This window comes from Ottowia thiooxydans DSM 14619, from assembly GCF_000422885.1.
Classification (GTDB): Bacteria; Pseudomonadota; Gammaproteobacteria; order Burkholderiales; family Burkholderiaceae_C; genus Ottowia; species Ottowia thiooxydans.
In genome coordinates, this window is record NZ_KE383942.1 from 118,245 (window position 1) to 579,617 (window position 461,373).

Annotated in this window: 412 protein-coding genes, 3 tRNA genes, 1 other RNA gene and 6 pseudogenes (2 of these 422 running past the window's edge); 239 read left to right on the forward strand and 183 right to left on the reverse strand. The window is 58.0% G+C overall.

Annotation, left to right across the window (positions count from 1 at the left end; all coding sequences use genetic code 11):
* The 3 genes in view from G518_RS0126940 to G518_RS0126950 are tightly spaced (at most 36 nt apart) and all read left to right on the forward strand, a layout consistent with a single transcriptional unit that may run on beyond the window.
* Positions 1-958, forward strand: partial view of an alpha-hydroxy acid oxidase gene (locus G518_RS0126940; RefSeq protein WP_028605126.1) — the 3' portion only. The gene continues 209 nt to the left of window position 1, outside the view; the window shows 958 of its 1,167 coding nt (coding positions 210-1,167); its start codon lies off the left edge, out of view; its stop codon occupies positions 956-958.
* 20 nt (positions 959-978) lie between these two features.
* A complete protein-coding gene (locus G518_RS0126945; protein WP_028605127.1) occupies positions 979-1,587 on the forward strand; it encodes a flavin reductase family protein in 609 nt (202 codons plus the stop codon).
* A gap of 36 nt (positions 1,588-1,623) precedes the next feature.
* Positions 1,624-2,394: an IclR family transcriptional regulator gene (locus G518_RS0126950; protein WP_051237455.1), complete on the forward strand. Its 771-nt coding sequence runs from the start codon at positions 1,624-1,626 to the stop codon at positions 2,392-2,394.
* Between the two features lie 38 nt (positions 2,395-2,432).
* On the opposite strand, the gene G518_RS0126955 is transcribed toward G518_RS0126950, so the two are convergent.
* On the reverse strand, positions 2,433-3,359 hold the full coding sequence (locus tag G518_RS0126955) for a LysR family transcriptional regulator (RefSeq protein ID WP_028605129.1): 927 nt from the start codon (positions 3,357-3,359) through the stop codon (positions 2,433-2,435).
* Between the two features lie 102 nt (positions 3,360-3,461).
* On the opposite strand from G518_RS0126955, the gene G518_RS0126960 reads away from it, so the two are divergent.
* The 4 genes from G518_RS0126960 to G518_RS0126975 all read left to right on the forward strand — a co-directional run bounded on the left by G518_RS0126960 (position 3,462) and on the right by G518_RS0126975 (position 6,755).
* A complete protein-coding gene (locus tag G518_RS0126960) occupies positions 3,462-4,202 on the forward strand; it encodes an enoyl-CoA hydratase/isomerase family protein (protein WP_028605130.1) in 741 nt (246 codons plus the stop codon).
* A gap of 37 nt (positions 4,203-4,239) precedes the next feature.
* Complete coding sequence (locus tag G518_RS37195; RefSeq protein WP_051237456.1) at positions 4,240-5,247, forward strand: Bug family tripartite tricarboxylate transporter substrate binding protein; 1,008 nt, start codon at positions 4,240-4,242, stop codon at positions 5,245-5,247.
* A 111-nt stretch (positions 5,248-5,358) separates the two neighbouring features.
* Positions 5,359-5,754 (forward strand): carboxymuconolactone decarboxylase family protein, encoded by a 396-nt coding sequence (locus G518_RS0126970; protein WP_028605131.1) that lies wholly within the window; start codon positions 5,359-5,361, stop codon positions 5,752-5,754.
* An 8-nt stretch (positions 5,755-5,762) separates the two neighbouring features.
* Complete coding sequence (locus G518_RS0126975; protein ID WP_028605132.1) at positions 5,763-6,755, forward strand: zinc-dependent alcohol dehydrogenase family protein; 993 nt, start codon at positions 5,763-5,765, stop codon at positions 6,753-6,755.
* A 118-nt stretch (positions 6,756-6,873) separates the two neighbouring features.
* Here G518_RS0126975 and G518_RS0126980 read toward each other — a convergent pair whose 3' ends face one another.
* The 5 genes from G518_RS0126980 to G518_RS0127000 form a co-directional block, all read right to left on the reverse strand.
* Positions 6,874-7,755: an SMP-30/gluconolactonase/LRE family protein gene (locus tag G518_RS0126980; RefSeq protein ID WP_028605133.1), complete on the reverse strand. Its 882-nt coding sequence runs from the start codon at positions 7,753-7,755 to the stop codon at positions 6,874-6,876.
* On the reverse strand, positions 7,752-8,906 hold the full coding sequence (locus tag G518_RS0126985) for an oxidoreductase (protein WP_028605134.1): 1,155 nt from the start codon (positions 8,904-8,906) through the stop codon (positions 7,752-7,754). Before G518_RS0126985 ends, G518_RS0126980 begins: the two co-directional genes overlap by 4 nt.
* Positions 8,907-8,930: 24 nt before the next feature.
* Positions 8,931-9,938 (reverse strand): Bug family tripartite tricarboxylate transporter substrate binding protein, encoded by a 1,008-nt coding sequence (locus tag G518_RS0126990; protein ID WP_051237457.1) that lies wholly within the window; start codon positions 9,936-9,938, stop codon positions 8,931-8,933.
* Between the two features lie 66 nt (positions 9,939-10,004).
* Entirely contained in the window at positions 10,005-12,344 is a 2,340-nt protein-coding gene (locus G518_RS0126995; RefSeq protein ID WP_028605136.1) for an acyl-CoA dehydrogenase family protein, read from the reverse strand.
* 678 nt (positions 12,345-13,022) lie between these two features.
* Positions 13,023-14,021, reverse strand: coding sequence for a bile acid:sodium symporter family protein (locus tag G518_RS0127000; RefSeq protein ID WP_028605137.1), 999 nt, complete (start codon positions 14,019-14,021; stop codon positions 13,023-13,025).
* 69 nt (positions 14,022-14,090) lie between these two features.
* Between G518_RS0127000 and G518_RS0127005 the strand changes: the two genes are divergently transcribed.
* Positions 14,091-14,999 carry a LysR family transcriptional regulator gene (locus tag G518_RS0127005; RefSeq protein WP_028605138.1) on the forward strand — a complete coding sequence of 303 codons (909 nt, stop codon included), beginning with the start codon at positions 14,091-14,093 and terminating at the stop codon, positions 14,997-14,999.
* Positions 15,000-15,157: 158 nt separating this feature from the next.
* Complete coding sequence (locus G518_RS0127010) at positions 15,158-15,856, forward strand: GntR family transcriptional regulator (protein WP_028605139.1); 699 nt, start codon at positions 15,158-15,160, stop codon at positions 15,854-15,856.
* Between the two features lie 135 nt (positions 15,857-15,991).
* On the opposite strand, the gene G518_RS0127020 is transcribed toward G518_RS0127010, so the two are convergent.
* Entirely contained in the window at positions 15,992-17,245 is a 1,254-nt protein-coding gene (locus tag G518_RS0127020; RefSeq protein ID WP_028605140.1) for a CaiB/BaiF CoA transferase family protein, read from the reverse strand.
* A gap of 338 nt (positions 17,246-17,583) precedes the next feature.
* On the opposite strand from G518_RS0127020, the gene G518_RS0127025 reads away from it, so the two are divergent.
* Together G518_RS0127025 and G518_RS0127030 are read left to right on the forward strand one after the other, a co-directional pair.
* A complete protein-coding gene (locus tag G518_RS0127025; RefSeq protein WP_028605141.1) occupies positions 17,584-18,564 on the forward strand; it encodes a Bug family tripartite tricarboxylate transporter substrate binding protein in 981 nt (326 codons plus the stop codon).
* A 53-nt stretch (positions 18,565-18,617) separates the two neighbouring features.
* Positions 18,618-20,222 (forward strand): acyl-CoA carboxylase subunit beta, encoded by a 1,605-nt coding sequence (locus G518_RS0127030; protein ID WP_051237459.1) that lies wholly within the window; start codon positions 18,618-18,620, stop codon positions 20,220-20,222.
* A 350-nt stretch (positions 20,223-20,572) separates the two neighbouring features.
* Here G518_RS0127030 and G518_RS37200 read toward each other — a convergent pair whose 3' ends face one another.
* Together G518_RS37200 and G518_RS0127040 are read right to left on the reverse strand one after the other, a co-directional pair.
* Positions 20,573-21,304: a GntR family transcriptional regulator gene (locus G518_RS37200; protein WP_051237460.1), complete on the reverse strand. Its 732-nt coding sequence runs from the start codon at positions 21,302-21,304 to the stop codon at positions 20,573-20,575.
* On the reverse strand, positions 21,304-21,525 hold the full coding sequence (locus G518_RS0127040; RefSeq protein ID WP_028605143.1) for an acyl-CoA carboxylase biotin carboxyl carrier protein subunit: 222 nt from the start codon (positions 21,523-21,525) through the stop codon (positions 21,304-21,306). Before G518_RS0127040 ends, G518_RS37200 begins: the two co-directional genes overlap by 1 nt.
* 93 nt (positions 21,526-21,618) lie before the next feature.
* On the opposite strand from G518_RS0127040, the gene G518_RS0127045 reads away from it, so the two are divergent.
* The 5 genes from G518_RS0127045 to G518_RS0127065 all read left to right on the forward strand — a co-directional run bounded on the left by G518_RS0127045 (position 21,619) and on the right by G518_RS0127065 (position 28,137).
* A complete protein-coding gene (locus G518_RS0127045; protein ID WP_036596307.1) occupies positions 21,619-22,587 on the forward strand; it encodes a Bug family tripartite tricarboxylate transporter substrate binding protein in 969 nt (322 codons plus the stop codon).
* An 8-nt stretch (positions 22,588-22,595) separates the two neighbouring features.
* Positions 22,596-24,029, forward strand: coding sequence for an acetyl-CoA carboxylase biotin carboxylase subunit (gene accC, locus G518_RS37205; protein WP_051237461.1), 1,434 nt, complete (start codon positions 22,596-22,598; stop codon positions 24,027-24,029).
* A gap of 75 nt (positions 24,030-24,104) precedes the next feature.
* Entirely contained in the window at positions 24,105-25,649 is a 1,545-nt protein-coding gene (locus tag G518_RS0127055; RefSeq protein ID WP_028605145.1) for an acyl-CoA carboxylase subunit beta, read from the forward strand.
* A 16-nt stretch (positions 25,650-25,665) separates the two neighbouring features.
* Positions 25,666-26,412, forward strand: a complete 747-nt coding sequence (locus G518_RS0127060; protein ID WP_028605146.1) for a sulfite exporter TauE/SafE family protein — start codon at positions 25,666-25,668, stop codon at positions 26,410-26,412.
* A gap of 105 nt (positions 26,413-26,517) precedes the next feature.
* Complete coding sequence (locus G518_RS0127065) at positions 26,518-28,137, forward strand: multicopper oxidase family protein (RefSeq protein WP_028605147.1); 1,620 nt, start codon at positions 26,518-26,520, stop codon at positions 28,135-28,137.
* A gap of 118 nt (positions 28,138-28,255) precedes the next feature.
* Here G518_RS0127065 and msuE read toward each other — a convergent pair whose 3' ends face one another.
* Positions 28,256-28,822, reverse strand: coding sequence for an FMN reductase (gene msuE, locus G518_RS0127070; protein WP_028605148.1), 567 nt, complete (start codon positions 28,820-28,822; stop codon positions 28,256-28,258).
* A gap of 399 nt (positions 28,823-29,221) precedes the next feature.
* Between msuE and G518_RS37210 the strand changes: the two genes are divergently transcribed.
* From G518_RS37210 to G518_RS0127095, 5 genes are all read left to right on the forward strand, one after another.
* Positions 29,222-29,797, forward strand: coding sequence for a hypothetical protein (locus G518_RS37210; protein WP_051237463.1), 576 nt, complete (start codon positions 29,222-29,224; stop codon positions 29,795-29,797).
* A gap of 155 nt (positions 29,798-29,952) precedes the next feature.
* Positions 29,953-31,284 (forward strand): LLM class flavin-dependent oxidoreductase, encoded by a 1,332-nt coding sequence (locus G518_RS0127080; protein WP_036596435.1) that lies wholly within the window; start codon positions 29,953-29,955, stop codon positions 31,282-31,284.
* A 310-nt stretch (positions 31,285-31,594) separates the two neighbouring features.
* Positions 31,595-35,629 carry a cobaltochelatase subunit CobN gene (gene cobN, locus G518_RS0127085; protein ID WP_036596437.1) on the forward strand — a complete coding sequence of 1,345 codons (4,035 nt, stop codon included), beginning with the start codon at positions 31,595-31,597 and terminating at the stop codon, positions 35,627-35,629.
* Positions 35,626-36,153, forward strand: a complete 528-nt coding sequence (locus tag G518_RS0127090) for a MotA/TolQ/ExbB proton channel family protein (protein ID WP_028605151.1) — start codon at positions 35,626-35,628, stop codon at positions 36,151-36,153. The genes cobN and G518_RS0127090 overlap by 4 nt, the downstream gene beginning before the upstream one ends.
* Positions 36,150-36,479 carry a DUF2149 domain-containing protein gene (locus G518_RS0127095; RefSeq protein WP_028605152.1) on the forward strand — a complete coding sequence of 110 codons (330 nt, stop codon included), beginning with the start codon at positions 36,150-36,152 and terminating at the stop codon, positions 36,477-36,479. Before G518_RS0127090 ends, G518_RS0127095 begins: the two co-directional genes overlap by 4 nt.
* Before the next feature lie 20 nt (positions 36,480-36,499).
* Here G518_RS0127095 and G518_RS0127100 read toward each other — a convergent pair whose 3' ends face one another.
* The gene (locus tag G518_RS0127100; RefSeq protein ID WP_028605153.1) at positions 36,500-37,705 is read right to left on the reverse strand and encodes a CaiB/BaiF CoA transferase family protein; all 1,206 of its coding nucleotides are present in this window, start codon (positions 37,703-37,705) and stop codon (positions 36,500-36,502) included.
* Between the two features lie 265 nt (positions 37,706-37,970).
* On the opposite strand from G518_RS0127100, the gene G518_RS0127105 reads away from it, so the two are divergent.
* Positions 37,971-38,543 (forward strand): NADPH-dependent FMN reductase, encoded by a 573-nt coding sequence (locus G518_RS0127105; protein ID WP_028605154.1) that lies wholly within the window; start codon positions 37,971-37,973, stop codon positions 38,541-38,543.
* Positions 38,544-38,655: 112 nt separating this feature from the next.
* Here the strand turns inward: G518_RS0127105 and G518_RS38815 are convergent, their stop codons facing one another.
* Entirely contained in the window at positions 38,656-39,210 is a 555-nt protein-coding gene (locus G518_RS38815; protein ID WP_051237464.1) for a DUF3617 domain-containing protein, read from the reverse strand.
* A gap of 329 nt (positions 39,211-39,539) precedes the next feature.
* Between G518_RS38815 and G518_RS0127115 the strand changes: the two genes are divergently transcribed.
* Positions 39,540-39,613 (forward strand) — tRNA-Cys (locus tag G518_RS0127115).
* Positions 39,614-39,849: 236 nt separating this feature from the next.
* On the opposite strand, the gene G518_RS0127120 is transcribed toward G518_RS0127115, so the two are convergent.
* Positions 39,850-40,476, reverse strand: coding sequence for a 2-hydroxychromene-2-carboxylate isomerase (locus G518_RS0127120; protein ID WP_028605155.1), 627 nt, complete (start codon positions 40,474-40,476; stop codon positions 39,850-39,852).
* A 139-nt stretch (positions 40,477-40,615) separates the two neighbouring features.
* Positions 40,616-41,581, reverse strand: a complete 966-nt coding sequence (locus G518_RS0127125; RefSeq protein WP_028605156.1) for a Bug family tripartite tricarboxylate transporter substrate binding protein — start codon at positions 41,579-41,581, stop codon at positions 40,616-40,618.
* A gap of 268 nt (positions 41,582-41,849) precedes the next feature.
* Here G518_RS0127125 and G518_RS0127135 point away from each other — a divergent pair.
* A tRNA-Leu gene (locus G518_RS0127135) sits at positions 41,850-41,934 on the forward strand.
* An 82-nt stretch (positions 41,935-42,016) separates the two neighbouring features.
* Here the strand turns inward: G518_RS0127135 and G518_RS41175 are convergent.
* On the reverse strand, positions 42,017-42,763 hold the full coding sequence (locus G518_RS41175) for a DUF333 domain-containing protein (RefSeq protein ID WP_051237465.1): 747 nt from the start codon (positions 42,761-42,763) through the stop codon (positions 42,017-42,019).
* 528 nt (positions 42,764-43,291) lie between these two features.
* Between G518_RS41175 and G518_RS0127145 the strand changes: the two genes are divergently transcribed.
* From G518_RS0127145 to G518_RS0127155, 3 genes are all read left to right on the forward strand, one after another.
* Positions 43,292-43,918 (forward strand): DUF6806 family protein, encoded by a 627-nt coding sequence (locus G518_RS0127145; protein ID WP_028605158.1) that lies wholly within the window; start codon positions 43,292-43,294, stop codon positions 43,916-43,918.
* A gap of 162 nt (positions 43,919-44,080) precedes the next feature.
* The gene (locus tag G518_RS0127150) at positions 44,081-45,382 is read left to right on the forward strand and encodes an MFS transporter (protein WP_028605159.1); all 1,302 of its coding nucleotides are present in this window, start codon (positions 44,081-44,083) and stop codon (positions 45,380-45,382) included.
* A 5-nt stretch (positions 45,383-45,387) separates the two neighbouring features.
* Positions 45,388-46,050: an NUDIX hydrolase gene (locus tag G518_RS0127155; protein ID WP_036596309.1), complete on the forward strand. Its 663-nt coding sequence runs from the start codon at positions 45,388-45,390 to the stop codon at positions 46,048-46,050.
* Between the two features lie 621 nt (positions 46,051-46,671).
* Here G518_RS0127155 and G518_RS0127165 read toward each other — a convergent pair.
* The 3 genes from G518_RS0127165 to G518_RS0127175 all read right to left on the reverse strand — a co-directional run bounded on the left by G518_RS0127165 (position 46,672) and on the right by G518_RS0127175 (position 50,096).
* The gene (locus tag G518_RS0127165) at positions 46,672-47,514 is read right to left on the reverse strand and encodes an NYN domain-containing protein (protein ID WP_084652316.1); all 843 of its coding nucleotides are present in this window, start codon (positions 47,512-47,514) and stop codon (positions 46,672-46,674) included.
* Between the two features lie 188 nt (positions 47,515-47,702).
* Positions 47,703-48,536 carry a glutamate racemase gene (gene murI, locus G518_RS0127170; RefSeq protein WP_028605162.1) on the reverse strand — a complete coding sequence of 278 codons (834 nt, stop codon included), beginning with the start codon at positions 48,534-48,536 and terminating at the stop codon, positions 47,703-47,705.
* 9 nt (positions 48,537-48,545) lie between these two features.
* Entirely contained in the window at positions 48,546-50,096 is a 1,551-nt protein-coding gene (locus G518_RS0127175) for a fumarate hydratase (protein WP_028605163.1), read from the reverse strand.
* Positions 50,097-50,364: 268 nt separating this feature from the next.
* Here G518_RS0127175 and fumC point away from each other — a divergent pair, with 268 nt between their 5' ends.
* Entirely contained in the window at positions 50,365-51,765 is a 1,401-nt protein-coding gene (fumC, locus tag G518_RS0127180; RefSeq protein ID WP_028605164.1) for a class II fumarate hydratase, read from the forward strand.
* A 127-nt stretch (positions 51,766-51,892) separates the two neighbouring features.
* Here fumC and G518_RS0127185 read toward each other — a convergent pair whose 3' ends face one another.
* The gene (locus tag G518_RS0127185) at positions 51,893-52,642 is read right to left on the reverse strand and encodes an IclR family transcriptional regulator (RefSeq protein WP_028605165.1); all 750 of its coding nucleotides are present in this window, start codon (positions 52,640-52,642) and stop codon (positions 51,893-51,895) included.
* A 170-nt stretch (positions 52,643-52,812) separates the two neighbouring features.
* Here G518_RS0127185 and G518_RS0127190 point away from each other — a divergent pair, with 170 nt between their 5' ends.
* The 4 genes from G518_RS0127190 to G518_RS0127205 all read left to right on the forward strand — a co-directional run bounded on the left by G518_RS0127190 (position 52,813) and on the right by G518_RS0127205 (position 56,572).
* Positions 52,813-53,700: a type 2 periplasmic-binding domain-containing protein gene (locus G518_RS0127190; protein ID WP_028605166.1), complete on the forward strand. Its 888-nt coding sequence runs from the start codon at positions 52,813-52,815 to the stop codon at positions 53,698-53,700.
* Positions 53,701-53,777: 77 nt separating this feature from the next.
* A complete protein-coding gene (locus G518_RS0127195; protein WP_028605167.1) occupies positions 53,778-54,755 on the forward strand; it encodes a tripartite tricarboxylate transporter substrate binding protein in 978 nt (325 codons plus the stop codon).
* Between the two features lie 23 nt (positions 54,756-54,778).
* A complete protein-coding gene (locus tag G518_RS0127200) occupies positions 54,779-55,822 on the forward strand; it encodes an amidohydrolase family protein (protein WP_028605168.1) in 1,044 nt (347 codons plus the stop codon).
* Between the two features lie 75 nt (positions 55,823-55,897).
* Entirely contained in the window at positions 55,898-56,572 is a 675-nt protein-coding gene (locus G518_RS0127205; RefSeq protein WP_028605169.1) for an RraA family protein, read from the forward strand.
* A gap of 100 nt (positions 56,573-56,672) precedes the next feature.
* Here the strand turns inward: G518_RS0127205 and G518_RS0127210 are convergent, their stop codons facing one another.
* Positions 56,673-57,278 carry a TIGR00645 family protein gene (locus G518_RS0127210; RefSeq protein WP_028605170.1) on the reverse strand — a complete coding sequence of 202 codons (606 nt, stop codon included), beginning with the start codon at positions 57,276-57,278 and terminating at the stop codon, positions 56,673-56,675.
* Between the two features lie 205 nt (positions 57,279-57,483).
* On the opposite strand from G518_RS0127210, the gene acs reads away from it, so the two are divergent.
* Positions 57,484-59,466 (forward strand): acetate--CoA ligase, encoded by a 1,983-nt coding sequence (gene acs / locus G518_RS0127215; RefSeq protein WP_036596312.1) that lies wholly within the window; start codon positions 57,484-57,486, stop codon positions 59,464-59,466.
* 195 nt (positions 59,467-59,661) lie between these two features.
* Here acs and G518_RS0127220 read toward each other — a convergent pair whose 3' ends face one another.
* Positions 59,662-59,976 carry a c-type cytochrome gene (locus tag G518_RS0127220; RefSeq protein WP_028605172.1) on the reverse strand — a complete coding sequence of 105 codons (315 nt, stop codon included), beginning with the start codon at positions 59,974-59,976 and terminating at the stop codon, positions 59,662-59,664.
* A 99-nt stretch (positions 59,977-60,075) separates the two neighbouring features.
* Between G518_RS0127220 and G518_RS0127225 the strand changes: the two genes are divergently transcribed.
* From G518_RS0127225 to G518_RS0127255, 5 genes are all read left to right on the forward strand, one after another.
* On the forward strand, positions 60,076-60,330 hold the full coding sequence (locus G518_RS0127225; RefSeq protein WP_028605173.1) for a TIGR04438 family Trp-rich protein: 255 nt from the start codon (positions 60,076-60,078) through the stop codon (positions 60,328-60,330).
* 104 nt (positions 60,331-60,434) lie between these two features.
* Positions 60,435-61,250 (forward strand): prolipoprotein diacylglyceryl transferase, encoded by an 816-nt coding sequence (gene lgt, locus G518_RS0127230; protein WP_028605174.1) that lies wholly within the window; start codon positions 60,435-60,437, stop codon positions 61,248-61,250.
* Positions 61,251-61,326: 76 nt separating this feature from the next.
* Positions 61,327-62,712, forward strand: a complete 1,386-nt coding sequence (locus G518_RS37225; RefSeq protein ID WP_051237466.1) for a malonyl-CoA decarboxylase — start codon at positions 61,327-61,329, stop codon at positions 62,710-62,712.
* Between the two features lie 673 nt (positions 62,713-63,385).
* The gene (locus tag G518_RS0127250; protein WP_028605175.1) at positions 63,386-63,688 is read left to right on the forward strand and encodes a hypothetical protein; all 303 of its coding nucleotides are present in this window, start codon (positions 63,386-63,388) and stop codon (positions 63,686-63,688) included.
* A 31-nt stretch (positions 63,689-63,719) separates the two neighbouring features.
* Entirely contained in the window at positions 63,720-64,022 is a 303-nt protein-coding gene (locus G518_RS0127255) for a hypothetical protein (protein WP_028605176.1), read from the forward strand.
* Positions 64,023-64,095: 73 nt separating this feature from the next.
* Here the strand turns inward: G518_RS0127255 and G518_RS37230 are convergent, their stop codons facing one another.
* Positions 64,096-64,566, reverse strand: a complete 471-nt coding sequence (locus G518_RS37230) for a MarR family winged helix-turn-helix transcriptional regulator (RefSeq protein WP_156909560.1) — start codon at positions 64,564-64,566, stop codon at positions 64,096-64,098.
* An 80-nt stretch (positions 64,567-64,646) separates the two neighbouring features.
* On the opposite strand from G518_RS37230, the gene G518_RS0127265 reads away from it, so the two are divergent.
* The 5 genes from G518_RS0127265 to G518_RS0127285 all read left to right on the forward strand — a co-directional run bounded on the left by G518_RS0127265 (position 64,647) and on the right by G518_RS0127285 (position 70,776).
* Complete coding sequence (locus tag G518_RS0127265) at positions 64,647-65,615, forward strand: Bug family tripartite tricarboxylate transporter substrate binding protein (protein ID WP_028605177.1); 969 nt, start codon at positions 64,647-64,649, stop codon at positions 65,613-65,615.
* 57 nt (positions 65,616-65,672) lie between these two features.
* Entirely contained in the window at positions 65,673-67,007 is a 1,335-nt protein-coding gene (locus G518_RS0127270) for a sulfatase family protein (protein WP_028605178.1), read from the forward strand.
* 294 nt (positions 67,008-67,301) lie between these two features.
* A complete protein-coding gene (locus tag G518_RS0127275; RefSeq protein WP_084652320.1) occupies positions 67,302-68,366 on the forward strand; it encodes a Bug family tripartite tricarboxylate transporter substrate binding protein in 1,065 nt (354 codons plus the stop codon).
* 75 nt (positions 68,367-68,441) lie between these two features.
* A complete protein-coding gene (locus G518_RS0127280; protein ID WP_281170567.1) occupies positions 68,442-69,182 on the forward strand; it encodes an enoyl-CoA hydratase/isomerase family protein in 741 nt (246 codons plus the stop codon).
* Between the two features lie 19 nt (positions 69,183-69,201).
* Entirely contained in the window at positions 69,202-70,776 is a 1,575-nt protein-coding gene (locus G518_RS0127285; protein WP_028605181.1) for a malonate--CoA ligase, read from the forward strand.
* A gap of 47 nt (positions 70,777-70,823) precedes the next feature.
* Here the strand turns inward: G518_RS0127285 and G518_RS0127290 are convergent, their stop codons facing one another.
* From G518_RS0127290 to G518_RS0127310, 4 genes are all read right to left on the reverse strand, one after another.
* Positions 70,824-72,086, reverse strand: coding sequence for a PepSY-associated TM helix domain-containing protein (locus G518_RS0127290; protein WP_028605182.1), 1,263 nt, complete (start codon positions 72,084-72,086; stop codon positions 70,824-70,826).
* A 2-nt stretch (positions 72,087-72,088) separates the two neighbouring features.
* Positions 72,089-74,614: a TonB-dependent receptor gene (locus G518_RS0127295; protein WP_051237468.1), complete on the reverse strand. Its 2,526-nt coding sequence runs from the start codon at positions 74,612-74,614 to the stop codon at positions 72,089-72,091.
* A gap of 128 nt (positions 74,615-74,742) precedes the next feature.
* Positions 74,743-75,705 carry a FecR domain-containing protein gene (locus tag G518_RS0127305; protein WP_028605184.1) on the reverse strand — a complete coding sequence of 321 codons (963 nt, stop codon included), beginning with the start codon at positions 75,703-75,705 and terminating at the stop codon, positions 74,743-74,745.
* An 87-nt stretch (positions 75,706-75,792) separates the two neighbouring features.
* Entirely contained in the window at positions 75,793-76,311 is a 519-nt protein-coding gene (locus G518_RS0127310; protein WP_425414311.1) for a sigma-70 family RNA polymerase sigma factor, read from the reverse strand.
* A gap of 656 nt (positions 76,312-76,967) precedes the next feature.
* On the opposite strand from G518_RS0127310, the gene G518_RS38825 reads away from it, so the two are divergent.
* Entirely contained in the window at positions 76,968-77,573 is a 606-nt protein-coding gene (locus G518_RS38825; protein ID WP_051237470.1) for a hypothetical protein, read from the forward strand.
* Between the two features lie 107 nt (positions 77,574-77,680).
* Here the strand turns inward: G518_RS38825 and G518_RS0127325 are convergent, their stop codons facing one another.
* Positions 77,681-78,658, reverse strand: coding sequence for a helix-turn-helix transcriptional regulator (locus G518_RS0127325; RefSeq protein WP_028605186.1), 978 nt, complete (start codon positions 78,656-78,658; stop codon positions 77,681-77,683).
* Positions 78,659-78,773: 115 nt separating this feature from the next.
* On the opposite strand from G518_RS0127325, the gene G518_RS41180 reads away from it, so the two are divergent.
* The gene (locus tag G518_RS41180; RefSeq protein ID WP_028605187.1) at positions 78,774-80,588 is read left to right on the forward strand and encodes a hypothetical protein; all 1,815 of its coding nucleotides are present in this window, start codon (positions 78,774-78,776) and stop codon (positions 80,586-80,588) included.
* Positions 80,589-80,766: 178 nt separating this feature from the next.
* On the opposite strand, the gene G518_RS0127335 is transcribed toward G518_RS41180, so the two are convergent.
* Entirely contained in the window at positions 80,767-81,210 is a 444-nt protein-coding gene (locus G518_RS0127335; protein ID WP_028605188.1) for a universal stress protein, read from the reverse strand.
* Between the two features lie 155 nt (positions 81,211-81,365).
* Here G518_RS0127335 and G518_RS37240 point away from each other — a divergent pair, with 155 nt between their 5' ends.
* From G518_RS37240 to G518_RS37255, 10 genes and pseudogenes are all read left to right on the forward strand, one after another.
* Positions 81,366-83,840, forward strand: coding sequence for a heavy metal translocating P-type ATPase (locus G518_RS37240; protein ID WP_425414312.1), 2,475 nt, complete (start codon positions 81,366-81,368; stop codon positions 83,838-83,840).
* 59 nt (positions 83,841-83,899) lie between these two features.
* Entirely contained in the window at positions 83,900-84,037 is a 138-nt protein-coding gene (ccoS, locus tag G518_RS0127345; protein ID WP_028605189.1) for a cbb3-type cytochrome oxidase assembly protein CcoS, read from the forward strand.
* 66 nt (positions 84,038-84,103) lie between these two features.
* Positions 84,104-85,540, forward strand: coding sequence for a cytochrome-c oxidase, cbb3-type subunit I (gene ccoN, locus G518_RS0127350; RefSeq protein ID WP_028605190.1), 1,437 nt, complete (start codon positions 84,104-84,106; stop codon positions 85,538-85,540).
* A gap of 19 nt (positions 85,541-85,559) precedes the next feature.
* Positions 85,560-86,177 (forward strand): cytochrome-c oxidase, cbb3-type subunit II, encoded by a 618-nt coding sequence (ccoO, locus tag G518_RS0127355; protein WP_028605191.1) that lies wholly within the window; start codon positions 85,560-85,562, stop codon positions 86,175-86,177.
* A gap of 20 nt (positions 86,178-86,197) precedes the next feature.
* Positions 86,198-86,335, forward strand: coding sequence for a CcoQ/FixQ family Cbb3-type cytochrome c oxidase assembly chaperone (locus G518_RS0127360; RefSeq protein ID WP_028605192.1), 138 nt, complete (start codon positions 86,198-86,200; stop codon positions 86,333-86,335).
* Positions 86,336-86,368: 33 nt separating this feature from the next.
* A pseudogene (gene ccoP, locus G518_RS37245) lies at positions 86,369-87,259 on the forward strand (cytochrome-c oxidase, cbb3-type subunit III); the annotation flags it as partial.
* Positions 87,260-87,388: 129 nt separating this feature from the next.
* A pseudogene (locus G518_RS41185) lies at positions 87,389-87,661 on the forward strand (OmpA family protein); the annotation flags it as partial.
* A 224-nt stretch (positions 87,662-87,885) separates the two neighbouring features.
* On the forward strand, positions 87,886-89,253 hold the full coding sequence (ccoG, locus tag G518_RS0127370) for a cytochrome c oxidase accessory protein CcoG (protein WP_084652385.1): 1,368 nt from the start codon (positions 87,886-87,888) through the stop codon (positions 89,251-89,253).
* Between the two features lie 16 nt (positions 89,254-89,269).
* Positions 89,270-89,563 (forward strand): hypothetical protein, encoded by a 294-nt coding sequence (locus G518_RS37250; RefSeq protein ID WP_051237472.1) that lies wholly within the window; start codon positions 89,270-89,272, stop codon positions 89,561-89,563.
* 24 nt (positions 89,564-89,587) lie between these two features.
* Positions 89,588-89,830, forward strand: coding sequence for a hypothetical protein (locus G518_RS37255; protein ID WP_036596314.1), 243 nt, complete (start codon positions 89,588-89,590; stop codon positions 89,828-89,830).
* A 47-nt stretch (positions 89,831-89,877) separates the two neighbouring features.
* On the opposite strand, the gene G518_RS0127385 is transcribed toward G518_RS37255, so the two are convergent.
* Both G518_RS0127385 and ffs read right to left on the reverse strand, forming a co-directional pair.
* A complete protein-coding gene (locus tag G518_RS0127385; protein WP_028605194.1) occupies positions 89,878-91,326 on the reverse strand; it encodes an NHL repeat-containing protein in 1,449 nt (482 codons plus the stop codon).
* A gap of 75 nt (positions 91,327-91,401) precedes the next feature.
* An RNA gene (gene ffs, locus G518_RS39620) (signal recognition particle sRNA small type) lies at positions 91,402-91,498 on the reverse strand.
* Positions 91,499-92,579: 1,081 nt separating this feature from the next.
* On the opposite strand from ffs, the gene G518_RS0127395 reads away from it, so the two are divergent.
* Positions 92,580-93,782 carry an FAD-dependent oxidoreductase gene (locus G518_RS0127395; RefSeq protein WP_028605196.1) on the forward strand — a complete coding sequence of 401 codons (1,203 nt, stop codon included), beginning with the start codon at positions 92,580-92,582 and terminating at the stop codon, positions 93,780-93,782.
* Positions 93,783-93,784: 2 nt separating this feature from the next.
* Here the strand turns inward: G518_RS0127395 and G518_RS0127400 are convergent, their stop codons facing one another.
* Positions 93,785-94,693 carry a LysR substrate-binding domain-containing protein gene (locus G518_RS0127400; protein WP_028605197.1) on the reverse strand — a complete coding sequence of 303 codons (909 nt, stop codon included), beginning with the start codon at positions 94,691-94,693 and terminating at the stop codon, positions 93,785-93,787.
* A gap of 141 nt (positions 94,694-94,834) precedes the next feature.
* Here G518_RS0127400 and G518_RS0127405 point away from each other — a divergent pair, with 141 nt between their 5' ends.
* The 9 genes from G518_RS0127405 (at position 94,835) to G518_RS0127445 (ending at position 104,585) form a co-directional block, all read left to right on the forward strand.
* Complete coding sequence (locus G518_RS0127405; protein ID WP_036596318.1) at positions 94,835-95,803, forward strand: Bug family tripartite tricarboxylate transporter substrate binding protein; 969 nt, start codon at positions 94,835-94,837, stop codon at positions 95,801-95,803.
* Positions 95,804-96,016: 213 nt separating this feature from the next.
* Positions 96,017-96,406, forward strand: a complete 390-nt coding sequence (locus G518_RS0127410; protein WP_028605199.1) for a cupin domain-containing protein — start codon at positions 96,017-96,019, stop codon at positions 96,404-96,406.
* Between the two features lie 13 nt (positions 96,407-96,419).
* A complete protein-coding gene (locus G518_RS0127415) occupies positions 96,420-97,145 on the forward strand; it encodes a DUF2848 domain-containing protein (RefSeq protein ID WP_028605200.1) in 726 nt (241 codons plus the stop codon).
* Between the two features lie 25 nt (positions 97,146-97,170).
* Positions 97,171-98,532 carry an amidase gene (locus G518_RS0127420; RefSeq protein ID WP_028605201.1) on the forward strand — a complete coding sequence of 454 codons (1,362 nt, stop codon included), beginning with the start codon at positions 97,171-97,173 and terminating at the stop codon, positions 98,530-98,532.
* A 44-nt stretch (positions 98,533-98,576) separates the two neighbouring features.
* The gene (locus G518_RS0127425; RefSeq protein ID WP_028605202.1) at positions 98,577-99,800 is read left to right on the forward strand and encodes an IscS subfamily cysteine desulfurase; all 1,224 of its coding nucleotides are present in this window, start codon (positions 98,577-98,579) and stop codon (positions 99,798-99,800) included.
* A 267-nt stretch (positions 99,801-100,067) separates the two neighbouring features.
* Positions 100,068-102,170: a DNA polymerase III subunit gamma/tau gene (gene dnaX, locus G518_RS0127430; protein ID WP_028605203.1), complete on the forward strand. Its 2,103-nt coding sequence runs from the start codon at positions 100,068-100,070 to the stop codon at positions 102,168-102,170.
* Positions 102,171-102,200: 30 nt separating this feature from the next.
* Positions 102,201-102,533, forward strand: a complete 333-nt coding sequence (locus G518_RS0127435) for a YbaB/EbfC family nucleoid-associated protein (protein WP_028605204.1) — start codon at positions 102,201-102,203, stop codon at positions 102,531-102,533.
* 58 nt (positions 102,534-102,591) lie between these two features.
* Positions 102,592-103,179, forward strand: coding sequence for a recombination mediator RecR (recR, locus tag G518_RS0127440; RefSeq protein WP_028605205.1), 588 nt, complete (start codon positions 102,592-102,594; stop codon positions 103,177-103,179).
* Positions 103,180-103,514: 335 nt separating this feature from the next.
* On the forward strand, positions 103,515-104,585 hold the full coding sequence (locus G518_RS0127445; RefSeq protein WP_051237473.1) for an ABC transporter substrate-binding protein: 1,071 nt from the start codon (positions 103,515-103,517) through the stop codon (positions 104,583-104,585).
* Between the two features lie 274 nt (positions 104,586-104,859).
* On the opposite strand, the gene G518_RS0127450 is transcribed toward G518_RS0127445, so the two are convergent.
* The 3 genes from G518_RS0127450 to G518_RS38830 form a co-directional block, all read right to left on the reverse strand.
* Positions 104,860-106,464, reverse strand: coding sequence for a transglycosylase SLT domain-containing protein (locus tag G518_RS0127450; RefSeq protein WP_028605207.1), 1,605 nt, complete (start codon positions 106,462-106,464; stop codon positions 104,860-104,862).
* The gene (gene gloB, locus G518_RS0127455; protein WP_028605208.1) at positions 106,461-107,231 is read right to left on the reverse strand and encodes a hydroxyacylglutathione hydrolase; all 771 of its coding nucleotides are present in this window, start codon (positions 107,229-107,231) and stop codon (positions 106,461-106,463) included. The genes G518_RS0127450 and gloB overlap by 4 nt, the downstream gene beginning before the upstream one ends.
* 454 nt (positions 107,232-107,685) lie before the next feature.
* The gene (locus tag G518_RS38830; RefSeq protein ID WP_051237474.1) at positions 107,686-109,368 is read right to left on the reverse strand and encodes a sensor histidine kinase; all 1,683 of its coding nucleotides are present in this window, start codon (positions 109,366-109,368) and stop codon (positions 107,686-107,688) included.
* Positions 109,369-109,836: 468 nt separating this feature from the next.
* Here G518_RS38830 and G518_RS41365 point away from each other — a divergent pair, with 468 nt between their 5' ends.
* Positions 109,837-109,962 (forward strand): hypothetical protein, encoded by a 126-nt coding sequence (locus G518_RS41365; RefSeq protein WP_281170568.1) that lies wholly within the window; start codon positions 109,837-109,839, stop codon positions 109,960-109,962.
* Positions 109,963-110,018: 56 nt separating this feature from the next.
* Here G518_RS41365 and G518_RS37265 read toward each other — a convergent pair.
* Positions 110,019-110,432: pseudogene (locus G518_RS37265) on the reverse strand (acyltransferase family protein); the annotation flags it as partial.
* Between the two features lie 1,459 nt (positions 110,433-111,891).
* Here G518_RS37265 and G518_RS40220 point away from each other — a divergent pair.
* Positions 111,892-112,806 carry a midcut-by-XrtH protein gene (locus G518_RS40220; RefSeq protein ID WP_156909562.1) on the forward strand — a complete coding sequence of 305 codons (915 nt, stop codon included), beginning with the start codon at positions 111,892-111,894 and terminating at the stop codon, positions 112,804-112,806.
* Between the two features lie 471 nt (positions 112,807-113,277).
* Here G518_RS40220 and G518_RS41190 read toward each other — a convergent pair whose 3' ends face one another.
* The 3 genes and pseudogenes from G518_RS41190 to G518_RS37275 all read right to left on the reverse strand — a co-directional run bounded on the left by G518_RS41190 (position 113,278) and on the right by G518_RS37275 (position 116,313).
* Positions 113,278-114,078 carry an ATP-binding protein gene (locus G518_RS41190; protein ID WP_425414318.1) on the reverse strand — a complete coding sequence of 267 codons (801 nt, stop codon included), beginning with the start codon at positions 114,076-114,078 and terminating at the stop codon, positions 113,278-113,280.
* Positions 114,067-115,383, reverse strand: a pseudogene (locus tag G518_RS41195) (sensor histidine kinase); the annotation flags it as partial. The gene G518_RS41190 and the pseudogene G518_RS41195, both read right to left, overlap by 12 nt.
* Before the next feature lie 129 nt (positions 115,384-115,512).
* Positions 115,513-116,313 (reverse strand): response regulator transcription factor, encoded by an 801-nt coding sequence (locus G518_RS37275; protein WP_051237475.1) that lies wholly within the window; start codon positions 116,311-116,313, stop codon positions 115,513-115,515.
* 596 nt (positions 116,314-116,909) lie between these two features.
* Here G518_RS37275 and G518_RS0127495 point away from each other — a divergent pair.
* The 6 genes from G518_RS0127495 (at position 116,910) to G518_RS0127520 (ending at position 125,167) form a co-directional block, all read left to right on the forward strand.
* Positions 116,910-119,141 carry an IPTL-CTERM sorting domain-containing protein gene (locus G518_RS0127495; protein WP_028605212.1) on the forward strand — a complete coding sequence of 744 codons (2,232 nt, stop codon included), beginning with the start codon at positions 116,910-116,912 and terminating at the stop codon, positions 119,139-119,141.
* Positions 119,142-119,567: 426 nt separating this feature from the next.
* Positions 119,568-121,490, forward strand: a complete 1,923-nt coding sequence (locus G518_RS0127505) for a DUF11 domain-containing protein (RefSeq protein WP_028605214.1) — start codon at positions 119,568-119,570, stop codon at positions 121,488-121,490.
* Between the two features lie 63 nt (positions 121,491-121,553).
* Entirely contained in the window at positions 121,554-121,703 is a 150-nt protein-coding gene (locus G518_RS39630) for an IPTL-CTERM sorting domain-containing protein (protein WP_084652334.1), read from the forward strand.
* A gap of 627 nt (positions 121,704-122,330) precedes the next feature.
* On the forward strand, positions 122,331-123,122 hold the full coding sequence (locus tag G518_RS0127510) for a class I SAM-dependent methyltransferase (RefSeq protein WP_036596475.1): 792 nt from the start codon (positions 122,331-122,333) through the stop codon (positions 123,120-123,122).
* Positions 123,119-123,556: a ribonuclease HI gene (rnhA, locus tag G518_RS0127515; RefSeq protein ID WP_028605216.1), complete on the forward strand. Its 438-nt coding sequence runs from the start codon at positions 123,119-123,121 to the stop codon at positions 123,554-123,556. Before G518_RS0127510 ends, rnhA begins: the two co-directional genes overlap by 4 nt.
* Positions 123,557-123,724: 168 nt before the next feature.
* Positions 123,725-125,167, forward strand: coding sequence for a phenylacetate--CoA ligase family protein (locus G518_RS0127520; RefSeq protein ID WP_051237476.1), 1,443 nt, complete (start codon positions 123,725-123,727; stop codon positions 125,165-125,167).
* A 186-nt stretch (positions 125,168-125,353) separates the two neighbouring features.
* On the opposite strand, the gene G518_RS38835 is transcribed toward G518_RS0127520, so the two are convergent.
* The 4 genes from G518_RS38835 to G518_RS0127540 all read right to left on the reverse strand — a co-directional run bounded on the left by G518_RS38835 (position 125,354) and on the right by G518_RS0127540 (position 129,676).
* Positions 125,354-126,667, reverse strand: a complete 1,314-nt coding sequence (locus G518_RS38835) for a class I SAM-dependent methyltransferase (protein WP_169458016.1) — start codon at positions 126,665-126,667, stop codon at positions 125,354-125,356.
* A 226-nt stretch (positions 126,668-126,893) separates the two neighbouring features.
* Complete coding sequence (locus tag G518_RS0127530) at positions 126,894-128,117, reverse strand: MFS transporter (protein WP_028605218.1); 1,224 nt, start codon at positions 128,115-128,117, stop codon at positions 126,894-126,896.
* Between the two features lie 70 nt (positions 128,118-128,187).
* Positions 128,188-128,520, reverse strand: a complete 333-nt coding sequence (locus G518_RS0127535) for a thioredoxin family protein (protein ID WP_028605219.1) — start codon at positions 128,518-128,520, stop codon at positions 128,188-128,190.
* Positions 128,521-128,614: 94 nt separating this feature from the next.
* Complete coding sequence (locus G518_RS0127540; protein WP_028605220.1) at positions 128,615-129,676, reverse strand: quinone-dependent dihydroorotate dehydrogenase; 1,062 nt, start codon at positions 129,674-129,676, stop codon at positions 128,615-128,617.
* 42 nt (positions 129,677-129,718) lie between these two features.
* Between G518_RS0127540 and rpiA the strand changes: the two genes are divergently transcribed.
* Positions 129,719-130,411: a ribose-5-phosphate isomerase RpiA gene (rpiA, locus tag G518_RS0127545; RefSeq protein ID WP_028605221.1), complete on the forward strand. Its 693-nt coding sequence runs from the start codon at positions 129,719-129,721 to the stop codon at positions 130,409-130,411.
* A 677-nt stretch (positions 130,412-131,088) separates the two neighbouring features.
* On the opposite strand, the gene G518_RS0127550 is transcribed toward rpiA, so the two are convergent.
* The gene (locus G518_RS0127550) at positions 131,089-131,763 is read right to left on the reverse strand and encodes a DUF4124 domain-containing protein (RefSeq protein WP_051237478.1); all 675 of its coding nucleotides are present in this window, start codon (positions 131,761-131,763) and stop codon (positions 131,089-131,091) included.
* Positions 131,764-131,958: 195 nt separating this feature from the next.
* Positions 131,959-133,989, reverse strand: a complete 2,031-nt coding sequence (locus G518_RS0127555; RefSeq protein ID WP_028605223.1) for a M3 family metallopeptidase — start codon at positions 133,987-133,989, stop codon at positions 131,959-131,961.
* Positions 133,990-134,751: 762 nt separating this feature from the next.
* Here G518_RS0127555 and G518_RS0127560 point away from each other — a divergent pair.
* Positions 134,752-135,708 carry a Bug family tripartite tricarboxylate transporter substrate binding protein gene (locus G518_RS0127560; protein WP_028605224.1) on the forward strand — a complete coding sequence of 319 codons (957 nt, stop codon included), beginning with the start codon at positions 134,752-134,754 and terminating at the stop codon, positions 135,706-135,708.
* Between the two features lie 66 nt (positions 135,709-135,774).
* On the opposite strand, the gene G518_RS0127565 is transcribed toward G518_RS0127560, so the two are convergent.
* Entirely contained in the window at positions 135,775-136,752 is a 978-nt protein-coding gene (locus G518_RS0127565; protein ID WP_028605225.1) for a LysR family transcriptional regulator, read from the reverse strand.
* A gap of 95 nt (positions 136,753-136,847) precedes the next feature.
* Between G518_RS0127565 and G518_RS0127570 the strand changes: the two genes are divergently transcribed.
* Both G518_RS0127570 and G518_RS0127575 read left to right on the forward strand, forming a co-directional pair.
* The gene (locus G518_RS0127570) at positions 136,848-138,065 is read left to right on the forward strand and encodes a M20 aminoacylase family protein (protein WP_036596322.1); all 1,218 of its coding nucleotides are present in this window, start codon (positions 136,848-136,850) and stop codon (positions 138,063-138,065) included.
* Positions 138,066-138,121: 56 nt separating this feature from the next.
* Positions 138,122-139,117 carry a Bug family tripartite tricarboxylate transporter substrate binding protein gene (locus G518_RS0127575; protein ID WP_028605227.1) on the forward strand — a complete coding sequence of 332 codons (996 nt, stop codon included), beginning with the start codon at positions 138,122-138,124 and terminating at the stop codon, positions 139,115-139,117.
* 67 nt (positions 139,118-139,184) lie between these two features.
* Here G518_RS0127575 and folD read toward each other — a convergent pair whose 3' ends face one another.
* The 3 genes from folD to G518_RS0127590 form a co-directional block, all read right to left on the reverse strand.
* A complete protein-coding gene (folD, locus tag G518_RS0127580; RefSeq protein ID WP_028605228.1) occupies positions 139,185-140,036 on the reverse strand; it encodes a bifunctional methylenetetrahydrofolate dehydrogenase/methenyltetrahydrofolate cyclohydrolase FolD in 852 nt (283 codons plus the stop codon).
* Between the two features lie 203 nt (positions 140,037-140,239).
* On the reverse strand, positions 140,240-140,854 hold the full coding sequence (locus G518_RS0127585; RefSeq protein WP_028605229.1) for a response regulator transcription factor: 615 nt from the start codon (positions 140,852-140,854) through the stop codon (positions 140,240-140,242).
* Positions 140,851-143,382, reverse strand: coding sequence for a PAS domain-containing sensor histidine kinase (locus G518_RS0127590; RefSeq protein WP_028605230.1), 2,532 nt, complete (start codon positions 143,380-143,382; stop codon positions 140,851-140,853). The genes G518_RS0127585 and G518_RS0127590 overlap by 4 nt, the downstream gene beginning before the upstream one ends.
* A 195-nt stretch (positions 143,383-143,577) precedes the next feature.
* On the opposite strand from G518_RS0127590, the gene aceE reads away from it, so the two are divergent.
* The 3 genes and pseudogenes from aceE (at position 143,578) to lpdA (G518_RS0127605) (ending at position 149,817) form a co-directional block, all read left to right on the forward strand.
* Complete coding sequence (aceE, locus tag G518_RS0127595) at positions 143,578-146,292, forward strand: pyruvate dehydrogenase (acetyl-transferring), homodimeric type (RefSeq protein WP_028605231.1); 2,715 nt, start codon at positions 143,578-143,580, stop codon at positions 146,290-146,292.
* Between the two features lie 13 nt (positions 146,293-146,305).
* Positions 146,306-147,951 (forward strand): annotated as a pseudogene (gene aceF / locus G518_RS37285) (dihydrolipoyllysine-residue acetyltransferase).
* Positions 147,952-147,963: 12 nt separating this feature from the next.
* Positions 147,964-149,817: a dihydrolipoyl dehydrogenase gene (gene lpdA / locus G518_RS0127605; protein WP_028605232.1), complete on the forward strand. Its 1,854-nt coding sequence runs from the start codon at positions 147,964-147,966 to the stop codon at positions 149,815-149,817.
* Between the two features lie 776 nt (positions 149,818-150,593).
* Here lpdA (G518_RS0127605) and G518_RS0127615 read toward each other — a convergent pair.
* The 3 genes from G518_RS0127615 to G518_RS0127625 form a co-directional block, all read right to left on the reverse strand.
* On the reverse strand, positions 150,594-151,775 hold the full coding sequence (locus tag G518_RS0127615; RefSeq protein WP_028605234.1) for a pyridoxal phosphate-dependent aminotransferase: 1,182 nt from the start codon (positions 151,773-151,775) through the stop codon (positions 150,594-150,596).
* A gap of 2 nt (positions 151,776-151,777) precedes the next feature.
* Positions 151,778-152,719, reverse strand: coding sequence for a CysB family HTH-type transcriptional regulator (locus G518_RS0127620; RefSeq protein ID WP_028605235.1), 942 nt, complete (start codon positions 152,717-152,719; stop codon positions 151,778-151,780).
* A gap of 179 nt (positions 152,720-152,898) precedes the next feature.
* The gene (locus G518_RS0127625) at positions 152,899-153,945 is read right to left on the reverse strand and encodes an alpha/beta hydrolase (RefSeq protein WP_245598143.1); all 1,047 of its coding nucleotides are present in this window, start codon (positions 153,943-153,945) and stop codon (positions 152,899-152,901) included.
* Positions 153,946-154,266: 321 nt separating this feature from the next.
* Here G518_RS0127625 and G518_RS38840 point away from each other — a divergent pair, with 321 nt between their 5' ends.
* A complete protein-coding gene (locus G518_RS38840; RefSeq protein WP_028605237.1) occupies positions 154,267-157,209 on the forward strand; it encodes an IPTL-CTERM sorting domain-containing protein in 2,943 nt (980 codons plus the stop codon).
* 86 nt (positions 157,210-157,295) lie between these two features.
* Here the strand turns inward: G518_RS38840 and mdeB are convergent, their stop codons facing one another.
* The gene (mdeB, locus tag G518_RS0127640) at positions 157,296-159,863 is read right to left on the reverse strand and encodes an alpha-ketoglutarate dehydrogenase (protein WP_028605238.1); all 2,568 of its coding nucleotides are present in this window, start codon (positions 159,861-159,863) and stop codon (positions 157,296-157,298) included.
* Between the two features lie 108 nt (positions 159,864-159,971).
* On the opposite strand from mdeB, the gene G518_RS0127645 reads away from it, so the two are divergent.
* Entirely contained in the window at positions 159,972-160,436 is a 465-nt protein-coding gene (locus tag G518_RS0127645; protein WP_028605239.1) for an Lrp/AsnC family transcriptional regulator, read from the forward strand.
* Here the strand turns inward: G518_RS0127645 and G518_RS0127650 are convergent.
* The 3 genes from G518_RS0127650 to lptF are packed head-to-tail and all read right to left on the reverse strand — an operon-like array spanning position 160,419 to position 163,008.
* On the reverse strand, positions 160,419-160,793 hold the full coding sequence (locus G518_RS0127650; protein WP_028605240.1) for a sirohydrochlorin chelatase: 375 nt from the start codon (positions 160,791-160,793) through the stop codon (positions 160,419-160,421). The two genes, G518_RS0127645 and G518_RS0127650, sit on opposite strands and share 18 nt — an antisense overlap.
* Positions 160,790-161,920 (reverse strand): LPS export ABC transporter permease LptG, encoded by a 1,131-nt coding sequence (lptG, locus tag G518_RS0127655; RefSeq protein ID WP_028605241.1) that lies wholly within the window; start codon positions 161,918-161,920, stop codon positions 160,790-160,792. Before lptG ends, G518_RS0127650 begins: the two co-directional genes overlap by 4 nt.
* On the reverse strand, positions 161,917-163,008 hold the full coding sequence (gene lptF, locus G518_RS0127660) for an LPS export ABC transporter permease LptF (protein ID WP_028605242.1): 1,092 nt from the start codon (positions 163,006-163,008) through the stop codon (positions 161,917-161,919). Before lptF ends, lptG begins: the two co-directional genes overlap by 4 nt.
* 23 nt (positions 163,009-163,031) lie before the next feature.
* Here lptF and G518_RS0127665 point away from each other — a divergent pair, with 23 nt between their 5' ends.
* The 3 genes from G518_RS0127665 to G518_RS0127675 are packed head-to-tail and all read left to right on the forward strand — an operon-like array spanning position 163,032 to position 165,340.
* Positions 163,032-164,528 carry a leucyl aminopeptidase gene (locus tag G518_RS0127665; RefSeq protein ID WP_028605243.1) on the forward strand — a complete coding sequence of 499 codons (1,497 nt, stop codon included), beginning with the start codon at positions 163,032-163,034 and terminating at the stop codon, positions 164,526-164,528.
* A 6-nt stretch (positions 164,529-164,534) separates the two neighbouring features.
* On the forward strand, positions 164,535-164,972 hold the full coding sequence (locus G518_RS0127670) for a DNA polymerase III subunit chi (RefSeq protein ID WP_342663785.1): 438 nt from the start codon (positions 164,535-164,537) through the stop codon (positions 164,970-164,972).
* Between the two features lie 26 nt (positions 164,973-164,998).
* On the forward strand, positions 164,999-165,340 hold the full coding sequence (locus G518_RS0127675; RefSeq protein ID WP_028605245.1) for a hypothetical protein: 342 nt from the start codon (positions 164,999-165,001) through the stop codon (positions 165,338-165,340).
* Between the two features lie 311 nt (positions 165,341-165,651).
* Here G518_RS0127675 and G518_RS0127680 read toward each other — a convergent pair whose 3' ends face one another.
* Both G518_RS0127680 and G518_RS40225 read right to left on the reverse strand, forming a co-directional pair.
* Complete coding sequence (locus G518_RS0127680; protein ID WP_028605246.1) at positions 165,652-166,251, reverse strand: OmpW/AlkL family protein; 600 nt, start codon at positions 166,249-166,251, stop codon at positions 165,652-165,654.
* A 9-nt stretch (positions 166,252-166,260) separates the two neighbouring features.
* Positions 166,261-166,410 (reverse strand): hypothetical protein, encoded by a 150-nt coding sequence (locus G518_RS40225; protein ID WP_156909565.1) that lies wholly within the window; start codon positions 166,408-166,410, stop codon positions 166,261-166,263.
* Positions 166,411-166,889: 479 nt separating this feature from the next.
* Between G518_RS40225 and G518_RS0127690 the strand changes: the two genes are divergently transcribed.
* Positions 166,890-168,011: a branched-chain amino acid ABC transporter substrate-binding protein gene (locus tag G518_RS0127690; protein WP_425414313.1), complete on the forward strand. Its 1,122-nt coding sequence runs from the start codon at positions 166,890-166,892 to the stop codon at positions 168,009-168,011.
* 214 nt (positions 168,012-168,225) lie between these two features.
* Here the strand turns inward: G518_RS0127690 and G518_RS0127695 are convergent, their stop codons facing one another.
* The 27 genes from G518_RS0127695 to G518_RS37340 form a co-directional block, all read right to left on the reverse strand.
* Positions 168,226-171,072 (reverse strand): DUF5979 domain-containing protein, encoded by a 2,847-nt coding sequence (locus G518_RS0127695; RefSeq protein ID WP_028605248.1) that lies wholly within the window; start codon positions 171,070-171,072, stop codon positions 168,226-168,228.
* Between the two features lie 436 nt (positions 171,073-171,508).
* A complete protein-coding gene (locus tag G518_RS38845) occupies positions 171,509-173,545 on the reverse strand; it encodes a SpoIIE family protein phosphatase (protein WP_051237481.1) in 2,037 nt (678 codons plus the stop codon).
* The gene (locus G518_RS0127705) at positions 173,535-174,779 is read right to left on the reverse strand and encodes a hypothetical protein (RefSeq protein WP_028605249.1); all 1,245 of its coding nucleotides are present in this window, start codon (positions 174,777-174,779) and stop codon (positions 173,535-173,537) included. The genes G518_RS38845 and G518_RS0127705 overlap by 11 nt, the downstream gene beginning before the upstream one ends.
* Complete coding sequence (locus G518_RS0127710; protein ID WP_028605250.1) at positions 174,776-175,537, reverse strand: hypothetical protein; 762 nt, start codon at positions 175,535-175,537, stop codon at positions 174,776-174,778. Before G518_RS0127710 ends, G518_RS0127705 begins: the two co-directional genes overlap by 4 nt.
* Positions 175,534-176,559, reverse strand: a complete 1,026-nt coding sequence (locus tag G518_RS37300) for an ABC transporter substrate-binding protein (RefSeq protein ID WP_051237482.1) — start codon at positions 176,557-176,559, stop codon at positions 175,534-175,536. Before G518_RS37300 ends, G518_RS0127710 begins: the two co-directional genes overlap by 4 nt.
* Positions 176,556-178,484, reverse strand: coding sequence for a type III secretion system outer membrane ring subunit SctC (gene sctC, locus G518_RS37305; protein WP_051237483.1), 1,929 nt, complete (start codon positions 178,482-178,484; stop codon positions 176,556-176,558). The genes G518_RS37300 and sctC overlap by 4 nt, the downstream gene beginning before the upstream one ends.
* A 16-nt stretch (positions 178,485-178,500) precedes the next feature.
* Positions 178,501-178,872: a CesT family type III secretion system chaperone gene (locus G518_RS0127725; protein WP_036596329.1), complete on the reverse strand. Its 372-nt coding sequence runs from the start codon at positions 178,870-178,872 to the stop codon at positions 178,501-178,503.
* Positions 178,873-179,000: 128 nt separating this feature from the next.
* A complete protein-coding gene (gene sctU / locus G518_RS0127730) occupies positions 179,001-180,059 on the reverse strand; it encodes a type III secretion system export apparatus subunit SctU (protein WP_028605252.1) in 1,059 nt (352 codons plus the stop codon).
* Positions 180,056-180,877: a type III secretion system export apparatus subunit SctT gene (sctT, locus tag G518_RS0127735; RefSeq protein ID WP_342663786.1), complete on the reverse strand. Its 822-nt coding sequence runs from the start codon at positions 180,875-180,877 to the stop codon at positions 180,056-180,058. The genes sctU and sctT overlap by 4 nt, the downstream gene beginning before the upstream one ends.
* Positions 180,878-180,895: 18 nt before the next feature.
* On the reverse strand, positions 180,896-181,165 hold the full coding sequence (sctS, locus tag G518_RS0127740; protein ID WP_028605254.1) for a type III secretion system export apparatus subunit SctS: 270 nt from the start codon (positions 181,163-181,165) through the stop codon (positions 180,896-180,898).
* A 14-nt stretch (positions 181,166-181,179) separates the two neighbouring features.
* Positions 181,180-181,830: a type III secretion system export apparatus subunit SctR gene (gene sctR, locus G518_RS0127745; RefSeq protein ID WP_028605255.1), complete on the reverse strand. Its 651-nt coding sequence runs from the start codon at positions 181,828-181,830 to the stop codon at positions 181,180-181,182.
* Positions 181,827-183,020 carry a type III secretion system cytoplasmic ring protein SctQ gene (gene sctQ, locus G518_RS0127750; RefSeq protein ID WP_028605256.1) on the reverse strand — a complete coding sequence of 398 codons (1,194 nt, stop codon included), beginning with the start codon at positions 183,018-183,020 and terminating at the stop codon, positions 181,827-181,829. Before sctQ ends, sctR begins: the two co-directional genes overlap by 4 nt.
* Before the next feature lie 13 nt (positions 183,021-183,033).
* The gene (locus G518_RS38850; protein ID WP_051237484.1) at positions 183,034-183,669 is read right to left on the reverse strand and encodes a hypothetical protein; all 636 of its coding nucleotides are present in this window, start codon (positions 183,667-183,669) and stop codon (positions 183,034-183,036) included.
* Complete coding sequence (gene sctO / locus G518_RS0127760; RefSeq protein WP_028605257.1) at positions 183,666-184,175, reverse strand: type III secretion system stalk subunit SctO; 510 nt, start codon at positions 184,173-184,175, stop codon at positions 183,666-183,668. The genes G518_RS38850 and sctO overlap by 4 nt, the downstream gene beginning before the upstream one ends.
* Positions 184,172-185,584, reverse strand: coding sequence for a type III secretion system ATPase SctN (sctN, locus tag G518_RS0127765; RefSeq protein ID WP_084652340.1), 1,413 nt, complete (start codon positions 185,582-185,584; stop codon positions 184,172-184,174). The genes sctO and sctN overlap by 4 nt, the downstream gene beginning before the upstream one ends.
* Complete coding sequence (locus tag G518_RS0127770) at positions 185,581-186,231, reverse strand: HrpE/YscL family type III secretion apparatus protein (RefSeq protein WP_028605259.1); 651 nt, start codon at positions 186,229-186,231, stop codon at positions 185,581-185,583. Before G518_RS0127770 ends, sctN begins: the two co-directional genes overlap by 4 nt.
* Positions 186,210-186,899 carry a hypothetical protein gene (locus tag G518_RS38855; RefSeq protein WP_028605260.1) on the reverse strand — a complete coding sequence of 230 codons (690 nt, stop codon included), beginning with the start codon at positions 186,897-186,899 and terminating at the stop codon, positions 186,210-186,212. The genes G518_RS0127770 and G518_RS38855 overlap by 22 nt, the downstream gene beginning before the upstream one ends.
* Positions 186,900-187,077: 178 nt before the next feature.
* Positions 187,078-187,905 (reverse strand): type III secretion system inner membrane ring lipoprotein SctJ, encoded by an 828-nt coding sequence (gene sctJ / locus G518_RS37320; protein WP_051237485.1) that lies wholly within the window; start codon positions 187,903-187,905, stop codon positions 187,078-187,080.
* The gene (locus tag G518_RS0127785) at positions 187,902-188,372 is read right to left on the reverse strand and encodes an EscI/YscI/HrpB family type III secretion system inner rod protein (protein ID WP_028605261.1); all 471 of its coding nucleotides are present in this window, start codon (positions 188,370-188,372) and stop codon (positions 187,902-187,904) included. Before G518_RS0127785 ends, sctJ begins: the two co-directional genes overlap by 4 nt.
* A gap of 83 nt (positions 188,373-188,455) precedes the next feature.
* A complete protein-coding gene (locus tag G518_RS37325; protein ID WP_051237486.1) occupies positions 188,456-188,869 on the reverse strand; it encodes a hypothetical protein in 414 nt (137 codons plus the stop codon).
* A 14-nt stretch (positions 188,870-188,883) separates the two neighbouring features.
* The gene (locus tag G518_RS0127795) at positions 188,884-189,381 is read right to left on the reverse strand and encodes a tetratricopeptide repeat protein (protein WP_084652342.1); all 498 of its coding nucleotides are present in this window, start codon (positions 189,379-189,381) and stop codon (positions 188,884-188,886) included.
* A gap of 23 nt (positions 189,382-189,404) precedes the next feature.
* Positions 189,405-190,622, reverse strand: coding sequence for a type III secretion system translocon subunit SseC family protein (gene sctE, locus G518_RS0127800; RefSeq protein WP_156909567.1), 1,218 nt, complete (start codon positions 190,620-190,622; stop codon positions 189,405-189,407).
* The gene (sctB, locus tag G518_RS0127805) at positions 190,619-191,533 is read right to left on the reverse strand and encodes a type III secretion system translocon subunit SctB (protein ID WP_028605264.1); all 915 of its coding nucleotides are present in this window, start codon (positions 191,531-191,533) and stop codon (positions 190,619-190,621) included. The genes sctE and sctB overlap by 4 nt, the downstream gene beginning before the upstream one ends.
* Before the next feature lie 46 nt (positions 191,534-191,579).
* A complete protein-coding gene (locus tag G518_RS37330; RefSeq protein ID WP_169458017.1) occupies positions 191,580-192,077 on the reverse strand; it encodes a SycD/LcrH family type III secretion system chaperone in 498 nt (165 codons plus the stop codon).
* Positions 192,078-192,125: 48 nt separating this feature from the next.
* A complete protein-coding gene (locus G518_RS37335; RefSeq protein ID WP_156909568.1) occupies positions 192,126-192,653 on the reverse strand; it encodes a hypothetical protein in 528 nt (175 codons plus the stop codon).
* 58 nt (positions 192,654-192,711) lie between these two features.
* The gene (locus G518_RS0127820; RefSeq protein WP_028605265.1) at positions 192,712-192,996 is read right to left on the reverse strand and encodes a hypothetical protein; all 285 of its coding nucleotides are present in this window, start codon (positions 192,994-192,996) and stop codon (positions 192,712-192,714) included.
* Positions 192,997-193,140: 144 nt separating this feature from the next.
* Entirely contained in the window at positions 193,141-193,932 is a 792-nt protein-coding gene (locus tag G518_RS37340; RefSeq protein WP_036596334.1) for a hypothetical protein, read from the reverse strand.
* A gap of 256 nt (positions 193,933-194,188) precedes the next feature.
* Between G518_RS37340 and sctW the strand changes: the two genes are divergently transcribed.
* From sctW to G518_RS39635, 12 genes are all read left to right on the forward strand, one after another.
* Entirely contained in the window at positions 194,189-195,313 is a 1,125-nt protein-coding gene (gene sctW, locus G518_RS37345) for a type III secretion system gatekeeper subunit SctW (protein WP_051237489.1), read from the forward strand.
* Between the two features lies 1 nt (position 195,314).
* The gene (locus G518_RS38860; protein ID WP_051237490.1) at positions 195,315-195,692 is read left to right on the forward strand and encodes a type III secretion system chaperone family protein; all 378 of its coding nucleotides are present in this window, start codon (positions 195,315-195,317) and stop codon (positions 195,690-195,692) included.
* Between the two features lie 597 nt (positions 195,693-196,289).
* The gene (locus tag G518_RS0127840) at positions 196,290-196,709 is read left to right on the forward strand and encodes a type III secretion system chaperone (protein ID WP_028605266.1); all 420 of its coding nucleotides are present in this window, start codon (positions 196,290-196,292) and stop codon (positions 196,707-196,709) included.
* 13 nt (positions 196,710-196,722) lie between these two features.
* A complete protein-coding gene (locus tag G518_RS0127845) occupies positions 196,723-197,181 on the forward strand; it encodes a type III secretion system chaperone (RefSeq protein ID WP_028605267.1) in 459 nt (152 codons plus the stop codon).
* 38 nt (positions 197,182-197,219) lie between these two features.
* Positions 197,220-197,660, forward strand: a complete 441-nt coding sequence (locus G518_RS0127850) for a type III secretion system chaperone (RefSeq protein ID WP_028605268.1) — start codon at positions 197,220-197,222, stop codon at positions 197,658-197,660.
* Between the two features lie 220 nt (positions 197,661-197,880).
* Positions 197,881-198,303, forward strand: a complete 423-nt coding sequence (gene sctX / locus G518_RS0127855; protein ID WP_028605269.1) for a type III secretion apparatus assembly protein SctX — start codon at positions 197,881-197,883, stop codon at positions 198,301-198,303.
* A gap of 89 nt (positions 198,304-198,392) precedes the next feature.
* Positions 198,393-198,794 carry a type III secretion apparatus assembly chaperone SctY gene (gene sctY, locus G518_RS0127860; protein ID WP_245598145.1) on the forward strand — a complete coding sequence of 134 codons (402 nt, stop codon included), beginning with the start codon at positions 198,393-198,395 and terminating at the stop codon, positions 198,792-198,794.
* Between the two features lie 5 nt (positions 198,795-198,799).
* Positions 198,800-200,926, forward strand: a complete 2,127-nt coding sequence (gene sctV / locus G518_RS0127865) for a type III secretion system export apparatus subunit SctV (RefSeq protein WP_051237491.1) — start codon at positions 198,800-198,802, stop codon at positions 200,924-200,926.
* 31 nt (positions 200,927-200,957) lie between these two features.
* Complete coding sequence (sctD, locus tag G518_RS0127870) at positions 200,958-202,355, forward strand: type III secretion system inner membrane ring subunit SctD (RefSeq protein ID WP_028605272.1); 1,398 nt, start codon at positions 200,958-200,960, stop codon at positions 202,353-202,355.
* A 108-nt stretch (positions 202,356-202,463) separates the two neighbouring features.
* A complete protein-coding gene (locus tag G518_RS40230; RefSeq protein ID WP_156909569.1) occupies positions 202,464-202,784 on the forward strand; it encodes a hypothetical protein in 321 nt (106 codons plus the stop codon).
* A gap of 30 nt (positions 202,785-202,814) precedes the next feature.
* A complete protein-coding gene (locus tag G518_RS0127875) occupies positions 202,815-203,057 on the forward strand; it encodes an EscF/YscF/HrpA family type III secretion system needle major subunit (RefSeq protein WP_028605273.1) in 243 nt (80 codons plus the stop codon).
* 89 nt (positions 203,058-203,146) lie between these two features.
* Positions 203,147-203,587, forward strand: a complete 441-nt coding sequence (locus tag G518_RS39635) for a type III secretion system chaperone (RefSeq protein ID WP_169458019.1) — start codon at positions 203,147-203,149, stop codon at positions 203,585-203,587.
* A gap of 139 nt (positions 203,588-203,726) precedes the next feature.
* Here the strand turns inward: G518_RS39635 and G518_RS0127885 are convergent, their stop codons facing one another.
* Entirely contained in the window at positions 203,727-204,062 is a 336-nt protein-coding gene (locus G518_RS0127885) for an STAS domain-containing protein (protein ID WP_028605275.1), read from the reverse strand.
* Between the two features lie 93 nt (positions 204,063-204,155).
* Between G518_RS0127885 and G518_RS0127890 the strand changes: the two genes are divergently transcribed.
* The gene (locus G518_RS0127890; RefSeq protein ID WP_051237492.1) at positions 204,156-204,605 is read left to right on the forward strand and encodes an ATP-binding protein; all 450 of its coding nucleotides are present in this window, start codon (positions 204,156-204,158) and stop codon (positions 204,603-204,605) included.
* 71 nt (positions 204,606-204,676) lie between these two features.
* Here G518_RS0127890 and G518_RS37360 read toward each other — a convergent pair whose 3' ends face one another.
* On the reverse strand, positions 204,677-205,267 hold the full coding sequence (locus tag G518_RS37360) for a BspR family type III secretion system anti-sigma factor (protein ID WP_036596340.1): 591 nt from the start codon (positions 205,265-205,267) through the stop codon (positions 204,677-204,679).
* Between the two features lie 186 nt (positions 205,268-205,453).
* Between G518_RS37360 and G518_RS0127900 the strand changes: the two genes are divergently transcribed.
* Together G518_RS0127900 and G518_RS0127905 are read left to right on the forward strand one after the other, a co-directional pair.
* On the forward strand, positions 205,454-206,095 hold the full coding sequence (locus tag G518_RS0127900) for an RNA polymerase sigma factor (protein ID WP_245598146.1): 642 nt from the start codon (positions 205,454-205,456) through the stop codon (positions 206,093-206,095).
* Between the two features lie 4 nt (positions 206,096-206,099).
* The gene (locus G518_RS0127905; RefSeq protein WP_156909570.1) at positions 206,100-206,828 is read left to right on the forward strand and encodes a GNAT family N-acetyltransferase; all 729 of its coding nucleotides are present in this window, start codon (positions 206,100-206,102) and stop codon (positions 206,826-206,828) included.
* 111 nt (positions 206,829-206,939) lie between these two features.
* Here the strand turns inward: G518_RS0127905 and cphA are convergent, their stop codons facing one another.
* Positions 206,940-209,609: a cyanophycin synthetase gene (gene cphA, locus G518_RS37365; RefSeq protein ID WP_084652350.1), complete on the reverse strand. Its 2,670-nt coding sequence runs from the start codon at positions 209,607-209,609 to the stop codon at positions 206,940-206,942.
* 50 nt (positions 209,610-209,659) lie between these two features.
* Positions 209,660-211,840 carry a cyanophycin synthetase gene (locus G518_RS0127915; RefSeq protein ID WP_036596505.1) on the reverse strand — a complete coding sequence of 727 codons (2,181 nt, stop codon included), beginning with the start codon at positions 211,838-211,840 and terminating at the stop codon, positions 209,660-209,662.
* A gap of 200 nt (positions 211,841-212,040) precedes the next feature.
* On the opposite strand from G518_RS0127915, the gene G518_RS37370 reads away from it, so the two are divergent.
* The 3 genes from G518_RS37370 (at position 212,041) to G518_RS0127930 (ending at position 216,035) form a co-directional block, all read left to right on the forward strand.
* Positions 212,041-214,329, forward strand: coding sequence for a cyanophycin metabolism-associated ABC transporter (locus tag G518_RS37370; RefSeq protein WP_084652354.1), 2,289 nt, complete (start codon positions 212,041-212,043; stop codon positions 214,327-214,329).
* Positions 214,326-214,793, forward strand: coding sequence for a cyanophycin metabolism-associated DUF1854 family protein (locus G518_RS0127925; RefSeq protein WP_028605280.1), 468 nt, complete (start codon positions 214,326-214,328; stop codon positions 214,791-214,793). Before G518_RS37370 ends, G518_RS0127925 begins: the two co-directional genes overlap by 4 nt.
* A 120-nt stretch (positions 214,794-214,913) precedes the next feature.
* Positions 214,914-216,035, forward strand: a complete 1,122-nt coding sequence (locus tag G518_RS0127930; RefSeq protein ID WP_036596343.1) for a PA0069 family radical SAM protein — start codon at positions 214,914-214,916, stop codon at positions 216,033-216,035.
* A gap of 107 nt (positions 216,036-216,142) precedes the next feature.
* On the opposite strand, the gene dnaJ is transcribed toward G518_RS0127930, so the two are convergent.
* From dnaJ to G518_RS0127995, 11 genes are all read right to left on the reverse strand, one after another.
* Positions 216,143-217,279 carry a molecular chaperone DnaJ gene (gene dnaJ, locus G518_RS0127935; protein ID WP_028605282.1) on the reverse strand — a complete coding sequence of 379 codons (1,137 nt, stop codon included), beginning with the start codon at positions 217,277-217,279 and terminating at the stop codon, positions 216,143-216,145.
* A gap of 180 nt (positions 217,280-217,459) precedes the next feature.
* Positions 217,460-219,403: a molecular chaperone DnaK gene (gene dnaK, locus G518_RS0127940; protein WP_028605283.1), complete on the reverse strand. Its 1,944-nt coding sequence runs from the start codon at positions 219,401-219,403 to the stop codon at positions 217,460-217,462.
* 109 nt (positions 219,404-219,512) lie between these two features.
* The gene (gene grpE / locus G518_RS0127945; protein ID WP_028605284.1) at positions 219,513-220,082 is read right to left on the reverse strand and encodes a nucleotide exchange factor GrpE; all 570 of its coding nucleotides are present in this window, start codon (positions 220,080-220,082) and stop codon (positions 219,513-219,515) included.
* A gap of 557 nt (positions 220,083-220,639) precedes the next feature.
* Entirely contained in the window at positions 220,640-220,990 is a 351-nt protein-coding gene (locus G518_RS0127960) for an FKBP-type peptidyl-prolyl cis-trans isomerase (protein ID WP_036596345.1), read from the reverse strand.
* 166 nt (positions 220,991-221,156) lie between these two features.
* Positions 221,157-221,465 carry a winged helix-turn-helix transcriptional regulator gene (locus G518_RS0127965; protein WP_028605287.1) on the reverse strand — a complete coding sequence of 103 codons (309 nt, stop codon included), beginning with the start codon at positions 221,463-221,465 and terminating at the stop codon, positions 221,157-221,159.
* A gap of 628 nt (positions 221,466-222,093) precedes the next feature.
* On the reverse strand, positions 222,094-222,558 hold the full coding sequence (locus tag G518_RS0127970; RefSeq protein ID WP_028605288.1) for a MarR family winged helix-turn-helix transcriptional regulator: 465 nt from the start codon (positions 222,556-222,558) through the stop codon (positions 222,094-222,096).
* A gap of 118 nt (positions 222,559-222,676) precedes the next feature.
* Positions 222,677-223,816, reverse strand: a complete 1,140-nt coding sequence (locus tag G518_RS0127975) for an ABC transporter substrate-binding protein (RefSeq protein WP_028605289.1) — start codon at positions 223,814-223,816, stop codon at positions 222,677-222,679.
* 46 nt (positions 223,817-223,862) lie between these two features.
* Complete coding sequence (locus G518_RS0127980) at positions 223,863-224,276, reverse strand: acyl-CoA thioesterase (protein ID WP_028605290.1); 414 nt, start codon at positions 224,274-224,276, stop codon at positions 223,863-223,865.
* Positions 224,277-224,312: 36 nt separating this feature from the next.
* Positions 224,313-225,560 (reverse strand): thiolase family protein, encoded by a 1,248-nt coding sequence (locus G518_RS0127985; protein WP_028605291.1) that lies wholly within the window; start codon positions 225,558-225,560, stop codon positions 224,313-224,315.
* Positions 225,561-225,665: 105 nt separating this feature from the next.
* A complete protein-coding gene (locus G518_RS0127990) occupies positions 225,666-227,552 on the reverse strand; it encodes a feruloyl-CoA synthase (protein ID WP_028605292.1) in 1,887 nt (628 codons plus the stop codon).
* A 49-nt stretch (positions 227,553-227,601) separates the two neighbouring features.
* Positions 227,602-228,390: a crotonase/enoyl-CoA hydratase family protein gene (locus tag G518_RS0127995; RefSeq protein ID WP_028605293.1), complete on the reverse strand. Its 789-nt coding sequence runs from the start codon at positions 228,388-228,390 to the stop codon at positions 227,602-227,604.
* A 261-nt stretch (positions 228,391-228,651) separates the two neighbouring features.
* On the opposite strand from G518_RS0127995, the gene G518_RS0128000 reads away from it, so the two are divergent.
* Positions 228,652-229,626: a Bug family tripartite tricarboxylate transporter substrate binding protein gene (locus G518_RS0128000; protein WP_028605294.1), complete on the forward strand. Its 975-nt coding sequence runs from the start codon at positions 228,652-228,654 to the stop codon at positions 229,624-229,626.
* 103 nt (positions 229,627-229,729) lie between these two features.
* On the opposite strand, the gene msbA is transcribed toward G518_RS0128000, so the two are convergent.
* Complete coding sequence (msbA, locus tag G518_RS0128005) at positions 229,730-231,508, reverse strand: lipid A export permease/ATP-binding protein MsbA (RefSeq protein WP_028605295.1); 1,779 nt, start codon at positions 231,506-231,508, stop codon at positions 229,730-229,732.
* A gap of 165 nt (positions 231,509-231,673) precedes the next feature.
* On the opposite strand from msbA, the gene tolB reads away from it, so the two are divergent.
* From tolB to dnaB, 8 genes are all read left to right on the forward strand, one after another.
* The gene (gene tolB, locus G518_RS0128010; RefSeq protein ID WP_028605296.1) at positions 231,674-232,975 is read left to right on the forward strand and encodes a Tol-Pal system beta propeller repeat protein TolB; all 1,302 of its coding nucleotides are present in this window, start codon (positions 231,674-231,676) and stop codon (positions 232,973-232,975) included.
* 39 nt (positions 232,976-233,014) lie between these two features.
* Entirely contained in the window at positions 233,015-233,566 is a 552-nt protein-coding gene (pal, locus tag G518_RS0128015; protein WP_028605297.1) for a peptidoglycan-associated lipoprotein Pal, read from the forward strand.
* A 21-nt stretch (positions 233,567-233,587) separates the two neighbouring features.
* Positions 233,588-234,400 (forward strand): tol-pal system protein YbgF, encoded by an 813-nt coding sequence (gene ybgF / locus G518_RS0128020; RefSeq protein ID WP_028605298.1) that lies wholly within the window; start codon positions 233,588-233,590, stop codon positions 234,398-234,400.
* Between the two features lie 206 nt (positions 234,401-234,606).
* The gene (gene rpsF / locus G518_RS0128025) at positions 234,607-234,969 is read left to right on the forward strand and encodes a 30S ribosomal protein S6 (RefSeq protein ID WP_028605299.1); all 363 of its coding nucleotides are present in this window, start codon (positions 234,607-234,609) and stop codon (positions 234,967-234,969) included.
* Positions 234,970-234,990: 21 nt separating this feature from the next.
* The gene (priB, locus tag G518_RS0128030; RefSeq protein WP_028605300.1) at positions 234,991-235,281 is read left to right on the forward strand and encodes a primosomal replication protein N; all 291 of its coding nucleotides are present in this window, start codon (positions 234,991-234,993) and stop codon (positions 235,279-235,281) included.
* Positions 235,282-235,291: 10 nt separating this feature from the next.
* Positions 235,292-235,573 (forward strand): 30S ribosomal protein S18, encoded by a 282-nt coding sequence (gene rpsR, locus G518_RS0128035; protein ID WP_028605301.1) that lies wholly within the window; start codon positions 235,292-235,294, stop codon positions 235,571-235,573.
* A 14-nt stretch (positions 235,574-235,587) separates the two neighbouring features.
* Complete coding sequence (gene rplI, locus G518_RS0128040) at positions 235,588-236,040, forward strand: 50S ribosomal protein L9 (protein ID WP_028605302.1); 453 nt, start codon at positions 235,588-235,590, stop codon at positions 236,038-236,040.
* A gap of 313 nt (positions 236,041-236,353) precedes the next feature.
* Positions 236,354-237,766, forward strand: coding sequence for a replicative DNA helicase (gene dnaB, locus G518_RS0128045; RefSeq protein WP_028605303.1), 1,413 nt, complete (start codon positions 236,354-236,356; stop codon positions 237,764-237,766).
* A gap of 140 nt (positions 237,767-237,906) precedes the next feature.
* On the opposite strand, the gene G518_RS0128050 is transcribed toward dnaB, so the two are convergent.
* Entirely contained in the window at positions 237,907-239,103 is a 1,197-nt protein-coding gene (locus G518_RS0128050) for an amino acid aminotransferase (RefSeq protein WP_028605304.1), read from the reverse strand.
* A gap of 288 nt (positions 239,104-239,391) precedes the next feature.
* Between G518_RS0128050 and uvrB the strand changes: the two genes are divergently transcribed.
* On the forward strand, positions 239,392-241,476 hold the full coding sequence (uvrB, locus tag G518_RS0128055; protein ID WP_028605305.1) for an excinuclease ABC subunit UvrB: 2,085 nt from the start codon (positions 239,392-239,394) through the stop codon (positions 241,474-241,476).
* 33 nt (positions 241,477-241,509) lie between these two features.
* Here uvrB and G518_RS0128060 read toward each other — a convergent pair whose 3' ends face one another.
* Positions 241,510-242,001, reverse strand: a complete 492-nt coding sequence (locus tag G518_RS0128060; RefSeq protein ID WP_028605306.1) for a BON domain-containing protein — start codon at positions 241,999-242,001, stop codon at positions 241,510-241,512.
* A gap of 340 nt (positions 242,002-242,341) precedes the next feature.
* Here G518_RS0128060 and iscR point away from each other — a divergent pair, with 340 nt between their 5' ends.
* The 10 genes from iscR (at position 242,342) to G518_RS0128110 (ending at position 249,190) form a co-directional block, all read left to right on the forward strand.
* The gene (gene iscR / locus G518_RS0128065) at positions 242,342-242,878 is read left to right on the forward strand and encodes a Fe-S cluster assembly transcriptional regulator IscR (RefSeq protein ID WP_028605307.1); all 537 of its coding nucleotides are present in this window, start codon (positions 242,342-242,344) and stop codon (positions 242,876-242,878) included.
* Positions 242,879-242,945: 67 nt separating this feature from the next.
* Positions 242,946-244,166 carry an IscS subfamily cysteine desulfurase gene (locus G518_RS0128070; protein ID WP_028605308.1) on the forward strand — a complete coding sequence of 407 codons (1,221 nt, stop codon included), beginning with the start codon at positions 242,946-242,948 and terminating at the stop codon, positions 244,164-244,166.
* Between the two features lie 57 nt (positions 244,167-244,223).
* On the forward strand, positions 244,224-244,607 hold the full coding sequence (gene iscU, locus G518_RS0128075; protein ID WP_028605309.1) for a Fe-S cluster assembly scaffold IscU: 384 nt from the start codon (positions 244,224-244,226) through the stop codon (positions 244,605-244,607).
* A gap of 82 nt (positions 244,608-244,689) precedes the next feature.
* Positions 244,690-245,013, forward strand: a complete 324-nt coding sequence (gene iscA / locus G518_RS0128080; RefSeq protein ID WP_028605310.1) for an iron-sulfur cluster assembly protein IscA — start codon at positions 244,690-244,692, stop codon at positions 245,011-245,013.
* Between the two features lie 113 nt (positions 245,014-245,126).
* A complete protein-coding gene (hscB, locus tag G518_RS0128085) occupies positions 245,127-245,645 on the forward strand; it encodes a Fe-S protein assembly co-chaperone HscB (RefSeq protein WP_028605311.1) in 519 nt (172 codons plus the stop codon).
* Between the two features lie 32 nt (positions 245,646-245,677).
* On the forward strand, positions 245,678-247,540 hold the full coding sequence (hscA, locus tag G518_RS0128090) for a Fe-S protein assembly chaperone HscA (RefSeq protein WP_028605312.1): 1,863 nt from the start codon (positions 245,678-245,680) through the stop codon (positions 247,538-247,540).
* 14 nt (positions 247,541-247,554) lie between these two features.
* Positions 247,555-247,893 carry an ISC system 2Fe-2S type ferredoxin gene (gene fdx / locus G518_RS0128095; RefSeq protein ID WP_028605313.1) on the forward strand — a complete coding sequence of 113 codons (339 nt, stop codon included), beginning with the start codon at positions 247,555-247,557 and terminating at the stop codon, positions 247,891-247,893.
* 4 nt (positions 247,894-247,897) lie between these two features.
* A complete protein-coding gene (dnaQ, locus tag G518_RS0128100; RefSeq protein ID WP_028605314.1) occupies positions 247,898-248,635 on the forward strand; it encodes a DNA polymerase III subunit epsilon in 738 nt (245 codons plus the stop codon).
* A 43-nt stretch (positions 248,636-248,678) separates the two neighbouring features.
* Positions 248,679-248,753: transfer RNA gene (locus G518_RS0128105), tRNA-Val, on the forward strand.
* Positions 248,754-248,953: 200 nt separating this feature from the next.
* Positions 248,954-249,190 (forward strand): hypothetical protein, encoded by a 237-nt coding sequence (locus G518_RS0128110; protein ID WP_028605315.1) that lies wholly within the window; start codon positions 248,954-248,956, stop codon positions 249,188-249,190.
* 12 nt (positions 249,191-249,202) lie between these two features.
* Here G518_RS0128110 and G518_RS0128115 read toward each other — a convergent pair whose 3' ends face one another.
* The 13 genes and pseudogenes from G518_RS0128115 to G518_RS41590 all read right to left on the reverse strand — a co-directional run bounded on the left by G518_RS0128115 (position 249,203) and on the right by G518_RS41590 (position 260,317).
* Positions 249,203-249,472, reverse strand: a complete 270-nt coding sequence (locus tag G518_RS0128115) for a head-tail connector protein (RefSeq protein ID WP_028605316.1) — start codon at positions 249,470-249,472, stop codon at positions 249,203-249,205.
* A gap of 157 nt (positions 249,473-249,629) precedes the next feature.
* A complete protein-coding gene (locus G518_RS0128120) occupies positions 249,630-251,144 on the reverse strand; it encodes a terminase large subunit (protein WP_028605317.1) in 1,515 nt (504 codons plus the stop codon).
* Positions 251,141-251,554 carry a hypothetical protein gene (locus tag G518_RS0128125; RefSeq protein WP_028605318.1) on the reverse strand — a complete coding sequence of 138 codons (414 nt, stop codon included), beginning with the start codon at positions 251,552-251,554 and terminating at the stop codon, positions 251,141-251,143. The genes G518_RS0128120 and G518_RS0128125 overlap by 4 nt, the downstream gene beginning before the upstream one ends.
* 60 nt (positions 251,555-251,614) lie before the next feature.
* On the reverse strand, positions 251,615-252,079 hold the full coding sequence (locus G518_RS38865) for an HNH endonuclease (RefSeq protein ID WP_245598147.1): 465 nt from the start codon (positions 252,077-252,079) through the stop codon (positions 251,615-251,617).
* Positions 252,076-253,299 (reverse strand): phage portal protein, encoded by a 1,224-nt coding sequence (locus G518_RS0128135; protein WP_028605319.1) that lies wholly within the window; start codon positions 253,297-253,299, stop codon positions 252,076-252,078. The genes G518_RS38865 and G518_RS0128135 overlap by 4 nt, the downstream gene beginning before the upstream one ends.
* The gene (locus G518_RS0128140) at positions 253,296-253,835 is read right to left on the reverse strand and encodes an HK97 family phage prohead protease (RefSeq protein ID WP_036596347.1); all 540 of its coding nucleotides are present in this window, start codon (positions 253,833-253,835) and stop codon (positions 253,296-253,298) included. Before G518_RS0128140 ends, G518_RS0128135 begins: the two co-directional genes overlap by 4 nt.
* Before the next feature lie 11 nt (positions 253,836-253,846).
* Positions 253,847-255,070 carry a phage major capsid protein gene (locus G518_RS0128145; RefSeq protein WP_028605321.1) on the reverse strand — a complete coding sequence of 408 codons (1,224 nt, stop codon included), beginning with the start codon at positions 255,068-255,070 and terminating at the stop codon, positions 253,847-253,849.
* Between the two features lie 378 nt (positions 255,071-255,448).
* The gene (locus G518_RS37380; RefSeq protein ID WP_051237494.1) at positions 255,449-256,012 is read right to left on the reverse strand and encodes a hypothetical protein; all 564 of its coding nucleotides are present in this window, start codon (positions 256,010-256,012) and stop codon (positions 255,449-255,451) included.
* Entirely contained in the window at positions 256,012-256,890 is an 879-nt protein-coding gene (locus G518_RS0128155) for a hypothetical protein (RefSeq protein ID WP_028605322.1), read from the reverse strand. The genes G518_RS37380 and G518_RS0128155 overlap by 1 nt, the downstream gene beginning before the upstream one ends.
* Complete coding sequence (locus G518_RS0128160) at positions 256,887-257,132, reverse strand: helix-turn-helix transcriptional regulator (RefSeq protein ID WP_028605323.1); 246 nt, start codon at positions 257,130-257,132, stop codon at positions 256,887-256,889. Before G518_RS0128160 ends, G518_RS0128155 begins: the two co-directional genes overlap by 4 nt.
* Positions 257,133-257,239: 107 nt before the next feature.
* Positions 257,240-257,740: a hypothetical protein gene (locus tag G518_RS0128165; protein ID WP_156909571.1), complete on the reverse strand. Its 501-nt coding sequence runs from the start codon at positions 257,738-257,740 to the stop codon at positions 257,240-257,242.
* Between the two features lie 567 nt (positions 257,741-258,307).
* The gene (locus tag G518_RS0128175; RefSeq protein ID WP_051237495.1) at positions 258,308-259,483 is read right to left on the reverse strand and encodes a tyrosine-type recombinase/integrase; all 1,176 of its coding nucleotides are present in this window, start codon (positions 259,481-259,483) and stop codon (positions 258,308-258,310) included.
* Positions 259,484-259,763: 280 nt separating this feature from the next.
* Positions 259,764-260,317: pseudogene (locus G518_RS41590) on the reverse strand (DUF7227 family protein).
* Between the two features lie 239 nt (positions 260,318-260,556).
* On the opposite strand from G518_RS41590, the gene G518_RS0128195 reads away from it, so the two are divergent.
* Together G518_RS0128195 and G518_RS0128200 are read left to right on the forward strand one after the other, a co-directional pair.
* Entirely contained in the window at positions 260,557-260,877 is a 321-nt protein-coding gene (locus tag G518_RS0128195) for a DMT family transporter (protein ID WP_028605327.1), read from the forward strand.
* Positions 260,878-260,890: 13 nt separating this feature from the next.
* Positions 260,891-261,433, forward strand: a complete 543-nt coding sequence (locus tag G518_RS0128200; protein ID WP_028605328.1) for a TetR/AcrR family transcriptional regulator — start codon at positions 260,891-260,893, stop codon at positions 261,431-261,433.
* 234 nt (positions 261,434-261,667) lie between these two features.
* Here G518_RS0128200 and G518_RS37390 read toward each other — a convergent pair whose 3' ends face one another.
* Positions 261,668-262,270 carry a TetR/AcrR family transcriptional regulator gene (locus tag G518_RS37390; protein ID WP_084652356.1) on the reverse strand — a complete coding sequence of 201 codons (603 nt, stop codon included), beginning with the start codon at positions 262,268-262,270 and terminating at the stop codon, positions 261,668-261,670.
* Positions 262,271-262,581: 311 nt separating this feature from the next.
* Positions 262,582-262,872, reverse strand: a complete 291-nt coding sequence (locus G518_RS40235) for a hypothetical protein (protein WP_156909572.1) — start codon at positions 262,870-262,872, stop codon at positions 262,582-262,584.
* Between the two features lie 202 nt (positions 262,873-263,074).
* Between G518_RS40235 and secD the strand changes: the two genes are divergently transcribed.
* On the forward strand, positions 263,075-265,600 hold the full coding sequence (gene secD, locus G518_RS37395) for a protein translocase subunit SecD (protein ID WP_036596351.1): 2,526 nt from the start codon (positions 263,075-263,077) through the stop codon (positions 265,598-265,600).
* Between the two features lie 284 nt (positions 265,601-265,884).
* On the opposite strand, the gene G518_RS41620 is transcribed toward secD, so the two are convergent.
* From G518_RS41620 to G518_RS41595, 3 genes are all read right to left on the reverse strand, one after another.
* Positions 265,885-266,559, reverse strand: a complete 675-nt coding sequence (locus tag G518_RS41620; RefSeq protein WP_245598148.1) for a DMT family transporter — start codon at positions 266,557-266,559, stop codon at positions 265,885-265,887.
* A 188-nt stretch (positions 266,560-266,747) separates the two neighbouring features.
* A complete protein-coding gene (tnpA, locus tag G518_RS40240) occupies positions 266,748-267,134 on the reverse strand; it encodes an IS66-like element accessory protein TnpA (RefSeq protein WP_156909573.1) in 387 nt (128 codons plus the stop codon).
* Positions 267,125-267,328: a DUF7227 family protein gene (locus G518_RS41595; RefSeq protein WP_425414314.1), complete on the reverse strand. Its 204-nt coding sequence runs from the start codon at positions 267,326-267,328 to the stop codon at positions 267,125-267,127. Before G518_RS41595 ends, tnpA begins: the two co-directional genes overlap by 10 nt.
* 103 nt (positions 267,329-267,431) lie before the next feature.
* Here G518_RS41595 and G518_RS37405 point away from each other — a divergent pair, with 103 nt between their 5' ends.
* Both G518_RS37405 and G518_RS0128240 read left to right on the forward strand, forming a co-directional pair.
* On the forward strand, positions 267,432-267,770 hold the full coding sequence (locus tag G518_RS37405) for a toxin (RefSeq protein ID WP_036596353.1): 339 nt from the start codon (positions 267,432-267,434) through the stop codon (positions 267,768-267,770).
* Positions 267,767-268,084, forward strand: coding sequence for a helix-turn-helix domain-containing protein (locus tag G518_RS0128240; protein ID WP_028605332.1), 318 nt, complete (start codon positions 267,767-267,769; stop codon positions 268,082-268,084). The genes G518_RS37405 and G518_RS0128240 overlap by 4 nt, the downstream gene beginning before the upstream one ends.
* 81 nt (positions 268,085-268,165) lie before the next feature.
* Here G518_RS0128240 and G518_RS0128245 read toward each other — a convergent pair whose 3' ends face one another.
* Positions 268,166-268,423 (reverse strand): hypothetical protein, encoded by a 258-nt coding sequence (locus G518_RS0128245; RefSeq protein WP_028605333.1) that lies wholly within the window; start codon positions 268,421-268,423, stop codon positions 268,166-268,168.
* A gap of 450 nt (positions 268,424-268,873) precedes the next feature.
* On the opposite strand from G518_RS0128245, the gene G518_RS0128250 reads away from it, so the two are divergent.
* From G518_RS0128250 to G518_RS0128265, 4 genes are all read left to right on the forward strand, one after another.
* Entirely contained in the window at positions 268,874-269,155 is a 282-nt protein-coding gene (locus G518_RS0128250) for a hypothetical protein (RefSeq protein WP_028605334.1), read from the forward strand.
* 93 nt (positions 269,156-269,248) lie between these two features.
* On the forward strand, positions 269,249-269,635 hold the full coding sequence (locus tag G518_RS38880) for a hypothetical protein (RefSeq protein ID WP_156909574.1): 387 nt from the start codon (positions 269,249-269,251) through the stop codon (positions 269,633-269,635).
* A 254-nt stretch (positions 269,636-269,889) separates the two neighbouring features.
* Positions 269,890-270,279 (forward strand): hypothetical protein, encoded by a 390-nt coding sequence (locus tag G518_RS0128260; RefSeq protein ID WP_028605335.1) that lies wholly within the window; start codon positions 269,890-269,892, stop codon positions 270,277-270,279.
* A gap of 143 nt (positions 270,280-270,422) precedes the next feature.
* On the forward strand, positions 270,423-270,776 hold the full coding sequence (locus G518_RS0128265) for a hypothetical protein (RefSeq protein WP_028605336.1): 354 nt from the start codon (positions 270,423-270,425) through the stop codon (positions 270,774-270,776).
* Between the two features lie 61 nt (positions 270,777-270,837).
* Here the strand turns inward: G518_RS0128265 and G518_RS0128270 are convergent, their stop codons facing one another.
* From G518_RS0128270 to G518_RS0128290, 5 genes are all read right to left on the reverse strand, one after another.
* Positions 270,838-272,475 (reverse strand): long-chain-fatty-acid--CoA ligase, encoded by a 1,638-nt coding sequence (locus G518_RS0128270; RefSeq protein ID WP_028605337.1) that lies wholly within the window; start codon positions 272,473-272,475, stop codon positions 270,838-270,840.
* A 68-nt stretch (positions 272,476-272,543) separates the two neighbouring features.
* Positions 272,544-273,206 (reverse strand): DUF4124 domain-containing protein, encoded by a 663-nt coding sequence (locus tag G518_RS0128275; protein ID WP_169458020.1) that lies wholly within the window; start codon positions 273,204-273,206, stop codon positions 272,544-272,546.
* An 82-nt stretch (positions 273,207-273,288) separates the two neighbouring features.
* Complete coding sequence (locus tag G518_RS0128280; protein ID WP_028605339.1) at positions 273,289-275,079, reverse strand: glycoside hydrolase 5 family protein; 1,791 nt, start codon at positions 275,077-275,079, stop codon at positions 273,289-273,291.
* Positions 275,080-275,488: 409 nt separating this feature from the next.
* Entirely contained in the window at positions 275,489-276,457 is a 969-nt protein-coding gene (locus tag G518_RS0128285; RefSeq protein ID WP_028605340.1) for a Bug family tripartite tricarboxylate transporter substrate binding protein, read from the reverse strand.
* Between the two features lie 128 nt (positions 276,458-276,585).
* Positions 276,586-277,551 (reverse strand): Bug family tripartite tricarboxylate transporter substrate binding protein, encoded by a 966-nt coding sequence (locus G518_RS0128290; RefSeq protein WP_028605341.1) that lies wholly within the window; start codon positions 277,549-277,551, stop codon positions 276,586-276,588.
* A 108-nt stretch (positions 277,552-277,659) separates the two neighbouring features.
* Here G518_RS0128290 and G518_RS0128295 point away from each other — a divergent pair, with 108 nt between their 5' ends.
* The 5 genes from G518_RS0128295 (at position 277,660) to G518_RS38885 (ending at position 285,043) form a co-directional block, all read left to right on the forward strand.
* A complete protein-coding gene (locus G518_RS0128295; RefSeq protein ID WP_028605342.1) occupies positions 277,660-278,640 on the forward strand; it encodes an amidohydrolase family protein in 981 nt (326 codons plus the stop codon).
* 58 nt (positions 278,641-278,698) lie between these two features.
* A complete protein-coding gene (locus G518_RS0128300) occupies positions 278,699-279,304 on the forward strand; it encodes an isochorismatase family protein (protein ID WP_028605343.1) in 606 nt (201 codons plus the stop codon).
* Positions 279,305-279,479: 175 nt separating this feature from the next.
* Positions 279,480-281,378, forward strand: coding sequence for a propionate--CoA ligase (locus tag G518_RS0128305; RefSeq protein WP_028605344.1), 1,899 nt, complete (start codon positions 279,480-279,482; stop codon positions 281,376-281,378).
* Between the two features lie 381 nt (positions 281,379-281,759).
* Positions 281,760-283,721 (forward strand): AAA family ATPase, encoded by a 1,962-nt coding sequence (locus G518_RS0128310; RefSeq protein ID WP_036596516.1) that lies wholly within the window; start codon positions 281,760-281,762, stop codon positions 283,719-283,721.
* 185 nt (positions 283,722-283,906) lie between these two features.
* Positions 283,907-285,043: a hypothetical protein gene (locus tag G518_RS38885; protein ID WP_156909575.1), complete on the forward strand. Its 1,137-nt coding sequence runs from the start codon at positions 283,907-283,909 to the stop codon at positions 285,041-285,043.
* A gap of 194 nt (positions 285,044-285,237) precedes the next feature.
* On the opposite strand, the gene G518_RS0128320 is transcribed toward G518_RS38885, so the two are convergent.
* Positions 285,238-286,137, reverse strand: coding sequence for a LysR family transcriptional regulator (locus tag G518_RS0128320; protein WP_028605346.1), 900 nt, complete (start codon positions 286,135-286,137; stop codon positions 285,238-285,240).
* A gap of 124 nt (positions 286,138-286,261) precedes the next feature.
* Between G518_RS0128320 and G518_RS0128325 the strand changes: the two genes are divergently transcribed.
* Both G518_RS0128325 and G518_RS0128330 read left to right on the forward strand, forming a co-directional pair.
* Positions 286,262-287,251 (forward strand): tripartite tricarboxylate transporter substrate binding protein, encoded by a 990-nt coding sequence (locus tag G518_RS0128325; protein ID WP_051237500.1) that lies wholly within the window; start codon positions 286,262-286,264, stop codon positions 287,249-287,251.
* Between the two features lie 83 nt (positions 287,252-287,334).
* Positions 287,335-287,862 (forward strand): carboxymuconolactone decarboxylase family protein, encoded by a 528-nt coding sequence (locus G518_RS0128330; RefSeq protein WP_028605348.1) that lies wholly within the window; start codon positions 287,335-287,337, stop codon positions 287,860-287,862.
* A 167-nt stretch (positions 287,863-288,029) separates the two neighbouring features.
* On the opposite strand, the gene G518_RS0128335 is transcribed toward G518_RS0128330, so the two are convergent.
* Positions 288,030-288,776: an IclR family transcriptional regulator gene (locus tag G518_RS0128335; protein ID WP_028605349.1), complete on the reverse strand. Its 747-nt coding sequence runs from the start codon at positions 288,774-288,776 to the stop codon at positions 288,030-288,032.
* 248 nt (positions 288,777-289,024) lie between these two features.
* Between G518_RS0128335 and fabG the strand changes: the two genes are divergently transcribed.
* The 9 genes from fabG to G518_RS37430 all read left to right on the forward strand — a co-directional run bounded on the left by fabG (position 289,025) and on the right by G518_RS37430 (position 298,429).
* The gene (fabG, locus tag G518_RS0128340) at positions 289,025-289,774 is read left to right on the forward strand and encodes a 3-oxoacyl-ACP reductase FabG (protein ID WP_028605350.1); all 750 of its coding nucleotides are present in this window, start codon (positions 289,025-289,027) and stop codon (positions 289,772-289,774) included.
* 28 nt (positions 289,775-289,802) lie between these two features.
* The gene (locus tag G518_RS0128345; RefSeq protein WP_028605351.1) at positions 289,803-290,948 is read left to right on the forward strand and encodes an acyl-CoA dehydrogenase family protein; all 1,146 of its coding nucleotides are present in this window, start codon (positions 289,803-289,805) and stop codon (positions 290,946-290,948) included.
* Between the two features lie 8 nt (positions 290,949-290,956).
* Positions 290,957-291,469 (forward strand): MaoC family dehydratase, encoded by a 513-nt coding sequence (locus tag G518_RS0128350; RefSeq protein ID WP_084652360.1) that lies wholly within the window; start codon positions 290,957-290,959, stop codon positions 291,467-291,469.
* A complete protein-coding gene (locus tag G518_RS0128355) occupies positions 291,466-293,592 on the forward strand; it encodes an acetate--CoA ligase family protein (protein WP_245598149.1) in 2,127 nt (708 codons plus the stop codon). The genes G518_RS0128350 and G518_RS0128355 overlap by 4 nt, the downstream gene beginning before the upstream one ends.
* A 28-nt stretch (positions 293,593-293,620) precedes the next feature.
* Positions 293,621-294,406: a citryl-CoA lyase gene (locus G518_RS0128360; RefSeq protein WP_028605354.1), complete on the forward strand. Its 786-nt coding sequence runs from the start codon at positions 293,621-293,623 to the stop codon at positions 294,404-294,406.
* Positions 294,407-294,415: 9 nt separating this feature from the next.
* Positions 294,416-295,486, forward strand: a complete 1,071-nt coding sequence (locus tag G518_RS37420; RefSeq protein WP_036596355.1) for a CaiB/BaiF CoA transferase family protein — start codon at positions 294,416-294,418, stop codon at positions 295,484-295,486.
* A 20-nt stretch (positions 295,487-295,506) separates the two neighbouring features.
* Positions 295,507-296,673: an iron-containing alcohol dehydrogenase gene (locus tag G518_RS0128370; RefSeq protein WP_169458021.1), complete on the forward strand. Its 1,167-nt coding sequence runs from the start codon at positions 295,507-295,509 to the stop codon at positions 296,671-296,673.
* Positions 296,674-296,740: 67 nt separating this feature from the next.
* Entirely contained in the window at positions 296,741-297,703 is a 963-nt protein-coding gene (locus tag G518_RS37425) for a Bug family tripartite tricarboxylate transporter substrate binding protein (RefSeq protein WP_036596357.1), read from the forward strand.
* Positions 297,704-297,790: 87 nt separating this feature from the next.
* Entirely contained in the window at positions 297,791-298,429 is a 639-nt protein-coding gene (locus tag G518_RS37430; RefSeq protein ID WP_211231772.1) for a flavin reductase family protein, read from the forward strand.
* A 224-nt stretch (positions 298,430-298,653) separates the two neighbouring features.
* On the opposite strand, the gene purT is transcribed toward G518_RS37430, so the two are convergent.
* Positions 298,654-299,883, reverse strand: coding sequence for a formate-dependent phosphoribosylglycinamide formyltransferase (gene purT / locus G518_RS0128385; RefSeq protein WP_028605356.1), 1,230 nt, complete (start codon positions 299,881-299,883; stop codon positions 298,654-298,656).
* 429 nt (positions 299,884-300,312) lie between these two features.
* On the opposite strand from purT, the gene G518_RS0128395 reads away from it, so the two are divergent.
* The 3 genes from G518_RS0128395 to G518_RS0128405 all read left to right on the forward strand — a co-directional run bounded on the left by G518_RS0128395 (position 300,313) and on the right by G518_RS0128405 (position 302,869).
* Complete coding sequence (locus G518_RS0128395; RefSeq protein ID WP_028605358.1) at positions 300,313-301,092, forward strand: hypothetical protein; 780 nt, start codon at positions 300,313-300,315, stop codon at positions 301,090-301,092.
* A gap of 43 nt (positions 301,093-301,135) precedes the next feature.
* Positions 301,136-301,456: a hypothetical protein gene (locus tag G518_RS40245; RefSeq protein ID WP_156909576.1), complete on the forward strand. Its 321-nt coding sequence runs from the start codon at positions 301,136-301,138 to the stop codon at positions 301,454-301,456.
* 63 nt (positions 301,457-301,519) lie between these two features.
* A complete protein-coding gene (locus G518_RS0128405; RefSeq protein WP_156909577.1) occupies positions 301,520-302,869 on the forward strand; it encodes a hypothetical protein in 1,350 nt (449 codons plus the stop codon).
* Between the two features lie 88 nt (positions 302,870-302,957).
* Here G518_RS0128405 and G518_RS0128410 read toward each other — a convergent pair whose 3' ends face one another.
* A complete protein-coding gene (locus tag G518_RS0128410; RefSeq protein WP_028605361.1) occupies positions 302,958-303,851 on the reverse strand; it encodes a LysR family transcriptional regulator in 894 nt (297 codons plus the stop codon).
* 119 nt (positions 303,852-303,970) lie between these two features.
* Between G518_RS0128410 and G518_RS0128415 the strand changes: the two genes are divergently transcribed.
* Positions 303,971-305,080, forward strand: a complete 1,110-nt coding sequence (locus G518_RS0128415) for an alpha/beta hydrolase (RefSeq protein WP_051237501.1) — start codon at positions 303,971-303,973, stop codon at positions 305,078-305,080.
* Positions 305,081-305,186: 106 nt separating this feature from the next.
* Positions 305,187-306,320, forward strand: a complete 1,134-nt coding sequence (locus tag G518_RS0128420) for an MFS transporter (protein ID WP_156909590.1) — start codon at positions 305,187-305,189, stop codon at positions 306,318-306,320.
* A gap of 83 nt (positions 306,321-306,403) precedes the next feature.
* Here the strand turns inward: G518_RS0128420 and G518_RS37435 are convergent, their stop codons facing one another.
* The 3 genes from G518_RS37435 to G518_RS0128435 all read right to left on the reverse strand — a co-directional run bounded on the left by G518_RS37435 (position 306,404) and on the right by G518_RS0128435 (position 311,796).
* Complete coding sequence (locus tag G518_RS37435) at positions 306,404-308,197, reverse strand: alpha/beta fold hydrolase (protein ID WP_051237502.1); 1,794 nt, start codon at positions 308,195-308,197, stop codon at positions 306,404-306,406.
* Between the two features lie 149 nt (positions 308,198-308,346).
* Complete coding sequence (locus G518_RS41370; RefSeq protein WP_028605364.1) at positions 308,347-308,964, reverse strand: DUF1294 domain-containing protein; 618 nt, start codon at positions 308,962-308,964, stop codon at positions 308,347-308,349.
* Between the two features lie 273 nt (positions 308,965-309,237).
* Positions 309,238-311,796 carry an MBG domain-containing protein gene (locus G518_RS0128435; protein WP_156909578.1) on the reverse strand — a complete coding sequence of 853 codons (2,559 nt, stop codon included), beginning with the start codon at positions 311,794-311,796 and terminating at the stop codon, positions 309,238-309,240.
* Between the two features lie 362 nt (positions 311,797-312,158).
* Here G518_RS0128435 and G518_RS0128440 point away from each other — a divergent pair, with 362 nt between their 5' ends.
* The 7 genes from G518_RS0128440 to G518_RS38890 all read left to right on the forward strand — a co-directional run bounded on the left by G518_RS0128440 (position 312,159) and on the right by G518_RS38890 (position 321,648).
* The gene (locus tag G518_RS0128440; protein ID WP_028605366.1) at positions 312,159-313,703 is read left to right on the forward strand and encodes a glycosyltransferase family 39 protein; all 1,545 of its coding nucleotides are present in this window, start codon (positions 312,159-312,161) and stop codon (positions 313,701-313,703) included.
* 254 nt (positions 313,704-313,957) lie between these two features.
* Positions 313,958-316,828 carry a 2-oxoglutarate dehydrogenase E1 component gene (locus G518_RS0128445; RefSeq protein ID WP_028605367.1) on the forward strand — a complete coding sequence of 957 codons (2,871 nt, stop codon included), beginning with the start codon at positions 313,958-313,960 and terminating at the stop codon, positions 316,826-316,828.
* A gap of 85 nt (positions 316,829-316,913) precedes the next feature.
* Positions 316,914-318,176 (forward strand): 2-oxoglutarate dehydrogenase complex dihydrolipoyllysine-residue succinyltransferase, encoded by a 1,263-nt coding sequence (odhB, locus tag G518_RS0128450; RefSeq protein ID WP_028605368.1) that lies wholly within the window; start codon positions 316,914-316,916, stop codon positions 318,174-318,176.
* A gap of 43 nt (positions 318,177-318,219) precedes the next feature.
* On the forward strand, positions 318,220-318,531 hold the full coding sequence (locus tag G518_RS0128455; protein WP_028605369.1) for a PspC domain-containing protein: 312 nt from the start codon (positions 318,220-318,222) through the stop codon (positions 318,529-318,531).
* A 37-nt stretch (positions 318,532-318,568) separates the two neighbouring features.
* Positions 318,569-319,996 carry a dihydrolipoyl dehydrogenase gene (lpdA, locus tag G518_RS0128460; RefSeq protein ID WP_028605370.1) on the forward strand — a complete coding sequence of 476 codons (1,428 nt, stop codon included), beginning with the start codon at positions 318,569-318,571 and terminating at the stop codon, positions 319,994-319,996.
* 147 nt (positions 319,997-320,143) lie between these two features.
* On the forward strand, positions 320,144-321,244 hold the full coding sequence (gene zapE, locus G518_RS0128465) for a cell division protein ZapE (protein ID WP_028605371.1): 1,101 nt from the start codon (positions 320,144-320,146) through the stop codon (positions 321,242-321,244).
* Positions 321,241-321,648: a hypothetical protein gene (locus G518_RS38890; protein WP_051237503.1), complete on the forward strand. Its 408-nt coding sequence runs from the start codon at positions 321,241-321,243 to the stop codon at positions 321,646-321,648. Before zapE ends, G518_RS38890 begins: the two co-directional genes overlap by 4 nt.
* Positions 321,649-321,816: 168 nt before the next feature.
* Here G518_RS38890 and G518_RS0128475 read toward each other — a convergent pair whose 3' ends face one another.
* Complete coding sequence (locus G518_RS0128475) at positions 321,817-322,593, reverse strand: PP2C family protein-serine/threonine phosphatase (protein WP_028605372.1); 777 nt, start codon at positions 322,591-322,593, stop codon at positions 321,817-321,819.
* A gap of 356 nt (positions 322,594-322,949) precedes the next feature.
* Here G518_RS0128475 and yoaA point away from each other — a divergent pair, with 356 nt between their 5' ends.
* Complete coding sequence (gene yoaA, locus G518_RS0128480; protein WP_051237535.1) at positions 322,950-325,031, forward strand: DNA repair helicase YoaA; 2,082 nt, start codon at positions 322,950-322,952, stop codon at positions 325,029-325,031.
* Positions 325,032-325,061: 30 nt separating this feature from the next.
* Here yoaA and G518_RS0128485 read toward each other — a convergent pair whose 3' ends face one another.
* The 7 genes from G518_RS0128485 to G518_RS0128515 form a co-directional block, all read right to left on the reverse strand.
* The gene (locus tag G518_RS0128485; protein ID WP_028605374.1) at positions 325,062-327,551 is read right to left on the reverse strand and encodes a TonB-dependent receptor; all 2,490 of its coding nucleotides are present in this window, start codon (positions 327,549-327,551) and stop codon (positions 325,062-325,064) included.
* 132 nt (positions 327,552-327,683) lie between these two features.
* Positions 327,684-328,697, reverse strand: coding sequence for a siderophore ABC transporter substrate-binding protein (locus G518_RS0128490; RefSeq protein WP_051237504.1), 1,014 nt, complete (start codon positions 328,695-328,697; stop codon positions 327,684-327,686).
* Positions 328,694-329,470: an iron ABC transporter ATP-binding protein gene (locus G518_RS0128495; RefSeq protein WP_028605376.1), complete on the reverse strand. Its 777-nt coding sequence runs from the start codon at positions 329,468-329,470 to the stop codon at positions 328,694-328,696. The genes G518_RS0128490 and G518_RS0128495 overlap by 4 nt, the downstream gene beginning before the upstream one ends.
* Entirely contained in the window at positions 329,467-330,414 is a 948-nt protein-coding gene (locus tag G518_RS0128500; RefSeq protein WP_036596362.1) for an iron chelate uptake ABC transporter family permease subunit, read from the reverse strand. The genes G518_RS0128495 and G518_RS0128500 overlap by 4 nt, the downstream gene beginning before the upstream one ends.
* Positions 330,414-331,364: an ABC transporter permease gene (locus G518_RS0128505; protein WP_036596364.1), complete on the reverse strand. Its 951-nt coding sequence runs from the start codon at positions 331,362-331,364 to the stop codon at positions 330,414-330,416. The genes G518_RS0128500 and G518_RS0128505 overlap by 1 nt, the downstream gene beginning before the upstream one ends.
* Positions 331,365-331,379: 15 nt before the next feature.
* On the reverse strand, positions 331,380-333,134 hold the full coding sequence (locus tag G518_RS0128510) for an ABC transporter ATP-binding protein (RefSeq protein ID WP_028605379.1): 1,755 nt from the start codon (positions 333,132-333,134) through the stop codon (positions 331,380-331,382).
* Positions 333,128-334,804, reverse strand: coding sequence for an ABC transporter ATP-binding protein (locus G518_RS0128515; protein ID WP_245598179.1), 1,677 nt, complete (start codon positions 334,802-334,804; stop codon positions 333,128-333,130). The genes G518_RS0128510 and G518_RS0128515 overlap by 7 nt, the downstream gene beginning before the upstream one ends.
* A 374-nt stretch (positions 334,805-335,178) precedes the next feature.
* Between G518_RS0128515 and G518_RS41210 the strand changes: the two genes are divergently transcribed.
* Complete coding sequence (locus G518_RS41210; RefSeq protein WP_036596366.1) at positions 335,179-335,814, forward strand: TetR/AcrR family transcriptional regulator; 636 nt, start codon at positions 335,179-335,181, stop codon at positions 335,812-335,814.
* A gap of 20 nt (positions 335,815-335,834) precedes the next feature.
* Here the strand turns inward: G518_RS41210 and G518_RS0128525 are convergent, their stop codons facing one another.
* Entirely contained in the window at positions 335,835-336,638 is an 804-nt protein-coding gene (locus G518_RS0128525; protein WP_028605382.1) for an outer membrane protein assembly factor BamD, read from the reverse strand.
* Positions 336,639-336,691: 53 nt separating this feature from the next.
* Here G518_RS0128525 and G518_RS0128530 point away from each other — a divergent pair, with 53 nt between their 5' ends.
* The 23 genes from G518_RS0128530 to G518_RS0128645 all read left to right on the forward strand — a co-directional run bounded on the left by G518_RS0128530 (position 336,692) and on the right by G518_RS0128645 (position 361,566).
* Positions 336,692-337,723 (forward strand): RluA family pseudouridine synthase, encoded by a 1,032-nt coding sequence (locus G518_RS0128530; protein WP_051237505.1) that lies wholly within the window; start codon positions 336,692-336,694, stop codon positions 337,721-337,723.
* Between the two features lie 135 nt (positions 337,724-337,858).
* Positions 337,859-338,821 carry an SMC-Scp complex subunit ScpB gene (scpB, locus tag G518_RS37445; protein WP_036596367.1) on the forward strand — a complete coding sequence of 321 codons (963 nt, stop codon included), beginning with the start codon at positions 337,859-337,861 and terminating at the stop codon, positions 338,819-338,821.
* The gene (locus G518_RS37450; RefSeq protein ID WP_051237506.1) at positions 338,818-340,146 is read left to right on the forward strand and encodes a pseudouridine synthase; all 1,329 of its coding nucleotides are present in this window, start codon (positions 338,818-338,820) and stop codon (positions 340,144-340,146) included. Before scpB ends, G518_RS37450 begins: the two co-directional genes overlap by 4 nt.
* Positions 340,147-340,240: 94 nt before the next feature.
* Positions 340,241-340,666 carry a nucleoside-diphosphate kinase gene (ndk, locus tag G518_RS0128550; RefSeq protein ID WP_028605384.1) on the forward strand — a complete coding sequence of 142 codons (426 nt, stop codon included), beginning with the start codon at positions 340,241-340,243 and terminating at the stop codon, positions 340,664-340,666.
* Between the two features lie 192 nt (positions 340,667-340,858).
* Positions 340,859-342,058 (forward strand): dual-specificity RNA methyltransferase RlmN, encoded by a 1,200-nt coding sequence (gene rlmN / locus G518_RS0128555; RefSeq protein ID WP_028605385.1) that lies wholly within the window; start codon positions 340,859-340,861, stop codon positions 342,056-342,058.
* On the forward strand, positions 342,058-342,891 hold the full coding sequence (gene pilW, locus G518_RS0128560; protein WP_051237507.1) for a type IV pilus biogenesis/stability protein PilW: 834 nt from the start codon (positions 342,058-342,060) through the stop codon (positions 342,889-342,891). The genes rlmN and pilW overlap by 1 nt, the downstream gene beginning before the upstream one ends.
* Positions 342,884-343,756: a helix-turn-helix domain-containing protein gene (locus G518_RS0128565; RefSeq protein WP_028605387.1), complete on the forward strand. Its 873-nt coding sequence runs from the start codon at positions 342,884-342,886 to the stop codon at positions 343,754-343,756. Before pilW ends, G518_RS0128565 begins: the two co-directional genes overlap by 8 nt.
* A gap of 9 nt (positions 343,757-343,765) precedes the next feature.
* On the forward strand, positions 343,766-345,043 hold the full coding sequence (gene ispG, locus G518_RS0128570; protein ID WP_028605388.1) for a flavodoxin-dependent (E)-4-hydroxy-3-methylbut-2-enyl-diphosphate synthase: 1,278 nt from the start codon (positions 343,766-343,768) through the stop codon (positions 345,041-345,043).
* 138 nt (positions 345,044-345,181) lie between these two features.
* The gene (gene hisS, locus G518_RS0128575; protein ID WP_028605389.1) at positions 345,182-346,480 is read left to right on the forward strand and encodes a histidine--tRNA ligase; all 1,299 of its coding nucleotides are present in this window, start codon (positions 345,182-345,184) and stop codon (positions 346,478-346,480) included.
* 53 nt (positions 346,481-346,533) lie between these two features.
* Positions 346,534-347,202, forward strand: coding sequence for a YfgM family protein (locus G518_RS0128580; RefSeq protein ID WP_028605390.1), 669 nt, complete (start codon positions 346,534-346,536; stop codon positions 347,200-347,202).
* A complete protein-coding gene (gene bamB / locus G518_RS0128585) occupies positions 347,199-348,344 on the forward strand; it encodes an outer membrane protein assembly factor BamB (protein ID WP_036596368.1) in 1,146 nt (381 codons plus the stop codon). Before G518_RS0128580 ends, bamB begins: the two co-directional genes overlap by 4 nt.
* Positions 348,345-348,603: 259 nt before the next feature.
* Entirely contained in the window at positions 348,604-349,944 is a 1,341-nt protein-coding gene (gene der / locus G518_RS0128590) for a ribosome biogenesis GTPase Der (RefSeq protein WP_028605392.1), read from the forward strand.
* Between the two features lie 130 nt (positions 349,945-350,074).
* Complete coding sequence (gene hfq / locus G518_RS0128595; protein ID WP_028605393.1) at positions 350,075-350,347, forward strand: RNA chaperone Hfq; 273 nt, start codon at positions 350,075-350,077, stop codon at positions 350,345-350,347.
* A 163-nt stretch (positions 350,348-350,510) separates the two neighbouring features.
* Complete coding sequence (hflX, locus tag G518_RS37455) at positions 350,511-351,743, forward strand: GTPase HflX (protein WP_051237508.1); 1,233 nt, start codon at positions 350,511-350,513, stop codon at positions 351,741-351,743.
* Positions 351,740-353,119, forward strand: a complete 1,380-nt coding sequence (gene hflK / locus G518_RS0128605; RefSeq protein ID WP_028605394.1) for an FtsH protease activity modulator HflK — start codon at positions 351,740-351,742, stop codon at positions 353,117-353,119. Before hflX ends, hflK begins: the two co-directional genes overlap by 4 nt.
* Positions 353,120-353,128: 9 nt before the next feature.
* Complete coding sequence (gene hflC, locus G518_RS0128610; RefSeq protein ID WP_028605395.1) at positions 353,129-354,019, forward strand: protease modulator HflC; 891 nt, start codon at positions 353,129-353,131, stop codon at positions 354,017-354,019.
* A 4-nt stretch (positions 354,020-354,023) separates the two neighbouring features.
* The gene (locus G518_RS0128615) at positions 354,024-354,209 is read left to right on the forward strand and encodes a DUF2065 domain-containing protein (protein WP_028605396.1); all 186 of its coding nucleotides are present in this window, start codon (positions 354,024-354,026) and stop codon (positions 354,207-354,209) included.
* 873 nt (positions 354,210-355,082) lie between these two features.
* Complete coding sequence (locus tag G518_RS0128620; RefSeq protein ID WP_028605397.1) at positions 355,083-356,258, forward strand: ATP phosphoribosyltransferase regulatory subunit; 1,176 nt, start codon at positions 355,083-355,085, stop codon at positions 356,256-356,258.
* A 102-nt stretch (positions 356,259-356,360) separates the two neighbouring features.
* Positions 356,361-357,737: an adenylosuccinate synthase gene (locus tag G518_RS0128625; RefSeq protein ID WP_028605398.1), complete on the forward strand. Its 1,377-nt coding sequence runs from the start codon at positions 356,361-356,363 to the stop codon at positions 357,735-357,737.
* 29 nt (positions 357,738-357,766) lie between these two features.
* On the forward strand, positions 357,767-358,291 hold the full coding sequence (locus G518_RS0128630; protein WP_028605399.1) for a phosphoribosyltransferase: 525 nt from the start codon (positions 357,767-357,769) through the stop codon (positions 358,289-358,291).
* Positions 358,292-358,368: 77 nt separating this feature from the next.
* Positions 358,369-359,493, forward strand: a complete 1,125-nt coding sequence (locus G518_RS0128635; protein ID WP_028605400.1) for a Dyp-type peroxidase — start codon at positions 358,369-358,371, stop codon at positions 359,491-359,493.
* Positions 359,494-359,529: 36 nt separating this feature from the next.
* Positions 359,530-360,345 (forward strand): family 1 encapsulin nanocompartment shell protein, encoded by an 816-nt coding sequence (locus G518_RS0128640; protein ID WP_028605401.1) that lies wholly within the window; start codon positions 359,530-359,532, stop codon positions 360,343-360,345.
* Positions 360,346-360,351: 6 nt separating this feature from the next.
* Complete coding sequence (locus G518_RS0128645; RefSeq protein WP_028605402.1) at positions 360,352-361,566, forward strand: PLP-dependent transferase; 1,215 nt, start codon at positions 360,352-360,354, stop codon at positions 361,564-361,566.
* A 10-nt stretch (positions 361,567-361,576) separates the two neighbouring features.
* Here the strand turns inward: G518_RS0128645 and G518_RS40820 are convergent, their stop codons facing one another.
* On the reverse strand, positions 361,577-362,740 hold the full coding sequence (locus G518_RS40820; RefSeq protein WP_211231777.1) for a hypothetical protein: 1,164 nt from the start codon (positions 362,738-362,740) through the stop codon (positions 361,577-361,579).
* 365 nt (positions 362,741-363,105) lie between these two features.
* Here G518_RS40820 and G518_RS0128655 point away from each other — a divergent pair, with 365 nt between their 5' ends.
* From G518_RS0128655 to G518_RS0128665, 3 genes are all read left to right on the forward strand, one after another.
* Positions 363,106-363,870: a DUF2189 domain-containing protein gene (locus tag G518_RS0128655; RefSeq protein ID WP_051237537.1), complete on the forward strand. Its 765-nt coding sequence runs from the start codon at positions 363,106-363,108 to the stop codon at positions 363,868-363,870.
* 24 nt (positions 363,871-363,894) lie between these two features.
* Entirely contained in the window at positions 363,895-364,089 is a 195-nt protein-coding gene (locus G518_RS0128660) for a hypothetical protein (protein ID WP_028605405.1), read from the forward strand.
* Positions 364,090-364,249: 160 nt separating this feature from the next.
* Positions 364,250-364,747 carry a hypothetical protein gene (locus tag G518_RS0128665; protein ID WP_051237509.1) on the forward strand — a complete coding sequence of 166 codons (498 nt, stop codon included), beginning with the start codon at positions 364,250-364,252 and terminating at the stop codon, positions 364,745-364,747.
* Positions 364,748-364,915: 168 nt separating this feature from the next.
* On the opposite strand, the gene mnmH is transcribed toward G518_RS0128665, so the two are convergent.
* Together mnmH and G518_RS0128675 are read right to left on the reverse strand one after the other, a co-directional pair.
* Complete coding sequence (gene mnmH / locus G518_RS0128670; RefSeq protein WP_028605407.1) at positions 364,916-365,986, reverse strand: tRNA 2-selenouridine(34) synthase MnmH; 1,071 nt, start codon at positions 365,984-365,986, stop codon at positions 364,916-364,918.
* Entirely contained in the window at positions 365,983-366,615 is a 633-nt protein-coding gene (locus tag G518_RS0128675) for an arylesterase (protein ID WP_051237538.1), read from the reverse strand. The genes mnmH and G518_RS0128675 overlap by 4 nt, the downstream gene beginning before the upstream one ends.
* A 16-nt stretch (positions 366,616-366,631) precedes the next feature.
* Here G518_RS0128675 and G518_RS0128680 point away from each other — a divergent pair, with 16 nt between their 5' ends.
* Positions 366,632-367,351 carry an ABC transporter ATP-binding protein gene (locus tag G518_RS0128680; protein WP_028605409.1) on the forward strand — a complete coding sequence of 240 codons (720 nt, stop codon included), beginning with the start codon at positions 366,632-366,634 and terminating at the stop codon, positions 367,349-367,351.
* A 128-nt stretch (positions 367,352-367,479) separates the two neighbouring features.
* Here G518_RS0128680 and G518_RS38895 read toward each other — a convergent pair whose 3' ends face one another.
* Positions 367,480-368,367 (reverse strand): LysR family transcriptional regulator, encoded by an 888-nt coding sequence (locus G518_RS38895; protein WP_051237510.1) that lies wholly within the window; start codon positions 368,365-368,367, stop codon positions 367,480-367,482.
* Between the two features lie 108 nt (positions 368,368-368,475).
* Between G518_RS38895 and G518_RS0128690 the strand changes: the two genes are divergently transcribed.
* The 6 genes from G518_RS0128690 (at position 368,476) to G518_RS0128715 (ending at position 375,787) form a co-directional block, all read left to right on the forward strand.
* Positions 368,476-369,465, forward strand: a complete 990-nt coding sequence (locus G518_RS0128690; RefSeq protein WP_028605410.1) for a Bug family tripartite tricarboxylate transporter substrate binding protein — start codon at positions 368,476-368,478, stop codon at positions 369,463-369,465.
* Positions 369,462-371,066 carry a sulfatase family protein gene (locus tag G518_RS0128695; RefSeq protein WP_051237511.1) on the forward strand — a complete coding sequence of 535 codons (1,605 nt, stop codon included), beginning with the start codon at positions 369,462-369,464 and terminating at the stop codon, positions 371,064-371,066. Before G518_RS0128690 ends, G518_RS0128695 begins: the two co-directional genes overlap by 4 nt.
* A 251-nt stretch (positions 371,067-371,317) precedes the next feature.
* A complete protein-coding gene (locus tag G518_RS0128700; RefSeq protein ID WP_028605412.1) occupies positions 371,318-372,124 on the forward strand; it encodes an IclR family transcriptional regulator in 807 nt (268 codons plus the stop codon).
* Between the two features lie 141 nt (positions 372,125-372,265).
* A complete protein-coding gene (locus G518_RS0128705; RefSeq protein WP_028605413.1) occupies positions 372,266-374,608 on the forward strand; it encodes a cytochrome P450/oxidoreductase in 2,343 nt (780 codons plus the stop codon).
* A 73-nt stretch (positions 374,609-374,681) separates the two neighbouring features.
* Positions 374,682-375,419, forward strand: coding sequence for a 23S rRNA (guanosine(2251)-2'-O)-methyltransferase RlmB (gene rlmB / locus G518_RS0128710; RefSeq protein ID WP_028605414.1), 738 nt, complete (start codon positions 374,682-374,684; stop codon positions 375,417-375,419).
* A gap of 2 nt (positions 375,420-375,421) precedes the next feature.
* On the forward strand, positions 375,422-375,787 hold the full coding sequence (locus G518_RS0128715) for a glyoxalase superfamily protein (RefSeq protein WP_028605415.1): 366 nt from the start codon (positions 375,422-375,424) through the stop codon (positions 375,785-375,787).
* A gap of 134 nt (positions 375,788-375,921) precedes the next feature.
* Here the strand turns inward: G518_RS0128715 and G518_RS0128720 are convergent, their stop codons facing one another.
* The 5 genes from G518_RS0128720 to G518_RS0128740 all read right to left on the reverse strand — a co-directional run bounded on the left by G518_RS0128720 (position 375,922) and on the right by G518_RS0128740 (position 378,745).
* A complete protein-coding gene (locus tag G518_RS0128720; protein ID WP_028605416.1) occupies positions 375,922-376,587 on the reverse strand; it encodes a glutathione S-transferase family protein in 666 nt (221 codons plus the stop codon).
* Positions 376,588-376,601: 14 nt separating this feature from the next.
* Positions 376,602-376,994 carry a VOC family protein gene (locus G518_RS0128725; protein ID WP_028605417.1) on the reverse strand — a complete coding sequence of 131 codons (393 nt, stop codon included), beginning with the start codon at positions 376,992-376,994 and terminating at the stop codon, positions 376,602-376,604.
* 32 nt (positions 376,995-377,026) lie between these two features.
* Positions 377,027-377,437: an SRPBCC domain-containing protein gene (locus G518_RS0128730; protein WP_028605418.1), complete on the reverse strand. Its 411-nt coding sequence runs from the start codon at positions 377,435-377,437 to the stop codon at positions 377,027-377,029.
* 289 nt (positions 377,438-377,726) lie between these two features.
* Positions 377,727-378,152 (reverse strand): VOC family protein, encoded by a 426-nt coding sequence (locus tag G518_RS0128735; RefSeq protein ID WP_028605419.1) that lies wholly within the window; start codon positions 378,150-378,152, stop codon positions 377,727-377,729.
* A gap of 89 nt (positions 378,153-378,241) precedes the next feature.
* A complete protein-coding gene (locus tag G518_RS0128740; RefSeq protein ID WP_028605420.1) occupies positions 378,242-378,745 on the reverse strand; it encodes a VOC family protein in 504 nt (167 codons plus the stop codon).
* A gap of 159 nt (positions 378,746-378,904) precedes the next feature.
* On the opposite strand from G518_RS0128740, the gene G518_RS0128745 reads away from it, so the two are divergent.
* Positions 378,905-379,555, forward strand: coding sequence for a TetR-like C-terminal domain-containing protein (locus G518_RS0128745; protein WP_028605421.1), 651 nt, complete (start codon positions 378,905-378,907; stop codon positions 379,553-379,555).
* A 42-nt stretch (positions 379,556-379,597) separates the two neighbouring features.
* On the opposite strand, the gene G518_RS0128750 is transcribed toward G518_RS0128745, so the two are convergent.
* The 3 genes from G518_RS0128750 to G518_RS0128760 are packed head-to-tail and all read right to left on the reverse strand — an operon-like array spanning position 379,598 to position 382,803.
* Entirely contained in the window at positions 379,598-380,563 is a 966-nt protein-coding gene (locus tag G518_RS0128750; protein ID WP_028605422.1) for a Bug family tripartite tricarboxylate transporter substrate binding protein, read from the reverse strand.
* A 45-nt stretch (positions 380,564-380,608) separates the two neighbouring features.
* Positions 380,609-381,922, reverse strand: coding sequence for a fumarylacetoacetase (gene fahA / locus G518_RS0128755; protein WP_028605423.1), 1,314 nt, complete (start codon positions 381,920-381,922; stop codon positions 380,609-380,611).
* The gene (locus G518_RS0128760) at positions 381,919-382,803 is read right to left on the reverse strand and encodes a fumarylacetoacetate hydrolase family protein (RefSeq protein WP_028605424.1); all 885 of its coding nucleotides are present in this window, start codon (positions 382,801-382,803) and stop codon (positions 381,919-381,921) included. The genes fahA and G518_RS0128760 overlap by 4 nt, the downstream gene beginning before the upstream one ends.
* A gap of 301 nt (positions 382,804-383,104) precedes the next feature.
* On the opposite strand from G518_RS0128760, the gene G518_RS37465 reads away from it, so the two are divergent.
* Positions 383,105-384,073 carry a LysR family transcriptional regulator gene (locus tag G518_RS37465; RefSeq protein ID WP_245598152.1) on the forward strand — a complete coding sequence of 323 codons (969 nt, stop codon included), beginning with the start codon at positions 383,105-383,107 and terminating at the stop codon, positions 384,071-384,073.
* A 53-nt stretch (positions 384,074-384,126) separates the two neighbouring features.
* On the opposite strand, the gene G518_RS0128770 is transcribed toward G518_RS37465, so the two are convergent.
* The 4 genes from G518_RS0128770 to G518_RS0128790 form a co-directional block, all read right to left on the reverse strand.
* A complete protein-coding gene (locus G518_RS0128770; RefSeq protein WP_028605425.1) occupies positions 384,127-384,723 on the reverse strand; it encodes a chromate transporter in 597 nt (198 codons plus the stop codon).
* Entirely contained in the window at positions 384,720-385,397 is a 678-nt protein-coding gene (locus tag G518_RS37470) for a chromate transporter (protein ID WP_084652368.1), read from the reverse strand. Before G518_RS37470 ends, G518_RS0128770 begins: the two co-directional genes overlap by 4 nt.
* A 244-nt stretch (positions 385,398-385,641) precedes the next feature.
* Positions 385,642-386,775 (reverse strand): mandelate racemase/muconate lactonizing enzyme family protein, encoded by a 1,134-nt coding sequence (locus G518_RS0128785; RefSeq protein ID WP_036596370.1) that lies wholly within the window; start codon positions 386,773-386,775, stop codon positions 385,642-385,644.
* Positions 386,776-386,876: 101 nt separating this feature from the next.
* Complete coding sequence (locus G518_RS0128790) at positions 386,877-387,851, reverse strand: Bug family tripartite tricarboxylate transporter substrate binding protein (RefSeq protein WP_028605427.1); 975 nt, start codon at positions 387,849-387,851, stop codon at positions 386,877-386,879.
* A gap of 85 nt (positions 387,852-387,936) precedes the next feature.
* Here G518_RS0128790 and G518_RS0128795 point away from each other — a divergent pair, with 85 nt between their 5' ends.
* The 7 genes from G518_RS0128795 (at position 387,937) to G518_RS0128825 (ending at position 396,128) form a co-directional block, all read left to right on the forward strand.
* On the forward strand, positions 387,937-388,881 hold the full coding sequence (locus G518_RS0128795; RefSeq protein ID WP_028605428.1) for a LysR family transcriptional regulator: 945 nt from the start codon (positions 387,937-387,939) through the stop codon (positions 388,879-388,881).
* Positions 388,882-389,012: 131 nt separating this feature from the next.
* Positions 389,013-389,390: a hypothetical protein gene (locus G518_RS0128800; protein WP_028605429.1), complete on the forward strand. Its 378-nt coding sequence runs from the start codon at positions 389,013-389,015 to the stop codon at positions 389,388-389,390.
* Positions 389,391-389,564: 174 nt separating this feature from the next.
* The gene (locus G518_RS0128805; RefSeq protein ID WP_036596371.1) at positions 389,565-390,809 is read left to right on the forward strand and encodes a TolC family protein; all 1,245 of its coding nucleotides are present in this window, start codon (positions 389,565-389,567) and stop codon (positions 390,807-390,809) included.
* 41 nt (positions 390,810-390,850) lie between these two features.
* Positions 390,851-391,402 (forward strand): hypothetical protein, encoded by a 552-nt coding sequence (locus tag G518_RS0128810; protein WP_028605431.1) that lies wholly within the window; start codon positions 390,851-390,853, stop codon positions 391,400-391,402.
* Complete coding sequence (locus G518_RS0128815; protein ID WP_028605432.1) at positions 391,399-392,511, forward strand: efflux RND transporter periplasmic adaptor subunit; 1,113 nt, start codon at positions 391,399-391,401, stop codon at positions 392,509-392,511. Before G518_RS0128810 ends, G518_RS0128815 begins: the two co-directional genes overlap by 4 nt.
* A gap of 9 nt (positions 392,512-392,520) precedes the next feature.
* The gene (locus G518_RS0128820) at positions 392,521-395,640 is read left to right on the forward strand and encodes an efflux RND transporter permease subunit (RefSeq protein WP_028605433.1); all 3,120 of its coding nucleotides are present in this window, start codon (positions 392,521-392,523) and stop codon (positions 395,638-395,640) included.
* 101 nt (positions 395,641-395,741) lie between these two features.
* Positions 395,742-396,128 carry a hypothetical protein gene (locus G518_RS0128825; RefSeq protein WP_028605434.1) on the forward strand — a complete coding sequence of 129 codons (387 nt, stop codon included), beginning with the start codon at positions 395,742-395,744 and terminating at the stop codon, positions 396,126-396,128.
* Positions 396,129-396,148: 20 nt separating this feature from the next.
* Here the strand turns inward: G518_RS0128825 and arsC are convergent, their stop codons facing one another.
* The 3 genes from arsC to G518_RS38900 are packed head-to-tail and all read right to left on the reverse strand — an operon-like array spanning position 396,149 to position 398,448.
* Positions 396,149-396,508, reverse strand: a complete 360-nt coding sequence (arsC, locus tag G518_RS0128830; protein ID WP_028605435.1) for an arsenate reductase (glutaredoxin) — start codon at positions 396,506-396,508, stop codon at positions 396,149-396,151.
* A gap of 12 nt (positions 396,509-396,520) precedes the next feature.
* Complete coding sequence (locus tag G518_RS0128835; protein WP_036596373.1) at positions 396,521-397,723, reverse strand: exo-beta-N-acetylmuramidase NamZ family protein; 1,203 nt, start codon at positions 397,721-397,723, stop codon at positions 396,521-396,523.
* Positions 397,720-398,448 (reverse strand): DOMON-like domain-containing protein, encoded by a 729-nt coding sequence (locus G518_RS38900; protein WP_028605437.1) that lies wholly within the window; start codon positions 398,446-398,448, stop codon positions 397,720-397,722. The genes G518_RS0128835 and G518_RS38900 overlap by 4 nt, the downstream gene beginning before the upstream one ends.
* Before the next feature lie 156 nt (positions 398,449-398,604).
* Between G518_RS38900 and G518_RS0128845 the strand changes: the two genes are divergently transcribed.
* The 5 genes from G518_RS0128845 (at position 398,605) to G518_RS0128865 (ending at position 404,063) form a co-directional block, all read left to right on the forward strand.
* Entirely contained in the window at positions 398,605-399,459 is an 855-nt protein-coding gene (locus G518_RS0128845) for a GNAT family N-acetyltransferase (RefSeq protein WP_028605438.1), read from the forward strand.
* Between the two features lie 104 nt (positions 399,460-399,563).
* Positions 399,564-400,439, forward strand: a complete 876-nt coding sequence (locus tag G518_RS0128850) for a UDP-2,3-diacylglucosamine diphosphatase (RefSeq protein WP_156909591.1) — start codon at positions 399,564-399,566, stop codon at positions 400,437-400,439.
* Positions 400,436-401,491: a glycosyltransferase family 4 protein gene (locus G518_RS0128855; RefSeq protein WP_028605440.1), complete on the forward strand. Its 1,056-nt coding sequence runs from the start codon at positions 400,436-400,438 to the stop codon at positions 401,489-401,491. The genes G518_RS0128850 and G518_RS0128855 overlap by 4 nt, the downstream gene beginning before the upstream one ends.
* Before the next feature lie 32 nt (positions 401,492-401,523).
* Positions 401,524-403,602: a polyphosphate kinase 1 gene (gene ppk1, locus G518_RS37480; RefSeq protein ID WP_036596375.1), complete on the forward strand. Its 2,079-nt coding sequence runs from the start codon at positions 401,524-401,526 to the stop codon at positions 403,600-403,602.
* Positions 403,602-404,063 carry a SixA phosphatase family protein gene (locus G518_RS0128865; RefSeq protein WP_028605441.1) on the forward strand — a complete coding sequence of 154 codons (462 nt, stop codon included), beginning with the start codon at positions 403,602-403,604 and terminating at the stop codon, positions 404,061-404,063. Before ppk1 ends, G518_RS0128865 begins: the two co-directional genes overlap by 1 nt.
* Before the next feature lie 50 nt (positions 404,064-404,113).
* Here the strand turns inward: G518_RS0128865 and G518_RS0128870 are convergent, their stop codons facing one another.
* Complete coding sequence (locus tag G518_RS0128870; RefSeq protein ID WP_245598154.1) at positions 404,114-404,527, reverse strand: PaaI family thioesterase; 414 nt, start codon at positions 404,525-404,527, stop codon at positions 404,114-404,116.
* Between the two features lie 148 nt (positions 404,528-404,675).
* Between G518_RS0128870 and G518_RS38905 the strand changes: the two genes are divergently transcribed.
* Positions 404,676-405,347: a CHRD domain-containing protein gene (locus G518_RS38905; protein WP_051237513.1), complete on the forward strand. Its 672-nt coding sequence runs from the start codon at positions 404,676-404,678 to the stop codon at positions 405,345-405,347.
* 85 nt (positions 405,348-405,432) lie between these two features.
* On the opposite strand, the gene G518_RS0128880 is transcribed toward G518_RS38905, so the two are convergent.
* Complete coding sequence (locus G518_RS0128880) at positions 405,433-406,209, reverse strand: helix-turn-helix transcriptional regulator (RefSeq protein ID WP_084652372.1); 777 nt, start codon at positions 406,207-406,209, stop codon at positions 405,433-405,435.
* Between the two features lie 168 nt (positions 406,210-406,377).
* Here G518_RS0128880 and G518_RS37490 point away from each other — a divergent pair, with 168 nt between their 5' ends.
* From G518_RS37490 to G518_RS0128925, 8 genes are all read left to right on the forward strand, one after another.
* On the forward strand, positions 406,378-408,312 hold the full coding sequence (locus G518_RS37490) for an AMP-binding protein (RefSeq protein ID WP_051237514.1): 1,935 nt from the start codon (positions 406,378-406,380) through the stop codon (positions 408,310-408,312).
* Positions 408,309-409,121, forward strand: coding sequence for an enoyl-CoA hydratase/isomerase family protein (locus tag G518_RS0128895; RefSeq protein WP_028605444.1), 813 nt, complete (start codon positions 408,309-408,311; stop codon positions 409,119-409,121). The genes G518_RS37490 and G518_RS0128895 overlap by 4 nt, the downstream gene beginning before the upstream one ends.
* A 47-nt stretch (positions 409,122-409,168) precedes the next feature.
* Positions 409,169-410,164 carry a Bug family tripartite tricarboxylate transporter substrate binding protein gene (locus G518_RS0128900; RefSeq protein WP_028605445.1) on the forward strand — a complete coding sequence of 332 codons (996 nt, stop codon included), beginning with the start codon at positions 409,169-409,171 and terminating at the stop codon, positions 410,162-410,164.
* Between the two features lie 786 nt (positions 410,165-410,950).
* The gene (locus G518_RS37495) at positions 410,951-411,523 is read left to right on the forward strand and encodes a CHRD domain-containing protein (RefSeq protein ID WP_211231773.1); all 573 of its coding nucleotides are present in this window, start codon (positions 410,951-410,953) and stop codon (positions 411,521-411,523) included.
* A gap of 116 nt (positions 411,524-411,639) precedes the next feature.
* Positions 411,640-414,162 (forward strand): YgiQ family radical SAM protein, encoded by a 2,523-nt coding sequence (locus tag G518_RS0128910; RefSeq protein WP_028605447.1) that lies wholly within the window; start codon positions 411,640-411,642, stop codon positions 414,160-414,162.
* A gap of 102 nt (positions 414,163-414,264) precedes the next feature.
* A complete protein-coding gene (locus tag G518_RS37500; RefSeq protein ID WP_051237516.1) occupies positions 414,265-415,890 on the forward strand; it encodes a DUF2817 domain-containing protein in 1,626 nt (541 codons plus the stop codon).
* 297 nt (positions 415,891-416,187) lie between these two features.
* Positions 416,188-417,156 carry a hypothetical protein gene (locus tag G518_RS0128920; protein ID WP_245598156.1) on the forward strand — a complete coding sequence of 323 codons (969 nt, stop codon included), beginning with the start codon at positions 416,188-416,190 and terminating at the stop codon, positions 417,154-417,156.
* 73 nt (positions 417,157-417,229) lie between these two features.
* Entirely contained in the window at positions 417,230-417,865 is a 636-nt protein-coding gene (locus tag G518_RS0128925) for a DUF924 family protein (protein ID WP_028605449.1), read from the forward strand.
* Between the two features lie 31 nt (positions 417,866-417,896).
* Here G518_RS0128925 and G518_RS0128930 read toward each other — a convergent pair whose 3' ends face one another.
* From G518_RS0128930 to G518_RS0128955, 6 genes are all read right to left on the reverse strand, one after another.
* Positions 417,897-419,222 (reverse strand): NAD(P)/FAD-dependent oxidoreductase, encoded by a 1,326-nt coding sequence (locus tag G518_RS0128930; RefSeq protein ID WP_028605450.1) that lies wholly within the window; start codon positions 419,220-419,222, stop codon positions 417,897-417,899.
* A gap of 121 nt (positions 419,223-419,343) precedes the next feature.
* The gene (locus G518_RS37505) at positions 419,344-419,532 is read right to left on the reverse strand and encodes a hypothetical protein (RefSeq protein ID WP_051237517.1); all 189 of its coding nucleotides are present in this window, start codon (positions 419,530-419,532) and stop codon (positions 419,344-419,346) included.
* The gene (locus G518_RS0128940) at positions 419,529-420,713 is read right to left on the reverse strand and encodes a PepSY-associated TM helix domain-containing protein (protein WP_028605451.1); all 1,185 of its coding nucleotides are present in this window, start codon (positions 420,711-420,713) and stop codon (positions 419,529-419,531) included. The genes G518_RS37505 and G518_RS0128940 overlap by 4 nt, the downstream gene beginning before the upstream one ends.
* Before the next feature lie 13 nt (positions 420,714-420,726).
* Entirely contained in the window at positions 420,727-423,204 is a 2,478-nt protein-coding gene (locus G518_RS0128945) for a TonB-dependent receptor (protein WP_028605452.1), read from the reverse strand.
* Positions 423,205-423,307: 103 nt separating this feature from the next.
* Positions 423,308-424,342, reverse strand: coding sequence for a FecR domain-containing protein (locus G518_RS0128950; protein WP_051237518.1), 1,035 nt, complete (start codon positions 424,340-424,342; stop codon positions 423,308-423,310).
* A gap of 11 nt (positions 424,343-424,353) precedes the next feature.
* Positions 424,354-424,860, reverse strand: a complete 507-nt coding sequence (locus tag G518_RS0128955) for a sigma-70 family RNA polymerase sigma factor (RefSeq protein WP_028605454.1) — start codon at positions 424,858-424,860, stop codon at positions 424,354-424,356.
* Between the two features lie 465 nt (positions 424,861-425,325).
* On the opposite strand from G518_RS0128955, the gene G518_RS37510 reads away from it, so the two are divergent.
* From G518_RS37510 to G518_RS0129005, 8 genes are all read left to right on the forward strand, one after another.
* The gene (locus G518_RS37510; RefSeq protein ID WP_169458023.1) at positions 425,326-425,952 is read left to right on the forward strand and encodes an RNA polymerase sigma factor; all 627 of its coding nucleotides are present in this window, start codon (positions 425,326-425,328) and stop codon (positions 425,950-425,952) included.
* Positions 425,949-427,031 (forward strand): FecR family protein, encoded by a 1,083-nt coding sequence (locus G518_RS0128965; RefSeq protein ID WP_028605455.1) that lies wholly within the window; start codon positions 425,949-425,951, stop codon positions 427,029-427,031. Before G518_RS37510 ends, G518_RS0128965 begins: the two co-directional genes overlap by 4 nt.
* 421 nt (positions 427,032-427,452) lie before the next feature.
* Positions 427,453-429,951, forward strand: a complete 2,499-nt coding sequence (locus G518_RS0128975; RefSeq protein WP_084652374.1) for a TonB-dependent siderophore receptor — start codon at positions 427,453-427,455, stop codon at positions 429,949-429,951.
* 69 nt (positions 429,952-430,020) lie between these two features.
* Positions 430,021-431,628, forward strand: a complete 1,608-nt coding sequence (locus G518_RS0128980; protein ID WP_028605457.1) for a PepSY-associated TM helix domain-containing protein — start codon at positions 430,021-430,023, stop codon at positions 431,626-431,628.
* Positions 431,625-431,948 carry a hypothetical protein gene (locus tag G518_RS0128985; protein WP_051237521.1) on the forward strand — a complete coding sequence of 108 codons (324 nt, stop codon included), beginning with the start codon at positions 431,625-431,627 and terminating at the stop codon, positions 431,946-431,948. Before G518_RS0128980 ends, G518_RS0128985 begins: the two co-directional genes overlap by 4 nt.
* Positions 431,945-432,409, forward strand: coding sequence for a DUF3325 domain-containing protein (locus G518_RS38910; protein ID WP_051237522.1), 465 nt, complete (start codon positions 431,945-431,947; stop codon positions 432,407-432,409). The genes G518_RS0128985 and G518_RS38910 overlap by 4 nt, the downstream gene beginning before the upstream one ends.
* Positions 432,406-433,023: a hypothetical protein gene (locus G518_RS0129000; protein WP_028605459.1), complete on the forward strand. Its 618-nt coding sequence runs from the start codon at positions 432,406-432,408 to the stop codon at positions 433,021-433,023. Before G518_RS38910 ends, G518_RS0129000 begins: the two co-directional genes overlap by 4 nt.
* Positions 433,024-433,131: 108 nt before the next feature.
* Complete coding sequence (locus G518_RS0129005) at positions 433,132-433,557, forward strand: transcriptional repressor (protein WP_028605460.1); 426 nt, start codon at positions 433,132-433,134, stop codon at positions 433,555-433,557.
* Here the strand turns inward: G518_RS0129005 and G518_RS0129010 are convergent.
* From G518_RS0129010 to pobA, 4 genes are all read right to left on the reverse strand, one after another.
* A complete protein-coding gene (locus G518_RS0129010; protein ID WP_028605461.1) occupies positions 433,529-435,004 on the reverse strand; it encodes an RNB domain-containing ribonuclease in 1,476 nt (491 codons plus the stop codon). The two genes, G518_RS0129005 and G518_RS0129010, sit on opposite strands and share 29 nt — an antisense overlap.
* Positions 435,005-435,088: 84 nt before the next feature.
* Positions 435,089-435,982, reverse strand: a complete 894-nt coding sequence (locus G518_RS0129015; protein ID WP_028605462.1) for a CoA transferase — start codon at positions 435,980-435,982, stop codon at positions 435,089-435,091.
* A 19-nt stretch (positions 435,983-436,001) separates the two neighbouring features.
* Positions 436,002-438,155 (reverse strand): DUF4034 domain-containing protein, encoded by a 2,154-nt coding sequence (locus tag G518_RS0129020; RefSeq protein ID WP_028605463.1) that lies wholly within the window; start codon positions 438,153-438,155, stop codon positions 436,002-436,004.
* A 188-nt stretch (positions 438,156-438,343) separates the two neighbouring features.
* A complete protein-coding gene (pobA, locus tag G518_RS0129025) occupies positions 438,344-439,537 on the reverse strand; it encodes a 4-hydroxybenzoate 3-monooxygenase (RefSeq protein ID WP_028605464.1) in 1,194 nt (397 codons plus the stop codon).
* A 230-nt stretch (positions 439,538-439,767) separates the two neighbouring features.
* On the opposite strand from pobA, the gene G518_RS0129030 reads away from it, so the two are divergent.
* The 3 genes from G518_RS0129030 to G518_RS37520 all read left to right on the forward strand — a co-directional run bounded on the left by G518_RS0129030 (position 439,768) and on the right by G518_RS37520 (position 442,366).
* A complete protein-coding gene (locus G518_RS0129030; RefSeq protein WP_028605465.1) occupies positions 439,768-440,538 on the forward strand; it encodes an IclR family transcriptional regulator domain-containing protein in 771 nt (256 codons plus the stop codon).
* A 97-nt stretch (positions 440,539-440,635) separates the two neighbouring features.
* Positions 440,636-441,016 (forward strand): VOC family protein, encoded by a 381-nt coding sequence (locus G518_RS0129035; RefSeq protein ID WP_028605466.1) that lies wholly within the window; start codon positions 440,636-440,638, stop codon positions 441,014-441,016.
* A 372-nt stretch (positions 441,017-441,388) separates the two neighbouring features.
* Entirely contained in the window at positions 441,389-442,366 is a 978-nt protein-coding gene (locus G518_RS37520) for a Bug family tripartite tricarboxylate transporter substrate binding protein (RefSeq protein WP_169458024.1), read from the forward strand.
* 89 nt (positions 442,367-442,455) lie between these two features.
* Here G518_RS37520 and G518_RS0129045 read toward each other — a convergent pair whose 3' ends face one another.
* Positions 442,456-442,875, reverse strand: a complete 420-nt coding sequence (locus G518_RS0129045; RefSeq protein WP_028605467.1) for a MarR family winged helix-turn-helix transcriptional regulator — start codon at positions 442,873-442,875, stop codon at positions 442,456-442,458.
* A 193-nt stretch (positions 442,876-443,068) separates the two neighbouring features.
* Between G518_RS0129045 and G518_RS0129050 the strand changes: the two genes are divergently transcribed.
* The 6 genes from G518_RS0129050 to G518_RS0129075 all read left to right on the forward strand — a co-directional run bounded on the left by G518_RS0129050 (position 443,069) and on the right by G518_RS0129075 (position 449,160).
* Positions 443,069-443,521, forward strand: coding sequence for a tripartite tricarboxylate transporter TctB family protein (locus G518_RS0129050; protein ID WP_051237524.1), 453 nt, complete (start codon positions 443,069-443,071; stop codon positions 443,519-443,521).
* Positions 443,522-443,526: 5 nt separating this feature from the next.
* Positions 443,527-445,047, forward strand: coding sequence for a tripartite tricarboxylate transporter permease (locus tag G518_RS0129055; RefSeq protein WP_028605469.1), 1,521 nt, complete (start codon positions 443,527-443,529; stop codon positions 445,045-445,047).
* Between the two features lie 362 nt (positions 445,048-445,409).
* Positions 445,410-446,078, forward strand: a complete 669-nt coding sequence (locus G518_RS0129060) for a response regulator transcription factor (RefSeq protein WP_028605470.1) — start codon at positions 445,410-445,412, stop codon at positions 446,076-446,078.
* Positions 446,075-447,472 (forward strand): sensor histidine kinase, encoded by a 1,398-nt coding sequence (locus tag G518_RS0129065; RefSeq protein WP_028605471.1) that lies wholly within the window; start codon positions 446,075-446,077, stop codon positions 447,470-447,472. Before G518_RS0129060 ends, G518_RS0129065 begins: the two co-directional genes overlap by 4 nt.
* Positions 447,473-447,577: 105 nt before the next feature.
* On the forward strand, positions 447,578-447,988 hold the full coding sequence (locus G518_RS0129070) for a YgiW/YdeI family stress tolerance OB fold protein (protein WP_028605472.1): 411 nt from the start codon (positions 447,578-447,580) through the stop codon (positions 447,986-447,988).
* A 179-nt stretch (positions 447,989-448,167) separates the two neighbouring features.
* Positions 448,168-449,160, forward strand: a complete 993-nt coding sequence (locus G518_RS0129075) for a YcjF family protein (RefSeq protein WP_028605473.1) — start codon at positions 448,168-448,170, stop codon at positions 449,158-449,160.
* Positions 449,161-449,249: 89 nt separating this feature from the next.
* On the opposite strand, the gene G518_RS0129080 is transcribed toward G518_RS0129075, so the two are convergent.
* Together G518_RS0129080 and G518_RS0129085 are read right to left on the reverse strand one after the other, a co-directional pair.
* Positions 449,250-450,116: a hypothetical protein gene (locus G518_RS0129080; protein ID WP_028605474.1), complete on the reverse strand. Its 867-nt coding sequence runs from the start codon at positions 450,114-450,116 to the stop codon at positions 449,250-449,252.
* Between the two features lie 198 nt (positions 450,117-450,314).
* Positions 450,315-451,076, reverse strand: a complete 762-nt coding sequence (locus G518_RS0129085; RefSeq protein ID WP_028605475.1) for a FadR/GntR family transcriptional regulator — start codon at positions 451,074-451,076, stop codon at positions 450,315-450,317.
* Between the two features lie 306 nt (positions 451,077-451,382).
* Here G518_RS0129085 and G518_RS0129090 point away from each other — a divergent pair, with 306 nt between their 5' ends.
* The 3 genes from G518_RS0129090 to G518_RS0129100 all read left to right on the forward strand — a co-directional run bounded on the left by G518_RS0129090 (position 451,383) and on the right by G518_RS0129100 (position 453,862).
* The gene (locus G518_RS0129090; protein ID WP_036596382.1) at positions 451,383-452,402 is read left to right on the forward strand and encodes a tripartite tricarboxylate transporter substrate binding protein; all 1,020 of its coding nucleotides are present in this window, start codon (positions 451,383-451,385) and stop codon (positions 452,400-452,402) included.
* Between the two features lie 30 nt (positions 452,403-452,432).
* Positions 452,433-453,131, forward strand: coding sequence for a DUF1028 domain-containing protein (locus tag G518_RS37525; RefSeq protein ID WP_051237525.1), 699 nt, complete (start codon positions 452,433-452,435; stop codon positions 453,129-453,131).
* 110 nt (positions 453,132-453,241) lie between these two features.
* Positions 453,242-453,862 (forward strand): pyridoxamine 5'-phosphate oxidase family protein, encoded by a 621-nt coding sequence (locus G518_RS0129100; RefSeq protein WP_425414319.1) that lies wholly within the window; start codon positions 453,242-453,244, stop codon positions 453,860-453,862.
* Between the two features lie 42 nt (positions 453,863-453,904).
* On the opposite strand, the gene G518_RS0129105 is transcribed toward G518_RS0129100, so the two are convergent.
* The 7 genes from G518_RS0129105 to ftsY all read right to left on the reverse strand — a co-directional run.
* Positions 453,905-454,708, reverse strand: coding sequence for an ABC transporter ATP-binding protein (locus G518_RS0129105; protein WP_084652378.1), 804 nt, complete (start codon positions 454,706-454,708; stop codon positions 453,905-453,907).
* Positions 454,709-454,751: 43 nt separating this feature from the next.
* Positions 454,752-455,510, reverse strand: coding sequence for an ABC transporter ATP-binding protein (locus G518_RS0129110; protein ID WP_028605479.1), 759 nt, complete (start codon positions 455,508-455,510; stop codon positions 454,752-454,754).
* Positions 455,503-456,501, reverse strand: coding sequence for a branched-chain amino acid ABC transporter permease (locus G518_RS0129115; protein WP_028605480.1), 999 nt, complete (start codon positions 456,499-456,501; stop codon positions 455,503-455,505). The genes G518_RS0129110 and G518_RS0129115 overlap by 8 nt, the downstream gene beginning before the upstream one ends.
* The gene (locus tag G518_RS0129120) at positions 456,498-457,361 is read right to left on the reverse strand and encodes a branched-chain amino acid ABC transporter permease (protein ID WP_028605481.1); all 864 of its coding nucleotides are present in this window, start codon (positions 457,359-457,361) and stop codon (positions 456,498-456,500) included. The genes G518_RS0129115 and G518_RS0129120 overlap by 4 nt, the downstream gene beginning before the upstream one ends.
* Before the next feature lie 219 nt (positions 457,362-457,580).
* On the reverse strand, positions 457,581-458,786 hold the full coding sequence (locus G518_RS0129125; RefSeq protein ID WP_028605482.1) for an ABC transporter substrate-binding protein: 1,206 nt from the start codon (positions 458,784-458,786) through the stop codon (positions 457,581-457,583).
* Between the two features lie 503 nt (positions 458,787-459,289).
* Positions 459,290-460,381, reverse strand: coding sequence for an NAD(P)/FAD-dependent oxidoreductase (locus G518_RS0129135; protein ID WP_156909580.1), 1,092 nt, complete (start codon positions 460,379-460,381; stop codon positions 459,290-459,292).
* 82 nt (positions 460,382-460,463) lie between these two features.
* Positions 460,464-461,373, reverse strand: the 3' portion of a protein-coding gene (ftsY, locus tag G518_RS0129140) for a signal recognition particle-docking protein FtsY (protein ID WP_028605484.1). It continues 302 nt past the right edge of the window; 910 of the gene's 1,212 nt are visible here — the last part of the coding sequence; its start codon lies beyond the right edge, outside the window; its stop codon occupies positions 460,464-460,466.

Genomic DNA, 461,373 nt, shown 5'->3' on the forward strand with positions numbered 1-461,373 from the left:
TATGCCAGCCATCGTGGGCCCCACCGGCTTGAATGGCCTTTACATACCTCGCGCCGAGGAAGTGCTGGCCAAGGCTGCCCACGCGGCCGGGCTGCCTTTCGTGCTGTCTACGGCGTCCACTTCCTTAATTGAAGACGTACGTGCTGCGACATCCGGTGATCTCTGGCTGCAGCTCTATGTGCAACAGAACCGTGCCATTGCTGAATCCATGATTCAGCGTGCTCGCGATGCCGAATTTTCGGTATTGATGGTCACCGTCGACACGCCCGTGCACGGTGTGCGCGATCACGATGTGCGCAACGGCTTCAAGCTGCCGCTGAGCCCTTCGGCACGCCTCATTGCTGATCTGCTCTTGCATCCGCGCTGGTGCTTGCGCATGCTGCGGCAGGGCGGGTCGCCTCAACTGGTCAATCTGGCGCGAAGTCTCGGTGAACGGGCCAATATCAACTCGCAAGCCGCGACCATGAGCCGCCAGATGGACACGGCGCTCAATTGGGAATCCATCTCATGGCTGCGAAAGCACTGGCCTGGGCCACTCATCATCAAGGGCATCCTTTCCGTTCATGATGCCCTCAAGGCTGCTGAGCATGGCGTGGACGGCATTGTGCTGTCAAACCATGGCGGACGCCAGTTGGCATTCGCACCCAGTCCGATCGAAGTCCTGCCCCGCGTCATGGACCATGTCGGGCAGAAGTTGGCCGTGCTTGTCGACGGTGGGGTGCGCCGCGGAAGTGACATTGCCAAAGCACTGGCACTGGGGGCGCAAGCGGTGCTGCTGGGCCGTGCTCCGCTTTATGGCTTGGCGGCCAGCGGCCGCCAAGGCGTTGACGACGTACTCGGTATCTTGCTCCGGGAGTTCGAGATCACGCTGCGACTGCTTGGCCGCTGCCAAGCCTCCGAACTCGATCAAACAGCCCTCGACGAAGGCTACCGTACTCAATTGGCTCGATTGGTGTGACACCCTATATTGAATCGAATATGACATCTCCCTACTCATTCGAATCTGTCGATCTTGCCCAGTTCGGGCATGAGGACCGCTACAAGTTCCTGATGGCCAGCGTGATCCCGCGCCCCATTGCCTTGGTCACCACGCTTGGCGCTGACGGCTTTGTCAACGCGGCGCCCTTCAGCAGTTTCGTGGTGCTGTCTGTGGATCCTCCCCTTTTGGGAATATCGGTGGCACGGCGCGACGATGGTTCCATCAAGGACACGTATCGCCTGGTTGAAGCCAGCGGAGAGTTCGTCATTCATACTGTGGACACGGCCATGGCGAAACAGGTACAGCAGTGCAGCGCTGCGCTCGGCCCCACGCAAAGTGAAGTCGAGCATGCCGGGCTTTATTTAGTGCCGTCGATCAAGGTCAAACCCCCGCGAATTGCCCAGGCGCCTATCCACTTCGAATGCAAGCTGCATCGCATCGAGTACTTCGGCGACCGGCGCTCCGCACTTATTGTGGGGGAGGTCGTGCAGACCCACAGCCGTGAGGGGCTTGTGCATGGGCATCGTGTAGACCCTCTTGAAGCGGACATCCTTGGCCGTCTCGGCGGTGGGGTGTATTGCAGCAGCACGGTGATAATCAAGCCCTGATTCGGTGCATACCGCGCTGACATAACTGCTTTCCTGATGTCCAACGCAGAATCGCCTCTCTTCGTCAACGCCATCGCCAAATGCTTCAAGGTTCTGGACGTATTTGACGGGCCCAAACGTCAGATGACGATGGTCGAGATAGCGCAGGAGAGTGGCTTGGACCGCAGTGCCGCACAGCGGATGGTTTTTACACTCGAAACGCTTGGATATCTTGCCCGTGTACCGGGAACCAAGACCTATGCGCTCACCTCTCGCTTGCTCAGTTTCTCCTACAACTATGTACGCTCGCACCAACTGATTTCCAAAGCGATGCCGTACCTGCAGGAACTGAGCACCACGTTCAACGAAACGGTGAATCTGCAGGAGCTTGACCATACTGAGATCGTGTTGATCGCACGGGTGGTGAGTCCCCATTTGCTGAATGTTCGGGTAGCTGTGGGTAGCCGATTACCTACTTTCTGCACAGCGTCGGGTACGGCCATCCTCGCATCCTTGCCCACTGCTCACCGCGACCGGGTCCTTGCAGACAGCAAGCTCGTTCCCTTGACGCCTCATACCGAGATCCAGCGCAAGAAATTGATTGCCCGCATTGAGCATGCTGCGCTCAAAGGTTATTCCATCGTCGCGGATCAGGCGGTCATTGGTGACATCTCACTGGCAGCCCCTGTCATAGGCTCGGACGGCCTCCCCCGGGCTGCTGTCAATATTTCAGTGCCATCCAATCGATGGACTGTCGACAGCGTCGAGCGCAAGATGGCCAAACATGTGCAGGCTGCGGCACGTGCCTTGTCTGTAGACACGCAGTAGGCCCTATTCAGCGGGGGCGAATTTAGTGTGAACACGCCCTAGAGTACGGTGGATGCGATGCTGGAGCGCTCAATCGGTTGAGCTCTGAATTTGGCGAACCGTTGCGTGATGAAATCGCAGTAGGCGGTGACTGCGAATGAACTGGCGCGCTTACTCCTGTATAGCAAAAATTTCCTGTCGATGGTCGGGCCTGCGAGAGGGATGAGCTTGAGGCTGTGCACGTTCGCCAGAGGGCGTGAATAACCCGGGCAGATGGCAATGCCCGCTCCGCTCGCTGCCAGCGCAAAAGCGGTGATGCTGTTGTTGGCGCAGTACCGAAAGTCCAGAGGGATGTCTTCGGGTAAAGCCGAGCGCACACGAAGTTCCATAGCCTGATTCGGCAAGATGAGGGGTTCACCACTCAAATTTTTCCACTTGATGGTTGCGCGGTCTTGCAAATGATGACTGGTGGGCAGGGCTGCGTGGATGCGAGATATGAAGAGGAGTTCTGCCGACATGAAATTGCTTTCCGGCTGCTCCAGCGAAATGGCTACATCTGCGTGGCCTGCCTCCAGGCTCGATAGAAGTTGGTCTGAGGGGACATCCACCAAATCCATTCGTACTTCTGGCCACATGGCTTGGAAAGACATGAATACCTGCGGGAGCAGTGTCAGTTGCATGAGTGGTGTCATCGCAATACGAACCAGCCCGCTCTTTTGATTGCGCATGTCATCAGCGACACGCTTGGCAACGCGAAGATCCTCTAGTACACGCTCGGCATGCGGAAGGTAGGACGAGCCTTGGTCGCTTAAGCCGACCTGCCGAGTGGTGCGGTGAAATAGCACAAACCCAAGTTCTGCTTCCAGTTCCTTGATCAAGGCGCTGACTGCGGCAGAGGTCAGGTGCATGCTCTTAGCTGCGGCGGTGAAACTCCCAAGGCGTGCTACAGCGGAGAATGCCCTGAATTGCTGCAGTGAAATGTTCATGACGCGTTTATATTCAAATTGAATTTGGGAATCAATAAAAATAAGTTGCTTTATTAAAGAATAGCACGCACCTATAGTGAGGCATCACTTCTTGATCCATAGATGAGCGCCCCAGAAATTCAACTAGATTCGCGTGATGGAATTACGCTTGTCACTATCAACCGACCTCATAAGCGCAATGCCATGACTGCGCAGATGTGCGATGACATGGCGATCGCGTGGCAGCGATTTCGAGACAGCGATGACCGGGTGGCCGTGCTTCATGGTGCAGGCGAAGCTTTCAGTGCTGGCGCTGACCTGAATCAGCCACCCTCCAATTTTTGGCGTGCACTGCCGGAGGTGGGCATCCAGATTGGCAAGCCTGTCATCGCGGCGGTCAGAGGTCCCGCCGTCGGGTTTGGACTCGCTATGGTGGTTTTCAGTGACTTGGCTGTGGCGGCGGAAGACGCTCGTTTCATTTATCCGGAAGGCCGGATTGGCGTTACCAAGGGGTTGATGGCGGCTTTGTCCGTTCGAGTTCCCCTGAAGATTGCCAACGAGATCATGTTGCTTGGCAAACCCATTGATGCGAAGCGGGCCTACGAAGCAGGCTTGGTTAACCAGATGGCGCGCTTGGGCTGCGAACTGAACGATGCCATGCGGATGGCTGGTGATTTAGGAAAGGCGGCGCCTATGGTGATTCGTCTGCTCAAGAAAATGGCGCGCGAGACCTTGCCCGTCAGCCCGGCTGAAGCTGCATACCGCGCACAGCTGGATGTGGAGGCGGTAGAGCAGAGTGCTGATGCGCAAGCTGGTCTGGAGGCATTCCGTAACAGGAAGACTCCAGTCTTCGCTGGCCATTGAGCGGATTCGCTGAAATTAAAAGCGAAAAGGAGACAAGATGCAAAGGCTGTTTAGCCGTCGGAGACTGGTGCAGGGGGCTATCGCCAGTTCCCTTTCGTTGGTGGCGGGGCTTCCTGCCAGAGCGCAAACTCAATCTCAAGCGCCTGTGCAAACCTGGCCCGTAGCACCTATCCGTTTGGTCGTGCCTTATCCTCCGGGAGGTCCGAACGACATCGCTGCGAGGCTATTGGCGGAGCACCTTACACGCGCGCTTGGTCAACCGGTTTTGGTGGACAACCGCGCCGGGGCAGGCGGAGTCATTGGATCTGCCCAGGTCACCAAGGCAGCGCCTAACGGACAAGTGCTGCTGTTTGCCAACAGCGGCGCGTTGGTCGTACAGTCGGTGCTGAAAACACCACCACCTTATGACCCGGCTACGGCGTTCACCCCCATTGTCAAGATGCTGGACGCTCCAAACTTCATTGCGGTTGGCGCTGATGTGCCCGCCAATTCAATCGGTGAACTGATCGAGCTGGCACGAAAAAATCCGGGCAAGTTGAACTACAGCTCGCCGGGGACGGGATCGTTCGGGAATTTCGTCGGCGAGTATCTCAAGCTCTTGAGCGGCGTCGATATGGTTCACATTCCTGGCAAGGGCAGTGCCTGGGGCGTGACCGAGTTGATGGCAGGTCGTATACAAGTATTGATCGATCCCATTGTGCTCGCTCACCAGAGTGGTGGCAGGCTCAAGGTTCTCGCGACGACCGCGGAGAAAAGGTCAAACTCCAACCCGGATGTTCCCACCGTCAAGGAGTCTGGAGGCCCGGATATGGTGTTGTCCGGCTGGTTTGGTCTGTTGGGGCCTGCTGACTTACCACCGCAAATCGTGAGCAAACTCGAAGCTGCCACGCGATCTATGCTCTCGGCACCGGATGTGGTGAAGACATTGGCAGGCCTTGGCCTAGCTCCTGAGCCGGAGAGTGCCACCCGTTTCTCGCAGACCATTCGGCGCGACCTCCGTACGTACCGTGATATCAAGGTACGTGCGAACATTCACGTCGACTGAACTACTGAACTCGTTGGCTGGGAGTGTCGTTGCGGGATCCACGGTCGCGATAGGCTGTTGCCCTCGTTCGAGCCACTCCCGGTTTCATTAGTTTTAATAAGAGGAGATTCCATGTCTAAACCACAGCCCATCAGATATGAAGCTGCATCCAGCGAAGTCCGCGAGATCTTCGACGACATCAAGAAAGTCAAAGGTATTCCCGAAGTCAATAATTTCTGGGCATACCTCGCTAGCGATCCCAAAACGTTGAAACGCACCTGGGAAAGTGTCAAGGAAGTCATGGCGCCGGGCAAGCTGGATAGCGTGACTAAAGAGATGATCTACTTGGCGGTCAGTGTGACGAACAATTGCGGGTACTGCATTGCAAGTCATTCCGCTGGAGCGGCCAAAGCCGGAATGACGCCAGAAATGTTTGGCGAGTTGATGGCGGTGATTGGTATGGCCAACGAGACTAATCGACTAGTCAATGGCTATCGCGTTCCTACGGATCCGGGGTTCGATCAATGAGCGCGTCCATGAAAGCCATGGTGCTGTCCGCACACGGTGGCGAGGAGAATTTCCGCATGAGGGAACTTCCACGTCCCGCACCAGAGAAGAATCAGGTGTTGGTCAAAATCGCGGCCACCTCTATCAATCCCATCGATCTGAAGATTCGAGGCGGCCTGCCTATAGGGCCTGAGTTGCCAGCGGTTCTTGGCTGCGATTTTTCAGGGACGGTCTCTGAAGTCGGAGCCGAGGTGCAAGGTTTCGCGGTTGGCGATGCAGTTTACGCATGCGCAGGAGGCGTGCGAGGGCAAGGGGGTGCGCTCGCTGAGTACATCGCCTGCGACGCAGATTTTCTGGCGCACAAGCCTTCAACTCTCTCATTCCGTGAAGCAGCCGCTTTGCCGCTTGCCGTCATTACTGCATGGCAACTAGTTCATAAAGCTTCCGTGGCCCAAGGAGAGTTGGTGCTGGTGCATGGCGGGGTGGGCGGTGTAGGGCATCTGGCTGTTCAAATTTCCAAGGCACTTGGCGCCCGGGTGGCAACGACAGTGCGAGGGCGCGAGGCCGGGGAACGGGCGCTACAGTTGGGTGCTGACGACATCATTGAGTTCGAGCGAGAAGAGGTATCCGCCTACGTGGATCGATTGACGGGTGGACGCGGATTCGACGTTGTCATCGACACCGTGGGTGGCGCGAACCTGGATCGCTCGCTGCAGGCTGCAGCCCAGAACGGAAGAGTCTCCGTATGCGCCGCGAGGAGCGTGCATGACCTTTCGCCCATGCATGCCAAAGCATTGTCACTGCATGTGGTGTTCATGCTTTTACCCATGCTCAATGGCCAGGGGCGAAAGGAGCACGGGGATATTTTGAAAAGCGTGGCTGAACTCTGCGAGCGTGCCCAGCTTCGGCCTTTGCTTGACGAGAAGCGATTCCGGTTGGAGCAAGCTGGGGATGCTCACACCTACGTCGAGAAAGGAAAGCTCTGGGGTAAGGTGGTGGTCAATATCGAAGACACGCAGTAGAGCAGGCGAGGCGGTTTGGTCTGGGCGAGTCAGGCGCTAAGCGTTCGCTGGAGGCGGGTTAGCCCTTGCCGAGACTCCGCGTGGATGAGCCTCGGTGCGGACCATCAAGCGGTGCTGCTCATGCCAGGCGCGTGTCGTCGAAGAGCACTTCGGGCAGACCGCGCACGCCTAATCCATGGAAGGCAAAAACGGCCCCAGCATCGGGGTGCTCGCTGCGCAAGAGATTGCCGCTGTTGCTGATGCTGGTGACATAGAGCACGTCGAGGTTTTCGCCGCCGAAGCAGGGGCACGTGGGGTAGGGGGTTGGTACGTCTAGTAGTTTGACCAACGTTCCATCCGGGCGGAAGCAGCCCACCTTGGCGGCTTGCACCAGTGCAACCCACAGGTTGCCGTCCGCATCTACGGTGGTGCCGTCAGGCGCGGAGCCGTGGGAGCGGGTGTTGAACACCGCCCGGCGCGGCCCGACCGCTCCGGTGGCGGGATCGTAGTCCACGGCACTGACGGTGTCGCTGAAGCTGTCTGCGTGATAGAGGGTGCGGCCGTCGGGGCTGAAGCAGGTGGCGTTGGCCAGGGCAATGCCATCAAATAGCTGCGTGACACTGCCGTCGGTGTCGAGACGGTAATAGGCACCATCGGTGTCATGGCGGCCCATCACCAGGGAGCCGGCCACGAAGCGGCCCTGCCGGTCGGTGCGACCATCGTTCATGCGCATCGAAGGCCCCTTGTGCCGCACTTCGGCCACTAGACGGGTGCTTCCGGTGCCGAGATCGAGCAGGTGGAAGCCGTCTTCGAGGGATAGCACCAAGCGGCCGCGTTGCGTCAGGGCAATGGAGCCCACGTCGCTGGGAGTGGCCGATTCGCGGTACTCGCCGTTCTGAAGACGGCGCACCAGGCGAGCCTTGGAGTCGATCCAGTACAGCGATTGGTCGCGTGTGTCCCACAGAGGACATTCACCCAGGCGGTCGCGAGTGGCGCCAATGATTTCGATTTTTGTCGTCATACAGTGCTCCTGGAGGCATTTGGATTGCGCAGCGCATCGGCGGCTGCGGCGCGGCGGACGAGGTAGTTGCGGTATTGCAGAGGCCAGGTGGCGTACCCCTCGTTAGCGCCTAGCGAGACTTCCGCGTGCACCGCCCAATTGGGGTTGTAGAGGGCCTCGCGGCCCACGGCGATCAGGTCAGCCTGTCCGGCGTGCAAGTAGTTCTCTGCCTGCTGGGGTTCGATGACGAGGCCTACGCCCATCACTTGCAGGCCGCTGGCCGCACGCAGGTGGCCGGCCATCTCCGCGCGAAACAGCAAGCTGTTGGATACCGAACGCCCCTGTGTGGGGTAGCTGGCAATGCCCCCGCCCGAAGAGCAGTCGACCACATCGACGCCACGCTCTTTCAGAGCACGCAGCAGACCCACCATTTCATCGACCTCAAGCCCACCGTCGATGGGATCGGCCAGGGAGACGCGCCAGAAGAGGGGGCGATCATCGGGCCACTCAGAGCGTACGGCCTCGGCTACCTCCAGCGCGAAACGCCAGCGGTCCTGGCCGTAGCGGTCGCTGCGTTGGTTGGCCACGGGCGACAGGAATTGGTGGACGAGGTAGCCGTGGGCACCGTGAACCTCCAATGCGCCGAACCCGGCTTCGCGCGCACGGCGGGCAGCATCCGCCCAGGCCCGCACGATGGCCTCCACGTCGGTGGTTTCAAGCGTCTGCGGTGTGGGCCAACCGTCTCCCACCGGAATGGGGCTGGGCCCTACCACCGGCCAAGAGGGCTCGCCGCGCGCGGCGTCTGCTTCGCCCAAAGGCCCATGACCATGCCACCAGGTCTGCGTAGCGGCTTTACGGCCGGTGTGGCCGAGCTGAATGGCGGGAACCGCACCGTTGTCGCGCAGCGCCTTCGCCACACGGGCCAGCGGAGCGATTTGCTCATCTTCCCAAAGGCCGATGTCGCCGTGTGTACTGCGTCCGCGCTTTTCGACTGCGGTTGATTCGACGAAGACGATACCGGCACCGCCTAGTGCAAAACGTGTGAGGTGGGCCAGGTGCCAATCGGTCGCCCGCGCGGATTCGTCGCCCGAGTACTGCTGCATGGGCGAGATCACCACGCGATTGCGTGCCTGCATGCCACGAATCTTGAGCGGGCTGAAGAGTTGGGTCATGAGATTTCTGTCCTGCCGAGGGCGTTATCGCGGCTGAATGCCGGCGTCGCTGGCCACTTTGCGGAATCGCTCGATCTCACTGATCTGGAACTTGCGCATGTCTGCAGGCGACAGCGTGAGTGGGTCGGAGCCAAACTTATGTACGAATGCGGTGGCGGCAGGAGTGGCGAGAAGGCTGCTCATGGTCTGAGCCAACTTGTCTGTGACTGGCGCGGGCGTTTCAGCGCGAACGTACATCCCCCCCCAGCTGTAGTTAACGAAGCTTGGAAAACCGCTCTCCTTCACGGTGGGTACATCGGGCAAATCAGGGTGACGTACATCACCAGTGACTGCAAGCGCCCGCAGTTTTCCGGCTTTGATTTGTGTCAGCGTTGCCAAGGGGTCGCTGATCGCCCAGTCGAGCTGGTCACCCATCAAGCCCACCACCACGTCGCCGATTCCCTTGTAGCTGACGTAGACCTGCGGCGTCTGGGTGACATTGGCGAACCATGCCGCAGAAAGCTCGAAGCCGCCCGTATAACCTCCCACGTTGAGCGATTTTCCGGCCTGGCGTGCGCCTTGCGTGATGTCCGCCACGCTCTTGAGCGGGGAGTTTGCCCCCGTCACCAGAACCATCATTTGACGGGAGAGCCCGCTGATCGGTTTGAAATCATTTTGCGCGTCGTAAGGGACGCCCTTCATCAGAACCGGATTCACCGCCATGTGTGTGTTGGTCCCCAGAAAGATGGTGTGGCCATCGGCTGGTGCGTTCTTGACTGCCATGGCCGCAATAGCGCCATTGGCCCCAGGGCGGTTCTCGACAATGACGGGTTGACCCAAAGCCTTGCTGAGTTGTTCGCTGAAGAAGCGAGCGGTCATGTCAGACCCGCCCCCAGCTGCCGTGGGCACGACGATGCGCAATGTGCGTGTTGGAAAACTGTCTTGCGCCCATGAAGCCGGGGCGAAGCTGACGCAGCATGCGAGTGCCCCAGCCATGGTGATGAACTTTTTGAAGTACCGAAAGCCTGGAACGGAGTTTGCCTTGTTCGTCATATTTGTCTCTTGAGTCATTGATGTAGTTTTGGAAAGCGGGGCGTGGGGAAAAGGCAATTTGCTGAATCAGCCGCGCGGATTCCCTGATGGCAAGGCCAGAATCTGTTTCGCGAGGATGTTGCGCTGGATCTCATTGGAGCCACCGAAGATGGCCGGCATGCGCGAGTCCAGGTACTGCCCCATCACGTCGGAGGCGATGCCGTTGATGAGTACGTCGTCCATCTGGCTGCCGTAGTCGCCCGCAAGTTCTACTAGCTCGTCAGTGATGCGTTGGTAGGTCTCGGTGCCCCAGATCTTCAGGTAGGAGACTTCCGGGCCCAGCTCTTCCCCGCCACGCAGCCGTCCCATGAAGAGCTCGAAAGCAGCTTTCAAGTCTCGTACGTCCAGAACGATCTGCGCGTAACGGTCGCGGAACCCGCCGTCCTCCAGCGCATCGGTGGCCTCCACCAGGCGGTCCAACTGAGCCAGCGCGTATTCGCATTGGCGCGGGGTACCGAAGAAGATGCGCTCTTCACGCAGAAACGAGTTGGCGACGTTCCATCCGTCGTCGATGCGACCCACCACGTTGGAGACGGGAACGCGCACGTTGTCAAAGAAGACCTCGCTGAACTCACCCTCGCCCTTGAGGTTGACGATGGGGCGAACCTTCACGCCCGGTGTTTTGAGGTTGATCAGCAAGAAGGTGATGCCGCGCTGCTTGGCCATGCCTTCAGCCTTGTTCGTGCGCACCAACGCGAACATCCAATCAGCGCCCGGGCCGAGGGTGGTCCAGGTTTTCTGGCCGTTGACGATGAGGTCATCGCCGTCGAGGTGGGCGCTGGTGCGCAGGCTAGCCAAATCAGACCCGGCGTTGGGCTCGGAGTAGCCCTGGCACCACATGATTTCACCGTTCAACACGCGCGGTAGGTGGTAGCCGATCTGCTCAGGCGTGCCATGCATCAGCAACAGCTTGCCGATGGCCAGGCCATGATCAGGGATGCGAGCGCAGCCGTAGCGTGCGATCTCTTCGGCGTAGATCACCTGCTTGGTGGCCGACAGGCCCATGCCCCCGGCCGACTTGGGCCAGGCAGGCGCGAGCCAACCTTTTTTTGAGAGCGACTGATACCAGTCAGAGATGTCTGCGTAGAACGCGCGCTTTTTCATGAAGCGCTTTTCAGGCGGATAGTTGGCAGCAATCCAGGTTGCCAACACGCGGCGGAATTCCTCGTCGGGCAGCTCGGCCACGTCTACATCGTCTGCTACCACCACGGGTGCTGAATCGCCCTGGCGCACGCGGCCGCTTTTATGCAGCTCAGCGATGAACTGCCTGCGCTGCCATAGCGGATTGCCTAACCACGCGGAGAGCGTCAGGCTCCGCTTGAGGCACAAGCCGATGTCTGTCTCATCGGCGATGCCCATGCCGCCGTGCAGATGGATGGCCGCCTTGCTCACGAGTAACGCCGTGGCACCGGCACGGGCGCGCGCCGCACGCAGCGACTGGATGCGCGTGACTTCGTCCGTTGGGTTAATCCAGTCCTGCAGCGCATTCTCTACCGAAGAGCGGGCCAATTGGCAATGCATCCACATGTCGACCATGCGGTGCTGCAGCGCCTGAAATGATGCGATGGGCTTGCCGAACTGAATGCGTTGCGAGGTGTAGGCTACTGTCGTTTCCAGCGCACGTTCGGCTACGCCTACCAGCTCGAAAGCTGAGACCAGGCGAGCGAGTTCGATGGCGTACGCCACCGCTTCGCGCACAACCGGGCCGCGGGCCAGCAATGCGTCACCCGAAAGCGTGAGCCCATCGAAGGAAGCCGCGCCGAAGTTCAAGCCGTCCACCGTGCGGCTGTTCTGTACGCGTAAGCCCGCTTGGTCCGCGTCGACCCAGAACAGTGCGGGGATGCTTTCGTCGAGAGCGTAGACCAGGAAGCCGTCGGCGGAGCTGGCCAGGGGCACGAAGCGTTTTTCTGCGCCTTGCAGTTGCCAGCCTTCGCCGTGCTTGCAGGCTTGCAGTTGGATATTCGCCAGATCAGGGGCACCGGCGGCTTCCTGCCAGGCCAAGGCTGCCACTTTCTCGCCACTCACCACGCCTTCAAGCAGCGCGCGGACGGTAGCGGATTCAGGTGCCAGAGGCACCAGGGCTTGCACCACCAGCACACTGCTGGCCACGAAGGGCTCGGGAGCCAGGCCTCGGCCGAGTTCGCTCGCAATCAACGCGGCTTCGGCCGCACCGAGGCCGTGGCCACCAAGGCTCTCGGGTACCAGCACCCCGAACCAACCAGCCTCGGCCATCGCGAGCCACACAGCTCTATCGAAGGGCTCAGCGGTGTCGCGGATACGGCGTACGCGTGCCGGAGCTGGCCGTCGTTCATGGAATGCCTGCACGCTGTCGCGCAGCATGGTCTGGGTTTCATCGAGAGTTGTCATGGGATCTGTAATGAGTCAGTGCATGCCATCTGAAAGTGGCGTTGCAGATAGGGGGTGGCCGAGTCTTTTCGGCAGAAAGGGGATAGCCGCGCAAAGACTCGCGAAGCTTGAGCTTCGGCTGCTTGCCGGTGGCCCGTGTGGGGAAGAACTTCCACAAACACGGTTTTGTCTGGCAACCGCTAATTAGCTATCTCGTCTTTTCCAAAAGCGCGGATGTCTTCACACGTAGCTTTTTAGTCGTCCTCACTCCGTTTGGTATGTCATTCATGACGCGGAGTTTACCGGCCGGCTAGTAAAAATGAAAGGTATCCTTATGCATCAAATACTCGGTAAAACCCTAGGTCTGTCCGTGATCTGGTTTATTCGCTGCCAAGATTAGTGGCGCGCGTAAGGGTGCGTGGGTGCTTATGTCGCGGCTGCGCCGGTATGCCACCGGCATGGCGAGGCGGCCATGGGCAACTGCACACGCCAGTGCCCATGCGGCAGTCCAAGCGAGTCCCTATCAGGTTGCCGCTATTTGCTTGCGCGACTAACGAATCGCTTGCGCCGAGAAGGGGGAAGCGCTAACGAGGGCGATGATCGATGTCCCAGACAGCCGGCAGGGAGGCTGTGGAATGGGACGATCGCCTTGGCCAGGTTCAGATACTTGGTCGCAATGTGATGGCGGCGGATCAGCGATCAGGCCTTGTTTTCGTGAGTGCTCGTGAGAGGGGCGCTCGTCCGACGCGAATAACGATGTGCCAACGCGGCGCAAACCATAAGCTGCATCTGATGGAACAGCATGAGCGGCAGCACAATGGCCCCGACCGACGCTGCTGGGAAAAGCACCTTGGCCATCGGCACGCCACTGGCCAAGCTCTTCTTGGAGCCGCAGAACACGATGGTGATTTCATCGGCTTTGTCAAAGCCCAGCTTACGCGCTGCCAAAGCGGTAAGCACGAGCGCGAGCGTCAGCAGCACCGCGCACACGACGAGTAACCCGGCCAGAGCCGAGAGTGGCACCTGTTTCCACAAGCCCTCAATCACAGCGGCGCTGAAGGCGGTGTAGACCACCAGCAAGATCGATCCCTGATCGACGAACTTCAGGGTAGACGCGTGACGTTTGACGAAGCTCCCAATCCACGGGCGCAGGAGATGACCAGCCACAAATGGCACCATCAGCTGCAGCAGGATGCGGCCAATCGCATCAAGCGAGCCGCCACTCTGGTGGTGCGGCACCACCAGTGCGCTGACCAGCAGCGGGGTGATGAACACACCCAACAAGGTGGAGGCGGAGGCACTGCACACCGCTGCTGGAACGTTGCCACGCGCCAGTGAAGTGAACGCAATGGCTGACTGAACGGTCGCTGGGAGGACGCAAAGATACAGGATCCCGACATACAGCTCGGGCGTGACCAATGGCGCCAATGCTGGTTTGAGGATCATCCCCAGCAATGGAAAGAGCACGAAGGTGCTGCAGAGCACCAGCAGGTGCAACCGCCAATGGGTCACCCCCGCAAAGACCGCCTCCCTGGAGAGCTTGGCGCCGTGGAGGAAGAAAAGCAGCCCTATGGCGACCGTGGTCGCCATTTCAAAAAGGCGGGCTGTTGGGCCACTCGCGGGCAGCAGGCTTGCCGCTGTGACCGTGGCTATGAGTGCCAGGGTGAAATTGTCTGGAAGGAAGCGCGGGCGTGTCATGCGGCAATTGGAGCTTGCGGAGATTGAAAAGTGAAATGGATTTATCTGATGGATATATGATTCAAAGTCATGAATGTCACTTTGCGCCAGCTTCGGGTATTTCGCGCCATCGCCGAAGAGCACAACTTCAGCCGTGTGGGCGAACGCATTGGCTTGACCCAACCTGCGGTAAGCCGGTCCATCCACGAACTGGAGTCGCAGCTTGGGATCAGGCTTCTGGACCGAACAACGCGCGAAGTGGCGCTAACCAGCGCGGGCCAATCATTGGCCACGCGCCTGGATTGGCTCCTTGATGAACTCGATCAAGCGCTGCGAGATGTAGGGGACATGGGCAGTGCCTTACGCGGACGGGTGCGAGTTGCCAGCAGCCCAACGCTCTCTGCCAATCTCATGCCTGAATGCATTGCGGCCTGCTTGCAGCACGAGCCAGACATACAGTTGGTCCTGCTAGACCGCATTCAGCAAGATGTCCTGGCCAGCGTGCGAGCGGGTGAGGTGGATTTCGGCCTGGTGATAGAGCCTTCGCCCATCAATGACCTCCACTGCGAATCCATCATGCAGGACCCGTTCGTGCTGGTGGCCCCGAAAACCCATCCGTTAATGCAACACAGCTCACTGCGATGGTCGGCATTGAGCGGGCAGCCCTTAGTGTTGCTGGACTATGCCTCTGGCAGCCGGCGCTTGATTGATGCTGCGTTGGGGCGCCATGGCGCGCAGTGCGAGGTGGCCCAGGAGCTCGGCCACCCCACCACTGTCTTCCGAATGGTCGAGGCGGGTATTGGCATCAGTGTCATGCCGGCACTTGCGGTTCCTCCGGAAGGTCTAGGCCAACTCGCCACGCGCCCTTTGATACCGGTCGTTCAGCGAGACATCGTGCTGGTGCACCGTCGCAATCGCTCACCTTCACCCGTCGCACATCGCGTTTGGGAACTCATCCGCGGGACGGTCATGGGCCGTGTTGAAAAGCAGATTCGGTAGGACACCTCATCAGTTGCAAAAGGGCTTTTCAGCAGTCTGACGTGTCCAGGAAGACGTGCGCGTTCTTTTCGGTTCGCTTCAAGGCAACTGCGCTTGTGACCCTGGCAGTGACTGGAATCCACGGGTCATAATTCACCCTAAAGCAAAAGGATCGTTCTGTGAGTCTATCTGAGCAGCAAGGCGACGTACTGCGCCGTGAAAGCCGTCTACGGACGTTGCCCGAACAAATAGCAGAGCGTTTATATGAGTCGATCGTCTCCGAGCGCGTTCAACCTGGCGAGCGCTTGAGGGAGGACGCACTGGCAACGTCGTTCAACGTGAGCCGCGGGCCCATTCGTGAAGCGCTTCGCATTCTGGAAAACGACGGCGTGATTCAAATGCTCCCGAATCGCGGGGCCTATGTAAGCAAGCTCTCCGTTGAGGAAGTCAACAGCGTTTTTGAAGTTCGAATATTGCTGGCCGGTGCCATGATCCGAGGGCTTGCGAATGCCAGCAAGGCAGTTTTGAGCGACTTTGAGAAGAGAGTGCAAAAACTCGAGGGGCTTGCCAATGAGCCAGGAGAACAAGCGGACACCTATGCCGCCTGTAGCGTTGATCTTTCGTTGACCTTGGCAGAGTCTTGCGGCAATCCCGTTCTCGCCCAATTTATGGGATCGTTGGCGCGCCGTAGCTGGCGCTACACGAAACTGAGCCTAAGAACGGTGGAGCGCAGGCAATCGTCGGCTACGAATTGGCGGCAAATTTACAACTACGTGAAAAAGGGCGAAGTGCAGGAGGCGGGCGAGATCATGCAGAGATTGGTGAACGCCACTCGTCTGGATGCAGTGAAGTATCTTTCTGAAGTGGGGCCTTCCTAAGAGCATGAACGCTTTCCAAGGTGCGCTCAAGATCCTGAATCAAAGTGGCCAAGCAGAAAATGAAAGTTCCAGCTCTATGCGTTTCAGCACTTCATTGCATCTGAAAAATACCACTTAAGATTTAGATTCTTAAGCTCAGCTGCCGGACAATCCTTCTGCGCCGCTAGGGCTGGATTGGAAAATGATCCCTTGGCTGCTCAGGCGATCTACTTCTTCCCTTGAGAGGCCGGCAAGATCAATGAGCACGCGCTCCGTATCCCGTCCTACTGCCCCGCCGCTTGAGTAAACGTGCCCGGGCGTGGCAGACAGTTTGGGAACCACGCCCGCCACAGTAACCGTGCCAAGCGTGTCGTGAGGCACTTCGAGCAACATGTCGCGCGCTTTGAAGTGAGCATCCTGGAAGATATCTTCCATGGTGAAGATCCGGGTTGCGGGTACACCCGCCGCTTCCAGTTTCTGCTCAAGTTCCGTCAAGGCAAGCGAGTTTGTCCACTCAGAGATAAGCCCATCCAGGGCTTCGCTATTGGAAGAGCGAGCACGCGCCTCTGCGTAGTCCGGGTGGGTTGCGAGATGAGCTTGCCCCATGGCCTCCGCCAAGCGTTGAAAGACGGCGTTTCCCATGGCAGTGATGTGAATGTGGGAGCCATCACCTGTAGGGTAGAGATTGTTGGGTGTACTGTCTGGAAGCTTCGAGCCCGCGCGATTGGCGATGAACCCCAGTTTTTCATAGGCGGGAACATGTGGTTCCATGAAGCTGAAAGCGGACTCATAAAGGCTGGCGTCAATCAACTGGCCGTGCCCTGAATCTTTCTCATGCAACAACGCCATCACTGCCCCAAATGCGGCGTAGAGGCCGGTCACGCAATCAGTCAGCGAGACTGCCGCGCGAGAGGGCGGACGATCTGGATCGCCGGTCACATGGCGTAGGCCGCTGACCGCCTCACCGATGACGCCATAGCCGGCCCTCTCGCTATAGGGCCCGTTCTGCCCAAAGCCGCTGATGCGCACCATGATCAGGGCGGGGTTGATCGCCGAGAGCGCCTCGTAACCCAATCCCCACTTTTCCAATGCGCCTGGTCTGAAGTTTTCAATGACCACGTCGCACTCCTTCACCAGCCTGCGAACAATCTCCCGTCCTTCTTCGGAACGAAGATTCAACGAGATGAGTGACTTGTTACGCAGGATGCTGGCTCCGTAAAGAGATTCTCCTTGGTAGCTTTTGCCCATCATGCGCACCGCGTCTCCTTCGGCTGGCTCCACTTTGATCACTTCGGCACCGAAATCTGCAAAGAGGCGGCCGCAGAACGGCCCGGCAACCGTCGAACCCAATTCAAGAACTCGATAACCGGAAAGAGGGCCGGAGCCCTTTTTTGAGGGAGGGTGGTTCATAAAAGCAAGTTGAAAAATCAGGCCAATACCAAGGGCGGTTGTGGTGTCAGGCGTGCAAACCTGCGGGTAATTCAACCACCCAGTTCATTGCCGATATTATTATTGTCAACAAGTTGAATGTCTACTACAATTTCCGTGACGTCATTTCTCCATGGCTGCATGCTGGGGTGTTTCCGAACACGCCCGAGGCGGTGGCCGGGTTTGGTTGTTGTGGTGTGAGAACAGGTCGTCATCGGAATGAGAGACGCTGTAGTTCAAGCGCAGCAACACATGCCAGGCTCCGTGTGTCGCTTGTGATTCATTGCCTGGGAACACTAAGAAAGAATGGAGACAAAGACATGCTTCAACGCAGAGAAGTCATGAAACGGATCGCCGCAGCCTCAATGGCGGGTTCTTCTGGGGCCGTGTTGGCTCAAACCGGCTATCCCTCAAAGCCGATCAACATGGTGTGTGGCTTTGCAGCGGGTAGCGCCACCGATGTCGTGGCGCGGGTGATCTCGATCAAACTGGGGCAGCGGCTTGGTCAGCCCGCGCTCGTGCAGAACGTCACAGGCGCGGCGTCGACCATCGCCGCGGACGCAGTCGTTCGGTCTGCGCCGGATGGCTACACGCTGATGACGGTGTCCAGCGCCATCACCATTGTTCCGGCGGTCTACAAAAACCTGAAGTTCGACGTCGAGAAGGATTTGGTTGCCATCGCCAATATCGGCTTTATCCCAACCGTGCTGATGGTGACGGATTCCATGCCTGTGCGAACGCTCGCGGAATTCGTGGAGTACGCGAAGGCACATCCCGACAAATTGAACTACGGCTCATCGGGTACAGGTGGGTCCACTCACCTGGCTGCGGCATTGCTGGCTCAAACCCTGGGGCTGCGCATGACCCATGTGCCCTATCGTGGAAATGGGCCGGCAGGGCAAGCCTTGATGGCCGGGGAAATTCAAGCCCTGGTGGACACCACGGTTTTGGCGGCGCAATCCGTTCGTACGGGGCGGGTCCGCGCGCTCGCGGTTACGGGCAACGCGCGCTCACCGGCCCTACCCGATGTACCTACCTTTGCTGAGGCTGGCGTCAAAAACTTCGACGCTTCAGTGATGTTCGGCATCATGGGGCCTAAAAAAATGCCACAAGCTGCGGTGGAGCGAATCAATCGCGAAGTGGCAGAGGTGTTGAACGATCCTGCCGTGCAGGAGCAGCTAGGTAAGACAGGTGGCCTTCAGCTGGCGCCTATGTCGCAGGAACAGTACGCAAAACTGATATCTGACGAAATCTCCAAGTGGAAGAAGCTGGCCACACAAATGGACATTCGCGCTGAATGAATCCAGGCCAAACAGGCCCTACCAAATAAGCAAACTCAGGAGTGCATAGATTCATGGAAACCCCGACTGTGGAAGCCAAAAAGCAAGAGGCTCCGGAAAACTGGCAGGAAGAGCTTCAGGAGCTGCAAAAGCGCCACGAACTCGCTGAGAAAATGGGCGGAGACGAAGCCATAGCCAAGCAACATGGCGCCGGTCGTCTGACCATTCGTGAACGTATTTCCCAGCTTGCGGACCAAACCAGTTTCCAGGAAGTTGGGAAACTCACGGGGCAGGGCCACTATGTGGAAGGAAAGCTGCAGAGCGTCACGCCCGCACCGTACGTCATGGGTCTGGCGAAGATTGATGGCCGCCCAGTCGCCATCGGTGGTGAGGATTTCACCATCCGTGGTGGCTCCAGCTGGAGTGGTGATCGCAAGAAGGGCGGGCAAGGCGGATTCGTGGAAGACCTTGCGCTGAATTACCGCATTCCTTTGGTGAACCTGATTGATGGCGCTGGCGGAAGCGTGACCTCACACAAGAGGCGTGGCCATGCGGTGTTCCCCGGCGTTCACGGCTTTGAAACCTCGGTTGAATTGATGAGCGTAGCACCGGTGGTCAGCGCGGTGCTGGGAACGGCCGCCGGGGGGCCTGCGGGCAGGGCTATTCTTTCTCACTGGTCCGTGATGACGCGCGACACCAGCCAGATTTTTGCGGCAGGGCCTCCCGTCGTTGAGAGATCGCTGGGGCAAATCATTAGCAAGGAAGAGCTTGGCGGGCACAAGGCCGCAGCTGATATGGCGGGGCTGGTGCATAACGTTGCGGCCAATGAGGCCGAGTGTTTTGAGATGATCAGGCGCTACCTTTCCTACATGCCTAACAACGTGTGGGAGCTCCCGCCGGCGGTGGAATCCCAGGATCCTCCTGAGCGAGCGGAAGAAGCGTTGCGAACCATCGTGCCCAAGGACAGACGCAAGCCTTACAACATGCGTACCTTGATCAGCCTGTTGGTGGACAAAGCGTCGGTGTTCGAAATTCAGCCCACTTATGGAAAGTCCGTCATCACCAGTCTTGCGCGAATGAATGGGAAGGTCGTGGGCGTGGTCGCCAACAACCCCATGATCTATGGTGGGGCACTGGATTTGAAATCATCTCGCAAGCAGACGCATTTCATTCAGCTTTGCGACACCTTCCATATTCCGCTGATTTTTTTGGTTGATGTGCCTGGGTTCATGGTGGGGAAAGATGCAGAGCTGGCTGGCACATTGCGCGAAGGTATGCGCAGCGTGTATGTGGCCATGCAGGCGACCGTGCCCATTCTTACTGTGGTGATCCGCAAGTGCTATGGGATGGCCGGGATGGCGGCTACGGATAAAAATGGCATCGGTCTCAAGCTCGCCTGGCCTTCAGCAGAGTGGGGATCATTGCCTGTAGAAGGTGGTGTGGCCGCAGCCTACAAACGCGAGATTGCGGCGGCGGAAGATCCCAAACAAAGGGAGCGTGAACTGGAAGCAGAATTGCGCGAGTTGACTTCTCCGTTCCGTACCGCTGAGGCGTTTGGTGTGGAAGACATCATTGATCCCAGTGAAACGCGGCGCTATCTCTGCCGCTTCATCGATGCCGCCCAAGGCCGGCTTCGGACATCACTGGGTCCCAAGCTGCGGTCTGGTGTTTTACCTTGAACCTAGGGCGTGTTCACACTAAATTCACCCCCGCGCCGGGGTTTACCGGGTTGCAGTGCAAGGCGCGCCTTGCCGCCAAGGTGCGATCCTTGGCAAGAGGCGCAACGCGGCAATGCGGCCCGGCAAACCCCGGCCCGAAGGGTGAGGCTCTGGCAAACCGCACTCGGCGTTGCAAACCCTCCCCGGGTGTCCAACCCGGCTGCGGTTTGCGCCTTGATTGCGGCTCGCCAGAACCTCACGCGGGGGCGAATCTAGTGTGAACACGCCCTAATGATCAGGCACGTGGCGTGGCGTTGCTGCGCTGCGTGCCTGCGTGGTTCCCCGGCGTGGCTGCTTATGGGTTTGTAGGCTTAGACGGCTCCGCGTTCAAGCTGACGCGCGGCTTCACGGCATGAGTCGTTCACCAGTTTTTCCATCGCGTTTCCCGCAACTTGCCCGTCACCAACGAGGAGCGCCTCCAGAAGCACTCGCCACGTTCGTGCAGACTCCATACGCCTGTTGGGATCGCTAAGACCAAGCTTGGTGTAGCGCCAACTCTGCCGGGCCAATGAATTCATGATTTCTGCCAACCGCTCATTGCCAGAAGCACTGGCTATGGCCAAAGACAATTCAACGCTGGCGGCCAAATATGCCGCTTCTGCTTGCGCATCCTGCGCAGTGGCGAGTTGCTCCAGCTTCTCCACGGCAGGCGCAAAGCGAGCAACCGTGGCCTGAGACATGCTCGCGAGCCGGCGCACCATGGTGCCAGCTAAGACTCTTCGAACCTCGAAGATGTCGTTAACTTCTTTGGCCGTCAGCTTGGTCACATGCGCTCCCCGGTTCGCGAGGACTCGAACGACGAAGTCGCGTTCCAGAATTCGCAAGGCTTCCCGAACCGGGCCGCGACTCACCCCAAAAGAGTCTGCAAGCGCGTCTTCACGAATGCGCTCGCCAGGTTGGTACTGTCCAGCGACGATAGCTGCGTAGATGCGCTCCGCGATCTGCTCGGGCATGGTGCGCAAGGCTGCACCATCGCTGCGCGTTCTATCGATCAGACGAAGATCGTGCTTCGAGTCGGGATGGGGAGCGGGCGCGGGGCTCATCAACTCTCAATGATGGCCAACTCCTGGCCCTCCTTGATAGCCTGACCTTCCGTGACCAGAATTTTGACGATTCGGCCACCATCCGGCGCCAGAACAGGAATCTCCATCTTCATGGACTCCAGAACCATGATGGACTGATCTGCTTCGACGTCAGCGCCTATCGCCACCTCGATCTTCCAGACGCTTCCAGTGACTTCAGAGCAAATAGTTTCGGTAGCCATATAGATCTCCTTGTTGAATTAGACTAAGTTGAGTATAGTGGACATTCTTATTGTCAACAATCTTAATGTAGTCTAATCATAAGGAGACATCGGATGAGCAAAAATCGCGGGGTATGGGGTCGTTGTTTGGCAGCCATCACGTTATGTGCAGTGGCCAGTGCTTCTGTCGCATCGGAACAGTGGCCAACGCAAACTGTGAGATTGGTAGTGCCTTATGCGACAGGTGGCACCACCGATCTCATCGCCCGAAAGCTGAGCGAGCGTCTCACCCGGGAATTGGGCCAAACCTTCGTGGTGGACAACAAGCCGGGTGCAGCGACCAACATTGGCGCGCAGTTTGTGGCGCAAGCCAAACCTGACGGAAACACCATCCTCTTCGGCAGCGTTTTTCAGGTGCTCAATCATGTCTTCGGCCCAGAACCGGGTTTTGACATGTTCAAGGCGCTGGAACCAGTGAGCCTGGTGGCAGACATGCCTTTCGTGCTTGCCGCAAATCCTCGTACGCCTTACCAGAACGGCCGCGAACTCATCGCAGCGGCGAAGGCCGAGCCTAAAAAACTTTCGGTCTCGCACGCACAGTTGGATATATCCCTGGAGTTGCTGAACAACAAGGCCGGGATGGAGTTGCTGCTGGTTCCCTACAAAGGGGGTGGTCCTGCAACCACAGATGCCATGGCAGGCCAAGTGAACATGGTCTACGCGCTGGTCCCCGTGTTGTTGCCCCACATTCAGGCCGGCAAGCTCAAGCCTTTGGCAGTGACATCGGCCACTCGGTTTGAAGGCTTGCCGAATGTGCCTACGTTTGTGGAAAGCGGTGCCAATTTCGATATGACGATGTGGTACGGAATGTTCCTGCCCGCAGGCACACCGAAGACCATCGTGGACAAGCTGGCTCGTGTTACTGAGTCTGTGATGACTAGTAAAGAGATGGTGGACGCCATTCGCACCGCAGGGGCCAATCCGAGGCACACCACGCCTGCAGACTTCCGCTCGCTGCTCACGAAAGAACTTACGACTTGGCAAGGCGTTTCGAAATCCATTCCCAAACTCATGCAGAAGTGAACCGTTCGATGTTGCCCTCTCAGCCAACACCCAAGCACCTTATCCGCCGCCTGTTTGTCGCGAACCGGGGTGAAATCGCAGTTCGCGTCATTCGCGCGTGTCAGTCACTTGGAATCGAGTCGGTCGCGGGCGTCTCAGAGGCGGATCAGGAGTCTCTGGCCGCGCGACTCGCAGATTCAGTAGCGCTCATTGGCCCGGCTCCGGCCTTGGAGAGCTATCTGAATATTGATCGCGTCATTGATGCCGCTCGGTGCAGCGGCTGTGATGCGCTCCATCCAGGTTATGGATTTTTGTCTGAACGACCGGCGCTTGCCCGTGCCTGCAGAGAGGCCGGCATCATCTTTATCGGCCCATCTCCCGAAGCCATAGAACAGATGGGCGACAAGATCACGGCGGTGAGCTTGGCGCAGGCGGCGGGCGTACCCCGCGTGCCAGGGTCTGGTGCGCTGGAAAGCGTGGCCCAGACTATGGAGCTTGCGCGCGGCATCGGATACCCCGTGCTGATCAAGGCGACGGCAGGGGGAGGTGGCCGCGGAATGCGTGTGGTCCGTGAGGAGACGGAACTCCCTGCCGCCATGGAGTCTGCCGCCAACGAAGCCAAGGCGGCCTTTGGCGATGGAACGCTCTATCTGGAGAAGTTCATCGAATGTGCCAGGCACATCGAAATCCAGATCATGGGTGACCAATTCGGCACCGTGGTTCACCTGGGCGAGCGCGAATGCTCTACGCAGCGCCGTCATCAGAAGTTGATCGAAGAGTCTCCTTCTCCAGTGATCACGCCTGAGCTGCGGCAAGAGATGGGGCGATGCGCCGTGCAACTGGCGCGCAATGCGCAATACGCGGGCGCTGGGACCGTTGAGTTCGTACTTGATGAAGTCGAAGGGCGTTTCTATTTCCTGGAAATGAACACGCGTATCCAGGTGGAGCATCCGGTCACGGAAATGGTGACCGGGATCGACCTGGTGGTGGAACAAATCCAGATTGCGCAGGGGCATCCTCTTTCCTTCACCCAGGAAAGTGTGAGCTTGCAGGGGCATGCCATTGAATGCCGTATCAATGCGGAGGATTTCAACAAAAACTTCTTGCCAAAGCCTGGCCAGATTGTTCGTTGGGTGCCGCCTGAAGGTACGGGTGTTCGTCTGGATTCACATTGCTATTCCGGGTATGAGGTGCCACCCAATTACGACTCGCTTTTGGCGAAAGTCATCGTTCACGCGGCGGACCGAAAAACGGCGATCAAGGCCATGCGAAATGCACTGGATGCGTTTGTCATTGAAGGCATCCCGAGCACCATTCCTTTTCATCAGGAGGTGCTTCAACACCCTGCGTTTATTGAGGCTCGAGTCACCACTCGTTGGGTGGAGCAGAGCTTTATTCCAGAGCGCAAAGCCAGGTTGCGCGCTGAAGCAGACGCCGCTAAAGCGGCTAGTGCCACGGCATAGGGCAACTGCGGTCGGACAGGTGCCAACTGTATATCGCCGTCGTGATGAGTTCACGGCGGCACAAGGAGAACGAATTTGAATGACATCACCAATGCGGCAGAGCAACTGCAAGCGGAATTTGAACAACGTCAGGCGCATGCGCTGGCGATGGGCGGCGAGGCCAAGCTGGCCGCGCGCAAAGCCACAGGCATCATGAATGCGCGCGAGCGCATAGAGAAGCTCGTTGATCCGGGCAGCTTCATGGAGTCGGGGCTATTCGCCACTTCTGTGGTGGAAAGCATGAGAGAGCGTTCTGCCGGCGATGGAAAGGTTGTCGGTTATGCGCGCATTGCGAACCGGGATGTGGCTGTGGTCTCCAATGATTTCACGGTCATGGGGGCCTCCAGCAGCGCCACTAACTCCAAGAAAATCAGCCATATGAAGCGCACCGCGACTTCGCGTGGCTTTCCGCTTGTATTTCTCGGAGAGTCGTCCGGGGCCCGGATGCCTGACACCATGGGCGCACGCGGAATGGGGACCATGCTCGGTGGCGACCCCACGCAATACATGCGCATGCGTGAAACGCCTTGGGCTGGTGCGGTGATGGGTTTTTGCTATGGCTCGTCGACTTGGTACACCGGGTTTTGCGACTTCAGCGTCATGCGCAAGGGCGCCATCATGGCGGTTTCCAGTCCCAGGTTGGTTTCCATGGCGGTGAAGGAACAGATTGACCCCGAAGAAATCGGTGGTTGGAAACTGCACTCCGAAGTGACGGGCCTGGTCGACATGGTGGTCGATACGGATGATGAGGCGCTAGAAGCCATCAAGCGCTTTCTGGCCTACATGCCAAGCCACCATAACGAGGCACCCCCGGTCGCTGCACCGCAGGAGGCCGGTGGCGACATGAGCCAGATTCTCGATCTGGTGCCCATTAGCCGAACCAAGGTCTATGACGTTCGCAAAGTGGTGAAAACTATCTTTGACAAGGACAGCGTCTTTGAGATGAAGCCGCGCTTTGGCAAGGTGGCCCTCACAGCGCTCGCGCGTCTGGATGGGCATACCGTGGGTGTGATTGCGAACAACCCCTTGCACAAGGGTGGCGCACTGGATACCGATGCGTGCGAAAAGATCACCAGCTTTATCGTGATGTGTGACTCCTTCAACATTCCGCTTGTGCTGCTGGTGGACACCCCCGGCTTCATGATTGGCGTCGATGCGGAGCGAAAGCGCGCGCCGGGAAAAATCATGAACTTCATGACGGCGCTGCAGATGGTGACGGTTCCCAAAGTCTCGGTCATCTTGCGAAAGAGCTATGGCCAAGCGTATCTGAACATGGGGGGCGGTCGCAACTCCGACGAAGTGGCTGCATGGCCCACCGCAGAGGTGAGCTTCATGACCCCCAGCTATGCCGTCAACATCGTGCACGGGCTCGAACCCGGTGACGATGGATACGAGGAAAAGCTGGCCGAGATGGAAAAGGGCAATAGCGTCTACGACATCGCTTCCATCTATGCGGTTCAGAACGTGATCCTTCCGCATCAAACCAGGGACTACTTGATCAGGGCGCTCCAAGTGCATCGGCTTCGCCTGACCGGGGGCGTGGGCAAGCACTTGATGCAGACCTGGCCTTCCACCTACTGAAGCCCGTTTGACGGCCATGCTGGCGGAAGTCTTATTGATCGGCGCGGTTTCGGGCTTCATTCAGGGGCTCTCGGGATTCGCGTTCGGTCTGATCGCCACGTCTTTATGGGCGTGGATACTCGCGCCACAAAAGGTCGTTCCCCTGGTCGTCATGGGATCGCTCATAGGCCAATGCATTTCCATTTTGGGCGTGAGGCGGAGTATCGATATCGCACGTGTGAGCCCCTTCGCGCTGGGGAGTCTTGTTGGGGTGCCGCTAGGGACACTGCTGCTCCACTCGCTCGATATGACGGTATTTCGGCTACTCATTGGGGCAGCCCTGGTTATTTACTGTTCCGTCATGCTCTGCTCAGTGCGTCTGCCCAAACTGGAAAATGCCAATCGCGCGGCCGATGGCTGTGTGGGCGCGGTGTCTGGTGTGCTCGGCGGGGCATGTGGATTGAGTGGTCCGCCAATGATCTTGTGGTGTTCCATGCGAGGGTGGAGCACCATGGCCCAGCGGGCCACCTACCAGCCCTATTTCATGTTCGTGCAAGTGCAAGTCATCATCTTTTACGCATGGCAGGGTTTGATTGATGCGGCGCTGTTGGAGCTGTTTTTATGGCTTGCCCCGGTCGTCATGCTGTCCTCGTGGATAGGATCTCGCGCCAGCCGATGGGTGAGTGACTTCCACTTTCAAAAGCTGATCTTTGGCTTCTTGCTGCTTTCTGGCTTGGCGCTTTTGATACCAGGCTTTCGGCTGGCCTGGCTGGCCATCAAATGACCTGAGGTGTGAGCACGATTTGAAGCAGTAGTTACTTTTACTTAGAATTCAGATCGACGCACCAACGGGTGCATCGGATTCAGATCGACTATGTGGGAGAACTTAGTGCCGCAAGATCCAAACGACTTCAATGTCTTCAGCATGGCCACGAATGCCAGAAACCTCTCGCGGCGCCAGTTGCTTGATGGGGGCATTGGGTTAGGTGCGCTCTTGCTCACGGCGGGGGCCGCCAAGGCGGCTGGCCATGCTCACCACTCTGCGCATGGGCAGCACGCCCAACACGGACACATGGACATGTCTCCTACGCTGGGCATCGTGCAGGATAAGCGGGTACCTGCGATGGACCAACCGCTTTTGGAGCCTGAGGTGCGGCGGTCTGTGAATGGTGTGCTGAACACCACCTTGCGGGTCGCCTATGCCTACCGGTACATCGGTGGCGTCAAGCTCTATGTGCGTTCTTATGAGGGAGTCAGTCCGGGGCCCACTTTGCGCATGAAACCGGGCGAAACTTTGCGCATCAAGCTTATCAATGACCTCCCGCCTAACCGGGACCCCATGCCCGCAGACATCAGTCGGCCGCACCAGTTCAACAACACCAATTTCCACTTCCACGGGTCCCACGTGAGTCCAAGCGGTATCGCGGACAACGTCATGCGCACCATGGCGCCTGGGAATAGCTACAACGTAGAAATCAAGGTTCCTGAAGATCACACCAAAGGCACCTATTGGTACCACCCGCATCACCACGGAAGCGCCGATGTTCAGATGTCTAGCGGGATGGTGGGCGCCATCGTCGTCGAGGGAGATTTTGCCAATGTCCCCGAGATAGCAGAGGCTCAGGAGCGCCTGTTGGTTCTGACTCAGGTGGTGTTCGATGCCAACGGCATGATCGAAAATTTTGAGACCTTGTTCCCTGAAACGGCGACCCGTTTTCTCGCCATCAACGGGCAAAGACGGCCGATGATTTCCATGCGACCCGGGGAGGTGCAACGCTGGCGCATCCTCAATGCGGGCTACCAGGACGATATGTTGCTTGAGCTGGACAAGCACGATCTGAATGCAATCGCCTACGACGGCATCCAACTCGGTGTCATGGAGCCTCTTAAGCAGATTTTGATTGCACCGGGCCAACGCGTTGATATCTTGGTTCGGGCAGGTGTTGCTGGAACCTACGCTTTGAATGCAGCTCCCTACGATCAAGGGCATCCTTCTCCCACTGGCACCTTGGCACGGGTGGTGGTGGCGGGCGCGCCGATGAATATGACGTTGCCGCGTGCCCTGCCCACGCCACCCTTGAAATCCATCAAGGCCTCGGAGATTACCAACCGCCGCACGCTGGTTTTCTCAGCCACAGCGCCTGAGGCGGATGCCGCTGGTCATTGGCAGGAGTTCGGATTTTTCATTGATGGCAAAAAATTCGATCCTCGCCGTATTGATCACCGGGTAAAGCTTGGTGCAGTGGAAGAGTGGAAGATCGTGAATACGCACGAACATGACGATCACGTCTTTCATATTCACACCAACCCATTTGAGGTCGTTTCAATCAACGGCAAGCCACTGGCTGTTCCGCAATGGCGAGATACGGTGATCGTCGAGCGTAAAGGCGGTGAAGTGGTATTTCGCTCCCGGTTCCTCGACTTCACGGGTATCTTCATGCTGCATTGCCACATGATGAACCATGAAGAAATGGGCATGATGCAAACGGTCGAAGTCTACAAACCCTGAGTGAAAGCCAGAAAAAAAGAAGAGCCCTGGCGGATACCGCGCAGGGCTCTAATTGCCTTAGAACGAGTTACAAAGGCAAGGAGACAAAGGGTAGGTCAGTGGCAGCGCTTACACCTTCTCAGGCTGCCCGCCTCAGCAGTGGTCGCTGGTTTTCGATGAACAGTGGTGCCGCCCGGTCTGCAGCCAGTGCAATGCGGGCCTGCAACGCAGGGCTGGTGACCTGATAGTTCTCGAAGTCCGCATTCGCTCCATACACGCCGATGGGTAGCGTCAGGGATTGGAAGAACGCGAACAGCGGACGCAGTTGATGGTCCAGTACGAGGGCGTGCCGATCGGTGCCACCGGTGGCGACCAGCAACACGGGTTTCTCCACCAGAGCATCCTGGCCGATGAGATCGAACAGGTGTTTGAAGTGACCGGGATAGCTGCCTCGGTAAACCGGCGTTGCCACTATCAATAGAGTGGAGGACTCAATCGCTTGCAGCTGCTTCTCGATCTCTGCAGGCAACTCGTCGCGCGCCAGCGCTTGCCCGAGCGGGCGGGCGAATTCGCCGAGCTGTATGACACGCACGCGCAGCAGCAGGCGTTCCTCAAGTGCGCTCAGCAATGCATCAACCAGCGCCCTGGTGCGTGATGGCTGAGAGGTGCTGCCGACCACAGCAACGACGTCGAGAGGAATAGGCATAGAGCAGATGGCTGGATGGTTTGCGAAGGGAGTTTGACTTTAGGCTGGGCACTCCGGGCGGCCAACGAACCAAAACCAATTTGCTTAGAAGAAAAACGAGTTCTTGCTGCCGTGGCTCTTGCTCGCGTGCCTGCATCGGAGGGTTGCTTTGATAGCCGGAATACGAATATGTACAGCCTGAAAGATTCGTTTCCGCGGAAAACCGTTGCGCCGCATACTGGTTGCACCGCGCAGAACGCGCACCACACACAAGCGATTCCATGCGCAATCCTCGTCGCCGGCGTGCTGCCGCGCTCACACGTCATTTCGCAGAGGTGCAGAAGGCTCTTGTTCTGATGGCAATTTTTGTTCAGCCCGAACAGTGTGTATCGATTACGCGGCTCAGTATGAGAGGGGCATATGGTTGCATTGGTACGTTTTGATTCCGCCGGGCGGTGGGGTGAAACCTGGGTCTGCGACCACCTCGTAAGCCAGGAGCTCACACGAGCTGGCGTTCACTGGGGGCGCTGGCCGTTGAGGCCCTTGGTGGGTGATGGGCTGACCGAACTCAAGGCTGTTTACGGCCCTGAGTTGGCGGCTTTGGGGGAGGATTTTCCGCTGCGTAGCGCGGACCGGGTCGCCATCGCGCCAGATGACTCTCGATGGCCTGAGTGGCGACGCCAGTTTCTGACAGAGCACCAGCACTCAGATGCAGAGATCCGCTTCTTCCTGGCGGGCACTGGCCTTTTCTACATCCGGGACGACGATGGGTTTCTGGGCCTGTTGTGTGAGGCGGGTGATTGGGTGGCCTTGCCGGCGGGCTTGCCGCATTGCTTCGATGCGGGGCAAGAACCCCAATTCGATGCCATTCGTCTGTTCAGCGCAGCAGATGGTTGGGTGGCTGAACCGACTGGTGCGCCAACACCAACATTGCCTCTGTTCGACGATTTTGTTGGCGACCTGCTTGCACGCATGGACGAAGCACAGGAGGAGTAGGGCGCCTGAGATCGCTTATCCGCCGAAAGAAGTAGCCTTGCGTGCGCGCGTAACCCGCGTTTGCCTTGTGCAGTTTTTGCAGAAGCATGGACGGAAAGCGTCGTGGCACTGTAGGCGCCAGCGCGCTAAATTGGCTTTCTTTGCGAGATGACGACATGAGCAGCACTCCAAAGCAATTGCACTTAGGCGCTTTTATGCGCCCGGTCAGCATCCACACTGGTGCTTGGCGTTATCCGGGCGCGTGGCGCGACGCCAATTTCAACTTCGAGCGCCTCAAGACTTTGGCGCAAGCGCTGGAGCGTGCTTGCTTCGATGCCTTCTTCATGGCAGATCATTTGGCGGTGTTGAATATGCCGATCGAATCTCTGCAGCGCAGCCATACGGTCAGCTCATTCGAGCCGTTCACTTTGTTGTCGGCGCTGGCGCAACACACGACACGTCTTGGTCTGGTCGCCACTGCGTCGACTACCTTTGACGAGCCTTTCCACATTGCCCGGCGCTTTGCCTCGCTGGATCATCTAAGCGGTGGCCGCGCGGGCTGGAACATCGTGACCACTTCCAATCCTGATGCGGCGCTGAACTTTGGCCGCAGCGAGTCGATGGAACACGACGAGCGCTACGCTCGTGCGCGTGAGTTCTACAGTGTAGTCACGGGTCTATGGGACAGTTGGGCCGACGACGCATTCGTGCGTGATGCGGAAAGCGGTAGATTTTTCGATCCAGCGCGCTTGCACGTGCTGAACCACCGTGGCAAATATCTTTCAGTGCGTGGCCCGCTGCACATTGCACGACCCGTACAGGGTTGGCCCGTTATCGTGCAAGCGGGCGCCTCAGAGGCTGGCCGCCAACTTGCGGCAGAAACCGCGGAGGTGGTGTTTTCAGCGCCCGGTACCCTGGAGAACGGACGCCGGTTCTATACCGATATAAAGAGCCGCATGCGCGTTGTGGGTCGCAACCCGGACCATTTAAAGATTTTGCCCGGCGCCTTCGTCGTGGTCGGCGATACGCTCGAGCAAGCGCGCGGGATCCGGAGCCGGCTCGACAGCCTGGTACACGAAGATAGCGCCATCGCTTCTCTCTCGATCGCGTTGGGGCACGATGTGTCGGGTTTCGAGCTGGATCAACCGCTCCCTGAGATCCCTCCTACCAATGCCAGTCAGAGCAGCCGTGAGCGGGCGATCGAACTCGGTCAACGGGAGAACCTCACAGTGCGCCAACTTGCGCAGCGCCTGGGGGGTTATTCTGGTTTGGCCTTTGTGGGGACCCCTGAGTCCATAGCTGACGAGATGCAACTGTGGCTGGAAACCGGCGCCAGTGATGGGTTTAACGTGATGTTCCCATGGCTACCCGGTGGCTTGCTGGATTTCGTGAACAAGGTCGTGCCTGAGCTTCAGCGCCGGGGAATTTTCCGGCGCGCCTACCAGGGCAACACTTTGCGCGAGCACCTGGGATTGCCCCGCCCAGGCAATCAGTTCTTCGCTGGATGATCCGGTTTGAGGGTTGGCCACCAACAGGTTTGAACACGGTGCCTCCAGCGATCGTGCTCCCAGCGCGCCCTTCTGTCGGAGTTGGGATCGTGGGTAATTTTCAGAAACTGTGCTCTGGTTGATGCCGTGTTGACCTAGGTCATTAATTATTCCAACCTGCGGTGTCAGAATAAAAATGCGAATCAATTGCATTTAGGGGCGGAATTTCCATTGCTGTGCGCTATCGCGCGGCTGGAGTTCTGACGAGGCGGGGCAATGGATCAGTCCGTTGTGCTATCAGCTCGTGCCCGAGACAGAAGCACTGAACACTATGTTGAGACTCAAGAGATGGCTGCTTTGCGCTGTCATGCTGTTAATGGCCGGCGTGGTGCATGCAGCATCCGTGCTGTTTGTTGCCACTGGCAATGTGCCCGCAGGGAAATTTCATCAGCTTGATGAGATAGCGCGGCCGTTAGGCTTGAAGGTCGAAGTACGTTTTCTGAATAGTCTTCCCTCCGATGTGGATGGCGGGCTTTGGCGTGGTTATGACGCCGTCTTCTTTGACAGCTATCTGCAAGACGAGGTACGCGCCCATCTTGCCCGCGCGCTGCCCTCGCTCGCGGTGCCGAACGCCTGGCTTTATGACGCCCGTCCTGCCTGGGGCGGCGGGCTGCCAGAGACTGTGGCGCAACGGCTTATTCGCTACTACGGTAGTGGTGGGCGGCAGAACTTCGAAGGGTTCTTTGTGACGCTGGCAGCCCAGCTCCAGGGGCGTGATGCCATGGCGTCGGCACCCGATCCCGTGGTATTTCCAAAAACCGGTGTATATCACCCGCGTACGAAGGGGTTGGTCATGGCTGACCCCGTGGCGTACTTGCGAACGCAGGGAAGCAATCCACCGGAGGCGGGGCGTCGTCCGGTGATTGGAATCTCATTGCATCAGCAATACATCGCATCGATGCAGACAGTTTTCATCGATGACCTGATCGCACGTATTGAAGCCGCAGGAGGTATTGCGCTGCCGTTCTATACCCCCATGCTTGATGCTGGCGGCTTCACTCGCGTGCTGCAACCGGGCGGAGAAGGTTCGCCCGTGCTAGCGGATGCACTCATCAATACCCAAATCATCTTGAACGCGGATGAGCGCCGCGCGGAATTTACACGCATGGGCATCCCCGTGGTACAGGCCATGGCTTACCGACGTGGAGGTGAGGCTGAGTGGGCAGCTAATCCACAGGGCGTGCCGCTCATGGATGTGCCGTTCTACCTGGCGCAGCCTGAGTACGCGGGTGTGGTGGATATCCAGGTTACGGCTGCCACGCGCGCTGGAGATGAGCAGATCATGCCTATTTCCGCGCAGGCCGCCGCCTTGGTGGGAAAAGCCATGAACATGGTGAAGCTGCAACGCAAAGCGAACTCAGAAAAACGTCTGGCTGTGTTCTTCTGGAATTACCCGCCGGGCGAGAAAAATTTCTCAGCTTCGTTCCTCAACGTGCCTCGCAGTATGCAGGCCATGCTTTCAGCATTGCGCGGTGCGGGTTATGACACGGAGCCTCAGCTTGAGGATCCGCTTGTGGAAAAGCTGCAGCGCCTGCTCGCACCCGCCTACCGCGATGGCATGCTTGCGCCGCTGCTTCGCGACAATCTGGCGGAGCGTCTTCCTGTGAAGGAGTACCGGACCTGGCTGGCCACTCTACCGGCTGCCACGCAAATTGCTTTGAAAGACAGCTGGGGTGCACCCGAAGATTCTTCTATGGTGCTGCGCGAAGATGGGCAAGCGTTTTTCGTGATTCCGCGGCTCCTTCTAGGCAAGCTTGCATTGCTGCCGCAACCGCCTCGGGGTGAAAAGTGGGCAGACAAGGAAAAGTCTCTCTATCACTCCACGAGCGCGTGGCCCTCGCACCATTACCTGGCTGTCTATCTGTGGGCCCGACAGCATGCAGGTGATGCTTTCGTGCATTTCGGCACACATGGCACGCAGGAGTGGTTACCCGGAAAGGAGCGCGGCCTCGCCGTCACCGACCCGGGGATGCTGGCAGTGGGTGACGTACCAGTGGCTTATCCCTACATTGCTGACAACATCGGGGAGGCTCAGCAGGCACGCCGTCGCGGCCGTGCGGTGATCGTGAGCCATCAAACGCCGCCGTTTCAACCAGCAGGGTTGCACGCACAACTTACCGATCTTCACGACCTGCTGCACGCTTGGATGGCACAAGATGAGGGTGCAGTGAAGGACCGTATTGCGGTGGATCTACTGGCGAGCGCAGACAAGCAGCGCATCGTCGCTGATATGGGGACTACTACAGCACAGGCGCGTGCTGATTTCCCTGCTTTCGCGAACTACTTGCACGCGCACCTGCATGAGCTGGCGGAAACGGCGCAACCGTTGGGCTTGCACTCACTGGGCGTCGCACCCGCTGATACGCACCGCTTGGGTACTGTGCTGCTGATGTTGGGTCGCCCGTACTGGGAGGCGGCTGCGCGGCACGCAGGCACGAAACCCGAGGACGTTGATGAAACGCTGGTCGGCGACTATGAGCGCATGGCTCAGACTGCACCGTACCAACTGCTCGAGCGCCACTTGATCCAGAGCGAGCGTGACGATGCACTGCCCGCACCGTTGCGCGCACAGATGGCGCAGGCTCGCCAGTGGTGGCAAGCCATCGGGGCGCAGAACGAATTTCCTGCTCTGCTAGCAGTCTTGGCTGGGCGCTACCTGGAAACTTCCTATGGCGGAGATCCCATTAAAAACCCCGATGCCTACCCCACCGGCCGCAATCTCTATGGTTTCGACCCCTCGCGCGTTCCCACTCTTCAGGCGTGGGAAGCTGGCAAGCAGGCAGCTGAGCAACTTATCGCAGCCTATCGTGAGCAACACGGTGGCAGAGCGCCTGAGAAAATTACGTTCTCGCTCTGGTCGGTGGAAACCATGCGCCACCAGGGCATGCTTGAGGCGCAGGCGCTTTGGCTTATGGGTGTTGAACCCGTATGGGATAAGGGCGGGCGGGTGACAGGCGTACGCCTTGTACCAAGGCAAACGCTTGGCCGTGCACGCGTAGACGTTGTGCTTTCCGCCACCGGCTTGTACCGCGACCACTTTCCCAACGCGATGCAGCAACTGGCCCGTGCAGTTCAGCTAGCAGCGAAAGCCGACGAACCAGACAATCCTTTGGCTGCTAATGCCCGTGCCATTGCTTCCCGGCTACGCGCCCGAGGGATGGAGGAGGGCGCCGCGCTGCGAGCAGGTCAGACACGCATCTTCTCATCGGAATCGGGCCGTTACGGAACCGGACTGGATGACGCGGTTCTCGCCACTGATACATGGAAGGGCAAAGAGGAAGGTGATCGCAAGCTCGCTGAGCTCTACCTCTCGCGTATGCAGTACGCCTACGGGCCTGATGAATCGGAATGGGGCAGTTTGCCGGCGGGTGGCCAAGGCGCTGCGGGCAACCTCTATGCTGAGCACTTGGGCGGCACGCAGGCAGCGGTGCTCTCGCGCAGCTCCAACACCTATGGAATGCTGACAACCGATGATCCCTTCCAGTATCTGGGGGGCATAGGGCTTGCGGTGCGCCATCTGGATGGTAAGGCGCCGCAACTATTCATCAGCAATCTGCGTGGCTCGGGCAGCGGGCGGGTCGAAGGCGCAGCACAGTTTCTGGCCAAGGAATTGGCGACACGCCAATTCCATCCAGGCTACATCAAGGGCCTGATGAAGGAAGGTTATGCGGGCACCCTCCAGGTATTGGACGCCACCAATAATTTCTGGGGATGGACTGCCGCAGCAAGAGAGATCGTGCGCGATGACCAATGGCAGGAGATGGCCGATGTTTATGTCAAAGACAAACACCGCTTGGGCCTTGATGCCTGGTTCGAACGGCATAACCCTCACGCTCTCGCCCAGACGATAGAACGGATGCTTGAAGCTGCTCGCCAAGGCTACTGGCAGGCCGATAAAACATCCGTCCGCGACCTCAAGAACCGGTGGAGCGAACTCTCTCGCCGCTTTGATGTGCGCAGCGACAACGCTCGCTTCACTGCTTTCGTCGCGGAGGGAACATCTGTACGCGCCAGCGGCTTTGGCCTGGATGCTCCCGCCTTGGTGGCCGCAATTGCCACCAAGCAGGAGGTCACCCCTCAACCCTCGTCGGAACCTCAGGCAGAACCGGACTCAGCATCCACCCAGCCGGAAGATCCACCACAAGTCAGTGGTATGCGGCTCACTCCAGTGCAGCCCGCCGAACCACCCCTTCCATTCAAACCTGCTGCTGCGGTGTTTGCGCTGCTGCTGGCCGCCGTGTCCGTATCCGGTGCATGGCGTCAGCGCTCTCGCTATCGTTTTTCCGAAGGACTTAAAGCACTATGAACAATCCCATCGAATCGGCGATGTATGACGCCAGCCAGTTGTTTCTCTATCCCGTACTTATTGCCATCGCTGTGCTATTTGTGCACGCCTTCTACGCGCTGGGTGCGTTCATCTGGCAAGCTTGGCAACGTCACCGAAGGCAGGCAGGCGGCTTCGAATTGATGGTTGCACGCGCCCGCACTCCTGGCCTTACGCTGACTGAATTGGAGGCGCTCGCTGTAAAACGTATGGAATTTGCGCGCATCGCCACGCGAGTGGCCCCCATGTTGGGCCTTGTGGCCACCATGATTCCCATGGGCCCGGCGCTGAAGGCCTTGGCAGATGGGCAATTCACAGACGTGTCTCGCAACCTCATGGTCGCGTTCTCCTCCGTGATTTTGGCGCTACTGGCCGCAGCCATCAGCTACACCGTGGTCAATGTGCGGAGACGCTGGTATGCAGTGGATCTGGCAGACATTGAGCAGGGCACCATCGTCCCAGCTTACGATCCCGTGGCGACGCTGGCTGTGGAGGGGGCACGATGAGCCGGCTTCGTCTCATGGAGGATCTGGATGCAGACGATCCCATCTTGTCAGTCGTCAATTTGATCGACGTCTTCCTGGTCATCATCGCGGCGCTCCTGCTGGCTGTTGCCAATAGTACGGTCAACCCATTCAGCGCCGAATCCGTCACGGTCATCAAGAACCCCGGGAAGGAGAACATGGAAGTGATCATCAAGGATGGCCACAAGGTTGACCGCTATCGTGCCAGCGGAGAGATCGGCGAAGGCCAGGGGGCGAAGGCAGGTGTGGCCTACCGTCTCAAGGATGGCTCCATGGTCTACGTGCCGGAGCCTGGCGCGGGAGACTGAGAGATGCAGACGGAGACGCTCTACGCCGCTGGCCCCAAAGTCCCCGCTTCATGCAGCTGCCTGATTTGCTCCACGCTGTACCCCGCTTGCAGCAGGATCTCGTCCGTGTGCTGGCCGAGCAGTGGCGCGCAGGTTTCGATCGTTGGCGCTTTGTCTGGCCATTGAAAGCCTGAGACCGCCATCTGAAACTCTCCTTTTGGGGTCTGGACTTTCTGCAGCACCGCACGGTGCTCAAGTTGTGGATGCTGAATGATCTGATCGACCCGGCGGATAGCCCCGCAGGGAACATCTGCCGCTGTGAGCGTATTTTCCCAATACTCTGCGCTTTGGGTAGACATGGCGGATTCAATCAACTGTCTTAACGCCGGTTCGTGCTCCACACGCATGGACCAGTTGGCAAAGCGCGGGTCTTCCAGCGCCTCCGGGTGACCCAGTGTGCGCATGAGATTGGTGAACTGCTTTTCCTTCATCACCGCGAGCACAATGTCGCCGTCACCGGTTTTGAATCTATTTCCTGTGGGTTTGCCACTTACCGATTTGTTTCCAATCTGTGTGTGCTGTGTGCCGGTCATCGTCGCCTCGCACACTTGCGCAGACAAGAATGACAACGCTGAATCCAGCATGGCGACATCCAGAAACGCGCCTTGCCCGGTTTTCTCTCGTTCAAACAAAGCACTCGAAATGGCGAATGCACCCGTGATGCCAGCCATGAGGTCGCACGCGGCAAACCCAATGCGCATGGGCCCTCCTGCAGGCTCTCCGTTCATGGCCATGACCCCTGACATCGCTTGGATCTTGCCGTCGAACGCCGCGGTGTATTGCTCCGGGCCGGATTGGCCAAACCCCGAGATCGCGCAATAGATCAGGCGAGGGTTCAGTTCTTTTAAAGCTTCGTAGCCTAGGCCCATGGCATCCATCACGCCGGGCCGGAAGTTCTCGCAGACTACGTCCACATCCTTGATCAAGCTGCGAATGATCGAAATGCTTTCCGGTGATCTAAGGTCTAGCGCCAGGCTGCGCTTGTTGGGGTTCATGGCCAGGAACATCGGCGACATCTTGGCTTCGGCCAACACTTTGTCTTTGGTGACCTCGCGCGTAGGGTCTCCTTCCAAGGGTTCCACCTTGATGACTTCTGCACCGAGAACCGCGAATTGAAAGGTGGCGAAGGGGCCGGCGATGTAACGTGTGAAGTCCAGGATCTTTACTTGGCTGAATGGCAAACTCATTTTGTCTCCGTCATATTTCTTTGGTTGATCCGCCGGCCAACATGCGGGTCGTCGAAAGCTAAAAATTAGTGTGTTTTCCTATAGGTCATTGCCGCCCATCCGAATATGCATTAGGAGGTGTACGTTGCTAAAGATCGCTACCATCCAGTGCTTGGGAGCCTGTCGGGCGTGGATTGGCAATACCCGTTGCCCCGGCAGTTTCCCTGTCAGCCAGCCTCCTGCTATCTAAGGCTCGTCGATTTCTTCTTCTTTATCAAGCACATTCATGACACGTCCTGTTCTTCATACGCTAATCTGCAGCACTCGCCCCGGGCGCGTAGGCCCCGTGGTCGCCGAGTGGGCGCATGGTGTGGCTCAAAACCACGGTGGCTTTGATGCCAAGCTGGTCGATCTAGCTTCGTTCAACCTGCCGGTCTTCGATGAACCTGAGCACCCCCGTTTCGGCCGCTATGTCCACGAACACACCCGTGCCTGGAGCGCCAGTGTCGAGCAGGCCGATGCCTTTGTTTTTGTTCTTCCTGAATACAACTACGCACCCCCTGTCTCGCTGGTCAATGCGCTGACTTACCTGGCACGTGAGTGGAATTACAAGCCAGTGGGCTTTGTTGGCTACGCCGGTATTTCGGGGGGAATGAGGTCCGTGCAGGTCGCCAAGGGCTTGGTGAACACATTCAAGCTTGTTCCCATGTTCGAGGGTGTCTCGGTCGTGAACGTCGCGCAGCAACTTCAGGCAGAAGGTGGGCTGGCCGCCAACCCCATCAATCAGCAGTCAGCCACGACCATGCTCGATGAACTTCTGCGTTGGACCAAGGCACTTCAAACCCTTCGCGCCAAATAATGCGGGACGAGGCTGGTCTTGCAAAAGCTTAGCCGTACCCGGCTGTAGCAGGCCGCCATAAAAACCGGGTCCCTCGCATCGGGGGTTCGCCGTTGAGCGCTGCCTTGCTCGTTCAGGGCGCGACGTCGCCCGGCTCCAGGCCGGCAGGGCAGGGCCCAAGGTAACGGGCGATGATCTCCACGCGGCTGATCTTGGGTTCGCCAGGAGCCAGCGCCAAACCTGAGACCTCAATGGTGCCAGTGGTACGGTATCGGCTGTTCAGGTCCCCCGTGACGGTTCCCTTGCTGGTCATCGTGCCTTTGTTCATGCGGCATACGCTGAGATAGCTCAAGTCGTTTCCAACGCGCTTGACCTCATTGGTCTGGCACTCTGCATCGTCCTCCGCGTTTGGAGCCCCGAAAGAGTTGGCGCTGTCGTCAGCGAGGCCCACACAGACTTTCAGCGTAATAGGGGAAGGCGTTCTGTTGCCTGTAATCACCTGCTCCCAAAGGCCGGGGCGCGGGGCAGGTTTGCTGCCAGCAGGGGTGTTGGCGGAGTTAGCCGAAAAGGCGAGCACGGCGAGCAAGGAAAGAAGGGTGGCGCGTATGGGCATAAAGGCGTTGTCGAATGACGGAACACGGCAAGGAGGCGAATCCCTCACCATGGCACACAGCTGTGGCATGGTCATGACATCGTCATTTGTTCTTCGAGTAGTTCCTTAGGAGCCTCGGCAAAACCTATCGCGGATGCAGGGCGCTGGCCACGGGATGGGCTGCAAGGCGAGTTTTACAGCCAATAGCTCGTGCGATCGGCAAAAGAATCAACGCAGCAGACCGCCTGGAGGCGGTGATCTGGTGGGGCGGCCATCCGGGTCGTGAGGGGTTTGCAGAGGTTCCTCAAGGCTCAGATGAACGGATTGTTGATCAGAGCGGCCCTGAACAAGGCTATAATTTAAGTCTTAGCTAAGATCGGCACTGAAAGTAAGCTCAGCTTTCTTTTTTGCAGGTTTTTCAGCATGGCGCGATAGCAAAGCGGTTATGCAACGGATTGCAAATCCGTCTAGTCCGGTTCGACTCCGGATCGCGCCTCCAGATTTTTCATATAAAAATCAAACACTTAAACGCCTCGCATAGCCGAGGCGTTTTTGTTTCCTGGTCTCAATCAGGGCGAAAATTGCCTCGCGGCTACCTAAAATCAGTAGCACTGCTACTGCGAGACGGATCGTTCTGTCCGCCTACTTGAGTTGTCTGCTCGTATTGAGATCAAGGTACGAGTTCGGCTAAGCGACTGAGCTTGGCTACCTGACGCAAGAGTCGAAAGACGCGAGCTATTGGCTTGATGCCTTGTGCGTCAGATGATGTTCCACAAACATCAGCCGATCCTGCCCATAAAAGAGCTCGTTCCCGATCACATAAGTAGGCGAGCCTGGTACGTCTTGTGCGATGGCCCGCTCGGTGCATTGCTGAAACTCCAGCTGCACCTGCTCAGAATGCGCCAGATCAAGCATCGCGCGGGCTGAGACACCGCAATCTTGAGCGATGGAGGCAAGTACATCTGCATTGCCGATATCCCGATCGTGCCTCCACAGCGCAGTGAGCACTGCGAGGGAAAAACCATCTACGTCTTCACCCAAGGCTTGCGCCGCGAGCACACAGCAAGATGGCAGGAGCCTGTCGCCGCGGTGATACACAGGGTGCACGATCACGGGGATCTTTAGCCACTCGCTCCATCGTTTCACTTCAACTTCGAACTGATGGGCACGCCTGCGTGCGCTGCGCTCCGCAAATGGTGTACTGCCGTAAGCGGGTACGACTTGCGACAAGTCTATAGGGAAGTGCCGCAGCTTGCGGCCTGTGCGACGAGCGAGTTCGATGATTCGCGCAGCGCCAAAATACGCATACACGGATCGTACCGAGTAGTAGCAGTCGATAGCAACTTCACTCTCTGCGAACACGTTCTGATGTCCCTATGGCTTTATGCCGATTTGCCTTCAAAAATATAAACCGCTCATAAACCGTTCGAGCTGAGCTTGTCGAAGCCTTACGCGGCGCTTCGACATCAAACAGTGTCTATCGCTTTAACGCAACTCGGTATCAGTCGTTCTTCAGGCCAGCCTTGCGAATGACAGGCCCCCACTTTTCATAGTCCGTTTGCAGAATATCGGTGAACTCCTTGGGCGAACTGCCCACCGGCTCCAGCCCTTGAGAGATGAGATTGGCGCGAATGGCAGGGTCGCGCATGGCACGGGCATAGGCGCGGGAAATACGCTCCTTCTCGGCTGCAGGAGTGCCTGCACGCACCGCAACGCCTTGCCAGGAGGCGGTTGAGTACCCGGGCAGAGTGTCCGCGATAGGAGGCAGGTCTGGCGCAAATTCTTGCCGCTTGGTGCTTGAAACGCCAAGCAAGGTGAGGCGGCCAGACTCGGCATGCGGGCGCAGCGTCTGGTAGGCATCCAACATGAGGGCGACTCGTCCGGCGAGTAAGTCGGGCAGGGCGGCAGCGCCTCCCTTGTAAGGCACCACGGTGAGATCGAAGCCACCCGTCATGGACAGCAGCAATCCACCCAGGTGTGACCCGCCACCAAGGCCTGATGCGGCGATGGTCAGTTTGCCTGGGTTGGCACGTCCCCACGCCACCAATTCACCTATGGTTTTGACGGGCACAGCGGGGCCCACAGCCAGTACCAATGGAATATTGACCAGGAGAGACACCATCTCCAGATCTTTGAAGGTGTCGTAAGACAGCTTAGAGTAGGTCCATGGGTTGAAGGCGAGCGAGGTGTAGACCCCAATGAGTGTGCTGCCGTCAGCAGGTGCGCTCAGGCCAGACTGTATGGCCGCAATGCCAGCTGCGCCGGGCTTGTAATCGAGCACCATGGTCTGGCCCAATTCCTTTTCCACGACCGGCACGGTGGCGCGCTGCATGGTGTCGGTGATGCCACCAGGGCCAGTGGGGATGAGCACCCGCAGGTTGCGTGAGGGTGACTGGGCCGCTGCAAGACCGCCCGAGAGAGCCAAGGCGCCTAACGCTGCGGAGTGAAGAAGTTCTCGACGTTGCATATGGGCACCATTGAAGTAGGTTTTGCAGGGAATGAGTCAGCTTATCAGAGCGCAACTACCTCTACTGCATATGCTTATTCCGCTGCCCGACAGCGCTTTGTGGCCCTTCTGACCTCCAGCATTTCTGTGTCGCTTAAGCCTTCTTTCGTTCGTGTGGCGAATTTGCGGGCACATCTGACATAAAATCCCGGCCTGCCGATTCTTTTCAGCTTTCCACTTTAGGGATGGAGTCAAAAAGGATTGGTGTTTTTCGCGCATCGCGCGTTAAGCCCGAGTGGTGAAATCGGTAGACACAAGGGACTTAAAATCCCTCGCCGCAAGGTGTGCCGGTTCAAGTCCGGCCTCGGGCACCAGTTTGGAAACCGTTCCTGTGTGAATAGGAGCGGTTTTTTTCCAAATAAACCCAGCCTATGCCGCTGGTACGGGCGTGATCACTCAAGGCGTTTGGACACAGTCTGCGAAGGTCGTTTGACCGCCTTCCTGAACGAACGCTGTTCGGCCTTTATTCCAGAAAACAAATGATTCCGAAGCGTTCGCATAGCGTGCGCCGCTCGCAGAAACAGCCTGTGGCAGCGTCAGCTTACGGCCATCAGACAGAGCCAAATGCACCTGCGCCGAGGGACTGTTGACGAATTCGGCTGCAATCGATTTGGACCCGGCGCAAACGAATTTCGCTTTAATGACCGCAGAAGCCTTTGGCGTGGCCGCGCCCACCTTGGCCGGCTGTTGGTCAAGGCGTGGGGTGCAGGAGCCAACAAAGTAGGCGTCTGCGGGGCAAGTCTTCCCACTGGGAAGTTTGCATGTTCCCGCTTCGCTTGGCGTGTTTGAACCGCTCGTCACGGTATACGACCCACCAGTAATCGCACAGTAGCGCGAGGCTGGCGTCACGTAGCCCGTGACTTTGATGCCTCCCGCGGGGCATTGGCCACGCAACATGGCCCATTCCTCGCAAACCCGGTTGTCCTCAAACGTGCAAACGCCGTACTGGCCGCCCCCTGGGGTTTTTTCCATCAACGACTTCCCGCCCTGAGCTACGCAATGTTGCGATGCCGGGTTCGCAAGTTGCAAGGCTGGTGCCTGAGCGAATACACCGGTTACCCCCAAGGCTGCTCCCACCGCCAAAGAGAGCGCGATAAGCCGGCGGCGGAGAGCGAAATTGGATGATGGGTAGGGTTTGGGCATCTTGTCGGGTAGATGGTTGGAGGCGATTGAGTGCTAGTGGCTGGAAATGCCAGTTTGTAAAAAAAAGCGAGTCGTGTCTATGGACATACAAAGCATTATTTCCGTACTTGGTCCCGCGAAGTCTGCTCATACGTAAAAATAACTAAAGTACACGCCATTCATCCACAAATCCCCCGGATTCCCTGCGTATTCAGGCGTTTAGTCACTTGAATGCCTGGGCACTCTCATTCCTGCGGCAAGCCTTGTCTTCCGAAGCTTCGAGATGCCATGGGGGCTGAAGTCGTCAGACTCATCTTGATCCGCAACGAGGTATGCTGTCAGCCATAGGACCTCTCCAAACTGTGCAAGGAGCTTGGTAAACTGCTCTTTCGTAGAGTAGAAAGCCGATGGCTACCTTCAGATGTGATGGAGTGGAAGCGTCAACTTGGAAAAGTTGGGTTCCAATTTTGTCCCAATGATCCTCTTGGAACCCGCGTACACATTAGAGAATTCGGCCCCGGCCAGGGGCACTATCAAGAGGAACATGCCATGAGTCATCAAGACGCACCCTTCGAAATACACGTGCATGGCGACGTGAAGCTGCGCTCCGATGTCGACTTCGACACCCTGCAGGATGCGCTGAAACCCCTGTGGAAGTACGCTGGAGCTCGGTCGCTTGCCGATGGTTCGACCAGCCTGTACGAAGATGAGCCAGGTATTCGCTTCAATCCGCGCGAGCACTTGTTGCAGATGTGCTGGACGCTGCAAGGTGATGATGATTTTCGTCATCAGCTTGACGAGCTCTGCATGAACCTGAACGAGCTTTCAGAAGCCGGCGCGCAGATCGAAATCACTTTCTATGACGCCCAATTCGATGAAGACGACGAAAGCGCCGGCAGGGAGTCCCGAGACGATTTCGTGCTGCTCTTCGTTGGCCCCACACCAGAGGCCATCATGCAGGCGCAACGCGACCTGCTGGTGGAAGACGTTGTAAACCTCATGGAGCGCCATTTCGATGGCGCCGAACTGGGGGGCGTCGTGGCAGAGATCGACAAGCTCTTTACCGACCGTTTCACGGCGCTCACGAGCTCGCTCGATCTCGGCAAACCACCGCGCAGCCCGGGGGGCGGCGGGGCAGGCCATGGCGGTGGACGCAGGCCGCGGCACCTTCATTGAACGTGAACTTGCCTGAGCAGAGGCCTTGGAGCACGCGCTAAGAAGCCGCTATGGGTTCCAAGGCCACGCGCACCGCCCGGGGCTTGTGATGCCCGAGCCGTCATTGGTTGCCGCTATGCTGTGCAGCGAGCTGGCGGCCCGTTCAGCTTGAAAGCCGATCGCATGCCCATTTTTTCATCCGACGTGCTGAATCCCGGCGTTAAAAAGCGCGAGGTTTTTGGCTGGGCGATGTATGACTTCGCCAATTCGGGCTACACCACGGTAGTCATTACAGCGGTGTTTGCGGCCTATTTCGCTGGTGCGGTGACGCAGGGGGCGCCCTGGGGCCCGCTCGCATGGACAGCGGCGCTGAGTGCCTCCTATGCCATCGTCATGCTCACCATGCCCAGCCTGGGGGCTTGGGCTGATCTGAGAGGAGCCAAAAAGCGATTGTTGGCGCTGTTTACCGTCGGGTGTGTTGTAAGCACGGCGGCGCTTGCATTTGCACGTCCTGGCGACGTCGCACTGGCGATGGTGCTGATCATTATTTCCAACACCTTCTATTCTTACGGTGAGTCGCTTACAGGCGCTTTCCTGCCGGAATTGGCGCGACCTGAGGGCATGGGTAAGGTCAGCGGCTGGGGGTGGGGCTTTGGCTATGTTGGTGGCATGCTGGTACTGGGCATTTGCCTGGCGTATGTGCTTTCAGCGCAGGCACGAGAGGAAGCCGCCGCGGAGTTTGTGCCGGTCACCATGGTGATCACGGCGGCCATGTATGGCTTGGCCGCGTTGGTCACGTTCACTCTGCTGCGCGAGCGTGCACGCCCCCAGGTAGCCATCCCGGGGCAAGGCAAGGGCCTGGCTGCTGCGCTGCGGCAGCTCCACCAGACCTGGCGTGAAGCGCGGCGGTACCGAGATTTCATCTGGTTGCTGGCCTGCACGGTGGCCTATCAGGGCGGTGTGGCCGTAGCGATTACTTTGGCTGCGATCTATGCTGAGCAAGTGATCGGTTTCGCGCCACAGGAAACCATGGTGCTGATCTTCGTGCTCAACATCGCAGCGGCGGCTGGGGCTTTCGGCTGCGGGTATCTGCAAGACCGCATTGGCCACAAACGCGCGCTGGCGTTGACTCTGCTGGGCTGGGTGGTCACCTGCGTTATTGCGGCCTTGGCGCAAACCAAGGGTCAGTTCTGGTGGGCCGCTGCAATTGCCGGGCTGTGTATGGGGTCCAGCCAATCGGCCGGCCGGGCGATGGTGGGCCTGTTTGCACCGGAGCGGCAATTGGCGGAATTTTTCGGACTCTGGACCGTGGCTACTCGTCTGGCGAGCATCATCGGCCCTTTGAGCTACGGACTCATCACCTGGATGACAGGGGGCAATCAGCGGGTGGCTATTGCCTCGACCACCGTTTTGTTTGCGCTGGGCCTGCTGGCACTGTTGCCCATTAATGTTCGGCGTGGCCGAGACGCTGCATTAAACGCATAAGCCACATGAGAATCGACGATGCTTTCAAGTCTCAGATTAGCTCTGCGCTGATGGGATGGGAGCGAAGCGCGGCAGATCCGACACGATCCAGCAAGCGCGCAGCGGTGGCGCTCACCATTCTCGACGAAGGATTTGGGGCGGATTTGGCCGGCATCGCAACACCCGGCTCACGTAGCGAAAGCCCGGCCATGTTGTTGACACGGCGCGCCGCAGGGCTGCGCAAGCATGCAGGCCAATGGGCTTTGCCCGGCGGTGCCATTGACCCGGGGGAATCAGCCGAGGAGGCTGCACTCCGGGAGCTTCAAGAGGAAGTCGGGCTTGATTTGCCTACAGACTGCGTAGTGGGAAAGCTGGACGATTTTGTGACCCACTCAGGTTTTTGCATCACGCCGGTGGTCGTTTGGGCGGGTAGGACAGAGGGGTTCACGCTCAATGAGGGGGAGGTGGCAAGCGCACACCGGATTCCTCTCAGTGAATTCATGCGCCCGGATGCGCCCTTGCTCGAATCCATAGAAGACAGCACGCATCCGGTGCTTCGTATGCCGGTCGGAAGTGGTTGGATCGCCGCCCCCACTGGGGCCATTATTTTTCAATTCACTGAAGTGTGCCTCAGAGGGCGTGCCACTCGCGTAGGGCACTTTGAGCAGCCGCTGTTTGCGCGTCGGTGACAGAGGGTGGCAAGTTATGGGCTTTGCGCGCGTTCCTGGGTTTGATTGTGAGTGAGCACATTGAAAGATCGTTTCAGGTCGCCATAGGCAAATCAACCGGCTGGCGCAGCCTCATCGATCGCTGCTGAACTATCCGGCCTTGCCGTTCAGCCGTGCCATCTCGCGTGCGCGCGTGATACCGGCTACCACCGTCAGCTCATCGTCTTGCTTGGCGTCTCTGAAATCACTTGGCCAGCTTGGTCAGGTTCGAACTCAAACCATTCCAACTTTGCTCGGACGCTTTCTCTTTGGGCTGTAGTCTGAATTTTTTCGTCAAAAATCTACTTAAGTCCCGCATTTTTCGTCAACGATGGCGTAACCAAGAACGTAAAAGTCAATTTTTATGTCAACTTGTTTTCTAGGAAAAGTGCGGCAACAACCTGAATTTGCGAAAATATCCCAAGCAACTTGGCAAAATTCCGTCAATGAGCAACCCTGGCGCCGCAGTAATCATGAAAAAAACGTCAATCCTCGACGATAACCGGCCAGTCGCTCAGTTGTCATCGAGCACATGCATCGATTGATCGGTAAGCAGATCATCGCGCCCTTCACTAGTCCAAGAGTCAGGCATTCTCCGGGGGGCTAGGCCGGAGGCAAGATAAAGCGCACTTGATTGGGCTTGCCGGGTGGCATCAACTCGAAATGATGAGGAAATTTATTAAATAGCTTTGTCGAGGTTGCACTCTTAGCAAGCAACTCTTCGTCGTGCAATACCTTGGCTACATCACCCAATGGTTGCCATTGCCCAGCCTTCAGATTTGGTGCTGCTGTTAGTATTTTTTGCACTGTGACGGCCCCGGTCGTCGCGCCCGTGGCCTTCTTGGCAGGCATCTTTTTTGCCACCGCTTTTTTAGTGGCTGCTGGTTTGGGGTTTGCAGTCTTGGGAGCAGGTGATTTTGTTGCTGCCTTCTCGGGTCCGGCACTTACGGGAGTCGTTGCTAGTGGTTTGGCCTCTACGAGCTTGGGCCGATCAACCTGTCCGCCACCCACATAAAGCACTTGATCGTAGGCTGGTACAGCGTCCTGCGCCATCTTGCCCCGTTCGGTGACGCATACGACCTTGATGCCACGCTCCCGAAGTCGCACAACCAGCGGCACAAAGTCCAGATCGCCCGAACCGATAACTACTAACTTTGGTCTTGGAGCCATGCAGGCCAACTCCATCGCGTCCACAGCCAGCGACATGTCAGTGGTGTTCTTGGGAAGGGGCAGATTGACGAATGGGCGAATAGCCCACATGCGTAACGTGTCGGTCAGCCCCTTCAAATTCTCAGAGCTGCCATAGGCGCGACGAATTGATATTGAGCCTTCAGTCCGTTCAAGCATTTGAAACGCTTCATCTATCCATGCCGATGATGAAAAATTGTCTGCGTCAATCAGAAATGCGTTTACTGTTGGCCTCCCCTTGTGACTGACATTATTGATGCGGTCTTATGAAGTTTGAATTGCGTTCGCCGTGAGAAGAGTCTAAGCCCTTCGACACGCTCAGGGCGAGCGGTTAATACATCACCGTGCCGGATCTATAAGTGAAATCTGGCGTCTCGCTGGCTTATCGGGTTAGCTATGGACAATGATGTTTCAGCGGGCTCGAGTCGCCTAAGCCGGCTGCGATTTCAAGCCGTCGCGAAGGCTTGCACTTTCGTCAGGCTCGCAACTCCATCCAGCCAGCGCGAAGCCGCTGCACTGAGCGCCTGGCCATCGCCGCTGTCTAGCAACTCCAGTGAGAGTGAGGGGGCTTGGGTTGTGGCCAGCAGTCCGTGTGCAGCCAGCAAGTCACGCGTATGCCGAGCGACTGCTTCACCAGGATCAATCAATTGAACTGTGGGACCCGTGCGCTGCTGAATCCGCGACACGATCAGCGGGTAGTGCGTGCAGCCCAGCACCACCGTGTCGATCTGGCCGGGCTCGGTACCCAGCGGTCCCAATGCGCTCAGGTGCTGATCGAGCAGGGCATCTGTGTGGGTCTGGATCCCGCTGGATGCTTCTTTTTCTATAGCGGAAGCCAGGCCAGTGCAAGCATGCGGTATGAACTCAACCGGTCCTGATAGCCGTTCGCGCAATACTCTGAATTTTTCGCTGGAAAGCGTGCCGTGTGTGGCCAATACGGCCACGCGGCCGGTACGGGTGGCCAGGGCGCCGGGCTTCAAGGCAGGCTCAATGCCTATGATGGGCAGGTCTGTGTGCTGATCGCGCAAGACGCGCCCGGCTGCGGCGGTGGCTGTATTGCAGGCGATGACATAGGCCTTGATGCCATGCGTACGGCGCATGCCTTCCAAGACCGCCTGTGATCGCGCGGTGACGTACTCATCACCCCGCTCGCCGTAGGGTGCGTGCGCACTATCGCCAGCGTAGACGAAGCGCTCTTCGGGCAGTGCGGCCAGCAGCGCTCTCAGCACCGATATGCCGCCAATGCCGCTATCAAACACACCAATGGGCGCGGGGTACATAGAGTTTTCTCAGGCTGTAGCCAGCTCAATGCCTTTGAATTCACCCGACGCGATGCGTTTTTCCCATTCGGCCGGGCCAGTGTTGTGCACGCTGATGCCGCTGGCATCGACGGCTACCGTAACGGGCATGTCGACAACGTCGAATTCGTAGATGGCCTCCATGCCGAGATCTTCGAAGCCCACTACCTTGGCCTTCTTAATGGCTTTGCTCACTAGGTATGCGGCACCGCCCACGGCCATCAAGTACGCACTTTTGTGTTTCTTGATGGCTTCAATAGCGGTAGGCCCGCGCTCGGACTTGCCGATCATGGAGATCAAACCGGTTTGTGCAAGCATCATGTCGGTGAACTTGTCCATGCGGGTGGCGGTGGTTGGGCCAGCGGGGCCCACGGCTTCGTCTTTTACAGGATCGACTGGGCCGACGTAATAGATGACTCGGTTGGTAAAGTCTACCGGGAGTTTCTCGCCTTTGGCGAGCATGTCTTTAATGCGTGCGTGAGCGGCATCGCGACCCGTGAGCATCTTGCCGTTGAGCAGCAAGGTCTCACCTGGTTTCCAGCTGGCGACTTCTTCCTTGGTTAGCTGGTTCAGGTCAACGCGCTTGCTTTTTTGTGTATCCGGTACCCAATCAACTTTTGGCCAGAGATCCAGCGAAGGAGCCTCCAGGTAGGTTGGCCCGCTGCCATCGAGTACGAAGTGAGCGTGACGTGTGGCGGCGCAGTTGGGGATCATGGCCACAGGCTTGCTGGCGGCATGGGTGGGGTACATGGCGATTTTCACATCCAGAACTGTGGTCAGGCCACCAAGTCCTTGTGCGCCAATGCCCAGGGCATTCACTTTTTCGAACAGTTCCAGGCGGAGCTCTTCTACCTGAGTGAGTTTTTCGCGCTTTGCCGCCTTGGCTTGCAGCTCGTACATGTCCAGGTCATCCATCAAGCTCTGCTTGGCCAGCAGCACGGCTTTTTCCGCCGTACCACCTATGCCGATGCCAAGCATGCCTGGAGGGCACCAACCGGCACCCATGGTGGGAACGGTTTTCAAAACCCAATCGACGATGCTGTCGCTGGGGTTGAGCATGACCATCTTGCTCTTGTTTTCGGAACCGCCTCCCTTGGCGGCTACGGTGATGTCCACCGTATCGCCAGGCACGATCTCGGTGAAGATGACCGCGGGCGTGTTGTCTTTTGTATTCTTGCGTGAAAAGTGCGGATCAGCCACGACGCTGGCACGCAGGCTATTGTCAGGGTGGTTGTAGCCACGGCGCACGCCTTCGTTGATGGCGTCTTCCAGGGAGCCGGAGAAGCCTTCCCAGCGCACGTTCATGCCTACTTTCAGGAACACGTTGACGATGCCTGTGTCCTGGCAGATGGGCCGGTGGCCAATGGCGCTCATCTTGCTGTTGGTAAGAATCTGGGCCATGGCGTCTTTGGCCGCTGGGCTTTGCTCGCGTTCATACGCGCGCGCCAGATGCGCGATGTAATCTGCCGGGTGGTAGTAACTGATGAATTGAAGTGCGGCGGCTACTGATTCGATCAGGTCGTCCTGCTTGATGGCGGTCATGGCGTGGGTTCCTTTTTTTTCGTGAGATATGTAGGACGAACGTAAGGGCATCATTCATCTGCTAACGTTGCGGCCAACTCGCTATTTTGACAGGCTGGATTGCCCCCTGAGCCGCCTAAGCGCCTTCCTTTGGTGGAAGGCGCTGCCGGTGGCCTGGAAAAGCCCGCTCCACGATGAATCTGGCAAGGCTTGCCCCGCCACCGCTCCAGCCCTTCAAGCTGGGCAATGGGGCAGAGCCCTATGGTTAATTGGTAACTGGTAATTTGATATGACAAACTCTCAACAAACCCGAACCGAGCTCGATACCTTTGGCCCCATTGACGTGCCGGCCAATCAGTTATGGGGTGCCCAGACGCAGCGCTCACTGCAGAATTTCGATATCTCCGGTGAGCAGCAACCGCGCGAGATCATCTATGCGCTGGCGTTGGTGAAGCGAGCGTCCGCGGCGGTTAACCAGAAACTGGGCCTGCTCAAGGAAGAAAAGGCCAAGGCCATCATCGCCGCGGCAGACGAGGTTCTGGCCGGCAAGCACCCAGGTGAGTTTCCGCTCGTCGTATGGCAGACCGGGTCTGGCACGCAGACCAACATGAACCTCAATGAGGTTCTTGCCAACCGGGCGAGTGAGCTTTTGGGCGGCGAGCGTGGCGAGGCTCGGCTGGTGCACCCGAACGACGATGTCAACAAGAGCCAATCCAGTAACGACGTTTTCCCCACCGCGATGCATGTGGCGGCGGTGCAAGCACTGACTGGGAAGCTCTTGCCCGCTATTGCCAAGCTGCGCGCCACTCTGGATGCCAAATCGCGCGATTTCGCGGATATCGTCAAGATCGGTCGTACCCACCTGCAAGATGCGACACCGCTCACGTTGGGTCAGGAGTTTTCAGGCTATGCCGCCCAGCTGGGACACGCTGAAACCCATGTGCGCGCCGCGCTGCCGCATTTGTGCGAATTGGCATTGGGAGGCACGGCGGTAGGCACAGGCTTGAATGCGCCCAAGGGCTATGCAGAAGGCGCCGCTGCAGAGTTGGCACGGCTGGCTGATCTGCCTTTCGTGACCTCACCCAACAAATTCGAAGCATTGGCGAGCTGCGACGCGCTTGTGTACGCCCACGGCACGCTCAAAGGCTTGGCAGCCAGCCTGACCAAGATCGCCAATGACGTTCGCTGGCTGTCGAGCGGCCCACGCAGCGGTATTGGCGAGCTGAGCATTCCGGAAAACGAGCCAGGCTCTTCCATCATGCCCGGCAAAGTGAATCCCACTCAGAGCGAGGCCCTCACCATGCTGTGCGCCCAGGTTATGGGCAATGATGTGGCGGTCAACATCGGGGGTGCCAGCGGCAATTTTGAGCTGAATGTCTTCCGGCCCATGATCGCCCACAACTTCCTGCAAAGCGTGCGTTTGCTCGCCGATGGGATGGTGAGCTTCAACGACCATTGTGCGGTGGGCATTGAGCCAAATCGCGAGCGAATTGAGGAGTTGGTGAGCCGCTCACTGATGCTCGTGACGGCGCTCAATCCGCATATCGGCTACGACAAGGCCGCGCAGATCGCCAAGAAAGCCCATAAGGAAGGTAGCAGCCTGCGCGAAGCAGCCTTGGCCACGGGTTACGTCAACGCTGAACAGTTCGACGCCTGGGTGAAGCCAGGCGATATGGTCGGCACCCGGTAACAGGGAAACCAGCGAGCCGTTGTAGATCTGAGGGGGTAGTGCATCCCCTTCCACGAGCCCGCAGCCCTTTCATACTTTGTTGCCCAGCCCTTGGGAGCGTTTTAGGATCGGATAATTCTCTACGTTCTCAGGGATGCCAAGTCGAACGCAGGGATGCTGGCGTCACCGTGGCCAGTTCATAGGAAATTTGCCCAGCGGCACGTTTGACGTGAGGTGCATGTTTTTCAAGCAGGGCAAACGTGAGCCGCTTGATGGGCCCAGAGATGCTGACCGACCCCAACACCGAGCCACGCGCACCGTACACCGGCGCAGACACGCTTGCGGCACCCGCCGCATACTCTCCACGCGTTGCCTGGTAGCCGTCCCGGCGGATCTTGTCGTATACGTCGCCGGATTGGCCGAGGGCTGCAAGGATCACCCTTCCCGCTGAACCACGCTCCAGGGGCAACAACTCGCCGGAGCGGACATGGCCGCGAATGCCTTGAGGGCCTTCCGACCGCAGGAGGCATATCCGCACGTTGTCTTCATAGACAAAGAACGATGCACTTTCACCGGTCGCAGACGACAGCTCCTGCAGGATCGGCTCCAGGCAATCGTTGACATCGAACTGGGCTTGGTAGCGCGATCCAATCCACCCAGTCCTTGGCCCAAGGCGCCACGCACCATCTTCCCTTTGCACCATGAATGCCGATTGCGCGAGCGTGCGTGCAAGCCGCAGCACGGTGGGTTTGTGCAAGCCGGTGCGGCGACCTAGCTCGGCCAGGGAGAGGTAGTCGTCGTCTCCCGTGAAGCTGGTCAGTATCGACAGGGCGCGTGTCACTGCCTGTACGTACACAGGGTTCTTTGGATCTTTTGAGTTGCCCTGCCTGCTATTCATTCAAGACCTGCTGCGGTTTGTGTTCCCAACATCGGGAGATTCCCTCTTAGCCCTCGCGCGCTAGTCATTGGGCCTGCTCTGAGGAGGGCGTTTCACCTGATGTAACGCCGTTGTCGCTCTGCGCAAAGCTTCATACATTCGATTCACATCTTCCCATAAGACCTAAGGACATGACGATCAACATTTTCCCCAGGAAAGTCTCGACCTTGATTGGCGACTTCCCTCATACCCGGGCCTTCCGTTCGGGCCTGATGAAGTCTGATGCTGTTGCTCTGGACATCGCGCCGTTCGCGGTAGCGTTCCCCGCGTTCTCGAGAGCGGTTGCTATGGAGTTCGAAGTTTCGGAGCTGTCGCTGGTCACATTCCTGCAGGCGCGGGCCGCGGGACGCAGGTTGTCGCTGTTGCCGGCCGTCACCCTCTCCCGGTTTCAACACCCCTATCTTGTATACGACTCGACCAGAGGGCTGATGACGCCCAAAGACCTCGAAGGCGCGCGGATTGGTGTGCGGCTTTTTACCTCGACCACGGCTTCCTGGCTGCGCGGAATTTTGCGCAATGAGTACGACGTTGACGTGACGAGGATCAGATGGCTCGCGCACCAGCAACCCAATGTGCCGCAATGGAATGACCCGTCCAACGTCACGCTGGTTCCGAAGATGGACTTGACCGAAATGCTCTTCTCGGGTGAGGTCGACGCACTCGTTGTTACGCCGATACCGGACGACCCGCGTATTCGCCCCGTTATCGCGGATCCGCTGGAGGCGATGAGGTCCTGGCAGGTGAACAACGATGCGATTCAGATCAACCACATGATGGTTGTGAAAGACGATTTTGCGAATTCCGACCCGGAAGCAGTTCGCGAAATATGGCGCATGTTGAAGGAATCGAAACGACTGGCGAATGAGCCTCTCGACCAGGCCGCGTTTACGCCGTTCGGGGTGGAAGCGAACCGCAAAAACATCGAGGTCCTTGTGAATTACATGTACACGACGTCCATGATTCCCCGCCGTTTTTCAGTCGACGAACTCTTCCACGAAGTGACTGGAGTGCTGTGCTGACATGCGTTGAAAACGACCATCACCCGATCCTGCAAAACCCGTTCCTGCCAACAAACCTTAAAACTCGAAACAAGACAATGATCAATAAATTCTTCAAACGTGTCGTACGATTTGGCGCCGTGCTTGGGCTCGGGCTGGCAATGACCATGCCTGCACTCGCGGCGTTCCCCGAAAAACCAATCCGCCTGGTCGTTCCATTCCCGCCGGGCGGTGGAGTTGACTCGATCGCACGCGCACTGGGAACGGCCATGTCCCAGCGTTTAGGGCAGTCCATCGTCATCGACAACAAGCCCGGTGCAGGCACCATCATCGGCACCGATGCGGTGGCAAGAAGCCCGGCTGATGGCTACACCCTGGTACTTGCCTCTTTCGCGCATGCAGTCAACCCCAGCCTGGTCGCTAAGCTTCCCTATTCCACCGACACAGGCTTCGCCCCGATCATCTTGATAGGGCGCGGCCCCAATGTGCTGGTGGTGCGCGCCGACAGCCCTTACAAGACGGTCGCGGATGTGCTTGTTGCAGCGCAATCCAAGCCCGGGGCCTTGACATATGCGTCGCAAGGCAATGGGACCTCGGCGCATCTCGCCGGTGAGATGTTCGTCAACCTGGCAAAAGTCGAGATGACACATATCCCCTACAAAGGGGTTTCGGGTGCGATCACCGACATCATTGGCGGCCGAGTTGACATCATGTTCGCCACTTCGTCCGCCGTCTCCTCGCTTCTCTCGAACGGCAAATTACGCGCCCTCGCCGTGACGACACCCCAACGTTCTCCAGCGTTCAAGGGCATGCCCGCCGTAGCGGAAACCGTTCCGGGCTATTCGGTAGAAAGCTGGTATGGCCTTTACGCGCCTGCTGGCACACCCGCCAATGTCATCGCCAAACTCAATGAGTCGGCCAAAGCTGCGAGTCAGACGGAGGCCTTTCGTCGCAACCTCCAGCAGGAAGGGGTGGTCGTGAGTGCGGGAAGCCCGGAAGAGCTCAACGCCTACGTACGTGGCGAAGAGGCTCGCTGGCGCAAGGTCGTCGAGACGAACAAAATCAAGATCGATTGAAGAACATGCAAAAAAAAGACGACATGATCATCGACTGTCACGGCCACTACACCACTTCGCCACCGGCACTGAACGACTATCGCAAACGTCAGATCGCGGCCCTGGAAAATCCTGCGCTTCCTCCTTTGACGCCGGATTTCCACATCACGGACGACGAAATTCGCGAGAGCCTGGAAAAAAACCAGCTGCGAATGCAGCGTGAACGTGGCGTGGATCTCACTATTTTCTCGCCTATGGCGGGCGCGATGGCACACCACGTTGGCAGCGAGACGACCAGCCAGCACTGGACGCGCGCTTCCAACGATCTCATACATCGGGCCGTAGCGCTGTATCCAGGCCAACTGGCTGGCGTCTGCCAACTCCCTCAGTCGCCAGGAGTGAGTCCGGCCAACTGCATTGCGGAGCTGGAGCGCTGCGTGCTTGAGTTAGGTTTTGTCGGATGCAACCTCAACCCCGATCCCAGCGATGGCTACTGGACTGACCCGCCCTTGACAGCTCGGCATTGGTATCCGCTCTACGAAAAGCTTGTGGAACTGGATGTACCCGCCATGGTCCATGTAAGTTGCTCCTGCAATCCCAACTTTCATCACACGGGCGCGCACTACCTCAACGGCGACACTACGGCCTTCATGCAGTTCCTGATGTCGGACCTCTTCAAAGACTTTCCCACGCTGCGTTTTGTCATTCCGCATGGCGGCGGCGCCGTTCCTTACCACTGGGGCCGTTATCGCGGCTTGGCGCAGCAGCTCAACCGTCCGCCGCTTGAAGACATGATGAAAAATGTGTTTTTCGACACTTGCGTTTACCACCGTCCGGGCATCGAATTGCTGCTGGAAGTGGTGCCCCCTGACAACGTCCTGTTCGCCTCCGAGATCATCGGTGCGGTGAAAGGCATCGATCCTCGCACTGGCTACCACTACGACGATACCAAGCGCTACATCGACGCTGTCGACTGGCTCGATGTACAGCGCCGCGAGAAGCTTTTCAGCGGCAATGCACTGCGCGTGTACCCACGCCTTGCCGCGCACATGGCTCGTCACGCTAGCGCAAATAGGTCACTGGCCTGAATTAACGAAGCAGCCGTGGTGCAGAGGGTGTGATCCCTGAACCACATGGCATTCAACATCATCTAAGGAATATTCATGACCGGATTTCGAGTTCTTAAACGACGCCGCTGTGTGGATCCAGCAACGGTGGAGCGCTTTCGCGGACTTCCAGTGGCCAACATCAGCGATTCCATGCACCGCATGAGCGCAGCCGGGCCGCGACTGCGGCCTCTACACGGTGGAGGCTACCTGGCGGGCGCCGCGCTCACCGTCAAGGCACGCCCTGGCGACAACCTGATGGTTCACAAAGCGCTGGCCATGGCTGTACCGGGTGATGTCATTGTGGTGGACGCTGGTGGCGATCTCACCAACTCGCTGGTGGGCGAGCTCATGACCTCATTCGCCATCAGCCGCGGCGTAGCCGGTATGGTCATCAATGGATCAGTTCGCGATCTGGCCACCATACGTGCAGGCCAGTTTCCAGTTTATGCGGCCGGCGTGAGCCACCGCGGTCCGTACAAGGATGGGCCCGGGGAAATCAACGTGCCTATCGCGCTGGATGGAATGCTGATAGAGCCCGGTGATCTGATCGTCGGTGACGAAGACGGCCTGCTGTGCGTTCCCTTGGCAGACGTGGGCCGCGTGCATGCCGCAGCCGTGGCCAAGGGCAACGCAGAGGCCGCAACGCTGGCCGCCACGATCGCCGGCAAGAAAGACCTCGCTTGGCTAGATGCGGAACTGACGAGGCTGGGCTGCTACATCGAAGAATAGGGGCGCAGGTTCCCGTGTGAGGCAAACTGGCCCAGGGACGCCAAAGACACCCGGTCGACGCGCGGCCTGACCCTTGGGTGTTCTTCGATCGCTTAAGCGGTCAGTGCCTCGCCTCTTCCGCAGCTGACATCAGCTTGTCTGTATAGGCAATCGCCAATGCAGACAGCAAGAAAACAGCGTGAATCGCCGTTTGCGCGATCAGCACTTTGTCTGTGTAGTTGTCTGCGTTGATGAAGGTCTTGAGCAGGTGGATAGAGCTGATCCCGATGATCGAGAGGGCCAGCTTTACCTTCAGCACGGAAGCATTCACGTGGCTCAGCCATTCGGGTTGGTCACGGTGGCCTTCCAGATTGAGCCTGCTGACAAAGGTTTCATAGCCCCCGATGATCACCATGATGAGCAGGTTTGAGATCATCACCACATCGATCAATGCGAGCACCACAAGCATGATGACCGTCTCGTTGAGCGAGGTCACAGGAACGGTGCTTCGGTAGCCAATCGCGTTCACAAGCAATTCCAGAGCGTGTTTATCTCCAAAAGCTGCCTGGATGAGATGCCACAACTCCACAAGGAAATGCACCACATACACGCCTTGGGCCGCAATGAGTCCCAGATAGAGTGGTAGCTGCAGCCATCGGCTGGCAAAAACCAGTGCCGGAAGAGGGCGCAGGGGACGATTTGCAGGGAATTGGACTGGGTCGGACATGAAATAAGGTGGATCGAAGACGAAGACGCCTCAGAACCTGATAAAAACAGTGATTGTAGAAAGTATCCGTGACAAGCCTCTCAACGCAAGGAATAGGTTGGTTGAAGGCGAAGTCAGAACTTTGTAAGAGCTCTGCCGGATGATGGCAGGGTTTAGGGTGGCGCGTGGGCGCCTGCTGTGTGCAACAACGACGGAGACAATCCTCATGAGTGCCATCGAATCGGTTTTGGTTGAAAACCGCGTATTCCCTCCTGGCGAGGCCCTTACCAAGGCTGCGCGCATCTCGGGCATGTCCTCTTACGAGGCCTTGTATGCCGAAGCGGACAAGGACCCCGAAGGCTTCTGGGGACGCCAAGCCCGGGAAAACCTGGTGTGGAACAAGCCTTTTACCCGGGTACTCGACGAATCGAACAAGCCCTTCTACAAATGGTTCGACGATGGCCAGCTCAACGCCAGTGCCAATTGCCTGGACAAGCACCTGGGTACGCCGGTTGAAAACAAGACCGCCATCATCTTTGAAGCAGATGACGGCGCCGTTACCAAGGTCACCTATAAGGAGCTTCTGGCGCGCGTTAGCCAATTCGCCAATGGGCTGAAGGCGCACGGTATCCAGAAAGGTGATCGTGTCCTGATCTACATGCCTATGACCATCGAGGGCGTCATAGCCATGCAGGCTTGCGCGCGCATCGGGGCCACACACAGCGTGGTGTTTGGTGGCTTTTCTGCCAAGGCGTTGCAAGAGCGCATCATCGACGTAGGCGCCGTTGCCGTGGTGACCGCCAACTACCAGATGCGCGGGGGCAAGGAGCTGCCTCTGAAAGCCGTGGTGGATGAAGCGCTGAGCATGGATGGCTGTGAATCGGTTAAGAACGTGTTCGTATATGAGCGTACGTCAACGGCCTGCAAAATGGTCGCTGGGCGGGATAAAACCTTCGCCGAGTTCCAGCAAGGTCAGTCGACTGAGTGCGCGCCGGTGGCGGTAGATGCAGAGCACCCGCTGTTCGTGCTCTACACCAGTGGCTCCACTGGCAAGCCCAAGGGCGTGCAGCATGCCACCGGCGGTTACCTGCTGTGGGCCAAGATGACCATGGACTGGACGTTCGATCTGAAAGACAACGACGTTTTCTGGTGCACTGCAGATATCGGCTGGATCACCGGCCACACCTATGTCGCCTACGGGCCACTGGCGGCGGGCGCCACTCAGATCGTGTTCGAGGGGGTGCCTACATACCCGGATGCCGGTCGCTTCTGGCAGATGATCGAGCGCCACAAGTGCACCATCTTCTACACCGCCCCTACGGCCATTCGCTCGCTCATCAAGGTGGCGGAAACAAACGAAAAAGTGCATCCCAAGAACTGGGATCTGAGCAGCCTTCGCATTCTTGGAAGTGTGGGCGAGCCTATCAATCCAGAAGCCTGGATCTGGTATCACAAGCACGTGGGCGGCGAACGCTGCCCTGTGGTCGACACCTTCTGGCAAACCGAGACCGGCGGTCACGTGATTACGCCGCTGCCTGGGGCCACTCCTTTGGTGCCAGGCTCGTGCACACTGCCATTGCCGGGGATTGCGGCCGCCATCGTGGATGAGGCTGCGAACGACGTTCCCAATGGCTCCGGCGGCATTCTGGTGATCAAGAAGCCCTGGCCCTCCATGATCCGCACGATCTGGGGCGATCCTGAGCGCTTCAAGAAAAGCTATTTCCCCGAAGAACTCAAAGGCTACTATCTGGCCGGCGACGGCGCCGTGCGCGATGCCGAGCGGGGTTACTTCCGCATTACCGGCCGTATTGACGATGTGCTGAATGTCTCGGGCCATCGCATGGGCACCATGGAGATTGAATCAGCCTTGGTGGCCAAGACTGATCTGGTGGCTGAGGCAGCCGTGGTGGGGCGCCCGGACGACACCACCGGCGAGGCCATCTGCGCTTTCGTGGTGCTTAAACGTTCATTACCGGAAGGTGACGAAGCCCGGCAGATCGCTAAAGAGTTGCGTGATTGGGTGGCCAAGGAAATCGGGCCTATTGCCAAGCCCAAAGACATTCGCTTTGGCGAAAACCTGCCTAAGACACGTTCGGGAAAAATCATGCGACGCTTGCTGCGCAGCTTGGCCAAGGGTGAAAAAATCACCCAAGACACGAGTACTCTTGAAAACCCGCAGATCTTGACTCAGCTGGATCAAACTTACTAGTAGGCACCTGCGCGAAACGTACTAAAAGTGCGGATCGCGCGGATCGCTTGGTGATACCGAGCGCCGCCATAGCTAAGCTGCGGTTGCCGGCGCGGGCGAAAAGCAAAGCGCCGCCTCAAAGGGCGGCGCATCGTGCGAAATGTCAGGAGGCCAGGAGCGCGAGCAAGCGCCCCAGCTTCCTGCCTGGCAGATGATTTATTTCAGCGACAAAATCCAGGTGGCCAGCGTTTTGGCTTCCGCTTCGCTCACGTTGGCATTGGGAGGCATGGGTACAGCACCCCAGGTACCAGAGCTGCCTTTCATGATTTTTCCTGCCAGCATGTCTGCCGCGCCAGCATCTTTGCTGAACTTGGCAGCTACGTCTTTGTAGGATGGGCCCACAAGTTTTTTATCGACTGTGTGGCAAGCCATGCAGTTCTTCGACTTGGCAAGAGCCTCGTTAGCCATGACCGGAGTCGAGACTGCGGTAAGGCCGGCCAGGGCAGCCAGGACGAACAAAGCGCGTTTCATGTCTTTCCTTTTTTTCGTGGGTGATTGAGCTACATTCTCAAAACGTTATTGTATAGATGCGGGTTGACTTCAAGACCTGATCTCCTTCAAGGAAACCTGATGTATTTGCTGGGTTTGGGAATCATTTTGTTGCTCTTGAAATATTTCGAGATCAGCCCTGTCGCGCAGTGGAGTTGGTGGCTCGTATTGGTGCCTTTCGCCGCAGCCATCGTTTGGTGGGCGTGGGCCGATTGGTCGGGATATACCAAGCGCAAGGCGATGGACAGGCACGATGTGCGTAAGCAGCAGCGCATCGACCGTCAACGCAAGGCCATCGGCCAGCCTACCGCCTCATCCAAGCGGCGCCGCAATTAGGCGTGTGATCCATCACTCTGGCGTGGTGACCCGCCGTAACGTCCGTAGCGCTTTTGCATGCACCCTGACCACGGATAGGGTGTGTGAGCATGCACAATGCGAGCATGTTGATTCATCCCCAAATTGATCCCATCGCTTTGCAAGTGGGACCCCTGGCCATCCATTGGTACGGGCTTACCTATCTGGTCGCATTCGCGCTGTTCTTCTGGCTGGCTACACGCCGACTGAAGCACGAACCATACGCCAGCATCACCCAACCCGCCCCGTGGACGCGGCGCGACATCGAAGACTTGCTGTTTTATGGCGTCTTGGGAGTCATTGTGGGCGGGCGGATTGGCTACTGCCTGTTTTATAAGCCGGGGTATTACCTGGCGCATCCGCTGGAGATCTTTGCCATCTGGCAAGGCGGCATGAGTTTTCATGGCGGCATGCTCGGGGTCATTGGGGCGATGGTGTTGTGGGCGTATTCACGTCACCGGCCTTGGCTGCAAGTGACTGACTTGATCGCACCCTGCGTACCTCTGGGCTTGGCATCCGGCAGGGTGGGCAATTTTATTAATGGCGAGTTGTGGGGACGCCTTGCTGACCCAACGCTGCCTTGGGCCATGGTGTTTCCTGCCGCTGGCCCTGAGCCCCGCCACCCCTCCCAGGTGTATCAGTTCCTGATGGAGGGGGTTTTACTGTTCATCTTGCTGTGGCTGTACGCCAGAAAACCACGCAAGATGGGGCAAGTCAGCGGAGCGTTTTTGTTCGGCTATGGCTTGTTTCGGTTCATCGCTGAATACTTCCGCGAACCGGATGCCTTTTTAGGCTTGCAGGCGATGAGCTTGTCACGGGGGCAGTGGCTTTGCGTGCCCATGATCCTGGCCGGGATTGTGATGTGGGTTTGGGCGAGCAAGCGCCGTGAAACCGTAAGCTGAGATTCGAGGCGGCTATCGTCGCTTTAAGCCCGACAGCCTGCGGGGAACGTTTTTATTGCGTGGAGATCGGATTGGTATGAACACGGAAGTCAATTCAAAGCTCACGGAAGACGCGGCGCGTTCGCCGCGTGGCACGCATGAACGCCTGGAATCACTCCTGGGGCGCAAGGGCGAAGCCTTGTCGCCGCGCGCACTGCGAAAGCTGCTGGAACAACTTCAAGCCATCATTGATCCCCGCGTAGGGGAGGTCGAGGGCGGGCGCCGCGCTCAGGCACTGATCACTTGGTACAACAAAGCCGCTCCCGGTGAAAGGCTGGATGTCTGGCTGCTGATGAGCGAGCAATTCGTAGCCGATCAAGTCAAGGCGCAGGCTGCGCAAGCACAGTACGCGTCCGCTATAGGCACTTCCGATGAGGCGGTTGCGGAGGTTCGGCTGCGGCGCGCCACGGTGTCACCGCGCCGGCGCATTCTGCAGCGGATCTCAGTATTGCCAGAAGGCGTGCGCTTCCTGGTGGACATGCGCGAACAACTGTTGCCGCATCTCAAGGCGCGCCCCACATTGGCCGCGCTGGACGTCGAGATGGAATACATGTTCTCGACGTGGTTTGACGTGGGGTTCCTGGAGTTGCGCCGCATGAGCTGGGATTCACCCGCCTCGCTGCTGGAGAAATTGATCAAGTACGAAGCGGTACATGACATCCGCAGTTGGGCCGATCTCAAGAACAGGCTGGACAGCGACCGCCGCTGCTACGGCTTCTTTCACCCCAGGTTGCCAGATGAGCCGCTGATCTTTGTAGAGGTTGCCATGCTTGGCGAGATGTCTGGCAGCATCACACCGCTGCTCGATGAGTCTGCCGCCCCGGCCGATCTGGCAAAAGCGACCACGGCTATTTTCTACTCCATCAGCAACACTCAGGCCGGATTGCGTGGTGTGAGTTTTGGGGATTCGCTGATCAAACATGTGGTGGACACCCTGAAAACGGAGTTTCCGCGCCTGAAGGTCTTTGCCACGCTTTCCCCGATTCCCGGTTTGCGCGGCTGGTTGGTGAAGAACGCGGGGCGTTTGATGGAGGCCACGCCAGCCCGGGCGCAGCAATCGCTGACGCGCGAGTTGGGTGAACCTCCCACGGCAAAGAATCTACTTGCGGCCATGGATGGTGTTTCCGATATGAAAGAGAGCTCCGCGCTTCGCCACTGGTTGCTGGCAAGCGCCGCCGAATACCTGGGGCAGGGCATTGAAGGCAGCAAGCCGCTTGATCCGGTCGCGCGCTTTCACCTAGGCAATGGTGCCCGCGTGGAACGCCTGAACTGGCTTGCCGACCCTTCCGCCAAGGGGCTCAAGCAGTCGTTTGGGTTGATGGTGAACTATCTCTACGACCTCAATCGCCTGGACAGGCACAAGGCCTCTCTGGTGCAGGGGAAGGTGCCTGTATCCGGGCAGGTCAAGAGCTTGATGGGCTGAGAAGGTGTGAACGAATCCCTCATGCCCGCCTTGGCCGCCAAAAACCACCCGCTCAGCGTTGCAAATGCTCGCCATAGCCCGAGCTATGCCTGCGCTTTGCGCCTTGATCGGGCGGCTTTTGACGGCCCTTTCGCGCACGCCGGATCCATTCCCACCTTCTGAGAAGGCGCAAACGAATCCCTCATGCCCGCCTTGACCGCCCAAAACCACCCGCTCCGCGTTGCAAATGCTCGCCATAGCCCGAGCTATGCCTGCGCTTTGCGCCTTGATCGGGCGGCTTTTGACGGCCCTTTCGCGCACGCCGGATCCATTCCCAACTTCTGAGAAGGCGCAAACGCTTTCTTCAGAAGCGCAAACAGCATCAGGGTCGGAGTGTTTCGTCGGGTGGAAAGTGGTCGGCGCTAAGGCCGTTCACTCGTTGGAGCCAAATTTTGCGCCTTGATCCCGATTTCTCGAAATGATTGTTTCCAATTCGGAGAAAGTGTTGTTCTGGTTTGGGGGTTTTAAACACCCCATTGCAGGCGCAAACTACGTCTTACGGAGCCGGCCACTAGCTTTCCAAGCAAAAAGCCTCCTCCGCGATGAGTCCAAAAAGTAAAGAGGACTCATTGAAGAGGAGGCCGCCTGATGGGCAGTCTCGCTGGACTAAAGATTCACCTTAAAGGAAAAGATCATGCAAGTTAAAACCATCGCCCTCGCGTCCCTGTTTTCTGTCGTTCTGGCTGGCAACGCTTTCGCAGCACAACCTGCATCTGGCGAAGGCCCACTGTTTCTGAACGAAGCGCAAGCTGTCAGCACACTGAGCCGCGAAGCTGTGCGCCAGGAAGCCATTGCTAACCCACCCCTTGTTAACGGTTACGACTCCGTTTCCGATGCCAAGTCTGTGCGCAGCACTGCGACTCGTGCCGAAGTGCGTGAGTCCACTCGTGACGCCATTGCCCATGGCTTCCGCGTGAAAAGCGGCGAAATGGCTTAAGTAGATAAAGAACAAATTTAAAGGAAAGATCATGCAAGTTAAAACCATCGCCCTCGCTTCCCTGTTTTCCGTCGTTCTGGCTGGCAACGCTTTCGCAGCACAACCTGCATCTGGCGAAGGCCCGCTGTTTCTGAACGAAGCACAAGCCGTCAGCACACTGACCCGCGAAGCAGTGCGCCAGCAAGCCATTGCCACTCCGCCCGCTACCGATGGCTACAACGCTTTCGCAATCGATACCAGTGCGCACAGCGATGTCACCCGTGCCGCAGTGCGTCAATCGACTCGTGAAGCCATTGCCCATGGTTTCCACGTGAAAAGCGGCGAATCAGCCTGATTGCGCTTAAGGTGGCCTGGTAACGGGCCGCTTGAACAGAAAAACGAGATGCATGTCATCTCGTTTTTTTTGTTTAATCTGCGGATTGAGCCTGAGCTTGCAAACGCCGGAGCACTGCATCCAGCGCGTCGGCCTCAGTTTGGGACAGTACCGACACCAGATCGCGATTGAGCGCCGCCACACGTGGCAGAAGGCGTTCATATAGCGCCAGACCTTTCTCGGAGAGGCGCAGCGGCACCTCTCTCCTGTCGCTTGGGCGCGGTTCGCGCACCACGAATCCCTTGATCACTAGGCTGGTGACGGCACGAGAGGTTTGAGCGCGGTCCAGCCCCGTTTGTTCGGCCAGTTGTGAAGACTGCATGCCGTCATTTGAAGCCAGCTCCGCCAGCATGCGCCACTCCCGCCTTGTGACACCAAACTCCTCTTCGCACATTTGGATCACGGGCCGGCTCGCGCTGGCAGTCAAGCGCCAGAGGCGAAATAGCAGCATGTCATGCAGTTCTTGCGGTTGGGTAAGGCGTGAGGCGGGCATCAGGGTATTCACGGGCAATGATTGATTTTGTCAATTCTTGGCTGGCACCTAAAGTCTTTGATTCTGTGATCCTTATTCACCGGAGACAAGCTTTGCTACGAAGAAATTTCGCGTACGCCGCCCTAGCCAGCGTGCTGGTCAGCCCACTGACTGTTCCCAACGCATTTGCCCAAGCCGAAGGGCCTTTGCGCTTTGTGGTTCCTTATGCCCCTGGAGGCTCCAGTGACCGCGCCGCGCGCATCGTGGCCGACAAGCTAGGCGCCAAGTTAGGCCAGACTGTGATTGTGGAGAACAAGACTGGCGCAGGCGGACGTTTGGCGGCTCAACAACTCAAGGGGCTGGCCGCCAACCAGAACGTTCTCATGTTGGCCAACCCCGCCTTGGTGGTCGTGGCCCCGCTGGTGTTCAAAGACGCCGGCTACGATCCAGAAAAGGACTTTCAGCCGGTTTCCCAAATCAGCGACTATGAGTTCGGTTTGGCGGTGTCTACTGCGGTGCCCGTGAAGGAGCTGAGCCATCTGCTGGCCTGGTTGCGTGCCAACCCAGACAAGGCCAATTTTGGCGTACCGGCCACCGGCAGCCTGCCTCACTTCTTCGCTTTGATGACCTCTGAAAAAGCCAAGGTCAACGGCCAGGTGGTGGGCTACCGAGGCTCTGCACCGCTCATTAGTGATTTGATTGGCGGGCAACTGCCCGTCGCTTTTGACACGTTGGATACCCTGCTGCCTCAGTCTGAAGGCGGCAAGCTTCGTATCCTCGCCACGTCGGGCGCCAAGCGCTCGCCATTTTCCAAGACGGTTCCCACCTACAAGGAGGCTGGGCTTGATCTCGTGGCCACCGGGTGGAATGCTCTGTTCGCACCGGCTTCCATGCCGCGTGAGAAGGTAGAGCGGCTGGGCAACGCCATCCGCGATGTGATGCTCGACCCTGATACCCAGCAGAAGTTTGTCGATGCCAAGATGACCCCCGTATCCAGCACATCAGCGCAAACCACGGCTATGCTCAAAGCCTATCGAGCGCAGTGGGCGCCGGTGGTGCAGAAATCAGGCTACCAGCCTTAGGATGACGAGGTGTCTTGGCATCAAGACGTTCAGGTTCGTTGCAGCCCCGAAATTGAAATGACCCAAAAAAAGCGCCCCAACATTGTTTTTATCGTTGCCGACGATCTCGGTTTCGCAGACTTGGGCTGTTACGGCGGGCGTGATGCGCGCTTTGGCCGCGTTTCACCCGTGCTCGACGGGCTGGCCGAGCAGGGTGTGAAGTTCACGCAGGGCTACAGCAACTCGCCTGTATGTTCGCCCACCCGTTTCGGGCTGATGACGGCGCGCTGGCAGTACAGGCTACGCGGTGCAGCCGAAGAACCCATCAATAGCAAGAGCCGGGGCAGCACCACACTGGGCCTGCCGCCTGAGCACCCTACATTGCCATCCCTGCTCAAAGATGCTGGTTATCGCACGGCGCTCATGGGCAAGTGGCATCTTGGCTACCCACCCGCATTCGGTCCGCTTAAATCAGGGTATGAGGAGTTCTTCGGCCCCATGTCTGGTGGGGTGGACTATTTCACCCACTGCAGCAGCAATGGTTCGCACGATTTGTATCAGGGCGAAGCTGAGCAGGCGCAGGAAGGCTATTTGACCGATCTCATCTCCGAGCGCTCGGTCGATTATGTGCAACGCATGGCTCCGGGCGCGCGTGAGGGCTCCCCGTTTTTCCTCAGCGTACATTACACGGCGCCACACTGGCCCTGGGAAACACGGGACGATGCTGCGCTGGCGCAGGAGGTTAAATCCAACCTTTTCCATTTGCATGGTGGCAACATCCATACCTATCACCGCATGATCCACCACATGGACGAGGGCATTGGCCGCATTGTGGAGACACTTCGCCATGAGGGGCTGCTGGATGACACCTTGATCGTCTTCACCAGCGACAACGGCGGCGAGCGTTTTTCTGACAATTGGCCGCTAGTGGGCGGCAAGATGGATTTGACCGAGGGCGGCATCCGTGTGCCCTGGATTGCCCACTGGCCAGCCATGATTCGCCCTGGCGGTATCAGCGAGCAGCTGTGCATGACGATGGACTGGTCCGCCACCATGATTGACATCGGTGGTGCAACGCCTCACACCAACTACCCGCTGGATGGCGTGTCACTGCTTTCCGTACTTACCGATTCGCAAGCTAAGTTCCAACGCCCTCTGTATTGGCGAATGAACCACCGCGGACAGCGTGCATCGCGGGAGGGAGACTGGAAATATCTTCGGGTGGATGGCAATGACTACCTCTTCAACATCCGTGCTGACGAACGCGAGCGCGCCAACCACGCTGATCGAGAGCCTGAGCGTCTTGCCGCGATGCGTGCCTCATGGGAAGCATGGGCCTCCAGCATGCCAGCTATCCCGCCAGACGCCACTGTGAGCCTGGGCTATTCCGTCAAGGACATGCCCCAGCGTTGAGCCTCTTTTAGTGCAGCGTTTCACGCTATCTGGCACATAAAAAGGCGTCTTTTCGGCCCTGGCAGCGTTGCAACTCCTCGCGATACCTCCGGGTATCACTGCGGCTTGCGCCTCGTCATGACCAAAAATCCATCCTTTTTATTTGTGCCACCAAGCATGAAACACTGCACTAGGGGGTTCCCCGACTGCCTTTGGTTTTTCTGGGTTATTGGCCCGCTCCCTGTTATTGTCCGGAATGGAAAAATAAGAGAAGCACTTGTGCAACGAGCTTCATAACCCTAAGGAGACAAACCAATGAGATCTTTTTCGTTGTCGGGCCACCTCAATTCAAGAGACGCGCCGCAGAAGAGCCGTACACCACAAGCAACGGAGCAGGGTGGGGACTCTTTCATCACGCGTCGGCAAGCTATTCTGGGTGCCGCCGCAGTGGCGTTGCCCCTGGGCGCAATCGGGCAATCCGCATGGCCTAGCAAGGCGGTGACGTTGGTGGTGCCGTTTCCTGCCGGCGGCGGGACTGATGCTTTCGCTCGGCCACTGTCGGCCCAGTTCTCCAGGCTCACGGGCAAAACCCTGGTGATTGACAACCGCGGCGGTGCGGGTGGCACTGTGGGCGCTTCCATAGCGGCTAAAGCCCCTGCGGATGGCTATACCTTGTTCATGGGCGGCGCTCACCACATGATCGCGCCCAGCATGTATCCCAAGCTTGACTACGACATCGAGAAGGATTTCGTGCCTTTGATCCAGGTGGCGAGCGTGCCGCAGGTGCTGGTGGTGAACCCCAAACACACGACGGCAGCGACGTTCAAGGAACTTCTGGCGCAGATCAAAAAAAGCCCGGGTAAGATGAACTATGCCTCGGCAGGCGCTGGATCAGTCCACCATTTGGCGGGCGAGTTGTTCAAGATTCAGACCAAGACGTTCATCACCCACATTCCCTACCGGGGTGCAGGCCCCGCGCTGCTGGATCTCATCGCAGGTAATGTGGACATGAATTTTGATGGACTTGGTTCGTCCGCCGCCCATATCAAGGCTGGTCGAATCAAGGCTTTGATGGTGGCTGGCAAGCAGCGCAACCCCGCTTTCCCCGATGTGCCGTGTGCAGCCGAGCTGGGCTTGCCTGATTACAACGTCAGCACCTGGTATGGGATCTGGGCGCCCAAGGGGATGCCGGCCGATATGCAGAAAGCGGCCATTGAAAGTATTCGTAAAGCGTGCCAGGCCGATGAAGCCAAGGCCGTATGGGCCGCGCAGGGTGCTGTCTTTCCTGATGTGGAAGGGCCGCAGTTCGCCACTTTGATATCTTCTGAGATTCAGCGTTGGGCGCAAGTGGTGAAAGCCTCTGGCGCCAAACTCGACTAACTCAGTTGGAAGGTGGTGTTCGGAGTGTCAAGCCAAGTCTCAGGCGGTCAGGTTTTCTTGAGAGAGGAGGAGGGCGTGGCTATCGTCACGCTCTCGCATCCCGGCAAGTTCAACGCCATGTCTCGCAGTATGTGGCGCCAGCTACGCGAAGTATTCGCTCGGGTTCAGGCTGGTTCTGAATCGCGCTGTGTGCTCATAAGCGGCCAGGCTGGCCACTTCTGCGCTGGTGGCGATATCTCCGAATATCCCGATTTCCGTTTTGATTCGGAAAGCCTGCGTGCCTTTCACGAGGACGATGTATGGGGCGGTCTGGAGGCCATGTTGGCTTGCGATGTCCCTATTGTTGCTGCGATAGAGGGCAACTGCATGGGTGCGGGGGTGGAGATTGCCAGCTGCTGTGATATTCGCGTGGCCTCTCGCTCCACCAAGTTCGGCGCCCCGATTGCTCGACTCGGTTTTCCAATGGCGCCGCGCGAGGCGCAACTGGTGATGCGCGTGGCCGGTGAAGCGACTGCACGTGAAATGCTGCTGGAAGGGGCCGTGCTGGATTCCGGCGAGATGAAGGCGCGAGGCTTCCTACACGCTGTGCTGGAAGATGCAGAATTGGCGCCGCATGCCAGCGCAAGGGCGCGGCGCATCGCCAGCCTTGCACCTGAAGCTGCCCGCATGAACAAGCAGGCCCTCCGGGTACTTGGCGCAAACCCGCCAGGGGCGATTGAAAGGCTGCTGCCCAAGGCCTACGCCTATGCCGAAAGTTCAGAGCATCGCGAAGGCATCTCGGCATTCCTGAGCAAGCGGCCACCTAAGTTTTTTTGATTTTTTTGCTTGAAGCATGATGACCAACCACAACCTCTTTGTGGCGCTGCGCGCCGGTTTCCCCGCTGATCTGGATGCTATTGCCGTCGAGACTGACGAGGGCCTTTCCTACTCCTGGCGCGATATTGATAGCGCCACGGCCATGATCGCCAACCTGTTGCAATCTCTGGATATCGCGCCCTCACCGGATGGCGTGCCGCCCCGGGTGGCCGTGCAGGTGGAGAAGTCCGTCGAGGCCATGCTGCTGTACCTCGCTACATTGCGGGCAGGCTTTGTGTTTCTGCCGCTCAACACGGCATACCAAAGTGCCGAGATTGAATACTTCATAGGAAATGCTGAGCCAGCCATAGTGGTGTGCTCCAGCAAAAACTTCAACTGGGTAAGCAAGCTTTCGTTCAAAGCCGGCGCGCGCCACGTGTTCACGTTGGATGAAGATCGTACGGGGAGCCTTCTTGAGCGCGCCGCTCATTTCAGCCCTCAACAAACGCCGGCTCCAAGGCGCGCCGATGAGTTGGCTGCCATTCTCTACACCAGTGGAACCACGGGCCGCAGCAAAGGTGCGATGCTCTCGCATGGCAACCTGCTGTCCAATGCGCGCGTGCTCAAAGACTATTGGGGCTGGGAGCGGGGCGATGTGTTGATCCACGCTTTGCCGATCTTTCACGTGCACGGTCTGTTCGTGGCCATTCACGGCGCATTGCTCAATGGCAGCAAGATGCTGTGGATGGGCAAGTTCGACCCCCGGCGTGCAATAGCCGATATGTCCCGCGCCACGGTGTTCATGGGCGTGCCTACGCTTTATGTCCGCATGCTGGCTGAGCCATCCTTGAACCGCGAGCAAGCCGCGCACATGCGCTTGTTCATCAGTGGCTCCGCGCCGCTGCTGCTGGAAACCTTCACTGATTGGAAGGAACGCACAGGTCACACCATCCTGGAGCGCTATGGCATGAGTGAGACCACCATGCTCACCAGCAACCCCTACCGTGCCGATCCGCGCCATAACAACCAGAGCGAGCGACGCGGAGGAACCGTTGGTTTTCCTTTGCCCGGCGTGGAATTGCGGGTGCTGGGGGACGATGGGAAGCCTGTGCCTACCGGAGAGATTGGCGGTATTCAGGTGGCGGGAGCAGGCGTTTTTGCCGGGTACTGGCGTATGCCTGAGAAGACCGCTGAAGAGTTCTCGTCTGACGGCTTCTTCAAAACCGGTGACGTGGGCCTGCAAGACAAGAGTGGCTATGTCACCATCGTGGGAAGAAGCAAGGACCTCATCATCAGCGGTGGCTACAACGTCTATCCGGCGGAGATTGAAGGCTACCTGAACGAGCTGCCCGGGGTCGCTGAGAGCGCCCTGGTGGGGGTGCCTCATCCTGATTTTGGTGAAGTAGGCGTTGCGGTGGTGATCGCCAAACCGGGTGCCCAATTGAATGGGGAGGCGTTGCTGGCAGAGTTAAAAGCGCGCCTGGCTAACTTCAAGATTCCCAAGCGTTGCTTCATAGAAACCGAGTTGCCTCGCAACACGATGGGCAAGGTGCAGAAAAATCTGCTTAGAGAGCAACACAAGGGCCTGTTTGCAGGCGCAGCGCAGACGCCTTGAACACGGCAAATATGGACGCCCTCAGTGTTGTCTCTGGGGTGCCCTGTTCAAGCGGCCTTGTTCCGAAGACGCCGCTTCTTTTGCCAGATCACTAGACCGGTGAAGCTGAGCATGGCGACCAGACAGCCCACCAGGGTGACAAAAATCTGGAAGGGTCGGCCCCACAGCCCTGCGATATGCAGGGCTGTGATCCAACTGGTGAAGGTATCGCCACTTGCCGCGCCTGTAGGAAACCATGTGCTGCGAAGCGCGCCACTATTGGCGTCGAAGACCACATGGGTTCGGCCGACCTTTTCTCGTACATCCAGGTTGGTGCGCACGTAGTAGCTGAAGATGGCTTTGCGCGTGTCGTAGTAGAGCAGGTCTTCCCGCTCAGTCGTGAACCCTTGCGCCAACGCCTGCTCAGACATCAGCTTTCGGCCAATAGTGAGAGCCTGGTTCCAATCGAGGCCTGGCTCGAGTTGGGCGCTGCCAGGTGCAGGCAGCGACTTCGCTGTTCCCTGGAATGGCAGGCCTGATTTTTTCATCGCGGTCTGATAGATGGGCGAGAGATTGAAAGCCACGCTGCTCCACGCGAAGACCAAAAGCATGGGCCAGATCCAGAGACCGCCAGCACGGTGCAGGTCGAAGTTTCGCTTATAGGCGCCGTCGTGCCATCGGATTAACCAGGATTTTTTCCATTTCACAAGCCATGGCCTTCTGGTTGATCCGCCCTGAGCTCGCCACATAGCAGCGTCATGAGAAGGATTCAGGCCACTCTTGGCTTTTCGCCCGGCGACCGGTAAGGTCAGCCAGAAGCCGAAAAAGCAGTCCAGCGTCCACAGTATCGCTATCGCACCGAGCAAGACAGTCCCAATCGTGCCGAGCGCCAACGAATGGTGGAGACGGTATACGAAGGGCATGACATGCTTGGCGTCGAATCCGATGTCCCCAAGTACCCTGTCGCCCAGCACTTGTCCTGTGTAGGGGTGAACGAGAACCTGCAGCACGGGCTCTTCGGGTGCGCCAGGCTGACCTGGCCGGGCCACCACATAGAACACGGCCGAGCGACCGATCGCCTGGCTGAGTGGTATGTGATTGACCAGCTTGTTGGGGTAGGATTTTTCAACTTGCGCGCGAAGTGCCAAAGGGGCCAGCGCCTGCTCAGTACCCGGCGCTGGTTGAGCCTTCAGGAGCGCGGGGCTTAGCAATGCATCCAGTTCCTCATACCAGGCTAAGAGGGCGCCGCTCAACCCTGCAAGAAGCAGAAATCCGGCCATGCTAAGGCCGATCCAACGATGCAGGCTTGCGACCGCCGATCGCAGGCGCACCGTCAGAAATCCATGGTCGCGGAAATGCTGAATGTGCGTGGCGCAGACAACACAATGCCACCTGAGCCAGCGCTGCCTTCCCAATAACTGCGGTTAGCGAGGTTCAGGATGTTGGCTCGAATGGTGAGCGGACGGCCAAATGAGCGGGTGAGATAACGTGCGCCCAGATCCCAGCGAGCCCACCCTGGCAGCTTGAGGGTGTTCTGTGCATTCACGTACTGCGAGCCTGTCAACAAGGTGCGTGCCGTCAGCGTCAGGCCGGGCAGGAATGGTGTATCCCATTCCACGCCAGCATTGCTGATCCAGCGCGGAGCAACGATGGCGCTTTTGCCGTCGTTGGCGCCACCTTGCGTACGCACCTGCTTGGCTTGCATGTAGGTCACTCCACCCAGAATCCGCACACCGCGCACCACCTGGCCGAATGCACTGACTTCAATTCCCCGGTTGCGTTGCTCCCCGTCCATCACATAGCGGTATCGATTGGGCGCGCTGCCAGGTACTGTGATGGCATTGGGTTGCCGTAGCTCGAAAAGCGCGATGGTGCCAATAACCTGGCCAAAATCGACCTTGACGCCCAGCTCCGTTTGTTTGGTCTTGATGGGAGGAAAGGCCTGACCGGCGTTCTCAGCGTCCGCAGGTGCCGTGGCGCCCGCGCTGAGCCCCTGGATGTAGTTTGCGTAGATGGATGTGTTGTTCCACGGTTTCAACACCAGGCCCACCGCTGGTGAATTGACTGATTTCCCATAACCGGAAACCCAGTTGTTCACAGGTGCTGTGCCAGCGTAGTTGTCGACAGTGATTTTCTGGCGCCGCATGCCCAGCGTGAGCTGAACGGCGCCGTCCTGCCAGGACATGGTGTCGGAGATGCCCACTGAAGCAAGTTTGGTTTCAGAAGCCTGGCGTGTATCCAGAAAGCCAGCAAAAGGCGCGCCTGTCTGAAAAGGGTTTTCAACGAAGACCGGGCGATGAAGGTTTGATGCGAAACCCTGCCACTGAGCGAAGGCGTAGCCCGCTGCGATATCCATGGAGGACGCCGCTATGTTCAGCTCGTGCTGGGCATTCAATGCGCCAAACTTCAGCCGCATACCCATGAGATAGGACTTCGACTTGGAAGACTCCGGATAGTTGACGGGCGAAGTGGTGGTGTCGCCAGCGGGATTGAGAATGCGGGATTCGGTACGGAAGTTCGTGTGGTGATGATTTCGAGCCCCTGCAGCCCCAAAGAATGACCAGACGGGTGACACGTCGTACTCTGCTTGAGCAACGTAATAGTCGTCCTTGTAACTTCTGCGCTCCCAGGATTGGGCGAATCTTTCACCGGCTCTTGGCGGCAAGGGAATCGCACTCAAGGTGGGGGCCAGGCGGTAACCCACTGCAGCCGCCTTGGCATCATCTGATTGATACCCCACGTCGAACGATGCGCGAAGTTTGTCGCCTCTGTAGTCAAGTCCGATGGCGCCCGCAGCCAGTGTGATGCTCTGGCCTGAAGTAGAAGTATGGCCGCTGCGGTAAACACCGTTGACTCGCACTCCGAACTGGTTGTCTTCGCCCCAACGCCGGCCCACGTCTATATGCCCTCCCCATTGGGAGTTGGAGGCATAGCTGGCCGTGAGGCGCGTGATGGGCCTATCGGCTGCGCGCTTGGGCACTACGTTGATAGCTCCTCCAACGCCTCCGCTGGGAGCCATGCCGGTTAACAATGCGCTGGGACCTTTGAGAACTTCCACGCGCTCCACCGTTTCCAGCGAGAGGCTGCCATAGGGCAGGACGCCGTAGAGGCCGTTAAACGAGATGTCCCGGTTGGCCAGGCCAAAGCCGCGCAGAAAGAAGTTATCGCCGCCACCTACGCTGGTGTTGCGTCCCCGGGAACTCATGCGAACGGCGGGATCATTGTCCAGAACATCGGCCAGTGTGGCGGCTTGCTGGTTCTGGATGAGTTCACTGGTGTAGTTGGCAATGCTGAAGGGCGTGTCCATCACGTCCTTATTGCCCAGCAACCCGAGCCGTCCTCCCCGAGCAAGCTGTCCGCCAGAGTAGGGTGGGGGATTACTGTCGGCGGACTCACTTCGCGCGGTGACCGTGACCGTCTGCAAGGTGGAGACCCCTGAGTCCCGTGGTGTGGCTTCTGATGATTTCGATGCCGCCACTGATCTGCGCAAGACATAACCTCCGCCCGCACCCTGAATCGCTTCCAGCCCTGAACCCTCCAGCAAAGCGGAAAAACCGTCATGCACTCCGAAGCTGCCCGCAAGTCCGCGGCTCGTTTTGCCCGCTGTCAGTGATCCATCAACTGACAGCACGATGCCCGCTGTGGTGGCGAAGCGGTTGAGCGCTTGATCAAGCGAGCCAGCGGGAATGTCATACCGCACCTCAGAGACCGCACGCTGCGCTGGTTGGGCCAAGGCTATGGATGGCAGGGCCAGGCCACTGGCACTCAAGCAAAGGAGCAGCGCAGCGTGGGCCAGTGGGGATGGGGCAGCAGGTTTGGGCGAGAGATATTGCGAACGTATGAGGTGGCGCGGATGCATCAACTTTCCTTTTCGATGGTGGCAGTGGCCGCGTTCACGTTTGTGATGGGCCTTCCCTTGTTTCCCGAACGAAAAGAAAAAAGTGCTACCGTTGAAGAAGCTTTTTTTAGCGCTCTCTGCGTTATTTCTTAGTTATCCATCCGCGGACGCACGGTGACCCAGTAACGGGTCACCCGGTCGACCCTGACCGGCAACGCTTGTGCGAGCGTAGAAAGCGCCAGCTCGGTGTCATCTAACGGGTAGACGCCAGAGACGATCAAATTGCGCACCGCCGGGTCACAACGCAGCACGCCGGCGCGGTAATGCCCCAGCTCGGCCAGGAAATCTTCCATGCGCATGCGATCAGCCACCAACAGACCGCGCGTCCAGGCTGTCTCCGTAGCTGCCGACGCGGTGGATATCTCCACGGTGCCGCTGGAGAAAAGAGCGCGTTGCCCGGCGTTCAGCCGGGTGGCATTGGAAGCCTCTGCCTGAGGACGGATCTCCACGGCACCGTCTTCGACCATGGCCTGTGATTTTTCTTGTAGTTGACGGACCGTGAAACGGGTCCCAATAGCACGCACAGCCCCCTGTGCCGTATGCACCGTGAACGGACGCGAGGTCAACCCATTTAACGCCTGTGGATCGGGCGCTGTGGCTACGAAAATCTCACCTGCCCGCAAGAACACATTTCGGCCCTCTGGGCCAAACTGAACGTCAATTGCGGTGGCGGTGTTGAGTATCAGCCGGCTTCCATCGGGCAGGTTGATCTCTCGCCGTTCCCCATGGCTGGTTCGGTAATCAGCCATGATGAGTTGCCACTGTGGGCCCTGCCGCAAGGCGTAGGCTCCGAAGCCAGCCCCCGCGACGACCACAATGACACGCAAAGCGCTTCGCCGTGAACTTGATACCGTCACCGAGTTGGCCACGCGTATCGCCGTACCCGCTCCCGGGCTGGAAAGGGATTGCAGTTTCGCGTCGGTTCGCTGGATTTGCCCCCATGCCCGCGCGTGCTCCGAATCTTGCGCCACCCAGCGCTCGAAGTTCTCTCGCTCGGCGGCGGTGACTTCCCCGGACCAGAACGTGACCTGCCATTCCAATGCCTGTTGCATGACTCTGCTGGCTAGCGGAGACTGACGTGGGCCGGACGAGCCAGAAGCGTTGAATGGGGTTGCCGTGGCTTTTCTCATGGCGGGGTGTCAAGTCCCGAGTATTGAATGAAGCGATTGGGCGGCACGCAACATGTATTTGCGAACAGCGCCAAACGAGACGCCCATGCGCTGGGCGATCTCCGTGTAGGTGAGTCCATCGAGTTGGGACAACAGGAACGCCTCCCTCACTTTGGGTGGCAAGGCACGGAGTGCAGCATCTACTTGCAACAGGTCTTCCAACACCAGAGCACGTTCTTCCTCCGAAGACGACAACGCTACAGGAAGATGAGTCAAAGCCTCCAGGTAGGCCGTTTCCAGTAATCGCCGTCTGTACAGATCCACCACCAAACCTTTGGCGATCTGTGTAAGGTGCGCGCGCGATTGTTCGGCTTCGGGCGTTCGCCCGGAAACAAGAATCCGCAGAAAAGTGTCCTGGGCAAGATCTGCGGCGTCGAATGTATTGCCCAATCTGCGATGCAGCCAACTCTGCAGCCATCGATGGTGGTTGCTGTACAACGCGTGGACGCGCAGAGTTGTATCGCTTGACAGCATGAAAGTGTCTGCCATTTGCATGCGCAGGTTTACTAATGAGAATAGTTCGCATTCTATTCGTCCTGCAGTTTGCTATGCGAGGCAAGGTGTTGTTGAATTTTCTAGATAAAAAATAAATACTAAAGTAATCAATAATTAAGTTGTCTTCGCTGATCTTTCTTTTCTCTAGTGTCCTCGTTTGACTGCGGTCAATGCTCCAGCGTTCTAGCTTATGCACAAAAAGCATGTTGCGGCGCATCAAGATCTTGTGATCGTCCGGCTTTCAGTGTTGAAACTGCTGTGAACGTAAGTGCTTGATTTAATTGGATTTAAGAAGCTGCCATTTTTGCGGGCATTCCAGACAAAGCCTTGTTCTATAAGGCGCGGGAGCGTTTTCCGACCATCTATCAACAAAGTTATCCACAGAAACACTGGATGACTCGTAAAGCGCTTTGAAATCAAGCGTTTGAAGCGCTTTCCCAAAAAGGAAGTGAAGCTGCTCTCCCTGTTTCTCGGCCATCGGAGGAGGGCATCTGGCCGCATTTCGGCTTGTCATTGCTCTCAGAAGGATTCACTCATGGCTTCTCGGCGGTAACGTCTGACACGCGAGGCTTGGCCGGGCCGCTACACTTGGGATAGAACGATGCGGCTGTGTGCTGCGTTGCATTAAATTCATTTGTAAGGAATCCGACATGTCCTTGAGATCCCTGTTCCTGCTGCTCGTCGGGGCGGTCATTGTTATTTTTGTAGGCGTCAACTGGGCGCAGATGACTGCGCCTACCGAGCTTTCCCTGATTTATACGGATGTCCGCGCACCGCTGGGCTTGATCCTGCTGGGCTTGATGGCGTTGCTGGCAACGGTGTTCGTGGCCCTGATCGCTTACATGCAGACCACGGTACTTTTCGAGACACGTCGCCACGCCAAGGAGCTGGCGATCCAGCGTGATCTGGCAGATAAAGCCGAGGCTTCGCGCTTTACCGATCTACGGGCACACCTGGATCGCGAAGTTGCGCGGCTCTCCGAAGTTATCAACAACCAAAGCAGAGAAACGCTTTCCCGGGTGGATCGCGCTGAAATGGGCCTTCGAGAGCGCCCGGTAGATGCTGAGATTTCACGGCTGGTACAAGCAGTGGAAAACCATAACCGTGATCTGCATTCCCGTGTGGACCGCCTGGAAATGGGTCTGCGCGAGGGCTTGGCCGGGTACATACCCGCGCCTTCTTCTGTCTCGCCTTCCACCACCGCCACTCTGGCGGCTCCAACTCAGGACGATATCGGCAAAGTGGTGCCTAGCTGACGCTTGCGCTGGGTTGGGCTTCGAAGGCGTTTCAAGAATGAGGGTTTGTTGTTTACCCGGCACCCACTAGATGCGATGGTTTTTGATAGTCCTCGTGTCTTTATGCGTCATTCCACCAGCCTCAACGCCTCTATGAGGCCCGCTACGTTGCTCACGCAGAGCTTGTCATAGACCGCGCTAATCTGGGTTCGTACTGTGGCGGGTGCGCGGTGCAGTAGATCGGCGATCTCTTTGTGCGTATTACCCCGGGCCACCAACTGCGCCACAGTGAACTCCCGGGGCGTCAACTCGTCCACCGCGCAGCGCGGGCGGCTTTGCAGGAAAAGCAATTGGTGTTCCACCCGCAGCCTCACCACGTGGCTGTGCCCCTTGAAACGCACGGCCCCTTGCAGAAATGCCTTAATGACCGCCGGAGGCAATACATCGCCGCGGCAGCCATCCCACTCGGCGCGCAAGGCCTGCTCGAACGCTGCGTCCGCGTGGTAAATCACCCCGCGCAGGTCGGCAATGGCGGCCCCTCGCGCGACCTGGCCCCCCGTCACCGCGGATTGGGCCAAGTGCGTGAGCCGGTTCAGCTCCAGTGCTTGCTGTATGTGCGGCATTAGGCCCGCAAGCAGCACGCGCTCCGTCTCGGTGCAATAGGCTCGGTCGTCGGCGCGAAACAGCGTCAGCCATCGGGTGAAGCGGGTCTTGGGGTTGACCGCGCCGCCAATGAAGAAATGGGTCTGCCGAAAGCGCTTGCCATATGCGAGCAACGGCTTCTTGTCCGGACCGGCAAACCATGAGTCGGCGTGGAACGCCAGCGTCGCGTTGGGCTCCTGCGCGGCCAGCGCACCGGCTGTGTCCAGGTGCTTGATCTCCTCGTAGGCCTGCAGCATCTCCGGTGGCTGGCAGTGCAAATGGATGTTGTGCACGTCGATGCCTACGGGCGTCAGCGTGGCCGAACCCCACATCGACGAATCGAACGGCAACACGGGCTTGACCAACTCCAGCGCCGCGTCCTGGAATTGATCCAGAGGCAATTCGTGCGATAGGCGGTACAGATGCAGCAGCAGTGCGTTGTAGCTGTCTAGGGTGGAGGGCATAGCGAGAGGGAGCAATCAAGGGCAAATCTACATCAAAAATACTGCATTTGCATGATTTTGTTTCTTCTGTATCAAAGCTAAGGTGTGCACGCGCAATCATTACAGGAAAAATCCCATGCCACGTTCGCCTTCACCCCTTGCTTGCCCTCCGCTCCACATACCTGCTGTATCTCGCCGTGTGCATCGGCTGGTCCTGCTCGCCGGGCTGGTAGCGTCCCTGTATGCCTGCGGTGGCGGTGGTGAAAGCGACTCCGCCGCGGTTCCATCGCCCGCACCCATACCTGCACCTGCACCTACAGTGCAGCAGTATTCAGCGGTCTATTTCACCGACAAAAACTCAACGGTCGCCTTTGTAGAGAGCAATCCGGACGGAACGGGCTTCGTGGCCTACCGCAATGCTGCTGGCGGGGTGTCGCATGTGGACTATTTGGCCAAGGACAAAACCATCTATCACTTTTCGTGGCCTCGTGAGAACGATATGCTCATGCAGTTCGATGGTATAGCGATCAACATGAATATCGGTGGGCCACTAAGGTATTTCTCTATCACCGGTAGCGATGGGAGCGCTATCACTGGCTCCTTGCCCGCGGGGAAGTCTCTTCAGCAGAAGGCATCCCTCGTTGAGACTTGCTTGGAAAATCACCCTGTGGAAGAGTCTGAGAGATCGATTTGGGGAGAGGCGGTTGCTTACAAGTGCGCGGTCGCTGACCTCATGGCGAAAGCCACTCTAGCAGCGGATTTTTTTGGATACTTTGTAGAGGAAGGTGTCACGTTTGTTCAAAGAATTGGGGCAGATGGCTCTGCATTGGTTAAGAAAGGAAAGGCTTTCCTAGCGTCGAATGAATTACAGAGCGCCGCAAATCGCGTCGTGTCTATGCCACGCGGGGAAATAGGGACCTCCGGCCAGATTGTTAAAACGCCAAGCTCGGCGAATGGCGGAAATTCTGCAGATTTGCCGCATGACCAGATAACCGGGACGATCGCCGGTATGAATAAAGGGCCGTCTGCCAACAACATGGTGGATTGGACACAGGTCAAGCCTGTGGCTACAGGTACTGCACCCACGCCAACACCCACGCCAACACCAACACCAACACCAACACCAACACCAACACCAACACCAACACCAACACCAACACCAACGCCCGCTTTCCCCCACGCAGGCACCTACAATGTTTCCGGCGGCGGCGTGACTGTGAGCTTCCCGGTGAATGGCAATGGCAACATCGGCAATTGCACAGCAGGCACGCTGATCTCCTGCTCCGGCAATGTGGCCATGAATGGTGATTTTTCCCTCAAAGGCAGTGATGGGGATGGCACCAATGCCACGCTGAACGGCAAGATTGATGCAAAAGGCGGTGTGACAGGTAGCTATACCGGTACTTCGGATGGCAAGGCTATCAGTGGCAGCTTCACGGGCAGCCGGACCTCAGCTTCGACACCCACGCCTACACCGGCGCCTACAGCCGGTGCGTGCACGCCCGGCCGTTCGTTCGGAATACTCCAGATCGTGACCAACGGCGTGGTTGCTCCTCAAAAGGTGACAACCCGGACGCTGCCGAGCGATACGAAATTCTCTTCGCTATGCGGACAAACTCTGTCGCACGCAAGTGGTGCCAGCATGGTGTTCAGTTGCCCGGCGGGCGACATAGGACGCGGTAAATACAAGGATGGGGCATGGGAGGGCGACTTCGAGTGGGGCTACAGGGTGAAGGATGATGGTTGCCTCAACGTGAAGTCTTACGCTGCCTGGGAAGACATTAACTATGGCAATCCGGATTTCCCCCCCTCGTCCCACAAAGACGTCCAGGCTGCGAATCTTCTCTACCGGTTTACCACTGGCGAGAGGGCTGGCCAAAACTTCCAATCTATTGCGGGGGAAAGCCTTAAAGGCGGCGTCTACCTAGCGCCCAACTACGTCACACGATAACAATAAGTGAGACCCGTTTGCAGGGTGTCATGAGGTACAAGCTTGGTCGGGATTCGGAAAGGATCCGCTTGAAATGAAACGCGCCTGAGTCCGCCTGATCCAGCGGAATCTGATGCTGGAATCATGGTGATAAAAAACTACCTCAGGCGTGCCCTGCGGTAGTTTTTTTCACCTGGGCTTACCGCAATACCAGCACAGGAATTTCCGAGTGTGTGAGTACTTGCTGGGTTTCGCTGCCCAGCAGCAGCCGCTTGACGCCCTTGCGGCCATGTGATGCCATGACGATCAAATCAGCCTTGTGCTTCTTGGCGGCAGCGATCAGGGCGTCGGACACCACGTCTGATTTCACCAGCACGGCTTTGACCTTTAAGCCCTTGGATTCGCCAGATTTCTTGATGGCGTCGACAATTTTCTGGCTTTCTTCCGTCCATTTAGCTTCGACGCGTTTGGCATCTTCGGCCGATAGGGCGATAGAGCCTTCGAAATAGCTCTGCGGGTAACGCGGCACCACTTTCAGGGCGATCAGCTCGGCGCCGCAGAGGGTGGCGAGGGAAATCGCGCTGTTGACGGCTTTCTTGGATAGCGCCGAACCATCGGTGGCTACGAGAATACGTTCGTACATGACTGACTCCTTGGTAGTTAAGGGTTGCTCAAACACGTTCTAGAGCGCAGGCACGTCTCTAAAATGGTTCACACTAAATTCATACAGAGCCAGACGCTCTCAAGAGTTTAGTAAGCACATTAGCTACCTTAAAGTAAACGCCGGAGCTTGTCTTGATGTATGTCAAGGCCGCGTCTGGTATTGGGTTTACAGTGCACCTCATGGAAAGCGCCGCCGTCCTATCTTCCCCACGAGACGAGCCAGTGCGAATTGAGTTGCAACCACGCGCTGCCCAGCGCTGGGAGTTGCTTGACGAGCCCGACGAGTGGATGGAATTCAGCCGCCGCGTGCAAACGCAGGGCGAGGATACGAGCGTCTGCTGGGAGTCTACGGTCGTTTTTGAGGGCATGCATTGCGCAGCCTGCGCGGTCACCATTGAAGACGCGCTGCGTAAAACACCTGGTGTGCGTTCGGTCGAGGTTGGTGCGGCGAGCCATCGCGGCAGGGTGGTGTGGGAGGAGGGCGCCACGCTTCCTTCCACCTGGATGCAGGCTGCTCTGAGGGTCGGTTATCCGCCATTACCGGCGCACGATGCCTTTGCCGCCGAGCGTCGTCTTGCAGAAACCCGCACGATGATGTGGCGTCTGGGGGTGGCCTGCCTTTGCATGATGCAAGTCATGATGTATGCCACACCAACATACTTCACTGCGCCAGGCGAGATCGAGCCAGATATCGTGCACCTGCTTCGGTGGGCAGCGTGGGTGCTGTCGATCCCCGTGATGCTTTTTTGCTGCCAGCCTTTTTTCCGCAATGCGCTGCTTGATCTCAAGCTGCGTCGCGTCAGCATGGATCTGCCGGTCTCCATAGGCATGCTGATCACCTTCGTCGTCAGCACCCTGGGCACGTTTGAGCCTGCCGGCGTGTTCGGCGGCGAGGTGTACTTTGATTCGCTGACCATGTTCGTGTTCTTCCTGCTCACGGGCCGCTGGTTGGAGTTGCGGCTGCGTGATCGCACCGCTGGCGCCCTGGAAAAGCTGATGCACCGCTTGCCAGAGAGCGTGGAGCGGCAACGCGCAGATGGCGCTTGGGAGCGTGTAGCGGCGCGCCGGATTCGCGTGGGCGATGTGCTGAGAGTGCTTCCGGGCGAGGTTTTCCCCGCGGATGGCATCGTGCTGCGCGGCGAAACCACGGCTGACGAAGCCTTGTTGACCGGCGAGTCAACGCCATTGGCACGGGGCCAGGGCTCCCAGGTGATCGCCGGCAGCCACAACCTTACGGCGGTAGTGGAGGTTCGGGTGCAACACGTGGGGCGTGAGACACGCTACGCACAGATTGTGGCGTTGATGGAATCGGCCTCTACCAGCAAGCCCCGCATTGCCCAATTGGCTGACCGCCTCGCCAAGCCTTTCCTGATATTCGTGCTGTTGGCGGCAGGACTGGCTTGTGCCTGGTGGTGGCCCACAGATCCGGGGCATGCGCTCATGATTGCCGTGGCTATTCTGGTGGTCACCTGCCCTTGTGCGCTCTCATTGGCTACTCCTGCTGCCATGTTGGCCAGTGCAGGAAGTTTGGCGAAGCGGGGCGTATTGGTGCGCCGCTTGCAGGCGCTCGAAGTCTTGGCTGCCGTGGACACGGTGGTGTTTGACAAGACGGGCACGCTGACCCGTGATGCGTTCGTGCTGGAGCGTATTCAGTTACGCCCGGGGGTAACAAGCGAGGAGGCGCTGTCAATCGGTGCCGCGCTGGCTCAGAAAAGCCTGCATCCGGTGTCCCGCGCCTTGGTGTCCGAAGCCGCACGGGCGGGCCTCACGCCCGATGCCTGGCATGTCCGTGAATCGCAGGAGATCTCCGGCCAGGGGGTGATGGCTGAGTTGGCTGATCAGGGGATGGCTTGGCGACGAGTGCGCCTGGGCTCTGAAGCTTTTTGCCTGCCGCGTGCGGTAGCGGCCCAGGGCAAGGGATTCGAGGGTAGCACCCACGGGGCGACGGCGGGAGACGGCCTCACCTCTCACCTGAGTGATGAGCAAGGGTGGCTGGCAAGCTTCGAATGGCGTGAGGATTTGCGCGACGATGCCGTGCAAGCGGTAGCTGCCTTGCAGGCACAGGGTATCCGGGTGCATTTGTTTTCCGGCGACCGGCCTGGAGCGGCGGCACGCGTGGGGCAATTGGCTGGAATCAGTGATGCGCGTGGCGGCTACTCTCCCGCAGACAAACTTAGTGCTATGCAGCAGGCTCAACGAGCCGGCGCCACGGTTGCCATGGTGGGTGATGGCTTGAACGATGGTCCCGTGCTTGCCGGCGCCGACGTCTCGTTCGCATTTGGGCGCTCAGTGCCCTTGGCGCAAGCGCAGTCTGATTTCGTGGTTCTTGGCGAGCGGCTGCTTTCCATCCCGGCTGCAGTGCTGCGGGCACGCCGCACCATGCGCATCGTGAAGCAAAACCTGGGGTGGGCAGCTGTGTACAACGCTGTAGGTATTCCGCTCGCAGTGATCGGTTGGATGCCGGCTTGGCTGGCTGGGCTGGGTATGGCTGCCAGCTCGCTTTTGGTGGTGCTCAACGCCTTGCGCTTGTCTGGGGCAGCGCCACTGGAGCTAGGCCTTGAAATGCCGCTCGAACAAGGGCAAGCTTTAGGAGCGCTGAATGGTCATTGAGGTTCAAAGTTCCTGTTTGCCCGTGCAGCGCTGTTTCTCCTCACTGCGCTTTTAGGCCCATGGACATTCTGTATTTACTGATCCCGCTCTCCGTGGTGCTGATTTTTTTCATCCTCGGCGCCCTGTGGTGGGCTATCTACCGCGGGCAATTCGATGAAATCGACCGCGAAGGGGAGCGCATTTTTGAGCATGATTGATTCATATCAAGGGAAACCATGCTGGGTTCGAGGACACTATTCAAGGTTCATTAGGAAGGGGTGGAAATGACGTTCGCCAATATGCGAGCCACTGTCTACAACGACAAGGTGGTTAGGCAATTTGCCATCATGACGGTGGTCTGGGGTGTGGTCGGGATGCTTGTGGGGGTGATCATCGCCGCCCAGCTGACCTGGCCAGAGTTAAATCTGGGCATTTCATGGCTCAGCTACGGCCGATTGCGGCCGCTTCACACCAATGCGGTGATCTTCGCCTTCGGTGGTTGTGGTCTCATGGCTACGTCCTACTATGTGGTGCAGCGAACCTGTCAGGTGCGACTGTTTTCGGACAAGCTTGCTGCCTTCACGTTCTGGGGCTGGCAGTTGGTCATCGTGGCTGCTGCGGTCAGCCTGCCGCTGGGCTACACCAGCGGCAAGGAATATGCCGAACTCGAATGGCCCATCGACATCCTGATCACCCTCGTGTGGGTGGCCTATGCGGTGGTCTTCTTCGGCACCGTGGGTACCCGTAAGGTCAAGCATATCTACGTGGCCAACTGGTTCTATGGCGGTTTCATACTGGCCGTAGCGCTCTTGCATTTGGTCAATAGCGCGGCGCTTCCCGTGGGTGCCATGAAGTCCTATTCCGCCTATGCCGGGGTGCAAGATGCCATGGTGCAGTGGTGGTACGGGCATAACGCCGTGGGCTTTTTCCTCACGGCAGGCTTCCTGGGCATGATGTATTACTTCATTCCCAAGCAGGCTGGCCGTCCGGTGTATAGCTACCGGCTCTCCATCGTGCACTTCTGGGCGCTGATCTTCACTTACATGTGGGCTGGCCCACATCACCTTCACTACACCGCTCTCCCTGATTGGGCGCAAAGCGTAGGCATGGTGTTCTCCCTGATCCTTCTGGCGCCAAGCTGGGGCGGCATGATCAACGGTGTCATGACGCTCTCCGGTGCCTGGCACAAGCTGCGTGATGATCCCATCTTGCGATTCCTGATCGTGGCGCTGTCGTTCTACGGCATGTCCACCTTCGAGGGTCCGATGATGTCGATCAAAACCGTCAACGCCCTCAGCCACTACACCGACTGGACGGTGGGCCATGTGCACTCCGGCGCGCTTGGATGGGTGGGCCTGATCACCATGGGCTCCATGTACTACATGATCCCGCGCCTGTTTGGCCGTACTCAGATGTACAGCACCAAAGCCATCGAGGCACACTTCTGGATCGCCACCATCGGCATCGTGGTCTATATCGCCGCGATGTGGATTGCAGGCGTGATGCAGGGCCTGATGTGGCGCGCTGTCAATCCGGATGGCACGCTCACCTACACCTTCGTCGAATCCGTAAAGGCTACCTTCCCCTTCTACGTGTTGCGTCTGCTTGGTGGAGTGCTTTATCTCGGCGGCATGTTCATCATGTTGTGGAACACAGTGAAGACGGCAACAGCCGGCCGCGCGGTTCCTGTGCAGATTCCTGCCGCAGTTGCACACGCCTGAAGTTGAAGGAGTAACCAACATGGCTCAAGAAAAAATCACCGGCCACGCCAAGATCGAGACCAACAACTTTCTGATGATTGTGTTGATCTTGCTCGTGGTCTCCATCGGTGGCCTGGTCGAAATCGTTCCACTGTTTTTCCAAAAATCCACTACCCAACCGATAGAGGGCCTGAAGCCCTATACCTCGCTGCAAGTGGTGGGGCGCGATATCTATGTGCGTGAGGGCTGCTACAACTGCCACTCGCAGATGATCCGGCCCTTCCGCGCTGAGGCGCTGCGTTACGGTCCTTACTCGGTTGCAGGCGAGTTCGTTTATGACCGTCCCCACCAATGGGGCAGCAAACGCACGGGTCCTGATTTGGCGCGAGTAGGCGGCCGCTACAGCGACGACTGGCACCGTGTGCATTTGATCAACCCTCGTGACGTGGTGCCGGAGTCGAACATGCCGGCTTACCCATGGCTCGAAAAGACCCCAGCCGACGCCAAGTCCATCCAGACCCACATGAAGGGACTGCGTACCTTGGGCGCGCCATATACAGACGAAGAAATCGCTAAAGCACCAGAAGACTTGAAGGGCAAGACCGAGCTTGATGCAGTGATCTCTTACCTGCAAGTTCTCGGCATTCATCGCAAATAAGCTTCAGGAGGACTCAACTCATGGACATCAATAGCTTGCGCAGCATCGTCACCGTCACGGCACTGGTTGTCTTTCTCGGCATCGTGTTCTGGGCGTGGTCGAACAAAAACAAGGCGCGCTTCGACGAGGCGGCGAACCTGCCTTTCGAGCAGGATTGAGAGGCGCCGAAGCGGTCCCACAAGGAACAAAAAATGAGTGACTTTACAAGCAACTTTTGGTCGATCTTCATTTCGGTGATCACCATCGGGGGGATCCTGGCATGCTTGGCGCTGCTGTGGATCAGTGGCAAGACCAAGGCCATGACTCTCAGCGACAATACCACCGGGCACGTTTGGGATGGGGATTTGCGGGAAATGAACAACCCCCTGCCGCGCTGGTGGGTGGGCCTGTTCATCATCACCGTGGTGTTCGCATTCGCGTATCTGTATCTCTACCCAGGGCTTGGTACCTATGAAGGCTCGCTCAAGTGGTCGCAAACCGGCCAGTTCGATCGCGAGGTGTCCCGGGGCAACGAGCAGGCCGCGCCTATTTACGCCGCTTTCGCGGGAATGAGCACGGAGCAGTTGGCCAAGGATGCCAAGGCCATGGCCATTGGTGACCGCCTGTTCATGAACAACTGCGCGCAATGCCATGGCTCCGACGCTCGCGGCGGCAAGGGATTCCCGAACCTGGCCGATGGCGATTGGATGTGGGGTGGCTCGCCCGACAAAATTCATGAAACCATCGCCAACGGCCGAACAGGGGTGATGCCACCCATAGCCGCTGCAGTCGGTACGCCCGAAGATGTGCGCAATGTCGCACACTACGTGCTCAGCCTTTCAGGCTCACCCAATGACTCCGTACGCTCGAATCTGGGCAAGCCGAAGTTTGCGGTCTGCGCAGCCTGTCACGGTGCTGATGGCAAGGGCAATCAGGCCCTGGGCGCACCTAACCTGACCGACAACATCTGGGTTGACGGTGCTGGTGTCGAATCGCATATCGTCAACATGATCACCAACGGCAAGACCAATGTCATGCCCGCCTGGTCGAGCAAATTCACGCCAGAGCAGATGAATGTGTTGACAGCCTATGTATGGGGCCTTGGCGGGGGCGTGCCGGGTGTGCAGCCTGCGGCAGCGGTTGCCACTCCTGCAACTCCTGCAGCGTCTCCTGCGGCTGATGCGGCATCAGTGGCGGTCGAAAATGGCGTGGTCAAGTTCTTCTTTTCCACGGGCAAAGCTGAATTGGCTGCCGGTTCAGATAAGGCTCTCGCCGATGTCGTGGCCGGAGTACAGGCTGGCAAAAAGGTGGTGATCAGCGGATACGTTGACACCACTGGCAATGCGGCTCAGAACGAGGAACTGGCCAAGCAGCGCGCATTTGCGGTTCGTGACCAGCTCAAGACTTTGGGCGTTGCCGAGGATAAGATAGAGTTCAAAAAGCCCGAGAACATTGAAGCCGGTGCCGGTAAAGAGGCGCGCCGCGTGGAAGTGGCTTTGGGTTAGGAATTTCTCACGCAGAGCGTAGTGTTTGAATTAGGTCCGTTTTCCACTGTATGAGTACCGATCAACTTGCATGCGGGGCGGGTCGATCGGCAGCAGAATTCAAGCCCCGCGCGCGAAGCGCCGTTTGGCGCTCGACAAATTGAGCTGACTTGAGTACAAAATCCCACTCTGAAAAAACCACCGCTGCGGCGGTGGCAGCTGGTGCTGTGCCCGCTGATGAAGTCATGGTGTCGCTCTACCAGGCGCAAAAGAAGATCTACCCGCGCAGCGTCACTGGCCTGTTCTCCAAGTGGCGCTGGTTCTTCGTTTACGCCACGCAGATTTTTTTCTATGGCCTGCCCTGGCTGCAATGGGGTGAGAGGCAGGCTGTCCTGTTCGATCTGGACACGCGGCGTTTCTACATTTTCGGGTTGGTGCTGTATCCGCAGGATGTCATCTACCTCTCGGGCCTCCTCATCATCTCGGCCATGCTGTTGTTTCTGTTCACCGCAGTTGCGGGGCGGCAATGGTGTGGCTATGCCTGCCCGCAGACGGTGTACACCGAAATTTATCTGTGGATTGAAAAGAAGATCGAAGGTGACCGTTCCGCCCGCATGCGGCTGGACGCAGCGCCTATGTCTGCGGCCAAGTTTACGCGCAAGGCGCTTAAACAGCTTGCCTGGATAGCGGTAGGCTTATGGACAGGCTTCACCTTTGTCGGCTATTTCACGCCCATACAGGAACTGGCGCTTCACTTCTTCCAATGGACCTTGGGACCATGGGAGCTTTTCTGGATTTTCTTCTACGGCTTTGCCACCTACGGTAATGCCGGCTACATGCGCGAGCAGGTTTGCAAGTACATGTGCCCCTATGCGCGCTTTCAGAGCGCCATGTTTGACAAGGACACACTGGTCGTCACTTACGACGCGGCTCGTGGTGAGCCTCGCGGCGCGCGTTCGCGCAAGACGGATCACCGTGCCGCCGGTCTGGGCGATTGTGTGGATTGCACCCTGTGCGTTCAAGTCTGTCCAACGGGCATCGACATTCGCGAGGGTCTGCAATACGAGTGCATCAGCTGTGCTGCCTGCATCGACGTGTGCAATAGCGTCATGGATAAGGTCGGCTACCCACGAGGGCTGATTCGCTATTCCACGGAGAACGCGCTCGAAAAAGGTTGGAGCGGCTCGCAGATCCTGCGCCACGTGCTGCGCCCACGCGTATTGATTTATAGCGGCATCCTGGCGGTACTGACCATTGCGCTATTCGGCAGCCTTTTCCTGCGGACACCGTTCAAGGTCGATATCGTGCGTGACCGTGCTACGTTGGCACGGATCGTTGATGGCAACAAGATCGAGAACGTCTACCGCGTGCAGATCATGAATGCCACCGAGAAACCACAGACTTACGATATCTCGGTTTCTGGCCTGCAAGGGCTGAAATTGGTGACGGATGCTCGCGTCACGGTAGATGCTGCTGAAGGCCTCTGGGTGCCAGTCAGGCTGCAGCTACCTTACGACGGAGCGAAACCTGGCTCTCATGAGATCCACATCGATGTGAAATCAGAGCAGGCAGGTCAGGTGAACGAGAAATCCGTTTTCATAGTACCCAGGTAATCTCAAGGTAATCCATATGAGTTCAACACAGAATATTTCTTCAGGCCCGTGGTGGAAGTATGGCCATATGTGGCTTGTGGTGGGAGGGCCCTCTATCGTGGTGGTGGCCTCGTTCATCACGCTTTACCTGGCCGTGACCAGGCCGGATCCGGTCTATGCGGATGCTCCTCGCAGCGCTCAACTGCAGCCAGCAGACGAGCATGACCCCGCACTCACGCCAGCCATGCAGGGGCGCAACCACGCGGCTTCCCCTTCTTCCGCCAAAGCGCTGGAGGGCACGGCCCCAACGCGCCAAGCCGGTCACCCTTAAGCCACTGCGCGCTGGAAATTATCCATGCTTCGTAAGCGACTCATGTGGATCGCCTGGCCGGCCTTTCTAGCGGCAGCGGTGCTTGAGATGATGGTGTTCGCCGTGCTTGATCCCGAGGCACTGAGCCTCTTCGGCGCACGCCTGAACTGGTCCCGAGAGGCCGTCTATACCGTCACCTTTTTTATCTTCTGGGTGATGATGATGGTCTCGAGCGCATTGACCATGCTGCTGTCACTGGCGCCCAGCGAGGTGAACCGAGCCAACTAGGCTCGTGTTCTGCCGCTTTGAACAGGCTCTATAGCCTCTCTACGCTCTCAGGCAGTCCGGCCCCGTGCGATCCAGGTGCGGCCTTGGTAGTTCAACAAGGTGGTTCTGAGAATTTCCGTCAAGGTGGCCATGGGGCGGCTCTGGGAGTCTAACGCAAGTGCCACCAGGAAGCTTGTGCCTTGGCCCTGGGCCGGTTGAACGAAGCTGCTGTTTTCACCGCCTTGCACCGCCAGGGTGCCGGCTTGGCTCCACAGGCGTGTGGTGGCATCGAAGAAGTTGATCCACAGAACCGGCAGGTCTTGTCCGGCCGTTTTGCGGCGCACTCCCACGGCCCATGTATTTCCCTGGCTGTTGGTGGCCAAAGCGAATGGCCAGGAGCCGTCACTTTGCAGGCCATCGGCAGGGGCGAAATCGATGTTTTGAGGACCGGTCCAGTTGGCGGCAGCGTTGTCGTAACGCGCGATGGTACTTGCGCCCACGGCCCATATATTGCCCACTGCATCCACGCTCACGCGGTAGCCATTGCTTGGCAGGGTTGGCACCGGTAGCGTGGTCCAGCCCGCGCCTGCCTGGTCGTAACGAGAAATCGAAAGCGGAGGCGTGATGACTTTGGGATCATGGGCCACGCAGTGGGCGGCTACGAGCCGATTTCTTGAATCAATGCTCAATTGGAAAATCGATGAGCGGGGCAGGGTGGCGGGAACCACTGGTGCCGTCAACCAATTGGCTGCGTTGGGAAGCAGGCTGTAGAGCGGGAGCGTCCATTCGCCGCTGACGGTCCCAGGGGTGGGCTGAATCAGCCAGGCGCGGCCATTGGAATCAAAAACAGCGTTCGCTGAAAGCAGTAAGGCTGGGTTGGCTGTTGGTTCGGGCAGTGGCACCACGCTCCAGAGTTGCGTTGCGGCGGTAAACCGCAGCAAGCCCCCAAGGGTGGGCAGGCCAGCGCCATCCAATGGGCCACTGGACCAGCGCACCAAGGCATTGCCATCGGCATCTTGTGCCATTACCGATGCTTGTAAGGACGGCGCAGGCGAAAGAGGCAATGCGCGCGCAGCACTGATTTGCCCATTAACGCCACTACTGACAGCGTAAAACAGTTGCTGCGCCGCAGAGCTTCCTGCGTCTTGCCACAACCAGAGTGTGTTGCCGCGCATATCTGCAACGGGCGCCAGGGTAGCGACCGTGGTGGTGGTGCCACCGGGCCGCTGCATCGTGACGGAAGAGCCATCAAGCGTACTGACGCTGAAAACCAGTGATTCAGAAGTGGGCCCCACCGCGAGCAGCATTTTTCCGGCGCCGTTGGCTTGAAGCGCCAGCGCAGGTGTGCCTGATCCGAAGGTGCTCGCATTCTTCAGAACACCGGGAGCCCAGCTATCCGCAGGGGAAGGCGCTGGTGGAGGAGGCGTGGGCGTAAGGTTGTCGCCAGGACCGCAGGCTGCCAAAAGGCCAGGCACAGCGAGTAAACCAAACGACTGAAGGGCGTTACGACGCTTCATGCGGAATGTCTCGTATTTCTTTGCTCCAAGCGCGGAGACATACTCAAGGCAATCCTGGAAGCGAGTAATTAAAAAGGTGACGAGCCTTGACCCCGGCACTGACTTCACAGTTAGGGCTGCTTGGTTCCCCACCTGACCCGGTTGGCCGCTTCACCATGCGGGAAGGCCCGTCACTTGCTATTGTAGGGGCAGGAGACGGCGTTGCGCTTCCGTGGGGCCGAAACTAAGTGCCAAAACATTAAAAACCTCGCTCCGCAACAGCTCGAGCTGGTCGGAATTGTCACAGTCACCGAGCCGCGCTCTCAGGCGACCTACGCGAGGATGACAACAGCCATTGAGCGCCAACACCAGAGCCGCCGCTTCAGGACTGGCGGTGGCCAGCGCGGTGTCGGTATCAGAGCAATCAGGACTCTCTACAAGTTGAAGCATGCCTGTGAAACAAATTTAACGACTTTTCACCAATATCAAGTATTGGAGCGATCGCCGAATGGGAACTACGAATGTTTCTATTGCGCTGCAGCATAGCGCGATTCGCCTTGAGTGGGCGAGATCGTTGCCTGAATACATCAGTTTTAGAGTGCGTTTACAGTTTTTTCATCGTCGGGCCGTCCCAAGATGAAAAAACCCCCTTGGGGGCAGCGACTTCGCGTAGCGGGGGAGCGTGGGGGCAAACTTTCATCGTCGGGCCGTCCCAAGATGAAAAAGCCCCCTCGGGGGCCCGCGATTTCGCGCAGCGGGGGAGCTTGTGCAAAGTGCCTTCGCAAGGTCGCCCCAAGATGACAAAGGAACCGATCAGATCGTAGCCGGCCCGTCTCCACCCTTGAAGTTCACCTGAGGTCCCCGGTGCGTCACCGCTCAATTAAGAGGAGCGCTGGTTCGCGACAAGCGCGCAGCACTGCATTCGTCCCGGCACCCTCCGCTTCAAGCGTGAACTCGGGAAAGAAGTCCGGTGGAACCCGGACACCCACAGCGCCAAGCCGAAGCTCCTTGTTTGGTCAAAGTTATCACCACCAAAATTGAGAAATTTTTTTGCGAACTTCGAATTCACGGTACTAACGTCGGTGCGACCTTTGGTTGTATTCCTGGATCATCGCAGCGCATTTTCGGAAATCTTGTCGCAAGGATGGTTTTGTGTGGACTACTAAAAACTCAAGATCTGTTCGCTATTCATCAATTGACTGCGACATTCCTCTCTCCTAACATTTATTTAAATTCCTGCGTCGCAGGACTTTTTAAAACCTGTGGAGAAATTGATGCAACAAAATACAAGGCCCGTGGTGATCGCGGGTGCGGGTCCTGTCGGAATGATTGCAGCGGCCGATCTGGTAAGGCGCGGCATACCAGTTTTGGTATTGGAAAAAAACGAGAAACTCAGCTCCGAATCTCGAGCATCGACATTTCACCCCCCCACACTCGACATGCTGGACGATTTGGGCTTTGCGAAAACTTTGATTTCACAGGGACTAAAGGCGCCCAAGGTTCAATACGCTTCAACCATCGATGGTGAGCTAGGGGTATTCGATTTTGCAGCAATTTCGGATCTCACAAGGCATCCGTATCGCCTGCAGGCTGAGCAATTCAAGCTGACTCGAATAATCCTTGATGCACTCGAAGACAATCCATTATTCGAGATTCGCTTCGGCTGCGAGGTCATCGGCGTTGATCAGGATGCGTCTGGCGTAAACGCTGTCTTGCAGGGTGGGTCTGAGGATCGACTCCGATGCGAATGGTTAATCGGTGCGGACGGTGCGAATAGCGCAGTGCGCCGGTGCCAGAACATCGCGTTCGACGGCTTCACATGGCCCGAGCGCTTTTTGGTAATTACCACCTCGGCGGACGTGGCGGCGGCCAAGCCTGGTGTGACATCGGTCAGCTATTGGGCCGACCCAGAGCGCTGGCATTTTTTCCTGCGAATCATCGACGCTTGGCGAATTATGGTGCCGGTCGCAGCAGAAGTGACGGATGATGATGCACGCACGATGGAGTACGCACGGGACGCTCTGCTAAGCACCCTCCCGAAGCAAATTGGAGCGGCTGCGCCGATCGAGCACACCACGTTGTACCGTGTGCACCAGCGTGTCGCTTCCAATTTTCGTGCTGGCAGAACATTCCTGGCTGGTGATGCTGCCCACATCAATAATCCTTTGGGAGGAATGGGCATGAACGGCGGGCTCCATGACGCCCTAAACCTCGCAGATCGGCTGGCTGCTGTCATTGAAGGTCGTGAAGAAGAGTCGTTCCTGGATGCCTATGATCGCCAGAGGCGTGCCGTCACTATGGATGCGATTCAGGTTGGTACTATCCGGAACAAACGGAACTTAGAGGCCAAGACGCCCGAAGATCAAGAGTCGTTCCGCAGCGAGATTCGCGATGCCATGGCCGATGTTGACAAGACGCGCGCGTTCCTTCGTCGCATCTCCATGATCGAAAGCTTGGAGAAGGCGGCGCAGCTTTAAGCTTACGATGGGTGGCCAGATCGGAATAGCTTGGACTGCTCCTGCAGCCAATGTCTGAAGGCAATCAGATGCGGCTCTGTGGCACTATCTTCTGGGTAACAGAAATAGTACGCCCCGGGGCTGCGCACAGAGACATCCGAAAGCACCCTCAGCTCGCCCGATCTAAGTTGAGCCTCTATCAGAAATGGTGGGAGTAGCGCGATACCTTGTCCGGCGCATGCTGCGCTGATCAGCATGGACTGTGTTTCGAAGCGCAGTCCCTTCATCATGTTGCGATCCGTGGGGCCCGCTATTTCGGCCCAGGCTTGCCAGGCATCTGGTCGAGTCATGAGGTGAAGAAGTCTGTGTGCAGCCAGAGCGTCTGGCTCCGCCGGGACGTCTGGTGAAACAAGCCTAACGCTCGCTACCGGTACAAGATCTTCGTTGAACAGGAAGTCCGAGCGTGCTCCAGGCCAAGTCTCACTGCCAAAGCATAGCGCCCCATCGAAGGTTGTTTCACTGAATAAAAATCGGTGGCTGCGTGCGCTGAGATCCACATACAGAGTGGGATTTAGCGCATAAAAGTCGTTCAACCTCGGGATCAGCCACAGCGAGCCGACTGTCGGCAAGACAGCGATTTCCAGGGCGCCCTCTGCTCCCTCAAGCGCCATAACCTCTTGCGTATCGTGCTCCAACTGAGCCAAGACACGTCCGACGTCGCGAGCATATGCAGCCCCAGCACGTGTAAGCGTCAGACGTTTTTTGACGCGATGAAAGAGCGGTATTCCTAGCTGGTCTTCCAGAAGTGAAATTTGTCGAGAGACTGCGCTTTCGGTCAGAGCAAGCTGGTCGGCGGCCCGGGTGATGCTCAGATGCTGGGCGGTCGCCTCGAAAGCCAAAAGGGCACTCATGCTGGGAACACGGCGTCGCATTGAAAACTACTTTCAAAAAACTCAAGACATCTGAATTATTAATTGTTTGCAGGAGATTGGCAACGCAATTAATATAAGGCTGACAAATTTAATTTATCAATCATAAGCTAACTTGAATTCTAGCTACAAAGGTGAAACTAAATGGGTATTGTTCTGAAAAAATTATTTGCCGGCTTGGTGTCGATTTTAGCGTTGAACACGTATGCAAATGGTTATCCAGAAAAAACGATAACCATCGTCACACCTTTTCCGGCTGGCAGCACGAGCGATCTAATTCCGCGATTGGTCGCACCTCTGGTTTCCAAATCTTTAGGGGCACCTGTCATTGTGGAGAACAGGCCGGGCGCCAATGGCTCCCTGGGCGCAGTCAAGGTGGCTGCAGCAAAGCCTGATGGCTACACCATTCTCGTGGCCACTACGGGTGTACTGGCAATTAATCAATGGATCTATGCCAAGCTTCAATATTCCCCAGAGCGGGATTTTGTGCCGATCATTAACGCTGCATCCACGCCCAATATTTTGGTAGTCAATCCTTCGGTCAAAGCCACGAATTTGAAGGAATTGGTCAGTCTTGCAAAGGCGTCTCCGGGTTCGCTGACTTTCGCTTCCGCCGGTAACGGCAGTACCAGTCATCTTTGTGGTGCCACGCTAAAGGCGTTGAGCGGAATAGATATCGTTCATGTGCCTTATCAAGGTCCAGCCCCTGCAACGCAGGATGTGCTGGGTGGCCAAGTCTCGATGATCTGCGACAACCTCTCCAATGTCATGCCGCACATTCAATCGGGACGGCTCAAAGCCATTGTTCTGACGGATCGTGTTCCCAGTCCTGTGATGCCGGGAGTTTCTACTGCAACGCAAGCAGGCTATCCCGACTTGCAAGCAGGCATTTGGTACGGCTTGATGGCACCTAGGGGCACGCCGAAAGAGATTGTTGACAAACTTAACTCCGCCTTCGCTGCGGCTTTGAAGGATGACTCTGTGACGGCTCGTCTTCAGGAGATGGGTCTCACCGTCATCGCGGACAAGCCCGAAGAATTCGGTGCATTCATTGCGCAGGAAGTCTCTCGGATGAAAAAAGTCGTGCAGACGTCCGGAGCCTCAGTCCAATAGCTCATCACAGCAGGTCAAGTCGAAACGACAACGACCCACGGTCCTTCAAATTCGGCTTTTTTAAGTTTTAGTCCGCCAACGACACTGGCCTGAGCGTCAGCTCGGAATTCACCAAGCTGTGATTGTTGGTTGGATCGGACGGAGCCGCAATGCGATGGAAAAGCACATTGACGCCCAAGCCGATCGCTGAATCTTTCCCACTAGGAGTACCCCATGGCTATTAACAAGAAGCACCACGAGTTCCACAAGATTGACCTTAATGCACCGGGCTGGCAATTGCCCGAGGGCTATGCACCCGAATCGGGCGCCCTCGAAATCATAATTTCCGGTTCGCTTGACACCGCGAACAAGCGTGGCAGCCGCACCCGCATTCTGCGCTTCCCCCCGGGCTTTGCCACCTTCAAGCCCATCGTGCACGACTATTGGGAGGAGGTGTTCATGCTGGAAGGCGACATGACAGTCGGTGCCGACGAGAACGGCAACGGCGGCAGTCCGTTCCAGGGCTACACCTACGCCGTGCGTCCGCCGGGTGCTTGGCACGGTCCGTTCCGCTCTATCAACGGCTGCTACCTGCTCGAATCGCACTACTACGATCCAGCGTGAGGAGCTAGAGGCCATGACTTTCACGCTCCATTTTTCCAGCGAATCCGTCGATACCGATGGCGCAACGTCCACACGCCTGGTCTCGGTCGAGCCGCAACGCTTCGTGATTGCCGGCTGGACCGGCCGCGACGCGGCTGCGATCCAGCACCACATCGACGAGCTAGCCGAGATCGGGGTACCCCGCCCGTCGGCCGTACCGCTTTACTACCGCGCTAGCCGGGGTCTCCTGAGCCAGGAGGCATCGGTCGAGGTGCTTGGCGTGGAGAGCTCTGGCGAAGCCGAACCGGTGCTGTTTTTCAGCGAAGGCGAATGGTGGTTAACCGTAGGTTCCGATCACACCGACCGGAAGGTCGAGGGCTACTCGGTGGCTGTGTCCAAGCAAATGTGTCCGAAGCCCATCGCCACTGCGGCCTGGCGCTGGTCCGACGTTGCAGCGCGCCAGGACGAGATCGAGCTTGAATCGCGCATCCTTGAGGGCGGCAAATGGGTTACCTATCAGCGCGGCACGCTGGCCTCGATCCGGCCGCTCGCCTCGCTGCGCGATGGCCTGCTCGAGCAGTTAGGCGGTGTCGCGGCCACAGGCTACTTCCTTTTCTGCGGCACGCTGGGTGCTATCCCCAACGCGGAAGGCAAAGGCATCCGCGCGGCCGCGGCAATGGAGCTGTCGTTGCGCGATCCCCAGAGCAACCGCGCCATCGTGCACCGCTACACGGTCGATCTTTTGCCTGTTATTGCTTGAGCAAGGTCGACGCCCGCCAATCCCCATGAGTCACACTATCAGCGCGCTGCGTGCGCGCATCCAGCAAGGCGACACGTGCCACGAGGCTTTAGTGAGTGAGGCCCTCGAGAAGGCGCAGCAGCCGGCGGCGCGTCATGTCTTCACCCGGCTGTATCCCAATGCGGCGCTGGCCGCAGCACGACAGGCCGACGCCGCGATGCGAACCGGGGTCCGGTTGCCTATGCTGGCTGGCCTGCCAGTTTCGATCAAGGACCTCTACGACGTTGCGGGAGAACCCACGCTGGCGGGGAGCAAGGTATGCCAAGACGACGCGCCGGCGACTGCAGATGCAATCGCCGTGATGCGCCTGCGCGGCCAGGGCGCTGCCCTCGTGGGCAAGACGAACATGACGGAGTTTGCCTTTTCCGGCGTAGGGATCAATCCGCACCATGGCACGCCGCGCAACCCGGCGGACGACGCGGTCGCGCGCATCCCAGGAGGGTCGTCTTCCGGCGCGGCGGTGTCGGTGGCCCTCGGTCTCGCTGTTGTGGGTCTGGGGTCGGACACTGGTGGCTCCATCCGGATTCCTGCGGCGCTGTGTGGCCTTGTTGGCTTCAAGAGCACACAGTCGCGGGTTCCTCGTACCGGCGCCTTCGAACTCTCGCGCACGCTGGATACAGTTTGTTCCATGACGCGCAGCGTGGCGGATTGCTTGACTGTCGATGCCGCGCTGGCGGGTGAGGCGCTCGATACGCGTTGCCGCACGCTTAAAGGCGTGCGCCTGGCGCTACCGCAAACGCTTATGTTCGATGGCATCGAACCAGCCGTCGCAGCCGCTGTAGAGCGCGCGCTGCAGCGCCTCGCAGAGGCGGGCGCACATGTGGAGACCATCCCCTTCCACGAACTGGCCGAGATCCAGGCGCTCAACGCGCCGGGCGGATTCTCCGCGGTGGAGGCGTTCGCCAAGCACCGCGAGCGACTCCGCGACCGGGCGGGCGATTTCGACCCGCGCGTGGCGAAACGCATCGTGACCGGCCAGGTTGCGAGCGCTGCCGACTACCTCCGGATGCAGGACTTGCGCGCTGCCTGGATTGTGCGCGCCGAGACGATTCTGCGACCCTTTGATGCCTTGATCTGTCCGACCGTGCCGATTGTGGCGCCGACGATCGAGGCCCTGGTTGCTAACGAGGGGGAATTCTTCCGCACAAACGGCCTGCTGCTACGTAATACGTTCGCCGTCAACTATCTCGACGGATGTGCCTTCAGCCTTCCCTGCCATGCCGAAGGGGAGCTTCCGGTCGGCCTGATGCTCAGCGGCCTGCGCGGTGACGACGCCCGGCTTGCGACGGTCGCGCTGGCGGTGGAAGCTGCACTCGGCACTGCAGCTGATCGCCTGGATGCCGCCTGAAACCAGATTCGAGTTGATTGCCCGACCATCTCACGGAACCTTTCATGCAGAAATCCACCCTTGTTTTACCCGTTTACATGGACTACAGCGCGACAACCCCTGTCGATCCGCGTGTGGTCTCGACGATGGTGCCGTACCTGTACGAGAAATTCGGCAATCCCGCTTCACGCAGTCATATCTACGGCTGGGAAGCGGAATCTGTGGTCGAAATCGCGCGAGGCCATGTGGCGGCACTCCTCAACGCGGACTCGCGTGAAATCGTCTGGACCTCTGGTGCCACCGAGGGCAACAACCTGGCTATCAAGGGAGCGGCCCAGTTCTACTCTGCCAAAGGCAAGCACCTGATCACACAGAAGACCGAGCACAAGGCGGTGCTCGACACCTTCCGTGAACTCGAACGCCAGGGTTATACCGCCACCTACCTCGATGTCGACGAGGACGGCCTAGTGAGTGTGGAGAGCGTGATCGAGGCCATCCGCCCCGACACCATCCTGTGCTCAGTCATGATGGTCAACAATGAAACCGGCGTGGTTCAGGATGTGGCAGCGATCGGTGCTGCGTGCCGGGAGCGCGGAGTGCTGTTCCACTGCGACGCGGTTCAAGCGGCTGGCAAAGTCGAAATCGATCTGCGCAAGCTCAAGATTGACTTGCTCACAGTCACAGCGCACAAAGTATATGGGCCCAAAGGAATCGGCGCGCTGTACGTTCGGCGTAAGCCGCGGGTGCGGATCGTCGCCGGAATCCACGGTGGCGGCCACGAGCGTGGCATGCGCTCGGGTACCTTGCCTACCCATCAGATCGTCGGTATGGGTGAGGCCTTCCGCATCGCGAAGCTTGAGATGGATGAGGAAGGCGCGCGTGTTCGGGCGTTGAGGAACCGGTTGCTGGCCGGGCTTTCGGAAATCCCGGAAATCTTCGTCAACGGTTCGCTCGAACAACGCGTCGCGCACAACCTCAATATCAGCTTCAACTACGTCGAAGGGGAGTCTCTGATGATGGCGATCAAGGATGTGGCCGTGTCCTCGGGTTCGGCCTGCACCTCGGCATCACTGGAGCCGTCCTACGTGTTGTTGGCCCTTGGACGCAGCGACGAGCTGGCCCATAGCTCGATCCGGTTCACGCTCGGGCGCTACACGACTGAGGAAGAGGTCGACTTCGTGGTCGAGCTGCTGAAGTCGAGAGTTGACCGGCTAAGGCAACTTAGTCCCCTGTGGGAAATGTTCCTCGATGGCGTGGACATCGCCAGCATCCAGTGGGCAGCGCACTAGGTCCACTCTGAGCCTGAATGGTTGCCGCAACCCCCTTGAGCCCGGCGTTTCGTTGCGCGTGCCTATTGCAAGTCCGGTTCTACAAATTGGGCGCGACGCTTATCTATGGCTATCCGTGGACGGGCACGGGAAAGCGTCTCACCAATGGCTTAGCCGACCCAATCGAGATGGGCATCCCGGTCAGTTTTCCCGTGGCAACTAAGGATCTTTCACCGCTTCGGATAAATGGTAAACACGTTCCAAGAGGCCGCCCCTTAGAATCGGCGGATGTCTTATATGGTGCTGGCCCGGAAATACAGGCCCCGGAATTTCTCAGAGATGGTTGGCCAGGAGCACGTGGTGCAGGCTTTGACCAATGCTTTGACGCAGCAACGCTTGCACCACGCCTACTTGTTCACGGGTACGAGGGGCGTGGGTAAAACCACGGTATCTCGCATTCTGGCCAAGTCGCTCAATTGTGTGGGGGCGGATGGGCAGGGCGGTATCACGGCGACTCCGTGCGGTGTGTGCGCAGCCTGCACGGATATCGATGCTGGCCGCTTCGTGGACTACACGGAGCTTGACGCCGCCAGTAACCGCGGCGTTGACGAAGTGCAGCAATTGCTGGAGCAGGCCGTCTACAAGCCTGTGCAAGGCCGTTTCAAGGTCTTCATGATCGATGAAGTGCACATGCTGACCAATACCGCCTTCAACGCCATGTTGAAGACGCTGGAGGAGCCGCCTGAATATCTCAAGTTCGTGATTGCCACCACTGACCCGCAGAAGGTTCCGGTTACGGTGCTCAGCCGTTGTTTGCAGTTCAATTTGCGACCAATGGCGCCAGAGGTGGTGCTGGAGCACCTGGAGCGCGTGTTGGGGCAGGAAAAGGTACCTGCTGAACTGCCAGCGTTAAAGCTTTTGGCGCGCGCGGCCCGTGGCTCCATGCGCGATGCCCTGAGTCTGACCGATCAGGCGATTGCGTTTGGGAGCGGGCAACTGCAAGAGTCCGGCGTGCGGCAGATGCTGGGCAGCGTAGATCGCGGCGTGGTCTTTCAGCTGATAGGGGCTTTGGCTGCGGGAGACGGCAAGGCTGTGGTGGAGTTGTCTGAGCAATTGCGAGTTAACGGCCTGTCTGCTGCCACCACCTTGGAAGACATGGCGATGGTTTTGCAGCGGATGGCCGTGCAGCAGGCTGTGCCTGACATGGTCATTGATGAAACCGATCCAGATGCCAAGGAGACGGCTCGCCTGGCGCAATTGCTGCCTGCTGATGAAACCCAGCTTCTCTACAGCTTGTGCATTCATGGCCGAACCGAACTCGGCCTTGCGCCCGATGAGTATGCCGGGCTGACCATGGTGCTGCTGCGCTTGCTGCCGTTCAAAGCAGGGGCCACGCGAGGAGGGGCGCAGATCAAGCCGTCAGCAGCGACACCCGCTGAGGCGGAAAAAAAAACTCTGAAAATAGTGGCGGCCGCCCCTGAGAAAGCCGTAGAACCACCGATTCCCCGTGAGGCTGCGCCCTCACCTCAGAGCGTAGCCTATGAAGCTGCGGCAGCGCCAGTAGCGCCAGTAGCGCCTGAGCCGATTGCGCCGCCCGAAGTCCCCTTGCCCCAAGTGGAAAGCGCGCAAGGCCAGCCCGAAGGAGAGCTGCCGCAAAGCGAGCCAACGCCCTACGAGCAGGGCTCGCCCTCGGGCCCTGGCGGCTTTGCTCCGCCAGACGCGATGGACGCGGACGCCCCTATGCCCGGAGACTGGGGTAACGATGCCCCTCCTTGGGAGGATGATCCTGCCTCCGTGCCATCAGTCGCGCCGAGGCGCCAGCCCCACCCACCCACTCCCGCGGTGCCAGTGCGTGAGTGGCCTGCCGCCGCGAAAAGAGATGAACCGCCGCCCGCAGTGATCGATGCCCCCAAGGAGGCCGAGATCGTGGGCTACGCCGTCAGGGAGCGGTCCATGCGTGAAGACCGGGGTGAGTTACCGGCAGCGGTGCCTCGCCCTGTGCAAAATACGGTTGAGGGCGATTATTGGCACACGCTGGTGCAGGATCTCGTGGCGCGCGAATTAGTGGTGGCGTTGGTGCGCGAGCTAGCGCTGCAATCACAACTGGTGGCGCGTGCGGAAGGCCAGTGGACGCTGAAGGTTGAAAGCGAATCCCTCACCTACGCGGCCACGCGCGATCGCCTGCAGGCTGCACTGGTTGAGGCCGGGCACAAGATTCGCTTGGTGGTGGAGGTGGGCGCTGTTTCAGACAGTCCTTCACGCCGTAACGCTATAGTCGCGGCCAGCCGCCAGAAGGCCGCGCAAGAACTATTGTTGGCCGACCCGTTCGTGCAAGAAATGATGCGCGAGTTTGGGGCGAAAATCGTCACTGGAAGCGTCAAGCCGCTTTAACCCTTCTACCCATTTATTTAGAGGAACCCCATGTTCAACAAAGGACAACTCGCTGGTCTCATGAAGCAGGCCCAGTCAATGCAGGACAACCTGAAAAAAGCGCAAGACGAACTGGCGCTGATGGAAGTCGAAGGCGAATCAGGCGCGGGCCTTGTGAAGGTACTCATGACTGCCAAACATGATGTCAAGCGCGTCACCATCGACCCCAGCCTGCTGGCCGATGACAAAGACATGCTGGAGGATCTCGTCGCCGCCGCATTCAACGCTGCCGTGCGCAAGGCAGAGGAAGTTTCCTCGGAGAAGTTGGGCAAGCTGACCGCCGGTATGCCGGGCCTTCCTGGTGGAATGAAGTTTCCGTTCTGAGAGCCCTGGGTCGCTCGGCATGCCTGCGAGCGCTCCATATTGAAATTGCTATAAAAAAATGAGCGCCCATAGTTTTGATGCTCTGGTTCAGGCGTTGCGCCGCCTGCCGGGAGTGGGGGTGCGCTCTGCGCAGCGCATGGCATTCCACTTGTTGCAGCACGACCGGGAAGGTGCTGTGCTGCTGGCACGGTCGCTGGAAGCAGCCGTGTCACAAGTGCGCCATTGCGTGCGCTGCCACACTTTTACAGAAGACGAAATTTGTGTGACCTGCGCAGATGCCAGGCGCGATGCAAGCAAGTTGTGCGTGGTCGAAACGCCAGCTGATCAGGCGGCCCTGGAGCGTACTGCAGCGTTCAAAGGGATGTACTTCGTGCTGATGGGGCGCCTTAGCCCCCTGGATGGTGTTGGCCCGCGCGATATCGGCTTGGCCAAGCTCATTGAACGTACCAGCGATGGTGTAGTGCAGGAGGTGATCCTCGCCACCAACTTCACGGCCGAGGGTGAGGCCACCGCTCATGTCATAGCCCAGGCTTTGAAGAGCCGCGGCCTTGCGGTCACTCGCCTGGCGCGGGGCGTACCAGCGGGAAGCGAGCTGGAATATGTGGATCTCGGCACGATCGCTCATGCGCTGGTAGACAGGCGCTGAGTTACCCGGCCGCAAGGGGGAGGGGTAGGAGCCGCCTACGCTCCTGGTCTTGATCACCAGAGATCGAGAGAGACCATCAAGGTAAACCCCATCGGGGGCTTTACCAATGACGTTGGGGTGCATGTTCGGATACCTTTGCGAGGTAGTCGTTTTGTTTACCCACCTTGTTTATCCAACTGCGTCGTGTCTAGTTACATAAGTCCTGCAGCATTCGAGCCACCCGGCATCCCCGGCTGTGGCGTTGCAACTCCTCTCCCTAGCCAAAGCTGCGGCTATGAATGCGGTTTGCGCTTTGCTGGCGGGGTGCCGGACGTCTTTCGGCACAACGCAGACTTATGCAACTAGAGAATAGCTTCACGGCCGCTGACCAACGGCGGCGTCTCCTGCTCTCTGCGTCGGCCATTTCCCTCATTGGCGCCAGTCGCGCCTGGGCGCAAGCGTCTCCGCCACGTCCAGAGCGGTCTGAGGTGACCCTGGCTGTAGGAGGACGCACGGCCATCTATTACTTGCCTCTCACCATTGCAGATCAATTGGGCTACTTCAAGGATGAAGGCCTGCAGGTGGAGTTGCAAGACCACACGGCAGGAAGCCTCGCCCTGCAGTCGATGTTAAGAGGGACTGCAAACGTCACGGGAGGCAGCTACGAGCACGTGATTGACCTCCGTGGGCGTGGATTCAATTGCCTCGCATTCGTCTTCACGGGTAGGGCGCCGCAGCTGGTGTTTGGCGTTTCTACGCGCACCCTCGCGCAATTTAAAGAACCGGCGCAACTGAAGGGCCGGCGTGTAGGCATCACTGCCACCGATTCGGCGACGCACTGGTTTGCGAAGTTTTTGTTGGGGCGTGCCGGTTTGCAGCCTGGTGACGTGGAGTATGTCAACGTAGGTAACTCTACCTCTGCGGCAATGGCTATCAGGGAAGGCCGTATTGACGCCATCGCGAATATAGATCCCGTGATCAGCCTGCTGGAGTCTCGCGGTGAGATCCGTGTGTTATGGGATACCCGCTCGATGAGGGGCACCCATGATTTGTATGGAGGCCCGATGGGCGCCGGTTGCCTCTATACCTCCCAGGATTTCCTGGTGCGTTACCCGAATACCGTGCAAGCATTGACGAACGCGGTAGTGCGCGCTCTGAAGTGGCTCCAGACGGCAGGGCCGAGCGATATCGTGCGAGCTGTCCCTGAAGCCTTCATGTATGGCGATCGCGCGCTTTACCTCGCAGCCCTTGGGAAGGCGAGGGAAGCCATGTCACCCGATGGGCTGGTTTCGGAAGACTGCGTGGAAACCACGCATCGGGTGGTGGCAAAGTATGGCATCACTGCCTCGGCAGTCCGGCCTCCTTCGCCAGCGGCCACCTTCACCAACGACTTCGCCCGTCGAGCCAAACGCCGGTTTCAGGCCTGAATGCCGTAACGAGCCAGTGCCTCTTGGGAGCAACGAATCTCGCGCCAACCTTGATACGCTGTCTACCCTCACCCCGACCCTCTCCCGCGAGCGGGAGAGGGAGAGGGAGAGGGAGAGGGAGAGGGAGAGGGAGAGGGGGGAAATCCAAATCAGAAGGCTGCGGAGCAAGCCATCCCAGTGCCACCGCGGAGCTGGCTTTGCCAGGCCGCTAGTGGCGTCCCCCTCAGGGGGAAGGCGCGTAAGCGACGCAGGGGGAGCTCATTTCCCCAGGGGCTTACTTCTTTTTTCGGGTAGAGCTACTTGCCTTGCTCGATCGCGGCGAAGTGCTTGCTTTGCTAGTGGACCGAGCGCGAGCAGAGGGCGCAGCCTTCGCCCGGCTTGTGCCACTGGTCTTGCGCACATGGCGCGCTGCATCTGCAGCGGCCGATGCACCAGCGCGAACAGGCAAGAAGACCGTGACTGTCTGACCTGCCTTGAGTCCGGCCCCTGCGTTGGTATTGTTCCAGCCGGCAACGGTAGCTGCAGGGAGATCGTAGCGCGAGGCCAGCTTGGCAATCGAATCTCCCTTGCGGGCGCGCACGGCGAAGCGCTTGAGCACCACCTCCGGTGCATACGCCACCTGGGCGTTGTTCAATACGTGGCTGGGGACCGCTTGCTGGGAGTCATTGGTGCGCGGCACCAATAGCGTGGAGCCAGCTTTGACCATCATGCCGGCAGGGATGGCGTTGACGGAACGAAAATCGCTTTCCTCCATGCCGACGCGGCGAGCAGCTTCGCGCGAAGCGATGTTGGCTGGCGCGACCCATGCCGTCCACGATGCTAGTTTGCCCGGATCGTAGCTTGCCAGATTCCGTTTGAACGTGGCCGCATTGTCCCAAGGCAGCAGCACTTGGGGCGTGCCAGTGGCGAAAATGATTGGTTTGCGCTGTGAGGGGTTGAGCGCTCTGAAGTCTTCCACTCGCACTTCAGCCAGGCGAGCAGCCACTTCGATGTCGATGTCTCGGGTGATATCCACCGTGTCAAAGAACGGGTGGTTTTCAATCAAGGGCAAGACAGTGCCCAAAGCTTGCGGCCTGGCCACAATGTTCTTCACGGCCTGTAGCTTGGGTACGTAGTAGCGTGTTTCATTGGGCATCTTCAGATCGAGATACCCTGTGCCCAGGCCTGCGGCTTTGTTACGTGCGATGGCTCGGCCTACGCTGCCTTCGCCCCAGTTGTAGGCGGCCAGAGCCAGATGCCAGTCGCCAAACATGTTGTAGAGCTTCTGGAGATAGTCGAGCGCGGCGCGGGTGGAGCCCAGCACATCGCGCCGGTCATCGCGGAAAATGTTCTGCTTGAGATCAAAATCCCGCCCGGTGGCCGGCATGAATTGCCACATGCCGGCGGCCTTGGCGCTGGAGACTGCTTGGGGATTGAACGCAGATTCAATGTAGGGCAGGAGCGCGAGTTCGGTCGGCATGCCGCGCAGTTCCAACTCTTCCACAATATGGAAAAGGTACATGCGTGAGCGCTCGGTCATGCGCTGCAGGTAGTCGGGCCGCGTAATGTAGTACTGCTCACGGTCACGCACCAGATCTGTGTCGAGATCTGGCATAGCAAAACCTCGCCGAATGCGTTCCCAGAGGTCGACCGGGGTGTCCAGTTCAGCGACCGCCGAAGAGTGCAGTTCGCGAACAGGCACCGGGGGCATGTCTCCCGCAAGCGGTGCTTGTCGCCGCATGACAACGGGCGGGCGTGTAGCGGAGGGCGTGGCGCTAGCGGTAGGATTGCTTGCGGTGGGAGTGCCGGCGGCGGAGTCCGGTTCCGGATTGCTGACTGGCGCCGCACAGCCGGCCAACCAGACGCTTGCGGCCAAGGCCGCCACATGAAACCATTTCATCTGAAATTATTCTTCCATTCGCGAAGCGCGGCAAATACCGCTGCATCGTCGGTTGTGGTGACCGCGTGAGCCCGCACGGCTTGCGTGACGGCTGCTTCGCGGCTGCGTAGAAATGGATTGATTGCGCGCTCCATGCCAATGGAGGACGGTAGGGTAGGTGTACCGGCGGCGCGCAACGCTTCGCAATTTTGATAATACTCGGCCAAGGCGGCATTGCCTGGCTCGACCACTCGCGCAAAGTGCAGGTTGGCCAGAGTGTATTCGTGGGCGCAGCAGACGCGCGTGTCTGCCGGTAATGCGGCGAGCGCATCGAGGGAGGCCAGCATCTGAGCAGGCGTGCCCTCGAACAAGCGTCCGCAACCGCCGGAAAACAGCGTGTCGCCACAAAAAAGCAGTGGCGCGCCGTTCACCTCATCGGCAAAGTAAGCAATGTGGCCAGCGGTGTGGCCAGGCACGTCAATCACACGAAACGAAATGCCAAGAGCCTTCACAGTCTCGCCGTCAGTGAGTGGCACGTAGGGCTGGGGAATGCGCTCGCGTGCCGGCCCGTACACCGTGGCACCCGTGGATTCACGCAAAGAGTCGACGCCCCCCACATGATCAGCGTGGTGGTGTGTGGTCAGGATGGCCGCGAGTTCCAGGCCGTGTTGCTTGAGCGCCGCCAATACGGGGGTGGCATCACCTGGATCCACCACGATGGCACGGGCGCCATCATGCAGCAGCCACAGGTAGTTATCGCTGAAAGCGGGCAGGGCGAGCAAATTCATAAGCGACGAATTATAAAAACCCAAGGCGGCTTGCAAGGTGAACGATTTGTCGTATTCAGTTGAATTGATGTGGCTGGCGCCATTTCACATTCAAAAATAACCAGTCAAGCTGGTGGACAAACAAGAATGAGCAGGTGAGATGAGATGCGGTGCAGGCAGGTGTGTCTGGAAATTCGTTCCGCGCTCCAATTTTGATGGAAATTACGCAAGAGCGGGAATTCTGATCAAAAACGGTTTCAAGCGTTCACTGGAGTTTGTTTCACCTTGCGTCCAGTACTTAAACCATCACGCTTCAGCCACGCCTACCTGGCTTCGATGCGTGTCTGGCGTAGATCGTGAAAACCCTCGAAACGATTCCAGGAGCGGCGCTGTCGTCTTAGCTCGCTGCCATGTCTTCCATATAGGGGGCTTCGTGGCCGGATGATTGGATGCCTGCGAGTTGCTGAACCGCACGTTAACGGCTAGGAACGCATGCGTCCATTGAGGTCTTCGAATGACGCCTTGCGAGCAAGGCCAATGCTTGCAGTCCGGGGAAGTCAAACCGGTCTAGCAGCTCACGCAGTTGGGCCGCGAACGGCGCATGATCACCGTGATTGGCGTGGTGCTCGATCCAGCGCTCTATATCGGTAAGGCGGCCATGAAGCGCCAGGGTGGCGAGCTCATCGAGGACCTCATCGTCCAGGGTAGTTACTGCCGGCGTAGTGGGTTCCGTGGATGGCCTCGCAGGCTCGATCTCTCGTTGAGCGGGACCGGACCAGTCAGATTCAGGTGCATCGACGATCGGCACAACAAGCACAAAAGAAAACGTGGTGCCTTGTCCGGAGGCGCTGTCCACGCTCAGAGATCCGCCCATGGCTGAGACGATGCGCTGAGCGATAAACAGGCCCAACCCAGTGCCGCCACTAGTTGCCTGAATATTTTGGAAAGCGCTAAAAATGTCGGTTTTCCGCTTCAGGTCGATCCCTATCCCTGTATCGCTCACCGAGAAATGCAATGTGCAAGCCCCCCCCGCAGGTTTGGCGGTGACAGTCAGTGCCACGACGCCATCTTGCGTAAATTTTGCGGCATTGGTCAGGAGATTCAGAAGCACCTGCTGCAAGCGCTTCCTGTCCAGATTCATCTGCCTGGGCATTCGTTCGGGTGCGCGGTAACGAAAGCGATTATTCCGCTGCGAGCACAGGGCTACGGCGTATTCAGAAATTTCGTCCAGTAGAAGTGGTAAGTCGGTGGTGCCGGGCTGAACCGCCAGAGGCTGCAATTCTGCCTGGGCATATTCCAGCAATTCGTCGATCAGGTTGAGCTGGTATTTGACACCGCGCTGGATCGCATGCAGCTGCTTGCGCTGATCGTCGTTCGCTTCGCCAAGCAATAGCGCCGAATACCCACTGATCGTTGCTAGCGGCGCGCGCAAGTCGTGGCTGATGTATCCGAGAACTTCGACTTTCTGACGATCTTTGGTCTTGACGTCTGAGAGTGCTGCGTTCAGGTCTGCCTGCAAGGCAGATGCATGCATGTTGCCGAATGCGAGTGCGTAATTGATGTGAATCAGCATCACACCAAAGGAAAGCAAGGTCTGAAAATTTCCCGATGTCAAAAAATCTTGTGGTGCGGGAAAGTACGACGTGCCCAGGATGCGTGCGGTGTGAGTCGCCAGGAACAATGAGGTGACGATAACGACTTCCGGATTGATACTTCCCCCTTGCTCGCGCTTCACAGCGAATAGCGTTCGAAGCGTAATTGCGGTAGCTAATGTCTGAGCTACGCTGTACACATAGACACGTGCTGAGGTGTCATATGTGATGTAGGTGTAGTAGGCAAGAAATGCCGCCTCAAGAGCCAGTATCAATGCCAACCACGGCAGCATCGATCGGCGTCGATTGAAGAATAGACAGATGCCTATGTAGAATAGGACCGAGCTCAGTGTTGTAGAGAGATTTCCGGTCAGGATGGTTAAAAAGTCCGGGATTTTTCCGCGTAATGAGATCAGCAAAGACCCGAAGCCAAAGGCAAGAAAACCTGAGCCCCAGTAAATCAAATACTTCTTTTTCTCCCTCGCCCAAAGGGCTAGCATGCCAATGCCAAGAGCAAGCTCCACCAAGGCTGTGAAGAACGCGGCAGTTGCCAGATTCAGGTTCATTTCAGATCATTCTGTTCACAGGTAGTGGGTGATGCTGACGGAGGTGACGCTGGACTATTCATCGGCTCCAACGAGTGCCGCTCCGGCCTCATTGTTTCTATCGCCCCCGGGCCTTGAGCTCTTCGTGTGTGGATGGCAACGCAAGCACCACAGAGTCGCAATATACAAGCTAGCGAGAGGGGTGCAGCTCTCTGCCGACGTTGCGACCACACCGGCGACGGCGGTGGTTTCGGCCGAAACCTACCTGCTGGTTCTGGAGTACCTGCCAAGTCGGACGCCATTAATATGAGGAATGCGTGCTGACCTAAGCTGTTAATTAACGCTTGGTCAGTGACCGCATTTTGTGCGGGCCGTGGGCAGTGGAGTCGCATTGCGTGTCGCACTTTCGGCCTGTGCTTGTGTTCCCGTAGATACCCGTGGATTACGATGCCAACACAGGTCTATTTATGCGCTCGAGGCACGTCGGCTATGCAACGCCAGAGCCTGTACGCCAGTGAAGTCAAACCGTTCCAGCAGGGCGCGCAACTGCCCGACGAACGGAGCATGCGCCGTATCATTGGCGTAGCGTTCGATCCAGCGCTCGATATCGGTTAGGCGGCCATGAAGCGCCAGGCTGGCGAGCTCGTCCAGGAGCTCATTCTCCAGAGTCGTATCGAAAGCGACCACATGTGCCGCAGCGTGCCCGGTCGGTCAACGAAAGTGATGCCGTAGTCCGCTAGATACAGAGCGGACCACACCACGTCTGAATACACGTCATCAAGCTCTGGCCACAGCAAGGGGGCCGCTAGCGCGTAGACACCCAGGAAAAGCAGCAGCGCAGGCGTCAACCGATAGAGGCGGCGGCGATAAAAGCGCCAGAAGCTCAAATGACCTTGAGCTCGCCATTCCATGAGCAGGAGCGATGTGATCAGAAAGCAACTCAACACAAAGAACAGATCCACCCCGAAGAAGGCACCTTCGAACATCGGGACATGGGCGTGTGAGAGGACCACAAGCAAGATCGCGATTCCCCGTAACCCATCCAGCGCCGGGTTGTGACGCAATTTGAATTCCCTGTTCTCCAAAACCTGAACGCCTGATTTCTAAATGGGGAGAAAGTGCGCATTGTTCTACGGGTACACCCTGCCAAGCAACAAAGACGACTACCTGTCGCCAGTATCAGGAGTGATGCTCGGTGTCGCGTAACAGGAGGTTGAACCGAGTGAGTACACGCAAACCAAGGCTCCTACGGGAACAAATTAAGACAGATGACTGGTTTCGAAAGCGCTTGGCGAGGATCAGAAACACATTTCTAATGTTCTTGGACGAAGGACACCTGCAAAAATTGATCGAAAAATCGGGCTGTGTATCGGACGAACCTCGCTATGGAGGCAAGGCGAAAAAAATGGAAATAATAACTCTAGCTATGACCGTGAGAATTTTTATGACAAAGATTGTCAGGGTTTACGTTGGGGTGACGCTGATTTGCAAAGGGGATTGTGCGTGTCCGAGGATAGCCATCTGTTCATAGCATTGAGCTTTTAATTTTTGTCGTGGTCGATGGTCGGATGAATTACGAGGTTGTCTGGATGATTCTTCAGTCATGGGTGCCGCGTATATTTTTTGGAAAGTTATTGTTTGAAACAATTTCAATATTGACTGTGCTTTGTGGGATTGATTTCTTCTGGATCTATAGTTGCTTTTATAAATTCATCAATATTTTGCAATTTTTTAAGAATTCGTTCTTAAAATTAATTATTGCAAAAGAAAATGAATAAAACCAAACATGCGGAACATGGAGTATGTGTATAAATTCTTTAGGAGTTCTCTTTGCTTGACGTCGACGGAGGCTGGGGAAGCTCTGCACCATTCATCGCTGCTTGCATCGGTGGATTCGAGTGGACTGCTGTGTCGAAAATTCTCGCTACACCGCGCAGTATCCCTGCGGATTTGCGCCTTGTACCCCTTCTCGAGCCACCGCACAGGCTTTCCGATCGATTTCTGCAGCGCTTCCCTAGGACGAAATTGCAACCTGAGGTTTTAAATAAAAAATCTGCCCAGTGCGAGAGTGCGAAAAGCCTGTAAGACTTGTGTGGCTGTGAAGTCCTTTTCGCCGTAAGAGTCGTGGGGGCAGAAATTTTGGCTTTAATAGGGACGTTGGGTGTGAGCACTGCTGCCGCGTAGGTGTCCGACCACTTAGATCAGATCAGGTTGAACGAATTGAGCCAGCGGCTTGAGGTCAGGTGGCTCAGCGGATCCGCGCGATGCGTAGCAAGGCGGGGCTTTTGAGGTGCAGAGTTGCGGTGTTCCTACGGCGTTAATTCAGTCGACATGATTGCCGTGGCTGCAGGAAGTAGCTCGCCTCAAGTCACTCTGTTTTGTGCAATGTGCGGAGATAGTTGCGGTGGTGCTCCTCACAAGTTATTCGTGATGTCCGATTAAATATTTAACAGCAGCCCAGGTGGCTAAGGAACACCTCTGCGTGAGGGTGATAGAGCGTTTTAAATCCGTCTTCATCTAAATTTTTAGACTATTAAATACAAAATGAAATATTATCGTTTACCCACAGTTTTGGCATTGTTGGTAGCATCAGGCTCCTCCACTTCTGCTTTGGCTCAACTCGCGGGCAGTTGTACCGTCGCCTTAAGCTACGTGCCCATACCCATACCCATGCAGCCCCCCGCCGCGGTGCCTACGCTACATATGCTGGGGTTGAGCGTGCTGGCTGCGGCTATGGGAGTTGTCGGGTGGCGGCGTATACGCCGTGGCAGTGGGAAGGCGCTGTCGATCTTGACCATGGCCAGCGCTGCAGCGCTTAGCTTTCATGGTGGCGAAGGTGTGATTCGCGAAGTGAGGGCCGTTGGTCCTTATGCTTTCGTCGAGGCACTGGGCGGAACCTTATCTCACACCTTCTCTTACACGCCTCCCGCTCCCTTGCAAACGGTCATGAATAGTACAGGTGTGTCAGTGCGTATCACAGGCAACGGTAACGAGGCCGATACGGGCTCATGCAGAGTTGGAACTGTACTCGCACCAGGTCAATCTTGCACTACGGCACCAGTTTGCACGCAACCTTTGCAACTGTTGACAGTCGAGGTACCACCTACCTGGACCTGTGGGGAGGAACTTGTTCATCAGTACATCTTCGCTGGAGACTTTGGTTCTTCTGTCCTCGAGGTGCGCAGGCCTGTTATTCAAGGCCCGTCATTTGGCCCCACTACAGTAACGCCAACTTGGTCAACTACGCCTAATCCGTTAACTCCTGATTCTGTCACCCCAGAAATTGATGGGAACACCGGCTCTCCGCTGAACGCTACCGCATTGGGGACTTTCAATGCCACGGTTGTCGCGACAGCTCCTCCCGGTTATGGCTTTGGCCCCAATGGGCAGCCGAGTTTCGCCTGGACCCTGCCGCCGCTTCAATGCAGTGAAAGCGACGGTGTTGGGGGCCCGCCGTGAAAGCGGCTTCTTTCAAGGTTGCCGACCTATGGGGCTGTCGAAGTTGGAGCGTTGATAGCGAAAATAGGCCCCAGCGAGGACAGTTTTTGCGGGATTCGAAGGCCCATGGCCTAGATATGGGTCAAAAAGACGGGGGTCGGCCAGCCGGTGAAAAATGGACGGCCGTGGCCGATTTGCAGCCGACGATTTCCAAGTCTGACAGGCTCTTAGCGGAGCCGGGTGGCAAGAGGTGCTGAAGCGAAACCTATTCCGCTCATCCTGATGCCAAGTCTCGATAGCCAGGACGGAGTATTCCAGTGCAGCGTTTCACGCTTTCTGGCACATAAAAAGGCGTCTTTTCGGCCATGGCCGCGTTGCAACTCCTCGCGATACCTCTGGGTATCGCTGCGGGTTCCGCCTCGCCAAGACCAAAAATCCATCCTTTTCATTTATGCCATCGAGCATGAAGCACTGCACTAGTACATACGTCATTTATTGGTTCGATTGATTTTTGTTGTGCAACGCCAATGCTTGCACACCGGTGAAGTCGAACCGTTCAAGGCGGTCACGTAATTGGGTAACGAACGGAGCATGAGCAGCTTCATTGGCGTGGCGTTCTATCCAACGTTCGATATCGGTGAGGCGACCATGAAGCGCCAGGCTGGCGAGTTCATCCAGAACCTGATCGTCTAACTTGGAATATCGAGGCATAGTTGGCTCTGCGCATTGTGCTGCGGGTTCAACCTCCCGTAGCTCTGCGGCGGACCAGTTTGATTCCGATGAGCCAACAAATGGCACCCACAGTACGAAAGAAAACGTGGTTCCTTTTCCGGAGATGCTCTCCACACTAAGAGATCCGCCCATAGCCGAGACGATGCGTTGTGCGATAAACAATCCCAGCCCTGTGCTGCCGCTTGCGGCTTGTATGTTCTGGAAAGCACCAAAAATATCAGCCTTCTGATTTAGGTCGATCCCTATTCCTGTATCGCTGACAGAGAAGTGCAGAGCACAAGTATCACCCTCGGGTTTAGCTATGACAGAAAGACCCACGACGCCATCGTGTGTAAATTTGGCGGCATTCGAGAGGAGGTTTAGCAACACCTGCTGCAAGCGCTTTCCGTCTAGATTGAGTTCCCGAGGTATTCGCTCCGGTGCGTAGTAACGGAAGCGATTGTTCTGCTGTGAGCACAAGGCTATGGCGTATTCCGAAATTTCGTCCAGCAGAAGGGGTAAATCTGTGGTAAGGGGCTGGACCGCGAGAGGCTGCAGTTCGGCTTGGGCATATTCCAGCAACTCGTCGATCAGGTCGAGCTGATACTTGACGCTACGCTGGATGGTTAGTAGTAGCTTATGTTGGATTTCGTTTGCATCGGTGAGCAGAAGTTTGGAGTATCCGCTTATTGTCGCAAGCGGTGCGCGCAGGTCGTGTCCTATATAGCCAAGGACTTCGATTTTCTGCCGGCCTTTGTTTTTTGCGTCTGTGAGTGCTGCATTCAGATCTACATTCAAAGCGGAGGCGTGCATGGCAGCAACCCGTTCTTCCTGACGACGCATGATCATTTGTCCTGCCGCTTGGCTGGACAACAGTATCAGGGATATTCCGAGCGCAGCCACGAGGGCTGCCGTCAGAAAGTGCTGCATGCGCATCGGTGCCAAGTCGTCCAGCGAAGCGAGCGTGATTAACTGGTATTGAGTGTTGGATAAGGGCTGGCGCTTCAGTAGGTAGGCTCTGCCGTCGATGAGCCACTGATCTGCATGACCTTTATCTGCCATCGAACTTATGTCCATGGGCTCTCCTGGGTCTTCGTCATCGATCGAAGGTCCCACCATCCCTGGCGGAAGAAGCGCCGCTACATTGCGCAGGCTGAACGGTGCAGAAGACGTGGTGGTTACTCGCCCCTGGCGGTTCACGATCAGTGCAATGTGCCGTCCTGCAAGAAAGAGTGCCATTTCTGGTGCGTCAAACTTTACGGTCACGGATCCCTGAGGCACGTCATACGAGTCGTCGATGCGGCTGCTTACGAAATACGACAGGCTCTTGTTCAATCGGGCGATGCCGAACGAATGGCCATTGCCGCTGCGCAATGCTTCCATCAGGTAGGGGCGGCCTGAATAGATCATCCCTACGATGCTGTCAGGTTCGTTCCAGTTGCTCGCTGTCACCGTGTCGTCAGACAGGTTGTTCATGTAGATGCGGGCATAGCGCAGATCGCTAGACAGCGCGTTCATGAAGTCGCCGACCTTGCGCACCAGCGGATCTCGAATGAACCGATCCGCTCGTTGCTCACGTGTCAACTCGGCAGCACCAGGCGGATCCGTGCGATAGATACTTGCAAGCTCAATGACCTGAGCTTGGCGTGCCACCATATTAGCCACGCTGAACATTTCGGCAAACAGCCGGTCCATGACCAGCGCCGTAGTTTCGGTTTCGTACTCGGTGTTCGCCGCCAAACTCTCGATCCAATTATTTTCAATTCGCTGCGAAATCCACCAACTCAAGCCAGCTACAAGCGCTAACCAGAAAGCGATCAGATACAGCCTCACTCGACGCACGACGGGAGGCATCTGTCGACCGTTTCGATTTCCTTTTGCACTCATAGTTTTCTTATTAGTGAGCTTGCTGGCTATTAGCCAACAAGCCACGTCCCACGAAATCGCTTAGTGACGGGGTTCGCGATGAATTCACCAATCTAGGAAAAAGCAATGAGCTCAGGTCGCGTAGATCGGCTAGCTAAATTTTGATGACATGAGCTGTTGCAGGGTGTTTGCGTCAGCTTGCGACTCATTTCGAAGCTGCGTTGGCGATATTCCCCAGAATTTCTTGAATTCAGTGGAAAAATTTGCTGGATTGGGATAGCCAACCTCGATTGCGACTTCTGCGATAGACAGTGTACTTTGTCCCAGCATCAAAGCCGCCCTGCGCATGCGTTCCTGCCGTATGAATTCGAATGTGGATATGCCATCGCTGGCTTCAAAGACCGCATTCAAGCGCCGGACTGGTACCTGCAGGCTGGAAGCTACATCTGAAATTTTTAATGCAGGCTCATTAATGTGATGCAGAATAAATTCAGTCGCGAGTTGTCTAAGATTTAAGCTGGCAGGAAAAATATTTAATGAATTTTTTTCGCTGAGTGAATGACTGGTTTCGATGTCTTCAGGAGTAAGATATTTTTCTCTTTTGGCGAGAGCTATATGAATACGTGCTCGCTCAAGAATTTCATCGACATAAAAGGGCTTGCTAATGTAATCCACCGCACCTGCTCTTAAACCAGCCAGCCGCTCCTGCTCGCTAGTCAACGCGGAGATAAATAAAACTGGAATATGCTGCGTCGCAGGATTTGTCTTTAGCAGACGGGCGATAGTAATGCCATTTCTTCCGGGCATACGTACGTCCAAAAAAATCAAATCTGGGAGTAATACCATCGCGCGTGCATACCCCTGATCGCCATTGAGTGCGACACTGACGCGATACGATGCATTGCGTAAAGCGGTTACTAGAAGGCGAAGTTGATCTGGATCATCATCCATTACCAATATATGCGGTGACTGAATTTCTCTATTACTCATATGGTCATCGCACTTGATCGCAGCTGGATAGTTGTGGATTGTCACATAACCGCGGTATCGATCGTTTGTTTTTTTACCTTTTTGTTTGTTTTCTTATCTTCAATGTCAATTTGATGAGCTATTTGGATTGAAGGTTATCGCTTGTTTTAACCATGTCAATGAAGTGGTTATTTGCAGCGATCGGCATATGCTTAGTGCTGATTCTGTAATCGACTTTTGTGAAGGAACCAGGAAATCTGCGATGCCATGGACGTCTTGGTTGGTTGTTTCCTGAGTCAAAGAGTTTTTCTTTGCAAATTTACCTGCATCCGGTTGAAATTCAAAGGTAATTGAAAAAAAGCAAAGAAACTAAGTTGATGCCTTCTGTATAAATCGGCCTGGAAAACTAGCAGCCTCGCATACGTGAGGAGAGCACTAGGCGGACGCACAACTGAAGAGTTGCAAGCGAAGATCTGTCTACGAGGAAAATTTGAAATCCACGGTCGCTTTACGTGTGCTCAATGTGAGGGGCCATGCCATGCGTTCATCGGTCGTTTCATCTGTAACTGAGGGGATTTATGAAGTCATTTGCTAGTGGTGTTGGTGGCTCCGGCGCTGCTCTGAAGGCTGTTCCGGTCGCAATTTTGGCCTGGGCTTGTGCGCTGAGTATGGCGAATGCGGCCATCTACGTGCCCGACAATTTCGGCGAAAACGGAGGAACCAACCTTGAAACCATGGTGATGGTTAAGGATGGAAGTAATCGTGTTGTGGTTGGCGGCCTGTTCAACACTGTTGAAGGGGAGCCTGGTTATCAAGGCATAGCCCGTTTCAATACGGACGACTCGCTAGATCTAACATTCAAGGTCGCTACCGATGCTTTTGTAAAGGCCATTGCTATTCAGGGTGATGGAAAGATCCTTATCGGAGGTGAGTTCCATTCGGTTCGGCCGACTGGAAGTTCCGCAAATACCACCATTTGGGGAATTGCCCGTCTGAATGCAGATGGCACTCTGGACAATACGTTTCAGAATGCACCGGCAGGCAGTGTGAAATCCAACCATAACGTGCGTGGTATTGCAGTTCAAGCTGATGGAAAAATTGTCATTGGCGGTTATTTCACGCTGATCGACGGCGTGGCGCGCAATCGCATTGCCCGTTTGAATGCCAATGGCGCACTCGACACAAGCTTTAATGTAGGCACTGGCTCCAACGGCAACATCGAAGACGTCAAGCTGCAAAGTGACGGAAAAATCCTGATCTCTGGGTCATTCACCAATGTGCAGGGCACAGACATCCGGGGCGTAGCCCGTTTGAACACTGACGGAACGTTGGACAGCACTTTCGTCCCGAATTCTGGCGACAGCGGAGTGGTGAATGGTTCTTGGGGCGGCTCGTTCCCGGTGTATCAAATTGCCGTGCAACCCACAGACGGCAAGATCCTTCTCAACGGGGGTCCTCTCAATTTCGCAAGCCAAGTTCACCGGGGGGTGGTGCGGCTGAACCCAGATGGATCACCAGATCCCGGTTTCAGGTCTTTCATTAATGACTGGGGCGCTTCCATCGCTTTGCAAACCGTTGGCGGTGAGCAGAAGATCGTCATAGGCGGAAGTTTCACTCGCGTGGGGGAGCGTGACGTTACTTCGGGCGCAGTGATTGGCACGGATGTGGTTCGTCAGGGCATTGCACGCCTTAACGCAGATGGAACGGTCGATAGTAGTTTCGACACTTCGTACGGCGCAAATGCCTGGGTATGGTCGGTGCTGCCAAACAGTGATGGCACGGTCTATATGGGCGGCAAGTTCAGGAGCGTGGCTGGGAAGGCCCGCATTGGCATTGCTCGCTTGGCGGAGCTGGATCCCACCACGCAGGTTATCAACTTCGAGGCGCCAGACCCTGCGGTGTATTCGGCGATCAATGGCGCTTCCGTTACTTGGGCTCCTGCTGTACCGCCCACTACTAGCAGCGCGAATCTGCCCGTAACTTATACAAGTTTGACGCCTTCAGTGTGCACGGTGAATACCTCCACTGGTGCGGTGACCTTGGTTACTCCTGCAGTAACGGGGCTGTGCACTCTCGAAGCCAACGCCGCGCCGGGCCAGCAGACAATCGGCAGTACTACCTACGACGTTAGTGCTGCCACACCTGTTCGGCAAAGCATGCAAATCGATGCGCCGCCAGACCAGAGCATCATTTTCCCGGCTCAAGCCACTCCGAAGAACGTGGCTGATGGTGCTTTCAGCATCAGCCCTGCGGCAACGGCTAGCTCCGGCTTGCCCGTGAGCTACAGCAGTCTGACGCCCACGGTGTGCACGGTCTCCGGTATGACTGTAACGCCGCTGACCGGTGGCGCTTGCACCATTGCGGCTGATCAGGCTGGTGGCACCGTTGGCGCGGTTGCCTTCAACGCCGCAGCGCGGGTGACGCAAAGCGTGGTCGTGCAAAGCCCACAAACCATCAACTTCCCTGCGCAAACCGCCGGTGCGCAAACCGTGGTGACCGGAGGTACGTTCCAGATTGCGCCAGCAGCCACTGCCTCGTCTGGTTTGCCTGTCTCCTATAGAAGCCTCACGCCGACCGTATGTACGGTGACGGGCAGTTCGGTGCGCGTCCTGAGCACTGGCGCTTGCACGATCGCGGCAAACCAAGAGGGTGACGCGTATTTCACTTCGGCAACCCAGGTGAGTCAGTCTGTTCAGGTGACGGCCGTGCCAGTGACCGTGGCACCCGTGCCTACGCTCGGTACCTGGATGTTGGGCTTGTTAGCTACGTTGTTGGGTGTGATGGGATTCCGCCGTCGGAATACGCAATAAGCCAGTGGATTGATCAACTGCATCTCACACAGACCTTTCCGGCTGTGTGAGATGGCCGGCGAAGCAATCGGTAGGTATTTTTTCGGTGGTCCGTTGTGGACCAAAGGCGAAGGTTGGCATCGTCGCGTTGTTGGATTTAGTCAATTCTCAAATTCAAATCGCGATTTTCAGGACAACGTGGACCCGTACTCGGATGACAGCACCGCGATCGATATCAATACAGGACCGCTCCCGCCTGCGCCTTTGGTGTCTACGCCGGTTCCTATGGATAAGCCCCTGGATGCTCTCGTTGGCTGAGCTCTTGGCGGGCCTGATGGCACGTCGTGCACTGCGTGGTATCTCGACGCAATAAATCAGACGGCCGCGATTGGCGGCCAGACGTATCAGTTGGTTTTTTCAATTTTTTCTTATATTTGGAGGTGTCTTTTGGAACTCGTTTCACGATTGATAGAAACTCGCGGTGGTTCGCGCGCGGTTCGGAAGGCGTCAGCGCTTTCCGTGGCGTTGCTGGGCATCTGCGCTATGGGCGGTGTGCAAGCGGCTCAACTCACGTGCGGCCCTGGCAGTACCCCGCTGCGCATCGCCACCACCGACAAGGCGCAATGGACCACAGATGCGCGCACTTCCCCAGCAGATACGCAGGCCGCTACCGTTGATAATTTCATCTCAGCTACCTATGGATGGTTCAACCCGGCGACCATCGCGCAGCCGATCGCTGCCAAGTGGCTATCGTTTGGAACCGTCGCGGAGGGAGGGTACCCCCTCGTGACCACCAGAGGTGACCGAGCTAAAGGCGCTTGGGTGACCAACCACGCTACCTTTATTTATAGCGAGCCCATCAACATTGGCACCAATGTGAATCTGGCGAGCATCAAGATCACCGGCCGTGGCGGTGCGGACAACCTCGCAAGATTCTCGGTCAAACCGGCCACCTTGCCTGGAGGTATTGCCAACACCGCCGCTTTGCCTTGGGTGCGTGATACGGCCCTCCTTGGAGGGAGTTGGGGTGCGCCGGCCAACATTTCAGTGGACGGCAGCGTCAACGGCCTGGGTTTCTATTACGGTGACAACGCCGTTGGCCTGTCTATCTACAGCGAAGACCTCAACACCGCCCAACCGGGAGGCGTGGTCGCCGATTTCGAGATCACGGCCGACTGTCTGACGCCCGTGGCTCCACAGCCCACTGCCCCCCTTAGCTGCCCGGTGGGTAGCCAGGCGGGCGAGATAGTAAGGATTGGCCCCTTCACAACGAATGCCCGCGACTGGAAGTGGCTCTGGCGTACCAACGCGGCAGGTACTGCGCTGGAGAACGTCGAGCAGCCCCTTTTTGACGACTATCTATTTCGCGGCTACGTCAAGCCGGCTGGTTTACCCGTTGGATCTGAAACCAGTGCCCGCTGGATCAGTCCGGGCACGACGGACCCTCACACCACTGACATTCCCGGTGTTCCCTATCCGGCTGCTATCGGCCAATCCAAGGGGGGTGTTGACGGTGCGGCATTCGTAATGAATCAAGCCATCACGGTGGGTAACAACGTGGATCTGGCCAGCATCAAGCTCGACGGCCGGTTCAGTTTTGACGACTATGGCAACTCCCTGTTTGTGCAACCTGCGGGGGCGTCCGGGCCGACTTCGATCCTTGGTGGCACGTATCTGCCCAACGGTTATGGCGTCTTCGCGACCCAAGCTACTACACCCTCCATTTCAGGGTTCGCACTAGGTCAGAACACCATTGGTTTCAGGCTGGATGGTGGACAAGCCAGGAATGACTGTGCCGGTGGTGCTTGCGCTCTGGGCGTGCTTGCGGACTTCTATGTGACGGCCGCTTGTACGGGAGCCCCTCCCGCAGCGGATCTCTCCATTACGAAAACCCACAGCTCGGCCAACCCTGCACCGGGCAGCACAATGACTTACACCGTGGTTGCAAGCAATGCTGGGCCGGTAGCAGCAACAGGTGCAACGGTGACGGATACATTGCCAGCAGCACTCACGAATGCAAGCTGGACTTGCGCTGGATCGGGCAGTGGCACTTGCACGGCATCGGGTAGCGGCAACATCAACGACACCGTGAACCTACCCGCAGGGGCCAGCGTGACGTACACACTGACCGCTACGGTATCGCCCACAGCCACGGGCGCGATAGCCAACACGGCGACCATCACGCCGCCGGCAGGACTGAGTGACCCAACTCCCGGAAACAATAGCGCCACAGACACTGTGATGCTTCCCCAAGCACCTCTTAAGCCAACTCCGGTGCCCGCGTTAGACGTTGTTGGTCTGGGTCTGCTGGGCCTGCTGAGCGCCGGCCTGGGCGGCCTGGCACTACGCCGCCGCCAACGCGGCAAGTGATGGGTATGAAACTGCCCCTCGGAAGCGCTCCGGGGGCGGTTTTACTTCACCCTTCCCGACACGGTGCAGGAAGTAAATACGGCCACGGATAGCGACACGAATGGATCGGCCGTCACCTCGGTGCCAACGCTTGGTCAGTGGGCATTGATCTTGCTCTCCATTGTTCTGGCTGGGTTCACGGCGATGCGTTTGCACCGCGCTCGCAGGATCTGATTGGGGGAGGCACCAAACCTAGCAGGCGCTTATCACGCTGGCGGGGAGGTGCTAACGCGAGCAGCGCAGTTCAGGACCCGTAGTGCCCTATAAATAGGAAAGTTCAGGACACGCTCGGCTTCTCTCGCCACCGATCAGAACAATCCGTCACGCGGTGCACGGTTAAAGCCGGGCATCGGGGGATCTCATGATGTTTACGGCAGAGAGCCCCGAACCGCAGTAGTGCAAGCGCTCCTACGGCTGCGCATCAGGGAAGGACACCTGCCGGCATGTCCGGGGAGCTTATTCCCCAACGCTGACTGTCTAACTCGGGGAGTGCCATCGGACGAGACGGTAGTGGCTATGCTTGTCGTTGCAGACAAGCAGGGGGCCGCACCCAACTTCTGGTGATTGGGGTGGCAGAGCAGGAGCATTCCCGCCATACTCTCACGAGCGATTGGGCACACGCCCTAAAATGCAGGCGAGGCATACAGAGCCCCCTGCTCAGGAAAGCGGCTCTTCATGGCCGATCATCCTAGCCCTGTACACATCGGCAGACTGCGGCCCCACGTGGTTACAACGGAGAGCGATGAGTGCGAGCAATTCTTCATTAATTTCAATAGGTGGCTATAAAGCACGATGACTGGCTTGCATGACTGGTTTCAAACACCCCCGGGCCAGTATCTTCTGGCTTGGGAGCAGGCTCGGTTTGATGAAGCCCTGACTGATGTTTTTGGCTATCACGCCCTGCAGTTGGGTCTTATTGATATTGATGCCCTGCATGCCAACCGTATGCCGCATCGATGGATGGCTGTGGAGACTCCGCTGGCCGCTGATGCGTTTAAGCACTTGGAAGAGGCCACTCGGGAACCCCGCTGGGCGATGGTGGCGGATGCCACAGCATTGCCATTCGCGGAAAACAGCCTGGACCTGGTGGTATTGCCGCACACACTGGAGTTGAGCAGTGACCCCCACGCGGCGCTACGGGAAGTTCAGCGTGTGTTGGTCCACGAAGGTAAAGTAGCCATTACCGGGCTTAACCCCGCCAGTTTATGGGGCTTGCGCCAATACCGTGCCCGGTTCTACGGACGCTTTGGTTCGGAGCACCTTTTCCTGCCGGATGCTGGCCAGTTCATTGGCCATTGGCGCCTTAGTGATTGGCTGCGGCTGCTTGAGTTCGAACTGGAGTCGATCAGCTTTGGTTGTTACCTTCCCGCCGTACGGGGGGCTGGCACTTTGGCACGTTTTCGATGGATGGACAAACTGGGCCAGCGTTGGTGGCCAATCTTCGGTGCCGGGTATTTCATCATGGCAGTCAAGCGCACTCGTGGCGCCAAACTCATGGGCCAAAACTGGAAAAAATCTCCAAAAGTGGTGGGGGCGCCGGTCTCCATCGCCAATCGCACACCTACACCGACAATCACGGAAAAGAGACCTTGAACAAGATAGAAGTTTTCACAGACGGTGCCTGCAAGGGCAACCCTGGTCCCGGTGGCTGGGGCGCGCTGCTCCGCTCGGGCAATCACGAAAAAGAGTTGTTTGGCGGTGAATCGCTTACCACCAACAACCGCATGGAATTGACGGCAGTGATCGAAGGCTTGAGTGCACTCAAGCGGCCCTGCCAGGTGGAGCTTTATCTTGATAGCCAGTACGTGCGCCAAGGCATCACCGAGTGGATCCACGGTTGGAAAGCCAAAGGATGGCGCACTTCGAACAAGCAGCCGGTAAAGAACGTCGATTTATGGCAAAAACTCGATGCTGTGGTGAGTACCAGCGGGCATCAGATTAATTGGCATTGGGTCAAGGGCCACGCCGGCCACGAGGGCAATGAACGAGCGGATGCGCTCGCGAATAGAGGCGTTCCCAAGAGATAACGGGCGATCATGAACACGTTCCCGGAGTAGCCGCGCTGAGAGCCTTTTCTGAGGCCTTGGTGATGATCTTCATAAGGAAGCACAATTGATGCACATCAATGCGATGGTGTTGATTGGACGCAAGATAGCCGCAAGAGCTGCACAGGCCAACCTATTGGAGACAAAAAAATGCACTATCACCGCGCCGTTGGGCAAGCCTTTTCAAAGCCTGTTTTTGATCCGCTGCGTCTGCAAGCCGCTACGCTTGATGTGATCGCTGGCGGCCACGCGTCTGCCTCCGTGCTGGCGGGGCTTCAGCAGCAACGACTTTCCCGATTGATCGAGGTGGCCCACGCTGGCTCTGCTTTGTACAGGGAGCGGCTGGGCAAAAATCAGATTCGGCAGAGCGACTGGCTGAAGCTGCCACCCGTGACGCGCGATGAGTTGATGGGGCGTTTTTCTGAGTGGGTGACTGATCCCGAGCTCGATCTCCAGGCGCTGCGGGCCTTCACCGCTGATCCCGAGCGCATGGGCGAGCCTTGGCTGGGTAAGTACATGGTATGGGAAAGCTCCGGCACCAGTGGCAAGCCGGGTATCTTTGTGCAAGACGCACAGGCACTGGCCGTTTATGACGCGCTGGAGGCGGTGCGCCATAAGCCGCCAGGGCGTAAGGCCAGTATGTTCGGTGCGTTCTCTCCACTGGATATGTTCGGGCTGGGAGATCGCTATGCCATGGTGACCGCTACTGGCGGGCATTTCGCCAGCATATGCTGCCTTGATCGCCTGCGCAAAATCAACCCGTGGCTTGAAGCCAAGTCCCGGGGCTTTAGCATTCAGCAGCCGACTGATGCGCTGGTTCAGCAGTTGAATGACTATGCCCCCATGGTATTGGCGACTTACCCAAGTGCCGCTGCCATGCTGGCTGAAGAGGCCGAGCAGGGGAGGCTGCGCATTCGGCCCACCAGCATCATGACGGGCGGAGAAATGCTGAGCGCCGCTACCCGCGCTCGCATTTCCAGCGCTTTCGGGGCGCCGGTGCGCAACAGCTATGGAGCATCAGAGTTCCTGCCCATCGCTTGGGAATGTGCGCACGGGCATTTGCACGTGAATGAGGACTGGCTGCTTTTGGAGCCGGTCGATGAACAGTTCCGCCCCACGCCACCTGGGGAGTTCTCGCATACCGTGCTGCTTACCAATTTGGCGAATCATGTGCAGCCGCTCATCCGCTATAACCTTGGCGATCAGATCAGCATGCACAGAGGGCGGTGCACCTGCGGCTCATCGCTGCCGGTGATCCAGGTACAGGGCCGGGGCGACGATACCTTCCGAGTGCCGGGGCTCCGGCGCGGCCAGATGGTCAGTCTGTTGCCACTGGCTTTGTGCACGGTGTTGGAGGAGGAGTGCCGGGTCTTTGACTTCCAGCTGGAGCAGCGGGAGCCTAGCACCTTGGTGGTGCGTCTGCCTTTGCAAGGCCCGGAAGCGGCGGCGGCAATCGAGCGTTGCCGCATTGCCCTGGAGGCGTTTGCATTGGCGCAAGGAGCAAAGCCTATCCGCGTGATTGGGGAGCCAGGCTGTGAAGTGCCCCGCGGGCGAAGTGGAAAGGCTTGCAGGGTAGCGCTGAAGACGCCCTAGTGTCGTGAGTTGGAAGTTCGGTGAAAAAACAAATCTGTCGAAATCGGTGTCAGGCAAGGAGCAAACCGCAGTGATACCGAGTGGTATCGCGAGGAGTTGTGGGGCCGCCTAGGTGACGCCGCATGGCGCCGATTTTCGACGGATTTGTTCAGCGAATTTCCAATTCACGACACTAGGTTCCCTGCTTCAAGCTTCGAATGCAGGTATGGGCGCGGGCAGAGGGGGGCAGTCAGGGGAGCGCAGAACCAGCTTCTTTCCTGCTCTGATCGCTTCGAGAACGAGCAATCCGTTTGCAGCCGCTTCCTGCAGGGACGACAGCAAGGTATGGCGAAGCACCGCACGTTCAGTCCGGATCAAGAGTGTGACCATGCCGATGTCATCAAGCGTGTGGAATGCTCCGCGAGGGGCTGAGTCATCAGGGCGAATATTCTCCAGTCCAAGCTGACTCCATGTGTGAAAACGCAGGTGCCACCGGTCTGCTTCGGTCGATGTGTCGTCGGCAAGAGCAAGCGTCAGGCCATCGTGCTGCCACCAGAGCGCGTTGAACGCCAAAGTGTTGGACCAGCTGATGAATTGTCCGAACTGCCCTTCATCGCCATTCGTTAGCTCGGTAATCCGGTCGTAGAGTTGCTGCACACCAGGACTCACATCCTCCACTGGGGGGATGATTGACGAGGCCGTGCTATGTACCGCTCCTGGGCTGCGGTCAGCTATGACCAGGTCTTGGAAATCCAGGGGTGAGATGGAATCCCGGCCACTCCAGTGTCCTGTGAATACGGTGTGGTGCGCAAAACCAGCGCGGTCCAGGATGTCGAGTACCGCTTGGCGTGGATGAGCAATGGCGAGCTCAGGATTGGCCGGATTTTCAACCCGGCTTTCGCCGTAGCCAAACCCCATCGTGAAATGGCCCTTGCCTTCAGCAAGCAGGTCATCAACTTCGTCGTCCAGAAGGAAGATGGTCGTCACCAGGCGGCCAGTATCGGCCTTGAGTGTTCTTGCGGCTTCGCGCACATAGTTTTCTACGGTTGCAAGATCGACGTGGGTCAGGACCGAGATCATGAAAACCAGGTCCAGGCTGGCGTCTTCGAACGGAAAGCGGAATTCGCTACCGTTCACGGTACCTGTGGGGTTGTAGGGGAGGCTCTTGATATCCACTCGCCGAAACGAGAAGTTCGGATGTCGCGTGGCGATATGGCGCTGCGCCCAGGCAAGCCCTTCCACATTGGGGTCAAGCCCGACATACTGCGCCGCAGGTCCAATTCTGTTAGCCAGCGCCATGGCAATTCGCCCGAAGCCACAGCCCAAATCCAGGATTTTCGCGGCCTCTGGCAGCCTGCCAGAAGTGACGATTTTGGAGTAATGGTTCGCCACCGCGGGAGCCACTCCGCCGTTGAACTTCATTTCAAGAGCTGCCTCCGGCTGTGCAGGCATGGCTTGACGCCATGCGAGCTCATCTTCGATCCCGCAAGCGGATTCCCACAACCGCTGGTGAATATTCATCTCTATCCCTACTCCCATGAACACGTTCTTAGATCGTCAATACGTTCTGATATCTACTGCAGCACCTGCAGTTGGCTTTTCAGCGGACCTCAGAAACCCAAACTGTCTCTCTCGGATAGCCGTTGGTTGTGACCGCACGGCAGAGCGCCCTTCTGCCGGGGGCGCCCAGCCGCGCAGACTCCTAGGGGCTCAGGTGCAAAAAATGGAGAGAGCCGGGTGGATGAGTTCACCCACTGATCGCTGCCGGCTGGGCACCGATTTTTTTCTCGCGTATTGGCAGATTGAGTACGGCGGCCAGGAGAGCCAGCGCAATATCTGCGCGCCACATGAGCTCGTAGCTACCCAGCTCCGTGATGGCCAAGCCGCCCAGCCATGCGCCCAGGAAACCGCCGGTCTGGTGGCTCAGGAGCGTAAGACCGAAAAGCGTCCCCAAATACCGCACACCGAACAGCTTGCCCACCAAACCGGCCGTTGGCGGCACCGTGGCCAGCCAGGTCAAGCCCAGGCCTACTGCAAACACATAGAACACCCACGGCTCGCGCGGCATCATCAAATACCACACGATCAAAACCGCGCGCGAGCCATACATTACCGCCAGGATCATCTTGCTTCGGTATTGTCCGACCAGGTGCCCCACCACCAGACTGCCCACAATATTGGCCAAGCCGATCAGTGCCAATGACCAACTCGCGACCGACGGCGGAAGCCCGCACAGGTCAACCTCCGTGGGCAAGTGGGTGACCAAAAACGCGATATGGAAGCCGCAAGTAAAAAACCCCGCATGCAACAGCAGGTAGCTGCGATCGGTTAGTGCCGTCTTCAGCGCTTGCTTCAGACCGGTGTCTTCGCTTGCATGCACGACGTGAGCAGCCCGGTTTCCCTTGGTTACTTTGCCAATGAGGGGCAGGGCAGCCAGTACGAACACCGCCAGAGACCACATGGCACCCATCCATCCCAGCATCTGGATCAGCTTCTGCATGACTGGCGCGAACACGAATTGTCCGAACGAGCCGCCGGCGTTGATGACGCCCGATGCCGCGCCGCGTGCCTCAGGTGTCAGACGCTGCGCGGCAGCGCCGATGAGAACCGAGAAGCTTGCGGCCCCAGCGCCCATGGCCATCAGCACACCCAGGGAGATGGTCAAACCCATGCCTGAATTCATGAATGGTGCGACTGAACAGCCCAGTGCAAGGATCAGAATGCCCGCCGTCAGTACGGGCTTGGGCCCCCAGCGGTCGGCGGCGGCGCCTGCGATTGGTTGTACTGCTCCCCATACGAACTGCCCGATCGCCAGTGCGAAGCTGATAGTGGCCAGCCCCAGACCGGTAGACGTGTTGAGGGGGCCCACAAACAAGCCCAGCGATTGCCGGGCGCCCATGGTGACCATCATGATGCCAGCGGCGGCCAGCGTAATGCCCAGCACATGCGGGCCTTGGAGTGTGCGGAACATGTGACGGATGAACTGGAAGCCGGGGTGACGGGCGTAATTGGGCGAAGCGGATCAGCAGGGGAAGAGGACCTTAAGGCGCAATCAGTCTCAGGGCGTCGCTAAGGTCTTGTACTTGCGTGGGGCGCACCAACTGCGCCTGCACTTTTCCATCCAGCAGGAAAACGAGCGTAGGCCAGAGCTTGACCTTGAAATGGCGCCCCAGTGCTCGCCCCGGTCCGTCTTCGATCTTGATGTGCTGTACGTTCGGGTAGTTCTGCAGCGCTTGCTCGATGATGGGTTGAGCACCTCGGCAAAAGCCGCACCAACCAGTGCCGAACTCCAGCACCAGCGGACCTTGTATCGCTTCGACCTCAGAAAGGGTCGGGGTCAGGATTTCGGGCACGGAGCTGGAGGTATAAGCCATGGCTTGTATTGTCCTTGTTGTTCTGTTTTTTTGCTGGAAGGGGGATACCGCCGCACTCCGAGCCAAAGGACGGAGTGCGAAAGCGGATGTGGGCTCAGCTGCGGGTCAATGCGCGCGCAATGTCCGAAACCAAGGCCGGCCCCTTGTAGATCAAGCCGGTGTAGATTTGCACGACATCTGCCCCGGCTTCTATCTTGGCGGCGGCATCAGCTCCGCTCAGAATGCCACCGACGCCGATGATCGGGAACCCTTTGCCCAGCGATGCCCTCAATGCACGCACAACACGGTTGCTGGCTTCGAGCACCGGGCTGCCAGATAGCCCACCCGCTTCCTCCGCGTGCCGCATGCCCTTGACCGCTTCGCGCGAAAGGGTGGTGTTGGTGGCTATCACGCCATCCATGGCGTGGCGAAGCAAGGCATCGGCAATGGCTTGTACCTGCGTTTCTTCGAGATCGGGTGCGATCTTCAGAAAGAGAGGCACGCGCTTGCCATGCTGCTCGGCCAATTCACTTTGGCGTGACTTAAGGGCGGAAAGCAAGGCGTCGAGCGCGGCGTCGCTTTGCAAATCACGCAGATTCTTGGTGTTGGGGCTGGAGATGTTCACTGTGACGTAGTCGGCGTACGGGTAGACGCCGGCCAGGCATGCCAGGTAATCATCGTTGGCCCGCTCAATGGGCGTGGCAGCGTTCTTGCCAATATTCAGACCCAGGATCATTCGGCCAGGCGCCGGGTTTGCGTCTCGCTTGGCCTGGAAGCGCGAATTCCTGACGTTGCGAACGAAGGCTTCCAGGCCTGCGTTGTTGAAGCCCAGGCGGTTGATCAATGCATTGGCTTGCGGCAGCCGGAACATGCGAGGCTTGGGATTGCCGGGTTGCGCCAATGGGGTGACCGTGCCCACTTCGACGAAACCGAAGCCCATGGAAGCAAAGGCATCTATGGCGCGCGCGTTCTTATCCAGCCCCGCGGCCAGCCCTATGCGGTTGGGGAAGTGCAGGCCGGCGAGTGTGACCGGGTCGTCCACACGGCCATTGCACCAAGCCCAGGCCAGCGGGGTGCCTTGGGTGCGGGCCAGCGCATCCAGGGTCAGTTCGTGTGCCGTTTCAGGGTCGAGATTGAAAAGAAATGGGCGGGCCAAGCCATAGGGGAGCAGCGGCATCGGATAATTCTTCTTTGCAAGTAATTTGGGGAATTGTCGCAAATGCCATCACCCTCCGCTCCTACCCAGGACGAACTCAAGGCCATGGTCGGGCAAGCAGCGCTGCAATATGTAGTGCCCGGACAGATCGTTGGCGTGGGTACGGGCTCTACCGTTAACAAATTTATCGACGCATTGGCGGCGATGAAAGACCAGATTCCAGGGGCTGTTTCCAGCTCTGAAGCCTCCACCGCAAGGCTGAAGGCCTTGGGCATTCCCGTGCTTGATTCCTCAGTGGTGGAGGAAATCGCGGTCTACATCGACGGCGCTGATGAGATTGACCATCGTGGATGTATGGTCAAAGGCGGTGGCGCGGCGCTCACACGCGAAAAGATCGTGGCAGCGCAATCGCGCCGCTTCGTGTGTATTGCTGATGAGTCGAAGCTGGTGGATGTGCTGGGGGCTTTCCCATTACCCGTAGAAATTATTCCCATGGCTGCGCAGCGGGTCGTGAGGCAGTTTGCCGCACTCGGTGGGCAGGCCACCTTGCGGCTTAAGGACGGCGCTCCTCTGGTGACTGACAACGGGCAGCACATTCTCGATGTGACTGGTCTGCGCATTGGTGATCCAGTGGCGTTTGAATCTGATGTGAATCAGTGGCCGGGGGTGGTGACGGTGGGGGTGTTTGCTCATCAGAGGGCTGCGGTCTGCTTGCTGGGAACGGCCAGTGGTGTGCGGACGTTGACTTTTGAGTAAGGCCAGAGGGCAAGCACTTTTGGGTTTTGTTGCTGGCGTTTTGACTTTTCACCCTCTCTGAGGGGTGGGCCCCGCTGACGGCTACGGCTGCGGCTGCTGGCTGCTGGCTGCTGGCTGCTGGCTGCGGCGTGCGGGTTTTAACTCCCTCTCCCCCTGGGAGAGGGCGGGGGCGGCCGGCTGCGGCGTGAGGGCAGGCGGCCGTTGATTAAGCGGTTGCTAATTACCTTCTGCTCTTCTCTTGAGGTCGGAGGCCGGGATTGCGCCCGGCAGCGCAGTCCCTTTCTTTGCTCGCACAAAGCAAGGAACCAAAGAAATGCGACCCCAAGTCCGTGTCCCTACGCTGCGCTCCGGGCACCCTCCGGTGCTCGTTCAAGGGGCGGTGCGGCAGAACTCACTGCTTTCGCTTCGCTCACTACGTTCAAACAGCTGCCGCAAGCTAGTTCTTGAAGCAAGAGCATCTTTCAGTGCTCTTGCCCGCCCCTTGCCCTGCGCTCCTCGGCACGGCCTCAAGGGGTGGGATACCCACTCGGGCCATTGCTGCGCTCGGCCCCCAGATTTCAGTTCTCCTATCGGAGAAAAATCTGTCAAGACCTTGAAAGGTCTGCCTCCAAGAGCCGCTGTTCATATGTCATGAACTAGCTCCGAACGTCCTTCTCGACCCTCACGCCACGCGAGTGTCAGAACCTGATTCCCGCCGGGTTCGAGTCAGAGGGGGGAGGCGCCACTTCCGGATCAGTCTGCGCCTGCTCGGCACCAGAGTCAGCCGCTGGCTGCGTTCCAACTGGCCTCACTTGCACCGGCACTAGAGGACTGGCAACAGGGCGCCGGTAGCTACTGGGTAGCTGGGCGGTCTTGGGATAGCCGGCGGCGTCCAGGTATTGGGCCCAGTCAGCATCAGAAAAGCCCTTGAGATGCTGGCCGCCAATGGTGAGCTGAGGAATACTGTTGTCCGTGCCCGTGAGGCGACGTAAGGCAGCGATATCGTCTTTGGTCGTGACGGTTTTCTCGGTGAACGGCACGCCTCGGGTAATCAGAAAGCTGCGCCCACTGCTGCAAGGTGCGCAATCGCCAGTGGTGTAGAGCGTTACGGGGAAGCGCTGCACGGTTTGCCGAAACTGAAAAGGCAGGCCGGTATCACCGGATGCTGCGCTATCACCTGCAGGGGTAGCCCCAGTGGTGCCGCCAGCCGAACCACCCGGAGCGCGGTTGTTCGTGCTTACAGCGGGTGGTTTGTCTGAATAGGTGACGCGCCCATCAGACCCTACGGATCGATAGAGCTGTGCATGGGCGGCACTACCCAGCAAGAGCGCGGCGAAGACGGCGACGAGAGAATTGGCGGGCAAGGAGCGCATGTAGAACGTTATCGATCCAAGTAAAAACCACGAACCCCCTTGTTTAGCCCGAGTGGACTGGCACCTACTCAAACAGAGGTACCCAAGGGAGACATGACAGAACCGGCGCTTCGCAGACGCGAAAGCCTATGTCCTGCAATGATGGCATTCATCTCTGCATTTTCCCAGCAATGCCTTACAGCTATCGTACTTTCTTCACGCCATGCCCTGGTGACGCAGCAGTGCCTCCAGGCTTGGCTCGCGGCCACGGAACGCCTTGAAGGACTCCATGGCTGGACGGCTGCCGCCGGCTTCCAGGATTTCGCGGCGGTATTTGCGCCCGGTCTCGACACTTGGCGTGCCATCGGGGGCTGCGGTTTCTTCGAACGCCGCATAAGCATCCGCGGACAGCACCTCAGCCCACTTATAGCTGTAGTAGCCGGCGGCGTACCCACCCGCGAAGATGTGGCTAAAAGTCTGTGCTGTACGCGCAAATGGCGGGGGAACGGTCACGGCGACCTCGTTTCGCACGGCATCCAGCACGGGCTGGAAATCCTGGGCTGGGTCGTGTTCGGTATGCAGGAGCATGTCGAACAGCGAAAACTCGATCTGGCGCACAGTTTGCATGCCTGCCTGGTAGTTCTTGGCAGCGATCATCTTGTCAAAAAGCGCACGGGGCAGGGGCTCGCCAGTGTCCGCATGAGCGGTCATGTGCTTGAGCACATCCCATTCCCAGCAGAAATTTTCCATGAATTGGCTGGGAAGCTCCACGGCATCCCATTCCACGCCGCTGATGCCTGAGACATCGTGCTCGCTGACCTGCGTCAGCATGTGGTGCAGGCCATGACCAAATTCGTGGAACAAGGTGGTGGCGTCGTCGTGGGTGAGTAGCGGCGGCTTGCCATCTACCCCTTCGGCGAAGTTGCACACCAGTTGCGCCACCGGGGTTTGCAGTTTGCCGTTGTCAGGCCTCAACCAGCGGGCGCGCACATCGTCCATCCAGGCGCCGCCGCGTTTGCCAGCGCGAGCGCCCGGATCCAGATAGAACTGGCCGAGGAGTTTGCCATCGCGCTCTATGCGGTAGAACTCCACGGTAGGGTGCCAAACAGGGGCACTGTCTCGGCGAATGGCCACTTCGAACAGCGTTTCAACGATCTTGAACAATCCTTGCAGCACTTTCGGCGCCTGGAAGTATTGCTTGACCTCTTGCTCGCTGAAGGCGTAGCGCGCTTCCTTGAGTTTTTCGCCTATGTAAGGCCAATCCCAGCTTTGTGGATCTGTGAGCTGCAGATTGTCTTTGGCAAAGGCGCGCAGATCGGCCACGTCGCGTTCTGCATAAGGCTTGGCCTTGGCTGCCAGCTCGCGCAGAAAATCAACCACTTGCTTGGGCGAGTCAGCCATCTTGGCTGCGACTGAAACTTCACCAAAATTGGCATAGCCCAATAACTGAGCCTCTTCTCGCCGCAGGGCCAGAATCTCGCGGATCAGGGGGGCGTTGTCGAACTTGATGCTGTCGCCTTCTGCTTGGTCAGAAGCGCGGGTGGCATAGGCACGGTAGAGGCGCTCGCGCAAGGCACGGTTGTTGGCGAACTGCATCACTGGCAGGTAGCTCGGCAGCTTGAGTGTGAGCTTGTAGCCGCTTTTGCCATCGGCTTCAGCCGCTGTGCGGGCGGCGGTTTTGACATCCGCGGGCACGCCATCCAAATCAGGCTCCGTGGCGTAATAGGAGTAGGCATCAGTCGCGTCCAGGGCGTTCTCGCTGAACTTCTGGTTCAAAGCGGCCATGCGCTCTTGAATTTCAGCGTAGCGCTCTTTCGCTGTTCCCTGCAACTCGGCTCCACCCAGCACGAAGTTACGCAGTGCGTTTTTCAGCGCCTGGCGTTGTTCGTTGTTGAGTGCGGCGGGGTTGAGCGCCTTGTATTTGGCGTAGAGGCGCTCGTCAGAGCCCAGGCGCGTCCAGAACTCGGTGACCTTGGGGAGTTCAGCGTTGTAGGCCGCACGCAATTCTGGCGTGTCCGCCACGGCATTCAAATGACCGACCACGCCCCACGCGCGGCCAAGCCGCTCGGTAACCACGTCAAGCGTGCGAGCCAATGTGTCCCAGTCGGCCGGAAGCTCCGGCGCTACGGTCGCCTCAAGCGCAGCTTCGGATTCAGCCAGCAATTGATCTACCGCGGGAGCAATGTGCTCCGGGCGGACCTGATCGAACAGGGGGAGGTCGGTGAAGTCAAGAAGTGGATTTGCCATGACGCAGTAGCTGGGGGCAGAAAGGGAAAAATAAACACAGAGATGCCGACATAGTAGCTGGCCGAACGCCCCGCTGAAATTCAACCCTGAATGGGGAGGGGTTCGTGTGCGTTTGCGTGTCTTGGTCTCGGCGTCTTGTCTTGAGTCTCAGTCTGGAAAGCTCCGCAAGGAGTCACTGGAGCATAGACCGAGACGTTGGGTGCGGCGCACTGCGCTTTAACAGGCTGCTGAAATACTGTCGCGACGACTGGCACCCAACGAGAGTGACCTCGTAAACGGCGCAAAAGCGATTTTTTTTAGGTGTTGATCGATTAGGCACCCCAAGCGCAACCAATTTCCGGACCTTCGGGGAGTATTTCAGCAACCTGCCAGGCATCTCGACACCTGCCCTGCGGTTCGCTTTTTTGGCTTCGCTTCTTTCTGCTCTACGCATTTCTGGGTGAACGATCTGGCGTAAATCTTGCATACATCAAAGGGCGTGAAGGATTTTTCAATCCTCCAGGAAAGAGAGCTATTCCAGCGATGCCTCCACTCCCAAAAACGCGTGGTGAGCGGTGCGGTGCGGTAGCGCAGCTGTGGAAGCCTTTTTGCGCAACGCTGCCCTTAAAAGTTGATTATTTTCTGTATATGTATATATTTTTAGCAAATAAGTCGGTAGATAGAATGAATTAGGGAGCCTCTGCAAAACCTATCGCGGATGCCGGGCGCTGGCATTCATGGATGGCGGCCCCACTGCACCTTTTTACTTTTTCGAGGCACACGATGATTAGATTCCTGTTACTTGTGGCTGCGTTGTTCGGCACCATGGGGGCCTCGGCTCAAGAATTTCCCAACCGCACTATTTCCGTGGTGGTACCGGTACCTCCCGGCGGTGTGGTCGACCTGGCTGGTAGATTGGCTGCTGAGGCACTGGCAGGAGAGCTGAAATCCACTGTGGTGGTAGACAACAAGGCGGGCGCCAGCGCTAATATTGGCGCCACGTATGTAGCGCAGGCCAAGCCAGATGGCTATACCTTGCTTGCCTCATATTCGCTGTACCACAACGTCAACCCACTGCTCTTCAGCAATCTGAAATGGAGTCCGGAATCGTTTGTGCCAATTGGTCGGGTGGTGGTCACGCCTTCTGTGGTTGTGGTGCACCCTTCTTTACCGGTTCACTCGCTCAAGGAGTTTGTTGAGTACGTCAAGAAAAATCCTGGTGCCGTCAGTTTTGCTTCGCAAGGTACCGGTTCGGTGGCGCATTTAGGCAGCGAACTCCTCAAGCAAGACACCGGAATCGAAATGGTGCATGTGCCCTACAAAGGTTCGGGGCCAGCCATGCAAGACCTTGTGGCGGGTCGAGTGCAGTTTTTCATTACCGCTCCGCCAGCGGTTCTGGGGTACGTGCAGCAAGGCAGGCTACGCGCACTGGCTATTGCTGGCTCAGAGCGTCATCCCATGATGCCCGACGTACCGACCTCAGTGGAGCAGGGGTTTCCCAAATTTCAACTCAATCCTTGGGTAGGGCTCTTTGCCCCAGCCGACACACCCGACGCCGTTGTACGCAAATTGGCGGCGGCGCTCGAAAAAGGGATGGCACAACCAAAGGCCATCGAATCGGCCAAGGCTGCTGGTGCGAGTGTGAGCTTCCAACCGCCTCAAGAGCTGGCCAAGGCCGTTGCGCAGGAACGTGCTTACTGGGCTGCGCTCGTGAAGGCGGCGAACATCAAGATCGAGTAGGGCACCGGTTTATCGAAAGCGAAAGCGCCGGGTACTTCAGTAGCGGGCGCTTCACTCTTCCCCTACCTAGTAAGACACCCATTGAGGGCTGTCCAGCACGTCCACCGTGTGTAGTACCCGCCGCAGTTGCGGATCGCTCGAACTTTCCCAGGCGTTCACTTGCGCCAGGAATATTTCTATGAACACGGTGGCCGCGTGGCTTGGGGCTTCGTGGCTTCTACGAATGAGCCCGACCACATGGCTATGAAAGGGCTCCTTTAATTGAATGGCTGCCAAGCTGTGGCGCAGGCCATCGGTTTCTACCAGTGGCCAAGGACAGAAGGTGAGCATGTCGGTGCGTTGCACCAGGGTGAGCATCAGTGAGGCGGAGTGTGCGAGGTGTATGTGGCGCAGGGGGTGTTCCAGGCCATGCTGGTGGAACAGGTTGTCCATCAGGCTGGCTTGCTCGCCCGGAGTGAAGTTCAAGATCCAGTCGTCGTCCAGCAACTCTACGATCGAAGTCGCAGCCACGCGAGGGTGCCCGCGCCGGGCGGTCACGGTCATTTCGTAGCTGCACAGCGGCAGCGCCTGCAAGCCATGCATGGCGGAATCGGGCGCAATGCGGCCAATCATCAAGTCCAGGCTACCTTCGCGCAGACGTGGGTAGACGAGGGCAGAGAGGCCGTCGAACATCTCCAACTGAACATGCGGCAAGGCTTGCCGGAACAATGGCACGGTCACGGGCATGAGCGTTTGGGCGACCCACGGCGTAATTCCAACGGATAGGCGCTGTGGTGTGGCGGAATCGCGGTGCCGCGCCAATGCATCGTCCGCCTGGCGCAACTGAGCCAACACTCGCTGGGCGTGGACCACCAGATCGAGTCCCGCCGGCGTGAGGTTTACTCCACCGCCGTGCCTTGTCAGCAGGGCGATCTGAGCGTGGGCTTCAAGCTCCCGCAGGCCTTGGGTGATCGTAGCCTGCGTGACGCCCAGCTTGCGCGCCGCTGCCCGGATGCTGCCTTCCGAAGCCACAACGGCCAAGTAGCGAAGCTGGTGAACTTTCATGGGTTTCATTATCGCGTGAAGAAAGGCATTGCCATTCAAGGAAAGGCAACGCCTGTCTATCGAACCATGCCTGGTGTTTTTAGACTGCATGTCATATGACTTTCACAATCGATCAAGCAGCGGCATCAGACAAGGTGCTACCCGGCGTGGCCAATACGGCCACTGAGATGGTGGCACTGCGCCATCAGATCCATGCCCATCCCGAATTGGCGTACGAAGAGTTCAACACCAGCGATCTCGTGGCCGAGCGCCTGCAAGGGTGGGGGTACGAAGTGCATCGGGGTTTGGGAGGTACCGGCGTGGTGGGCACGCTGCGATTGGGGAATGGGCCTCGCCGGCTAGGCATACGCGCCGATATGGATGCATTGCCTATCCAGGAAGCCACTGGGCTGCCGTATGCCAGCCAAGTGCCAGGCAAGATGCATGCTTGTGGCCATGACGGGCACACGGCCATCTTGCTGGCAGCGGCGCGCTGTATTGCCCAGGAGAAATCATTCGACGGCACGCTGAATTTGATCTTCCAACCTGCGGAAGAGGGTTTGGGCGGCGGGCGCCGCATGGTGGAGGAGGGGCTGTTCGATCAGTTTCCATGTGATGCGATCTTCGCCCTGCACAACATGCCTGGCTTTCCCGTGGGCAAGTTTGGTTTCAAAGAAGGCCCGTTCATGGCCTCTTCGGATTCGGTGACGGTCACCGTGCAAGGCCGCGGAGGTCATGGTTCATCCCCACACCTGGCGGCAGATCCTGTGGTGGCGGCAGCCCACATCATTGTTGCGCTGCAAACGATTGTGTCGCGCAATGTTGACCCACGCGATATGGCGGTGGTGTCGGTCGGTGCAATCCATGGAGGTGACGCGCCTAACGTGATCCCCGGCAGCGTGCTGATGCGTTTGACGGTGCGGGCCTATCGGCCGGAGATTCGAGCCATGCTGCGCGAGCGTATCACTGCGTTGGTGCAATCGCAGGCGGCTACCCTGGGGGTGACAGCGGAGGTGGATTACCACTGGCGCTATCCCGCGTTGGTCAACGATGTGGCCTCCACCGAATTTGCCCGCCAGGTCGCGGTGGATTGGTTGGGCGAGGACGGCTTGCTGCCGCCGCTGCAGCCGCTCACGGGGAGCGAGGATTTCTCCTTCATGCTCGAACATTGCCCAGGTAGCTATTTGATTGTGGGCAACGGCGAGGGAGATCACCACGCCACCGGGGGCTGCATGGTGCACAACCCAGGCTATGACTTCAATGACGCCATCTTGCCAGTCGCCGCGAGCTACTGGGTACAGCTGGTGCGGCGCTACCTCGTACCTGCTGCCTGATCGAGGTGGCTTTGCCTGCCTTGCCCGCTTTTCTCACTCTTCACTAAAACCCCACCATGACCATTTGCCAATCCTCTTCCTTCTCACGACGTCTGGTACTGGCAGCGTGCGGTGCTGCAGCCGTTTCGTTGGCTCTGCCGGCATTTGCGCAGGCTCCTTATCCGTCGAAGCCAGTTAAATTGGTGGTGGGCTACGCGCCAGGTGGTTCGGTGGACATGGCTGCACGCGTAGTGGCCGATATCCTGACGGCTAAGCTCGGCAGCGCGGTGGTGGTCGATAACGCGCCGGGTGCTGCAGGTGTGCTGGCGGCGCAACGTGTGGTTAGCAGCCCTGCAGATGGCTACACGCTGCTGGTGGGTTCGAGCAACGAGATGGCGGCCACGGGCCTGGTGAATCCAGCGCAAAAATACAACGCGCAGCAAGATCTCACACCCTTGGGCCTGGTGGCTACTGCACCGGTGATGTTGGTGGCTGGGCCAAAAATCCCGGTGAAGAACACGGAGGAGTTCATCGCCTTGCTTAAGCGCAACCCTGGCAAATACAGCTATGGAAGCTCGGGCGTGGGCTCCACGCTGCACTTTGCCGGGGAGCTGATCAAGCAACGCGCCGGTGTGTTCATGACCCACATCCCTTACCGCGGCACAGCAGCGTTGACCAGTGACCTGGTAGGTGGTTCGCTCGATTTTGCAATCATTTCCCCCACTGCCGCGGCACCCTTCATCAAGGCTGGCCGGATCACGCCACTGGGCCTGACTTCAGCCAAGCGTTTCCCCACACTGCCGCAAGTGCCTGCATTGGGTGAAAACGCCCAGCTGAAGGGTTATGAGTTGACGGGTTGGTTCGCGCTGGCCGCTCCCAAAGGTTTGCCGCCAGAGGTGGCGCAAAAGCTCAGCGCTGCACTCAAGGCCGGTTTGGCGGAACCGGCGTTTCAGCGCCGTCTGGAGGAGGGCGGTTCAATTCCCGCTACTGGCCAGGAAGATCTGACCCGCCTCATGCGCGACGACATCAGCAAATACACGGAGTTGGTCAAGTTCGCGAATATGCGCGACTGAGTTGAGGCTTTTTGGCAGGGGAAAGCGCGCTGCCTTCCCCTGGGCCGTGAATACGCCCTAGCTTGCCTTAGGCAACCAGTCTCTCGGCCGCTTCCAGTGTGTTGACCAGCAGCATGGTGACCGTCATGGGACCCACGCCACCGGGCACTGGCGTGATCCAGCCTGCGACCTCTTTCACGTTTGCAAAATCGACGTCGCCGCAAAGCTTGCCTTGGTCATTGCGGTTCATGCCTACATCGATCACCACGGCGCCGGGTTTGACCATATCGGCGGTCAAAGTGTCTCGCCGGCCCACTGCAGCCACGATGACATCAGCCTGCAGTGTGTGGGCTTTCAAGTTCTGTGTGGCGCTATGGCAGATGGTGACGGTGGCATTTTTTTGCAGCAGCATCAGAGCCATGGGTTTGCCCACGTTGTTGCTGCGGCCGATCACCACGGCGTGTTTACCACGCAGATCCATGCCGGTGCTCTCCAGCAGCTTGATGCAGCCATAAGGCGTGCACGACCAGAAACCGGGCGTTCCCGTCATGAGTGCGCCGGCACTGGCCACATGAAAGCCATCCACATCCTTGGCTGGCGAAATCGATTCGATCACTTTGTGCGCGTCGATATGGGCGGGCAGCGGCAGTTGCACCAGGATGCCGTGAATGCTTGGATCCTGATTGAGTGCTTCTACCCTGGCCAGCAACGCGGCCTCGGTCAGATCGGCCTCATACCTCTCCAGCACCGAGTGCAGGCCTGCTTCCTCACAGGCTTGAACCTTCTTGCCCACATAAACCTTGCTGGCAGGATCTTCCCCAACCAGGATCACCGCAAGACCGGGCGTAATACCTTTGGTCTTGAGCGCAGCCGTACGCTGCGCCACCTCGGTCCGCAATTGCTTGGCAACCGCGTTGCCATCGATGATCTGTGCAGTCATGGGTCGTTCTCCAAAATTCCAATTGAAAACGCCCGAAAGTCCAGGAACCACGGGCGTTAAATAATTCTCAACTATCTCGTTTATTCACTACGCGAAACGCAAGGCCTTCATTGCAGGCCATCCAAGGGCCACCGCGGAGCTGACTTCGCCAGGCCGCCAGTGGCGTCCCTCTGGGGGGAAGGCGCCAAAGGCGACCCAGGGGGTTATTTCCCAGCTAAGGCAATTTTGAGCAGGTCAGCCACAGTGTTGGCGCCCAGCTTCTCCATGATGTTGGCGCGGTGCGCCTCCACCGTTTTGATGCTGATGCCAAGGTCATCGGCGATCTGCTTGTTCAGGCGGCCTGCAACGATGCGCTCCAGCACCTGCGCTTCGCGCCCGGTGAGCTTGGAAAGCAGCGCGTCACGGCTGGCAGCTTGCTGGTGCTCGGCAAAGGCTGCGCGGGCTTGTTCCAGCATGCGCTCAACCAGCGGCACCAGCTTGTCTTCCTTGAAAGGCTTCTGGATGAAATCCATAGCGCCTTTTTTCATGGTGTCGACAGCCATGGGCACGTCGCCATGGCCGGTGATGAAGGCCACTGGCAGCGGAGACTGTCTTTCTACGAGACGGTCTTGCAACTCCAGGCCGGTCATGCCGCCCATGCGAATGTCCACGATCAGGCAGGCTATTTCCCGCGGGTCGTAGCGTGAAAGAAAGGCTTCGGCCGATTCGAAGCAACGGACCCTAAAGTCCTGGCCTTCGAGCAGCCACTGCACGGAATCTCGTACGGCCTCATCATCATCGACGACGTATACCGTTCCTCGCTTCGGAATTAGGTTCATGCAATGGTCTTGGTGTTGGCGCCCAAATGGGGCGTGTCTTGGATCGGGCCGGCCGGAATCCAGAAGGAAAAGCGGCAGCCCACGGGTTGGCCGGCATTGTAGAGGTTCTCGGCACTGATCCGGCCTTGATGCGACTCTACGATGGAACGGCAGAGGTTCAGGCCGATGCCCAAACCTTCACTTTTGGTGGAGAAAAACGCCTCGTAAAGCCGTGCCAGCGCTTCGGTGGAAAGGCCTTTGCCTGAGTCCGTTACGCTAAATTGCACCGCCTGCTGGCCATCCACCACACAGGGCACTACGCGCAGCTCGACCAGCCGGTTAACGGGCGCGCGATGGGCGGCATCCACAGATTCTGCCCCGTTCTTGATCAGATTCAGCAACACCTGTTCAATGAGAATGGGGTCAACATTCAAAGGTGGAAGGCGTGATGCGATCTGGCGCGTGAGCCGTACCTGGCGGCGGCGCATCTCGATTTCGGCCAGCTCAATCACTTGGTCGATCATGGGCGGCACCTCCGCCATCTGCCGACGCGGCTCACTGCGCTTGACGAAGCTGCGGATGTGTTGCACCACTTGCCCGGCGCGCTGGGCTTGCCGCGCAGTCTTGTCCAGTGCGTTCAGCAGGTCTTGCTCGGCAATACCGCCGCCGCGAATGCGCGAGATCATGCCGGTGCAATAGTTGCTGATGGCCGTGAGCGGTTGGTTCAGCTCGTGAGCGACGCTGGAGGCCATTTCCCCCATCGTGATCAGACGACTGGCCGTTTGAGCGCGCTCGGCCTGAGCGGCGGCTAGCTCCTCTGCCTGGCGGCGCGCGGTAATGTCTGTGGCAATCACCATCTGAGCCAAACGGCCGTCCACCCAATTGAGATAGCGCGAGCGAACTTCGAGCCATTTGCCCAGGCGTTCGAGATAAATCTCCGCGTGATCAGCCACCACGGAATTCGTCAGGCTGTGTAGCGGCAAGCCCGCAAAGGAGTCCACAGAATCCAGGCTTTCGTCGGACACGGTGGTTTCAGCCGAGCCGCCACGCACCACCAGTTTCAGGTGGCCCTCTGTGGTGGTGCCGAACCACTGCCTGTACAGTTTGTTGGCGAACAGCAATTCTTCGCTTCCCAGTGGCGCCACTGATACAGAAGCGTCGAGTGCCTCAAGTACCGTGGTAAAGCGCTCGTAGGAGGCCGAAAGCTGCCGCCGGACCCTGTTTGGCTCGGTGATGTCGGTCATCGAGGCCATCCAGCCCCCATGCTTTCCGGTGGCATCGACCAGAGGCGAGACATACAGGCGGGCGTCAAACTGTGTGCCGTCCTTGCGCTGCACTCGCATCTGAAAGCCTGCTGGATCAGCCGCGCCGTCCAATTCTTCTACCAGCCGCGCTGCCAGTGTTTCGCGGTCGTCGGAAGGCCAATAGGAGAAGGGCTGTGACTGGCCGATCAGCTCCTCTTCGCTCCAGCCTGTCATTTGGCAGAAGGCAGGGTTGACGTAGATGATGCGCCCTTGCAGATCGAGCGCGCGCATGCCGGTGAGCATGGAGTTTTCCATGGCGCGGCGAAAGCTTGTTTCGGACTGCAGCGCCATCTGGGCTTGTTGGCGTCTTTGCGATTGGCGCCAGTTGGCGATCAGCATCCACGTGGTCATGGAGGCCAGCACTGCTACCAGCCAGAACAGCGTGCCACCGACTACGCCCTGCGAAGTTCGCCAGGCCTGCGCTCGCAGCACCAGCCCATTGCCCACAGGAGACACCGGGCTCTCGTACTCATTGACCTTGCCGGTCCAGGGAAGCCGCTCGGACAAGCCGGGGCGGTCAGGAATGCTTTGACCTGCGAGCAGAGTGCCTTTCGCATCGAGTAGCGCGACTGCATATTTCGCCAGCACCTCGGAAGGCACGCCGTAGCGAAGCAAGCCATCAACGCCGTATTCGGCAAGCAACTCACCCGAAAACTTGCCGCGCAAAGTGAGCGGCACGTGTAATTGCAAGATGGCCTCACTGCCTTTGGCCGTGATGGGTTGCGAGTACACCGGCTGGAGCAGATCGCGAGCGAGGCCGTAACCCGCCTCGGCTTCTCCCGCTTTGAGCACTTCGCCATCCATCCAGTCGCGCTGGGCGGAAACGCTGACGGAAGCCTGCGTGGCGATCACCCTCCGGCGATCGTCGATCCAGCTCACAGAAAGCAACTCCGGATTTTGGGCCACCAAAGACTCAGCGCGAATGAGGAAGTGGGCGGCGCTCAGCTCTCGGTTCGACACATCGCGCGCCAGGCGCATGAGCTGTTCCTGCCTTTCCAGCAGGCGCAGGCGCAGGCGCTGCTGGCCGTATTCCACGTCTCTCTTGACCGCCTCCTGCTCGCGGTGCATTTCTTCCAGGCGCAAGTACCAGAACGCTGAAGCGATGACCGCCAGAAAGAGGAGTACCGCCGCCAGCGGGGCGAAATGAATCAGCCGTTCGCGGCCTTGCGGGGACATGAGGCGCCACCAGGCCAGCGAGGCCGAGGTATTGCTTTCGCTGGCGAGTGAGGAGGGGGGGGACTGCATGGGCCTAGCAGTGTAGGTCACAAGCCTTTCCTCCCCAAGACCCGGCGTCCTATTTCTCTCTCGTTTTATAGGCTAATTCGTAATTAATATTTCTTAATATGAAATCAATAGCCATGACTTGAAATATTCACGCGTTTGTGGGAGGATCGAAACTTCGTACACAATGGGCACAAGCCATAACGAGGAGACAACGAGATGTCCGCAGAACCTAATGCGTCTGGAAATGTTTCGCCTACCGACGCTGATAAACAGGAAACCCGTGAATGGACGGACGCGTTAGCGGCCGTTATTGAGTCGCAGGGCCCAGAGCGCGCGCACTTTCTGATTGAGCAATTGCTTGAAACAGCGCGCCAAAACAGCATTGATTTGCCGTTCTCTGCCACGACGGGTTATGTGAACACGATCGAGCCAATGCACGAGGCGCGTTGCCCTGGCAACATCGCGCTCGAAAAGCGCTTGCGGGCGTTTATGCGCTGGAATGCCATGGCCATGGTGGTGCGGGCCAACCGCCTGCATCCGGAAGATGGTGGTGATCTGGGCGGCCACATTGGCTCGTTCGCCTCGCTGGCCAGCATGTGGGGCGCCGGCTTCAACCACTTCTGGCATGCGGAAAGCGAAGGCCACGGTGGTGACTGCCTCTACATCCAAGGCCATAGCGCCCCCGGCATCTATGCCCGCGCGTTCCTGGAAGGCCGGATCACGGAAGAGCAACTCGAAAACTTCCGCCAGGAAGTGGGAGGCAAGGGGCTTTCGAGCTACCCGCACCCTAAGCTCATGCCCGGTTTCTGGCAATTTCCTACCGTCAGCATGGGCCTGGGCCCGCTGATGGCTATCTACCAAGCACGTTTCCTGAAATACCTGCATGCCCGTGGCATTGCCGACACTTCCAACCGCAAGGTCTGGGTGTTTCTGGGTGATGGAGAGATGGATGAGCCGGAAAGCACAGGCGCCATCAGTCTGGCGGCCCGTGAAAACCTCGACAACCTGATTTTCGTCATCAACTGCAACTTGCAGCGTCTGGACGGCCCGGTGCGCGGCAACGGCAAGATCATCCAGGAGCTGGAAGGTGATTTCCGCGGCAGTGGCTGGAATGTAATCAAGCTGATCTGGGGCAAAGGCTGGGATGAACTCCTGGCACGCGACAAATCCGGCAAGCTGCGTCAGTTGATGATGGAAACGGTAGATGGTGACTACCAAGCCATGAAAGCCAATGATGGCGCCTTTGTGCGCGAGCATTTCTTTGGCAAACATCCTGAGACAGCCAAGCTCGTGGAGCACATGTCAGACGAAGAAATCTTCGAACTGCGCCGTGGCGGCCACGATCCAGAGAAGGTCTATGCGGCCTTCCATTCCGCCTTCCATCACAAGGGTCAGCCCACAGTGCTGTTGGTCAAAACGGTCAAAGGCTATGGCATGGGCAAGGCTGGAGAGGGCCTGAACACCGTACACCAGACCAAGAAGCTCACCGATGAAGACATTCGCCACATTCGCGACCGCTTCAACATCCCGGTGGCTGACAGTGATCTCGAAAAGCTCCCGTATTACAAGCCGGCCGACGACACGCCAGAGATGAAATACCTGCACGAACGCCGCAAGGCGCTCGGTGGCTATTTGCCTTTGCGCCGCGCCAAGTCGGATGAGAGCTTCACCATTCCTTCGCTGGATACCTTCAAAGCAGTGCTTGAGCCCACGGCCGAAGGCCGCGAGATCAGCACCACGCAGGCTTTCGTGCGTTTCCTCACCCAGCTTCTGCGCGACAAGGCTCTTGGCCCCCGCGTGGTGCCTATCCTGGTAGATGAGGCGCGTACCTTCGGCATGGAAGGCTTGTTCCGCCAGATCGGTATCTACAACCCCAAGGGTCAAAACTACACGCCGGTCGATAAGGCCCAGGTGATGTACTACAAGGAAGCCAAGGACGGCCAGATTCTGCAAGAGGGCATTAATGAGCCCGGCGGGATTGCCAGCTGGATTGCAGCGGCTACCAGCTACAGCACGAGCAACCGCATCATGGTGCCGTTCTACGTGTACTACTCCATGTTCGGCTTCCAGCGTGTGGGCGATCTGGCCTGGGCTGCTGGCGATATGCAAGCGCGCGGCTTCTTGCTGGGCGGTACCAGCGGACGCACTACGCTGAACGGCGAAGGTTTGCAGCACGAAGACGGCCACAGCCATATTCTGGCAAGCACCATTCCCAACTGCATCACCTACGACCCCACCTTCGCGCATGAAGTGGGCGTCATCTTGCACCATGGTTTGAAACGCATGGTGGAGAAGCAAGACAACGTCTTCTACTACCTGACGCTGCTGAACGAAAACTACGCCATGCCGGGCCTGATCGAAGGCACGGAAGAGCAGATCATCAAGGGTATGTACCTGTGCAAGCCTGCGTCGGGCGCAGCTGACAATGCACCCCGCGTGCAGCTTCTGGGCTCTGGCTCCATCTTGCGCGAGAGCATCGCAGCGCAAGAGTTGCTGCTGAAAGATTGGGGCGTGGCCGCAGACGTATGGAGCTGCCCAAGCTTCAACGAGCTCGCACGCGAAGGCCAGGACGTGGAGCGCTGGAACCTGCTGCATCCTACTGAGCCACAACGCACGTCGTACGTCACGCAGCAGCTGGAGCCGCATGCGGGTCCGGTCGTCGCATCGACGGACTACATGAAGAACTACGTCGAGCAGATCCGCCCCTTCCTTCCCAAGGGCCGCGCGTACAAAGTGCTGGGCACGGATGGATTTGGCCGCAGCGACTTCCGCTACCGCCTGCGGGAGCACTTCGAGGTCAATCGCCATTACGTCACGGTATCGGCGCTGCGTGCGCTGGCCGACGAAGGCAAAGTGCCGATGGAAAGCGTCGCCGCTGCCATCAAGCAATACGGCATTCAGGCCGACAAGATCAACCCGCTGTACGCGTAATTAGGGGGCGAACATGGCATTAGTGGAAGTCAAAGTCCCTGATATTGGTGACATTAGTGAAGTCGCCGTCATTGAGTTGATGGTCAAGCCGGGCGATACGGTCAAGGCTGAGCAATCTCTCATTACCGTCGAGAGCGACAAAGCTTCGATGGAAATCCCCTCCAGCACCGCTGGCGTGGTGAAGGAGCTGAGAGTCAAGCTGGGTGACAAGGTCTCGGAAGGCTCTGTCGTTCTGGTGCTTGAGGCGGAAGGCAGCGCAGAAAGCGCAGCACCCGCAGCACCCGCCGCGCAGGCGGCGAGCTCAGCACCCGCGGCTCAAGCGGCAGCTCCTGCCCCGGTAGCCGCACCTGCTGTGGCAGCTACCAGCGGCCCGGTGGAAATTCGTATCCCCGATATCGGCGACTTCAAGGACGTCGCCGTGATCGAGGTCCTGGTCAAGCCAGGTGACACGGTGAAAGTCGAGCAAAGCCTGGTCACCGTTGAGTCGGACAAAGCCTCCATGGAGATTCCCTCCAGCGTGGCGGGCGTCGTCAAAGAGTTGAAAGTCAAGCTGGGCGATAAGCTCAACATTGGCGATTTGCTCTTGGTGCTGGAAGGTGCTGCATCTACTGGCGCTGTATCTGCCGCTCCTGCTCCCTCTCCCGCCGCGGGAGAGGGAGTGAGCAGCCGGCCTCGGGTGCCAGCGAAGCCGCGCACGACCCAACCAAGCCACCCGTTGGTCTGCCCTACGCCAGCCCCAGCGTGCGCAAGTTCGCGCGTGAGCTCGGCGTTCCCCTGGAAGAAATCAAGGGCAGCGGCATCAAAGGCCGCATTACACAGGAAGACGTTCAAGGTTTCACCAAAGCCGTGATGTCCGGTAGTACACGCACCAAAGCCCAAGGCGCTGCTGCGCCGGCTAGCGGCGGCGGAACTGGTGGAAGCGAGTTGGGCCTGATTCCATGGCCCAAGGTGGATTTCGCCAAGTTTGGCCCCATCGAACGCAAGGAGATGTCTCGCATCAAGAAGATCAGCGGCGCCAACTTGTTGCGCAATGCCGTCATGATCCCGGCCGTCACCAACCATGACGACGCCGACATCACCGATCTCGAAGCCTTCCGCGTATCCACCAACAAGGAAAACGAGAAGGGCGGCGGCGTCAAGGTCACCATGCTGGCGTTCCTGATCAAGGCCTGTGTTTCGGCGCTCAAGAAGTTTCCAGAGTTCAACAGCTCTCTGGATGGTGATGCACTGATCTACAAGAATTTCTGGCACATCGGCTTCGCTGCTGACACCCCCAATGGCTTGGTGGTACCTGTCATCAAAAACGCTGATCAGAAAGGCGTTCTCCAGATCAGCCAGGAAATGGGCGAGCTGGCCAAGAAGGCACGTGATGGCAAATTGGGCCCCGCTGACATGAGTGGCGCCACGTTCACTATCAGCAGCCTGGGCGGCATTGGCGGGCGTTACTTCACGCCCATCATCAATGCCCCTGAAGTCGCCATTCTGGGCGTGTGCCGCTCCACCACAGAACCTGTGTGGGATGGCAAGCAGTTCCAGCCGCGCCTCATGCTGCCTCTATCGCTCACCTGGGATCACCGGGTGATTGATGGCGCTGCGGCTGCGCGCTTTAACGCTTATCTCGGCCAAATCCTGAGCGACTTCCGTCGCGTGCTGTTGTAAGGGGATCAGGCAATGAGCGAAATTCAAGTCAAGGTACCCGATATCGGTGATGTCAAAGATGTCGCCGTCATCGAGTTATTGGTCAAGCCAGGCGATACGGTCACGCGAGAGCAAAGCCTGATCACCGTCGAAAGCGACAAGGCTTCGATGGAGATTCCTTCCAGCCACGAAGGCGTGGTGAAGTCTCTGTCTGTGAAGCTGGGCGACAAAGTCTCTGAAGGCTCGGTGGTTCTGATCCTGGAAGCGGCCGCTGCGGCTGCTCCTGCTGAGGCGAGCAAGCCTGCCGCCCCTGCGGCCTCGCCTGCTCCAAGCAGTGTTGCTGCGAATTCGCCACCCGCAGCTTCTCCCGCCGTCAGTGCGCCGGCTCCTGCCGCTGCCAGCTATGGTGGCGCGGCCGATGTAGATTGCGACGTGGTGGTTCTGGGCGGTGGCCCAGGTGGCTACAGCGCGGCATTCCGTGCGGCTGATCTGGGCCTCAAAGTGGTGCTCATTGAGCGCTACGCCAGCCTGGGCGGCGTGTGCCTGAACGTGGGTTGCATTCCCTCCAAAGCCTTGTTGCACGTGGCAGCGGTCATGGATGAGGTGAGCCACCTGGCTGCACTCGGGATTGATTACGGCGGTGCTCCCAAGCTGGACATCGACAAGCTGCGCACTCACAAGGAAAAGGTCATCGGCAAGTTGACCGGCGGCCTGGGGGCGATGGCCAAGATGCGCAAAGTCACGGTGGTGCGCGGTTATGGCGCCTTCGTGGGCGCTAACCACATTGAAGTCGAGGAAACCAGCGGCACAGCGCAGGAAAAAACCGGCAAGAAACAAGTGGTGCAATTCAAGCGCGCCATCATTGCAGCCGGCTCCCAAGCCGTGCGTTTGCCGTTCATGCCTGATGACCCACGCGTGGTGGATTCCACGGGCGCGCTCGCGCTGAAGGAAGTGCCCAAGCGTATGCTCATCCTGGGTGGCGGCATCATCGGTCTGGAAATGGGCACGGTCTACAGCACCCTGGGCGCTCGGCTTGATGTGGTGGAAATGCTAGACGGCCTCATGCAAGGTGCTGACCGCGATCTGGTCAAGATCTGGCAGAAGATGAATGCCCCGCGTTTTGACAACATCATGCTGAAGACCAAGACGGTGGGCGCCAAGGCCACTGATGCAGGCATTGAAGTGTCATTCGAAGGAGAAGGCGCACCGGCTCCGCAAACCTACGATCTGGTGTTGCAGGCGGTTGGCCGCAGCCCCAACGGCAAGAAAATTGGCGCTGACAAAGCAGGCGTGTCCGTCACAGACCGCGGCTTTATCAATGTCGATATCCAGATGCGCACCAATGTGCCGAACATCTTCGCCATTGGCGACATCGTGGGTCAACCCATGCTGGCGCACAAGGCGGTGCATGAGGCCCATGTGGCGGCAGAGGTCATTGCAGGCGAGCTCAAAGGCGATGAAGCCCTGGCGCGCAGTGCGTTTAACGCCCGCGTGATTCCAAGCGTGGCCTACACCGATCCAGAAGTAGCCTGGGTGGGCTTGACCGAAGATCAGGCCAAAGCTCAGGGCATCAAGGTCAAAAAAGGCCTGTTCCCCTGGAACGCTTCTGGCAGGGCGATTGCCAACGGCCGCGACGAGGGCGTAACCAAGCTCCTGTTCGACGACAGCCCTGAGGCACATGGCCACGGCAAGATACTCGGCGGCGGAATGGTGGGCACTCATGCGGGTGACATGATCGGTGAGATCGCGCTGGCCATCGAGATGGGCGCTGACGCCGTAGACATCGGCAAGACCATCCATCCGCACCCAACTCTGGGTGAGAGCATTGGCATGGCGGCGGAAGTAGCTCACGGCAGTTGCACGGATCTTCCTCCAGCGAGGAAATGACCCCCCCCTGAGTCGCTGGCGCGCCTTCCCCCCAGGGGGACGCAGCCAGCGGCCTGGCAAAGCCAGCTCCGCGGCTACTCACGTATGGCCTGCTCCGCGGCCTTCTGATCTGGCTCCCTCTCCCGCCTGCGGGAGAGGGTAGGGGTGAGGGTCGGCAGCGTATCCATTGCGAATAGGCTCTTTTTTGCGGACATGATGTCCAGAATAATCCTGCTGTTGTGGATCTGAGAAGGGCGGTGGTGATTGAGACCCTGACCCTCACGCCGCTGCCGGCCGCCCCCCTCTCCCGCTTGCGGGAGAAGGGGTAAAACTATTCGCTTGCGACTGACAGCATCAGGGCCGAGCGCAGCAATGGCCCGATTCAGGCTCCCCACCCCTTTGGCCGTGCTGAGGAGCGCAGGGCAAGGGGCGGGCAAGAGCACTGCAAGATGCTCTTGCTTCGTGAACTAGCTTGCGGCAGCTGTTTGAACGTAGTGAGCGAAGCGAAAGAAGAGAGTTCTGCCGCACCGCCCCGGATGGCCGGCCCCCTTGACCGAGCACCGGAGAGTGCCCGGAGCGCAGCGTAGGGACACGGACTTGGGGTCGCATTTCTTTGGTTCCTTGCTTTGTGCGAGCAAAGAAAGGGACTGCGCCGCCGGGCGCAATCCCGGCCTCCGACCTCAAAAGAAGAGAAAAAGGTGACTATCAAGCGCTACGAACAAATCAACCGCCGCTTGCCCCCACCGGTTGGCCGGCCCCGCCCCACCTTCCCCCAGCGGGCGAAGGAGTAAAACCAGCTACAGCTTCGCCAATCGTTCCATAGCCGCCAAAAGCGTCCCCTCTTTCTTGGCAAAGCAAAAGCGGATCACCTTCTGGTCAAACCCATCTCTATAAAAGGCAGAAAGAGGAATCGCCGCCACCCCCACTTCGCGCGTGAGCCACTGGCAGAACTCACCCTCAGGTAGGTCGCGTTCGGAAATCGCCAGATCCGCGATGGAGACGCACTGAAAATAGGTACCTTCGCACGGCAGCAGCCTGAACTTGGTCTTCTCCAGGCCCGCGCGAAACAGATCTCGCTTGGCGGCGTAAAACGCAGGCAGGTCCAGGTAGGGCCTGGGGTCTTGCATGTACGCCGCCAGCCCTTGCTGCATGGGCGTGTTCACGGTGAACACGTTGAACTGGTGTACCTTGCGGAATTCAGCCGTGAGAGCAGCTGGGGCTGCCACGTAGCCCACCTTCCAGCCGGTCACATGGTAGGTCTTGCCGAAGCTGCTGATGATGAAAGCCCGTGCAGCCAAACCTGGGTAGCGTGCCGCGCTTTCATGCTGCAGCGGCGCATAGACCATGTGTTCATAAACTTCGTCGCTGATCAGCAGCACATTGGTGGGCGCCAGAAGGTCCTCCAAACGCTGCATGTCAGCGGGGGACCACACGGTACCGCTGGGATTGTGCGGGCTGTTGATGATGATCGCGCGCGTCTTGGGTGACAGGGCGGCCGCTATCTTGTCGAAATCAGGCCGGAAACTGCCCGGCGTGAGCGGAACTGCAACCACTTTGGCGCCCGTGAGCTCGATATTGGGCACGTAGCTGTCATAGCAGGGCTCCAGCACGATCACTTCGTCTCCAGGGCCAGCGCAGCACAGGATGGCGCTCAAAATCGCCTGGGTGGCGCCCGCGGTCACTGTGATTTCGGTCGCCGCGTTGTATGAACGGCCGTAAAGCGTTTTTATCTTCGCCGCCACGGCCTCGCGCAGTGGCGCGACACCCGGCATAGGCGGATACTGGTTCAAGCCTTGCTGCATGGCGGAGGACACGGAGTCCACCAGCTTCGGGTCGCAATCGAAATCAGGAAATCCCTGGCCCAGATTCACCGCCTGATGTTCAGCCGCCAGGGCCGACATCACGGTAAAAATGGTGGTGCCCACATTGGGCAGCCGGGAAGGGAAGGCGGGGGTGGTCGCGGCGCTCTCAGGGGTCATTCTTACAGCTCGTAGTCGTTCACGTGTCCAGTCATGGCTTTCATGATCAGATTGCGATCAAGCCGGTCTGAGAGCAGGCTCGCGAATTGATACACGAAATCGCGCAAATAGGCGCCTCGTTTGAGGGCAATACGCGCTACGTTCTGACCCAGCAACTGGCCCAGCGGGCGAGAAACCAGGTCCTGATCAGCGTCCCCCTTCATCGCCATCTCGGCAACGATGCCAATCCCCAAGCCTAAGCGCACATAGGTCTTGATCACATCGGAGTCGATAGCCTCTAGCGCGATGCGTGGCTCCAGATGGCGCTGGGCAAAGGCCGTGTCGATGCGCGTGCGGCCGGTGAACGAGGGGTGATAGGTGATCAGCGGCTCAGCAGCAATATCTTCGAGCGCAATTCGCTCTTTCTTGGCCAGGGGATGGCTGTGGGGCAGCACCAGTACGTGTTGCCATTCGTAGCAGGGCAGGGTGACGAGTTCGGGGTAGTTCGCTAGAGATTCGGTGGCCATACCGATCTCGGCCGTTTCTTCTATCACCATGCGCGCCACCTGATCGGGCGAGCCTTGATGCAGGCTGATATTGACCTTGGGATAGGTCTCGCGCAGCCGGGCCACCGGCACGGGCAGCACATAACGAGCCTGCGTGTGGGTAGTGGCAATAGAGAGCGTGCCACTGTCTTGAGCGCTGTACTGATCGCCGATGCGCTTGAGGTTGCCCACCTCTCGCATGATGATGGCAATGCTTTCCAATACATGCTCGCCAGGCTCTGTAACCCGCTTCAGACGCTTTCCGTGGCGGCTGAAAATCTCAATGCCCAGCTCTTCCTCCAGCTCAATGATCGCTTTGGAAACCCCAGGCTGGGAGGTATGTAACGCCTTGGCCGCCTCCGTCAGGTTTAAGTTACGGCGAACAGCCTCCTGAACGAAGCGGAATTGGTGGAGGTTCATGGAGTATTCGTATATAAATTTCCTTAATTATGCGATATCCGTCTAACGAATTGGGTTGGCGGGGGCACCTGCAGTGATCAAGTTGGCGTGGAAATGTCACTGCAGCGGCCCTTTTAGGTGGGTTGAGTGGAGTCCTAGGGCCTTTCGGCACTAGCCGCACCTTGAACGTGTTCCTGGGGCTACTTATAGAGGCCGCGTTTGGTCAGCCAGCCCTGAATGATCTCGGCCACGGCATCGCTGTTCTTGTCCATCATGATCATGTGCGAATTGCCCTTGATGCCGATTTCCGGAAGATCGATGACCTCAGCGCTACCACCCGCCGTCCGCAAAGCATCGAAATAGCGTCCGCCGTTGGCACGGATAGTTGGCCACCGCGAGTCTTGAGCGATGTAGTCGCCATAGATCGCCAGTACAGGCACATTCTTCATCTTGGCCGCATCTTCCACCGCACCTGTTGCAGCCGGCTCCACCATCACCAGCGCCTTCACCTTATCGGGCCGTGCCTGTGCCACGCGAGCGCCAAATAGTCCGGCTTGTGAATGCACCACCACCACACATGGGCAGACCTTATCGACCAGCTCGGTATACGCTGCAATGGTTGGCGCGTCATTGGAGGTCCAGCGCGGCACGTTTTGTTTGGTGAACTGGTCATAGGCCTCCACTGGGAATTGGTTGCCCGGCAGAAGCTTCATCTGCCCAGGAACCTTGCTGTATGAGCCAGGCCCTTGTCCAATTCGAAAGCGCTCGAAAGGGTTCTCCTTGGTGAGGTATACGGGTTCAGTCTTGAAGATGTCCGGATACATCGCAAAGCCTGAGCGCCCCCGCTCGACTGCATCTGAGTTGTAGGTCGGCCAGCCTTTCTTCACAAAATAGTTCAGCCATCCCTCACGCCCATCGGGCGTGGTTTCGTAGGTCACGCCGCTGAGTCCGCCGCCGTGCCACATCAGTATGGGCAACGTTCCGCGTGGGTCTTTTGGAATGAAGTACTGCACGTACATCTGCTCCACCTGGTAAACCCCATTGGGATCAAACTTGGCTGGCACGCCTCCCGCAGTCAAGGAGATCTCCTTGACTGGGCGGCCACTCAGGACAACCTCTCGACCGCCTACATGGAACGAGCCCATCTTCTCCAGCTGGATGGGGGCTTGCGCGCAGCCCATCATCGTCACGATCGGTAAAGCCAACGCCAACGCCTTTGCCGAGCGGGAGCATGCCAATGTTTTCATCTGTCTCTTTCTTGGATTGAAGCTGCGAATAGATAGCTGTTCATCATCAAGTTCAAAAGAGACTTTGACAATTGCGCGTTATCTATGAATCGATGCACTGCATCGATCACTGAGATATCCCGGCGCTTGGGAGTCTCAATGGCCAGATACATCTGCACCGCTCAGAACGTGCCGTTTGGGATTTAGGTCTGATCCGGCCGAATCAATAGCTTGGGCGTCATGCGAACTTTTTACGCTGCCACTCACTTTGGAGAGTGGTCATATCGATCCACCCTTCCAAGAATCCAGACAAAGCAAAGTGATTTTTTAAGGAGAGGCGGAATGAACCAAACAATGAGAAACACCCGTCGCCTTGCGGCAGCTTCTCTGTTCTTGGCGTTGGCTGGCCATGCGGTGGTGGCCAAGGAAGTGGCGCCTTCAGGGCCTGCGGTAGATAAAGCGCAGGTGCAGCAGGCGCTCTCAAGTCTGGCGATTCCTTTTGAGCAGAACACTGGGCAGTTTGGTGCCGAAGTTGCATTCCTGGCCAGGACTTTCGCCGGGCCCCTGGTGGTCACGCGCGACGGAAAGATGGTCTACAGCCTTCCAGGCATTCCTTTGAAAGAAACGGAGGTGTTGAAGGTATCCAATGAAACATTGAATGTGCAGCATAAGGCATTGGAGCAGCGCGGTCCCGGCTGGCAGTTGACTGAAAGTCTGGTGGGGGCCGCCTCGCTTCGTCCTGTGGGCAGCCAGGAGACACAAGCCCATGTGAGCAGATTCACGGGAACCGGTAGCTTTCAGAGTGCAACCTGGAAAAGCGTGAACATGGGTGAGGCCTGGCCGGGAATTGAAGTGGAGCTGGTGGCAGGTGCCAACAACGTGGAAAAGCTCTTTCATGTAGCCCCACGTGCCGACGCCAGGCGCATCAAACTTCAGGTAGAGGGCGCCAAGAGTGCCAGGCTGGGTGACGAGGGGGCTCTGATTCTGGAGACGGGCAATGGTGAGATCGCCTACACGCCACCCGTTGCATGGCAGGACATCAACGGCGTGCGCATGCCTGTGGAGGTGCGCTACAAGCTGCACCCCAGGCACCCGTCAGACCGTAACTTGCAAGTTGCGCGCTATGGGTTTGCGCTGGCTGACTACGACAGCCGCTACCCGCTTGTGATTGACCCTCTCATTCAGAGTACCTATGTGGGAGGCGATCGAACCGATCATATTTATGGGGTCGTCATTGCGAGCAACGGAGACGTGATCGTGGCAGGCACCACCCATTCTGCCAATTTGCCCTGCACCAGTGTGGCCAGCGGCTGCGCGAATGGAGCTCAAACCACACGTGCAGGCACCGTCGCGGGCGGTCCATTTCCAACTGCTCCCAGCGACGCGTTCATCACACGGCTTTCCGCTGATCTAAAAACCTTCAGGCAAAGTACCTTTCTCGGCGGCACCGGGGTCGATTCCCTCTCCGGCATCGTGTTGGCTGCGGACGGTGATGTGATAGTGGCTGGAATCACCTACTCTGCTGATTTTCCTTGCACCCGAGCTGAAACAGGGTGTACCGAGGGACCGCTGAGTGTCCGCGCAGGCAACACCGATGGTTTTGTTGCAAGGCTCTCAGGCGATCTCAGAACGCTTCGTCAAAGCACCTACCTGGGGGGTATCAACGACGAAAACATCAGCAGCATCCTCATGGCGCCCAATGGAGATGTGTTGGTGGCCGGGTCGACCGAGTCCGAGCATTTTCCGTGCGCCAGTATCAACTGGCAGTGTCCCAATGGCGCCCAAAGCAGCTATTCTGGCGGGCGCGACGGTTTCATCACTCGCTTATCTGGGGACCTCAGATCCTTGAGGCAAAGTACTTATCTGGGTGCCAGCGGCCTTGACGGCATCACAGCCATGACCTTGACGAGCGACGGAGATGTGGTGGCGGTGGGCTACACAAATTCTGTTCAGTTTCCTTGTACCAGCGCTGCCACTGGGTGCACCAACGGCGCGCAACGCTCTTATGGTCTGGGGCGTTTTGATGGGTTCGTGGCACGGCTGGCCGGTGATTTGAGAACTCTCAGGCAAAGTACGTTCGCGGGCGGAAGTGACGACGATGGACTTACAAGCGTCGTGATGGCCGCTAACGGGGAAGTGATTGTGGCCGGGAATTCTGGGTCACTTGATTTTCCTTGTACCAGCGTCGCAACGGGCTGTCGGTGGGGGGCACAACGCTCCCTGGGGGGAGCTACAGACGTCATAGTCAGTCGCCTTTCTGGGAATCTGAGAAGTTTCAGGCAAAGCACTTATCTTGGGGGCTCCGATTCGGAGGATGCTTCGGCCCTCCTGAATACCAGCGGGGGAGACATTGTTGTGGCAGGCTGGACTGTGTCGGCAGACTTCCCATGCACCAGGACCGGAACAGGGTGCGCTACCGGGGCACAAAGCAGCAAGCGGGGAAATTTAGACGGCTTCATAGCACGTCTGCCTGGTGATTTGCGGACCTTCAGACAAGCGACCTACCTCGGCGGCTCCGCACAAGACAGTATCAAGGCGATGGTCATGACACCCAATGGAGACTTGATCGTGGCCGGGACCAGTTATTCCAATGACTATCCTTGCACCAATGCTGCCACGGGGTGTGCCAATGGCGCTGCACCCCTCACTTCAGGAAGCGGTGACGGCTTTGTGACGCGGATTTCGTCAGACTTGGCGGCTTTTCGCTTTATCTGGAGTGGCATGATTCCGGGAATGGCCGGAATGGCGCAGTTCGGCGCCAGCGGTGTAAGCGGTGAAAATGCCTCGTGCACTTTGGATACTTCAGCCACTGGCTTCGGCACAGCCGCGGGCGCTGAGGCACAAGCCGCTTTGAAAGCGCAGTACCCCACTGCTCGTCTGCTGCACGACGTATTTGCGTTTCGTGCGAGCGGATGTGCGGGCGAGACCCTGGAGATCACGGCCACCTATCCACAAGCCTTGCCTGGCAATGCGCGAGTACTGAAATGGGGGCCGCCTGGAGCCGGCCAAGCTTCCCGCTGGTACGACCCTGCAGCCACCATAAGCACCAGCGACAACGGCACCAGCATCAGCTATAGGGTCATAGATGATGGAGCGGGAGATTCAAACACCACGGATCCTGGCGTGGTGGTGGATCCTATCGCGATGGTCGTCCTTGAGTCGGCTGTTGCCCCAATCGCAGTGCCTACCCTCAGCCAATGGGCACTCCTGCTGATGGGGGCGTTGCTGGCGGGGTTCTCGTCGGTGAGTATTCAGCGCAGAGGCCTTGTCGGGAAGGGGGGCTGACCGGTTCGGTAACCCAGCGCCTTGTGGCGTTGGGCGACCCCTATCTATCTCACGCCTGAGGCGGATTCCTTAGGGCGTGCCCTAGATCACACACACGTTCTTACAGCCGCTGCTACGCTGTGCGCGTCCACCTGAAAAAACGCCCTCAAGGCGGCACGGGTATCGCTTCGACCGAATCCATCTGTACCCAGGGTGCGATAGCTTCGCCCCTCGGGGATGCACGCTCGCACCGACTCAGGAACCACGCGCACGTAATCACTCGCCGCCACAATAGGCCCCCGGGTTTGCGCGAGGAGAGTGTGCAGGTGGCCTGCCTCCGCATTCGCCACGCCATCGCGGGCGAGCTCGCTCCAACTGGTGACGCTGATCACGTCAATTCCCATACCTTCACTCGCCAGTTGCTCTGCCGCTCGAATCACCTCCGTGAGAATGGCGCCAGAGCCTAGCAGCGTGGCGCGTGGGCCTGAGGCGCTGCCATAGCTTGCAAAGTTGTAGGCGCCGCTAAGGACACCCTTGGCCACACCCTCCGGCAAGTCAGGCTGGGCGTAGTTTTCATTCATCAAGGTGATGTAGTAAAAAACGTCTTTCTGTTCCACCAGCATCTCCCGCATGCCGGCATCCACAATCACCGCCAACTCCCCCGCGAAGGCCGGGTCGTAGGCTTTGCAGTTTGGAATGGTGGCTGCCACGACGTGGCTGCTCCCGTCCTGGTGCTGCAAGCCTTCGCCGCCCAGCGTGGTGCGGCCAGAGGTGGCGCCAAGCAGGAAGCCACGTGCGCGCTGGTCTGCCGCCGCCCAGATGGCATCGCCCACCCGCTGGAAGCCAAACATGGAGTAGTAGATGTAGAACGGCAGCATGGCAAATCCATGCACGCTGTAGCTGGTGGCCGCCGCTGTCCAGCTGGCAATGGCCCCCGCTTCGCTGATGCCTTCTTCCAAAATCTGACCATCCTGCGCTTCGCGATAGCTCAGCACTGAACCAATGTCTTCCGGCGCATAGCGTTGGCCTACGCTGCTGTAGATGCCCACTTGCTTGAAGAGGTTGGCCATGCCAAAGGTGCGTGCTTCATCGGCCACGATGGGCACGATACGGGGGCCCAGTGCTTTGTCTTTCAGCAGGGTTCCCAGCATGCGCACGAAGGCCATGGTGGTGCTCATTTCCTTGCCGTTCGCCTGCAGTGCAAAGTTGGCGTAGTGGCTCATCTCCGGCACAGGCACTTGGTCGCACGCGGTTTCCCGCCTAGGCATGGAACCACCCAGCCGTTCGCGATGCTCATGCAGGTAGCGCATCTCAGCGCTGTCCTGCGCTGGTCTGTGAAATGCCAGGCTGGTGGCCTGCTCGTCGGTCAGAGGCAGCTGGAAGCGATTTCGGAATTCAATCAGGTCGGAAGCATCCAGCTTCTTCTGGCTGTGCGTGGTCATCTTGCCTTGGCCGGCAGAGCCCATGCCGTAACCCTTTTTCGTGTGCGCCAGAACTACGGTGGGTTGACCCCGGTGCGCTGCCGCAGCGGCGTACGCGGCGTGGATCTTCACGATATCGTGCCCACCACGTTTGAGGCGATCAATCTGCTCATCGGTCAAGCCTTGCACCAGAGCGGCGAGCTCCGGGCTTTGCCCGAAGAAATGCTCACGGTTATAGCGGCCGTCCTTGGCGGCGAAGGTCTGCATCTGCCCGTCTACGGTGTCCCCCAAAGTCCGGGCCAGGGCTCCGCTTGGATCACCCGCAAAAAGCCCGTCCCAGTCGCTTCCCCAGATGAGTTTGATCACATTCCAGCCCGCGCCGGCAAACAGGCGTTCGAGTTCATCAATGATTCGGCCATTGCCACGCACTGGGCCGTCCAGGCGCTGGAGATTGCAGTTGACCACCCAGACCAGGTTGTCGAGTTTTTCTCTTGCGGCCAGTGTGAGTGCGCTCATGGACTCAGGCTCATCCATCTCGCCGTCCCCGAACACGCCCCAAACTTTTCGGCCTTCGCAGTTCACCAACCCTCTGTGTGAGAGGTAATGCATGAAGCGTGCGTGGTAGATCGAGCTGATGGGGCCCAAGCCCATGGAGCCGGTGGGAAACTGCCAGAAATCAGGCATTAGCCATGGGTGAGGGTAGCTGCACAGTCCCCTGGCGCCGTGTTCGGGCGCTGTGAGTTCCTGGCGGAAATGCTGGAGATCAAGCTCGCTGAGCCGGCCTTCCAGGAACGCGCGTGCATACACCCCGGGAGCGCTGTGCGGCTGGAAGAAAACGAGATCACCGCCGTTGTGGCTGGAGCGTGCCCTGAAGAAATGATTGAACCCGACTTCAAACAGGTCAGCCGCACTGGCGTAGCTGGCTATGTGCCCGCCAAGTTCTCCATAGGCCTGATTGGCGCGCACCACCATGGCGAGGGCGTTCCATCGCATCAGAGAGGCCAGTTTTTCTTCAATGGCCAAATCGCCGGGAAAGGCCGGTTGCGCCTGCGCCGGCACCGTGTTGATGTAGGGCGTATTGAGGTCTGGCCGCCATTCGAGTTGCTGGCTACGCGCAAGGCGAACGAGCTCATCCAGAATGAAGCGTGCGCGTGTTGATCCCGCATTGGCGGACAAGGCTGTAAACGCTTCTCGCCATTCGGCGGTTTCGGCGGGATCAGGATCTATTCTCAAGGGGGGTACAGAGGCGTTCATAACGAGCACTTTAGAGAAAATAAGGCCGCATGTGCTGCTTATTGATTCTGAAATTCACTCACATAGCAGCACAATATGCTTTGAATCTGTGAAAACTCAGGAAATAAAGTGGATAAAGTCGATAAGAACATCCTGCGCGAGTTGCAAGGCGATTCATCTATTTCGAATGTGGCGTTGGCAAAGCGCGTCGGGCTTTCTCCGTCTCCTTGCCTCGCGCGCGTCAAGGCTTTGGAAAGCAGTGGAGTGATCCGCCAATACGTGGCCTTGGCCGATGCCGCCAAGCTCGGCCTGGGCCTCAACGTGTTCATCAACATCAGCTTGCGTACCCAGAGCAAGGACGCCTTGGCCCGTTTCGAGCAACGCATTGCCGAGCAGGATGAGGTGATGGAGTGCTACCTGATGACCGGCGACTCAGACTACCTGATCCGCGTGGTGGTGGCAGATATCGCGGCCTTGGAGCGCTTTATCCTCGATCAGCTCACACCCATTGCGGATATTGAGAAAATTCGATCCAGCTTTGCGCTCAAGCAGGTGAGATACAAGACGGCGCTGCCGTTAGATGCCCGTTCCTAGTGCAGTCCGTGCCATGACATCCAGCACGTCCGGATGCTCGCCGATGGCCGGCTGCAAGTTGAACTCGATCTCCGGATGTTGTTCGCTCAATTCGCGAATCAGCCGTGGCAGATCTTCGCGCGCATGGCGCCCACTGCCAAGAAACATCGGCCAGACAGTAATCGCACGGACGCCGGCGCTCAACAGCGGGGCCACGCAGGTGGCGAGGTCGGGCGCTGTCAATTCCAGGTAGGCACACGCCACTTGCGAGCCAGGTTGAATTTGGCGCATGCGCTGCGCCACAGCTTCAATGGGCGCACTCCACGCCGGATCACGCGAGCCGTGAGCGAACAATACGGTGGCGCGAGAAGGGCTCATTGCCTCACCACCAACCACCGGAACGCTCCCAGCGATAGCAGCGAATACAAGATACCCGGAGCAGCCGCCGCTACCCAGGGCTCCCAGTTTCGCAAATTGCCGATAAAGCCGAATACGTTGTTAAGCAGAAAGAAACTAATGCCCGCCAGCACGCCAAGGAACACATACCCGGCTATGTTGCCCGAGCGGAAATGCAGGTAAGCGAAAGGCAGTGCGAGCACCATCATCACCAGGCAGCTCAAAGGATAGAACACCTTGCGCCAGAACTCGATTTCGTAGCGCTGAGCGCTTTGCCCGTTGTCATCGAGATGGCGGATGTACTGGAAAAGATCCACGGTCTGCATGCGGTCCGGGCTCAAAAGCGCCGCGGCCACCATATCAATCGAAAGACGAGTGGGCCAGCGCAACTCGGGCGAGATCGAGTTTTGTACTTGAGGGAGTTTGCCCCCACTTGCAGCCTGACCCGTCGGCGCCGCCAGATCGAACTCTCTACGCTGCACCTTCTCCAGCGCCCAGGAATTATCAGAGGCAAAGCGCGCGTGAGCGGCCTTGGTGGTCGACACCAACCGCCCCTGGGCATCGAACTCGAAAATCCGCACGTTGGTCATGCTGCCCGATGGTGAGAGGGCTCCCACGTTGACGGAGTAGCTGTGTTCGTCCTGACGGTCCTTGAGCCAGGCGCCTGTCTGCCCCACCGTCAATTCGCCGGAAAAACGACCCTTGAGGATCTGCGCGGCGCGGTTGGCTTCTGGCGCAAGGTAGTCGCCGCAAATGAAAGTCAGGGCAACGAACCCCAAACCGAGTGTCAAAAGCGTACTCAAAGCGCGGCTTGGCCCCAGTCCGCTGGTACGCAAAATGGTGAATTCCGAACTTTCTGCCAGGCGTGCCATCACGTAGATGGTGCCAATCAGCACCGCAATCGGAAGCAGCTCGTACAGATGAGAGGGCACAAGCAGCGCCACATAGAGCAGGGCCAGGGGAAGCGTGTAACCTTGGGCGGCCAGACGATTCAGGGATTGCAGTTCGTCAACGAAATCGAAGAAAAAGAACAGCAACAGGAAGGCCACGATCACAAAGCTTACTGAGCGCAGGATCTCGCCGTAAATGAGGCGTCTGATGGTGTTCATGGGGCACATCCTCTGCGGCGCCGCAAGCTGGGCCAGTTGCCCTGCCGGACCATCATCCAGGAAAGCGCCAGCAGGAAAATACCTCCGTGCAGGGCCAGCATAAACACCAGAAAGTTCACGCGGCCATTGGCGATCCAGGACTGCCCTACGTTCACCAGGTTGTAATAGGTCGCAAAGACAAACAGGGCAAAGATCAGCCCCGCGCTGCGGCCTACGCGGGGGTTGACCCTGGTGGCAGCCAGCGCAATGACCACGCAATTGGCAGCGGCGAACAGCAGGCCCAGCCGCCAGGAAAGCTCTGAGAGGTTGCGTGCGGTGGGCTCCATCACAAGCGCCGGCGTGGCCTTGAATCGGGGTGAATCGCTCACCGAGGAGCCCAGCGTGCGATCACTCACATGCACGCCGTACTCCACGAACTCACTCACCCGGGTTGCTCCGGTGTCCAGTTCTGTCTGTAATCTCTGCCCGTTGTTGAGCATGAGAAAGCGCTCGTCCTTGATCATCTGGATGCTGCCACTCTGGGCGGAGGTCACGGATTCCCGCTGATTTTCAACATCCGAGATGAAGATGTTTCTACCCGTATCGCTGCCCGCAGTGAATTTGTCTATGAAAAACACACGTTGGCCACCGGCTGATTCCTGAAATTGCCCCGGCGCGACGCGTTCGATGTCACCACGGCTTTGGTAGCGATCGCGCAGCTCACGAATCTGCACATTCGACCAAGGCCAGACCACCAAGGCCAATAAACCCACTACGAGCAAGATAGGCGCGGCAAAGCGCAGCAGCGGGCGCAGAAACGCGGTAAGGTTTTGCCCAGAGGAGAACCACACCACCATTTCGCTGCTTGCATACATGCGCGTGAGGGTGGAGGTCACAGAGATGAAGAGGCTCAGCGTCAGGATGGTTGGCAACTGCCCGACCACCGTGAAGCCCATGACGAGGAATACCTCGGAAGGGTTCACGCTGCCGAGCGAGGCCTGCCCCAGCGTACGGATGAGGATCATGGTCATCACGATCGTCACCAGTACTACCAGCGTGGCACCGAAACTGCGGCTGAGCTCCTTGCGAAACGACGAATGGAATAACATCGGCTGAAAGGAAAAGGTAGATTATGAACTTCGAGTTGAAGACCTTGCGTTTGGATGAGGCAGCTTCCGGTAAATCTGGTGCGCTCATCGTGTTGGTTCCCGATGGTTTCACGCCCGGCGAAGATGCTATTTCCGTGCTGATTCGCCGCGCCACAGACAGCGGCGATTTCAAGACCGAAGGCGGTTTGCTCCAGGCGTACGGCGCGGCGCGCGTCACGCCCGCCAGGCTGATTCTTGCCGGTATTGGCAATGGTTCTCCCGCATCAGTGCGCAAAGCTGCGCTGGCAGGGATGGCGGCGCTCAAGGGATCTGACGCCAAAGAGGCCGTGCTTTGCTTTGCAGCTTCCGCTGAAGCGGCTGCGGTGCATGCTGCCGTACAGGCGGTGTCTGATGCTACTTATGTCTACACCGCCACCAAAAGCAAGTCTGAGCCAGGCAAGCTGAACCGCGTGGTGCTGGGCGTGCCTGAAGCGGCTTCCGTACGCGAAACCTTTGAAAATTCTGTGGCGACCATGCGCGGGGTGGAATTGGCCCGGGAATGGGCCAATCGCCCAGCCAATCACGCCACGCCCATACATCTGGCTGAAGTAGCGCGTGAACTCGGCAAGGGCGAGCATTTCGATTGCGAAATCCTTGGGCCCAAGGAAGTTGCCAAGCTGGGCATGGGTTCCTTTATGGCCGTCGCGCAAGGCTCCGAACAGGAGCTTCGCCTGATTGTTCTGCGCTACAACGGCGCCAAAAAATCGAGCGCGCCGGTGGCGTTGGTGGGCAAGGGCATTACCTTCGACACCGGCGGCATTTCGCTCAAGCCCGCTCCAGAAATGGACGAAATGAAGTACGACATGGGCGGCGCTGCCAGCGTACTGGGCGTGTTTCGGGCTTTGGCAGAGTGCAAGCCTGCGATCAACGTGGTTGGAGTAATCCCCGCCTGCGAGAACATGCCCGATGGCCGTGCCGTGAAGCCGGGCGATGTGGTGAAGAGCATGAGCGGTCAGACCATCGAAATTCTCAATACCGATGCCGAAGGGCGGTTGGTCCTGTGCGATGCGCTCACCTATGCCCAGCGGTTCAAGCCTCGCGCCATGATCGATATCGCCACGCTCACTGGTGCCTGCGTGATTGCACTGGGCGGCGTGCGGAGCGGCCTGTTTTCCAATCGGGATGAGCTGGCTGAAGCGCTGATGCAGGCCGGCGCGAAAGCGCAAGATCCGTGCTGGCGCATGCCCCTGGATGACGAATACGCCGAAGGCCTGAAAACGAACTTTGCTGATGTGGCCAACGTCGCCGGCCGGGCCGCTGGCGCCGTGACGGCAGCCAAGTTCCTGCAGCGATTCGTCGAAGACACGCCTTGGGCGCATCTGGACATCGCAGGAACCGCCTGGAAAGGTGGCGCAGCCAAGGGTGGAACCGGCCGGCCCGTGGGGCTGTTGCTGCAATATATTTTGTCCCAGGTGGAAGAACCTGCCGCAGCCGGAGACAAGGCGCGGGAGCCTGGCAAGGGAAAGAAACGGCGTGCCTGAGTCTGCGTGGGTAGCCAGATGACCGGTGTGGAGTTTCACTTCAATGTGCCCGACAAGCTGGCCTATGCCTGCCGCTTTTTGCGCAAGGCGTATGGCGCGGGCGCCAAGGTGGGCGTGTTGGGCGACAAGGAGACCTTGCTGGCCCTGAATACGGCGCTATGGACGTTCTCCGCATTGGATTTCATACCGCATTGCCCGGTATCTGCCAAGGCGTCCATGCTGGCCGCTACGCCTATCGTGCTGGCGCTTGACGCCAGCCGATTGCCTCATACCCAGGTGCTCCTGCATCTGGGGCAGGAGGTACCTGAGGGTTTCGAGCGCTTTGAGCGTTTGATTGAACTGGTGAGCCAGGAGGAGGCCGATCGCGCCAGCGCGCGGCTTCGTTGGCGCCACTATGCCAGTCGTGGTTACGCTATCGAGCAGCATGGCCTGAACCGCAGTTGAGCCCATTCATCAAACTAGGTTGAAGCATGTCCCTGGACGATACCCCCTTCCCTCGGCAGGCCCCGCGTTTCGTACCTACGCTGACGGAAATCGTCGGCCCGGCGGTAACGGCTGGCCGCGCGGCTGTTGATCCGCCGCTTGAACCAGTGGCGCAGTCTCGCTTGCCCGAGCAACCAGTCGTTTCGCTGCCTGATGCCGCAGTGATCGAGTTATTGGCCCGGCTGGGCCCGGAGCTGGATGCCCGCCTCAGCGAAACCATTGCACAGGTGCTGCACGCACAAATGCCTATTCTCAATGCCCACATCCGGCAGGCAGTGGCTGAAGTGGTGCGTGAAACAGTGGCGAAGGCAGCCACGCGGAGTGACTAAGATCGTCCACGACCTAGTACCGAACTGCGTTTAATCGATAAACACCGTTCGGGCTGAGGTTCTATGATTTCTGTCACGACGCTGAGTGGCTTGGAAACAAAAACACCGTTCGGGCTGAGCTTGTCGAAGCCTCGCGCCGCACTTCGATCTCAACAAATCCGTTCGCGCTGAGCTTGTCGAAGCGTTGCGCAAGGCTTCGACAGGCGTGAGCGGATTCCTATTCTCGAACGCACGCTTTTACCATCAGGGTTTGATGGCAAAGAGAGCCTGAAGATTTTTGCCTGCTTCAGTCTCCCTTTCTCGGAACCTAATCAGAACCGGTAACCGATGCCCACGCTCATCAGCCAAGGATCCACCTTGAGCTTGCCAATGCCTGCGCTGACATTGGTGTCGATATACACCTTCTTGACGTCGAAGTTCAGCGACCAGTTCTTGGTCAGCGCGTAGTCAAAACCCGCTTGCAGGGCAGGGCCCCAGCTGTTTCTGCTCACATTAACCGTGCCGCCGAGAATGTCTACGTTCGAGAAGCGCGTGTAGTTCACGCCCGCACCCACATAGGGCTTGAACGCACCAAAATTGGTGAAATGGTACTGAGCCAGCAGTGTGGGAGGCAAATGCTTGAGCGAGCCGATGGAGCTGCCGCCCAGTCGCACATCGTGTTTTTGCGGATAGGTCAGGATCAACTCGGCCGCAATGTTGGGAGTGAAGAAGTACGACACATCGACTTCCGGAATCCATTTGTCGCTCACACTCACGCCGGCATTCCCCGCAGGGCCGCCGTTGTCGCTGGCCAGATGGGCCGCGCGCACACGCACCATCCAGGGGCTGGATCCATCGGAAGATTGGGCAAACGCAGTGCCTGCGGTCAGGGCGCTGGCTACTGCGGCAAGGGCGATCAGAGTTTTTTTCATGTGGTTTCCTCAGAACGTGTTCATGTTCTTTTCGGGGTCGCGTTGGGTCGCAATCGGGATGAGTTCGAAGGTCATTTGCGCCGCATGGGCTGGTGCCCATGCAAGCGGATGGCCAAAGAAATCGCCCGATTTCGCCCCAACCCGGAGGGCAAGTGCCATTGCGGGCGGTCTGCGGCGTTGCAACGCTTGCCAATAGCACGGGCTATTGGCTGCGCGCCGCGCCTTGCATCCCATCCCGCACTGGAACGTGCGCGACCCCGAAAAGATCATGAGCACGTTCTTAAGCACTTTATTGACAGCGCATGCATTTATTGGCTGACAAGTTCATTGAAACAAAGCTCATGTCTATAGGGGTTGACCCACCTCAACTTCCTGGCACCTTGCCTCTCCGGGCATGGCGAGAAACTGCAAGTGTTGCTCGCACGCAATACACCGCGAATCAACTGCTGGCGTTCGCAGCTTTCCGATCGAGTGGTTCACCGGGCTCGGCGGGCTGATTTGCATCAGTCAGTTTCCAAGTTCGACGATCTCCTAGCGTGATCCCTATGTTGCTGGTCCGGAAATTGCGTTAACGTTTATGCCCGTTGAGCACAATCTCTGTTCAACAAATTCAATCTGGAGGCTTTATGCATGTGAAGATGAGTCTGATAGCCGTTGCCGCCCTGGCTGCCGTGTCTGGCATGGCGTTTGCGCAGGATGTCCAAGTGGTCAAGATTGGCAGCGTTGCGCCTATGTCTGGCCCGCAGGCCCACTATGGCAAAGACAACGAAAACGGCGTGCGCATGGCCGTTGCGGATCTGAACAAGCAGAACATCGTCATTGGTGGCAAGAAGATCAAGTGGGAAATGCAGTCCGAAGACGATGCAGCTGATCCCAAGCAAGGCACTGCCGCAGCCCAGAAGCTGTGTGATGCCAAGGTCAATGGCGTGGTGGGCCACCTGAATTCGGGCACCACGATTCCCGCTTCCAAGGTCTACAACGACTGCGGTATCCCTCACGTGACTGGCGCGGCCACCAATCCGGACCTCACCAAGCCTGGTTATAAAACTACCTACCGAATTATTGCCAATGACCTCTCGCTTGGGGCTGGTCTGGCTTTCTATGCCGCAGATGCCCTCAAGCTGAAGAAAGTGGCCGTCATTGATGACCGCACCGCCTACGGTCAAGGCGTGGCAGACATCTTCGAGAAAACTGCCAAGAGCAAAGGCATCCAGGTTGTCGATCGCCAGTTCACCACGGACAAATCGACCGACTTCATGGCGATTTTGACCGCCATCAAGGCCAAGGCGCCTGATGGTATTTTCTTCGGCGGCATGGATGCACAAGGCGGCCCAATGCTGCGCCAGATCGAGCAACTGGGCATGGGCAATGTCAAAGTGTTCGGCGGCGATGGTATTTGCACCGAGAAGCTGGGCGAGCTGGCTGCAGGCGCTAAAACTGTGGGCAACGTCGTTTGCGCGGATGGTGGCTCCTCCATCCAGAAAATGCCTGGCGGCATTGCATGGAAGAAGCGTTACGACGCAGACTTCCCCAAGCAGTTCCAGCTTTATAGCCCCTACACCTACGACGCCGCCATGTTGCTGGCAGACGCTATGAAACGCGCCAACTCGACTGACCCCAAGGTTTACACCCCCAAGCTGATCGAGGCGAATTACAAGGGCGTCACATCGACCATTCAGTTCCAACCGAACGGCGAGATGAAGAACCCCACCATCACGCTTTCAGTTTATAAAAACGGCAAGAAAACTGCCCTGAACTGATTTCGAAAACGGGCGTTCGCCTGAACCGGCCCCTAGCTTGGATGCGAGTCCGAGCTAGGGGTTTTTTGTTTTGAGCCGCCTAAGAATGTGTCCAAGGCCGCTGATCAGATATGAAAGTGGTGAGGTTACTTGTAGTTCCAATACAAAGACAAAGGCCCTCTACAAGTGACTGCTCACTTGTAGAGGGCCTTGGCTTCTATCGTTCTACAACGCTTTAGCGGCGGCGTCGGCCGACCCAAAGGCCCGCTATAGCCATCATCAACATGAGGCTGACCAGGGCCTTGGCATCCAGAGATGGCACGGGAACCGGTGAAGCACTGGCGGCCACCAGGTTGTTCACGATGCTCACGGCATCTTCACCCGTGATTGTCACCGTTGCAGCAGAGGTAAATATGGGGGCCTGGAACACAAAACCTGCATTGGCTGGCGGTTGCGTCTCGGTGACCGTGCAGATCGCTGCCAGAGGTACAGGCACCATTTGGCTTGCATCAGCGACCAGGTCGAACACCTGAGGGAAACCTGTCACGCCTGGGCCAGTGCAGTTCACACTGACGCCAAACGTCTGGCCTCCGTAGCCCTGCACAAGACCCGTCACGGTGGGCGTCACGGTTAGTGAACCCATCACAAGGGCAAGTGGGTTGTTCACTGTGATGGGAGGCGCTGCCGAGCCTCCGGGCGGAGAGTCAAATGTGGCCGGAGTGATCACTGGCGTTCCGTACGCAAACCCTGCCGACACTGTTGCAGGTGTGGCGCCTTCAGTGACCGTGCATGCTGCGGTTTGCTGGCCTGTGGTGGGCGGAATAGGAATAACCTGTGTCACAGTGGGCAACAGGTTAACCGTCTGCGAGACTGTGGCTGCATTTCCGCCTGCGGTAGGCGTGACGGTGCAACTGACTGTCACAGGGAAGGTGCTTCCAGCTACATGCCCTTCGACTGCACCCGACAATGTTTTGGTCACGGACACGGTCGCCGGCGGAACAATGCCGTAGTTGACGATGCTGTCGTTGTTGATGGCCACCGTGTCGTATCGCCCGGTACGGCCGCTACCTGATGTGGCGTTGGCCGTTGCGGTGTTGCTGAAGCTGCCGGTGCTTTCAATGAGGCCCGTAACCGTACATTGCACAGAAGCGCCGTTGTCCATTCGTGGAATCACGGCGCTGAAGGTGTTGTTGGCACCGGTGATGTTGGCCAAAGACACGGAAGGTGCTTCGGCACTGCCAGACGTCACGCTGCAGGAGGCCGCGGTCGCCGTGAAGTGGGGACCCAACACGTCGGTGACCGCTACATTGGTGGCTGAGTTGGCCACACCCACTACAGCCAGGCTGTTGTTGGTGAACTGCAGGTTGAAGGTGACCGGCACACCTGCCGCTGGATTGACAGGGGAAACGCTCTTGTTGGTGGCTATATCCACGCATACCGGTACGTTCGGGTCGATAGTCACTTCCCCTGAGGTAGGAGAGGATGATGGCTCGCTGAAGTTCGCATAGCCGCTGCCTGTTGGCATGACCAAAACAGAATCCACTTTGTTGGACACCCTTTTTCGATCAGCCAGGCAAGGCAGTGTGTTGATACCGGTCCAGCGCTCTTCCAACCTGATTTCAACAAAACCACCGTGGGCAATGCTGCCTAGGCCCAAGGGTGAATTCTGATTCGCATAAGACGTCGTTGGTGCTTGCAACTGGCGCGGATAAGGGCCAGGCGGGCAAGCGGATCCCGTGCCCAGAGAATCTACCGTACAACTCATCAGCCAGACTGAGTGTGATGGCGCAGGGCCTGTGGCCAAAGCGGCGGACCCGTTTTCGTTGAAATACTGGAATATGTCACCAAACCTGATCCCAGCCACCGGGACGTGCGGGCTCGTGTAGGTTGATCTGATCACATACCCTACGGCCTCACCCTCAGTATCTACTACCGTATCCGCAGTGTTGGCCAGCGTCTTGGTCGTCCTGAGGGTATTGGTGGCGACCACGCACGTTCCCACGTTGTTGAGTACCAGCGTGGCTCTGTCGTTGTTGTTCGCGGGATTGTCGTCGTCCAGTAGGGTTCCGCCGCCATTGGCATGCAAGCTTAAAGTTGCGAGGTTGACCACGCGCAGCCCTCCGCAAGCGGGCGGGGTAAATACAACGTCTTCTTCGATGACCAGCGTGCTGTTCGCGGGCAGTGAGATCTTGGTTTGGCTCAACAACTGGCCGGCGCTCATGGTGCTCCCGCCGACGGCAGTCACTGCTGGTGGAGAGCCTGCGCAGCCTGTGGCGCCTCCTGTTGTGACACAACTGGCGATTGAACTGGCGTAGGCCACGCCACCATTGCTGCCCCCGAAAGTGCCGGTAACGCTTTGCCATCCGTCAAACGTGCGAGGGTAAAAGGTGCCCAGGTTGGGCACTGAGATGACGGGATCACCGTGAAAAGTAATGCGATAGCGCACCGGGACGCCAAAGTTTGCGGGCGATGGAGTCAGCAACTCCTTTGTCACTCGTAGATCAAGGTTAGCCTTCTCCACGCTGGTAGTGACAACGCCCGTATTCCCTGTTGGGCCGTCAGTGTCACTGGCTGCAGGAGTCACACTGATCGTATTGACATAGCTACCAGGTGTGGAGGCCTTCGCTGATATCGTGATTTCACAACGTGCCCCTTGAGGCAGGCTGGGAATGGGAATGCTGATGGTTTGGCCTGCCGAGGATTCGGCTGTTGCCGGGCTTTGCAAAGCAATGGGGATGGCCGCATTGATAACTGCCAGAGTCGGACAGGTGGCACCTCCTATCGGCACCACGCTAGTGGCTTGCAGGTCATACAGCCGTGCTGGCAATGTGTCCAGCACGGTGCTGGTGCCGGTGGTCGCGTTACCCGTGTTGCCCACCGTGATGGTGTAGTTAAAGTCCGTCCATGTGAGTGCGGTGCTCGGCGCTCCCTTGCTAACCGTTAGCTCGACATTCGCCGCGTGGACCCATCCACTGCTGAACAGGAGAGGCAAGCCCAGCGCAAATGCGGCTTGCAGCTTACCTGGCCTGGCGCGACGCCAGAACCCCAAAAAAGCAGCGCGGAATTTGGATCGAATGCGCACGATGTGCTCCAGTTGTGTGGCCAGCGAATCTTCTGCATATACAGGTCTTCCGCTTGCAAGCTTTGGGTTGTGACTCCATTGAAGGAGGCTCCCTGGCGTTCTTCTCAAAAAATGTGAAGACCAGGCAACTCTACAACGGCTTATACAGACCCTATCAGTCGAACTTTTTTGTTTTCCCTTGAGTTCATTTGAAAATAACACGCTCAATAGGAAACTCATCAACTATCACTGCGACAACAGCATCACCATTTCATTTAACGAAATAGAAGATGACAAGGTGTGTGGCAGTGGACAGGTTGTGTCACGAATTGTAATTTCTGTTCATGAAATCATAAATTGATGTGTGCAATAGACCCACGAATTCGCAGGACTCAGCGAAGTTAGATGCTCCTGGAACGGTGCAGCGGATTGCGGTTGGTGGAAACGCCGGACAGTTTCAGCCAAGGAATTTCGTGGTGACGCAGGTGATGTCATCTGTCTGCTGCGCGCCCGCTTCGAATTCGCGCACCGCTTCTAGCAGGGCTTCGGGTAAGTTACCGGAGCCCGGTTTGTACTGGCTCACCAATTCGGTCAGGCGGGCTTCTCCAAAGAAGTGTCCTTCTGGATTTGCAGCCTCAGTGACCCCATCTGTGTAGAGCAGCAGCGTATCGCCGGGGTTCAGTTGGGTGCGACCTGGTTTGAATTCGAAGTCGTCCATCACTGCCAGCGCCATATTCTTGCCGCGTGGCATGGTCTCCACAGCGCCATCAGCACGCAGCAGCAGCGGCGGATTGTGGCCGGCATTGACGTAATCGAGTTGGCCGGTTTTCAAATCCAGCAGGCACAGAAAAACAGTAACGAACATCATCTGCTCGTTCTCAGCGCAAAGTTGCTTGTTCAGGCGGTCGATGATGTCGGCGGGATCCTGCAGGAACTGTGCAATGTTCTTGAGCAGGGTGCGAGAGATGGCCATGAAAAATGCAGCGGGAATGCCTTTCCCTGATACGTCGGCCACCACCATGGCCAAGCGTCCGTCTCTCATAAGGAAGTAATCATAGAAGTCGCCCCCTACCTCCTTGGCCGGCACCATCAATGCGGAGACCGCCACAGCTTGCGTGGGCGGGGCGGAACGCGGCAAGATGGAGAGCTGCATGGTGCGGGCTATTTCAAGCTCCTGCTGCAGGCTGATCAGCGTAGCCTGCTGAGCCATGGCTTCGCGAAGTTTGTGAAGAAGCCCCACCAGTCGATGCTGCTGCGTAGTTACCAGATCGGACATGCGGCCAAGGACACCAGCCAACTTGACCAGTGAATTGTCGGTGCGAGAAGTCTCAGCCTCCTGTGGTTCCAGTGCGGTCAACACCTCAGCGCGCGCTTCTTCATCCAGGGTCTCGGCAAGTTGGCGCAGTTGGCCGCGAATCAGCCTTTCCTGTTGTTGATGGGTGCGCGAGCGTTCATCGCGCAGCATTTGCAGGTTGAACATTTCATCCCTGAGCGCGGCCACGCTACGCGCAATCTGGCCTGCCTCGTCGGGTAATGCCTGGTCGTCTTCATCGGGGGTGGCACGTAGATCCCCCTTCGCCAATTGATCCAGTACCCGTACAGAGCGTTCCAGCGGACGCAGCGCGCGGCGCAAATAAACAAAAACAGCCCAGCCCAGCACAGCAAGGAATGTCGCGGCTCCGCCCATCGCCAGCAAATCGATCCACTGTTCGGCACCTTCCTGGTCAGTGATGTCCCACGCGGTCAAAATGGCGCCCACGGGGCGATGGTTGGGGCCCTCCAAAGGCATTGTCGCCGTTAACCACTGGCGCCCGCCGGGCGCGGAGATCTCGGCTATGCTCGGTCGCCGCGCGGTCAGCGACAAGTCTTCTTCGTTGACTACACCGGGGAGTGTTCCTGCGATGCCCTGGCCGCGCAAGTTGATGATGAAACTTTCACCGGTTATGGTGCGATTCATTTCGGGCAACAGGTGCCCCAGATTCTGTCCGAGGGCGAGGACACCCGGTGCGTTCTCAGGGCCGAAGCGACGTAACGCCACCAGGTAGTAGCGCTCGCGCGAAGACTGGCTTAGCCCTGTCTGCGTTTGATTGCTGGCTAGCGCTCGAGCTAGCCAGCCTGTATCCACCATGGGTTGTTGTAGGAGGGCGGTCGAACTGGAATGAGCCAGTACACGCCGGGCATCGAACCAATCCGCACGCCATCCGGGATGGCGATCCAGTATGGGCTCCATCAGGGTATCAAGGGCCTCGTAGTCATGCTCCGCCCAAGCATGTGCCACGTCGGCTCGCCCCAAGACTTCTGTGAGTGTGGTTTCTAGATTGTTCCTGGATTCATTTTCCAGCTTGTTCCAGGCGATGGCTTGAGATTGCAGCACCACTTGGTGGTAACGGTCTGTCAGTTCGTTATCGCGTTGCCACCCCCAAGCGCCAGCGAACAGCAATAGGGAAATGGCTGCAATGAGCAACAACACCGTGACGCGAGTCTTAAGCTGCATGCGGCTCCATACCTGGCTTGGACTTCGATTCGCGCACGCGGTTACCGATCAGAGGTAGTGAGAGGGCTGCCAGACCGCAAACCCCCAAGATTGCATAGCCAAGTCCATTCGAGGCTTGAAAACTCCGGGGTGCACAAGCCATCTGCGCAAGCAGACTCAGGCCAGGACCAAACACGAGTCCGCCGAGCAAGGCGCCGTACCAAGCCGGGGCTGTCCCCTTCCACCAATGGGAATAGTGTGCAATACCGAGCACGGCTGCCAGCATGGCGAAAGCACAAGCGCCAACCAAGCTCAAGGGGTAGCCAGCCAGAGCGGTGATGGGCGCCCAAGCCAGCAGCCCCAACAGTACCCCGCGCCAGCGTTGCAACGCGTCTTTTGAACTTACAGGGATGGGCCCGGTGGAGTGAGATCGTCCAGGCGACTGTGAAGAGAGCGTGGTGGTTGTACCGCCCCTGGGCAATGGCAAGGAAAAGCGGTCGTCGCCCAGTGTCTCGGCCAGTACCCGGTCAAGTTGATGACGTTTGTCGAAATCGGGTTCAGTCTGCCGAAGCGATTGGGCCAAGCGTTCAATGCGCAGATGTTGGTCACCGGCATGGCGCAATTGCTCAGCCAGCCACGGCAGGCGTTGATCGAAATCCTTGCGTCCTATGCGGGGAGGGCGGGTTGCCAAATCACCAGCGGCGATGCGTTCACAGGCCTCACGCACAAGGAGCTCGCGCCTTAGCACTCGGCCTCTTAGAGCGTAACGCAGCGCCTCGGCTGCCAGCCCGGCGATAAGCGCTGTCAGCACGGCCACGGGCAGTCCCCAAGTCAGTAGCAGGGCTGACACAGCGGGCTGGCGCCAGAGCAACTCAAGCCGTGCGACAGGCATTCCCTTCATGGTGATCGGCACTACCACCAGTGGTAGCGCTTCCCCCTGGCTGGTGCCGCGTTCCTGCAGCACTTGGCCTTGGGTGTCGACCAGTGCGGCTCTAAGAATGCTCTTGAAGCTTTGCATGCGGTGGGTAAACAGATCTTCCACTCCCACCAGGCGATCTATGGGGATCCCGAGATTCACTGCCAACTGAACATGGTCAGCCATGTCCTCTGCGATCAAGTGCGCTCGTGCCTTTGCTTCGTCGTACGCCATCTCACGTAGCTGGGACAAGGCAACCCAGGTAACCAGAAGGCCTGATAGCAAGAGAAGCAGGAAGCCCTTTACGGCAAACTGGCGAGCCAATGAAGCAGTGGTCATCGTATGCCATCCTCATTGCGCGTGAGGTATTCAAGCCCATTGGCCAAACGCACTTCTGCGGCGTGCAGACGTGTCGCAGCAAGGTCCATCCCCACGGCGTCACTTTGCCTCGCCAGCCCACGCATCAGCCACACGGTGAACAAGGCGCAGGCGGCTGTCAGGCAAACCATTGCAATGAGCACAGCGCCCAGGAGGCGCCAAGGCGTAGGTGTCGGTGGGTTGGGGGATGTAATGCTGATATGCCCCGAAATTTCCCCGAACGGGCCACGGATTGGCATACCGAGCGTGAAAGATTCCCCTCCGATGACCGACCAAGTCGCGTGTGCTTCCATGCCTCGGGTTGACGTCATGGTCGAGCTGGCCAGTATCCAGCTGGGCGGAACACGGTCGCCGATAGCGCCGCGATCGGTATTGAACAGGGATAGAGAATTGGTATCGAATACCTCGGCTGCCAATAGTGATGGGTCATCGGACAGGAGGTCCTCCAGAAGCGCTTGTGCCTGATTGCTTTCTGCCAATTCAAACCCAAGCGAGAGGTTAGTTTCCAGACGCTCGCGCAGTCCCTGCAGGGCGATGTCCAGACGCGCTTCACGAAGCACCTGTGCTTGCGCGCGCTGCAGGCTGAACAGAAGCGCAGTCAAGAGGAGCAGTCCGCACATGGCCACAACCCACCATCGCCCGGTAAGCTCCAGGCAGGCTGATATGGTGATGAGTGGACGCTTCCAGCCTATCGCCGAAATGCCTTCTGGCTCAATCATTCGATCACTTCCGCCACGCTCAGAAGAGTCAATGGAGGGTAGAACTCCAGTTTCTTCACGATAGGCATGTTGATGAGCAATGAAAAGCGCTGAAGCGACTGCGCGGGGATGGTCTCTACTGGAACATGGTCAATCAGGATCTGGCTGGCCTTGTATGCGGCGAATCGGCCTACGTTAGCCCCGTTGGCAAACAGACCGAACATGCATTGCGATTGACGTACAACGCTTTCAGTGGCACAGAAGGTTGGTAAACGAACGCGTAGCGCGGCATTGGTCACCAAGTCTCGGTGTGTGAAAGCCAGAAATGAGCTGGGCCCTATGTAGAGAAGATCAGCCTTTCTCTCTGCCAGTCGCGCAACCAGGCCGGGCAGCGCGTTGAAGTTTGCTTCGCCGTCTTCGTTCAACGGCACAGTTTCTTCGAGCAGGTCGAAGCCCATTTCGGGCGCCATGCGTTTGAGCACCTGGGCAATACCTAGGGTGTTCGATTCAGCCGGGTTGGTGATGTAGCCCAGCCGCTTGAAGGGTCGGTAGCTGCTCATGGCTTTGAGTTGCACCGTAAGCGGGGCCACGTGGCTCACCCCCGTGAGGTTGCGATTCGGGGGATCGAGTTGGCGCAGCAAGCCTGAGCCAACGGGATCGGTGACTTCGGTGAATACGATGGGGATGTCGCGGATATGTGTGGCAGCATCGACAAGGTTATCTTTCCCCGCAAGCGCCAGAGTGGTGCTTGTAGACCAGGAATAGATCAGATCGGGCTTGAGCGCGCGTACTGCCTCAATGAGCGCTGGTCCATCCTCGGGGCGGTCAGAGTAATGGACGTTCTCAAATTTGACGAGCAATAGCCGCTTGGCCAGATAGTCGCGAAAGCTTGCCTCTATGTTCTGCTCCTCGCGCGATAGCACCATGGCGATGGTGTGGGTTTTTCGTTGAGCGAGTGCGTCGCCCGTGTGCATGCCGCTGGCGAACAGGAACGTGAGGAAAAAAAAAGCACCGAGTGCCTTTCCTCTGGCATTCAGGCTCATTTCAGCCTGCCATCATCGTATTCGCCGGAGGCCGGAAAGCTCTGCGGCGGCTTGGCACGCTGTACAGGTGTAGCCGGTTTGACCAACTGAAATGGGGCGGGCGGCGGGTTAATGAGAGTGGCAGGATAGTCTGGCGGCTGTGTGGGCTGATACGGGGAAGTCTTCTCAGACGGGTCACGCCCCGGGGGGGCGCTGATACGGGGCACAGGGCCACCGGGCAGCAGTGCTGGTTCAGGATCTGGCAAGGTCACCACGCGCGGCTTGATGAGAAACAGCCGCTCGCGTGCTTGCAAAGTGTTCACCTTGTGAGAAAAAAGAGCTCCCACCAACGGAATGGCACCCAGCAAGGGGATGCGGTCATTCGCCTGCGTCGTGTATTGCGTGTTGTAACCACCAATCAAGAGTGTCTGATTCTCGCCCACCAACGCTTGAGTGCTGACAGTACTGCGCCGTACGGTAGGCAGATTGTCCACCTCCCTATCCTGGATCTGGCCATCTTCGATGTCCACGTCCAACTGCACGGTGGGGCCGATCCCGCTCGGGCTGATGAAGCGCGGAGTAACCTTGAGCGTCGTGCCCACCGTCACAGGAGTGACCGTGGCTACGCGCTCGCCGGATGTGCGGATATAGAAAGTTTCGGACAGATCAAGCAATGCGCCCGTATTGTCGAGTGTCAGGATCGATGGCCGAGACTGGATGGAGGCCTCTCCCATCTGTTCCAGGGCACGAATACGGGTAACCAGGTAGTTGCCTGCGTCGAGCACCGTGGAGGTGGTGCTGATGCCAGTATTGCGTGCAGCCGCGGAAATCGTGAGCGCACCGGTGGAGGAGGTCACATCACCGAAGCCAGCCGCCAAACCGCCTTTTCGCCCACCCCAAGCGATGCCCAGTTCGTCCAGGCGGGTGGAGTTGACGTCAATAATGAGCGCTTCTATCTCAATCAACGCGGTGGGCACATCGAGTTGTTCGATCAGTGCCTTGAACATTGGCAAGCGCTCGGGCGTGTCTTGGATGATCAATGCATTCAAGCGGGAGTCGGCCTGTATGGAGGGCATACGCCGGCGGGAGGCTACTAAATTGGCGGAGCCCTCGCGGGTGACATCTGCGTCTTCACTTTGCAGGCTCACACTACCCGCGAGTGCGGGGGCAGTGGCCATTCTGGAGTCCACACTCCTGAGTGGGCCAGAAGGTGGGTTTCCACTTGCTCGCAGTGGTGCGGCCAAGCGCGAGACAGCATCGTTGTTAACGCCGGGCACGGATGCGGAGTCACCCATCACCAGGTCGCGGAGCACCTGCGCCAAGCCCTTGGTGGTGATCTGTCGATCCCGGTACGTCATGGTGCGATCATCCACCGAGGCGTGCTTGAGTCTGAATACCGCAACCTGCTGTCCCCCAGCTACCAGGGGCAAGTTCTCAATGGTGCGCTTGACCAGGTCCACATAAGCAGGAGGTCCTGAAACCAGCGCCAGCCCCTGTTCGGGCAATTCACCCCAGCCGAATCGCGCATCCAGCACGCCGAGGCTGGTAAGCGCCTGACGCATGGCCGTGATACGAGCTCCAGAGCTGTTGATACTGCTCGTGGCTATCTCGTTACTGCGGCTTATGAACAGGGTGCCTGCGTGGGTAAACCACTGGAAACCGTACACACCGCCCAATTGGTTGAGGAACTCTGTGGGGGTTCGCGCCTGAAATCGTCCGTTGACGCTTCCGGTCAGTTGCGGTGAAAGATCCAGCGTCAGGCTGAATGAACCTGCAAACTCACGTAGCACTGTGGCCAGTGGTGTCGCTTTGTCTGCATAGTAGTTGTAAGAAACGTCGCCCCAGGGTGGTGGTCCGGCGTGCGCGCAAGGTGCTGCGACCAGCATGAGAGCCGCGGCGATCGCGGCCAGACGATGCGGAGGCAGAGAAAAGGGTGAGAATTTCATTGGGCGCTCGGGCCTTTCAGTCAGACTGCACTGCACTAACCCAGAAGGCCAGCTCATTTACGAACGCACCTACCTGCTCATCCAGAATCTGGGTGGAGCCGGCATCACACAATTGTTGCAGCCACAGGCCGCGCTCCTGCGCATCGACCGCGCAGGCTACAGGCGCGCTGATCATGCGGCCACAGGCCAGCAGGCCAAAATTGCGTAAAACCTCATCACGCGCTGGCCCGGGCGCGGGCAAGCTGCGCAGCCGCGTGCGCACCAGCACACGCCCGTCCTGGCGCTCCAGCAATTGCAAGCGATAGCGACCATCCACTGTCATCGTGAGGCGGGTGCCGGTGAAGGGCGCATCCTCGCCCAATGTGGCAGCATACTCAGCAAGAATCATGCGTGCTCCTGAGTGAGGATGCCTGGACACGTTTTTCCCCGTGGAAAGTAAAGCGTGGCAAAGACAGGGTGTCCCATGGCGTATGACAGGCTTGCAAGATGAGAAAAGATCATTGAATCAGGTGTCCCTTAATCCATGGGCGGTGTGCCGTCCGCCACGAGCTGCCGCAAGAGACGCAGCAGTTCAGCGACTGGTTCGACAAGCTCGGATGGGATGTACTGGCCTACGGTTGATTGCTCGGTGAGTGCGCGTGCCAACGGGATATTTTGCATGACCGGCACACCTGCCTCGCGCGCGGCTCGACGCATGCGTTCGGCCAGGTCCCCTTCGCCCATCGCTAGTACGACTGGTAGCGGAGTTTCGCCCTCTTTAAAATGCAAAGCCACTGCCAGATGGGTAGGGTTGGTGACCAGCACTGTCGCCTGACGTGCGCTTTGTACAGCACCTTCCTGCAGCATTTCCTGATGCAGATGCCGGCGCTTATGTTTGATGAGCGGATCGCCCTCCATCTGCTTGTATTCCTGCTTGACCTCGCTCTTGGTCATCATCAAGCCCTTGCGGTAGCTGTAGCGCTGCCATGCGAAGTCCGCCAGCGAGATGGCTGTGTAGGCCAGGCCAATGTAGATCAGCATTGTCTTGATGAGTGAGCCCACGACTTGCCCCATACCCGCCATCCCAGCCTGTGGGATGCTCGTCATGATGGGAAACGCGTCGCGCAACAGCAGCCACAGCAGGATCGACAAAAAACCGATCTTGACGGATGACTTCAGGAACTCCACCAGGTTCTTCTGGGAAAAAATGTTCTTCAAGTTTGTGATCGCATTCAGCTTCTTGCCTGAAGGCTTGAGCTTCTCGAACGCCAGCACAAGGCCAACCTGAAGCGCATCGGAGAAGATCCCTAATATCAAGATGATTCCCAGGAACGGCAAGATGAACCACGCCGCTTCAGTGATCAGCTTGGTGAGGAGAATGTCTGCCGCGTCTTCAAACTGCATCTTCATCAGCGAAGTAGGCAGCAAGATCATCGCCATCAAGTCTTCCATCAGGAGCCCTGCTGTTGCCAGCAAGTATCCGAAAATCGCAATGATCAGGACCGTCTGGGTGAAATCCTTGCTGTAAGCTACTTCACCTTTCTTGCGCGAATCCCGCAAGCGCTTGGCGGTGGGTTGTTCGGTCTTCTCGCTCATCGCCCCCCCGCTGGTGACCACTGCTCGCGCAGAAATGGCAGTATGTCCTTGACGGACTCCACGAGTTCTGCTCCATACTCGAACAGCGTAGCGGCATAGAGCACCAGGATTAACACCGCCAACCCGCTTTTGATCGGCATAGCCACAAAAAATACTTGCAACTGAGGTGCGAAGCGGCTGACCAAGGCAAGGCCCAGTTCGGCCAGGAACATGGCGACAATCGCGGGCGAGGCCAGCAGCATTGCCAGGCGCATCAGGCGATTAAGCTGGTCAAGCAGCAGTGGTGCTGATTCGGCGCGGAAATGCGGCATCCACCCTGTCACGCTCCAAAGCTGAAAGCTGTCATAAAGCATGGACAGCATCAACGCAAATCCCCCCGAGACCAGGAAGAACACGATGAAGGCCTGATTGAACAAGATTCCCATGGGCGAGGAGTCATTGCCTGTCAAGGGATTCAGTGTGGCAGAGATACTCGCGCCGCGCTGGTTGTCGATCAGAAAACCCACAGCCTCGAAAATCCAGAACGGGATAGCCACAATAAAGCCCATCACGAACCCTATAAACACTTCCTTGACGACCACCAAAATCCAGAAGGCTGGCGACGTCGATTGCATCACCACCATCTGCTCAGCGACTACCGGCATCGCCACTAAGCCAAGCGCACCGCTTATGGCAAAACGCACCAAACCAGGAATGAGTTGGCTGTTGAAGATGGGCAACACAATGAACATGGCGAGAATGCGCGGCTGCGTCATGGAGAGTGCAAGGATATAAACCCTGGCGTCCTCATACGTGAGCGGGGCATTCAAGAAGTTCAAGCCAGCCTCTGCTCAGCCTTATCGGCCAACCAACGCCATGGCGTCGAATATCTGGGCGCCAAAGTTGAATAACTCGCCCCCCATCCAGCGGGCTGTAAGCAAAATAGTGACCGTCACGGCGATCAGCTTGACGCCGAAAGACAAGGTCTGCTCCTGTATCTGCGTGAGAGCCTGGAACAGGGAAAACAGCGTACCGACGAGCGCTCCCACCACAATCGGTGGCAAGGAAAGCCACAGCGTAAGGTAGAGCGCCTGTGTGAAGTAGGACACAACGTCAACAGTTTGCATGTTGTCTTTTCCGGTCAAACATAGGAAAGAATCAGGCTCTGGATTAGTCGAGACCAACCATCGAGCATGACGAACAGAAACAGCTTCAGAGGCAATGAGATGGTCACTGGTGAGACCATCATCATCCCCATGGCCAGCAAGATGTTGGAGACAATCAAATCTATGACAACGAACGGCAGGTAGAGCAGAAAACCTACCTGGAACGCCGCAGTCAGCTCCGAGACCATGAACGCTGGCATAAGCACCATGAAGTCGCGTTCGGTGATACCGGCCGAAAGCTCAGGGCCCCACAGCCGTTTGGCGGTCCGTACGAAGAAATCCCGTTGCTCAGCCTTGCTATTGCGCACCATGAACTCGCGCAAGGGTTCCGCACCCTCGCGTACGCCAGTAACCAGTGAGGTGACACTGGTCATCGTTTCCGGGTTGGCTGAAAGGCGGTCATACATATGTGCGCCGACCGGTGCCATGATGTAGGCGGTGAGAATCAGCGCCATTCCATGGAGCGCCAGGTTTGGGGGCACTTGTTGTACGCCCAACGCGTTGCGTAGCAACGCCATGACCACCGTGATCTTCAGAAACGAAGTGGTGACCACCACCACTGTGGGTAGCAGAGCCATCAGCGCTAGCACCACGGCTAGCGTGATTGGATCGAAACCCGGGTTCATTCGGTCTCTTGTTTGTTGCCAGCGAACAGGGCGCGAATGCTAACTCCTAGCTGGCCGTCAATTTCCACCAGGTCGCCTTCGCCAACCTGGGCGCCGTTGGCACGAATGCGTACCGCACCCGCCAGTGGCCTCATCAGCGAGATTGCCTGTCCTGGCTGCAGGGCGCGTACCTCGGCCACGGTGAGCGTAACTTCTCCAAGATCGAAAGACAGGCGAATCGGAACACCATCGAGCGAGGTAGCGCTGGTGGAAGGGTGCGTTTCGGGGGGCATGACGGGGCTCCAGGCTTGAATCACAATCAGGGTGGGGGCGATGGCAGGGATGGCCTCGTTTTCGATAGTCGGCAACTGCCCTGAAAAATCCCTCGGAGAAAATTCGAGCGAATTCTCCGGCGATAGCGGCGACAAATCTTCTCTTGGATCTTCTGGTGAATCGCCCGTCGATTGTTCCGGTGACAGTTCGGGTAGACGCACCAGCAAGCCACCTGCGCCGTCAGCAACCAGCCATAGCACGCGCTGTGCACCAATATGGCACGTATCCATCAGCACAACGTCGCCGGGTGCCAACGTGGGCAGCTCTCTAGCGGGAAGGCGGGTGAAACCGATCTCGGCCGGTAGTCTCAGCAGCAATTGCTCATCCAGTACGCCTTGCGCTGGCGCACGTTTGCTCACCAGTCCCGCAAGCACCAGAAGGCCCAGGGAGTCGGCGTGCAAGGTGGCTGAAATCGCTGCTGACCCATCCACGGCGCGAAGGTATAGAGAAAAAGTGTGCTCGCTGGAGGCAGGCGGGGCGCAATCCTGCTGCATATCGAGCAATTGAGGGGTCCCTCGGCCAAGCAATTTGAGCGCGCCTAGCGTGTCGGCCAGCGCAGCCTCCAGTGTGGCCAGAGCCAGTTCATGCGGCAACTCGGGCAGCGGCGTTCCCGCCAACAATGGCGCGGCGATTTGATCAGCTGAGGCCTTGGGCAATTGCAGGTGAAATTCAGCCCCGATCCATTCGAAACTCAGCATCCAATACCCAGCCGGCATGGCTTGCGGATCGGAGGGCCTGAGATCGGCGTACCAGTGTCCATCGCCCAAGCGCAGCGCTAAATTGCTGCCACGTTGGGCGATTGTGGTGCGCGCCTTGGCCTCGTTGCGCGACAGCCGTGGCGGCTGGTATGGTGTGGAGAATGATGAAAAATCGGGCATGGGGGGCACGCGGTCAACCTGAAACTGCTTGATTGCGCGTTTCCACGGGGTGAGGATCTTCGGGGTCGTCGGTCATCACGCGGATCAGCGTGTCCTGACTCAGACTTCGGGAAAGAGATTCGCCCAACCAGGGCACCGCACGGGCCAGGCGCGTGCGCGAGTGTTCGTTGGCACAAATGAAGTGAGCCACGATGGCTCCCTGATCCCTGAAAACCTCCAGCACAACCCCGGGTAGGGTCTCAGAGGCCAGCTCTACTCTTACTGTCGCACCGTGAACGCTTTCACCCACCATTAGCCGGCGGGCCAGGTGAACAATGTCTGCCTTGAGGTCTGCGATGGCTGGCGATTCAACCAGCGGTGCTGTCTGGGTCTGCACTGGGCTCCCAAAGAGATCGAACGGACGCAGGGCAGCGGTGTTTTGCTCGTGCAGATGAGGGGAGGGCATAGGCGGGGCGGCTTCCTCTGGCCTTAGAAACTCGCGCAGCTTGGCGGCATCCTCTTCATGCTGTTGTTCCTGGTCGGCATCGCGCTTTGGCAAATGGTTGGGCCCGGGCTTGGCACTCAGGGCGCTATCGGGCCGGGCCTCGAAGCTCGCGTCAGAGGAGGTGCCGATATCCAGGGAAACGGGGCGGTCGCTGCTTACGGTCACACACGGCCTCCTTCTGAATCGCTCGGTTCCCAGTCTTCGCGATCGTGCCTCACACTGGCGGCTTCTTCCATCTCGAGATCGTCCCGCCGCTCCGCGTCGCGCGCTGCGGCGACGTCGAAATCGCGCGACAAATCTTCAAATTTGGTTTTCTGACGGTGTGCTTCGTGGTGCACAGCGCGTGCCTCTGAAAGCGCTTGCTCGGCTTGGAGCTTGGCTTCCCCCGCTGCGCTCACTACACCCTGTTGCCGGTCCTCGCGTTGGCGCAAGTCCGCTATGGCATGTCGCACGTCTTCGATGTCGCGCAGTCGCACCACATGCTGGCATAAATCTCCAAACAGCCTGTCTTCGGTTTCCATCCCCTCGCGCAGCAATTCTGTCAGTCGCTTCTGCTCGGACTCATGCTTCTCATGTGCTTGCCGTGTCACGTCGTACTGGCGGTGCATCCGCAGTTCAGCCTGGCTTTCGCGAAAGCTCTTGATGCGTAGAAGCTCGGGAAACACATTCATATGAGGCCTTTGGGCGCTGGGCCTACCAAAGCGCGCATATGCTTGAGTGTCTCATCCATGGAGCAATGTTCATTGGTGCGCTGCTTCAGGAAGGAGCGAATGGCGTCGATCTTGTCGATGGCCTCATCGGTGCGCGCATCGCCGCCTCGCTTGTACTCGCCAATTTTCACCAGCAGTTCCACCTCCTCATATTTGGCCAATAGCTCGCGCATCCGACCAGCCAGCCATTTATGCTCTGGCGTAACGACCGCGTTCATGACTCTCGAAGTCGAAGCCAGCACGTCGATGGCTGGGTAATGATTGGCCGCGGCCAAACGCCGCGAAAGCACAATGTGGCCATCCAGGATGGAGCGAGTTTCGTCGGCGACCGGCTCGGTCATGTCATCGCCCTCCACCAGCACTGTATAGAGAGCGGTGATCGACCCGCGGTCGTTCATTCCCGAACGCTCCATCAGTTTGGGCAGGGTGGCAAACACACTGGGTGGATAGCCTCGGCGGGTAGGCGGCTCACCGGCGGCCAGACCGATCTCGCGCTGCGCGCGCGCAAAGCGCGTAACCGAATCCATCAGAAACAGCACCTTCTTGCCCTGATCACGAAAAAACTCGGCGATAGCGGTTGCCACGTAGGCGGCCTTGGAGCGCTCCATGGAGGATTTATCGCTTGTGGCGCAAACAATCACAGCGCGCCGACGTCCCTCAGGACCTAGCTCGTGCTCCAGGAACTCCCTGACCTCGCGCCCGCGCTCCCCAATCAGCGCCACTACGGTGACGTCCACAGCCGCTCCTTTGACGAGCATGCCCATCAAGGTGGACTTGCCGCCCCCGGCTGCAGCGAAAATGCCAAGGCGTTGCCCTTCTCCGCAAGTCAGTACCGAATCGAGCGCACGCACGCCCAACTCAATGGGCTCGCTGATGATGCGCCGCGTCAGTGGGTCTGGCGCTTCAGCGAACACCGGGTAATACTTGGTGGCTTCCAGAGGGCCGTGTTCGGCAGAGTCGAGCGGGCGACCGAGCCCATCCAGTACCCGCCCCAGCAAGCCGAAGCCCACCGGCACCATATGCGCACGGCCAGTAGGAATTACCTCGGTGGCAGAAGAAATGCCGTACATATCGCCGATAGGTGTGAGCAACGCTGCATCGCGCGCAAAGCCCACCACCTCAGCTTTCATCTCGAAATCTTCTCCAGGGTTGCGCAGCAGGCATACCTCTCCTACTTTTACTGTGGGCACCACCGCTTTGATGATGGTGCCTACCACCTGCGTCACGCGACCCTTGATGCGCAGCATCTGCGTATCTTGCAGCGCCAGATCCATCATCTCGGTGATGTAATTGAACTGTCTGTGCACGCGCACTGGCGCCACGGTCACCGGTCCTTGTATCTCGGCGGGCGTGCGCGGTGGAGGCGTCATATGCGATTGCCCAGAACTTTCTGGAACGCGCCTTGCAGTGCCGAAATCTGGCCTTCTATGCTCGCTTCCACCATGCCAATTTCGCTTTCCAGGATGCAGGCGTCCGACGTCAGGCGGCCATCGGGCACTATATCCAGATAGCCCACACCGGGGTAAGCCATCAGCAATTCGTTGGTTCGTGCCCGTAAGAGCTCCACTTGCCGGGGATTGACGCGCAGCGTCATCTGCTTTTGGTTTCGAACTACAGAGAGCGCATTTTTTACTACGATCACTACGCGCTGCTCGTCGTCGAAATCCTCTATGATTTTTCGCACGGCTGCCATTACCAACGCCACCATGTCGGACTCGACCTTGGCAAAGTAATCTACCGTTCGGGTAACGGTTTCTATCATTTTCTCGGCCTGCTCCATTCGGGCCGCTGTCAAGCCCTCGGCATAGCCACGCTGGCGTTCTTGCTCGAACGCCTCTTCGGCACCGGCCACGATGGAATCTGCCTGCGCACGCGCCGCTTTCAGCATGGCTTCGGCTTCCGCCCAAGCGTTTACCTCCGCCAGGCGCAGCACCTTCGTGCCCGGCGCCACATGGGCTTGCAGAGTACGCACCGGTTTCGTAGGATCCGGGAGCCTTAAGGGAAGCACAAAAGCCATGTGGGGTCCATCTGGTTCAGACGTTGAAGGCACATGTCCCGCGCTTGTGACGCGGTTCGCCCTGAGGCAACCCGGGTTTTTTCGTCCAGGCTGCCAGGTGGTAGTTTCCAGTCGGCGCGTGCACGAATGGGGGCGGGTGCGTCATGCCAGGCCTGCGCCAGCAGACCGGACCCCAATTGTTCTGCAGCCTCGGCCCAACCAGCTCGGAGCCAAGAGTGAGCGTCGTTCAGACCTGGGTGTAACTGGGCCGCGCCATCAAGCGCCCAAGCCATGCCTTGTTCGCCCAGCGCTGTGCGCGCCTTCAATACTTCCTCGCGCTCGACAATGTGGCGCAAGGGGGAACCTATGAGCGCAATACCCAGATCAAGAGCTAGCCTCCGTAGCAACACTGGCGCAGCCAAGGCCAGTGGCAAGGCTGGTTCATCCAGGTCAAGCACCGGCGTGGCGCTCGCGCCAAGACGCCCGAGTAGCCGCTTTGACCAATGGCGATGCAAGGCATCCTGAACCGATGGAGGTGCGTCCGCCAACCCATCAGGCGGTGCCAGTTGGGGTATTTGGGCCGGGTGCAAGCTGCGGCTCGGCAGCAGATTGAATTCGAGCAGGCGCGACACCAGAAGGCCGCCCAGGCCTGGCCAGTTTGAAGCAGAGAGCGGGGCGGCTTCGCTCATGCCGAAAGCGCTCGCAGGAGAGGCTGTTTCAGGACTGAGTGCGATCTGAGGCCCCCAAAAAAGTAAGGAGGCGAGGAAACAAGTCGCATGCAAGCCCTTTCGCGCACGCAGCGGAGGGCGAAGGTGAGGAGAGGTGGCGATGCTTCATCCGCCACCCACGGCTTTATGGTCATAAGCCTCAAGCCATCACTTCCTTTTTTGTAGAAAGCACGCGCCGCGCAGGAAGCACGTAGAGCCAGAGCAGAACACCCACAGCTGCCAATGCCAGCATTGCGAGAGCCGCGAGGCCCCACACCAGAGTCGACAATCCTGATGCAGACCCCGCACCTACATCAAACCCCATCCACTCCACGTTGGTGGGCGTTGCCAGTTCGGCTGACGGCGCGCGTGCTGCGACGAACACGATCGAGACTCGTTCGGGTGCGAGCCCCGGAATGCTATTGGTCACCAGGCGCCGGATCTGCGGCTGAAGAAGCTCAAGGTCGTAGCCTTCTTGATGCTTGATGAACACGGCCGCGGTCGATAGCGTGCCGGCTTCACCGGCAATACCGCGCTCAGGCAGGACCACGTGCACCCGTGCATACAGCACTCCATCGATTTTCGACAAAGTGCCGGATATCTCTTGCGAAAGCGCGTAGATGTATCGCGCTCTCTCCTCCAGCGGCGAAGAAATCAAGCCTTCTTTCTTGAAGACCTGCCCCATGCCTGCATAGCGTTCGCGTGGCAAGCCATTTTCACGCAGCACCTGCAATGCCCGGCTGACCTGCTGCCCTTCAACCCGTACAGCCACCATGCCATCTTTGCCCGCTACCTTGGTCGCTGAAATATCGGCCTTGAGCAGCGCGCCAAGCACATCATTGGCCTCATCTTCTGGAATGGCTCCCATCAAATCCACCCGCCCGCTACATGCCGCCAGCAGAATGCAAAGGCTGACAAGAACCGCATGCAGCACACGGCGCAGTCCTGCCATGGAATGAGGCGCCGTCATCGGAAAACTCAATGTCATTGCACGCGCACCAACTGATCAACGTTTTGCGTTGCGCGGCTGATGGCCTTTCCTAGCAGCTCATATTGCACAGCCATCTGTGTGACCTGCAGTTGCATGGCCATCATCTCGCGCAGACCCATGGTCTGATCCGATTGGAGCTCGTTTTTCGCCGTATTCCAGACGGCTTTGAAATCGTCTGAGCTGGTTTGCAGGCTCGCAAGCATTCTGTCCCCCAGTGACTGGGGCGCCGCACTACTGCTGACGGCCGCCGGATCCACAACGGCGGTCGTAGATGTATGCGTACCCGCCGCTGCATTGGCGGCTTCAGCCGTCGGGGCTACTTCCGAAGCTTTCATGATCGCCGCGAAGCGTGCTACTGCCAAATCGTTGGGCGCACCAGCAGGCAAGGCAAGGGACGTCTCCACAGCGAGCGGGGCAGCATTGCGCGTCGATTGGACGACGAGAGCGTTAGCGGCGATTTCCATAATGAGCGTCCTTGAGGGTACTTTTGATTATGTCGAAGATTCGAAGGGCAGGAGTCGCGGGGTCGCTGTTTTTTGTTGATTTCTCAAGCTTTTTCGGGCGGGCCCTCTCCCAGCAGCTTCCGCGCAAGCCGCGTGCCATCGCTTGGCTCGTCAGCGCTGTCCGATCGCCGGGCCACCTCACGCAGAACTCGCTGGCTTTGGCTGATTCGCCCATCCAACTGAAGGGCGATGCCGTGCATGGCTTGCACCATGTCAGCATCGGCACCGGCAGGGATGCGCGCGGTCGCCAGGTGCGATGCGGCATCCCCTGCGCGGTGGGCATTCATCAGCGCCGTCGCCAGGCCCACGTGCGCAAAGGCCCTTTCCGGCCGCAAAAGCAAAAGCGCGCCGAAGATAACTTCGGCGCGCGCAACATCCCCCTTAGCCGAAGCCAGGAACCCGATTTCGGTAAGGAGACGGATTTCGTCGCTATCAGGTAGCGCGCGTATCTGGCTCATTTAGGCAAGCGCTTTCAATCGGAGGCCTCTCCAGACCGGGCGTTTATGCGCCCCAATAATGCCTGAACTCGATATTTCAAAGAGCTGTTTTCTTCCGCAATATCCGCAAGCTGCCGCAGTGTGGTAGTGGCCGCTCGTGCGTCACCCTGTGCAAGCTGGCATTCCGCAACGCACAGCCCTGGTTCCAGATGATCTGGAAACAGAAGGAGCATGAGCGAATAGAGGTTTTTGGCCTCCTCGTGCCTATCCAGTTGGCGCATGCACTGAGCCAGTCCTGCCAAGTAATGACGGCGTGTAGGACCATACTGTGCAAGAAAAGCGAAGATTGGCAGCGCTTTCTCCCACTGTTCTTGAGCGGCGTGGGCATAGGCCAGTCCATAAATCACCTCCAGCTGCTCGGCGCTGAAGCGTTGCGAAGCGGGGAGGGACTCGAACTCTTTTTGAACATCCTCAGCGAAGCCGTGGGCATCAAATGTTTCGAACTCTGTCTCATCGGTCGTTGCATTGGTCATGGCACTTACCTTTCGGAGATGAATTACACAGGGCTCTTGTTCATGTTGTGAGTGATCAACGTAGTGCTTTCACCAAGGCTATTGATCATTTGACTGACGGATTCCACAGCATCCTGGAGCTGTTGGATGATTTTTTTCAAGTCGTCACCGCCACTCTCAAGCGACTTCTGAAGCTCCATAATGAAGCTTTCCATCAATTTTTTCTGCTCTAACTTTTCGTTGGCCTGACTTTGATAATGAGCTCCCACCATCCTGGTCGTGCCCTCGCCGACCTGGGTTGTGGCTCCGATCAACTGCGTTGCAGAGCCGGCGATCACACTCCCGAGCTTACTTGTCGCCTGAGTCAAGGCGTCGATGGAACTTGCATTGCGCGACAGCACGACCATGACGATGCCCACTGTAAGCGTTGCAGCCAGGCCGATGGCCAGGCTCACGGCTGAAGTAACGTTTTCAGGTGCGCCTGATAACTGGCATATGCCCTTGGCTACATTGCCGAGCAACTGCGGCTCAAGCAATAGCATCCCGGGTGAAACAAGGAGAGCTGCGGCCATGGCCACCTGGCTGATCTGTTTCGCCTTCTCCTCGGGAACGCCGAAAGCGATCAACAATTTTTCAAAGGGCTTGGTCAGCAGGGAAGATAAGGTAAAACCATCCTTGTGGCCCGTTTCCTTCACGATCTGATCGATCAAGGATACTGTGGCAGTGACCAGCCCTATGCACGCCAATGCAAACAATGGTGTCGCAGCGCCTCCGGAAAAAACAGATCCGGTACCTGTAACCACCACTGCTGCCACTGCCGCGATGAAGGCCAATACCTTGCCAATCCAAGAACATACCTTGCCCCAAAAGCCAGCCTTGGCTTCCTTTTCACACTTTTCGATCCATTCTTGAATCTTCTTCTGCTGCGCCTCGTTCGCGTTCTTCAAGTCGATTCGCGATTTGGTTATTGAGTTTTTGGCTGTGCTTTCCTGACCCACCAATGACTTATTGCGCAATTCGTCGAGTGCTGAGATCAGATCGTCGGGTGAAAGCGCGCTAACGGGGTTGGACAGGCTAGGCGCACCATTCGCATCTTTGAAGAGGCTGATGAACTGTGGCGCTGCCTGGCTCTCCATCAATGCCGGTTGCTGTGGCGCGGCGCCTGCGGCCACGGGAGAGGGCGTTGCCTCCAATCCTGGCGAGACGATAGAGGGGCTGACTGGCGAACTATTTGTTGTAATCGTGCTCATGATCAGGCTCAAATGTTGCGGTTGATAGAGCGAAGTGTTTCGATCTTGGATTTTTCCATGGCGTCCAGTTTTTCACGGAGATCGCGCATAAAGTCCTGCGTCTGATGAAGTTCGTCGCTTGCTTGCTGGTAGGAGGCGTCATGGGCCTTGTTCGCAGCTTCCAGGTCAGTCTTGGTCGCGTCTTCTCCAGCGGCGTCGAGCTCTTTTTTGGCGTGGATCGAACTGCCAGTGCCTGAGAGCCCTTTGGAGAATCCTTCCCCCAAGGCTCCCCATGTCCGGGTCTTCTCTATCGCGAGTTCGAAGCCTTTCAGCGCAGCCTTATTGGACTGGAGAGCCTCTGTGTGGAGTTTGAAATCTACCTTGGAGGCGTCCTTGCCGAGGAGTGGAACAGCTTGTAGTGGGCCTCTGTTGTCGAACGCGGCCTTTGCCTGCCAGGCGCCGAAGCCGACGGCTCCAAACTGGAGTGCGCCGCCGATCGCCTGAGCGGCACCGGAGAGCATGTTTCCCCAAAAGCGTGCGTTGCCTGCCTTTCGTATCTGTTCAGCTTCGCCAGTCAGGGTCTTGACTTGCGCCTGCAGCTCGTTTCCGCGGTTCTCACGGGCGACCTTGCGCCGTTCCTGGAAAATTCTCGTCATCATCGCGATCACGGAGTAGGAATCTGCCTGGGCCTCTTCCGGGCTCAGGGAATCGACTGCCTTACTCGTCAGCTGAATGGTGATCAGCTTCGGCGTTGACGGCTCCGGGAAATCGCGGTCGGCCGCTTTACCATTTTGGTTCACCGGCAGTCCATGGCCACCTCGTTCGTCTTCCGAAAAAGCAGCTGCTGTCCCCGCGATGGACTGCGGCGGATCCACACGCGTTGGCGCATTGCTCTGGTTCACAGAGGTCCCGATGAGGGATGATGGGGATACGTTTACGTTCATGATCGCTCCTAAATTGGCAGATAGGTATTCGGACCTGTTAATGGGTTCAACGCTTGGCCGGCCGCGCTGCTGAGGTTCGCTTGTCGCTTAAGGACGCCAGCAGCGCTTGCGCACGTGGCTCCAGTGCGGCATACGGCTCTGAATTGGTGGAGAGCTCAATTACCAGGCGCAGGGATTCTGCTGCGAGTTCCTTTTGCCCCAACGCAATAAAACACTCTGCGCTGTAATAAACCGGTAGAGGGTTATTCAGCATGAGCATGGTGGCGGTGGCGTAATGCTGCAACGCGTCTGTGTAACGTCCTAGCATCTGAGCCGCACCGGCCAAACCCATGAGGTAACGCTCGTTCATGTGCTCGTAAACCACCAGCAGCGAGAAAACCTTGAATGCCTCAGCGTAACGCGCCTGGGTGTAGAAACCATGCCCGAATTGGTAGAGAGCCTCCCGTTGCTCTGGGGACACATCAAAGGCGTCTCCCAGAGAGCCGCCTGTGGCTAGCCAGGCTTTCAGTTCGTCAATCTGCGCCATCATTTGCGAGTCGCTCACGGAATCGGTATTGGAAGCCTGCATCATTTTCCCCAAAGATGAATTTTATTAACGCATGTTGCCAATGATTGACATCAGGCTGTCAATGATTTTCTTCATCACGGTACTGGCAGTTTCAAACATCGAATTGCGCTTGCTGATCAGAGATTGCAATTGAAGCTGATCCATCTGGCTGGTGTTATTGTTTTCATCCACCAAACCCTGGACTTTGTTGATTGCATTCTCAATCTCGCCCTTCGTCATGTCGTCGAAGCTTTTGTCCAGTTTGATTCCAGCAGTTGCAAGAGCTTTTTCCAAACTATCTTTATATTGTTTACCACCGTCAGGGATTTTGTCGCCACTTTTTGCATCGTTGGCAAATGAATTTTTTATTTTATTCAGCTCCTGCATGACCAAGTTATAGTTTGCAGCTTTCTGATTCTTATTCTTCATTTTCTCCATCATGCCCGCAAGCTGGTTGTCCATGGATTCAATGCGGTCCATGGTCATTGCAAGTATGGCGGTCTCGAGATCAAAATTTGATACAGAGGGCCTTCCCATTGGAATAATGGTCACATTACTGGTTGCGGCGGTCATGATGGATCCTGATAAATTATTTAGTAAAAAATGTCGAAGTGAATTGAGTTCACGATTTTCAGATCATTTTTCGAAATGGACGGGGGGCGGTGCGGGTTTCGGTAACGTTGGAGGACAACCGAGCCATCTGTTCACCGACCTCTTGCTCAATGGCGATCATGTCGGCTTCAAAGGCCGCTTGATTTTGGGCGCGCATCTCAGGAGTCATCCTTGATGCAAGAAATGCTTTGGTCTTTTCTGGATCCAGCCCATGCTTCTCAAAGAACTCCTTGCTTTCCTGCAAGGCCTGTTCTGCTTGCTCGATGGCTGCTTTTTGTTCGGCCAGGATGTTGGATTGCGACATGAGTGAACTCCTGAAAATTTGGTAGAAGATGATTGCGATGTCTCAGTGCGTTGCTTCTGTAGGGTTAGTAACCTCTCGAAGCCATGCGTTCCAATTCGGTCGAAAATTTCAGGCTGACTTGGATGAGACCGTTGGAACGCTTGCCTAGCGCATGTTGCCGACGATGGACATGAGGCTGTCCATGATCTTTTTCATGACGGTGCTCGCTGTCTCAAACATAGAGTTGCGTTTGCTGATGAGCGACTGCAGCTGGAGTTGGTCCATCTGGCTGGTGTTGTTATTTTCGTCCACAAGCCCCTGAACGGCGTTGATCGCATTTTCTATGTCTGCCTTCGTAGTCGCCTTGGTAAGGGTCCCTTCGGGGTTGTGCTCGTCTTTCAGCCTCACCAAGTTGGCTTGGAAGCTCGATAGATTATTCTCTTCTGATCTGAGCTTGCCTTGTAGAGAATTTATATCGGAACCAGCTCGAGCTAAATCCGCTATGTTTGTAATGGAGTGAAGATTCTTTGTTTTTTCGTCAATTTGAGCTTTGATTTTTTTTATATTGACTTGCGCGAGATTGATGGATGCTTCGCACGCGGGTATTGCTTTAGAGTTATCAATTTTCTTGCTAATACCAGGCGCTAGCCCTGCCGCTTTGAACGCGGCTTCCAGTTCAGTCTTTAGCTTCAGTGCTTCTGCACTTACCTGGGTGTCGCTCTTGGCATCATTCGCAAAGGTATTCTTAACCTTGTTCAGAGTTTGCATGGCCGCGTTGTACAAGGAGGCTTTGGCATTTTTCTCCTTCATTTTTTCCATCTTGCTGGCAAGCTGCTCATCAAACACACTGATGCGATCCATGGTCATGGCCAGAACCGCTGCCTCAAGGTCGAAGCTGGATGAGCGGGCATGCTGTGTGCTGGTAAGTGTGATGGTCGCTGTAGGTGAAACGCTCATAGTGGCTCCTGTTGCAGGGAATTGATGCAATTGATGCTTTAGCTGTAACGTTTGGTGTCTTTGGGGCATCATACGTTTGATCGAAGAAAAAAGCAGGCTTACTCGGGGTGAGTAACATCTCGGCGTGTGGTGTTCCATCCTGAACGAGGATTGGCTGCTCGAGTGGGCATGCACGTACTATTGGAACTAGTTTGCTTTTGTGGTGACTCATCGTGTGCAGGCTGGCATTTTTCATCCTCATCGTTGTCTGGTCCAAATGAACTTCATTGATCCATCCGTTCCTCAATCCACCCCTTTCGAACCCCCACGTGGAGGGGTGGCCGATCGGGGTGCGAACTCGCGCGGCCATATGGGTACAGATCAACTGCAGGTAGAGCTGGATGCGTCGATGCTGAGCGAAGCAGCAGAGGAGATCAGCATGTATTACGCTGAGACTGCTGAATCCAAGCACGTTGCTGAACGAAAGAAAGAGTTGGCTCGGCCACGCTCTCTCATGAGTTCCCAGGCGATCGAAAGCTATATCGAAGACGCAGAAGACGAAGAGAGCGAGGAAGGCGAAGAGGGTTCGCGCAAGCTGAAAAACCTTGTGCAGCAAGTAATGAGCGGCCAAGGCGACCCGGGTGCCCATGCTCGCCATGCCTTCCAGCGGCCTACCTCTCAGTATCTGGCGCTGCAATACGCGTTTCAGCAAGCTGAGCGGGAAGGTGCGTCCGAGCAACTGCTCACTGGCCTACGCGATGCGCTGGATGATCTCGAAATGGAACACGGCCCACGCATACGGGCTGATGTCAACACCATCGAAGTCGCGGCTGAAGGCTCACCCGGGTCAGCGGGGGTGGCGTGGTTTCAGTCAACCTACGTCGATTTGGTTTTGGGTCACGCTACGCTCGCTGGCACACTTCATCTGGTGCTGGATCAGTTTGGGGAGGGCGGTTTGGCGGCAGGAATAGAACGTTTGCAGCGTGCTTTAGGGCACGATCTGGCTGCTGTACGTCCAAGTACTGACGCTGCACATCTGCGCAATCTCGTGCAGGATTTGTATCATCTTGGTGTAGCGACTACGGTTCTCGAAGGCTGCCGAGACTTGCAGGCTCAACTGCACGCAAGGCATGGCATTGGCGCTGAAGATGTTCCTGTGGCACTGATGAAGGATCTGGTCAATCTGAGCAGTGAAACCTGGGTCTCGTCTGATCGTTTCCTGCGGTTGGCGGAGAAAGCTGGAGCGGAGGATGTCGAGCCGCAGATCAACTTTCTGACAGGTGTGAAGGGTTTGCTTAGGGAAATGCCACCCAGAATTTTTATTGATAGCGATCAGCGGCAGAGTGTGATCACCGCGGCGCAGGATGCGCTAGATGCCGCGATCGACCGCGAAGAAGGCTGAAATGGCGAGTTTTGATCAAACCTTGGCGGATTTTGGCCAAGACATTGGAGTGGAAAGCCTGACGCCAGGGCCCTCAGGTTCCGTCCAGTTGCGCTTCGATCATGGGGGAATATTGGGTTTCTTTCAGCAGGGAGCGGACGTGGTGCTCCATTGGGCCGAGCCTGCACCGTACGATGCGCCTGAACTTCTGCTGCGTGCTTTCAAGCGTATCAGTGATCCTCCATACAATGAGCCACCGCTGCAGGCTGGCTTGCGCGGGGTAGATGGAGTCGAAAATCTGGTACTGGTTACTCGTATGCCAGAGCGGGATTGCGGGGCCCGTGAACTGCATCAGATGTCCAGTTGGCTTCGTCAATACGCTGCTGCGTTACGGGGTTAGCAGACCGCTTAAACAGGCCTGTACTGGGGTTTCCCCATGAGGTGGCGTTTAGGGAGTCTCTGCTTAACCCATCTCGGATGCCGGGCGGTGGTCTAGGGATTAGCTGCAAGGCGAGTGTTGCGGTCAAATCCTAAGGCCAGGGCTCAGAACTGAGCCGCAGGGGTTAAACCGAAGCGCGGATCGCCTGCGTTCGGGGGCGCCTAGCTATCTGCTGCCGCGTTGCAATCCTCGCGATACCGTCTGGTATTCCTGAGGATTCGCGCCCTGCACCCCGCCCCGAACTACGGCGCACGCTTTTTGATCGATTTGTGCAGAGCTTCCCTGCAGCAGAATTTCATCCGGCTTTTTTGCATCTACCTCGATTGAGTTGTCCGGCGTTGGAGCACGTTTCGCGAAATGTCCGAACTTTTTAACCTGCGGAGCTATCCTGCCCGACCGGGGGTCATAGATGCTGAGCTTTTCGCCATTTGATCGTCAGGGCAGCTTGAGGATGGAACCTTTGCGTTATTCCTGTTACTTATGAGTATGGAGGTCCACCGTCTAGAGCAAGGCCCCGAGTTTCGAGTTCGCGAAGTTTTTCCATACAGGAGTATTGATATGACACGCTACACCACATTGCTTCAAGACTATGCCCGTCATGTAGGTTTGCCAGTGCAGGAATTCCTGTCTACTCAGGAGTTGGTGATTGCCGGTATCGCCATTGGTTTGGCGCCAGAGGGGGATGAAGATGTCGGAAACGTCACCGTGTTTTCTTCGCTGGGGCGACCTGCACCAGACGTTGAGAGGGAAAAGTTGATGCAGCTGATGCTGGAGGCCAATGGTCTGTGGGTGGGTACGGGCGGGTGCACTTTGGGTCTGCAAGCGGGGACGGGTGCGGTGCTGCTTTGTGTGCGCCTGTCTCTGGCCGTGAGCGATGCGGCCTCCCTGTCTTCAGCCGTGCAAGCCTTCGTGGATGTGGCCTTGCTATGGCAGGAAGTGGTGCAGGGTAAGGTGAAGCCGCAGTTGCCGGTGATCTGACGAAGTTAATCAAATGAGCAATAGCCTATATTTAAACCTGCTGGCTGCTTACGAGCAGCATGCACGACCCGGTGTCGTCAGCATTGATTTGCCCCACACGGAGGAGCTCATCATCCATGGGCGGGCAGTGAGTCTTTCATTCAAGCTCCACGAGAACTCTCCTGAAGACGGCATGGTGATATGCCGCACCGACCTTGCACGGTTCAACGAGAGCCCCGCAGAAGATCTTTGTCGTCTTCTGCTGCAAGCCAATAATCTCTGGGCCGGCACGGGCGGCTCTACTTTGGGCATGCGCGGTGAGGATGTGCTCATCATGAGCCAGGCAAGGCGTATTGGCTCGCTCGACATCACCATGTTCGATGCTCTTCTGGGTGCGCTGTGCGCCGATGCCGATAGTTGGACTGCAAGGCTTACAGCCAAACCTCAGGCAGAGCTTCCGCGGCCGGAAAGCATTTTGCACATGCGCGCGTGAGCGGCCTCCGAATCTCCAATGCTCAAATTTGTTGCAACATGACTCAAGAACGCTACGAAATCGCCTTGGCCGACCTGGCGCAAGACATTGGCCTTGATGGCTCCGCTTTGGCTCAATACGAGGAGCTCGTCATTGATGGCGTGGCCATCGCACTGTCTTATGAGGCGGATGAGATGGGCGGCTCCATGCAAGGGGCCTGCTATGTCGGTACTGACCCTTTGTCTGTGGATGCGTCTTCCAATCTACTGCGTGTGCTCTTGCAAGCGAACACATTGGGCGCTCCCACACTGGGCGCAACACTGGGTTTGCAGCGCTCTGGCCGCCTGGTGCTGTCTCGGCGGGAGCCACTGGATGCCCCACCTGATCGCTTGGCACGCGTGTGGGGTGAGCTTGCAGATGCGTCGGCGCGCTGGGCCATAGCGCTTGAGGAGGGCCTGGAGACACGCGCAAAAGAGCTCGTGCATGGCGAGGGGAACTAGGGTGTGGTCCGTTTTCCTGGATTGCTTGAAGGCTCGGGGGCGTCTGGATCTGTTCCTGTGCGGGGGAGCGCGTGCGTGTCGACGCTAGTGCGAGGCTTCCTATCCACTTAATTATGGCGCTCCATCTTCTATCGCCTACACTTTTTACGTTGCGGCCTAAGTTCCCCCTGGCTTGAGCGAAAAACACATGCGACACTAATCCCGAAGAACCGGAGCAGCTATGGCAGAAAATCATGTTGGTTCCCACATTGCATTTGACCGTGGCATAGACCAGGTCACCTATGCTCGCCTGGGAGAGTCGCAGAGTCTCCCGCAGCGAAGGGAGGAGGCACCTTCGGAACTGGGAGGCCGACCACAGCTGGAGAGCCTGCTTGCTCAGCCTACGCTTGATGGCATGTTGGAGGAGGCCATTCGCCCCAGGCTCGAAAATCGCGATCTGCTGGTGCCCAGCCGCTTTCAGGCGGCCCTCGACAGCGTACACGCGGCGATCTCGGAGAAAGCCGAAAATAACCCGGCTGGTACGGATCAGTTCGGGTCACCCGAAGAAAGACGTGTTCTCCAACGGGCCGTGAGGCTATTGAGCAATGAGCGTGATCTGCGGGGCTTGGTGCAGATGTATCGCAGCGTGCTCTACCAAGGTTGAAAGTGTCATTGGCAGAGATCGCATCACTGCAGAGTGCTTGCTCTCCTGGAAACCTGCGTGATAAATCCCGTGCTTGGGTCTAGGAACAAATGAAACCAGACGCTGTGCCACCATTGCCTGATTTTGGGCGAGCCGATGGAATCTCTTCCACGCAAATCGAGCTGATGGATCTGCTCAGCTACATCTATCTGCGCCACGGCCTGCCCGACAAGGCCGCCGTACTTCTGGCGGCGCGTGACTTGTTGGCACCTGACAATCGAATCACCTTGCTCACTCTGGCGCTCGCGCAGGTGCGTGCGTCCAAGCCGGAGCGTGCGCTGGAAACGCTGGAGCGGCTGGCCATGCTGGGGGCGGTAGATGCCCCTTTTCATCTCGTGCGGGCACAGGCTTTTCAGGCTTTGGGACGTATCGGTGAAGCGGCTGGTGCCATGCGCGCTCACGTGGCTTTGCGCGCCTCCCAGAAAAACGATGTGATGACCACAGTAAACTGAGCGCAATGGCAATCAGCGCTACCAACTCTTCTACCGGCACCCTCGCGCGATTGCAGCGCATTGTGCAGTTGGCTACCAGCCGAAACGACCTGGTATTGGCGTTCTTCCTGGTGGCCGTGATCTTCATGATGATCTTGCCACTGCCCACCTGGTTGGTGGATATGCTGATCGGCACCAACATGACGATCTCCGCCATCTTGCTCATGGTGGCCATGTATTTGCCTTCGCCTCTGGCATTTTCCTCGTTTCCCTCAGTACTGCTGATCACCACGCTGTTTCGTCTGGGCATCTCGATTGCCACCACGCGCTTGATACTGTTGCAGGGCGACGCGGGGCACATCATTACCACCTTTGGCAACTTCGTGGTCGGCGGGAATCTGGTGGTCGGCCTCGTGGTGTTCCTGATTCTGACCATCGTGCAGTTCGTGGTGATTACCAAAGGCGCTGAGCGGGTCGCTGAGGTGGCGGCTCGGTTCTCACTTGATGCCATGCCGGGCAAGCAGATGTCCATCGATGGTGACATGCGGGCAGGCACCATCGATATGGAAGAGGCCAAGCGTCGTCGAGGTATCGTTGAAAAGGAAAGCCAGCTTTATGGAGCCATGGATGGCGCCATGAAATTCGTCAAAGGTGATGCGATTGCTGGCTTGATCATTGTGGCCGTGAACTTGCTTGGCGGCATCATCATCGGCACGATGCAGCGCGGCATGACGGTGGGCGATGCCACCAGAACCTATTCGATCCTCACCATTGGGGATGGCTTGATTGCACAGATTCCCGCTCTGTTCATCGCCATCTGCGCGGGCATGATTGTGACCCGCGTGCAGACTGGGGATGAGCCGTCCAACGTCGGAAAAGACATCGGTTCGCAGGTGTTGGCCCAACCTCGGGCCTTGCTGATCGCTGCGGCTGTGGCGCTCGGGCTGGGTCTGATTCCTGGCATGCCGTTCCCTGTATTTGCCCTACTCGCCGCGGTTATTGGCACGATCGGTTTCGTGCTGATGAGAGGTGTCCGCCGGGTGGTGAACGAGAAAACAGGAGAAATCACCGAGGTGCCAGCCTTGCAGGCCGCTGGCGAGAAACCTCGCAAGGCCAAGAACGATGGAAGCGACGAGTTCTCTCCCACCGTGCCGCTATTGATGGATGTCGCTTCGGGCTTGCAAAACAGCTTTGATGCCGAAGTATTGAACGACGAACTGCTCAAGATTCGCCGCGCACTTTATTTCGATTTGGGGGTGCCTTTTCCGGGCATTCAGCTGCGCTTCAATGAGGCACTTCCCCAGGAGAGCTACAACATTTTGCTTTCGGAGGTTCCTGTGTCTCAGGGGCGGCTGCGGCATGGGTGGCTATTGGTGCGTGAGAAGACGCAAAACCTTGACGCCTTGCAGATCGACTACGAGTCTGATCGCAATTTCCTGCCGCACATTCCAACGCTGTGGGCCAAAGCCCAACTAGCAGAAAGCCTCAGAAGCTCGGGAATCTCGTTCATGGATTCCAGTCAGGTGCTGGCCTATCACCTGGCGTTCGTTCTCAAGAAATACTCTTCAGACTTCATCGGCATTCAAGAAACGCGCTTCTTGCTGGCTTCTATGGAAGCGCGCTTTCCGGATTTGGTCAAGGAGTCGACGCGGGTGCTTCCTATCCAGAAGATCGCTGAAATCTTGCAGCGTTTGGTGTCCGAAGATGTCTCGATCCGCAATTTGCGCGCCATTTTGGAGTCTTTGATCGAGTGGGGTCAGAAGGAAAAGGACTCGGTGCTCCTGACCGAGTATGTGCGCTCCACGCTTAAACGCCAGATCAGCTACAAGCACTCCAGCGGACAGAACGTGCTGCCCGCTTATCTCCTGGCGCCCAGCATAGAAGATCAAGTTCGTGGTGCTATTCGCCAAACCTCTGCAGGTAGCTATCTTTCGCTCGATCCCGCTGTGTCCAAACGCCTGGTCGATAGCATCAAGAAAACGGTGGGTGACATATCCACGAGCGTACAACGGCCCGTACTGCTCACCTCCATGGACATTCGCCGTTACATGCGCAAGATGATCGAGCAGGATTTGTATGAGCTGCCGGTGCTCAGCTATCAGGAGCTGACGCAGGAGATCAATATCCAGCCACTCGCGAGGATAGATTTGTGAAGGCACGGCCCACCCAGGTGCTTAGACTGTGATGCGGGACTCGCTCGCGCTGGAGTTGCGTGTCCTCAACGGTCGGCACGCGGGTGCGTCCACTGCAGCGCGTGATGGCCTCTTGCTGGGGGCAGTAGATGAGTCAGATGTCATTCTCACGGATCTGGATCCCCGAGCAGGTGTGGCCCGCTTGCACTTGCTCGATGGCCAGCATTGGTTGCTTACGCCAGCAGACGAACACCCGACAGAGCACGCCTGGGACAATGCTCCGAAGGTGGGTGAACTGATCCACTGGGGTGGCCTGGCCTTGTGCGTGAGCGCACCACATACCGATTGGCCCCCGCTTCCAGTAACCTACGCCTCGTCGGGTTTCGAGCCTGAGCAAAGCGTGGCTCATGTCGGTGCAGAACCAGATTCGCTTGAGCCGTCGCCTGTGGAACACGTTCAAAAAACCGAGCTTGATGGCGCATTGGGCGCTTCCCTGGATCAACCCAGGCGATCCAAGCTGCGTTCCTCCCTATGGATTGCGGCTGCGGTTTTTTTGATACTTGGATTGCTGGTGCTGGCGGCTTTCGTTTCGGATCGTCCTTCTCTCAAGACCGAAGGGGCAACTGAGCTGACAGTGCCTTCAGCCCCGGATATGACGGCCCAGGCACAAAAGCAAATGCCTGATTTGGCATTGGCTATTGCAAAGCTCGACTCCACGCTGCGACTGCAGCTGACGCCTCAACGAGATGGTCTGGTGAGGGTGAATGGCTGGGTCGAGACCGTGGCTCAGCTTGATCGGCTGGCTGATGCGTTGGGAATGCGGCGCCCAGCTCCTGTGATGCGGGTGCATGTAGCGACAGACGTGCGAACCGAACTGCGCGCCCAACTCGCAGGCAGTTATCCTCAACTCGATTTTTTGCCGGGAGGGCCCGGCGTACTCCGCATTCGAGGCATTGTTCCTAGCGCGGCAGCTCAGCATGAGGCGCTCACCGCGGTAGGGCAGCTCTTGCCTGCCAGGCTTGAACTGGCGGATGAATTGAGTCTGGCCGAGAAGCTGGCACCTGAAGTGCGTGCCGCCTTGGTTACGGCCGGTTTCGCGGATGCCAAAGCCAGCTGGGATGGGCATCAGGTCTTGGCAACACTGTCTTTGAAGGATCTCTCTCGTGCCCGGTTTGAGGACACCTTGGTTGAGTTGGCCAAGCGTTTTCCTGGGCTGCCATTGCGCGTGAACCCAACACTTGTCACCCCAGTCATCCCGGCTATCCAATCTGCCCGATCCAAAGCGCCGTTCCCTATTCTTGGAGTGGTCGGTGGCGAGGTGCCGTACGTCGTATTACCAGGAGGGGGGAAACTACTTCCGGGCGGATCGCACGAAGGATGGCGCTTGCAGGCCATAGATCCCGATGTACTGGTGTTCGACTCGCCTCGAAGATTGGTGGTCACCAGATGATGTGTCTCGTTCTTAAAATTTCTCCTTTTCAAGCCATGCTTAGATCCAATAAGGCTTCTTTGGCGGATCGCTGCCGTGCTTGCTTCTACCTGTCCCTGGAGCCTTTGCATGTCTGATGACGCTCATTTCTCCAAGCCACAAAGAATCTGCGCACCGGGCAGGGCGCAGGACTTGGTCTCTCTGGGGCCATTAAGTGAACTGGAGACAGCGCTGACCGGTGAACCAGAACAAGTGCGAGCAGCTCTGTTACTGGCGGGTGAGCGCATTGATGCATTGGCGCAACGGGCGCGTCAGGCTATAGGCCGAGGTGTCCCGTCTGCTGAATTCGCCCAACTGAGTGCAATCCTGAAAGCATGTGAAAGTGCTCGAGAAATTCTTGACGCCGCTGCACCGACTGGCCGCCATAGTGCGAGAATGCATTTAAGTTAAGTTTTCGATCGTTTTCTTCAAGAGGATCTCATGGCAACTTCAACCAGCGGAATCAATTTTTCCTTTCTCTCTGAAACCATGGGTTCGGTATTGACCAACGCCGAAACCGCGCTGTCCTCAAGAGTTGCCAACATGGGTCCAAATCCGACCCAAGCTGATTTACTTGAAATGCAAGTCGGTTTGCAAAAGTGGACGATGATGATTCAGCTGCAAAGCACGCTGAACAAGGAATTGGGAGATGCGCTGAAAGGCGTCATCCAAAAGGCTTCCTGATCTCCCATCTAACCGGAACGAAGCTCCATGGCGTTATGCCGTTTGCCCACTAGACGCGCGTCGGTCATTTGTACCAAAGGGCCTGTGCCGTGAGTTCCTTTGGCGCGATTCTCAGTTCTCTTGGCGAAAAGCTAGGTATTCCCGGGTTAGTGTTTGACCGGGAAGGATGCTGCCGTTTGGTGTTTGATGGTCAAAGATTGTTTGAGTTGCGCGTATCAAGCGCGCAACGAAGAATGCTCTTGAGTGCCCGTGTCGGTGGCGCAGGGGCGATTTGGCCCACAGGGTCGGAGAGGTTGCTGATGCAAGCCAATCTGTGGGGTGGTGGCGCAGGTGGCGGCTGGTTCTCGATTGATGAGCGTGGGCAATTCTGTCTTCAGCACGAGGTGGCGTTGAACCCTGACAGTGATGCACAACTGTTGGCAAAGATTGAGGGCATGCTCAACAGCCTGGAGCTTTGGGAACGGCGGCTTTCAGAGGAGAGTCCTCGCGCGTCAACCCAAGCCATACCCCGTACGATCCAGAGAGTCTGACGGTTTGCTCTTTGCGAAACAACTCCTCAGCGACTGTCGGAGGTCCGTTTCCGATTCAAATACGTATTCACGAACTCGTGAAGGCATTGCAAACTTTAGTAGGGGTAGGGGCCCCTATAGCGATAGCCGCTACCCGCGGTCATGCATCAAAGCGGGCGATCGCCTGTTCGCGTGTCTCGACGACATTCAAGATGTTCAAAAAGCCACTGATGTCGAAAATCTCGCGCACCTGGGGTTGCATGCCAAACAGCACCATATGGCCACCCTCGGGCTTAAGGCGTTTGGCCGTGACCAACACTACTCGCAGGCCTGCACTGGAGATGTAGTCCAGATTGGTAAAGTCCAACACCAACTTACGATCGCCTTGGGTGATCAACCCTAAGATGTCATTTTCTGCACTAGCGGCATTACCGCTATTGAGCTGGCCTGTGAAGCTCACGAGGCGAGCATTGGCGAGGGCTTCATGGGCAATCATCGATAAGTGCTTGAATGGATGTACCGCTGGCGGCAACATACCGCTTCTTAGTGCAATGATACCCCGCAGGGGAGAAGTTGCAGTTTGTCAGTGATGAACTCACCCAGTCTTGGTCTATCAACGCATGCGCTTGAGATCAAGCCGCGGCTGGACCAGATCGGCGTGGCGCTGGATTGGCTTCGTGGATTGGCTACGCTGGATCAATGGCCTCAGCGCGCAGCGTTCGGGCTTATTTTGAGTGCCGACGAGGCATTGACCAATATCGTTACCTACTCGTTTAGTGAGCCGGCGGATGAGGCAGCTTCGATCTGGCTGTTTTGCAAGCACTCGTCCAAAGAGGTCGCGTTACGCATTGAGGACGAAGGTGCATTTTTTGATCCCACTGGCGCTCTTCTTGGGTCACACCCGAAATCGATTGAGGATGCCCTGCCAGGTGGGCATGGTTTGCGCTTGATGCGCCACTATTTGAAATCAATCCACTATGCCCGGGAGGGCACACGCAATGTGTTGACGTTGGTAGTGGATATTGAAATGGCAACCTGAGGACGAGCTCCTCCTGCTTTGAAATGCTGGCTCATACCCAAAGCAGTCTCTTGGGAGACCTTGTTCGCGTTTCAGCGCGATAAGTTCAATGCTTCTTTCAACCAGCGTTCGGCGTCACGGTAGGTGATGGGCGAAGCACCGTTCGATTGGGCTTCCGCAAATTTCTGATCGAGAAACTGGTCAACCCGTGCGAGCGCGTCTTTCTGAAGACCGCTAGAGAGGCCTGCTTCTGTGGCGATCCGTTTGAACTCAGGTCCTCCCGAAGCCGCGGAAAACTGCAACCGAGTAAAAAAATCAACTCCGGACAATGCCTGTTGACCGTGCTGCGCCATTTCTATGGCGTGCGTCACTGTGCGCGACGACAAAGGTTGACCAGGATCGGGGTGCAAATCAAGCTCGCGAGCCACAGCCCGGCTGATGCCAGCGGAAAACGACTGCCCCAGGGCATGGACAAATGCTGAGGTGGTGTCTACCTGATCACTTCCTGGGCTAACCCAAGCCACTTTTCGTCCGCTACCCGGGAGCACACCAGTGCCTTGAACTTGCCATTGCTCGCCGTCCAATGTGAGTTGAACGGCGTCGTGCTGCTGCGCCGCAGATCGAAACGCGTCAAGGGGAGGTGCGATTCGTCCGTACGCTGAGGAGGATTGTTCGATAGTCACGGGGGATTCTCTTCCAGTGAATGAGCTGAGGTATGTCTGATATTAGGTGAGTAACGGTGCAGCCCTGATGGTTCCGCTTTTTCGTTTTGCACGTCTGTTTTTTCTCTCATCTCTAGAAAAAACTTTCGTCTTAACGGATTTTGCTGATGTTTCTGTCACACTGAGGGCATAGGATGCGCCAAAGATGTGGAATTTATCGCTTGCTCCGGTACATTTTTCGTCATCCTTATAGGAGTCGATGTTGGTGACAAGGATGCGATAGCGATGTCATTTGAACACAACAATGATGCGGATGGCGTTGACGCCGAAGTTCTGTTCCGTGACCTCGTTAAAGAGCATTGGACACGATTACACCGTTTCATCATCAAAAATATTGGGCATCACGACGATGCCGAAGATCTGACTCAGCAAGCATTTTCTGAGGCCGTCCGCTCGTTTGAGCACTTTCGTGGCGAATCTGAATTATCGACCTGGCTTTACGGGATTGCGATGAATCTGGTTCGCAATTATCTTTCGCGAGCCCCTCGCCGAAGGTATGAGTTCACAGACGATTCCGAATTGGAGTTTACGCCGTCTAAGGAGCTTAATCCAGAAGAGTATGTTGAGCAAACTCAGCAACTGAGTGCACTTGCTGAAGCTCTTGAGGAGCTACCGCCGAGGATGCGGGAAGTTTTGTTGATGGTCGCGGTTGATGAGCTTTCCTACGAGGATGCGGCTGTTTTGCTCACCGTGCCAGTGGGTACGGTTCGTAGTCGATTATCTCGGGCTCGAACAGCTTTGCGGTCACAACTTGAGGGCCGTGGGGTTGATCTGGATTTTCTGAAGTAATTAAATGTCCTTTGCCCGGGCAGTAGCAATGAACCTTTGGGATGCGGACAGCGAGTCTCTGGGGGCGCTCAAGGTCAAGCTGTTGACCACGGAAGATATCCCTGCGCTCGTTGGATTGCGAAATGAAGTACTTGCGGGACTAGGAAATGTTGATCTGTATTCGCGTGAGCCGGACGAGTCAGCATTTGTACGCTCTTATATTGGAACGACGGGGCAGGGCGAGACACTCGGTGTTTTCAACGGCAACCGGCTCGTAGCATACGGAATGCTCGGTTTTCCTGATCGCAACGACGCCGCAAACCTGGGTTGCTATTTCCACCAGGAGAAGGCTGAGCTTGCTCGCACAGGAGAGTTGGTGAGTTGCATGGTGAGCGAACCCTACCGAGGTCGACGCCTGCAGCGAGTGCTTGTGGAGAGGCGCCTTGCGCTAGCCCGATCCCGAGGACGGGATTTTTGCGTCGCTATGGCCTCTTTGCATAACCATGCCAGCCGGCGCAACCTCATGCGTGAAGGTTTTCGAATTGGATGGGTCGGGGAGTTGTCTGGTTTGAGGCGACATCTCCTGGCTATAGACCTCGCCAAATCCTGGGCTGCAGATGATGGCCCCACCCTAAGCATCGATGCCAACGACTGGGAGCGCCAGCGTGAGCTGACGCAACAAGGTTGGTGGGGTGTGGATTCGACTCAGATTTCTGCCGAGCAAACCAGACTTGTATTTGCAAAGCACCCATAGCCAAGCTATGGGCGCGAAGGCGCAACTGCGATGACCCGGTCTTTCGTGCCTGCCGCGAGGGTCCAGGCGGGCGCGCTGGCTCTTCCAGCTGCCCCCGTTTCTGAAACCAGCCTACCGTAGCGCTGCAGCGGGCAACTCCTGCCCCTGCACAGAAGCTGAGCGGCGCCGACGACTGAGTTTGGCAGGATTACCACTAGGCTTGGAAGAGGTCGCATTGGCCGCATCTACGCGTTGGCGAATATGGGCCAGTGCTTCTTCCACCTGATCGATCAGTATCAGGCATAGATCGCCTTTTTCCAGCATTTGCAAGGCGGTGTCGATAGCCAGGAACTCGCCGTGGATTTCTTCGACGCGTTTGGTGCGCGGTGCTCCCACCAAACCTTCACGCAATAAAGAAAGCACTTCGCCATCAGAGCGACCGCGCTGGCAAGCGTCCTGATAAAGGATGACATCGTCAAAGGCGGCGCCCAGAAGCCGGGTTTGACCGCGAATGTCCTCATCACGGCGGTCTCCCGCGCCGCTGATCACCGCCGAGCGCCGGCGAGATGGCATGTTTTCCACGCCTGCGACCAAGGCAGCGATGGCATCGGGGTTGTGGCCGTAATCTGCGATCAGGGTTGCGCCGCGATAGTCGAATATGTTGAAGCGCCCTGGCACACCATGAAGGTCGCTGATGAAACTGGCCAAGCCTTTTTGTATGGCTTCCCAAGATACATTGACGGCCCAGGCTGCAGCCACGGAAGCCATGGTGTTTTCGACTTGAAAGCCGATCTGGCCTTTGCGTGTGATCGGTACTCGGGCGAGAGGCAGCCGTTTTTCGAACCGGCCTTCGGCGCATACGATATCCCCGTTCTCGATGAACACCACACGTCGGCCTTGGGCTCGGTGCGTATCGAGGACCGGGTGAGAGCCATCTTGCGCGAAAAAGGTGACAGAACCTGGGCAATGCCGGGCCATGGCTGCCACGGCAGGATCAGCGGCGTTAAGTACCGCCATCCCGCTGGTGGACACATTCTTCACGATCACGCGCTTCAGGACAGTCAGGTCTTCCAACGTCGTGATGTAGTTCAAGCCCAGATGGTCGCCGGCACCCATGTTGGTGACAATGGCCACTTGGCATTGATCAAACGCCAGGCCTTCGCGCAGCAAGCCACCACGCGCGGTTTCCAGCACGGCGGCATCTACATCGGGGTGCATCAGCACATTACGTGCGCTGCGTGGCCCTGAGCAATCGCCGGAGTCAATCTGCCGGCCGTTGACATACACACCATCGGTGTTGGTCATGCCCACACGCAGGCCCTGCGCTTTGAGCAGATGCGCGGTGAGACGTACGGTCGTGGTTTTGCCATTGGTTCCGGTCACCGCTATCACGGGAATGCGGCCATTGTCGCCATCCGGATACATGTGGGCCATCACAGCTTCGCCCACATCACGGCCTTTGCCGAAGGAGGGGCTGATGTGCATGCGCAGGCCGGGAGCGGCGTTAACTTCAACGATGCCGCCGTTCTGCTCTTCAAGTGGTTTGATGACTGTTTCGCAGACAACATCGACGCCGCAGATGTCCAGGCCGGTCATCTGCGCGGCTTCGATGGCCCGCGCGGCCACTTCTGGGTGCACGCTGTCAGTCACATCGGTGGCCGTGCCGCCGGTGGATAGATTGGCATTGGCGCGAAGCACCACACGTTGACCCTTGGCGGGAATCGACTCAGGGTTAAGGTTTTGGGTTGCTAGCCGGGCTTCGGCAATGGTGTCGAAGCGGATTTTGGTGAGCGAGGAAGCATGGCCGTCGCCACGGCGAGGATCCTTGTTCACTTCGTCCACCAGCTGGCGCACGGTTTGCACGCCATCACCAATGACCAGCGGTGGATCGCGCCGGGCAGCAGCTACCAATTTATTGCCAACCACCAGCAGGCGGAAATCGTGGCCTGGCAGGTAGCTCTCCACCATCACGCCGCCGTACTTGGCGGCTGCATCGTAGGCGATGTTGAAGTGAGCGCGGTCAGAAACACCGACTGTGACGCCTTTGCCCTGGTTGCCGTCTTGCGGTTTCACCACGATCGGCAGACCCAGTTCCAGTGCAGCAGCCCAGCCGTCATCTGCATCAGAAACGGGGCGGCCCATGGGTACGGGAACCCCGGCGGCATGCAGCAGCTTCTTGGTCAGATCCTTGTCTTGGGCAATGGATTCTGCAATGGCGCTGGTGCGGTCAACTTCCGCGGCCTGGATACGGCGCTGTTTACTGCCCCAGCCCAACTGAACCAGGCTGCCGCTGGTGAGCCGGCGGAAAGGAATGCCGCGCATCACCGCAGCGTCAACAATGGCGCCGGTGGAGGGGCCAAGGCGTTTGTCTTCGTCGAGTTCGCGCAGTTCAGCCAGTGCACCATTGACGTCGAACTGGCCCCCCTCCATGGCGGCCTGGCACAGCGCCTGAGCTTTCTCAAACGCTGCCTTGCCCACGGATTCCTCGGTGTATTGCACCACTACCTGGAACACGCCTGGTTGCTCAGTGGCGGTGGTGCGGCTGAAGGTGACAGGGCAACCTGCATTGGCCTGCAGCGCCAAGGCGGTCAGCTCAACGGCATGCGCCATCGAGATGGGCACGCTTGGCTTATTGGCATGGAGGCCTCCCACGGACGGGAAGAGCTCTCGCAGGCGCTTTTCAAAGTCGGGGGCGGTGCGGAGATTGCACTCACCCTCGTCGCAGGTGACGACGGCCTCAATGGCCGTATGGCGGCTCCACAGGTTGGGGCCGCGCAGTGCACGTATGCGAGTGACTTGCATAGAAATACTTTCTTCTGCTGGAAAAAATGAATGAGCCGGGTTGGTATGGATTACTGCAGGACGACTTGAGGTGCCCGCGAAGGCTCCCCATACCGCTGCAAACCACCGCGAATGAGTTCGGCAGATAAGCCAAGTGCCCAAGCACTGGCCACTGCAGCCAATACACAGGCGCGAGCGTCGCCTGCTTGGGCCTGCATCAGTGCAGAGAATGCCGGTGCCGAAAGGTCTACCAAGGGCATTTCATCGGCACCTGTGGCCAGGACGACAGTGAAGCCGCGTGCGAATACCGCCCGGCCTTTGCTGCTTCTATGTCCGGTGACGGCGGGATTGCGCTCATCAAGGCTGTACAAGATGACTTCACCGTCGCAAAGGTCGGCGAGATCCAGCGCTCCGGCGTCGTCTGCATTCAGCACTGCGGCGCCGCTCGGCAGAACCACGTCAATCTGAGTGCGAACGATGTTCGGAATTTGTTCGGCGTCGCGAATGTAGAACTCCTCCAGGCCCTGGATGGAGGGCATGGCGGTGACCACCCCAACCGAGCAGCGGTCGTAGGGGAGGCCTTCGGAGAGGATGTGGCGGGCTGAAGTTTCCAGCACCACTGCCTGCACCGTGCGGTTAATCAGCATGCGCTCGCCGGCTTCCCAGCCCAATGCACTGCCTTTGGCAAGCTGGCGTTGGCCAAGGTAGAGGCCATCTTGGCAAGCCAGCGCGGTGACGCGGCCGTCCAGTTGCAACAGCCATGACACCAAGTGGGCAGTCAGTACGTCTCCCTGCTGTCCGACGATGCCGACAATAGGAATACGCCCGGAATCTGATGTCGGGAAAAGATGCTTCACGATGGCTTCGCCCACCGGTTGCGCACGGCCGACCGCAGGCTTCAGGTGCATCAGCAGACCGGGTCCCGCATTGACTTCAACAATGGCGCCGCCCTGAGGTCCGAGGGGCTTTTCAATATCTTCGACCACGAGATCAATGCCGGCAATGTCCAAGCCGACCACCCGAGCGGCCAGAGCCACCTGATGCGCGACATCTGGGTGCACCCGGTCCGTGACGTCGTTGGCCATGTTGCCGGTACGCTCGACCACAGCACTACGGCCAATCGGCAATATGCTGTCAGCCTTCAGACCTTGACGAGCCAGTTCGAGCTGAGTAACTGGGTTTTCATACACCCGAACAGTGTCTAGCGGCAGATGCTCTTCAGGGCCGCGCCGTGGATCAGAGTTGACTTGCGACTCAATCAACTGCGCCACCGTGGAGCGCCCATCGCCGCTGACGCGTGTGATTTCACCTCGGGTGGCCGCAACCACCTTGCCGCCCACCACCAGCAGACGGTGCTCCTGGCCGGGGATGAAACTCTCGACCATGACTTCGGAGCCTTCTTTTTCAGCTGCAGCGAAAGCTTCTTCGACTTCCTGTTGTGTATTGAGGTTCAGCGAAACTCCGCGAGCATGGTTGCCATCCGTGGGTTTGACAACCACCGGCAGGCCAATGCTTTCGGCGGCTTCCCAGGCTTCAGCGGCGCTCTCGACCGTGCGGCCTTCGGGCACTGGCACGCCGCAGGCGGCCAGCAGCTCTTTGGTGAGATCCTTATCGCGTGAGATGCCCTCGGCGATAGCGCTGGTGCGGTCGGTTTCTGCAGTCCAGATGCGACGCTGCGCGGCGCCATGGCCCAATTGCACCAGGTTGCCCTCGTTCAACCGGATGAACGGAATGCCGCGCTCGCCTGCCGCATCGACCATGGAGGCTGTGCTGGGGCCCAGGCAAATACGGTCCACCATATCAGTGAGGCGGGCGACGGTGGTGGCCACGTCGTAGGGGCGGTCGTTGATGGCGGCCATCACCAGATCCCGCGCAGATTCCAGGGCGCTCTTGCCAATGGTCTCATCACGGCTGCGGAAGGCGACCTTGTACACGCCGTGCTCAGGCGTCATGCGCGCCTTGCCGAAACCCGTTTTCATGCCGGCCTGGGTTTGCAGCTCCAAAGCCACGTGCTCCAGGATGTGGCCTGGCCAAGTGCCATCGCGCAGACGCATCAGGAACCCACCGCGGCGGCCCACGCTGCAGCGGTGTTCAATCAGGCCCGGTAGCCAGGCGGTCAGGCGCTCATAGAAACCTGGCAGGGTGTTCGACGGGTGGTCTTCCAGCACGCCGATATCCACAATGGCTTCTATGACCGGGCGGTAGGTCCAGATGTTGGGCCCGCGCAAATAAGCTACGCGGCGGATCACCATGTCGGGAAACACCGTCACGGGGAGCGGGGCGCCTACTTGGGCTTCACTGGCCGTGACTTGGGTGGCCGACGGATACAATCCGCCACCCATCGAACAGCAATGCTCTTCTTGTTTGATTCGCCTCATCGGGAGCGCGCTCGCTTTCCTGGTTTTCAACTTTTGTGGTCACCCCAAAACGGGGGCAAAGCGTTGTTCATTCCATGTCGCTGCAAACATCCACCGCCTTCACCCCCACTGAAACCGCGATTTCGGTAAGAGTTCCTGCTGGCTTGACGCTGCGTTCAGAAGAAAACGTTCGCGCCACGCTGGAAGTTGACTTGACTGAGCGACTACGTTTCAGCCTAGGGTATGTACTCATTACAAATCAACGGCTTATCGCCCGGTTTCCGGATGAAACAGAGTGGAAATCGTGGGACTTGCGTGCTGGATTGACGCTTGGTCACCAGGATTACGCCGGAGTTGGGACTCTGGAGTTCCGGAATGAGGCAGGTCAATTGGCCATCTGGCGCTATACGCTGGGCCGAAATCCTGCAGCCCTCCGGTTGCTGGCTCAGTTCGAAGCAGCGCTCGCCGCCATAGCGGGTAGAGGCGCGGCTGAGATCGAAGATCTGGAGGAAGTAGGGGAGGAAGAGCTGGCCCCAGAAGCGGGCAAGCCTCCATCCACCTGGATTCTGTTTCGGCTTTGGCGTTTTGCCAAACCGTACCAATGGCAGTTGCTGGCGGCTTTCCTGCTGACGCTGGCAGCCACGGCGGCCACCTTGGTGCCTCCCTACCTCACCATGCCGCTCATGGATAAGGTGCTGATCCCATTCCAGAACGGGCAAGAAATAGACACCCGGTTGGTGGGAATGCTGCTGGGGGGCTTGCTTGGCTCCGCACTGGTGGCTTGGGTACTGGGCTGGGCCAAGACTTATATCTTGTCGTTGGTGTCAGAACGCATTGGGGCCGATCTGCGCACGGCGACCTATGAACACCTGCTTAATCTGTCGCTTGAATACTTTGGCGGACGCCGCACGGGCGACCTCATGGCACGCATAGGCTCTGAGACGGACCGAATCAACGTTTTCCTATCGTTGCACCTGCTGGATTTCGCAACAGACGTGCTGATGATCGTCATGACGGCGGTCATTTTGTTCTCCATCAATCCGGCTTTGGCCTTGGTCACGCTGGTCCCTTTGCCCTTTATTGGCTGGATGATTCACGTGGTGCGCGATCGTCTGCGCACCGGTTTCGAGAAGATTGACCGCGTTTGGTCTGAGGTGACCAACGTACTCGCAGACACCATTCCCGGGATCCGCGTGGTCAAGGCATTCGCCCAGGAAGACCGTGAAGCCAAGCGCTTTGCTGATGCCAACCGGCATAACCTGGCGGTTAACGACAGGTTGAATAAGCTCTGGTCATTGTTTTCGCCCACTGTGACCCTGCTCACCGAGATAGGCCTGCTGGTTGTGTGGGCCTTTGGGATTTGGCTGGTCAGCCAGCAAAGCATCACTGTGGGTGTGCTCACCGCATTCCTGGCTTATATCGGCCGCTTTTACATGCGGCTGGATTCTATGAGCCGGATCGTGTCTGTAACGCAAAAGGCCGCATCCGGTGCCAAGCGTATTTTTGAGATTCTGGATCACGTTTCCAGCGTTCCGGAGGCTGCGCAACCCGTTGATCTTCCCGCGGTTAAGGGCCACATCACCCTGACCAACACCCATTTCCGGTACGGAAACCGGGCGGTGATCAAGGATTTGAACCTGGACATCCAGCCGGGCCAGATGATCGGGCTTGTGGGGCACAGCGGCTCGGGCAAAAGCACGCTGGTCAACCTGATCTGCCGCTTCTACGACATCACCGACGGCAGTATTGCACTTGATGGCGTAGACATCCGTCAGCTGCGGTTGGCCGATTACCGGCGCAATATTGGCCTCGTTTTGCAGGAGCCATTCTTGTTCTTTGGCACGATTGCGGAGAACATTGCTTACGGGAAACCCAGTGCGACCAGAGCTGAAATTATTGCCGCGGCGCGTGCTGCCCATGCACACGAATTCATACTAAGGTTGCCACAAGGATACGATTCTCTGGTGGGTGAACGCGGTCAGGGGCTCTCAGGCGGTGAACGCCAGCGCATTTCCATTGCCCGCGCGCTGCTGATCGATCCGCGCATCCTGATCCTTGATGAGGCCACAGCGTCTGTAGACACAGAAACCGAGCGGGAAATTCAGAAGGCGCTGGACAACCTGGTGCGTGGCCGCACCACCATCGCCATTGCCCACCGGCTTTCTACACTGCGCAAGGCTGACCGCCTGGTGGTCATGGACAAAGGCCGCAAGGTAGAGGAGGGCACGCATGAGCATTTGATCGCTCAGCGTGGTGCCTATTGGCGGCTGTACGAAGCACAAGCTCGGCAGGAGAAGGCTGAGCGAGAACGCATGTTGGCCATCGACGAGCCTCCGCGCGATGCAGAAACTGTCACCATCAGCGCCAAGGAGGAGCGGGAATGAGAACCGTATTTGATCTCCACCGCGACGCCTTTGGTCGTTTGGTGCTCATTGATAGCGAGGGGCAAGAGCATGTGGGTGTAGTGGCCGTGCGTGCGTTTCCCATCGCCGCGCCTGATGAAGGCGTGAGCCTTTTGAACATTGACGGCCATGAGCTGGCTTGGGTGCCTGATCTCTCCACGCTAGATCAGCCCAAGCGAGCCCTGGTGGCGCAGGCATTGGAGCAACGTGAATTCATGCCTGTGCTGCAGCGCCTGATCAGCGTCAGCAGCTTCGCTACCCCCAGCACCTGGGAGGTGGAAACCGATCGCGGCAGCACCAGCTTCGTACTCAAAGGCGAAGAAGACATTCGCCGCTTGGGCCCGGATTTGCTGATCGTGAGCGATGCGCATGGGGTGCAATACCTGATTCGTAACCTGCCGGACATGGATAAGCACAGCAGGAAGTTGCTCGATCGCTTTTTGTAGATAGCCAAGGGCTAGCGCCCTTGCTGCCGCGGACCTCTCAGCCAGTTTGATTGTGTAATACTGTTAATATTCACAGTATCTTCGCATCACTAATCTGAGCTTCCAGATCCTGCGTGCAGTATGGAAAAGCCCGCCTCAAGCGCTATTCTCAAGTTCGTCAAGGGGCGAGGAACGGGCTCGAATGCACGGTCCCGTTTTGAGGCTTGGTCTCGTGAATCCAGCCACGAATACCTTGAGCAAATTCGCGAACTGGCAGATGACGAAGATGAATCAGCGCCCCCCATCGCCACAGAGGTTTCGTTGGTGCAGGCACGAAGCATCCTCAGCTTCAATCGTTCACCGGATATTGGTTTTGAGCAAAGCATCAATCCTTATCAAGGCTGCGAACACGGCTGTGTGTACTGCTTTGCCAGACCGACGCACGCGTATCTGGGCTTGTCGCCCGGGCTCGACTTTGAAACCAAGATATTTGCAAAGGAAAATGCCGCCGAACTCTTGAGAAAGGAGTTGTCCCGCAGGAGCTACCGCCCGAGTCTCATTGCCCTGGGGGCGAACACAGACCCCTACCAACCGGCTGAGCGTGAGCTTTGCATTACACGCTCAGTGCTGGAAGTATTGGCATCATTCAACGCCCCGGTGAGCATTACTACTAAATCAGCACTGGTGGTTCGCGATATAGACATCCTCGCACCCATGGCGCAAAAGGGATTGGCAAGAGTCAATATCTCCCTGGCCACTGTGGATGCCAAGCTGGCCCGTATTCTGGACGCCCGCGCCAATGCACCTCATCGGCGTCTGCGGGCCATCAAGGAGTTGTCTGAAGCGGGAATTCCTGTTTCCGTCTTTGCCTCACCCATGATCCCCGCCATCAATGACATGGAGCTTGAAGCCATTCTTGATGCCGCTGCCGCAGCAGGCGCCAGTGCCGCGAGCATGATTGTGTTGAGGCTCCCGCTGGAAGTCAGAGACCTGTTCGTCGAATGGTTGACAGAGCACTTTCCGCTGCGGGCAGAACACACCATGAGCCTGGTTCGGCAAATGCGGGGAGGTGCGGACTACGATTCATCGTTTGGCAATCGGATGCGCGGCACCGGTCACTACGCGACACTGCTGCGCCAGAGATTCAATATGGCCGCTCGTCGCTTGGGGCTGGGAAGGCTTGGTGGAACATCGAATGTTTCCTTGTTTCGAGTGCCCTCAGAGCCCAGCCCGCAAGGAACGCTTTTCCCCGGCGCGGCCTGAACGGCTATCCGCCGGGACCGCCGAGCTCCCGCTCGGCATCTTCAGGGGCAGCGCATGCCCTCTCCACCCAGCAGGAAGCCAAGCCTGATGAACAGGCTCGGCTGACTCTACGCCCCGAAGAAGTTCTTCAGCCTATCTGTCCAGCTCTCGCTATTGGGCGAATGCTTGGCGCCGCCTTTTTTCAAGGATTCACCAAAATCCTTGAGTAGTTTGCGTTGGTGCTCGGTGAGTTTGACCGGGGTTTCCAGGCTGATGTGGCAGTACAAATCGCCAGGGTAGCTGGAGCGTACGCCTTTGATGCCCTTGCCGCGCAGGCGGAACTGCTTGCCGGCTTGAGTGCCTTCGGGGATGTCAATGGCCGCTTTGCCGCCCAGCGTGGGGACTTCGATTTCGCCGCCAAGAGCCGCAGTGGTGAAGCTGATGGGCACCACGCAGTGCAGGTCGTCTCCATCGCGCTCAAAGATGTCGTGCTTTTTAACCCGAATCTCAATGAACAAGTCGCCTGGAGGGCCGCCGCCTACACCCGGCTCGCCGTTGCCGACCGAGCGGATGCGCATGCCATCATCAATGCCGGCAGGAATCTTGACTTCCAGTGTTTTCTGGTTCTTCACCTTTCCTTGCCCGTGGCAGGTGCCGCAGGGCTCGGGAATGATCTTGCCTGTGCCGTGGCAATGCGGGCAGGTCTGCTGCACGCTGAAGAAACCTTGCCGCATTTGCACCACGCCTTGCCCATGACAAGTGGCGCAGGTTTTTGCGGTGGTCCCGGCTTTGGCGCCTGAGCCACTGCAGGTGGTGCATTCGTCCCAGCTAGGGATGCGGATTTGCGCATCTTTGCCGCCAGCGGCTTCTTCCAGGTTGATTTCCATGGCGTAGCTGAGATCGCCACCACGGAATACCTGCCGTCCGCCACGTTGCCCGCCGCGCCCGCCTTGTTGCTGGCCGAAGATGTCGCCAAAGATATCTCCGAAGGCTTCGGCGAAACCACCGAAACCTTCTCCGCCGCGCATATTGGGATCGACCCCCGCGTGCCCGTACTGATCGTACGCCGCCTTTTTTTGCGGGTCGCTGAGCATTTCATAGGCTTCCTTGCCCTCTTTGAATTTCAGCTCAGACCCTTGTGCGTCACCCTGATTGCGGTCAGGGTGGTACTTCATCGCGAGTTTGCGATAGGCTTTCTTGATCTCTTCGTCAGACGCATTCTTGGGCACGCCCAATACTTCGTAGTAATCGCGTTTTGTAGACATGGCAGATGTGTCGAATGACTGAAGCGGTTATCCCGCTTTAATGGTTGAACCTGGAGACGACGGTTGAAGACTCACTTGGAGCGTAAAAGCCTCGACCGGATCGATCGAGGCTTTTACGCAGGCAAATGGCGAGGCTCATGCTTCGCTATTTGCCGTGAGTGCGACTAAGGTCACCCTCAATTAGTCTTTCTTGACTTCTTTAACTTCGGCGTCGACCACGTTGTCATCTGCTGGAGCAGAAGCGCCGCCGGCGTTTCCGCCAGGAGCTGCGCCTGCCGCCGCGGCTGCACCGGCCGCAGCCTGTGCATCTGCATACATCTTCTCGCCCAGCTTTTGGCTGGCGGTCATCAGCGCTTCGGTCTTGGACTCAATGACGGTCTTGTCTTCGCCTTTGAGCGCTTCCTCGACGTCTTTGATGGCTGTTTCCACTAGTTCCTTCTCGCCGGCTTCGAGCTTGTCGCCATGCTCGGTAAGCGACTTGCGAACACTGTGCACCAGCGCGTCGCCCTGGTTGCGAGCCTGAATCAGTTCCAGTTTCTTGTGGTCTTCAGCGGCGTTCAGCTCAGCATCCTTGACCATTTGCTGAATCTCAGCTTCCGACAAACCGGAGTTGGCCTTGATGGTGATCTTGTTTTCTTTGCCGGTGCCTTTGTCCTTGGCAGACACATGAAGAATACCGTTGGCATCAATATCGAAGGCAACCTCGATCTGCGGCGTGCCGCGCTGTGAGGGCGGAATGCCTTCCAGATTGAATTCGCCCAGCGCCTTATTGCCGGTGGCCATCTCGCGCTCGCCCTGGAACACCTTGATCGTCACGGCCGGCTGATTGTCTTCGGCAGTGGAGAAGGTCTGTGCGAACTTGGTTGGGATGGTGGTGTTCTTCGTGATCATTTTGGTCATCACGCCGCCCAGGGTTTCAATACCCAGAGACAGTGGGGTGACGTCCAGCAACAGCACGTCTTTGCGATCACCGCTCAGCACCTGGCCTTGAATCGCTGCGCCAACGGCAACCGCTTCATCAGGGTTGACGTCTTTGCGTGGCTCTTTGCCGAAGAACTCTTTCACGGCATCTTGCACTTTAGGCATGCGAGTCTGACCGCCGACGAGAATCACGTCGTTGATGTCGCTCACGCTCACGCCCGCATCCTTGATAGCGGTGCGCAGAGGGGCTATGGTGCGCTCAATCAGCTCTTCAACCAGGCTTTCCAGCTTGGCGCGTGTCAGCTTGATGCTCAGATGTTTTGGGCCTGAGGCATCTGCCGTGATGTAGGGCAGGTTGATGTCGGTCGCGGCGCTGCTGGAAAGCTCAATTTTTGCTTTCTCGGCGGCTTCTTTCAGGCGCTGCAGGGCCAACACGTCTTTCGACAGATCAACGCCTTGGTCTTTCTTGAACTCGCCAATGATGTAGTCGATGATGCGTTGATCAAAGTCTTCACCACCCAGGAAAGTGTCGCCGTTCGTGGACAGCACCTCGAATTGCTTTTCACCGTCGACGTCGGCGATCTCGATGATGGAGATGTCGAACGTGCCGCCGCCCAAGTCATACACGGCAATTTTGCGGTCGCCCTTGGCTTGCTTGTCCAGGCCGAAAGCCAGCGCTGCAGCGGTTGGCTCGTTAATGATGCGTTTGACTTCCAGGCCCGCGATACGGCCGGCGTCTTTGGTGGCTTGGCGCTGGCTGTCGTTGAAGTAGGCCGGGACCGTGATAACGGCTTCCGTCACGGCTTCACCCAGGTAGTCCTCGGCGGTTTTCTTCATTTTGCGCAGGATCTCCGCGCTGATTTGCTGCGCCGAAAGCTTCTTGCCGCGCACGCCAACCCAGGCATCACCGTTTTCTGCTTTGGTGATCTCATAGGGCATCAGGTGGATGTCCTTTTGCACTTCGGGTTCGTCGAATTTGCGACCGATCAGACGCTTGACGGCGTAGATCGTGTTTCTGGGGTTGGTGACCGCTTGACGCTTGGCGGGAGCACCCACCAGCACTTCGCCGTCTTCCTGGTAGGCCACGATGGAAGGCGTAGTACGAGCGCCTTCGGCGTTCTCGATCACCTTGGTCGTGTTGCCTTCCATGATGGAAACGCAGCTGTTGGTGGTGCCCAGGTCAATACCGATAATTCTTGCCATTTTTATTCTCCGCTTGGATATATTTTGATTCCGATGCTCAGGAGGTTGTGGATAAGTGCTTGTTTTTCAAGCCGCCACAAGTCTCATTTCTCGCATCATTTGTGGTTTATTACTTGGGTGCAGCCACGGTTACAAGTGCCGGGCGCAGTACACGGTCTGCGATGAGATAGCCTTTTTGAAGCACGCTCACCACGGTATTGGGTTCCTGCTCGGCTGGCACCAGGCTGATGGCCTGTTGCTGTCCGGGATCAAATTTGCTGCCGGCGGCTGGATTGATCTCCACCACCTTATTGCGCTCCAGCGCACTGAGCAGCTGCCTGCGAGTGGCTTCGCTTCCTTCGCGCAGTTGCTCAGGTGTGGCGTGTTCGATCAGCAGCCCGGCTTCCAGGCTGTCGAGCACGGGAAGCAGGCTTTCGGCAAAAGCCTCTACGGCGAACTTGCGCACCTTGGCGATTTCATCGTCAGTCCTGCGGCGAGTGTTCTGCACGTCAGCCTGGGCTCGCAAGGCTTGGTCAGTCAGCTCACTCACCTTGGCTTTCAAGGTTTCGAGTTCGGCCAGGGTATTGTCCAGCTGGGCGACGGCGTCATGCTCATTGGCAGCGGCGGCAGCTTCCAGCTCTTCTGGACTGAACGGCTCATCGGCCGGGGCTTGAGGGTAAGGTTTGGCTTGGTCAGACATGCGGTTCAGGAAAAGAAACGTTATCTACGCGGCTTTGAATTAGTGAGCGCTAGCGTTGTGAGTTGGAAGTTCGCTGGGAAGCACAAACCTGTCGAAATCGGTATCAGGCAGAGAAGCCGCCCTGATCTTTTTGGGATCGCGAGGGGCTTGGACTTCGCGTGGCATTGATTTCTGGTTTGAGTTGTTCAGTGAACTTTCAATTCATGGAACTAATTGGGAGCCGATTGCGCAAATACAAGAGGAAAACGAGCTGAAAAAGCCAGTTTTCTGCAAAATTCAGCGGAAAAACGGATAGAAGTGTGGTCTTTGGCTGTGCTCTGGCGCTGGTAGAGCCCGGTCGCGGGCGCAACTGGCCCTCAATGGTCCGTGCTTTTGTCAGCTTCTCGCCCATTGTTCATGGGTGGAGAGAAGCTGAAGAGGTCAAAAGCGGAAGAGGGCGGCCCAGGGGGTCAATTTCAACCAGTTAAAACCGCTAACCGTCATTCTCGCAAAGCGAGCGTGACGGGGGCGATGGCTTTACGAGCCTAAGCGAACGGTTGTTGGCGCAGAGCCAGATTTCAGTCCAGGCCCAGCAACTCCACGTCGAATTTCAACGTGGCGTTAGGAGGAATCACGCCGCCAGCTCCGCGCGCGCCATAACCCAGCTCAGGGGAAATGATCAGCGTGCGTTGGCCACCGACTTTCATGCCGGCTACGCCTTCATCCCAGCCCTTGATCACGTGTCCGGCGCCGAGTGGAAACTGAAACGGGTCACTCCGGTCGCGGCTGGAGTCGAATTTGGCGCCTTGCTGGCCGTTTGTATAGAGCCAACCGGTGTAATGCACGGTAACGTGCTGACCGGCGGTAGCTTCGGCGCCTGTGCCAAGTTGGGTGTCGGTGTATTGCAGGCCGCTGGGAGTAGTGTTCATTGCAATGAGAAAAGGGTTGAAGTGATCAGGCTGGAATATAGCCGTCTGGAGGCTGGATGATCAGCCACGATGAGTGTAATTCTAGAAAAGCGCGTAAATCGCGTAATTAATAGCTCTGGAGCAATAGGTCAGGAACGGTCTAAACGCCTACAAGGCCACTATGAGCCTATTTTTTCTTCGCTTGCGCGGCCACCCATTTGGTCGCGAATGCCTGGAGGTCAGAAAGGCGTTTGACCAGATCGGCACCGCTCAGGGTAAGGCTGTAGCCCGCTGTCCCGTGCGTGACCAACCCGGCAGCGCGCAGTTCTTTGAGACGGGTATTGAGTGTGTTGGGAGTAATGCCACCCACACTGTCTTGAAGTAAGCGAAAAGTTTGAGGATGCCCGTCTCGCAACGCCCAGAGAACCCGAATGGCATAGCGGGCCTCTAGCAAGGCTAAAAGCTGGCCAGTGGCCGCATTTTCCTTGGAACTCATTTCAAGCTTCTCCTCAATTATCTTTGGTATGTTGGCTTTAATATAGCTCAATTTACTTAAACGCTACACGTTTAATAGCTTGATAAGTAGATGGAGCGTGGGTTCAGTGCTACAAAATCCGGACTTTCCCGAGGTTGACGCCCGGTGTTTTCGCTCTCCACAAGCTCCTCCCTCCTCAGTCGACCCGGCACCTCTCTCTATCCCGGATGGCTAGCCCCGAAGGCGCTGGAATCTACGGTTAAGAGGCTTCCCTATCGCAGACCGCTAAGCCAGTTCGCCGCGAGTTAGGCCATTTGTGTCGGAATCCCCGGGGTTTGACGCAAGTCGCATCAAGTAATCCTGGATCCCCGCCTGCGCGCGGTGCCGGCAATCCGGAGGCCGGCTATCTGAGGATGACGAGTAGGGTTCGCGGCGTAGCGGGATGGCGTCTACCCGAGATGCATCCGGCGTCTAGGAAGCCGCAAGGCCAATTCAACTGCCCACAGTGCAGGGCACATCTGCACCGCATGCGCCGAAGAAGATCAAACGGCTGCGGAGCAAGCCATCCCAAGTGGCCGCGGAGCTGGCTTTGCCAGGCCGCTGGCTGCGTCCCCCTCCGGGGGAAGGCGCGTAAGCGACTCAGGGGGAGCTACTGATAAACTTTTTGCAGCAACCGAATTAAAGTCTTGCGCTCGGCCGCTGTAAGCGCGCCCGCAGCCTCAGCTTCCAGCTCAAACGCCGTGCGTTCCGCCTGCCGCATGAGGTCGTGGCCGGATGGCGTCAGATGTAGGCCCAGCGCTCTGCCGTCAAAGGGATGGGGGCGGCGCTCCAGTATTCCTGCTTGTTCCAAGGAACCTATTTTCCCCACCAGATTAGGCGGAAGGAGGTCCAGAACTTTGCATAACTGCTTGGAGGTGATGCCGGAGTTATGCCCAATGACCGAAAGAATGGAGAAGTCGACTGGCCGCAGGCCGTATTCGGCCATACGGGGCACGAACAGGCTGATGACGGTGAGCGCCGCCCGGCGGGCGTTATAGCCCACCAGCGTTTGAAGGTAGCTGGTGTCCACCTCTTCGGCGGAGGCGGACACCCTTTGAGTTTTAGTGGGGGGCATGGGTCAGGGGCAAGCGGCTGTCATCGATCACTGGTACATGGTTCGATGCTGGCCAGATCTCCATGCCCCCATTTTCCAGTGACCTTGAACAGACTCTAAGAGCTTGCAGCGGTCTATTTTACTTTTCGACCTTGAACTCGCCGCCGGTCACTCGCATCATCACGCCGGTATCGGCCGTGTAACCCCAGTGGTCTTGCGCCGTCCAGTTCAGTACGCCGTGGGCCAGCACGACGCGGCCCATGTTTTCAAACGCATCGCGCAACGCTGCCCGGAACTCTGGCGTACCAGGCTTGGCTTTCTGAAGCGCAATCGGCAAAGCCTTTTCCAGAATCAGGATCGAATCATAGGCATGGCCGGCAAACTGGTTGCGTGAGCCGGGGCCATAGGCTTTTTCGTACTGCTGCACGAATTTGATGGCTTCGGCTTTAGAAGGATGGGCATCCGGCAATTGCTCGGCCAGCACCGCTGGACCAGACACCACGAACCCGCCTTCAACCTGCTTGCCACCCACCCGCATCAGATCGCGCGTGGCTGCGGCATGGGTCTGATAGATCTTGCCTTTGTAGCCCCGCTCAACGAGCGCCATCTGCGGCATGGCTGCGCCGGAACCTGAGGCTACAACGAGCATGGCATCAGGATTGGCGGAAACCAGTTTGAGTGCCTGACCAGTCACGCTGGTGTCTGCGCGCGCAAAGCGCTCCACCGCGACCACCTTGATACCTGCTTTTTCAGCCTGAGGTTTGAAGTCGTTGAGCCAGGTTTCTCCGTACGCATCGCTGTAGCCCAGAAAGCCCACGGATTTGATGCCTTGCCGTTTCATGTGTTCAATGACGGCGTTGCCCATGACGGAGTTGGATTGCGGCAGGCGGAACATCCACTTGTCTTTGCCTGGGGGCAGGGCCACTGGTGACCACGCCACTTGCGGAGTTACGGCCTCTTCGGCCACCTGGGCAATCGCAGCGGCCACTGGCGTTGCCACCGAGCCCATGATGATGTCTACCTTGTCATTGGTCACGAAGCGCTTGGCATGCGTGACACCCTGGGTAGGGTCGCTGGCGTCATCCATCAGGATCACGTTGATTTTTTCACCAGCGATCTGCTTGGGCCACAGCTTGACTTGATTGCCAGCGGGAATTCCCAACCCGGAGGCGGGGCCGGTTAAAGGCGCGATCACTCCGATGGTGATGTCTGCCAAGGTGGTGCCGGCGGCCAGCATGGCGGCGGCGGCGACGAGGATGTGTTTCTTGAAACGGGTCATGGTTTGTCTCCTTTTTGGCTTTGGTGATTAATTGAAGCGCTGCTCCCTAGGAGCACTTTTCCTTGATGAAATCAGGAACGGGGATGGCCTGCAAGCGGCCTCCTTCGGGGTGGATGCAGAAAGCCCGCGTTTCCCGGCCTTCGCACAAAATCTCATCACCTTTCATCACAGTGTGCTTTTGAACAATGGTCTTGGCGTTCCAGGTTTCGACGCAGGTATGAACGTGCAGCAGATCCCCGTAGGTGGCCGGCCGCATGAACTTGGTATGGATCTCCAGCAAAGGGGTGCCGATGATGCCGGTGGTTTTCTTCAGCTCTCTCCACGGTGGAATGCCGCACTCCATAAAAAAGTGGAGCGATGAGGCGTCCATCCATTTCGAGAAGTTGGGAAAGAAGACGATGCCGGCAGGGTCGCAATCGCCGAACATGACCTTGACGTCGTAAATGGTAGTTTTGCTCATGAGCTTGTTTGGGTAATTACGGAGCGAGGCAGGCGTTTATGCGGCTGGATTTTCCAGCAGCAACGCTATACCTTGCCCGCCGCCTACGCAAGCGGAGGAAATACCGTATTTGATGCCTGTGCGCTGCATTTCGCGCGCTAGTGTGATGGTCAGGCGCACGCCAGTAGCGGCAAGCGGATGCCCCAGCGCAATGGCGCCGCCATTCACGTTGAGCTTTGCCAGATCCAGGCCGAGTTCTTTGGCCACCGCCAGTGTCTGCGCACCTTGCGCTTCATTTATCTCGAAACGGCCAATGTCCTCAAGCTTGAGGCCTGTGCGCTCGAGCAGCAAGCGGATGGCCGGGGCAGGGCCTATACCCATGATCTCCGGCGGAACGCCCACCGCGGCAGCTGCCACGACGCGCGCAAGCGCCGGGCGACCGGAAGACTTGCGGTACGCACCAGACGCCACCACCGCAGCGGCTGCCGCATCCACCAAGGCAGAGGAGTTGCCACCGGTTTGAACGCCACCCTCGAACACGGACCGGAGCTTGGCCAAAACCTCCACCGGCGAGATTCTCGGATGGGTGTCTTGCGCTACCTCGGTCAGCTTGCCTTGCAGACGGATGCCGCGCGGCTTATAGCCTTCGATTTCGAACTTCTCCGTGATGACTGGCACGATCTCACCAGCCAGGAATCCGCTCGCCTGAGCTGCGACGGCACGGGCGAATGACTCAGAGGCAAACGCATCGACCTGCTCGCGGGTAATGCCGTATTTTTTCGCCAGATTCTCTGCCGTCTGGATCATGTTGATACCGGCAGCAGGATCTTTCAGGGCCTCCCACATGTAATCCTTGAAGCCGACCGGCGCGCCCAGTTTGAAACCGGTGCGGTTGTCGAAGGACGCGATGGGGTTGCGCGTCATGCTTTCTGTGCCAACCACCAGGGCAGCCTCGCAAGCGCCACTCTGAATGTGCTCACCGGCCTGTCGGAATAATTCAAAGCCGGTGCCGCAAATGCGTTGCGCCATGATGGCAGGCACCTCAACGGGCACGCCAGCATAAAGGCCAATGTGACGCGGCAGGAAGAACTGATCGAAATCACCCGGCGCCATGTTTCCGCAGACCACAGAGCCAATGTCTGAAGCAGGCACTCCGGCGCGCTTGAGGGCTTCACGCGCTGCCTTGATGCCCAGGTCAGTAGGTGAAATGTGGCCCAGCACACCGCAGTAATCAACCATAGGTGTGCGCACGCCGTCCAGCATCCAGACGTCGTCGAAGGCGTTAAAGAATCCTCTGTTTTTCATACGGTTCCTAGCGTTGATCTGATGGCGGTTTCATTCTTCCGCCGAGTGACATCAAACCTGTGTTGCTTCGATCTCTTTCATCCGGAGATCGTTTGAACAAGGCTCCTAAGGTTTGATGACGGTGTGTTTTGGTGCATCCTCGTAGAGCGCCTGTACCAAGTCATCGCGCTCCTTGAGCACGGCCCGTTGGTTGATGCTGCCCTTGTCCGTAATCTCGCCTTTGTCTATGGATGGTGGTTCGGCCATCAGCATCAGGCGGGTCACCCTGTTGGCGCTTCCGGTGGCCGTGAGCGAGAGGTCGGTCACCAGGCTCTGGAATTTGGCCAGTACTCGCTTGTCACCGAGGACCTCAGCCAGCGGCGCGTTGGCCGGCAGATCGGTGAGCGTGCGCACTGCTTGTGTGGGGAATACGAGCGCGCCGACCTCCTTCCGATTCAAACCCGCGATCACCACGTCTTGAATATAGGGCGCTCCACCTGCGATGACACGAGCGCGCAGCGGCCCCACACTGACGAAGGTGCCCGTGGCGAGCTTGAAGTCTTCCGCAATGCGCCCGTCAAAGCGCAAACCGGCGTGAGGGTCTTCAGGATTGATCCACAGCACAGCATCGCCGGTGCAGAAAAATCCTTCGTCGTCGAACGCCTCGGCGGTGGAATCGGGTGCGCGCCAATAGCCCGGGGTGATGTTGGGGCCGCGATAACGCAGTTCCGTCTTGCCGTCCTTGGGAACCAGTTTGCATTCCATTCCCGGCGTGGGTAAGCCAAGATCGCCAGCCCGGATATCCGGGCTGGTGGGAAACAACCCATAGGGGCTGGATTCGGTCATGCCGAAGCCACACGTCATCACAATGCGCTGGCCTAGCTCACGCTCGGCACTTTCAAACAGTGCGTTCCACACCGGCTGCGCCAGCGAGGCGCCAGCGTAGAAGAACATCTTGACGCGTGAGAGAAAGTTCTTGCGCAGCGTGTCGTCGGTTTTCATCGCGTTAGCGATGGCTTCAAAACCGGTGGGTACGTTGAAGTACATGGTGGGCGCGATTTCGCGCAAATTTCTAAGCGTTTCACCCACTAGGGCTGGAGTGGGCTTGCCTTCATCAATATAGAGCGTGCCGCCGTTATTGATCACCATGCCAAAGTTGTGGTTGCCACCGAAGGTGTGGTTCCAGGGCAGCCAATCAATGAGAACGGGCCGCTCTTCGGTCAAGATCGGCATGGACTGGCGCATCTGCTGCTGGTTAGCGCACCACATGCGGTTGGTGTTGATCACTGCCTTGGGCAGCTTGGTCGAACCGCTGGTGAACAGGAACTTGACTATGGTGTCCGGCCCGGTGGCGGCTTGGGCTGCATCCACGGCAGGCGTGGGTTCGGTGGCCATCAACGCCGCGAATGGCGTAGAAGGGCGGTCCTTCAGATGTGCATGATCCGCGTGGCGAGAAATGACGATTTCCGCATCAGAAGGTGCGGCAGCGGCAATGGCCGCGCCATAGCGCTCGCCATCGTCAGCCCAGATCAATCCAGGCGTGAGCGTGTTGATGACGTGGCGCAGCTTGCCGTAGTCTTTGCTGATGGTGGAGTAGGCGGGAGAAGCGGGGGAGTAGGGAATGCCAACGTAGAGACATCCCAGTGCCAACAACGCGTGGTCAATGCTGTTGTCGCTCAAGATGATGACCGGGCGTTCGGCGGTCAGGCCGCGATCCATTAGCCCCTGGCCTATGCGTCGCGCAGCATCCAACGCTTGCGCGTAGGTGATGTGACGCCAATCACCCAGCGAGCCATCCGCGCCTCGCTGGCGCTGGGCGATCAGCGTCTCATTGGGGGTGGTTTTCGCCCAGTGAATGAGGCGGTCAGACATGCGCTCGTCAAAAGCCGCCAGGCTAGCGTCAGCGGCCAGATACTGAGCGCCGCTTTCGCTATGCCGCAGATTCACACGGGTCACGCCAAACGCAAGGGGGCGGTATTCTGGCTGGGCTTGCGCCGTTTCGCTGCCGGTCATGCTTATGTCTCGCTTGTCTATTTTTATGGGATCGCCAGGAGAGGTCGAATCAGGATTTTTGTACTTTGCCCGCTCGACCTTCGAGGAAGGCGCGCACGCGTTCCTTGGCCTCTGGTGCGGACTGAGCAATGGCAGACATCAGCGCTTCGGTAAAGAAACCATGATCGGCTGATTGCTCGGCAATGCGCGGCAGCGCGTGCATCAATGAATAATTGGTGAGCGGCGCGTTTTGTGCTATGCGCGCGGCTAGTTCCAGCGCTTTGTCAAAGGCCTGTCCCACAGGAACAAGATATTGGGCAAAGCCTACCCGCTCGCCATCTTGCGCGTTATAGACGCGGCCGGTGAGCATCATGTCGAGCATGCGTGAGGCGCCAATCAGTTTTGGAATGCGCACCGAGCCGCCGCCGCCCACAAAAATCCCGCGCGAGCCTTCGGGCAGCGCGTAGAACGTGCTTTCATCGGCCACGCGCAGGTGTGCGGCGCTGGCTAGCTCCAGGCCGCCGCCAACCACGGCGCCGTGCAGTACCGCGATGACGGGGACCGGGCCATGCTGCACACATTCCAGGGCCGAATGCCACAGCCTCGAATGAATCATGCCTTGTCCGGCGTCGCGCTCCTTCAATTCCGAAAGATCGAGACCGGCGCAAAAATGTTCGCCCTCACCATCAATGACCGCAGCCTTTACGGTATCAGGCAGGTTCTGGAACGTGTCGCGGATGGCCAGGATCAGCCCGTCGGAAAGTGCGTTGCGCTTGGCGCCACGCGTGAGGCGGACCACAGCGATTTCATTGTGATCTCCACGGATTTCGAGCGAAAGACCTTCGAATTTATTAGCCATTCTTATCTCCATATGCATCGTGAGAGCCGCGGTTGAGCTCGCAGGCTACCGGACGGCAGCCTGCGAAGGCGTGCCCGATTTTTGTCCTCGGTAAGTGTCAATTATGATTATCAAAGATAATCAAATTCAAGCGACTGTGGCATTTTATTTCTAGGGGTTTTCCCCGTGTGGTTGTGCTCGCCCGGCGTCTGCGCGCGCTTGCGTCATGCAAAAATGGCGAGGTCGCTATTCGCTTTACCCAAAAATTCAAAGGAGATCCTCATGAGACGTCACATACTGATTGCAGGCGCACTTGCTTGCACCGCCGTGTTCGCACCCGCTGCCGTTTGGGCGCAACCGGCTTTCCCCAGCAAACCTATTCGGATCGTCGTCCCTAATGCACCCGGCGGCGCGGCTGATCTGACAGCGCGTACGGTCGGCGAAAAAATGGCTAAGGGCTTAGGGCAGCCTGTAGTTATCGACAACCGGCCGGGTGCTGGCGGTGTGGTGGCCGGACAAGCGGTGGCGAGCGCGCCTGCCGACGGCTACACCTTGTTGCTTATCTCCAGTGGCACCGCCGTAAGCGAAGCGCTGTTCAAGTCGCTGCCGTTCGACTCACGCAAGGATTTCACGCCCGTGGCACCTCTAGCCACGTTTGACTTGGTGATCGTGAGTTCGCCCACTGGTGAGTTCAAGACTCTGACAGATTTGGTGTCTTGGGCCAAAGCCAACCCAGGCAAGCTCAACATTGGAACGCCTGCCATTGGCACCACGCAGAATTTGGCCGCGGAACTGTTCAAGACGGCTGCCGGCATTGATGCCCAGGTCGTGCCCTTCAAAGGTACGCCGGATGTCATCACGGCCATTCGTGGCGGCCAGATTCAGGTGGGGTTGGATATTTTGAGTCCACTCCTGTCGCAAATACAGGGCAAGGCGCTTCATCCGCTGGCTGTTACAGGCACGAAGCGCTCCCGCGTACTCCCGGATGTGCCTACTGCGCAAGAGGCTGGCGTCAAGAATTTGAATGCGGCATCCTGGAACGGTCTGGCTGTTCCAGCCAAAACTCCGAAAGCCGTTGTGGATCGCTTGAGCAAAGAGATCAATGCTGCGCTGGCTGATGCGGATGTGCGCAAGAAACTGGAAGCACTGAATCTGGATCCACATCCTGGCACGCCAGCTGATGCCGCCGCCATGTTGAACGGAGACATCCAGCGCTGGGCCGAAGTCATTTCGCGCGCGAAGATCGAGAAGCAGTAAGCGCAGGGCGCGTGAGCGCAGAGCGTCTGTGAATGGATGTCCTTCAGCCCCAGCCGCTGGGTGTTGAAGGCTCCTGCGCCAATGTCCTCTCTACCGCTTCAGGCTACCCGGCGTAGTTTTGCAGGCGTGCGTACAAGCCTCCTGACGCGAGCAGCTCCGCATGTGTGCCTTGCTCCACAATCTTTCCTCGCTCCATAACTACGATGCGATCAGCGTGCTCAATGGTCGAGAGCCGGTGCGCGATCACCAGAGTGGTGCGCCCCTCCATGACACGCGCCATGGCCTGTTGGACCAGGCGTTCGCTTTCGGTGTCTAGCGCGGAGGTCGCCTCATCGAGCAGCAACACAGGCGCATCTTTGTAGAGCGCCCTGGCAATAGCCAGCCGCTGGCGCTGGCCACCAGAAAGCTCGGTGGCGTTATGCCCCAGTACCGTGTCCATGCCCTGTGGGAGCGTTGCCACGTGAGCGGCCAAATTGGCATCATTCAGGCATGCCTGCACTCGATCGCGGTCGATATGCGCGGCACCTAGGGCCACGTTGGCGGCCACACTGTCATTGAGCATGGTGACATCCTGGCTGACCAGTGCGAACTGTGCCCGCAAAGCGGCAAGCGGCCAGGCACTGGCGTCAATGTCGTCCAGCAGTATTTGTCCCCCATTGGATTGGACAAAGCGAGGCAGCAAATTCACCAGTGTGCTTTTGCCTGAGCCTGAAGGCCCCACCAGTGCGACGGTTTCCCCTGCCTTGATGTGCAAACTCACGCCATCCAGGGCGGGGGCGGCGTCATCGCGGTAACGCACGCTCACCTCCCGCAGCTCGATTTTTCCGAGCGCACGTGGGGGAACCAGCGCTGCACCGGCCGTGTTGTCGGCCTCGGGCTGAACGCTGTCTATCAAATCCAGGCCACGTTCGAGCGCAGCCATGCCACGCGTGATCGGGTTCACCACGTCAGCGAGTCGCCGGGTGGGCGCGACCAGCATGAGCATGGCGCCAATGAAAGCCACGAAGCCTCCCACGGTCATGGCGCGCCCATCTACGCTTTGGCCTTGTGAAAGCGCTATGCCGATCATGGTTGAGAGCGCCACGGATGCGACCAATTGCGTGAGCGGCGTGGTGGCAGCCGAAGAGCGGGTGGCCTTTAGCGCCAGATCGCGCAGGCGGCGGCTCAAGGTCTCGAAGCGCTCAGCCTGCGCACCTTGCGCACCATGCAGGCGCACCATGCGGTGCGCGAGCACGTTTTCTTCCACCACGTACGCTAATTCATCGGTAGCAATCTGGCTTTGCCTGGTCACCTTGTACAGATGCCGCGTCATGACCTTGAGAATCCAGGCCACGCACGGCACTAAAACCAGCACGATGAGAGTGAGCGACCAGTTGAGGTAGAACAGGTAAGCCAGGAGCGCGATCACCGTGAAGCTGTCGCGCGCCCCAGTGATAACGGCCTGCACCAGTTGTGAAGCGCCGTTTTGCACTTCATAGACGATGGTGTTGGCCAATTGGCTAGCTGATTGCCGTGAAAAAACGGATAGATCGGCCGTGAGCAGGCGGTCGAATAGCTGGCGCCGGAGCACCAGCATGCCTTCTCCGGCAATGCGCGCCAAGGCGTATTGCCCGGCAAACTGGGTCAATCCCCGGAGCATGAACAATCCGATCACGGTCACGGGGACCATCCAGATCGGCAGCTCGCCCTGGGTAAATCCGCGATCAAGCAGCGGTTGCAACAAGGCCGGGATGGCTGGTTCAGTGAGGCCTGTGGCCACTGTGGAGCCGATGGCCAGGGCCCATCCGGCCCGGTATTGTTTGAAATAGCCCCATAGGCGCCGCATGCGCTCTTTCAGAGGGCGTTGGCTGGAGGGGCTGGGCTGGGGGTCTGGTGAGGCCATGGGAGAGGAGTCTAACGAGCATGGAACCTCTGCCAAAAAATCGTGTCTCAGGAATGTCTTTTGCAAAAGCGCATCAGTGCGCAATACAGTTTGTCACGAGGGTTAATGCTGAGTGTGTAACATTCGACCCTGCATCTGGATCTCCCCAGTTCACAATTGCATCGCATGAAACTAGACCCCCGTGTTGTTTTGTCTCCTGGCCTTCGCCGCCGTGGCCTCATTGTTGCCATGGCTGCCGCACCCAGCCTTCCGGCATTGGCGCAGTTTCGCGTTGAAGTCTCCGGCGTTGGGCTGACCCAGTTACCCATCGCGCTTGTGCCGTTTCGCGGCGAGGGCGCCTCGCCGCAAAAGATCAGCGCCATCATCCGCGCCGATCTCGAGCGAAGCGGCCGTTTTCGCGCGGTCGAGCCCGGCGCCGATGCAATGGACGAAACCACCCGTCCTGATATGTCGGTCTGGCGGCAAAAAAGCGCTGATTCCCTGGTTGGCGGAAGCGTGACGCTTCTTCCAGACGGTCGTTTCGACGTACGTTTTCGCCTCTGGGACGTCGTTCGGAACCAGGATCTGGGCGGTCAGGGCTATGTGGTGCCCCGGGCTGACTTGCGGCTAGCGGCACACAAAATTTCCGACTACATCTACGAAAAACTGACCGGAGAGAAGGGCGTCTTCTCCACGCGCCTGGCCTACATCACCAAGAGCGGCACCCGATATTCCCTCTGGGTCGCTGACTCTGATGGCGAAAACGCTCAAGCTGCATTGGGAAGCCCTGAGCCCATCATCTCCCCCAGTTGGTCGCCAGATGGCCTGCAGTTGGCTTATGTATCGTTCGAATCACGTAAGCCGGTCATCTACGTGCACGATGTGTCCACCGGGCGGCGCAGGCTCCTGGCGAACTTCCGGGGATCCAACAGCGCCCCCACCTGGTCGCCAGATGGCCGCAATCTGGCGGTCACCCTGTCGCGCGACGGCGGATCACAGCTCTATCTGATCAGTGCGAACGGTGGGGAGCCAAGAAGGCTCACGCAATCGCAAAGTATTGATACCGAGCCGGCTTTTTCGCCAGATGGCAGTAGTATTTATTTCGTAAGCGATCGCGGAGGCGCGCCGCAAATCTATCGCATGCCCGCCAGCGGAGGCCCGGCACAGCGGGTGAGCTTCAGTGGCAACTACAACGTTTCTCCATCCGTCAGCCCTGATGGGCGGTGGCTGGCCTACATTTCGCGTACCGGCGGTGCTTTCAAACTCCAGGTCATGGAGATTGCATCCGGGAACGTGGCCTCCATTACGGACACCACGGACGATGAAAACCCCAGTTTCGCCCCCAACGGCAAGCTCATCGTCTACGCCACGCGGCAAGGCGGCCGTGAAGCACTGATGACCACTACGCTGGACGGCAAGATCAAAGCCCGTCTGGCAGGCCAGGGAGGCGAGCTTCGTGAGCCCTCCTGGGGCCCGTTCCAGCGTTAATTTTTTTGTTTCGGAATTCACCTCCCAGGAGAACCTTTCATGATTAAGCGTTATTTTGTACTCGCTACAGTTGCTGCCGCGTTGGCTGGTTGCGGCTCCAGTGTCAAGCTCGACCCACCAATTCAAGACAGCACCGCCACGAGCACCAGTGGTGCGGGAACCGGCGCAACAGCTGCCGGGACGCAAGGGCAGGGCGCAGGTCAAAGTTCGGTCGCACCAGTGCAGGTTGGTGGATCGAGCGCTGATGTGGCAGGCCCGTCAGGCGTAGACCGTGTCATCTATTTCGACTACGACAGCTTCGTTGTTCAGCCCGCCTTCCAGTCGGTGGTAGACCAGCACGCACGCTTTCTCCAGGCCAATCGCGGCCGCAGTGTCGTGCTTGAAGGCAGCACCGATGAGCGCGGCAGCCGTGAGTACAACCTGGCATTGGGGCAAAAGCGTGCTGAAGCCGTGCGCCGTGCCCTGACTCTGGTTGGCGCCACCGACGCGCAAGTCGAAGCCATCAGCTTTGGTGAGGAAAAGCCCGCTGTGACCGGCTCCGGTGAAGGTGCCTACGCCAAAAACCGCCGCGTTGAGTTGCGCTACCGCTAAGCCTTGAACGTGTCCAGCTCCATGCCTTATTTCCGCATCGCTGTCCTGGCCGCGGCGTGCTTCGCAGGCACAGCGGCGCAAGCGCAGCTGTTCGGCGGCGACGACCAGGCTCGTCAGGCCATCCTGGATTTGCGCCAGCGTTTCGACGCAGCGGTGAATGCACAGAACCGCCTGGTCGACGAAAACACGCAGATCCGGCGCAGCATGCTTGAACTTCAGCAGCAGATCGAAGCCATGCGTGCTGAACTGGCACGCTCGCGTGGTCAAGACGAGCAGTTCGCGCGCGAGCTCTCCGAATTGCAAAAGCGCCAGGGCGGCGCGCAGCAGGAGCTCGATGAGCGCGTGCGCAAGCTGGAGGCCGGCGAAGTGGCGCGTGCGGCTTCTGCAGCAGCGGCTGCCACCGCAGCGGCAGCAGCACCCACCACCCCCGAGGCGGGTGCGAGCGCAGCGGCACCGGATGCGACCGAAAAGCAGGAATACGATGCCGCGCTGGCAGTCTTTCGTTCTGGTGATTTCAAAGCATCGCAGACTGGTTTTGCCGCGTTCATCAAGCGCTATCCACGCAGCTCATTGGCCCCGTCTGCCCTGTTTTGGCTAGGTAACGCGCAATACGCTACCCGCAACTACAAGGAAGCGATCACCAACTTCCGCTCTTTGCTGACTGCGGTACCCAATCACGCCAGGGCTCCGGAAGCCATGCTTTCCATTGCCAACTGCCAGGTTGAGCTCAAGGATGCTCGGGCCGAGCGCGCTACGCTTGAACTGCTGGTCAAGACTTACCCGAAATCTGAAGCTGCCCAGGCGGCGCGTGATCGCATTGCGAAGCTGAAGTAGTTGGGTTTTATTGGCTTTTGTCTGCCATCTGCTGGGCCGATTCCAGCTTCGACTCAGGCAGATTTGACGCGAGCAGGGATAAACCCTCAAGCTCGCGCTATAATTCGAGGTTCCCTTGCCGCACTCCATCTGACGCTGGAGGCGGTTTTTTAGTTGTCTGCTACTTCTAAAGTGGCCGGCACGGTATTCATCCATAAGGAGTTTGAATGCGTCATTACGAGATTATTTTGCTGATCCACCCGGATCAGAGCGAACAAGTTCCGGCCATGCTGGAGCGCTACAAGGGCATGATCACCGCCGGCGGCGGAAAGATTCATCGCGTGGAAGACTGGGGCCGTCGTCAATTGGCGTACCAGATCAACAAGCTGGCTAAAGCTCACTACCTGTGCGTCAACATCGAGGCTGATCAAGCCGTGATGGGCGAGCTGGAGCACGCTTTCCGCTTCAACGATGCAGTGTTGCGTCACCTGACCGTACAACGTCCTAAGGCTGACACCGGCCCATCATCCATGATGAAGACAGTTGAGCGCGAAGAAGCCCGCAAAGCTCAGCAAGTCGAGTCCAACTAAGTCGTCGCCGTATTGGCGGGCGTGAACCGCACCGATCTCACAGCTTGCATCGTCGAATGCAGCGCTCTCAGGTACACACCGGCAGGATTGCCGGCGTTGGATTTGAGGCTCGAACACGAGTCCAGCGCTGAAGAGGCCGGTGCAACGAGACAGGTGAAAGCCACGCTAAAGGCTCTCGCGGTTGGCGCGATGGCTGAGAGGTTAGGCAAACAGGTGGTGGGATCGCAATGGCGTTTCACCGGCTTTTTGGCCAGCCCCCGCAACGGCAAGCACGTAGTGCTCCACATCCAGGATTTTCAGCAAGATTTGTAAGGAGGCCCAAATGGCCACGTTCAAGAAATTCAACAAGGACAAGCGTCCTAAGCGCAACACCCAGTCGCTGCTGTTCAAACGCAAGCGTTTCTGCCGCTTCACAGTGGCAGGCGTCGTCGAGATCGACTACAAAGACATGGATGTCTTGCGCGATTTCATCGGCGAAAACGGCAAGATCATTCCCGCTCGCCTGACCGGCACGCGCGCGATCTACCAACGTCAGCTCAATACCGCCATCAAGCGCGCGCGCTTCCTGGCCATGCTGCCATACACAGACCAGCACCGCGTCTGAGGGAAAGAAGCACCATGCAAATTATTCTTCTAGACAAAATCGCTAACCTGGGCACCCTGGGTGAAATCGTCAAGGTCAAAGACGGCTATGCCCGTAACTTCCTGATCCCTAGCGGCCGCGCTCGTCGCGCTACTGCGGCTAACAAAGCTGAATTCGAAGCCCGCCGTGTGGAACTCGAAAAGCAAGCCGCTGACAAACTGGCCCAGGCCAAAGCCCAAGGCGAAAAACTTGCTGGTAAAACCTTCAAGTTGACACAAAAAGCCGGTGTTGATGGCCGCCTGTTTGGCTCCGTCACTAACAGCGACATCGCCGAAGAACTGAAAAAGCAAGGCTTTGAAGTTGTGAAGTCGCAAGTTCGCTTGCCCAACGGTCCTATTAAGCTCGTGGGCGACACCACCGTTGCTGTGTCACTGCACACTGACGTGGTGGAAGAGATTACTGTTTCTGTGTACGGCGAATCCGCCTAAACCGAATACGGTCCTGTCTCAGCCGCCACCCCATAAGGGTGGCGGTTTTTTTTTAGTTGAGCGGTGCGAAATGCACCGCGTTGTGCACAGCATATGGGTATCTTATGCACAGTCCGTGCACCGCTTATCCCCAGAGCTATCCCGTGACACCGCAGCTCAGCCGGCGTAGCATTCGGAATGGAGTTGGACCTAGGAGCCTGTCGGACTTGGAAACCCTCCAAATGCCGTATGAGTACCGTTTTTCGCTGCGTCGCTGGTCCTCCCCTGCCGGGTGAGGGCGCATTCAACTGCCGTCCCCAGGTTCAATTTACACATGTCCTCTGCTTTTCCTCCCAGTTACCCTGACCTCGGCGATGACTTGTCGCCCGATCGTCAGGTAGCGCAGCTGCGCATTCCTCCCCATTCGATAGAGGCGGAGTCGAGCGTGCTCGGTGGCCTGTTGCTAGACAACGGCGCCTGGGATCGCGTTGGCGATCTGGTCAAAGACACGGACTTCTACCGTTACGAACACCGTTTGGTGTACGCCGTCTGCGGCAAACTGATCAACGAAACCAAACCGGCAGACGTCATTACCGTGTTTGAGGAGTTGCAGCGCCAGGGCAAGGGCGATGAGATTGGTGGCCTGGCGTACTTGAACTCTCTTGCGCAGTACGTTCCCAGCGCCGCCAACATTCGCCGTTACGCAGAAATCGTGCGTGAGCGCGCGATCTTGCGCAAACTGGTTTCCGCCAGCGATGAGATCGCCACCGCCGCCTTCAATCCACGCCAGCCGGTGGCCAAAATCCTTGACGAGGCTGAATCCAAGATCTTCAAGATCGGCGAAGAAGGCTCGCGCATGAAGCAGGGCTTCCAGGCCATGGATAAGCTGGTGGTCGATCTGCTGGATCGTGTGCAGGAGATGGCGGACAACCCGAATGACGTCACGGGCGTACCCACTGGTTTCTACGATCTGGATCGCATGACCGCTGGCCTGCAGGGCGGCGATCTCGTGGTGCTCGCTGCGCGTCCGTCCATGGGTAAGACAGCGTTTGCGGTGAACATCGCTGAACACGTGGCGCTCAACGAGCAGCTACCCGTGGCCATTTTCTCCATGGAAATGGGCGCGGCGCAGCTCGCCGTGCGTATCGTGGGCTCGATTGGCCGTATCGACCAGGGTCACTTGCGTACTGGCAAGCTGACAGATGAAGAGTGGCCGCGTCTCACAGAAGCCATTGAAAGCCTGCGCACAATTTCCCTGCATATCGACGAAACGCCAGGCCTGTCACCAAGCGAGTTGAGAGCCAACGCGCGCCGACTGGCCCGCACGTGCGGCAAGCTTGGCCTGATCGTGGTCGATTACCTGCAACTGATGAGCGGAAGCAGCAGTAACGAGGAAAACCGCGCCACTGTGCTGGGCGAAATCTCCCGCGGATTGAAAGCGCTTGCCAAGGAATTGAACTGCCCGGTTATTGCACTTTCGCAGCTTAACCGCAGCGTGGAGCAGCGAACCGACAAACGCCCCATGATGAGCGATTTGCGTGAATCAGGCGCTATTGAGCAAGATGCCGACATCATCATGTTCATCTACCGCGATGATTACTACAACAAGGATTCGCGCGAACCTGGCGTGGCCGAGATCATTATCGGCAAACAGCGTAACGGCCCCACGGGTACCGTAAAACTTGCCTTTGTCAAACAGCTGACGCGCTTCGAGAGTTTGGCTCCGGGCAGCCAGGACGATTTCTAAACCTTCCTAGAACCTGTTCACGATGCATCGTGAGCAGGTTGGAATGCGCTGCTAAGGTGTACTTCACGTTTGCCTGCAGCACAAACAAAAAAGCCGCGACGGCTGTCGCGGCTTTTTGTTGGCGGATATAAAAAGGCGGTTTAGACCACTTTAGCAATCGACTCGCAAACGTAGCCGATATTCTTCTCGTTCAGCGCAGCCACGCACATGCGGCCAGTGTCCGTACCGTACACGCCGAATTCATTGCGCAGGCGCACCATCTGGTCCTTGCTGAGGCCTGAATAGCTGAACATGCCCACTTGCGTGGTGATGAAGCTCATGTCTTGCTTCACGCCAGCGGCTTTCAGGCCTTCCACCAGCTTTTTGCGCATGGCCTTGATGCGAACGCGCATGCCGGCAAGCTCTTCTTCCCACTGAGCGCGCAGCTTGGGGTCTTCCAGAACCATGGCCACCACCGCACCACCGTGTGTGGGTGGGTTGCTGTAGTTGGTGCGGATCATGATCTTGAGCTGAGACAGCACGCGATCAGCTTCTTCCTTGGTGTCACAAAGCACAGACAGGGCGCCCACGCGCTCGCCGTACAGGCTGAAGCTCTTGGAGAACGAGGTCGAGACAAAGAAGCTCAAACCAGCGGCCACGAACTTGCCAACTACAGCGCCGTCTTCGGCAATGCCATCCGCAAAGCCTTGGTAGGCCATATCCAGGAAAGGCGTGAGGCCGCGCGACTTCACCACGGCGATCACCTGATCCCACTGAGCGGGCGTGATGTCGTAGCCAGTAGGGTTGTGGCAGCAGGCATGCAGCACAGCAACCGTACCAGGTGCGGCAGCTTGCAGATCGGCCAGCATGCCCTCAAAGTTCAAGGCGCGGGTGGCACCGTCGTAATAGCGGTACGAATCCACCTCAAACCCGGCCTGCGTGAAGAGGGCGCGGTGGTTTTCCCAGCTGGGATCCGAGATGAGGACTTTGGCTTCGGGTTTCAGCTTGCGGATGAAATCAGCGCCAATCTTCAGGCCGCCTGTACCACCCAAGCCTTGCACGGTAGCAACGCGACCGGCTTTGAACGGCTCCGAATCGGCACCAAACACCAGCTTCTTCACTGCCGTGTCGTAAGCTGCAATGCCATCAATAGGCAAATAGCCACGTGGCTTTGGTGTGTCCATCAGGGCCTTCTCGGCTGCTTGTACACATTGGAGCAAAGGCAGCTTGCCGTTCTCATCGAAATACACGCCTACGCCGAGGTTGACCTTATTAGGATTGCTGTCAGCGGCAAATTGCTCATTCAGACCCAGGATAGGGTCGCGAGGGGCCATTTCGACGGCGGAGAAAAGAGACATAGCGGAAAAGTCCTGTTGAATGCAAAGGCATCGAATCAGACGTGTCCAAACGCGGCAGGACCGCATGCGGTACGCTGGAGAGGGAAAAACCCTTGAATTTTAGCTAGTAGCCTGAAGGACTTGTCACAAAGGCTTGAAAATTGACTCCAGTGTTCATGGTTTTTACCGAGTTTGGCCTCACATACTGCTGCTAAAGCGCCAAGCTTGGCTGCAAAATGAGCCGTTGCAAGCCGCTCGTATCGGCGCTCCTTACCCACCAAGCTCCAGGCACCGCATTACTTCCAGAATATGACTTCTACCGTTGTGGCCGAAGTGCCAACCGAGGGCAAATTCCTGTCCTTCCCCGATTCGCCGTTTCAGCTTTTTCAGCCCTATCCGCCCGCTGGTGACCAACCCGCGGCCATTGATGCGCTGGTGGAAGGTGTGGAGTCGGGGGAGTCTTTCCAGACCTTGCTGGGCGTCACTGGTTCGGGCAAGACCTTCACCATGGCCAACGTCATTGCCCGGCTCGGGCGGCCCGCCATCGTGTTCGCACCGAACAAGACGCTCGCCGCACAGTTGTACAGCGAGTTCCGGGAGTTCTTCCCCAAGAATGCGGTTGAGTATTTCGTCAGTTACTACGATTACTACCAACCAGAGGCCTATGTGCCTCAGCGCGATCTTTTCATTGAGAAAGACAGCGCCATCAACGAGCACATAGAGCAGATGCGTCTTTCCGCCACCAAGAGTGTGCTGGAGCGGCGTGATGTGGTGATCGTGGCCACGGTGAGTGCCATCTACGGCATCGGCGCGCCGGAGGACTACCTCCAGATGCGGCTGATCCTCAAAGTGGGGGGCAAGCAGCCGCAGCGCGACACCATTGCTCAGTTGGTACGCATGCAGTACCAGCGCAATGACACTGATTTCACGCGCGGTTGCTTTCGCGTGCGCGGCGACACCATTGACGTTTTTCCGGCCGAACATAGCGAACTGGCCGTTCGCATTGAACTGTTCGACGATGAGGTGGAGAGCATCCAATTGTTTGACCCGCTCACTGGCCGGGTTCAGCAAAAGGTGCCGCGCTTTGTAATCTACCCCTCAAGCCATTACGTCACGCCGCGAGAGAAGACTCTCGCAGCCGTGGAAACCATCAAGGCTGAGCTGAATGAACGCCTGAAGTTCTTCGTTTCGGAGGGGAAGCTCCTGGAAGCTCAGAGGGTAGAGCAGCGCACACGCTTCGATCTCGAAATGCTGGCTGAACTAGGCCATTGCAAGGGCATTGAGAACTACACCCGCCATCTTTCAGGCGCTGCCCCCGGCGATCCGCCTGCGACGCTCACAGACTATTTGCCGCGTGACTCCCTCATGTTCCTCGATGAGAGCCACCAGATGATCGGGCAACTCAACGCCATGTACAACGGCGACCGTGCACGCAAAACTACGCTGGTTGAGTATGGTTTTCGCTTGCCGAGCGCCCTGGACAATCGTCCCTTGAAGTTCCTTGAGTTCGAGCAGCGCATGCGGCAAGTGATTTTTGTTTCCGCCACACCGGCTGATTACGAAAAGCAGCATGCCGGCCAAGTGGTTGAACAGGTGGTTCGCCCCACCGGCCTGATAGACCCTGAAGTGGAGGTTCGTCCCGCCACTCACCAGGTCGATGATGCGCTGCAGGAAATTCGCATTCGCTCCGAAAAGCGCGAGCGTGTACTGATCACCACGCTTACCAAGCGCATGGCGGAGCAACTCACGGAATACTTAAGTGAAAACGGCGTCAAGGTTCGTTACCTTCACAGCGACATAGATACCGTAGAGCGGGTTGAAATCATCCGTGATCTGCGGCTGGGTGCGTTTGATGTTCTGGTGGGCATCAACTTGCTGCGCGAAGGCCTGGATATCCCGGAAGTTTCCTTGGTGGCTATCCTGGATGCCGACAAGGAAGGCTTCCTCCGCGCGGAACGCTCTCTCATCCAGACCATTGGTCGCGCCGCACGGAACGTCAACGGCAAGGCCATTCTGTACGCAGACAGGATGACTGAATCGATGAAAAAGGCGATAGGTGAGACGGAGCGCAGAAGGCTAAAGCAGATAGCCCACAACCTGGAGCATGGCATTACGCCAAGAGGCATCGTGAAAGAGGTTCGCGATCTGATCGATGGCGTTTACAGCGAGAAAAGCGGTAGAGACGCGGAGCGTCTAAATCACGGCTCTGCGACCTTCAAAGAGGAGGCTTTGTCCGAAAAAGACCTCGCCAAAGAAATCCGTCGCCTGGAAAAACTCATGATGGAGCATGCGCGCAACCTCGAGTTCGAGCAAGCTGCCCGCACTCGAGATCAACTAGCCAAACTCAAAAGCAGGATCTTTGGTGCTGCAGGGGAGGGGAGCGCTGCCGCTTGAGTGAGGCCAGGGCAGGGCCGTAGCCCTGTTAGCTTAGCCCTTCACTTCCAGCATATTGCTCACGCTCTTCACGCCAGAGACGCCTTTTGCAATCGTTTCTGCGCGGTCCTTGGCTGCAGCATTAGGTGCAGGGCCTTTCAGCGAAACTACGCCATTGCTGGTGTCCACATTGATCTTGATCGCGCTCAGATCGGGATCTTTCATCAAGCCAGCTGAAACAGAAGCAGTAATTGCGGCATCTCCGGCAGCCTCTGCCATTCGTGAGCCAGCGGCGCTAGCATCCGCGCGCATCTCTGCTGTGCCCTCTTTGATCTGCTCGCCGGTGCGTGCTGCCGCCGCTCTTGCATCAGCGGCCGCTGCAGCTGCCTTGGCTTCCGCATCACGAGCCACATCCTCGGTTTTCGCAATAGCCGAGTCGACCTTCTGACCAGCGGTTCGCTCGTCGTTCTTGTTGCAAGCAACCAGACCGGTGGTTAGCGCCGCAGCGGCGGCCAAAAGCGTCAAACGTTGAATACTTGTTTTCATTTGAGGTTTCTCCTTCCAGATCCATGAGCTGAAGTGCCCACTGAGATGTAACTGTAGAGAGAGGTGCTCAACTGGGATGTCAGCTGTGGATGAAAGACCTGTAGGAGGAATCCAACTGCTCGAAATCTGCAGACCAGAATGAAACTCCACGTCCTTAAGCCAATTTTTTTGGCCTGTCAAGAGGGAGAATCAGTGTATACTTGATAAAAATACTCGGAAATAAATTGAACTAGACAGCTTGCCACGGTGTCAGTCAATTGGATTCAGCAGAGCCTAGTTTTGGCTCCCAGATGGGAAGTTTTCCCATGAATGTTCAACCCACGCTATCGAGGAGTTTGTCATGCGCCTTACAACCAAGGGCCGATTCGCGGTAACCGCCATGATCGACCTTGCCTTGCGTCAGGATAACGGTCCGGTGACGCTTGCCGCTATCAGCCAGAGGCAGCAGATTTCCCTGTCCTACCTGGAGCAGCTGTTTGGCAAGCTGCGCCGGCACGAATTGGTAGAGTCTACCAGGGGCCCAGGCGGCGGCTATTCGCTCGGGCGTAAAGCGGCTGACATCACCGTCGCTGACATTATCGTCTCAGTGGATGAACCCATCGATGCCACCCACTGCGGCGGCAAAGAAAACTGTCATGGCGATGGTGGCCGCTGCATGACGCACGATCTGTGGACCTCCTTGAACGCTCGCATGGTCGAATTTCTTGATTCGGTCACCCTGCAGAAGCTGGTCAATGACCAACTCGAAAAGGGCGTTGAAGTTGAGGACAAGCCAGCTACCAAGCGCGCCATCTCCAGCGCACCGGTGGTCAAGCCTATTCGCGTGAATGCGCCCAACTCGGTGTTCGCACTGGGTGGAATCTCCTCCAAGCTCTGAGCATGTGCACCCCAGGGTGCACAGCAGCAGTTTCTAGATTTAACCTTCATAGCCAGTCAAGCCAGCCATGAGCCAGACTCCTCACTTCCCAATCTACTTGGATTACGGCGCCACTACGCCAGTTGATCAACGCGTGGTCGATGCCATGATTCCGTGGTTGCGCGAACACTTCGGTAACGCGGCCAGCCGCAGCCATGCCTGGGGCTGGGAAGCCGAAGCCGCGGTTGAAAAAGCCCGCGTCGATGTCGCAGATTTGATCGGTGCTGACCCACGTGAAATCGTGTGGACCTCCGGCGCCACTGAATCCACCAACCTCGCTTTGAAAGGTGCAGCGCACTTCTATAAAGGCAAGGGCAAGCACCTCATCACGCTCAAGACTGAGCACAAAGCCACTCTGGACACCATGCGTGAGCTGGAGCGCCAGGGCTTCGAGGTCACCTACCTCGATGTTCAGGAAGATGGCTTGCTGGATCTGGATAAATTCCGGGAAGCTCTGCGTCCTGACACCGTACTCGTCAGCGTCTTGTTCGTGAACAACGAAATCGGCGTCATTCAAGATATTGCCGCCATTGGCAATATCTGCCGTGAAAAAGGCGTGCTGCTGCACGTAGACGGCGCGCAGGCCACTGGCCGGGTCGACATCGATCTGAAAACACTCCCAGTGGATCTGATGAGCCTCACCGCCCACAAGACCTACGGCCCCAAAGGCATTGGAGCCCTGTACGTGCGCCGCAAGCCACGCGTGCGGCTGGAGGCGCAAATGCACGGTGGTGGCCATGAGCGCGGTATGCGCTCCGGAACACTGGCTACGCATCAGATCGTCGGCATGGGCGAAGCCTTCCGGATTGCCAAGGCGCAAATGAAGGAAGACAACGCTCACGCGGCTCGTCTGCAAAAGCGTCTGCTGGATGGCCTCAAAGACATTGAGCAAGTGTTCATCAACGGTAACCTGGAACGCCGTGTGCCCCAGAACCTGAACATGAGCTTCAACTTCGTTGAAGGCGAATCCTTGATCATGGGTATCAAAGGTTTGGCCGTGTCCAGTGGTTCGGCATGTACCTCTGCCTCGCTGGAGCCAAGCTACGTATTGCGCGCCCTGGGCCGCAGTGATGAATTGGCGCACTCCAGCTTGCGCATGACCATCGGTCGCTTCACTACAGAAGAAGAGATCGACTATGCGGTAGACACCATCCGCAAGAACGTCGCGAAACTTCGCGAACTAAGCCCCCTGTGGGAGATGTACCAAGACGGTGTAGACATCTCCACCATCCAGTGGGCAGCGCATTGATCAACGAACTCGGTGCTGGAAATCCAGTGCTGTCTGTTCAACCAAGGAGATACGAACATGGCCTATTCTGAAAAAGTCATCGACCATTACGAAAACCCCCGCAACGTCGGCAGCTTTGACAAGGGCGACGACACCATCGGTACCGGTATGGTCGGCGCGCCTGCTTGCGGCGACGTCATGAAGCTGCAGATCAAAGTCAATCCAGCCACTGGCATCATTGAAGATGCTCGCTTCAAGACCTATGGTTGCGGTTCTGCCATTGCCAGCAGCTCGCTCGTCACTGAGTGGGTTAAGGGCAAAACGCTGGATCAGGCAGCTGAGCTCAAAAATAGCCAGATTGCTGAAGAACTGGCCTTGCCGCCAGTGAAGATCCACTGCTCCATCTTGGCTGAAGACGCCATCAAGGCAGCAGTCAACGACTACAAACAAAGGCACGCCTGAGCCATGCGCGCGCTGAATGCTCAGCCTTCAGCGCTCCCGCCGGAATAAGCCAAAGACTCTAAGCGAAAGCTACATACCCCAAATGTCCGTTTCTCTTACCCAAGCCGCTGCGCGGCACGTAAACAAGTATCTCGCCAAGCGCGGCAAGGGCGTGGGCGTGCGGCTTGGTGTCAAAACCACCGGCTGCTCCGGCTTGGCCTATAAGCTGGAGTACGTGGACGAAGTGGACACCGGGGATGTGCTGTTCGAAGAACATGGCATCAAGCTGATGATTGATCCCAAGAGCCTGGCATATATTGACGGCACGGAACTCGACTACGTGCGTGAAGGCCTGAACGAAGGCTTCAGGTTCAACAACCCCAACGAACGCGACCGCTGCGGTTGCGGAGAATCGTTCCGCGTCTAGCGCTCGTTACCTCTTGTCTTGAGGGCGGCACCAACAGGCTGAAACGGTTTTTCCGTGGTTGTTCTGCCCTGGCGGGGAAACCTCGTACAAGAGGATGAAACTAACCCATCGCCATGAATCTTCAGTCCACAGATTTTGAGCTCTTTGATGTGCCCCCGCGCTTCGCGCAGGATGCTGCACTGCTGGATGCGCGTTGGAAAGAACTTCAGCGGCAAGTGCACCCAGACAAGTTTGCCACCCAAGGTGCGGCAGCCCAGCGCGTCGCCATGCAGTGGTCAGCCCGTATCAATGAAGCCTATCGACGCTTGAAAAGCCCGCTCAAACGCGCGGCGTATCTGTGCGAACTCAATGGCGCGCCCATCCAGGCGGAAAACAACACCGCCATGCCTGCTGAGTTCCTCATGCAGCAAATGGAATTGCGCGAAGGCCTGGATGATGCCGGCACCCCTGAGGAACTTGAGCAGATCAGCCAACTGTCTGCATCCTTGTGGAGCCAGGCGTTGGTAAAGATTGAACGGCAAGCAGATATCGAGAATGACTGGCCCGCTGCCGCGCAAACCGTACGGGCACTGATGTTTCTCGAGAAGCTCGCCTCCGACGTCTCGCGCAAGCGTGAGACACTCGCCGCCTGAGAATGGCTTTGCAAGATTTGTATTCGTAGAACATGGCGCTGCTTCAGATTTCCGAACCCGGTCAATCGCCCGATCCTCACCAACGGCGCATTGCAGTCGGTATTGACCTTGGCACCACGCATTCCCTGGTCGCCGCTGTCCGGCATGGTGCGGCCGAGTGCCTCCCAGACGACGATGGCCGTGTACTACTGCCCTCCGTTATTCGCTACCTGGCTGGCGGCCGCCGCCAGATTGGCTACGCTGCACTAGAGTCTGGTGCGGCAGAAGATGCCGAGAACACCATTCATTCCGCCAAGCGCTTCATGGGGCGCGCGCTGGCGGATATTGCGCAGGCTGAGAAGCTGCCGTACCGGTTCATCGACCAGCCGGGCATGCTCGCCATAGACACCGTACAGGGAAAGAAATCCCCGGTGGAGATCAGCGCTGAGATCCTGGCCACGCTGCGTCAGCGCGCTGAAGACACCTTCGATGATGATCTTTACGGCGCCGTGATCACCGTACCGGCCTATTTTGATGACGCTCAGCGTCAAGCCACCAAAGATGCTGCGCAGTTGGCCGGCATCAATGTGCTGCGCCTCATCAATGAGCCCACTGCAGCCGCTATTGCCTATGGCCTGGATAACGCCAGCGAAGGCATCTATGCCATATTCGATCTGGGCGGCGGCACGTTTGATATTTCCATTCTTCGCCTGACACAAGGCGTATTTGAAGTCATCTCCACCGGCGGCGATTCCGCCTTGGGTGGTGACGACTACGACCGCGCCCTGGTGGATTGGGCGTTGCCGCAAATCAACGCGAACATGGATTCCCCTGAATCCAAGGCGGCGCTGAAAGCCGCAGCGCGTAGCGCCAAGGAAGCCTTGAGCGAAACAGAGGAAACGGTTTTCCGTGTAACTTCAGGAGCTCAAAGCTTTGAACTCCCGCTGACAAGGTCAGATTTTTATTCTGTCACCGCAGAGCTTTCCGCGCGCTGCATGACCGCCGTGCGCCGTGCCTTGCGCGACGCCGGGCTCTCGCCGCAAGAAGTGCAGGGTGTGGTCATGGTGGGCGGTTCTACCCGCATGCCGCAGATCCAGCGTGCCGTGGCGGAGTTCTTTGGCAAGCCACCGCTCGTCAATTTGAACCCTGACGAAGTGGTCGCTCTTGGCGCTGCTATCCAAGCCAACCAATTAGCTGGTAATGACACCGCTGGTGAATTGCTGCTGCTTGATGTGATCCCGCTCTCGCTCGGTATTGAGACCATGGGCGGCTTGGTGGAGCGCATCGTGCCGCGCAATCAGACCATTCCCGTCTCCATGGCTCAGGATTTCACCACCTACAAAGACGGCCAAACCGCATTGGCACTGCATGTGGTGCAAGGCGAGCGCGATCTTGTGCAAGATTGCCGCAGCCTGGCACGCTTTGAGCTTCGCGGCATTCCACCCATGGTAGCGGGCGCGGCCCGCATCCGCGTGACTTTCACCATCGATGCCGATGGGCTTCTCAGCGTCAACGCCAAGGAGCAAGCGAGCGGCGTGGAGGCCAAGATTGATGTCAAGCCCACGTATGGCTTGAGCGACGAGCAAATCGCCACCATGCTGCAAGAAAGCTTCACCACCGCTGAAGCTGACATCAAAGCGCGCGCACTGGCCGAAGCCAAGCTCGATGCCGATCGCATGCTGCTGGCAACGCAAAGCGCGCTGGATGTAGATGGCGCACTGCTTGAGGCGTCAGAACGCGCCGCCATAGATGCACTCATGCTGTCACTGCGTGGTATTGCCGCCAACAGCACAGATGCTCAAACCATTGAAGACGCCACAGAGGCTCTTGCAAACGGCACAGAGGCTTTTGCCGCCGAACGCATGAACCACAGCATCCAGAAAGCGCTATCCGGCAAGCGGGTAGACGCGCTATAAAAATCTAATTTCCCATGCCCGTTATCAAGATCCTCCCGCACCCCGAGTACGCACCTCAAGGCACTGAGATTCAGGCCACGCCGGGTCACTCCATTTGTGAACTCTTGCTCGAGAACAATATTGCGATCGAGCACGCCTGTGACATGAGCTGCGCCTGCACCACCTGCCACGTGATCGTGCGCCAGGGTATTGAGTCGCTCAATGAGGCTGAGGAAGAGGAAGAAGATTTGCTGGATCGTGCCTGGGGCCTGGAGCCGCAGTCGCGCTTGTCGTGCCAGACCATCGTGGCGCAAAAAGATCTGACAATAGAGATTCCGCGCTACACCATCAACCACGCCAAAGAGAACCACTGAGCCTATGTCCCGTCAGATCGTCCTGGACACAGAAACCACTGGCCTTTCTGCTGAAGGCGGCGACCGCATCATTGAGATCGGTTGCGTTGAATTGGTGGCGCGCAAGCTCACTGGCAACAATCTTCACTTCTATCTGAACCCTGAGCGCGACAGCCATGAAGACGCGCTCAAGGTGCACGGTATCAGCAACGAGTTTCTGCGCGACAAGCCAAAATTTGCTGAAGTAGCCCATGAAATAGTGGCCTACCTGAAAGGCGCCGAAGTCATCATTCACAACGCGGCGTTCGACGTCGGATTTCTGAACAAGGAGTTCGAACGCGTGGGGCTACCCGGTATGGATGTCCATGTAGACCTGGTGACCGACACGCTGGCCATGGCCAAGCAGTTGTACCCCGGTAAGCGCAATAGCCTGGATTCCTTGTGCGACCGCTTGGGCGTAGACAACTCCGGCCGTACGCTTCACGGCGCTTTGCTGGATGCCGAACTGCTGGCAGATGTCTACATCAATCTCACGCGCGGACAAGATGCGCTGCTGATTGATCTGGGCAATGTGGGCGAAGATGAAGCCAGCGGCACGCCGCGCATGGATCTCTCCGGCTTTGTATTACCAGTTCTTGCAGCAAACCCGCAAGAACTCGCTGCCCATGACGGCATGCTCACGCAGCTAGACAAGGCCAGCGGTGGAAAAACAGTATGGCGGAAGGCCGAGCCTGCGCAAAACGCCGAATCAGCTGTGGCATAATCCCATCTTTCAGGTTTAAGCGAAAAGCTTGAACTCCGAAATCGGGTGATTAGCTCAGCGGTAGAGCACTGCCTTCACACGGCAGGGGTCGCAGGTTCAAACCCTGCATCACCCACCAAAAATACTCAATAAAACCAAGGACTTAGCAGAAATGCCGAGTCCTTTTTTGTTGCCGGTACGGAAAAAGTACGGAAAACAGGTGCTGGCTTAAAGCGCTTTTTTTGCGTCTCAATGCACAGTTCATTTGGCTCTGCACATTTCGATTGCCCCATCGTCATGCAAAATGTTCCTCTTCATAACCACACGAGGAGAGGGATAGTGTTCAAGATTGGCGAAAAGTATGACATTGAAATGTTGGACGGCCGCGACCATAACGGGCATCCAGACCTGACCACCTATCCGGGTCGCGAAGTGTTGTCGAAGGACGGTCCGCTCATAGAAATAGTTGACGCGGGTGGAACCCTCATAATTAACACTTACTCACCCGTCTTTGCTCGGGCAAAGCTGAAGAAGCCTTCGAAGATCGCGGAGGCGCTGCAATCCAAAGGCTCCTGAGTCGACCTCTCTTCAAGCCACCCATTTCCGATACGGATCAAGCAACCGAGTAAACAGCCTGTTCTCCACGATAGGGCCATCGGACTGACTCTCCCGGCGCGTGTACAGACTGCCCACCAGCATCAACACAGCGGCATGCACTGGCGCTGCGTCGGGTAGTTCGTCTAGGTCGAGATAGTCCAGCGCTGCGGCTTCGGCGGCGTCAATCATTGCCAAGATGGCAGCGTCGTCTTCATCTTGATCAACGCGAATGTGGTTTTTTGCTTCTTCCAGGGTCACCATGTCTTTTCCTCAGTAAATGCGCCTGCCGCGCTCGGTGAGAGGTGCCGGGTAACATGTCCCGGCCACCAAGCCGCAGGCTGTCAGGGTTTTCTATGAACGCGGCACTCACTGACAAATCCGCGTCCGGGCCATGTCTTGCGACCCCTCCCGGCTAGGGTTAAACAAACATGAATTGGCCATCGCTATAGCCCTCGCTCATCGCCTGAGAGCTGGCTGCTATCCCGAAGGCCATAGCCATCGCCACCAGGCCATCAATGCGACCCGTGGTGCGGCTCTTGTCGAGCTTGCGGTTGCCTGCCGGGTCTTTCGTCACCGTCGCATTGGCCGCACACATCTGGAGCACCGGATTGCCACCGTGGGCCACTTGCCCATTCAGCAAGGCAGCTTCCAGCGCATCCAGGGCAGGAGACATATCCTTGAAGCCCTGGCCGAATGGCACTAGAGGCAATTCCATGTCCAGGCGCTCAAGCTCTTTCTTGAGCACATCGATGCGCCAGCGGTCGAAAGCGATAGCCTGCACATTCACGTCAACCAGAATCTCGGCCATATCGCGGGCCACATGCTCATAGTCGATGGCACTGCCTGGCGTGGTGCGTAGCAAGCCCTGGCGATGCCACACGTCATAGGGTGCGCGGTCACGGCGGGCACGGTCTGCCAAGCCCACCTCAGGCGTCCAGAAGAACGGCTGTACATGCCACACACCATCATCGTCCTGGCCGATCAGCACCAGAGCGGTTAGGTCGGTGCGCATGGATAGATCCAGGCCAGCGAACACGGGACCATCCATACTGCACATTGAGTGTGCAGTTGCAGCACACGCCTTCCACACGTCCGGCGACACGAACGGGCTTTCCGTCGATACCCGCTGATTCAGCAGCAGGTTACGAACTGAGTTTTCCATGCTGGGCATGCGCTGGGCTTGCACCATCTGTTCTTGCAAATCGGCTTCGGAGCGGAACAAACCCAACGCGGGGTTGGCTGCTTTCCAGGCTTGCACGTCCAGCAGATCAGCACCTTCTGGTGCGGCGTACAGATGACAAACAATCTTTGGGTCGCTGCTCACCTTGGCGTCGTCAATCTGCACACTCAGCCAATCGGCATCTGTGGCAGCTTGCGTGCTGATGACGATCTGGAGAGGGTCGGCATGCGCGCCCTGGCTGGTCAGCAGCGCGTCAATGAAATCAGACTGCGGTCCCCGTACCTGGCCCCATTCATCGCCGATCACCAGCACCGGGGATAGCCCGTGAGCGGTCTTGCCGTCAGCGGCCATCGCTCGAAACTCAACATTCATGGGCAGACCGATCAGGCGCTTGCCTGAAGGCACGATGCGCACCAGGCTGGAGAGCTTCGCCGATTGCTGCACCATCTTGCAGGCCAACGAGAACACCAGGGATGCCTGATCCCGACTCATGGCACCAGAGACTATTTGCGCGTTCTGCTTGGCCTCAGGCCCGACAAGGTGCGCCAGCAGCAGGCCAGCAATCAAGCCAGACTTACCATTCTTTCGTGCTATTGAAAGAATAGCGCGGCGCGTTCCAGCGGGGTTGTCGTAGACCTCACGGATGAACTTCTTTTGGAAGTCAGCCAGCACCAGCGGCTTACCCACATCCGCGCCTTCGGGCGTCACGCAGTAACGCTGAATGAAGTCAATGATGCGGGCGGCTCTGCTCATACTGCGCGGAGCCTCGGAATCAGATCATCATCTGGTTGCTGGCGTGCTCCACGCTCGGCGGTCGCTGCATTCACCATGTCAGCGGCTCGGCCCACGGTAGCGGTTGTGTGAACACTCACCGAGCGAGACAAGGCCATGGCAAGGCGGGTTAGCTTGGCATGCTCATCAGATCCGATTGCTACGGTTTCAATAGCATGCTGCACCCTGGCCAGATTCGCAGCCAGCACCAGATCGGAATCAGTCCAGGTATCACGCGGCCTAGATTGCACGATGGCATTCCAGAACGGTTTGCAGGCTTCCGGCAGGGTCACATAGGCCGGCGGATCAATCGGGCCTTGTGCGGCGTTCTGAGCGGCCTGCACTGCACCCTTGGCAGTGTCTGCACGCTGGCGTTTGGGAGTGAGCTTCATGGTTGCCTATTTTTTAAGCAGCAAGCGTTAAAGGAAGAGGGACAGGACGGTCTAGGCCAATCAGCCACTGGTGATTTCTGGCTCATCGCCTCGCCTCGGATCGGGCCTGAGCAGCAGCGGCGTCTTGGCATTCCACGGGTGGCGCAGGTCGATAGGCCAGCCATCCAGGCCACACCCCAGGCTCACGCGCTTGCCTTGATCCATCGCCGTCTTGATCGAGTGACAGCTATGGCACAACGGACACAAGTTATCCGTGCTGTTGTCGCTCGGGTCACCTGAGACGTGATCCACATCAGTAGCCGGTTCCACCTGCCCACGCTGGGCACATGCTCTGCATAGAGGTTCACCAGCCAGCACAGATGCCCTCAGGCGCTGCCACGCTGCTCCATTGAGGGGTAAGGTGCGGCGCGGGTCTGCATCGCGTCCTGTGCGTTTGGATAGGCGCAAAGGCGGTGCCATCTTGATGCGTGTGTCTTCGATCATCTTGATGCGCGGTTGCAGCATCTTCAGCTTGGGGCGGTTCATGCGGCTTCCTTCTGCTTGGATGGATAGGGTTGCGGCGCAGGGGTGGGGGTGGAATCGGATTCCACCGTCTTGGCATCGTCTATGCCCTCGATCACCGGCAGGTTCTCCAGCTTCCGGGCCTCGCTCTTGAGCATCCAGCCGCTGGTAATGCCTGAGCTATAGAACGCGGCTCGGTTGGTGGCATCGCCTCTCAGCAATCCTTCAACCTGATGCTCTGCAAAGTAGGTGCGCCGACCTGCCTCAGTCAGCAGCTTCTGTGCAATGCCCTGCTCCCACATGGTCAGGTGCCTGCGTAGGCTCAGAGTCACGAACTGGCGAGCTAGCTCCACGCTGTTGGAGTAGTTCGCACTCTCCATGCTTTGCACAATGACAGGGGGCACACGGAACAAGCGGCACACCTCCACCACTGAGAGCTTGCGGGCCTCGATCCATTCGGCATCCTCTAGGCTCATGCTCACCGGCTGGAAGTCGGCACCCTCTTCAAGCACAGCAGTGCGGCCGCTGTTGGCACCTCCTGCATGCTGGCTGGCCCAGGACTCACGGATGGTTGTGCGTTGTTCGGCTTTGAGCTTGCCGGGGAACTTGAGTACACCCAGCAGCTTTGCACCATTGCGGAAAGTCGAAACACCATGCTCCTGTTCGGAGATAGCCAACTCGATCACTCCACGGGCGGCTTGTATAGGACTGACGCCCATCACGCCATCGTCACCCAGTCGGTGACGCAGGTGCAGTACCTCATCTGCCAGCAGGCGATTCAATCGGCCTTCGGTATCGCTGTACTCATAGGCCAGCTTGCCAGTGTTCAACCTGAGCACGTTCATGCGGTCGGGGTTGATGGGCCATAACTCTCTCACCTGGCCGTCATAGCCACGCACGATGCGGGCAAAGGCATTGCCACGAAGCAAGACATTCGCCTGCATCAGTTCGCGGAACTCCAGGGCGGTTTGCTCGGGGTTAGCCGCATCATGAAGCACACGGTATAGGGGATGGTCGCCAGCGCGTTCACGGTCATCACCACTTCGCCGATAAAGGATCAGGGGCAACGTGGCCGTAGTCTCGGCAATGGCCTGTACGCAGGCATAGACAGCACTCACCCCTTGCGCGGTCTGGTCGTTCACCGGGCCATTGCGCAGGGTCTGGAAGGCTCCCCAGGTGTCATTTGGGTTGGTGGCTCGGCGCTCTAGGCCAATCACATTCAATGCGCGTTCTAGGAGGCTCATCGGCATGTCTCCAGCCACAGGTTGCGCGGCTCGCATGAGAACATGACCAGGTACTGCTTAGGCTTGTTGCGCATCGCCACCGTGGTATCGGTGTAGGCCGGGTCACTGGTCAAGGTGATTTCATGAAGATTCACCTCCAGCAACTCGCGCACTATCGTGGAGCCTCGTTCCTCCCAGCGGTCGCCACCATCGGCTACTTGAAAGCCGAATGAACAACCGGCCACGTCGCCACGATCAACCAGCACAGCCAAGTCCCGGCCATGGGTGGTATCTGGTAGAGCCAACTCAAAAGCCAGTCCATGCGCATCCTCTTTGAGCTTCAAGCTACCGCCACGGGTCGTACCCAGCAGCGCAGCGCCTTGGTGGTGATAGAGCGCACGAATATTGGAGCCGCTTCCCAGGGACTTGGCGAAGGCTCCATTGCGGATGACCTCAGAGAAACTCCCCAGGTTGGCTTCGCTGTTGAATATCGCGGCATACCCGTGCAGCGTCTTGCCGTTGCTGCGCAGGTTGCCAGTAGAGCGGACTTCCAACATTCGCTTGCTCCTTAGATAGCGATGTCGTCAGCCAGCACGAATGCCTTGGGATGGCGCACTGCGGCATCGCAGGTATGCAAAATTCGGAGCTGCACATCACCCTTTTCGTAGTACCCAGCGGCATAAGGGTTTGCTAGGATTTCTGTAGCACCCCATTCGCCGATCACCAGTTGGGTGAAGTCACCTGCAATCAATCGGCCCGTGGCTGGGCTTCCTGCCTTGGCGTCCAGTTGGTTGGTGGAGTACGCTGGAAGGTCTGCCACACGGCCGCCTTGCATCAGGTACGCGGCACCGGCCACAGCATCCTTGAGCGTGGTTTGCAGCTTGGTCGAAACCTTGGCATGAGTCACGATGGCATTGGGCGTGATGTTCTCCAGGCCCAGTTTTTCAAGCATGGCGACGATGGCATCCCAATCGAGCGTTGCCAGTGATGCAGTTTGAATGCCTGCCACGCTCAAGATGCCCGTGGGCTGCTTGGCGGCGGCAGTCCCGTGCAGCAGCGCTTTATCCACTGCCAGCGAAACCACTGCGGAGAAGTCATCGCGCACCAGTTGTTCAATGGCCGGATTGCTTTGCTGGATCAGTTGACGACTCAGTGCAGTGAGTGCGCCTACGTGCTTTGGCTCCAGCTTGACGCTTCCGTAGGTGGTGTTGCTCTCAGTGAGGGCGTCACCTTCGGCAATCCAGTACGCAGTTGATGCGCCGGTCTGTTTGGGCAACACGGTATCGCCGCGCAGCCCGGTAAGGACTCGGGCACCCAGTGATTTCACGATCAGGCTGTTGCGCAGCAGGCCAATGAACTGGTCAGCTTTGAAGTCGTCCGGCACGATGGCTGCGGAACTGGTGGTGGTCTGAGTCGCACGCTTCTCGAAGATCGACGTGGGCACCAGAATGCCGCCTTTGCTAGGTTCGATGCCCATGCGCTTAGCTTCGGCTTGGAACTCTGCCAAGGCACCCGTGGCGCTGCGGTTCTCCACCTGGCAGGCGATGGCGTCCAGCACGTTCACACGGCTTTCCATGTTGCGGCGGCTGGTGTCTACAGGCGTACCTGTAGAGCGGCGCTCGGCCTCTTCAATGAATTGGGCGCGGGCTTCGTCAGCCTCCAGGGCTGAGATTTCAGCCTTGAGTGAGTCGAACTTGGTTTTCGCCTCGGGCGTCAGCGTCTCAGCGTTCAGCAGGGTTCGGGCTTCGGTAACTTTGGCAGCGCGGGCTTCGCGCAGGTCGTTCAGTTTCATGGGTCAGTTCTTTGCAAAGAATGAAGAAAGACCCAGATATACCGAACTTCAAAAATGATAGCAATAGGCCTGAGAGGGGTGAATGCTCATGGCCGAACATGGCAGATAACTATTTTTTGCCGTTGCGGGCCAACCACTGTTTGGAGCCTGTTTTCACTGGGCCGCTCTCCGATATGCCAACAGCAAGGCGGGTCGTTGGGGCCGCTCGCTGTCCTGGCCCTGCCATCAGTCCTGTTCTGCGTCCTAGGACTGGTAGAGCTATAGAGGTGTACAGTTTCTGTAGTTGGTCGGTGGTACAGAAACTGAGGGCTGATCGGCCTGAAACCCGCATGGATACTGGGTTTTGAGAAATTCGCCACCGTTCTGACGCTACATTTTTTAATGAGTCGCAGGAGGGGCTAATACAGAAACTGTAGCGTCAAATGCTCCCATCGATACAGTTTCTGTATCGGCACGCTGCATTTTCTGTAGCGTCGTTTTATTTTTAGTCGCCCTGGCCCGTGGCGCTGTGGCAGCTTTAATGACTCGCCGGGCTTCGGTTAGCGTCTTGGCTGCTAGGTATTCGTGCGTCGGCTTCATGGCATCAATGTGAAGCTTCAGGTTCTCGAACACTTCCAAGTCCGTGAAGCGGTAGAGGTTGCACACCTTGGAACCGTTCTCCACGCCGATGGTGGCGCGGGTCTTGGCGATAAATCCAGCGGCCTCTAGTTGACGCAAAGCCTTTGCTAGTGTCACCGGGGCCGTCCATCCCCGGTGCCGTAGCTCCGACAATGCCGCGTTGATGTTTCCATTGTTGAACCCGTTCAACTTCACGCGAAGGTCAAAGAACAGGGCCTGGGAGGAACGATCTAGTGCAATGTAAGCGGGACTGTTCAGCAGCGAGAGATTGACGCCTACAAACTTGTCGGCGTAGGTCTTAGCTGGGCGTTTATCCCGGCCCATTAACGCGCCTCCAGCAGTCGGGCCATTCTGGCCAAGTGAGCACGTTCTGATTGTTCGGCCACCTTAGCGACTTCCAGGGCGTTTTCAGGTAGCAGCAATTCCACTTCGAGCCGCAACAATGAACGCAGTGATCGAGCTGGCATGGCCTCTGCCTCCACGGTGTATTTGATGTGCTGGGCGCGCTTATCGCTTTCCTTTCGCGGCTTGGTCGGCAGGTCGTATTCCTCCACCTGCTCCTCGTTGATGGCAATGCGGCGAAAGTTCAGTTCGATATCTGACCGCAAGTGCATGCGCAGTTCACGCTCCAGCGTCACATCAATCAATACGCCCGCCGGGTCGTAGTCACCGATGTAGAACACCACCAGGGGCCTGGCGTCGTCGCCATGGTTATGCACTTGCGCAGCCTCATGGACGAAGGACAAGCTACTGAATCCGCCACAGGGGTACAGGTCCACCGCAAGGTCTTTGCAATCACCCAGCAGCACAGATGCAATGCTGCGCGACTCTGCCCACACTTCACAGCGGTAATCGGAGTCTCGCCATAGATCGGCGCGGTAATGACCCGCCATGCTCCGGATGAAATCGCCCGCACCTGAATAGGTGTTGACGAAGTAGCCGCGGCGACTCATGTCCGCGATCCAGTTGTAGGGTATTTGACCGTCGCGGCGAAGCTTCACACAGCGCTCTTGAACATGTCTGTAGCCTCGGTCGGACTTCTCCACCGGCTCAGGCAGGCGCGGGTCGGTCATCCGGTAAAACACATGGCGCACGGATTGGGGATGATCTTCGTTCAACACGGCAATGATCTGCGAATCCAGTTGTTCGACACGATCACGGGTGCGACGTTCACGTTTTATCGTGCCAGCCCGATAAGTCATGCCGCCCCCTTGGCTTTGAGCCAGTCGGAGACTTGACCGGCTACCCAACGGGTACAGCGCTTGCCATCTTTTTTTGGCGCTGGGAACGTGCCCTCGGCAACTCTGCGGCGGATGCTCGATTCAGACAGGCCAGTGACTTCGATCACCGTCTGAATCTTTAGCAGGGCTTCGGCAATATGAAGCGCATAGGCCGACTGGAGAGGTGGGCGCTTATGGCGGGTTGGAGCGGAAACAGTGTGCATTGAAAGCCTCATGAATGAATGAGCCTTCATTGCAACCGATATTTGCTCCTAAATATATAGCACTATGCTAGCAGGGTACGTACTTTGCTAGCTAGGTACGTACCCTGCTAGCTGGGTTCAGATTCCCACTCTTTGCACCAGCGCTCGATCACTCGTTGACTTCCCAAGGCATCATATTTATCAAGCATTGCCCGCGCGAATGCGGATTTACTCCGGTACTCGTGTCTATTCTTCTGCCACCGAATCCAGCAATCGAAAACGTGCTGCTTTGCTGCTTGCTTGGGGCCCGCGTAGTGCTGGTTGATAGCCCGGCGCCTTGCTTTACTAGAGTCTCTAAGTTGGTATGTCAGGGATACAAACTCACTGATTGATTCCTCATCCAAGTTTGTTGCGATAATTTTTTTTAAACGCGCTTTGTGCGCCAAATATTCGACATTCCACGCTTCCGCATCGCCGACAAAAGGGTCAGGACACCCATGAACTAACTCATCGAGAACGGCTGCGGCTCTTGCCTCTTGCTTTGCAGCAATTTTCCTGACTCTTTCCAGTTCTCTCATTGCAGCTGCATTGCATATGCTGTTAGAAACATCAGTTTCATTACTCGTCATAGCGTCCCCCTCGCCCCTGAAAAAGTTGCCAGCCCAGCCCGTCAGGGAAACGGGTTTTCGGGGATCAGCCTAGGGCTGGCGAAAATGGCTAAGCTGACCAAACTAGACGAAGGTGGCTATGCTTAGGGGGCGCTTTAGTCCTGGCCGCTTTAAACATTGCCTCTATGCGGTCGAGCGGTTCAAGCAACCTCGCCCTGACATCCCAACGCTTTCCTTTGACTGCCCTAACAGAGATCCAGGAGCAAAACTCACCGTTCCGATATGCCAGCCGCTTCGGTGCAATGGGGAATTCAATGTCAGGGATGCGGAGCGTATCAAGCACGCCGCTGGCTGCGACGATCTCATAGCCCCAACTATCTCGAGTGTAAAGCCGCCCCTCCGGCAGATGTGAGCGGCGAACAAGCATGTCACCAGTCTCGATTCGCTCCCATCCATGGTCTTCTGGGTGGATAATTAATGCAGCCATTTTCAAAGTCCTTTTGATAGTGGTCAGGCGGTCGGGTCGTTCTCAGGCTTCCCGGTCGCCGTCTTTTTGCCCTACATAGTCCGGCGCAGGGCTTGCCGGTATCAAATTGCCAGCGCAGCCAGTGCATTAGCGGCGTGCGCCTGTCTCAAGTGTCCGTAGTGTTTTTCGATCATTGGCAAAGACGTATCAGCCAGCTTGGCGACGGTTAGCAGATCCAGCCCGTGAGCTGAGATCAGATCGGTGATAGTGCTGTGCCTCAGGCTGTAAGCTGTTGCGCCGCTGGGTAGCTCGGCAGCGGTCACGGCATCCCTCATAGGGCCTTTCCATGAGTCCTTGTTCCACGCGGCACCATCCGCTCTTGCGAAGATCGGCGCAGCGGGCAGCTTGTTTTTGCACTGTCCCGCGATGAAGTCCGCCGTTTCCTTGGGTAGCGGGATCGTGCGCGGCTTGCCGTTTTTGTCGTTGCCGATACGTAGGTTTTTCAGACGTGGCTCGAAGTCTGCCACTGTGCGGGCTGCGAGCGCACCCGGACGGAGGGGGAGGGCGCTCATAGCTCGGATGAACGTTCCAATGTCTGATGCAGCGTGCCTAACCAGCTTCTGCCGCTGGGCATGATCCAAGTAAACCTCCCGCTTCCCGCTTGCCGCTTCCACTGGGCGAAGTTTGGTATCCCAAGCCGTGCTACTGGTGATGTAGCCGTCGGCCAGCGCCAGATTCAGCGCGGCCTTTAAGTTGCTCATATCGCGGTTTAGAGATGCTGCACTGCGTTTGCGCGTGGCTTCCTTCGCTTTGTCTTGCGGCATGGCCAAAGTGCCCGCCAGCTTTGAGCGCCAATCATCTAGTACCCGGGGGGTTATTTTTGTGAGGGGCAGGCGCTCAAGCCTTTTATCGTCGAACACCCAGCGATTGAAGCGGCCTTGCGCATCTTTCGCTGTGCCGTCCCGCCCATCCTCTTTAAGCTTCTTGAGGTAGCGGCGGCAGGCTTCGCCAACTGTGATTTCATCTGTGGAGCCGCCACGTCCCAGATGTTCGAACCACTCCCGTGCGGCCTTGGATGCAACATCAAAGCGCATCGCGGGCGCCATGTCGTCAAAAGTACCGAGCGCGTGGTACTGCTGTTTTTCGTCGTCGCCTCGGCACCTCGCCAACCAAGAACCGGCGCTCTCGGAAGTGAGGCGGCGGTATCCAAGGTAACACCCAGCTGACAGCTTGTGCCAGTACGGTTCACGCCGTGGCTTTAGGCGGTCACGCGCTCCGACAGTGTTGATGCTAGCCACGATGATTCTCCAGTACGGAAATAGTACGGAAAATTATAGGCGCAATATGACTGCTTATGAAAGCTTCTCTAGAGAGAAAAGTGCATTCATGAACATTCAAAAACCGTCAATTCTCTGCCTTCACACGGCAGGGGTCGCAGGTTCAAACCCTGCATCACCCACCAGAATTTACTTATAGATCAAGGGCTTGGAACTAGTTTCAAGCCCTTTATCTTTTTGTGCTAAAAAACGATCACCGGTTGCTCCCCGGGGAGCCGGGTTTAGCGTGTCACAGTCCGTGTCACGGTGGCACAGGCTCCATGAAGAACACCTTGCGGGCCTTCGCAGCCCCGGTACCGTGCGCCGGGAAGCCAATGATGGCTCTGCGCTCAGGCTTGGCGCAGATGCCGCACGTTGCGCAGCTCACGTCGCTACGGATTGAGGCAGGGCATACAGCGACCAATCGTTCGTCGTTAGTCACACTGGGCTTGGTCTGCTCCGTTGGGAGTACCGTGACCATAGGGGCGATCTTCAATCTGGCAGTTCATCCGCGTGGGCAAGTGTGTTGGCCGAGAGGTTGATCGTGAGGCCCTGCGCGTTGGCCTTAGCGATCGCTCGCGCGTTGTGTGGGTCCAGCGGGGAGTAGTGGGTGTAGGCGAAGCCGTTGCGCCCTCGGTTGGCGTGCACGATCTGCTCGAGTGCGTCGGCATCGATCCGCACGCCATCGCCTGGGAGGTCGCCGGCTTGGCCATACCGCCAGAGTTGCCGTTTTGGCAAGCTCCGGATCTCCTCACAGAAGTGCTCCAGGCTGTGGCCTCTCGACCCCGCAGTGACTGCGTTCCAGTGTAGAGCCAGCGGACCATAGCCTGCTGCGGTGCGTCACCCTGAAAAATGCGGCGCCTAGTTGTATTTGCCTGCGTGGTCTAGCAATTCTTGCTGGTCCGCAACGACTAGGGCGTCAAGAGACTTGGCATCACGAGCAACCTCGAAGAAGAACCTATAACCGTGCGAGAAGAAAAGCATTTACATGCGATCGTATTTTTATACAATTAAAATACGTTCGTATCTTAATGCTAAATTTCAACGGAGCTCTTATGGCTTGGTTCTTTGTTTTTATCGGTGGTGTTCTTGAGGTGGGTTTCACCACGTGTATGCGCTACACAGATGGATTTCGGAATATCCCCTGGACTATCGGCTTCCTGGTCTGCATCGCCGCCAGCATGTACTTTCTTGAGTTAGCCACCAAGTCTATTCCTATCGGCACAGCTTACGCTGTCTGGACGGGCATTGGCGCGCTGGGCACCGTGCTGATCGGCATGATCTGGTTTCATGAGCCAGCGACGCTTGTGCGCGGGTTGTTGATCTTTGTTCTCGTCGGCGCGATTGCTGGCCTGAAGATCACATCGGGCCACTGAGCCCGAGTTTGTCATGGGATGTCGTTCAACCATTGACCGAGGAAAGGTCCTCGACGCAGCAGAGCGGCTAGTGACCGATTACGGTGCGGCAAGCCTAACCATTGGGGGTGTTGCAAATGCCGCGGGAATTGGAAAGAGTGGGGTGCAGTCCAGCTTCCGAAGCAAGGAAGGTTTGATCGAAGCAATGCTCATTCGATGGGGTGAGTCCTACGAAAGGAGCTTGGAAGCATTGGCTGGAAAGTCTCCCGACCCGATGAGCGCATTGCGTGCTCACGTGGGCGTCACCCTGGGCGGCGGTGAAACGAATGCGCGCGGTGCCGCACTTGTCGCTGCATTACTCCAATCGCCTCATCACTTGACTTGGGTCCGCGACTGGTATGGCAGTCGATTTCGAGATATCGATGACCTATGCAGGCTGTTAGGCATGCGAGCTCGCATGGTATTTTTTGCTACAGAAGGTTTGTTCTTTCTACACCACCTCGGGCTAATGGGCTTAAGCCCGACCGACTGGCAGCGTTACATCCATGAGATCGTCACGCTGGCCGACGCGCAGTAGGCCCTCATTTCAACCTTGACGCATTCCACAGGCGGACCCGCTGGACGATCCTCAGTTGGACTGCGTGCGAACGTTTCACCAACCTCGACCCAATCTCGCAAGTGACCTTACTCTTCTGTCCATTCGTGTTCTCTCTAATCTGCCATGGACATGCACGTGTAGAGCGCAGAAACGACAACTACCGCGACGCCTTGCTTCTTGATGTGGCGGGGGTAGTCATGACGTGTGTAGGTTTCACGATCCTGATTTTTTCGCACCTGTTTTCGGAGCTTGTTTAGGGCCAGACGTATGACTTTCATCGCCATCTCCCAGCGCCTTCAGGTCTTCAAAAACTTCTTTCCACAGTTTTTCGCTCATGGGAAAACCCACCAAGTAACGCATAAAAAATGCACCTTCAGCGGCCAAAAATGCAATTCGAAGACGCTTTTGCTCAGGCGTCTTTGCTGAAAAATCGCCCACCCTGGATGCATACCATTGGGCAGCGCTACTCACCTGAGCATCAGAGCCAGCCAAGGTTGCCAGGACGGCAGCGATACGACTACTGGCGGCTTCGGTTTCCGTCGCAGTGGTCTCGACATGGGCTCTAATACGCTCGCTCGGTGAGGGGGTGGCACCAGCCACAGCGTCGAATCGTTTCTGCTCTTGCTGAAGCCACCTTTCCAGCATGGCTTCGACAAGCGCCTCTCGGGTGCCAAATGCCGACTGCACACTGGCTTTCGAAAGGCCAGCTGCGGTGGCAACGCTGCCAAACGACAACGAAGAAGCACCTGATGCAGCGACTAGTGCTTCTGCAACATCGAGCAAATGCTCGCGATTGATAGTGCGTGGCCTGCCCAATTGGTTTCTCCCGGTATTTAAGATGCGATCGTACTAAAACGAGTGTTGAATATACCTACATAGCCTCTAAATAGAAAAACTGGTGATACAAGACCGCAAAAGAGACGTGATTCTTGGTACCGGACTCGCCGGACTGACCGTAGCCAAGGGATTGCGGGGTGTGCCCGTGCCAGGTCGCATCTGTGGAACGCGAACTTCGCAGTTCGAGGTACGGCTTTCAGAACGTGTGCAAGGATCAAATGGATGAGTTGATTGGTGCGACGTCTGCAGTGAATGCACATCCTCCTCTCCGATGGTTGCTCGTGAAACGCTCAACGCGCAGCTGCGCTGGTGAAACAGCTACAGCACTCGTTGATGTCGCGAAAGAGTGTCGCGTATTTACGGCACTTCTGCTGTTGCTTTGCGCCTTCTTCGCATCCACAACGGCCCATTCCACTCGTATCAGCCAGCAGCATGGGGCGAATGCTGCCGTGTTGGGTGGACAACCCGGACTGCTTGTTGCGGCGTTGCGTCACGTCGCCGTGGCGCAGGTTGCCATGGAGCCTGTTCAACCGAAGGGCAAGCGATGGCTTGGCTGCGGAGGCCTCGCGCCGTATAGGCATTGGCTGTGGTTTTGGGGGCAAGCATCTTGCGAACGCCCACTCACCTCCACTGAAGTAAAGCGGCCGCAAAGTGCCCTAGACAACTTCGCAGCGCGCGCACCACCTTCCTTGGCGTGACTGAACGCGCACGGCTACGTGCGCTTTTCCATTTTTGATCAGCTCGTGCGCGCGAGGCCGCTCTCGCTCGTGCCAAGGAAACACCATGAAAAACTCCAGAATCATGGTGACGATCTACGTCGTCGCCATCTTGGCGGGCATTCTCTTTGCCCTCCCAAATCTCTTTTCCGCATCCGTTTTGGAGCGCTTCCCTGCATTCATGCCCACAAGCAAAGTGGCTTTGGGACTTGACCTAAGGGGTGGTTCTCACCTCGTTCTCGAAGTGGATGCTGCAGATCTTCAGAAAGAGCGGATGCGCAACTTGGCAGAGGATGCACGACGCACTCTGCGCGAGAGTGGCATCGCGGCTACTTCATTTCAGGCCGAGCGCCAACACCTGACCATCACGCTGAGAGATCCATCCCAGCGCTCCAAGGCGATTGATGCCTTGGAGACCCTGGTCAACTCCATCGGAAATGGACGAACCGATCTGAAAATTGCTGCGCGCAAAGATAGTGTGTTGGAACTCACACTGACCGAAGAGGGTGTATACGCGGCGACTTCGTCCGCCGTAGAACAGAGCCTGGAAATCATTCGCCAGCGGGTCGACCAAGTGGGCGTCGCCGAGCCGAGCATCCAGCGTGTCGGTGTGGACAGAATTTTGGTTCAGTTGCCCGGTCTTCAAGATCCAAGCCAGCTGCGTGCGCTGCTTGGATCTACCGCAAGAATGAGTTTCCACATGCTGGAGGAGCCGGAGGCTGCAGGTGTTCAATTGCTCAAAGATGAGAAGGGCAATGTGTATCCGGTGCAAAGCCGTGTTGAACTCGCCGGTGACCGTCTATCTGATGCCCGGGTACGTTTCGATCCCAAAACCAACGAGCCCATCATCAACTTCCGATTTGACAGCGCTGGTGGAAGGTTGTTTGCAGAAATCACGCGCGCGAACGTTGGAAAACCATTCGCCATCGTGCTGGATGGCAAGGTGTTAAGTGCGCCTGTGATCAGAGAGCCGATAACCGGTGGTATGGGCCAGATCTCTGGCAATTTCACAGTCCAGGAGGCAGGGACGCTTTCGGCACTGCTACGCGCCGGCGCACTGCCCGCGAAACTGACAACCATTGAAGAACGCAATGTTGGCGCCGACCTGGGAAGTGATGTCATTGAAAAAGGAATTTACGCAGGCATCGCGGCATTTGCACTGGTCTTCCTGTTCATGTTCGCGCTATACGGTACTTGGGGACTGGTCGCCAATCTTGCGTTGGCGCTCAACGTAGTGCTGACGCTTGCGGCGCTCAGCGTCATAGGTGCGACGCTCACACTGCCCGGCATTGCCGGAATCGTGCTGGGAATTGGCCTGGCGGTTGATGCGAACGTGCTGATCAATGAGCGGATTCGAGAGGAAACCCAGAAAGGGCGCAGCGCTTTGGCGGCCATTGATACAGGATTCAAAAAAGCCTATGCCACCATCATGGATAGCAACGTCACCGCGTTGATTGCGACCGCACTCATGTTCTGGTTCGGCTCCGGGCCCGTGCGAGGGTTCGCAGTGACGATGGCCATTGGGCTGGTCATCTCTATGTTTACGGCAGTATCCATCGTGAAAGTGATCATGATCGCGATTACACGTGGATGGCGCCTCAAGATGATCAATATCCGTCCGCTCTTCGGATTCAAATTGATCAAGGACGGCACCCACATCAACTTCATGAAGGCCCGCTTCATCGGCTTGGCGATCTCTTTGGTGCTCTCAGCGGCATCCGTCGCTCTTTTCTTCAACCCCGGCCTGAACTATGGAATCGATTTCCGTGGGGGGATTCAAATGGAGGTTCAGACCAGCGCTCCAGCAGACCTAAGCGATCTTCGTGCACGGCTCGATAAGCTTGGACTTGGCGAGGTGGCGTTGCAGGAGTTCGGTGACGGGAACCGTTTGCTTGTGCGTGTAGAACGCCAACCGGGAGGAGAAGAAGCGCAGACCATGGCAGTTGAGTCCCTGAAGGATGCATTGAAGGCGGCTGATGCCGGTGCCGAAATTGAGCGCTCTGAGGTCGTCGGTCCGAAAGTCAGCGGCGAGTTGGCCACCGCCGGCATTCTTTCGGTTGCTTTAGCCAGCATAGCCATGCTCATCTACATCTGGATTCGGTTTGAATGGCCATTCGCCGTCGGCGCGATCGTCACACTGATTTTGGACCTGACCAAGACAGTTGGGTTCTTCGCGCTTACGGGGCTGGATTTCAATTTGACAGCCATAGCGGCACTTCTCACCCTGGTGGGTTACTCCGTGAACGACAAGGTTGTGGTGTATGACCGCATGCGCGAGAACCTTCGTCTGCGTAAAACCATGCCATTGCGGGACATAATCAACTTGTCTATCAACGAGACACTGGCTCGCAGTCTCTACACATCGGCAACAGCACTTCTCGCCATGCTCCCGCTTGCGATTTGGGGCGGTCCCGCTGTGGAGAGCTTTGCCGTTCCCATGGTGTTCGGCATTGTGATAGCCGCTTCGTCCTCTGTGTTTATCGCGGCGCCCATCCTCCTTTTTCTGGGAGATTGGCGAACACGTCGAGCCGCCTCGCGTCGGATTTCTTCTTTAACGAAAGAATCGCCGATTGACCGAGTCCTGATCGATTAACGCAGTACGATTTTCGCGGGCAATGTTATTCACCGTCATTGCCCGCGTCTCCATCTGCAGCGGCCCAAAGTTCATCGCCAGCAGCCAGGGATGGCCATTGCTCCGCCGCTCAACAACGAGGCGGTGAAGGGTTCACTCAGCCATATGCCGGAAAACACCATACCGAACAGTGGCACCAGCGTCATGTAAGCTGCAGTCGCTCCGGCCCCCAACACTTTCACACCATGCAGGTATCAGGCGTAGGCTAAAGCCGTGGCTCCCAACGCCGCCGCGGCGATGCTGTATCAGGCGGATGAAGGCGCATTCGGTAGTTTGACCCGTGCAGCAGGCCCTTCCAGCACCAGACTTGCAATGAGCAGCAGTACCGCTCCGATGGTTGCGGTTACTGCTGTAGTGGTGAGTGAATCGACGGTGGCCAGCGCCATTCGACCAATCAAGGTGTACGCCACCCAGCACCCAGCACAGCCCAACAACAACAGCTCTCCCGCACCCGATTGACCTGGTTGCAAGACAGCCATTGAGCCGCCGCTGAGTGCATACAGCGCGCCCGTAACTGCCAAGATCAACCCTACCACTATGGGTTTGTTCACTTTCTCGCGAAACAGCAGTACCGTGAACAGCATGATCAGCACCGGGTTGAGCGCCACCACCATGGCGGCTTTTCCAGCAGGAACGCTTTTTAGCGCCAGTAGGAAGAAAATGGAGTAACCCAATACACCCACGGTTGATGCACAGGTCAAGCCAATCCATTGACGAGAGTGAAGTGCGCGCAACGAACCCAGGCCCCGGCTGCGGTAAAGCCACAGCAACAGCACAACGCTTGTCCATATAAACCGCAGACAGGCCGCGGTGAGCGCCGGCATGGCCTGCGCTACGACACGGCCCCAAGGCCAAGAGGCGCCCCACAGAGCCGCCATACCAACCAAACCCATGTGCGTGAGATATGGTGAAGAGTTCATGGAAGTTACTATCCACTTATTCCATCGTGCACCAGCACCTTCATGCGGTTGGCCCGTCGATTGGCAAACAGGTAGGCATGGTGCGGGCGTGCTGCACCGAAGACCAGTACCACGCGGGCCCAGAGCGGTCTCGGTACCCGCTCGCATGTCCAGCGGCTCGGTGGCCAGCCACAGCGCATCGATACGGATCATTTGAGCAGCTCTCGTATCCACACGGCGCACTGCTCGGCCTGCAGCACGGGCCAGTTCAGTGTGATGCTGGTGGCGCCACGGCGCTGCTCGATTCGGATGTCAGGGGTGACTGCGTACGCCGCTGGCGGCAGTGGTACTGCAACGAACGAAGGGGCATGCGCTGCAGGTAATGCCTCACAGGATTGGCGACGCCATTTATGAACGATGTTGGCATTGATGCCGTGGGAGAGGGCAATGCCCGCCACCGATGCACCTGGCTCAGCGTACTGAACAAGAATCTGCTTTTTGAGCTCGGGTCTGTATCTGCGCCGGCTCTTCCTGGCTTCTTCATGGTGCCCACCTAAATCCGTTTGGTGGACACCATCGTTGCCGTTTAAGACAATCCATTCAAGGTTGGGATGGCCGGCCGCTTACGGTTGGCGCAGCTGCCGCACGTTGCGCAGCTCACGTCGCTACGGACTGAGGCAGGGCACACAGCGACCGATCGTTCGTCGTTAGTCATACTCGGCTTGATCTGCTCCGTTGGGAGCACGGTGACCACAGGGGCGATCTTCCTATCTGGCCAGTTCATCCGCATGGGCGAGGGTGTTGGCTGAGAGGTTAATCGGAAAGCCCTGCGCTATACAGGAGGTTACCGCGTCACCCTTGAGAACCCTACGCAAGATGCGTACAATTTCTTCATGGAAGCCGTTTTCGTAGAGTTACCAGCCTTTTCCCGTCATAGAGCGGAATATATGGATGACGAAGGCTTCCGTGGCTTGCAAGCGGCCATGATGAAGAACCCCGAAGCTGGCGATGTGATTGAGGGGACTGGTGGTCTACGCAAGCTGCGGCATGGTGATCCTCGCAGAGGCAAAGGGAAGTGCGGCGGATTGCGGGTGATCTACTACTGGTGGGACAGCAGCGCTCAATTCTGGTTGTTCACCCTATACGATAAAGATGAAATGGATGATCTGGATGCAAAAACGAAACGCGCATTCAGGGATGGCTTGAAAGCACACTTGGAGAAACGCAGATGAAACCGAAACGCAGTCTTGCCGCGGAACTGATGGAAGGGCTGGAAGCCCTTGAAGCTGATCGCGTTGGCAAGGTAACCTTGCGCAAGCACGTTGCCGAAATCAGGCCTGCACCGGAGGTGAGTGCAGCCGAATTGCTCGCGCTACGCGAGCGCCTGCACCTATCACGCCCGGTGTTCGCAGGCTATCTGCGCATCAACCCGCGTACCTTGGAAAACTGGGAGCAGGGCCGAGCCAAGCCGAACGCCCAAGCGGCTGTTCTCATTCGCTTGGTGGAAAAATTTCCTGACACCATGCAGAGGTTGGCAACGGTCTGAGATCGGAGGAATGAGAGGCGGGGCACACAGCGACCAATCGTTCGTCGTTTGTCACGCTCTGCTTGATCTGCTCCGTTGCAGCTACTTATTCAGGTCGCTCAGCAGTTTACGGATTTCGAGCTTCAACAGAGCGATCTCTTCGCGGGGCTGATGTCCCAGGCTTTCCCGTTCCACCAACAAAGAATCGCGCTTGGCACGAAGTGCCTTGACCTCTAGGTCACAGCGGTCTGGCTTCATCCATTCAGTCTTGATGCGCGCGTTAATCTCATCGCGCAGCCGGGTGATCAACTGGTGCGCTTCTTCGCGAGCTGCCCTCTCGGTTTTGTCTTTATCAAACATTCGGTCTCCTTTTTATTTAAGTAATCATAAAGGATTACTTTGAAGAATGGAAAGCCTGCGTGCGAGTATGTCTAAGCAGCAAGGAGCCGCTGTTGTTCCTAGGCAATGCAGGCGAGCCTCACTAACGTCCTGTTTGAGCATTGCGGATACCCCCAGCAAAGCCTTTGTCCTACTGACAAAAAGTATGCAGGTCGTTAGCTTCGTGTCATGCCGAAGGATTCGAGAACTTCCCTGTAATGGAGGTTCGAGATGTGCCTAGATAGCGGTCGCAAATGCCCAGGTTTCACGTCGCCGCTTCATGCGCTTCATGCGCTTCGTGATCTTGTTACCTAGCGGTGGAGCACTCACTGCCGCAAGCGAAACCGATTTCGTTTCCGTGATCTGTGGTCCCCCTGGATGGAGGCATTGCTGTCGGGCCCGATATTTTCGTGACTACTTAGGAGATGCTCAATGAACCCGCTCATCAAGAAAGATATCGATCCTTCCGCTCCGGTACCGGCACGGGTTGAGCAGCGCACTGGCATCACTACCGTGCAACAGGAACCTGACGCTGGCCCTGAAAACCAAGGCGCCACTGAAGCTTCTCTTCCTCATGAGCACGATCAATCCGTACCCATGACAGGCAACACCCCGCACCCTGAGGTGGAGCAGGCCTTTGAGGATCTGGAACGAGGGTTGCAAGACACCGACAGTGCCCTGCAAGCACACAACGTTTACCGAAGGAAAAAATAGCATTTGGCGCGTATTTGTGCCTTGTGATCGTCTCCTATGAATTACGCCAGAACTGATGCCCGTCGTCGTGGCCTCCATCAAGAATTTACCCCTTTGAACCTTGCGAACGATTGGGGTGTTCCCAACACCTTTAAAGTGCGGTCCGCTCGAAGCGTTGTACTGGGCGGCATGCGAGATTTAACTTTGTACGATTTCGAGTTAAAGGCTCCATTCGGGGTGATCGAGCTGTTGGGTAGCCGTGCTGGCGCGCTCCGGACAATATTGCTGGCGGTTTTCTCGGACGATCTCTTGTCGAACGCTGCAACCTTCAGGCTGAGTGAAGAATATGCGGTGGGAACACTAGGCCTGCCCATTTCGATGTTCGCTGCAGTGAATCAACTGGTCTCTACCAACAGCGCTCATTTCCGCATTAGCAGCAACGCAAGCCTCAACGCGATCTCAACAGACGCCTCGTTTTGTGATGGCTCCGTCGTGGAGTAGATGCGGGAATGAGCAGGGATAGGCATAGCCGTCCTAAGACGTCGCTGACGCTTGTCCTTGGGTTTGTACTCATGCCGTTGTAGACGCCTAAACGCGCATGTGTGTTCGGTAGAGAGAGTCATCTTGGACGGGCTTCTGTCCCACATGGTGCCCGGCATGAGGATGACGCTGTTTCCACAGGGAAGCCCTAGGGTTGAATTAGCTGGCGAACTTGCTGGCGATTTCTTCAAGGATTTAAACCAAGGACTTTCCATATGACTACTTCTAATCAACTGAAAAAACTTCTCGCCGGTCTGGCTACGGTTGCCATTGTGGGTACTGCAGTGGCGCAGGGCGCAGCACCTACTGCCCCTCCTGGTGGGGTTCCTGCTTCAGGTGAGCAAACATCACGCAGTACCTATGACATGGGCACCATGGGAAACCGCAGTGACCATATGGGTCGCTCCGGCAGCGTCACCAAAGGCAACCTGCCAGCCTCAGGTGAGCAAAACGCACGCGGTGCATCCGGTAACTGGGATGACCGCAGCCACAGCATGCGTAGCGGCAATACTGGAAAAGCGCCTGCTTCAGGTGAGCAACCTCTTTGGAGTTTGACCACCAATGACTCCCACATGACTAAGCCAGCGCGTAAAGCCCCTCTGTAAGCCCCGCATGTCCCTCCTTGCTGAGGCACGGTGCCGTGCCTCGCCCGAAGGCCATTCGTATTCGATTAACGCGTGACATCACCGTTCAGGTTTTGTGATGTTGCTTGCGATTTTGTTCTACATGCAAACCAAGGATTTCCTAAATGACTACCTCGAATCAACTGAAAATGCTGCTGGCTGCGTTGGCTACCGTAGCCGTGGTGGGTGCCGCAGTGGCTCAAGGCACAGCGCCCGCCACTCCTCCACCTGGTGGTACACCTGCCGCAGGTGAGCAAAATGCACGGGGCGCATCTGGCAACATGGGCACGCCCAGTGGCAACACAGGTAGCACCGGTAGTGCCACTACAGGCACCACCGGCAGTGGTACTTCTTCCAATTCCGGCACTTCCGGGATGAGCGGTACCTCTAATTCCACCATGACCCCTGGCGGCTCCACAGGAGCCATGTCCGGTAGTGGAGCTAACCCTCCTAGACCTGCCCGCGCAGACCGCAATTAAGTCATTGGCTCAGTTCGGAACCCGAAACCGGGGACGCCCGGGTTTCGTCCGTATGACCGGGTTAAGGGAGCGCCTCGGTGAACAAGCCGCCGTACTGTTTGCGAAGCTCGTTCTTCTGAACTTTTCCGGTGCCGCCTACGGGCAGCGTTTCTAGAAAAACCACATCTTCAGGCATCCACCATTTGGCAACGCGGTCGCTCAGGAATTCGAGCACCTCGTTCTTTCCAAAGTCTTGCCCGGGCTTGCGAACCACGAGTAGAAGAGGGCGCTCGTCCCACTTGGGGTGCTTGATGCCAATGACTGCCGCCATGGCTACCCCGGGGTGCGCAACGACAGCGTTCTCGAGATCAATCGAGCTGATCCATTCGCCACCGCTCTTGATGACGTCTTTCGTGCGATCGCGGATGGTCATGGTGCCATCGGCATCGATGGTGGCAATGTCGCCAGTGGGAAACCAGCCATTCACCAGGGCAGTTTCCTCTGCCTTGTAATAACGCTCCACGATCCAATGTCCGCGAACCATGAGTTCACCCTGGCTGGTGCCGTCTCTGGGTAATGTGGCGCCGCTTTCATCCACCACTTTGATTTCTATCCCGCTCGTCACCTTTCCTTGTCGGGCCACTATCGCATGGCGTTGCTCTGCCGGTAATTCCCAGTCGCTTGCGCTCAGATTACTCAAGGTGGCGATGGCCGTGGTTTCTGTCATTCCCCATCCGTGGCGAACTTCCACGCCATAAACATCGTTGAATTTTTCGATCAGTGCACGCGGCATGGCCGAACCACCCACACAGGTGCGCCGCATGGTGGTGAAGCGCAAACCGGCTTGTTCAACATGTTGCAACAGCCCCATCCAGATGGTGGGCACGCCCGCACTGATGGTGACGCGCTCGCTCTCCATCAACTCATGCAGGCTGGCGCCATCCAGGCGCGGCCCCGGCAAAACAAGCTTGGTGCCTGCGAGCATGGCCGAGTAGGGGATGCACCATGCGTTGATATGGAACATGGGTACCACGGGCAGAATAGCTTCGCGCGTGGACAGGCCCAGCACATCAGGCAAGCCTGATGTGGTCGCGTTCAAGACGATGGCGCGGTGGGAGTAGAGAACGCCTTTGGGATTGCCGGTGGTCCCAGAGGTATAGCAAAGCGCAGCACCCGTTCGCTCGTCAAACTCCGGCCATTCGAAGGTGTCAGCTTGCGTGGCAATCAGGCTCTCGTAGGAAACCACGGTTGGCGAGCCTTGCCCGCTTGGAAGGTGCTCATCATCGCTCAGGCACACCCAGTGCTTAACGTGTGGGCACTGCGGTGCAATGGCTGCCACCAGCGGGGCAAAGGTGCTGTCAAAAAGCACCATTTGATCTTCTGCATGGTTCAGGATGTAGGCCAACTGGGTTGGGTGCAGCCGCGGGTTGCAGGTGTGCATCACCATGCCGCTGCCAGAGACCGCGTAGTAGGCTTCCAGGTGACGATGGTTGTTCCACGCTATGGATGCCACCGCATCACCTTCCTTCAGCCCCAGCGTGCGCAGCGCATTGGCGAGTTTGCGTACTCGGCGGGCGATCTGGGCGTAGGTGTGGCGCACCGTGGTGCCGTGGGTCTCGCGTGACACCACCTCCTGGGTGGCGTGTTGCGCAGCGCCGTGCTCCAGAATGCTGGAGATCAGCAGCGGGCGCTCCATCATTGAACTTTGGTTTTTCGTCATTTTGTGTCTCCTCAATTTTTGTTGGCAACCAATCTTTCAGTCGAAATCCTAACGCCAATCAGGTTCCACTAAAAACACTCAAGCGTGTTGCCTACGCGTCTGCAAGCTTGGCCATCTGGCCGGAAAAGCGTTTGCCCTGAGCCGTTGTAGCGTACCCCCATGTTGTCCCAGCAGCCGGTGTCATCACACCGGCTGATCACACTGGGTTGGGAGCGTGCAGCGCGCTCTATAGCTCTTGAGCGGCGGTTCTCTGCATCAATTTCAGAGGCAGATTTACCTGGCCAGGGGTTGAACCCGCATACCCGGCTAGCCTCAGCGCGGTCGTTGTCGATCTTTGCCGGGGAGGCTGAGGCGCTTTGCGTATTGGCATTGCGAATGGCCAGTTGGCAGCCGGGTGAATCCCGGTCGTTGCTGGTGGGTACTGTGCGGGTGGCAGGTGCGGCGACTACCGGGCGCCCTGGTTGCTGCGTTGGCTGCTGTTGCTGTTGCTGCTGCTGTTGGATATAGCGTTCATTGCGCTCCCAGTCCATTTGGGTTTCTATGGTGTTCTCTTGCAGTTTGATGACCCCGCCAGTCGAGGTGTTGGCACATGGCGCATCGCTATAGGCCAGCTTGCCGTCTGGCCCTTTGCACCGGTGAACCTGGGCGTTGGAGGCGCTGGCCATCAGCGTAAGAAAAACCGCTGCAACCACTGCCTTGATGATCCGGGCTGAGCCGAGTTTGAGGTACATCATGTCTCACTGAGGCATAAATTTAATAAAAGCAAAACGGCACCCTTGGGTGCCGTTTGCATTGAATCACACTGGGTGAAGATTACTTCAAACCAAGCGCCGTTTTGCGAGTTTGCTCTGCGCCTTTAAATGCTGTCGTTACCGCATTCAGCAATTCGGTACGGGGGGTCAGCTTGTCTACCTGTAAATTTCCGCCCTTGCCGCCATAGTTGTCCGTATAGGCCTGATTGGCTGCGCGGTCACCCAGCGCAATGGAGTTCAGCCCAAAGCCTTCTTCATCCCAGTATTTGTTTGGAAATCCGTTGGGAGTGGGTGTGCCTTCCTGGCGATCATTGCGGTTGCTTCCGCCTGACTGTTTCCACCATTCGTCGCTCCACTCGAAGTAGAACATGCCGGTCACAGCAGGGTGCTTGAACGAAGCGTTGATCAGCGGGCCAACCGCATTGGCCGTTGCCTTGACAGTGGCCTCATCAGAGTAGATGGAAAGCGGGTCGCCCGAAGTGCGATGGCCCGTGGCCGGAAGGCCGTACTCGGTCATGATGATAGGGCGGGCAGCGTCACCCTGCTTGGCTTTCAGCCAAGGGTCTAGCGCAGAAGCCACTTGCTCGGCCTGGAACACATTCACGCCGTAGTAGTCGATCGACTGAGCGTTAGCTTTGCGGTATTCAACCGTTTTCTCAGCGAACACGGGGTCATCATTGAAAGCCCAGCCGATCAGTTTGTTGGGTGCCAGGGCTTTGGCGCGATCAGCATATTTCTTCACTTGAGCCCAGTAGTGCACTGGGTAGGTATGAAGCTGTTGCCAGTAAACGGCCAGGTCGTCGGAGCCTTCGCACTTGCGATCCGTCAAGGTTGTTGGAGCAGGAGGCACAGGATCCGCATAGTGGCACGAACCGCCCACTTCATTGAAGATGGTGAACCCAATCACGGCTGGGTGGTCCCTCATTTGCTCAATGGTGGCGGTGAAGTTGTTGTCCCAGAACTCGATCTCCTTGGCTTTTACCGGAAGATCAAACACAGACTTCACGAACATCGTGTCTGGCATGGGAATACCCACGATCACATACACCGGGTTCACGCCGTTGTTCCAGGCTTCATCCAGGAATTTCTTGTGCTGGCGCACCAGCAAAGACCCCGGCGCATTGATTTCCGCTGGCGTAGGGGTGGAGCCATCATTCTTGATGAAGTTGGCAATCAGGGAATAGGTGCGCAGGGAATTGAATCCATGCTTGCGGATGTTTTCCAGATCGCGTTTCCAGACGAGCTCAAAATCCAGGAAGCCGCCGGGGGTGTCCCAGAAGAGATCGCCAAAGCTGGGGCCATCTTTATTGGAAGAACCAATGGGGGCAGGGGAGTAGGCTACGCCCTTGGCCAGAAAATCTTGCGCGGCACCGCCGTTAACAGCCACCTTCAGGCTAGCGATACCCGTGTCATCCATAGAGGCTTGCCACTTGGTTGTGGAAGGCCCTGCAGTGGTAGGTACGGGGCTGGCAGAACCTCGTGCCCCATCCCATGCAATGGGTTCATCATCATTTGCCAAGGAATAGCCGCCATTGCGCAGGTAATCCACCGTGGCAGATTTTGCGGTGAGGGGCACATTCTGGATGGCCACAGTGGGGCCAGCCAAAACCTCGACTGGGCCATGCACCACGGCGCCGCTGGCATCCAGGAACTTGACCTGCATGCTGTCGACCCCGGCCGGAAGGGCCGCGGCCGCTTTTTGCAGCGAACCGGTTTTTGCGCTCGCAAGGTGAGAGATCGTGACTTCTCCGGTGCCCACGGTGTCGGAGCCGCCACCACAGCTTGCGAGCAAGAAAGCGCTCGCAAGTGCGGCGGCAAGGAGCGCGCGCGGGGCTGAAAGCTGGTGTGGCATAAGAGTATTTCCTTGGTTTTCGGCACGCCGCTCGCGCTTGAAAATATCGCTATGCAGGTACTGAACTTAATACGGTGTATCTCAATATAACAGCGTCTGGAAAAAATTTATAGACGAGTATTACCTTGGTATTCAATTGGAGTTGGGGGAATTTCAACGGTGGAGCACGCACTTGGTCGGCATGGGCGACAACGCAAAAATCTCCGCGATAACGGGCGAGGCCAGGTGAAATTGAGGAGACGGCTGCTTGAACTACAAAAATCCGTTCCGGCTGAGGTTCTATGTTTTTGGTCTATCCCCGCATGCCATTGAAACAAAAAAACCGTTCGGGCTGAGCTTGTCGAAGCCTTGCGCAGCGCTTCTCCAGGCTCAGCCCGAACGGTGTTTGTCGAATGAAAGCGATTCGGTCTTAGTCGACCCGGGCGCCTGACCTCTTCACCACTGGCTCATAGCGCACCCGCTCACGCGTCATGAAAGAGCCAAACTGCTCCGGCGTAGTGGGCACAGGCTCAGCCATGAGTTGTTCAAAGCGTTGCTGCGTTTCCGGTGCCTTCAATGCAGTAGTAAAGGCCGCATTGAGCTTGTCGATCACATCTTTAGGCGTGCCCGCAGGAGCCACCAGACCCCACCAGGTTTCCACCTCAAAGCCTTTGAGTGTTTCCGCAATAGCAGGTACCCCAGGCAACAGGGGCGAGCGCTTGGCTGTAGTCACCGCCAAAGGCTTGAGCTTGCCTGCCTTGATGTTGCTGGAAGCCGCAGCCAGGTTGTCAATATTGAAATCCACCTGCCCAGACAGCAGGGCCAATTGCGCAGGGTTGCCGCCGTTGTAGGGAATGTGCACCGCAAAGATGCCGGCGCCTTGCTTGAACATCTCTCCCGCCAGATGGCCGGCCGAGCCGTTTCCGCCGGAGCCGTAGTTGAGCTTGCCAGGGTTTTTCTTGGCGTAGGCAATCAGATCAGCCAGGGAATTGATGTTCAGGCGAGTAGCAGCGTCTGCGTTCATCACCAGCACGTTGGGCACGCGCACCATCTGCGTGATGGGCGCGAAATCCTTGCCCGCATCAAACGGCATCTTGCTGAAGAGCCACGGGTTGATGGCGTGGGTGGCCACAGCTGAAATACCGATGGTGTGGCCATCTGGCGCCGCCTTGGCCACCAGATCGCTACCTATGTTGCCGCCACCGCCGGGTTTGTTGTCAATGATGACCGGGCCACCAAGCGAATCCTTCACGCGCTCAGCCAGCGCACGCGCTGTGACATCGATAGGGCCACCCGGTGCGTAGGGCACGATCAGGCGAATAGGCTTACCTGTTTGGGCGATGGCGCTGACAGAAGCGGCCAGGGCGATGCTGGCTATAAAAAGGGAACGTCTTTGCATGGTGTTTGAGAGCGAGAAAAATTCGGTTTGGTGAGAGAGCCCCTCGTCAGCAAGTCGCTAGCCAGCGAATCGCCTGCGATGGGGCCTCTCTTTAATTGCCGGCGCCGCAGTGTGGGCGCCAGCCTGACTTATTCTGCCTTGAACCCAGAAGCCTTGATCGGCTGTTCCCAGCGCTTCAGGTGCGATGCCTGCATGGAAGCCAGTGCAGCCGCAGGCGCGTGGTTTGGCACCAGACCAAAGCCGTAGATCTTGTCTTGCACGGTTTGGTCTTTCAGAGCTTCAGCAACGGCGCGGTCAATTTTTGCAACTACGTCAGCAGGCATGCCGGGAGGTCCATAGAGGCCAAAGAAGGCATCGGCCACCATGTTGATGCCTTGCTCCTTCAGCGTAGGCACATCAGGCAGGGCTTTGGAGCGCTGCTCGCCCGTGACGGCCAAGATGCGCACCTTGCCTGCTTTGTGGTGTTCCAGGGTTTCAGAAGCGGTATCTACCATCAGCGGAATCTGCCCGCCAATCAAATCCTGAGCGGCAGGAGCGCCACCGCGATAAGCCACGTGAGTCAGCGGCACGCCAGCAGCCTGCCCCAGCAGCAGGCCTGCAAAGTGCGGCACCGTGCCTGCACCGGAGGTGCCGTAGTTCGCCTTGCCGGGGTTGGCCTTCATCCACGCCAGTACGGATTTCAGATCTCCACCTGTGGCGCCCGGGCCAGCGGTAACTGCGAAATCGAACGTAGTCACGCCTGAAATGGGCGTGAAATCCTTGATAGGGTCATACCCAATATTGCTGTAAAGCCAGGGCGCAATCACCATGGCACCACTAGGAGATAGCGCCAAAGTCTGCCCATCTGGGGCGGCGCGTTTTAGTTCTCCCAGCACCAAACGCCCAGCCGCGCCCGGCTTGTTTTCAACCAGCACATTCTGGCCAAGCGAAGCGCGCATTTTTTCAGCCAGCAGCCTGCCCACCACATCTACCGAGCCGCCTGGCGGAAACCCGATCAGGATTTTTATGGTTTTCTCTTGAGCGAAGGCAAGCGGCGAAGCGAATGCACCAGCGAGAGCAACAGTGGCCAAGGCGGCGAGGGCGCGGCGTTTCATAGGGAGTCTCCGTTGTAATGATCGTTTGTTGGCATAGTATCCAATACGGAAGCTAGCGAACACTAGTGCTATTTTCAAGCATCCCACATTCAAAAACGAGGAGACACAATGACCATCATCGACGTCCATACCCACATGTTCACGCACAAATGGCTTGAACTTCTGAAGGCCAACGCCGGTATGTACAACGTGAAAACCCGCCCAGATGGCCAGCACGAGATTTTCCGTGGCGATACGCCGGTGGTGATCCCGCAGAAAGGGCACTTCGATTGGAAGCTGCGCATTCAGCACATGGATAAGGCAGGCATTGATGTGTCTGTGGTTTCGCTCACTTGCCCCAATGTGTACTGGGGCGGAGAAGAAATCAGCGTACAAGCCGCACGTGAGGCCAATGACAACGTGGCGGATGCCCAGCGCGAATACCCAGACCGCATCCGCTGGTTTGCCTCTCTGCCTTGGGAATACCCACAGCGCGCCGTGGAGGAGCTGGAACGTTGCTGCGCCAAAGGCGCTGTAGGCGTCATGGTGCTGGCCAACGTGGCCGGCAAAAGCCTCACAGACCCCATGTTTGCCCCCATCTGGGCAGCCATCGACAAGCGGGCGCTTCCCGTGCTGGTGCACCCCACAGATCCCCCCGGCGTAGACGCCATGGACATGACCAAGTTCGATTTGAGCTGGTCTGTGGGCTTTATGTTCGACACCACCCTGGCCATCACCCGGATGATCTTCGAAGGGTTCTTTGACCGATACCCCAATATGAAGATCATTGCCTCCCACGGCGGTGGCACGCTGCCGTACCTGGTGGGCAGATTTGAAAAAGGCGATGAGGTAGAACTGCCCCAACGCCGCCAGATGAAGCGCAAGCCCACGGATTACCTGCGCCACATCTACTACGACAATATTACGTACAACCTGGGCGCATTGAAGTACCTGGTGGATGTGGTGGGAGAAGAGCACGTCATGCTGGGCACAGATTGGCCGCATTGGGTGCACGACACCGCTGGCGCCCTGGCCAATACCGCACAGCTGCCGGCATCTCAGATGCGCGCCATCCGCGGCGCGAATGCGCTGAGGGTGTTTGGGCTCTGATGAGCCCTTCACCTGTCGCTTCCAAAATTGATGGTTTTGAATTTAGAAAGGTTTATTAATGCTGCTTGATGCCGATGATTGCCAACTTGTCCTGATCGACTATCAGGCACGCCTCATGCCCGCCATTGATGGGCGTGAATTTGTACTGGCCAACGCGCTGAAGCTGGCGCGCATGGCCAGGCTGCTTCAGGTGCCTGTGTGGGGCACGGAGCAAAACCCAGCAAAGCTTGGCGGCTTGGACCAGCCCCTGGCGGAACTGTGCGACACCATCGTCGCCAAGATGGCCTTCAGCGGCGCAGAAGAGCTGCTGCCTCTGCTGCGCCCAGCTCCCAAACCCCAGCGCGGCGGCAACGCACGCAGCTTGCCCAAGCATCTTCAAAAACCTGCGGAGCCTGAGGCCCCAGAGCGCAACACCATCGTGATTGCCGGCTGCGAAGCCCATGTGTGCCTAATGCAAACGGCCCTCGTATTGCTGGAAGAAGAGTGCGATGTCTGGGTGGTCACAGACGCCTGCGGCTCGCGCACTGAGCGCAATCGTGATGCCGCTTACGACCGCCTGGCCGGAGCGGGCTGCGAGCTGGTCACCACAGAGATGGTGTGCTTTGAATGGATAGGCTCGGCGGAGCATCCGGCGTTTAAAGACATGCAAGCCCTGATTAAATAAAGTGAGCTTTTGACTGAGGTGCACGGCGCCTCGGTCAGTTTTGCGCAAGCCTTCAAGCCATAATTATGAATTCAAAATGAGTTGAGCCTAGGTTTTACGGCGCTGAGAGGCCATTAAATCCGGGCGAAATTCAGTCGATCAATAAAACTGGCCAGCAAGGCCTCGGAGACGTTTCATGACGAACTATGCCGATTTCTACCGCCGTTCCATCGAACAGCCAGATGAGTTCTGGGCCGAGCAAGCCAAGCTGATCGATTGGCATACCCCTCCGCAAACCATTTGCGATTACAGCAACCCACCCTTTGCCAAGTGGTTTGCTGGCGGCACCACCAACCTGTGCCACAACGCGGTTGATCGTCATCTAAAAGATCGTGCCAATGACACCGCGCTGATCTTCGTCTCCACTGAAACCGATCAAGAAAAAAGCTACACCTTTGCGGAGCTGCACCTGGAGGTGCAGCGCATGGCCGCCACATTGAAGAGCATGGGCGTAGGCAAGGGCGATCGTGTGCTCATCTACATGCCCATGATCGCTGAAGCAGCCTTCGCCATGCTGGCCTGCACGCGCATTGGCGCTTTGCATTCGGTGGTGTTTGGCGGCTTTGCCTCCGGCTCACTCGCTACGCGCATTGAAGATGCCGAGCCCAAAGTCATCGTCAGTGCAGATGCCGGCTCTCGCGGCGGCAAGGCAGTTTCATACAAACCCCTGCTAGATGAGGCCATCAAGCTATCCAAGCACAAGCCAGGCGCTGTGCTTTTAGTAGACCGAGGCCTGGTACCCATTAGCCTGGAAGCAGGGCGTGATCACCTGTGGGCTACCGAGCGTGAAAAGCATCTGAACGCTCAAGTTCCTTGTGAGTGGGTAGATGCCACCCACCCCAGCTACACGCTCTACACCAGCGGCACCACCGGCAAGCCCAAAGGCGTTCAGAGAGACACTGGTGGCTATGCCGTAGCGCTGGCCGCCTCCATGAAGCACATCTTTGAAGGCAAGCCCGGCGAAACCTATTTTTCGACGAGCGATATCGGCTGGGTTGTAGGCCACAGCTACATCGTCTATGGCCCCCTTATCGCAGGCATGGCCACCATCATGTATGAAGGTCTGCCCATCCGCCCAGATGGCGGTATCTGGTGGAAGTTGGTCGAGAAGTACAAAGTCACGGTCATGTTCAGCGCGCCCACGGCCGTGCGTGTCCTGAAGAAACAAGACCCAGCCTATTTAAGCAAATACGACCTTTCCAGCCTGCGTGCCCTCTACCTTGCAGGCGAGCCGCTGGATGAGCCCACCGCCAAGTGGATCAGCGAAGGCCTGAACGGCAAGCCCATCATTGATAACTATTGGCAAACCGAAACCGGCTGGCCCATCCTCACCGTGTGCAGCGGCGTGGAATCCATGCCCACCCGGTTCGGCTCGCCCGGCAAAGCGGTCTACGGCTACAACGTGAAGCTGCTTGATGACCAAACAGGCGAAGAGCTCACAGAGCCCAATCAGAAAGGCGTGGTCGCCATTGAAGGCCCACTGCCGCCCGGGTGCATGCAAACTGTGTGGCGTGATGACGCGCGCTTTGTGAACACCTATTGGTCTAGCGTGCCGAACAAGCTGGTGTACAGCACGTTCGATTGGGGTATTAAAGATAAAGACGGCTATTACTTCATCTTGGGCCGAACTGATGACGTGATCAACGTTGCGGGGCACCGCCTGGGTACGCGTGAGATAGAGGAAGCTATTAGCGCCCACCCCAACATTGCCGAGGTGGCTGTGGTGGGTGTGGCCGATAACCTGAAAGGGCAGGTGGCGATGGCCTTTGCCGTGCTTAAAGATGCCAGCCAGATGGATGATCAGGCTGCCATGTTCAAGCTTGAAGGTGAGGTCATGAAGGTGGTTGATGCATCGCTGGGGGCAGTTGCGCGGCCAGCGCGGGTGCGCTTTGTGACGGCCTTGCCCAAGACCCGGAGTGGGAAGTTGCTGCGCCGTGCAGTGCAGGCGGTTTGTGAAGGGCGCGATCCTGGGGACCTGACGACTATGGAGGATCCGGCTGCGTTGCAGCAGATTAAGGGTTTGGTTGTGGAGTGAGTTTTATGTCTAAGGCTGACGATGGTCTTTCGCTCGCCGCTTAAGCTGTTTAGCAGTAAACGTAGAGAGGCAGAAGGGGAAAATCGCAGGTCAGTAGTTGACGAACGCTGTTGAGTTTGGAGAGAGCTAACACGTGATACGAGGCTCAAGTTGATTGGTTAAGTTTGGACACGGTTCTCTTCAAGAGCCGTTACAGCGCATCGAATTAAGGTAGTCACCCCAAAAAGGACTTTCTTGTGATCGGATCGCTCACGCCCCTCCGGAACGAGATTTTTAGAGCAGTCACAGCCTTAGGGGAGCAACTTGTGACCCGAGCATGGGAAATTTGCTCAGATTCAATTAAAGTCAACATATATGGTGCTAAATAGGAAGGGAGAGAAAATGGTCAAGCTGATTCAGGCGCGTGTATGGAAGTACAAGTCTGTCGAGGATTCAACTCTCGTTGAGATTTCCAATGGAATCACCGTTCTGGTTGGCAAGAACGAATCTGGCAAGACTGCGTTCCTAGAAGCGCTAAATAAAGCGCGCCCGTTGAATACCGAGAAATTCAATCACGTTAATGACTTTCCCCGAAAGGATTTCAGCCTCTACAAGGTCGAGCACACAGCTGGGCGTTTTCAGAAAGTTGTCGCGCTTACGTATGAGCTTGACGACAGGCTGGTAGGGACGATAAATAGTGAGGTTTTTGGGGGCATTTCGGTAGTTCCAAAAAAAATCCAGCTCATCCGGACAACTGATTATGGAAACTCTACGACAGTTAGCTTTCATGTCGACCAAGAGGCAGCTTTGGCGGCGCTTCGCAAGCAGCTGGAGGGGCTAGAACACCAAAAGGAAGTGTTCGAGGGCGCCCAAAGCCTCGAGGTGGTACTTGAGCGGATAGACGAGTTAGAACTGCCCGCAGATAGCAAACTTGCACAGTTCGCCAATCAATGGGCGCAGCGCAAAGCCAAAAACAACGGCTGGGGATATATCGATGGCTACATCTGGCGGTCCTACTTCAACTCGGCGATACCGAAGTTTCTGTATTTTGACGATTACAAGTTGTTGGACGGCAAGATCAACCTACAGCAGCTCCAGTCAAGACTAGATCAAGGCCAGCTTGATGATGCGGATGAGACTGCATTGGGGTTACTAGAACTGGCCGGTACTACGATCGCAGAACTGATGTCCGATGAGGGCTATGAAACGGCCAAAGCCAACCTCGAAGCGATCGGATTAAGCATTACTCAGAAAGTGTTCGGGTTCTGGAAACAGAACCTGGACCTTGATGTTGAATTCGACATCAAGTCGGATTCGAAGGATCGCCCACCTTACAACTCTGGACCAAATCTGTATATCCGCATAAAAAACAGGAGGCATGGCGTAACTGTGCCCTTTGATCAACGTAGCAAGGGTTTTATCTGGTTTTTCAGCTTTCTTGTCTGGTTCGACGCTATTCAAAGCCGGGTAGGTACAAAAGATGACCTAGTTCTTTTGCTGGACGAGCCTGGCCTAAATCTACATGCCTTGGCTCAAGCAGACTTGTTGGCCTACATCAGCGAGCTATCGCATACGCATCAAATCATCTTTTCAACTCACTCCCCTTTTATGGTCGACAGCGCCCGGCTGGAAGACGTGAGGGTGGTTGAAGATAGGCCCAAGGAAGGAAGCAAAGTGACGGGCGACCTAGCCGGCTCGTCTGACGAAAGCGTGTTCCCTCTGCAAGCTGCTCTAGGCTACTCCATCGCGCAAAATTTGTTCATCGCCAAGCGAAACCTTCTCGTCGAAGGTCCGGCCGATCTCATCATCCTCCAACACGTGAGTGGAGTCCTGGAGCAAGTTGGGAAGGCCGGATTGATTGATGGGGTCATAGTGCCGGTGGGCGGCCTAGACAAACTTGCAACGTTTGTTGCTCTTTTAGGTTCGAACAAGCTGAAGCTGGTAGTACTCCATGATCGCGCCGCTGCACCTCATCAGAAACTTGAAGACCTAGTGCATCAGAAACTGATTGAACGGAAAAGGGTTCTCGATTTCTCGATGTTTATCGAGCCTTCCCCTGTAGAGGCAGACATCGAGGATTTGATACCAATCGCGCTTTATGCGGATGCTTTCAACGCAGCCTATGCTAAAGAATTGGGTGGCAAAACGCTCGACCCGGCATGCCTCGGAAAGCACCCGAGAACTGTGGAGCGCATCAACCAATGGCTGAAGACTGAGAACCTCACATTGTTGAAAGACGGTGGTTTCAATCATTACCGTGTCGCTCAAGCGCTCCTACCAAGGCTCACAGCCGTTAATCTGGGAGCGATGGGAATGGAGACATTTGGGAAACTCTTCGTTAGGATTAATTCTGCGCTAGCTTAAGAATCGGACACGTCCGCCGGTGACTTCCGCTTGACAATTACCGATCCCTCCCTTTGGTTTGCATTCAAATTCGCGCAGGAATAAATCCACGACTTAGCTCGTTCGTGTGATGCCTGACGCAGATCTTGAGGCTTGGATGCTGCGCGCAGCATTACCTTAGGGCTCACACTTCAAAGATGACTCAGATGGAACTTACAGAAGAAGCGAAGCGAGTGAGTGCTGATCGGCTTGCACGAAAATTGGAAGATGCGATATTCGAGGCCTTCGAGACAGCTGAGACAGGAGAACCTCTTGCGAACTCACTTCGGCGTTATTTATTTAGCTTGCAAGCTCACTTGAAAAAGCTGCGTCATGCCATTGAAACTGGAAACACAAGCCAAATAGACTACGAGCATGCCTCAATTCGCAGCCGGGCATCGGCGCTTCAAGCAGCGTTGATTAAGGGGGAGCACCCTGGCGCGGTGGTGGCCTCCCTGTATGCGGTTCTACACGCTGCCACTAGTGAAGACTCGACCCTTGCCCCTAATGCTTCCCCTCTTGCTGCGGAGGAGGCTGCAAAATGGCAGGAGATCGCGAAGAAGTACGAACTGGCGTTAAATTTTCTGCGTCAAGAGTTGAGCCAATTAGAGATCAGGCAAACACAAATTCGGAAACGTACTCAAGAGGTTGAGAAAATTGCAGAGCATGGGGACACCTCAGTGCGCGCGCTAGGCGACGAAGTTGCGAAAGCAAAGGCGGCAGCGAAGAATTCTGTCACCGAAATCCTGATCGAACTCCGTCAGAAGCAGTCCGAAGTCAACAAGCTCGTGGGAATCATCTCTGGCACCGCAGTGGCTGGGTCGTATGCAAGCAGTGCGGAGACGGAGAAGACGTGGGCCGACGCGACCCGGAATGGGTCAGTTTTTCTTATGCTAACTGCGTCCCTGATCATTGGGTACTCTTTGTTGGAGACTGTCACAGCATATTTTGACTGGCAGCTTGGAGTATTCCGGCTTGTCTTTTCTTTGGCATTATCTGTTCCTGCTGTCTATCTCGCTCGGGAGTCTACAAAGCACCGAGCACAACAGTATGGGTACAACCGCATGTCTCTCGATCTGCAGTCGATCACGCCATACCTTGCATCGCTTCCCGCATCAGAACAGCACAGATTGAAAGCTGAAATGGCAAACCGACTTTTCGGTGGCAAGGATGTTGATGTTCAGACCGTAGATTCGTACCCCTTAAATGTTCAGGAACTAATTGTGGCGCTCGCTTCAAAGATTGGCGAATCTACGAAGGAGTCAAAGCAATCCAAAGCGCCTCTCAGTCAACGAGATGTGTAGCACGCCGTGTAATTTGGGCGCAGGTGCACGGCACCCCCGCCTCGCAGCACTGCTGGTAACGCATTGTGGGCGTTCCGTCTGGGTTCTGGTTGGGGACAACTGGCAGATGCGATATCACCAAGGGACTATTGCAGCGGAAAATTGGTGATGGAGCAGTGCAGAATCCACGGCCCAACTAAGTGAAGCAAACCGATTCACGAGGGCTTATCCAAAGTCCGAAAATCCAGTGTCCGCAGCAGCTTCGCCGTTTCCTGCACCAACCGACTAGCAGGCCGCGCCACCGGCTGCGCAAGCATCAAGGTATTCCACGTCACGGGAGGCCCAATGGGAATTCTCTGCATCATGTGAGGCCTGCGACTGATATGTAGCGCGCTCTCCGGCAAGATGGAGCATGCAATGCCCGCTTCCACCATGGTGAGTGCAGACTGCACCGCACCCACCTCGGCAATGATGTTCAATGCTAAGTCGTAGGGCAGTAGGGTGGTGTCTACCAGGTTGCGTATGGGGTTCGGTGCAGTGGGAAGTACCAGCGCATATTTCTTGATGTCCTTGGGTGCAATTTCACTGGGCATGCGGTGGTTTGCGGGGGCGAACAGCATCAATGGTTCACGCATTACGGTCTCAAAGCTCAACAGGGGCGTAAGCACCGGATCGAACATCATGGCTATGTCGATGCGCCCTTGAATCAAGCCATCACGCAAAGGCACGCTCAAGCCCTCTTGAACAGACAGCATGGCCTTGGGCATGCGTTTGCGGAATTCTTTGAGTAAAGGCACACACAAGCCCAGCGCCACCCGATTGGGTAGCCCCACCACCACCTTGCCCGTCGGCTCTTCACACATGTCTGTGATTTCCAGACGAGCTTGTGCGGCGGCGTTCAGCATGGTGCGGGCATGCCCAAGCAGGGCTCGGCCTGCCTCGGTGGGGGTCACGCCTCGCCCTGTACGTTCGAGCAAGCGCTGCCCCAAGCTCTTTTCAAGCAAGGTCATCTGCTTGCTGACGCTGGGCTGCGCCAAGTGCAAAGCCGCTGCAGCGCGGCTGATGCTTCCCCTCTCCACTACAGCGACAAAATGCTCCAGCTGTTTTAGATCCATAGCTTTTGGGAATGTCTGATATAGGCAGTATGCAGTTTACCTTTATCTCTCTGGGGGCGACACTCCAGACGCTCAATCGAGACAAGCACTTATCGCCTCTATTACTACAACTCAATTGCCAATCATGTCTATGCAGAATCGCCGCGTTGTCATTCGCTCCATAGGTTTGCTGCTCGCCAGCAGTGCGCTCTTGCCGGTGGCAAGCGCCCAAAGTGGTGCGGACTTTCCTAACAAGCCCGTTCGGTTGACGGTGCCGTTCGCACCTGGTGGTGGCGCAGACACGATTTCGCGGTTCCTGGGCGTTGAAATGGGCCGCGACTTGGGGCAACCTGTTGTGGTTGAAAACAAGCCCGGTGCAGGCACCCTGATTGGTACGGATTACGTGGCCAAAAGCAAACCCGATGGGTATAACCTGGTGATTGCCACTTTTGCGCACGCCGTCAATCCGGCCTTGCAAGCTAAATTGCCTTACGGTAGCAACCAGGCTTTTGCGCCAGTGATGCTGCTGGGGCGCGGGCCCAATGTGCTCGTAGTGCGTGCAGAAAGCCCCATTAAAAATCTGGAAGGCCTGCTTGCTGACGCCAAAAACCGCCCAGGAAAACTCACTTACGCATCGCCAGGAAGCGGGACTTCACCGCACCTTTCGGGTGAGATGTTTGCCAAACTGTCCAACTCGGCCATTACGCATATACCGTATCGCGGAGCCGGCCCGGCACTGAACGATTTGTTGGGTGGGCAAGTCGACATGATGTTCGCCACGGCAGCAGCGGCAGCACCGATGTTGGAGAACGGAAAGCTAAGGGCCTTGGGTGTGACCACGGCTAAGCCGTCGCCAGCGTTCAAGGGCGTCCCCGCCATTGCTACGCGTGTTCCGGGGTATGTGGTTGAAAGCTGGTACGGCCTTTATGTACCTGCGGGAACGCCACCCTCGGTGATCGCGCGTCTTAATAAGTCCGCCGGCAGTGCAGCTCGGTCCCCTGGGTTTGCGCAAAAGGTGGCGCAGGAAGGATTGACTATCGATGCGGGGTCGCCAGCAGAGCTTGATGCCTATGTGGCCGAAGAAGAAAAGCGCTGGGGCAAGTTCATCAAGGACAACGGCATTCAGTCTCACTGAATCTCGGTATCTCCTTGTGTGCCCCTGCCAGGCCTAAGGCCCGGGGGCGCGTTCAGCGTTACTTAAAAGATTGACCCCAACCCATGACGACAGACTCCATTCGCGTTCCCTTGGTGGTTCCGGGAACCCGCCCAGAACTGGCCGACATTGAAGCCAATATTCATGCGGCACGTGGCCGCATTTCCTTGCTGTACCAGGTGCTGCTAAATAGCGCGCCCTTGGCGGAAGGATGGGAAGCTTTGCTCACGGTCATTCGCAATCACACGCAAGTGCCGCCTGATTTGCGGGAACTCATCATCTTGCGTGTGGCGGTGCTCAATGGCGCCGACTATGAGTTTGAAGCCCATGTCCCACACGCCAAAGCAGGGGGAGTGAGTGATGCCCAAATTGCTGCTGCGAAGCTGGGCGGTATCGCGGATATGTTCGATGAAGAAAAGCGCTGCGTGCTCCGTTTGACGGACAGCATGACGAAGGACATACGGGTGCAGCCAGAGGTGTTCGACGCCGTCCTTCAGCGCTTTGGCGTTCAGGTAGCGGTTGAAATTACGGCCACCATCGCTGCGTACAACATGGTTTCGCGATTTCTGTTGGCGCTAGGAATAGAGCATTGAAGTGGAGCGCGAGGCTTCGACAAGCTCGGCCCGAACGGGGGAGGTGTGTCAACTAGGGGGAGCAGGCATCCGCTGTTCGATCTCTTGCCCTTTGCGTCCACCCCGCCGTAAAGCACGGCGCTAGCGCCGATGGCGCGCACCGTACAGAGGTTTCCTCACAAGTTCACTCAGCCAGATTTATCTCCGTGGGTGGTCGCTGCGATCTGCTTCATCTCATTCAGGTAGGTATCCTGGTTCTTGCGCATGCGTTCGACAGGGCCAGCGATGGACAGCGCGACTTTGGCATCGCCAATTTGCAGCGGAATGCCGAACGCCAGTACGCCATCGTTTCCTTCCTCCTGCACGCTATACCAGCCACGTTCGCGTTGGCCTTTGACGTTTTCTTCCAATACGTTGGGGTCGATGATAGTTTCCGAGGTCACTTTGCGCAGGGGCTTGAGGCGCAGTTGACGGCGCATTTCTTCGTCGTCCAGACTACCGAGAACCGCTTTGCCCAGTGCTGAAGCGTGCAGTGCTATGCGCTCTCCTGTACGCAGTACGTAGCGCAGATGGTGCTTGCCTTCTACGGTTGCCAGCACCTTGACGGCGCCATCGTCGAGCACGGCGCAGAAGGCGGATTCGCCGGTCTTCTCACTGAGCAGCTCCACCATTTCCAAGCTGGCCATGTAGAGCGGGTCATTGCGCGAGATGTCCAGCGCAATCGAGTAGAGCTTGCCAGTGGGATAAAACCGCCGTGTTTTGGCAGTGCGCACCACATATCCGGCTTTCATCATGGTGTGCAGCAGGTCCGAGCAACTGCTGTCTGCCAAGTCCAGAAATCGCGCGACGTCGGACACGGACAGCTCACGCTTTTCGCGCGCGAACACTTCGAGGACCGCCAGGGTCCGGGTACATGCGGGTACGTCTGCGGGCACAAAAAATCCTGACCAAATTCTTGACGATAGGTCGGATTCTACTTCGTCGGGCTGTTTGAATGGGTCGATGAGAAGGTCAGTGTTTCCCGGGCGAATTTGCTTTTTTCACGAATATTAGGGATTTCCATAAGCCTTTGAAAAAGTGTCGCATTGGTCGTTGACAGCATTGCCTCTAAGTCTTAAATTACGACCACTCGTTTTATAAAACGATATTTCGTTGAAAAATTCAAGACAAATTCAGGAGCAATATGGAACTCAATCTCCAAGGACGCGTGGCCCTTGTCACAGGATCGGGTAGCGGTATTGGCCGCGATACGGCGTTCAAACTGGCCGAGGAGGGATGCAAGATCGTCGTCTCCGACATCAATGCTGGTAGCGCCCACGAGACCGCTGAAGAATTGCGAAAGGCGGGGCATGAAGCCCTCGCCGTGGCATGCGATGTGACCAGTGAAGATGAAGTGGCCCACCTGGCGGCGCAAGCGCAGCATTTGGGCGGCGTTGACATCCTGGTGAACAACGCCGGCATCGTTAAGGACGGCTACCTTACCAAGATGACCGAGCAGTCCTGGGACAGCGTGGTGGACATCATCTTGAAGGGCGCATTCCTTTGCTCGCGCGCGGTGCTCCCGCAGATGATGGAAAAGAAGTGGGGTCGCGTGATCAACATCTCTTCACGATCACTGTTTGGCAATCCGGGGCAGACCAACTACTCGGCAGGCAAGGCCGGGCTGGTGGGCTTTACCCGCGCGCTGGCGCTGGAGCAAGGTCGCTTCGGTGTCACCGTGAACGCCGTTGCGCCGGGTTTCATCATGACCCCCGGCATTCGAAATTTGCCCCACTTTCCCAAGTTGCAGGAAGCGGCCACCGCCAAGGTTCCGGTCGGCTTTCTGGGCGAGCCGCGGGACATCTCCAACGCAGTCGCCTTTCTTGCTTCGGATGTGGCGCGCTATATCAGCGGCACCACTCTCTTTGTGACCGGCGGTCGCTATTCGGGCTGAACCCCTCTAAATGAACACTGAAATCATGATGAACTTCGATCTCACTTCTGAGCAACTTGAACTGCAGGGCCAGTTGCGTCGATTCATGAAGCGTGAAGTCACTCCGCTGATCGAAGAATGCGAGGCCAACCGCAAATTTCCATTTGAACTGTTTCCCAAGCTGGCCGAGTTCGGCTTCATGGGCGGTGTGCTGCCCGAAGCGGAGGGCGGCCTCGGCATCGACTACGTGACCTGGTCGATGATGTTCGGCGAGCTGGGCTACCACTGGCTGTCGCTGCGCACCATGCTCAACTGCACCAACGTGCCGATGATGATGCTGGCCAACAAGGGTACGCCCGAGCAGAAGGAGAAGTATCTCAAGCCGCTCATCGAAGGCAAGGGTTCCATCTTCACCGCCATCACCGAGCCGAGCGTGGGCTCGAACCCTGCCGCTGTGCAGACGCGCGCGGATCTGAAGGGCGATCACTACGTCATTAGCGGCCGCAAACTTTGGATCAGCAACGGAATGTGGGGCAACATCGGCATCGTCATGGCGCGCACCTACAGCCCCGACTGTGACGGCAAGGTCTCGCTGTTCATCGTGGACGCCAAGGAGTCACCGTTTGAGCGGCGCTCCGTGGAAACGATGGTGCTGCGCTGCACCGGCACTGCGGAGCTAGGCTTCTACGACGTTAAAGTGCCGCGCGAGAATCTGCTGGGTGAAGAAGGAGAGGCCATGCGCGTCACGCTGGCGGGCCTTGATGCGGGGCGTCTGCATATCGCCCACGGCGCAGTGGGCGCAGCGCAATCGGCGCTCGATCTGGCAACCGAGTTCGCCAAGAACCGCGTGCAGTTCGGAAAGCCGATCGGCAGCTTCCAGCTTGTGCAGAAGCACATCGTCGATATGACCATGCGAGTCAATGCCGCGCGCGCACTGGCGTACCAGGCTTCGTGCGCCATGCAACAGGGGCGAGCCACCATGGAGTGCGCTATCGCCAAGCTGTATGCCACTGAAGCCGCACACGAAGTGGCGAATATGGCGCTGCAGGTGCATGGTGGGCAAGGATACGCGGTGGGCTACCCCATCGAGCGAATCTTCCGCGACACGCGCGGCGGCACGATTCCCGAAGGCACGACGGAAATCCAGACTCTCATCATCGGGCGCAGCTTGCTCGGCATGTCCGCCATCGCCTGAACTGCTCCATGACACAAGCACAGAACATTCAACAGGCACCAGCTGCGCTCGGTGGCATCACGCCGGGACACTATTTCTGGGAAGACCTGCCCGTGGGCTTCAAGTACCGAACGTCGTCGCGGACCATCACCGAAGCAGACATCGTCTCCTTTGCAGCGCTGACGGGCGACATGAACCGCGCCCATGTCGATGACGAAGCGGCTCGCAGCGGCCCGTTTGGCCAACGCATCGCACATGGCCTGCTGGTGGTGTCGTACATGGCGGGGCTCAACAGCCGCACCATCGTCAACCAACTTCTGGAGCCATCCATGCTGGCGTTGCTGGGTACGGAGTGCCGCTTCATCAAACCTACGCTCGCAGGAGACACCGTCACTGTAGACATTGAAGTGATGGAGGCTCGCCCTTCATCCAAGCCCGATCGCGGCATTGTGAAGTTTCGGCGCAACGCCGTGACTCAGCGCGGCGACGTCGTTGTCGAGTGCTTAGTAAGCATGCTGTTCAAACGCAGGGAGGTGGTATGAACATGGCGGACAAGCCCGGTCTTTTCTCGGATCTTCATCCTTTATTCAATCCACGCACGATTGCCCTGGTCGGGGCTTCAAGCCGCAGCGACAGCGTAGGCGGGCGGACACTGGAGAACCTGCTAGAAGTCTCTCATCTGAAGGGACCGCTTTATCTGATCAACCCCACCAAGTCGGAGATCAGGGGGCTGCCCTGCTACGCCTCGGTACGCGATCTGCCTGAAGCTCCCGATGTGGCCGTCATCACTGTGCCCGCCAGGTCTGTCATTGAGGCTCTGCAGGAGTGTGCGGACAAAGGCGCGAAGTTCGCAATCGTGCTGACCTCGGGATTTGGTGAAACCGGCGAAGCAGGAAAGCAGGTTGAAGCGCAGATGCGCTACATCGCCCTTCGCAGCGGCATGCGCATCTACGGTCCCAACTGCCCTGGCCTGAACAACATCAACGCCAAGATCGGTATGTCGTTCTCGCCAGCGTTCCGTCTCGACTTGACGTCCGGTCCGATTGGCTTGGCAACGCAGGGTGGTGGATTGGGGCGCACTGTTATGCAGTCGATGGAACGCGGCATCGGTGTGGCTGCCTGGGCGTCTTCTGGCAACCAGGCCGATCTGGAGGTGAGCGACTTCATTCACTATATGGCCGATGCGCCCGACGTGAAGGTCATCATCACGGTGATAGAAGGTTTCAAGAGCGGCGAGAAGTTCGTCGCAGCCGTTCAACACGCAGCCTCGAAGGGCAAGCCAGTAGTGGCGCTCAAGGTCGGTAAGTCCGAGTATGGCATTCGCGCGGCGCAATCGCACACGGCCTCCATTACGGGCTCCGCCCAGATCAACAGCGTGGTGCTAAAGCAGCTCGGTGTGATCGAAGTCGATGATATGGACGAGCTCGTAGACACCGCCTGGTTGCTGGCTCGTCAACTGCCTACAGGTAAGGAAAAGCTGGTGATCTACGGTCCATCGGGCGGTGCGGTCACACTCGCCGCCGACAAAGTCGGAAGCGCAGGTTTGAAGCTCTCAGAGTTCGAGCCTCGCACGACGGAGCGTTTGAAATCCCTGTTGCCAGACTACGCCGCCATCGGCAATCCGGTGGATGTGGGGACGGAAATCTTCACAAACTCTCGTCTGGTCGACGACACCCTGGAAGCCATCGTTGAGGACCCGGATGTGGGTTTGGTGCTCTACACCTTCCCGCTCGACTACGGCAAGGTCATGCGCGACAACGCCGAGAGCGCGGTGCGCGTGCAGGCTTCTACAGAAGTGCCGATTCTCCCCGTGTGGATGAGTGATCGTCTGGGCGATGGCTACCAGGCGCTCGTGAAAGCGGGTTTTGTTCCGGCGCGATCACTGAACAACGCCGTGAAGGCCATTGGTCACTGGATCGAGTGGGGTCGTTGGATCAAGCAACGCGATACCGGCTTTGTTCCTCAACCGGTGGGCGAGCCGCGTACCGGAGCAGCAACACCCACACGAACGTTGACGGAAACAGAAGGCAAGCAGCTGCTGTCAGAAGCCGGTCTCTCGTTCATGGAGCGAGCCGTGGCTGCCAATGCCGATGAGGCCGTACGCTTGGCCGACGCGATGGGGTATCCGGTGGTCGCCAAGATCGTGAGTCCACAGATCGCTCACAAATCCGAAGTGGGTGGTGTTGCCGTGGGTCTTGCCAATGCAGAGGCGGTGCGTTCTGCGTGCGAGGGCATCCTGACATCTGTGAAGGAGAAGGCACCACATGCTTCCATAGACGGACTGCTGATCGAGCGCATGGCAGGCGCTGGTGGCATGGAGGTGTTTGTGGGCGTGCAGCACGATGAAGTGTTCGGCCCGATCATGAGTTTTGGGCTGGGTGGCATCTACGTGGAGGTGTTCAAGGACATCAGCCGGCGCATGTTGCCGCTCACACCGTCGACATGCGAGGCCATGGTGCGCGAGGTGCAGTGCTTCCCGCTGCTCGACGGCGCGCGCGGAAAACCGAAATGCGATCTCAAAGCGTTGCAGGAGCTGCTTCTCAAGGTATCGGAATTCGTGATCGCCAACCCGCAGGTACGGGAAATCGATCTCAACCCGGTCTGGGTCGGCGCGCAAGGTCAAGGCGCGATTCCGTTGGATGCGGTCGTGATCATCGAGCAGTAAGTTCAAGAATCAATCGGAGCAAAGAAACATGGCAGTCAAAACGGAAATCGGCTACACCACGCCGGATGTGATCTCAGTGCGTGGCAAGAATTTGTCCACGGAAATCTTCGGCAAGTTCGACTTCATCGACATGATCTATTGGTTAAATTTCTCGCGTCTGCCCGAGCCGCGCGAGAAGGCAATGGCCAATCTGATTCTGGTCGCTGCCGCCGATCACGGCCTCACTCCAAGCGCGCTGTCAGCACGGTTGACGTTTCTGGGTGCACCTGAGTCGGTGCAGGGTGCGGTGGCTGCCGGCCTTCTCGGTGCGGGCAGCCGCTTCCTGGGAACCGTGCAGAACGTAGCGGAGATGTACAAGAAAGGCGCAGCCGATCTGGACGACAACGCCAGCGACGAGTCTGTGATGGAGTGCGCTCAGAAGCTGGTGCGCGAATATCGTGCAAACCGCACGCCCATCTCTGGGCTTGGTCACAACATCCACGTACATGGCGATCCACGCGTTCCCGTCCTGCGCGACATCTCCGAGCAGCATGGCTACTTTGGAAAGCACTGGCGTCTGGCACTCGCCATTCCAGTGGTACTGGAGCAGGAACGCGGCAAACGCTTGCCACTGAATGGCGCCGGTGCGCTGGGCGCAATTGTTGCCGACATGGGGCTTGACGGCATCTTCGGACGCGGCTTGATGTTGATCGGGCGTGCAGCGGGGCTGGTGGCACATGTCCGCGAAGAACTCGAGTCACCCACGGGCCAGGAGCTGTGGGATCTGGTGCTCGAACAGGATCCACGTAACGTCAAGGCAACCAGCGGATATTGATGGACTGACATGTCACCACTTCAAGATATCCGCATACTGGATTTCACGGAGCTTCTGCCGGGGCCGTTCCTCACGCAGAACCTGGTGGAGATGGGTGCAACGGTCATCAAGATCGAACGCCCGCCGCATGGCGACAACGCGCGTCTGATGGCGCCGGGCGTTTTCCAAGCGGCCAACCGAGGCAAGCAAAGCATCCAGATCGACCTGAAATCCGCCGAGGGGCGCGAACAGATTGAGCAGTTGCTCGACACGGTGGACGTCGTGCTGGAAGCATATCGTCCCGGCGTGATGAAGCGATTGGGATTGGACTATGCATCGCTCAGCGCACGTTTTCCGAAGCTGATCTACGCGTCGCTCAGCGGCTATGGTCAAACGGGAGCGCGAGCCTTGTGGCCAGGCCATGATCTCAACTACCAGGCGGCCAGCGGCGCCCTGGCGCTCTCGGGGCTACCTGATGGTCGGCCAGAGCATGTCTTCGGACTGCCCGCCGCCGACCTGTGTGGGTCCATGTACGGAATGAGCGCCGTGCTGGCGGCACTGTTTCAACGCTCGAAGACGGGCAAAGGCCAATATCTGGACGTCGCGCTTGCGGACTGCTTGGCGCACTGGATGAACCCCCGTCTCGGAAGTTTTGCCGCACAAGGCCTGCGCACCGTGGCCCAGCAACGCAGGGACGTGCTCGACAAACCCGCTTACGGCGTTTTCCTCTGCAGTGACAACAAGGAAATCACCATCTGCGCGCTGGAAAACCATTTCTGGCAACGTCTGGTCGAGGTGCTGACGCTGGATGCGTTCTCTGAACAGGTGTTCATGAGCTACGAGCACCGCGCCCACCACGCAGGAGCCATCCGTAAAGCCATCGCGGAACGCGTACGCACAAGGGGCAGTGCTGAATTGCTCTCGGCTCTGGTTGCTGCCGATGTACCGGTGATGCTGCTGGTCCAACCTTCCGACTTGTTGCGTGAAAGCGCAGCGGCTGGGCGCGAATTGCAGGCGCATGACGGAAGTAGCTTTCTGCGTTTTCCCGTGCAGCTCACTGGCATGTCCGACGTGACCCGTACCAGCTCGACGACAGAATGAACTGGCACGAAACCCAATCTATGCCCACAGGCACATATCGGCACACCTTGCTGGAACGTGTGGTGCACGGCCAACCGTTCGAGAAAGCCGTGGCGGACGAGGTGCTCGCGACGGGCGCAAAACGGGTATTGGTCATTGCGTCACCACGCGCACACGGCTCCGATGCGCTTGCCCGGCTACGAGTCGCGCTGGGTGACCATTTTTCGGGTGAGTTCTGTCAAGTCCTGCCCCATGTTCCCGTTGAATGCGTGCGTGATGCAGCCGTGTGGGCAACGCAACTGAACGCTGATCATCTCGTGGCATTGGGTGGCGGTTCGGTCATCGATGCGGCCAAAGCGATTTCGCTGCTGGTGTGGTCTGGGATGCCATTGCAGGTTGCGCAATTGCTGGATCAACAGGACCTGCGCTTGGTCGATCCCAGTCAGCGGTCCAGGGATGATGAGAAGAGGCTACGCATTACCGCCGTTCCACAAACCCTGTCGGGGGCGGAATTTACATGGTTTGCAGGAGTCACCGATCCATCGCGCAAAGTCAAGAACATCGTGGCCCATGCCACGATGGCACCGCGTTGCGTGATTCTCGATCCCTCACTGACGCTGGAAATTCCAGTTCCCATCTTCCTGGCAAGTGGTGTTAAAGCCATTGACCATGCGGTGGAAAGACTAGTGTCGCTGCACAGCCACCCGATGTCTGATGCTTTGAGCATTCACGCTCTGCGCATGCTGTCGCAAGCGCTACCCGCAGTGCACAGCAACCCGGGAGACCTTATGGCACGCCAGCAGTGTCAGCTGGCGTCGTGGCTTTCGATTGCTGGCGGTGCGGCCGGCGTGAAGACCGGGGCAAGTCATGCACTCGGCCATATTCTGGGGGCGCATTCAGGTGTTGCACATGGACTCACCTCCTGCGCGCTTCTCTCGCCGGTGCTGCGCTGGAATAAAGGCCACAACGGCTCGCAGCAATGTCGTGTGATGTCAGCACTTGGCGTCTCCAACACTGACCTTGGCTCATGGGTCGAGCGGTTGGTGAGCAGCCTTGGCCTGCCAACGCGATTGCGTGAGCTTAACGTTGACAAGCGCGATCTGCCCGACATCGCGCAGAAAAGCTTACACGACCCCGGCATGCACCACAACCCACGACCCATTCGAAGTGCAACTGATGCACTGGAGATTCTTGAGCACGCCTGGTGACACGCTAGCGCACCTGGCTACCGAATTCCCTCTGTGAATATTTGACTACCAAAAAGGAGACATTTGAATGAAGAAGCTTGTTTACTCCGCTTTGTGCCTGCTGGGCATGGCGCAAATCGCGTCCGCTCAAACCTATCCCGAGAAACCGATCACGCTGGTGATTCCATACACTGCCGCCGGCATCACCGACAACTCCGGCCGCCTCGTTGCCAAGAAGCTGTCCGAGCGACTAGGCCAGCCGATCGTGATTGACAACCGTCCGGGAGCGGGCGGTGCCGTCGGTGCGGAGTACGCGGCGCGCGCCAAGCCCGATGGATACACGCTGTTCATGGGAACACGCGGAACACAGGTCACCAACGCGATGATTCAGAAGGATGCGAAGATTCCTCCCGCGAGTGATTTCTCTTCGGTGTACGGGTTTATCGACGCGGCCACTGTCGTCGTGGTTCGTGCGGATGCACCCTACAAGACGCTGGCTGACTTGATCGCCTACGCGAAGGCCAATCCGGGCAAGCTGAGTTACGGCACGGCCGGCAATGGCTCTGCCGCCAACCTCACCGGCGAGTTGTTCCAGGACGTCGCTGGAATCAAGATGACCCACATTCCCTATCGCGGCAGCGCGCCAACCGTGCAGGATCTGCTGGGAGGGGCGATTCCGGTGGCGTTCGACTATCCTGCAACCACCGCCAGCTTCCTCAAGTCGGGACGCCTGCGTGCGCTGGCCGTCGTGTATGGCGAGCGCATCAAATCCCTGCCTGACGTTCCCACCGCCGCAGAAGCAGGAGTCAAAGGCGCGGAATCCTCCAGTTGGATGGGTTTTTTTGCTCCAGCAAAGACACCCAAGTCTGTCGTTGAACGCCTGAGCAAGGAGATGGGAGCCGTGATGCAAGACCCCGATGTCCAGCAGAAAATATCCGACATGGGAGCCATCCCACTGCACGCGGACAGCAAGGCGCTTGACAAGCTCATCGACGAGGACCACAAGCGTTGGTCTGAAGTGCTCAAGAATGTGACTATCGGCACCAATTGATCTCTAGATTGGCATGAGCGGACGCGGCAAACCTGTCTGCGCCCATGCCAACAACCCCCCGGAGAGCACCCCCTCATGATGTTCGACATGGACCAGCTGGATTTGGCCCGCAGCTACAAGTTGCTTTCCTCATCCATCGTGCCCCGGCCGATTGCCTGGGTCGTTAGCCAAGATGCGAATGGCGTGGCAAATGCGGCGCCATATTCGCTGTTCAATTTTTTTGGCGGGCATCCCCCAGTGGTGTGCATTGGCATGGGGCGTCCTAACGGGCGCGATAAAGACAGCTTGTCCAATATTCGCACCACGCAGGAGTTTGTCATCAATATGGTCACGGCATCTCTGGCCCAAGCAATGAACACGACCTCGGTGGCGTTCCCCTCAGGTGTCAACGAACTTGACAAGGCGGAACTGGAAACCGTGACATGTTCAAAAATTTCTGGACGCCGCATCAAGCTAAGCCCGCTTGCGCTGGAGTGCCGATTGCAGCAGATCATTGACGTCAAACCCTCGTCGGTCATCGTGATGGCGACTGTGCAGGCAATACACATCGATGACGAGTATGTGAAGGACGCGCAGCGCTGCTACGTCGACAGCGCGCGTTTTGACGTGATCGGTCGTATGGAGAGTCCCGGGTGGTACGCCAAAACAGTAGATCGTTTTGTCATGCCACAACCCACTCTGGAGGAGTGGGAGTCACTGCGGCATGACCAGCCTGGGCTTGAATGAGCGAGCAAGGCTGATCCGAGTCATTCGTGCGCGGGGCGGTCCAAGCCTATGAGGCCGAATAAGAAAACGATAGAGCAAGCGCGCGTGCTTCGTCGGTAGGCTTAGCCCGAACGGATTTTTGTGGTTCCTAACCGATTGATGGCGCCAGGGCTTACCAGCAACACTTCTGCGCGCCGAGCTTCATCGCTACATTAAGCGCCGTAGTAAACACTTACGCGCCAGGCTCAAGCCTTGCGCGGCCTGACTTTGCTTGCTGCCAGTTTGGCGTTATCTCGTGCCGTGTCTATATCGGTCGCCCGCGCCAGAGCCACGCCCATGCGGCGTTTGGTAAAACTCTCTGGCTTGCCGAACAGGCGCAGGTCGGTGCCAGGCACACGCAGGGCCTCGTCTACACCGTCAAACACGATGCCCTGTGCATCCACTCCGCCGTAAATCACGGCGCTGGCACCGGGGTTACGCAGACTGGTGTCCACCGGCAAGCCCAGAATGGCGCGTGCATGCAACTCGAATTCGCTCTGATGCTGAGTGCACAGTGTGACCAGGCCCGTGTCATGCGGGCGGGGGCTTACTTCGCTGAACCATACCTGGTCGCCCTTCACGAACAACTCCACACCAAAAAGCCCCTGGCCACCCAGGTTGTCAGTGACGGCCTGGGCGATGCGCCGTGACTCTGCCAGCGCGGCTGGTTGCATAGGATGGGGCTGCCAGCTTTCCACGTAATCGCCGGCAACTTGGACGTGACCAATGGGGTCGCAGAAATGGGTCTCTACCTGGCCGCTGGCACCAATGGCGCGCACGGTGAGTTGGGTGATTTCATAGTCGAAGTCGATGAAACCTTCGACGATCACTCGGCCATGGCTCACTCGGCCCCCGGCCATGGCATAGTCCCAGGCCTTCTGAATATCTTCCGGGCCATCGATCTTGCTTTGGCCCTTGCCTGAGCTGCTCATTACAGGTTTGACGATGCAGGGGTAGCCTATGCCGGGCCGACCAGCGTTGCCATCGGCCGAACCCTCTATGGCGGACTTTAATTCGGCCAGCGAGTCGCAGAATTGATAAGGGCTGGTGGGTAAGCCCAGCGTCTCGGCGGCGAGTACCCGGATGCCTTCGCGGTCCATCGTCAAGCGCGCGGCGCGGGCCGTGGGAATCACGCGCACGGTGCCTGCGGCTTCCAGCTCTTCGAGCATGGGCGTGGCAATGGCTTCGATCTCGGGCACTACGAGATGGGGGCGCTCAGCTTCCACCAACGCCTTGAGCTGCAGTGGGTCGCTCATGACGATGGTGCGGGCGTGATGCGCTACCTGCTGGCCAGGAGCATGTTCGTAGCGATCAACGGCGATGGTCTCCACGCCCAGGCGCTGCAGCGCGATCAGTACCTCTTTGCCCAGCTCTCCCGAGCCCAGCAGCATGACTTTGGTGGCATGGGGCGAGAGTGGAGTTCCGAGAGTGGTCATGGGTGTTTCAAGAGAGTTTTCAGCAATGAGGCAGATTGTGACTGAAGCTGAAGGCGCTCTAGCCAACAACGTGCGCACGCCTCCCGGGCATTCCAGCTCTTTGCTTGGCGCTAAGCGGCTCTGGTTTGCTGTCTGGCATGCCGACGCAAGCTGGCACGATCAGCTTACTTGCCCTCAAACAGGCGTTGAAGTTCGCGGAGCGCGTTTTTAACCATCGCGCGTATGGCAAGCCATGGATGCATGCCACTTTTTTCTACCCATACGCCAACTTTGATTGAAATCAGCGGCGATGTATTTCGAAAAGTTACTAAACCAAATGTTTAAAAATATAAGTAGGTGTTTGTACCTAGTTAGTGAGACATAGTTGACAAATCTAGCGTAAATTGAGCGGAAATCGGACTTGCCACCCCCAAAGCAGAGGAGAGGATGATGAGATTTTTCTCGAAACTCAGTAATGCTTATGTATTGGCTATCGTGCTTTTCAATGGAAACGCATGGGCTCAATTCAATGTGGGGGCAGGCTCGAGCATTGATTTCGGAGATGCAGTTGTTGATATGGGTTGCTCAGATCTTGTGATCAGTGGAACTGCCAACACCACAGCGTCTCAGTTAACCGGAATCGACGACGTGAGCATCAGCGCCGGGGGCGCTATCAATGGCGGTTCTGGCCTGCTATCAGTCTCAGGGGACTTTGCCAATGGAGGAAGTTTCAGCGGAGGCTCCGGGAGCGTGATGATCGTTGATGGCTGCGGGAAAGCTCAATCAAGGATTTCAGGGGAAAGCTCCTTCAATAACCTCTCCATTACCACCGGAACGGGCAAAGAGGCTATCTTCGAAGCGGGCAAAACCACCAACGTGGCCGGCACTCTCACGCTCAAAGGCGTGCCTGCAAATTTACTAAAAATTCGCAGTTCAACTCCACTTACTCCGGCCCTTCTCGCCGCAACCTCTGCTCAGAGTATTCGGTACGTAGATGTGGCGGACAACAGAGCGGTGGGCGCGGTTATAGCTTTGGGGTTGCCGCATAACTTTGACTCTATTGCTTCAGGCAAAGTCTATCGCTGGTTCCGGTTTGATGAAGACGGCAACCTGATCAATGTGCCCGTGCCCACTCTCTCTCAGTGGGCCATCTTGGCGCTCAGCACCCTCGTCATGCTCCTGTTCCTTGGCAGGCGGCCAACTCGCAAAACTGCAGCGGGAGGACAGTAAAAACGGATTGGTTGGTTCGTGAATACAGATTGGAGATTCCAATATGAATGAACTTAGAAAAAGACACGGAGTTCTCTTGGCAGGGTTCCTCCTGGCCATACCCATCGGAGTTTCTGCTCAAGAACAATCTCGCCGGCTGGCATCTGAAGTTGGTATGCCCACGATTGCTGATAGAAGTTCTTCGCTCAATCGAGTCAAGGCTGCAGAAGCTGTGCCTAATGAACGCCCAATTCTCGCTTCAGAGCTGAACTTACCTACAACTCAAAGCAGGGCACAAGCACCTAAATCGGCTCTGCGTGACGCTGGCGTATCTGCCGAAAGAATGCCGCTTGCCTCCGAAATAGGCTTGCCTCGAAGAAACTGAATTCAAGAGTATGACCCGAAGTAACGTTCCTAAATGATTTTCCCCGTCCAGGAGGTTTCAATCATGTCTGTTCCAAGCACCCCAAGTAGGCAGCGTATAAATTTACTCCCCATTTTGCTGGCGCCGCTATTCGCGATGTCGGCCGCGCAAGCGGCGGATGTGGTGGTTCAGCCTTCGGCAGGCAGCGCACTGGTGGTGAAAGACAATACTGGCGCCATCGAACGGCTGCGAGTGAGCGAGACCGGCTTGATCTTGGTTCCTGGGTGGCCGGCTTTGCCACAACAAATCTCTCAAATGTGTATTAACAGCGGGACCGGTTCGCTCGGTCCCTGCGCAGCGACAGTTGGCTTCAATCTGCCTTATGCTGCGACCGTTAACAGCCCGTCCACACTCTTCGACATTACGCAGACAGGCGCTGGCGGGACTTTAAGCGCAGCAATAAGTAATGCTGGCAGCAGTGCCACAGCCATGACGGTCACTACGGCCGGGCTGGGCAATGGTATGGATGTCCAACTGCCAACCGGCAGTGGGGGCAGAGGAATCAACGTAACTAGCGGCGTAGGTCCAGGAGTTTTTGTTACATCCGCAGGCGGCAATTCAATTTGGGGTATCGTTAACTCTATTTCTGCAGCAGCTGTGATCGGAGATGGCGGTTCCGGTGAAGTCATTGTGGCCCGTCATACAGGAGTGGTGTGCAGTGCCAATATAGGTCGTTGCGCTGGTATTGGCGCCGTCGTAGGAAGACACGACGGAGAGCGAGGAATTGCAGTGCGCGGATTCGTCACTGACCCTAATGGCGGTACAGGTGTTTTGGGTCAGGCTGGTATTTCAGGCGGGAGTGGTGTGGCCGGCCGTTTTGAAAATGTCAATGGCGCCAGCCCCACAACCACACTGGAGGTGGAAAGCAACGGCAACGGCGATCTGATGACACTTGCTAAATCCGGAGCCAACGTAGCACGCATCGACAGTACTGGTAAAGGGTTTTTCAATGGAGGCACGCAAACGGGCGGTGCTGACGTCGCAGAATTGATTGATTTTCGAGGGCGTATTCCGCGTCCGGGAGATGTTGTCGAAATCGACCCTGAAAATAGCTTGCACTATCGTCTGTCCACTGGTTCCGAGAGTGCATTGGTTGCCGGAGTGATCACCACCAAACCAGGTCTCCTCATGAACGCCACGGTGGAAGACGCTACAGGTTTGCCTGCACTTGCTCTTGTTGGCCGCGTCCCGGTCAAAGTGACGCTTGAAGGTGGAGACATCAAACCAGGTGATCTGCTTGTATCAGCCAGTCTTCCTGGGCACGCCAAAAAAGCCCCAATTCAAATTAGACCAGGGACTGTCATTGGCAAAGCGCTCCAGTCTTACTCCAGTGGTACCACGGGCAGCGTTGAAATGTTGGTGATGACACGTTAACTGTTGACCGGAAGGCCCGCTCCATTTAGTGGGTGAGGTCGGCTCAAGCAATTGTGCGCGCAGTCTTTTTTGCGCGTGCTTTCTCGCTTTACCCCTTGTGCCTGACCGCATCCACAAATGCAGAAAATGCAGGCGATGACTGGCGCCTGTTGGGATAGTAAAGATGAAAGCCCTGAAATACGGGGCACCACGGTTTCAAGACACGCTGGAGTTGGCCATTGGCTATGTAGGGTGCTGCCAACTGCTCAGGCACGTACCCCAGTCCCAGCCCGTCCAAGCTGCAGTTCAGCACGTGCATGATGCTGTTGAAGACCAATTGACCTTCTCCTTTGACGGTGAAAATCTTGCCATGTTTCTCAAACTCCCACGCATAAATTGAGCCTGATGGCCTGTGCCTGATGTTCACGCAGGTATGTTGGGGCAGGTCATAGGGGGTTTTGGGCGGGGGGTGTTTTTTGAAATACGCAGGCGACCCGACGACAGCAAGGCTCCAATCAGGACCGATGCGCACGGCAATCATGTCCTTGCTGACAGCTTCGCCCATTCGAACACCCGCATCGAATCGCTCTTCGACCACATTGGTGAATCCGTAATCCACGTACATCTCTAGCGTGATGTCAGGGTACGTTTCCAAGAAGTTGGCGAGCAAGGGCCTTAGGCACAGCTCAATGATGTCGTCGGTGCAGGTGATGCGGATGGTACCGGCGGGCTTGTCGCGCAGTTCGCCTAGAGCCTCGACTTCCGCCGCAATCTGTTCAAACAGCGGGGCGATGGACCGCATCAGACGATCACCGGCCTCTGTGGTGGAAACGTTCCGGGTCGTGCGGGCGAGCAAACGAATGCCTAGTCGCTCCTCCAGCGTCTTCATTGAATGGCTGAGCGCAGAGGGCGTCACCCCCAATTTGGCCGCGGCCTTCGTAAAGCTCTGATCGCGTGCAACGGCCAGGAAAGCTTGGAGGTCGTCGGTCTTGGCAGATTTCATTGATGAATAAATTTCACAACTGCATAAAAATTACACCATCTTATCGAAGCCGCCGGTTAGTAAGACGATACACAGCACAGGCAGGCCGCCTTTCGGCCTGCACAGCACCGGAGCATCGAATGAACAATCCAACCAAACCCATTGCACGTCACGCCTTTGCAAACCAACGCCGGAATTTCCTTAAAACCACCGGTGCAGGGGTCGTTGCCTTCAGCGGATTGACCGGCGTGAGAGCCGCCTCTGCACAGGCCACCGTACCGGCGCCTCACGAGCGCGCTGATAATTTCTACAAGAGCGCTCGTGTGGTCATTGAGAAAGTTCGCTTTAAGAACCAGTACAACATGCAGGTGGTGGGCAACTTGGTATGGCCAAAAGACCTGAAGGCCGTGGCGAAGTTGCCCGCCATCATCGTGGGCCATCCAATGGGCGCGGTGAAAGAACAGAGCTCTATGCTGTACGCGCAGAAACTGGCCGAGCAGGGCTTCGTTACCCTGGCTATAGATCTGCCGTACTGGGGCGAGAGCGAAGGCTTGCCGCGCAATTTAGTAGCCCCAGAAACCTACGTCGAAGCGTTCAGCGCTGCGGTGGATTACCTCGGCATCCGCAACAACATCGATCGCCACCGCATCGGTGTACTGGGCATCTGTGGAAGTGGAGGGTTTGCCATCGCAGCAGCCAAGCTGGACACGCGTCTGAAGGCTATTGCGACAGTCAGCATGTATGACATGGGCGCGGTCACGCGCAGTGGCTTGAAGCATTCGCAGTCGCTGGAGCAGCGCAAAGCCTTGCTGGAAAAAGCCGTGGATCAACGCAACAGTGAGTTCGCCAATAGCAATGGCATTTTCCTGAACTATCTCCCGGCCCAGCTGGGGCCGGATGTCGACCCCATCACGCGGGAATTCTGGGAGTTTTACCGCACGCCTCGCGGCATTCATATTCCCGAAGGCCGCACTCTGGAGCTGACGCAAAACCGTATGCTGACCAGCGAAGTCCGGTTCATGAATTTCTACCCCTTCAATGACATCGAAACGATTGCACCTCGGCCACTCATGTTCATCACTGGCGATCAGGCGCACTCCAGGGAATTCAGCGAAGACGCGTACCGGTTGGCCGCCGGGCAGAAAGAATTAGTATGGGTTCCGGGAGCAGGCCACGTCGATCTCTACGACCGCGCAAACCTCATCCCCTGGAGCCGTTTGAACTCCTTCTTCTCTACGCACCTGGCTTGAAGTGGTGATGAATTCTGAAGTCCTGGAGAGGTCGCAGGGCAGCGTCATTCGCGATGCGGATGTGCGGAAAGGGGGAAGCCCCTTCGCCTGGAGCGGTGTGTTCGCCATGACGCTCTGTGTCTTTGCGTTGATAGCATCAGAGTTCCTGCCGGTTAGTCTGCTGACACCCATGGCCCGTGACTTGCGCGTGTCAGAGGGGCTGATCGGGTATGGCATGGCCATTTCCGGCGCGTTCGCGGTTGTGGCCAGTCTTTGCATCGCGCCGTTTTCCGGTTCGATGAATCGCAAAGTCCTGCTCTTGGCACTGACCGCGCTGATGGGTGTTTCGGGTGCAGTGGTCGCTCTCGCGCAAAACTACGAGACCTACATGATCGGTCGGGCACTGATTGGCGTGGTCGTAGGCGGGTTCTGGTCCATGTCGGCAGCGGTGGCCATGCGCCTGGTGCCTCCTGAAGATGTCGCGAAGGCTATGGCTATATTCAATAGCGGTAATGCACTGGCGACAGTCATCGCTGCGCCGTTGGGGAGCTACCTCGGGGGGGTCATTGGCTGGCGCGGTGCTTTCTTCTGCCTGGTGCCGGTGGCGGCGGTTGCGCTCGTTTGGCAGTGGGTGACCCTTCCGGCTATGCAGCCGGAGAAGGGCGCTCCGAGTTTCCGAATCTTCTTCAGTTTATTCAAACGCAGCGCAGTTAGTTTCGGGATGTTGGCCGTGGGCGTGTTTTTCATGGGGCAGTTTGTGTTGTTCACCTACGTGCGCCCCTACCTTGAAACCGTCACACAGGTTGACCTACCGACGTTGTCGACGATTTTGTTGGTCATGGGCATCGCTGGCTTCATCGGCACATCGCTCATCGGTTTGTTCTTGAAGTCGAGTGTGCGTCTCGTTCTGAGCGTCATTCCGCTGTCCATGGCTTCTATCGCCATCGCACTGGTGTTGACTGGAAGCTCTGTGGTTGCGGCATTCCTGCTGCTTGGCCTATGGGGATTGGTCGCAACAGCGGCCCCAGTGGGTTGGTGGCTTTGGCTGGCCAGAACACTGCCTGCCGACGCCGAGGCCGGTGGCGGTCTGATGGTGGCGACGATTCAACTTTCGATCGCCCTCGGTTCGACGCTGGGTGGTCTTCTATTTGACGGCAGCGGGTATCGGGTTACTTTCTTCACGAGCGCGGCTTTGCTCGTGATCGCCGCAGGTTTGGCGTTGGCAGCGACGCGCGGCAACCCGGCAGAGCCGGCGCTCTGATTCCTGCTGCAGGATAGGTAGACCATTTCGGAGTGTGGGCGGTAAAGGGTTAGTTTTCCGCCCACCGTATTCAAGTCACTCACTCAAGGCTTGAGGCCCATAGCGCCGCGTTTGAATCTTTCAATAAGCTCTCGGGCTCTCTCAGCGTCTTTGTAAATTGGCGAAACGCTGGCCGCTTTCGTACTTGAATTGAGGTTCAGGGCATCTAGCTCCAACGGATGACCAGTACAGACGGTTTCGCGTTGCGCGGGCGATTCGCCCAATAGATAGTTGGTGACGATGGGATCCACGCAAGAATCGACATAGGGATAGATCGCATGCTGAAAATCTCCGGATACGTAGACGCGGCGTGCAGCGGGCAACTGAGCAAAGAACGTGTTGGCTCCGTCGGTGTTGGTGGCGGCATCGTACTGGGATTGAACCATGAGTACGTTCAGCGACTTCATGGGGGTTAGCGCAGGTTTGCTGACCGTAGGGCCGCCCCAGAAACTGCAGGGGTTTTGTAGCATCGCTGCGAAGAACAATGGCGCCCGCTGAGCCACGCCACGTATGCGTTCAACCCAGGTTGTCGAATCAGTGATGGCCAGCGTGTCATTGCAAGTCACTGCCGCGCGGACTGCCTCTGAGGAGTCCAGATTGAAGCTCGACGGCTTAGCCTCTGCCCGCTCAAGGTAAACTGCATAAAGGCTTTTCAAGACACTACGCAGGGCCTCGTTTCGCACCGGGTTCACAGGGTCTAAAACGTACTCATCCAGATCTTCCTGTATAGCTGCAGTATCAGCTGGATCAGGTGCTGCCTTCAACACCGCGTCCAAGGCTTGGGCGGCCGAAATGTTTGCAAGGAATTCGTTGGCACTCGTTCGGCTGTAAGTTAATTTGGTCAAGCCACCAATCAGTGATTGCTGTACTCCTGGACTCAAGGCCGATATGACGGCGCTCACCTCGGTCCCAGTTGAACCCAGGCGGAAGTGATCTTCATGCCGAACCGCGTAAGGAATCATCACTTCGTCGAGCAAGCGTTGCCGCGCCAATGGCTGACCAACCTCCAGGGCGTCGTCAAAAGTAGAGGTGAAATCCAGCGAACTATCCAAGACCATGCGCCCCACCTTTTCGGGGAAGAGGTTGGCATACCATGAGCCTAACCAGGTGCCATAGGAGTAGCCCACATAATTGAGCTTCTCGTCACCCAGCAGTCCCCGTAGCAGATCCATATCGCGCGCCGTGGCATCTGTGTTGATGTACGGAGTGATGGGGTTTTTCAAGCACGCTTGTGCAGTCTTGGCATTGTTGTAGGTTGCGTTCTCAATGTTTTCGGGCGTGTCCCACTCGGCTGCGCTCATATCGACTTCGCGTTCAAGCTCATTCGTGCTGCACTCCAGCCGAGTGCTAGCGCCTGTCCCGCGCGGTGAGAACCCCACCATGTCGAATTCGTTCAGGAGACGTAGTTGACGGGCACCCTGCGGGTTATCTGGATTGCTGTTGGCAAACGCACTAAACAGAGACAGAGCATCCGCTAAGCCATCTTGTCCAGGCCCTCCGGGGTTGAATAGCAAAGAGCCTTGCCGTTTTTCAGGCGTACCAGCAGCCAGCCGCATGACGGCGACCACGACATCTCCGCGCTCAGTGTTGGACCAGTCCAAGGGGGCGCGCACATAGCTGCATCGCAGCCTCTCGCCCACTGATGGGTCCAACGTGCTTAATGTATTGTTTTCCTCACCCAGGATGGTGGGGTCGCAGTGGGTCCATTGAACCGTTTGTTCACGGTACTTTTGCAATGGATCTGGAGTGCCGTCTCCGCCGCAGGCGCTGAGACCGAAAATCGAAGCAGCGCCTATCAAGCCTGCGCTGAATGAAAAAAATGTTCTACCCAACTTCATAAAACCCTTACTGACTTCCGGTGCTCAAGCTCTCAACTTTAAGGCAAGTGCAACTTTCGCTAAATCTTGATGTTCGCACTGAGGACTTATTCATTCAGTATTTGCACCTGATCCGCAAGCGTGAGGAGAGCCGTATCAGAGCCGCCGACCTACCCAAGGTTTAGACTGCTTGCGTAGGGGCTTGCCAAGAAAATGAATCCGGCGATGTTCAGTACAACGCTGACCCAAAACACTGCGCGGAATTCAGCTTTTGAAGACTTGTGTCTGAGCACCTGTTGCGCGATCAACGCGCCCGGCCAACCACCTACAAGCGACAGCAGATGAAGCGTTTGTTCAGAGGTTCGCCAAGAGCCGCGCTTTGCCGCTGATTTGTCGAGTGCATAGGCCACGAAAGTTGTGACACTGGCGAGGAGGTAAACCCCTGGTACCCAGCGGGGCGGATGACCTAGGAAGTAACCAAGGAGCAATACGATCGCGAATAAAGGAAGGGCAAAAAGGCTGGCGGTTCCCCATTGAGCCGATCCGTTTTTTCGCACGGGCACCGGTGCGGCCCGCCTTGTGCGAAGGGGCTCTACCTTGAGTGCGCGCTTCTTGCCTTGTGGACCCAGCTCGACTTGGAAGCGCACGCGTTGATTGACTTGAGGGCGTTCGCGTAGATCCCGGAATGCCTTGATATGAACAAAGACTTCTTGGCCGCCCTGGTCTGCCTCGATGAAGCCAAAGCCACGCTCATCGTTCCAGGATTTGATGGTGCCGTCGAAGTGCATGGTTGGAGTTGTCTAAGGTTTGAATTCACCGGCCTACGAGGCTTTCCTCGCGGTTCGGTGGAGCGATAGCTTAGCCGCTCAGTACCCACGGCTCGCCCGGCCTCAAACCGTTTCCACACATGGGTCAGGGCGCGCACGCTCCCTACGGGACAAATGCCCCTTGCGGGGTGCATTTGTCGACCAGTCGCCACTGCTGATGTTGATGTTGCGGAGCTTATTAAACCTGGGCCCGGCGTTTGATCGGAGATGCGGGTGTTCGCAGGCTCAGGTTTTTCACGACTTGGCTCTTTTCGCACGCCATGCCAAACCACCCAGCAACGCGCAGAGTGATCCCAATAGCCAGCCACTGTTCACCGGCACAGGGGTGGGAGTCACCACGACAGGTGCCGCAGTGATGGTGAGAGTTCCGTCTACAAAGCTCACCTCATAGTTGCTGGCCGCCGCATCGCTGGCAATGATGGGGTAGGTGCCCGGTGGGGAATCCGATGTGGCGGTGGTGCTGAAAACTGGAGGGGTCACCAGATTGGCATCTGACTCACCATTCACCCAACCAGACGTTAGCGCTGTGAAAACAGGGTTGGCAGCTCCGGCCACACGGCTGGCATTTTCAGCGGTGACGACCAGCGGCGCGGGTGTTACCGTGAGTGCGCCGTCTACCGGGGTTCCCAGCAAATAATTGGCGTTGCTCACTGCACCTGAGGCCGTGATGGGATAGGTGCCCACGGCTGAGGCAGCTGTGGCGCTGGTGCCCAGCGTGGGTGGGGTGGTTAGTGCGTTGGTGCTGGTCTCTCCGGGTACCAAACCTGTGTAGGTGGCGCTGAAAGGTGGGTCTGCGCTGCCATAGACGCGCGTTGCATTCGCCGCAGTAACAACCAGAGGCGCGGGGGCCACGGTGAGCACACCTTCTACCGGGGCTTGCAGCAAATAATTGGCATTGGACGCGGCGCCTGAGACTGTGATGGGGTAGGTGCCTGTGGCTGAACTCGCTGTGGCGCTTGTACCCAGGGTGGGCAGGCTCGTCAATGCATCGGCGGCGGTCTCCCCTAGTACCAAACCCCCGTAGGTAGCGCTGAAAACAGGGTTTGGGGCGCCGTAGATGCGCGATACATTGTCAACGGTCATGGTCAGCGGGGCTGGTCCCACTGTCAGAGTTCCACTTACCGGGGTTTGCCACGAATAGTTGGCGTTGGTCACGGCACCGGTGGCGGTGATCGGATAGTTTCCGGTGGGTGAGGCTGGGGTGGCGTTGGTGCTTAGTGTGGGCAGGGTCGTTAGCGCAACGGCACTGGTTTGGCCTAGCACCAGGCCCGTATAGGTGGCGTTGAAAACTGGATCTGGAGCGCCATAGAGGCGTGTCGCATCCTGTACCGTCACAGTGAGTGGAGCGCGTTCCACAGTCAGGATGCCACTGGTGGGGGACTGCAGCGAATAATTGGCGTTCGCCACTGCTCCTTGGATGGAGATTGGATAGGTACCGGGGGTTGTGTTCAGGTCGGTGTAGGAGATCAGTGTGGGCAGGGTTGTGAACGCATTGGCGCTGGTCTCGCCGGGCGCAAAACTTCCATAGACAACGGTAAACGGTGGGTTTGGGCTGCCATAGGGGCGGCTTGCATTTTGAGCCCCAACCGTTAGCGGACGAGGTGTTACGGTCAGGCTGCCATTGACGACGGTTTGCAGTACGTAGTTGGCATTTGCCACGGCACCTGCAGCGGTGATGGGGTAGGGGCCAACAGGTGAATTGGCGACAGCGAGCGTAGCCAGGGCAGGTTGTGTCACCAACGCAATTGCACCGGTTTCTCCTGGCGCGAGACCTGTAAACGTGGTGTTGAAGGGCGGGTTGGGGTTGCCATAGGCGCGGCTTGCGTTTGCAACTGTCATAGTCAGTGGAGCAGGCCCCACCGTTAAGGTGCCATTGACGGGTGGTTGCAGCAAGTAATTGGCATTTGTTGAGGCACCCGTCGCGGTGATGGGATAGGGGCCTACGGGTGAGTTGGGTGTTGCGCTCGTAGCCAGAACAGGTGGTGTCACCAATGCATTGGCGCCGGTTTCGCCGGGCGCCAAACCTGTAAAGGTGGCGCTGAACGGTGGGTTGGCGCTGCCGTAGGTGCGGCCTGCATCTCCAACCGTTATGGTCAGCGGCGCGGCTGTTACGAATAACGTGCCGTTGATGGAGGGGTCCAATACGTAGCGGGGGTAAGTGACCGCGCCCGAGACTGTGATTGGGTAGACGCCTACAGGTGAGTTGGGGCCAGCAATGGTGCTGTATGTGGGGTTGGTGCTAAATGCAGGGAAAAACTGCGGTAGTCCGTGGACTGTGCCGTTAAAAAACGGGTTAGGCATGCCATAAAAGCGCGTTTGATCGTTGGCTTGTATGGTCAAGCGGGAGGGCTGGATAACAAATGTCACTGTCGCCTGCTCGAGCACGGCGGTGTCACTGTTTCGGCGGCGTGTAAAAGTTACGGTCGCGGTCCCGGCGGATTTGAACTGCATTCCGTTCAGGGTGGAATAGGGACTCCCGGGGATCGTAGGTATTGGGAACAGGGGCTCAAAAACCGAGGTGTCGCTGCTAACCACGCTGGTGGTGAACGGCGTGCCATCAGTGCCTAGAGAAGTGATGAAAGCCAGCTCGTCCACATCCAGATAGGTGCGGGTGATGGTGCTGCCATGGGTTATTGCAAGAGTAGTGCCGCCGCCACTTACAGTTTCATGCAACACGAAACTTGCGAAGGCGCTAGGGCTGAGCGCCAGCGCAATCAGTAAAAATGCGACTCGGGCAAAGCTCAATCCCGTTTGTTGTGAACTAAGCCATTCTTTTCTTGTGAATGAAGTCATTTCCCCTCCGGAGTATCTCTGGGCACGGATGTCCGTGCCTCACCTGAACTAGATGCAGTTCCCCTATTAAAGCGCTTTGTAACGTGCTTGTATGCAGCCCGAAAGGGCTACATGAAGGGTTTTTTTGGGCTCGTCCAACTGCTGCGTAATCCTTTTGCATTGCTAGAAATCCCAACTTGCCCCAGCGATTGACCTCTCAGCGGAAGAGGGATTTTTGCGGCAGGGAATTTAGTGGGCTGTAGATTGCCGATGTGCAGCTCTGTGATATCAAAAATCTTTACGAAAACTTCATGTAGAAGCATGTGGTCTAGAGCGCCTGTTCTCTCGTAGGCGACACTACGCCCCAAGTTCGTGCTTTACATATGTCAACAATCCGTTTACTGATCGGTTCTTCCGGTGCCCCAAGAGCATTCATTACCGCTGCCGTCGTCTACCTGCTCACCTGGATCCTGGTTCCGCCGCTGATCATCACCAGCTTGCCGCTGGACGTGGTGGAGGGCATTAGCTGGGGCCGTGATTGGCAATGGGGTTACTACAAACATCCGCCGTTCCCCTCCTGGGTGCTGAGCGTGTTTTATGGCGCCTTTGGCAATGTGGGGCCTTATCTGCTGAGCCAGTTGTGCATTGTGCTGGCGCTTTGGCTGGTGTGGCTCACTGGCTGCCGGCTGACTTCGCCAGAACGCTCGTTTTTGGGCGTGGTGCTCACTATGGGCGTGGTGCACTACAGCCGCTCGACGGTGGAGTTCAACCACAACGTGGCGCAAATTCCCGTGTGGGCAGCGCTGGGCTATTGTTTGCTGGCGGCCTTGCAAGATGGGCGGCGGTGGCAGTGGCTGCTGCTGGGCGTGGTGGCGGGTATTGGCATGCTCACCAAGTATTCGGTGGGTTTTTTGCTTCTGTGCCAGGCGCTTTACCTGGTGTTGTCGTCTGAGCGCCGTGTATTCCTCAAGCCCGGCCCATGGCTGGCCTTGGGTGCCATGCTGGTGGTGCTGGCGCCTCACGTGTATTGGTTGTGGCAATCCAACTGGCTGCCTATGGAATATGTGGGCGCGCGCGCTTCGGGGGAGCAGACACACACACGCATGGAAGTGCTTATTTTCCCGGCGGTTCAAGTACTTAACCACTTCCCACTGATCCTGATCGTCTCTGGCGCATTGCTCCTCACGCGCCGGGCCCGTAAGAGTTTGCCTGCCAAGCGGGCTGACTGGCGTTTGTCTGTGGAGCGGCCAGGGTACCTGCTCACGATTGGCTTGGGGCCTTGCCTGGTGGTCACGCTATTGGGTGTGTTGGCTTCCTTGCGTGTGTATGACATGTGGGGCACACCGATGTGGGTTTTCAGCGGTTTACTGGTGGTGGCGTGGTTGCCACAAGCGTGGTTGGCACCCTTGCGTCCAAAGCTGCTGGCCGGGCTGTTGATTTGGCTTTTGGTGGTTTCAGTGGTCTCGGGCGTGTATCTCGCCTATAGCGCGCAGTGGCGCGATCGCCCAGCTCGAACTGACTGGCCTATGGCAGCGCTTGCTGAAAAGGCTGATACCTCCTGGAACAAGGTGGCGAGCTGCCGATTTCGCACGGTGGGGGGAGACGACTGGCTTGCGGGTCTGATCGTGGCTGATTCATCTGCCAGGCCCTCCCTGCTGATTGAGGGTGACCCGCGCTACTCCCCGTGGGTGACGCTGGAAAACCTGAAAACGAATGGCCTGCTCTGGGTGTGGCAAGAGGGCGAAGCGGGGCAATCTACTCCTCCAGCGCCGCCGGAATTGCTGAACAAGCTGCCTGTGGATGCCGATATGCGCAAGTTTGAAGGGGAATGGCAGTTGACTTGGCCATTTAACCCGGCTAGAACGCCTTTGACGGTTCACTGGCGTGCGTACGTCCCAGAGGGGTGTGTGCGGGCAGGGGTGTCATAGTCCCATTTGTGATGCTGTCTAAATCCTGAAAGATATTCAGCGTAAAACCCTCAAACACGGCCTAAGATTCGATATGAGGAAAGAGTTGGCAATGTTTCGTCACCCCTTTGTCGCCGTTCGGTGGCACAATTCGAGGTTGCGAAGTATCCGGCCCTTCCACAGCCAGTCGCGTCCGCCAACCGGTTCAGCCGTGACGCGGAAGGTCAATTAAACCAACCCATGTTCCCTGAAGGGGAGCGAAAGGTATGCGCAGCATGAACGAGGCGAAATCCGTCTACGCCACTTACGAGGGCAATTCTTATCTTTTCGGGGGCAACGCGCCTTACGTCGAAGAGATGTATGAGAGCTATCTCGAAAACCCCGGAAGCGTGCCAGACAGCTGGCGTGCCTATTTTGATGCACTGCAGCACGTTCCCGCAGCAGATGGCACCAATGCCCGGGATGTACCCCATCTTCCAGTTATCAATGCCTTTGCAGAGCGCGCCAAGCAAGGCGGCACCCGCGTGGTCGAAGCCAGCGGCGCTGATTCCGAACTGGGCCGCAAACGCACTTCCGTACAGCAGCTGATTGCCGCGTACCGCAACGTCGGTACCCGCTGGGCTGATCTAGATCCCCTGAAGCGTGCAGAGCGCCCCGCCATTCCTGAGCTGGAGCCATCGTTTTACGGCTTCACTGATGCCGACATGGAAACGGTGTTCAACACCAGCAACACGTTCTTCGGCAAGGAATCGATGTCGTTGCGCGATCTGCTGAATGCACTGCGCGAAACCTATTGCGGCACCCTGGGCGCCGAATACATGTACATGACCGACCAGACGCGCAAGCGCTGGTGGCAAGAAAAGCTGGAAAGCAAGCGCACCAACCCTCAGCTCAACGCTGAGCAGAAAAAGCACGTGCTGGAGCGCCTCACTGCGGCCGAAGGCCTGGAGCGCTTCCTCCATACAAAATACGTTGGCCAAAAGCGTTTCTCCCTTGAAGGGGGTGAAAGCTTCATCGTGTCGATGGATGAGCTGGTCAACCGCGCTGGCCTGGCCGGCGTGCAGGAAATCGTGATCGGCATGGCCCACCGCGGCCGCCTGAACGTGCTGGTGAACACCCTGGGCAAGATGCCCTCCATGCTGTTCGCTGAGTTCGACCACACCGCCCCTGAAGAACTCTCCAGCGGCGACGTGAAATACCACCAGGGCTTCAGCTCTGATGTTTCCACGGCCGGTGGCCCGGTGCACTTGTCACTGGCGTTCAACCCATCGCATCTGGAAATCGTGAACCCAGTGGTGGAAGGCAGCGTGCGCGCCCGCCTGGACCGCCGTGGTGATGCAGAAGGCGATCAAGTGTTGCCTGTGCTGGTGCACGGTGATGCCGCCTTTGCAGGCCAAGGCGTGGTCATGGAAACTCTGGCACTGGCTGAAACGCGCGGTTATTACACCGGCGGCACCGTGCACATCGTCATCAACAACCAGATCGGCTTCACCACCAGCGATCCGCGCGACAGCCGTTCCACGCTGTATTGCACAGACGTGGTGAAGATGATTGAAGCGCCTGTTCTGCACGTCAACGGCGACGATCCAGAAGCCGTGGTGCTGGCCACTCAGCTGGCTCTTGAATACCGCCAGGAATTCAACAAAGACGTCGTGGTTGACATCGTTTGCTTCCGCAAACTGGGCCACAACGAGCAAGATACCCCTATGCTGACGCAGCCGCTGATGTACAAGCGGATCAGCCAGCACCCTGGTACCCGCAAACTGTACGCAGACAAGCTCGCGGCCCAAGGCCTGGGCGACACGCTGGGCGACGACATGGTCAAAGCCTACCGTGCTGACATGGACGCCGGCAAGCTCACCGTGGATCCGGTTCTGACCAACTTCAAGAACAAGTACGCGGTTGATTGGTCGCCGTACCTGAACACCAAGTGGACAGACGCCGCTGAAACAGCCATTCCTTTGGCTGAGTGGAAACGTCTAGCTGAGCGCATTACTACCGTGCCAGAAGACTTCACAGTTCACACACTGGTGAAGAAGGTGCTGGAAGACCGCGCTGCCATGGGCCGTGGTGAAGTGAACGTGGACTGGGGCATGGGCGAGCACATGGCCTATGCATCGCTGGTGGCCTCCGGTTATCCGGTGCGTCTCTCAGGCGAAGATTGCGGTCGCGGCACCTTCACTCACCGCCATGCTGTGCTGCATGATCAAAAGCGTGAGAAGTGGGACGTAGGTACCTACATTCCGCTGGAACACGTGGCAGACAGCCAGGCTCCGTTCGTCGTGATCGATTCCATTCTGTCTGAAGAGGCCGTGCTGGGCTTTGAATACGGCTACGCTTCCAATGACCCCAACACGCTCGTGCTGTGGGAAGCCCAGTTCGGTGACTTCGTCAACGGCGCTCAAGTGCTGATTGACCAGTTCATTGCTTCCGGTGAAGTGAAGTGGGGTCGTGTGAACGGACTCACGCTGCTGTTGCCACACGGCTATGAGGGCCAAGGCCCTGAGCACTCTTCAGCGCGTCTGGAGCGTTTCATGCAGTTGTCTGCTGACACCAACATGCAAGTGGTGCAGCCCACGACGGCCAGCCAGATTTTCCACGTGCTGCGCCGCCAGATGATCCGTTCGCTGCGCAAGCCGCTGATCATCATGACGCCCAAGAGCCTGCTGCGTAATAAAGACGCTACCTCGCCAGTTTCGGAATTCACTAAAGGTGGTTTCCAGACCGTCATCAAAGACCAAGGCGATCTGAAGGCCGACAAAGTCAAGCGCATCGTGGCTTGCTCTGGCAAGGTCTACTACGACTTGGCCAAGCGCCGTGCGGAAAAAGAGATCGACGACGTGGCCATCATCCGCGTCGAGCAGCTCTATCCGTTCCCGCACAAAGCTTTCAGCGCTGAGATCAAAAAGTATCCCAACGCCACGGAAGTGGTCTGGTGCCAAGACGAACCCCAGAACCAGGGCGCATGGTTCTTCGTGCAGCATTACATTCACGAAAACATGGTTTCTGGCCAGAAGCTTGGTTATGCCGGTCGCGCTGCGTCGGCTTCCCCAGCCGTTGGCTACGCTCACCTGCACCAGGAGCAACTGAAGGCGCTGCTCGATGCCGCTTTCGGGCGCCTCAAAGGTTTCGTGCTGAGCAAGTAATCAAAAAACGCCGGAAGTCAAAGCACCCACTGCTTTTCTCCGGCGTTCTCGCTGAATTAATGAATACAAAGAACTGGAAAAAATAATGGCTATCGTAGAAGTGAAGGTCCCGCAGCTGTCTGAATCCGTGGCCGAAGCCACGTTGCTGCAATGGAAGAAAAAAGTTGGCGACGCCATCACCGCCGATGAAATCCTGATCGATGTCGAGACGGATAAAGTGGTTCTTGAAGTGCCCGCGCCCGCAGCCGGCGTGTTGATTGAAATTGTGCAAGCTGATGGCGCCACTGTGCTGGCAGAACAGCTGTTGGCCCGTATTGATACCGCTGCAGTGGCTGGCGCCGTAGCCGCCCCGGCAGCAGCACCCGCTGCCGCACCCGCAGCGCCTGCTCAGGCTGCTGCCGCAGCAGCAGGCGGCAGCAAAGCCGGCATTGCCATGCCAGCCGCTGCCAAACTGATGGCTGATAACCAGCTCGCCGCAGGCTCCGTTCCTGGCACTGGCAAAGATGGCCGAGTGACCAAGGGCGATGTGTTGGGTGCCGTGGCTTCGGGTTCTGCCAGCGCAGCGCCCGCACCTGCCCAGATTCCTACTGGCGTGCCTACCAAGTTGCTGCCACAAGTGGCACCACCCGCAGCACCTAACCTGGGTGACCGCCCAGAGCAGCGCGTTCCTATGACGCGCCTGCGTGCTCGTGTGGCTGAGCGTCTGCTCCAGTCCCAATCCAGCAACGCCATTTTGACTACCTTCAACGAAGTCAACATGGCTCCGGTGATGGACATGCGCAAGCGTTTCCAGGAAAAGTTCGAGAAAGAGCACGGCGTCAAAGTGGGCTTCATGAGCTTCTTCGTGAAAGCTGCAGTGCACGCACTGAAAAAATACCCTGTGCTGAACGCCAGCGTGGACGGCAATGACATCGTCTACCACGGCTACTTCGACATCGGTATTGCAGTGGGTAGCCCGCGCGGTCTGGTTGTGCCAATTTTGCGCAACGCTGACCAGATGAGCTTTGCCGACATCGAGAAGAAAATTGCTGAATTCGGCACCAAGGCTCGTGATGGCAAACTGGGTCTTGATGACCTCACCGGCGGCACGTTCTCCATCAGCAACGGTGGTACTTTCGGCTCCATGATGTCTACCCCCATCATCAACCCACCGCAATCGGCCATCTTGGGCGTTCACGCCACTAAAGACCGTGCCGTGGTTGAAAATGGGCAAATTGTCATCCGCCCAATGAACTACCTGGCCATGAGCTACGACCACCGAATCATTGACGGCCGTGAAGCCGTTCTGGGTCTGGTGGCCATGAAAGACGCACTGGAAGATCCAGCGCGCCTGTTGTTTGACATCTGAAACAGGGTCTAACAGGCTCTGAACACGTTCTAAGCCAACCGCCATGTCTCTCACAGACGATCTCACCCGGCTCGACGAACTGCGCCGTAACGGCGCATTGAGTGAGTCTGAGTTTCAGCAAGCGAAGGATCGTTTGCTGGGTGGATCGCCTGCGGGTGGGCCGGCGCTGAATGCGTTCAATCAGCTTCGGCGCAGCCGCTCAGACCGTTGGCTCGCTGGAGTCTGCGGCGGCCTGGCCCGCTCCACCGGGCTCGAGAGCTGGGGCTGGCGCCTTATTTTTTCCGTGCTTCTGCTGATGGGCGGCATGGGTATCGTGGCCTATCTACTTTTATGGATCTTCGTGCCTGAGGAATGACGGCCCGCAGATCTTTCTGACAGAAAACTCCAACATCATGTCCAAGAATTTCGACGTCATCGTCATCGGTGCCGGCCCTGGCGGCTACATTGCTGCCATTCGCGCTGCACAACTGGGCTTCAGCGTGGCCTGTATCGACGAGTGGAAAAACGCTGCCGGTGGCCCTGCGCCCGGCGGCACCTGCACCAACGTGGGTTGCATTCCCTCCAAGGCACTGCTGCAAAGCTCTGAGCATTACGAGCACGCCAACAAACATTTCGCAGACCACGGCATTTCTGTCAGTGGCCTGAAAATGGATTCAGCCAAAATGATTGCGCGCAAGGATGCCGTGGTCAAGCAGAACAACGACGGTATCTTGTACCTGTTCAAAAAGAACAAGGTCAGCTTCTTCCACGGCCGCGGCTCGTTCGTGAAACCTGTGGAAGGCGGCTATGAACTCGCCGTGACCGGTGCGCAAGCCGAGACCCTCACAGGCAAGCAAATCATCGTGGCCACTGGCTCCAGCGCCCGCGCGCTGCCAGGAGTGCCTTTCGATGAAGAGAACGTGCTCTCCAACGACGGCGCACTGCGCATTGGCGGTGTGCCCAAGAAATTGGGCCTCATCGGCTCCGGCGTGATTGGCCTGGAAATGGGCAGCGTCTGGCGCCGCCTGGGTGCTGAAGTCACTGTGCTCGAAGCCATGCCCACCTTCCTGGGCGCTGTGGATGAGCAGATCGCCAAAGAAGCCCGCAAAGCTTTTGACAAGCAAGGCCTGAAGGTTGAGCTGGGCGTGAAAGTGGGCGAGATCAAATCCGATAAAAAGGGCGTGAGCGTGGCCTACACCAATGCCAAGGGCGAAGCCCAGGCGCTGGAAGTCGACAAGCTCATCGTTTCTATTGGCCGGGTGCCCAACACCACTGGCCTCAATGCTGAAGCCGTGGGCTTGAAGCTTGATGACCGTGGCGCCATCGTTGTGGATGATGAATGCCGCACCAGCCTGCCTGGCGTATGGGCGGTTGGCGATGTGGTGCGCGGCCCCATGCTGGCGCATAAGGCGGAAGAAGAGGGCGTGGCGGTTGCGGAGCGCATCGCTGGTCAGCATGGCCACGTTGATTTCAACCTGGTTCCCTGGGTCATCTACACCAGCCCTGAGATCGCTTGGGTCGGCAAGACTGAGCAGCAGCTCAAGGCTGATGGCGTGAAATACAAAGCGGGCACGTTCCCCTTCCTGGCCAACGGCCGCGCTCGTGCGCTGGGCGACACCACCGGTATGGTGAAGATGCTGGCCGATGCAGCCACGGATGAAATCCTGGGCGTGCATGTGGTGGGCCCCATGGCGAGCGAGCTGATTGCTGAAGCCTGTGTGGCCATGGCCTTCCGCGCCAGCAGCGAGGACATTGCGCGCATCTGCCATGCGCACCCGTCCTTGAGCGAATCAACCAAGGAAGCCGCGCTCGCGGTGGACAAGCGCACGCTTAATTTCTAAGCTCGCTTTGACGCTCTTCGGCCCCGTGCTGCCTGCTTTGCTCACCCCTGTGCGGGAGAGTGAGGTAGAGCAGTGCTCGCTGAAGGCGGCTCTTGCGGGCGCCGGGGGCGCTCGCAAATGGAGATTTAGCAGGAAGCGGTGCTGCGGATGAATGCTGTGCGCGAGGCCTACGCGGCCGAATTGAAAATTCGTGGATTTGAGAGCGACCCGGCGCAGTTGCGCGCTGTGGAAGCGCTGCAGCGCTGTGCGGACGAATGGGCTATCTATAAAGAAAAGCGTTCCAACCGTTTCAAGAAGCTGCTCAATCGCCCTGAAGTGCCAAAGGGTGTTTATATGTTTGGCGGGGTAGGCAGAGGCAAGAGCTTCCTGATGGATTGCTTTTTCAACGCCGTGCCCATTCGCCGCAAGACACGCCTGCATTTTCACGAGTTCATGCGTGAAGTGCATAGGGAGCTGGCTGGGTTGCAAGGTACAGTGAACCCGCTCGATGAGCTGGGAAAACGCATTGCCAACCGCTTCAAGCTGATTTGCTTTGATGAGTTCCACGTGGCAGACATTACAGATGCCATGATCTTGCACCGGTTGCTGGCGGCCCTGTTTGAAAACGGCGTGGGCTTGGTAACCACGAGCAATTTCAAGCCTGACAACCTCTACCCTAACGGCCTGCACCGCGACCGCATTTTGCCCGCCATCGCGCTATTGAATGCCCGTATGGAGGTGCTCAATGTAGACAACGGCACCGACTACCGCAGCCGTACTCTGGAGCAGGTTGAGCTTTATCACACGCCGCTCGGCGCTATTGCCGATGCCGCCATGACCGAGGCCTTCAATCGCCTGGCGGTTTCTCAGGATGAGAGCCCGGTGCTGAACATTGAGGCGCGTGAGATTCAATCACGCAGGCGCGCGGGGGGTGTGGTGTGGTTTGATTTCAAGACACTCTGTGGTGGCCCGCGTTCGCAGAACGATTATCTGGAGATCTCCAGCCAATTCCACACGGTGCTCCTCTCTGATGTGCCTCAGATGTTCGTGCGCCATGCTTCAGAAGCTCGGCGTTTCACCTGGCTGGTGGATGTGTTGTATGACCGGCGAGTCAAGTTCATACTATCTGCAGCGGTATCGCCCGAGGAGCTTTATACAGAAGGCCCCTTGGCGCATGAGTTTCCGCGCACCGTGAGCCGCCTGAACGAAATGCAGTCTGCTGAGTATTTGGCGTTAGAACATAGAAACGTGGACACGCACCTGACATGAAAATTCTGCACCTGAGTGCCGTCGTTTTGATAAGCGTTTTGCTGGGGGCTTGTGGCACGCCGCACCACGAGCTGGTTTCCGCGCAGCGCGGGATTGATACCGCAGCCGCACAAGCCTTGGTGGCGGGAGCCCCGGCGGATGAGCATTTGCCGGAATGGCTCGCAAGTCAGCGAGAACGCCTGTCTGCGGCGCGGGAGGCAGCCACACAGCGCTTTGCAGATGAAGAGAAAGCATGTTGGCACCGTTTTATGGTTAATGCGTGCCTGCGCGATGCGACCGACGCGCGCCGAGCCGCTTTGGATCGGCTGCGGCAGGAAGAGCTGGCTGTGAACGACCTGGAGCGCAAGCGCCGCGCTGCTAACCGCCTGCGCGATCTCGAGCAGAAGCAGCGCGAGAAAAGCTGAGCCCTGCACTCTGGAGCTTCAGGCTCCCATCCCGGGACCGCGAAGCTCCTGTTCACGCCGAGTTGCGTTGAATAGATAAATACCGTTCGAGCTGAGCTTGTCGAAGCCTTGCGCAGCGCTTCGACAGCCCGAACGGTCTATAACACTCAACGCGATTTGTATTAGTCGCTATTTCCCGGGTTTGTCTTCAGCCAGCGCTTCAACTTTCACAATGACCAGTGAGAGGTTGTCTCCACCTCCCATGGCGCGCGAGCGGGCCTTCGTAGTGAGAAATTCGCTGGCTTTGCGAGGTGAAAGGGAATGCAGTACGGAGCCCAGCTCTTCGGTAGTGAAATATTGCCAAAGCCCGTCTGAGCAGGCGAGCAGAGAATCTCCAATCTTCAGGGGAGCCGTTTTCTGTCCGGCCAAGTTTGGAGGCTCTTCCGTGCCCAGGCAGCTCATGAGCACGTTCGAATTTGGATGCGACACGGCTTCTTCAGCGGTCAGCCTGCCTTGATCGATCAGGGCTTGAACAAATGAGTGATCAAAGGTGCGCGCCAGCAATTTGCTGCCACGATAGTGGTAGAGGCGAGAGTCACCGGAATGAACCCAGTGGCATTCGCCACCTGGTTCAATCAGAAAGGCGGCCAAGGTGCTATGGGGCTCCTGCTCGGCCGAGATAGCGGTAAGCCGGATCACCGTGTGGGCTTCTTCTCCTATGCGCTGGAGCAGCTCACCAGGGTCATCATCATTCGGAGAGTGGCGGCCGAAGAGCTGGCGCGCGGTCATCAAGACTTGATCAGAGGCCTTGCGCCCACCAGTGCGCCCACCCATGCCATCAGCGACCACGCCCATCACGCAGCCGGACGATCGCGGATGAATGAGCAATTCCACCTGATCTTGCTGATATTCCCTGTCACCCTTGTGCAGCCCGGTGGCAGCGCTGAGTCGATAGCCTTTTTCCATGATTGTCCAGGGTTAGCAAGATCGTATTATCGAACGAGAGCGTCAAAGGCGTTAATTTAATGTGGAAGCCGGGGTGGAAACGTATGGAGATGTCTCAGTGAACGTGTTGGCAATCCATCCGGTTGGCGTGGGTTTTTTTGAGGAAGTCCCGCTTTGGAGTGTCGTACACGCAGGCAACCATCGTTTCCAGGTTTAATATTCCCCGTGATTCCAAATTTCCATTTGCCCATCCGCCGGTTAACCGTGCGCTTTTTTCCGAACATACAGCTACCCAGGAAATCTCGCTTGCCGCTGAGCTTCATCCAGTCTGTTCAATTTGTTCAATTGGCGTTCGGCCACCAAAATCCCGCATGAGCATGTCTGGCGATTCCCCATTGGCGGGCAGTGAACTGAGCGACCCTGTCCAGTCTTTGCAAGAGGCCGTGAGCGCTGTGTTCGGCGAACATGGTCCCTTGGCTGAGGCGGCCGAAACCTTTTGCCCAAGAGAGGGCCAAACCCGTATGGCCCAAGCCGTGGCCAGAGTGGTGGCCGGAGGCGGCGTGCTGGTGGCTGAGGCCGCTACCGGTGTTGGAAAAACCTTTGCCTACCTGGTGCCGGCGCTGCTCTCTGGTGAGCGTGTTCTGATTTCTACAGCTACCAAAACACTGCAAGACCAGCTGTTTGGTCGTGATCTGCCGGCTTTGGCTAAATCTTTGGGGCTGCCGGTGCGAATGGCCTTGCTCAAAGGGCGGGGCAGTTACCTTTGCCTGCACCGCCTTGAAGCGGCGCCTCAAGCGATTGCACACGAACGTGGGCTGCAGCACGCGCTTTCCAAGATTGAGCGCTGGGCGCACTCCACGCGCACGGGTGATCTGGCTGAGCTTCCTGGTTTGCATGAGAACTCTCCGGTGATCCCGCTGGTGACTTCCACACGTGAGAACTGCCTGGGCGCTGAGTGCCCCAAGTGGCGCGCTTGCCATGTCAACCTGGCGAGGCGCGAAGCCATGGCGGCTGATGTGGTGGTGGTGAATCACCATTTGTTTTTTGCGGATCTCGCCATTCGCGAATCAGGCATGGCAGAGCTTTTGCCCACAGTGCGGGTGGTGATCTTCGATGAAGCGCACCAGCTCAACGAAACGGGTATTCAGTTCCTGGGCCAGCATCTTGGTACGGCGCAGTTGCTCGATTTTTCGCGAGACCTTTTGGGCGCGGGCTTGCAACAGGCCCGCGGTCTGGCTGATTGGTCCTTGCTGGCCAATGGCGTTGAAATGGCCGCGCGGGATATGCGCATGGCCTTTGGAGCTAACCGCCTCAGCTCCCGGCTTCGCTGGGTGGATGAGATGCCAGAAGGCATTGATCCCGGCGAATGGCGGCAGACATTGGCGAGCCTGGGTGAAGCACTTGCGCAGGCTGCGGAAGGGCTGGATAACGTGAGCGAAATCTCCCCCGATTTTGTTCGCCTGCACGAGCGCGCCATGCTGCTTTGCGAAAGGGTTGCACGTTTCGCTGGCGCTTGCGAGCCTGGTGCGGTGCGCTGGGCTGATGTGGGCAACCAGCTGCGCCTGATGGAATCCCCGCTTGATATTGCCGATGTCGTGCGCAAACGCTTGCTGGGGGCACCCGCGGGCGAGGAACCCGCTGAAGCAGGCCAGTCGCGCGCGTGGGTGTTTGTTTCCGCTACCTTGGGTGATGACGCGAACCTCACCTGGTTCACCGGCCCCTGCGGTTTGAGCGGCGCGGAGATTCTGCGGGTGGGCAGTCCGTTCGACTATGAGCGCCAGGCTACGCTGTATGTGCCGCGCCAGATCGTCAAACCCAATGACCCTGCGCACGGCGCGCAGGTAGCGCAGATCGCAGGCGATGCGGCTGAACGCCTGGGTGGGCGCACCATGGTGCTCACAACCACCCTCCGTGCACTGCGCGTGATCGGCGAGAAACTGGCTGAACGCTTTGAAGGCACCCGTGTGGAAGTGCTGGTGCAAGGCCAGTTGCCTAAACGCGTATTGATGGAGCGTTTTCGCGCTGGTAACTCCCAGGGGCCAGGGCAGGGGGGAAGCGTGCTGGTGGCTTCAGCCTCGTTCTGGGAAGGGGTGGATTTACCCGGAGACACGCTCCAGGCGGTGGTGATAGACAAACTGCCGTTTCCTCCGCCCGGAGATCCGCTGGTGGAGGCGCGCTGCCGCCGCATTGAGGCTGAGGGCCGAAGCGCCTTCGCTGATTATTCAATCCCTGAGGCTGCCGTGGCCCTCAAGCAAGGCGCAGGCCGCTTGATTCGGCGGGAGACCGATACCGGCATGCTGGTGATCTGCGATACGCGCCTGACCTCCATGGGCTATGGAAAGCGCCTGCTCGCCGCGCTGCCGCCCATGCGCAGGCTGACGGACGAGGCATCGTTCCATGAAGCCCTGGAGGGCCTGGTGAAGCCGGACCTGGAGGCGGGCGTCACGTTTGACGTTTGATCCACCTGCCAAGGTCCGACTGGCCTGGCTTTAGAAGTCCATCGACGCCGAAAGCAGGAACGTGCGTGGTGCACCCATGGCCAAGCTGGAGAGCAATGGCATGCCCCAGTAAGCCTTGTTGGTGACGTTGTTCACGCTGGCCCGGAAGGTGATGGGGAAGCTGGATAGCTTGGTGGAATACCGGGCGCCCAGGTCATAGATGGCGCGGCCGGAAATCGACAGGGAATTGTCTGCGCTGATGTACTGCTTGGATACAGCAGTGGCATTGGCGGTTAGTGTCAAACCCTGCACAGTGGGCACATCCCATTCCACGCCTACTTTACCCTGGAGTTTTGGCACGCCTGTGGCCTGCTTGCCCTGGTTGACAGCTCCGGTGGTGCGCGTCAGTTTGGGGTCTATGTACGCCACGCCGCCTATCAGGCGAACGCCACGCAGGGGCGAGCCGAAGAATGTCCATTCCACACCCTGGTTGCGTTGTTCACCACCGAAGGAGAAGATGTTGGTCACTGGATCGGTGTAGCTGCTGGGGCGTGTGATTTCGAACAGGGCGACAGTGTGAGCGAACTCACCCAGATCGAACTTCACGCCGATTTCCTTCTGCTTGGTCTTGTAGGGCGCGAACAGCTCGCCTGCATTGGCGGCGGTGGCCGGGGCTGTCTGCCCTTTGCTCAAGCCCTGGATGTAGTTGGCATAGACGGACAGGTTGTCCGTGGCTTTGAACAGGATGGCAGCCGCAGGTGATGTGGCGCTGGCGTCATATTGCGCGCTGCGGGCACCAGTGGTGACGTTGTAGCTGTTGGTTAGTACTTGCTGGCGGCGTACGCCTAGTGTCAGCTGCATGCGATCCTCCATGAAGGAGAGGGTGTCTGCCACGCCGTAGCTGACCAGACGGTTCTCGTTGTGAAGCGTAGGCGGGGCGATGAAGTCAGCGGCGGGCCCCCACACCGGGTTGTAGATGTTGGTTGTCCAATCCGCGCCGGGAACAGACCTGCGGCCAAATTCCTTCACGGTGTCTGTGTAGTGCGTGGCGTTCAGAGCCCATTGGTGGCCCACCGAGCCAGTTTTGAACTTGCCCTTCACACCGATCTCTGAAGATTTCTTTTCCACATCAAATGCCAGTTGGCCAATGGTGGTTCTGAAGTCTCCGGCTGCATTCAACACCTGGGCTGAAATGGCACCGTTGTAGTGGTAGTTGCTCTTGCTGGTGCCGAAGGCGCCATAGGCTGTGACTTTGTCGGTCACATCGAACTCACCCCTCAAGATGAGGCCTTGGTCCTTGTTTTTTACATTGGACCAACTGGGGTTCAGAAGAGACTCCGCCCTGGGTGGCGTGGGAACTGCCACGCCGGGTGCCAGGTTGATGCCTCGGGTCACGCCCTTCACGCTGTCTTCGCTGGTGTAGAGGTCTGCAGATACGCGCGCGCGATCGCCGCGCCAATCAAGCCCCAGAGAGGCCAATTGCGAACCCTTCTTCTGGTGATCCACCGGCCCTCTGCCGTCTCTGTAAAGACCGTTGAAGCGAACACCAAACTGCTGGTTTTCTCCAAACCGGCGTCCTATATCAAGATGTCCGCCCAGTTGGGAGTCAGACATGTAGGTGGTTGTGACGCGTGTCAAGGGCGTGTTGCCTGCGCGCTTGGGTACGAGGTTGACAGTGCCACCGACTGAGCCACCGGGAGGCATGCCGTTCAGCAAAGCCGAAGGCCCTTTGAGCACTTCAATGCGTTCAAACATTTCCGGCGTGGTGCGGTAGTAGGGAGCCATGCCCACCAGGCCACCCACAGTGACGTCTGTCGTGCCGGAGCTGAATCCACGAATGGAGTAGTTCTCGCTCCAGGCGCCAGTAACCCCGTTGCTGAACACCGAGGGGTCGGTGGCTGCAATGACTTCGGTGATGTCTTTGGCTTGCCGGTCTTCGACGTATTTGTCGGTATAGCTGACGATGGAAAACGGGGTTTCCATAAAGTCTTTGTCGCCCAGCAGCCCAACGCGGCTACCGGAGGCGATTTGTCCGCCGGCGTAGGCAGATGTCGCGGTGGCTACCCGGCCAGAGACGGTGACCGCGGGGAGGGTGCCCGCACTCTCAGTGCTGGCGTTTTGGGCTGCTGGTGCGACCCGGCTCAAGACATACCGGCCACCGGCTTCTTGTGTGGCCTGCAGACCCTGGCCGCGCAGCAGCTCATTGAAGCCCTGATCCACGCTGTAGGTTCCACGCAGGCCTTGGCTGGTCTTGCCCTGAACCAGGGCAGAGTCAAGGTTCAGCTCCACGCCGCTTGAAGTCGCGTAGGCGCGCAGTGCTTGCTCCAGTGAGCCAGCAGAAATTTCCACACTCTTTTGCACTTGTACCGCCTGACCTGCGCTTTGAGCGAAGGCTGGTGAAGCCACCAATCCAAGCACGCTCAGGCACCCTCCGAGGAGCAGTGCCATGCGCGCGGCCCCCGCCGTGTGGCTCAGGTGGAATGAACGCGTGCCCTGCCGCGCAGATGAGGTAGCCCTTGTTTTTGCTTGCTTCTTGGACATTTTTAGCTTTCAGGTGAGGTTGATTGAGAATCGATACGCTTTACTTCGGGATCGCTGGATTGCGTGCCGAGCCAGAGGCGAATAAGTTGTTAGAAAAAGCGGAAGAAAATCAGGAGAACGAGGCGGTGAAAATCACTTCCTATAGCCTTTGATGACCTCGTCAATCACGATCTTCAAAGAGCTTGGGCTGGCGGCAGTGACATACCAAGCCTCGGGGTCCACGAACACCACGCGTCCGTTTTTCCAGGCATTGGTTTGCTGCAAAAGTGGGTTGTTCATGCTCGCCGCGTCCATGGCTGGGCGGTGCTGCATAACGGCGGTGCGGTCCACCACGTAGATGATGTCGGGGTTGGTTTGCTGAATGAACTCACTGGAAACCGGCTGACCATGAAGACCTGTCTTCGCGACAGGGCCGGCAGGTTTCACGCCCAGGGCTTCAAATACAAATCCGTAGCGAGACTGCACGCCGAGCGAGCTGAATGAGCCGTTGTTGTGCAGTACCACCAGCGCTTTTTCAGGGCGATCTTGAGTAACGGCGCGGGCCTCTTGCACCTTGGCCTCCAACTCATCCGCTTTCTTTCGGGCGAGATCCTCTTTTTGGAAGATGCGGCCCAAGGTGATCAGATGGTCCTTGATGACTTCGATGTGTTTTACCTGACTGTCGCGGTAGTCCACATCGAAATGAAGAGTGGGTGCGATTTCACTCAGCTCCTTGTAATGATTTGCCTGCAGGGAGGTCATCAAAATCAAGTCTGGCTTGGCGGCGTGCACCCGTTCCAGGTTGGGTTGAACAATTGCTCCCAGATCTTCGGTGCCGGGGGCGTCTTTGTACTTGGAAAGAAAGCGTGGCACGAAATCCTTGGGCATTCCGATCACTGGAACGTCTAGCTGATCGAGAAAATCGACCTCGTTCATATCCAATGCCGCAACCCGCTGTGGAAGGCGCTCGATGCGGGTGGTTCCCAGCTTGTGCTCTACCGCGATGGGGGAGTAAACCGAGCTTGCTATCGCATTGGTGGATGGAGGTGCATTAGATACGCGCGGTGCTTCCGCGGCGTCCCGATTGCACCCCAGCAATGCGGTGGTGGCTATGAGCAGGAGCAAGCCCCAACTCGTGCTTTTGATGCTTGGGAGTTTCCCTCTCATTTCATTTCTCCTGTTGGATTGAAGTAGTTGCATAGGCTTGCGTTCTCAGTGCGAAGGATTTGAAATTCGAGTCCGTACAGTTCCTGCATCCGCGCCTCAGTGACCACTTCGGCCACAGGGCCGGCGCAATGAACTGAGCCCTGCTTCATCGCGACAATGTGGTCGGAGTAGTTGGTCGCAAAATTGATGTCGTGAACGACCAGGATCACGGTGCGCCCGTACTCGTCGCAAAGGCGGCGAAGCGCGCGCATGATCTGTACCGCGTGCTTGATGTCGAGGTTGTTCAATGGCTCATCAAGCAGCAGGTAGTCGGTCTGCTGCGCGATGGTCATCGCCAGGAAAGCCATCTGCCGCTGCCCACCGCTCAGCTCGTCGATATAGGCTTTGCGCAATGGCTCCAGTGAGAGAAATGAGATGGCCTCATCAATCGCTTGATGATCTTGAGTGGTGAGCACTCCCCGGCTATAGGGAAAGCGCCCAAACGCAACGAGTTCTTCCACTCGCAGACGGAGGTTGAAATCCGGTGACTGGCGCAATGTGGCTACTCTTCTGGCGTATTCACTAATGCGCAACTCAGAGACGTTGCGGCCTTCCAGGTGAACCTCTCCTCGCGTGGGCTCCAGCAACCGCGCAATGGTCATGAGAAGCGTTGATTTGCCAGCACCATTCGGGCCAATGAGGGAGGTGAGTTGCTTGGCCGGAAACTGCGCGCTGACGCCAGACAGCACGACCTTGCTGCCGTAGCTCTTGTCGAGTTTATGAACGCTGATCATGCGGCCCCTCTGGAACGAACCATGAGCGCGAGAAAGTACGCGCCACACACCAGGTTGACGAGAATGCCGACGGTGGTTTTGTAATTGAAGACATGCTCCACGGCCATCTGGGCCAGTATGAAAATACCAATGGCAATGGCACAACCCACTGGCAGGGTGACGCGATGCCGTGAAGCTCCCGCCAACGCGTAAGCGGTGTTGGCAACAAAGATTCCCATGAACGCGGTGGGCCCGAGCAGGCTGGTGGATACCGCCACGAGAACTGCAATTAGTGCGAGCTGAATCTGTACGTTTCGCCGGTAGTCCACGCCGAGCGATATGGCTTGTTCGCGGCCCAAGGCGAGCACATCCAGCGTGGGAAGTTTCTTCAGTGCAAGCAGGCAGGTGGCTGCTACCACCAGCGCGGAAGTAAGCAGCTGCGGAGCCTGCGCTTTGTTGAAGGAAGCTTGAGCGAAGCCTTGAAGAATGGAGAACTCACCGGGGCTGATCTTCAGTTGTATGAACTGCGTGAAGGTGCCGAGCACCATGGTCAGAACCAGGCCGATAAGGAGCAGAAAATACACGTTGTTTCTACCGCTGCGAAACAACCAGCGATGAAGCAACCAGGAGTAGGCCAGCATCAATGCAATGGAGATGAGGAAGTTGCTGTTGGCTCCCAAAACCATCAGGCTGGACGTACCCATGATCAAAATCAGCAGGGATTGCAGCAGCACGTAAATGGCCTCGTATCCCATGATCGAGGGCGTCAAAATTCTGTTGTTCGTGATGGTCTGAAATGAGATGGAAGACCAGGCAATACACACGCCGCCGATCACCATGGCCGCCAACCGGGCGAGCCGCTTGGGGATCACATACCCAAAATCCAGGCCGGAGCGGAAGAACACGAATGCCAGTGCCAGCATGGCCACGACGATCCACAAGGTATGTCTAGAAGGCACTCGCATCACCTGCCTCTCCAGATGATCAGGGCGAGAAAGAGCACACCGCCCACGGCGCCTGCGGTCAGGCCAATGGGGACTTCAAAGGGGTAAATCAGAAGGCGACCCACAATGTCGCAAAGCAAAAGCAGCGAAGCACCTCCCAGCGCGACGATGGGCAGCGTGCGCGCCAGATGGTCCCCATGGCGTAAGGCCACCAGATTGGGAATGACCAAACCCACAAAGGGGATAGACCCCACGGTGATGACCGTGGCAGACACCGTGACTGCCACCAGGATCAAACCCAGCGCCACAGTGGCGGTGTAGTTCAGCCCCAGGCTGGTGGCCATGCCCTGGCCCATACCCAGTACGGTGAAACGATGGGCATACAGATAGGTGAGGGCGATGATCGGAAGGATCAGGTAAATGATTTCGTAGTTGCCTTGTATGACTCGTGAGAAGTCACCCAGCATCCACCCCTGCATGCTCTGAAGGATGTTGTTTTGATAGGCGTAGAACTCGGCAAAAGCGCTGATGACGGAGCCGTACATGAGCCCGATCACAGGCACTAAGACCGTGTTCTTGACTTTGATGCGGTGAATGATGGCAACGAAGCCCAGGCTTGCCGCAAAGCAAAACGCCAGGGCGAGCACCATTTGCAAAGTGGCCCCTGCCGTAGGCGCTACGGTGAGCGCGACGAGGATGCCCAGCTTGGCAGCATCCAGGCCGCCCGTAGTGGCGGGCTCCACGAATTTGTTGCGAACGATCTGCTGAAGAATCACACCGCAAACGGACAGGCCCACACCTGTGAGAACCAGCGCCGCCAGACGAGGAAGGCGGCTTGCGGTCAAGGTCAGCCAGGCATCATCTGAGAAAGCCAGAATCTGCATCCATGAAACTTCCTTGGCTCCCACGAACAAGGATGCAATGCACAGCACGATAAACACTGGCCACAAGCGCGCACTGGTCCACGACATATTCGGCTCGATGGATCAGAGAGCGGAAGAATCGAGACGCCAGCCCTGCGAGGCTTCGCGACGCGCCAGAAGGTTTGCGTAGCGTCCTTGACTGGCGCGCAACGCCTCGGGGCTGCCTTGCTCAATCACCTGTCCGTTGTCCAGCACCACGATCTGATCGGCCATGGCGATGGTGGAAAGCTGGTGGGCAATCACCACCAGGGTGCGCGTTCCGCGCAGCCGAGCCAGTGTGCTGACAATGACCGCCTGGTTTTCGGCATCCAGTGCAGCGGTCGCTTCATCGATCAAAAGGATGGGGGCATCCTTGATCAGTGCCCGGGCAATCGCAATGCGTTGACGCTCACCGCCAGACAGGCGTGCACCGCCTTCACCGACCAGGGTATCTATCCCCATCGGCAGGCGTTGGAGGATTTCTGTCACGCCGGCTTGCTGCGCAGCCGCCAAGATCTGAGCGTGGGTGGCCTCGGGTTTACCAATGCGGATGTTCTCTGCAATGGAGCCTGCGAATAGATAACTATCTTGAAAGATCTGGCTGATGCAATCGGCCAACCGGGCTTGCGACATCTCTCTGACATCTACTCCGCCCACAAGCACGGTGCCTTGCGTGACATCGAAGGAGCGGGCAATCAGCCGCGTCAATGTGGTCTTGCCAGAACCGGAGCCGCCAATGAGCGCGGTCATGCTGCCGGGTGCGATCCGCAAGCTCACACCACGCAAGACATCGGGCTCCTGCGCGGCGTAACGGAAATGCACGCCCCGGAGTTCAATGGAGGTGTCTTGCGGCTCTGCGGGGGTGGAAGTTTCCGGCAGCGGCTTTACCGCGAACAGCGCGCTGATAGCGTGCAGCTGGCTGCCTGCGCTTCTCAGTACTTCGCTGTAACCCGCCACTTCAAGCAGGGGGTCTATGAAACGGCTTACTAGCACGAAAGCCGCCACCACACCTATGACGCCGGTCACCCCCGAACCGCCGCCCAACTGGCTGTTCAGCCATAGCGATGCCGTGATCAGTAATGCCGCGAACACGGCCTGCACAGCCCAGGAATTGAGTACAGAGGCCAGTGCCGACAAGCGAATCAAGCGAGATCCGGAATCGCGCTGCTTTGCAACCGCTTGCTCGAGAAAACGCGTGCTGGCACCTTCTCCGCTGAAGGCGCGGAGCACAGATTGCGTTTGAGCAAACTCCACCATGCGCTGGCTTGCGCTGGCGAAGTCGTGATGGAAAGCTTCATCGGCACGGCGAGCAAGTTTCCCGGTCAGGAAAAAAACGCCCGCCAAAATGGGCAACGCCAACAGAGCAATCAAGCCCAAGGGCCAATGCACTGCCGCCAGCGCGATGACCAGCACGATGGGGGTGACCACGCCAGTGATGAGTGGTGTGAACACATGCGCAGGCAGCTGAGCCACAGACATCATGCCCTGCGTGACCACATGGCCGAGCTGGGCTGTGTTCTGCGGCGTGAACCAGCCCACAGGAAGGGTGGCGACGTGGTCACCCAGGCGCTGGCGGGCGCCCTGCAATACGGTCACTGCCACGCGAATTCCGGCCTGCTCCACGTAGCGCCGCAACACCCAGCACACGAGCGTTCCAACCAGAATGGCGCCAAGCCATGGGAGCGCCTGTGTTACGTGGCCGGCCAACAAATGTTGGAGCAGGGGGGCGAGCGCTGTGATGACCAGGCCGCAAAGCAGGCTGTAGGCGATTGCCATCCCTACGTAGCGGTGGAAGATGGGGACATCGGGGCCGAGCAGCCGAACAAAAACCTTCAGCATGCAGGCTCTCCCCAGGTGCTGTGCTCTGCCAATGTCCGCAGCTGCGCATAGCGCCCATTGCACGCCATGAGTTGATCATGGGTGCCGCACTCCACGAGCGTGCCCCCATCGAGCACCAGGATCTGGTCGGCATGCTTAATGGCATCCAACTGGTGGGAGACGATCAATAACGTGCGGCCCTTCGCGAAGCGGGAGATGGCTTCTTGAATGGCCGTTTCGTGGTCGATGTCGGTCGCTGAGGTGGCTTCATCCAGTACCAGCACGGGAGGATCGAGCAGCACTGCGCGCGCAATGCTCACGCGTTGCTGTTCGCCACCTGAGAGCAAGGCGTCTTCACCCACCACGGATTCGTAGCCACGCGGCAAGGCGAGGATGCGCTCGTGGATGCTCGCGGCGCGGGCGGCGCGTTCCACTTCTTCTTGCGTGGAGGAGGGGCGACCCAGGGCGATGTTCTCGCGCACGGTGCCATGAATCAGGCGCACATCCTGCAATACGAACCCAATGCGCTGATACAAGACTGAAGGCTCGATGTGCCGCAAGTCGACACCACCAAAGGTGATTCGGCCTTCAGTGGGATCGAAGAAGCGCAGCAATAGCCGCGCCAGAGTAGTTTTACCCGAGCCCGAGGAGCCCACGATGGCCGTGACGGTGCCTGGTTTGAGCATGAAGCCAACGTTCGAAAGCGCTTGGTGTTCCGCTTCATACCCGTAGCTCACACCCTCAAACACCACCTCATGCCCCAGAGGTAGCTGCCCCGGTGCCACGGTGTCCAGCACAGGCGTTTCCAGAAGGGCTTGAACGCGCTGCGCCGCACTGCTCGCGCTACCCAGATCGTGCAGCAGTGTGTGCAGCAGCAGCACGGGAGCGCAAATGCCCGGGGCTACCAGGGCAAAAGGAATCAGGTCTACGGGGGCGATCCAGCCTTGCCCCACAAACCATGCGCCACAACTCAGCACCACTGCCAGCACGGTGACGGGGGCGATCATCGCGTGAGCGTGGGCCATGGCTTTCACGAGCGGCCGCGTAAACCCGACGAAAGCCTCAGCAAACGCGTCTACCGCTTCACGGTAACCGCTGTGTGCCTGTCCACGGGCTCCAAATGTCTTCACGACGGGAATGCCGCTGATGAATTCAGTGGTCGCGCTGTTAATGCGGCCCATCCGAGCGGCAAACTCCCCCATGTTCGATCCGCTGGCTTTCATGGCACGCTGCAGGAACAGAAAAAACCCAGGAAATGGCAGCAGAGCCAGAAGGGCCAGGCGCCAGTCCAGCGCCAACAGATAGACAACGGATATCGTGATCGCTCCCAGGGCGCGACCGACTGAGGTGAAGAAATGCGCCGTCAGACTATGGAGCGTGGAGATATCGTCTTGCATGGCTTGCTTGACCTCGCCAGACGCCCGGCTGGTAAACCAACCCAAGGGCACTTGTCCAAGCCGCTTCGCGATGGCAAGTCGCAACTGATGGGTCAGCCGGTTATCTGCAAGGTGGGCCACCATCTCCCCCGCAGAAATCAAAGCCATGCCGATCAACGCGGAAAGCACGCTCAAGAACGCTACGCGCCAGACATCGCCTGTAGCTTGGACGGAGGCAAGCGAGTCTGGGCCCGCATTGGCGAGGGCGATCTTCGCGATGTGTGCAATTCCCGCCAGTGGGAGCAAAGTCAACATGGCGCCGCCCACGGCCAAGGCGAACGCGGCCGCTAGACGGCCCTGAATAGGTTCCAGGACGCGCTTGATCGGACTTTGCCGTTTCGATGTGTGGGCAGCAGAAGACACGCCTTGGTGCTCTTGAAGAAAAATTGTCGGCAAAAACTGACGGTCATTGCCTGGTGATCCAGGCGAAAAGACCATGCTTCACACTCGTGCAGGATCTGAAGGCACCAAAAAAGGCGCCTGATTTGCGCCGACAATGGGTTCGTCATGCAGCTCCATGAGGAGCACGAATAAGAATTATTTGCATGATACTAAACTAATTAGCTGGTGGCGAAAAAACGACTGTGCGAAAACCCGTTTAAAAGGCCGTTAATCAGCAAGGAACCCACATGCAATCCAGGCAACCATCATTGGCCGGTGAGCGTCCACGAGCTCGTGGCCGTCCGCCCACCATTACTCAGGATCGGATCGTCGATGCAGGCATACAGATTGGTCTGCCCAATATCACGTTCGTAGGTTTGGCCGCTGCCTTGGGGGTGAGCCATATGGCGCTCTACAAGCACGTCGCGAGCCTTGATGCCCTTAAGCGGCTTGTGGCCACCGAAATTTTTGGCCGCTGGCAGATTCCGCGTGCATTAGACGGGGGGCAAGGGGGCCTGAAGGCGTACCTGATGGTGTTCGCCGCGTCGGTGCGTGAATTCGTGAAAGCCCATCCGGGCCTTACCCCCTATGTGATCCGGAGGATGGCCGCCACGCAACCCATGCTGGAGAAGATCGATGCCCACCAAACGCATATTGCGCAGGCATACGGTATTTCAAAAGATCAATCGCGCTGGCTGTTGGCCACAGTAGCATTCCACGGAATTGCAGTGGCCGATACCGTGTACTCTGTGGCGGCGCAGGAGCCGGTGGTGGATGCCACCAGGCTCTCAGAAGAGGCGGAGATGGAAGAGGAGCTGATACGAGGGATGAACGCACTCATCATTGGTGCGCTCGTCGTGCTGGAGGCAGAGTTACCTGGGTAACCTGGGTAATCCGCGCAGATTTACCAGAGCTGCCACCAGGGTGAGGATTTCGGCTTGAAGCCCCGGGCCACGTATTCGCTGTTCGGGTAGGTTTTTTCCAGAACCCGCTGAGTATCGTCACGCAGTTGTGTCATACCGAGTTTTTCGTATGACTGCAAGATGATGTAGAGGCCTTCTTCGAGCGCGGGTGCATCGCGGTAATCGCTGATGGCTTGCTGCGCCCGGTTGATGGCGGCTACGTAAGCACTGCGGTTGTAGTAGTAGCGGGCCACATGCACTTCATACTGCGCCAGCGCATTGACCGTGTAGGTCATGCGAGCGCGAGCATCTGGCGTGTAGCGTGAATCCGGGTAGCGCGTGACCAGTTCCTTGAAGGACTCAAAGGCTTCCTTGGCGGCGCGCTGATCGCGTTCGGAGAGATCTTGCCGTGAAAGGAACGAGAACAAGCCCAGCTCGTCGTTGAAGTTGATCACGCCCTTCATGTAGAGCGCGTAATCTATGGCCGGACTGGCTGGGTGCAGGCGCATGAAGCGGTCAAGGGTGTTCAGGGCTTCGGCCCTTTCTCCACCTTTGTACTGGGAGTAGGCTTTCTCGAGTTGAGCCTGTTGAGCCAGGGGCGTACCCGCAGCGCGGCCTTCGAGCCTTTCGAACAGCGGAATGGCTTTGTCGAAGCCGCCAGAATTCATTTCATCCTTGGCTTCGGCATGGATTCGATTGGGGCTCCAGCCAGCGGTCTGGTCGATGGGCTTCGAGGAACAGGCCGCGAGCAGCAACGCCAACGCAAGCACTCCGCTGGCGGCGGCTGATAATCGGGCACGATGCATCACAGGCAATCCTCTTGATTCAGACACCACCAATTATATCGGCCCCCCCTTCAATGCAAGACTCTCACCCCCTCGATGACGCGGAAAATGTGGAGTCTGGCTGGGCGCTGGAAGACGACGCGGCCGACGCCACGCCAGAATTCGAGCTGCGCCAGTTCGATGTGCCTGCCGCTTTGCACGGCGATCGTCTGGACCGCGCTCTGGCGGCGTTGGTGGAGGAATTTTCCCGCAATTACCTGCGCCAATTGATCGAAGATGGCGCCGCCCGCCTGAACAACGTGCCCGTGCGCAAGCCCGCGCAGCGCGTGAAAGTTGGCGAGCGACTGGAGATTGAGCTGCGCCCCACGCCACAGACTCAAGCTTTCGTGCCGCAAGCCATGGAGCTCAACGTGCTCTATGAAGACGAACACCTGGCAGTGATCGACAAGCCTGCCGGATTAGTGGTTCACCCGGCCCCAGGCAACTGGAGCGGTACGCTGCTCAATGGCTTGCTCGCACGAGACGCCAAAGCGGGCCTGCTGCCACGCGCAGGTATCGTGCACCGGCTAGACAAGGACACTAGCGGCTTGATGGTGGTTGCGCGCAGCCGGGTGGCCATGGAAGCCCTGGTTGCCTGCATTGCAGCGCGCGAAGTGCGACGCGAATATCTGGCGCTGGCGCATCGTTCCTGGAGTGGGCCCGAAAGCCGTACTGTGGATGCGGCTATTGGCCGCGACCCCCGCAACCGCTTGCGTATGGCTGTGGTCGATATCAATAAAAACTCGGGCAAGACCGCGCAAACGATCTTCGAACTGCTGGAAAACGTAGACGAGGGCTGTATGGTTCGCTGCCGTCTTGTTACAGGACGTACGCACCAGATCCGAGTTCATATGGCGAGCCTGGGGCATCCTCTGCTGGGAGATGGGCTGTATGGCGGCGCGCCTGCGGCGGGAATGGTTCGGCAGGCTTTGCACGCTGAAAAACTGGCTTTTGAGCATCCCATCACTGGGGAATCTCTGCAATTTGTTTCGCAGCTGCCCGCTGATCTCCGTGCGGCGCTGGCAAACTGGGGGCTTGATTACAATCCTGTCAGTCAAGGCGAATGACCGCCCTGACTTGAGCCTGTGGCATTTTTGCCTCAAGCTTCGTTATCCGATGTCGAGCGCATGGGTCCTTTTTGGGCTGCGCAGCGACCGCGTCATCCTTCATGGGCGTTTTACCGCCCCCCATTCGAGAGCTCCATGAACACCGTAGAGGCCAAGCGCATCCTGGAGACTGCACTTATTTGCGCGCAACAGCCCATGCCGTTGCGGGAGCTCCGCGCGCTATTCGAAGATCAGTTGGGCGCAGACTCCGTCAAATCCATGCTCCTGGAGTTGCAGGATGATTGGACACCGCGCGGGGTGGAGTTGGTGCAGGTCGCCAGCGGCTGGCGCTTTCAAAGCCGGCCCGAAATGCGGGAATACCTGGACAGGCTGCACCCTGAAAAGCCCCCCAGGTACACACGGGCTACGCTAGAAACGCTGGCCATCATTGCTTATCGCCAGCCCGTGACGCGTGGAGATATTGAGGATGTCCGTGGCGTGACAGTCAGCTCCCAATTGATCAAACAGCTGGAAGATCGCGGTTGGGTGGAGGTCATCGGACACCGTGAAACCGTTGGCAGACCGGGGCTCTACGCCACCACGCGGCAGTTTCTCGATGATCTGGGCCTGGAGTCGCTTAACCAGCTTCCCTTGCTCGAATCCGCGCCAGAACAGGCTGCCAGCATGTTCGACGCTCTGCAAGCAGAGCCTGAAGTCGCCCCGGGCGATGAAGAGGCTGTTGCGGAAGCAGGCGCCGAAGTGTTGGAGGGAGCGGAACCTGACGGCGCCGGTGCTGAATCTGCATTGCCCGCTGATCTGCAGCCTGAATTGCTGCTCGAGCCATCGGGTGAGCCTTCGATCGATCCACCGATCGAACTCCCCAACGATCCACCCGCCGAATCTCCAGCGGCCCCCCCGATCGAACCTCCAACCGATCCGGAAATTGAACCGGTCATTGAACCACCTGTCGAATCACCGATCGAACCGGTGATTGAACCCCCGCCTGACTCCCTCTCTGAGTCGTCCCCGGTTGATGCCGAGGCGGCTGCACCCCCGAATCCAATTGAAGACCCTGCTGGCGAGTTGCCTGCCGCTATTCCCACCGAGAACACGCCATGAATCCAGAAGAGCAGTCAACGTCCCCTGAGTCCACCGAAGAGTCGTCAGCGCCCTCGGTCAGCGCCCCTGAGGCTCAATCGGTGGATTTCGACGACCTTCTTTCCGGTCGGTTCGATCAGGATGCCGAGCCAGCTGAATCGGCTGAGGAATCTGATTCTTCGGAGCGGGCACCTGCTGGCCCTGCCAAGCGCGTTTTGAGCCCGGACGCAGAGCAACCCAAGCTGCACAAGGTTTTGGCGCAGGCCGGCCTGGGCTCTCGCACAGAGATGGAGAAATTGATTCTGGAGGGACGCATCTCGGTGAACAACCAGCCTGCGCACGTTGGTCAACGTGTCTACCTGGACGATCAGATCAAGATCAATGGCAAGCCCGTTCGTGTGGCATTGCGCACACCTCCGGCTCGGGTTTTGGCCTATCACAAGCCAGTGGGCGAAGTGGTGACCCGCGACGATCCGCAAAATCGGCCCACCGTTTTTCGGAGACTCCCATTCTTGCAGCAGGGTAAATGGCAATCGGTGGGGCGGCTTGACCTCAACACCGAGGGACTGCTCCTTTTCACCAACTCCGGGGAGTTGGCCAATCGCTTGATGCATCCGCGTTTTGGCCTGGAGCGGGAGTACGCCGTGCGGGTGCTCGGCCCCCTGTCGAATGAAGAGCGTCAGAAGTTGCTTGATGGCGTCACGCTGGCCGATGGGCCGGCGCACTTCCAGTCGATCAAGGCTGAAGGCGTCGGTGAAGGCGCGAATCAGTGGTATCGGGTCACGATTGCGGAAGGGCGCAACCGCGAAGTCCGGCGCATGTTCGAAGCCGTCGGCCATGCGGTCAGCCGATTGATCCGCATCCGATATGGCGCCATGATGCTGCCGCGCGGCCTCAAGCGCGGCCAATGGATGGAGTTGCATGAAAGCGACATCACATCTCTGGCCCAGGCTTCGGGTGTTTCTGGTGCCGCGCTTCGCGGCACTGCAGAGAGCGCAGCTTCCCGGGCCCGCACGCAAGATCAACGCCAGGCGGCGAGCGCGCGGGCGGACCGCGGCAGGGGGAGTGGACCGCGCCCCAGCCGAACTCCGGCACCACCCAATCCGGCCAGCTATTTCCGGCCTGCTTTCGCCGGTCTTCGTGGGCGTGACGATCCTGGGGCTGCTGATGGCAACGGCGATGGTGGGCAGCCTGATCCGTTGAAAACCTCGGTGGGCTTTATCGGCGCGGACGCTCTGGCACGCCAGCGTAAAAATACACCCCGTTCAGGTAGCGGCGGCTCAAGGCGTGGGTCGGGTTCAAGCCCCGGTTCCGGCGGTCCGCGCGGTGGTAGCCGCAAACGCTAAGCACCCGGGTTAAAATCAAAAGCTTTGCCCAGGGAACCTAAAAGTTTTCCTGGTTCGCAGAAAAAATTTCAAAAACCTTTCAGGAAATATTCTCATGGCTATCGAACGCACACTCTCCATCATCAAGCCTGACGCAGTTGCTAAAAACGTCATTGGTCAGATCTATGCCCGTTTCGAGGCTGCAGGCCTGAAAGTGGTGGCTTCCCGCATGGCGCACCTCTCGCGCCGCGAAGCCGAAGCTTTCTACGGCGTGCACAAAGAGCGTCCTTTCTTCAAGGATCTGGTTGATTTCATGATTTCCGGCCCTGTGATGATCCAGGCCCTGGAAGGCGAAGGCGCTATCGCCAAAAACCGCGACCTGATGGGCGCTACCGATCCCAAGAAAGCAGCTGCCGGCACCATCCGCGCAGATTTCGCTGATTCCATCGACGCCAACGCAGTCCATGGTTCAGACGCTCCTGAAACCGCAGCCGTTGAAGTGGCATTCTTCTTCCCCGGCACTGAAATCTTCAATCGATAACTTGCATTCGCGCCTGCGTGTGCAGGCGCGGCCTCAAAGGGTGATTCAAAACCTTGCTCCACGCCAAAGCGAAGCTCTGAGCCTGACTCTCCCTCATGCGGGAGAGTGCAGGGGAGAAGGTGCGCGCACGCGCGCTGCAATATGCAATAACCCTTTGCAGGCACGGCCTGTGAGCACGAAGGAGAACCGCGCGTGACCTCTAGCGTCAATCTGCTCGACTTCGATCTGAATGCCCTGGCCGCTTATTGCGAAACCCTGGGCGAAAAGCGCTTTCGCGCCACCCAATTATTTCGCTGGATCCACCAGCGCGGCGCCTCTGATTTTGGCGCCATGAGTGATCTTGCCAAATCCCTACGGGAAAAACTTGCCGGTATCGCCCATGTGGCGGGCCTGCCGGTGATCAGCCAACACGAGTCGAAAGACGGCACTATCAAGTGGCTGTTCGATGTGGGCGGCGGCAATGCCGTGGAGGCTGTGTTCATTCCTGAATATGACGATGAAGCTTCGTCATCCGCCGGCACCCCCGTATTGGATCGCGGTACCCTGTGCATCTCCTCGCAAGCGGGCTGCGCGGTCAATTGCCGCTTTTGCTCCACCGGGCATCAGGGCTTCAGCCGCAACTTGACCACCGGCGAAATCACCGCCCAGCTGTGGTTTGCTGAGCATTTCCTTCGCAAGCATTTAAAAACAGACCAGCGCGTTATCTCCAATGTGGTGATGATGGGCATGGGCGAGCCGCTGCAAAATTACAGCGCCCTGGTGCCGTCATTGCGTACCATGCTGGACGACCATGGGTATGGCCTGTCTCGGCGCCGAGTCACTGTGTCTACCTCCGGGGTGGTTCCCATGATTGACAGGTTGGCGCGCGACTGCCCTGTGGCGCTGGCGGTATCCTTGCACGCACCTGTGGACACCTTGCGAGACCATCTGGTCCCCCTCAACCGCAAGTATCCGCTGGATGAATTGCTTGAGACTTGTGTGCGCTACCTTGAGCACGCACCACGTGATTTCATCACGTTCGAATATTGCATGCTGGATGGCGTGAACGATACGCCGGAACAAGCCGAAGCCTTGATTGAATTGGTGCGCCGTCATGCTGCGCAAGGCCTGCGCTGCAAATTCAACCTGATCCCGTTCAATCCATTTCCCGAGTCAGGCCTTACGCGTTCACCCGCACCGCGCGTGCAGGCTTTCGCCAAAATGTTAAGTGATGCTGGTATTGTCACCACCGTGCGCAAAACGCGCGGTGACGACATAGATGCCGCTTGCGGCCAGCTGGCGGGAGATGTGCGCGATCGTACTCGCGTGCAAGAACGTGTCGCACGCCAGCGCACCGTTGTTCTGCACCGTATTGGCGGTTCAGCTCCAGATGCTCACGGAAAAACTACCTGATGCCCTTTATTTCACAGCGTCGCTTCGGTTTTTCACCTGCGCACCTCCTGTGCCTGCTGGCGTTGCTGGCCGGTCTGGCGGGGTGTGCAAGCCAGCCTGGCGAGAGCGGTTCAAGCGCTAACTTGTCCAGCGATATTCAGACGCCTTCGGACGACAGCGATGAGCGCAAGCGCGCACGTACCCGAATGGCTCTTGCTGTGGGGTATTTTGAGAATGGCCAGCACAACGTGGCGCTGGATGAATTCAAAAAAGTGGTGCAGATTGATCCAAGTTTCGGCGATGCCTACAACCTTGGCGGCATGATCTATATGGCACTGAATGACCGGCAAGTGGCCGAAGCTCATTTTCAGCGAGCCGTGTCACTGAACCCACGCGATGCCAATGCCTTGCATAACCTCGGTTGGTTGCAATGCGAACAGCGGCGCTATGCTGAGGCAGCGCAGTCGTTTCAGCGCGCCTTGGCGGTTCCCGGCTATCCAGCGCGCGCCATGACACTCATGACGCAGGGAATCTGCGAGGCGCGTGCTGGAGATAGGGCGACCGCAGAAGCCACCTTGATGCGATCTTACGAACTGGACGCGGGCAACCCCGTGACAGGCTTCAACCTTTCGCAGCTTCTTTATCTGCGCGGAGACTACTCCCGCGCGCAGTTCTACATCCGACGCCTGAACAACAGCGAGCAGGCGAATGCCGAATCGCTTTGGCTAGGCATGAAGGTGGAGCGGCGCATGAATAACAACCAGGCCATGCAACAGCTGGCCTCGCAGCTCCGTCGGCGTTTCCCCCAGTCGCGTGAGTTGCAGTCTTTCGAACGGGGCTCTTTTGATGATTGAAAACGATTCCACGCCCAGCACTTCCGAAGACCATGCTCCGGCGAATACGGTGAATACGGCTACCGCCGATCTTTCGGCTGGCGCCATGCTGCGGCAAATGCGCGAATCTGCAGGCGTTCACGCCGCGGTTCTCGCCAGCGTACTCAAGGTTCCTCAGCAAAAGCTGGAAGCCCTTGAATCAGACGACCTGGATCAACTGCCCGACGTCACCTTCGCCCGTGGCCTGGCTGCCGCTATCTGCCGTGCTTTTGGTGCGGATCCCGCACCTGTACTCGCGCGTATGCCCGCTGCCGCCCATGGCTTACGCGCGCAGAGTCCTGATGTGAAACAAGCGTTTCGCCGTGCAGGCGATCGCCCCACGCCTATGCTGAACAGCGGGGTTTCCAAGCCCCTGCTGATTGCCGTGGGCTTGTTGCTGGCGGGTGCCGCGCTGTTGTGGCTGTTGCCCACCTTGCCGATTCAGCTGGGAGCGCCCTCGACCACCGTCAACAGTGATGGCAGTGTCAGTGAGAGCGTCACGCCCGGCCCTCCCGTGGAGGCCGTGGCACCGGCTGAGCCGCCCATGGCCGTTGCGCCAGCCGAGCCAGCGTCCACACCCATGGCGCCAACCCCGGTGCCTGTGTCTCCGGATCAACTCCTGGTCGTCACGGCTTCTTCGGAAACCTGGGTCACTGTGCGCGATTCCGCAGGCAAGCAAGTCCTGAATCGCGCTGTGGCCGCAGGCGAAACAGTGGCGGCTGGTGGCGCTTTGCCGCTTACGGTCACCATCGGACGCAAGGATGCCGTCACCGTGAAAGTGCGCGGTCAGCCCTACGATCTGAAATCCGCAGGAAAATCCAACGTGGCTCGCTTTCAAGTCGAATGAGGTGCATAGATGGACCGCTCCGACTCACCCTCTGAATCACTCCCGATTGAACTAGCAACCCCCGCTCCGCACCGCTCGCGCCAGGCGCGAGTGGTGTGGGGGCAGCGCGTGGTCACCATTGGTGGCGATGCGCCGGTTCGCGTGCAGTCGATGACCAACACCGACACCGTCGATGCCATTAGCACGGCCATCCAGTGCAAGGAGCTTGCATTGGCGGGGAGCGAGATGGTGCGTATTACCGTCAACACGCCCGAAGCGGCTGAGCAGGTGCCCTACATTCGCGAGCAGCTTGATCGCATGGGTGTGGATGTTCCCCTGATCGGCGATTTTCACTACAACGGCCACAGACTGTTGTCTGATTTCCCTGCCTGTGCAGAGGCTCTCAGCAAATACCGTATCAATCCGGGCAACGTAGGCAAGGGCGACAAAAAAGACAAGCAGTTCGGCCAGATGATCGAGGCCGCGCTGAAATGGAACAAGCCGGTGCGCATTGGTGTGAACTGGGGTAGCCTGGATCAGGAGCTGCTGGCCAGCTTGATGGATGCGAACAGCCTGCGTGCCAAGCCATGGGAAGCCCGGCAGGTCATGTATGAGGCGCTCATTACCTCGGCTATTGAGTCGGCGCGCACGGCAGTCGATCTGGGTATGAGCCCCGAACAGGTCATTTTGAGTTGCAAGGTGAGTGGTGTGCAGGATTTGATCGCGGTGTATCGGGAATTGGCCCGCCGCTGCGATTACCCGCTTCACCTGGGGCTCACTGAGGCGGGCATGGCCACGCGCGGCACCGTGTCCTCAAGCACGGCGCTGGCGATCTTGCTGCAAGAAGGCATTGGAGACACCATCCGCGTCAGCCTCACACCTCAACCGGGTGAGGCACGCACCCAGGAAGTGGTGATTGCGTCTGAGATACTGCAATCGCTGGGATTGCGCTCCTTCGTACCTAGCGTGACAGCGTGCCCGGGCTGCGGAAGAACCACCAGCGAGACCTTTCAGGTGCTTGCAAAGCAAATCGACGACTATCTTCGCGCACAGATGCCGGTATGGCGCAACCAGTATCCGGGGGTTGAGAAGCTCAAGGTGGCTGTGATGGGCTGCATTGTGAATGGCCCGGGCGAAAGCAAGCATGCTGACATCGGCATCAGCCTGCCAGGTACCGGCGAGGCTCCGGCTGCACCGGTGTACATCGATGGTGAGAAGGCCATGACGCTGCGCGGTGAGAACATCGCCAACGAGTTTCATGCCATTGTTGAGCGCTATATCGCGCAACGCTACGGCGCTGAGGTGTAGGAGCCTGTTCAAAATCTCCCCCAGCAGAGGCTTTGAAAAAACTCCAAGGCTGCCTTATAGGCTGCGAGGTCATACTCGCTGCTTCCATTTTTTTAGATCGCCATCCATATTGGCGGGGCAATAACAGCGATTTCCGGGATGTCAAAAGAAAAACAGATTACCGCCGTCAAAGGCATGAACGATATCCTCCCGCAGGAGTCGGCACGCTGGGAATGGCTGGAAGACATTGTGCGCCGAGTGATGGCTCGCAGCGCCTACCGAAACATCCGCACGCCGATCATGGAACACACCCAGTTGTTCACGCGGGGTCTGGGCGAGGTCACTGACATTGTCGAGAAAGAGATGTATTCCTTCCAGGACCGGGCGGACAAGAACGGTGATGCGGAGCATCTGACGCTGCGCCCGGAGTCCACCGCTGGAGTGGTGCGTGCGGTCAGCGAGCACAACCTGCTCTATGAAGGCGGCAAGCGGCTCTATTACATGGGCCCCATGTTTCGCCGTGAACGCCCGCAGCGTGGCCGCTATCGCCAGTTTCACCAGATCGGTGCCGAGGCGCTTGGCTTTGGCGGGCCGGAAGTCGATGCCGAGTTGATCCTCCTGGCGGCTCAGCTCTGGGATGCCTTGGGCATCAAGCAATGGCGCCTTGAACTGAACAGCCTGGGGCAACCCGAGGAGAGGCGCGAACACCGCGCGGCACTCATTACTTATTTCGAGGCCCATGCGGACCAGCTCGATGAAGATGCGCGCCGCCGCTTGCATGCCAACCCGCTGCGCATTCTGGACACCAAAAACCCTGCGATGCAGGCATTGGTAGAGGGCGCGCCCCGGCTGATGGAATATCTTGGCGAAGCGTCGCAAAAACATCTTGAGGCTGTGCAGGCTATTTTGCGGGCCAACGGTATCGAATACAGCATCAATCCCAGATTGGTGCGGGGTCTGGACTACTACAACCTGACCGTATTCGAATTCATTTCTGAAAAACTTGGCTCGCAAGGCACGATTTGTGGCGGCGGCCGCTACGATTACCTGATACAGGAGATCGGTGGCAAGCCTGCACCTGCCGTCGGTTGGGCCCTGGGCGTAGAGCGTGTGCTTGAGCTCTTGAAAGAAGAAGGCGTGCAATCGCCTGAGCCCGCGCCAGACGCCTATGCCATCATCCCAGATACGGCTGCTGTTCCTGTCGCCATGCGCTGCCTGCAGGCGCTGCGCACCGCAGGTGTAGCGGTGCAGATGCACGCCGGCACCGGCGAGGGCATGGGAAGCATGAAAAGCCAGTTCAAAAAAGCAGATGCCAGCGGTGCGCGTTTCGCGCTGATTTTCGGCCCGGATGAATTGGCCGCTGGTGAGCTGACAGTCAAATCCCTGCGCGACGGCGCTGGGGCTCAGCAGCGACAATCGCTTGCAGAAGTGTCTGCCTGGGCAGGCACACTAAAGTAACCGCTTGGTGTGCAGCACACTAGAATCCACCGCTTGAACCTGATTACGAACACATGGCAACACATCTCGACCTAGAAGAACAAGAGCAGATCGATGCGATCAAGCACTTCTGGAAACAATGGGGCAACCTGATTACCTGGGTGCTCATTGTTATCTTCGGCGCATTTGCTGCCTATAACGGCTGGCAATATTGGGAGCGTTCGCAGGCCTCCAAGGCGGCGCTGATGCACGACGAATTAACCCGGTCCATCAGTTCGGGCGATGTCGCGCATATCGAACGTGCTTTGGCCGATATGAAAGACAAGTTCAGCGGCACCGCCTATGCCTCGCTAGGTGGCCTGGAAGCCGCGAAAGCATTGTCGGAAAAAGGCAAGCTTCCCGAGGCCAAGGCCGCTTTGGCCTGGGTGGCTGAAAAAGGGTCTGACGCAGGTCTGAAGGCCATCGCGCAACTGCGCCTGGCTTCGCTGTTGACTGGCGAGAAAGCCTACGACGAAGCACTCAAGCATTTGGCAGGCAGCTTCCCGTCGGAATTCGTGCCTTTGGCGGCTGACAGGCGCGGCGACATTTATTTACTGCAAGGCAAGCGCGCTGAAGCAGCTTCCGAGTTTGGCAAGGCGTATCAAGGGCTCGACGCGGCAAGCGGTGAATATCGCCGGCTCGTTGGCATCAAGCTCAATTCGCTAGGCATCGACCCTGAAGCCGGCAAAGGAGGCGCTGCATGAGCCACAAGCAAGGTATTGCAGGCGCACGGTTGTTGCCCCTGATCGCTTCGCTGCTGATTGGGGCTGTTCTTGCGGGCTGCGCTGCGGGCTCTAGTCGCCCTACGCCAGCCGAGCTGCCACCTAACGTCGCTCTGGTGGGCGTGCGGCAGGCTTGGTCCGCGAAGATGCCGGCCGTGGGCTTTCCGCTTCAGGTGAGCGTGCAGGGTGGCCAGATTGTCGCGGCGGGCGGCGATGGAACCGTGCTCACCCTGGATGCCGCCAGCGGGCGCGAGGTTTCTCGTGCCGCCGTGGGCGAACCTTTGGCTGCGGGTGTGGGTAGCGATGGCCGGGTGAGCGCCGTGATAACGCGGACTAACCAGGTTGTGGCGCTGGAAGGTGGGCGCGAGCTGTGGCGCCGAAAACTGAATTCACAAAGTTTCACCGCGCCGCTCGTGGCCGGAGGACGTGTTTTCGTGTTGGGATCTGATCGGTCCCTTACCGCACTCGATGGCCGCAATGGTGCCGTGATCTGGAACATTACCCGCCCAGCAGAGCCGCTGGTGCTCCGGCAGGCTGGGGTGTTGCTCGCGGTGGGAGATACGCTGGTCGCCGGTCTGGCCGGGCGCATGGTCGGCGTAGATCCTGATACCGGCGTAGTGCGCTGGGAGGCGCCTGTGGCGGCAGCGCGTGGCACCAATGATGTCGAGCGGCTGGTGGATCTGGTGAGCGGCGTGAGCCGTCAGGGCACGGAAATTTGCGCGCGCGCGTTTCAAACCGCTGTTGGCTGCGTTGACGCCGCGAATGGTTCAGTGCGCTGGAGCAAGCCTGCCAATGGATCCACGGGTCTTGCTGGCGACGGCGAGGTGCTCTTTGGCTCCGAGGCAGATGGCAAGGTCATGAGCTGGCGAGCAGCTTCTGGCGAGCGCGGTTGGGTCAATGAAGCTTTGCAGTGGCGCGTCCTGACAGCGCCCTTGGCACTGGGCCGGTCCGTCATCGTTGGAGATAGCACCGGTTTGGTGCATATGCTTTCGCGCGAAAACGGCAGCCCGCTTAACCGGCTTACCACCGATTCATCGGGTGTTGCGGCTACGCCAGTGGCGGCGGGCAACACCCTGGTCGTGGTGACCCGTTCAGGCGGAGTGTATGGTTTTGTTCCGGATTGAATTTAACGCTCTCTCGCAGTACGGAGAGAGGATTGAGCATGCCCAGCGTCGGGTGAAAGCTACCCGCTGGTGCAGCGTTCAACGCTGATCGGCACATAAAACCGCGCCTTCGACCCCATGGCCGCGTTGCCGAAGCCGGCCGCGCAATTCATTGACATAGCCTCCCGCTGTGTCTGCGGTTTGCGCCTCGCCCTGAGGCCCAAACCATCGGTTTTATTGAGTGCCTCACAGCACCGAACGCTACACTAGGCCTATTGTCATGAAACCAGTTATTGCCATTGTTGGCCGTCCAAACGTCGGCAAGTCCACATTATTTAATCGGCTGACCAAGAGCCGAGACGCCATCGTGGCCGATTTCGCAGGGCTCACGCGCGACCGCCACTACGGCCAAGGGCATCTGGGCAGGCGCGAGTACATCGTCATTGATACCGGTGGTTTTGAGCCGGACGCGGAAACTGGCATCGTCAAGGAAATGGCCAAGCAGACCCGGCAGGCCGTGGCCGAAGCTGATGTCGTTGTGTTCGTTGTGGATGCTCGTGCGGGCCTTTCGGCGCAGGACTACGATATCGGCAACTACCTGCGGCGCCTGAGCAAACCCTGCTTGCTGGTGGCCAATAAGGCTGAAGGTATGCTGGAGGGCGTTCAGTTGGTCGAGTTCTATGAGCTTGGCCTGGGTGAAGTGATCCCGGTGTCCGCTGCCCACGGACAGGGCATTCGCAGCATGCTGGATGCCGCGCTGGACGCCTTGAATCTGCCCGAACCAGAGGAAGATGCCGAGCCGGCCGAAGACGCTCCCATTCGTTTGGCTGTAGCTGGCCGCCCCAATGTGGGCAAATCGACGCTCATCAACACGTGGCTAGGCGAGGAGCGATTGGTCGCCTTCGATTTGCCCGGCACCACGCGCGATGCCATTACGGTGCCATTTGAGCGCGCAGGCCAGAAGTTCGAGCTGATTGATACCGCCGGGTTGCGCCGCAAAGGTAAGGTCTTTGAAGCGATCGAGAAGTTCTCTGTCGTCAAAACCTTGCAGGCCATTGAATCCGCCAACGTGGTGTTGCTGCTACTCGATGCCACCCAAGGTGTGACCGATCAGGATGCCCATATTGCCGGCTTCATTTTGGAAGCGGGCCGCGCCGTGGTGCTCGCGATCAACAAGTGGGACGCCATTGATGCTTATCAGCGCGAAGTGGTTCAGCGCTCCATCGAGTCGCGCTTGCCGTTCATGAAGTTTGCCGAGTTGCATTTCATCTCGGCCAAGAAACGGCAGGGCCTGGGCCCGCTTTGGGGCTCCATTGCCAAGGCGCATAAGGCTGCCACGCGCAAGATGCCCACACCGCAACTTACGCGTCTTCTGCTGGAAGCGGTTCAGTTTCAGTCTCCCAAGCGCAGCGGAATGTTCCGTCCCAAGCTTCGCTATGCCCACCAGGGCGGCATGAACCCGCCGGTCATCGTGGTGCACGGGAATTCGCTTGAAGGCGTGACAGACTCCTATAAGCGCTATCTGGAGGGTCGTTTCCGAAAGGCGTTCGATTTGATAGGCACTCCACTGCGGGTGGAAATGAAAACTGCGCGGAACCCTTTCGCCGAAAAAGACTCCTAATCAGGCAGGTTCCAAAACTGCGGTGTAGTCCATATTCGCCAATTGAGGCGAAGAGCGCGGAATATTCCCCTTGTGATGAGTTTTGCCGCCCCCATGTGGTAAGTTCCATCCCCTTCCAACCAACAAATTCTTGAACACGGAGAATATCGTGAGCAATAACAAAGGGCAACTTTTGCAAGACCCGTTCCTCAATACCCTGCGCCGCGAGCATGTACCGGTATCCATTTACCTGGTCAACGGCATCAAATTGCAGGGGCAGATCGAGTCTTTCGATCAGTACGTCGTCTTGCTGCGTAACACTGTGACGCAAATGGTCTACAAGCATGCGATTTCGACCATCGTCCCCGGACGTGCAGTCAATTTCGCTGTGAGCACTGACAATCCAGATTCGCCCTCTAATTGAGCTGGGCGCCTATCTGCTTTCATCTCTGAACGCCCTCAGGCGGGTTTCATGGTGTAACGCACCATGCTGGACCCTCGGGGCAGTCTCAGCAAACGGATCTTCTAGGCCTTACCCCGTGAGAGCGGGGTGAGTTTGCTTAAACAACGGATTTCATCTATTCACTTTGGCAAACCCTGAACAATCCCATCGCGCCGCTGCTGTGCTGGTAGGAGTGGACCTAGGTGCGCCCAATTTTGACGGTGAACTCGAAGAGTTGGGTTTGCTTGCAGAAACGGCCGGAATGCGCCCGGTGGCCCGATTGACCTGCAAGCGCAAGGCGCCAGATGCTGCCTTGTTCGTTGGTAGCGGTAAAGCCGAAGAAATTCGCGCTTTGGCTGCGGAGCTAGGTGCCGAGGAAGTGTTGTTTGATCAGACACTCAGCCCGGTGCAACAGCGTAATCTGGAGCGCGTCATGGGCTTGCCCGTGAATGATCGCACTCTGGTAATTCTTGAAATTTTCGCCGAACGGGCGCGTAGTCATGAAGGTAAGCTTCAGGTCGAACTGGCGCGCTTGCAATACCTGAGCACCCGTTTGGTTCGTCGCTGGAGCCACTTGGAGCGCCAGCGGGGCGGTATTGGCACGCGGGGCGGGCCAGGCGAAACCCAGATTGAGCTTGATCGCCGAATGATTGGCGATTCGATCAAGCGAACAAAAGACCGCCTGGTCAAGGTTAAGCGTCAGCGCCAGACTCAGCGGCGCCACCGCGAACGCCGGGGCGCATTCAATATTTCGTTGGTTGGCTACACCAACGCTGGTAAATCGACGCTTTTTAACGCGCTTGTCAAAGCGCGTGCATATGCGGCCGATCAACTTTTCGCCACACTCGACACCACTACCCGCCAGCTCTACCTGGGGGAAACAGGGGTTTCTGTATCCCTTTCCGATACAGTGGGATTCATTCGGGATCTGCCACACGGGCTTATCGACGCGTTTCAAGCCACCTTGCAAGAGGCGGTAGACGCCGATCTCCTGTTGCACGTCGTCGATGCGTCCAACCCCGGCTATCACGAGCAAATGGCTGAGGTGCAACGCGTACTGCAGGAGATTGGTGCAGGCGACGTTCCCCAGCTGCTGGTTTTTAACAAACTCGACGCTCTCGACGACGCGCGCCGCCCGCTGGCTGCGCAAGACGTCGTGGAGATAGACGGACGCACCTTTGGGCGCCTGTTCGTTAGCGCCCAATCGGGCGAAGGATTGCAGCTCTTGCGGGCTGAATTGGCGCGCCTGGCGCCGGCCTCTCGTGTAGCCCCGGATGGGAACCGAGAGTCAGAATCAGGTCACTTGTCCGATCCTTCCGAGAGTGCTCTCGGGATTGGGCACAATAACAGTTTGAATAGCCAAGACCTCTACGAATGAAAGACCGCTACAGCACCTTGCGCCTTGCCTCCTGGCCGGGGCGTTTGCGGGGCATGTTCAACTTGAATGACCAGCGTTGGGGAAGAGGCGACGACCAACCCAGCGGCGCTGATGAACAACGCCCTCCGGTGGACGAGCCCAATCCTGCGCCGCAGCGTCCCCAGCAGCAACCACCTCCACGCGGCAATGGCCGCGGGCCTAATCAGGGGCCTCCTGATCTGGACGAGCTCTGGCGTGATTTCAACCGTAAGCTGGGCGGCCTCTTTGGCGGTCGTGGCGGCAATAGCGGTGGCGGCGGTGGCAACAACTACCAGCCCGATATGAAAAGCGCAGGCTTGGGAATAGGTGTGGCCGCGGGTATTGCTCTGCTGATCTGGCTGGGCACCGGGTTTTTCATTGTGCAAGAGGGCCAACAGGCCGTTATTACGCAGTTCGGCAAATACAACTCCACCGTCGGTGCGGGTTTCAATTGGCGTTTGCCGTACCCCATTCAGCGCCACGAGGTGGTGCGCGTGACGCAGATCCGCTCGGTCGATGTCGGTCGTGACACGGTCATCAAGAGCACAGGCTTGCGTGAATCGGCCATGTTGACCGAAGACGAAAACATCGTCGAGATCAAATTCGCCGTTCAATACCGTCTGAACGATGCACGTGCGTACCTCTTCGAAAGCAAGAGCCCGGATGATGCCGTCGTACAGGCTGCGGAAACCGCCGTACGCGAAGTGGTAGGCAAGATCAAGCTGGATTCAGCGCTCGCTGAGGAACGCGATCAGATTGCGCCACGCGTGCGTGATCTGATGCAGGTCATTCTGGATCGCTATAAGGTCGGGATTGAAGTCGTGGCTGTCAACATGCAGCAAGGCGGCGTACGGCCTCCTGAGCAAGTGCAAGCTGCCTTTGATGATGTGTTGAAGGCTGGCCAGGAGCGCGAACGTGCCAAGAACGAGGCACAGGCGTATGCCAATGACGTCGTGCCACGTGCCATTGGTACCGCTGCCCGCCTGACGCAAGAAGCAGAAGGCTACAAAGCGCGTATCGTGGCGCAGGCTCAGGGTGATTCACAGCGCTTTTCTTCGGTGCTGACCGAATACCAGAAAGCGCCTCAAGTCACGCGCAACCGTATGTACCTTGATGCCATGCAGCAGATTTACGGCGGCGTGAACAAGGTGCTCATTGACAGTCGCGGCGGTGGAAACCTCATGTATCTCCCTCTCGACAAGATCATGCAATCGGCTGGTGCCCCGGCAACTGCTGCAGGTACGGAAGCTACTCCCGCATCTCCCGGCAACGCCACACCCGCACCGCCGGCCGCACCTCCCGCCATTGATGCGCGTTCGCGCGATGCCGCTCGCAGCCGCGATCGTGAATCCAGATAAGGCCCGCAGATGAACAAGCTTGGATTCATCGGTACTACCGTCATTATTTTGCTGGGCCTGCTCAGCTCAACCCTCTTCGTGGTGGATCAGCGCCAGTTTGGCGTGGTCTATGCACTGGGGCAAATCAAGGAAGTGATTACTGAACCGGGGCTCAATTTCAAGTTGCCCCCGCCATTTCAGAACGTTTCCTATATTGATAAACGCCTGCTCACGCTCGACAGTGTGGACACGGAGCCCATGCTCACGGCTGAGAAGCAACGTGTCGTGATCGATTGGTACGTGCGCTGGCGCATTACTGATCCGGGTGCCTACATCCGTAACGTGGGCCTGGATGAGAATGCCGGTGCTCTGCAACTCAATCGCGTGGTGCGCAATGCCTTCCAGGAGGAAATTAACCGCCGCACGGTGCCCGAGCTGATCTCCACCCGGCGTGAAACGCTGATGGAAGACGTGAAGCGGGAAGTGCTTGAGTCGGTCAAGGGTGCCAAGCCCTGGGGTGTGGACATCGTCGACGTGCGCATCACGCGTGCCGACTATGTTGAAGCCATTACCGAATCAGTCTATCGCCGTATGCAGGCGGAGCGTCAGCGCGTGGCGAATGAGCTGCGTTCGACTGGTGCAGCCGAGGGCGAAACCATTCGCGCTACTGCTGATCGCCAGCGCGAGGTCACCGTGGCCAATGCCTATCGGGATGCTCAGAAAGTGCGAGGCGAGGGCGATGCCGAAGCTAACCGTACTTATGCCGAATCCTTCGGTAAAGATCCGCAGTTTGCTGATTTCTACCGTAGCCTGGATGCCTACAAGGCCAGCATAGGTAAAAAAGGCGATGTGCTGGTGATCGATCCGGCTTCGTCTGAGTTCTTCAACGTCATGCGAGGCACTACCGCCACCAAGCGTTGAGGCGATGGATGCGGATACGCTTTTGATGGCGTTGGGCATAGCGCTCGTGCTTGAGGGCTTGCTGCCCTTCGTGGCGCCTAAGGCTTGGCGTGGGGTGTTTACCCAATTGCTGCAGATGCATGATGGGCAGATTCGGTTTTTTGGGTTGGTGAGTGTGGTGATTGGATTGGCTTTGTTTTGGCTGATTTAAGAGCGCACTCCGTGCGGGGGCGTTGACTCCCTCTCCCACTTTAGCTCCCTCTCCTTCTTTAGCTCCCTCTCCCTCTGGGAGAGGGCTGGGGTGAGGGCAAGCGGCGGTTGATTGGGCGCTGCGGTTGCTAATTACCTTCTGCTCTTTTCTTGAGGTCGGAGGCCGGGATTGCCCCCGGCAGTGCAGTCCCTTTCTTTGCTCGCACAAAGCAAGGAACCAAAGAAATGCGACCCCAAGTCCGTGTCCCTACGCTGCGCTTCGGGCACCCTCCGGTGCTCGGTCAAGGGGCGGTGCGGCAGAACTCTCTTCTTTCGCTTCGCTCACTACGTTCAAACAGCTGCCGCAAGCTAGTTCACGAAGCAAGAGCATCTTTCAGTGCTCTTGCCCACCCCTTGCCCTGCGCTCCTCGGCACGGCCTCAAGGGGTGGATACCCGCTCCGGCCATTGCTTTGCTCGGCCTTCGAATGGCTAGTCTTTCCCTGTCGGGAAAGATTAATTCAATACCTTGAAAGTGATCGCTCAACGAGCTTGAACTCGTTCTCAGAGGGCATGGACAGAATCGAGGCTGCGAAGTGCTTTTGTCTGCATCCTCTTGGGTTTATAGGGCCCGTTCAGCGTGTACCCAGTCTGCTGCTGATCCGCAGTTCGCCGTCGCTGGGACCGCCGTGCTCCTGCGCGGCATGCAGCTTCTGAAAACACCCCTGACGCTCGTCAAAAACTGGGCTGCCCCAGCTTGCGGTGAGCCCCAGTACCACTGAGAGAAGCCGAGCAGGACCTCCACGTTCCTAGCTGAACCCATAGCGATTGACATGCCACGCGGATCCCCATTCCCGACACTAGTAGAATACTGTTTTTAACAGCCCTCTAAAAGCCATGTCCGCTTGGCTCCTGCCGGATCACATCGCCGATGTTCTGCCCTCAGAGGCCCGGCACATCGAGGAATTGCGCAGATTATTGCTGGATACCGCGCGTAGCTACGGCTATGAGCTGGTGATTCCGCCAATGATCGAGCATCTGGATTCCTTGCTCACCGGTACCGGTGAAGCGCTGGGATTACAGACCTTCAAACTTGTCGATCAGCTTTCAGGCCGTTCGCTCGGTTTGCGCGCTGACACCACGCCGCAAGTCGCCCGTATTGATGCCCATTTGCTGGGCCGCAAGGGCATTACCCGTTTGGCCTACTGCGGCCCCGTGCTGCATGCGCGTCCTGAACGCGCACATGGCACACGCGAGCCGCTGCAACTGGGCGCTGAGCTTTACGGGCATGCAGGGCGAGAGGCGGATCTGGAGATCCTCAGCTTGGCGCTTGATTGCCTGCGCGCGGCGAGTATCGATCACCTGAGCGTGGATATGGCCGATGCGCGCATCGTGCGCGGCTTGTTGGCTGAAGTTCCTCTGGAAGCTGAGGCACTTCACGATGTGCACGCCGCTTTGGCCGCCAAGGACGAGAGCGAGCTCTCGCAGTTGACTCGCAACTTCCCGGTTTCCGCTCGCAATGGCCTGCTGGCGCTGGTGCAGTTGTATGGCGATGAAAAGGTGCTGGTAGAGGCGGAAAAGAGACTTGCATCGTCAGAGACGGTGCGCGCCGCTCTGGCTGATATGAAATGGCTGGCCGCACGCCTGGATGGCGCGAAGACCACATTCGATCTGGCCGATTTGCGTGGCTACTCCTACTACAGCGGAACGCGTTTTGCGGTGTACGCCCAGAGTGCGGGTGACGCGCTACTGCGCGGTGGTCGCTATGACGGCGTTGGCGCGGTCTTTGGCCACAAGCTCGATAGAGATCGGCCCGCGGTGGGATTCAGCATGGACGTGAAGCAATTGGTGCGTGCGGCACCTACGCTTCCGCTCAAAACAGCGATACGGGCACCCTGGAGCGATGCTCCTGGCTTGCGCGCGGCGGTGGCGTCTTTGCGTGGGCGCGGTGAAACCGTTGTTTGCGCTTTGCCGGGTGATGAGAATGAGATCGATGAATTCCGCTGCGACCGCGAACTGCATGAAGTAGCCGGACAGTGGGTAGTACAAGTCACGGATGAGAGTGCCCATTAAGGCATCTCTCATGAAAGCCGCGCGAGTGGCGAAATCATTGGCAACCGGTCATCGGCTTCGGTTATCGGCAAGCAGCAAGAAATAGCATAAACAGGGCACAGGATGAAAACCACTAATGGACGTAACGTTGTCGTCGTCGGCACCCAGTGGGGCGATGAAGGTAAAGGCAAACTGGTAGATTGGCTCACCGAAAGCGCGCAGGGTGTTGTGCGCTTTCAGGGCGGACACAATGCCGGCCACACTTTGGTCATCAACGGCGTCAAAACGGCACTGCACCTGATTCCCAGCGGGATCATGCGGCCAGGCGTGAAGTGCTATATCGGCAACGGCGTGGTGCTTTCATGCGCTAAATTGCTGGAAGAAATCGAAGGGCTGGAAAAAGCGGGCGTGCAAGTGCGTGACCGCCTGCGGATCAGCGAAGCCTGCCCACTCATCCTTCCTTTCCACGCTGTGCTGGATGTGGCGCGTGAGGCTGCCCGTGCAAGCGGCGGCAGCGAGAAAATTGGCACTACCGGCCGGGGCATTGGCCCTGCCTACGAAGACAAGATCGCGCGCCGTGCGCTGCGCGTTCAGGATCTGAAGTATCCGGATCGCTTTGCCACCAAGCTGCGCGAGCTGCTGGCGCTGCACAACCTGGTGCTCACCACATTCCTGGATTCCGCAAACCTTGAGTTCGGCGAGACACTGAAGCCTTACCTGAAAGACGGCGCGGTGCAGTTCGATGTGGTCTATGAAGAGGCCATGCGGCACGCTGAGCAAATCCGCCCCATGATGGCGGATGTTTCGCGCGAATTGAACGAAGCGCATCTGCACGGTGCAAACTTGTTGTTCGAAGGCGCTCAAGGTACTTTGCTGGATGTTGACCACGGCACCTATCCCTACGTCACTTCCAGCAACACGGTGGCTGGCAATGCTGCAGCGGGTTCCGGGGTGGGGCCAGGCATGTTGCATTACGTGCTGGGGATCACCAAGGCCTATTGCACACGTGTTGGCGGCGGCCCGTTCCCTACAGAGCTGGATTGGGAAACCCCTGGCACACCGGGCTATCACATGAGCACGGTTGGTGCCGAAAAAGGCGTGACCACCGGACGTAGCCGGCGCTGCGGCTGGTTTGATGCTGCTTTGCTCAAGCGTTCGGCGCAAGTCAATGGGTTGAATGGTCTGTGCATTACCAAGCTCGACGTGCTGGATGGCCTGGATGAATTGCTGCTGTGCGTGGGCTATGAACTCGATGGCGAAACCATAGACATTCTTCCTCTTGGCGCTGACGAGATCGCTCGCTGCAACCCCATCTACGAAACAATGGAAGGTTGGAGCGAAAGCACGGTTGGGGTCACTGACTACGACAAACTCCCCGTCAATGCCCGGCTTTACCTGCAACGCATTGCTCATGCAACGGGCGTGCCCATCCATGTTGTCTCTACCAGCCCGGATCGTGATCACACGATCATGGTGCGCCATCCCTATCTCGCGGACTGATCCAACTCTAAGAAATCGAGGAATACACGATGTTGACAGAGGACGGCAAGCATCTCTACGTGAGCTCTGACGAGTACCACAACCTGGTGGAAAAACTCGCGATCAAGGTGCATCAGTCAGGCTGGAAATTCGACACCATCTTGTGCCTGGCGCGTGGTGGTATGCGCCCCGGCGATATTCTTTCCCGCATATTCTCAGTGCCACTGGCCATCATGTCGACCAGCAGCTACCGCGCTGAGGCTGGCAAGGTGCAGGGGCATCTGGATATTGCTCACTACATCACTACGCCTCAAGGCCAGATTGCTGGCAAGGTTTTGCTGGTTGATGATCTCGCCGACACCGGAGTCACGCTTCAGTCCGTGGTGGACAGGTTGAGAACCAACTACGCGCCCATCACCGAGCTGCGCACAGCTGTCATCTGGACCAAAGGGTGCTCCAGCTTCAATCCGGATTACTCGGTGGAAGATTTGCCTTCCAACCCCTGGATTCACCAGCCTTTCGAGACCTATGACAGCATGCCTCCGGAAAAGCTGCTGACCAAGTGGAAGATCTAGTGACGAGTTGAAGTTTCAGGTATTTTCTCGACTGCCCGGGAAAAGGGCAGGGCTTAATTTCAAAGTTTGACGCCCCCATGACTGACCCCAGCACCTCCCCCGAACCGCAGGCTGTTGCGGATTCACCCGGCGTAGCAGCGTATTTCATCGTGCTGGACATTGCGCCCGGTGCACCGGCCGAGGAAGCGGTACGCGCCTTCCTGGGCAACGCCGCCGGACTTCGCCGCAGCGTGGGGAAACGATTGGTGGGGCGGGAGCTCAGCCTGGTGGTTGGTATTGGCTCATCCGCCTGGGACCGCTTGTTTGGCGCCCCTCGTCCGGCTGCACTCCACCCCTTCAAAGCACTGAGTGGCGACAAGCATCACGCGCCATCGACTCCCGGCGATCTGTTGCTGCACATTCGCGCTCGCACTGAAGACATGTGCTTCGAACTGGCCACGCAGATCATGCAGGCGTTGGGAGCCGCCGTGCAGCCTGTCGACGAGGTGCATGGCTTTCGCTATTTCGATGCGCGCTCCATGGTTGGGTTTGTCGACGGTACGGAAAACCCTGAAGGCGCCGAGGCGCACGATGCCACTGTTATTGGCGGCGAAGACCCCGGTTTTGAGGGCGGCAGCTACGTCATCGTGCAAAAGTACCTGCACAACATGCAAGCCTGGAACAAGCTTTCCACAGAGGAGCAAGAGCGCGTCATAGGCCGCACCAAGGCCGATGACATCGAATTGGCGGACGACGTCAAACCCACCAATTCGCACGTGGCGCTCAATGTGGTGGAAGACGAAGACGGCAACGAGTTGGCCATTTTGCGCTCCAACATGGCCTTCGCCGCCCCTTCTCGTGGCGAGTTCGGCACCTACTTCATCGCGTACGCCAACAATCCGAGCGTGACTGAACTCATGCTCACCAACATGTTCATAGGCCGCCCGCCTGGGAACTACGATCGCCTGCTCGATTTCAGCACCGCCGTGACGGGCACACTCTTTTTTGTGCCGTCACAAGCCCTGCTGGAGGCGCTGGCCGATGGCAACCCGCTGAAGGCAGAAGCAGAGGCAGAACTAGGCGCAGCGCCTGGCGCATCTTCTGCTTCAGACGCCAGTCCCGATGACATGGCAGGTACTTCGAACGGTGGCACCTTGTCCATTGGCTCTCTCAGAGGGCAACCGCAACTGGACTCCCTATTGGCGCCTCAAAAAGGTAGCTGAACGCGCGTTAATTTCAATCACTGCTGGAGCTCCAGAATGAATAACCTGCATCGTGAATTGGCACCCATCTCTGACAGCGCCTGGGCGCAGATCGAAGAAGAGGTCGCCCGTACTTTCCGTCGCAACCTGGCTGGCCGCCGCGCAGTGGATGTGGATGTCGAAGAAGCGGGTAGCAAATGCTCTGCTGTGGGGACTGGGCACATGGCTCCGCTTGCGCCACCACAAGAGGGTGTTGTTGCCCGCCAGCGCATTGTGAAACCGCTGGTGGAGCTGCGCGTGCCTTTCGAGCTTTCACGCGAAGCGATTGATGACGTGGAGCGCGGAGCAGAGGACTCCGATTGGCAACCCGCCAAGAACGCTGCTGAGCAACTTGCCTACGCTGAAGACCGCGCCATTTTTCTGGGTTACCAGGCTGCCGGCATTGAAGGAATACGTGAGGGCTCTTCCAACCCTGTCCTGTCGCTTCCGGCCCAAGCCACCGACTACCCGGACGTGATTGCTGAAGCGCTCAAGCAACTCAAGCTGGCTGGCGTGGATGGCCCCTATATTGCAGTGCTGGGCGCTGATGTTTACACAGCCGTGCAAGAAGCCAATGATCGCGGCTACCCTGTGCTCAATCATATGCAGCGCTTGCTGGGCGGCAACGACAAACTCATCTGGGCGCCCGCTATAGAAGGTGCCTATGTGCTCTCCACACGCGGTGGAGACTTCACCTTGCATTTGGGACGCGATCTTTCCATTGGCTACTTGAGCCACAACGAAACCAGCGTGCGCTTGTACCTGGAAGAGACGCTGACGTTCCGCTTGTTGACCGCCGAAGCGGCCGTGGCTGTGCTGCCCCAGGGGAAATAACCAGATATGACGGCGCAATCCACCGGTCTCATTCATCACCCCTATAGCCCGCCAGATGGCTTCGACGCGCCTCAGCCGGGCGTGTTCAAGGCATCTACCGTTATTTTCCCCAACGTGGCCGCCATGCGCACGCGCGACTGGAAGAGCAAGAGCGGCTATACCTATGGCTTGCACGGCACCCCCACCACGTTTGTGCTGGAAGAGCGCATTGCAGCGCTAGAAGGCGGTCTGCAATGCGTGTTGGTTCCCAGCGGTCTCGCGGCCATTGCCAATGTGGCGCTGGCTTTGCTCAAGAGCGGTGACGAAGTCCTGATCCCGGACAGCGCCTATGGCCCCAATAGGGCGCTTGCCGAGGGTGAATTGGCCGCTTTTGGCATTACCCACCAGATCTATAACTCCATGAACCCTGCCGACCTGGCGGCGCGCATAGGGGAGAAAACCAAACTGGTGTGGTTGGAGGCCGCTGGTTCGGTGACGATGGAATTTCCTGACCTGATTGAGCAGGTACGCATTGCCAAAGCCAGAGGCGTTATCTGCGCTCTGGACAACACCTGGGGAGCAGGGCTGGCCTTCAATGCCTTTGATCTGGACGGGCAGGGCACCGGGGTGGATGTTTCTGTCCACGCCCTTACCAAATACCCCAGCGGCGGCGGCGACGTGCTGATGGGCAGCGTGACCACGCGCAATGAGGCTCTCCACCTGAAGATCAAGCTGACGCATATGCGCCTGGGTTTGGGCGTAGGCGCGAACGACGTGGAAGCGATTTTGCGCGCGCTGCCCAGCATTGGCCTGCGCTATCGCGCGCAAGACCATGCCGGCCGTAGTTTGGCACGGTGGTGCGCGGAGCAACCGCAGTTCGCGCAGGTGCTGCACCCGGCACTTGCGGGCTCACCCGGTCATGCGCATTGGCAGCAGGTGTGTAGCTTGGCAGAATCGGCAGGCCAGGGGGCCGCTGCCGGACTATTCAGCGTGATGGTGGATGAACGCTATACCCCGCAGCAGGTAGATGCCTTTTGCGATGCGCTTAAATTTTTCAAGCTGGGTTTCAGTTGGGGTGGGCCAATCAGCTTGGTCATGCCTTACGAGCTCAACCACATGAGGGATGCGTGGCCCGGCTATCTGGCCCGAGGCACACTTGTGCGTTTTTCCTTGGGGCTGGAAGACGCGTCTGATTTACAGGCGGACCTGACGCAAGCGTTGGGCAGAGCACTGCCCATGTGAGCCCTTGGCCTCATACGAATTGGCCAGGATGCAGATCAGGCTGCTGGACCACGGTTAGGGTAGCTTGTCGGACCTCTGATTGACCCGCGGTCATTGACTCCTTTGACGCGGCATCGGTAGGCTCATCGTCGCGAACAATGGTGTATTTCACATCGGATTTGTCGATTTCGCTCGCTCTGGTGGGGGTGGCGTCGTTCGTGTGGCGCGCATAAAAGGCGTTGACATCAGCTCTCTCTTGCAGGTTAAAGACGGTTCCACTTTGGCCGCAGATGATGAAAAACGGCCCTTGCGAACCCTCAGTTCCCAAATTGATCATGTTCATGGCATGAGAGTACCTTTTCCCCACCCCTGTCACTGGAACGGAAATAATGGCACGCTCACCAGGCTTGATACAGCCTTTTAGCCTGTCCAAGTATTCGGAGTCATATTGCTTTTCGTCCTCATCCCACTTACTGGATATGGCGGCGCTGGTGTCCGTGAGGCCCTTAGCCCTTCCGTAAGTGACTTGCCAGAGCTTTGGAGGGGCCGTGAAGGAACTTGAGGTGTAAATGCTGAGAAGCGTTTTGTCGACGGCGTATGAACAAGTCACGCAGTTCAATTTGAATCCATTGGTCCAAAGCGGCGTGAGAGATTTTTCTTTGATGCAATCCTTCAATGCCTGAACAAAGTTCTCCCAAATGAAGAGCATTTGGTGAGGGTTGGTATTTTTGGCGACAAAACGAAGTAGCTCTGCCGGATTATTTTTCAATTCTTCAGACGAAGCTCTCTGTTTAAAGCTGTTTTGTATAAATTCATTGGCTTCTTTTAGGGAAGTTCCCAGGCTCGCCGCGGCGCTGGCTTCCGCACTCACGGCCTCTTTGACAGAGTCTTCGTCGACGCTAAAGTAGTCAGCAGAGTCAGCAGAGTCAGCAGAGTCAGCAGAGTCAACAGAGTTAGCAGCATCCACGGAGTCAGCAGAGTTAACAGCGTCAGTGGAGCCACCAGAGTCAACGAGAACCTCAGGCAAAAGGTCTTTGACGGCACCCTCTTCGCAAGCGCTCAAAAATGCTTCGTATTGCGCCTGTGGGAGCTCCTCAGGGTCGTGGAAAACGTCATCGTCTGGCGCAGGCAGCGCCGAAAAAGAGTGTGCTTCTGGGAAAGAGGGCGACTTTGAAAATGTGACGGACTCAAGCACTTGATTTATCCCCGATGGTGGTGAGCGCAAAGATGAACTTTTTGGCGGCTTCATCGGATTAGGAACGGGCTGGCGCGAATGGTTCCAACCGGTGCTGTGACGCCCGGTGGCCCTCCGTTACCTGTGCGTGTAGGGTTCTTGCCACCTATCAATAGAGTCTCTGGCGATATATGCTTGCCAAGCAGGCTGTTGGACTTGGAGCGGTGATTTCCAAGTCCAGCGGCCTCCTAGAGCCCTTCCTGTCGTATCGCATGACCGAACCTGCCCCTGCATCAACCAATCTGTCCACCCAAGCGCCGTCCGCAGAGTTGGACCAGGGTTACGTGCCCTATGTTCCCCCGGCCTCCACGGCTCCGCAGGCCGTGATGGTGCCGCTTGGTCTTGCCGATCCGCTGCGTTGGCTTGCGCGAGGCTTCAAGGATTTCATGGCCGCACCCGGCATAGGGATCTTTTACGGGGTTTGCTTCTGGGCGATGGCTGCCGTGCTGGCGCTGGTGTTTCGCAATCAACCCGAATATGTGATGTCTATCGCCTCTGGCTGCCTGCTGATAGGGCCGTTTCTTGCCATGGGCTTGTACGAAGTCAGCCGCCGGCGGGAGCGGGGCATTGCACCGGAGTTTGCCGCTTCGCTCACCTGCTGGGATCGTCACATGCGCAGCATGGCGATGCTGGTTTTGGTGTTGATCGTGCTTGAGCTGTTGTGGGGACGGGCGTCTCTGGTGGTTTTTGCTGTGTTCTTCAATACCGGCATGCCTTCGACCACTGGTGTGTTGCAAGCCATTTTCAACCCCGAGAACATCGAGTTTGTGCTGGTGTACCTGGCGGTAGGCGGTATTTTTGCGCTGTTGGTGTATTCCACTGCCGTAGTGTCGATACCGATGATTCTTGACCGCGATACCGACGCCATTTCCGCGGCCATTACCAGCATTCGAGTGGTCTTCGCCAATCCGATCACCATGCTGTGGTGGGGCTTGCTGATCGCACTTTTGGTCTTGCTGGCGTTTATCCCCTGGGGATTGGGACTGATCGTCGCAGGCCCGCTTCTGGGTCACGCCAGCTGGCACGCTTACCGTGGTTCGGTGCATTGGCAGGAGCCCGCCTTGGAGCCCGCGGCCAAGGTGGTACAGTGAATACTTATATCAAGGATAAGCACATTGGCAACCCCAAATTACAACTTCGAAAAGCGCCAACGAGAACTGGCCAAGAAGCGCAAGAAGGAAGACAAGCTCAAAGCCAAGGCCGAACGTAAGTTCGAACCGGGGGAGGGCGGAGATGGTCATGCCGACGGTGAGCCTGACGGTGCCGCTCCCGGTGAAGCCGGTGGTAGTGGTGCTGAGGGCGGCGATTAAAACGCCAACATATTTCAGGATACTTTCAATAAGTGTCGCCAATTCGGCATTTGCTCCAGCCCCAGGCGTGTGATGTGGGGTCAAGCTGTCAACCGATCCTCGTGAGATCGCGTTTTTCGCAGCATGCATGTGCGTTCATGCGGTATTAAGGGCTCATCTCATGAAGACTTCTTCCCTCCTGTTTGCTTTGGGTACCTTGTTCGCAGGTGCCGCGTTCGCGCAAGCACCGGCCGCAGCTACCGCGCCAGCCAAGCCTGCAGTCGCTGCCCCGGCAGTCGCTAGCCTTGCCGTGGCCCCTGTGACGGCTGCGGTTGTTCCGGCGGCTCCTGCAGTGGCTGCTTCTGGTGCCAAGGCTGCCTCTGGTGCCAAGACCTCCTCAGTACGCGCTGTCTGTAAAGACGGCACTGCATTCGAAGGCACTACGATGCGTGGTGCATGCAGCGGGCATGGTGGAGTCGCTAAAAAAGACGGTGACACGGCTACGAAATCCTCCCGCAGCCGTGCTGGCCAAGTCTGGGTAAACGTCGACACCAAAATCTATCACTGCAAGGGCGACCAGCATTTCGGTAAGACCAAGAATGGCCAATACATGACCAAGGAAGATGCCACTGCCAAGGGCTACCAGGTCTCGAAATCCAGCAAGGCTTGCGCTGCCTGAGATTGCTTTCAGATCGGTGCGGTAGTGGTTCTATCGCGCATGACACAAAAAACCAGGCCTGATAAGCCTGGTTTTTTTGTGTCCGCAGAGGGTTTGCAGAGAAAGGACTGGGCGAAAAACAGCGGTTGAGCGGTCTAGGGGCGCCGATGCCTTGTACCGCCCGTGCTCCTAAAGGGGGCTGCTTTCATTCGACAGGATTTCCGCACTTTTGAGTGCCAGCATTTCAGGGCTCCAATCGTTGCTGGACACCACGCGAGCGGTGTCGAATTGCGAGAAGGCGCGGCGGGTGGAGACGGCGTAGCCAGGGTCGTAATGCAGGCGCAGCAGTTCGCGCACCACCGGTTCGAGCTGACCGGCTCGCACCTGAGCTTTCCAGGCTTCAATGACTGCCTTGCCACGCAACTCAATCAAAGCTTCCAGGCGGCGGCAGAAAAACTCTGGATCAGAGACGAAAAATGGATAGTCTTGCAGCAGCAGCGCCACGCGGGCTTCTTCGGTGAGTTCGACCCGTATGCAGGGGCTTGACCGCATGGCCGAGAACAAGCTGTCCGGCAGTGTGACGTTGCCCACCTTTTTGCTTTCCGCTTCCACATAGACAGGTTTCTGAGGATCAAAGCTGCTCAGGGCTTCCCACACCAGCGTGTCAAAGCGTTTTTGCGAAGGCTGGGGTTGACCTGGGATGAGACCCAGCACCGAAGCACGATGATGGGCAAGCCCCTCCAGGTCCAGCACTTGAGCACCAGCTTGCGCCAAGGCGTGCAGAAGCCGGGTCTTGCCAGAGCCTGTGGGTCCGCAGATCACGCGGTAGCGCAGGCGCTCCGCCTTCAGTGAGATCTGCACCAGCATGGCGGCGCGAAAAGCCTTGTAGCCCCCTTCTATGAGGTGGACACGAAAGCCGATCTGCCCGAGCACCAGCGCCAGCGCGCTACTGCGTTGGCCACCGCGCCAGCAGTAAATGAGAGGTTTCCAGTCTTTTGGCTTGTCCAGAACTTCGCGTTCGATATGGCTGCCGATGTTCTTGGCCACCAGTCCTGCCCCCAGTTTTTTTGCTTCAAAGGGGCTGACCTGTTTGTAGAGTGTTCCCACGCGCACGCGCTCCTCGTCGTGCAGGCTGGGCCAGTTGACGGCGTGTGGAAGGCGATCGAGCTTGAATTCGCCTTCGCTGCGCGCATCAATGACGGCGCTGAACTCGGCAATTTGCTCCAGCGCCTGCTCAGCGGCAATGCGTAGGACGCTCACTTGAGCAAGGGCTTTAGAGTGGGCAGGATATTGGCGAGTATGGTGGGGTGTGCCTCGGCAGTGGGGTGGATGCGATCAGCCTGAAATAACTTCAGCACGTCCTTTTGATCCGCCACGCCTTTAAGCATGAAGGGCACCAGCGCCGCCTTTTGGGCCTTGGCCGCCTTTTCGAACAGGGAGGAGAAGCGGTTACCGTAGTCTGCTCCATAGTTGGGGGGCATCTGCATACCCACCAGCACGACTTTGGCGCCAGCTTGCTGGGCTGCTTGCGTCATGGCGGTCAGGTTGTCCTCCGTCATGGTCAAAGGCAGGCCGCGCAGGGCGTCATTGCTCCCCAACTCGATCACCACCACGGTGGGTTGATGGTTTTTCAGGAGTGCAGGCAGGCGGGAACGGCCTCCTGATGTGGTGTCGCCGGATATGCTGGCGTTGACGATCTTGGTCGGATTTTTTTCCGCCAGAAGTTGCTTCTGCAGTAACGCCACCCAGCCGGTGCCGCGCGCCAAGCCGTATTCTGCGCTGAGTGAGTCTCCCAGTACCAGAAGCACGGGTGGCCGGGCAGGCGAGGCCGCTAAAGCCCCGATTGGAAGGCCTGCAAGGGAGAACCGGATAAAGTGTCGTCGCAACAAAGCTGAAAAATCTCCAATGACCAATTTAACGCCCGGCACTTCGCCAGACGCCTCCCGCCCCGCCATCATCGCCGTGGAGCACGTCTTCAAGTCCGTCACGGACTCCACTGGCACACTCGATATTCTGCGTGATATCGACTTCACCGTGCATCAGGGTGAAACAGTCGCTATTGTGGGCGCCTCTGGCTCTGGCAAGAGTACGCTGCTGTCCATCATCGCAGGACTGGACACGCCTACGCGCGGAACTGTGCGTCTGGATGGGGAAGATCTCTTTGCCGGCAGCGAAGATGAACGAGCCGCGCTGCGGGCACGCAAGCTCGGCTTTGTGTTCCAGAGCTTTCAGCTTCTGGGCAACCTCACCGCACTGGAGAATGTGATGTTGCCGCTGGAGCTGGCCGGCCGCAAGGATGCGCGCCGCGCCGCTACGGAGATGCTGGCGCGCGTGGGCCTGGCCGAGCGCCTGAACCACTATCCAAAGGTGTTGTCGGGTGGAGAGCAGCAGCGTGTGGCTTTGGCACGAGCGTTTGTAGTGCGCCCAGCCGTATTGCTAGCTGACGAGCCCACCGGAAGCCTGGATTTCGCCACCGGCGAGACCATCATGAACCTCATGTTTGATCTGAACCGGGAGCAGGGGACCACCCTGGTGCTGGTAACGCATGATCGCGCCATTGCCGAGCTGTGTTCCAGGCGGTTGACCGTGGAGGCCGGAAGGATTGCCTCCACCACCCCAGCCTAGGAGGCTGTCGGACTTGGAGCGCCGATAGCGAAAATGGACCGCTGCGGCCCATTTGCAGCCGGCGATTTCCAAGTCCGACAGCCTCCTAGGAGCTGCAGACTTTCTGACTGCCTCGGTTTCCTCAAGCCTTAGCTGCTGGTCAGATTCTCAATGATCCGCCGAATCAAGGCCTCGCGCCTGGGAATTCGGCGCGGCCAGAACAGGCATACCTCGTAATGCGGCAGGCCTTCCTCGACCGACAACGCGACGATTCCTTGCTGCGTACTTTGTGCCACCAGCCGAGGATGAGACACAACGCCAAGCAGATCGCTACCGGCCACGATCTGAACCAACATCGCGTAGTCCGTGCATTGCACCGCAATCCGGGGCGGTGACCAGCGCCTGACCCGAAACGCCTCTTCCACCACATTGCCGGGCGTACCCGATTGACCTGCTACCACCCAGTGCGCGCGAGTGATCTCGCGCAAGGAGGTGGCCTTGGCCAGCGGGTGGCCCTGCCGGCAATAAATGAGGGGCTGGCTGACATACATCAGGTGCTCGCACAAAGTACCGTCATCACTGCCGCGTGGGCGGGGTGCGACCACTATATCCAGCTCGCCGCACTTTAAGGCCTCCAGCATCTCCGGTGCCGGACCTGTGGTGATGGACATCCTGGTGCGAAAGCCTGCTTTGGCCAGTACGTTGACCATGCCTGGACCGTAGAGCAAACCCGCAGCCGGAGCCAGGCCCACGCGAACGCCGCGCTCATGGGCCGGCGGACTTGCGCCGGCACTGTCCTGCAGCAGGGGCCGCAGGTCATCTTCTGCCCTCTGCATGGCTCGTGACAGCTCCAAAGCCTTGGCGGTGGGAATTCGCCTTCTACCTTGCCGTTCGAATAAGGGCAGGCCAATCTGATTTTCCAGCCGCTGCATAGCCTGAGAAATCGCAGGTTGGCTCACGCCAGCCACGCGTGCCGCTGACGTGAATCCGCCGGATTCAACCACGCAGCGCAGGAGTTCCAGATTTCGCCAATCCATAACTTCAGATTATCTTTCAGTGCGAGCGTCTATTGCTGAGTGCGTCGGGAAAATCAAAAATAGAGAAGCCCCCGATGAACACCAACAACAAACTCCAAGGAGACCAGCATGAATCCACAGAACCGTCGCCACTTCCTCGCCACGCTGGGCGCAGGTCTTTGTGTCTCTGCTCCTGGCGTGGCCTTGGCACAGGAATTTCCCAATAAGCCGATCCGCATGCTGGTTGGGTTTGCCCCAGGTGGTCCGACCGACATCCTGGCACGCATCGTGGCCACGGCGCTGACCAAGGCCATAGGGCAGAGCGTGGTGGTCGATAACCGACCAGGCGCTGCCGGCGCATTGGCAGCGCAGACTCTCGCGAAATCAGAGGCGGATGGCTACACGGTGATGTTTGCTGGAGATGGCCAACTTACCTTGCTACCGCAGTTGTCCGCCAACGCGGGCTACAGAACCCTGCGTGACTTCACCACCATCCGCACGGTGGCAGGGCAATCTAATGTGCTGCTTGTGAACAAAGCAACGGGTCTGACCGATCTCCAGACGCTCATTCGCCAGGCCAAGACTCGTCCGGGCAAGATCAGCTTCGGTTCTGCCGGCAATGGCACACCTTCGCATCTGGTGGGTGCTTTGCTGGAGAATGCGGCGGGCATCGAATTGCTCCATGTGCCCTATCGAGGTGCGGGCCCCGCCATGACGGATTTTCTGGGCGGACGGCTGGATCTGATGTTTGTGGGTATGCCAGTGGCAGTGCAGCACGCTCAGAACGAGAAGTTCGCCGTACTGGCCGTGACCGGTGCAAAGCGCTCAGCGCGGTTGCCAGCCGTACCTACCTTCACTGAGCTCGGGATGAAGGGGCTGGGTGAGGAAACCGACGTCTGGTGGGCGCTTGCCGCACCAATAGGCACGCCGGCAGCCGTGCAGGCGCGACTGGATGCGGCCCTGCGGGTTGCCATGGACGACCCCATGCTGAAGCAGGCATTCGTGACTCAAGGTGTCGACCGGTTGGATCGCGATGCCGCAGCCACAGCGCGACGTATCGAAGGCGATCAAGCTCGCTGGTCGGAGTTGATCAAGGCCGGCAAAGTGAGCAACGAATGAGCTTGGAGGCGGCTGTGCGCGAACCTAATTTCCTCATCTTCCTGACCGATCAGCACCGCGCAGACCACCTGGGCTGCTATGGCAATCCAGTGGTGCGCACCCCTCACATCGATGCGCTGGCGGATCGTGGATCGCGTTTTGAACGCTTCTACGTCAGCAACCCGGTTTGCATGCCCAACCGCGGTGCCATGATGACCGGGCGCATGCCTTCGGTCACCGGTGCACGCGGCAATGGCGTGCCTTTGCCGCTGGAGAGCGTGACTTTCGCTGATGTGCTTTCGGAGTTTGGCTATCACACGGCCCTGATTGGCAAAAGCCACCTTCAGAATATGGAAGACAGACCGCCTGCGCTACCGCCCGAAGCCAAGGTGACTACTCGCCAAAGCAAGCGCTACGCCGAAGCGCGCCGCGTCGATCTGCACGCGCCTGCTTACCGGCAGGAATTGCGTTCCAGCTGGGAGCGTCCAGAGCACCAGTTGACTTTGCCGTACTACGGGTTTCAGGACGTGGTGCTGTGTAACCATCATGCTGACGAGTGCTTTGGTGACTATCTCCGCTGGCTCCAGAAGCACCACCCTGAGGTGGCGGGGCGCATTGGCCGTGAGCACGGCAGGCGCGATCCTGAGTTTGTCGCTCCGCAGGCGTGGCACACGCAGCTCGATGAATTCCAGTACCCGACCCACTACATTGCCGAACAAAGCATGGATTGGTTGACCCGTCACACTGTTGAGCGGCCGGGCCAGCCCTTTGCACTGATGTGTTCATTTCCAGATCCGCACCACCCCTGGACACCACCCGGGCGCTACTGGGATATGTACGACCCTGACCAGATGGCCTTGCCGCCCACGGCGACTCGGACCGAAGGGGCCGAGCGCCACGTGCAGTGGTTGCAGCGCGAGCGTGCTGATGGCCGTGCGCAGTTGGAAACTCCCCGCATGTTTGCGGCGCAGGCGCGCGAAATCCAGGAGATCATCGCGCTCACCTACGGCATGATCAGCAATATCGACGATCGTATCGGCATGATCATGGCGCGATTGCGGGAGCTGGATCTGGAGCGAGATACCGTGGTTATTTTTACGTCTGACCATGGCGATCTGATGGGTGACCACGGCATCATGCTCAAGGGGCCGCTTCATTACGATGGCCTGGTGCGTGTGCCTTTTATCTGGGCTGATCCCGAAGGCAGTGCAGGCGCTAGAGATGATCTGGGCAGCAGCATGGACCTTGGTCCCTCGATTTTGCGCCGCGCCAACATCAGCTCGCCCAGTGGTGTGCAAGGTTGCCCCTTGTTCGATGAGCATGGTGGGGCATTGGCTTCTGGCCGGAGTGGTGTGCTCATTGAAGAGAGCCAGCAGCGGGCGTATGTGGGGTTCGAGACGCCCGTGCAGGTGCGCACGCTGGTTACTCAGCGCTACCGCCTGAGCCTCTATCACGAGGGCGACTGGGGAGAGCTTTACGACCTGCAGGAAGACCCGCAGGAATGCCACAACCTATGGGACGATGAAGGCAGCCGGGGGCTGCGGCAATCCTTGGTGGAAGAGCTGGCGCGCACGCTGATGCGCCACACGGACATGTGCCCCAAGCCGACCAGTCTGGCCTGAGAGCCTGTTCAAAGTTTCCTCGCAGAGACTTTGAATGGGCGCTAAGAAAGCACGAACGAGCCCCTCATGCCGGTCTTGAGATCTCGGGCACGTTGGACTCATTCACTCGTTCACTCCTTCTGACTGCAATCGATCTGGGTGGGTTGGGGACTTTGGGCTTTCCCTCGGGTGGGATTCCTTGTTAGCACCGGCACTGTGCAATGATCTGATGCATTGCGTAAATATTGATCGCTTAGCGTCGATCCTGGCCCATGCGTGCATCCGAACCTCTCGAACCTCCGAACAACCGGCGTCAACGTGTTCAATCCGCCGAGATCGGCATGGTGATCCTCAAAGCGCTCGCGACTCTGGGCGGCAGTGCCAGCCTCACCAGCATCGCTGCGGCAGTGAGCGAGAGCACGGCCAAGGTGCATCGTTACCTTTCCAGCTTGGCGCAGGAGGGGTTGATCGCGCAGAACCCCTCCACCCAGCACTATTACCTGAGTACCGAATCGATCCGCATCGGGCTGGCCGCGTTGCGGCAGTGTGACCCGGTGCGCATGGGGGAGTTGGCGTTGGTGCGGCTACGTGAATCACTGCAACTGACCTGCTTTATTGCAGTGACTGGCAATATGGGGCCGACGGTGTTGCGCATTGAAGAGCCTTCTCTGCCCGTTACGGTGAACATCCGCGCTGGCTCGGTGCTGCCCTTTCTCTGGTCAGCCACGGGCCAAGCCTTCCTGGCATTTTCTGACGACAGCGAGATGCGCACCAAAGCCGAGGAAGAGTATCAGTCCGGGAGTGCAGAACAGCGCGCCATTCTGGCCACGCCGGATGGTATCTCGCAGTTGTGTGCTCAAGTGCGTGAGCAGGGCTGCGCCATTGTGAATGACACGCTCCTGCGCGGTATCAGCGCGGTGGCGGCTCCAATTTTCGATGTGCGGGGGCATGTGAGCGCCGTGCTGACGGCGCTGGGTTCCACCAATGGCGTTGACGTGCGGCGTGATGGTCCGGTTTGTCAAGACGTCGTGCGTGAGGCTTCAGAGATTAGCGCCGCCATGGGATTCTTGAAGGCATAGATCGGTGGCGTGGACAAGGCAATGCTCGCTTGCCGCTACTGATCCTGCTGAGATTCGCGCGAACCCTCTGTGTCGGGCCACTGGTTGATAAATTACGCATTGCGTAATATCATTACGATAACTGATCTCAAAGCTATCGCCATGAATCTACCCAGCTCCCAGCCCACAGGCCGCTGCCCCGTCGATCACCGTGCAATGACCGGCCAAGTGGCACCCAATGGATGCCCTGTCAGCGCAGGGGCGGCTGCATTCAATCCTTTCGAAGATGCCTACATGCAGGCACCAGCCGACTACGTGCGCTGGTCACGCGAACAGGAACCCGTGTTCTGGAGCCCCCAACTGGGCTACTGGGTGGTCACACGGTATGAAGACGTGAAAGCCGTGTTCCGTGACAACCTGCTGTTCTCGCCCTCCGTGGCGCTGGAGAAAATCACACCGGCCACGCCGGAAGTCATGCAGGTGCTGCAGGGATACGGTTTTGCCATGAACCGAACCATGGTCAACGAAGACGAGCCTGACCACATGGCACGCCGGCGCCTGTTGATGGATGCCTTCCTGCCTGCCCGGCTGGCCACCTTTGAGCCCATGGTGCGTTCGTTGGCGCGGCAGTACATGGACAGATTCATCGACAAAGGCCGCGCGGACCTGGTCGCTGAGATGTTCTACGAAATTCCGCTCAACGTCGCGCTCAAGTTCCTGGGTGTACCTGACGATGACGCTGCGCAGTTGCGCGAGTTCGCCGTGGCGCATACGCTCAATACCTGGGGGCGGCCCACAGCGCAGGAGCAGATTCAGATTGCGCACGATGTTGGGCGCTTTTGGCAAACGGCGCAGGAGATTCTTGACCACATGCGTGCCCAGCCAGACGGTGAGGGCTGGATGTACGAGACCATACGCCAGCATCTGGCGCATCCCGACGTGGTGCCTGAGTCGTACATGCGTTCCATGATGATGGCTATCCTGGCTGCTGCCCACGAAACCACTTCCAATGCAACCGCCAACGCGTTTCACACGCTGCTGAGCCACCGTACTGCCTGGGCCGCCCTCTGCGAAAACCCTGCGCTCATACCCAACGCGGTGGAGGAATGCCTGCGTGTGGGCGGCTCCATCATCGCCTGGCGCCGCCTTGCCACCGACGATGCCGTGATCGGTGATGTGGCCATTCCCAAAGGCAGCAGGATTTTGCTGCTGCAAGCTTCGGCCAACTTCGACCCCTTGCACTTCGAGAACCCTCAAGAAGTTGATGTCTATCGCGAAAGCGCGGTGGAGCACATGAGCTTCGGATATGGTGCGCATCAGTGCATGGGCAAGAACATTGCGCGCATGCAGATGCGTGTGTTCATCGAAGAATTCACGCGTCGCCTGCCGCACTTGCACCTGGTGGCTGATCAATCATTCAGCTATCTCTCCAACACCTCGTTCAGAGGTCCGTCCGCGCTGCTAGCCGAATGGGACCCCGCGCTCAACCCTGAGCGGCAGAGCCCTCAGCTGCGCGAAGCACCTGGCGGCTTCTATGTGGGCCCACCGCCCAAAGACGCTATCACCCGAAGCGTGGTCGTGCGTGAAAAGCACGCAGAGGGCGATGGCCTTTGCCGCATCGTGGTGGCTGATCCGAAAGGGGCTCCTGTGCCGGCCTGGTCAGCGGGTGCGCACCTTGATTTGATCGCCGGAGGATTCCGGCGCAAGTACTCTGTGTGTGGCTTGGCAGATGATCGCTCGTCGTTGCAGATCGTCGTTCAACGAGAGACCAACGGCCGGGGCGGATCACGCCATTTCTGCGACACCCTGGCGGTGGGCGATGCGCTCCAGTTGGCGGGGCCCAAGAACATGTTCAAGCTTGATGAATCCGCCGAGCGTTTCATTCTGGTGGCTGGCGGTATTGGCATCACCCCCATCATGGCAATGGCGGACCGACTGAAGTTCCTGGGCAAACCCTATTCGATCCACTACGCGGGCCGCGCGCGAGAGCAGATGGCTCTGCTCGGCCGCCTTGAGCGTGACCATGCATCTGCATTGCATCTGTATCTCAAACGCGAAGGGCAGAGATTGTCTCTGACCAATGCTTTGAGTGAGGTGAATGCCCAGACACGTGTCTATGCTTGCGGGCCTGATCGATTGATCGACGAGCTGGAACGCCACAGCGAAGCCTGGCCGGCAGGCGTGCTTCACTTCGAGCACTTCCATGCCGAAAGCCAGGTCCTTGACCCATCCCGGGAACATGCCTTTGTCGTGCGTCTGAAAGACTCGAACATGGACGTGGAAGTCCCCGCCGACCGTACTTTGCTGCAAGCGCTGCAGTCGGTTGGGGTCGACGTGCCCTGCGACTGTGGCGAAGGTCTGTGTGGGACCTGCGAAGTCGCTGTGCTCGAAGGCGAGGTAGATCACCGAGACAAGGTGCTGACCAAATCTGAACGTGCTACCAACTCCCGCATGCTGGCATGTTGTTCCCGGGCCGCGGGAGGAAAACTCGTGGTGGCGCTGTAAGTTCGGGCCGTAAGGTCTGCTGAGATTCGCTCATCCTCGAGCTCGAATGCGGGCATGAGTCGATAATCCCCCTATGTCCACCCCAAAAGTATTATTCGGCTTTCATGCCGTTGGCGTCCGCCTGAAGACTTCGCCTGCCTCCGTGATTGAGGTCTACATAGACCCGACACGTCGCGACGCCCGCATGAAGCAATTCCTCTCCCGGGCCGCTGAAGTGGGAGCGCGCATCATCGAGGCCGATGGTGTGCGCCTTGCCAAATTGGCCGGCAGCCATGGCCACCAAGGGGTTGCAGCCCGCGTCCATCAGTTGGAGCAGGCCCATTCACTGGATGATTTGCTGGATGCCTTGACGGATCCGCCTCTGCTGCTGGTGCTCGATGGCGTGACTGATCCGCACAACCTGGGCGCCTGCCTGCGAGTGGCCGATGGTGCAGGCGCGCACGCGGTGATTGCGCCCAAGGATCATGCAGCCGGTATCAACGCCACTGTGGCCAAGGTGGCCAGCGGCGCTGCGGAGACTGTGCCGTACTTCATGGTGACCAATCTGGCGCGCACCCTGGGTGAGCTGAAAGAGCGCAACATCTGGATCACCGGCACCGCGGAGGACGCCGATAAGACCTTGTATGAGGTTGATCTCGCAGGCCCCACGGCGTTGGTGTTGGGTGCTGAAGGCGCTGGCATGCGCCAACTTACGCGCAAAACCTGTGACCAGTTGATGAGCATTCCCATGATGGGTGCTGTGGAAAGCCTGAATGTGTCAGTGGCCAGTGGCGTATGCCTCTACGAGGCACGCCGGCAAAGAGGAGTCTGATCATGCCCCTGGGTTCACCCATTCCCATTCTGAGGATGTTCGACGAAGCGGCAGCTAGAGCTTTCTATGTTGATTTCCTTGGATTCAAGGCGGATTGGGAACATAGGTTCGAGCCAATATCGCCTTTGTACATGCAGGTTTCCAAGGGTGCTTGCGTTTTGCATATTTCAGGCCATCACGGCGATGCCACGCCCGGCGGCCAAGTGCGTATTCCGTGCGACGATTTGCGCGCCTACCAGCAGGTGTTGCTGGCCAAGCTCTACGCAAACGCCCGCCCAGGCGTGCAGGAGCAGCCATGGGGTCTGGACATGACGATCGCTGACCCTTTTGGCAATCGTTTGACATTCACGCAGCCCTCAGAAGCCTGAGTTCCTCAGCTGACCTGCTGCAGGTTTCTCTCCTGGGATCGCCGGGGTCCTGCTCAGCACTAAGGCGCCTGCAGCCCCCGCATGCTGAGCAGGAAGTCGATGGGCCCAGTTGCGCAACTGCGGCTTCGGTTCCCTCAAAGAAAGCGCTGCGGAATGCGCTCCTGAAACGGATAGAACTGGAAATACGGCTTGGCCTCGCTTAGCACGCGAGCAACCGAAGGGCGGGTCATCAGGCGGTCGAAATAGTTTTGAAGGTGCAGATCGTCAGGGCCAAAGGCTTGCAGCGTGCTGGCGTAAAACAAGGCAGGCGCTGCGGCGCAGTCGGCCAGTGAAAACTCCTCACCGTAGACCCAGGTAGAACCACTGGCCAGTTGAGCGTTGATCACCCCGTACGCACTGGCCAAGGCATCGTACTTGGCTTGGATGTCCCCTTGCTTGTTGAAAATGCGGTCGGCGACGATGGCTTGCAAGGCGTCTTGTACGTGCAGGTCGAACACCCGATCCCATTGACGCACCGTGAGCGCATCGAGTGCCGAGGTCGGAAGCAGCCTAGTTGGGCCGGGGTAGAGCAGATCGACATGCTCAATGATGATGCTCGATTCAGGCACCGTCTGATTCCGATACGCATCGCGCAACACCGGAAACTTCCCCATGGGCCAGACCGCCTTCAACTCCTCCCCCTCGGCAGAATCGCCCAGATTGATCAATCGCTTTTCAAAGTGGGTGCCCAACTCGTAAAGCGCAACCAGAACCTTTTGACAATACGAAGATAAGGGGTGGTAGTAGAGGATCAAGGACATGATGGCTCGCTCGCTTACTGCATGGAGTGCAGGCCGATCATGTTGCCTTCGGTGTCCGACACCAGCGCGCACTGGCCGTACTGCCCAATAGCAAACTTGCCCCGGTGCACCTTTCCACCTGCGCTCTCGACCCGGCCTTGCTCCACCGCGCAATCTTCGCAGCCAAAATAGACGAGCGTGCCGCCGCCGCCGGAAGCCACGTCCTTCATCTGGACCAACATGCCGCCAGCGCCTGTGCCTTCCATGCTCATCGGGAAAGCCAGCATGAGCGAGCCATCGGCGCTACCCGCATCATCAGGTGCAGTCAAGGCTTCCAAAGTGCACTGAAAGACGGTTTCATAGAACTTGCGCGCACGCTCCATGTCTTGCACGTAAATTTCAAACCAGACGATGGGATTCGGTTTCATAGTGGTCTCCGTTGGGTAATGAGAGGGCGTGTTCAGGCGTGGTTTTCAACGTGGCGAGCGAAGCTATCCAAGATGGCTTGCCAGCCTTGGCGTTGGTGCTCTGCGGGATAAACGTTTTCGGCGTCAAAGGTTTCACGCACCGTGACCGCGTCAGGCCCCGCGATGAATTCGACAAGCACTTGGCGACCGTCTGCCATCCCGTATTCAATGACGCGATGGAGCTCAATGCGCGAATAGACGCCTTCAAAGTCGAAGCCCATGCTGCCATCACGCGCTTCCATGCGCGTACTGAATTTGCCACCTTCTCGCAGATCAATGCTGGCCCGCGGCGTATGCCATTCAGGCGAAGGTGTGTTCCATTGCTCCACAGCCCGGGGGTCATTCCAATCCGCCCAGACGAGTTCAATGGGCGCTTTGATGTTGGCTTCAACAGTAATTTTCATAGTTGGTTTCCTTGAAAAAATTTAGGTGTTTATTTGGGTGGGCACTTGTGCACCCGGTTGTGTCTCAGACGCTGCTGGCCCTCACCCCAACCCTCTCCCGCACGCGGGAGAGGGGGTAATAATCTGCCGACGCCACCGCAAACGTGAAATAAGCAATATTCCGACGCCGACCCGCGATCCAATGCGGGGCAAATCAGATGGCTGCGGAGCAAGCCAGGCGAGGGTGCCCGCGGAGCTGGCTTTGCCAGGCCGCTAGGCGCGTCCCCCTGGGGGGAAGGCGCAAAGCGCCTCAGGGGGGGGTGCAGTTCACCATCCATGGCGTACCAAAACGATCAATGACCGATCCGAACCCGGGCGACCAGAAGGTTTCCTGGAAGGGCATGGAAGATTCGCCACCTTTTTCCAGTGCATCGAATATGCGGCGGCCTTCTTCAACGCTGTCCGCACCAATAGATACCCATAGGCCTTGAGGCTTCGCGTAGCCGCCGGCGCACACATCGGCGCCTGGCATGGTGTCCGATCCCATGATGGTCTGCTCACCCACGGTCAACGAGATGTGCATGATGCGGTGGTGATGCTCAGGTGGAATGGGCGGGCCATCCGGTATCTCACCAAAAGTGCTTTGAAATGTGATGGTGCCCTTGAACAGTTCTTTGTAGAACGCGAAGGCTTCTGCGCAGTTGCCATCGAAATTGAGGTAGGGGGTGAATTGCACGGTTGTCTCCTATTGCGTGGATTTTCGGGACGGGCGGTTATTGAAGTGTCATCGAATGTCGATAAGAAGCAGGAAAAAATTCAAGGGCTTTAGCGGCCCTCGAAAGCTGCCAACAGTGGAGCGATTTCAAGCTTTTTCATCTTCATCATGGCGGCCATATAGCGCTCTACCGCCGCACGGTCGGGAGATACGATCATCTCCTCGTAGCCTGCGGGCGTGATTTGCCAGGAAAGGCCGTACTTGTCTTTCAACCAACCGCATTGTTGGGCCGCTGGATCTCCGCCCTGTGACAAGGCGTTCCAGTAATGGTCAATTTCTTCTTGCGTATCGCAAAGAAGGATCAATGAAACGGCTTCATTGAATTTGAAGTGTGGTCCGCCATTGAGGGCAAGGAAAGACTGACCGTCCAGCTCAAAGGAGACGGTCATCACGCTGCCAGGTTCTTTGCCATGCTCGTCTCGTCCTGCCTCAGGGTAGTAGGCGATCAAACCCAGTTTGGCGTTCCTGAAAACACCAACATAAAAGCGCGCAGCTTCTTCTGCTTGCTGGTCGAACCAAAGGCAGGGCTGTATGCGTGAGGAAACGGTGCTCATAAGTAGTTCTCCTGTAAACAGGCTCTTAACCGTGCTCATGACCTATTGGAGGACCCTGAATAGACCATGAACACCTTTTCATTGAAGGGCATTGCTTTAATGTGGACAATGTACACATATCTTGCTGCATAAAATGGACGCTGTCCACATAAAAACCATATGAGTAACGAGGATTCACCTGCAGACGTGCCGCGCAGTACATACCGGCATGGTGACCTGCGCCGGGCGTTGCTGGAGGCTGGCCTTGCGCTTGCGCGTGAAGGGGGGCCCGACGCCATCGTTTTGCGTGAAGCTACGCGCCGAGCAAAGGTGGTTCCGAACGCAGCCTATCGGCATTTCGCCGGTCATAGAGAACTGTTTGACGCTGTGCGCGCTGCGGCCCTCGGTGCACTGGCGAAAGCCATTGAGCTCGAATGGGACAAAGCAGATGCCATTCCTGATGCCGCTGAGCGCGCGCGCGCCCAGCTATCTGCCGTGGGCGCTGGTTACATGGGCTTCGCTCAGGCCGAAACGGGCTTGTTCCGTACCGCTTTCGCGCCCAGGCAGCGCGAAGGGGCTCTTCAGGGTGATCCTGCACGTACCGGCAGCAAAGGCCTTGGTCCGTTCGGGCTGCTCAATGCAGCGCTTGATGCCATGGTGCAGACGGGCGCACTGCCCGCAGAGCGCAGGCCAGGAGCGGAATATCTGGCATGGTCAGCGGTTCATGGCATGGCGCTTCTGATCATTGACGGCCCCCTGCATTCCGCGCCAGCCGAGACGCGTGAAGCGCTCGGCAAGCGCTTGCTGCACATGGTTGAGCGGGGGCTTTGAACGCCAGCTTCTAACTTCTCGTGACGTGCCCAGACAGGGCGATCACTCGATCTTGATGTTGGCGTCTTTGATGACCTTGCCCCAGCGGTTGTATTCGTCGCGAATGTAGGTAGCAAATTCCTGAGGCGATTTGCTGGGCAGGAGCACGTTGCCCAAGGCAATGAGTTTGTCCTGTGTTTCTTTTTCAGCCAAACCCTTGACCAGGGCTTCGTGCATTTTCTTGGTGATTTCAGGTGGCAAACCGCCCGGGCCGCCCACGCCGAACCAAGGGACGACCACCATCTCGGGGTAGCCGGACTCCTTGGCAGTAGGCACGTCTGGCAGCGCAGGTGAACGGGTCTCGGTCATGACCGCCAGGGGCTTGATGCGCTTGTCCTTGATGAAGGGCAGGGCCACCACAAGAGAGCTTTGCGAATCGAACTGTGTTTGCCCGCCGATCAGGTCCGTGATTTGCTGTACCGCACCCTTGTACGGTATGTGATTGAATTTGGCGCCAATCTGGCTCTGAAACAACTCGGCCGCCAGGTGCGGAATCGTGGCCACGCCGGGGGTTCCGTAGGCTACTTTGTTGGGGTTGGCCTTGGCATAGGCTGTCAACTCCTTGAGGTTGTTGTAGGGGGCTGCGTTGTTGGCCACAAAAATGGGTGTGGTCGCCACCATGTTGGAAATGGGGGTGAAATCCTTGAACGGGTCCCACTTGCTCAGACCCAGGTGCGGCGCCGTTGCCAGTGTGATGGCGGTGATGCCAACGGTGTAGCCGTCAGGGGGAGCCTTGGACAGTACATCCAGCCCCAGCACGCCGTTGGCTCCGGGCCTGTTTTCGACGACGACGGTCGCTTTCAGTTGTTTGCTCAGGATGTCTGCAGCCGTGCGCCCAATCATGTCGGTCGGGCCACCAGGCGGGAAGGGCACAATGAACTTGATGGGCTTGCTGGGCCAGTCATCGGCATGGGCCACTGCTGAGAAAGCCAGTACGGCTGTCGCTAAGAAATAGGGAAAAGATTTCATGTCGTCCTCCTGAGTGTTAAAAAAAGCAGTCGAGTTATTAGGGAATTAATAGCGAATGGCTGGCATCACAATGCCTCGGCATTCCCCAAATCCAATGGGGATGAACCCTTTGTTTCGGGCCTTCGCGTGGAAAGTGATCTCATCGCCATCCTGGAGCCAGGTTCGCTCTTCGGTTTCGGACACCTGAATGGCTTGCTTGCCTGCTGATGTCAGTTCTGTCATGCAGGCCGCGCTGGAGATTTCGCTTCCGGACACAGTGCCGCTTCCAAAGAAGTCACCTGTTTCCAGGTTGCAGCCATTGCTGGTGTGATGCGCCAGCATCTGAGCGAAGGTCCAATGGAGATTGCGCAGGTTGGTGGCCGTCAATAATTTTCGAGGGGAGCCGCTGCGCACCATGTCTTCGGTGCGGATGCTCGCAGTCATATCGATGTCGAACATGCCGTGCGCCATGTCCTCGGCGTTCACCAGGTGGGGCGGAGGTGGCGGGTCGTCTTTGTCTGGTCCTGAGTGGGCTACGCGAAACGGCGCCAGGGCTTCCATCGTGACGATCCAGGGAGACAAGTTGGTAAAGAAGCTCTTGCCCAGGAATGGGCCCAGAATTTGCTCCCACCATTGAATGTCCTTGGCCGACCAGTCGTTGAACAGCGCCAGGCCGAAGATGTGGCTATCGGCGTCACTGATGCGAATAGGTTCTCCAAGCTGATTGCCATGGCGGACAAACGCCCCCATTTCCAGCTCGAAATCCAGCGCACGCGATGGTGCATAGATCACCTGCCCGTTGGCATCACGGAACTGCCCCCATGGACGCGTGGGGTTCTGGCCACTCGGACGAATCGAAGACACGCGACCGTTGTAGGCAACGGGCAACGAAAAGAACGCTGGAGGCACGCCATCGTGTGAACCTCTAAGGCGTAAATTGCGCTCGGTGTGATGCTTCGAGCAAAGAAAATCTGTGTAGCCACCGATTTTTGCAGGCAGCTGAAAGTGCACGGCATCCATGGCAACCAGGCAATTCCGGACCTGCTGCTCTACTGCGCTGTCTGTAGAAAGCAAAGCTGAAACAGATTTGCGCAGGGCAAAAGACGCCGAAGGTGGCGACGCCATGAGCGCATTGAGCGTGGTTTGTGCCGCGGCTCGGCAAGCGTCGAGTGCTTCTCCGTGCAGCAAGCCAGACAAAGCCAGCGCCTTGAGATCGAGCACTTGGTCGCCAATTCCGATGCCACCACGTGCGTCTTGCCCGTCCACCTCAAACACACACAGAGGCAGGTTTTGTATCGGGAAGTCGCCATCTTCGATATTGGCGGAGGCCAGCCAGCTTCTGCGGGCAGGATCGTGCGTTTCGTCGATCAGATTGTTCAAAGTTTGTCCCTCATCTCAGTTTCTACTGCGGCGCGCACTTTCACTGTGATTGCACCAATACCGTCGAAAGAGCAGTCGATCTGATCACCTGGTACGACCGGGCCCACGCCTTCCGGAGTTCCGGTGAATAGCAAGTCACCGGGATGCAGCGTGTAGAAGCTCGAAGCGAACGCTATCAATCCGGGTACGTCGATGATCAAATCGCAGGTATTGGCCTGTTGGCGCGGTTCGCCGTTCACGGTCAGGCGGAAAGCGATATTGGAAGGGTCCGGAACTTCGTCCGCGGTGACAAGCCATGGCCCCATGACGGCATAGCTGTCAATGGATTTTCGAAGGCTGCGCTCTTCGGGGCCGCGAGTGGTCATGTCCAGTCCCACGGCATACCCTGCCACGTACTCCAGCGCCCGGGAGCGAGGAATATCGCGCCCCGCCTTGCCGATGACGACCACCAGTTCCGCCTCATGGTCGTTGCGGCGGTTTGGATGCTTAAGTTCCACTCCTGCGCTCGGTCCTACCAGCGCGCTATTGGCCTTCAGGAACAGACCTACTTCTTGAATAGCCGCCACGCGATTGTTGTGATGAATCTCTGCTTGCTCGCGTGCTTCGTTCAAGTGGTTGATGTAGTTGACAGGCGCCGCAACGATCTTGCCGGGGTTTGCAATGGGGCTGAGCAGGGTGATCTGAGACAGCGGCAAGGCCTGGGCGGTGGGGGCCAGCAGGGCGATCTGGTGCATGACCTCAGGCAGATGAGCGACCAGCGGGTCGAACTGCGGTAGCGGGTAGCGGTAAGAGGGCAGCACATTCAGCGCAGCGGTTACATCGCGTACTTGTTCGCCTTCTACGAGGCCTAAGCGGTTGTCATTGAAGCGGCAGATTCTCACGAGAAAACTTCCTTGGTTTCCTGAATATTTCTTGCTATCGCACTTTCCAGTCGCGTGTTCGCCTGTCGTGGTGAAACCAACGGTGGTGAGTGCTAGTAGGGTCGCCGTCCGTCTTGAGGATGCGGCGGCGCGGCTCGGGCGAGGATAAAAGCGGGAGAGGGGGTGGGGTAGGTGGCAGAGGCGGTGAACGCCTGCGGCATGAGCGATAGTCTCCTCGGATATTTTTCTGTTCAGGCAATCATCGGCGCAACCGGCTACAACAGCAAAATACTTTTATGCGAAGCTACCATCGCAATCCGGCATGGCAGACCGTGAACAGGATACGATCCAAGCCATGCACCCCGCTCGCCTTGATCCAGTTTCCTTGCGCCTGTTTGTCGCCGTCATGGAGCACGGCTCCATTGCCGCTGCCGCCGAGCGTGAGCACATTGCGGCGTCCGCTCTGAGCCGCCGTCTGGCTGAGCTGGAAACCGCCTTGAATGTGGAGCTTTTCGGGCGCAGTAATCGAGGAGTAGAGCCGACCGCAGCCGCTTACGCACTGCAACATCGTGCGCGTGGCCTTCTGAATGAAATGGACGACATCGCCCTGCAGATGCGGGATTACGCCTCAGGCACGCGAGGGCAGGTGCGGGTGGCTGCCAACAATTCGGCCATTACGCAGTTCCTGCCGGCTGAGCTGCAAGGATTTTTAGCCCGGTATCCGCAGGTGGATGTGCGGCTGCAAGAGCACATCAGCACCTCGGTTGCGCGTTCAGTAGCCGAAAACGCCGCAGACGTGGGGATCCTCAACGACGGACACTACGGCGAGCGCGTGGTCTTGCTCCCCTATCACGAAGATGAACTGGTGGTGGTGGTACCGGCCAAGCATCCGCTCAGCAAGCGTAAATCCTTGAGGTTCGCGGATGTGCTCTCGGATGATTTCATTGGTTTGCATCCGGGTAGCGTTGTGAACAACCTGCTGATGCGCGAGGCGACACAAATTGGTCGGCCGCTCAAGCTGCGCATGCAAGTCACCAGCTACGACGCCCAATGTTTGATGATTTCCGCTGGTTTGGGCGTGGGAGTACTGCCGCGCGGAAGCGCCCGGCTTTACAGGGGTGCGATCACGCTAAGCGTGATCAAACTTGCTGAGCCCTGGGCCATGCGTCAATTGGCGCTTTGCGTGCAGGCCGGCAAGACGCTCACCGGTGCGGCGCAACTGCTGGTGGAGCACCTGCGCGCGTCCGCACAATTCCAGCAGGAAATGACCTCGAAAATCCGGAGCGAATAGCCAGCTGCTGCAAGAGCTCCCAAGAGCGAGCCACGCGGCGATTAGCGCGATGCTTAAACCAAGCCCAACGCTCCTAAAAGCGCTCCGGCACCGATCAACCAAAGCAGGTGCAAACGGGTGCGCCAGACGATGATGGTGACTGCTGCGGTCAGCAGCCAAAGTGGCCAGTCTCGGGCCGGCTGATTGTTCGCGGAGCTCAGCACCCAGCCGGTAGTGATCAGTAGCGCGATCACAATGGGCGCCATGCCTGTCTTGAAGGCACGCACCGCGCGCAGCTCGCGGTTCTTATGCGCCCAGCGCGTAGCGGCGTAAGTCAAAAAACCAGACGGCAGCAAGATCCCAGACATGGCGACCATCATTCCCAGCAGTGCCAGGCCGTAAGAGTACCAGCCGTTGCCGGCTCCGCCGCTGGCGTTCATGCCCACGTTCCAGCCCATTAATCCCACGAAAAGCACGTTCGGCCCAGGTGCGGCTTGGGCGATGGCAATCGAGGAGGTGAACTGATCCTCTGTCAGCCAGTGGCGCGTATCCACCAGGTAGCGATGCATGTCAGGCGCAGTGGTGATGGCGCCGCCCACGGCCATTAGAGAAAGTGATAAAAAGTGCACAAACAGTGCCCACCAATCTGCGGCGGTGAAGTCGATGGTCATAGTTTCGGGGCATGGCCGGAATCGGCATCAGTGAGCGCGGCGGAGGTGGTCTCCACTGAAGGTGAGGGCGGTGATCCAGGCAGTCTGCCCAATCGATACCAAGCCCAGAGGCAACTGGCCCCACCTATGGTGAATAGAACCCAGCCCATAGGCCATCGCATGAGGGCTGAAGCGATGAACGTCAGGACCACCACCGCGATGCACACCGGGATGCCCATAGGGCTTTTGCTCAGCGCGCTGGCCAGCTTGATGCCCGTCGCAATGATCAGCCCAGCTGCTACGGCGCCCATGCCGCGAAGGGCCCGTTGAGCCATTTCGTTATCGGCCACGGTGGCAAATAACACCGCCAGGGTTAACACCACGAAGGTAGGAAACAGCAGCAAGCCGACGAGCGCCACTAGCGCGCCTGAGAGGCCGAAGTGCCGATCGCCCACCATCATTCCCATGTTGATCACGTTCGGCCCAGGCATGACCTGGGCTACCGCCCAATCTTCGAGAAACTGTTCACGCGTCAGCCAGCGCTTCTTTTCAACCAGTTCACGCTGAACGACCGCCAGAACACCTCCGAACCCTTGTAGTGCGAGCCAGGTGAATGACCAGAAGAGGTCAGTGCGGGAGCTCGGGGAATTGAGCGCTTCTGGCGTCTCGGCGGTATTCGAAGCGATGGGCGGCATGCGGCATTATCCGTCGGGCAATGGGGCCTTGACGACGCGAAGATGCAGAAGGACCAAGTGGTGGTCTGACCGATGTGGCTTTTGAGGAACGAACGGGATGAATTCCGAGATCGCTTGTCTGTGTGGACAGAGTGGATGGATATTCGAATATGCAAACCAACGGCCAAATGATCGACCTGTCCCGCCTCACAGGCAAAGGCGCCTGCCCGCTTCAGGATAGAGCGCCCATGCCATCCTGGCTGGACTAGAAGTCTTGAACAGAACCGTCTGCTGCGATCGGCACTGCGGGCACCATTGGGTTGGCTTTGAGTTTTGCCAACTCAGCATCATTGAAGTCAATGCCTATCCCGGGTGATTCTGGAACGATGAGATGGCCGTTCTTCAAGGTAAGGGGTTGCACCACCAACTCCCGTTTGGGCGATTCCGATTCACCTGTGTATTCCTGAAGGGCAAAGTTCGGTATGCAGGCATCAAGCTGAACACAAGCCGCTGTGGAAACGGGGGAAAGCGGGTTGTGTGGAATCACCTTGACATGATGAGCCTCGGCAAGCGCGGCAGCCTTCTTCGCACCTGAGAGGCCCAATGTCAAGCAAACGTCCGGACGAATGTAGTCGCAGCCATTTGCAGCCAGCAGGGCCTGAAATTGGTAGATTGTGGAAAACCTCTCGCCGGTGGCTATGGGAATCCCGCAGCGCGCACGGACATCGCCCATCATCGCGGGGCTGTCCGGCAGCATGGGATCTTCGTAGAAGTACGGATGAAAGCGCTGGAGGCGTTGAGCCAGGGCAATGGATTCCGCCGGATTCATCTGGCGATGTAGCTCGATGCACAGATCTACCTCTCCTCGCAGCACTTCATGCAGGGCGCCTACGCGCCGCTCCGCTTCTGTTACCCATTCCTCGAAAGACTTCCTGAGATGAAAGTCAGGCGCGAATGGAGAGAAGCGAATCGCGGTGAAACCCTCGTCTTTCTTTTTCAGTGCGTCCGCAACAAGCGCGTCTACCGTGTCTCCGCGTACGTGGATGTAGCAGCGAACTTTGTGGCGCGTCATCCCACCCATGAGTTCGTACACAGGCACACCCAGCCGCTTGCCTTGGATGTCCCAAAGCGCAATGTTGATAGCGGAGAGTGCTCCATCCACCAGCGAACTCATGAAGTGCCAGTTACGATGCAGGAGCTGTGTGTGGTGCTCGATTTTGGAAGGGTCCTGTCCTATCAAATACCTCGCCATGGAATCGATGACGGCAGCCGTGGCAGCGGGCCAGGCATGCACTCCGGCTTCACCAATGCCGACGGTTCCGTCTTCGCAGCTGACTTTTAATAGACACCAGCGGTCAACCAGAAAGGTTTCCAGCTTCTCGATCTTTGTTTTTTTCATGACACGGTTGCGCCGAGGGAAATGGGTATTGCGGCCAGCTGAGATCTTTTGGGGCTTAGCCGCGCATGTGAATGCACAGGGGAGTAAATGGCTTGTCGCCCTTATTCCGGTTCAATCCCAGCGGCCTTGATGACGGCTGCCCACCTGGTGATTTCTGAGCGCTGGAAGCTGGCGAATTCAGCAGGAGTCTTGAGCGTCAGGGCGCCCATGCCTGCCGCATTGAGTACTCCAGCCACCGCTGGCGTCTTACGCGCGGTTTCCCAGTCGCTTGCCAGCTTCTGGATGATGGAGGCCGGTGTCTTTGCTGGCGCGTAGACACCCAGCCACCCCAGCGACTCGAAACCTTTGAACCCAGATTCATCGAGAGTTGGAATCTGAGGGATGGCCGAAAGCCGAGACTTACTGGTGACTCCGAGCACCCGTAAGCGTCCGCTCTTGATGTGCGGTTCGACCAGATTCAAACCTGTGAACATGAATTGAACTTGTCCCCCCAGGACGTCCATGAGAGCCTGACCATCCCCCTTGTAGGGTGAGTGGATGAGTTTCGCACCCTGAGCACGCGCCCAGGCTTCGGCGGTCAGATGAGACGCGGTGCCTTGCCCTCCTGATCCAAACGCGACTGAGCCCGCAGGTGCTTTCTGGATCAAGGCAGCTAGATCAGTCACAGATTTCACAGGAAGCTCGGAAGGAACCACCAGTACCAGCGGGCCCCCACCGAGCAAACCGATGGGTTCAAAGTCTCGCGATGGGTCGAAGCTGAGTTTCTTGAAGAGGAATGGGGCCACCACCATGGTGGCGGGTGCGGCGACGAGCAGGGTATAGCCATCGGGGGCTGCCTTGGCGACGAAGTCCGCAGCCAATGTTCCCGCAGCGCCCGGTTTGTTTTCCACGAAGAGGCTTTGGCCGCCTTCTGAAAGACGCTGCGCGAAAAGACGCCCCAGGATATCTCCCGCCCCGCCTGGCGCCACGCCCACGACGACACGTATGGGCTTTTGAGGATAGGGCTGTTGAGCGGATGCCAATACAGGCAAGAGCAGGGGGGCGCACAGGCCAAGCAGGTATTTTCTACGGTTCACGTATGTCTCCTTTTTTGCCTATTTTTTATGCGAGACGTTATAGAATTCAAATAGAAAAAATGTCCTTCATATTTGATTCTTCTATATGTCGTTGCCTCCCAGCGTGATTGCTTCGCGCCTGATGGTCAAGGCGCGTATCCGGCATTTGCAAGTGTTGGTCAAGGTTGCAGAGTACGGGAGCATTCAACGCGCAGCCGCAGCCATCGGTCTGACGCAACCCACCACCACCACTGTGCTTGCAGACCTCGAAACCCTGCTGGATTGCGAACTCTTCCAGCGCCATGCAAGAGGAGTGAGGCCCACTCAGATCGGCAAGCATCTGATCCCGATCGCTCGACGAGCACTCGATGGTATGCAGGAGCTTGCCAGTGTGGCTTCCGCTATGGCCGGTGAGGCTAGCTCGGTGGTGCGGGTGGTTGCAATCTCCAGTGCGGTGTCAGGCGTTTTGTCGGATATCTTGCCAAATTTTAGTGCGGCTCACCCTGACACGCTCGTCCAGATTCAGGAGCTTGATATAGAAAATATCGGTGCGCTCATTGGGACTGGTGAGGTGGATGTGGCTTTGTGCCGCCAACCCGTAGTGATTCCCACCGGTTGGTCGTTCACCAAGCTGGCAAGCGACCGCTTGATCGTGGCGTGCGGGCCCCAGCACCCGCTGGCCGGAAGGCGCCAGGTTACTTTGGAGGAGTTATGGCGGGAGACGTGGATGTTGGGGCCGGCGCCGAGTGCTCCCCGTACCGCTTTCGATTCACTGACAGCCAACGCCGGCGTCACGCCACCTCTTCGCCTGGTGAGCAGCCGATGCGCATCGATTTTTTGGGCGATGCTTCAAGCGCAGGAAATCGTTGCATTGCTGCCCTACCGGGCTGTGTATCAGATGCTGAATACAGGCCAGCTGTGCGAGATAGATGTTCAGTTACCTCTGGCGTTTGAGCCCATCGGTGTGTTGAAACCAACGCAAGATGTCACGGATGCAACGATCAGATTCGTCGATTTTCTTGAGATGGCTGCGCCCCGTCTGAAGGACTAGGGCGTGCGAACACGCCCTGGATTCCAGTGCATGCGTGGCGCTTAAGAACGCCTTTGATTAGCCCTGATCGTGAATCGGATTCCCAGGTCGATCTTATCGACGCTAGTGCCTTAGCTGCTACACTTTTCGATATGCGCCGCTGGCTTGCCATTCTTTTATTTGTACTGCTACCCACTCAGATGAGTTGGGCGGCGGTGGCTGGCTACTGCGTGCATAAGCCAGGTGCTGTGGTGGTGGATCATGTTGGACATCACGATCATGCAGCGCACAGCCATGACTCAGATTTGTTCGATGTCGCAGCCACGGTGGATTCAGGCCACGATGTAGATGGGGCTGATTTTGACCACGATTGCGGGCATTGCCACGGGCAACTGGCGGGCCTGCTGACTGGAGTGCAGCCACTGCAGCTCGATAGAGTGCCGCATATGCGTATACGCGGCAGTGATGAGCCCGGGGCTCCCTACACGGCCGCGCAACCCGACCGCCCTAAGTGGGCACGCCTCGCCTGATCGGCGAGGCGGGACTCTACGTTTCCTTAAATCCCGTTTGCGTCTGAAGGCATGCCGCCATGCGCGGTCCCTTCGGATTCGGCGCGACCCTTTGGTCGTCGCTCGCCGGTCTCCTGTGTCTCACCCTCAACACTGGAGTATCGGATGGTTCCGAGAACAAGAATATCGATTTGTATGCGGCAAGCTGTGCTTGCCATCGTTCTCGCTGGCACGGGAGCCGGCGTATTAGCTCAATCAACATGGCCCCCGGCGAGTTTGAAGGAAGTCTTCGATGCAGCCTGGGTTCGTCAACCCGAATCGCAGGCTCTGCTTGGGCGCCGCGAAGCCGTGCAGGCGGAGCGTCGCGCGGCCCAGGCTTGGACGCCCGAGCCGCCTGCGCTGGAACTCAGCCACAAAACCGATCGGCTGACGCGCAACGATGGCGCGCGAGAGTTTGAGCTTGGGGTTGCGGTGCCCCTGTGGCTGCCCGGTGAGCGGCGCCACAACAGTGCGCTGGCGGATGCGGAAGCGGCAGCCATAGAGAGCCGCGTGGAAGCGGCTCGCTTGCGCCTTGCGGCCACCGTGCGCGAGGCTTGGTGGAATTGGCAGCGCGCGCGTATTGATGCGGATGTTGCGCGTGGGCAATTGGATAATGCGCGCCGCATTGCCAGCGATGTGGCACGGCGCGCCAAGGCCGGTGAGTTGGCGCGAGCTGATCAGCACCAGGCTGATGGCGCATCCGCCGCAGCTGAAGCGGGCGTGGCCCAAGCTGATGCGGAAAGCGTTACTGCCTTGCTGCGCCTGAGAGCGCTGACCGGTGGGGCAACCGTGGCAGCAAATACAAATGCAAATGCAAATGCAGGTGTGGATGTCCCTACGGAAGCTGAGCCTTCTTCCGCAGAGGCACCCGTGCATCCGGCGCTTACCGAACTGCAGGACCGAGCCAAAGTGGCGGAGCGTACGGCTGCCCTCGCTGCTACAAGGTCACGTGCCAATCCGGAGCTGACGCTGGCGGCTACGCGTGATCGCGGAGGAGCAGGCGAGCGTTACGGCCATACCGTTTCCGTAGGTATCCGGATACCGTTTGGGGCCGGTCCGCGTTATGACAGCCGCGTGGCCGCCGCCAGAGCTGATGCAGTGGAAGCGCAAGTGCAACTTGAGCTTGATCAAGTGCGTTTGCAATCTGAGCGCGAATCCGCGGTGGCTCGCGTGGGCGCTGCACGTGCCCAGCTGGCGGCTGCAGAAAGGCGCGCCACCCTCGCGCGCGAAACGCGTGGCTTTTTCGAAAAATCCTTCCGCCTGGGCGAAAGCGACCTTCCGACCCGCTTGCGTATTGAGAACGAAGCCAATGAAGCCGAGCGCCAGGCGGCGCGCGGGCGTATTGAGTTGGCCGCAGCGATTTCTCTTTGGCGCCAAGCGTTGGGTTTGCTCCCGCAGTGATGCCCGCTGCCAAACCCCAGATTCTCATAAAGAACTTCATCATGAAACCTATCTCTTTCCTGGCGTTGCTCTGCATCGTCACGGCACTTTTTCTACCTGCGATGGCGCATGCAGACGATGGCCACGGTCATGGCGGGGCGGCTCCGTCTGCCTCCGGGCCTTCACTACCCCGGTTTGCCGCCGTGTCCGATGTCTTTGAGCTTGTCGGCGTGCTCGATGGCAAGCGCATCACCCTCTGGCTGGACCGCGCTGCGGATAACGCTCCCGTAGTCGATGCCCGTATCGAACTCGAAATCGCTGGTGAAAAGCTCAAGGCAGAACCCCACGAAGACGTCTATGAAGTCGTACTGGCCGCTGAGCCCAAGCCGGGCGTACTGCCTATCACGGCGATGGTTGTCGCCGGAAGCGAGACCGACCTTCTAGCTGCGGAATTGGATCTCCATGAGGATTCGCACGCCGATGCCGCGGCACCCGCCAGACCCTGGAGTCGGTATGCGCCCTGGGCCGCTGGCCTGGCGGCGCTGTTGGTCTTGGTTGTTTTTACACGCCGCATGTCGGCCTCCCGTCAACGCCGTGCTGGAGATGCCGCATGACCTCGAAGCACTTTTTTCTCATCTTGACGGCAGCGCTGTCGCTCGGTACAGCTACCGCCGCTTTGGCCGGCGAGGGCCATGACCATGGCGGTGCGTCCGCGCCAGCCAACTCCAATGGTCCGCAGCGCTTGCCTGATGGCGCCGTCTTTTTGCCTAAATCCGCGCAACGGCAACTGGGCGTGCGAACCTTGCTCACCGAAGAAGGGGACTTGCCTAGAACGTTCGAATTGAATGGCAAGGTGGACATGGATCCGAACGCGGGCGGCAAGGTGCAGCCTTTGAATGCCGGCCGCCTGGAGCCCGGGCCACGGGGGTTGCCGGATCCCGGCCAACGGGTACGCAAGGGCGAAGTGCTGGCTTACGTCGTGCCTTCTGCCTCGCCCATTGATCGATCGAACCAGGCCGCTCAATTGGCAGAGTTGCGTGCGGCCAAAGGCCTTGCTGACAAACGCGCAGCTCGTTTGAATGAATTGGCGGACACGATTCCACGCAAGGATATCGAGGCGGCTGAGAGCGAAGCAAGGAGCCTGACCGAACGCATTGCTGCTGTGGGAGGCGGACTCTCCAACCGAGAGGCGTTGGTGGCGCCGGTATCTGGCGTGATTGCATCCATCAATGCAGTAGCTGGGCAGGTGGTTGATGCCCGTGAACTTGTTTTCGAAATCGTCGACCCAGCCCGTCTGCGTATTGAGGCTCTGAGCTTCGACCCTGCGCTGGCTTCCAACATAGGCGGCGCCGCGCTTGCTGTCGGCAAAGAGCGCGTGCCGCTTACTTTCGTTGGTGCAGCGCGAAGCTTGCGAGAGCAGGCTTTACCGCTGGTCTTCCGGGCTGAGGGGGCCGCGCTGCAGGCACTGGCAGTGGGGCAACCGGTACGGGTGTTCGTTCAGAGTAAAGACAAAGTCAAAGGCATCGCAGTGCCCGTGGCTTCGCTGATGAAGAACCCGTCCAATCAGACGGTGGTGTGGGTGAAGGCCGCGCCAGAGCGCTTTGAGCCACGCACGGTGACGGTGGAGCCGCTGGACGGCGTGAGCGTAGCGGTGACCTCAGGCCTCAAGGCCGGTGATCGCGTGGCTACCCAGGGTGCCACATTGATCAATCAGGTGCGCTGAGGAGTCCGCATGTTCAAGTGGCTTCTCGATAACAGCCTGGCCAACCGATTGCTGGTGATCATCGCCAGCGTGGTGCTCATGGCCTATGGTGCATTCACCCTTTCGCGTACACCGGTGGATGTGTTCCCGGATCTCAACAAACCCACCGTGACCATCATGACCGAGGCGGGGGGGATGGCTGCGGAGGAGGTGGAGCAACTCATTACCTTTCCGCTGGAAACGACAATGAATGGACTGCCCGGAGTGGAGTCTGTGCGCTCCACTTCTTCGGCGGGGCTGTCGTTTCTCTATGTCACGTTCAACTGGAGTACGGACATTTTTCGCGCGAGGCAGTTGGTGTCAGAGCGCCTTTCAGCCATGGAAGAAGGCTTGGCTGAAGGAGTGGTTCCGCGCATGGGCCCCATCAGCTCGGTCATGGGTGAGATCATGCAGATCGCGATTCCGGTCGATCCGCAGAAGATCAGCCCAATGGCGGTGCGGGAATATGCAGACTGGGTATTGCGCCCCCGCTTGCTCTCCGTACCGGGTGTGGCTCAAGTGATTCCGATTGGCGGGGAGGTGCGGCAGTTCCAGGTACAGCCGAACACCGCACGGATGGCCGAATTGGGCATCACGCACGATCAGCTTGAGGCCTCGCTCAAAGGGTTTTCCGCCAATACCTCGGGCGGTTTCCTGGAGCTGAACGGCAGGGAATATCTGATCCGCAATCTGGGCCGCACTTCGCGGTTGGATGATCTGAAGAACTTGGCGGTGAGCGCGACCAAGGGCCAAGCGATCTTGTTGCACCAGATCGCGGATGTGGCCTTTGCTGCAGCGATCAAGCGCGGCGATGCGGGTTTTGAAGGCAAGCCCGCCGTCATTCTGGGCATTCAGAAGCAGCCCACCGCGGACACCATCGGGTTGACCGCCTCCATTGAGGACGCGCTTGCCGGGCTCAACGCCTCGCTACCCGTGGGTATGGAAAAGCCGCGCGTTACGTTCCGACAGGCCAGCTTTATCGAAGCCTCGATCACCACTCTGCAAGGCAAGTTGATAGGTGCTTCGGTATTTGTAGCGGTGATTCTGTTTTTCTTCCTTGGCACGCTCCGGCCCACCATCATCGCGTTGACCGCGATACCCGTCTCGATTTTCATCACGGCGCTGGTTTTCCGCTACTTCGGCCTGTCCATCAATACGATGACGCTGGGTGGCCTGGCCATCGCGATTGGTGGCCTCGTGGACGATGCCGTGGTGGGGGTGGAGAACGTGCTGCGCCGCCTGAAGGAGGATAGGCTCAAGAACCCTGAGCAGCGCTTGAGCGCCAAAGAGATCGTGAGCCGCGCGACGATGGAGGTACGTTCGGCCATTCTGTACGCCACGGTGATCATCGTGCTGGTGTTTATTCCGCTGTTCGCGCTGCCGGGATTGGAGGGCAAGCTCTTTGTGCCATTGGGTATCGCTTTCGTGGTCTCCACCTTGGCCTCGCTGGTGGTCTCAGTAACCATCACGCCCGTGCTGAGTTACTTCCTGCTTCCCGGTATGAAGAATCTCGATCATGGCGACACCAAGGTGCTGGCCTGGCTGAAAGCGCGCTATCGAGGCAGCTTGCAGGCCGTACTGGATCGCCCAAGGGCCGCGCTTGCTGCGGCGTGTATTGCCGTGGTGGCTGCTGTGGCTGCAGTGCCGTTCTTTCCCACCACCTTTTTGCCACCATTCAACGAAGGGACCTTGCTGATAGGTGTGCGCCTGAACCCCGGCGTGACGCTGACGGAGAGCTCCCTGTTGGCGCGCCAGGCAGAGGTACTGGTGAGCAAGGTGCCGGAGGTCACGCACGTTGGCCGCCGCAGTGGCCGTGCGGAGTTGGATGAGCATGCCGAAGGCGTGCATGTGAGCGAGCTTGATGTGGGTCTCAAACCGGCCTCTGAGCTGACGCGCACCATGGACGAGATCAAGGCTGATATTCGGGCACGGCTGGTTAACTTGCCGGCGGCCATTGAGATCGGTCAACCTATCTCGCACCGTATTGATCACATGCTTTCCGGAGTACGCTCGCAGATCGCCATCAAGATCTATGGCGAAGACCTGGATGCTTTGCGCGGGCAAGCGGATTCGCTGCGTCAGCGCTTGGCAACGATTCCGGGTATTGCAGACTTGCAGATTGAGAAGCAGGTACTCGCGCCTCAGATCAAGGTGCGGGTGGACTACGCTGCTGCGGCGCAGTATGGTGTTCCTGCGCCGCAGATCTTGGCCACGCTGCAGGCCTTGGTGGAGGGTGAGAAGATCACGCAGATCGTGGAAGGGGGTCGGCGCTTCGCGTTGGTGGTGAAGCTACCGGAATCGGCGCGGTCGATCGAAGGCCTGAGCCAGATTTTGATCGAGACTCCGGCGGGACGTATTCCGTTGTCAAAAGTGGCAACGATTGAAGACGGCGACGGCCCCAACCAGATCAGCCGAGATGATGGTAAGCGGCGCATCGTACTGTCGGCCAACGCCTCGGGCCGAGCGCTTTCAGAGATTGTGGCGGACATCCGTGCGATCGTCGCGGAGACCAAGCTGCCAGAAGGGCACTTCATTACCCTGGGTGGTCAGTTTCAGGCTCAAGAGGAAGCATCGCGGCTTGTCGGCGTGCTGTCTGTGGTCTCGCTGATGTTGATGTTTGTGGTGCTCTATAGCCGCTACAAATCCACCACGCTCTCGGCGTTGATCATGGTGAACATTCCGCTGGCGCTTGTGGGCGCGGTGATCGGCTTGTGGCTTTCCGGACAACCACTTTCCGTGGCTGCGTTGGTGGGCTTCATTACGCTGGCGGGAATCTCGGTGCGCAACGGCATCCTGAAGATCAGCCACTACATCAATCTGATGCGCTTCGAAGGCGAGAGCTTTGATCAGAAGATGATCGTGCGCGGTTCGCTTGAAAGGCTCTCTCCTGTGCTGATGACTGCGCTGGTGACCGCGTTCGCGTTGGCGCCGCTTTTGTTCGAGGCCGAGCGGCCCGGTACGGAAGTGCTGCATCCCGTAGCGGTGGTGATTTTCTCCGGCCTGATCAGCTCCACTCTCCTCGACACCTTCCTCACGCCCGTCATGTTCTGGCTGTTTGGCCGTAAGGACGCGGAGAAGCTGCTGACTGATAAGGATGCTGAGGCGCTATGACCGTTTTTTTCTCTCACTTCAAGAGCCATTTACTCACCGCTGGACTACCCAAACCACTAAGCGGTGAGACCTATTTTTCAATCAACCCGAAGAGGATTTTCATGAAGATGCATGCAGTTGTGGCTATCGCTACTTTGGCTTTTTCCACCTCCGCTTTCTCCGCAGGAGACAAGCACGACCATGCCCACGCACACAAGCCACTGCATGGCGGCGTTGTGGTGGAAGTCAAAGACATGGACTATGAACTGGTGGCCAAACCCGCAACGATTCAACTCTACCTACGGGACCACGGGAAACCAGCGGATCTCTCCAAAGCCAGCGCCAAGCTCACATTGCTGACCGGCGCCGAGACTCAGGCGGTTGAACTGCGGCCTGTGGGAGATAAGCTGGAGGCGACTGGGAGCTTCAAGCTTGGACCCGGCACCAAGGCGGTGGCGGTCATCACAATCAATGGCAAGCCGGCGACAGCACGCTTCACCCTGAAGTGAGGGCGTGAATACGCCCCCTATCAAGCGCTAGGGAGTACTTCCAACACTTTTTCAATCGGGCGAGCAAGTCGCGCGCCCATTGGCGTCACAACGATGGGCCGATTGATCAGCACAGGATTTGCCAACATCGCATCGATCAGTTGATCGTCTGTGAGTTCGGGCTTGTCCAGTCCTTGCGCCAGATACTCAGGCTGCCTGGTGCGAACCAGCTCGCGCAAGGGCTCGCCGGTGGCCTTGGCAATGGCCTTGAGCTCCTCCCGGCTGGGGGGCGTTTTCAGGTACTCGACGATGCGAGGCTCCTCACCTCTTTCGCGGATAAGGGCCAGCGCGTTGCGCGAGGTGCTGCATTGTGGGTTGTGGTAGATCGTGATGTTGCTCATGTGATGGTCCCATTAGTAAAGGAGATAGGGCGCGCGGATTTCTATCCACGCAGATTCGTCAGGCCGAGTGATCGCTTCAAGATCAGCGGGGGTGGCGCCAGGATCGTCTACCCACTCGCGCAGTAGCTCGCTGCCATTGATAAGGTCAATGGAGAGCCGGCCGGTTTCATACTCGTACGCGAAATCGCGCCACAGGGGATAGTCTGGCGCTTGTTTACGCAAAGCCTTGAAAGCCAATGATTGCAGCCGCCAGGGTTTGAATGCCTCGTGCTTGTAATGAGTGGAATCTTCCACGTGTATCTGCACGCCCGCACAAAGTTTGCCCACGTGCTTGTGGAAAGTTGGCTCGAACCAGCATTCGCGCAGCACACAGCCCTCTAGCCATTCGGGGGCCATTGCGCGCATGTCGTTTAGTAGCCGGCCTGTGTCTATACCCGGCGCGCCAAACAGCTCGAGTGGTCGCGTCGTGCCACGGCCCTCGGAGAGGGTCGTGCCTTCCAACATCACGGTTCCCGCATAGGCACGGGCCATGGAGAGATTGGCCGCGTTGGGGCTAGGGTTCACCCAGCTGCGCTCGCTGGGCCATCCAAACCCAGGAGCGGCGGTGGGCTGCCATCCGTCCATTTTGATCACGCGGTATTCCAGCTGAAGCCCCAGCGTATCGATGAACCAATGACCCAGCTCGCCCATGGTCATGCCGTGGCGCATGGGCATCGGGCCTGCTCCTACAAAGCTTTCCCAACCTGCTCGCAAGGTCAAGCCCTCAACCGGACGCCCTGCTGGGTTGGGACGATCCAGCACCCATACCGCCTTGCCATGAGCCGAGGCCGCTTCAAGCACATAACGAAGCGTAGTGATGAAGGTGTAGATGCGGCAGCCGAGATCCTGCAGGTCCACCAGGAGCGTGTCGAAGCTGCCCATCATGGCGTCGGTGGGGCGGCGCACCTCTCCGTACAGGCTAAAGACAGGAATACCGAGTTTTGGGTCAACGTAGTCGGGCGACTCCACCATGTTGTCCTGCTTATCACCGCGCAGGCCATGCTGTGGTCCGAACGCAGCCGTGAGCTTGATTTCCGGCAGTGCCGCCAGCGCATCGAGTGAATGAGTGAGATCGCGGGTGACAGACGCAGGGTGCGCCAGCAGGGCCACGCGGCGGCCGATCAGGGGCGCGCGCAAGGCCGGATCGTTTAGTAGGCGTTCAATTCCGAAATTCATGATGTTGAGAATGAGGCTGTCCAGCCAGTTTTTCGATGGAAGTCAGGTTTGGCATCGGGATGATGCAAAGCCCAGTAGCTCAGGTGACCCTCCAGGAGGCTGTCGGACTTGGAAATCGCCGGCTGCAAATGGGCCGCAGCGGTCCATTTTTCACGGTCTTTTTGACCCATAGCTAGGCTATGGGCCTGCAAATCCCGTGAAAACTGTCCTCGCTGGCGCCCATTTTCGCTATCGGCGCTCCAAGTCCGACAGCCTCCTAGCGTCTCTATGACTGCTGACAAGCCGAGCTTGAGAGTTTGACCGGGTAGTGCTTCTGGCAGCGGCAGCCAGGCCTCAAGAGCAAGGGTTTGAGGCGAGAGCGACATCGCGATGGCTAGCGGTGCAGTCGGCACACCTGGCTCATGGCGCACACGCTCATCACTGAAGGCGTATGCAGCCCATTGCCCGGAGGGTGAAAGGTTGAATTCGCGGTAACCACTTTCGCCGGGCCGGTGGATGAAGGCTTCAAAGCAGGTGTGCCGCCAAAGGTCATCGGCCGCTTCAGGCCTTTTCACGGGCGGAGGTATGCGCAGTTGAGGGGTATCGCCTTGCAACAAGTACTGAACCAGCACGCCTGACTGTCCGTTCCGGGTTTGTGGATGCGCGGCGGCAGTCAATGCCTGCACCGCCCTGCAGGGTGTGAGCGGGTGCGCGCTGAGTGTATGAATGAGAGGCTGTGCCGTCATGACCCGTATTTTGTCAGGGGCGAGGAGCCCATCTGAGTCTGTGCCCGTTCTTCAAGCGTCGTCATGTCATCAATCCTTCATAAATATGACATTGTTCTGTCAAGGCGCCGGGTCAACATCTGCAGCAATGGTGAATACCCCGCAAGGAGAAAGAAGATGAAGGAACTACCCACACCGACCTTTGCATTGTCGCCCTCGGCGCACCCCGCAGCATTGCCTCGGGGGTCGCTTCATCAAAGCAGCCAAAGGGCGGTTGTGGAGCGGCCTGCAGATGGCGGCGGGCAAGGGATTCAAGTGGCCTGGGCGCGTCACCAAGATGAAGTAAGGCAAGCCCAGCGGCTGCGCTACGATGTTTTTGCAGGTGAAATGGGTGCTCGCCTTACCACCACGCTAGCTGGACATGATATCGATCTGTTCGACGATTTTTGTGAACACCTGCTGGTGCGCAGCGAGGCCACTCAGGAAGTGATTGGTACTTACCGGGTCCTCACGCCCGTTCAGGCCAGGCGTGTGGGCAGCACCTACAGCGATACCGAATTTGACCTCACACGCCTGCGCACATTGCGCCCGCGCATGGTGGAGTTGGGCCGCAGTTGCGTTCACCCGGATCATCGTCACGGTGGCGTCATCATGGCTCTGTGGGGAGCGCTGGCCGAATTCATGGTGCGCAACCAACTTGACACGATGATTGGCTGCGCCAGCATCCCCATGCTGCACGGCGGCGCCGTGAGCGGAGACGTGGCGGCCAGTATCTGGCGGCAGGTCAGCTCCACCCACATGGCGCCTATAGAGTGGCATGTGCGCCCGCGTCTGGCATTGCCTGTGGAACGCCTTGACGGTAGCCTCCAGGTGGAACCGCCAGCCTTGATTCGCGGCTATCTCCGTCTGGGCGCCAAAGTGCTGGGGCCACCGGCCTGGGATCCGGATTTCAACACCGCCGATCTGCCCATGCTCATGCGCATCGCTGATTTGCCGGCGCGCTATCGCAAGCACTTTCTGGGATCCACCTGATCATGGTCGTGCCAACCCATCCACACTTTGGACAGATGCTGCGCGATCAAAGCCAGTGGCTTGATTCGCCTCCATCCAGTTCCGGTATGCCGGCAGCATTCTTGATGGACCGTGGACCAGCCTTTGCGGCGCTACAGGGCGCTGGGGGTGGGGGAGATGACGAGGCTGCGGAGCCCACTTCTCCTGAAATGGCGCGCTACCGCGCCATTTTTATTTCAGATCTTCACCTGGGAACGCCGGGTTGCCAGGCCGGGCCCTTGCTGGACTTTCTGAAAGACCACACCAGCCAGACACTCTATCTTGTGGGCGACATCATCGACGGCTGGCAATTGCGCCGGCGCTGGTACTGGCCTCAGTTGCACAACGACGTCGTGCAAAAACTTCTGCGCCGCGCGCGCAAGGGTTGCCGGGTGGTTTTCGTTCCGGGCAATCATGATGAGTTCGCTCGCGCCTTCGTGGGTTTGAACTTTGGTGGCATCGAAGTGCTGGAAGATACCGTACACGTTACCGCAGATGGAAAACGCCTTTGGGTTACGCACGGCGACTATTTCGATGGCGTGATCCAGTGCGCCAAGTGGCTGGCCTATGTGGGCGACTACGCCTACGAGTTCACGCTGCGGGTGAACCGGCATTTCAACAGCTTGCGAGCTCGCCTGGGACTGCCTTATTGGTCGCTATCGAGCTACCTCAAGCACAAGGTGAAGAAGGCGGTGAACTACGTCAGCGATTTTGAGTCGGCGGTGGCTGCAGAGGCCAGGCGGCTTGGCCTGGATGGTGTGGTTTGCGGCCATATTCACCACGCCGAGATCCGCAGCATCAACGGCACGCTTTATTGCAACGATGGAGATTGGGTGGAAAGCCGCAGCGCTTTGGTGGAACACCACGATGGCCGGCTGGAACTGATCTACTGGCAGCCTACGCCGGAGCCGGCTGCCTCCACACAACAGGTGCCAGCACCCACCGAGGCGGAACACGCATGAAGCTCGCACTCATCACCGATGCATGGTTGCCGCAAGTCAACGGCGTGGTGACCACGCTGGTCGAGCTGGTGCACGGATTGCAAGCCAGAGGCGATACGGTAGATGTCATCGAACCAGGCTTGTTTCGCACCAGGCCTTGCCCTGGCTATGCCGGCATTGATCTCGCGATACGTCCGGGCCGGGCACTTGCCCGTATGCTGGATGAAGCGCAGCCTGATGCGGTCCACATTGCCACCGAAGGCCCGCTGGGTTGGGCCGCGCGACGCTACTGCCTGCGCCACGGCCTGGCATTCACAACGGCGTTTCACACCAAGTTCCCGGAAATCCTGAATGCGGCGGTGAAGGTGCCCTTGTGGTTGGGATATGCGCTGTTTCGCCATTTTCATCGGCCTTCGGCAGGCGTCATGGTGCCTACGCGCGGTGTGGCGGATATGTTGGCCACGCGCGGCTTCCGCAACCTTCGCTACTGGACGCATGGGGTCGATACGAACCTATTTGCCTTCTCCCCTCAGTCGGGTGAGTATCCGCCGTTGGGGCACCTGGCTCGGCCAGTTCACTTGTTTGTTGGCCGGGTGTCCTACGAGAAGAACATTGAAGCCTTTCTTCAACTCGATCTGCCCGGCACCAAGGTGGTTTGCGGGGTGGGTCCTATTGAAGAGCGGTTGCGCGAGCGCTTTCCGCAGGTGTGCTGGCTGGGTGTGTTGCCGCGCGAAGAGTTGTCGCGCGTCTATGCGGCCGCAGACGTCTTTGTTTTCCCTAGCCGCGCAGACACGTTTGGCCTGGTGATGCTTGAAGCCATGGCCACAGGTACTCCGGTGGCAGCCTTTCCGGTGGATGGCCCCCTGGAGGTGCTGGCCGCTGTGCCGGGCCAGCCGTGCGGTGGTTTCATGCATGTTGACTTGGCCCAGGCTGTAAGCGCCGCCCTGGAAATTCCGCGAGAAGACGCCAGAGCCCATGCGCTGCGCTTCGACTGGAATCAAGCCGCACTGCTTTTTGCTAGCTTTTTAGTACCTGCGCGCACCAACGCCCCTGCGTTAAAGCCCGCCTCGTGATACAACGTCAAACGATCTAATCTATTTCTTCGATGCCTCCGTCAGCTTCTGATTTGCCAGCCGTTTTGCAGAAATATCCGCTGCAAGACCGTGACCTGAGTATTCTCGCGTTCAACCATCGCGTCATGCATTGGGCCGAGCGCCCTGATGTGCCCTTGCTTGAGAGATTGCGTTATCTGTGCATCGTCTCTTCCAATCTCGATGAGTTCTTTGAGGTGCGAGCGGAGTCTCATATCTCGGCCTGGCGAGAAACTTCCAGAGTCGATGCAGGCCTGCGCGATATGCTGGATGTCGCGCACGCCCTGGTAGAGCGGCAATATGCCATTTTCAATGGTTCGCTGATGCGGGCGCTGGGTGAAAAAAAGGTGCGAATCCTGTCCCACCTGGATCGCAATGAGGCGCAGCGGCGTTGGGTGCGTGATCTTTTCCTGCGGGAAGTGAAGCCGCTGCTGGTACCGGTAGCGCTTGATCCGGCACATCCGTTTCCTCAGGTGGCCAATAAGTCTTTGAACTTCATCGTTCAACTCAAGGGCAAGGACGCCTTTGGCCGTAGCAATGAGATCGCTATTGTGAAAGTGCCGCGCGTGCTGCCGCGCGTGCTTCGCATGCCAGAGAAAGTCGCTGGGGGAGAGACGCTTTTTGTCATGCTCTCCAGCGTCATCCGTGCGCACCTGGCGGAGTTGTTCCCCGGGCGCGAGGTGGGGGAGTTTTCTCATTTTCGTGTCACCCGGCACTCGGATCTCTGGGTGGACGAGGAAGAAGTCAAGAACCTGCGTACTGCGCTTCAGCAAGGCCTGCATCAACGCCACTATGGCGAGGCTGTGCGGCTGGAGGTGTCTTCGGCCTGTTCGGATGAGCTGGCGCAGTTTCTTCTCCGGCAATTCAAGCTGCCCCCAGAGGCGATGTTCAGAGTGCAAGGCCCAGTGAATCTGGTGCGCCTGCAGCAGTTGATCCAACTCGTGGACGCACCAGAGTGGCTTTTCCCACCTTACCAGCCCAGCTATCCGGCGCAGCTCAAAGTGGCTGCAGGAGAATCGGTGTTTGATCGTCTGCGCAGTGGTGATGCGTTGATTCATCAGCCGTTCGAAAGCTTTGACGGTGTGATCGACTTTCTTCGCCAAGCAGTTCACGACCCGGCCGTTTTAGCTATCAAACAAACCATCTATCGCACTGGCAATGACAGTCGAATGATGGATCTGTTGATCGAGGCTCAGCGGCGCGGAAAAGAAGTGACTGCGGTGGTCGAGCTCAAGGCTCGATTCGATGAAGAAGCCAACATCAACTGGGCAGAGCACCTGGAGCGAACCGGCGCGCAGGTGGTTTATGGCGTGGTTGGACTCAAAACGCACGCCAAGATGCTCCTGGTGACTCGGCGGGAGGGGCGAAACCTGCGGCGCTACGGGCACCTCTCCACCGGGAATTACAACCCGCGGACGGCCTCTCTCTACACCGATCTGAGTTATCTCACCGCTGATGCACGCCTCACGGCTGATATGGAGCAGCTTTTCGTGCACCTGGCCAGCCATAGCCGGCTACCACGGATGCAGCGCATGCTTTTGGCGCCATTTACTCTGCACAAGCGCATGATTGGCAAGATTCGGCAAGTCGGCGAGGCAGCCCGACGCGGCCAGCCAGCACGCATTGTTGCCAAGATGAACGCCTTGACCGATCAAGCCCTGATTGAGGCCTTGCTCGTCGCCGGGGACGCCGGGGCGCAGATTGATCTCATCGTCCGAGGCGCTTGCATGTTGCCTGCGCATCTGACACAAAACATCCGTGTTCGCAGCATCATCGGGCGCTTCCTTGAGCATTCTCGGGTTTTCTATTTTCTGGCGGATGAGAAAGAAGAGCTCTGGCTGTCCAGTGCGGACTGGATGAACCGCAATATGCTGCGCCGGGTGGAAACAGCATGGCCGGTCACGGACCCGGCGCTGCGCCAACGTATCGTGGATGAATGCTTGGTCGCATGCTTGCATGATGCCCGCGATGCGTGGGTCATGGGGGAGGGCGGCAAGTACCGCCTGGTGGTGCCTGAAGGCGGCGTTCCAGGGCATGGATCGCAAGACGCATTGATGGCGCGCTACGCAGCGCATCGAGGGAGTACAAAATAATGGACCTGATCCTGTGGCGCCATGCAGAGGCGCAAGAGCCCGAGGGCGATATGACCGATCTCGAGCGCCCCCTGACACGCCGGGGCGACAAACAGGCTGCACGAATGGCCGCCTGGCTCGATCGGCAGCTTCCCGAAGGCACTCGTATTCTGTGCAGCCCTGCTGTTCGTACGGAGCAGACCGTGCGGGCGCTGGCCAGAAAATACAAAATTCACGATGAATTGCGCCCCGGTGCATCTCCTGAGCAACTGCTGCAATTGGCGGGCTGGCCAAGTGCTAAAGCGCCCGTATTGATCGTGGGCCATCAACCTACACTTGGTGAGACCATCTCCCGCTTGCTGCAACTGACCGAACCCGAATGCTCGGTCAAAAAAGGCGCTGTCTGGTGGCTGCGCAGTCGCGAGCGAGAGACAGCCCAGCAGACGGTGGTGGTGACGGTGCAAACGGCGGAATTGCTGTGACTACTCTCTTGATCCACGGTTGATCCGCTCCACGCATCGCTGATCAAATTTCAATCGCTTTTGGTTCCCAGCACCAATTGCGTTTGAGTGACCAGCGCGCAGAGCTTGCCTTCGGCGGATCGGATACTGGTCTGCCACACCTGAGTCGTACGGCCGCGGTGAAGTGCAATGGCTTCACCGGTCACCACGGAGTTGAGCTTGGCCGCTCCGATGAATTTGGTACTCGAATCCGTGGTGGTGGTGGTTTGGCCTTTCCCAAGATTCATGAAGGTTCCCACCGCGCCCAGTGTATCGGCGAAGGCCATGTATGCGCCTCCATGGAGGATGCCTCCAGCGGTACAGAGATCGGATCGCACCGTCAATTCCGCGAGAACGCGCTCGCCTGTGGCCTCAATCAGCCGAACACCCATAAGGCCCGGAAACAGTGGATCAAGGATGTGTTGAACATCACTAAGTACCAGCACGATAATCCTCCTTCAGCATAGAACGTATTTACTATCTACTCGGGGGCGTGTGAAGTCGCATGGTTGGCTTTGCATGTTTCCCTACAATTTCGACTTTCGCCCATAGTTGACGTATCAGGCGTCACGTATCGATCATAAGGAGTCCGCCATGCCCATGACAACTGCTTCGCGTCCTTCGCGTCATGCCCTGGCCGTGCTTGCCGCCGCGTGCCTGGCCAGCGCCTGCGCCTCGGTTGACCTCAGCAAGCGCTACGATCCACCTCCCCTGCGCCTGCCGCAGCCGATTCCATCCCAGCAACCCCCGATATCGCCGACCGGGGTGCAGCCACAACCCATTTCTGGGGTGCAACCTGTGCCGCAGGCGTTGCCGCCTATCGGCGCCGTACAGCCGCAGCCCCAATCTCCGCCACCGGCCCCTGTGGATTCCACGGTTGTTGCGCCAGTGCGCCCCGATACACATCTTGTAACCCTCACCGGACAGCTGGATGGCATGAGCGTCATACCCGCCACGCGCAGCAACGGGAGCGGCCAGCTTGATGCTCTGTACGACTCGAGCACCCGCACCTTGCGCTGGAAGACCTCCTGGACCGGTCTCTCGGGTGCCATTACGGCAGTGCAATTTCATGGCCCGGCAGACCCAGGCCAATCAGCGCCAGCATCCATGATCTGGCCCGGCCCCTTCGGCCCGCGCTACGAAGGACGCGCCACTTTGACCCCGCAGCAAGCCGTAGACCTGATGGACGGGCGTTGGTATGTCAACGTGATGACCAGCGCCTATCCCGCAGGGGAAGTACGGGCCCAATTGCGTATCGTCAGGTGAGGTTTATGTTTGGAGCGTAAAAACGCTCTAAACGCCGCAAGCCAAACGAGTCACAGGCCCCAAGGGGAACAGAACCCGGATGGCCTCACGCCAGAAACCCATTCATCAGCGCGAACAGTTCATTGCGATGATGAATGCCCAGCTTCTCGAAAGCTCGGTCGCGATAGGTCTTCACCGTAGCGGGAGACAGTTGAAGATCCGCTGAAATCCCTTCGTGGGTCCAACCCTTCAACATGCGCTCACACACCTGGCGCTCACGCGGAGTGAGCACGCCGAGCGCGGTAGCGGCAGGTGAGGCTGCAGCGCTCAAGGCCAGGTGGCGCTGAACGCTTGAAAGAATCAAGGCGCAAGCACTGTCTACGGCGTCTATCTCGTTGTCGGAAAACTGAGGCTGCTCTTCTCTCCGGTAGAGGTTGACAGCCAACCAGGCCCCTTCGTTTTCGCACACCAGAGAGAGTCTTTCACGCAGCGCGTGCTTGCTGTAGATGCGCTCGCGGTGGGCACGCGGTATTTCGCGGGCGTTCCAATGCACGATCACCTGCTGCGAGCCGCTCGCTTTCTCTCTGGCCTCCAGAAAGGTCTGATCCCGCAGATAAAGGGATTTTCGGTAGGCCTGCCAGGAGTCCAGGGTTCCATCAGGAAACTCAAAGCTGGCCGTGAGCGGCATGCAGGGTGGCGTGTCGTGATGCAACTGAAACACCGACCACCATGCAATGGGCATGAAGCGGTTGATCTGTGCCAGCGCGCCGCTGGCGAAGTTAGGGTCGCCTATACATCCCACTAACCCGGCCATCGACTCAAGCGCGCGCGCACTCGTCCATGAACGGATGCGAGTTGGTCGGCTGGTGGAAATGAGTTGCATGCCTATGGCGCTGTGGCGGGTTGAGGGCGGGCTACTCGGTGATGCGTTTGGAACGAAGACATTTTCAGGGATGCTATCTGAGAGAAGGCAAGGGTTTTCCCTTGACTAACGCCCTGTTTGTCCCCATCGCAGAGGACAGACGAAAGCACCTGGCATGAAGAGAATTTGATGGAGCGCAACGGCTTGAAAGCAAAGCTGTTGTTGTTCGTCGGTTTGTCTGTTCGGCTCCAGGAGCGCTTCTTGAGTATTCGTCCCATTCATTGCCTTGATGATGTTCGCGCTATTGAGTCGCGTCCATTCGAAGAGTATTTGCCTTACACCAGCGTGATGCATGCCCTGGAAGTCCAGGCGCAAAAGCATTCCAATCGCGTCGCGCTCCAGTACATCAAAAGCGCAGACCTGGCTGAACCATCCGAGGCATGGACCTACCTGCAATTTGTGGCGCAGGTACGGCGTACCGCCAGGCTGTTTCAATCGCTCTGCGGCAACGAACAGCCTCGTGTGGGGTTCTTACTCCCAGCCATCCCGCAGGCCCATTTCACCCTTTGGGGCGCGGAGGCGGTGGGCATCGCTTGTCCCATCAACTATCTGCTTGGTGAGGAACATATCGCCGAACTCATCCTGGCTGCCAAAGTGAATGTTCTGGTGGTTCTGGGGCCACATCCTGAACTCGATATCTGGTCGCGCGTGGACGGCATTCGGCAGCGTTGCCCTCAGTTGCTCCACGTACTGGCGGTGGGCGGTGGGGAGGCGTTTGGTGCAGGTGAGGGCGGGGCACTGAATTTTGATCAGGCGGTTGCAGCGCAAAGCGACGAACCCTTGTCCACTTCGACGTCATTGGATGACGTGGCCGCTCTCTTCCACACCGGAGGCACCACAGGCAGCCCGAAACTGGCGCAGCACCTGCACCGCAACCAGCTTTGCGCTGCAGCAGGGGCGGCTTGCATGTACGGCGCCTCAGACCAGGACGTGATCATCAACGGATTTCCGCTGTTTCACGTAGCGGGTTCGTTCGTTTATGGCCTCTCCATGTTCCTGGTGGGCGCGACGGTTGTTCTGCCCACCTTGTTGGGCATGAGAAACCCAGGGTATGTCCAGCGCTACTGGCATTTTGCCGAGCGCGAAAGAGCTACGCTACTCGCCGCAGTTCCCACGGTGATGTCGTCGCTGCTTACGGTTCCCGCAAGCGGCGCAGATATCTCTCGTATCAGATGCCTGTTAACGGGTGGCTCGCCCTTGCCGCCCGATCTGGCAGAAGCGTTTGAGCGGCAGTTCTCCATGCCCGTTCGCAATATCCTGGGCATGACCGAGTGCGGCGGCATCATTGCCATAGAGCCTTGCGCCATGCCGCGCACGGCGGGCTCGGTGGGTTTGCCCATTCCGTTCGTGAAGGTCCGCGCAGTGAATGCGAATGGAGAACCTGTCCCTGAAGGTGAAGACGGCGAGCTGCAGATAAAGGGGCCTAACGTCAGTCCCGGCTACACGGACGCCACTAAGAACAGCGGTTTGTTCCTGGATGGCGGGTGGTTGAACAGCGGAGACGTAGGCCATCTCGATTCAGAAGGGCGCCTGTATGTGACCGGGCGCGCCAAGGACATGATCATCCGCAGCAGCCACAACATCGATCCGCTCCTGATCGAAGACACCCTCCACAAACACCCGGATGTGGCTATGGCTGCGGCGGTAGGCGCACCAGATGAGTATGCCGGCGAGTTGCCGGTGGTCTACATCAGCTTAAAGCCCGGCGCTACGGCCGATGCACAAGCGCTACTGGCTTTCGCGGAGCAGCACGTGCCCGAGCGTCCGGCAGTGCCCAAGCAAATTTTCATACTCGACACGTTGCCCATGACTGCTATTGGCAAGTTCTTCAAGCCCAGGTTAAGAGAGATGGCAACGCAGCACGTCATCGACTCCCGACTGGTGGAGCGCTCCCTTCAGGCCAAGGTGGTGGCCCAAGTGCAGGCCGACCACAAAGGTGTTCAGGTGGTATTTCATTGTGGAGATGACGCGGGTGCGGCTGCTGCAGTGAAAGAAATGATGGTGCCTTTTGCGGTGCGTTGGCGGTTAGCTGATCAGCGCGATTCGCAAGGAGCGGGTGTATGAGCGGCGCGATCCACTCGGAGATGTATGGCCAGCACATCGCCCTGATCCGCATAGATAGGCCAGAGGCTCGCAACGCACTATCGCCAAAGATGCTTTGCGCCCTGGCAGACGCATTTCTCGCAGCCAAGCGCGATGTTCAAGTGCGAGCAGTCGTGCTTACCGGTACAGGCGATGCCGCCTTCTGTTCAGGCGGAGATCTTGGTTTGACCTTGCCGCTCATGACGGGCGCACGTGCGCCGCAGGATGAGTTCGATAGGCGCTTGCTCGAAGACGAGCGGACCATGGAGGTGTCTTCGCTGCGCAATTTCGACATCGTCAAGCCGACCATCTGCGCCATCAACGGCACCTGTTTGGCCGGTGGGTTTGAGCTGATGCTGGGAACGGACATCCGCATAGCGGCGGACCACGCCCAGTTTGGTTTGCCCGAGGTGCAACGCGCTCTGCTGCCTTTCGCCGGCTCCATGGCGCGGCTACCTCGGCAGGTGCCTGCGGCGGTGGCCATGCAGGTGCTCCTCACAGGAAGACCGTTCAGTGCCCAACAGGCGCTTCAGTGGGGCTTGGTTACAGAGTTGCATCCCCGCGAGCATCTGCAGGCCAGAGCGCTTGAACTGGCCGAACAGATCGCCAGCAATGGCCCCATTGCGGTGCAGGCCGTGCGCAGAGCCGCCATTCAAGGCAGTGGCCTTCCGTTGCACAGCGCATTTGCTCTGGAAGACGGCGCCAAACGGGAAGTGATGAGCAGCGAAGACGCCCGCGAAGGCCCTCTCGCGTTCATGGAAAAGCGAGCCCCCAGATTCGTTGGCCGCTGAGGATGCCGGCCCACCAATAACCACCATATCAACAAAGGAGCAAACCCATGTTTTTCGATTCAAAGCAACGCCGCCAAGTTCTTCAGGCCAGTATCGCCCTGGCGCTGGGCGTGGCCGCTGGTAGTGTTCAAGCACAAGCCAAGTACCCAGATCACCCCATTCGTCTTCAAGTGGGCTTTGCCCCAGGCACCGGGCCAGACATCCTGGCGCGCACCCTGGCCAGAGGCATGTCCACCCAACTGAATCAGCAGGTCGTGGTTGAAAACCGCACCGGGGCGGGCGGGCAGATCGCAGCCGCCAACGTCGCCAAAGGTCCGAAGGACGGGTACAACCTGCTTCTGGCTGACGTGAGTGCCATCTCCATCGCCCCCTTCGCCTTCTCAAAAATTGGCTACGAGCCCACGAAGGAGTTGGTGCCGCTCTCAGAAGTCGCGAAGACCGATTTTGTTCTGGTGGTGCCCAACAGTTCTGTAGCCAAGGACGCACCCAGCTTCATGAAGATGGCCACCGCCAAGGGCGGCAAGGTTGATTTCGGAACCTTCGGCGCGGGCAGCCCTGGCCATTTTGGGGCCGTCATCCTTGGTCAATTGGGTAGCTTTCCTCTGGAAGCGGTGCACTACCGGCAAACTGGCGATGCCGTTACCGCGACCATCGCTGGCCAAATTGACGGCATCCTGATGTCCACCCCGCTTGCGATGGCGCAAATCAAAGGCGCAAAAGTCAAAGGCCTGGCCACCACCGCACCTAAGCGCTCCCCGTTGCTTCCGGATGTCGCGACCTTTGCCGAACAAGGCTACCCGAAGGCGGATTTCTCCGCGTGGTTCACGGTATTCGCGCCCACTGGAACACCCGAGCCCATCTTGCAATTGCTGAGTGAAAAAGTGGCCGCCGCGGTGCGCGACCCTGAGATCAACAAGACCCTGGTTGAAGCTGGTTTCTCAGTGACAGGTACCAGCAGAGACGAAGTGACCCGCATGATCGCCGCCGACATGCCTCGCTGGAAGGCCGTGGTGGAGGCTTCTGGCTTTCGCGGGGTGGACTAGATACGGCTCCCCCTGAGTCGCTGACGCGCCTTCCCCCAGAGGGGGACGCCGCTAGCGGCCTGGCAAAGCCAGCTCCGCGGCAGCCCCGCATGGCCTGCTCCGCGGCCTTCTGATTTTGCTCCCTCTCCCGCGCGCGGGAGAGGGTTGGGGTGAGGGTCGGCGGCGTATCCAAGTGGACTCAGCTCATTTGCGGCGCGAAAGACCGATAAGAGCCGACCACGCAGTTCCTGAACAAAGCCTGGTAAATCTTGGTAACGCTGCCGCCCCCTCACCCCCACCCTCTCCCGCCTGCGGGAGAGGGTGTAAAACGATTCGCTTGCGACTGACAGTGCAGGGCCGAGCGCAGCAATGGCCCGAATCAGGCTCCCCACCCCTTGAGGCCGTGCTGAGGAGCGCAGGGCAAGGGGCGGGCAAGAGCACTGAAAGATGCTCTTGCTTCAAGAACTAGCTTGCGGCAGTTGTTTGAGGGTAGAGAGCGAAGCGAACGAAGCGAGTTCTGCCGCACCGGCCCTTGACCGAGCACCGGAGGGTGCCCGAAGCGCAGCGCAGGGACACGGACTTGGGGTCGCATTTCTTTGGTTACTTGCTTTGTGCGAGCAAAGAAAGGGACTGCGCTGCCGGGCGCATTCCCGGCCTCCGCCCTAAGCCAAAAAGCAGAAGGCCATTAAAAAGCAAAAAATCCACCACCACTTGCCTTCACCCACCCTTGAAATCATCACCCACCCACCCCTAGCTGTTGCACTTTTCCATAACGAAACACCCCCCAAGAATGATATGGTCCAAGGCATGCCGTTGCCGACTGCCCCCAACCCCCAAGCCCCCCATCCCACCAACTCCCTGCCCCGAGCAAGGTTCACCCGCCAACTGATGGGCGTGGCCTTGTTAGCGTTACTCAGTGCTTGCGGCACCCAGCCCCCCATCCAACCCCAACCGTCGGCGCCTCCCGCACCCGCTCCCCCCCCAGCACCCCCCGTGGAGCCCCCACGCGAACCAGCGTTGGCCGCCTTCAGCGCACGGCTGACCGGCAAAGAAGCGGTGCCGCGTAACAGCAGCGCAGCCCAAGGCCAACTGGTGGCGGTTTTAGACCGCAAGACTGGCCTTTTCCGCTGGAAACTGACTTTTGAAGGTTTGAGTGGCCCCGTGCGTCGCGCAAATTTCCACGGTCCGGCGATGGATGGAGAAGTTGCCAACCCACGTGTCGCGCTGGGCCAACGCGGAATTTCCAGCCCCAGCGAAGGCCGCGCCATGCTCACGCCTGCGCAGCGCGCTGACTTGCTAGCCGGGCAGTGGTATGTCAATTTGGGCACGGCTCGCTTCCCGGAAGGCGAAATCCGTGGCCAATTGATCGAAAAGCATTAAGCCAAAAACGGTCGTTTTAGCAAGCCCCTATTCTTGGGCGCGCGCATTCTATCCTTTTTCCAGCACGAAATCGGCTTAAAAAGTACACTATGGGGTTGTCCCGCACATCTCCACACGTGAACGCACCCATCGACGTTTCCTTTTTCCCGCGCGCCGCCAAGCCTCTTTCCAGCTACAAACCGTACTGGGCCAAGCGCTTCGGAACCGCTCCATTTCTGCCCATGAACAGGGCCGAGATGGATATGCTCGGCTGGGATTCGTGTGATGTGATCCTGGTCACCGGCGATGCCTATGTCGATCACCCCAGCTTCGGCATGGCCGTGATTGGCCGTGTGCTCGAAGCCCAAGGCTTCAGGGTGGGGATCATTGCCCAACCGGATTGGCAAAGCAGTGAATCCTTCAAGGCGCTTGGCCGTCCTAATTTGTTCTGGGGCGTCACGGCGGGCAACATGGACTCCATGATCAACCGCTACACGGCTGATCGAAAAATCCGCAGCGATGACGCCTACACCCCGGGCGATGTGGGCGGCAAACGCCCGGATCGCGCAGCCATTGTGTATAGCCAGCGCTGCCGTGAGGCTTACAAGGAAGTGCCCATCGTCCTTGGCGGTATTGAAGGCAGTTTGCGCCGTATCGCCCACTACGACTATTGGAGCGACAAGGTCCGCCGCTCCATCGTGGTGGACAGCAAATGCGATCTTCTGCTCTACGGTAACGCCGAGCGCGCGCTGGTAGAAGTGGCGCACCGGCTGGCACGACGTGAGCCTGTGGAGAACATCACAGACGTGCGCGGCACGGCTTTTGTAGCCCGCACCACGCCTGAAGGCTGGTTCGAACTTGATTCGACAGAGGTTGATCGCCCTGGCCGTGTGGAAAGCCACATCAACCCTTACCAGACCACGAGCGAGCAAGCGGCTGCGCAAGGAAGCGTCTGCGAAGCTGAGTCAGGCACTCAAGATGGCTCCAAAGCCATGAGCAAAACGAACCTGACCGCTGGCGAGCAGCCGTTGCGGTTTGTTCCGTCAGCTGGGCGCGCGTCCACTGAAGGTTCAGTGGCGGCTGCCGCTTCGAGCAAGGCAGAGCAAGAGCAGGGGGCCCTCACGCCTGCAGCAGTTCTTCGGCCTCCACGTGAACGTACGGTCATTCGCCTGCCCAGCTACGAAAAAGTCAAATCAGACACCGTGCTCTATGCCCACGCCAACCGCGTGCTGCATCTGGAAACCAACCCCGGCAATGCACGTGCCCTGGTTCAAGCCCATGGCGAAGGAACCACGGCGCGCGATGTCTGGATCAATCCACCTCCTATTCCGCTGACTACGCAGGAGATGGATCTCGTTTTCGATTTGCCCTACGCGCGCAGCCCGCACCCCAGCTATGCGGATGCGCGAGGCCGCCATGACGGCGAGACCAAAATTCCAGCCTGGGAAATGATCCGCTTCTCCGTGAACATCATGCGGGGTTGTTTCGGTGGCTGCACCTTCTGCAGCATCACCGAACACGAAGGCCGCATCATCCAGTCGCGCTCAGAAGATTCCATCGTGCACGAAGTCGAGGAAATGCGCGATAAGGTTCAGGGCTTTACCGGCATCGTGAGCGATCTCGGCGGCCCCACGGCCAATATGTACCGCCTGGGCTGCTCGTCTCCCGCGATTGAGGCCGTCTGTCGCAAGCCCAGCTGTGTATATCCTGGCATTTGCCAGAACCTCACGACCAATCACGATCCCCTGATCAAGATCTACAAGCGCGTGCGCACGCTTCCAGGTGTGAAGAAGGTGTTGATCGGCTCCGGCTTGCGATATGACCTGGCGGTGAAATCTCCAGCCTATGTCAAAGAACTCGTGCAACATCACGTTGGCGGCTATCTCAAGATTGCCCCCGAGCACACGGAGGAGGGCCCGCTCTCCAAGATGATGAAGCCGGGTATTGGCAGCTACGACCGCTTCAAGCAACTCTTCGAACAATTCAGCGAAGAGGCAGGCAAGAAGCAATTCCTGATTCCCTATTTCATCGCGGCGCACCCCGGTACGACCGATGAAGACATGCTGAATCTTGCCCTCTGGTTGAAGAAAAACGGCTTCCGTGCAGACCAGGTACAGGCGTTCTACCCGTCGCCCATGGCCACTGCGACCACCATGTACCACACCGGTCTGAATACCCTGAAAGGTATTCACCGCGACGAGCGTGCTGAGAAGGTGGATACGCCCAAGGGTGAACGCCGCCGGCGCCTGCACAAAGCCTTTTTGCGCTACCACGACTCCAATAATTGGCCATTGCTGCGCGAAGCACTGAAGGACATGGGCCGCGCCGATCTCGTAGGCAATGGCAAGCACCACCTCATTCCTGCATGGCAGCCGCTGTCTGACGGCGGCTACCAGACGGCCCGGCGAAAAAACAGTACACCGGCCACCACCTCAGTTTCTGGCTCGTCCGAATCCGCAAAACCGCGTGTGGGTTCTTCCGCAGGCGCTAAGCTAGGACGCCGTGAGGCAGTCATGGCGGCCAATGAGCCGGTTGAGGACGTGCGGTTCCGTACCAGCCGACCCGCACCTGGTCAGATCCTCACGCAGCACACTGGCCTTCCTCCACGTTCTACGGGGCAGGGCGGTCAGCGAAAAGCGGCGAGTCGCAAGCCTAGGTGATTAGTGTGAAAACGCCCTGATTGCTCTGGGGCGTTTCAAGGTGTGAAGGGCGCCGGAGTTTCTCGCGCCAAACGGTCGATCTCGGGTAGACTGGTTTCCACCATGCGGAATCACTCTTGTACTTCGCTGCAGCGTCTCGCTCTCGCAGCCACCACCTTCGCTGCTTGCGCAGCGCCTGGTTGGGCCCAATTCGACGCCACCAAGGTCGTTCTAGAGCCCGAAGCGATCGCCCGCCAGTTTCCCGATCCGGCGCAGGCCTATCAAACGCCCGGTTTTGCCCCCGGGCGCAAGGACTTCACCTCGCATGCGGAAGTCTTCGGCTTTATAGATGAACTCGCGCGCCAATCTGCCCGTGTTGCCATCGAAACCATGGGGCGCTCTCAGGAAGGCAGGGCGATGGCGCTGGTGGTCCTGTCGGGCACTCGGGGCTTCAATCCTGCGCTGCCAACAGTGATGCTTCTTGGCCAACAGCACGGCAATGAACCAGCAGGCGGAGAGGCGGCTCTGGCGCTTGCACAAATCCTGGCCACGCAGCGCAGCGCGCTGCTGGAGAAAGTCAATGTACTGATCGTTCCACGCGCCAACCCGGACGGTGCGGAGCACTTCCGGCGAGTCACGGCCAACGGCGTTGACGTTAACCGTGATCACCTCCTGCTGCGTACGCCGGAGGCCCTCGCGATCGCCAGTGCGGTGCGGCGCTACAAGCCTGCCGTCACTCTCGATATGCACGAGTTCACCGTGGCAGGGCGCTGGGTAGAAAAATTCGGCGCCATGATGCGCTACGACGCGCTTTTGCAAGCGGCCTCGGTGGGCAACCTGAACCCGACGATTCGATTGGTACAAGACCGCTACCTGGCCGCTGCGCGCTCGGCCATCGAAGCTGAGGGTCAGCAGGTGTCTGACTACCACACGACGTCGCCTGACCCGAAGAACAAGACGGTGGCCATGGGCGGCGTCAATGTCGACACGGGGCGCAACGTTGGGGGCTTGCATGATTCGGTGAGCATCCTTCTTGAAACGCGCGGCGTTGGCCTCGGCCGGGCGCATTTGGCGCGGCGGGTGCAGGCACACGTGGCAGCTGCCATGGGGGTGATCGAGCAGGCCGCTCAGGATGGCGCCTCGTTGATGCGTGCTCGCGCCGAGGCAGGAGCGGCCAATGCTGATCAAGCGTGTCGGGGCGACATGACCTTGGTCGTGCGTCAAACCCCACAGCGTCGATCTTTGAGTTTTCTCGACGCGCAGACCGGGGAGGTCCGCGAGATCGACGTCGACTGGAGAAGTTCGTTGCAATTGGAGAAGGTGCGCGAGCGGGCACGGCCGTGTGGCTACCTGATTGGCGCCGAGCAGAAGGAAGCTGTTGAGCAGTTGCGCTTGCTTGGCGTCAAGGTCCAGGCGCTGAGCAGGGCGTCGACTGGCAAGCAGTGGGGCGTCGAGAACTATGTGGTCGAAGCGGAATCCTCCGGGCAGCGGGAAGACGCGCGCGGCGCCATCGCAGATGGTCAGGGCATTCGCCTGTTGACGGTGCGTACGGAGCCAGGGCAAGCCCTGCCGGTCAGGGGTAGCTTCTATGTGTCGATGCGCCAACCGCAGGCGGGCCTCATCAGCGCTGCGCTGGAGCCCGATTCCCAGAACAGCTTCGTGGCCAATCGCATCATGGCGGTCGATCCGGTGCAGCTGCGTCGTGTGACGAGGCTTCCCGCAGGCTTCACGGTCGACCGCGAACGGTAACGGGAAAGCGGGCTTGGATGTTGCACATTGTGCCGCCAGCTGGACAGTCATCAGGGCAGCGATAATTCAGGGGAAGTTAGAAAAAGGCAGCTCACGGCTGCCTTTTTTCGTGGACGCCTATCCCATTGGCGTTCAATCGAAAAATACCGTTCATGCTTGAAAGCAAGTTGTTATGAGCCCGCAAGCGACCCGGAGCCGGTTGGCGGGGGCTGAGTGGAGGAGAAGAGAGTGCTGTTACTAATTACTTATCTCGTGGTTCTTGTCTGGATCCTGTATCTCTTTTGGAGCCAGCGCGTCATGAAACGCCTACAGAACGAACTCGTCACCGACTTGAAGGGTGTGCGTTTCTGGCGAGTAAATCTGGCGCGGCCAGCGTTCTTTAAACGTTGGCTCACGTGGCAGCCTTTCGAGGCCAAGGGTGTGCTGATTGATGAGGGCGCTCAGTTGCGAGTGCGCGGCTACTGGCGTGGCAATAAACGAAGATTTGAGTCTGTCATGCGAAAAGCGGAATGCCAACCTAGCTGGCTAGGCAACCGCTCCATCAAGTCAGGCAACATGTACTGGGGGCAGTTGCGAACCCCTAAGGGAGACATGCTGTTTGCCGCCGATACGGGGGTCTACGCCTTGCCTTCCCGGGAAAACTTGAAAGACATTTTTTCCGCCATTTTTCCTCAACTCGAGTTGCCTGAGGAAGCAAGCCAAGACTTTGCGCTGGAGAAAAACTCGCACAGCATTGCGGCCCTGGTGCTTTTCTTTGGGCTGCTGGCGTACGCGCTCATCGATACGTTCTTTGTCTCGCGCTACGAAGTGACTGATCAACAATTATTCCGCATTCTTTCTCACCCCGGCGTGTTGATAGGCGCGGCGGTGATTGGGTGTGTGAGCGCCTTGGGAGCTTACAGGTGGATGCTCTCCGGGCAGGTTCCTTCCCGTGAATCTTTGGTGCTTTCTGCCTTCCTCGTCAGCGCGATCGGCCTCGCCGCATTGCCAATCGCCAAACGTGTGGATCAAGTCCTTGCTTCCGGGCCCAGCCAGGACTACGCTTATCAACTGATGCAGCCTGCGCGCTTGGAGCCTGTCGATAAATCCCTTGATTTGCCTAGACTGCGTTTTCCCAAGTCAAGAGAGTATTGGGATCAATTCGATGATGGCCACCTTTATTCCATTCCATTTCTGCGCGGTCCCTTGGGGCTGTGGCAACTGGATCACGAGAAGTTTGACCCTCCATTGATTTCTTTTTTTGAGAAGCAAGGGCCTCGTAAATAGATTGCCTGTTTCGGGCAATCTGTAGATCGAAATCTGTGCATCACACCATCTGTACCTTAACCAACCTGTACACATGACAAACTCACCATCCGCACTTTCTACAGCCTCCGATGTCCTCGCGTTTTGGTTCGGCACTGCTGCGCCTACCGACGCCGCGTCGCTTCAAATTCAAAGCCAATGGTTTACCAAATCAGACGCTTTCGACGCCCAAATACGCACACGTTTTGGCGCCACCATAGAAGCCGCCGTTAAAGGTGAGTTGGATTCCTGGGCTAGTGAGCCTTGGGGGTGGCTTGCCTTGGTGATCGTGCTGGATCAGTTCACCCGCAACGTCTATCGTGGCCAACCGGCCAGCTTTTCAGGAGACAGCTCTGCCTTGCGTTGGTCCGACCGCGGGTTGGCTGAAGGCTGGGATCGCACCTTGCCGCTCATGGTTCGGCCATTCACCTACTTGCCTTTGGAACACTCTGAAGATCTTGCACGGCAAAACCAAAGCGTCGCAGTTTTCGAGCAGTTGGTGGCCGATGCGGAGTCCGCAAATGCACCGTCGCCAGTGCTCGCCACCCTTAAAGCCAATCTCGACTATGCCGAGCGTCACCGCGACGTGATTCGTCGCTTCGGGCGGTTTCCCCATAGAAACGCGTTTATTGGCAGGGCCAGCACACCCGCTGAAGTGGAGTATCTGGCCCAACCGGGGGCCGGGTTCTAACCAGGCACCCGCCCGCACACTCCGAGTGCGTTTACTCAGCCTTCATGATGGTCTCTCCACGCAAGAGACCGGTATCGCGAATATTGACGCGGTGCCGCTTCCAGCCGTCGTAGGTCCGCTTGAAATAGCGTAGTGAGATCAGGTAATAGAACACCTTGAACATGAACAGCGAACGGCGGTAAGCCGGGCCGTGATGCAGGTCAGCAGCCAGGAGCGACATCAAGCCTTGCTTGATGTTGAACATGTTTTTGGGGTGCATGAACATGTCACGAATGGTGGGGTTCGTGGCTCTATAAATGAACCATGAGTAATCTTTCGGGCCCGTGCGCATGCGTGTTTCCAGCGCCTGGCGGGCCAGGGCGAGGTCTGCAGGCTGATCCAACGCCGTCTCCACGAATTTTGCGCCATCGAAAGCGCCCTGCATCGCCAGAAAAACGCCTGAGGAAAACATGGGGTCGATGAAGGTGTAGGCATCACCGATCATCAAGTACTGATCGCCGGTGGCATGCGTGCTGGAATACGCGAAATTGCCGGTGGCATGCACTTTCTCGTCCACCAAGGTGGCGTCTTTCAGCCTGTCCGCCAATTCTGGGCACAGCGCGATCGTGTCGTAGAAGTATTCCGTCAAGGGCTTATTGCGGGCCTTGAGGTAGTACGCCCAGCAAACGGCACCCACGCTGGTGGTTCCGTCAGCCAGCGGAATGAACCAGAACCAGCCATGTTCGAACCAGCAGATGCTGATGTTGCCTTCGCGCTTGCCTTCCAGCCTTCGTACACCCCGGAAATGTCCAAAGAGGGCGGTGCTGTTGTGATCGGGGTTCTTGTTTTTGCACTTGAATTTGTTCGCCAGGAGGGTGTCCCTCCCACTGGCATCCACTAGAAAGCGCGCACGCCATTGGCGCTTGCTTCCATCGTCAAGAACCGCCTGCACCTTGACGCCATCTGAGGAGAAGTCCACTTCCCGGACTTTCGCGCCTTCCAAGGTTCTGGCGCCCACCTTGGCGGCATTGCGGAATAAAACTTGATCAAGGTCTGAGCGGCGAACCTGCCAGGCAGAACCTTTGGCTGGGTCCCAACCCTCCGCGAAATCTACGTAGCTGCAGTAATTCAGATCTGGTCGAACGAATTCAATGCCAAATTTGGGCATGCCGATTTTTTCGACCTCTTCACGCACCCCCAATTGATCGAACAAGGCCACGTTGCCCGGCAGAAGCGATTCACCGATGTGGAACCGCGGGTGATGGTCTTTTTCAAGCAGGACCACATCACGGCCTTCGCGAGCCAGCAAGGCCGCAATGGTCGAGCCGGCGGGGCCGCCACCCACCACCAGAACGTCGCAGTTTTCAGTCTCGGACATAGGGCGTGATTCTCTTGTTGGAGCTTAGAAGCGGATATCGTAGCGCTTCAGGCAGCCTTGCCAGCTTTGGCAGGTTTATCTGCCTATGGGCGGCCGGCGGGAAATGACCCTCTCATCGTCATCAACTCCGCAGGCCGAACCATGCCGCCACCAGTACGGGAGATGCCAGCGCGAGCCAGGATGCCCAACGCCATGTGCCATCCCCGAGGAGCGCCAAGAGAAGCCCGAACACGGTGAGCACGCCTAGCAGGAGTGGCATGCGCCAGACGATCCATAGGCTGTGGCGTGAGCGCTTGTCAAGGCTCCTCATCCTGCGGCTCTCCTGGTGAGGGAGGATTCATGTGTATTGATGTGGGCTTGTATGAGCCTTGCGATCCGCTCACCGTTTGCTTTGCGTCGCGCCAACCAAAGATACAGGCCGCTGACGAGAACACCAATGACGATGATGTCCAGGGCTGCCCACAGGATTTTCAGAGGCATGCCCCCGTAGTCTCCAAAGTGCAGAGGGCGCGCAAGCTGGACTGCCGTCAGATACCAAGGCACTTCGCCGATGCTGGAGATCGTTCCCGTCACCGCATCTACAAGGGCGGGTTGGAAGAGTCGAGATCGCAGCGGCGTGTCCCCTATGGACCAGATCAGATAGTGGTGCGGGCTTCCAAGCTCAGCGTCTGGGTAGCGAATACTTCTGATCTTCATCCCTGGCAACGCGAGAGAAACCGCATTGGCTGATTTCTGTACGGAAAAGAGTTTCGTAGGCATAGGCTTGCCCGTATAGGGCTGCAGCAAGGCCGGAATGGCGGTTTGGCGCCAACGCTCGTACATGGGGCTGGAGATTTCATTCAAGACGCCCGTTACACCGACCACAAACACCCAGGCCAAACTCGATATGCCTAACAAGTTGTGCAAATCCAGCCAGCGCAAGCGCCGGCTATCGCGTCGGATGGAACCAAAATCCAGCTTTCTCATGAATGGGGCGTACAGCACCGCTCCCGACACGGTGGCCACTACAAACAGCAGGCCCATAGCGCCCAGAAAGAGCTCACCCACCTCACCGGCAAGCAGCCCCTTGTGGAGCCAGAACACGACGCCGATCAAAGTGGGTTTTGCGGTAGCAGCGGAAGGCCTCTGCGCCAGAGTTTGGCCTGAATAGGCGTCGAACTTGATGACGTGGTCGAGCGTGCGGCTTGCTGAGTAGGCCGGAGCCAACGCAATCCAGACCTCCGGGCGGTCATCTTCCAGACTGATCCAGCGGACCACCTCGCCAGGGTATAGGCCATCAGGTCCGCGCGCTGAAGCCACCATGGCATCCAGGTCAGCCCGGGCGTTTCCCACGTCAGTTCTGGCGGCTTTTGCGCTGGACCAGTCCTCGATCTCATCCTTGAAGATCAGCGGCAGCCCGGTCACACAAAGCAGCAGCAAGAACAGGGTGCAGATCAGGCTGCTCCATTTGTGCACCTGATACCACGTTCGAATTCTGACGGCCGACGCCATGCCCTGCAGACGCTTAAAAATCGAAGGTAGCCGATAGCCGGAAAGTGCGTGGCGAGCTTTGGATCAGATAGCCATCGACTGCCGCAGCCCAATAGCTCTTGTTGGTCAAATTCTGTATGTTGAATCGAAGCGTGGTGGGTACGGCGCCCAGCTTGGTTCGGTATCTCACGCCAGCGTCGTACCTGGTCCATGACGGAATGGATTGCAGATTGGCGAGGTCCATGTATTGGTTGCTGGTGTGGATGGCCCTGGCCGAAAGGGTGAGGCCAGGAACTTGCTCCAGGTCCCACTCACCTCCCAGATTCAGTTGAACCTTGGGCGCGCCTGTGACTTGCTTGCCATCGTTCGTACCGTTTGCTGTTTTGGTTTGCTTGGCGCTCACGAAGGCAACGCCACCCAGTAGGCGAACACCTCGCGCGACTTCACCGAAGGTATTCAACTCAACGCCGCGTGTGCGCTGCTCGCCGTTGATGCCATAGATCAGGGTAGCGGGATTCGTGAACCCGTTGGGGGTTTTTAGCTGATAAATACTAAGCGTGGTGGCGAAGCCTCCAAAGTCGACCTTGATCCCCGCCTCATGCTGCTTGGAAACATAGGGCGCAAATATCTGGCCCGCATTGGAGGCGCCGGCCGCCCCCACCGGGCCCTGCTGAAGTCCTTCGATGTAGTTGGCGTAGAGAGCAACGTTGGGCGCAACTTTGAAGAGAACACCCAGGCCAGGCGTTGTGACCGACTTGTTGTATGTGGAGGTTGTGGCGCCCGTTGTGCCGTTGAAATTCTCGGATTTGACGCGCTGATGCCGCAGTCCCAGTGTGACTTGCAACCTGTCATCCATCATCGACAGTGTGTCTGCGATTGCAATGCCGGAGGCAGTCGTCGCTCCTGTCTTGGGTATGTTCGACGCGTCAGCAAGGCCTGAGATGCTGGGCTGATCAATAAAAACGGGCGAGTAGATGTTGGTGTAGGTACTGGCCAGGTTGTTCAGTGCGATCCCGTTTTTTACCCAGAGGCCGGAAGTGCTTGCTACCCAGTTGTGCGTCACAGATTCGGTCACGAGACGGCCGCGTATGCCCGTCTCTGCGGTGGAGCTGTCCCGGTAGACGGGCCAATACACCTGCCGCTGAAGAAGATTTCCGTTGGCTTCGTAGAGAATGGAATTGGCGAACAGCTCCTCCATTCGCAGGCGGGACGCGCCCAATGCGGCGAACGCGGTGACGTCTGGGGTGATGTCGACTTCGCCTCTCAATGCTCCCATGAGCCCTTCGGTATTTTCGTAAGACCAGCGCTGCTGCCAGCTTTTTCCTGAACTGGGTGGCTTGGGGATAGCGAACCCTGCCGTCAGATAAGCCGTGCGCGATGGCGACTTGGCATCGTTTTGGCGATATCCCAGATCAGCAGATAGCCGAACCTTGTCTCCGCTGTAGTCGAGCGCGAGCGCACCCATGGTGACCTTCTTGGACTGGCCGTCAATCGCAGTTTTGCCATCGCTATAGGCCCCGTTGAAGCGCACGCCCCAACGGTTATCTTCACCAAATCGCCGGCTGATGTCGGCATGCACTCCCAGTTGAGAATCGGACACAAAGCCTGTGGCTACACGGGTCAAGGGTGTACTCAGCGCACGCTTGGGAACCATGTTGATGCTCCCGCCAACGCCGCCAATGGGCCCCAACCCGTTGAGCAAAGCGTTGGCACCTGTGATGACCTCAATTCGCTCCAATGCCTCTACACCGGGCGATGTCAGGCCGTAGAGCCCACCGTACGCGACATCAAGCGATTTAACTTTGTTGCCCCGAGCGGTGAAGTCCGTCGAGACATCATTGTCCGGATAGATAAAGCGAAACGCGGGATTGTTGTCTGCCACATCCGCCAAGGTCCGGGCTTGCTGATCTTCTATGGTCTGGGCTGTGTAGCTCACCACGCTGAAAGGCGTGTCCATGAAGTCCTTGTTGCCCAAGATCCCTACACTCCCGCCGCGGGCGACCTGCCCACCACTGTAAGGTTTGGGCAGGTCCGATGGGGATTGCAGCGGTGCGGTCACCAACACCGCTGGCAGCGTGGATACGGAGTCCGTCGACTGGGGCGCGGATGAAGGCAATCTACCCAGCGTGTAGTTCCCGTTGCCCTGGTGCCGAGCCTCCCAGCCGCTTCCGCGAAGCAACTGGGCGAAACCTTGGTCCACCGAATAGCTTCCCTTCACGCCGGAAGATTGAAGGTCTCTTAGCTGAGACGCATCAAATGAAATCGCTACTCCCGCCGCAGCTGCAAAGCGGGTGATGCCAGAGGCCAATGGGCCGGCTGGGATATCGAAAGGGCGCACAGCGGAACTGCTCGCCGGCGAGGGTATGGGGGCGGTGACCTGAGCCTGGGCCAGCCCCGATGCGGTAGCCAGCACGCCCAACAACAACATGTGCGTGGCGCAGGCAATGGGGTTCACCAGGAACAAGGCGTCCTTGGACGAGGCGCTAAGCGAGTTTGATCGAGCGGCAGTCATGTATTCCCTCAGGTTTTGAGCGCATGTGCAGCGCTTTCAGAAGGGAGGTCGTATGAGCCACGTCAAAAGTGCACGGGCTGAAGAAATTATTTTTTTCTAGTGTCTAGCCACCAGGCATGACCCGCACCCAATAACGGGTACGGGTTTCGACGCGCAACTTGAGCCCCGTCGCCAATACCGAAAGTGCTCGATCCGTGTCCGGAACCGGAAAAACGCCGGATACCAGCAGACTCGCAATGCCCGGGTCGCAACCCAGCATGCCAGGGCGGTAGCGACCCAGCTCAGTCAGGAGTTGCCCAAGCGGCATGTCATTGGCGATGATGCTTCCCTGTTGCCAGGCGTCAGCCACTGGATCGGCAGGCGCGACGCCCGTACCGAAGCCATCGCGGGTAAAGCGCAGTTGCTGGCCAGCGTGAAGCACAACCGGAACACCCGAAGCGTTTTCAGTTATGGTGCGCACTTCTACGGCTTTTTCCAGAACGGTGACTCGGGATTCGTCAGCATTGGTGCGTACAAGAAAGCGAGTGCCTAGTGCGCGGATGCGCCCGTGGGCCGTCTCGACCAGGAAAGGCCGTGCGCCCCCGAGTGTCATGGCTTCGGGGTCCGGTGTGGTTTGAACCAGAATCTCGCCGGCAAGCAACACCAGCCGCCGCTCCGAATTCGTGAACACTGTGTCAACGGAAGTCCCAGTGTTAAGCACGAGCTGAGAGCCATCGCTCAGCTTCACGTCACGCTGTTCACCGATGTTCGTGCGCAGGCTGGCCATCCATTCCCGGCGGGAAGGCTGTTGCCAGCCCCACCAGGCCAAGGCGGTTATGCCCAGCCCCCCGACAGCGCTGCGCAGCATGGTTCGGCGCGTACTCATCTCTGATTGCACGGCGGCGGTCAGGGCTGGGGCTGCCAGCGTACCCGGCACCAGGCTGATTCGGCGGTGCATGGCCTCCACGCGTTCCCAGGCGAAGCGATTGTGCGGCTGTTCTGCACGCCAGTTTTCCCATCCGCGCTGGTCGTCGTCGGTGGCGCTTCCTGAACTCAGGCGCACGTACCACGCAGCGGCCTCCTCGATCGCCCGCACTTCAGCCGTCGTGCGTGCCGAAGGTGAAGAGGGGAAGCGTCGCAAAGGGCTGGCCGCACTCATATCAAATGAGGTTAGGGTTCCAGGAGGCAGATATGTGTCACGGCCTGCGTCATGTACTTGTTGACGGTGCGCAAGCTCATGCCCAACTGCTCGGCAATCTGTGCATAGGTCAAACCTTCAAATTGCGACAGTATGAAAACTTGTTTGATTCGGCTGCCGAGTCCTTCGAGCATGGCATCTATCTCGTAGAGCGTCTCCAGCAAGATGGCGCGCTCTTCAGCGGACAAGGCTTGCTGAGCGGGCCAGTGCGACAAGGCATCCAGATAGGCGCGCTCCAGCGCTTGCCGCCGGTAATGATCCACCACAACCCGGCCCGCCACCGTAGCAAGATAGCTCCGCGGCTCACGAATAGCCTGTGCGTTGCTGTCTAGCAGGATGCGCAAGAATGTATCGTGTGCGAGATCGGCGGCGTCGAATGCGCTGCCCAGTTTTCCTCGTAGCCATCCCTGCAGCCAGCCATGGTGGTTGCGATAGAGCGACTCAACGCTATTAGGGGATGCGGTTTCCAGCGTAGACATGGACCGTGCAAGCTATAGGCAAGAAGCAGAATGTGGATCGAAATAAGAATCAATATCAATTCTAGATCATTCGATCAAGGCAGCACTCAGACTACGTGAGGCGGGTGAGGCCCCGCCCTCCGCCGTAGGTGCAAAGTTGCCTAGGCAGGCGTTCCCCTCGGAGGTACCCGATACAATCGCACTCAGTTTGTCAGCCATTCGACATCCGCACGTAGCCAGGCCAGCCTAGTCCTTACCCGACGCACGGGGCTCTGCCATTCCGGATTAATGGCCTTCGGTGTCATACGTGCTTATCTCTCCGTTCTGTTCTTCGTCACCTGGGCGTTTCCCAGGCAAGATGCGCCTTCACTGCGAAAGGCGCAGGGGCACTGCTTTGTGCGAGGAGTGCGTGGCGGAGCGGGAATTGGCTCCTCAGGTGAGGGTGCAGTCTTGAAGCGCGAGCCTCTGCCAGGAGCGAATCGCTCTATGGAAAGCCCTGTCGGCGCTGGTAGCGCAGATGAACAACTGGCCAAGCTCTATCAACGCTGGCGTGGTCCCCTCACGCGTATGCTGCGCCGCTATTTCGGTACACCCGCAGAGGCTGAAGATGGCGCGCAGGAAGTTTTCGTCCGTATGGCTGCAGCGGGTAAAACTTTGCCAGAGGGGGATGAGCAACGGTATCTGCGCACGACCGCGCGCAACATCGCCATCGATGGGTGGCGCAAGAGCGCGGAGCGAGAAGAGATCCAAGTGGTCTCGCTAGAAGTTCAACATCAGGAAGTCGCCGTCCAGGGAGCTGGAGATTCCACCCTGGATCAGGCGGAGCGCCACCAACTTATTGCCCGGCTTGACCAGGCGTTGGAAGAATTGCCCACGCGCCAGCGCGAAGCGTTCATGCTTCACCGTATTGAAGGCCACACGGTGCAGGAGACCGCGTTGCTGATGGGCATCTCTACGCGCATGGCCGTCAAGCACCTCAGCAGGGGCTTGGCATACTGCCAGGCGCGCGTGATGTATGTCAGCATTGAGCAAATGCGGCAGTTGCATACCCAGGAGGCCGGTGCAGAGAACGAAGAAGAAACTGAAACCTCTCCCGGTGGGAGCCAACCATGATGAAGCCCATCCCCACGGGCCAGACACCCGCATCCGTTCTGAAGCTGCACACCATCGCAGCTGACTGGTATGTTCGCCGGCAGCAGGTAGGCTGGCGCCGTGCGGACGAGGTGGAGATGAATGTCTGGCTGGATGCCGATCCCTTGCATCGCGAGATCATGGATGGCCTGGCGAGCACTTGGCTGCAGGCGGACCAGCTCAAGGCCTATAAACCGGAAGTCTATGCGCGCCAGCCGACCGCCGCTTCGACACCGGCGCGGCCTGCACCCCTCGAGTCAGCCACTGCGCCTGCAGTTCACGGAGCATTTGGGGGGGCGGCTGATGCATCATGGAAGGCAGGCATGCGCCGCCGCGCATTTGCGCCGGCATTTGCGGTGGCCTGTGCCGTGATCGTTGCAGCGGGCTGGTATCGCTGGGACACCGCTGCCAATTACTCCCTCGATGCTGCCACCGGCGCCAGTGAAACCCGCGAGCTGAGTCTGCCTGATGGAACTCAAATCACGCTCAATATCAACAGTACGCTTAAGGTGCGTTACTACCGGCACCGGCGAGAGACCGTGCTCAACCAGGGCGAGGCGTTTTTTCAGGTTGCAGCAGATGCGTCCAAGCCTTTCACTGTTGATAGCGGCGCCAGCCAGGTGCGCGTGGTCGGCACCGCCTTCAACGTGCGCGCTGCACCGCCCAGTTTGGTTGTGAAGGTGAGCGAAGGCCGTGTGGAGGTACAACCTGATCGCGATGCACGTGGTACTTCAGTGCTGGTATTGGGACCGGGATCTGGCGTTGGCATAGACCCCTCTACCGGCAAATACCAGAGTTTGCCAACTACCGTAGAAGACGTGGGTGACTGGCGCAGTGGGCAGGTCCATTTCAGCCGGGCCCCGCTGGCGGAGGTGGCGCAGGAGTTGTCACGCTACCTGGGAAGGCCCGTCATGGTGACGGACGCTACGCTCGGCTCGGTACCCATCTCCGGGCTCCTGGCCGTGAAAACGCCTGAGAACTTCATTCAATCCTTGCCGGATGTTGCACCCGTGCGTGCGGAGCGTCTGGGCGATGGCAGTTGGCGCTTGACTCCACGCTGATGAGGCTTTGCGTCCGTCAACGATAGCTCTGGATCTGTTTCTTTTTGTTTCAAATTTCGGAGACACCTGGGTTCCATGTTTCCGGTAATTCCCGTCTACCTATTCAGAGGGTGGAATTTCATCCAACCTCCGGCTGCCAGCCGCGGAGTTGAAGGCATTTCCTTCGCCCTAGCCAACGGTCCCAATCAAGCGGTGCGCTTCGTGCGCAGGTTGGCTGCAGGGTGCCTCATGCACGATTGCGTTCAATAGATCAACACCGTTCACGCTGAGCTCGGCGTGAATGGGTTAGTGTTTTTGAAGCTATTCGGTCTGAAAATTTTCTCTGCCGGGTGCGCTCATGCGCACCTGAAGCAACCTGCCCGCAAGAAGTGTCATTCGACATGCGCATACGCGCATTAGCGGCAACGGAAAGAACGCAGGCATGGCAATGCAAGAACAATGGAAGGGCTCCCCCGCCTCGCGAGGGTTGATGAGGAATTTGAGAGTTGGGGTGACTGGCAGGCCAACGCCTTCCTTGATGGCCTTGTTGGTTGCCGGCGCCTTGGCGGCTATCGCGGCACCGCAAGCTGCACAAGCACAGCCAGCATCCGGTGCGCAGGAGAGCCGGGCGCAATTGAACATCACAGCGCAACCTTTGTTGGGGGCCTTGCGTGAGTTCGGGCGGCAGACCCAACACCAGGTGCTGTTTGATGAAAGCCTGGTGGTGGGGCGGCAAGCGACGGCGGTGTCTGGCAGGTATACACCCCGGGAGGCATTAGAGCGGCTGCTGGCCGGCACCGGCCTGGAGATCGCTACTGCGAGGACAGGTGCGTTCTCACTCAAGCTGACGCCATCTGCGCCGGTTGCGTTAGCGCCTGCATCTTCGAGCGCTGCGCTTGCGGAAGTGAAGGTGACGGCTCCGATCGACCGCAGCGGCATTTCTGAAGCCACAGGGTCTTATACTGCGCGCTCCACCAATACGGCAACCAAGTTGGCGTTGTCTCCCCGCGAGACGCCCCAGACACTGACGGTAGTAACGCGCCAGAAGATGGAGGACTTCTCACTGGACAGCGTCGAGGAAGCGCTTGAGAGCACAAGCACCATCTTCATCCAACGGCAAGGAGGCGATGGCGCGCAGTACTTCAGCCGCGGATTCCGCCTCCAATCCCAGTACGATGGCATGCCCAACCCTTTGGGCATTGGTGAGGACAACTTCAGCCCATCGCCTGACAGTGCCTTTCTTGACCGCGTGGAGATACTGCAAGGGGCTGCGGGGTTAACCAGCGGCGCAGGCGAACCTGGCGGCACGATCAATCTGGTGCGCAAGCGCCCCACAGAGCAGTTTCAGGCGCATGCAGAAGCGCAGTTTGGCTCCTGGAACAAAAGACGCCTGGTGGGTGACATCTCCGCACCGCTGATCAAGTCCGGCAAGATTCGCGGCAGGGTCGTTGCCTTCACGGACCACAGGGATTCCTTTACCGACTACGTCTTCGACAACCGCGAAGGTATCTACGGCATCGTTGAAGCCGACCTCTCTGACACAACCATGCTGGCAGCCAGCGTCACCTATCAGAGGAACAAGTTCAACAACCATTACGGCGTGCCCATGGCGCCTGATGGCTCAGATCTGGGGCTGCCGCGTTCGAGCTTCTTTGGCGTTTCCAATGGCGACAGCACACGAAAAAACGTCAACTACACGTTCAATCTCGACCAGCGCCTGGCGGGCAACTGGCGTCTGAGGGCTGCCTTCACGCATGCCAGGACGGATGTAGACAACGTGCCGAGCAATCTCGGTGGAACTTTGAACGTGGGCACGGGCGCCGGCTTGCGGATCTTCAGCGCTCTGCAGCAACGAGAGACTGATGCGAATGTCTTTGATGCCTATCTCACCGGGCCGCTAGAGATGTTTGGGCGCACGCATGAACTGGCGTTCGGTGCGTCGGCCTCCAAGCTCAATTACCGCAATCGCATGACCGACTACGTGCGAAACGACATCAATATCAACAACTTTGACCGCACCAGCGTCACGCGCCCAGTTGGGGAGTTTCCAGACTGGACCACTGGCGATACGACCCAGCAACAGGCCATGTATGGCGTGGCCCGCCTGAATCTCACAAACTCACTCAAGTGGATTTTGGGTGGCCGTGTGAGTTGGTATGAGTTCAAGGCGGAAGGCGTTCGTGATCAGAAAGAGGACGCTGTCTTCACGCCCTACACGGGCCTCGTCTATGACATTAACCAGAGCTATTCGCTGTACGCGAGCTATTCGGACATCTTCAAGCCGCAAAGCAGCCGCACTGCGCAAGGTTCCACGGTCAAGCCCGTAGTTGGCCGGAATTTTGAGCTGGGCGTCAAAGGCGAGTTCATGCAAAAGCGGTTGAACCTATCAGCTGCCGTTTTCAAGTTGGAGCAAACCAATCTCGCCGAGGTAGATCCCAGCGTTCCATTCGATGAAGGCAACATCTGCAAGGGAAATTGCTACACAGCCGCAGGGCTGGTGGTCAGCAAGGGGATCGATCTGGGGGTCAATGGCGAGCTGGCCAAGGGTTGGCAGATCGGCGCGGGCTACACCTATGTGAAGAGCGAGTACCGCACTGGCGATCAAAGCGGCATGCCCTACTTGAGCTACGCGCCCAACCATATCCTGCGCGCCTACACCACCTATCGCATTCCGGGCTCGGGCTGGACTTTGGGCGGTAGCGTGCGAGTGCAGAGCAAGGTGTTTACCAGGACGGAAGACTTCTACATCCAGCAGAAGGCCTATGCCGTGGTGGGCATCATGGCCAAGTACCAGATCAATCGGCAGGCAGAGGTGGGCATCAACATCAACAACTTGTTCGATCGCCGCTACTACGATTCCGTTGGAAGCTACAGCACCAAGCTGGAAAACATCTACGGCGCACCTCGCCACATTGCGGTCAATTTCCGCTATGTGTTCTGAAGGCAAGAGTCATCGCTTAAAAGATCACGCTCCTGGCCACGTCTGGTGGTGTGAAGGCGGAATTGCTCGATGAAAGAGCAATTTCGTCAGAGCATGGCGTGGCTGCACACATGGGGCAGTCTGGTTTCCGGGTGGCTCCTGTACTTCATCTTCGTCTGCGGTACCGCAACGGTATTTCACCTGGAGATCACGCGTTGGATGCAACCGGAGCGGGCACTCGTCAAGGACGTGCCGGCAGCTTCTGCGCCCGAGATGATCGAACACGCCCTGGCTTACCTGGAGCGTCATGCGGCAGGTGCTACACGTTGGGACATCTTTTTGCCTCACGACAAGCATCGGCATAAGCAGGAGACGCGTTCTTATCTCGCGGTAGGCTGGGAAAGCAGCATGACGGGGCAAGTGAATCTGGACCCTGGAACCGGTTCAATCATTGCACCGGTTTCATCCAGGGCGACCAAGGGTGGGGACGCGTTCATGGAGCTGCACAGCGAGCTCCACTACATGGCGCCGGCGATTGGCATACGCATTGCGGGGGTCGCGGCGGTGCTGGCCCTGACGGGCATCGCCACGGGCGTGATTGTTCACCGTAGAGTCTTCAAGGATTTCTTCACCTTTCGTCCCGGGCGAGGTCAACGCTCCTGGCTGGATGGGCATAACGTGGCAGGCGTCATGGGTTTGCCCTTCTTTGTGATGATCATTTACAGCGGGCTGGTGTACTTTGACAGCGATACGCTGCCAGTACCCATCGCCGCCATCTATGGGGTGTCGGCCGACGCGCACGAACGCTTTCACGGTGAGCTTCCCAACGAGCCCGAACCTTCCGGTGCGGTAGGGCGTCCTGTTGCGTCCATTGCGCAGATGTTTGAACGCGCCGAACACGTGTTGGGACGTGGGGAGGTCGCGCGCATCATTATTACCAACCCAGGTAGTGGGCGGCTGCAGGTCGATCTGAGGCGCCCCTACGGCAGCGAGATGCCGCGCTACGAAACTGCTGACAACACACTGCGCTTCGATGGCACGACAGGTGCGCGTCTTGTCTTTCCTGAGTATGGGCCTGGCATTCGCTACCGATGGTTTCTGCTCAGCTTGCACGATGGCTGGTTCGCCGATGCCTGGATGTTGTGGCTGTATCTTCTTTCAGGGCTGCTCGGGTGCGTGATGATCGGCTCCGGCCTGACACTCTGGGTGATCAAGCGCCGGGCCAAGCATGCTCAGCGCCAAGACTTGCCTTGGGGCATAACGATGGTGGCACGCCTGAACCTCGCCTTCATAGCGGGCTTGCCAGTCGCCATTGCAGCCTTTTTCTGGGCCAATCGACTTTTGCCCTTGGGCATGCCCGAACGCGCCGAATGGGAATTGCATTGTTTGTTTTTCACCTGGGGGTGGCTGGCCATCTATAGCCTGTGGCGCTCCGAAGAGAAAGCCTGGGTGGAAGTCCTGATGCTGGCGAGCGCTGCCTTCGGGTTCATCCCGCTACTCAATGCCCTGACGACTGATCGCCACTTGGGCGTGACGATCCTCGCAGGTGACTGGGGCCTTGCCGGCTTTGATCTGAGCATGCTGATTCTGGCATTGTGCTTCGGTGCTATTGCGCGCAGGCTGCATCTTCGATGGGCTCGACCTCCTAACGCGCCAGGAGCCGCCGAATTGGCTGTGAAGCGAGAACTGACGGCATGAGTGCCTCAAGCCTTCTCATCCGGTCTCGTTTGGGCGAACGCACTCGTCATCGCCTGAGCGTGGCCTCGCGTGTGATGGCCGCTGCCGTTGGAGGTTACTTGTTGACCTCTGCGTTGGCGGTACTGCTGGCGTTGTTGTTGCCCGTGGCACGTTCACAGGCCGTCGTACTGGGAACGGATCTAGGGTTCCTGCTCGCCATCCCTATCCTGCTATGGGCTTTCCACACGCGCAGTGCCTTGCGTGCATGGGGCTGGTTGTTGGCATGGACAGGCATGGTGGCGCTTTTGTCCTGGTACCTGATCAGAGGTGGCGCAGCATGATGCCGAGCCTGCCGTTTCAATGGCATCTGCTGGTGCTGCTTATCAACCTGGGCGGCTTGACGTGTCTGGCCTTGTCTTCCGAGCGTGAGGGGGAGCTACTGCTGAAACGTGCACCTGGCAAGCGCCTGCGTTGGGTCTTGCGCGGTGGCGGCTGGGCTTGGCTGGCATGGGCCCTTGCAGTGTGCATGCTGAAGTGGCGCTACAACTTCGGGCTAGTTCTGTGGCTAGGCTGGTTAACGGTAGCCGCGACTGCCTTGGTGTTTTCCGTGGCCTATTGGCCATGGCGAAAACGTGGTGCCCGGGTTCTCCACGGCAAGCCAGAACCAGCTGTGCAAGCGTCGCCTGAAGGCATCACCTCATTGGATCTGAAGCGCGCTTGGCACTTGACGCTATGTCTTTCAATGGTTGGCTTGCCTTTGCTTTTTGCTTGGCTTTTGTACACAAGAATTTTGACACCATGAATAGCTATCAATATGCACTGTTGGCTTCCCTTGCCGCTTTGATGGCGCCCCTGGCCCATGCTGACTATCTCTGGCTGCAGCGTGAAGGCCCGCAAGCCGTGGTGCGTGCGGGCGAGTTACATAGGCCTCTCGCGCGCCTGCCAGATCTGACTGATCCCAAGCCCGTTTCTTCAGAAGGCAAGCCGGCGCTTTCCCATGAGCAGACTGAAGCGAACTTCAGATTCGCACTTGGCACAGGCGATACGCGTTTTGTGGCCACGCGCGCCAGTTCTGATGGCGTGCTGACCTATTTTCAGGCCCGATTCGGAAGGCTGGAGACCAAGGCCGTCAATGATCTGGAGTTGGTACCCACCCAGCAGGGCAGCAACAGCTTTCGCCTGTTTTTCAAAGGCCGGCTGGCGAACGCCAGCCGGGTGAACGTGGAGACTGCCGCTGGCTGGCGTAAGTCGTTAACGCCCAACACGGATGGCACCGTGACGCTGGACACGCCCATCCCTGGCCTCTACGTGTTGGAGGTCAGTGCGAAGGTGAACAACGCCACTGTCAACATCGAGGGAAAGAAGTATGAGGACGTGCGCTATACAGCTACTCTGAGCTTTGAGGTCAACCCGTAATGGAGGGAGGTCCGAGGGCGTTTTCTATCCTGAAGCGTTGGGGCATCTTAGGAACGGTTCTATACAAAATCTTTGGTTGCAGGTCGCCAGCCCAGCGGAATTAACCCGATGAGTGAACTCACTGTTTTGCAACGCCTGCGCTTGGCTCGCCTACGCCCTACCTCGGCACGCATTGGTGTGCTGCAGGTGGTGGAAGCCGCAGGCCTGGCGAGCATCCGCGCTGAAGACGTATTCCGCCGGATGTTGGAGCGCGGTACACCAGTCAGTGCAGGCACCATCTACAGGTGTCTCCAGAAATTCGAGCGAGCAGGGCTTCTGCTGCGTGAGTGGGACCACTCCCGCACGGCGCACTATCGCGTCAAACCAACGCACGACGATACGCAGGTTCTGCGGCTGATCTGCCCGGAGACTGGGCGTGCGTTGATGCTGGCCGACCCGGATCTTTACGCGCGTGTGCTGAACGCAGCTCGCCGCCAAGGCCTGGAGCTCAGAGGCAAGCCACTGTCTATCCAGGCTGCATCTCAAAATCGATGAACCCGCGCTCGACGTTCGTCGATTGCAGCTTCGCACGCACCTTGTCCCCCACTTTCACTGCGTGGCCACGCACTACCAGCAGCTTGCCTTCCGCAGGAGGCGTAAAGATGCGCACCCACGTATTGCCCTTGGAAACACCTGTCACCACGCCATTGAAGATATCGCCAATGCGTGACTCAAGCAGGAGCGCCGCTTCGGATTTGCGCAACTGCCGCTCAACCTTATTGGCAGCGTCTTCCTGCCGGGTGCAATGCGCCGCCAGAAATTCCAGTTCGCTATCTGAGTAGGGTGAGGGCGCTCCAGACAAGGCTGCTTTAATCAAGCGCTGAGTCACCAGGTCAGGAAACCGGCGGTTGGGGGCGGTGGAGTGTGAGTAGTCGCGTACCGCCAACCCGAAGTGGCCAATTTTGGGGCCACCAGGCCGATCCACAGCATATTCGCCGCGCCCCATCAGTTTGACGATGGTTAGGGACAGGTCGGGAAATCGCACCGGGTCCCTTCGGCGTTGCTTCACCAGAAAACTCTCCAACGCAAGTGAATCAGGCTCCGGCGGCAGTGTCTCGCCGTATTCAGCTGCGATTTCAGCGATGCGCGCCCAGCGCTCAGGCGAGCGGACAACCCGGCGGATGGATGAGCGGTGCTTGCCAGCCAGGAAGCGGGCCGTCACACCATTGGTGGACACCATGAACTCTTCGATCAACTGGCGGGCGTGATTTTGCTCTTGCTGGCGGATGTCCACCACTTGATCGCCATCGAACACCGCCTTGGGTTGAAAGGTCTGGAATTCCAGAGAACCTTTTTCTCGCCGCATGGCACGCAGCTGCTGCGCTACCGAATGCTGGGTGCGCAACTGCTGATCCATGCCGGGTACTCTGGCCGCCGCTTCGGGAAGCGGGCCCTGGCCATCAAGCCAGGCGGCAACTGAGTCGTAAGCCAGTTTGGCTTTGTTGTGTACGCGCGCACGGAAAATGTCCGAGGCCGCCAGCGAGCCATCGGGTTTGAGCACCATCTCGGTCACTGTGGCCGCGCGAATCTCATGAGGATTGAGCGAGGTCAGATCGGTGGAGAGCTTTTCCGGCAGCATAGGGAAGATGCGTGCAGAGGTGTAGACCGAGCTGGTGTTGGCTTGCGCGTGCTGATCGATCGGTGTGTTCTTGGCCACCAGGATGTCGACGTCGGCTATGGCAATGAGGATTTTGACCTCGCCACCTGGCAGCAATTCGCTGACCGAAAGTTGGTCCAGATCGCGAGAGTCGTCATTGTCTATTGAGCACCAGAGCAGGCCGGTCAGATCGGCCAGACTGGCGCTTTCTTTGGTCTCCGATGTGGGAATGGTTTCGAGCTGTTCCAGTGCCTCTTTCGAGAACTCCGGCTTCAGCCCGCGTTCGTGCATGGCTGCCACGGCCAGTTCGGCCAACTCTTTTTTCTGGTGAGGATGCAGACCCATGAGGCAGTACTCCAAATAAACGCTGCCAGCCAAGCCGCCCGGCAGCATGGCCCCATCTTAGCCCGCGGGGCTGCCTTTACTGCCTCATGTCTTGGACAAGGTGTGGAGCGGTATGTCGTGCTCGCGTGCCAGGGCATCCAATTGCGCCCGTGTTTTGCCAGCAGCCCAGCCCGCAATGGCTTTTCGAGTGGCCGGCGCGAGTAGCGTTTTTGCATTTGGTACAGGCAGGCCGACTACTCGGCACAAGGCCGCCGCAAAATGCGGTTCCAGCGCGGCCACCGCCACACGCCCGTCTTTGCAGGCGTAAACGCCGTAGCCGGCATGCGCGCCGCCCACGGCGCCTTTGGGTGTTGTGAGACCCCACCCACGCGGAAGAGCCAGCCAGCCAGCGGCGTCGGAAAGCGCGATTTCCTGACGAACACCCTTGGCACTCGCACGCGCCGCGAGCACCGTTGCCAGCACGGCTTCACTGCTCATCAGTGCGCCCGCCATGTCGGCGAACAAGGTGGCGGGTAGTTCAAGCGCTGGCACCAGCCCAGCTTCAGCCAGATAGGTGAGATCGTGCCCTGGTTCCTCGGCTCGTTCTCCAGGTGCACCAACGATGGACACCAGCGAAAGCTGCGGGTGGCGAGCGTGCAGTGCCCTCCATCCAAGCCCGAGCTTGACCAGCGCAGAAGGCCGAAAGGAGGTGAGGAGCACGTCCGTGCGAGCCAACTCACGGTGCAAAGCAGTTTGCCCCTTATCGCTCTTGAGATCGGCTTCCAGCACCCGCACGCCCTGATGCATCGCCTCATAAGCGTTCGGTGCGTACTGACCCATAGGATCAGCCGTGACGCCCGCTCGGCCGGGCGGTTCAATCTTGGTGCAACGAGCGCCCCAAGCATTCAAGCGCATCAGAGCTGCAGGTCCGGGAAGATTGAGTGCGAGGCTGACAACCCGCACGCCACGCAAGGGTTTGATTGATGAAGTGCTGCTCATGGTGTCTCCGTTAGCTGGATTATTTTTCATTTTCTGGATGGCCGGTTCCCTCTGCCCTGCGCTTTTCCTCACTTTTTCTTTTCAACCGTTCAAGGAGCGAAGGCTTGGCATCCGGATCCCCCGGGACCACCGGAGAATTGACCGATTCTGGCGCAGAGCGCGGCTTTGGATTCTTCCATGCCTGGTAGGCACCCAGGGCGAAGAAGAGAAGAAATAGCACTAGAGCGGTCAGCAGAGTCCACTTGATAACCTTGCCCAGCAGTCGCTTGCCGAACAAGCCCACCAGAAAAGCCCACAACAGCGCGATCGGGCCGAAGATCAAATGCATCAACAGCGAACGTCCTACGGACTCGCTGTGGTTGCCTTTGAAGGACAAATGCTTGAGGTCATCGGGGAGCTTGACGCCAAGCTTTTCCGCACGCGCGGCCAATTCATGAGCGGCGTCGCCGTCTTTTTTGACGCCCAGGCCGCGGTCATGGGCGCGCGCCAGACCTACCAGCGCCCACTGGCCCGCAATGTCGTCATCGCCAGCTTCCTCAAGCGCTTGCTGGAATAACTGGACCGCCTTGGTTTGCTCTTCTTTTCCGCTCTCCTTGGTTTCACCTGCCTGGATCATTTCCCCCAGCACACGCTTGGCGTTAGCAGCTACCACGGCTGAGCCATTGTCAATGGCCTCTTGCAACCAGCCTTCGGCCTGCTCGAACGACTGCGCCACCATCTGCCCGCGGCGATGAAGCTGTGCCAGCGCGATCTGAGAATAGGCGTGCCCGTTTTCAGCGGCCGTCATCAGGTGATACAAATACAGCCGGATACCCTCGGGGTCATCTGCCATCGCTACTTGCGTCAGCCACACCTTCCCCGATTCGTCATACCTAAGGCCTTGGTCTGTGATGGCATCGGCCAGGCGGCCATGTGAGAACGGCTCGTCATGCACGTTTGCCGCTTCGATCAGCGTGGGCGCCAAGGCTTGCAAATTGTGGCCGGGAGCACGCCCTTGCACCACCCACCAGTAAGCATTGGCCACAGCGCCATGCCAGCCCAGCTGGTAGGAGCGCAGGTACCAAAACACGGTTTGATCTCCGTCCTGCTTGACGCCACGCCCTTGGCCGTAAGCCACTTCGGCCAAGCGCAATGCGCACAACGCAATGCCTTCGTCAGCGCCTTTCTTCCAGGCGTCATAGGCCGGGCCGGCGTCGTCCAGCACTGTGTTCAGGTAGTCACCTAAAGACAGGAATGCCTCCTCGTGTCCCACCGCCACCAAGCGTTTCAACTGCGGCAGAATTTTTGGGTCGTTCTTGTCCGCTGACCAGCGCGCTTGTGTACCTTCCCAAAGCAGCTCCGTGTATTCCGGATCCAGCTCCAGGGCCTTCTCGCTATATTGGATGGCATCCTGATACTTGCGTTCGCTGCGGTCTACCAGCACGCGCCAGTAGTAGCCCAGCGCATCTTGCGGCAATAGTGCAATGGCCTCGTCAATCAATCGTCGGCCGGCGTCCCGTTCCCCCAGGAACATGCACCGGTAAAAGCCAAGCACGGACTTCGACAGGCGCTTCAGCCGCTGCTTACCCAATGGCGTTAGCGAGGCTTGCTCCGGCGCGTTGAGGTATTTCTCCACCTCCCCGATGGAGCCGCCCCATTCCGGACGCAAGCTGTGCAGTTTGGCGGCATGAAGCGCGTAGGAAGCAGGGTCTACCGCCAATCCATAGCTATACCAGTCCTGCCCTTTGGGAAAGCCCAGTCCCTTTGCGGTTTCATCGCCGGCTATCCATACCATGCGGCCAATCATGGAAAGCGCCAACCCTGGGTTTTTTACCCTCAGTGCGGCGCGATAAAACAACTGGCAAGCCTCGTTGAAGCACTCGTGCATGCGGCTCCACTGTGCTTGCGAAACCTCGTTGGCTGTTGTGGATCCGCGTGCCTGCCTGCCACAGGCCCAAAGATATTGGCCGCGCATCATCAGTGCGGCATAGCTCTCAGGAGATCTGCGAAGCCATTGCGCCGTGGCTTCGTCAACAGAGCGCAGCGCGCTGGCGCCAGCCCCTACAGCGGTGGCTTCCGCTTCACTGTCTGGATCGCGCAGGTATTCATTGTGTAGTTCGAGCAACCAGTTTTCACAGGCGTCGAATTGGTGACCGAGCAGGTAGCTGCGCGCGGTTTGAAGATAGAGCGTCATGGCGATGACTAAAGAACTGATTTAGAGGCTGGCTGTCGTTGCCAATGTAGCGCAGAGTCTGCCACTCCAAAGCCCGAGCCGATCAGTGCCGCCGTGTCTATTCGCTCGAACTCACACTTTTTTCAATTTCATGAAAGCATCCTTAAAACTAATTGATTGAAAAGGCGTTTGGTTGGGTTTGAGGGGTTTCAGCGTTTGGAGGCGCCAAAATCCAGCGGCAGGCCCACGTAGTTCTCCGCAATGGTCTTCAAGCCACTCTCAGAGTTCATCAAATAGTCCAACTCGGCGTTCTGGAACTTGGAGGTGATGGCCTCATCGTGAGGAAAACGGTGCATGAGCTGAGTGAACCACCACGAGAAGCGCTCGGCGCGCCAGATGCGGCCCAGGCACTTGCGTGAATAGTCGTCTATGCCGGCTTCACTCTTGTCCTTATAGAACTCCACGATGGCGTCATGCAGGAACTTCACATCGGTAGCGGCCAGGTTAAGGCCCTTGGCTCCCGTGGGCGGAACAATATGGCCAGCATCGCCAGCCAGAAACATGCGGCCAAAACGCAGGGGTTCAGTGACAAAGCTGCGCAGCGGTGCAATGCTCTTTTCGATCGAAGGGCCGGTGACCAGATCGCGGCGGCCTTTGTCATCCAGGCGTAGCTTGAGTTCCTGCCAGAAGGCATCATCTGTCCACTCCTCAACTTTGTCAGTGAGCGGAACCTGCAGGTAGTAGCGGCTGCGCGTGGCACTGCGCTGGCTGCACAGCGCAAAGCCGCGTGGGCTATTCACATAGATGAGTTCGTGGTTCACTGGAGGGGTGTCGGCAAGGAGGCCCAACCAACCGAATGGGTAGACCTTTTCATACTCCTTGATGGCGCTACGCGGTGCGCTGGCACGGCATACACCATGAAAGCCGTCGCAGCCCGCGATGAAGTCGCAATCAATGCGCTCGCTTTTCCCGTTTTTTTCGTAGGTGACGTAAGGGTGGGTGCTGTCGAATTCGTGCACGCGCACGTTCTGCGCTTCATACACTGTAGGCAGGCCGGCAGCGGAGCGGGCTTCCATCAAATCCCTGGTCAGCTCGGTCTGCCCATACACCATCACGTTCTTGCCGCCAGTGAGCTTGTTCAGATCCACGCGATGGCGCTCACCGCCAAAGAGCATCTCAATGCCTTCGTGCACCAGGCCTTCCTTGTGCATGCGTGCTCCCACGCCAGCTTCGTCCATCAGATCGATGCTGACCTGCTCCAGAATGCCCGCGCGAATACGGCCCAGCACGTAATCACCAGAAACGCGTTCAACGATCACGGCATCAATGCCGGCCTTGTGCAACAACTGGCCGAGCAGCAGGCCTGAGGGGCCACCGCCCACGATGGCGACTTGAGTGCGCATGAAGATTTCTTTCTTTGAGGGAGGGTAGTTGCACCCCTGTTGGCTTGTCCCTCTGGGGGAGGGTGGGGCGCCCGGCTGTGGGGTGAGGGCTCCGCAGCGGTTGAGCACCCCAGAACTTTCCAGGAGCTTAGGTCGCGCAATTCATCCGCGCCAGTGCTTTCAGCATCCTTTGTGCGATCAGAGAAATAATTGTGCGATCATCGCGCAGAACTATTCACCTACCTGTAGCCATGAGCATCGCTCGCGCAGACACCATCGATGGCCTCGTCAAGGGGCTTGCCGTACTGGAGAGTTTCGATACCGAACGCCAGCGCCTCAATGCCACGCAAACCGCTGATCGTGCGGGCTTGACTCGCGCGGCTGCGCGGCGGCACCTTCTCACGCTCGCACACCTGGGATATCTGGAAACGGATGGAAGCCATTTTTGGCTTAGCCCGAGAGTGTTGCGCTTGTCCGGTGCCTATCTTGCATCCGCTCGGCTGCCGCGCGTGATCCAGCCTACGTTGAACCGGCTGGCCGCCGAAACCCAAGACGTTTATTCCGCCGTGGTACTAGATGGCGACGAAGTGGTCATCATTGCGCGCGGTTCTGGCCTGGCCCCGGTTACCCGGTTGTTGGCTTACGGCATGCACCTGGGGGCAAGGCTTCCCGCGCATGCTACGTCTACAGGCCGGGTTTTGTTGGCCGCACTGCCCAAACACGAACTGAACGACTGGCTGGCTGGCCGCACTCTACCGCGTCTGACACCTCACACCACCACCAACCTGCGTGAGTTCAAGGCACTATTGGCGGAGACTTCCAAGCAGGACTTTTGCGTGGCGAGCGAGGAGCATGAACTGGGCGTTCACGCTGTCGCTGTGCCGCTCAGGAACCCACAAGGGCGTGTGGTGGCGGCGCTGAATGTCATCGTTTCTCAGGGACGAATGCAGGGGACACCGCAGCTTGAACAAGTGCTGGAACGGTTGCGTGAAGCGGCGCGAGAGCTGCGGCAGATGCTTTAGCCACTGAGTTGCGCTGATCTGAAACCAACCCAAAATCATGGTGCAAGGAATTTTTCAGCTAGCATCGATCAGCGATTCACCAATAAAGGAGACATTCATGTTCAGTCACATCATGATCGGCACTAACGATCTCGACCAATCCAAGCAGTTCTACGATACCGTGCTGGGCACGCTTGGGGTGAAACCCGGCGTCGTGGACCGCCACCGGGTGTTCTGGCGTACCCCTGGCGGCACGTTCAGCGTGAGCAAGCCCATCGATGGCGAACCGGCTACGCTTGCCAATGGAGCGACCTTCGGTTTCAAAATGGAATCGCCAGAGCAAGCCGATCAGTTTTATGCGGCCGCGCTCGCGAACGGTGCTGTGGCTGTGGAAGACCCGCCCGGCTGGCGCGGAGGCCCAAGTGGCGTGTATCTCTGCTACTTTCGCGACCTCGATGGCCACAAGATCTGCGGCCTGCACCGCGCGCCGAAAGCCTGACGACCGGTTCGCAGGCGGGCATCTCCACCCTCACATTTGCTTCAGCCGGATTGGCACGCAGCTGCCAAGCTGCGGGTATGTCCGTAGTGAAAAGGTTGACGTTGTCTGAGAGCCTATGCAAAGTCTCTGCGCGAGGGCCATTGCGCCCGAAAAGCTGTGGATGCAAGGCGAAAAACGCAGGGATACCTTGTGGTATCGCGAGTATTTTCAACGCCGCAGACGCGGTTTTTCGGGCGCAATGGGTCCGCGAGGAGACTTTGAATAGGCTCTTATACCTTCAGCGCTTAAGCAAATGCATTTTTCCACTTTGTGGAAAGCTAGACTCGTCTTTCAGAAAAAATCAATCTGCAGACTAATCAAACGAGGATGTTCATGATCTACACCCGCCGCGTCGTTCACTTGGCTGTACTGGCAACCCTTGCCAGTGTGGCCGTTCCCACGATGGCGCAAAGCCCAGCGGCATGGCCTAATAAGCCGGTGCATTTCGTCACGCCTTATCCTCCTGGTGGGTCGTCGGATGTCATCACCCGGTTCATCGCTGATGGCGTCTCGCGCGTGCTGGGCCAGCCTGTCGTCGTCGAGAACAAGCCCGGGGCGGCTGCCACTATGGGCACCGACTATGCGAGCCGCCAAGCGCCCGATGGCTATTCGTTCCTGGTGGCGCCAACCGCTGCTGTGGCGCTGGCACCCTACCTGCTGAAGACCGTCAAGTACAGCTATCAGAACTTCGAACCTGTGGCGAAGCTGGCCTCCTCGTATGGTTTGGTCACCGCGCGGAAAGACGCCCCTTTTTCCGACTACAAAGGAATGATCGCCTACGCCAAAGCGAATCCCGGTAAGCTCACGTTTGCGACCAACGGCGTAGGCTCCATCGTGCACATGACAGGTGTTTTGCTGCACAAGGAAACTGGCGTACAGCTGGTGCACATTCCATACAAAGGGGCCAGCGAATCCACCGTTGATTTGATGGGCGGGCGCATCGATCTCATGTACGACCCAGCCACGGCCACTCGCGTGAAGGCTGGTGATCTCAAAGGTCTGGCGACCAACAGCAGCGTTCGCAACCCCGAGCTTCCGGATATCCCGACGCTCAAGGAGCAGGGTTTCGGTGATGGCAGCTCGTTCAGCTGGTTCGCCATCTTCGCGCCCAAAGGCACGCCTCAGCCTATCGTTCAGCGCATGGCGGAGGCGGTACGCCAAGTGCTTGATGCCCCCGAAGTGAAAAAGCAATTGCAGCTGTCGGCCCTCTATCCCAACTACGAAGACCCTGCCACGTTCGCCAAGTCACTGAAGCGCGATGCTGAGTTGCTTCAGAAGGTCGTCAAGGACGAAGGCCTGAAGATAGATTAGATGTTCCGGTGGGTGGCAAGGCCCGTCAGTGGCCTGCTGCCTTGATGGCTTGTAGTGAAAGCCTTTCCCACGCTCTACACCTGAAGCGCTTACCGGTGACGAGCGAAGGCCACCACGTTCGCAACCTCGGCCACGTGATCGGCTAGTTCCGTGGCCAGCGCTTCCAGCTTCTTGCGCCCCTCCGGCAGCAGGTGAACCTCTACCTGCCTACGATCGGTGGCGCTGGTCCGGCGCTCCACCAGACCTGCCTCTTCACAACGTGAAATCAGCGCAACCACACCATGCGGTTGCGCCTGCAGGCGTTCTGCAATTTCACTGATCGACGCCCATTCGCGTCCCGCGAACCCCTGCGTGTGCAGCAGCGCCTGGTATTGCAGGATTGTGATGCCGTGTGCCCGCGCCGCATCTTCGCTAAAGCGCAGAAAGCTGCGAAGCCTGAATCTGAAGTCTGACAAGGCTTCGAGTCGCGCCTTGTCGATAGGCATTCTGGGGGGAGACATGGCAGCCAGTGCAGTGAGTGGGTCAATGAAGGCAATCAACCGACTGTAGCAGGGCTCCGAAAACGCTGAGGGTAATTACTCATACTGTGAGGTATTAAAACCTCATAACATGACATAGATTAGTAAGCAATCTGTAAGTATTCAAGGAGATGAGCTAGTGTCTTTACGGATAAAAAGGAAGAAGGATTTCATAGCGGGCCTCATGTTCGCCACTGTCGGGGCGGCATTCGCGATCGGTGCGTTTGATTACACGGTGGGTAGCGCTGCACGAATGGGCCCCGGCTATTTCCCGTTGATGGTGGGTGTGTTGCTGACCGTGCTGGGCTCGGCAGTGGCCTTGTCTGCAGTAGGGTCCAGCCCCGGTGGAAATGGCGAACCCGTGGGAAGGATTGCCTGGAAGCCCTTGGGCTTCATCATTGGCGCTAACCTCTTGTTCGGGGTGCTGCTCGCGGGAGTGCAATCCCTGGGCCTGCCTGCCATGGGGCTGATTGTGGCGGTGTATGCGCTGGTTATTGTGTCCTGCATGGCTGGAGCCGCGTTCAGCATGAAGGCGTCACTGGTGCTCGCCACCGTGTTGGCCGTGGGGAGCTATCTCACCTTCGTTCTCGGTTTGGGCTTGCAGTTCCAGGTGTGGCCGACCTTCATTAGCAGCTGAGCGCCATGGAAGATCTCATCAATAACCTATCGCTCGGTTTCGCCACGGCCATCAGCCTGCAAAACCTGCTGTATGCCTTCCTCGGCTGTTTGTTGGGGACGCTGATCGGCGTGTTACCCGGGATCGGGCCGACGGCCACGGTAGCCATGTTGTTGCCAGCCACCTACGCGCTACCGCCCGTGGCTGCGCTGATCATGCTGGCGGGTATTTACTACGGCTCTCAGTATGGCGGATCGACCACCGCCATTTTGGTCAACCTTCCGGGTGAAGCATCATCCGTGGTCACTACGATTGATGGGCATCAGATGGCCAAGAAGGGGCGTGGCGGTCCTGCTCTCGCCGCTGCCGGCCTGGGCTCCTTCTTTGCTGGCTGCGTGGGCACGTTGATGCTCGCTGCGTTTGCCGTGCCACTGACGGAAGTCGCTTTCAAGTTTGGCCCGGCGGAGTATTTCTCTCTGATGGTGCTGGGCCTGATCGGCGCGGTCGTGCTGGCTTCGGGGTCACTCCTCAAGGCCATTTGCATGATCCTGCTGGGATTACTGCTCGGCCTGGTGGGCACTGACGTCAATTCAGGCGTGGCACGATACGCTTTCGATGTGCCGGAACTCACCGACGGTCTGAGCTTCATCGCCGTGGCTATGGGGGTATTTGGCTATGGCGAGATCATCTTCAATCTGGCGCGGCCAGATGAAGATCGTGAGGTATTCACTGCCAAAGTCTCTGGCCTGTTGCCTTCCGGGAAGGACTTGAAGCGCATGGTTCCGGCCGTGCTGCGCGGTACTGCTCTAGGTTGCTCGTTGGGCATCCTGCCAGGGGGCGGTGCAATGTTGTCGGCCTTTGCCGCCTACACCATCGAAAAGAAAACCAAGCTTGCCCCAGACGAGGTGCCTTTCGGCCAAGGCAATATCCGCGGTGTGGCGGCGCCTGAGGCGGCCAACAATGCAGGAGCGCAGGCGTCTTTCATTCCTATGCTGACTCTGGGCATTCCGCCCAATTCCGTGATGGCGCTGATGGTTGGGGCCATGACCATTCACAACATCCAGCCCGGTCCGCAAGTGATGACCAGCAACCCTGAGCTGTTCTGGGGCCTGATTGCTTCAATGTGGATAGGCAACTTGATGCTGGTGATCTTGAATCTGCCCTTGATCGGCCTTTGGGTGAAGCTGCTCACGATTCCCTACCGCTGGCTGTTCCCCGCCATTGTGTTGTTCTGCGCTATTGGCGTGTACTCCACCAACAACAACGTGTTCGACATCTGGTTGATCGCTATCTTCGGCGTCGTGGGTTATGGTTTCCTCAAGCTGAGCTGCGAACCTGCACCACTCCTGCTGGGCCTGATTCTGGGCCCGATGATGGAAGAAAACCTGCGCCGTGCGCTGTTGCTTTCACGCGGCGACTGGACTGTGTTAGCTACACGCCCCATCTCACTGGGACTGCTGCTGGGGGCCGTGTTGCTGTTAGTGATCGTGTTGGCACCTTCTGTTCGTTCCAAGCGCGAGGAAGCGTTTGTCGAAGAGGCAGCCTGAGAAGGTGTGAACGAATCCCCCATTCCTACCTTGACCGAAAAAAAGCCGCCTTGACCCGGCGGCTTTTGACGGCCCTCGCGAACATACTGGATTCATTCACACCTCCTGAATTTTCAGCTTCAATAGATCGCATTGGGCGATAGGGAAACGCCATGGAGTAAATTCGATGTGCGGCCATTTTTCGAATTGGACTTGATCGGAGATATAGCGCTTCCGAGACTGTGTTCAGGTAGTGCTCTGCAGCCGGTGGCAGCAGTCATCAAGTGAATGAGGTGGGCCGTACACCATTGTTGCCTTTGCATGTAGAACCTCGATGCAGCGGCTTCAGTTCTGCTTCATGTTCCTGGCGTAGGCTCCGCTGCATGCGACTCCTCCTGATTGAAGACGATTCCTCCTTGGGCAGCTCCCTGCAATCTTGGCTGCAGATGGATGGTTACGCGGTTGATTGGCTAACGCGCGGCGACCAGGCGGCCACCGCGCTGGCTACGCATGAGTACCACTGCGTACTACTTGATCGGGGCCTGCCGGGTCTTGATGGTGATGCGGTGCTGAAAGCCCTGCGCGCTGCCGGAACATCACGCGCACAGCTGCCGGTGATTGTGATTACGGCGCGCGACACGCTGGCCGACCGTGTTCAAGGTCTGGATCTAGGTGCGGATGACTATCTGGTCAAGCCCTTCGATCTGGAGGAGCTTTCTGCGCGTGTTCGCGCGGCCCTGCGCCGCAGCGCGGCCCAGCCAACACCGGTGCTCCAACATGGCTCGGTCGTTCTGGATCCCGCTGCGAAGCGCGTGACGCTGGATGGGACGGCGCTTACGCTCACGGCGCGGGAGTTCGCTGTTCTGCAAGCGATGATGCGCCGACCTAGCCATATTCTTAGCCGCGCCCAGCTGGAGGAAGCCCTCTATGGGTGGGGCGAAGAGGTGGAGAGCAATGCCATCGAGGTTCATATCTACAACCTGCGCAAGAAGCTCGGTAACCGCTTTATTGTGACCGTGCGCAATCAGGGCTACGGATTGGCGCCGGCATGAAAATTCCAAAATGGTCGCCTGGCTGCAGTCGGCTCAAGACAGCGAAGCTTGCACCCTCACCCGGAGGTTGGTCGCTGCGGCGGCGCCTGCTCCTGATGGTGATGGGCACCAGCATCAGTTTGTGGCTGGTGAGTTTGGGTATTGTGGTGGGTGTCGCCTGGTTTGCCACCAGTGAAGTGTTCGACGATGCGTTGGAGGAAGGCGCTCGCCTGGTGCTGCAGATAGGCGTTCAAGGCGGGCCTGCCGCTAATGCAGATCCAAGCCAACGCCTTGGCGCCACCGAGGCACTGAAGCTGCGCATGTATTACCAACTCGTGGCCTCAGACGGGCGAGTGTTGATACGAGGGGAGGGCACACCGGAGACGGCTTTTCTTCCCAATGCCCAGCACAAGGAGGAAGCCACCGTCTGGGTGGACAACAAACTCTGGCGGGTACACGCGCGTGCTGGCCGGGATGGCGTCACTGCGCAGGTGGGGCAGCCGATGGAGGAGCGGCTGGAGCTGTTGGAGGACATGGCCGAAAGCCTGATATGGCCTGCGTTGGGCCTATTGGTGCTGCTCGGCTTCTTGAGTTGGTTACTGATTCGGCGTTTGCTGCGGCCGCTGGAGGATACGGCTTTGCGCATTAGCGCCAAGTCTCTTGATGATCTGACTCCCGTTCAAGCGCAAAACCCCCCGCGCGAACTGCAATCGATCCTGGCCGCCCTCAATACCTTGTTGGCGCGTTTGGGTACGGCCCTGAACAGTGAGCGGCGTTTCACTGCAGATGCAGCGCATGAATTGCGCACACCGCTTGCCGCGCTGCGCATGCGCGTGCAGCTCATAGAGCGAGAGCTTAAGCTGCCCAATCAGCACTTGCAGCAATTGCGTGCTGACCTGGATCGCTGCACCGCGTTGGTGGAAAGCCTGCTGGCACTGGCTCGGCTGGAGCCTCAGGCCACCCCGTTGAGCCGGGAGGCGGTGGATCTGAACGCGGTGCTCGACAGCTTGAGCCTGGAGGGCGCGCAAGCGATGCAGATTCGGGTGGAACGATCCTTGGCCGAGCCGCAGATATGGGCTTCAGGGTCGCTATTGGCAAGTGCTTTGCGTAATCTGCTCGACAACGCGGTGCGCTATGGCCGCGAAGGAGGCCGGGTGCGCATCGAAACCTCGCGGTTGCCGCAAGGCGGCGTTCGCCTGGCCGTGCGCGATGACGGCTTGGGGGTGCCTTCTGATCAACGAGATCGTCTTGGGGAGCGCTTCTTTCGGGTGCTGGGTACAGGCAAGACCGGCAACGGTTTGGGCTTGTCTATCGTCGCGCGCATCGCGGAGTTGCACGGCGCATCCTTGCATTTCGAAGATGGGCTCGATGGCCGTGGCCTCGGCGTGGTGCTGGATTTTCCATCCAACCTATAAATTATCAGCAACCTCAGGCACTTCAGATTGCCTTCATGTTCAACCCCTCCAATAGGCTTATTCCGCAATAGGCGGAATTCTTTCCCTACAACAAGGAGTTGAACCATGAAAAAAACCGTTTCCGCATTTGCCGCCGCTGTCGTGCTGGCCCTTGGCGCCACTGTGGCGATTGCTCAGTCTGCAAATTACAGCGGGCCGAGCACCGCGCCTAAAGCCGTGGCTGCCGGCGCCTACTCGGGCCCTAGCGTCGTACCGCTGATGACAGTCAAGCAATTGATCGACACAGGGCGCGACGATCAACACGCGCGTTTGCAAGGCCGCATCGTCTCGCACAATGGTGGGGAGCATTACTCTTTCGAGGATGCAACGGGTCGTATCACCGTAGAGATCGACCACGATAAATTCCCGGCAGGCCAGACCATCAGTGCGGAGAGTCGCGTGGAACTGCTGGGCGAGTTCGACAAAGGTTTGCGCAAGACCGAATTCGAAGTGGAGCGCATGGCGTTGATGCCCTGAGGTCTATCTATCGTCTGTCTGGGGGCGAGAGTTTTAGCGAGTGGCACTTCTGGAAGGGAACCATGAGTGCCAACCGGGGATCTATTCGTGTGAACACGTCCTATTTGATCCCTTTTCTTTCTGTACTCAGATGGCGATCAACGCCTGCGACTACACAACCCGATTCAACAAGGAAACTGATGAGCACCGAAGAAATCCGCGCCATTGTCACGGTCTGCCTGCTGGCCGCTTATGCCGACGGAGACAAGCACGATCGCGAACGCGAGCAGATCCGCCAAGTCGCTGAAGGCTTGGCGCAAGACCAGCAGATCAATCTGCCTGGTCTCTACCAGGACGTACTGATGCGCCGTGTTCAGTTGGCGGACGTGCTGCCAAAACTGGTTAGCAGCGAAGCGCGTCAGTTGGCCTACGAGATGGCTGTGTGCGTATGCGAAGCCGACGGCCAAACCAGCCCGCAGGAGCAGGCTTTCCTGGGTCAATTGAAGCAGGCGCTCGGGCAGGCACCTACTGAATTTGCCGCGCAGGCAGACACTTTGTCGGCTGCGCCGTTGGCCGCCTCAGCCGGCGCATTGCCGGAGGTCGTGAAGGCCGGGCAGGCAGTGCCGCATCCAGTTGCCGTGGATGCTCTGCCTGATACCGATGCAACGCGACGCACCGGAACCCTGTCTGCCGCAGACATGGATCGCAAGATTCTCAACGCGGCAATCCTCAACGGCGCCATCGAACTGCTGCCAGAAAACCTATCCACTCTGGCCATCATTCCGCTTCAGATGCGGATGGTCTATCAGGTTGGTCAGAGTTACGGCTACGAGCTGGACAGTGGCCATATCAAGGATCTGCTGGCTACAGTGGGCGTCGGGTTGACCTCGCAGTACCTGGAGCAGGCGGGTCGCCGGCTGCTTTCAGGTTTGTTGGGTAAGGGCATTCTCGGCGGCCTGGGCCGGCAAGCGGTGAGTAGCGGCATGAGCTTTGCCGCCACCTACGCGTTAGGTCACGTTGCCAATCAATACTACGCGGGTGGTCGCACCCTGAGCACTCAGATGCTGCGCGACGCCTACCAGCATGTCATGGCAGATGGCCGCCAATTGCAAACCCAATACCTGCCGCAGATGCAGGAGGTGGCCCGTGGACTGAACACCGCCAAGATCATGCAAATGGTGCGCGGTAAATGATCCCAGGCATGTGAGTCGCGCTGGCTTTGAAGAGATCAATTCTGCGGACGAGGCACATCTTGCCCGCCCACAGAAATTCGAAGCCCGTTTCAATCTTTCTTGCGCCTATTCTTAGCACGGAGCCCCACCGTCCCAGCTAACAGCAGGCCGGTGAGCATCAGGCCCCATGCTTGCAACGTTGGCACCGCCGTGACCGCCGTGACGGGCTGAGGCGGTGGCGCCAGCTCGAAATTGGCAGACAAACTTCCGCCTGACTGGGTGGTGTTGAAAACCACGTTATCGACGGCCCCGCGGAATACGCCTGCCCACCCAGACCCCATGAAGGGGATCACACTGATCACCACGCTGGCGCTGCTGTACGGCGACGCTGTGCCATTGCAGGTGCCGCCGGTTGCAAACACAGAAAAAGCGCAATACCCAGACAGGCTGGGAGTCCACATGATGGACGAAGCATTGACCGTAGATGTCACCCATGTATTGACTGCTGGGTCTGTATTGGTCTGGTAGTACGGCTCGAATATCAAATAACTCCGGTCTGCCGTAGTGGCGGAGTTGCCGTCTTCGTCTATCCAAAGCGTAAACGCTGGCGCTTGAGCGGTGGGGTTGGTGCTGCTCGCATCGCGGTACCAGTCGTACTGTGCTGAGCTGAACTGGGCCAAGGTACCCAACGCCCCGAAACTCGTGGGACTTGCCGCGTCATAGCGCCATTCCGTGCTACCCGAGATGCTCGGTGACGTCATCAGAATAGACCCGTTACCGCTTCGTGCGTAGTCAGCCGTGATGCCGGTGCTGGCACCCGAGCTTGCGGCCCGGTACCACTGCTGATCGACCGCCGCATCGTCGCTGGATGTCATGCCGGAAGGCGTTGTTACTGTCGCTGCTTGCACACCGGCTGCGGCGCCCAGACCAATCAATCCAGCGACGATGACCGAAAAATTGCGGTGACAGCGATGCATAACGTCTCCCTTGCATTTTGTAGTTCACAAAGTCTACGCCTCACGGAATGCGTTAACAAGGTGCGTCTAGCCGTGGAAAACCCGCGTATCCCCTTGTCGTGAAAAGGATTTTTTAGAACAATAGTCCGCAGAATGGTCGTTGATGGGTGCTTGCGGCTAGCGGGGTTTGGGCACCGAACCTGGGCACACTCATGAACCTCAGGTCTTGAACGCGTTAGCGGTGGCCTTGCTGCGCTTGATTGCAGGGTTTGACTGGGCGGAGCTGATCAGCTCTTGCGCTCTGCGCTTGGCCAGTTCTTTGTAGAGTGATTCTGATGTGCGGAGAATTTTGGAGAGCGCCTTGGTGGCGCCTTCCTCATCGCGCGCGCGCAGCGCTTTGATCAGCTCTCTTCTGAAGGCCACGCCTCCCGAAACCTGATCAGAACCAACCTCCGCCATTAACTCCTGCCATGCCTGAGTCAGGCCGCGCACTACGATGACCGCGACGGTATTGCCGGCGCTTTCAGCTAGCATGTTGTGAAACTCAACATTGATTCGAATGCGGTCTTCTGACCGGCCTTCGGCGTGAGCGGCGGCTGACTGATTCACGTTGTCTTCGAGCGCGTCGATCTGCGCTTCGGTGAGCCTTTCGCATGCAGCGGGTATCAGGGCGCCTTGAATCCACTGGCGTGCTTCAAACAACTCAGAGATCGATACGCTGCTCAGTCGGAGCAGGTCAGACATGGCCCCAGAGACAACGCTCGCCTTGCCTGCGGTGATGAAGGTGCCGCCGTATTTGCCGAGCCGTGTCTCCAGTAAGCCGCCAGTGACCAGTGCTCTGAGAGCTTCACGCAAAGCCGACCGGCTAATGCCCAACAGGGTGCTGAGTTCGCGTTCAGACGGAAGCCTGTCTCCGGGATGGAGTGCACCGTTGAACAACAGCGCTCTAACTTTTTCTGCCGCCTCATCAGTTGTTCGCAATCTCTATCTCCATCTGCACTGAACCACAGGGTTGCAGTGTATGACGAGAGCGTCTCCCGTGACCCCGAATGGATTGAGCTGTGCTCAAAGAGTGTGGTGGGTGAGTGCGAAGCGGGGGGCTTGCGCATTTCATTTCTTTGGGAATACACTATGGTCAGACCATTAAAAATAGCTTGCATCTGAGATCGCACTCAACCGGCAATGGCTTCGAGCTGAGCTCGAAACGGGGTTTGGTTTGGGCGCTGGATGGAGCCGCAATGGGTTTGGTTCGTTCTGGATCTTCGTTCTGCTCAAAGGAGTTCATCGATGTCACCATGCAAATCTGCTCTCACTCGTCGCCACGGAATCGGTGTGTTCCTGGTGGGTGTCGCCTGTACGCTCGCCTCTTTCGGGCAAGTGCAGGCGCAGGCTCAGCCCCAAGCGCAGGCTTGGCCTACGCATCCAGTCAAGTTGATCAGTCCATGGCCTGCTGGCGGCAGTAACGATACGTTTTCGCGCCTCATCGCCACGCGCCTCACCACCACGCTGGGGCAGCCGGTCATTGTGGAGAATCGTCCTGGAGCCTCGGGAACGCTGGGCGTGAGCCAGGTGGCGCGTGCTCCCGCAGACGGCTACACCTTGGTGATGGGAAGCTCCCCCACTCACGCCACAGCGCTCAGCATCTATCCGCAGCTGAGTTACCACCCCGTGAAAGACTTTTCGCCTATCACGTTGGTCGGTTCGTCCGCCAATGGGTTGGTCGTACACCCCTCTGTACCAGCGAACAGCGTGGCCGAGTTGATCGCCTTGGCGAAGTCAAAACCCGGAAAGCTGAGCTATGCCTCCACCGGAAGCGGCTCTTCACAACACCTATCTGCAGAGCTGTTCAAGGTCATGGCTGGTGTAGACATGCTTCACGTGCCCTACAAGGGGGCTGCACCAGCGGTCTCGGACATCGTGGCAGGGCACATCAATCTCGGATTCCATAACTTGGTGGATGTACTGCCGCATGTGAAGGCAGGCACGCTTCGGCTACTGGCCGTGACTTCGGCGCAGCGAAGCAAAGCGCTGCCTGAAACCCCGACGATCGCCGAGTCGGGTGTGCCTGGGTACGCGGCTGAAGTGTGGTTTGGCATCTTTGCACCTGCGAAGACACCTCGCCCCATTGTCGACAGACTCCACCGCGAAATCAGCGCCGCTCTTTCAGAGCCTGAAATTCGCGCCAGATTCGACGCCTCAGGCATGGAGGTGGTTGCAAGCGGCCCAGACGCATTCGCCCGTTACGTGCAGGAAGAAATCACCAAATGGTCCGACATCGTTCGTCGGGCAGACGTCAAACCTAACTAATTTCTACACGAACTCAAGGAGATCAATCCAATGACTTTTTCAGTACTTGCTCGTTGTGAGACTACAGGCATGTTCGGGATGGCTATCGCCACGCGTCCCATTGCCATCGGTGCCAAGTGCCCCTTTGTGCGGGCCAAGATTGGTGGCTTGGTGGTGCAAGCCAACGGTGATCCACGTTTGGGTACACTGGGCTTGAAGCTTTTGGAAATGGGCTACTCCGCAGAAAAGGTGCTGAAGGAGTTGCTTGACAGCGATGGAGCGGCGAATATTCCATGGCGGCAGATCTCGGTCGTCGATAAAGACGGCAGAACGGCTGCACATACCGGTAGTACGAACGAAGAATGGGCCGGCCAGGTGGTGCGGAAAAACCTGGTGGTCATTGGCAACCGTTTGTCCAATGACAAAGTGGCGCAGGCCATGGCTGATGGGTTCGAGAACGCCGAGGGTGAGCTGGCTCATAAGCTGCTCGCCTCACTGGAAGCTGGTCGAGACGCGGGTGGTCAGGTCGCGGGCCAATATTCAACGGCGCTGCAGGTGCATCACGAACGCAGCTACGCCTGGGTGGATTTGAGGGTCGATGAGCACAACGAGCCCATTGCCGAACTTCGCCGCCTGTACGGTTTGTATGTTCCGTTGATCCCGTACTACCAGGAACGTCCTTCCAATCCGTCCATGCCCCGGGATGACGATTGGCGCAAGGAGCTTGGGATCAAGGGTGGCCCGCGGTAATCCCCAAATCAGTCACTGTATCTTTTGATGACTCGATGCCTGCTCGATGTCTCATCGCAGGCAGCGAGCGATGTGCGGCTGCAAACCCGTCGGCAGATTTTGCCTAAACTATAGGCATGCCTACGTCCGATACCATCACCACGATTGATCAATTGCAGGAACTGTTCGGTTCCGTGGGCGAAGCTTCACTTCGCAAGGAAGCAAACTTCATTCCTGCGGTGTACCGACGGTGGATTGAGGCCTCACCGTTTGTGGTCCTGGCGACTTCAGGACCCGAAGGCTTGGATGCTTCACCGAGGGGCGACCCGGCCGGGTTTGTGGTCGTGGAAAACGAACGAAGCTTGCTGCTGCCGGAGCGCAGGGGCAACAACCGCATCGACAGCCTGCGCAATATCCTGACCGATAGCCGGGTTGGCTTGTTGTTCTTCATACCAGGCGTGGGGGAAACGCTGCGAGTGAACGGCCGTGCCACCATCAGCACAGATCGTGCGTTGCTGGATCGCCTGGCAGTAGAGGGGAAGCCACCACAGTGCGTGATACGTATAGCCGTTGAAGCTGCGTTTTTCCAGTGCGCGCGAGCGATGCAGCGTTCGGGTCTGTGGTCGAACACGACAAGACCGGCCGGAGTGCCCTCCGCTGGCGAGATGCTGCAGGCCTTGACGAGCGGTGGCATCGATGGCGAGCAGTACGACCAGGCACTTCCGGCGCGTCAGAGCACCAGCCTGTACTGAAACGTGAGTCGCTTGGCTGGCGAAAAGGCCGCCAAGAAAGGCTCAAACTCCCAGATGCTGGGTCAGCAAGTCTGGCTGGGCAATCAATTGCGCTGAAGTACCTTCGAACACTACTTGGCCTTTGACCAGTATGACGTTGCGGTCGGTCACCTGCGTCACGTGCTTCCAGTTCTTGTCGACGATGACGCTGCTAATACCGCTATGGCGGATGACATCGCAGATGCGCCAGATTTCTCTCGCGATCAGGGGAGCCAAGCCTTCGGTGGCTTCATCAAGAATCAGCACGTCCGGATTAGTCATCAGCGCACGGCCAATCGTGAGCATCTGCTGTTCACCGCCGCTCAGTTGCTGACCACCATGGCCGAGGCGTTCCTTAAGCCGTGGGAAGGTTTCCAGCACGCGGTCATAAGTCCAGTCGCATTGGCCACGGGTGCCAGGGCGGGCAGCCATTTTCAGGTTTTCCACCACACTCAGGTTGCCAAAGATGCCGCGTCCTTCCGGCACATAGGCTACGCCAAGCTTGGCAATTTCATAAGGTGCCCGGCCTGTCATGGGCCGCCCCATCACCAACACGCCACCGGAGCGGGGCTTGACCAGGCCCATGATGGATTTGAGCAGGGTGCTTTTGCCCATGCCGTTGCGTCCCATCAATCCGATGGTTTCACCACGTCGTACATGGAAATCGATGCCACGCAAGATGTGGCTGGCGCCGTAATAGCTGTGCAAGCCAATAGCCCGGATCAATTCTTCGTCATCGGGCTGAGCGACTGCTTGCTCCCAAGTTTTGCGCGAAACAAGAGGATCGTTGGGATCATCCGGGACGTTAGCGTTGTTACGAGTAGCCATTACATCAATCCTTTTTTGCCACGGAGCGCCTCACAGGCCGTCATCAGTGTTCTCCGAGGTACGCAGCCTGCACCCCTTGATCGTTTCGTACGTCGGCTGGCAAGCCACTCGCGATGACGGTGCCATTGACCATCACTGTGAGGTGATCGGCGAGGGCGAAGATGGCGTCAATATCATGTTCGACCAGCATCATGGCGTGTTGGGGTTTGATGCGCAGCAGCAGCTCAACCATGCTTTCCGCTTCAGCCACACCCATGCCGGCGAGAGGCTCATCAAGCAGAAGCACTTTAGGCTCGGTGGCGAGCGTCATGGCAATCTCCAACTGCCGCTGCTCGCCATGGCTGGCGGCGCCCGCTATGGTTGCACGCCGGGAGGTGAGGCCGGCGAGTTCCAGCGCAGCTTCTGCACGTTCATTGACTCTCGCGTCTCCAGCCGCACTTTGCAGCCAGCGCAGGGGATTCCAGGGTTGTTGCTCCGCGCGCGACTGAGCGGCCATACGAACGTTCTCCCACACCGTGAAGGGAAGGAAGATGTTGGTTTTCTGGTAGCTGCGACCCAGGCCGCGCCTTGAGATTTGCTCAGGAGACGCGCTGGTGATGTCATGGCCACCCAGCACGATGTTGCCCGAGGTGGGCGGTAAATCGCCGGACAGCAGATTGGTGAGGGTCGATTTGCCCGCGCCGTTGGGTCCAATGACCACGTGAATGCGGTCACGCCAGAGATCTACCGACACGTCGTTCACGGCAGCCAGGCCGCCGAATTTCTTGGTCAGGTTTTTGGCCGAGAGCAGGATTTCATTCATCGCCAGCTCCCTTGCGGTGCATCAGTTTCTGCAGCACGCCTAGCAGACCGCGCGGTGCGAAGCAGATGACGAACACGATAAACAAGCCCATCCATAGTTGCCAGTGCTTGCCGAGATTGAAACCGGCCACTGCGGGGAGGTCCTTGAACAGTTCAAGCATGAACTCGAAAGCGAACGCGCCAACGATGGCACCCGCAAAGTTGCCCATGCCACCCAGGATGATCATCATGATCACGTGCGCGCTCTTGTGAAATCCCATGAGTTCGGGATTAACGAAGCCAGTTTGCGCGCCCCAAAGGTAGCCCGCCAGGCCCGCAAGCGCACCGGCCAGGGTGAAGGCCATGAGCTTGTAGCTGAAACTCCCAAAACCCACCGCGCGCATGCGGTGCTCATTGACCCGGATGCCTGCCAAAGTACGACCAAATGGGCTCCATAGCAGCCGGCGCAGGAAAAAATACACCGCCAGAAGGCAAAAGAACGTGAAGTAATAGAACACCTTCTTGTTCTCTAAATCGAAGATACCGGCGACGGGCCTGAAGTTGATGTAGACCCCGTCAGAGCCGCCCAGCACCTTGTTGTCGAAGAACAGAAAGAACACCATCTGCGCAAAGGCCATCGTCACCATGATGAAGTAGATGCCTTTGGTGCGGACGACGAAAAACCCAATGATCAGCGCCGCAGCGCCGGAGGCCAGCACGGCTACAGGCAAGGTCCACCACAGGCTTACCGGTTCGCCTTGCGGCGTGAGAAACGCCAGCGCATACCCCGCAATCCCGAAGTAGGCGGCATGCCCGAGTGAGACCAGCCCGGTAACCCCTTGCAGCAGATCCAGACTCATGGCGAAGATCGCCAGGATCATCATGCGAGTGACCATCTGTTGGTAGAACTCACTGCCCACGAATGGGAATGCAGCGAGTGCGATAAACCCGAGTGCCATCACGATCTGGATGCCGCGCGGCAGGGTTTCGAGGTGAGATTGGGGTGCGCTCATTGCTTGAACAGCCCTTCAGGCTTCCACAGCAGCACCGCTGCCATCAACATATAAACCAGCATGCCTGCTACTTGCGGCAGCAGGACTTTGCCAAACGTATCGACCAGGCCTACGAGCAGCGCTGCAATCAGCGCGCCGCGGACCGAGCCAATGCCCCCGATGACCACCACCACGAAGCACATGATGAGCACTTGCGAACCCATATTGGGGTACACGCTGGAAACAGGGGCTGCGATCATGCCGGCCATGGTGGCCAACGCCACACCAATGGCGAAAACCACGGCGTGAATGAGTTTGATATTGATACCAAGCGATTCAGCCATATCCCGGTTGAACGCGCCGGCCCGGATTTTCATGCCCAGGCGTGTTTTATTGATGAGCAGGTACAGGCCTATGGCCAGAACGACGCACACGCCCATCATGAAAAGCCGGTAGACCGGATAGGACTGGTTCTCCGTCAAGGTGATGGAGCCCGCCAGGAGATTCGGAATGGTGACGCCATGAACATCATCTCCCCAAAGCAGTGAGCGCGCTTCTTCAAAGATGTAGATCAGACCGAAGGTCAACAGCACCTGATCCAGGTGGTCCCGGTGATAAAAGTGGCGAAACAGAATTCGCTCAAGAATCAAACCGAATATGACCGACAACACGGTTCCGGCAATGATCGCCAGCGTCAAGCTGCCAAACATTCCGGAGAGCGAATAAGCCAGATAGGCGCCCAGCATATAAAAACTGCCGTGAGCCAGATTGACCACACCCATGATGCCGAAGATCAGCGTCAGGCCGGCAGCGAGCATGAACAGCAGCAGGCCATATTGCACGCTGTTGAGCAGCTGAATAAGAAAGTTGGCGAAGTCCACAGAGCAATACGGGTTCGTTCAAAAAAGCCAGCGTCAACCGCAAGCGTAAATCCGAGCCAAAAGGCGATCTAAAGGCGACCGCGAAGCGGAGCCAATTCCCCAAACTCCAAAGGCCGCGGAGCAGGCCAACCCAGGCCGCCGCGGAGCTGGCTTCGCCAGGCCGCCAGCGGCGTCCCCCTTCTCAAGGGGGAAGGCGCGCAAGCGCCTCAGGGGGTTGGCTTAGAGTTTGCAGCCAACGCCAGAATCCGCCAATGCCTTGGCCGCAACGCCCAGCACTTTGTTGTCGCCTTTTTCGACCACACGCAGGTAGATGTCTTGTACGGGGTTGTGCGCCTTGCTCATGGCCCACTTGCCACGAGGGCTGTCGATGACAGTGGTTTCCAAGGCTTTATAGAGCGCAGCTTTGTTGCTCATATCGCCTTTGACGGCGGCCATGCCTTGCAGCAGCAGTTGGCCAGAATCGTAGCCTTGCACGGCATACACATCGGGCTGTAGCTTGAATTGGCTGGCGTAGGCGGAGCGGAACTGCTTGTTGCGTGGAATATCCAGCGAATCAGCGTAGTGCAGTGTGGTGTAGACGCCCTCTGCGGCGGGGCCGGCGGCCTCGATTACGCCTTCGGTGAGGAAACCAGAACCATAAAGAGGAATTCTCTCTTTCAGACCGGCGGCTGCGTAGTCCTTCATGAACTTGGCAGCACCGGCTCCGGCAAAGAAACACGCCACGGCATCAGGCTTGAGCGAGGCAATTTCAGTGAGCAGAGCTTGGAATTCCACGTTCGGGAACGGCAGGCTCAGCTCCTTGATGATGGTGCCGCCCGCTTTGAGGTAGCCTTCCTTGAAGCCTTCCAGAGATTCATCGCCAGCGGCGTATTTCCATGAAATCCAGACGGTGCGCTTCAGCCCTTTGTCCATCATGGGCTTGCCCAGAGCCTGGGAAGGCTGACCATTGGTGAAGCTGGTGCGGAACACGTTGGGCGCGCAAAGTGCGCGCGTGGCGGCATGAACGCCCGCATTAGGGATGATGCTGAGCACGCCGGCGTCGCGCACAACTCTTTGAATACCCATCTGCACGCCAGAGTGCACAGTGCCGATCAGCACGTCTACCTTGTCGCGCTGCACAAGCTTGCTGGCATTTTCCACGCCCTTGGATGGCTCGGATTCGTCATCCACCTTGTACCACTCAATCTCGCGGCCACCCAGCTTGCCGCCTTTTTCAGCGATCGCCATCCGGACGCCGTTTTCAATGGCCACACCCAGCTGCGCAAAGGTGCCGGTGTAAGGCAGCATGAAACCGACTCTGACCTTGTTGCTCTGCGCACGCACAATCTGGGGCAGCAGCAGGCCGACTGAGCTCGCTCCTACCAGTGCTGCGCTACGGGACAGGATGAGGCGGCGGTTGGGGGAGCGAGGGGACGATGCATTCATTGATAGAACTCCTTTAGGTGTCAAGTTTATTGCGTATGGTGCTGCATTGTTGTTGATCTCGGGAGCCACCACCATATGAGTATCCCTTAGAGGTGAACACGTACAGATCATGTTTCGCGGTGTTCAGACCGGGAATGACGGGGCTCGACCCGATGGAGACGGATCTCAAAGTGGCTTTCGACCAGAAAGCCTGGGCTAAACGCCCAAACGCGCGTGATTTCTGATTCAAAAGCGTGCTTCGCTTGGAAAAGATAGAGCGTATGTGTGAAACACTAAGACCGCAATCTTCAGAAATGATGAAATAAAGTGCTTGTTTAGAGGCAGTATATTTCACATCCCCCTATCGGGAATGCGGGTTTTCCCCTGGTTTTAGGGTGATGAGGGCTTGTTCCAAGCCATCTCACCTCCGGGCGCTAAAGATAGCGCGCACGGCTGACCGCACTGCCATTCAATTAGCAGTCTAATTTCTTAACGGGGAGAAAGCGCCGCCGCGCTAGCGGGCGCTAAATCTTGAACAGGGCCTGAAATTGCCTGCGGTCACGCCGGTCTTTCCATTGCCAGACTTCGCTGCCTTCCAGGCTGAGAGGGCCCCAGGCGGCAATGGCATAGCCCTCGCCACTACCCACCACGTGCAGGCGAGAGGTGGTAAGCGGTATCTTTTTGAACGAGCCCCCGAACAATGCCGTACGCAGATTGGCCTCCAGCATAGGACCGATCTCTGCGGAGGCGCCCTCCGGCACGATGAATACTTGCCTGTGGTGCTCACTCTGCAACCGTTCGTTCACCATTGGCAAACCTGAATCATCATGGAGCAACCCGGCCTGTCGTAGCCAGTCTGGTGAGTTGTCTCCCGCCGCGAGCAGTGGAGCGTCGCACACCAGACTGGCGCCGCTTTGCAACTGCAAGACCTGGCCATCCATGCCCACGCATCGATCCTGGAGCAGCGTAATGTGTAATTGCTTCAGGCGGTTCAGTACACGCCTGCGCAGGCCTGGCGATTCTTCGCCTAACAAAGGAGCCTCGCCTGCTATGAGGGTCACACGAGTTCCGTGTGGCCTGGCGAGTGCCTGAGCTGCAGCCATGGCCAGTTCAGCCGCTGCGATGCCATGCCCTATGACAGACACTTGCAGAGCGCGCTCCTGAGACAAGGATTTCAGCTGTGGCCACAACTGGACAAACGTTTCGAGGGGCCGCACGAACAGCGCATTTCTGCGTGCGCCGGGCATGGTGGCTTCCGCTTGCTCGCGATCGATGACCGGCTCGGTATCGATGGAGAGAACGTCGTAGGGCAGGGCGTCACCACTGGATAGTTGTACGCGCCGTGTGGTGGGGTCGAGCGCGTGCACATGCGCCGGCACGAAGGTGGCCCCGCTGGCTTCTACCAAGCCATCCAGCGGAACGCGGATATCGTCGAGCGCATACTGGCCTGCCACGTAGCCTGGCAACATGGCACTATCAATGTAATACGGGTGTGGCGCTACCAGCGTGGCATGGAGCTCGCCGGCTCCATGTTTGGCCAAGCCTTTAAGCACCTGCAAATTTGCACGCCCGACGCCCAGCAGCACCAAGTGTTTCCGGGAGGGGTTCACGGTCATGGGCTGCAGTGTATCGGCTATGAGAGCCAATCCCCGCCTGCATACGTTGCAATCCGTACCGCGGCGAACGGTTTTTCGAGGGTCAGGCCAGCAAAGCTTGCGCGAATTCGCGTGCGTTGAATGTCTGCAAATCTTCCAGTTTTTCCCCTACACCGATGAAATAGACCGGCATAGGGCGTCCTTGGGCTGGGTACTCACGTGCGATGGCGCACAGAACGCCTCCTTTGGCCGTGCCGTCGAGCTTTGTAACAATTAGGCCGGTAAGCTGCACTGCGGCATCGAAGGATTTGACCTGCGCGAGCGCGTTTTGCCCTGTATTGCCATCAATGACCAGTAGTACCTCGTGGGGTGCCGTGACATCCGCTTTGGTAACCACACGGCGGATTTTGCTCAGCTCTTCCATCAGGTGCTTTTGCGTGGGTAGACGGCCCGCTGTGTCGACCAGTACAACGTCTTTACCCCGAGCGCGTCCGGCCGCGACGGCATCAAAGCTGACGGCAGAAGGATCGGCCCCCTCCTGGCTGATGATCTCTACCCGGTTGCGATCAGCCCAGACGGATAGTTGTTCCCGGGCGGCGGCGCGAAACGTATCGGCAGCCGCAAGCAACACAGTGGCGCCTGCATCTGCCAGATGTTTGGTCAACTTGCCGATCGAAGTGGTCTTTCCGGCGCCGTTCACACCGGCCACCATGATGACAGTAGGGTGGTATTCACCCACCACGAGCGACTTTTCCAGCGGTCTCAGCATTTCCTCGATGGCGTCTTGCAAAAGCAGTTTGACCTGAGCCGGCTCTGTGGCGCGGCTCTCCTTCACCCGGCGTTTGAGATCCGAGAGCAGGAATTCGGTGGCTCCCACGCCAGTGTCGGCGAGCAGCAGGGCGGTTTCCAAGTCTTCGTAGAGCGCCTCGTCTATCTTGGCGCCAGTAAACACGGTGGTAATGCTGCTGCCAGTTTTGCGCAGGCCTGACTTGAGGCGATCCAGCCAGCCGGTG

Excerpts from the sequence above, each read along its gene's own strand:
- G518_RS0129000 (WP_028605459.1), top strand. The coding sequence starts at position 432,406 with ATGAATAGCTATCAATATGCACTGTTGGCTTCCCTTGCCGCTTTGATG.
- G518_RS38890 (WP_051237503.1), top strand. The coding sequence starts at position 321,241 with ATGAAAATTCTGCACCTGAGTGCCGTCGTTTTGATAAGCGTTTTGCTG.
- G518_RS0128325 (WP_051237500.1), top strand. The coding sequence starts at position 286,262 with ATGTCTATGCAGAATCGCCGCGTTGTCATTCGCTCCATAGGTTTGCTG.
- G518_RS0127575 (WP_028605227.1), top strand. The coding sequence starts at position 138,122 with ATGACCATTTGCCAATCCTCTTCCTTCTCACGACGTCTGGTACTGGCA.
- G518_RS0128940 (WP_028605451.1), bottom strand. The coding sequence starts at position 420,713 with ATGGCGTCGGCCGTCAGAATTCGAACGTGGTATCAGGTGCACAAATGG.
- G518_RS0127175 (WP_028605163.1), bottom strand. The coding sequence starts at position 50,096 with ATGACCGCCATCAAGCAGGACGACCTGATCGAATCAGTAGCCGCCGCA.
- odhB (WP_028605368.1), top strand. The coding sequence starts at position 316,914 with ATGGCTATCGTAGAAGTGAAGGTCCCGCAGCTGTCTGAATCCGTGGCC.
- G518_RS0129080 (WP_028605474.1), bottom strand. The coding sequence starts at position 450,116 with ATGCATCGCTGTCACCGCAATTTTTCGGTCATCGTCGCTGGATTGATT.
- G518_RS0129060 (WP_028605470.1), top strand. The coding sequence starts at position 445,410 with ATGCGACTCCTCCTGATTGAAGACGATTCCTCCTTGGGCAGCTCCCTG.
- G518_RS0127570 (WP_036596322.1), top strand. The coding sequence starts at position 136,848 with ATGACTTTCACAATCGATCAAGCAGCGGCATCAGACAAGGTGCTACCC.
- G518_RS0128655 (WP_051237537.1), top strand. The coding sequence starts at position 363,106 with ATGGTGCCGCTTGGTCTTGCCGATCCGCTGCGTTGGCTTGCGCGAGGC.
- G518_RS0127795 (WP_084652342.1), bottom strand. The coding sequence starts at position 189,381 with ATGACCAATGCAACGACCGATGAGACAGAGTTCGAAACATTTGATGCC.
- G518_RS0127360 (WP_028605192.1), top strand. The coding sequence starts at position 86,198 with ATGGACATCAATAGCTTGCGCAGCATCGTCACCGTCACGGCACTGGTT.
- G518_RS0127225 (WP_028605173.1), top strand. The coding sequence starts at position 60,076 with ATGTATTTGCTGGGTTTGGGAATCATTTTGTTGCTCTTGAAATATTTC.
- G518_RS0127305 (WP_028605184.1), bottom strand. The coding sequence starts at position 75,705 with ATGCAACAGGCATTGGAATGGCAGGTCACGTTCTGGTCCGGGGAAGTC.
- G518_RS0127285 (WP_028605181.1), top strand. The coding sequence starts at position 69,202 with ATGACCAACCACAACCTCTTTGTGGCGCTGCGCGCCGGTTTCCCCGCT.
- der (WP_028605392.1), top strand. The coding sequence starts at position 348,604 with ATGAAACCAGTTATTGCCATTGTTGGCCGTCCAAACGTCGGCAAGTCC.
- G518_RS38835 (WP_169458016.1), bottom strand. The coding sequence starts at position 126,667 with ATGAATATTCACCAGCGGTTGTGGGAATCCGCTTGCGGGATCGAAGAT.
- G518_RS0127965 (WP_028605287.1), bottom strand. The coding sequence starts at position 221,465 with ATGAGTTCCAAGGAAAATGCGGCCACTGGCCAGCTTTTAGCCTTGCTA.
- G518_RS0126990 (WP_051237457.1), bottom strand. The coding sequence starts at position 9,938 with ATGACGAACAAGGCAAACTCCGTTCCAGGCTTTCGGTACTTCAAAAAG.
- hflK (WP_028605394.1), top strand. The coding sequence starts at position 351,740 with ATGAAAGACCGCTACAGCACCTTGCGCCTTGCCTCCTGGCCGGGGCGT.
- rpsR (WP_028605301.1), top strand. The coding sequence starts at position 235,292 with ATGGCCACGTTCAAGAAATTCAACAAGGACAAGCGTCCTAAGCGCAAC.
- G518_RS0128145 (WP_028605321.1), bottom strand. The coding sequence starts at position 255,070 with ATGAAACTGAACGACCTGCGCGAAGCCCGCGCTGCCAAAGTTACCGAA.
- G518_RS0128965 (WP_028605455.1), top strand. The coding sequence starts at position 425,949 with ATGATGAAGCCCATCCCCACGGGCCAGACACCCGCATCCGTTCTGAAG.
- fdx (WP_028605313.1), top strand. The coding sequence starts at position 247,555 with ATGCCCGTTATCAAGATCCTCCCGCACCCCGAGTACGCACCTCAAGGC.
- G518_RS0127150 (WP_028605159.1), top strand. The coding sequence starts at position 44,081 with ATGCCCATTTTTTCATCCGACGTGCTGAATCCCGGCGTTAAAAAGCGC.
- G518_RS0127560 (WP_028605224.1), top strand. The coding sequence starts at position 134,752 with ATGATTAGATTCCTGTTACTTGTGGCTGCGTTGTTCGGCACCATGGGG.
- G518_RS0128880 (WP_084652372.1), bottom strand. The coding sequence starts at position 406,209 with ATGCAACTCATTTCCACCAGCCGACCAACTCGCATCCGTTCATGGACG.
- G518_RS0128800 (WP_028605429.1), top strand. The coding sequence starts at position 389,013 with ATGCGCCGCTGGCTTGCCATTCTTTTATTTGTACTGCTACCCACTCAG.
- G518_RS41210 (WP_036596366.1), top strand. The coding sequence starts at position 335,179 with ATGCAATCCAGGCAACCATCATTGGCCGGTGAGCGTCCACGAGCTCGT.
- G518_RS0127000 (WP_028605137.1), bottom strand. The coding sequence starts at position 14,021 with ATGACACGCCCGCGCTTCCTTCCAGACAATTTCACCCTGGCACTCATA.
- G518_RS0128740 (WP_028605420.1), bottom strand. The coding sequence starts at position 378,745 with ATGAGCACCGTTTCCTCACGCATACAGCCCTGCCTTTGGTTCGACCAG.
- hscA (WP_028605312.1), top strand. The coding sequence starts at position 245,678 with ATGGCGCTGCTTCAGATTTCCGAACCCGGTCAATCGCCCGATCCTCAC.
- G518_RS37335 (WP_156909568.1), bottom strand. The coding sequence starts at position 192,653 with ATGACCGCCGCAACCAGTAATGTGACCATTATTCCAATGGGAAGGCCC.
- G518_RS37210 (WP_051237463.1), top strand. The coding sequence starts at position 29,222 with ATGGTTGCATTGGTACGTTTTGATTCCGCCGGGCGGTGGGGTGAAACC.
- arsC (WP_028605435.1), bottom strand. The coding sequence starts at position 396,508 with ATGAGCAACATCACGATCTACCACAACCCACAATGCAGCACCTCGCGC.
- G518_RS0128835 (WP_036596373.1), bottom strand. The coding sequence starts at position 397,723 with ATGAATTTCGGAATTGAACGCCTACTAAACGATCCGGCCTTGCGCGCG.
- G518_RS37275 (WP_051237475.1), bottom strand. The coding sequence starts at position 116,313 with ATGGATGATGATCCAGATCAACTTCGCCTTCTAGTAACCGCTTTACGC.
- dnaQ (WP_028605314.1), top strand. The coding sequence starts at position 247,898 with ATGTCCCGTCAGATCGTCCTGGACACAGAAACCACTGGCCTTTCTGCT.
- rpsF (WP_028605299.1), top strand. The coding sequence starts at position 234,607 with ATGCGTCATTACGAGATTATTTTGCTGATCCACCCGGATCAGAGCGAA.
- G518_RS0127255 (WP_028605176.1), top strand. The coding sequence starts at position 63,720 with ATGCAAGTTAAAACCATCGCCCTCGCTTCCCTGTTTTCCGTCGTTCTG.
- G518_RS0127445 (WP_051237473.1), top strand. The coding sequence starts at position 103,515 with ATGCAACTAGAGAATAGCTTCACGGCCGCTGACCAACGGCGGCGTCTC.
- G518_RS0128295 (WP_028605342.1), top strand. The coding sequence starts at position 277,660 with ATGACCATCATCGACGTCCATACCCACATGTTCACGCACAAATGGCTT.
- fabG (WP_028605350.1), top strand. The coding sequence starts at position 289,025 with ATGGAACTCAATCTCCAAGGACGCGTGGCCCTTGTCACAGGATCGGGT.
- G518_RS37240 (WP_425414312.1), top strand. The coding sequence starts at position 81,366 with ATGTATGTCAAGGCCGCGTCTGGTATTGGGTTTACAGTGCACCTCATG.
- G518_RS37500 (WP_051237516.1), top strand. The coding sequence starts at position 414,265 with ATGCGGAATCACTCTTGTACTTCGCTGCAGCGTCTCGCTCTCGCAGCC.
- G518_RS38815 (WP_051237464.1), bottom strand. The coding sequence starts at position 39,210 with ATGACCATGCCACAGCTGTGTGCCATGGTGAGGGATTCGCCTCCTTGC.
- G518_RS38855 (WP_028605260.1), bottom strand. The coding sequence starts at position 186,899 with ATGAGCGAAGCCGCCCCGCTCTCTGCTTCAAACTGGCCAGGCCTGGGC.
- G518_RS0127985 (WP_028605291.1), bottom strand. The coding sequence starts at position 225,560 with ATGAAAAACAGAGGATTCTTTAACGCCTTCGACGACGTCTGGATGCTG.
- sctC (WP_051237483.1), bottom strand. The coding sequence starts at position 178,484 with ATGAAATTCTCACCCTTTTCTCTGCCTCCGCATCGTCTGGCCGCGATC.
- G518_RS0129005 (WP_028605460.1), top strand. The coding sequence starts at position 433,132 with ATGAGTGAACTCACTGTTTTGCAACGCCTGCGCTTGGCTCGCCTACGC.
- sctD (WP_028605272.1), top strand. The coding sequence starts at position 200,958 with ATGCGGGACTCGCTCGCGCTGGAGTTGCGTGTCCTCAACGGTCGGCAC.
- sctJ (WP_051237485.1), bottom strand. The coding sequence starts at position 187,905 with ATGACATTGAGTTTTCCGATGACGGCGCCTCATTCCATGGCAGGACTG.
- G518_RS0128920 (WP_245598156.1), top strand. The coding sequence starts at position 416,188 with ATGAAACGCCTACAGAACGAACTCGTCACCGACTTGAAGGGTGTGCGT.
- G518_RS0128070 (WP_028605308.1), top strand. The coding sequence starts at position 242,946 with ATGAGCCAGACTCCTCACTTCCCAATCTACTTGGATTACGGCGCCACT.
- G518_RS0128825 (WP_028605434.1), top strand. The coding sequence starts at position 395,742 with ATGAAGATGCATGCAGTTGTGGCTATCGCTACTTTGGCTTTTTCCACC.
- G518_RS0129050 (WP_051237524.1), top strand. The coding sequence starts at position 443,069 with ATGTTCGCCACTGTCGGGGCGGCATTCGCGATCGGTGCGTTTGATTAC.
- cphA (WP_084652350.1), bottom strand. The coding sequence starts at position 209,609 with ATGCAAGTCACTCGCATACGTGCACTGCGCGGCCCCAACCTGTGGAGC.
- G518_RS0128275 (WP_169458020.1), bottom strand. The coding sequence starts at position 273,206 with ATGTACCTCAAACTCGGCTCAGCCCGGATCATCAAGGCAGTGGTTGCA.
- G518_RS0129065 (WP_028605471.1), top strand. The coding sequence starts at position 446,075 with ATGAAAATTCCAAAATGGTCGCCTGGCTGCAGTCGGCTCAAGACAGCG.
- G518_RS0128690 (WP_028605410.1), top strand. The coding sequence starts at position 368,476 with ATGAATCCACAGAACCGTCGCCACTTCCTCGCCACGCTGGGCGCAGGT.
- G518_RS38910 (WP_051237522.1), top strand. The coding sequence starts at position 431,945 with ATGATGCCGAGCCTGCCGTTTCAATGGCATCTGCTGGTGCTGCTTATC.
- G518_RS40220 (WP_156909562.1), top strand. The coding sequence starts at position 111,892 with ATGAAATATTATCGTTTACCCACAGTTTTGGCATTGTTGGTAGCATCA.
- G518_RS0126995 (WP_028605136.1), bottom strand. The coding sequence starts at position 12,344 with ATGACAACTCTCGATGAAACCCAGACCATGCTGCGCGACAGCGTGCAG.
- G518_RS37525 (WP_051237525.1), top strand. The coding sequence starts at position 452,433 with ATGACTTTTTCAGTACTTGCTCGTTGTGAGACTACAGGCATGTTCGGG.
- G518_RS0128160 (WP_028605323.1), bottom strand. The coding sequence starts at position 257,132 with ATGCACACTGTTTCCGCTCCAACCCGCCATAAGCGCCCACCTCTCCAG.
- G518_RS0127530 (WP_028605218.1), bottom strand. The coding sequence starts at position 128,117 with ATGTTCCGCACACTCCAAGGCCCGCATGTGCTGGGCATTACGCTGGCC.
- G518_RS0128975 (WP_084652374.1), top strand. The coding sequence starts at position 427,453 with ATGGCAATGCAAGAACAATGGAAGGGCTCCCCCGCCTCGCGAGGGTTG.
- G518_RS0128810 (WP_028605431.1), top strand. The coding sequence starts at position 390,851 with ATGAAACCTATCTCTTTCCTGGCGTTGCTCTGCATCGTCACGGCACTT.
- G518_RS0127270 (WP_028605178.1), top strand. The coding sequence starts at position 65,673 with ATGACCCAAAAAAAGCGCCCCAACATTGTTTTTATCGTTGCCGACGAT.
- G518_RS0128410 (WP_028605361.1), bottom strand. The coding sequence starts at position 303,851 with ATGAAATCTGCCAAGACCGACGACCTCCAAGCTTTCCTGGCCGTTGCA.
- G518_RS37435 (WP_051237502.1), bottom strand. The coding sequence starts at position 308,197 with ATGAAGTTGGGTAGAACATTTTTTTCATTCAGCGCAGGCTTGATAGGC.
- sctB (WP_028605264.1), bottom strand. The coding sequence starts at position 191,533 with ATGAACGTAAACGTATCCCCATCATCCCTCATCGGGACCTCTGTGAAC.
- G518_RS0128525 (WP_028605382.1), bottom strand. The coding sequence starts at position 336,638 with ATGCATCGTGCCCGATTATCAGCCGCCGCCAGCGGAGTGCTTGCGTTG.
- G518_RS0128730 (WP_028605418.1), bottom strand. The coding sequence starts at position 377,437 with ATGAAAATTACTGTTGAAGCCAACATCAAAGCGCCCATTGAACTCGTC.
- G518_RS0128625 (WP_028605398.1), top strand. The coding sequence starts at position 356,361 with ATGAAAACCACTAATGGACGTAACGTTGTCGTCGTCGGCACCCAGTGG.
- G518_RS0128950 (WP_051237518.1), bottom strand. The coding sequence starts at position 424,342 with ATGAGTGCGGCCAGCCCTTTGCGACGCTTCCCCTCTTCACCTTCGGCA.
- G518_RS0128705 (WP_028605413.1), top strand. The coding sequence starts at position 372,266 with ATGAATCTACCCAGCTCCCAGCCCACAGGCCGCTGCCCCGTCGATCAC.
- G518_RS38895 (WP_051237510.1), bottom strand. The coding sequence starts at position 368,367 with ATGGATTGGCGAAATCTGGAACTCCTGCGCTGCGTGGTTGAATCCGGC.
- G518_RS40235 (WP_156909572.1), bottom strand. The coding sequence starts at position 262,872 with ATGCCTATACGGCGCGAGGCCTCCGCAGCCAAGCCATCGCTTGCCCTT.
- G518_RS37250 (WP_051237472.1), top strand. The coding sequence starts at position 89,270 with ATGAGTTCAACACAGAATATTTCTTCAGGCCCGTGGTGGAAGTATGGC.
- G518_RS0129055 (WP_028605469.1), top strand. The coding sequence starts at position 443,527 with ATGGAAGATCTCATCAATAACCTATCGCTCGGTTTCGCCACGGCCATC.
- rlmB (WP_028605414.1), top strand. The coding sequence starts at position 374,682 with ATGTCCACCCCAAAAGTATTATTCGGCTTTCATGCCGTTGGCGTCCGC.
- G518_RS0128115 (WP_028605316.1), bottom strand. The coding sequence starts at position 249,472 with ATGGTGACCCTGGAAGAAGCAAAAAACCACATTCGCGTTGATCAAGAT.
- G518_RS38885 (WP_156909575.1), top strand. The coding sequence starts at position 283,907 with ATGGAACTTACAGAAGAAGCGAAGCGAGTGAGTGCTGATCGGCTTGCA.
- G518_RS0128270 (WP_028605337.1), bottom strand. The coding sequence starts at position 272,475 with ATGACGAAAAACCAAAGTTCAATGATGGAGCGCCCGCTGCTGATCTCC.
- G518_RS0127400 (WP_028605197.1), bottom strand. The coding sequence starts at position 94,693 with ATGCGACGCCGTGTTCCCAGCATGAGTGCCCTTTTGGCTTTCGAGGCG.
- G518_RS0127550 (WP_051237478.1), bottom strand. The coding sequence starts at position 131,763 with ATGCGCTCCTTGCCCGCCAATTCTCTCGTCGCCGTCTTCGCCGCGCTC.
- G518_RS0127995 (WP_028605293.1), bottom strand. The coding sequence starts at position 228,390 with ATGGCTAATAAATTCGAAGGTCTTTCGCTCGAAATCCGTGGAGATCAC.
- G518_RS41365 (WP_281170568.1), top strand. The coding sequence starts at position 109,837 with ATGCAACGCCAGAGCCTGTACGCCAGTGAAGTCAAACCGTTCCAGCAG.
- grpE (WP_028605284.1), bottom strand. The coding sequence starts at position 220,082 with ATGTCTGACCAAGCCAAACCTTACCCTCAAGCCCCGGCCGATGAGCCG.
- ccoG (WP_084652385.1), top strand. The coding sequence starts at position 87,886 with ATGGTGTCGCTCTACCAGGCGCAAAAGAAGATCTACCCGCGCAGCGTC.
- G518_RS0128350 (WP_084652360.1), top strand. The coding sequence starts at position 290,957 with ATGACACAAGCACAGAACATTCAACAGGCACCAGCTGCGCTCGGTGGC.
- cobN (WP_036596437.1), top strand. The coding sequence starts at position 31,595 with ATGTTGAGACTCAAGAGATGGCTGCTTTGCGCTGTCATGCTGTTAATG.
- G518_RS37510 (WP_169458023.1), top strand. The coding sequence starts at position 425,326 with ATGGAAAGCCCTGTCGGCGCTGGTAGCGCAGATGAACAACTGGCCAAG.
- ispG (WP_028605388.1), top strand. The coding sequence starts at position 343,766 with ATGGACCGCTCCGACTCACCCTCTGAATCACTCCCGATTGAACTAGCA.
- G518_RS0128330 (WP_028605348.1), top strand. The coding sequence starts at position 287,335 with ATGACGACAGACTCCATTCGCGTTCCCTTGGTGGTTCCGGGAACCCGC.
- G518_RS0128455 (WP_028605369.1), top strand. The coding sequence starts at position 318,220 with ATGTCTCTCACAGACGATCTCACCCGGCTCGACGAACTGCGCCGTAAC.
- G518_RS0127415 (WP_028605200.1), top strand. The coding sequence starts at position 96,420 with ATGACTTTCACGCTCCATTTTTCCAGCGAATCCGTCGATACCGATGGC.
- G518_RS40245 (WP_156909576.1), top strand. The coding sequence starts at position 301,136 with ATGAATGAACTTAGAAAAAGACACGGAGTTCTCTTGGCAGGGTTCCTC.
- G518_RS0128305 (WP_028605344.1), top strand. The coding sequence starts at position 279,480 with ATGACGAACTATGCCGATTTCTACCGCCGTTCCATCGAACAGCCAGAT.
- ppk1 (WP_036596375.1), top strand. The coding sequence starts at position 401,524 with ATGCCTCCGTCAGCTTCTGATTTGCCAGCCGTTTTGCAGAAATATCCG.
- G518_RS0129020 (WP_028605463.1), bottom strand. The coding sequence starts at position 438,155 with ATGACGCTCTATCTTCAAACCGCGCGCAGCTACCTGCTCGGTCACCAA.
- G518_RS0128320 (WP_028605346.1), bottom strand. The coding sequence starts at position 286,137 with ATGGATCTAAAACAGCTGGAGCATTTTGTCGCTGTAGTGGAGAGGGGA.
- G518_RS0128165 (WP_156909571.1), bottom strand. The coding sequence starts at position 257,740 with ATGACGAGTAATGAAACTGATGTTTCTAACAGCATATGCAATGCAGCT.
- G518_RS37225 (WP_051237466.1), top strand. The coding sequence starts at position 61,327 with ATGAACACGGAAGTCAATTCAAAGCTCACGGAAGACGCGGCGCGTTCG.
- hflC (WP_028605395.1), top strand. The coding sequence starts at position 353,129 with ATGAACAAGCTTGGATTCATCGGTACTACCGTCATTATTTTGCTGGGC.
- G518_RS0126945 (WP_028605127.1), top strand. The coding sequence starts at position 979 with ATGACATCTCCCTACTCATTCGAATCTGTCGATCTTGCCCAGTTCGGG.
- G518_RS0128980 (WP_028605457.1), top strand. The coding sequence starts at position 430,021 with ATGAAAGAGCAATTTCGTCAGAGCATGGCGTGGCTGCACACATGGGGC.
- rpiA (WP_028605221.1), top strand. The coding sequence starts at position 129,719 with ATGCCATCACCCTCCGCTCCTACCCAGGACGAACTCAAGGCCATGGTC.
- G518_RS0127675 (WP_028605245.1), top strand. The coding sequence starts at position 164,999 with ATGTCCCTGGACGATACCCCCTTCCCTCGGCAGGCCCCGCGTTTCGTA.
- G518_RS0127690 (WP_425414313.1), top strand. The coding sequence starts at position 166,890 with ATGAGTCTGATAGCCGTTGCCGCCCTGGCTGCCGTGTCTGGCATGGCG.
- zapE (WP_028605371.1), top strand. The coding sequence starts at position 320,144 with ATGAATGCTGTGCGCGAGGCCTACGCGGCCGAATTGAAAATTCGTGGA.
- acs (WP_036596312.1), top strand. The coding sequence starts at position 57,484 with ATGAGTGCCATCGAATCGGTTTTGGTTGAAAACCGCGTATTCCCTCCT.
- G518_RS38845 (WP_051237481.1), bottom strand. The coding sequence starts at position 173,545 with ATGCAGCTTAAGACTCGCGTCACGGTGTTGTTGCTCATTGCAGCCATT.
- murI (WP_028605162.1), bottom strand. The coding sequence starts at position 48,536 with ATGTACCCCGCGCCCATTGGTGTGTTTGATAGCGGCATTGGCGGCATA.
- lptF (WP_028605242.1), bottom strand. The coding sequence starts at position 163,008 with ATGTTATTCCATTCGTCGTTTCGCAAGGAGCTCAGCCGCAGTTTCGGT.
- G518_RS0128985 (WP_051237521.1), top strand. The coding sequence starts at position 431,625 with ATGAGTGCCTCAAGCCTTCTCATCCGGTCTCGTTTGGGCGAACGCACT.
- recR (WP_028605205.1), top strand. The coding sequence starts at position 102,592 with ATGAGCGCCCATAGTTTTGATGCTCTGGTTCAGGCGTTGCGCCGCCTG.
- G518_RS0127020 (WP_028605140.1), bottom strand. The coding sequence starts at position 17,245 with ATGAACCACCCTCCCTCAAAAAAGGGCTCCGGCCCTCTTTCCGGTTAT.
- G518_RS0127845 (WP_028605267.1), top strand. The coding sequence starts at position 196,723 with ATGAGCAATAGCCTATATTTAAACCTGCTGGCTGCTTACGAGCAGCAT.
- G518_RS0127385 (WP_028605194.1), bottom strand. The coding sequence starts at position 91,326 with ATGAAGCGTCGTAACGCCCTTCAGTCGTTTGGTTTACTCGCTGTGCCT.
- G518_RS38900 (WP_028605437.1), bottom strand. The coding sequence starts at position 398,448 with ATGACGGCACAGCCTCTCATTCATACACTCAGCGCGCACCCGCTCACA.
- G518_RS0128925 (WP_028605449.1), top strand. The coding sequence starts at position 417,230 with ATGACAAACTCACCATCCGCACTTTCTACAGCCTCCGATGTCCTCGCG.
- G518_RS0129030 (WP_028605465.1), top strand. The coding sequence starts at position 439,768 with ATGAGCATCGCTCGCGCAGACACCATCGATGGCCTCGTCAAGGGGCTT.
- sctS (WP_028605254.1), bottom strand. The coding sequence starts at position 181,165 with ATGCAAACTGTTGACGTTGTGTCCTACTTCACACAGGCGCTCTACCTT.
- G518_RS0127960 (WP_036596345.1), bottom strand. The coding sequence starts at position 220,990 with ATGAACACTACTCCCAGCGGCCTGCAATACACCGACACCCAACTTGGC.
- G518_RS0127125 (WP_028605156.1), bottom strand. The coding sequence starts at position 41,581 with ATGCAACGTCGAGAACTTCTTCACTCCGCAGCGTTAGGCGCCTTGGCT.
- purT (WP_028605356.1), bottom strand. The coding sequence starts at position 299,883 with ATGACCACTCTCGGAACTCCACTCTCGCCCCATGCCACCAAAGTCATG.
- G518_RS0127250 (WP_028605175.1), top strand. The coding sequence starts at position 63,386 with ATGCAAGTTAAAACCATCGCCCTCGCGTCCCTGTTTTCTGTCGTTCTG.
- G518_RS0128415 (WP_051237501.1), top strand. The coding sequence starts at position 303,971 with ATGAACAATCCAACCAAACCCATTGCACGTCACGCCTTTGCAAACCAA.
- G518_RS0127275 (WP_084652320.1), top strand. The coding sequence starts at position 67,302 with ATGAGATCTTTTTCGTTGTCGGGCCACCTCAATTCAAGAGACGCGCCG.
- G518_RS0127080 (WP_036596435.1), top strand. The coding sequence starts at position 29,953 with ATGAGCAGCACTCCAAAGCAATTGCACTTAGGCGCTTTTATGCGCCCG.
- G518_RS0129035 (WP_028605466.1), top strand. The coding sequence starts at position 440,636 with ATGTTCAGTCACATCATGATCGGCACTAACGATCTCGACCAATCCAAG.
- G518_RS37340 (WP_036596334.1), bottom strand. The coding sequence starts at position 193,932 with ATGAGCGTTTCACCTACAGCGACCATCACACTTACCAGCACACAGCAT.
- G518_RS0128530 (WP_051237505.1), top strand. The coding sequence starts at position 336,692 with ATGCAAGACTCTCACCCCCTCGATGACGCGGAAAATGTGGAGTCTGGC.
- G518_RS0128440 (WP_028605366.1), top strand. The coding sequence starts at position 312,159 with ATGTCAACAATCCGTTTACTGATCGGTTCTTCCGGTGCCCCAAGAGCA.
- G518_RS0129110 (WP_028605479.1), bottom strand. The coding sequence starts at position 455,510 with ATGAATGAAATCCTGCTCTCGGCCAAAAACCTGACCAAGAAATTCGGC.
- G518_RS0128155 (WP_028605322.1), bottom strand. The coding sequence starts at position 256,890 with ATGACTTATCGGGCTGGCACGATAAAACGTGAACGTCGCACCCGTGAT.
- G518_RS0127905 (WP_156909570.1), top strand. The coding sequence starts at position 206,100 with ATGTCCTTTGCCCGGGCAGTAGCAATGAACCTTTGGGATGCGGACAGC.
- G518_RS0127060 (WP_028605146.1), top strand. The coding sequence starts at position 25,666 with ATGCTGGCGGAAGTCTTATTGATCGGCGCGGTTTCGGGCTTCATTCAG.
- G518_RS0127005 (WP_028605138.1), top strand. The coding sequence starts at position 14,091 with ATGAATGTCACTTTGCGCCAGCTTCGGGTATTTCGCGCCATCGCCGAA.
- G518_RS0128815 (WP_028605432.1), top strand. The coding sequence starts at position 391,399 with ATGACCTCGAAGCACTTTTTTCTCATCTTGACGGCAGCGCTGTCGCTC.
- G518_RS0129075 (WP_028605473.1), top strand. The coding sequence starts at position 448,168 with ATGAGCACCGAAGAAATCCGCGCCATTGTCACGGTCTGCCTGCTGGCC.
- sctW (WP_051237489.1), top strand. The coding sequence starts at position 194,189 with ATGAACTTCATTGATCCATCCGTTCCTCAATCCACCCCTTTCGAACCC.
- G518_RS0128285 (WP_028605340.1), bottom strand. The coding sequence starts at position 276,457 with ATGCAAAGACGTTCCCTTTTTATAGCCAGCATCGCCCTGGCCGCTTCT.
- G518_RS38840 (WP_028605237.1), top strand. The coding sequence starts at position 154,267 with ATGAACCAAACAATGAGAAACACCCGTCGCCTTGCGGCAGCTTCTCTG.
- G518_RS0128240 (WP_028605332.1), top strand. The coding sequence starts at position 267,767 with ATGAAACCGAAACGCAGTCTTGCCGCGGAACTGATGGAAGGGCTGGAA.
- G518_RS0127220 (WP_028605172.1), bottom strand. The coding sequence starts at position 59,976 with ATGAAACGCGCTTTGTTCGTCCTGGCTGCCCTGGCCGGCCTTACCGCA.
- G518_RS38830 (WP_051237474.1), bottom strand. The coding sequence starts at position 109,368 with ATGAACCTGAATCTGGCAACTGCCGCGTTCTTCACAGCCTTGGTGGAG.
- sctN (WP_084652340.1), bottom strand. The coding sequence starts at position 185,584 with ATGACGCCTCCACCGCGCACGCCCGCCGAGATACAAGGACCGGTGACC.
- G518_RS0126970 (WP_028605131.1), top strand. The coding sequence starts at position 5,359 with ATGTCTAAACCACAGCCCATCAGATATGAAGCTGCATCCAGCGAAGTC.
- G518_RS37325 (WP_051237486.1), bottom strand. The coding sequence starts at position 188,869 with ATGAGCCAGATACGCGCGCTACCTGATAGCGACGAAATCCGTCTCCTT.
- G518_RS0128485 (WP_028605374.1), bottom strand. The coding sequence starts at position 327,551 with ATGTCCAAGAAGCAAGCAAAAACAAGGGCTACCTCATCTGCGCGGCAG.
- G518_RS0128720 (WP_028605416.1), bottom strand. The coding sequence starts at position 376,587 with ATGTCCTTGATCCTCTACTACCACCCCTTATCTTCGTATTGTCAAAAG.
- G518_RS0128250 (WP_028605334.1), top strand. The coding sequence starts at position 268,874 with ATGAACCCGCTCATCAAGAAAGATATCGATCCTTCCGCTCCGGTACCG.
- G518_RS0127520 (WP_051237476.1), top strand. The coding sequence starts at position 123,725 with ATGCACTATCACCGCGCCGTTGGGCAAGCCTTTTCAAAGCCTGTTTTT.
- G518_RS37195 (WP_051237456.1), top strand. The coding sequence starts at position 4,240 with ATGCAAAGGCTGTTTAGCCGTCGGAGACTGGTGCAGGGGGCTATCGCC.
- G518_RS0128360 (WP_028605354.1), top strand. The coding sequence starts at position 293,621 with ATGGCAGTCAAAACGGAAATCGGCTACACCACGCCGGATGTGATCTCA.
- G518_RS37425 (WP_036596357.1), top strand. The coding sequence starts at position 296,741 with ATGAAGAAGCTTGTTTACTCCGCTTTGTGCCTGCTGGGCATGGCGCAA.
- G518_RS0128290 (WP_028605341.1), bottom strand. The coding sequence starts at position 277,551 with ATGAAACGCCGCGCCCTCGCCGCCTTGGCCACTGTTGCTCTCGCTGGT.
- G518_RS0128630 (WP_028605399.1), top strand. The coding sequence starts at position 357,767 with ATGTTGACAGAGGACGGCAAGCATCTCTACGTGAGCTCTGACGAGTAC.
- G518_RS0127450 (WP_028605207.1), bottom strand. The coding sequence starts at position 106,464 with ATGAAATGGTTTCATGTGGCGGCCTTGGCCGCAAGCGTCTGGTTGGCC.
- G518_RS0127435 (WP_028605204.1), top strand. The coding sequence starts at position 102,201 with ATGTTCAACAAAGGACAACTCGCTGGTCTCATGAAGCAGGCCCAGTCA.
- G518_RS0129070 (WP_028605472.1), top strand. The coding sequence starts at position 447,578 with ATGAAAAAAACCGTTTCCGCATTTGCCGCCGCTGTCGTGCTGGCCCTT.
- G518_RS0127495 (WP_028605212.1), top strand. The coding sequence starts at position 116,910 with ATGAAGTCATTTGCTAGTGGTGTTGGTGGCTCCGGCGCTGCTCTGAAG.
- hscB (WP_028605311.1), top strand. The coding sequence starts at position 245,127 with ATGAATCTTCAGTCCACAGATTTTGAGCTCTTTGATGTGCCCCCGCGC.
- G518_RS37430 (WP_211231772.1), top strand. The coding sequence starts at position 297,791 with ATGGACCAGCTGGATTTGGCCCGCAGCTACAAGTTGCTTTCCTCATCC.
- G518_RS0127395 (WP_028605196.1), top strand. The coding sequence starts at position 92,580 with ATGCAACAAAATACAAGGCCCGTGGTGATCGCGGGTGCGGGTCCTGTC.
- G518_RS0128195 (WP_028605327.1), top strand. The coding sequence starts at position 260,557 with ATGGCTTGGTTCTTTGTTTTTATCGGTGGTGTTCTTGAGGTGGGTTTC.
- iscR (WP_028605307.1), top strand. The coding sequence starts at position 242,342 with ATGCGCCTTACAACCAAGGGCCGATTCGCGGTAACCGCCATGATCGAC.
- G518_RS38825 (WP_051237470.1), top strand. The coding sequence starts at position 76,968 with ATGTCCTTGAGATCCCTGTTCCTGCTGCTCGTCGGGGCGGTCATTGTT.
- G518_RS0129135 (WP_156909580.1), bottom strand. The coding sequence starts at position 460,381 with ATGACCGTGAACCCCTCCCGGAAACACTTGGTGCTGCTGGGCGTCGGG.
- G518_RS0127680 (WP_028605246.1), bottom strand. The coding sequence starts at position 166,251 with ATGAAAAAAACTCTGATCGCCCTTGCCGCAGTAGCCAGCGCCCTGACC.
- G518_RS37380 (WP_051237494.1), bottom strand. The coding sequence starts at position 256,012 with ATGGGCCGGGATAAACGCCCAGCTAAGACCTACGCCGACAAGTTTGTA.
- G518_RS0127100 (WP_028605153.1), bottom strand. The coding sequence starts at position 37,705 with ATGAGTTTGCCATTCAGCCAAGTAAAGATCCTGGACTTCACACGTTAC.
- G518_RS41620 (WP_245598148.1), bottom strand. The coding sequence starts at position 266,559 with ATGAACTCTTCACCATATCTCACGCACATGGGTTTGGTTGGTATGGCG.
- G518_RS0128120 (WP_028605317.1), bottom strand. The coding sequence starts at position 251,144 with ATGAGCAGAGCCGCCCGCATCATTGACTTCATTCAGCGTTACTGCGTG.
- G518_RS37370 (WP_084652354.1), top strand. The coding sequence starts at position 212,041 with ATGTCGCTGCAAACATCCACCGCCTTCACCCCCACTGAAACCGCGATT.
- sctQ (WP_028605256.1), bottom strand. The coding sequence starts at position 183,020 with ATGCCCGATTTTTCATCATTCTCCACACCATACCAGCCGCCACGGCTG.
- G518_RS0127045 (WP_036596307.1), top strand. The coding sequence starts at position 21,619 with ATGAGCAAAAATCGCGGGGTATGGGGTCGTTGTTTGGCAGCCATCACG.
- G518_RS0127535 (WP_028605219.1), bottom strand. The coding sequence starts at position 128,520 with ATGGCTTATACCTCCAGCTCCGTGCCCGAAATCCTGACCCCGACCCTT.
- G518_RS0127975 (WP_028605289.1), bottom strand. The coding sequence starts at position 223,816 with ATGACCCGTTTCAAGAAACACATCCTCGTCGCCGCCGCCGCCATGCTG.
- G518_RS0128635 (WP_028605400.1), top strand. The coding sequence starts at position 358,369 with ATGACTGACCCCAGCACCTCCCCCGAACCGCAGGCTGTTGCGGATTCA.
- G518_RS0128060 (WP_028605306.1), bottom strand. The coding sequence starts at position 242,001 with ATGAAAACAAGTATTCAACGTTTGACGCTTTTGGCCGCCGCTGCGGCG.
- G518_RS0128700 (WP_028605412.1), top strand. The coding sequence starts at position 371,318 with ATGCGTGCATCCGAACCTCTCGAACCTCCGAACAACCGGCGTCAACGT.
- G518_RS0128260 (WP_028605335.1), top strand. The coding sequence starts at position 269,890 with ATGACTACTTCTAATCAACTGAAAAAACTTCTCGCCGGTCTGGCTACG.
- G518_RS0127335 (WP_028605188.1), bottom strand. The coding sequence starts at position 81,210 with ATGTACGAACGTATTCTCGTAGCCACCGATGGTTCGGCGCTATCCAAG.
- G518_RS0128505 (WP_036596364.1), bottom strand. The coding sequence starts at position 331,364 with ATGTCGTGGACCAGTGCGCGCTTGTGGCCAGTGTTTATCGTGCTGTGC.
- G518_RS0127850 (WP_028605268.1), top strand. The coding sequence starts at position 197,220 with ATGACTCAAGAACGCTACGAAATCGCCTTGGCCGACCTGGCGCAAGAC.
- dnaJ (WP_028605282.1), bottom strand. The coding sequence starts at position 217,279 with ATGTCTACAAAACGCGATTACTACGAAGTATTGGGCGTGCCCAAGAAT.
- G518_RS0126960 (WP_028605130.1), top strand. The coding sequence starts at position 3,462 with ATGAGCGCCCCAGAAATTCAACTAGATTCGCGTGATGGAATTACGCTT.
- G518_RS0127890 (WP_051237492.1), top strand. The coding sequence starts at position 204,156 with ATGAACTCACCCAGTCTTGGTCTATCAACGCATGCGCTTGAGATCAAG.
- G518_RS40225 (WP_156909565.1), bottom strand. The coding sequence starts at position 166,410 with ATGGCACTTGCCCTCCGGGTTGGGGCGAAATCGGGCGATTTCTTTGGC.
- pilW (WP_051237507.1), top strand. The coding sequence starts at position 342,058 with ATGCCCTTTATTTCACAGCGTCGCTTCGGTTTTTCACCTGCGCACCTC.
- secD (WP_036596351.1), top strand. The coding sequence starts at position 263,075 with ATGAAAAACTCCAGAATCATGGTGACGATCTACGTCGTCGCCATCTTG.
- G518_RS37420 (WP_036596355.1), top strand. The coding sequence starts at position 294,416 with ATGTCACCACTTCAAGATATCCGCATACTGGATTTCACGGAGCTTCTG.
- G518_RS0128640 (WP_028605401.1), top strand. The coding sequence starts at position 359,530 with ATGAATAACCTGCATCGTGAATTGGCACCCATCTCTGACAGCGCCTGG.
- G518_RS0129105 (WP_084652378.1), bottom strand. The coding sequence starts at position 454,708 with ATGGCTACTCGTAACAACGCTAACGTCCCGGATGATCCCAACGATCCT.
- G518_RS0127820 (WP_028605265.1), bottom strand. The coding sequence starts at position 192,996 with ATGTCGCAATCCAACATCCTGGCCGAACAAAAAGCAGCCATCGAGCAA.
- G518_RS0127875 (WP_028605273.1), top strand. The coding sequence starts at position 202,815 with ATGGCAACTTCAACCAGCGGAATCAATTTTTCCTTTCTCTCTGAAACC.
- G518_RS0128405 (WP_156909577.1), top strand. The coding sequence starts at position 301,520 with ATGTCTGTTCCAAGCACCCCAAGTAGGCAGCGTATAAATTTACTCCCC.
- G518_RS0127295 (WP_051237468.1), bottom strand. The coding sequence starts at position 74,614 with ATGCATCCGCGCCACCTCATACGTTCGCAATATCTCTCGCCCAAACCT.
- pobA (WP_028605464.1), bottom strand. The coding sequence starts at position 439,537 with ATGCGCACTCAAGTCGCCATCGTGGGCGGTGGCCCCTCAGGCCTGCTG.
- G518_RS0127030 (WP_051237459.1), top strand. The coding sequence starts at position 18,618 with ATGGAAACCCCGACTGTGGAAGCCAAAAAGCAAGAGGCTCCGGAAAAC.
- G518_RS41595 (WP_425414314.1), bottom strand. The coding sequence starts at position 267,328 with ATGCGGATGAACTGGCCAGATAGGAAGATCGCCCCTGTGGTCACCGTG.
- G518_RS0127770 (WP_028605259.1), bottom strand. The coding sequence starts at position 186,231 with ATGGCTTTTGTGCTTCCCTTAAGGCTCCCGGATCCTACGAAACCGGTG.
- G518_RS0127725 (WP_036596329.1), bottom strand. The coding sequence starts at position 178,872 with ATGATTCTTGCTGAGTATGCTGCCACATTGGGCGAGGATGCGCCCTTC.
- G518_RS0127615 (WP_028605234.1), bottom strand. The coding sequence starts at position 151,775 with ATGACCCCTGAGAGCGCCGCGACCACCCCCGCCTTCCCTTCCCGGCTG.
- G518_RS0128615 (WP_028605396.1), top strand. The coding sequence starts at position 354,024 with ATGGATGCGGATACGCTTTTGATGGCGTTGGGCATAGCGCTCGTGCTT.
- sctO (WP_028605257.1), bottom strand. The coding sequence starts at position 184,175 with ATGAATGTGTTTCCCGAGCTTCTACGCATCAAGAGCTTTCGCGAAAGC.
- G518_RS0127650 (WP_028605240.1), bottom strand. The coding sequence starts at position 160,793 with ATGAGCCCTTCTCGCGCCACCGTATTGTTCGCTCACGGCTCGCGTGAT.
- G518_RS0128500 (WP_036596362.1), bottom strand. The coding sequence starts at position 330,414 with ATGCGAGTGCCTTCTAGACATACCTTGTGGATCGTCGTGGCCATGCTG.
- G518_RS0127665 (WP_028605243.1), top strand. The coding sequence starts at position 163,032 with ATGAACTTCGAGTTGAAGACCTTGCGTTTGGATGAGGCAGCTTCCGGT.
- G518_RS0128770 (WP_028605425.1), bottom strand. The coding sequence starts at position 384,723 with ATGACCATCGACTTCACCGCCGCAGATTGGTGGGCACTGTTTGTGCAC.
- hisS (WP_028605389.1), top strand. The coding sequence starts at position 345,182 with ATGTCAAAAGAAAAACAGATTACCGCCGTCAAAGGCATGAACGATATC.
- G518_RS41175 (WP_051237465.1), bottom strand. The coding sequence starts at position 42,763 with ATGCCCAAACCCTACCCATCATCCAATTTCGCTCTCCGCCGCCGGCTT.
- G518_RS0129115 (WP_028605480.1), bottom strand. The coding sequence starts at position 456,501 with ATGAGCGCACCCCAATCTCACCTCGAAACCCTGCCGCGCGGCATCCAG.
- bamB (WP_036596368.1), top strand. The coding sequence starts at position 347,199 with ATGAGCCACAAGCAAGGTATTGCAGGCGCACGGTTGTTGCCCCTGATC.
- G518_RS0128895 (WP_028605444.1), top strand. The coding sequence starts at position 408,309 with ATGAGCGGCGCGATCCACTCGGAGATGTATGGCCAGCACATCGCCCTG.
- lpdA (WP_028605370.1), top strand. The coding sequence starts at position 318,569 with ATGTCCAAGAATTTCGACGTCATCGTCATCGGTGCCGGCCCTGGCGGC.
- G518_RS0127405 (WP_036596318.1), top strand. The coding sequence starts at position 94,835 with ATGGGTATTGTTCTGAAAAAATTATTTGCCGGCTTGGTGTCGATTTTA.
- dnaX (WP_028605203.1), top strand. The coding sequence starts at position 100,068 with ATGTCTTATATGGTGCTGGCCCGGAAATACAGGCCCCGGAATTTCTCA.
- G518_RS0127990 (WP_028605292.1), bottom strand. The coding sequence starts at position 227,552 with ATGACCGGCAGCGAAACGGCGCAAGCCCAGCCAGAATACCGCCCCCTT.
- G518_RS0128805 (WP_036596371.1), top strand. The coding sequence starts at position 389,565 with ATGCGGCAAGCTGTGCTTGCCATCGTTCTCGCTGGCACGGGAGCCGGC.
- G518_RS0128510 (WP_028605379.1), bottom strand. The coding sequence starts at position 333,134 with ATGCTGAAGGTTTTTGTTCGGCTGCTCGGCCCCGATGTCCCCATCTTC.
- G518_RS0128370 (WP_169458021.1), top strand. The coding sequence starts at position 295,507 with ATGCCCACAGGCACATATCGGCACACCTTGCTGGAACGTGTGGTGCAC.
- uvrB (WP_028605305.1), top strand. The coding sequence starts at position 239,392 with ATGACTTCTACCGTTGTGGCCGAAGTGCCAACCGAGGGCAAATTCCTG.
- G518_RS0127090 (WP_028605151.1), top strand. The coding sequence starts at position 35,626 with ATGAACAATCCCATCGAATCGGCGATGTATGACGCCAGCCAGTTGTTT.
- sctU (WP_028605252.1), bottom strand. The coding sequence starts at position 180,059 with ATGAGCGAGAAGACCGAACAACCCACCGCCAAGCGCTTGCGGGATTCG.
- G518_RS0128050 (WP_028605304.1), bottom strand. The coding sequence starts at position 239,103 with ATGTCTCTTTTCTCCGCCGTCGAAATGGCCCCTCGCGACCCTATCCTG.
- G518_RS0127885 (WP_028605275.1), bottom strand. The coding sequence starts at position 204,062 with ATGATTGCCCATGAAGCCCTCGCCAATGCTCGCCTCGTGAGCTTCACA.
- G518_RS0127565 (WP_028605225.1), bottom strand. The coding sequence starts at position 136,752 with ATGAAAGTTCACCAGCTTCGCTACTTGGCCGTTGTGGCTTCGGAAGGC.
- G518_RS37470 (WP_084652368.1), bottom strand. The coding sequence starts at position 385,397 with ATGCCGCCCATCGCTTCGAATACCGCCGAGACGCCAGAAGCGCTCAAT.
- ndk (WP_028605384.1), top strand. The coding sequence starts at position 340,241 with ATGGCTATCGAACGCACACTCTCCATCATCAAGCCTGACGCAGTTGCT.
- G518_RS0127785 (WP_028605261.1), bottom strand. The coding sequence starts at position 188,372 with ATGGAAATCGCCGCTAACGCTCTCGTCGTCCAATCGACGCGCAATGCT.
- G518_RS0128445 (WP_028605367.1), top strand. The coding sequence starts at position 313,958 with ATGAACGAGGCGAAATCCGTCTACGCCACTTACGAGGGCAATTCTTAT.
- dnaK (WP_028605283.1), bottom strand. The coding sequence starts at position 219,403 with ATGGCAAGAATTATCGGTATTGACCTGGGCACCACCAACAGCTGCGTT.
- G518_RS0128745 (WP_028605421.1), top strand. The coding sequence starts at position 378,905 with ATGAGTAACGAGGATTCACCTGCAGACGTGCCGCGCAGTACATACCGG.
- G518_RS0128945 (WP_028605452.1), bottom strand. The coding sequence starts at position 423,204 with ATGACTGCCGCTCGATCAAACTCGCTTAGCGCCTCGTCCAAGGACGCC.
- G518_RS0128000 (WP_028605294.1), top strand. The coding sequence starts at position 228,652 with ATGAGACGTCACATACTGATTGCAGGCGCACTTGCTTGCACCGCCGTG.
- tolB (WP_028605296.1), top strand. The coding sequence starts at position 231,674 with ATGAAACTAGACCCCCGTGTTGTTTTGTCTCCTGGCCTTCGCCGCCGT.
- G518_RS0128665 (WP_051237509.1), top strand. The coding sequence starts at position 364,250 with ATGAAGACTTCTTCCCTCCTGTTTGCTTTGGGTACCTTGTTCGCAGGT.
- G518_RS0128580 (WP_028605390.1), top strand. The coding sequence starts at position 346,534 with ATGGCAACACATCTCGACCTAGAAGAACAAGAGCAGATCGATGCGATC.
- G518_RS37465 (WP_245598152.1), top strand. The coding sequence starts at position 383,105 with ATGGCAGACCGTGAACAGGATACGATCCAAGCCATGCACCCCGCTCGC.
- G518_RS0129015 (WP_028605462.1), bottom strand. The coding sequence starts at position 435,982 with ATGAGCAGCACTTCATCAATCAAACCCTTGCGTGGCGTGCGGGTTGTC.
- G518_RS37405 (WP_036596353.1), top strand. The coding sequence starts at position 267,432 with ATGGAAGCCGTTTTCGTAGAGTTACCAGCCTTTTCCCGTCATAGAGCG.
- G518_RS0127925 (WP_028605280.1), top strand. The coding sequence starts at position 214,326 with ATGAGAACCGTATTTGATCTCCACCGCGACGCCTTTGGTCGTTTGGTG.
- folD (WP_028605228.1), bottom strand. The coding sequence starts at position 140,036 with ATGACTGCACAGATCATCGATGGCAACGCGGTTGCCAAGCAATTGCGG.
- G518_RS0128900 (WP_028605445.1), top strand. The coding sequence starts at position 409,169 with ATGTTTTTCGATTCAAAGCAACGCCGCCAAGTTCTTCAGGCCAGTATC.
- G518_RS0128200 (WP_028605328.1), top strand. The coding sequence starts at position 260,891 with ATGGGATGTCGTTCAACCATTGACCGAGGAAAGGTCCTCGACGCAGCA.
- G518_RS0128855 (WP_028605440.1), top strand. The coding sequence starts at position 400,436 with ATGAAGCTCGCACTCATCACCGATGCATGGTTGCCGCAAGTCAACGGC.
- G518_RS0128395 (WP_028605358.1), top strand. The coding sequence starts at position 300,313 with ATGAGATTTTTCTCGAAACTCAGTAATGCTTATGTATTGGCTATCGTG.
- G518_RS0126985 (WP_028605134.1), bottom strand. The coding sequence starts at position 8,906 with ATGACCCAACTCTTCAGCCCGCTCAAGATTCGTGGCATGCAGGCACGC.
- G518_RS0127710 (WP_028605250.1), bottom strand. The coding sequence starts at position 175,537 with ATGATTGAGCCAGAAGGCATTTCGGCGATAGGCTGGAAGCGTCCACTC.
- G518_RS0128280 (WP_028605339.1), bottom strand. The coding sequence starts at position 275,079 with ATGCCACACCAGCTTTCAGCCCCGCGCGCGCTCCTTGCCGCCGCACTT.
- G518_RS0128135 (WP_028605319.1), bottom strand. The coding sequence starts at position 253,299 with ATGAGCCTCCTAGAACGCGCATTGAATGTGATTGGCCTAGAGCGCCGA.
- G518_RS0127210 (WP_028605170.1), bottom strand. The coding sequence starts at position 57,278 with ATGTCCGACCCAGTCCAATTCCCTGCAAATCGTCCCCTGCGCCCTCTT.
- G518_RS0128265 (WP_028605336.1), top strand. The coding sequence starts at position 270,423 with ATGACTACCTCGAATCAACTGAAAATGCTGCTGGCTGCGTTGGCTACC.
- accC (WP_051237461.1), top strand. The coding sequence starts at position 22,596 with ATGTTGCCCTCTCAGCCAACACCCAAGCACCTTATCCGCCGCCTGTTT.
- G518_RS0127195 (WP_028605167.1), top strand. The coding sequence starts at position 53,778 with ATGATCAATAAATTCTTCAAACGTGTCGTACGATTTGGCGCCGTGCTT.
- G518_RS41180 (WP_028605187.1), top strand. The coding sequence starts at position 78,774 with ATGCCACGTTCGCCTTCACCCCTTGCTTGCCCTCCGCTCCACATACCT.
- gloB (WP_028605208.1), bottom strand. The coding sequence starts at position 107,231 with ATGAATTTGCTCGCCCTGCCCGCTTTCAGCGATAACTACCTGTGGCTG.
- G518_RS0128845 (WP_028605438.1), top strand. The coding sequence starts at position 398,605 with ATGAAGGAACTACCCACACCGACCTTTGCATTGTCGCCCTCGGCGCAC.
- G518_RS0127410 (WP_028605199.1), top strand. The coding sequence starts at position 96,017 with ATGGCTATTAACAAGAAGCACCACGAGTTCCACAAGATTGACCTTAAT.
- G518_RS0127705 (WP_028605249.1), bottom strand. The coding sequence starts at position 174,779 with ATGACCACTGCTTCATTGGCTCGCCAGTTTGCCGTAAAGGGCTTCCTG.
- G518_RS37490 (WP_051237514.1), top strand. The coding sequence starts at position 406,378 with ATGGAGCGCAACGGCTTGAAAGCAAAGCTGTTGTTGTTCGTCGGTTTG.
- G518_RS0128695 (WP_051237511.1), top strand. The coding sequence starts at position 369,462 with ATGAGCTTGGAGGCGGCTGTGCGCGAACCTAATTTCCTCATCTTCCTG.
- G518_RS38860 (WP_051237490.1), top strand. The coding sequence starts at position 195,315 with ATGGCGAGTTTTGATCAAACCTTGGCGGATTTTGGCCAAGACATTGGA.
- G518_RS0127025 (WP_028605141.1), top strand. The coding sequence starts at position 17,584 with ATGCTTCAACGCAGAGAAGTCATGAAACGGATCGCCGCAGCCTCAATG.
- G518_RS0127590 (WP_028605230.1), bottom strand. The coding sequence starts at position 143,382 with ATGCAGTCCCCCCCCTCCTCACTCGCCAGCGAAAGCAATACCTCGGCC.
- G518_RS0128820 (WP_028605433.1), top strand. The coding sequence starts at position 392,521 with ATGTTCAAGTGGCTTCTCGATAACAGCCTGGCCAACCGATTGCTGGTG.
- G518_RS0129125 (WP_028605482.1), bottom strand. The coding sequence starts at position 458,786 with ATGAATGCATCGTCCCCTCGCTCCCCCAACCGCCGCCTCATCCTGTCC.
- ccoS (WP_028605189.1), top strand. The coding sequence starts at position 83,900 with ATGGACATTCTGTATTTACTGATCCCGCTCTCCGTGGTGCTGATTTTT.
- G518_RS0129010 (WP_028605461.1), bottom strand. The coding sequence starts at position 435,004 with ATGGGTCTGCATCCTCACCAGAAAAAAGAGTTGGCCGAACTGGCCGTG.
- G518_RS0126975 (WP_028605132.1), top strand. The coding sequence starts at position 5,763 with ATGAAAGCCATGGTGCTGTCCGCACACGGTGGCGAGGAGAATTTCCGC.
- yoaA (WP_051237535.1), top strand. The coding sequence starts at position 322,950 with ATGTCTGGCGATTCCCCATTGGCGGGCAGTGAACTGAGCGACCCTGTC.
- G518_RS0128865 (WP_028605441.1), top strand. The coding sequence starts at position 403,602 with ATGGACCTGATCCTGTGGCGCCATGCAGAGGCGCAAGAGCCCGAGGGC.
- G518_RS0128565 (WP_028605387.1), top strand. The coding sequence starts at position 342,884 with ATGATTGAAAACGATTCCACGCCCAGCACTTCCGAAGACCATGCTCCG.
- G518_RS0126950 (WP_051237455.1), top strand. The coding sequence starts at position 1,624 with ATGTCCAACGCAGAATCGCCTCTCTTCGTCAACGCCATCGCCAAATGC.
- sctY (WP_245598145.1), top strand. The coding sequence starts at position 198,393 with ATGAAACCAGACGCTGTGCCACCATTGCCTGATTTTGGGCGAGCCGAT.
- G518_RS0129090 (WP_036596382.1), top strand. The coding sequence starts at position 451,383 with ATGTCACCATGCAAATCTGCTCTCACTCGTCGCCACGGAATCGGTGTG.
- aceE (WP_028605231.1), top strand. The coding sequence starts at position 143,578 with ATGTCCGCAGAACCTAATGCGTCTGGAAATGTTTCGCCTACCGACGCT.
- lpdA (WP_028605232.1), top strand. The coding sequence starts at position 147,964 with ATGAGCGAAATTCAAGTCAAGGTACCCGATATCGGTGATGTCAAAGAT.
- ybgF (WP_028605298.1), top strand. The coding sequence starts at position 233,588 with ATGCCTTATTTCCGCATCGCTGTCCTGGCCGCGGCGTGCTTCGCAGGC.
- msuE (WP_028605148.1), bottom strand. The coding sequence starts at position 28,822 with ATGCCTATTCCTCTCGACGTCGTTGCTGTGGTCGGCAGCACCTCTCAG.
- G518_RS0127325 (WP_028605186.1), bottom strand. The coding sequence starts at position 78,658 with ATGCCCTCCACCCTAGACAGCTACAACGCACTGCTGCTGCATCTGTAC.
- G518_RS0127585 (WP_028605229.1), bottom strand. The coding sequence starts at position 140,854 with ATGAACCTAATTCCGAAGCGAGGAACGGTATACGTCGTCGATGATGAT.
- G518_RS0127980 (WP_028605290.1), bottom strand. The coding sequence starts at position 224,276 with ATGAGCAAAACTACCATTTACGACGTCAAGGTCATGTTCGGCGATTGC.
- G518_RS0127200 (WP_028605168.1), top strand. The coding sequence starts at position 54,779 with ATGATCATCGACTGTCACGGCCACTACACCACTTCGCCACCGGCACTG.
- G518_RS0128355 (WP_245598149.1), top strand. The coding sequence starts at position 291,466 with ATGAACATGGCGGACAAGCCCGGTCTTTTCTCGGATCTTCATCCTTTA.
- G518_RS0127040 (WP_028605143.1), bottom strand. The coding sequence starts at position 21,525 with ATGGCTACCGAAACTATTTGCTCTGAAGTCACTGGAAGCGTCTGGAAG.
- G518_RS0128785 (WP_036596370.1), bottom strand. The coding sequence starts at position 386,775 with ATGAAAAAAACAAAGATCGAGAAGCTGGAAACCTTTCTGGTTGACCGC.
- G518_RS37450 (WP_051237506.1), top strand. The coding sequence starts at position 338,818 with ATGAATCCAGAAGAGCAGTCAACGTCCCCTGAGTCCACCGAAGAGTCG.
- G518_RS0128310 (WP_036596516.1), top strand. The coding sequence starts at position 281,760 with ATGGTCAAGCTGATTCAGGCGCGTGTATGGAAGTACAAGTCTGTCGAG.
- G518_RS0127420 (WP_028605201.1), top strand. The coding sequence starts at position 97,171 with ATGAGTCACACTATCAGCGCGCTGCGTGCGCGCATCCAGCAAGGCGAC.
- G518_RS0127095 (WP_028605152.1), top strand. The coding sequence starts at position 36,150 with ATGAGCCGGCTTCGTCTCATGGAGGATCTGGATGCAGACGATCCCATC.
- G518_RS0128715 (WP_028605415.1), top strand. The coding sequence starts at position 375,422 with ATGCCCCTGGGTTCACCCATTCCCATTCTGAGGATGTTCGACGAAGCG.
- G518_RS0127970 (WP_028605288.1), bottom strand. The coding sequence starts at position 222,558 with ATGCCCCCCACTAAAACTCAAAGGGTGTCCGCCTCCGCCGAAGAGGTG.
- G518_RS38905 (WP_051237513.1), top strand. The coding sequence starts at position 404,676 with ATGCCCATGACAACTGCTTCGCGTCCTTCGCGTCATGCCCTGGCCGTG.
- G518_RS40230 (WP_156909569.1), top strand. The coding sequence starts at position 202,464 with ATGTCTGATGACGCTCATTTCTCCAAGCCACAAAGAATCTGCGCACCG.
- G518_RS0128140 (WP_036596347.1), bottom strand. The coding sequence starts at position 253,835 with ATGTTGGAAGTCCGCTCTACTGGCAACCTGCGCAGCAACGGCAAGACG.
- G518_RS0128245 (WP_028605333.1), bottom strand. The coding sequence starts at position 268,423 with ATGTTTGATAAAGACAAAACCGAGAGGGCAGCTCGCGAAGAAGCGCAC.
- G518_RS0128930 (WP_028605450.1), bottom strand. The coding sequence starts at position 419,222 with ATGTCCGAGACTGAAAACTGCGACGTTCTGGTGGTGGGTGGCGGCCCC.
- G518_RS38865 (WP_245598147.1), bottom strand. The coding sequence starts at position 252,079 with ATGAACCGCCCCAAGCTGAAGATGCTGCAACCGCGCATCAAGATGATC.
- G518_RS0127625 (WP_245598143.1), bottom strand. The coding sequence starts at position 153,945 with ATGAAAACATTGGCATGCTCCCGCTCGGCAAAGGCGTTGGCGTTGGCT.
- ccoN (WP_028605190.1), top strand. The coding sequence starts at position 84,104 with ATGACGTTCGCCAATATGCGAGCCACTGTCTACAACGACAAGGTGGTT.
- iscU (WP_028605309.1), top strand. The coding sequence starts at position 244,224 with ATGGCCTATTCTGAAAAAGTCATCGACCATTACGAAAACCCCCGCAAC.
- mdeB (WP_028605238.1), bottom strand. The coding sequence starts at position 159,863 with ATGAACGCCTCTGTACCCCCCTTGAGAATAGATCCTGATCCCGCCGAA.
- G518_RS0127540 (WP_028605220.1), bottom strand. The coding sequence starts at position 129,676 with ATGCCGCTGCTCCCCTATGGCTTGGCCCGCCCATTTCTTTTCAATCTC.
- fumC (WP_028605164.1), top strand. The coding sequence starts at position 50,365 with ATGACAAACTCTCAACAAACCCGAACCGAGCTCGATACCTTTGGCCCC.
- G518_RS0127155 (WP_036596309.1), top strand. The coding sequence starts at position 45,388 with ATGAGAATCGACGATGCTTTCAAGTCTCAGATTAGCTCTGCGCTGATG.
- G518_RS41370 (WP_028605364.1), bottom strand. The coding sequence starts at position 308,964 with ATGCACTTCGACGGCACCATCAAATCCTGGAACGATGAGCGTGGCTTT.
- G518_RS0128420 (WP_156909590.1), top strand. The coding sequence starts at position 305,187 with ATGACGCTCTGTGTCTTTGCGTTGATAGCATCAGAGTTCCTGCCGGTT.
- G518_RS0127190 (WP_028605166.1), top strand. The coding sequence starts at position 52,813 with ATGACGATCAACATTTTCCCCAGGAAAGTCTCGACCTTGATTGGCGAC.
- G518_RS37495 (WP_211231773.1), top strand. The coding sequence starts at position 410,951 with ATGCCGTTGCCGACTGCCCCCAACCCCCAAGCCCCCCATCCCACCAAC.
- G518_RS0128300 (WP_028605343.1), top strand. The coding sequence starts at position 278,699 with ATGCTGCTTGATGCCGATGATTGCCAACTTGTCCTGATCGACTATCAG.
- sctR (WP_028605255.1), bottom strand. The coding sequence starts at position 181,830 with ATGAACCCGGGTTTCGATCCAATCACGCTAGCCGTGGTGCTAGCGCTG.
- G518_RS37200 (WP_051237460.1), bottom strand. The coding sequence starts at position 21,304 with ATGAGCCCCGCGCCCGCTCCCCATCCCGACTCGAAGCACGATCTTCGT.
- G518_RS0126955 (WP_028605129.1), bottom strand. The coding sequence starts at position 3,359 with ATGAACATTTCACTGCAGCAATTCAGGGCATTCTCCGCTGTAGCACGC.
- sctX (WP_028605269.1), top strand. The coding sequence starts at position 197,881 with ATGGCAGAAAATCATGTTGGTTCCCACATTGCATTTGACCGTGGCATA.
- G518_RS0127915 (WP_036596505.1), bottom strand. The coding sequence starts at position 211,840 with ATGGTGATCCGCCGCGTAGCTTATTTGCGCGGGCCCAACATCTGGACC.
- sctV (WP_051237491.1), top strand. The coding sequence starts at position 198,800 with ATGGCAATCAGCGCTACCAACTCTTCTACCGGCACCCTCGCGCGATTG.
- G518_RS0127840 (WP_028605266.1), top strand. The coding sequence starts at position 196,290 with ATGACACGCTACACCACATTGCTTCAAGACTATGCCCGTCATGTAGGT.
- lptG (WP_028605241.1), bottom strand. The coding sequence starts at position 161,920 with ATGAACACCATCAGACGCCTCATTTACGGCGAGATCCTGCGCTCAGTA.
- dnaB (WP_028605303.1), top strand. The coding sequence starts at position 236,354 with ATGTCCTCTGCTTTTCCTCCCAGTTACCCTGACCTCGGCGATGACTTG.
- G518_RS0128795 (WP_028605428.1), top strand. The coding sequence starts at position 387,937 with ATGTCGTTGCCTCCCAGCGTGATTGCTTCGCGCCTGATGGTCAAGGCG.
- G518_RS0127185 (WP_028605165.1), bottom strand. The coding sequence starts at position 52,642 with ATGAATAGCAGGCAGGGCAACTCAAAAGATCCAAAGAACCCTGTGTAC.
- G518_RS0127205 (WP_028605169.1), top strand. The coding sequence starts at position 55,898 with ATGACCGGATTTCGAGTTCTTAAACGACGCCGCTGTGTGGATCCAGCA.
- G518_RS0128725 (WP_028605417.1), bottom strand. The coding sequence starts at position 376,994 with ATGAAACCGAATCCCATCGTCTGGTTTGAAATTTACGTGCAAGACATG.
- iscA (WP_028605310.1), top strand. The coding sequence starts at position 244,690 with ATGTCCGTTTCTCTTACCCAAGCCGCTGCGCGGCACGTAAACAAGTAT.
- G518_RS0128125 (WP_028605318.1), bottom strand. The coding sequence starts at position 251,554 with ATGAAGCTCACTCCCAAACGCCAGCGTGCAGACACTGCCAAGGGTGCA.
- G518_RS0128850 (WP_156909591.1), top strand. The coding sequence starts at position 399,564 with ATGGACCGTGGACCAGCCTTTGCGGCGCTACAGGGCGCTGGGGGTGGG.
- G518_RS0128495 (WP_028605376.1), bottom strand. The coding sequence starts at position 329,470 with ATGATCAGCGTTCATAAACTCGACAAGAGCTACGGCAGCAAGGTCGTG.
- G518_RS37300 (WP_051237482.1), bottom strand. The coding sequence starts at position 176,559 with ATGAGCCTGAATGCCAGAGGAAAGGCACTCGGTGCTTTTTTTTTCCTC.
- G518_RS0128515 (WP_245598179.1), bottom strand. The coding sequence starts at position 334,804 with ATGTTGACTTTGCTCCCACTGGCGGGAATTGCACACATCGCGAAGATC.
- G518_RS0127930 (WP_036596343.1), top strand. The coding sequence starts at position 214,914 with ATGGAAAAGCCCGCCTCAAGCGCTATTCTCAAGTTCGTCAAGGGGCGA.
- G518_RS0128475 (WP_028605372.1), bottom strand. The coding sequence starts at position 322,593 with ATGGAAAAAGGCTATCGACTCAGCGCTGCCACCGGGCTGCACAAGGGT.
- G518_RS0128345 (WP_028605351.1), top strand. The coding sequence starts at position 289,803 with ATGAACTTCGATCTCACTTCTGAGCAACTTGAACTGCAGGGCCAGTTG.
- G518_RS0128750 (WP_028605422.1), bottom strand. The coding sequence starts at position 380,563 with ATGAAATCTTTTCCCTATTTCTTAGCGACAGCCGTACTGGCTTTCTCA.
- G518_RS0127555 (WP_028605223.1), bottom strand. The coding sequence starts at position 133,989 with ATGGCAAATCCACTTCTTGACTTCACCGACCTCCCCCTGTTCGATCAG.
- G518_RS37255 (WP_036596314.1), top strand. The coding sequence starts at position 89,588 with ATGCTTCGTAAGCGACTCATGTGGATCGCCTGGCCGGCCTTTCTAGCG.
- G518_RS0128620 (WP_028605397.1), top strand. The coding sequence starts at position 355,083 with ATGTCCGCTTGGCTCCTGCCGGATCACATCGCCGATGTTCTGCCCTCA.
- G518_RS37520 (WP_169458024.1), top strand. The coding sequence starts at position 441,389 with ATGATCTACACCCGCCGCGTCGTTCACTTGGCTGTACTGGCAACCCTT.
- lgt (WP_028605174.1), top strand. The coding sequence starts at position 60,435 with ATGTTGATTCATCCCCAAATTGATCCCATCGCTTTGCAAGTGGGACCC.
- scpB (WP_036596367.1), top strand. The coding sequence starts at position 337,859 with ATGAACACCGTAGAGGCCAAGCGCATCCTGGAGACTGCACTTATTTGC.
- msbA (WP_028605295.1), bottom strand. The coding sequence starts at position 231,508 with ATGGCCTCACCAGACCCCCAGCCCAGCCCCTCCAGCCAACGCCCTCTG.
- G518_RS0127425 (WP_028605202.1), top strand. The coding sequence starts at position 98,577 with ATGCAGAAATCCACCCTTGTTTTACCCGTTTACATGGACTACAGCGCG.
- rplI (WP_028605302.1), top strand. The coding sequence starts at position 235,588 with ATGCAAATTATTCTTCTAGACAAAATCGCTAACCTGGGCACCCTGGGT.
- G518_RS0128435 (WP_156909578.1), bottom strand. The coding sequence starts at position 311,796 with ATGACTTCATTCACAAGAAAAGAATGGCTTAGTTCACAACAAACGGGA.
- G518_RS0127310 (WP_425414311.1), bottom strand. The coding sequence starts at position 76,311 with ATGGCAGACACTTTCATGCTGTCAAGCGATACAACTCTGCGCGTCCAC.
- G518_RS37505 (WP_051237517.1), bottom strand. The coding sequence starts at position 419,532 with ATGAGGAGCCTTGACAAGCGCTCACGCCACAGCCTATGGATCGTCTGG.
- G518_RS0127145 (WP_028605158.1), top strand. The coding sequence starts at position 43,292 with ATGAGTCATCAAGACGCACCCTTCGAAATACACGTGCATGGCGACGTG.
- ccoO (WP_028605191.1), top strand. The coding sequence starts at position 85,560 with ATGGCTCAAGAAAAAATCACCGGCCACGCCAAGATCGAGACCAACAAC.
- G518_RS0127620 (WP_028605235.1), bottom strand. The coding sequence starts at position 152,719 with ATGAACCTCCACCAATTCCGCTTCGTTCAGGAGGCTGTTCGCCGTAAC.
- G518_RS0127105 (WP_028605154.1), top strand. The coding sequence starts at position 37,971 with ATGACACGTCCTGTTCTTCATACGCTAATCTGCAGCACTCGCCCCGGG.
- G518_RS0126980 (WP_028605133.1), bottom strand. The coding sequence starts at position 7,755 with ATGACGACAAAAATCGAAATCATTGGCGCCACTCGCGACCGCCTGGGT.
- G518_RS0128955 (WP_028605454.1), bottom strand. The coding sequence starts at position 424,860 with ATGTCTACGCTGGAAACCGCATCCCCTAATAGCGTTGAGTCGCTCTAT.
- pal (WP_028605297.1), top strand. The coding sequence starts at position 233,015 with ATGATTAAGCGTTATTTTGTACTCGCTACAGTTGCTGCCGCGTTGGCT.
- G518_RS0128490 (WP_051237504.1), bottom strand. The coding sequence starts at position 328,697 with ATGAGAGGGAAACTCCCAAGCATCAAAAGCACGAGTTGGGGCTTGCTC.
- G518_RS0128645 (WP_028605402.1), top strand. The coding sequence starts at position 360,352 with ATGACGGCGCAATCCACCGGTCTCATTCATCACCCCTATAGCCCGCCA.
- G518_RS0128680 (WP_028605409.1), top strand. The coding sequence starts at position 366,632 with ATGACCAATTTAACGCCCGGCACTTCGCCAGACGCCTCCCGCCCCGCC.